Below are 438,107 nucleotides of genomic sequence, written 5' to 3'. Positions count from 1 at the left end.
CGCTTATTCGCCAGCGCGAGCTGGCGATACGTTCGGGCGACATAGACGGGGGTGTAACGGGGGGTGGCGTTTGAGCTCCCCTCAAGGTGTGCGCGGTCTGCCCGCGCACACCTTGTATCCTTCACAATTCCCCTAATCTCAGTTTGCCATAACTCTACGTGAGGTTGCAAAATGTGCGTCGTAACTTTCGCGCCCGTTCCGGCGAAACGATAGAGCCAGTTTGAAAGATATGACACTTCAGCATCCGCCAATTTAGAAATGCAGGCTGGTGATTTGCACCGGCGGTGCGGCTAAACGACCATAAGTAGTGCCATCGGAACGTTCGTCCGGCCTCCTGGTTATGGGGCCAGGGGCTCGATAATGGAGGACGTCATGGCAACTGAGGAACGGGAAACGGGCACCTTGATCGGCAGTGACAAGGTTGAAGGCACGGCGGTCTATGGACCGGATGAGAGCAAGATCGGGTCGATCGAACGCGTCATGATCGACAAGCAGTCCGGCAAGGTTTCATACGCGGTTTTGAGTTTCGGCGGTTTCCTTGGCATGGGAGACGAACACTATCCGCTCCCCTGGCACTCGCTCAAATACGACACGAACCTTGGCGGCTACCGTACCGGCATCACCCAGCAGCAGCTGGAGGGCGCCCCGAAATACGCGAGCGACAATGACTGGAACTGGGGCGACCAGACCCGTACGCGGGCGGTAGATGACTATTACGGACTCGCGCCGATCTGAGGAAAATCTTGTAAAAAAGCCCGCCGCGAGGCGGGCTTTTTTCATTGGAGTAATCCAGCGCAAAAGACCGGGCCGCACCTTTCGGCACTGCCCGGTTCGCAGGTAGTATTAGCTGAAAAGCTTCTTCACGGCGTTCCAGTTATCGACGGCGCGCAGGCCCTTGCGCTTGGTGTAGGACTGCATCGGGAAGCCTAAGTAGCGTGGCAGCCAGCCTTCGACCTTGGTCCGTCCGCCGGTCCCGGCAAGGCAATGCCTGATCGCACCCTTCTGAACCGCGGCTGTCTTGGCAACGTGAATATGAGCGGCCTGCTTTCCCGCTAATTCAGCGAGCATCGCATTAATCGCCGGCTTGTCCCGGAGAAGGTCGAGGAAGGCCTCATCCGGCGTCCACCACTCTCTCATGTCGACGGCAAGGAGATGGCCCAGGATCTCGACGGCCTCGCTTCCTGCCGGCAGGGTTTCGGCCATAAGGAAGGTCAGCACCCGCAGGACATCGTCGTCGGGAAGCGTCAGCAGCTTCGCGAACAGCTTTGGAAGATTGACGGAGCCGTATTCGGCCGCGGTCAGGTAACCAACGCCAGACAGGCCAAGAAGCATCCGCACCTCGCTCTGCTCGGCCGCGAAGACGCCGCTCGCCTTGCCCGCAACTATGGAAGAAGCCGTCGCCTCGTGGCGCGCGCTACCCTGCATTTCAGGCCGGGCCAGCCACAAGCCGTCCCTGCTTATGACGCTGGCGGCGAGAAGACGAAGCGCGATCTGCGGGATTTCAGGAGCACCGCCCGGACCGCACTCTGACGGTGCAGATCGATGTAGCGCATCGCGGCGCTGGTCAGCTCCGGTTTTGCCGGGCGGCCTCTTTTTCATCCTGCTTTCCCGCATTCGCGCTCCTCTCTATCGCTTTCTCCCGCCGTGCGGCTTCCTTTGCATCGAGCCATCCCTCGTGGAAGCCGATTTCGCCGTTGCCGGCGCAGGAGATATAGACCGCGCCTCCTTTTGCCTTCCCGCGCTTAACCTTGTCGTATTGATAAAACGCCGCGCCGATCTCCATGATGACGACGTTGCTCCAGCCCTCCTCAAGATAGGCGGCCTGGCGGTGAATGACCGCTTCCGTCTGCAGCTTCCAGAACTTCTCGGCATCGTCGAAGTAGCGCTCCTCGCCGAAGAGGTCGGAGACGATGTTGCCGGTGTAACGCTCGGGCGGGAATATGGCGGACGATACCGGGATTTCCGCGCCGAACAGCCACGCTTTCAGCCAGCGTCCGGTTGGGGCATGCTCTTTCGGGTTTTTGAAGAGCCTGAACCACGCTTTCTGCTGCTTTGCCGTCGCAAGGGTCAGTTGCTGCATCGTCTCGGCCTCGATTTCCCCGTCGCGGTAGACACTTAATATCTGCGGGATAAGCGCCGCTATCGCGAGGCGCCTTTTGACGAGCAGCTCAGTCACCCCGAACTGGCCCGCTATGTCCGCAATGCTCCGGCCTTGAACGGTGAGGACTGCGAAGGCCTCGTACTGGTCGATCTCGTCCATTGGCAGGCGTGCGACATTTTCGGCAAGCGAAGCCTCAAGCGCGGTCGCATCGTCGCCGTTCTCCAGGAGAGCGCAGGGAAGTGGTGCTACGCCCCCTGTTTCTTCCTGCAGTGCCTGGCAGGCGAGAAGCCTGCGTTGACCTGCGACGACTTCATAGCCCTCGCTATTCGGCCGCACGAGAAGCGGCTGGATGACGCCGAGGCTGCGGATGCTGGCGATAAGCTCGCCAAGATCTTCGCCCGCGCCGCGCTTGCGCACGTTCACCGGCGAGACCTTCAGTTCGGACAGTTCGATATGTTGAAGTTTCATGGGTGTTTTTCTCCATGTTATTGGGTGCTGAATTGCACCGGCTCCCCTTTGGTTCAGCCGGACCAAGCCGGGTCCCAAGCTCCTCTTCGTTTCAGGAGGGTCCGCGCGCAGCGCGGAAGCCGGAAACGAAAGGAGCTCTGAGCAACGGACGCGGCGCAGCGACGGCTGGTAAGATTCGGGGATCGTAAGAAGCTAATTGGGAGTGATCTGGATGCCTCGGTTTGAAACCCGCGCGAGGGACAGTCACCTTCCGGCCGAAACCCGTCCGCGGGGTTCGGGGAGCGCCGCTGGCGGCGCGAGTATGGCCCGCCCGGTAACGGGCGCGCTGAAATCAATCCTGCTGCAGGATTGCCGTACCCCGCCTAGGAACCCCGCCCGGCGAGGAGGGTTTTTCTCATATGAGCGAACCCATTCCCTGGCTGATCGAGAATGCGATCCAGATCGCCTGGGACTACCTCGAACGTTCCGGGGAAATTATCGATGCCGAAGAGACCAGCCGGTTTCTCCTGAAATCCGTCGATGAGATGGTCCTGAAGGTTGAGCGCAGGAAACTGATGCTGGCCAACCGGGCCATCGACGCCTACCGGTTTCGTAAGCTGCGGCTTGTCTCGTAAGGAGCGAATATGGAAAAGCCGACGCAGCAGCAGCTGGATGAGCTGAAGAGGTTGAGCAGGGAAGCCCGCGTCAACGACTGGTCGGAAATTGTCCAGTCAAAGGAGGAGGCGGAGAACCGCATCCGCGACCTCAAAGAAAAAGCACGAATGGAATAGGTGACGCATGCCTGACGAACCAATTAATGGACGCGAACCCGAATTCTCGGAAGAAGATTTGCAGCGTGAGGCGCTCGGCCCGCGCGGCGTGCCGGGCAAGGAGAGTCCCGCGAAAATGACGCCGCAGGCGGAAAAGAATACGCCCAAAGATCCCGACACCGGCCACACAAAGTAACGCCCGCGCGCAGCAATCCGGACCCTCGGATATTGCACAGTTGCGCATGAGCATCACGGTCGTTGTGGTTCATCACGCAATGTTGCGCTCTCCCGCGCCGTGAGCCGGGCCAGTTCTCTCACCAGCTCGTTTGTAAAATCATTTTCCTGGTCATCGCCGAAGCCGGCGACACCGCATGTCCTCCTTGTCCAGTCTTCGCACCACCGTCAGCTCGCATGGCCGCAAATGCACGGCATTCCTCCACTGCGTTTTGGCCGCAAGCGGTGCAGCCCGCTGCCGAAGGTGCAGGGCCTTCCTCCAGGAGGCCGCGATGGTCGCGGTCCGAACGATGGAGGAAAAAATGAGAGTGATTTCACAATCCGAACTGCTGCGCCTGTCCCGTCTTGAGCTCACGGCGCTCCTGCGCAAAATAGCGAGCGAGCTTCCGGCCTTGCCGGAAGGATCTCACGAGCTGCGGATAGCTCACTACAACCTTTACAATATTCGCCTCACGCTGGCGCGGCCGCATTTCCGACCGCGCTGAGCGCTTCGGGCGTACGCGGTGAGCGCGATCATTCGCGCTCACCAGCCAGCTTCTCGCAGGCGTACCAGACCATGAGGTTCTTGAAGCTGTCGTAATCTGCCAGCATGTCCGAGCGCTTGAAGCCAACGATCATTTCGCAGACATTCGTGTGACCGTATTCCTCGGCGTCGGCGACGGCCATTGCCCAGATTTCGTCTGCAAAGCGATCGAAGATGCAGACCGTATCGCTAGTGTAGCTGATGGAAGGGAAGCCGCAATCCGCTCCGTGCCGCGCGATGTCCCGCGCATGTGCCTTGAGGTTTGCGTTGAACCACGACTGAAAGCTTGTTGCGCGGATGCGCAGGGACTTGCGTTGGCGGGACCGGTTAGACATCTGAAGCTCCTTCGCTTTCTGAGCCGCCCTGAGTAGCGGTCTCGATGCCCAGCGAAGGCGCCGGGGAACAAGCGGATGCGGAACTTCACCGCAGGTGAAGCGGCCCGGCCTGCCGGAAGCCGAGGGATTAGCCTTGAAGCGTGCGCGCCCCGGCGCAGATTGGCATCCTGAAAGAGACCCCCGGGAGGCTCCGGTATCCAGCGATGGAAGGTGACCGGAATTGGAACGACTCAAACGCAGCCTCGTTAGCCGGCGAGCTTCACCAGCGGTGATGCGACGACCTCAAGACATTGGAGAAGCCCACATGGCAAAGCAGCCAAAGACCCTTGACGACCTGTTTCACGATACCCTCAAGGATATCTACTTCGCTGAGAAGAAAATCCTGGCCACCCTGCCGAAGATGGCAAAGGCTGCTCAGAACGAAGAACTGAAAGCAGCATTCGAAAAACACCGGACCGAGACTGAAGGCCAGATCGAGCGGCTGGAGAAGGTGTTCGCCGTGATCGAGAAGAAGCCGCAGGGTAAAACCTGTGCAGCGATCGTGGGCATCACGGATGAGGGCGCCGAGATCATGGAAGAATATAAGGGCTCGCCCGCTCTCGACGCCGGCCTGCTTGCCGCCGCTCAGGCCGTCGAGCACTATGAGATTTCACGTTACGGCACGATGATTGCCTGGGCCGAGGAGCTTGGCCTTGACGACGCGGTCTCGCTCCTTGAGGAAACCCTCGAAGAGGAAGAGGCGACCGACGAGGCTCTGACTGAAATCGCAAAGACGGCGATCAATCAGGAGGCGGAAGCAGCCTGACACTTACGATAAACTAGAAAATGCCCCGCAGTGCGGGGCGTTTTTTTATGCCCGTCCTGTCTAGGGACGGGCGCCAAGTTCCATTTCTTGACAGTGAATTTCAGACATTCGCCACAAAGCTTGGCGACACCTCCGCGGTCCTGCATCGAGGCTGCCGTGACCCGCTCTTCACTGGACGAACTACGTCAGCGCTATGTCGTCGAGGGCAGGCCGCTTGAGGCGAGCCTTGAAGAAATCCTGCGCGCTGACGGCCGCGCGGGAGCGCGTGCGATCCTCGCTGCGATTGAGAAGCGGCGCTTTGAAAACCGATCCGAAGGACAGCGGCTTCGCAAGATGCTCCGCTATGAAACGCTTCTCTGGGATCAGGGACAGGATGCCGTTGCTGGTATCGATGAGGCCGGAATGAGCCCGCTTGCGGGGCCTGTCGCGGCTGCCGCAGTTATCCTGAAGCCCGGCACCCGCATAACCGGCATCGACGATTCGAAAAAGCTCGATGCGAATTCGCGTGAGGCTCTCGCGATCGAGATCAAGGAAAAGGCGGCTTCATGGTCTGTCGCGTTTGTCGAAGTCAAGGAGATTGACACCATCAACATCTACTGGGCGGGCATCCTTGCCATGCGGCGGGCTGTTGAGGGGCTGGGAATATCTCCGCAGCATCTCCTGATCGACGCGAAACGCCTGAAAGACGTAGCGATCCCGCAGCAGGCGATTATCAAGGGCGACGCCAAATCCGCGAGCATCGCGGCCGCTTCCATTCTGGCGAAAGTCTCGCGCGATGCGCTGATGCGGACGCTCGATACGCTTCACCCGGGCTACGGCTTCGCCGATCACAAGGGCTATCCTGTGCGCGCCCACTATGCCGCCCTTGCGCGGCTTGGCGCGTGTGCCGCGCATAGACGCTCATTCGGTCCTGTGCGTGAGGTCCTTGGCTTGCCGACGTTGCCGCCCTGGCCCCTGGCATCGGAACGTGCTGGTGCCATGTCTGGGCTGGAAGACTAAGGCTATCGCCCGTCTACTCGGCGGGTGCGCCTGTCGTCGTCTCGCTGGAAGGCGCGGTCACTGTCACGTCATGGCCCTGCCGCAGCGCAAGTGAGGCTGCCGCAATTGCCGCCTCGAATGCAGCTTCCTTCGTGGCGTATTCATTCTCCGCCTTGCCATCATGACGCACCCGCCATGTGCCTTCGGTGCCAAATATCTCGTATTTCGCGATGCCCATGCGGTGCTCCTTCCTAGCCTGCGTCGTCGACTGTTTTCGGCGGCTGGGTGTTGCTTGGCGGATCGGACGCCGGAAAGCTGTCCTTCAATCCCTTTTTCAGCTCGTCATCCGACTTCTTGTCGGCGGCCGAGCGCTCTTTTGGCGTGTCTGCGTGTTTATCGGTCGGTGCCGGATTGAATTTGTCTGCCATGGCATCTTCTCCATTGCGGAAAAAAAACGGCGATACCCCCGGTCTTTCCCTTCTGAACCAGTTACCGCTTGCTTCCTCCGACCAAGTGCTTCGACGGCGGAGCGTCAGCGGCGCGGGTCACGCGCCGCTGACGCATCCCAATTACCGCAGCAGAAGGATCAGGATGATGAGCGGGATCGGAATTCCAAGGAGCCAGAGTAAAATCGGCATGATGTTTCCTTTCGTTTATCGGCGGCGTTTCCAGGTGCCGTCGCGAAGGCCGCCGCCTTCGGTGGCTGCAAGGCTGGCGCAGAAGGCGCCGAGGAGAAGCGAAGCCGTGATCCAGAATGCGAGCGAAGCGGTTGCCTTGCGTGCGGCATCGATGTCGGTCTTAATCTGTGTGACGCCCTCATTGACCCGCTTTTCCGCGTCCTGCTGGCTCAGGCCCGTCCGGGCGGCCACGACCTTGACTGTGTAATCTCGGTCCGGACCCTTGAGTTCGCCGCCGTTGCGAAAACTTCGCGTGAAAAGGCGGACTGTTTCGCCGCGGGCATCGGCGGGGTTAGCATTCTGTGCAGCGGGATCGCCCCGCAGGATAGTGTCGACATAACCGTCCATCGGACCGGTTGATTGAGCGGCGCTCGTGACGGCTCCTTGGCTCACACCGGCTGCGGTGCCGCCAATCAGGCTTGTCGCCGGGCTAGCGAGCACAACGGCGCCGAGTACCGAAGCTAAAGCCCACGCGATAAACCCATGCGCCGTATCTCGGAAGTAGACCTCATCCGCGTGCACGCCCTCCCATGCCGTCCGCAGACGCCCGGCGAGATACCCGCCGATCGACGACGAGATCATGGCGATAACGATCAGATAAAGCCCGGTCGTGATTTTGAAAGTGGTGGCCGAAACGCCTGAGCCTCCCCACGGCGAGATCGCGCTTAGGCCAAGTCCGGTGCCAAAGGCGAGCAGTACGAGGGTCATCGCGCACGCGGCGACTGCGCCCGCGATGATAGAAGGCCAGGACACACCTGTTCCAGGCGAGCCCGCGGGCCCTCCCGGTGCAACCACGACGGTATCGATCATATAATTCGCTCCGCAAATGACCGCGCCTCGCGCCGTCTGCCGCAATAATGAGCATGTGAGAGGTTGGTTCCTAGGCAATGGAACTTTAGGACGCAGTGCCGATTTATCCCGGCGGCTGACACAGGGGCGACATTCATGAAGGGCAAAGCAAAAGCTAAAGAGCCATCCGGAGTTTCGAAGTTTTTCGGCGAACTCGCCAACCGAACCTCGTTGGCGGCAGGCCGGGCTTCAACGTTCATTATCGCGGCCGGCATCGTCATCGTATGGGCGGTAAGCGGACCGGTCTTCGGTTTCTCCGATACGTGGCAGCTCGTGATCAACACAGGAACGACGATCGTCACGTTCCTCATGGTGTTTCTCATCCAGAATTCTCAAAACCGCGATAGCGCCGCGATCCAGGTCAAGCTCGACGAATTGATCCGGGTCGGCGCGGCCCGTAATTCACTGGTCGGTATCGAACACCTGACAGACGATGAGATCGAGGATCTACGCCGCAAATGCGAGGCGAGGGCGCGCGCTGAAAAATCGGCCGACAAGACCGTCGACAAAACGCGGAAGTCCGCGCGACGGGCCGCGGAAAAGGTCGCGAACTGATGCGGGCGGGCACTCAGTCAGAGAGGCCCGCTGCCCAAAGCATTGACGCAATTCTTCGCCTTGAAAAGCAGGACGAAGAAACTCTCGCTGTCCATCACCGTCTGTTTCACTGGATCGGCTGGTTCGCCGGCACCGTTCAGTTTTTCTTTCTTCAATGCGTGTTCGTGCTCGGCTGGATCATGCTCTGCCACTTTTTCCCGCATCACGCCTTCGACGAATATCCATTTCCCCTGCTCGCGACGATCCTCGCGGTCGAAGCCGTTCTCCTCACCTCCTGCGTGCTGATACGCCAAAGCCTGATCGACCGAACTCTCGAACGGCGCGATCACCTGGAGCTGCAGATCAATCTCCTTGCAGAGAGGGAGGCGACCCAGTCGTTGCGCATGTTGCAGCGATTTGCGAAGAAATTAGATGTCGAGGACATCGAGGATGGCAGCCCGGATGAGCTTGCAAGCGAGACGTCGGTCGATCAGATAGCGCAGGACTTGAGAGACCGGCAGGACGAAGAAGCGAAGCAGTAGACAGCGCGAGGCTTGGAGCCCGAAAACGGGTCAGGTGATCTGCTCCGTCGTGCACTGTTTCGGTGCCTTATCCGGGCGCCAGCGCAGCAGTCGCGTCCCATGCCGAAACCTTCCGCTCGTTACATGGTCGAAACTGACCTCCGCGACAAGCTTGGTCTTCAGGGGCTGCCACTCCGTCGAACGCTCTGTCGCCCATCGGCTTGGTCCGCCCGGCGCATCACCCGTGAAGCCGGGCGGCCCGACCAGCTTCTCAAGCCGCGCGGTCAGTGCTTTTCTATCCTCCTTTGCAAACGCTGACGTGAAGCCGACATGGTCGAGTAGCCCCTTGTCATTATACAGGCCGAGGAGAAGCGAGCCGACGAGCTTACTGCCCTGTGCATAGCGGAAACCTCCGACAACGCAGTCCGCTGTGCGGATGCGCTTTACCTTAAGCATTGCGCGTTCGCCGAAGCGGTAATCGAGATCGATCTGCTTGGCGATGACGCCGTCGGTCCCTGCAAACCCTTTATCGAGCCACACCTGTGCAGTTTTGAGGCTTGCCGTTTGCTTCGTCAGGCTCACCTGCTGGTGCTTGAACCCGGCTGAGATATCTCCAAGCGCCTTGTGCCTTTGCCCAAACGGCTCGGCGCTGATGCTTCTGCCGCCTTCGCTGAGAAGCGTATCGAACGCAGTGAATATCGCAGGCGTTTCGATCGAAAGCTTCCTGATCCGGCTCTCTGCCGGGTGAAGACGCATCTGCAGCGCATCGAATGAGAGCTCACCATCGATCCTGATGAGTATCTCCCCATCAAGAGCCAGCCTTTTAACGCCAATTGAAGCGATCGCTTCTATTACCTCGGGAAAATAGCGGTCGAGCGGCTTGCCGGATTTGCCTTGCAGCCCGATCGTCTTACCATCCTTCAGCGCGAGGCACCTGAACCCATCCCATTACGGCTCGTACACCCAGTTCGCGCCTGCGGGAAGGGCGGTGACGCTTTTCGCCTCCATCGGGCGGATAACTTGATGTTTGGCGGGTTTGGCGCTCTTCATGCCTACTCCTTGCGAGGAGCCAACGCGTGTAAATACCGCGTCGTTCCGCCTGTAAGGCTGCGTTGAACCACGAGCGAAAATCTTTCGCACGAATCGTAGGGGATTTGCGGTGACGGGACCTGTGGGACATCTGCAGCTCCTTCGCCTTCTGAGCCGCATTAATTGACGGTCTCAATGCCCGTGGGAGGGTGACGGCGGATAAGCGGATGCGGAACTGCAGCCGAAGGCGTAAGGCCCGGCCTGCCGGAAGTCGATGCGACCCTTGCAGCGTGCGCGCGCTTGCGCAGCGTTAAGGCATGATGTGAGACCACTAATTGCGGATCATAAAGAGAAGTGAAGTATGGCGGACACGAGACCTGCGTCACGGCTCTAGATCATCGCCTTCGCTATGCCGCGCAATTGGGACGACGCGCGGGCGCATTTGGCACGGCGCTCTCTGAAAACGTGATGAGGAACGTGCAATCAACTGCGAAAATTGCTTTCAAAAACTCCTCATCGCGGCCGGCAGGCGGTGGGCGTGAGGCGGAGTGCTGTTCCGCTAGCCATAAGCGACGCTTCGCTGTGAGTAGCCGGCCGAAGGCTAACCCTTGAGCATTTGTTAGTGCGCCCCGCTGGCTCATAACAAGAATCGCGATCACGATTTTTCAGTCGATAGTTCGATGACCGACCAAATCGATTGCTTTGTCGCACCCCGTTCTTCGCGCGCACGCGATATTTATGGAAAAATGAGCGCCGCATCGATTTAGGGCTCGGTGGTTCTATGGTTGCTGGTCCGCTGCCGCGTTGGTACTCTTTTTTTGTATTGTAAATGAAGATTATGCACGGCGGTCGCCGAGGGCTTCTGAGCCATCGCACCAGTGGCTTTTTGCTTCTCTCCGTTTCTGTATGAACATTGGTACGAACAATATCATTAGGTAAGGAGATCACCTTGGTTGAAAGGGAGAACATGGTTAGGTCAATTTCGGAGAAAGTAAAAAAGAACTGGTTGGTCGCCTGGATAGTGGTCTTGTTCGTCGCATCGTCAATTTATGGGGTGGTTGACCTGCCCCTGAAGTTTCACCCAGTAGCGGTTAGAGTCTCGGCGGATGTTACGCCGTTTGGCGCGGTGTGAGCAACGTGCGATCGGCGGAGCTGGTCGGGGTTGCGCAGCCGATCGCACGTTGCGGTGAGGTAGGCGGCATAGGCCGCAGGGGTCAGATAGCCGAGCGAGGAATGCGGGCGTTGGCCGTTGTAGTCGCCGACCCAATCCGCAATCTTGGCGCGGGCGTGATCGAGGCCGAAGAACAAGGTTTCGTTGAGAAGCTCGTCCCGCATCCGGCCGTTGAAGCTTTCACAGAAGCCGTTCTGCATCGGCTTGCCCGGCGCAATGAAGTGCCAGTCGATCTTGTTCTCCTCCGACCAGGCCAGCATGGCATTGCAGGTGAACTCGGTGCCGTTGTCGGAGACGATCATGCCCGGCTTGCCGCGCTGATTGATCAGCGCCGTCAGTTCGCGTGCCACCCGCCGCCCCTGGATCGAGGTGTCGGGGATGGCCGCCAGACATTCCCGGGTCACGTCATCGACGATATTCAGGACCCGGAAGCGACGGCCGCTGGCGAACTGGTCGTGGACAAAATCCAGCGACCACCGGGCGTTCGGCCGAGCCTCGACCAGTATCGGCGCTCGGGTGCCCACGGCGCGGCGGCGGGCCCGGCGCTTGCGCACGCTGAGGCCTTCCTCTCGATACAGACGGTAGATCCGGTTCCGCCCGGACGGCTCGCCCTGCTGGCGAAGCAGCACGAACAGCCGGCGGTAGCCGAACCGCCGACGGGCATTAGCAAGCTCGCGCAAGTGGCCGCGTAGTTCGGTGTCCGGCGGTCGGCACGATCGGTACCGAACCATCTTGCGGTCAGCGCCGACGATGCCGCAGGCCCGCCGCTCCGCCAGACCCATGACGGCCTGCAGGTGCGCGACGGCTTCGCGCTTGGCGACGGGCCCTACCATTTTTTTGACAAAAGCTCGCGTAGCGCTGCAGCATCCAGCATCTGCTCGGCCAGCAGCTTCTTCAGCTTGGCGTTCTCGTCCTCGAGTTGCCGCAACCGCTTGGCATCGGAGACGTCCAGACCGCCGAACTTCGCCTTCCAATTGTACAGCGTCGCTTCAGAGACGCCATGCTTCCGCGCCAAATCGGCAGCCTTCGCACCCGCCTCATGCTCACGCAGCACGCCAATAATCTGCTCTTCCGTAAACCTGGCTCGCTTCATCTGTCCGTCCTTCAGAAGGCCGGACTCTAACTTCAACTGGAGGAAATCGGCAGGGGCAGGTCAACCTCAGGTGCCTGATCTAGAATCTCTATCGCGCCCAGAAGTGAGGTTCGCATTTCCGGAGTGAGTGATTGAAAGGAGAGGAATGCCGCCTTCAAGGTGTGGTTCGTTGACGCTGCTGCAGCTGCGCTCAACAGTAGCTCGACTTTCTCGACGTCCCGATTGCCGTCCGCGCGCAAGTATGACGCCGCCGATGCATCCGGCGCGTGGCCTGTTGTGAGTAATACGAAACGAGTGCGGCTGGGTAATGAAGGGTTTTCTTTTGCGGCCTCGGCCCAAACTCTCAGCGTCTTCCAAAGATCGGGGCTCGAATCTGTCAGATCACCAACTTTGTTTATATGGTGCTTCGTTTGAAGGAGTTCTAGCGGAGTACCTGCTGTCTCAAACGAGACATCGTCGAACCGTTCGATCGCAACGTCGATGCTAGAGTCGCCATAAGCGATGCGCAGGCTTTCAAATAGAGCGAGCCGGGCCTGGTAATAATATCCGGCTGCAGAACTCGCTGCCGTGAATGCGCGGTGGCCCTCGTTCACAAAAATGACCTTTCAGAAATGCTCTACACTGTATACGTGCATAGATGCCTGCATACTCTCACAGCTGTGGTCAAGCACAGACTGTGAGCCGTTAAAAGTTATGCAAGAAACTTGGGAGTTTTTGACAACCTAAGGCGTCACGAATGCCGATCAGTATAGCGTCGGTTTGAAATTAGGGCGATGCAGCAATTGCAATTTGGTGCGGGCGGCCGGAATTGAACCGGCACGAACCTTGCGGTCCTACGGATTTTCATCCCACTTCGGCTTTCGCCGCCGTCGTAAGGCGTTTGTGGTCTGGACTATCCCTTCACCTTGGCGCGTGACCGCTGTAGGTGCTGCCCGTCTAGTCTCTACACCTTCCCCCGGGTAGGGGCTTGGCTCGGGATTGCCATTTCACAGGTTTCCCCGAATTTGAGCAGTTCTGCGTCTGCGGTTTCCCGCAGAGCACTCAATCGTCTAAGTCCGTTGCGTCTACCAGTTTCGCCACGCCCGCACTGCCTCCATCTATAGCGAAGGGATCGGAGTCGGAAAAGCGGTTTATTCACATGATATTGTTATGGTTTTCTGCTTCGCGGTGATCTAGGGCGAGGCGCAGGTTCGTCGTCCTCAGCGTGGCGCGGGCGTTTTTGCTTGCGGACGTTAATCGCGGTGGTGTCGAGCGTATTCACCAGATGGGCGGCGTAATACTTCTCGATCATCTCGACGCTAGTCCGGCAGTTCTTTGCGATCTGGTACACGTCAGCGCCTTCCATCAACCGCAGGCAGATATACGTGTGCCTGAGCGAATACGCGGTGCGTGACTGACCGTCCCGGTCCTTCTTGAGCTCCAGTTCATTGAGGATGATGTCGAAAAGCTCATGGTGCCGTTTCGGGAAAATAAGGTCAGTTGGCTTCGGAAGCCGTTCGATCACTGTCTCTTCGCCGTTCTCATCTTTTCGGCTACCTGTCGCAGTCGTTTCTGCAGGCGTTTGAAGGGCTGAACCGCCCCCGGCATGCTTTTGCAGTAACCGACGCCGCGCTTGCCCCGCACTTCGATCTCCAGAATGGTTTTTTGAGACCGTCGTCATGCGCGACCTTCACGTCCCGGAATTGAAGTCTCCATGCTTCGTCAGGCCGCAGACCGGTGTTGACCATAAACAGAATGAAATCGTGCAGCTGCTCGCTTTCCCAAGCGTAGCGTACCCGTTTGGGGTTTTGAGCGCGTTCGCGGGTCGCCTGATACAGGCGTTTGTATTCATCGGGCGCAAGCCACGCCCGATGAGAGATTTTGCCGGACTTTTTGTACGGTTCCGACAAGTCCGGCATCATCTTGAGCCCGCTGTGGCGTACAGCGGCCTTTAGCACCTGGCGGATGACGACGACTTCTTGATGAATGGTATTGCGGGCAGGTGGCTTGCCATAGAGCTGCATCGCCTTTTCGTGGCGATAGACCCGGTAGTCCTGCAGGAGACCTGGCGTTACCTCCGGAAGGTACTTGTCAGCCATGAAGGGTAGATGTGGTTTTCGAGGCGGCGGCGGTGTGCGCCGACGTAGACCGGACTGCGCTGGCCGTGCGTGAGCACGGTATATTCGCGCAGGAATTTTTCGGCGGCGAAGCGGAAGGTGACTTCCCCTTCCCATTTTTTCTTGTCTTTCAGTTCGCCCCTGAGGAGCTTTCCTTGCAGGGTGAGATACCAGTCCTTTGCAACGTCCTTCGCTTGGGCGAGGCTGATCTGCTTGGTGGTGGCGCGGTGATTGAAGCCCTTCAGGAAGATGGCACACTGCCAATACTTGCTGTTCTCACGTTTATAAACGTGGAGCTCGCCTCCCATCAGCTCGTGATGTGCTGACTCTTGATCTCCTTTCACAACCGCCTCCCTGAAATACAATTATAGCACGAAATGTGTAATAACTGTGTAGCAGATTTTAGGTCGGGTATTCGAGCCATAACGGCGTAGTATGCTGTTATTATTAGTCTTTTTTCAGCAAGTAAATTATACGATCACAATTTTAAGTCTCCCGCGGCGTCTTCGACGGCGGACCTTTCGACTGGCTTCGTCCTCAGTCTGTTCACCGGGCTTGGTCTTTTGGTGGCATACGCGCTGCTGGGATGTACCTGGCTCATCATGAAGACCGATGGCGAATTGCAACGGCGGATGACGGTTCTGGCGAAACCGGCAGCGTCGGCGCTTATCGCGACGATCACCATTGTGAGCATCTGGACGCCGCTCGCTCACCCTGACGTGGCACAGAGATGGTTCTCCCTTCCGAACCTTCTTTTTTTCGCGCCCGTACCTTTGCTGGTATTGCTCGCGACGGTCTTGCTCATTCGTTCTCTCTCCAACGGATATCACGCAGCACCATTCATGCTGGCGTTGTGCTTGCTTTTTCTGGGCTACAGCGGTCTGGCAATTAGCCTCTGGCCGAACATCGTTCCGCCTTCCATTTCAATCTGGCAGGCAGCAAGTCCGCCTCAATCGCTCGGCTTCACGCTCGTCGGCGCGCTTTTCATTATCCCCTTCATCCTGATCTACACTTCGTGGTCCTACTACGTCTTCCGCAGTAAGGTCCCGGCCGGCGAGGGCTATCATTGAAGCAACGCATGACCTCAAAGCATCGACCAGATTGGGGAAGCCGGCTGGGTTGGCTCGTGATCATCTGGGCGGCGAGCGTCGCGACACTGGGAATTGTCGCGCTGCTGTTCCGGTTGCTGATGAGCGCGGCAGGACTGACGATATGAGGCGAAGAGCACTTTAACGTTGCGAAATGACTTAAATGTATGTGGTCGAAACTCGCAAATTAGGCGAAGACAAAATCGCTCAAATCCAGACTTCGGGCGATTTTTCAAGATTGGAAATTGCGGCGTGGCTCGGCCATATCGCCCTTCAAGTCGGTAAAGACACAGTTCGCGTGAACCACTTGTTCTTGAAAGCGCTAGAGCGAGCGCGTGTTGACGTTGCCCGCGTTTATCGCAGATCCTTCCTCATCTGAGGTTGCCTCGCGGGCCGTGTATCACCGGCCAGTCGCCTCTTCCTGCTCGAGGAACTCTTCCGACCAAGGGTGATGGACATTCTGGTTCAGCCCCTCGCGGCGGCGAGATGCGAAATTTTCGCGCGAATACCTCCGACAAATCAGTGGCGAGGTAGTATGCGCTGCAGCTGGTGCCGCCGCGTTTAAATCCGTAGGCCTTTCGTCGGGGGAGTTTCGTCCCCGCGTAAGCTGTCGGGCTCAATGCTCGGGCGCGATACTGCTTCAACAGCGACCACCGTGAAAGGCACTTTCCGTCTTGGTCATTTACTGTCTGCCGCGTTCACGGTGACCGCGCATCATTGGATCGACACGGTCTCGTTGCCGTTTGTTAAACGGGCGCTCGACGTGATGCTCGAGGATAAAATTGCGTGTGGCCTCGATAATCTCAGCCGGCATCGACACCGTCTCGACCAGGTTGTTGCCAGCGTCAGTGAGGGCCTCGCCCTCTGAAGGATCAGCTGTTACCGTCAGAATATCGAACGCCGGAGCCGCAGGCTCAGCCGCGACCGGCCGCAAAACGACCCACAGCATCGGTGTCCCCGAGGCAAGATTCTGAAGATAGTTCTCCGTTTCGGTTCGGTGCAATTCGATCGCGGCCTCGCCCGCATAGAATAGGGTCGTCTCACCTTTTTCACCGATCCGCGTCCAAGGCGCGGCCGACGGCTTTCCAACAAGCACGGAAACTGGCCGCCAAAGGAAATCGAGCCACGGGCTCTTTGCCTTACGGCGCTCAATCACCACGCCAACAACAATTCGCACGCTGACTGTCGAACACACACCCATCTCCGATGCGCCGAAGTGCTCCTAACTTGCCGTCTCTCTGAAGCGACTGCGTACACGCTCCCGTCGCCATGGCTATGCCGGACGGACCGGGATCTTTGTTTTCGTCAGAGCTTTTGTAACCTGCTCATCCAGATTCAAATGCACGTGCAGAAGCTCGGACGGGGTCAATGCCAACCACTGCGCCAGTGACACATCGGCGTAGTAGCTGCTCTTGAACATCTCCAGGAAACGCACCGTCGTCGTGCCGGTGTTCTCTACGTAATGACCCATCGCGAACGGGACATAGCCGACGTCCCCAGCCTGGAAATCGAACGTAGTCGTCCGTGAAGAATGCGGATTGATCTGAGAAATAAGCAGAATTTGTCTTGATGTAGTATTCGATTTTGCAGGAAAGCGGGGTGTTGGACCTCGCTTTCTTGCGTTTTAGGATTTTGCTTTTGGGCGATTCGTGATTCCCTGACGGCGTCGTCGACATTGGGGAATGCGATGAGCAAGCCGAGGGATGATCGCCAGAAAGACCTGTTGCTTCCGGCGCTTGATCAGATCATCGACATGGGTCATCCGCTGGTGCGGTTGGCAGCGCTGATCGACTGGAACATCCTGAATGAGCGCTTCAGTTCAGTGTGCCAAGCAGGGTCGGGCCAGCCGGGCTTGCCGACGCGGCTAGTCGCCGGCCTGTTCATTTTGAAGCACATGCACAACCTGTCAGATGAGGTGCTGTGCGCTCGCTGGATCGAGAACCCCTATTACCAATACTTCTGCGGCGAATTGAGCTTCTGCCACCGTCTGCCGTTCGATCGATCGTCGATGACACGCTGGCGGCAGCGGCTCGGCGAGGAACAGCTCGTCGCCCTGATCCAGGAAAGTCTTTCAGTGGCGCACAAGACCGGCGCCATCGGTCCCAAGGACCTGGAACGGGTGGTCGTCGATACCACAGTGCAGCCCAAGGCGGTTGCACATCCGACCGACGCGCGGCTGCTGCATCGAGCAATCACCAAGCTGGTCGGGCTCGCCAAGTGCAACCGTGTGCCGCTACGCCAGAGCTATCTGCGCCTGGCCAAGCGCGCCGCCATCATGACCGGCCGCTATACCCACGCCCACCAGTTCAAACGCGCCCGGCGGCAGCTCAAGTTCCTGCGGACACGGCTTGGCCGGATCATCCGCGACATCCGCCGCAAGATTGATGGCGATACGGTGCTGGAAGCTCGCTTCGGCCCGTTGCTCGGTTTAGCGCAGCAGGTGCGCAGCCAGGATCAGCATCAGCGCGGTCCGAAGGTCTATGCGTTACATGCTCCGGAGGTTGAGTGCATCGGCAAAGGTAAAGCCCGCGCGCCCTACGAGTTCGGCTGCAAGGTCAGCATCGCCACCCCTGTGACGTCTCCGAAGGGCGGCCAGTTCGTGCTCCATGCCAAGGCCCTGCATGGCAATCCCTTCGATGGGCACACGCTCGGTCCCGTAATCGCCGACATGGAGAAGCTCACCGGGGTGGAGACTCGCCGTATCCACGTCGACAAAGGATATCGCGGTCACAACCACCCGCATCGGTTCAGGGTCTGGATCTCGGGTCAGGTCCGCCGCGTCACAGCTTCCATCCGTCGCGAGATGAAGCGTCGCGCGGCTGTCGAGCCTGTCATCGGCCACGTCAAGGCCGAGCACCGCATGGACAGAAATTATCTCAAGGGACGCCTCGGCGACCGCATCAACGCTGTTCTCGCCGCCGCCGGCTATAACTTCGGTCTGCTGCTGCGATGGCTCGCAGAGCTCTTGCGTGTCATCATCCGAGCCTTCTTCGAGACCGTCCCGGCTCGAAACACCGCTTGAGCCGGGCGCCGCCGCCAGTTCTTCACGAACGACGAACGTACGCGCCTGACCCGAAGCAGCGAAGACGCCCATGCGTGCCTGACCGCTGAGGTAGTACTGCCACTCATCGGTGTTCGGATGCTAGTGCAGTTCACGTAGCGGTTCGATTTCGACCAGAGCCGCCGCGATGGTCTTGGAGGCAGGGAACACACTGGAGTCTGTTATCCGGACGGTCCCGCCTTTCGTGCGGATGGGTGCCAGCATGCGATGGCTGAAAGTCTGTGGAACGGGCTGCGCACCCAGCAGCTTGTCTGGACCCAGCGGACCAGGAACAGGCGCCTTGAAAATATAAAAGCTCGCGCGGATCGGGTGTATGTCCGAACGACGATGCGGGGGTGCCAAAGTTCTTGCCAAGCACGTCAGCAGGCACGTGCTTGAACCAGTCGCTCAATAAGAATGTGCTGTCCTCGTCGAAGTCGCCATCGTCGAAAACCAGAAGGAATTCACATCCGTCCGGGCCTAGCCCCTGGATCGAATGTGGAATGCCGCCGGGAAAATACCAGAGATCGCCGACACCCACATCATCGACGAAATTTCGACCCTCGGCGTCAATCGCCGTGATCCGGGCGGACCCATAAAGCATGTAGGCCCATTCGGCTTGCTTGTGCCAATGCAGCTCGCGCACGCTCCCTGCGTTCAGCCGCATCTGCACACCGGCAATGGACTTCGAAATGACCAGTTCTCGCTGGGTTATTTGGCGAGTCCAGCCGCCGTTCGTCTGCCGGACATGCGCGTCCGCAAAAGAGAAGCGGAGGTTTGGCGTCGTGCCGGAATCCGTAGCGGGCGGAGTGAGCATGTCCGGGTTTTGGCGCTCGCGAGTTGGATTACCGGTTACAGGATCTGTACCGCCAATGCCAGGTTCCCGGCTTGGCTGGACTATGCGGTCGGCCGTCTGTGCGATCGCGGCGGATGCGGCCTGACAGCATTTCCGCCGGCAACAGCTGCCGTCACGAGCATATCCCTGCGAGTGAGTTTATCCATGCATTTTCTCCGTGACGAACTGTTGGCGAGCACGCAGGATGAGGTCCTTTACGGCGCAGGCACGGCTCCGGTTTTTCTTTCGTGCAATGTGGTTTCGATTATCGGGTGGCCGAATATGCTGCGCGAGGCGAGAACCGCCGATGTATCGCAAGTATGCTCATTCCGCCGGAGTTTCTGATGTTTGTCCGGATTGATCGGCGTGACGTTTCTTGGCCAACTCATCCTTAAGCCAGAGATCGTGATGTTCCTCCGCCCAGTGAAGATCGACCTCGCCTGTCCCCATGGCTTCGAATGCCCCCTCCGTTCCGAGTGTGCCGATGTAGATGTGCGCAATGATCACCGCGACGAAGAGGACTGCGATCACGCTGTGCACGATCTGGGCGATTTGCATCCCCGCGATGTTCGTCACATAAAACGGAAACAGGAGAAGAGCGCCTGAAACAGTAACCGCCGCTCCAGCGCCGAGGGCGGACCAGAACACCAGCTTCTCGCCCGCGTTGAAGCGGCCCGCCGGCGCGTGTTTCGATTTGATGAAGCCGCCACCCTGCCGGATCCAGTCCACATCGACTTTCCGGGGAATATTGTCCTTGATCCATAGCGCGACGATCAGGACGAGGCCGATCACGAACGATGCGCTGACGTAGTTGTGGACGTATTTGGCGATTTGCGACACGCTGCTGAACGCTTCAGGTCCGATCACCGGCAGAAGAGTGATGCGTCCGAACGTGATGTTCAGCCCGGTTAAGGCGAGGATGAGGAAGGACACCGCTGTCAGCCAGTGAGCGAAGCGCTCGAAAGAAGTGAAGCGCAAAATCTTCTGCCCAGAACGTCCGGCAGAGATCCGTAGCCGCCCCATGACGAAGTAGAAGGCTGCGATCACCGCGATCGTGCCGAGGATTGCGATGGCGCCGATCCAGCGCAGCGTGACTCGGTGGAAATAGTCCCATGCCCTGCCGGCCGGCTGAATGAGTACGCGCGCGCGCTCGATCGGCTGGTCGATGTCGCCCTCGATGCGTGGTGATTGCTGAAGCAACTGCTGCTCGGTCATCGTGCTCGCAGTTGGATTGGGTGCGCCGTCCGGGCCGAGTTTCTGCGCGAGCGCGGGATTTATTGCGATCATCGTCAGGATCGCGAACGCAATCAGGATGAAGGAGCGAATGTGCGAAGGAGTTATCATGCTCATTCTCCCGCAGTTCGCCGGTGCCCGCAGCGCCCTTGATGTGCCTCAGACATCAACGCCCTCGTGGTATGCTGTCTTCCAGCCCCATGCGCCCGAGCCATAGCCACGCTTCATCACGCGCTCCTCGTAGATCTCGGCGATGATCGCGCCGTCGCCTGCAAGCAGCGATTTGGTCGAGCACATTTCGGCACAGAGCGGCAGCTTGCCTTCGGCAAGGCGATTAGAACCGTATTTCGCATATTCAGCTGGTGTGTTGTCGGCTTCCGGTCCGCCCGCGCAGTAGGTGCATTTGTCCATCTTGCCGCGGGAGCCGAAGTTTCCGACCTTTGGATACTGCGGTGCGCCGAACGGGCAGGCGTAGAAGCAATATCCGCAACCGATGCAGAGGTCCTTCGAGTGAAGAACGATGCCGTCTGCCGTGGTGTAGAAACACGACACCGGGCAAACTGCCGCACAGGGGGCATCCGTGCAGTGCATGCAGGCCATTGATACTGAGCGCTCGCCGGGCCTGCCGTCGTTAATGGTGACGACACGGCGGCGATTGATGCCCCACGGCACCTCGTGTTCGTTCTTGCAGGCCGTCACGCACGCATTGCACTCGATACAACGGTCGGCATCACAAAGAAATTTGACGCGAGGCATCGATATCGTCCTCTCATGCCGCTTTAATCTGGCAGAGCGTGGCCTTGGGTTCCTGCATGCCCGTTGCGGGGTCATAGCCGTAGGTCGTAAGCGTGTTAACGCTTTCGCCGAGCACGATGGGATCGCTTCCCTTGGGGTACTTGCTGCGGAGATCAGTGCCTTCGTACCAGCCGGCAAAGTGGTAGGGCATCCACGCGACGCCCTTTCCGATACGCTCGGTCACCAGTGCCTTCACCCGCGTTTTGGAATTGCTTTCAGCGCCCGTGACCCAAACCCATCCACCCTCCTTGATGCCGCGCTCAGATGCGTCCGCCGGATTGATCTCGACGTACATGTCCTGCTTCAATTCGGCGAGCCACCTGTTAGAGCGCGTTTCTTCGCCACCGCCTTCGTATTCGACAAGCCGGCCGGAACTCAGGATGAGCGGAAACTGGTTGATGATCCCTCTGTCGACAGCGGACTTCTGAACGGAAAAGCCGATGTTCGGAACGCGGAATTGCCGCGCGTCCGGACGCGTCGGATACTTGTCGAACAGATCCGGCCGTGACGTGAAAATGACTTCGCGGTGTACCGGGATGGGATCCGGCAAATTCCAGGCGTTCATACGCGCCTTGCCGTTACCGCAAGGGTTGCAGCCATGCTCAATCGCTACACGCTGGATGCCGCCGGAAAGGTCGGTCGACCAGGCCACGACATCGGGATTGGCTGCGTTTACTAGCTGGATGATTTGCATTTCCGCGGGGGTGAGGTCTTTGTCCCAGCCAAGCTTCTTGAGGACACCAAGAGTGAACTCAGGATATCCATCCTTGATTTCCGAGCCGACCGAGTAGGAGCCATCGGAGAGCAAATTGTCATGCTCCTCCTTCTCCACCTCTTGCCCGTTTTCCATCACCTTGCGCTTGACCACGCGCTCGATGCCAAAACGTGCGCGGAACGTACCGCCACCGTCTTTTACGCTTAAATTAGTGTTGTAAAGGATCGCACTGCCGGGATGCCTGAACTCAGGCGTCCCCCAGCATGGCCAAGGTAACCCGTAATAGTCTCCACCAACTTCTGGATCGTCCTTCGGCGCCCGCAGGGTCACCAGATCGAATTTCGCCTGGTTCTTCATGTGGGCTTTGAGTCGCTCGGGCGACTGTCCGCAATATCCGGTCGACCAGCCGCCGCGATTGATCTCGCGCAGAATGTCTTCGGCAGATACGGCGTCGTTCTCCACCTTGATGTTCTTGAACATGCGATCAGAAAAACCAAACTTCTTCGCGAGCATGTACATCACGTCGTAGTCATTCTTCGATTCGAAGACTGGCGGTACGATCTGCTCGCCCCACTGGAGGGAGCGGTTGGACGCTGTACGCGAGCCGTCCATCTCGAAGCTTGTGCAAGCGGGCAGCAAATATGTGCCGTTCTTCCGCTCCGAGAGCACCGACCAAGCCGTTGGATATGGATCGCACACGACCAGAAGATCGAGCTTCTCCATTCCGCGCGTTGCTTCCGGCATTCTGGTGATCGTGTTGACGCCATGTCCCATCACGAACATCGCGCGCAACGTGTCTGGCTGGCTGACCTGATCCTTCGGCAGCAGCGTGGCATCGAACCAGCGTGTGCTTGGAATTCCCGGAGTTTCCATCAGCGTTTTATTCGCGAAGCGGGCGCGCATCCAGTCGATGTCGACCTCCCATACGCGGCACCAATGCTGCCACGCCTCTTCGGAAAGACCGTAGTAAAGAGGAAGCGTTGTCACATCGAGGCCGAGATCGGTAGCACCCTGCACATTGGTATGACCGCGGAAAATGTTGGCGCCTCCACCGGCATAGCCGACGTTGCCGGTAGCGAGCAGTAGGATGCAACTCGCCCGTACGTTCGCTGTTCCAGTGGCGAATTGTGTCTGGCCCATCGCCCAGATGAGTGTCGCGGGTTTCTCGTTCGCAAAGGTCTCGGCGATGTGCTTGACTTGAGCTTCTGGTAAGCCGGTGACGCGTTCAACTTCGTCAGGAGTCCATTTCGCGACTTCCTTGCGGATATCCTCGATACCGTAAACGCGCTGGTGGATGAATGCCTTATCCTCCCAGCCATTCTCGAAAATGTGCCATAGCATTCCATAGATGGTTGCGATGTGGACTCCGGGTCGTACGCGGACATATTCAGTCGCGTGCGCCGCGGTTCGCGTCATCCGTGGATCGACGACGATGACATTTGCGCGGTTCAGCTCCTTGCCTTCAAGAATATGCTGCAGCGAAACCGGATGCGCCTCGGCTGGATTGCCGCCCATGAACAGGATGGTCTTGGAGTTGCGGATGTCGTTGTAGCTGTTGGTCATCGCACCATAGCCCCAGGTATTGGCGACCCCGGTGACGGTGGTGGAGTGACAGATGCGTGCCTGGTGATCGGAATTGTTCGTTCCCCAGAAGGCCGCGAGTTTGCGGTTAAGGTAGGCCGCTTCGTTCGTGAACTTGGCCGAGCCGAGCCAGTAGACCGAATCCGGACCGGCCTTCTGGCGGATCTCCAAAAGCTTGTCGCCGATCTCTTCGATAGCCTGACCCCAGGAGAGCCGTTGCCATCGACCGTCGACGAGCTTTTGCGGGTAACGCAAGCGGCGGTCGCTCGACACGTCGTCTCGCACCGCTGCCCCTTTGCAGCAATGTGAGCCGCGATTGATCGGGCTGCCATAGTCCGGCTCCTGGCCGATCCACACGCCATTCGCGACCTTGGCGATCACCGAACAGCCGACCGAACAATGCGTGCAAACATTCTTCCGGGTTGTGACGGCCGCCCCGGGAGGCGGCGGCGGGCCTGCCTCAGCCTGACGAATGCTGCCCAGCGGCAGATCGCCAATCGCGGCCAAACTGCCCGCGACGAGGCCTGCGCGGCGCAGGAATGAACGACGATCAAGTCCCTTCTCTGACGACTCCTTTGCCAGCCCAAAACCAATTCTCCCTTGGTGCGGCTGACGGTCTGATCTTTTTATCAGCACGGGGGCCTCCCTCAACGCTTAGGGTAGCGGTTCACCCGATAGAAATTCTGAACCTCCGCCGAGTCTGGCTGAAATCGCGCCTTGCGCTTCTCGGTGTCGGTTTCAGTGTCGGCAACGGCGGCGGTGTCGACTTCCAAAGCGCTTGCTGCAGCTGTCGCGATGATGCCCATCATTCCGGTGCGCAGCAGCTGCCGCCGTCCAATTGCCCCTTTGTGTCGTTCGCTCATCGAAACTCTCCTTGGTCAGCGGACGCGATGGTCAACTCGACTCGATCGGAGGTTGCGGTTAAGATGAGCACACGCTTTTGTTGGGTGTGCGGATCGCCGGTAGAACATCGACGCTAGGGGATGCCTCCCGTTAAAATTAAATTCAATTTTTGGGGCGAATTAAGGGCGCGTTTCCGTATTGTTCAGCTGGGTAATAAACATATTTTCCTCAAGACCCGCGCTACGCTGGAGCCCGTCCGCCTAAGATGCGCATGGAAAGCGCATCGAGAAGAAGAAAAACTCTCGATATGATCTTTTTCTCAGTGGCGCTCGACATGAGCGGAGTATTTCTGATGGAAGTCACATCGGAGATACTTAGGTTTTTGGTGCGCGCGGATTGATAATCTGAGCGCAGCTGCCAAGTTTAGTCGCGACGACGCATAGGATGGCCCACGTAGGTGACTTATACCTTCACCGAATGAAGCTCGACTTGCGCGTAAAGTACACGAAGCCCTCACAGTTTACCCAGTAGAGGATCGGGGGACGCTCGTGATTTACAAACGGTAACAATGATCTGTTGTCTATTGGGTGCGGAGTGTAAACCCGTTCACGTGACAGCTTTCGATCTGATGATACGAAAGCTCACACAGAGCCAACAAGCTTGAAACGGTGTAGAGGAGGGGTCCGGTAGTGGCTTTCGTTCGTCGATCTTGTCGCTGATTGTACACCGCTATTGCATTTTTCAATCCGTCATGGATCTCGTCCGCTGTCGTAAAAACAAAGCGAGTCAATCGACTTTCCTCAGTTTGGCTGGCACGGGCTTCGGATCTCCATCGAAGGTCATGATGGAAGATGGTCGGTCTCAACCATCAAGTAACGCTCGGCACGCCAACGCTCCGACGACCGCTGTCCTGTCTTGCCCCACAGGCCCGGCCTTCTCGCTCGACGGCTTCCGCGGCATCGCCGACATTATCGTGGCCCACTTGGCAGTGGCTCGTAGAGCGTTTTGGCCGATTGCCTTTTTCGAACGCATGCCCACGTCTGGGTGTGGTCAATCCAGTACTGGGCGTGGATGCGGTATTGTGGGATGAATTGCCCCATTGACTGACGAGTGCCCCATACAATGATTTCGAGGCTCTGACTAAGGTGGGCGGCCAGCCCAGCACCCGTCATAGATGGAACGTTCCTGAAAACCGGAGGGAGCACCATGAAAGCACTATTGTCAATTCCGATAGCCGCAGCTCTTACGTGCGCCACGTTATCCGCGGGAGCCGCAGAGCCACTCAAACAGCAGCTTGTAGGCACTTGGAGCGTCATTTCATTTGTAAACGTGAAGGAAAAGACCGGGAAAACAACCGAAGTATTTGGTTCCGATCCGAAAGGATATTTCATGTTCGATGCAGCAGATCACTTCTCAATCAATCTCATGCGTCCGCGACGACCAAAATTTGCCCGCCGCGACTTTCCGACTGCCGGGGAAAGCAAAGCCGCTCTGGAGGGGCTAATCGCGATGTTTGGCGACTACAAAGTCAATGAATCAGAACATTCAATATCCCTACATATTATCGGCGGCAGCTTTCCCGCGTGGGACAATACAAATCAGAAGCGTTTCATCGCGATCAACGGCGATGAGCTCACGTATAAGAATCCTACACCGGCATCCGGTGGAGGTACTGCTGTGGTGACTCTGAAACGCGCGACAAGCGCAACCGAGTGATCTTTTGGTCAATCCGTAACCACGGGCACTGGTTTCAGAACTCGGCCCCCCGACCGGCAAGCCAAGCCTCGGTATCCCGAACTGATCGAGTGAGTGGCACACGATGTCCGAATCGAGTCATTCGCGTCGGTTTGCCTCTGAGGTGATGACTTCCAGTCTGACCGGATAAGCGGACATCGTCAGATTGAACCGGCATGTCTCGAACGGCCACCAACGGACTAACGCGCATCAGGTCCATAAAGGTCATGACATCGGCGCGCAGTCAGCGAGAGAAAGGATGCGTACGGCTCTCGGTCGTCCGCCCCTTACGTGATGCGATAGACGGCGTATTCGATGCAGCCGGTCCCGAGCAAACGGCCCTTAGCGACGAACGTATTGAGCCAGCGGTCGCGCTCGGCACCTGTATCAAAATGCATCGTCAGGCGCATATACTGGTCCTTCTGTTGGTTGATTTGCTTCGGCTGCTTGTTTGAAAGTATCTGTTTGCTGCACGAGGCCGGTATAGTGCATGAGCACCGTCTCGCCTTCGCCGATCTGAAAAGGCATGCGTACGTCCGGCCGCCAGAAGCCATCGTCGGAGAAGCACGACAACAGCGCGACCGTCGTCACGGCGGGGACAGGCAGCTGCAGCATATGGCCGATCACCACGATGACAGCCGCCACCAGCGCTGCGACCGCGTAGAGGTCTGCGCGAAGCACCGTCGGTATTTCGGTGCCATGGAGCGTGCGGGGCCCGCAGGATCAAGGCCCGCCTCGCGGCACCGGGCAGTGACTGGATGCGCGCGGGAATAGCGCCGGAGACTCCCTACGCTCGCTGCGCGGGCCGGTTTCCCAACTCGGTGATGAAAGCAATGAACGGAATGGCCCACGCCGCCGAAGCATGCCCCAGCAGGACCATCGTCACGACGACCTGCGTGAGCATCATGCGGACCTTCGCGAGGCGGCGGCCCAGGGCCGCCGCAGCCGCATCGGCACGCCCCCGGGGGGCGGCGGATCGTCGTCGCCGTCGAGCTGCCGCAGCGCGGCGAGGATGTCCCCGAGCCGGATCGTGTGGTCCATGCCGGGAATCTCGCGTAGCGCGGGACAGGATTCGACCGCGAACATGTCGGACGCCCAGGACGACAGGATGATCCGCTTCTCCGGCGCGGATATCTCGTTATCCTTCAGGACATCCTCCGGAGACGCATAGTGCGCGGCCGGGTGGAAGAGGGGATGAAGATTGCCTGCGTTCGTGTTGGCATCGGTCATCGGTTGCCTCCCTTTACGCTCCTTTCGTCGGGACGGGTTTCGGTGAGTTCGGGCGGCGGAGACCGCCGCCCGTGATGGTCTTTACTGCGAGTTGATCGCGATGCGCTTGACGCCCGCGCGCGGGTTCTCGGACTTGGGTACCGAGATCGTCAGGACGCCGTTCTTGAACGAGGCCTCGGCCTTGTCCTCCGCGACGTCCTCGAGCGCGATCTGCCGCTGGAACGAGCCGTAGTAGCGCTCGGTGAAGTATCTGCCTTCGTCCTTGCGCTCGCTCTTTTTCTCGCCGCGGATGGTCAGCACCCCGTTGGCGATTTCGATCTGGACGTCGTTCTCCGTCATGCCGGGAAGCTCGGCCGAGATCGTCAGCGTCTTGTCGGTTTCACTGAGCTCGATCTTGGGCCAGCCGAATTCCATGAGCGGCGACAGACCCGTCCCGCCGAAGCCGCGGAAGACATCGTCGAACAATCGGTTCATTTCGCGATGAAGCGTCATGAACGGATCGTGGGTGCCGCGCGCCGGCGCGAGCTCCTGGTTTCTAGACCAGGGAATGAGATCACGAACTGCCATGGTTTGTCTCCTTCGTTGCATCACCCAGCGAGCACGGCCACGCTTGCGCGCCGCGTTCCGCTGTCGAACCGCAATCAAGCGTCAAGCCGCTTTCTTCGGCTCGATCTGCGACGGAGAGGCGCCGCTTCCGATCTGGATCCGGCGCGGCTTCATCGCTTCCGGCACCTCGATGATCAGGAGTCCGTCCCGGAAGGAGGCCTCCTTCACCTGGACGTAGTCGGCCAGGTTGAACACGCGCCGGAACGGACGCGCGGCGATGCCCCGATACAGGTATTCGCCGGCCGCTTCCTCGGGCTTCCTGCCCTCGATCGTGAGCGCATTCTGCTCGGCCGTCACGGCGATATCGTCGGCTCCGAAGCCGGCGACGGCGAGCGAGATCCGGTATTGGTCCTCGCTGGTGCGTTCGATGTTGTACGGGGGATAGTGGTCTTCGCTCGCCTGGCGGAGCGTGCTGTCGACGAGGTCGGCCAGGTGGTCGAAGCCGATGGTGGAACGCCACAGGGGCGCGAAGTCAAAGGTGGTCCTCATAACCAAGTCCTCCAAAGAGCAAGATGGATACAAGGAGCGCAAGGCTGGAGTCAGAGCGGGTCTGATACCCGGCCCGGCGCCCGCGCCGGACCCGTGAAGGCGCCCGGCACACCGCTCTCGCGGCGAAAAATCAATTAGAAAAATGAGAAGTCGTTTCAAGGGGCGGACCGAAAAAAATCGATGCGGCGCTCGGTCGCGGTACAGAGCTGTCGGCCATTGCGCACCGCAAACGCCGTTTGGGGCTGATCCGGCTAAGGATTTGGGTGTCGACCGCCGCCGGAATCTTGACTCCGGTATCGCCCCGAATATTTTTGCGCCGGGGAATTCTCTTCCCGGTTTCTAAACACCGAAGGACCATGACGACCGTCAGGAGTGACGACGGTGCTCGACGAAGATCTGGTCCGCATCCGTGCGCACCGCAACAACATCCACCGCTACCGACGCCTGCTACGGACCAGGCTATCGGAGCTGGAACGTGAGTTCATCGAACGGCGCCGAGGAGCAGACAGCGCTCGATGCTCTGGCCGCCGAATCCCCCGTCGCATTCGCGCTTCCGACACGCCAGGATTCCGCAAGGATGGAGCCGAGCGATGAGCGACGTCCATGAGCTCCCTCCTCATCCGCGGCAGCGAAAAGGTCATCGGACACTATCGCCCCTCCTGCTGGCGAGTGCCAAAACCGAAAGTGAGCGCCAACTCTATCGGAGCCGGATCGAGCGTGAGCAGCGGCCGCTGGACCAGCTCCGCGGCGGCTTACCGGATCGGTTCGCGGCGTGAGCGGGATGTTCTTCTATTCGGCCGGTGTAGGATGGCGTTCCGCTCTCGTCCGACGGTCCCTGAAGACGTGCCGCCGCTGCGTTCACCGTGGCGGGGTTTCGCCTATGCTTCAGGCTGAGCTCCATCACCACCCGATAGAGCTAAGCGGGGATGGTTAGCCCACTTTTCGAGCGGCTTGTCCGCCCATCGCCAAAAGCGGAAGGCATCTATCACAGGTCCTCCCGCAGTCCCTTGAATAAGGGGTGCCGGACCTTGCCCTATGCCGACTTCGCCCGGTACTCGATCTCCGTCAGAAGCTTCGGCTCGACCCAGATACCTCTGTGTAAGATGCGTTTGGTGTAGGGTTGAGTCCTCCGGATGAGAGGCTTCAGTCGCTTCTACTCTGCGGAAGACTGCGTAGGAACGAGCCGTCGGGAGATCGGTTGCTCTGACACCATCATAGGAGGGCCGCATGGATATGAAAGAAATGTCGGCAATGACGGAAGCTTCCGGGCTGACGAATAATGACGGCGGCATAGAGCAGGCCTCCTTAGCGAGGCCGAGCCGCCCGGCGGACGCGAGCCGTCGCCCGTCGCATTCGCAGGATGCCGCGATGCGCTGGGCCGAACAGTTGCGCGAGATGACTTTGAAGGCGCCGCTGCAATCCCTGTTTGTGGCGTTTCTGCTTGGGCTTTGGGTCGCGCGTCGGCGCTAGGCGCCCCATTCTGGGACCGGAAACCTTGCGATGCCCAAAGCCGCCATCTTCGATCTCGACGGGACCTTACTGGACTCGGTCGACCTGCACGCGCTCGCCTGGCAGGAGGCGATGGTCGAATTCGGCCACGACGTCACGTTCGAGCAGGCGCGAAGCCAGATCGGGAAGGGCAGAGACAAGCTCATTCCTGTGTTTCTCTCTGAGGCCGAGCAACGGGACCATGGCAAGACGCTCGATGAGTGGCGCGGCGAGCGCTTCAAGTCGGCGTATCTACCGCTCGTCCGTCCTTTCTCGGCTGTTCCGGTCCTTTTGCGGCGCGCGCGAGGCGCAGGACTTCGCATCGCCATCGCTTCCTCCGCCAAGAAGGACGAACTGGAGAAGTATCTTGCCATTGCAGGAATCGTCGGTCTGGTGGACGTCGCGACCTCGTCCGAAGACGTCGACGAGTCCAAGCCGGCACCGGACATCTTCGATGTCGTGCTGGAGAAGCTCGGCATCGAGGGCGGCGCAGCGGTCGCGATCGGCGACACGCCCTACGACGCCATCGCGGCTGGCAAGGCAGGTATCCCGACCATCGGCGTCCTCTGCGGCGGATTCACCGAAAGCTCGCTGCGAGAGGCGGGGTGCGTCGAAGTGTACCCCGGACCGAGCACTATCTACGCACGCTTCGACGACACGGCGCTCGCAAAGTAGGTCGACGACCGGCGCTGCGCGGCTATTCTTGCGGCGGTTGTCCATTGGAGGCGGATACGCCCCCGTCCACCGCTACGTTGGCACCGGTCATGAAGCTCGCGTCTTCGCTCGCGAGGAACGCGATCACGGCGGCGACTTCCTCCGGTTCGCAGACCCGGCCTAACGGGATCCGCTCGGCAAACTTCGCCAGCAGCTTCTTGTCGTCCATCATGTCTTCGGTCATGCCCGTACGCGTGAGTCTGGGACAGACCGCGTTCACGCGGATGCCCTTCTTGCCGAGGTCCAGGGCGAGGGCACGCGTCAGATTGACCACGGCGCCCTTCGCCGCGTTATAGGGGCTCATGCCCCAGTCGCCGCCGGTTCCGGAGACTGACGCCGTGTTCACGATTGAGCCCCTGGTCTTTTGGAGATGGGGAAGTGCCGCGCGGCAACCGTAGAACACGCCATCGACGTCGGTCGACATCACTGTCCGCCATTTCTCATCGGTGATGGAAGCCGGGTCGCCTCCTTCATGGACGCCGGCGTTATTCACGATGACGTCCAGCCGGCCGAAGCGGTCGAGGACAGCCGCGAACATTCGGTCGACGGCACTCGAATCCGAAACGTCGACAGCCTGAACCATTACCTGGTCAGCAGGCAGGCTGTTGGCCATCTTTTCCAGTGAGGCTTTGTCGCGGTCGACCAGGGCCACCTTCGCGCCCTCTTTAACGAAGCGGCGTGCTGTCGCTTCTCCGATGCCGGAAGCTGCTCCTGTGACGATGACGACCTTGCCGTGGAACCTGCTGGCCATGCGAGACGCTCCTGCTTCTAACCCTCATAACCTTCGTCTCGGCACTCGGATTCAAATTCTCGACTGTTCCGGCTTTTCAGGAACGATGTTCGAGACGATCGATTGTTGGACAAAACCCCGAAACGAAGGATTGGACCCATGGATCTGACCGGCAAAAAGATCGCTATTCTCGCCACGAACGGCTTCGAGCAGGCCGAGCTGGAAGTGCCGCAGGAGCGCTTGAAGAAGGCTGGCGCGACGGTCGATGTCGTCTCGCTCGCCGCAGGCGAGATCAAGGGCTGGGACAAGAAGGATTGGGGACGTCCGGTGAAGGTCGACAAGACGCTCGACGAGGCATCGGCCGCCGACTACGACGCGATCGTATTGCCTGGCGGGCAGATCAATCCGGATCTTCTGCGGGTCGAGCCGAAGGCGCTGAAGTTCATCAAGGATATCTTCGATGCCAAGAAGATCGTCGCGGCCGTCTGCCACGCCCCCTGGCTTCTGATCGAGACCGGCATCGCGAAAGGTCGCAAAATGACCTCCTTCAAGTCGATCAAGACGGATGTAGCGAACGCAGGAGCGAAGTGGGAGGACGCTGAGGTCATCGTCGATCAGGGCGTCATCACTTCCCGCAACCCGGGCGATCTCGAGGCCTTCTGCGCCAAGATTGTGGAAGAGGTCAAGGAAGGTCGACACACCCAGCGCAGCGCGGCCTGACGACGATGAAGAGCATCAAACTATCGGGCGAGGCGGGTTCGAAAACCCGCGTCGTCATCCTCGATTCCGGGGAGGAAGCGTTCACGACGCTCACCAAGTTCGCGAACGACGCCGGCATCACGGCGGCGTCGCTCACCGCCATCGGCGCTTTCGAGAGGGCTACGGTTGGCTGGTTCGATTTCGAGAAAAAGACTTATAAGAAGATCGAAATCGCAGAGCAGTGCGAGGTGCTGAGCGCGATCGGCGACATTGCCGTCGGCGACGACGGTAAGGCAAGCCTTCACGTGCATGTGGTCTTGGGATTGGCTGACGGGACTACTCGCGGCGGGCATCTTCTCGAAGGAAAGGTCCGACCGACGCTCGAGATTGTAGTGGCGGACACGCCAGCCTATCTCAGGCGTAAGAAGAAGCCCGAGCTTGGCATAGCGCTGATCGATATCGCGGCGACGAAGGCTTGACGTGCCAGCATCGACTAAAGCCAATCATGCCGGCTTGGCGAATACGATGTCTTTGTCGGCGGTCGTGAAGGAATTCCGCTAAGTCTCGTCTCTTTGATACCTCCCACGCGTGACGTCTTCGGCTACGCGATCCAATGCGCGGTTTCGGTGGCGATAGCTGAGGACGCCGTAGATCAGCGCCGTGAGAAGTACGAGCGCTTCAAGGAAAAAGACGGCTTCGAGGCCCATCTCGCTCTCCTTTCGATGACCTTACGCAGCACGTCGTTTTCGGGTCTTGGCCGCCTTTTTGGCGGACCTCGAACGCTCCGATGCCGGCCGCTTGGCAGACGCGGCGCCGCCCAATCGGCCGCCTTTGCGGGATGGCGAATGATCTTCCTCAGTGCCGCGACCCGAGCCGCTCTTCTTTCCGCCGTGGGTCTCCTTGTTCACGGTCGCCCAGGCGCGCCGTTCGGCCTCCTTCTCCGGAACGCCGCGGTGTTCATAGCCCTCTTCGATGTGCTCGGCCTGGCGCTTCTGCTTGTCGGTGTAACTGGACTTGTCGCCACGAGGCATGACACTCCTCCCGTCGATTGGAAATATTCGTTTTAAGACTGGGAAGGGCCCCCGGTTCCAATCTCAAGCCCCTAGTGCGGGAGCGATGCGAGGTCCGAAGCATGCAAGCCGATGACGCGGCACCCTGCCGCCAGATACAGGGCCAACCGAGCACTGTTTCAGATGTTGCTCGGCGCCGGTGCCGGATCGGTCCGCCTTTGCGAATCGGATAAGAGCCGGCGTCGCTTGGGTCGCAGCCGTTCAGATAGTTGAGGGGATCCAGCCTTAACTGGCCGAATTGCGGTTACGCGGCCGCCGTTCGGCCCGCATCAGTAATCCGGTATTCGATATCGCCGGATGGAAGCGGTTCGGTTTCCACAAGACCCAGCTCCACCAGCCGTGCCACGATCTCATGGTCGAACATCGGCGGGCTGACCTAGGATTCGCCGAGCAGCTTCCTCAAAAATTCGCGCTCCAGATCGGTCAGCTCCATCCTCGAACTCCGATCATCCAAAACAAGGCCACCGAGGCTTTCAGCCAGGAACGGAGCCATCGTCCTCCAGTTGACTCCAGAAGACAACATCCGGGAGGTCAACATGGCCATGGAAGATCGCGAGACCTTCAGCCTGATCGGAAGCGACAAGGTCGAGGGCACGAATGTCTACGGGGCCGACGGCGAAAAGGTCGGCTACATCGAGCGCGTCATGATCGACAAGGTCAGCGGCAAGGTATCGTACGCGGTGCTGAGCTTCGGCGGCCTGCTCGGCATCGGCGACGATCACTATCCGCTGCCCTGGCAGGCGCTGAAGTACGACACCAACCTCGGCGGCTACGTCACCGGCATTACCCAGGACCAGCTCCGCGGCGCCCCCAAATACGCCGACGAGAGCAGTTGGAATTGGAGCGACCCCGCCACCACGCGCTCCGTGAACGCCTACTACGGCGTGCCGGTGGCCTGAGGTTCGAAGTGGGTAACGCAGTTCGTGATCAAATTAGGCAGCCCCCAGGGGGGAAGGCGGGAGCCCCGCCAGGAGCCTGTTGGCAGTGGCTGGTTGGTCGGGAGGGGCGGCTAGTCGGCTCACGGGCGCGTGTTGTTTAAAAGGAACCTGCGCCCAAGAGGCCGGGCGCGGTCAATACGGCCGCTCGATCCATCAGACCCGCGGAGCTGGGACCATCCAAGCCACAAAGAACAATCGTTGGCCATCGCAGAAGCAATCGGGCGGCAGATTCGCAAGAGATGAACGTGAGGGCCTGAGCGGGCCACAAATTGGCGATGTCGAAGACTGACATGGCGTCCTGTACCCGCCGGAGGTGGGATGCTTTGGCGCGGCGACTGTCGGGACGGACCCCAGCCAAACGAGGGTATGACTGGGGTCCGCATTCCAGAGCTACGAGTTCTGTTTAGCTCCACCGGGTTTCGCGACCGACCCGGCAGGCACCAAGCATTCGAAGGATGGATCGTTCCTAGAGGCGCGCCGGGATCATACCCACTAAAACCCATCGAGGGCTTGGGCCGCAAAGGCAGCCCCAATGGCGGACCAGAAGAGCCTGATGCTGTAGCGGGGCGCTCCTCGGAGCACGCCGGTTACGATCGAAAAAAGCAGCACGAAGAAAGCGGCGATCCAGAGCAGCGAAAACGGATAGTGGAGCGGCATGGGGCCTCCTAGGTTTAGCTGCGCGTGATGCTCCTTCGCGGTTCGGCAAGTCCGATGGCCCCGACAAGCCTAGCGGTTTCTACAGCCTTACGCTGGCGGACGATCGGCACTTCGGTGGTTGCCGGCATGTTGTCCACTGCCTGGTTTAGAAACCGACCTGACACAACTAGGAATACGTCACACGTCGACGTATGCTCAGGCTTTGATTGCCAATGGTTTCCCATGACAGCCGATCAATATCTCCAGTCCATACTGGTTCGCCAGGCCGTTGACACGTCGTCCACGTCACCCGTCCGACAAGTTCAAGCAGCGTTGTATCCGCTCCTATCACATTGGGCTGGAAACAAGTTGCGAGGAGCACCCAAGCGGCTCATTTGCCAAGGGGACAGAAAACAAGTCCGGAACAGACGTCGACCTCTTCGTGTCTCTCTCGAACGACGTCACGAAACTTTGAAAGAGATCTACACCGAACTGCACGATCGGCTTAAGGAGAGCGGCTATGATGGACGTTGGGGTTAACGGGCCGTTGCTGCAAAACTAATGGCAGGCACAATATCGGTGAGCGGGCCCCGGCGTACGCTCGCTGCCCCGCCCTGTGCGAAGCCTAAGCTCCGTGCCAGACGTTCAACACGCCTTCGCGAAAGCCTTCAACGAACTGATCAGATGCGTCTGCTGGTATAATTTGGCTAAGTTCATCGCGCTGTCGGAAAGCGTCGCCCGGCAATGTTCGGCGATCTGCCATCCGTCGATGCCTCCGGGCAGCTTGACGTCCGTGATGAGAACGTCGGTGATTCGCCGCCCGTGCCACGCCAATGCCTTTTCGCCGTCAGCCACATGGATGACCTCGTACTCTTCCTCTCGCAAAGCGTCCACCACGAACTGCTAGTAATACTGTTAGTGCTAGAGCATTCAACTTGCTCCAGCGATACGGCTTATCAATGGCCGAAGGTTCGCTTCAAGAAAGTCTCGCGAAAGATGAACGCCTGTGTAGTCGCCGCAGAGAGCACAACGAGCGGAGGGCTGATTGTTCTCAGACTGACGCCGTTGAGCAGTGGTCAGGAAGATCGCCAGTTAGACGTTTGTTGGTTGGAGTTGCTACCTAAACTCATCGTCGACAGCGCAGAACGTGCGATTGATCTCAGTTCATGCGGAACTTCAACAATGCACGGGTTTGGAACGCCACGTCACAAAGCCTGTTGTCCTTTCAGAAATGACCGTTGTGGTCGCACCCCCATTTTCTTGGAGCGTCAGATGAGCAAACGCAAACCGGCGACGGCGCCGAAGCGCGCCCGGAATCCGAAAATGACCGCGCGGGCCCAACGGAACAAGCAGAGCATTGTTAGAAGCCCGAAAGAGAATTTACTTCGCTCTGTTGCGGCAGTCTCGATTGAACCGCCTCCTGAGCTTCATGATCCTAAACACGAGGTTCCTATCATTGAGCCTCGGGTGGATGCCTTACCAAATGACCTCAGTCAGAGAATGACGGATAGCGATCTAACGAAAGGCTTTGCTTTAGCGACGGCAAACATGCAGGCGTATCAAGGGAAGCTTCTTGAGATAGCCGAGGCCAACGCGCAATTTGCTTTTGAATTCGGCCTGAGACTTGCGACGATCAGGTCACCAACTGAATTTTTCGGCGTCATTACGGAGTTTACAAGCAGACGGGTCGATATGTTCGGGCAGCATTCGAAAGAATTGGCGGCATATCCGTTCTGGCGCATCAAGCGCCCCCGAGAGCTCACGGCTCTGCCGGGACGATAACTGAAGCCGTACCCGCTGCGGAAAAGGATGGACGCAAACGCGGATTTCGAAAGGGGCGATGCCGCCGCGCCTTGCGTGCGTTAGGATCCTGCATGGAAGGGGTGACCGGCTCATCGAGGCCAATCAGTCGCGCCGTGTCCGGAAGTGGCCCTGAACCGAACCCCGCTGATCCTGTTGTCATACGTCTATCGCTGGTAGAGCGGACGTGGACCCGCGCTCGCTTCGACGGTCGGTTGTGACCCATTGCGGGCGTTAGCGTTCGAGCGTTTTGGAGAACAATCTTTTAAGCCTGTACTTCGGACCTCGCGCATTGTCCGCTTCCGTGCGGCTGTTAGGGAATAAGCGGACATCGCGGAAATATGTGTAGACGCCCCAGCGCCATTCCGGCCTAAGTTCCTAAATCTTACATTTGACCGGTCGACGCGCCGATCGCTTAACGAGCGGCTCTTTTCTCCGGGTCGTCCCGGCGCTGCGCCATCTCTGTGTTTCGATCGAGCTGCGCACGCTCGCTGCGGCGCATCCTTCCCGTCTTTATGACGCCATAGAGAATTGTGCCACCCAAGATGAAGGCGCCGATAAACATCATCCAGAGTGCCGTCACTGAGGTATCGCCGAGTAGCATTCCGACGCCACTGTTTTCCATTTTCGCTCTCGCTGTTTTGTCGGGAGAACCAAACCCGCATTGGAGCGGAGGTTCCCTGTTTCGTTCCTATTGTACGGTCTCGCGCTTAGGCACAATTCATGAGGCCCGATGTTAGAAACGAATGGAGGACCACCCGGCCGAACACACTGAGGGCGATGTGCTGGACAAACTCCGGCGCCATATCCGCATTTTGGTCGATATCGGTCGTCTTTCGGTTGAAGAGGCCGGAACAGAACGCTTCTTGGACCAAGCCGTGCTGCAAATTGCCCGAGCCGTGGAAATCGACCATGTTAAGGTGCTTCAATATCGTCCAGACACGTCCGATCTTCTGTTGATTGCGGGAGTCGGCTGGAAGGATGGTGCCGTCCGCACCGCCACGCTGTCGGCCGACCTCCGCTCGCCGCCTGGCCGCGCTTTCCAAACGGCCGAGCCTGTCAGCATCAGAGATTTCGCCGAGCAGAACGAATTTGTTTGTTCCGAGTTCTTGGCGGAGCACAGCATTGTGGCTGTCAGCAACGTCCCGATCCTCATCGGCGGCGCCGCATGGGGCGTGCTGGAGGTGGACAGTACAAAGCCGAGAGACTTCTCCCAGGATACGACCGAGTTTCTGACCGCCGCCGCCGCGCTGATAGGTGCTGTGCTGCGTCGCGGTGCGCGACCGGACGAACATGCAAGCCTTATGGCTGCGGTCGCGGAAGCTAAAAAGGGGCAGATCTTGCTTCGAGAGATGCAACATCGGGTCAAGAACAATTTTCAACTCGTCCTGTCCTCGATTTCCATCCAGAAGCGCCGCTATCTTGATCCAGAATCACACCGCGCTCTGGACCACGTGGCCAGCCGCATCAACGCCATCTCGCTCGCACATGATCAGCTTGCCCCTCGCCAAGAAGGGCAGATCGTTAGACTTTCCCATTACATCCGGGCTCTTTGCAGCGCGATCCGCAATCAGGTGGATGAGGTTGAAGTCGACGTCGAATGCGATGAGCTCGAATTGGCGATCGATCGGGCCCTCCCGGTTGGCCTCATTTTGAATGAGACTGCGATGAACAGCATCAAGCATGCGTTCGGTGCAGAGGGAGGCAGGATCAGCGTAAGTTTGGTGGGAGGCGTCGGCTACGGCGAGGCCCGATTGACAGTGACCGACAACGGTCGCGGCATTCAACATCCGAACAAAAACGGGTCGGGCCTTAAGCTGATTACCTCTCTGGCGAGACAAATTGGCGGTACCGTCAACCAGACCAGCGGCGACGCGGGTACAACAACAACGCTTACATTCCCTTTGATAATGTAAAGTGGGACCTGCTGAGCAGGAACGGGATAGGCTGCGCCTCAGCTATCGCGGGCCGGGTCGGCCGATGGTACACCTGCGGACCAAGCAAAGCCCCATATCGTCGCCGAGGTGGGTAGTCGGGTTGTGGCCCTTAGCCGCAGGTCGATTGAGCGCGTGTCATGTCGGCTGTCAGGCAGACCGGACACCGATCCAACTTGGCGTCCACCGCTGATTTCGAACCCAGGCGGCAATCGACCGCAGAGAAGCGGATGTAACCTTCACGACAACAACGCTAGACCAGACCGCCCGTTTAGAGCGCTAAATGTTTTTCGTCATCCTCTTGAAACGTTTTTGCTCGTGACAGATTTTTTGGACGCCGCAGACGTGGCGGCCGGGGCGCCTTCGGGGCCCCGCAATCAAGGCGGGCGCCGGGAAGGTGTCCGGTGCCAGCTCGTACCCAGCTTGCTCTTTGGAGGATTTGGCTATGAGGTATTATTGGACTCCCCTGTGGAGGTCGACCATTGGGTTCGACCACCTGTTTGACGTTCTCGACGAGGTCCAACGGACCGCCGAAGAGACCTATCCCCCCTATAACATCGAGCGGCTCGACGAGAACCGCTTCCAAATCTCGGTGGCGCTCGCCGGATTCACACCGGACGAGGTGGGCCTTACGGTGGAGCAGAATGTCCTGACGTTGGAAGGCCATAAGGCCGAGAAGGACGAGAAGACCTTCCTGCATCGCGGAATGTCGACACGGTCATTCAAGCGCCAGTTCACCCTGGTTGACCACGTTGAGGTCAAGGGCGCGCACTTCGAGAATAGTCTGTTGGTCATCGAGCTTCAACGCGAGATTCCCGAGGCCATGAAGCCGCGGCGCATCGCCATCGCGGGCGCAAGCGCCGGGCAGGTCAAGCAGATCGAAGGCAAGGCCGCCTGACCAACCCGCGGCCTGGTTCCGATCGCCGCCCGCGCGGGTGCTCCCGCGCGGCCACCCTAATGCGTCTTATGATGGGTAGAGCTTTAGCCATGCGGACGACGCCCACACACGATAAACGTCTTCGATTTAAATGCTCTTCTTCACCCCGGCACGGTGTTCTCGCATCCGCGCGAGGTCGTCGCTGACTCGAATTTGAGTCTGGCCGAGAAGCGGGCCATCCTCGCGTCATGGGCTTCTGACGCCTCGGCGATCGCGTCCTGTCCAGCGTTACGCTCGCCGGACGGACTAAAGGCGCCTGTTCATATCGACGAAATTCTAGAAGCGCTACGCGCGCTAGACGGGAACGGTCCGCGCAACCCGCCGGGCGGCAAGCCCATGCGTCTGCGCTGGGCCGAGCGTCGCGCGGCAGCGTGAGCGAGGGGTCTGCAAGTGATTCCATGACTGACGTCGCACAGTTGATTCCAGGTCGCTTCTATTGGGTCCTTGTGCGCTCAAGCACGAAACATCCCGAGTGGCAGGCGGCACGCTTCGCCGGCGCTACCTGCCAAGGCGACGGCGCCAAGTGGGACTTCATCGGCTTCAATAGCGACGTCGGTCATCTTTTCGTCGAGGTCGTCGACATCGGCTCAGAAATACTGTCTGTCTAAACGCTCGCGTTAAGACGCCGAGGAAGCCAAGCGACAGCGCAGCTATCGATCCACTGCGCGGATTCCCTGTTTCTGTGCAACCGCTGCGGCCCTGCCCTTTCTGCGGCGGTTCGGAGGTTTGAATCAACAGCAACATCGATCCAAAATTCGTAGTATGTACGAGATGTTCGGCTTTCGGCCCCAATGCGCCACCGTTAAGTAGGCGGCCGAGCAATTGGAACAAACGCACCGCCCCCTAAAGCGAAGACGTGGCGGAACTTGTTTCTCTTTCGGAACGGTATGGCGTTCTTGTGGGCGGCGAGCCAGACCAGCTAGCAAATAGGAAGTAGGCCAATTACCAGCCGAGCCGCGCCCACAGGGCACCAAGCAGCACGAGCAGGGCGAGCCAGCCCAGCATGACGACCATGCCGCGCGCGAACCGGCTCTTCACCTCACCGCGCCGAGCAGCTCGGGCCGTGACACCAGCACTGCGGCCGCGCCCACCAGGAGCAGCATCGACGAGACCATGATGGCGATCCACTTACTATCATCCATGGACGCCAATGCACGCGCCGTCTCGTCGTTCCAGTTACGGTGCGGGCCATCAGACGGGTGCGCAAGGCCACCGGAATAGGAAGTAGGCCAATTACCAGCCGAGCCGCGCCCACATGGTACCGAGCAGCGCGAGCAGTGCGAGCCAGACCAGCATGAGGACCATCCCGCGGGCGCGACCGATTAAGGCGACCCGTCCGGCGGGCGTCGCCAACGCGACGACAAACAGCGTGACGATGACCGCGACGATGACCAGGCCGAAAGGGGTCATGGCTGCTCAGAGCAGGGATAGTTGGACGGTGGCCCCGCGCCCGTGGGTTTCGAGGAACGCCTCAAGTGATGGCGGGACCTCGCCGCGCACGGAGCACCGCTGTTGCAGCGCCTCGGCAATATGCCGCCGAAATCATTGAGCACAAGATAGATGTCCCGGTCGAAGCCAGGAACAATTGACGGGGAAGAACGCATAACACCACTCCACCGAGCCGGAGCATCAATCCAACAGGGGCCCGGCAAGGGCGTCAAGATCGGCTGCGGTGATGGGCGTTATGCGCCACGGATTGGAACGGCCCCCCACAAGGGCTGGGGGAAATGTGGGTCGGGGCGCCCTTTACTGGCCCGTGCAATGGCCAGCCGACGCAAACGCTCCCTGTCATCCGTCGTTCCTATGTCCGGCGAGCCGCTCTTCGCTCGACGTCAGCAGGCGCACTGTACTTTGCCCACTCACGTCGGTGCGCTCCGCGCTGCTCTGGAATATCCGTGACGAAAGAGAGATTGCTGCCGTCACCGTATAGCATCTGTCTGTTCGACATCGTTCGGGTCGCATGCGCGAAATGCCGCGAGTGTGGATCACCTAAGTTCAAAAGTGAACCGACCCACGGCTTCGCAACGGTTTGTTCACCTTGATGTAGGGAACAGCAAAGCGGCAATAGCCGGGCCTCATTTCGCGCGCTGAGTATCAGACCGCTGCTGCTGGGGGCCAAACGGAGATGTCCGATGGGTGTGGCAGGCTTGCGCTTCGCGCAATTGAAAAGATCGTTCCGTGTTCGAGCGGCCCTTGTCGGCGTGCTCCAGGAGTTGCCGTTTGTCTGCGCGGTGGTAATTGCAGTCGGCTCGACAGTCATGATCGTGATCAAGCTCTGCAAGGATTTGCCGGAGTGAGGCGGGCTGACCGCCATGGCGCTCATGCAGCCCTTTGTCTACCGATCGGCATATAAATACACTCCCGCTGATTTCAGCGCGGAACGGATATGACAGACCCATTGACGGCAGAAGCAATCTACCTGCGGCTCGGCAGCCTGATGGCCGACGCCCCCGACCTCAAGGCCGACCCGACGCCGATACACGCCGTGGGCTCGCTCTGGGGCCGCGCTATCGCGCGTCGCGTATTAATAGGCGCAAATATAGTTTCCGTACGCATCGTAGCAACTGCGGCGGTACGCAGCAGCGCCAACGGCAGCCGCGCCTACCGCTGCCGCTCCGACACCGTAGCCCCGATAGCCGTAGCCGCGATAGCCGCCCCGATAGCCGTAGCCCCGGTAGCCTGCGCCGCGCACTGCAACAGCGCCGCCGCCCCGCGGTCCTCGAACTGCGACCGCACCGCCGCGGTAACCGCCGCCACCCCGATAGGCACCTCCGCCGCGCCGAGCCTCGGCATCATCGGGGATCAAGCAGGCGATGAGCAAAACGAAAGCGGCAAGAGGAGCGAGAATATAGCGGAGCATGACAGAAACCCTTCTATGAAGTCCTTAAGCCCCGCTCGCGAGATTGCGGCTCTCTCCGCGCAGGAGGTTGATGTAGATCAATCGAACCTGCGCACTGCGGTGCCTACGCTATGTTCCCGCACCTGTCAGGAAAAGAATGGTCGCTTCCGAAGCGCGATCACGTTCGGCCGCCGTGTTCGGTGCGCCTTTTGACCTCTATCGTAGCGGTCACGCGCAGTATTGGGCCAAACTCGTCTCTTGCCTCGACTTCGATAGGTCCTGTGCCAGCACCAAAAATGATGGTTTCTCCTAATAATTCGCGCGCTAACCGTTCGACGGCCTTAAGGTCCGCAAGATCGATACCCTCATGATCAATAACGACGGCCGGACTGCGGTAGTCGAAGTAAAACCTTGGCATGCCGCACCAACTTGCACTGCCGGGCCGGGTTCCTAGTTTTCCCGGAGGCTTGGCAATGCCTCTGGTCCTGCGGATTTTTCTCAGCCGACTGCCGAGTTTTCCCGGAGGCTTGTGATGCTCTACTTGAGCTGGTGGAACTAAGTTTGCGCGCGGCGGCTTCGGGCTCGGCGAAGGGGCGTTTCTCGACGTGTTTGTTCATGCGCCGACCGGTGAACGGTGTAGATGTGCACCTCGTACGCAATCGGGATCGGCTCGCCGCAGAAGCACCTCGACCAGCCGTTGGAGTTTTGCGTCGGCACCCTCAGCTTGCATGCGGCGCTTCCATGCGTGGAAATCGCGGTCGCGTCGCCAAAATCGTCCTCGCGAAGCGTCGGCTCCACCTGCTGCGATGCCCGCTCGAATGCGGCGCGGGCTTGGTCGAATGTTGAAGCCGAGCCCGAGCGCTGCGTGCTGGGCTCCATGCCTGGATAAAACCCAAGACGTCAGGCCATTGATCAGCGCTTATCGGCACGCCAGCGCGGATTCCGATCGTCCCTATGCGGACGTCGGCGGAATAGATGTGCCAGGTTTCGTGTTGATCGTTTTCGCTTCGGCGCTGGGTCAGGTCGGTCATGGCAAAGCAGGATGGGAGCCGGTTGCGCTACCCCGTACATCGGTTGCGCTTGCTTGCACCCTTCCGCAGCCGCTCCCTCGACCAGCGGGTGAGGACTTCGGTGATCATCCGTGCTGCTTTTTCTTCAGCAACATATCAATGGCCACGAGGCCCAGGTCGAGCGGCAGCCGCTCGCGCTCCTCCGGCGACATCCGGTCGTAGCTGCCATCCTGTTTCAGCTTCTCCATCGCCATCAGCGTGATCAGCATGCCCGCGACGATGGTGCGATGGTCTTGGTGGAACTTGCTCAGCTTCGGCTGCTGGTCGTACTTGTCGAGCAGCTCGCGGCCGACGAGCTGCATAGCTTCGGGGTCGTTCGCCGTCGCCGCCTTGGCGAAGGCGTCGCGCAGGGTCTCGATGCGCTGGTTTTTCCTGATCATTGCTTGCTCATATCGGCGGTGAAGTTTGGCTTTTACTGTTTGGTCTCCCAGCCGAGCAGCGTGCCTGGCGTGATCTGCAGGACCTTGCAGATGTCGGTCAGCTCATCGACTCAAGTCACCTCGCTCGCCGTCTCCCAAGCGATGACCTCGGCCTCGGTGGTGTCGAGGCGGCTCGCCAGCTCGGCGCGGCGGAGCCCGCGCGCGATCCTGAGCGCCTGCAGGCGATGCCCGACCTCGCGCTCGACATCGGTGATGGGCTCAACAGGCTCGTGTGGTCGTCTAATGTCACCTCGTACTCTTGGCGTTCCAGCGGCTTCGTCGGGTCCCCAGGAAGAACGGGCTACCAGTAGACGCCGGTTTTGCGAATTTTGAAATGTCCGCGCATTGCCTTGCTACAATTTGTAAAGACCCGTGGTTCCCGCTATGGCATTTTGATCCGGCCAAGGGTCAGGGCCAACATGCTTAGCGCACGCGCGTACCGAAAGTGGGCTAAGGCTTACCGCGCACAGGCGGCGGCTCCTGGGCTGGCGCCCAACAAAGCCACCCTGCTGAAAAACATCTCGCGAAGCCTCAGCGCGCTCGCTAGCCAGCTCGAAATGCTTGCCGTGTACGACGACGAGGTCTCGCGACCGTCCTCGCCGCCATCGCGCAGGCCTCGGTCACGATCGGGCCGACCGTTGCTCCGACCAGCATCCCGAGCATGAAATGCTTCATCGGGCTTCTGCTTCAGGGGGCCGTCCGAGCCGCTTTCGCCGGGGATCATGCAGAGCATCTCGTCTTCAGAGAATTCGACATTCCGGTACTTCTTGCTTCCCGCGCGACCGACGCCTGAGGTCGTCTTCGTCGGCCTTTGCCGCCATTGCACAGGCCCCGACCACGATCGCGCCGATTGTTCCTCCGATCATGCAGCCGACCAGCATCCCAAGCATGAACTGCATCGGCGCCCTCCTTCACGTGCCCGTCCGAGCCGCCGACTTGGTCGCGATAACCTTCTAAACAAACCGCTCCTCGATCGCTTGAGGGGGCGGAACGTCATGGTGCTTTAGGTGCATCAGCCAGCTCTCGCAGAGAGCATTCTTCTGAAACCAATCGGCAATGAGGCGGCGTATCTCCGGTTGCTCGATCTTCATCAAGCCGCCGCCCGGCTTTGCTTGTGGCCATTCGTGCGCGCTTGCCCGTTGAGCTTTTTCGCGTTCGCCTTGATCTTGTGCGCCGCGCGACCGCGTGGCTTCTTCGGACGGGGCTCGACTGCGTTCGCCTTGGCCTGTCCCTGGCGGACCGAGACTTCGCCCAGCCGCTCCAGATAGTACAGGTTCAGCCTGATCTGCTGCGGTGACAGCCCGGTGTCGCGCGCGAGCGCCGAGATCGAGATCCACGCTCACATCGACTGGCTGCCCCTTGCGCTGCTCAGTCGGCTCGGCGTGCCCTTCGTAACCACCATGCATGGCCGGCTCGACCTGCCGGGCCTTTCCGAGGTGCTGCGGCAGTTTCCCGGCGCGGGCTTCGTGTCGATATCGGACCATCAGCGTCTGCCGTTGCCTGAGGCGAATTGGATCGCCACGATCCAGCACGGACTGCCATCGAACAACTTTCGCCCGTCTTTCGATCAAGGATCCTATTTGGCGTTCCTCGGCCGCCTGACCGCGGAAAAGGGCCCCCAGGACGCCATCCGCGTCGCGCGCGCCGCCGGAATGCCCTTGCGCATCGCCGCCAAGATTCCGCGCGGCGAGACGGGCTACTTCAAGAAGCAACTTGAGCCCCACATCGACGGTCGGGCGCTCCAGCTCGTCGGCGAGGCGGATGAGGTGAAGAAGCAGCCGTTCCTCGCAGAGGCCGCGGCCCTGGTGTTTCCGATCGATTGGCCGGAGCCTTTCGGCCTCGTCATGATCGAGGCGATGGCCTGTGGGACGCCAGTGATCGCCTATCGCTCCGGCTCCGTGCCCGAGGTCGTCGAGGACGGCGTGACCGGCTTCATCGTCGAGAACGAGGAGCAGGCTGTCAGAGCCGTGGGCGATCTGGGCCGGCTCGACAGACGAAAAGTACGCGCCCGCTTCCACTTGATCAGCTAGGATCCCTTCGGGCGCAACGAACGCCACGCGGCGAATCGCCGAAGCGAGCTCGGAACAAGCGATTGAAATGCGAAACATCCGAGAAGCCGACCTCTAGGGCGATATCGGAAATTAGTCGCGCGCTGGCACTGGACTCGGTCAGCAGTTTGAGCGCTCGTTGGAGACGCAATTCATTCACGTGCCCGGTGAACGATGATCCTGATGATGCCATCAGGCGCTGCAGATAGCGAGGTGAGATGCCTTGGCAACGAGCTACCATCTCGACGCTGAGCCCTGGTTCTTGAAAGTGTGTCTCGATGTAATCGAGGGCGGCGCCGTGGCGCGCAGTCACGACAGCGCTCGCACTGCTCTCGCCCAAGGGAGCGCACTCGCCGATTGTGAGCGCCAGGAGATCGTGGATGTGAGCCACGACCGCATCTCGCAGCTTCGGGGTGGCCAGAACACTCTCAGTAAATGCCGACTTGAGATAAGCCATGAGAAGTCGGAGCGCTTCACTTCGGTGAGAAATCGGCCGCATAGCGCGGCTTTCGACGTTCGTCACGCGCTGTGCGAGGGCGTCGCGCGGTACGGCAAGACCGAATAGCAATCCGTCGACATAGGTGACGGTGGCCGGCTCGGAATGCAGAATTGCGATGGCGTCGCTGGCGTGAAGCTCGATTTCTTGACAGCGCTGCGATAGTTGACTTTTGCCGGGAGAACAGAGGATGACTCCGATCGAGTCATCACCATCAGCGATGCTCGCCTGCAAGCGCTTGAAACGCATAGGGGAGCCTTTCAGCGCGAGCCTGCGCAAACCTCGGATCGCTTGCAGCGTTGCGTAGGCCTGAAACGGTGCGTTCGATAGAGGCTCAATATCAGCGTGGACTATGCCTCGCCCAAAGTCCTCGCGCCATAGCGGGACTCGCATCCGCTCCGGAAACTCCCGCGTCGAGAAACGATGTGATACGAATTCGGCTGCGTCCATAGACATGGGGACCTCCAGCCTTGTTGGACATCGGGATCAAATGCGACAAACTCACCGGTATCTGCATTTTGCAGTTCGCGCACCGAACTTGTTTGATCTGTGCGCAAGAGTCCAAGAAGCTACGCCATTGGCCTGCTAGTCTCGCTCAGCTAAGTTCAATGCTGATGTGAACTCGTTCACTTAACGGCCAGAAATTAGGTCTATAGTGATTGCGAAGGCCGCGGCGTCAAAAAATCTCCTCTAAGAGGAGGCGGTCGTGATGGCTCTATTTCTGATTGCCGTTATCGGATCTAGTTTAGATATCCTTGGCGGGGTGAACCCGTAAGCTCCGCTTCTATGACTCTCGCGATTGATCGAACTCAACGATCCGCGGACAGACTGTCCTGCAGCACCAGACGTTCTCTGATACCGATTTCGTGTCGCGCCTCGTCGGCCACATCGTCGTCATCCGAGTTCGTCGGACACAAACTACTCCGGCGCCGTTGATATTTACCGCCGGTTGAAATGGTCGAAATCTATCGTCAATGGTGATGATCAAGCGAGGGTTCGATCATGTCCACCCTAGTCGAGATGTTTTACCGGGAGTATTGCCGTGCCCGCCTCGCCGAAATGCGGAAGCAGCTTCTGATACCGGTTGCCCGCGACGACACATTGCAAGCGTCTTGGGAGGACGGCGATCCCACCGGTCCAGGCAATCAGAGCACCGGCTGGCCAACGAAAGAACCTCCAACTATCAGGTAGCTCGGGCTCGTAACCGCATCGTTTGATCGATACCCCGCTCGGCACGCCCAGCCCGGAGCAGCAGAGCCTCTCATCGACCGATGTGCGAGCACGCCGACAGGTCAAACAGATGCACGATCGAACTCACCAGCGCTATTACGGCGGTGACGACGGGTACGTGGTGCGCCGCAGTTACGGCTACTACGGCGGCCCCGGCTACTACGATCGCGGCTACGGCTCGTACAGCGGCGGGCCGAGCATCGGCTTCAGCTTCGGCACCCGTAGCTGGTGACCAAGAAAGGGCCGCTCTCCGAGCGGCCCATTCGATACGGTAAACATTGTGGTGATCGGATGTCCACTCTTGCGAAGCAGCTAGGACAGAAAGAGCAATAGCTGGCGCGGCTTGAAGCCGGACCCGGCGCGAACGAGCGCGCCGAAATCCAGGCGCTCCTCGCCAAGATCGAGACCGCGCTGAAGTTGCTCGGCACCCAGGATTCCGCCGCTGCAGGCGAAGACCAATAGCCTCTGGGAGCGAAGGATTGAGAAGGGCGGGAGCTTCGCCGAAGCCTTCTGCTCACGCTTCCCCGGCTGGCGGATGAAGGCCCCAGCTCGGGGGGCAGGGGCTATGAGCTGGGGCCAGTACGGGGTTCGCCCCTTGGGGCAGGGGCGTCGGGAAAACTTGGCAGTCGCGCGATCGTTCCTCTGCGCGCCATGAAGTTTCGGATCGAGTTGCCCGTGAAGGCGCGGAGCTCCCTCTGCGACGCTTTTCTTCGCCGCACGCCGCCTCCACGCTTGTGTTTCGGCATGGAATAAGGACCCCGTATTCGGGGTAATCGGCATCCAATCGGGGCTCTGACTCATATGTGGAACGTATATGGACCCCGCCCGATTGCAACGACTGGCTTGATCAGGATCGACGGCCACAACTGCTGACGTATATCCGGCTTCTTGATGCGGCTGGACAACGTCTCCGCCGCAAGCCTCGATGGTTTTCGCCCGCTTCCACCTCAACGGCCCCGAGACATCGGCGCAAGCCATGCCGGTCCACACATCAGGTTCGGGAAGCGACGGGGTGACCGTTTCGCCATCTCCTGCCATTTGTTGCAATTGCCGGTGAGACCTCCTTTCCTTGATTGCCGCTTCGCTTCAGGCCGCCTTCACCGAAAGCGCCGGCTCATAAGCCGCGCCGCCTGTGAGCATAGCCCACACGATCCGCGCGTTCTTGTTGGCAAGAGCCACGGCCGCGACATTGGGATGGCGCCGTTGCCGCATCTTGCCGAGCCAGAGGCTTCGCGGATCCTGCTTGCCATTAGCACGGCTTAAAGCGGCGCGAGCTCCGTGAATCATCAGCGTCCGCAGGTATCGATCGCCCCGTTTGCTGATGCCGAACAAGCGGGCCCGCCCTCCACTGGATCGCTGCTTGGGTACCAGACCAAGCCAAGCCGCGAACTGTCGGCCGTTCTTGAAACAGCTTCTATCGCCCACGGCGGCGACCAAGGCTGTTGCTGTCACAGGTCCGACGCCTTCGATTTTGCCGAGCCGCTGGCACTGCTCACTCGTACGGAAGATTTCCCTTATCCGCCGGTCATAGGCTGCAATGCGGGTATCAAGCTCGGACAACTCCTCTTGCAGTTCCCTCATGAGCGCTCGGAGCATCTCGCTGAGGTCGTCATTGATGTTTCCTACGATGACCGCGAGGCCACGCCGCAGCTGCGCGATGTCACGGGCAATGACAATCCCATGCTCGGACAGAAGACCGCGAATCTGATTGACGAGCCTGACTCGATCGGCGACCAGGCGCCGGCGAATGCGGTGGACGGCCTGTACCGCCAGCTGATCGGTTGATTTCGGTGGCACGAAGCGCATGGACGGACGACCGACCGCTTCGCAGATGGCTTCCGCATCGTTCTGGTCGTTTTTGTTCGACTTGACGTATGGTGTCACGAACTGAGGGCTGATTAGTCGGACCTGATGGCCAAGCTCCGTGAGCACGCGAGCCCAATAGTGTGCCCCGTTGGAAGCCTCCATGCCGACCAGGCAGGCCGGTAAATTGGCGAAAAAGCCGGCCACCGCATCGCGACGTAACCTCTTTCGCACAACGACTTTCCCGTGGTTGTCGACGCCGTGAACTTCGAAGACATACTTCGCCAGATCTAGACCTATCCGAACGACCTGCATAACATCCTCCTTCGCTGCAGTTGACGCTTGAGATTCCACCGCGGCAAGGGCGGGGTCCATACCATTGGCCCGGGCTGCAAGATCTTTTTCTGGTAGAACAGGGGATGACGGTGCGGTCATATGTTCGGCCTGTGAATGCGGCGCCTGGCCGCTGGCCACGATGATATCCGCGGAAGGCAATCGCCCAATCAATTTCTCGCGCTCGAAGCGCAGTGAGTCAGGCGGTCTGATTGCTACCGGGAATGACGTCATTCGAGGTTCATCCAGATTTGCACCTTGCCTCCTCGGCAGCTTTCTTCTTCCGCCGGAGAGCTCTTGAGATTAGGATTTCAGCATTGCGGCCGGCGCCTGATAGATGCCTCCTCTGACCAGCAAGGCCCAGATCGTGCGCGCAATCTTATTAGCGAGCGCGACCGATACGACCTTGACCGGCCGTCTTTGCAGCATGGTCCGAATCCAGAGCGGGACTTTCAAGCCTCGCTTAGCAAGCTTGATGATAGAGGTCGCACCAACGATCAAGAGCGTCCGTAGTTGCCGATTTCCACGCTTTGATATCGCGCCGAGCCTTTCTTTCCCGCCGCTCGACCGTGCCCTCGGTGTGAGCCCCGTCCAAGCCGCAAAATCTCGTGCAGTCGCAAAATCGCGAGCATCCAAGACCGATGTCCGAACGGTAGCGGCGATGAGAGGACCGACACCCGGAATGCTCATCAGACGCCTTGCATCGGGGTCCTTTCTGACGGCAACCAAAATCTCTCTGTCGAGCTTCTCTATGCGGGTTGTCAGCAGCTCAATCTGTTCGGCAAATAGGATCAGGGCAAAGCGGGCGGCGCCGGGGATCCTATTGTCTTTTTCGTCCCGGAGAAGCACCAAGAGTTTTGCGATGCTTGCCATGCCTGTGCCAGCGATAATGCCCAATTCGGCCATATGAGCCCGCAGAGCATTTGCAGTCTGGCTGCGCTGCCTCATTAGCATCTCTCGCGTTCGCAAAATCATGCTGGCTGCTTGTTGTTCGGCAGTCTTCACCGGTACGAGCCGCATTGTCGGGCGGGTGACCGCCTCACAAATGGCTTCAGCATCCGCCACGTCGGTCTTATTACGTTTGACGTAAGGCTTCACGTAGGCTGGCGGCATCATGCGGACAGAGTGGCCCAGCGCCGCTATCTCGCGCGCCCAGTGATGGGCACTCGCACAGGCCTCCATACCTACCAAGCAAGCTGGAAGGCTCCGAAAGAAGGGTAGAACCTGCGATCGCCGCAATGTGCGACGAACCAAGACTGTCCCGTTTTCGGCGGTGCCGTGAACTTGAAAGATCGACTTGGCCAAATCCAAACCCACTGTGATAATTTTCTCCATGGAACGGTCCTTCCTTTGTGGCGCCTCTCTACGCGACCACGTTAGGCACTTTTGATGCCGGTTCGAAGGGCCGTTCCACACCATCACTTTTGATGCAGTTCGAGGGATGTCTGGCGCTTTGATTTGGGGGAGAATCAGCGCCATGCAGCAGGCACTCCAGCGCTCCAGTCTGGTGCCGAGTGGATTTGTTGTAGAGAGTGCGTACTACGAAGGTGATAAGGCTGTTATTGCGGTCCGGGCGTCGGGAAGCATTGGTCTGTGCCCATCTTGCGGAACGGTTTCCCGACGCGTCCATAGCCGATACCGGCGTCGTGTGACTGATCTTCCCCTTTCGGGGCGGATCGTACAGCTTCTGGTGATTGCTCGTCGCTTCCGTTGCGGCGCCGTCCTATGCGGGCGCCAAATCTTCACCGAGCGCTTCGCCGAAGGGGTGCTGGCACCGTCGGCGCGACGCACGGCAAGGCTGGACTCTATCGTCCATCACCTCGGTCTGGCACTTGGCGGTCGACCGGCAGCAGGCTTCGCAAAACGGCTAATGCTGCCGGTGAGCAAGGATACGCTCCTTCGCGTGGTCCGACGCCGTAGCCGTCCGCCAGCTGATCCGCTCAGGGTTATCGGCATTGATGATTGGGCCTGGCGGCGCAACCACAGATACGCCAGCATCATCTGCAACCTGGAGCGGCGCCGAGTAGTCACCCTGCTCCCGGATCGGGAGCCCGCAACTGCCCAAGCCTGGCTCGCTGCTCATCCCACGATCGCGATCGTTGCCCGTGACCGTGGTGGGGGATATGGCGAAGCGACAGCAAGAGCCTTACCGCATGCGGTACAGGTTGCAGATCGTTGGCATCTGATGGAGAACGCCAGTCGGGCCTTCCTCGATGCCGTTCGCAAATCGATGCGCCAGATACGCACAGTGATCGGCGCGACCACGATTGATCCCAAGCTGCTAACAGCCGCAGAGCGGATCCAGTATGAGGGTTATCTGCGCCGCGAGGAGACCAATGCGGCTATCCTGGCTCTGTCGAAGAATGGCATACCCATCAAGCAGATCGTGCGTCAGACTGGTCACAGCAGGCAGCTGGTACGGCAGGCGATTCGCGGCGAACGACACGATGTCTTCCGGACCCGGCAAAGTTCGTTGGACTTACACTTGCCGTGGCTCGACGATCAGTGGGCGTCCGGCTGCCGAAACGGGGCTGAACTTTGGCGTCGTTTAACGGCGCATGGCTTCAGAGGCTCGCTCCGCGTCATCAGCGAGTGGGCGACCCGCAGACGAAGGGCTGAAAAGCCCGACGCACGAAACCTTCAGCGGATTCCATCGGCCAGAACGATCGCGCGCCTCATGACAATCGGCGGAGATCTGCTCACGAAAGCAGAGACCGTCACGGTCGCGGCAATCGAAGCTGGCGTACCATCCTTGGTCGAGGCTCGCGAGATCATCGCCGAATTCCACTTGATGATCCGACGCAGAGCCGAAGCAGGGCTCACGCCGTGGATCGACCGCGCCCGCGCCAGTCTCGTGACTTCCTTCGCCAGCGGCGTCACGAAGGATGAAGCGGCGGTTCGGGCGGCAATCACTTCGCCCTGGTCCAACGGACAGACTGAAGGTCAGATCACCCGCCTCAAGCTCGTGAGAAGGCAGATGTACGGTCGCGGGAAAATCGATCTCCTTCAGGCCAGGCTAATCGGTGCAGAATAATCGGAGCTGCACCAAAATTGCGTCAGAGCCCCCTTTGGACGCCGATCGGGGGTCCCAGTCCAATGCCGATTGACATTCTAGCCCCATACACGCCATCTCCGGCTACAGAGGAGAACGACATGAATGTTCGTACCACTCTCACCTGGGCCGCCCTCGCATTGGTCGCCGGATCCGCCTTGGCACCAAACGGTCAGGCCGAAACGGTCACGCCTAAAATTGCGGAAGCGGTTCCGAACGCCGTCGAGGAGGTTTCGGAGATAAGAATTCCGGACAGCAAATTGTCGCGCGATGCAGCTCAGGTCATTCGCGATACCGAAAACGATTTGCTGTTTCAGCACTCCATGCGCGTCTACTATTGGGCTGCTTTGGCAGGAAAGCGCAAGGGTCTGACCTTTGATCCGGAACTTCTCTACATAGCGGCCATGTTCCATGATTATGGACTGACTGCAAGTTATGGGGAAAGTCACCTGCGCTATGAAGTGGATGGCGCGAATGCCGCACGCGATTTTCTGCGGAGTCACGGCATTTCGGAAGCTGATGGCCAGAGCGTCTGGCTTGCGATCGCACTGCATACGACAAATGGAATTTCCCCGCATCTGTACCCCATCGCGGCACTTCTTGCCGAAGGAGCCAACATGGACCTTGTCGGCGCCGGCTATGACGACTTCACTGCCGCGCAGCGGAGCGCTGTCGAGACGGTTTATCCGCGTCCGCCCAATTCGCGGAAGGCTTCCTGCAGGCCCTTTACGACAGCCTCAAGCACCGTCCTGAAACCACCCAAGGCACCGGTTTGGCCGATGTAATGGCCTACAAGGACCCTGGTTTCCGTCGCAGGGACTTCAGCAATCTGATGCGGAAGTCGCGCTGGGCTGTCGGGCAATAGGCGAAGCGATCCCTCAGTGGTCCGGTTCTCCCACATGGAGAGCTTTCAGTTCGAAGAGGCTTCGGAGTTTCACAAGAAGATCTTGAAGCCGAAACCAGACTTTTGTCGTCGACGTCGAATGAGGCGCGTCCCTCCGCGTAGCTTGGCGATTGAGTGCGACGATGTGCTCGGCGTTGGGTCGACGGGCTGAAACCTGCGTTGACGACGGCACCAGCGATGGGTGATTACAAGCAAAGCCCACAAGCCAAAGCGTTCTCAGCAATTGTTCCCGGTCCCCGCGGGAGTTGGCGGCCCTCCACACCTGCTTGCCGCGACGCTCATCGTTAGCCCGAATTCAAGCGGGCGCGGTGACTTCGCCCGTGGCCTCTACGTTGAGAACGATCTTTCCTTTCGGCGGTGATCGTCGGCCTTCTAACATCATGTGCGCGTCTCGCGCATCGGCGAGAGGCAGAACTACACCGACGCGGGTTTTCAGTTCGCCGCGGTGAATGAGATCGGCGATTGTGCGCAGCCGCTCGGTGGTCACTTCCACCAAGAAGACGGCTGCGGTGACCCCGCGGGACTTTGCGCGGTCTTGATCGGGCTGGGACACAGCGGAGATCAGCTTGCCGCCCGTGCGAAGAACCTGAAAAGAACGCATTTGCGTTTCGCCCCCGACGAGATCCAGTACCGCGTCCGCGTCCTTCACCTTTTCCTCGAAGCGTTGCGTATGATAGTCCAATACTTCGTCGGCACCGAGGGAACGCACGTACTCGACGTCCTTCGCCCCAGCCGTTGCGATTGAACGAAGCCGAGCGCGACGAGCGAGCTGAACCGCGTAGGCTCCAACGTTTCCCGCAGCTCCATGAATGACCACCGTCTGCCCGGCTTCGAGGCGAGCGTGGTCGAACAGACCTTGCCACGCCGTGACCGCAACGACGGGAACGGAAGCCGCTTCGGCATAGCTCAGCGAGCTTGGTTTCTTCGCAAGCCACCGCGTATTCTGCGTAACCACCAAGGAACTGAGTGTTGGTCACTCCGTAAACCTGATCTCCGACAGCCAGGTCCGAAATGCCCGATCCCACGGCCGCGACCGTTCCGGACAGATCGGAGCCGAGCGTGAGAGGAAGAGGCTGCGGCAACGCGCTCTTGCCGGCCCTGATCCAGCCGTCCCAAGGACCGACGCCTGCTGCGTGAACATCGACAAGAACTTCGCCCGGACCAGGATCTGGCCTTGGGACCCGTTCAAATATCATCACGTCCGGCGCGCCGAATTTGTGTACTCGCCATGCCAACATAGAAGAATCAGCAGGACCATTACCGACGAGAGTGCTTCCCATTCTTGACTCCTACCAAGATGTGAGTCAGCCGCCGGCTTGCGCTATTGCCGAGTTCAAAAGTCACACCTACGCTCGGCGCTCTCCACAACCCGCAAGATTCTGCGTGTTTGAGAGATGGGCTTCGTAGCCTTTATCGCATTTTAAAATTCTAGACCGGGAACGACAATAGCTGGTCATCAACCAGCTCTCGCGCAATTTCCCTACATCTGATCCTTACTCGCAGGAAGTGAATTTCCCGCGGTTTGTACTTGGCGTCCTGCACATTTCTTTGATTAGGGTGGCGAGCTTCCTCAGGAGCTTCAAGCCGCCCCTAATCCATGGAGTGCACCACGAGAACAGGGACCGCTGATCAGAAAACGACAGCCACACTGCCCGAGCGAGACCCTGCTTTCAGCCTCAATCGCACTGCAGTATCGTCATACAGAAGGGTACTTCCGGTCCAACATTCGCGGGTTACCTTGTGGGTATCGATCTAAAGCGTCGGCGGGCATGAATTGCGGTGCTGTCGGCAGTTCAGCGCGCACAAGACAGGAGTTTAACAATGAACGACGTAAGTTTCGGCATTAAGATCCCGGATAGCAAGATCGCGCGCGAAGCCGCCGAACTGGTGCGGCACCACGAAACCGAGATGTTGTTTAACCACTCGGTTCGAGTCTTCGTGTTTGGTGCAATGAAGGGTGTCCGCCAGAACCTGAAATTCGACTCTGAACTGCTCTATGTCGCTGCGCTGTTTCATGACTTAGGCCTTATCGACACTTATCATACCGAGACAAAACGTTTTGAAGTCGACGGCGCAGATGCAGCGCGCGAATTTCTCAAGAGCCATGGCATTTCCGAATCGAAGGCGGATCTGGTGTGGGAAGCCATCGCCCTACACACCACGCCTGGTATCCCCCAGTATATGCGGCCCGAGATCGCTCTCACAAACGCGGGTGTTTTGGTGGACGTCGTCGGGATTGGATATGATGAGTACACGCCAGAGCAACGCGACCAAGTCATCGCGGCTTTTCCCCGCGGTAATTTCAAGAGCGAATTTATCGAGGTTCAGACTTGCTCGGCTTTAAAGAAGCCTCAGACAACGTTCGGGACGGTGAACTTCGACTACATCGAATATCGCGATCCCACATTTCGCAAGCCAAACGCGTGCACTTGGATCCACAACAACCCGTGGCATAGCTGACCCTGCCAGCCGCCGGCCATCTGGAGGTGGTCGGGAGCGATCGCTACGCTGTTGCAGCACTCGGGAAACACAACAGCACGTGAATTATCCGTGCGAGCTTCCTCGACAGTCGCACTGTAGTTCACAGTAATCGGCTTGACGATGGCTGGCGCTCCAGCTGATCGGTGTTGCGCTGGCACTCCCGCTCCAGGGCGCGCCGTCTCTTACTGCAGCGGATTTCGGTATCGATCTGCGCAGGCTAGGCCACAAATGTCTCGATGGCTCGAACATCGACAAAATTATTCAGTCGGCAATCGTCCGCTCGTATTGGGAGGAAATAGTGAAAAATCTGCTTACAACCTATCAGGACGCCCAAAAGAAGAAGAACGCGGTCGGTCCACTTCAATGTATCGGATCTATGGACACTGAAGGCATCGTGGCGGCGGCCAAGGACCTGCAGGTTCCTGTCGTCGTCGGGGTTTCAGAGGGCGAACGCGAGCTTCTCGGTGATAGGCAAATATCGGCTCTGGTCGCAAGCTTCCGCGATGGCGAAGGACTCCCAGTCTATCTTTACGCTGATCACACCCACTCGTTGGAATCGGCGATGGCCGCCGCAAACGTTGGCTTCAATTCCATAGTGTTCGATCTCTAAGCTCTTCCGATCGACGAAAATATCCGGAAAACCAAAGCAGCGGTTGAAATGCTCAAAGACATCAATCCGTCGATCCTGATAGAGGGTGAAATCGGCGACATCGGAACGGGCTCGCGGATCCATGATGCTGCCCCTGATTTCGGCCGCGGGTTAACTGATCCGGAGCAGGCCAAGGCCTTTGTCGAGGCGACCGGTATACACATCTTGGCCCCTGCGGTCGGCAACATGCACGGCATGCTGCGGAGCATGGTTGAGGGAAAGACTAGAAAGCACCTGGACATTGAAAGGATTGCGGCCATCAAGCGAGCCACTGGGACGTTGCTTACGCTTCATGGCGGGTCGGGAACGGAGGATGTCGATTTCGTCAGTGCCATAGATGCCGGCATAAACATTATTCATGTGAACACTGAGCTCAGGGTGGCTTGGCGTCGTAGCCTGGATGAAGCGCTCGCAGCTATGCCGCACGAAGTGGTTCCGTACAAGATCCTGCCCGCAGTCGTGGAAGCGACACGTCGACTGGTGAACCTCTCGATTGAAATTGTTCAACAAGCTCTGAGACTCGATCTTTAGAGGAGTGCTCTCGCTCTTGTCGGTGGAATGGCGGCCACTCACAGTCGCTGAGTTCCTAGCGCATGATTCGAGGTTCCGATTTCAGAGCTTCAACATGTCAAGGCATTCGACCCGCACCGGCCTATTGCAAATGTTCTGAAGTTACTTCCGCTTTCGGCGGGATGGCCGACATTAGCCGGACTTACCGCTGGCTCGCCCGTGCAGCGATTGACCCGGACCGGACAATTGATCCGCCGGATCTACGTCACCCCGACAGGAATGCCCGATCTTAGGCGCAACAGCGCAGGGCCAGGTACTCGAAGCGTTGCATGCGCTTGCGCAGTGCATCACCAGACTGCAACCTGTAGAGCGCCTCGGCACCACGAACTCCGCATTGGTGCCCCGAGCACTGCGCTGTTGCCTCAAGATCTTTGTTGATTCTAAATCCTCAATTCCGCTCGCTTTACCGTCAACTGTGCGTATTTGGCGCCACAATTCTTTGGTGGCAGACGGCCGGTCACCAAGTGCTAAACGCGGAGATTGAGCAATGCCAAAGCACTACGAAACATCGGAGCAGCGGGAGAAGCGAGAACTCGACGAGGAGCTGGACCGGCAATTGCAGCAAACCTTTCCGGCCAGCGATCCGTTGAAAATCACGCGGGGCTCGACTAAACCACACGCAGCAAAGCCGGCTGCGCGCGACGCTGAACGAAGGCGCCGCTAGTCTATCGACCAACCCGGCCGAGTGGGAGCCGTTGTTCGCTGAAAGGAGGGGTCGCCGGCCCTGCGAACACGGCTGCCGACGCCTAGCGCGGGCGGAGACCAAGAGACGGCGTCGATTTCCTGGGGGTCTCTTGCCAGATCGCCGCCGGTTTGCAGGCGGAGCGCGCATGACTCGCTCGCGAGCGATGAGCCGCGGCACGCGTCACGCCTTTGGGGCAGGGGCGATCGGTGGATTTGCTATTGTGCGTTCAGAGGCGCCGGGAGGAACAACGAGAACGTCCACGTTCAACGAACGCAGGACTTCTTCCGTTACGCTCCCGATCAACGCCCGAAGCATGCCAGATCGGCCGTGCGTGCCCATCACCAGCATGTCAGGCCGCCTCTCCGAAACAGCACGGGTGATGACCTGCATAGGCCCGCCCTCGGCGACCTGGAGAAACCATCGTTGCGTGCCGAGCTTGTTCGTCACCAGAAACTTCGTCAGCTCCTCCATTGCCTTTTGACGCTCGCTATCGACATATCCGCTGATTACAGCCCCGCTCGCACCAGAGCTGAGCAATCGCGTTTTCGCCATCGGCGAGAAGGCGTGAAGAATCGTGCCCTCCGCCAAGAGTCCGGTGGACAGGCCCACGCGAATTGCATCGGCCGATGTATCCGACATATCAACTGGCACTAGAGCGCGTTCATAGCGCCGCTGCGCCTCGTTGTTCACCATCAGAACCGGATACCTTCCTCCGCGAATAACACGCTCGATTGTGGTGCCCGTGAAGATATCGCGCAGAAACTGCTTGCGATGGGCTCCCATTACAACGAGATCCGCGTCGGCTGCTGCAGCCGCTCGCAGTATCCCGTCAAAAGGATGGCCCTTGACCACAGTCGGATAGCACTGAACGTTTTGCAGCTCCGGCATGGATACGATCTGCTCAACCAGCACCCGTTGTGCCTCACGCTCTTCGATGTGGACCAGCTCTTTTGGCTGATCATCGTCGACGACATGAACAAGGTGCAGCTTTGCATCAAGGGAGCGCGCTGAGAGGCCGGCCTTCCGCAGAGCGCGGTTGGAGCGCGTCGAGAAATCTGTCGCAGCTACGATGTTCATGTCATAATCCTTGTAATTGCGAACGGCAGCAAGAACGATGGCTTGCCAAGTTCGACCAGCGCGGCAATTCGGTTGCCTTGCGGAGGGCCTATGACGCTGTCGCGTGCCGGCTTCGTTCGTCTAATCCACCAGATTGGCTTGGACCGACGATCTGTAGCCGAGAAGCAACCAAGCATCGCGCCCCGCGAACATCCGGAGCACGATATCTTTCTCGCTCATAAGCAACTGTTGTACGCGGTGACGGAGGTGAACCTCTCAACGTCACCTTTTAGGGTCGTGAGGAATTGGCGGTTGGCGGCGAGCGAATGCCTCGCGGAAACCATCGGGATCTGAAATCCAGATGAACATGACCCATGAGGTCAGGACGAGCAGCGCGAAAAACACTGACATGAGAAACTCCCGGCTTTGGTTGCAGAACTATTGAGGTGCCGTCCCGGACGATGTGGCATCGTCCGGGTTACCGGCGGATCTGCAGCTGGGTCCTATAAATCCGGCGTCGTAGCGTTGTAGTCATCACTGCCTCTGTGTGCCGTACGGCTTGTTTGCCAGCGGCATGTGCATCGCCCTGCGGGGCAGCGAGCTAGAGCCCTCGCGGCCGCGACGTGCACTGAGTTCGGGGCTGATTGCCTCCGATCAGGCGGCCAATCTGCAAAGACTTCGGCGAACTCGTTTACTACTCAGCATCATACATCATGCACTTAGAGGTGGGCATGCGATGCAGGAAATCAAATGCGACATTTAGCCTGGATTGGCCGACTCGCCGGTCAAGGAACCTGCTGCAAGAAATCGCGCGTCTCGCGCTAATTGCCCTCTGGTCCGCGAACCTGCGCACTCTTTTCGGCAGTATCGCGAAATCGCGCTGCGCCCACCAATACGGTCAAGGCAATAGGCGTGGTTACCACGCCAAGCCCGATGATTAGGATTTCGTGCAGCACTGGCCTGCTCTGAAGTACCGAAAAGCAAACGATTGAAGCAGCTGCAATGAATACGGTGCCCAGCGTTGTCCCGAGCGTCGGCGCGTGGACCCGCTCGTAGAATGTGCCGAGCCGCAAAAGGCCCAGCGAACCGACCAGTGTGACGGCGGCGCCAACAAGCAGGAGAAATGCCGTGAGAGCCGCAGCCCAGGGCGGCAGGTGTTCGATGCCGTTCATTCCATCACCTCGCCGCGCAGCAGAAACTTCGCCAGCGCAATCGTACCAACAAAACCGAAGAGGGCCATGGCCAGGGCCGCTTCGAAATAGAGCGTTTCGCCGGATCGAATCCCGAACGTCAGAAGCAACAACATCGCGTTCACGGACAACGTGTCGAAGCCCAAAACGCGATCCTGTGCCCGCGGCCCGCGAAAGATGCGGACCACGCCACAGCCGATAGCCAACACCAGAAGTACCTGCGCGGCGGAAAGCGCGTAGATCAGCAAGAGCTGGCTCATTCGAATATCTCCAGCAGATGGCGTTCGTAGCGCTGCTTGATCGTGCGGATCCACTCGGCTTCATCGACCAGGTCCAGAACATGGATCATCAACAAACCCTTCTGTGCATCGAAGTTCACCCACAGCGTTCCGGGGCTCGAGGTAATGATGCAGGCCAGCAACGCCAGTCCGTAGGGATTGCGCATATCGAGCGGAACGTTCACGAATCCGGATTTTCGCTGTCGGCGCCCAAAACCGAGAATGATCCGGCCAACCGCCAAGTTGGAGCGGATGATATCAATCGCCACCAATCCCAGCAGGCGTAGAAGGACGCCGGGTCGCCTGACGCGCGTGCTTGGTAACTCCAGTACGGTGAGAAACCGCCCGCCGACGAGCGCAATCACACAACCGAGGAGGACATGTCCGATCGTGACTGCCTGATTGAGCAGTAGCCACAATGCGAGCAGACAGAAGCTCATCCGCGGAAAGGGCAGGAATCGCGTCATTTGCCGCCCGCCTTTCGACTGCCTTGGGCGCTTATCTCCAGGACGTCGCTGACGTAGCCCGCCGGCGCGTGCAGCGATTGCGCCGTTGCCTGCATGAAACGCATCACCGGACCGGCGAGCACTGTCTGGGCCGCGCAAATGATCAACAGGAACATGATGGGCGCCATCTCGATCAAGCGCACACGCGGCACGGCGCGATCTGGCGAGGCCCAGAAGGAGCGTATACCTGCTCGGGTCAGCGCGACCAACGCCGCGAAACTGGATACGAGGAGCGCCAACAGGAGCGCCCATCCACTGCCAGGAACGGCACCGCCCGGATGCATGTCTGCAGGACGAAGCGCCGCCGTCAGCAGCGCGAATTTGGCTATGAACCCCGACAGCGGCGGGAGCCCGGCGATGACTAGCGCGCACCCCATAAAGGCGACGCCGAGCAACCCCATCGTGGCCACAATGGCCATGCCGACCTCCTCTTCCGTATCGTCCGCGTCGTCATCCTCTCCATAAGCTTCCCGGGTGACGGCGATCACATCAGCTCCGGGTTCGCGGCCGCGCTCGATGAGTTCGGCCAGAAGGAAGAACGCGCTGATGCCGAGAGTCGAGCTGACCAGGTAAAACAGTGCTCCACCGGTGACACTGACTTGTCCGGTCCCTGTGGCTGCCAGTACGGTTCCGGAGGATACCAGCACCGAAAAGCCGCCGAGACGGGCGGTGTCCTGGGATGCCAATGTGCCGATTGCTCCGAATGCGATCGTCGCCAACCCGCCCCACAACAGCCAGTCACTACCGAAGCCCGCTGACGCGCCGCTGCCCTCACCAAAAAGCAACAGCGATAGACGCAGGATGATATACGCGCCGACCTTGGTCATGAGCGCAAAGATCGACGCCACCGGTGGACTCGCGGCTGCGTAGGCCGTCGGCAGCCAGAAACACAGGGGCCACATGCCGGCCTTGAGCAGGAAGGCCACCGCCAGCATGCCGGCGCCTGCTTCGAGCAAACCGCGGCTCTCCGCAGCGATTGCAGGTATCCGCGCCGCGAGGTCCGCCATATTGAGCGTCCCGGTGACGCCATAGATCAGGCTGACCCCGATCAGGAACAACAGCGACGCGACCAGATTGACGACGATGTAGTGCAACCCAGCTTTCACCCGTGCGAGACCGGAACCATGCAGCAGAAGGCCGTACGAAGCGGCCAGCAATAACTCGAAGAAGACAAACAGGTTGAAGAGATCGCCGGTCAGGAAGGCACCATTGAGGCCCATCAACAGAAACTGAAAGAGCGGATGGAAATGCGCGCCTGTCCGGTGCCAACGGGCAAGAGAGAACACAACCGACGCCAACGCCAGGATGCTGGTCAGGAGCAGCATGAGCGCGGAGAGCCGATCGAGAACGAGGACAATTCCGAAAGGAGCGGGCCAATCGCCCAGGCGATAGACTTCCCTGATTCCGGGGTGACCCGAATCAGACATTCCGAGCAAGATCATCGCGACGCAAACGAGTGCAACCGTTGCGGCGACATTGACGGATGCCACTATGTTGCGGTGCCGCTCTCCATTCAAGAGCAGCATGCCTGCACCGGCAAGCAGGGGCAGGACGATGGGCGCAACGACCAGATTTGCGATTCCGCTCACGCCTCGGGCTCCTGACCGTCGACGTGATCGGTGCGAGCCAGGCCGCGCGACGCGAGGAGAACGACAAGGAACAGCGCCGTCGTCGCAAAACTGATGACGATTGCAGTCAATACGAGCGCCTGTGGTAGCGGGTCAGCATGTTTCATTGCATCCCCGATCTCCTTTGCGATCAGCACCGGCGCTCCCGTCCGCGCCCGCCCCATGGCCACGATGAAGAGGTTGACGGCGTAAGAGAGCAACGAAAGCCCGATGATGACTTGAAACGTGCGCGGCCTGAGGACCAGCCACACGCCGGACGCCGCAAGCGCACCTATGCCGATGGCCAGGCTAAGCTCCATTACACCAACCCCTCTTTCGGTCGCTCACCGGGCGCGCGTTGCCCCGCCTGGAGCGGCACGCCGTAGCGACGCAGCGATTGATGCGCGATTGCGATGAGCATCAAGACCGTGGCGCCGACGACGAGCGAGAACACACCGATATCGAAGAGAAGAGCGCTGGCCGTGGGGACGCGACCGAGCAGAGGCAATTCGGCATATGCAAAGTACGAGGTCAGGAAGGGGTGTCCGAAAACGCAGGCGGCAGCTCCCGCACACCCTGCCAGCACGAGGCCGAAACCCATCCAACGCACCGGCATGACGTGAAGACGAGCTTCCACCCAAACCGTGCCGCGAGCCATATATTGCAGGATGAACGCTGTCGCCATTGCGATGCCGGCGACGAAGCCGCCGCCCGGAAGGTCGTGCCCGCGCAATAGAAGGAAAATGGCCACGACGCCGATCACGGGAAACAGCAGCCCCATCATCAATGCCGCGGTAGCAAGCGTGTCCTTGGCAGTGTCGCCCTTCTGTCGATCGGGATGAGCCTCGTCGTGGGCATCCTGGGCATGCTGCTGTTCGGGAACGGGAATGCTTTCGGGGGCCGGACGGAAACGGCGCAAAAGCGCGAAGACGGTCAGTGCGACGACCGCAAGCACCGTGATCTCGCCGAGCGTATCGAACCCGCGGAAATCAACCAGGATGACGTTCACCACATTGGTTCCGCCACCCTTCGTGTATGCGTTTTCCACGAAGTATCGTGAAATGCTGTGATTATCCGGGAGCTGCATAGCTGCCAGAGCGAGGGTGGCCAAACCGAGTCCGGCGAGGAGCGCGATGGAGAAGTCGCGAGCGCGGTGCCACCGAATGCTGCCGCGTGCCTCGTCCGGGCTTGATTGAGCAATGCGTTTTGGCAGCCACCGCAAGCCGAGCAATAGGAGAACCGTCGTAACCGTCTCAACGACGATCTGCGTCAGCGCGACATCGGGAGCGGACAGCCAGACGAAGCTGACGCAGGTGACGAGGCCCGCGGTCCCGAGCAGTATCAGCGCGACCACCCGATGAAATTTGGCCTGGACCGCGGCTCCTACCGCGCAACCGACGCCCACCACCCAGAGTAATCCGAAGACGAGGTCGAATTCACGTCCTGATGGTCCCGTCAGCGAGAGGCCGCGGGCGTACAGGGGTAGCAGGGCAGCGACGAACGCCACGCCAGCCAAGATTCGCAATTGTGGTTGGAGGTGTCTCGTCCCGAGATTGGTGGCGAGCCATCGCGCAAGGCGCCAGGACAACGTCACCAACACCCAGTCAAAGATCCGCTTACCGTTGATGCGACCGAGCAACGGCGGTCCCTCGTGCACGAGCAGGTAGGAGCGCAGCATGACGTAGACGCCCAACCCCCCGACCATCGCTACTATGCTCATCAGAAGTTCGGGCGTAATTCCGTGCCAGAGACGAAGGCTGTACTCCGGCATCGCGGAGCCGAGAACCGCCCGAGCAGCCGTATCGAGGATCGGCGCTACGGTGAGAGCCGGCGCGACGCCGACGACGAGGCATGCCAGCACGAGCAGTTCGGCCGGAAGTCGCATCAACAGGGGCGGCTCATGTGGAACGCGTGGCAAGCCGGTTGGAGCCGGGCCGAAGAACACGTCGCGAATAAAGCGCAGTGAATAGGCAACCGTGAACGTGCTGGCGAGAGTGACGATGTACGGCAGCGCCTGATCGACGAGGGAATTGTCATGGACCTCGATCGTCTCGGCAAAAAACATCTCCTTCGACAGAAAACCGTTCAGCAACGGCACTCCCGCCATTGCCGCGGCAGCCACCATGGCCAGCGTCGCCGTAATCGGCATGAAGGCCCATAGCCCGCTAAGGCGGCGGATGTCGCGCGTGCCGGTTTCGTGATCGATGATGCCGGCCGCCATGAACAGCGATGCCTTAAAGGTCGCGTGGTTCATGATATGGAAAATCGCCGCGATCTGCCCGAATGGGGTATCGAGTCCGGTCAAAAGCGTGATCAGTCCGAGATGGCTGATCGTCGAGTAGGCCAGTAGCCCCTTCAGATCCTGCTGAAACACGGCGAGAAACGCGCCCAGAAAAAACGTGATCAGGCCGATCGAGCCCACCAGCCACAGCCATTCATTCGTTCCACCCATTGCCGGCCAGAGCCGCACCAGAAGGAACACTCCGGCTTTCACCATTGTTGCCGAATGGAGATAAGCGGAAACGGGAGTTGGAGCGGCCATCGCGTGCGGCAGCCAGAAATGAAACGGGAATTGCGCGCTTTTGGTCAGAGCGCCGAGAAGGATCAGAACGAGTGCGGGGACATAAAGCGCGTGCGAACGGATCACGTTTCCGGAAGCCAGCACCTGCTCCAGGTCATAGCTGCCGACGATGTGCCCGATCAGCAGCACGCCAGCGAAGAGGCAAAGCCCGCCCGTCGACGTGATCACCAGCGCCATGCGCGCGCCGTCTCTCGCAGCCGCGTTGTGGTGCCAGTAACTGATCAGCAGGAATGAAAAGAGACTGGTCAGCTCCCAGAAAAACACAAGTTGCAGCAGGTTGCCGGAGAGCACGAATCCAAGCATTGCCCCCATGAAGGCGAGCAGGAGGGAGAAGAACCGCGGAACGGGATCACTGGGTGACATGTAGTAGCGGGCATACAGCACCACCAGAAAGCCGATGCCGGTGATCAGCATGGCGAAGGCCCATGCGAACCCGTCAAGCCTCAGCACAAATGCGAGTCCAAGTTCAGCGACCCAGTCCGTTCGCCACCCGACAACGCGGCCATTCGTCACGTTCGGATAAGCCGCGCCGATGAGGCAAAAAGCTATAAGTGCGATCGATCCAGCGAGCCATGCTTCAGCGTTGCGTGCATTGACCCGCAAGAGTGCCGCAATAAAGCTTCCTGCGAAAGGAAGGACGAGAACGGCAAGCAGGAACATTTGCGTTCATTGCCCCAGGCTGCGAGGTGGAGAGATGCTTCGCTGATCCTCAATTGCTTAGCCGAGGCGGATCGATATCTCCACTGCTAGATTTAGCGCCATTGTGATTGGTTTGACCCGGAAACCGCCATTCTGGCGGACACTGGCTCCGCAATCGAGCGGTTCAGAGCCAGTGTGGAAGCGTGCCAGTCGCAGCGGCGACGACGGCCGCGAGAGCGCCGAGCAACGCGTAGAATCCGCAGAGCGCGATCACCCGCCAGCCACTCATCTCGACCGGCTCGGTGTCCTCAGCTGGGCTGACCTCGGAGCGGTATCGCATGTCATGGCGCCCGTTCAGTGTTCCATCGCAGGTGCAAGCGATCGACGCCGACTATAACAATGGCTCTGTAGAACTACGGCTCACATTCACGTCAAACCGCCCAGGTCTACCGGTGAAGCAAAAAGTGATCGCCTGCAGCAACGCCAGCCTGGCCATCCCACGCGATGTAATCTTTCGACGCATGTTCTTACGCAGCCAGGCAGTCCCGCGTGATTGTCCGCCCCTCTCACTCCAACGACGTCCCTTTGTCCCCTCTCGATACTTCGCGTGCACAGGTGCTGTGCGGTTTCGTCGCAATGTTTCCAGGGAAATGAACTACTATAGTCAGAGCATCATGGCTTATGTCATCGACATTGATGCGCGCACCGCGCGTTTTGCTCTTCACGCCGGCCGCCTCCAAGCAGGCGGTTAGCCGGACGGTGTTCGCGCCGTCCGGGCTCTTTTCCAGCTTTCGTGACCTCCACTCGAGAGGTCGTCTTGAAGCAGAAGGAGTGTGCCGTGCTGCCTCTTCCAAAAATCGCGCTGACCGCATCAGACTATCCGCGGCTCGAACAGCTCGCCCGCCTCGCCGTCCAAAAAGGAGATTTGGACGGGATATTCCTCATGGGCGAAATCAACCGCGCCGATATCGTCCCGGACGAAGCGGACAACGTCCGTCCGTTCGTGACGATCGGATCATGGGTCACTCATTGCACGAATTGGGGCGTTCCGCGTCGCACCGTGCAATTGGTCTGGCCCGAGGAGTGCTGGTCGGATCCCGCCTCCATTTCGGTGTTGACCCCGCTGGGTGCGGCTTTGATCGGACTGCAGGTCGGCGATCAGATGCCGTACTTTGTCGCCGGATGTCTGAATGTCGTCAGGGTCCAAAGCCTGACCCCATCGGATTCAAAGGTCGTCCCACTCTTCCGGAGAGGGACGAGGCGGTCAGGCAACCAGTTCGATGACGACCCCGGACCAACTGCAGCATAGGAGCGATCAATGCGCAATTTCGACGCTGAGAGCCTGCGAGAACAGCCGGTGTTGCCGCCGATCAAGATCACTGAGGACGAATCGCGGCGTCTCAGTTCTTTGGCCAATTCGAGCATGGATCTGTTTCCGCGAGTCGCCCATTTTCTGGCTCGAGAAATGGAACGTGCCACGGTGACGGACGAGAACAACTTGCGAGGTGTGATCAGGATGGGGTCGAAAGTAACCTATCGCGATGACGAAACGGGTGCGAGCCGAGAGATCGTGCTGGTCTATCCGCATGAGGCAAACATCGAACTCAATCGGATCTCGGTCCTGACGCCTGTTGGAGCGGCCTTGATCGGCCTATCGCCGGGGCAGCGGATCGAATTCGAGACACCCCACAAGCGCACCAGGGGCCTGACCGTTCTCGCTGTTTCCGAATAAGGGCTGTACGTTAAGTCAGATCGAGCCTCGCCGTCTTGCGATGTGGGCGCGCCGTCTAGGAGGGCGTCGCGCCTGGATCGCGGGCCCTCTCTCGGGCGGACCCGCTCCCTGAAGACATGACGAAACTCGATGCGCAATGGGATGCTGCGATCAACGATCCGAATTTCGACGCCTTGCTGCCAATGTATGCCGCCGACGCCAGTCTAATGCCACCCGGCGCAGCGCCTCTGGACCTACGGCGATACGCGACTTCTTTGCCAAAAGAGGCACGAGCGTCAGAAATCACAAGCTTGAGCTTGTAGAGACTTTGCAGATGGGAGACTACGCTTACCTCGCTATTCAAAGCTTCATTTGGTAAAGGGCGAGGAAACGACCATGCTGTCCGGCGGTACCGTTCAGCTTTATGAGCACCAATCCAACGGCGAATGGAAGGTTAAGTCCGTATTTTTGTTCGGGAGTAGTCAAGGCGCATTTGATATCTAGCAGCATTCTTGAGCGACCCGTTCTGGTCTGCGGCTCGAATACTTCGAGCGAGAGGCATTTGCATGACGGACCTGCGGTCGTTGATTGAAAATCCTAGCCGGTGCCACGCTCCTCGGCGTCGCGCGCAGGGCCAGCGCACAAAAAGTCAAATCATTCACCATTGCCTACCTCGCCTACTTGCAGGTGAGGATCGTAGCTTCGTGCGGAATTTTTTTGCGCCGTCTCGATCAGCTTGATTAACGTGACGGAAAAAACCTGCAGTTCGTCTATCGCTCGGCAGAAGGCCGGCCGGAACTCTTGCGAGGCCTTGCGTCCGACCTCATTCGGATGAAGCCTGACGCGCTTGTCACCGGATTTGGCACGGTTGCCGCCACGGCGGGCAAGGCAGCCAGAAGCGGCATCCCCGTTGTACTCATGGCTGTGGGCGATCCTGCCGGCGCCGAGGTCGTTGCAAGTCTCGCCCGGCCCGGCGGTAACGTCACCGGACTGTCGGACCTAGCCGCATATAGGGCATCCGGCTTCAGCTGTTGCGCGAGATCGTCCCTGCCGCCTCGTTGATTGCCGCGGTCTTGAACCCGGGCACGCCGTACGCGGCCCTCGCCTACAGGGAACTCGAGACCGCGGCGCATGTCGGGAGAATAGAGTTACGGGTCTTGTGCGCTCGCCCGAGGAGATCGCGCCGCAGCTCGAGGCCAGCAAGGTTGCAGGAGCCGGGGGCCTTGCGATCTCGAGGACCGCCTCACGTTTAGTAGCGGACCGAAATCGCCGCGGCCGCCTCCCGCCTGCATTCGCCCGCTATCTACGGCTACCGCGAGTTCGCGGAGGCAGGCGGCCTTATGTCCTACGGCACCGATCATGGCGAGCAATGGCGGCGCGGCGCGGAGATCATCGACCTCATTCTCAAAGGCGGGAAGCCGGCAGACATCCCCGTCGAGCGGCCGACCACGTTCGAGCTTGTCGTCAAACTCAAGACGGCCAAGGCCTCAAACATTGTGGTGCCGTCAACGATCCTGAGTCGTGCCGACAGGATCATCGAATGAGCGTCGCCACTTCCGAAATTGGCCCAAATGCGAAGTGCACGATGTCCGCTATTTAGTCGCTATCGGGGTAAAAGCGGACGTCGCACACAATCCGCGGGCGGTATTACTGCGCTAGAAATCTGAATGCGACAACCAGCGCCACCATGCTCGCGAAAATCAGCAGCGCCGCGAGGGTTTTTCGGGTCATTGGCCTCGTCGAACGGCGCGCAGCCGATTCACGGGGTTGAGATCTAGGCGGTCTCTGGGACCGCACGACTTTGCCCTCTGTCGTTGGCGTCCGAGCCTTTGGTTCCGGCGCTGCGCCCACGCCTCCCATCTCGCTGTAATAAGCGCTGTAGACCTCGCGAACGGCTAGGGCCGTGGATTCGGCCTCGCTCATTGTCTCGAGCCGAGTTCGATAGTTAGTCAGAAAGCTTTGGGCGCTGGACGGCAGGTCATCGAAACCACCGAGCTTGGCCATCATTAGCCAGGTGGCAAAATCCGCCTCAGCCTTCGTGCGCGCTTTCTTGGCGATACTGGCGCTGGAACCGGAGGACATGGTGGTCCGATTGGTCGGAATCCGGCCGCGAGGCTGTTCGTCGACACCATCCGCGCGGCAGGAAGGGCAATTGGCAATCCAGTCACAGTAATGACAGCGCGGGAGAGTTCAAACGCGAACCTTACCAACCAGTCGGTTCCTGGCCCAGGTTGAAGCGGAGTGAGCAGGCTGGCTAGGGTAGGGGCTCACCTCTGCTGATGCCCCAACGTGCTTTCATTGAACAGAAAATTTCTGTTTAACTCCTATGAGCAACATGCTGCGATGCGCGCGCCGGCAGCCATCTGGCACCCGAAGGAACCCTGCTCAGCTTCCTAAGGTTTGCATGCACAGTCGCTCTGATGCGTTGGAGACAGCTGAGGCAATGACCCGAGCCAAGCGCACGCCGCCGCTAGTCTGTGGGAGTATCACAAAGCCGAGACGGAATTGATCGGCAAGCCCGTGGTGCTGACGGATGAAAAGGCAGGGACTATCGAGGAATTGTGCTTGGACGAAGCGCACGTTTGCGTCTTTCCGTCGCTGGCCATCCCGGGAAGTGGCCCGTCTCAACGATTAAGCTCCTAGAGCGATAGAACTTCACCGCGTGTATAATGATCTGATGTTATCGGCTAATCGAAGCGACTCGCCCAGTCCCCGATGAATGCCGAGTTGGGGCGGCTCTGGACCGTCCCCCTCTGGTGCTCGACCGCGCCGGCTTTCTGGTCGAGCAGTCCGCCCTCAGCCCGCACATCTTCGACGAGGCAGGCCAATGACCATCGCCCTGATCGCCGCCGCCTGCTGGATCGGGCTGAACGTCCTCGCTGTGGGGGCCGGCGGTCGCTGGCGCAAGAGGCGAGCGCGTGAGCGTTCACGAGATCATATGGTATGCCACCGCCGCGGCCCTGGTCTGCACAGCTGCTGCCTACGGCATCGGCTGGGGCTACGTGCTGATCCGGCTGTACATCGCATACAGGTAGAGGCCGCTGTCTTAACAATGACTGCGAAGGTCAGCTAGCCGCCAGGTTGGGCAAGTAGGAAGGCACGTCGCCCTGCTTTTTGCGCTCGGCGATAAGCTCCTTCTCAGCCTCGTACCAGAAAGTGTCCATCTGCCTTGCTGGTTGGCCCGCCTTTTCCCAAAGGAGGTAAGCTCGATTCCTGATGTCTTGCTCGGTCATACCCGTCATGTGAGAGATCTCCCTTTCCGGGAAAACGTAGGGCGAGGTGTTGAAGTTCCTGCACGGAGTGAACCCGCGATGCGACGCGGCAACCCATGAAACTAAAGTTTCGCAGCATTTTCTGGTCATGCCGAGATACTTCTTTCATATCAAGCACGTGCGTGGCGAGATCGACCACCAGGATGAGGAACTTCCTGACAAGCATGCGGCGTGGAACGAGGCCACTGTGACAGCCCGTCAGATGCTCCAAGGCATTGATGGGAAGCTGACGCCGGCCCGAGACTGGCAGATGGAAGTGACGGACGAGTTTCAGACCACGCTTTACGTCCTGCGCATTCAAGCTGAAGTGCCAAAGTGAGGCCCAGAGACCGGCCTTTCCACACGATTTGCTGGCGTTTTATGGGTATGATCCTGACCTGCGTAGTTCGCGCACCGCCTGCTTCGGGGGCGTCGCTGCTAAGCCATGAACCGGCCTGAGCTCGGCACGCCCCGCCTAGAAAAGCTCGAGGTCGGCCCCCGGCCAAATCCCGGCGTGGCCAGGAGCGTCCCACATACGGTCCCGACCTGAGCGGTTTGCCCGTCGTATTCGTTTGCGGGGTCGGCGTGCCATTCAGCCTCTACGAGACCGGGCGCGTCCTTTGGTGGATCATCTCGCCGAAGCCGGCACAGCAATGCACGGATGGATGACCGCTTCTGGAGGAAAAGCAGACTACGCAGGCAATTTGAGCATTTCGCCTTTTGGACCCATGGCGGACATAACGCACTCCGGCGTGATGTCTTCCCCTACGTTGCGGGGAGGTCGATCTTACGCGGCTTGCAGTATCAACTCGCTCACGCGGTCTGGTGCATCGAGCATGGCCATGTGCCCAAAATCCGGCAGTTCGAATGTGGCCCAAGACTTGTCGCTCTTGCAGTCTGCCAGTGCTTTGTCAAAGGGCGGCTGTGGAAATTTTGGGAGCCGGATGTATGTCTTCTTCGCCACCTTTTGGAGCGCCCCGGAAACCTTGATCTGCTGGAGATAGGTGCCGACTGGATGCGGAGTAACCTTAGACTCGGCGAATGCCCGATCGCGTTCGGCAACAACACTGGCCGGATAATGCGCCGATCCGCGAACGCCCGCCTCGCCCTTGTCGATGGCCATTTGTATGCCTTTGCGGACCGGCTCGGCTGCGTAGTCCGCCACCCTTTGTCCGTCGGCCGGAATGTAGGCATCAAGCCATACAACCGATGAGACGCGATCGCCGATGCTTTCGAGTGCACCCGAGCCTACAAAGCCTGCATAGGACCAAGCCACGAGGCAGACGTTCTCGAGACTTTCCCATTTGATCAGGTTGACGACGTCGGCAATGTGGGTGTCCAGATCGACATCCTTGCTCAGCAAATGCGAGCGCTCGGCTAAACCCGTGAGTGACGGAGCGAACACTTTATGGCCGTCCTGTTCGAGCCGGTCAGTGACCCGGCGCCATATCCAGCCACCGCAAAAAGCCCCGCTGACAAAGACAAAGGTCTTTCGCGCCGATTGCGCGCGGTCGGCACCGACCGCCCCTGGGGTCGCTGCTGCCGCCAGACCGCCGGTTGCAGCACTGCGCAGGATGCGACGGCGGGTAATTCCACCATTCGTCATGACAAAATTCCTATGGTTTGAGGAAGATCGGGACCGAAGCGGATTGCAACCTTGGAGGATATCCGCGCGTCGGTTCGCGGCCAAGGCCTGCTCGTGGCCCGTTTGAGACGTGCCCACTATCCTGAGAATGTCCGTTCACCGGGGGCGGTCTCAACCGATCGACGCAACACTTTATCTTAGAGGGAAAAGATGGAGTGTAGGATGGAACGGAGATTTCATAGAGGTTTCACTGCGGCAGAAAAGACGGAGTTATGGGACCGGTGGAAGCGCGGGGAGTCACTGAAGGCGATCGGGCGAGCTTTTTGGTAAGCAGTCATCGTCGATCTATTTTCTGGTTGCCCCGCATGGAGGGTTTCGTCCTGCGGAGCGGCGTCGCTCCAGGTTGGCATTGACGCTTGCGGAACGCGAGGTGATTTCCAGAGGCGTTACGGCACGTCAATCGGCCCGGTCGATCGCCAAATTACTTGGCCGCTCGCCATCGACGGTGAGCCGGGAAATGAGCCGCAATGGCGGCTATGACCGCTACCGGGCGACACTTGCGGACGAGAATGCCTGGGCACGATCCCGTCGTCCAAAATGTTGTAAGCTGGCGACCAATCCGCGGCTTCGGCAGGCAGTGGCAAGGAAGCTCAGATTAGATTGGTCACCCGAGCAGATAGCCGGTTGGCTGAAGAGAACGTATCCTGAAGACGAGTGTAATCAGGTGTCACACGAGACCATCTACCGCAGCCTGTTTGTCCAAGCGCGTGGCGTGCTCAAGAAAGAGCTGCTTAGTCATCTTCGATCGAGGCGTTCGATGCGCCGCTCTAGGCCGGTTGATCCGAATGGCGATAGACGGGGACACATGAAGGATGCCGTCTCAATCCGTCAGCGACCGGCTGCGGTTGAAGATAGGGCTGTGCCTGGCCATTGGGAGGGCGATCTGTTGTCCGGGCCGAACAACACCTACATCGCGACCTTGGTCGAGCGTCAAACGCGTTACGTGATGTTGGCCAGGGTGGCAGGCAAGGACACCCGGACTGTAGTCAACGCGCTCATCAAGCAGGCGAAGAAGCTACCTAGAGAGCTGTATAAGTTCCTGACCTGGGACCGAGGCAGGAACTGACGGATCATCGGCGCTTTACGATGGCGACCAACATCGATGTCTATTTTTGCGACCCGCAAAGCCCGTGGCAGCGCGGGTCGAACGAGAATACCAATGGCCTGCTGAGACAGTACTTTCCAAAGGGCACCGACTTGTCGGTGCATTCGCAAGCCCATCTGAACAAAGTGGCTCGTCAGCTAAACGAACGGCCACGTGAGACCTTGCAATTTGAAACGCCAGCAGAGAGATTTAATGCCTGTGTTGCGTCAACCGGTTGAGCCGGCAGGGGGTAGACCGGAAGTCGTCGTGCTCCGGCCAAACCGACGCGAATGACCCCGCCCAGACATCCGTCTGAATGAGGGATCAGGGTGCCATCGCTGACAAAACAATCTGTGATGCCGTCGGTCCAGCTCATTCCAAGCCGTCTTATAGGGAGGCAGCCCATCAAAGTGCGGCTTACGAGCGGTCTTAAGAAAAGGAGGACTCAATATGGCAACATTCATCCTTGTTCCCGGGGCAGGCGGCATGGCTTGGTATTGGCACCGTGTGGCCCCGCTTATTCACGCGTCAGGGCACGAACCCGTGGCGGTTGACCTCCCTGGCGACGACAGGCACGCCGGTCTTGCAGCGTATGCTGACATCGTCGTCCGCTCGATCGCGGAACGAGCCGATGTTATTCTGGTCGCTCAGTCGCTTGCAGGCTTCACGGCACCCCTCGTTTGCGCACGTGCGCACGTGCGGATGGTGGTGTTTGTCAACGCGATGATCCCAGAGCCGGGCGAGACCGCTGGCGTATGGTGGGGCGCAACAGGAGCAGTAGAGGCGCGGGAACAAGCTGCGGCGGTGCGTGGCTATACGGCGGAATTCGACGTGGAAACGTACTTTCTGCACGACGTGCCGCAGGAGGTGCTGCGCGCTGGCCCTGAAAAGCCTCGCGAGGAAGCCGAGACCATTTTCGGCGAGCCCTGTCTTTTCGAGCGTTGGCCTGACATCCCCATTCATGTTCTTGCGGGAAAAGATGACCGCTTTTTCCCAATCGAATTTCAACGGCGTGTCGCGCGCGAAAGGCTCGGAAAGGAGGTGGCAGAAATTCCCGGTGGCCATCTTGTTGCGTTGTCGAATGCGGAGGGACTGGCCGAATGCCTTGTTGCCTATGAGAAGGGTTGATTGCGGGCCAGCTTTGCTAAATGAGTCTAGGTCGGCTCATGGCCCTTCAGCGACCTCGGGAGACGTCCGCTTTCCCCGCCGCATCTGGTCGTGGCAAATTCAGGCCCCCACCATTACCAGACATCGAACGTTCATTCGGCAGATCGGATGCCTCGCGGATCGATACCTCGGTTCGAGGCGACGTAATCGATCTCGCCGCGCGTAGTACCGATATCCATTAGCTCCCTGTCACTTAGGTCGCACAAGGTGGCTCGTAACCTCGCCACTGTTGAAATGCATCCCAATATATTTCGAGAGGGCTGTAGACTTGCCGCTTTGCGGCTGCCTGTCTCGGCTCGGTGGCCCCGTGGACCGTGCTCATTGCGATGTGTCCAGGCTGGACTGTTTCACGAGCCGAGGATACCGGGCGATGCGCTGGCGCGCTTAACATCCGGCTTACTTTTTCCTCCCCGGCGGCTTATTCTTTGCGCCTGCAACCGGCAACAGAAGCCGTTGGAGGCAACGTAGGGAAATAGCAACGTGCGCTACCTCTTCGAGGAGTACGCATTCGACACTGACCGCCGGGAGCTACATCGCGGAGCGAACGTCGTGGCCATCGCGCCCCAGGTATTCGACCTGCTCGACTACCTGCTCCGCAATAGGGAGCGCGTCGTTAGTAAAGACGACCTCATCAAGGCCATTTGGGACGGGCGTATCGTCTCCGATGCAGCGCTGACGACCCGCGTGAACGTCGCCCGGAGCGCGATCGGCGATTCCGGCGAGGAACAGCGCCTGATCAAAACACTGCCAAGGAAGGGCTTTCGCTTCGTTGGCCCGGTGCGGGAAGCGCAGAGGCCCTTAAGCGTGGCGGTAACCGAAATCCCGGCGGAACAGCCGAAACCCGTCCTGCCACTCCCCGATAAGCCCTCGCTCGCCGTTCTCCCCTTTACCAACCTGAGCTCCGACCCGGAGCAGGAGTATTTCGCCGACGGCATGGTCGAGGACATCATTACCGGCCTGTCGCGGTCCAAGTCGCTTTTTGTCATCGCGCGACACTCCACCTTTACTTACAAAGGCAAGGCCGTCGACATCAAGCAGGTCGGGCGTGAACTTGGCGTTCGCTATGTGCTCGAAGGCAGTGTGCGCAAAGCCGGCAATCGAGTCCGCATTACCGGGCAGTTGATCTACGCTACGACAGGAGCACATCTTTGGGCGGACCGGTTCGACAGTCAACTCGAAGATATTTTCGACCTGCAGGATCAAGTAACGAGCTGCGTGATTGGCGCAATCTTTCCTCAATTGGAGCGCGCCGAAATCGAGCGCGCGAAACGCAAGCCGACTGGAAGCCTTGAGGCCTACGACTATTATCTTCGCGCGCTATCAAGCTTTTACCAATTCACCCGCGAACAGAATATTGAAGCGGTTAGACTGAGCCAGGCCGCCAACGTGATCGATCCCGAATTCGCCGCAGCATACGCCCTTGGCGCTTATTCCTATCTGCAAAGAAAGTTCTTCGGCTGGAGAAGCGATGCTGCACAGGAGTGTGTTGAAGCCAGGCGACTCGTAATGCGGGCAATTGAGCTCGATAAGGACGATCCAACGGTGCTGGCGAGGACCGGACAGGTGATCTCTGAATTATTGGGTGAGGTCGAGGAGGGCGCAGCCCTCCTCTCACGGGCAATAAATCTAGATCCAAATCTCGTCATCGCACGGTATTCGCGCGGCGGAGAACACCTTATGCTCGGCGAATTAGACGCGGCGCTCGAACAATATGAAATCGCGGTGCGTTTAAGTCCGCTGGATCCATTAATATTTTTTGCCCAGACCGGGATAGCATATGCTCATTTTATGGCGGGTCGGTATGACGACGGTTCATCTTGGGCAAGGTCTGCTGTCCTGCAGCGGCCAAATTATGTGAACGCACAATTTATTCTGGCGGCATGCCTTTCGATGTCTGGACGGGTTGAGGAAGCACGAGTCGTCTTTGCGCGCCTACTGCAACTGAAGCCGGTCCTACGTATTTCCAGAATCAAAACAAGATTTCGCAGGGCGGAAGATATCGAAAGATTGTCGCAAGCTTGCCGGATGGCGGGCCTACCGGAATGAGCCGCGCCGCCTCGCAGTCCAGTCCCGCTGTCGACGCATGGATTGTTCCCGTCTCGTCAGCGCTGATAAGGTCGACGCTGATTGGATGAGACACTCGGGACGTGAAGTCATCGAGCGACCCGGCGACTTCCGGTTTTGGCCCATCGCGTCATTTCGCTGCGCTACGGAATTTGGTCGCTATCGGAGCATAGCGGACTCTGGCGAGCCGTCCGCCCGGCAGATTTATGGGTTCACGGCCTAGCAAAGCCGGTTTTGGTTTCAAGAGGAGGCTGAGAAAAATTTGTCACCGATTGCCGCGCCGTTACAGGTCCTCCCGCAGTCCTTGAAGAACGGATGCCGCACCTTTCCCTCGGCGGACTTGGCGCGATACTCGATCTCAGCAAGCAGCTTCGGTTCGACCACCTTTGTGCGCAATCATCTTGGCATAGGGCTGTGTCTTCCGCACCAGCGGCTCGAGGCGCCACCTCAGCTCGGCCGCCGATGTCTTGTCGAAGCCGTGGTCGACCTTGCCGGCATAGATCAGGTCGTCGCCCTTGCGCCGACCGAGATACATGCCGTCCCACTTGCCCTCATCGAGGGCGAAGCCGGCGATGGTGAGTGTCTCGCGCTGGGCGCAGGTTTTCTTGACCCAATTGTTGCTGCGGCCGACCGGGTACGCGCTGTCGCGCACCTTGGAGATGACGCCTTCGAGCCCGATCTTGCAGGCATGGGCAAACATCTCGTTCCCGTCGATCTCGAAACTCGCGCTGAACTGAACGTCGGTGCCGGCAATGATCTTCTTCAGCTCCGCCTTGCGCTGAAACAGAGGTAACTTCCGGATGTCCCTGCCGTTGAGGTAGAGCAGGTCGAAGGCGACGAGCACGATCTTCGTTGACTTGCCTTTGAGCTCATTCTGCAAGACCGAGAAGTCCGTCGTGCCGTCGGTGGCAGGTACGACAATCTCTCCGTCGATGATGGCCGAGCTCGCCTTGACGTGCCAGGCGTCATCGGAAACCTTCTTGAAACGCTTGGTCCAGTCGTGGCCGCGCCGTGTGAAGACCTTGACGGCTTCGTTGGCGAGGTGGACTTGCACGCGGTAGCCGTCGAACTTGATTTCGTGAATCCATCGCTCGCCGGATGGCACGCGGTCGGTCGCGGAGGCGTGCGGTCTGATCGGCTTGGCGCTGTTCGTCGCGCTCTATCTTCCTTGGTAAGCCGATCGCGAGTCCATCACAAAGACCTGCCGGTTCACGCTGGCGGGTTTTTATCGCTGACGCTTAACGCAGCCGAAGGCCGTCAGTTTATCGGACGGACGATTCCTTTGCTGGGAGGCGGTGCGTCATGGACTGTCTGAGCCTGGTAATACCGGCCGCTATTGGCGTGCTGGCTGGGCTGTTCTTCCTCGGCCACAACTGGCGGGCCTAGCACTCCCGGCGCTCTAATCCGCAATTGGATCGGCAGCCGGGAGCATTGGGGCTGGAATGACCTGCCGTGCCATGTCTGCCCTCCTAGTGACAATGCGTACAAAACCGGATTCCGGTAGTTGTCCGGACTCCATTTTTGGAACGGGGTGTTCTACTAAAGGAACACCGGCGCGATTTAAGTACCAACCGATTTCAAGTTATCCGGGATGGCCGCAGTGGGGCTGGAACCACGCTGCGGCTTTTCCCATTTGCGGGCCTGCTGGTTCAGCGAGTGTTTCGACCGGCAAGTCGCTGACGAACGCCTAGAATTCTCGCGTCATCGCCGGGTGCGTCCGGTTCTTCACCTTGATCCAGTCTTTCGAGCGGCCGGCGCCATAGCGCCGATCGCGGCGTTTCGAGACCAGACCCTCGAGGCCAATGCGGCAGGCGGCGCCGAACAGGTCAGGGCCGATAGCGCCCGCTTCGAACGGCGCGACGAATATGCCGTCCGGCCGGCCGCGCAGCAGCCGCACCAAATTGGTCTTACGCATCGTCAGTGGCAGCTGCCGCAGGCCCTCGCCGCCGACCGCAAGGATGTCGAAGGCGTAGAGCTGCACCTCGTGATCGTGCCGGCGCGAGTGCAGGGCGTTGAAGTCCGATGGGCCGTCGACGCCGAGGACCACGGCCTCGCCGTCGATGACGAATTGCAAGCCAGAGGGCCGAGACGAAGACTTTTGGCGCTTGGCCGAGCAGGAATTGCTCAACGAGGATCAAGGCTCACCTCGACGCACACCGGATACGATACGCTTTAGGCGAGGGCTATCTGTCATACCCGCGCTTGCCGGCTATCATCTGCCCTGCGCAACCCTGAGGAAATTTGGCGGGCGGTCTTTAGAAGACACCATGGGAGAACCGGTCCAGTGGTGGCAACGTCTCGGCCCTGGCTGTCCGCATACGGATCGTCTGTCATCTCCATCGAGAAGCCAAAGGGTTTGAGACGCTTCGCGTACAGATCTTTTGATCTAGTCGCGGATTTCAAGCGCTTGTTCGGAGGGTTGCGGCACCTTGGTATCAGAGAAGGTCGAGTTAATGGCTTCTGTCAAAGCGGAATTGGATAGATACTTTGAATCGTTCCGGCGACGGGTGCCTACGAAGGTGTCGAGCTTCATTCTGAGGCTACGAGAACCATCCTCGTTTTGGGTCCGTGTCGTTGTCGCCGGGTTGATCATCCTGGGAGGCGTCTTCAGCTTTTTGCCTATCTTCGGCCTCTGGATGCTGCCTCTCGGCCTCCTTCTTATCGCACAGGACATCCCTATTCTGCAGAAGCCTCTTCTCATGGCTTTGAGGTGGATCGAGGCCAAGTGGGAGCAGCTGAGAGCGCTCTTTAAGAAGAAACTATCACGCTGATGGACGTGATCCGGAAGTTCTATCTCCACTTCACTCTGGCTGCTAACGACTAAATCTGTCCGCGTTCTGGTGTCTCCCATGGCCCGCCGGTTGGCCCGGCGCGATCCAGAGCGCGGCGGGCTTTTTTGTTGCGCGCAGAGGTGGATTAGACTGGGGATTGCCTTGATGCCGCGCTACAACTTGTGGCAACTTCCGCGACATGTTGGGAAACAATTGATCCATGAAGCCGGATTTGATCGCCGGGGATTTTCAGCCTCAAGGCTACTTCGACGGCCGCCCATATCGCTTCGACGGCGATGGCGCGATCTATTCGGTTGTCGATGGCCGCGTCGTCCGCTTCACTGATTTCGAGGCCTTCGTCGCCCCCCGAAGCAGCGCCTGGTGCTGCCGGCGCTGCTGCTGACGTTCGTGGCGGCTCAGTGCGTCTCGCCGTCACTGGTCCAGCGCTATTACAGCTATCTGCCGTTCATCAGATTCGAGCCGCATCTGCTGGTGAGGGCGTGTGTCGACGTGCTGCCGGCGCTGGGGCTGGTTTTGCTGGTGGCACGGGGGCGAGCGAGTTTCGGGTTTGCGTTGAGCTTCTTTCTGCTGGCCTCAGTGGCCTAAGTAAAATTGTCGCGGCAGGACTTTGATTTTCGACTGGCCTTTAAGCCTGCTCTCGCTAGCATTGAGATCTGAATAGGCCGCTTTTATTCGGCTGGGTGTCATGTTCGAAGATGCAGCGAAGTTTCGTCGTGAGTATGTGGAGTGCCTCGAACAGGCAGACAAGACTGACGTCTTGTCGTCTAAAGCTCAATGGCTCTTGTTTGCCGACGAGTGGCTGAATCGGGCGATGGCCGCAGAGGCTCTGACGCGCGGCCGCTGAGCCTGTCGCGCGGAGTAAGGCCGCAGTTGGCGGCCAATCTCGCAGCCCAGTGTCTTCCTATTTGCTAGTCAGCAGATCTTCCCGGACTCTTCACGGCGCTCTGCCGCTGGAATGCCAGCGCTAGCGGCGTTTCGCTGTGGGAAATCAGTTCGGGAATTAGTTCGGTAATTTTGCCCGACATTCGGCGACATCGGTCGGCTTTGTCCGGCATCCGTTCTAAGCGAAGCGTGTACTAACAATATTTCGCGGTTCGCTTAATCCAAAGGCTTAGCGTCTGCCGGCAGCTCGGTTCGGGAATTTTTTCGGAACTAGGGTGTCCTGGCGCAGTCGAAAGTGTGCTATCATACCACCAGGGATAGCGTTCGCTATTCCTGAATTCGGGAGAGATAGCCATGAAGACCTTCGCGTTCCTCGTCGTCGGGCTCGCTGTCGCAACCCTTTCAATGCCGACAGCCAACGCCCAATACAAATGCTCCTGGAGTAGCGGCACCATTTCCCCGGTCCCGTGTGCCAAGCGTTATGCCGTCAACTACGAAGCGTGCCGAAAATACGTCATCGAGCATGGCTCGAGCGGGGCTGACGCCATGTGGTGGTGTACGAGCCAGGGTTATACCAAGTAAGGCCACACCAAGTGATTTGAGGCCGACCACCAGCAAGAGGCCGCCTTCGTTGGCGGCCTTCCTCGTCGTCAGTTGCCCGTGCCCACTTTGGGCGGGAATTGCTTTGCGGTCATCCGCAAACGTTCGCGATCGGGCGGTCGTTCATGGTGCGGGGATCCTTTCAGGGCTTCGCCCTGGAGAGAGTCCTACCCCGCGCCGCCGGCCGCCGTGGGTAGCGAGCGCTTCGCGCTACCGAGTCATCACCGCGTGGACCAGCTCCGGCCGCTGCACGAGCACGGCGGCGATGCCGATCAGCAGCAGCATCGACGAGACCATGATGGCGATCCACTTCCTGTCATCCATCTGGGCCAATGCCCGCGCCGCGGTCCCGTTCCGAGCATGGCCGGCGAGCGCTACGCGCTAATCGGAAGTACTCATCAATGGCCGCGTGGACCAGGGAAGGGGACCACGTCGCCGTCCGCTGCGCGGATCACGGCCCTGGCCATCTCCATCGGGTCGAACCCCAGATCGGCAACGGCGTCGGCCACGCGCTGGCGCTCCAGCTCGGCGACGATCGCCTCGGTCACCTTCATCAGCCTGGCCAATTCGGAAGCGGTAGCGCTGTCGCTCATTGGGATGCCCCTCGGTAAAGCCGAGGCCATCTTACCACGGCGCAGTGTAGAAATCCGCGTGTCGAAGGTTCAATCCCTTCGCCCGGCGCCATCAATTGAACCTTGGCTTCTGGCGCATCCGCTCAACTGATATCTCAGCGGAGTTGATTTCAACAACTTCGCCTTTGTCAGTGGTCCCAGAACAATATGGCTCGACCGACCTGTCCGGCATGAGTCGCATCTTGCAAGAAGCGTTTATGCCGTAGGCCCTCATCACAGATTTTGCGAACTGCTCCGGTGGCACGTCTTCTGCGCCGAAAAAACATCTCCTCAGTGCCATCTTTACGATCTTGTCGCCTTCCATGTCGAACGCGGCGCAGCCCAACGGCCTCGACGTTGGCTGCGAGCTCGACGAGCTTGCGCGCGGCCGCTTCCGGGTCTGCATAGGGTCGTTCTTCGGTGTGCAGGAGCGGACATCTAGCGGACATGCTGGGTCGACCGCTAAGGGCCACAAGCGGGAGGAGAGGGAATAAGGAACGCCAGTCCGGCCGCGGATTTAAGGACGAAGGCGTTGGTTTAGTGGCGCACTAACAGCTCGCTTACATTTTCCTCACCGGCAGCTTATTGTTATGGTTTCCGAGGGTGGCCCCGGAGAGGGAATGCAGCTTGCGGTTTCTTTTTGAGGATTACGCATTGGATACCGACAGGCGCGAACTGCAGCGCGCAACAGACGTGGTTGTTGTCGCACCCCAAGTGTTCGATCTACTCGAATACCTGATCCGAAACAGAGAGCGCGTCGTCAGCAAGGACGACCTCATCAACGCCATCTGGAAAGGTCGCATCGTCTCGGATGCTGCGCTGACGACTCGCCTCAATGCCGCCCGGAGCGCAATCGGGGACACGGGCGATAAACAGCAGTTAATCAAAACATTGCCGCGCAAAGGTTTCCGCTTCGTTGGTGCAGTGCAGGAAGCCCGGAGGCCCGCAAATGAGACGGTTGGCCCAGTCGAGCGAACCGGCGACACGCCGCCGCGCCTATCCATCGTCGTGCTACCCTTCGCGAACCTGAGCGGTGATCGTGAGCAGGACTATTTCGTGGATGGTGTAACCGAGAGCTTGACCACGGACTTGTCGCGCATCAGTGGTTCATTTGTAATCGCACGGAACAGCGCCGTCTCATACAAGGGTAGAGCAGTCGATGTACGGCAGGTCGGCCGCGAATTAAACGTTCGCTACGTGCTCGAAGGCTCAGTGCAACGCAGCGGCAATCGGCTTCGGATGAACGTGCAGTTGATCGATGCCCAGAGCGGTCAGCATCTTTGGGCCGAGCGCTTCGAGAAGCCTGTCGGCGACCTGTTCGATATGCAGGACGAAATCGTGTCGAGGCTCGCCGGTACATTAGGTGCCCAGCTCATCGAGGCTGAGGCGCGACGAGCCGAGCGTACGCTGCATCCCGATGCGATGGACTTGTGCTTCCAGGGCCGGGCCTGGTTGATGAAGGGGATTAGCCTTGAATGCGTGACGCAAGCGCGGGGCTTCTTCGAGCGCTCGCTGGAGTTCGATCCCGGCAACGTCGAAGCAATGATTGGTCTGGCAAATGTTGATACGGTAGTTGGAGGTAGCTTTACGACGGATGATGGGCCCGCGCGGCTTGCGGCGGCCGAGGCGATAGTGAACAAGGTATTGTCGATTAGGCCGAACAGTGCCTCAGCCCACATGGCTCGGGGGTGGGTCCAGACCTTTACGAACCGGGCCGCCCAAGGCATCCGTGAGTTCGAACTTGCGTTGGTGCTGGCTCCGAATTTGGTCCACGCTCATGCTGCCCTTGGTTTCGCAAAATCCTACATAGGTCGCGCTGCCGAGACCGAAGGCCATATACGCGAAGCTTTACGGCTCTCTCCTCGCGACGTTTTCGCCTACCAGTGGGCGTGTTTTGCGGGCGTCGCCAAGCTGCTGCTTGGTTCAGACGTCGAAGGCGTCAGTTGGCTGCGACGAAGCACCGAGGCGAACCGTAACTTTCATCTCGCTCATATATCGCTCGCCGCTGCCTTGGCCTTGACCGGCGCGTTCGATGAGGCGCGAACTGCTGCGAGAACGGGACTTGCGCTCAACTCAGGTTTCACCATTCGTCGCTTGCTCGCAGCTCAACAAAGCGACAATCCAAGTTACCTTGCCGGGCTGCAGCGCCTGTGTGAAGGATGGCGCCTCGCTGGCGTGCCGGAAGGGTGACGAGCGCTTCGGGTCAGAAGTCGACTTCAGCGCGTTCCTGACCTACGTCGGCTTTGCGTCACAAGCGGCTGTCCAGCTGGTGTCAGCTCAAAGCCCAAAGCCGACAATACGGCGATTGAGACAGATGATAGCTAAGGGCCAAGGCCGAATTACACTGTGACCAACGCAGGGATTTCCGACCGTGTGCCGCGTCTCCCATTTGTCAGCGCCGTTGACGGTAATTGCCCGGAATTGCTGTTCCGCGAACTATTGGGTGGAGTCCTTCCAACCAATCATGATGAATGTGCCTTCGCAGAACTGGTCATGGTGGTTGAAGTTCGGCGCATGTGTGACCGGCTGCATTAGCGGTGTCGTGGCGCGCGATGTGGACTCCCCAGGTGAATGGCGACGTTGAAGTTGCCATCGCCTGCACCTCTTTCGTAATGAACCAATGGCCGGCCACAGCGCGACCGGCGACGGTGTGGTCATGCTGGCGGGAGCGCAGCCGCGGCAGACGCCGGAGAGATGATCTAATCATTCGGGAAAGGCATTATCCAACAGAGGAGTATCCTATGAAGTTGGCTCAAACATCAGCATTACTCATTTGTCTGCTCGGCGCGCCGGGAATTTCGTTGGCCGCGGACGCCAAGGGGGACGTGGAGAAGGCTTACGCCGCTTGGGATGCCGCATTCAACAAGCATGACGAGAAAGCCATCGGCGCCTCCTATGTCGCGACGGCAAAATTGATGCCGCCCACACATCAGGTCGCGTCGGGGCCGGCCGAGATCGAGAAGTTCTTTGCCGGACTCTTCGCGAGCGGTGTGACGGATCACAAGTTGGAGATGATCGATGCCGGCGGAGACGACAAGGTCGTCTTCGGCACAGCCAAGTGGAGCGCTACGGGTAAGGACAAGGAGGGCAAGCCATCTCCCTTCAGTGGTTTAGCGACGCACGTCTTCGAACGCCAAGCCGACGGATCGCTCAAATTGAGGCTGCAAACATTCAACTAAAGCGGTCGAGGCTTAATCGGTCCGGCGAGGCGGCGGCCTTACCGGACGCCCAAAAGGGCTACTTGTCTCCGGTGCAAGATATGTCCGGGTTGGGTCGGTAGCAGAAGCTGGCGGGCAGGAAGTGCGACTGCTGGATCAGGCGGAGCCGGCGGCGGCGCGGGCTGGAGGTGCTGGATCGGGCGGCGGCGGCAATTCGGCCGCTAGCGGTCAAGGCGCTTCGAGCAGCCCTGGGTCGACCAACCCGGGCGCGACATCAATGACCCGAAGATGAAGGGGAAGTAGTCCCATCGCGAACAGCCCGCCGGATATGATCCAGCGGGCTATCTTCATGATGCGTTCGCTTATGAGCAGGAGCAGTCGCGGTTGAGGACCGCATTCGTTGGAGCGATTGCCTTGGTTTTGAGGATCGATGACCAAATCGCCGACGAAGAGGAACGCTCTCAGACAAACAAAAAGTCATTCGCCGTCATCAAATTGGTGAAGTTTGCAAGTGTAACTTGATCGACTCCTGCGATGATAATGGTGCTAGTTCCATTTTGGGTTATGACAAGATCATCGAACGACTGCACGCCCGCCACGTCAATGAAAGCGACCTTATCATCTTGGCATTGGCTGAAGTCCCCGATGACATTCTGAGTTCCGACCGTCGTTGCACCATCATCCTTGAATACGAACGTGTCGCTACCGCCAAGAGCATTGCCGCGCAGTTGGCCATCGCCCCACATCTCATTGCTGACCGTGCAACCGGGCGCCGCGGTTCCAGCGTAGAGGACATCGCTGCCTCCCTTGGCACGACCCGAAAGTTGCTCCGCGTCGCCCCATAAGAAGTTATCGACCCGGCCGCTACCAACGGCCTCGCCGCCGACAATAAGATCATCGCCTCCTTGGGTCGCGCCGCCCATGGCCTGAGCGTCCCCATACAGCTCATTTACAACATCAGTCAGGGACCTATCGCCGCCGCTTAGACTGTCATTGCCCCCGCTGGCAGCGTCGAGCATCGTAACAGCATCGCCGACGGCGAAGTTCTTGCTCCCCTGCAACGTCGCAACGTCGTCGCCGCCTTGCGCATGCCCGGACATTGTGGCGCCGGCGTCCCCGTAAAAAGACACTGTGGAGCCGCCCTCGTTGACGAAAGTATCGTTGCCGCCCTTGGCAAAGCCGGAGATGTCGCCGCCGGCATCGCCATAAAAGGTCTTTGACGTTACCGCCCCACCGGAGCCCATGAAACTGTCGTCGCCTCCCTCAGCATGGCCCGACATGTTACCTCCGGCATCACCATAGAACACCTGCGTGGCGAACAAGGCCCCGTTGAAGGTGTCGTTGCCACCTTTGCTGTAGCCGGTCATGTCACCGCCGGCATCTCCGTAGAATGTGTTGCCTGAGTCCGTTCTGGCTGTGAATGTGTCATCGCCGCCCTGGGCGTGACCGGACATATTGCTCCCGGTATCACCAAAAAAGACGTTTGTTGCCTGCCTGGAGCCCTGGAAGCTGTCATTGCCACCCTTGCTGTAGCCAGACATGTCGCCGCCCGCATCGCCATAAAAGGTGTGGGTGCCACCCTGTACCGTCTGAGTTATAAAAGTGTCGTCGCCGCCCTGAGCGTGACCCGACATGGCGCCGCCGGCATCGCCGAAGAACGTATTGATTTGCTGTCTGCCAGTTCCACTCAAGAAGGTGTCGTTGCCGCCCTTACTGTGCTCCGACATGTCCGCGCCAGCGTCCCCGTAGGCAGTGACACCAGCCAATGGGAGTCCGTTGAACGTGTCATCGCCGCCCTGCGCAAAATCGAAAATGCTGCCAACCACGTCACCATAAAATGTGTAATTGGAAAGTCCGACTTCATCGAAGGTGTCGTTGCCCCCCTTCGAGAAGTCGAACAGGTTCCCACCAGCATCGCCGAACAAGGTCGGTGCGCCCGGGGTGCCTATCAGGTTGTCGTCGGTGCCGAATTGATGATTGACCAGGTCCTCCGGAGTAAGCGGAACAGGCTGCCTGCGCATCGCGAGTCCTCCTCGACTGCATCCAGCGCAATCTTAGGATGTTACGTCAGACCGCGCGCGAGCTATAAAGAGGTATATCTTTGGACAGATCGCATTCCTGTCGGGAACGCCCATGGTTACCTGGTTCATTGCTGCGCTTATGCGCTGGCATGTCAACATGGCGCGATGATCGTGCGAAAAAGCGCGGCGCCGGGCGGGGCGCTCCCAGAGCGGCGCCTGCGGCTTAGCGTTATGCTTCTGGGCGACATTCCCGCACAGTAAACGTTTGTGCGAGTACTGGGGAAACAGCGACCTCGACACTGCGCTCGCAGGGCATGTTGAACTAGTCGAAATCGCTAAAAGTCGACTGCATTAACGGAGCGGATTTCCGGGCAGCCCGCCATGCTCTAGAGATCCTCGCGCAACCCTTTGAAGAACGGATGCCGCACCTTCCCCTCGGCCGACTTCGCTCGGTACTCAATCTCAGCAAGAAGCTTCGGTTCGACCCAGATGCCTTTGTGCGCTATCCGCTTCGCGTAGGGCTGTGTCTTCCGGACCAGCGGCTCGAGGCGCCGCCGCAGCTCGGCCGCCGACGTCTTGTCGAAGCCATGGTCGACCTTGCCAGCGTAAACCAGGTCAGAACCCTTTCGCCGAGCAAGGTATATGCCGTCCCATTTGCCGTCGTCGAGCGCGAAGCCGGCGATGGTGAGTGTCTCGCGCTGGGCGCAGGTTTTCTTGACCCAATTATTGGTGCGGCCGACCGGGTAGACGCTGTCGCGCACCTTGGAGACGACGCCTTCGAGCCCGATCTTGCAGGCATGGGCAAACATCTCGTTCCCGTCGATCTCGAAACTCGCGCTGAACTGAACGTCGGTGCCGGCAATGATCTTCTTCAGTGTCATTCGGCGCGCTGTTTGACCCCTTATTGGAGTGGGCCCCTCGGAGCAGACGGGGTCAGGCTGCTGGTTTGACCGTTCGCCGGGTGTGTTGATCCTCGAATTGCACAGGACTGAGATAACCGAGTGCCGAGTGAAGCCGTCGACGGTTGTAAACCTCCTCAAGGAAGCGCGGAAGGTTTTCGGCAACGTCGATGAAGGTTTCGAATGCCATCGGATAAACGGCTTCGACCTTGAGTGTCTTCATGAAGCTCTCCGCCGTGGCGTTGTCGTATGGGTTGCCGCGCCGGCCCATGGAGCCGATCAAGCCGTGGGCGGCAAGATGATCGCGATAGGCAGCCGCAGCGTATTGGGCGGATTCAAACGGTCGTCGCAACACCAGTTGTTTTCACTCATAACAGCAATTCGTCAAGCGCCTCCGCCGGCGTTTTCCAGCCTAGTGTCTTTCTCGGACGGGCATTGAGGGCCGCTGCCACAGCGGATATCTCGTCGGCGCTATGGATGCTGAGGTCTGTGCCTTTCGGGAAGTACTGTCGCAGCAACCCGTTGGTGTTCTCGTTAGTACCGCGCTGCCAAGGGCTTTGCGGGTCGCAGAAGTAGACCTGGATACCCGCATCGATCTTGAGACGATCGTGCTGAGCCATTTCGGCTCCCTGATCCCAGGTCAGCGAGCGACGCAGTTCTTCGGGCAAGGTGATGACGGTGCGCGTGATCGCGTCGCGCACGGCCTCGGCCCCGTGTCCCGCGAGCGCAGGTCCGTTCTTCGCGCGCGGAGCTTCGCCGTGCCCCGCCAACCGGGGAAGGTGCAATAGCATCGTGAAGCGCGTCGTGCGCTCGACCAGCGTGCCGATTGCCGAGCTGCCAAGACCGAGGATGAGGTCTCCCTCCCAATGTCCCGGCACTGCTCGATCGGCAGCTTCAGCAGGGCGCTCACTGATCATGATCTCCGGCGAGACAAACCCCTTGCCTCGCCTGCGTACGCGCGCCCTGGGCATCCGTAATACACGCCCGGTTCGCAAGCAGGCCGTCAGCTCGCGGCGCAGCGCCCCACGGCCCTGAACGAAGAGAGCTTGATAGATAGCTTCGTGGCTGATGCGCATCGTCTTGTCGTCCGGGAAGTCGATCGGCAAGCGTCGGGCAATCTGCTCGGGACTCCAGGCTTTGGCCCATCGCCGATCCTTGCGTGGGCCATGCCGGCGGCCCTTCCACAGAACGGCGGGACCAGGAACGAGCGCGCCGCTCGGGGCTACGACGCCGCCAGCAAGTCTCTCCTCCACATAAGTGCGCAAGGTTGCATTGAGCGCAAGCTTGGTCGGCTTGGGTCGGCGGGCGGATCGATTCGCATGCCATTGGGCAGTTGTTGCCCGATACTCCAACCCGCCGCCGCGGGTAGCCGCGTTGCGTCGCAGTTCACGGGATATTGTCGAAGCAGCCCGCCCCAGGCGACGTCCAATCTCTTGCCTGGAATGGCCCTGCACCTTGAGGAGTGCGATCTCCTCGCGCTCTACCAATGAGAGGTACCGCCCGGAGAGTACCTTTGCCGAAGATCTGAACATCGCTGGTGGCATGCCGCCCGCCTTTCGGAATAATCTGCTTCCGACAGGTTGTGACAATCCGGCTTCCAGCGCAGCATCCTCGCTGCTTAGCCCCGCGGCAATCGCCAGCCAAAATCTATTCTGTTCATCGCGTCCTGCAACAGACGGCCGTCCTGGCGATGGCAATGGGGCTCGTCCTGACCGCGCCGATCGGCGCCTTACAACGTTCATCGCAACCTCCAACCTCCGAGTGTTGCGACGACCGTTTGAATCCGCCCTGTGATCCACGATCGGAATGATGCACGCAGCCGGGAGGTGGTTTGCGGCCTTCGATCGCGGCGGCCAGGGCCGCGAGCGTCAGCCGGGCGTCGATCGAGCGGCTGATGGCGTATCCGACCACTCGCCGTGACCAGGCATCCAAGATGACGGCGACATAGACAAAGCCGCCGGCGATGGCGACATATGTGATATCGGCCACCCAGAGTTGGTCGGTACCGGTGGGAGTGATGTCGGTGGCGAGATTCGGGAAGGTCGGCTGACCGTGATCGCTGTCTGTTGTCACCATGAAGCGGCGACGTAATCTCGGCTGAAGGTCATGCTCACGCATCAGGCGGCGGATCTTCTTGTGATTAACGATCAGGCCCTGCTGGCGAAGCGCAGCCTGGACGCGACGCCAGCCATAGTGCTCGAACTCGTCGCAGATAGTGGCGATCGCCTCAACGATCGCAGTATCATCGGCCGCCTTCTCAGAGCGGTCATAGTATGTCGAGCGCGCAATCCCCATCAGCCGACATCCTTCCGTGACGGAGAGGCCGCGGGGCCGGTGATCGCGGATGTAGGCTCGCTTCTCCTCCGCGGTCGTGCATGCAGAGCCCCCTTTAGAAACTCGAGCTCCAGGGCCTGTTTCCCGACCAGCCTCTCGAGGGCGGCAATTCGCGCCTCATAATCCTGGAGAAGATCGGCCGCCGCCAAATCTTCATCGAGAGCGCCTGCCTGAAACTTCTCGACCCAGATCCGGATCAGATTGCGGGAGATGTCATGCCGCTTCGCGAGCCCGTGCAGCGTCTCGCCGCTCAGATACTCTTGCGACACCTGCCGTTTGAACTCGACGCTGTGGGTTCGGTGCTTTGCCATGGGCCTTCATCCTCTGAAAGCCCGGCCGTCCGGTCAATTACTGAAAGCCAACCTGTCCCCCCTGGAGGGCCCACTCCATTAGGGGGTCAAAATTCGGCTCTGACGCAATTTTGGTGCAGCTCCGATTATTCTGCACCGATTAGCCTGGCCTGAAGGAGATCGATTTTCCCGCGACCGTACATCTGCCTTCTCACGAGCTTGAGGCGGGTGATCTGACCTTCAGTCTGTCCGTTGGACCAGGGCGAAGTGATTGCCGCCCGAACCGCCGCTTCATCCTTCGTGACGCCGCTGGCGAAGGAAGTCAGCGAGAGGCCGCGGGCGCGGTCGATCCACGGCGTGAGCCCTGCTTCGGCTCTGCGTCGGATCATCAAGTGGAATTCGGCGATGATCTCGCGAGCCTCGACCAAGGATGGTACGCCAGCTTCGATTGCCGCGACCGTGACGGTCTCTGCTTTCGTGAGCAGATCTCCGCCGATTGTCATGAGGCGCGCGATCGTTCTGGCCGATGGAATCCGCTGAAGGTTTCGTGCGTCGGGCTTTTCAGCCCTTCGTCTGCGGGTCGCCCACTCGCTGATGACGCGGAGCGAGCCTCTGAAGCCACGCGCCGTTAAACGACGCCAAAGTTCAGCCCCGTTTCGGCAGCCGGACGCCCACTGATCGTCGAGCCACGGCAAGTGTAAGTCCAACGAACTTTGCCGGGTCCGGAAGACATCGTGTCGTTCGCCGCGAATCGCCTGCCGTACCAGCTGCCTGCTGTGACCAGTCTGACGCACGATCTGCTTGATGGGTATGCCATTCTTCGACAGAGCCAGGATAGCCGCATTGGTCTCCTCGCGGCGCAGATAACCCTCATACTGGATCCGCTCTGCGGCTGTTAGCAGCTTGGGATCAATCGTGGTCGCGCCGATCACTGTGCGTATCTGGCGCATCGATTTGCGAACGGCATCGAGGAAGGCCCGACTGGCGTTCTCCATCAGATGCCAACGATCTGCAACCTGTACCGCATGCGGTAAGGCTCTTGCTGTCGCTTCGCCATATCCCCCACCACGGTCACGGGCAACGATCGCGATCGTGGGATGAGCAGCGAGCCAGGCTTGGGCAGTTGCGGGCTCCCGATCCGGGAGCAGGGTGACTACTCGGCGCCGCTCCAGGTTGCAGATGATGCTGGCGTATCTGTGGTTGCGCCGCCAGGCCCAATCATCAATGCCGATAACCCTGAGCGGATCAGCTGGCGGACGGCTACGGCGTCGGACCACGCGAAGGAGCGTATCCTTGCTCACCGGCAGCATTAGCCGTTTTGCGAAGCCTGCTGCCGGTCGACCGCCAAGTGCCAGACCGAGGTGATGGACGATAGAGTCCAGCCTTGCCGTGCGTCGCGCCGACGGTGCCAGCACCCCTTCGGCGAAGCGCTCGGTGAAGATTTGGCGCCCGCATAGGACGGCGCCGCAACGGAAGCGACGAGCAATCACCAGAAGCTGTACGATCCGCCCCGAAAGGGGAAGATCAGTCACACGACGCCGGTATCGGCTATGGACGCGTCGGGAAACCGTTCCGCAAGATGGGCACAGACCAATGCTTCCCGACGCCCGGACCGCAATAACAGCCTTATCACCTTCGTAGTACGCACTCTCTACAACAAATCCACTCGGCACCAGACTGGAGCGCTGGAGTGCCTGCTGCATGGCGCTGATTCTCCCCCAAATCAAAGCGCCAGACATCCCTCGAACTGCATCAAAAGTGATGGTGTGGAACGGCCCTTCGAACCGGCATCAAAAGTGCCTAACGTGGTCGCGTAGAGAGGCGCCACAAAGGAAGGACCGTTCCATGGAGAAAATTATCACAGTGGGTTTGGATTTGGCCAAGTCGATCTTTCAAGTTCACGGCACCGCCGAAAACGGGACAGTCTTGGTTCGTCGCACATTGCGGCGATCGCAGGTTCTACCCTTCTTTCGGAGCCTTCCAGCTTGCTTGGTAGGTATGGAGGCCTGTGCGAGTGCCCATCACTGGGCGCGCGAGATAGCGGCGCTGGGCCACTCTGTCCGCATGATGCCGCCAGCCTACGTGAAGCCTTACGTCAAACGTAATAAGACCGACGTGGCGGATGCTGAAGCCATTTGTGAGGCGGTCACCCGCCCGACAATGCGGCTCGTACCGGTGAAGACTGCCGAACAACAAGCAGCCAGCATGATTTTGCGAACGCGAGAGATGCTAATGAGGCAGCGCAGCCAGACTGCAAATGCTCTGCGGGCTCATATGGCCGAATTGGGCATTATCGCTGGCACAGGCATGGCAAGCATCGCAAAACTCTTGGTGCTTCTCCGGGACGAAAAAGACAATAGGATCCCCGGCGCCGCCCGCTTTGCCCTGATCCTATTTGCCGAACAGATTGAGCTGCTGACAACCCGCATAGAGAAGCTCGACAGAGAGATTTTGGTTGCCGTCAGAAAGGACCCCGATGCAAGGCGTCTGATGAGCATTCCGGGTGTCGGTCCTCTCATCGCCGCTACCGTTCGGACATCGGTCTTGGATGCTCGCGATTTTGCGACTGCACGAGATTTTGCGGCTTGGACGGGGCTCACACCGAGGGCACGGTCGAGCGGCGGGAAAGAAAGGCTCGGCGCGATATCAAAGCGTGGAAATCGGCAACTACGGACGCTCTTGATCGTTGGTGCGACCTCTATCATCAAGCTTGCTAAGCGAGGCTTGAAAGTCCCGCTCTGGATTCGGACCATGCTGCAAAGACGGCCGGTCAAGGTCGTATCGGTCGCGCTCGCTAATAAGATTGCGCGCACGATCTGGGCCTTGCTGGTCAGAGGAGGCATCTATCAGGCGCCGGCCGCAATGCTGAAATCCTAATCTCAAGAGCTCTCCGGCGGAAGAAGAAAGCTGCCGAGGAGGCAAGGTGCAAATCTGGATGAACCTCGAATGACGTCATTCCCGGTAGCAATCAGACCGCCTGACTCACTGCGCTTCGAGCGCGAGAAATTGATTGGGCGATTGCCTTCCGCGGATATCATCGTGGCCAGCGGCCAGGCGCCGCATTCACAGGCCGAACATATGACCGCACCGTCATCCCCTGTTCTACCAGAAAAAGATCTTGCAGCCCGGGCCGTTCCACATATGAGTCAGAGCCAAAATTCGGCGCTTATTCACATTTTCCCAACTATCGCGCCCGGCGCTCTTACTCGGCTCAGCCTCGAGAGCTGTCCTTGAGACCTCGAACTTGCCGTGTTGCTTGCAATCAAACCCTTCGGCATCACCGGTTCTTGGAAGCTCTCCGATTTCGTTTCCGCAAATCGGACATGCCACCATTTGGAATCCTCTCCATGCGGGGCCGCTCATGGCACTGCAGAACCAAGCGAGATTTAGCGTGCGAGAAGCGTGCCGCTATAGGCGCATTCCCGCGCACGTTTCTGCATTTGTACTCACCGCGCCTACCCCGATGGTTTTCCAAAGAGCCTAAAAATCAAAGGGGGAAGCTGGTGCTGCCAGACAGGATTGAACTGGGGCGACAATCCTGACTTGCATTGATTTTATTGCGCTTTTCGGTCCAGTGATTTGTTTTTGTGTGGCACTCTTGAGCGGCGCCGTGGCACAAGCATTACCACTTCCGGCGCGGGGTCGTCACGTTGGAATCTCCAGGTGCCTCGCGGCATGGGCACTTCTCCGTTCGGCAACCCCGGGCGAGTTTGAGGCCAGCTGCTAGCCAAAAGCGCACCGCAACCTGAGCCACAGCTTTACCCCCGCGATGCTCTGCCTCGGTATCGAAGCGCGTCGACCAGCAGCGTGAATGCCGGCGATGGCTGCCGACGGCTCGGATAGTATAGGTGATATCCTGAGAATGGCGGGCACCAGTCCCCCAGCACCCGAATGAGCTCGCCGCTCGACAAGTAGGGCTGAACCTGACCTTCGGTCAGGTAGGCCAAGCCAAGCCCCTGCAGCGCGGCGTGCAGCAGCGCGCCCGAACTGTTGAAGACCAGTTGCCCGTCCACGCGCACATTCACGTCGCGCCCGTTCCTCTCGAACTCCCATGCATAGAGGCGCCCACCGTGGGTGGGTAGGTGAAGGTTGACGCAGTTGTGCTGCGTCAGATCCTGCGGCGTCCGCGGCCTCACTCGAGAAGCAAAGTAGGACGGCGAGCCTACCACAGCCATGCGTAGGTCCGGACCGACCCGGACCGCTATCATGTCCTTCGCGACCAGTTCGCCCGGCCGGATCCCGGCATCGTACTGCGCGGCCACGATGTTCGTGAGGCCCACGTCGATCATCACCTCGACTTTGATGTCTGGATAGAGCGGCGCGATCTTGGCCATTGCGGGCATCAGGATCGCCTGCGCGGCATATTCCGTCGCGGTAATCCGGATAGTCCCGGCGGGCTTTTCGCGCAATTCGCTCAGGGCTCCAAGCTCGGCATCCATTTCGTCGAACTTGGGTCCAATCTTCTGCAGCAGCCGCTCGCCGGCCTGCGTCGGTGTGACGCTCCGCGTGGTCCGGTTCAGGAGCCTGACACCCAGACGTTCCTCCAGACCTTGGACGGTCTGACTCAGGGTCGGCTGGGATATCGCAAGCCGAGCCGCCGCCCGGGTGAAGCTGCGTTCTCGCGCCACGGCCAGGAACGCTAGAAGATCGCTCGCGTCAGCGCGTTCCATTTATAGGCTACTCCAATCAATCCAATTGGATTTTATCATCTAATGCAGCAGGCCCCAAGCGCCTACTTTGGAAGTCGACCGGCGGGTGGACGAGGACAACGCGGAGTAGGAAAGAATGAGGGAAGGTATTGCAGACAGGTTCGTCATCACCCGCGCAAGCAACAGCCGCACGACCGTGATATCGCTCGGCGCCGTCGCGACTGAGCTTCCCGCCGGCATCAGCGATGCCGAAACCGCGGAGAACGTCCGGAACTTCTATTCGCAGGTTGCGGTACCGGCGGACTCGTTCGCCCGCGTCGTCGCCTTCGCGATGAGCCAGCCTGATGACGTGGACATCAACGAGATCCTCTACAGGCCAACCAAGCAGGAAGTCTGAGGGGCGGCGACATGTCAGTTGTAGCCATGCGAGAGGCCACGGAAGGACGTTCCTTTGCCGCGTCCCTGTTGCCGATCATGGGCGCGGTCTTCGTCGCCTTTCTCGTCATCGGCGTTGCGATGCCGGTGCTCCCGCTCTACGTCCACGATGGACTCGGTTTCGGCACTTTCGTGGTCGGCCTCGTCGCCGGTAGTCAGTTCGCTGCATCGTTGATTTCGCGACCCTGGGCGGGCCACTACTCTGACGGTCGTGGCGCGAAGCGCGCGGTCGCCGCAGGTCTGCTGGCGGCATCGACGTCCGGATTGATTTACTTGTGTTCACTGCTGTTGCGAGGCGCGCCGGAAGCATCGGTCGCCGTGTTGCTGCTTGGGCGGGGCGTGCTTGGAGGGGCGGAGAGCTTCATCATTACCGCCGCCGTTAGTTGGGGGCTTGCGATCGTCGACTCCCGCAATACCGGGAAGGTCATTGCCTGGGTCGGGTCCGCGATGTTCGCAGCCTTTGCGATCGGGGCCCCGGTCGGCTCCGCGCTTTACGCCGGCTACGGATTTGCCGCGATCGCGGGTGTCACGGCGCTGGCTCCCCTTGTCACATTGCTGCTGATCGCCCCGCTTCCGGCCGTTGTGCCCGTGCCGCGCTCCCGCTTATCGTTCGCCAAAGTGTTCGGATCGGTGTGGGTCCCCGGTTTCGGATCTGCGTTGGGCAGTGTGGGGTTCGGGGCTATGACCACGTTCGCCGCGCTGCTGTTCGCCGATCGCGGTTGGACGCAAGGCTGGCTCGCATACACGGTCTATGCCGCCGCGTTTATCATTGCGCGCGTACTCTTCAGCCATGCTTCCGACAAGTTTGGCGGCGCCAAGGTCGCTTTATTCTGCGTGCTCATCGAAACTGCCGGCCAAGCGCTGATGTGGCTGGCCGTTCGTCCCGAACTAGCGCTCGTCGGAGCCGCCCTCACGGGATTCGGATTCTCACTGATCTATCCCGGCTTCGGCGTCGAAGCGGTCCTGCGGGTGCCGGCACAAAGTCGCGGTCTCGCGATGGGAGCCTACACTGCCTTCCTCGACCTGGCTCAAGGGATCGCAAGTCCCGCGCTCGGGCTGGTCGCGAGGGGAGCCGGCCTGAATGTCGTGTTTCTCGTCAGCGCCGTCACCGTACTATGCGCCGCGTTCGTCGCGTCGTGGCTGATGGTGAACCCGCCAACAGTCGGAGGACAGCAGCGGTGAAACTTCTCGCGGCAACCATACTTTCGTTCTCGATCGTCGCCAGCGCGGCCAACGGTCAACAGACAATCATCGGAGGAGTAAAAACCATGCCCACGACCGAAGACATTCGGGCCGTCGCGCCCGCCCTTGACAAATATGCGAAGGACGTCGTGCACGGTGACCTCTGGAAGCGGTCGGGACTGCCGCCGCGAGATAGGAGCATCGTCACGGTCGCCGCGCTCATCGCGCGCGATCAGACAGTCGAGCTGCCGTACTATCTCAACCTCGCGCTCGACAACGGCGTGAAGCCGGCCGAACTGTCGGAAATCATCACGCACCTGGCGTTCTACACCGGCTGGGCAAACGCGATGGATGCCGTCGCCGCGGCGAAGGACGTGTTCAAGAGCCGTAACATCGGCGCGGACCAGCTTCCGCCCTCATCCGGTCCCCAGCTTCCCCTCGACGAAGCGGCGGAGGCGCAGCGGGCGACGCGTGTCGGCGAGCAGTTCGGCAAGATCACGCCCAGCCTGGTCCAGTATACGACAGACGTGCTGTTCCGCGATCTCTGGCTGAGGCCGGGGCTCGCGCCGCGCGACCGCAGTCTCACCACGGTCAGCGCCCTCATCGCGACCGGCCAGGTCGCGCAGATCACCTACCATCTGAACCGGGCGATGGATAACGGGTTGACCAAGGAGGAAGCCGGCGAGGCCATCGGCCATCTCGCTTTCTACGCGGGTTGGCCCAGTGCCTTCTCGGCGGCGCCGGTGGTCAAGGACGTCATCGAGAAGCGGCCCCGGTAACGATGTCGCCGTACTCGCGTCGACAGGCCATCGCCTTGGTGGCCGGTTTCGCGACATCGGCGGCGCCGGACGCCCGCGCCAAAGATTCGAACATGCCAAGGAACGCAGTCATGGACATCGATATCAAACGAAACGGCTCCCGCCCCTCGACGAAGGGGAATGCCGACCGGTTCACCGGTTCGGTTCGGGTGGATCCTCTCTTCCAGGCTCCGGACCCGGGACGGGTGAGCGGCGGTCAGGTCACGTTCGAACCCGGCGCCCGGACGGCCTGGCACACTCACCCGCTCTGCCGGCCTCGGATGGGTGCAGCGCGAGGGCGGATCGATCGAGGAGATCCGCGCCGGCGACGTCGTCTGGTTTCCGCCGGGTCTGAAGCATTGGCACGGCGCTTCGCCCACGACGGCCATGACGCATATCGCCATCCAGGAATCCTTCAACGGAAAGAACGTCGATTGGATGGAGAAGGTGGCCGACGACCAGTACCGAAAGTGAGGTGTCCACGATGCACCGCTGAAACGACGATGAACTTCGTAAGATTGCCGACGCCGACGACCTGCACGTCTCCCCGTTCAGGGAGGACGGGAGGACATACGGGACACCGACGTGGATATGGTCCGTCGCGGTTGACGGCGCGCTCTACGTTCGCGGCTACAATGGACAGAACTCCAGGTGGTACGGGGCCGCTGCGCAGCAGAAGGCCGGGCGGATCGTCGCCGCCGGCCTCACCAAGGAAGTGGCGTTCGAACCGGTCGACGGACAGATTCTGGATTCGATCGACGAGGCCTATCGCTCGAAGTATCGCGGCAATCGATATCTCGAACCGATGATCAGTGCGCGTGCCCGGTCCGCAACCATACGGATCGTGCCGCGGCAGGCTGGAGTACGATCATGAAGCAGTTTTTGGTCTACGGCGCGTCGATGCTTGCCGTCGCGCTGGGCGGCGCCGCCGTCGCCCAGGACCTGGGCGGACAATATGTCCAGGTGGCGGAGATCGAGGTCGATCCTGCTCAATTGGACGCTTACAGGGTCGCGGTCCAGGAGCAGATCGGCGCGGCGATCCGAGAGGAGCCGGGCGTCCTGGTGCTTTACGCGGTGTCCGAGAAGGACGACCCGGCCCGCGTCAAGGTCTTCGAGATCTATCGCGACAGGAAGGCATACGAAGCGCACCTCGGATCGGATCATTTCAAGAAATACAAGGCGACGGTGGAGAAGATGGTGAAGTCACTCAAGCTGGTGCAGGCGACGCCCATCGCGCTTGGAGCAAAAACGAAGTGAGGTGGTTTTGATGAATCCGACCTATGATTTCAGCGGCCAGGTCGCGCTGGTGACCGGAGCAAGTTCGGGCATGGGGCTGGCGACCGCTGAGGCGTTCTCCAACTCCGGAGCGGCCGTCGTGCTCGCCGATATCAACGAAGAGGCGCTGCGGGCGACCGCCGAAAAGCTGACGTCCGCGGGACGCAAGGTTCTGACCGTGGTCTGCGATGTCTCGGACGAGGCGCAGGTCGCGCGCATGATTGAGCGGACTGTGACGCATTTCGGCAGGCTCGATATGGCCTTCAACAACGCGGGCATCCAGGTGCCCCCGAGTGATGCTGCTGACGACACCGCGGAGAACTTCGATCGGGTGAACGGAATAAACCTTCGCCGTGTCTGGGCTTGCATGAAGCACGAATTGCAACAGATGCGGACGCAGGGAAGCGGAGCCACCGTGAATTGCTCGTCGCTTGGAGGTCTCGTCGGATTGCCGTGCCGCGCCGCCTATCACGCCTCCAAGCACGGCGTCATCGGACTGACGAGGAGTGCGGCGATGGAGTACGCGCCACGCGGTATCCGGATCAACGCGATCTGCCCTGGCACGATCAATACGCCGATGGTCTCGGACATGCTGGCGAAGCAGGCCGACGCCTTGAAGGAAATCATGCGCGACCAGCCGATCGGGAGGCTTGGCGAATCCGATGAGATCGCGGCCGCCGTGCTCTGGCTGTGCAGTCCGGGCGCCAGCTTCGTCCTCGGCGTCGCGCTACCGGTGGACGGCGGGTTTACCGCCCATTGAACGCGATTGGCGGGGAGGGGCGAGCAACGAGCTAGGAACCTTGGTTGCCTTGAGCTGGTTGTCGCGCTCTCGACCCGCGGAGATCGATCTCAATGCCCGACTATCCGAAGCCGCCGTTCCCAAGCCAGAGCCAGCCCATGCCCGGCTCGACCGCGAAAATGAACCCACGCCCCGATCATGGAGAGACCAGCTACAAGGGATCGGGCCGCCTGCAGGACGGGCCGTCATCACCGGCGGTGATAGCGGAATAGGAAGGGCTGTCGCCATCGCTTTCGCCCGCGAGGGCGCCGATATCCTGATTGCCTATCTCGATGAGCACGACGACGCCAAGGAAGTAGCGGCTCTCGTCGAAGCCGAAGGTCGTAAGGCGGTCCTGGTGAAAGGTGATCTGAGATCCGCGGACCATTGCAGGAAGGTCGTCGATCTGGCGGTCCGCGACCTCGGCGGTGTCGACATTCTCGTCAACAACGCCGCCCATCAGGCGACCTTCAAGGATATCTCCGACATCAGCGACGAGGAATGGCGGATGACATTCGACGTGAATATCCACGCCATGTTCTTCCTCGCGAAGGCCGCCGTGCCGCGCATGCAGCCGGGCGGTGCCATCATTAATACGGCTTCCGTGAACTCGGACATGCCGAATCCCACTCTGCTGGCCTACGCGACCACCAAAGGTGCGATCCAGAATTTCACCGGCGGGCTGGCCCAGATGCTGGCGGAGAAGGGCATTCGCGTGAACGCCGTGGCGCCCGAGCCGATCTGGACGCCGCTGATCCCGTCGACCATGCCCGAGGATACCGTGAAGAATTTTGGCAAGCAGGTACCGATGAAACGCGCCGGGCAACCGGCGGAGCTGGCGACGGCGTACGTGATGCTGGCCGATCCGCTGTCGAGCTACACCTCGGGAACCACGGTCGCCGTGACCGGAGGGAAGCCTTTCATCTGATGCCGGGCCTCCAGCATCCCGTCACGCCTGATGGGCGCTATTTCGTGGTCCGCGGTAGACTCTGGCGGATGAGCGATCCCGACCTGGCTGCCCACGACAAGACGCGGCTTGTGAAGCGGCTGATGGATGCACGGCGAGCCGTGAAGGCAGCAAAAGCCGTCGGCGATCAGGATGCCGAAACCGCTGCGCACCGCCTGGTCGACGAGGCGAAGCGTGGGCTGGGAGAGCGGGGACCGGTGTGTGGAAGGACGGCGCGCCCGACTTTAACAGGCACGCGGCCAAGAACACGCCCTACGCCGATTGGTACGCCCGGATCAGGCGGCGGCCTTCAGGGAATCGAGACGCTTGCGGAGAAACGCCAGCACCATGATCTCGTCGGGCGTGAGCTTGGGGTACTGGCGCTTGAATTTCTGCGCGATCTTGGCTTCGATCATCTTGACCAGATCGCCGGACATGTAGGCGTTCAGGACCTCCGGGTGCACATAGCACTTGCGGCAGATGGCCGGAGTGTTGCCGAGTTGCTTGGAGACGCTCTCGATCGCGGCGACGACGTTGCGTTTGGCCTCGGCCTGGCTGTCGTACTTCTTGAACTCGGTCAGCGCCAATGCCGCAAGCACGGTCCCCGCCCAAGTCCGGAAATCCTTGGCGCTGAAGTCCTCGCTTGTGATGTCCTTGATGTACGCATTGACGTCGCCGGAAATCCACGGTGCGGGGCTCTCCGTCCTCGTCGAGGTACTTGAAGTGTTCGTGCCCCGGGATCTCCGCACGGCGCTTCACGATCGAGGCTATCCGCTTGTCCTCGACGCGCAGCTTCCACTGCTTACCCGACTTGCCCGTGAACTCGAACCGAAGGACGCGGCGGCCGATTGCGACGTGCTTTCGGCGCATCGTGGTGAGGCCGTAGGACTTATTCATCTCGGCATACTCGGCGTTGCCGACCCGGATCAGCGTCTTCTCCAAGAGGCTAACGATCGTGGCCAGCACCTTCTCTCGTGGTAACCCGTCCCGCTTCGTGTCGGCGGCGACCCGGTCGCGCAACGCGGGCAGCGCGGCCGCGAACCGGATCACGTGCTCATATTTGTCCTGGTCGCGCAGCTCCCGCCATTTCGAGTGATAGCGGTACTGCTTCCGCCCGCGGGCATCGAGCCCGGTCGCCTGGATGTGGCCGTTAGGCGAGGGGCAGATCCAGACGGACTCGTAGGCGGGCGGGACGCCGATCGACTTGATGCGCCGGATGACGGCGGCGTCTGTGATGGGCTTGCCGTCCTTGTCGTAGTAGCTGAAGGTAGTGCCGGTCCGCTTGCGCGTGTACCCGGGCGAAGAGTCGCTGACGTACCGGAGCCCTTCTTCCGCGATGTTGGCCGCCACTTCGGCGGTGCGGTCTAGGACCTCTTCTTCCTTACTAGTCTGTCGGAGCATCCGCCTGTCCCTCGTGCGAAGCGGAGGCTTCGCTAACTCCATAAGGCGGGAGAGGCCCAGTTCGTTCCGGGTCGGCGCGCACCTCCGCTCAGACCTCCTCGCGGAGCCCTTTAAAGAAGGGATGTCTCACCATTCCTTCGGCCGACTTTGCCCGAGATGCCCTTGTATGCGATCCGCTTGGCGTAGGGGTGCGTCTTTCGGATCAGTGGCTTTAGCTGCCTTTGCAGATCAGCAGTGGAGACGTTGTCGAGGCCATAGTCGACTTCGCAAGCGAGTGAAGAAAGACTTGCGCAGCGCCGCTGGCGATCGCGGGGCCAGCTCAATCCCGGTGCTTGGTGATTCGCTCGTTTATTGTTGGCAAAGGGAGCGGACCGGTTTTGACCCGCAGGCGGGCTTCGTATTGGATCGCCAAATCGAGGAGCCGCTTCTTGGTGAAGGGGTCAGCTTTATTTGCCAACTCACGTACCAAACCCGCCTGCGAACAACCGGACGCAGAGTGCGAACCAATTGGCTTCGGGCACCAATCAGGCGCAGCCTACGACGGTCGCAATTCGACCACGGCTCAGCGGCCGAACAGCCAGCAGAACACGGCCGATCGCTCGTCGAACACGAACGTGAATGCGTCTGTAAATATCAACGATCGGCAGCGGTGTCGATTTCGCACCTGAACGTGCAGCCGCGGTGGCCCAAGCATCGGTTTCAGCTTCGGCACCCCCGAGCTGGTGAAGCCGCTCTCTGAATGGCGCCCTTTCGACGTCAATTACGTTTCCGCGGTGACGAGATGTCTGCTGTTGCGAGCTCCTGGGACGGAAGGAGCAATTGCTGGCGCGGTTCCAAGGCGATCCCGGCTCGAACGAGAGCGCCGAAATCCAGGCGCTCCTCGCCAAGATCGAGACTGCGCTGAAGCTCGGCACCCAGGACCCCGCCGCCGCAGCGAGGACGGCTAGCCCTGGGGAGCAAAGGATTGAGGGGTTAGAGCTTCACCGACGTCTTCACCTCGCGGCGATTCCAGACTTGGCGGATGAAGGCCCCAGCTCGGGGGGGCTATGAGCTGGGGCCAGTTCGGAGATCACCCCTCGGGGCGGGGGCGTCGCGAAAACTTGGCACTCAGGCTATCGTTCCTCTGCGCCGCCGAGAAGTTTCGGATCGCGTCTGCCGGAAAGGCGCGCAGGTCCCGTCCACTCTGCCACAGCTTTCTTCGCCGCCCGCCGGCTCCACGCTCCCGGGACGCAAGCACAGGGGGCAGTCTGTGAAAGCCAAAATTGGCTGCTAAGATGCAATGCTCTCTCAGTAGATCGGTGCTACGTTGCGCCCTGCTGGGGACAACAATGGCACTCTACCGAATACTTCAAAACTCGCCTCTTGGGCCTGAAGAGATCACGCGACTTTCGACAGCCTACGAACAGGCCCTCCGCACGATTGGCGTACAGGATCGCAACGATCCCCTCACCGAACTGATTGCCAAGAAGATCATCGAGATCGGTCAGACCGGCCTCAAGGACCCTGCTGAGATCTGCGGTCGGGCCGTCGAGGAATTAGGCCTGCCGAAAGGATGATTCCGTGGGAAGGGCGTGGTGCACCCAGCGACGGATCCAGCCCGGGGTCCGGGCTACGGCGCCCCCTTTTCCTCGCCGAGCTCCTTGATCATCCGGACGATCTCTTCCGGGTGGAAGGGCTTCTGCACGATGCGGCTGCCGGGAACGGGGCGTGGTGTGGCGGGCGAAAAGCCCGTCGCGTAGATGACCGGCAGTTCCGGATCCTGCTCTCGGTAGCGTTCCGCGATCTGCCACCCATCGACCTGCCCGGGCAGCCTGACGTCGGTGACCAGCACGTCCGCGACGTGGCGCTTGCACCAGGCCAGTGCCTCCTCCCCGGTGCTCGCGTGTATCACGTGATAGCCTGCTTCGCGCAGCGCTTCCACGACGAATCCGCGGATCAGAGGGTCGTCCTCGACGAGAAGTACGCTCACTGGTGGCTCATATCCAATAGCATTTGTTAAGCATGTCGAACGGCCAAAGTGCGCAGCCGTTCCTTTTGCGGCGTTGGCGAAGGTTGCGACGCGGAGGGCTGCGGTGCAGGGGCGGTCGCGGGCTCTGCTGGGGGGGCGGCAAACGGCTGATCGCCTCCGCCATGCGGGACATATGTACCGATGTTGCTCAGCAGCCGTTTGGCCTGGAGGTCACGTGCCTTCGAATACTCACGTCGCCGGTGGCTGCGGCCCATCGATCCCATGCCTCGAACGCCTCGGCGTAGTGCTTTCGCATCTGCTTCTCGGCGAAAAGGCATAGACGGCGAAGGATCAGGCTTCTTGGAACGTAATTGCCCTTGCCGCTTTTCTTGGTGTGAAGGGCGTGCAGCCGTCTCGTTGCCTATGTCTCGGTGGGGTCTGCGAAGGAGGAGCTTTGATGAAAGCGACAGCTCTGGCGATCGCCTTTTTAATCGCTGTATCGGCCGCTTCGGTTTCGGCGCAGCCCATAAGGTGGACGACCTACCGCATTTCACAGACGGGTACGTCGGTCGACTTCCCTTCTTCGATCTTCACCGAAGAAGCGGGCCGGCCGGACGGTTATGGGCAACGCTTTCGAACCGCCGACGGCCGTGCCGACCTCACGATACAGGCTGCTCCCAACGTTGGGAGCGATTCCCCCGCTGTTTTCCTCGCGAAAAAAGGTCCGCCTTCGCGCATTCAGTACAAGAGAGTGACGCCGCGGTTTTTTGCGGTTTCCAGCTACAAGGGCGACAAGGTCTGGTATGACCGCTGCAACTTCTCCGGCGGGCTGGTCCATTGCGTGTTGATCAATTATCCGGCCAGCGAAGAGCGAGCCTGGGATGGTATCGTTACGCGCATCAGCCTCTCGCTGAATGGCGGGTGATCCATCCGTCTTCGCGTCGGGCGACGCTTCCTGGAATCTTGGGCTTGGTGTCACAGCGCAATCAGGCCCCGGAGGCGTTGGAACGTCTAACGGCCATGACGCCACCCCGGCATCCCTCCCTCTGAGCTGACCCGCGCTTCTGTTCTCCCATCAGACCAACTAAGGCGGCTTCTTAGCGGCTTAGGACTTCCGGCGGCAAGCTGCGGACGCATGCCTTAGGAACAGAACCGGGGTCCCAGAGTTCGAGCAGTCTAACCCTTTCACGGAGTTACCAAATGACCCGCGGAATGCCGTCCATGACTGCGCTTTTGGGACTGCTCGCCATTGCCGGATATCAGAATCGAGACAAGCTGGCGGAGTTGCTAAAGGGCCCGGGAGCGGGCTCGTTAGAACCGCCCGGATCTCAACAGCCGCTTGGTGGGCTGCTCAGCAATCTTACGGGCATGCTCAGCGGGGCAGGAGTCGGCGGACTGCTTCAAGGAGGGATCGGCGAGCTGCTGGAGAAATTCAATCAAAATGGCCGCGGTGACGTAGCTCAGTCGTGGATCAGCACAGGGCCCAATAAGGACATTTCGCCTCCGCAACTGAGGGAAGCAATAGGCTCAGACGTGTTGGAAAAGCTTGAACTGGAGACCGGGCTTTCTCAAGACGAGATTCTCGCAAGGTTATCCCGGGAGCTCCCCTCAGCAGTCGACAAGTATACGCCGGAGGGACGCCTACCCAATTGAATTGCCGCCGCGTCGCTCTATTGAAAGGAATAAACAATGAGTATTCTTTGGACCATCATTATTGGTTTCATCGCCGGCGTGATAGCCAAGTTCATCATGCCGGGGGACAATGAACCGGCCGGGTTCATTCTGACGACCATCCTCGGGATCGTCGGGGCCTTCGTAGCGACTTACCTCGGGCAAGCGCTTGGCTGGTATCGTCCTGGCGAAGGTGCGGGGTTGATTGGCGCCGTGGTCGGCGCTGTCATCGTGCTGTTTGCCTATGGCTTCGTGGTCGGCAGACAACGGAGACCAATCTGAGGAACGACCTCCCAAGCGAGTTCCGTTCACTCCGCTACCTCGCTGCAGATCCACGTGATCCGCGACCACCCCAACCTTAGCCCGGTTGGGGGGACCTTACTTTGGCGGTGGCTGCCTCAGCGGCATCCATGCCGGCCTGCTTCACCCTATCCAAGGCTTCGGCACCTTTGTCGCCGACTTCTGCGACCACGGTATCTGAGCCTTCGCGCAAGGCCTGCGATACCGCGCCGGCGCGACGATTCAGGTCGGCTTTAACATCGTCGGCAGCTTTGCCGATATATTCGTTCTCAATTTCGGAAGCGCGAAACGCGCCTGCGACTGCTGCACCGATCGCCAAGCCCACGATCCCAAGCACTAAGGGTTGTCTTTCAAGCAACTCAGTCATTGACGATTGCGAACTGGTGAGCGCTTCTTTACCTGGAAGCGCATTGCCGAGCTTGCCAAAGTTCTCCTGGAAGAAAGTGACTCCCTCGTCGAACCGATCCTGAACGTTGTCGACAGCTTCTGAGACTGCATCGGAAGCGGCAGCGGTCGCGCCTCGCAAAGTTTCGCCGACGCCCAGCGATCCCTCGTCGTCCATTTCAGGTGCCGTTGGGGGCGCCACAGTCTGCTTAACAGCCGATCCCGCCGACCTGAGATTACTCGTCCCAGCATCGGCCACGGGCGAAACCACATCCACAGCCGAGCGGGTCGCGGTCTTCAGCTTCTGGCCGCCAGCCAACAGCCAAAGCGCTCCGCCCCCGATAAGCGCAGCGGCAAGAGGGTTTTCCCGGGCTGCTGTCACCAAATTGTCAATAAAACCGCTCTTTGTGTCGCTCATCGCACCATTCCTTTCATGGTGTCCTTATCCTTTTCAAGCTGGCCGATCGTTTCTCGAGGTGCCAGATTGCGCACATCAAGCCGGTTGATGCCGACTGCAAAGAACAAGGCCGCGATTACCGCCGCTATGAACGCCGATGTCAGATACGATACCGGTTGCGACCATCCTGCGGCGATCAACGCCGCGGACAGGGCAAACAGTGCCATGACGATCGCCGGAACCACCAGAACGGCACCACCTGCAATCAAACCTAGCGCTCCACCGCGTTTCTGAAGCTTGTCGCCAACTTCCGCCTTGGCCAGGTCCATTTCGTTTTGGAAGAGCTTGGCGAACTGCGACATGGTATCGCCCAGCAGCGTCGAGATGACCCGAAACTCGCCCTGGCTGGTTTTGATATCGTGCTCGATGCTCATGGTACGGCGCTGCCCTGTGAGGATGATGTCTGTTGCGAACTCGGACCGGGCGGCGCGGAACTCGCCGAGAACGGCGGGGCACCGGACTTCTGAACGGCTTCCGACGACGATTTATTCACTGTGCCGCTCCGCTTCGATGATGAGGATTGCTCGCCGGACGCTTTTAAAAAGCGGAGCGCTGCGAAGCCTGCCAGCACGGATATTCCGAGAAAGGCGGCGGGCTGACGCTTGGCGAAATCAGTTGCACCTTCGACGAGATCCCGGAAGCTGCCATCGCGGATCTTCTGGGCGGCTTCTTCGACGTAGTCGGCAGCAGAACCGATGCCGCGTGCAGCGAACGGTACGTCGCTCTCAAATGCTCGGCCGGCTTCACGCATGTTGCCTGCGAGGCGCTCAACGAAAGCGGCGCCCGACCGCTGCTGCTCGCGGGCCTGGCTCTGAATCTGCTCCACCGTCCCTTCCGTCACCCCTTTGGCTGCATCAGCCGCTTCACTGAACTTGTCCCGCGCGAGATCGGCCGTTGCCTGAAGGGCATCGCCAGCGCGCTGCTTCATCTCTGCCCCGGCTTCACCGATCTGTTCCTTCAGATCCTTCGAGGGTCCCTTGTCTCGGCTCGGCGCAAACTGCGTGATGTTGTTCGGGTCCACATCGTTCATGATTGTTTCCTTCAGGTGTTGGTGTTTTGGGAAGGGCTAAAGGCGGCTTTGACGACATCGTCCGCAGCCTCTTTCAGAGCGCCCGCCACATCCTGCGTCATACGACTGGCGTAGGTGCCGAGATCGGCCTCAGCGATCTTTTGTGCCGCCGCGTCGGCTGCCGACGTGGTCGCCTCTTTCGCCGCCTCGAATCCGGAGTGGGCCGCCTCGGCCGCAGCCTGTTTCACGCCATCGCTCGCCCGACCGATCACCTTGCCTTCAGTCTTGGTCTCGGGAAGAGCCGCCGCGATGATGGCGCCGATCGCGATGCCCAGGCCTCCGATGAGGGCAGCATTGTCGCCGATGGTCTGACGGGCCTGGTCAGGCGCGTTCGCCGCCACATCCTTGGCTGCGTCGATGCCACTCTTGAGTTTTTCACCTGCAAAACTGGCAGCCTTTGTTGCACCTGTCCGGAGCTCATCCGCAAGGCCGGCGGCCCGATCTTGTGCGTCTCCAGCCATGCCAGCGGCTCGGCTTGGAGCGGAGGATAGCTTTTCCGTCGCGTCGCCCTGCATGGCCCGGGCACCCTCCGTCAACTCCTCGAGCATTTCCCCCGCTCTATCCATTACCGGACCGGACGCCTCCGCCGCGCGATCCCGCACTGTCTTAGAGGTCAGGGCAAGCCCGGCGCCGATCATCAAAAGTGGCAACGGGACACCTCGCGCCAATCGCAGCAGCGGAATTCCTACTGCGGCGCCCGCGGCCACTGCGCGCATGGGATTGTCCATGATCAGCTGTTTGAGCCCTTCAATCCAGCTCTGGGTCTTGTCGCTGACGTATTCGGAGACTTCGGATTTGATGTGCTGCGGCGAGACCTTGTGGCGGATGTCCTCGGCGGTGTCCGATATCTGGTCCCTTAATCGCCCTATGGTAGCCGCCAGCTCTGCGCGGCTGCGCTCGGACTCACGCCTCAACTCCTCCACTGATCGCGCCATCGCTTCACCCTCTTGCTTTATTTCTTGTGCTTTAATTCTTGAATCTAAGGACGAACACACGCTTTGTTCAATCGTTCCTAACTGAACAAGGATGACGTGCCGCCGGCCAAACTCTCTGCTGCGCGCAAGGCTTTGGTACGTGAAGAAAAGAGCCTTAGAGCAGCGGTGGTGTACCGAGAGGAGAGCTCGGAAAATGTCGCGTCGGACCGTAGGAACTTCGCAGGACTCGCGCTTGCGCGGGCGGCACAAGCGATCAGATACGATCCGCGGAACTGCCTGCCTCGTTGGCTATGGTTGCTCAAATCGAGACATTCTGCCGCGGCTTGCGGAATGCATTCGAACAAAAGCCAGGGGCCTTGTGGTTGTTACCGGGCATATTCCCCGTACCGCGAGCGGCGCGGGCGCTGGACTTGATTTCGAGTTCAAGGAACGACGTCCTCGCCGGAAGGTCGCGATGGAGACTGGGCCTTTCGCCGGAGAGCCGTGTTCAAATGTCGATTGTTCGCGAAATGCTTTCCCAAGAATAGTTGGCCAGTGTTGTCTGGGCCGGCACAGAGCGCTCAAGGGGGCAACGCGAGTGGGGATCGCCTCGAAGGTCCGCTAAGGCCAGCGATCGTGCTCTTCTGGGTGCGCATGCTCGTTGAGTCTGCGAGTTGTCGGCGAGCTTCTCTGTCTCGGCAGTTGCGGCCGGCGCTTTGATCCTCGACCTCCAGGGGGAAGTTGTCTGCTGTAAGTGAGGTATCCTTGCCCGTGCGGCACCTCGACGCGTTTGGTCCCTGCTCCAGCTTAGGAACGAAGGTTACAGCGGTCGGTTGCAAGCAAAATTAAATAGGAGAAAAATGACCATGAAGATCGGCAAGATGGCGCTCGCAGCTCCACTTTTGTTCGGATCAATCGCTGCCGCCTCCGCGCAGGGTGGCGCTGGTGGCGGGGCCGGTGGTGCTGGCGGAGCAGGGGCCGGCGCGGGCGCTGGCTCGGGCGGAGCCGGCGGCGCAGGTGCGGGATCACGGGACGGCGGAGGCGCGGGTGCGGGATCTGGAGGCGGCGGCAATTCTCCAGCCGCGACCAGCGGTCAAGGGGCATCGAGCAGCCCGGGTTCGGCTAACCCCGGGGCGACTATGAATGACCCGAAGATGAAAGGGAAATAGAAGCGAAAAGAAATGGCCCGCTGACATGATCGAGCGGGCCGCTTTCATGAAGCAGTCGCGGAGCGATTGAGGCTGCGTTAGACCGGCCGGGAGGAGACCGGTGCCAAGAACGTTGGTGTCCAAGTCCGATCTAGAACTGTTCGCTCTTCAGGAGATCCGGCACGTTCCCGGCGGGGAGTTCGTTATCTCCGTCGAGATTGAACACGGCGATGCGGAACCCGATGGCCTGAATTGGCGACTGCTCGTGATTGCTAAAGACGGTGCGGACCTCGATCGCCTCCAAAACGCCGCTACAACCACGAGCCATCGGCTGAAGCGTCGATACCAACTTGTCAACCAGGGCGGCAGCTCGGCGGGTGGCTGAAGTTAGAGACTGGCACCCAACACCAACAAAACGGCACCGATTGCCGCAAGGAGAATGCCCGGCCAGTTCGCTCTAACCCCCAGGAATCCCACGCCGCGCCGCGTCGGCTCCAGTGTATCGGCGGCGGGCCGACTAAGCGATCCCCGCCAAATTGTAGCGCGTGCCATGTACAAAATTCCGCCGAGAACAAGCAGGGCGCCAAATCCTATCAGGATCATTCTCGCCTCCTCGATTCATGGTTACCAGGTCAAGCGCCCGGAGGTGCGAGCCGCACCTCACTCGGGCTTGGTCGGCATACGGCCCTTGCCTTCACGCAGCGGCCCGGATAGGTCCTGCGGCCGGCTCGGACTCCCGCGCGGGGATCCCCGCCGCCGCAAGTGTCTCACGAGACTTCGATCGCGCTCTTGGTCACGCCTCGCCGACCCGACCCCGGCAGCGGCCGCTCCGCGGCCCTAGGGACCGGCCACCTCGGGGCGTATGGGCTGACCAGCGCCAACAGGCAGCGCCTTTGCGTCTGTTCTTTGCAGAAGTGCTCATCCATCGCGCCACTCACACCGAACGTCAGTTTGGCGGCTTTAGCTTACCGGCGAGCCAGCCGACCGCGTCCGTTTGCATCGGATCGACGGCGAAGCGGACCACTTCGGTACGCTCGCAAGTCGAGCACTCGAAGGTGCGCTCATCGAATCCGCGGGGGCCGGGAAAGATGCGCGCCAACCCCATCCGGTGCTTGCACACAGGACCCATCGGACGCTCGATGGTCGAGAGAGCCATCCCTGAGATCTCCACGGCCGATGATACGCCGTCCGCAGCCGGAGTCTTCAATATTCGTGAACGAAAAACCTTCCGAGGAGCGCCAAAGGGAAAGAGCCTGAGCCCGGTCGGCCCAGATTGACGGTCGTGCTCATGGCATCACCTCTGCAACCGGCGGCGGTCGACCAGGCCTTGGCTCATTGAAGGCGATCGGAAAGGTCGAAACGGAAAGGCTTTGCAGAGCAGCCTCCTCCTCGGAAAGCCGCCGTTCGATAAACTGGCGTTCCAAAGGCAAAAGCTTCGTACGCAAGAGCCGGCGATAGCGGCTGATGTTGTTGTGATGGGCACGAAGGCGTGCCAGGTTGTCGTCCATCATCATCTGGGCCTCTGAAACTACGCCGCCGCAGCTGCACGTTCGGTCGAACGGAGACGGTAGGGCTTTCCGCCGGGTGGCGTCCGGGGGGCCACCGTCCAGGGCGCGCAATGCGTCCAAGATTTCGTCGATCGATACGGGCTTCTTGAGCCCGGCAGGTGCGCGCATCGACGGGCAAGAGGCGATCGCGGACGCGTCGGACGCCCAAGATGCCAGGATTGCGCGTTTCTCGCTCAACGTCAGCGCCGGATGATCCAGCACGTCTCTCGGTGCTTCAAACACCGTGCCGGGATGAAGAAGAGCGTCGAAATCGAAAACGTTGTCGTCAGCGGTCGTCGGCCGCATGGTCCTCTCCTATTCATTCGACGAATGGATGGGAGCCGCACGATTTGTCGCGCGGCTCCAATGGCGTCTGCGCTAGGCGGCGGCCTTAGCTTCCAGCTTCGGCACGTTGCCGGCCGAGGCAGCACCGATGGCAATTCGGCGCGGCTTCATGGCTTCCGGGATCTCGCGGACGAGTTCGATGGTCAGCAAGCCGTTGTCGAACGCGGCGCCTTTCACCTGGACATATTCGGCGAGGCTGAATTGGCGCTTGAAGCTGCGGTGCGAGATACCGCGATAGAGGAAATCACGCTCGGTCTTGTCGGATTTGCTGCCTTCGACCGTCACCACGTTCTGCTCGGCGGTGATGACGATGTCCTCGGGCGAGAAACCCCCCACCGCCAGCGAGATCTGATAGCGATCATCCGCCAGCCGTTCGATGTTGTAGGGCGGATAGTTGTCCTCGCTGGCCCGCTGAGCGGTTTCTGCGAGGTCGAAAAGGCGATCGAAACCAATGGTCGAGCGCCAGAGGGGGGCAAAATCGTGGGTGCGCATAGCCAAATCCTCCTAAGAGCAAGATGTCTACGAGCGGCACCGGACACAACCGGTGCCCGTCTCTTGGCCCGGGCCCATCAGGCGCCCGGACACATCGTCAGATGGCGACAAAAAAATTAGCAGAGTCGGTTTTGGTTTCAAGAGGCGTTGAAAAAAAATCGTCGCCGATCGCCGCCGTTACAGATCCTCGCGCAGCCCCTTGAAGAACGGATGCCGCACCTTGCCTTCAGCCGACTTGGCCCGGTACTCGATCTCCGCCAGCAGCTTCGGTTCGACCCAGATGCCTTTGTGCGCTATCCGCTTCGCGTAGGGCTGTGTCTTCCGGACCAGCGGCTCGAGGCGCCGCCGCAGCTCGGCCGCCGACTTCTTGTCGAAGCCATGGTCGACCTTGCCAGCGTAAACCAGGTCAGAACCCTTTCGCCGAGCAAGGTATATGCCGTCCCATTTGCCGTCGTCGAGCGCGAAGCCGGCGATGGTGAGTGTCTCGCGCTGGGCGCAGGTTTTCTTGACCCAATTGTTGGTGCGGCCGACCGGGTAGACGCTGTCGCGCACCTTGGAGACGACGCCTTCGAGCCCGACCTTGCAGGCATGGGCAAACATCTCGTTCCCGTCGATCTCGAAACTCGCGCTGAACTGAACGTCGGTGCCGGCAATGATCTTCTTCAGCTCCGCCTTGCGCTGAAACAGCGGTAACTTCCGGATGTCCCTGCCGTTGAGGTAGAGCAAATCGAAAGCGACCAGAACGATCTTCGTTGACTTGCCTTTGAGCTCATTCTGCAAGACCGAGAAGTCCGTCGAGCCGTCGGTGGCAGGTACGACAATCTCTCCGTCGATGATGGCCGAGCTCGCCTTGATGTGCCAGGCGTCATCGGCAACCTTCTTGAAACGCTTGGTCCAGTCGTGGCCGCGCCGTGTGAAGACCTTGACGGCTTCGTTGGCGAGGTGGACTTGCACGCGATAGCCGTCGAACTTGATTTCGTGAATCCAACGCTCGCCGGATGGCACGCGGTCGGTCGCGGAGGCGAGAGCCGGCGCGATGAAGCCGGGCAGGGGCGCCTTGACGCCGAGTGCATCCGGCTTTTTCCGCTGGAAGGCCATGGTTACACGAGGCGCAGGCTGAACTGCGCATCTTGAGGCGCGTAGCGATCGACGAACTCCTGAAGATGCGAGGGGACGTCGTTCAGTTGGAGGTTACAGCGATGTTGAATTTCGCGAGCGACATCCTCTGACACATCTTCGGACCAGCGCTCCGAAGTGTTGAAGGCGAAGACGTTGATAGGTCGTTTGCACTGGCCCGCCATCAGTCTTTAATGACCGTCTCCAGGTCGGCCGCTTCCATGTCCGTCTCGCGCCAAGCGCTGCCGGCGCGGCCAAAATCGTCCGCGACCAGATAAACGGTCGGCTCATAGGCCGGAATAATGGAAGGGATCCACCGGGACTGACCCATAGATACGCAACTCCACAAAGCCGGGATTCAATTTGCCGGGGCCCGATTCGTTCCAGAAACTGTGAGCAGCAGCACCAGAGAGGCAAAGCAATATCGGGAGGACGAAATGGCGGTCAACAAGCCCACCGGCGACAACGCTCGCAAAGGTGCGGTCAAGAAGCGTTCGCAGACGAAGACGACATTGGGTGGAGCTTCCGCCTTCACTAAGCGCGACAAGGCGTCCGGCGAATTCATGGGCGTCAAGAAGCCCGCGAAGGGCAAGAAGGCCGCAAAGAAATTCAAGGGCGTGCGGCTTGAGAAGAAAGCTACCAAAAAGAAAAAGGCAAAGAAGAGCTAGGCGGCTCTTCACGTGCGCCCTGATCTGGACGTTCGCTCAATCCTGATCTCAACATAGCCCGTCAGAGTAACGCGAGCGGACAACGAGTTGCCGGGAGGAATTACCCGAACCCACCCTTCTTCAGGATTTGCCGCAGTGTATTCGATCTGCTCCGCATCGTTCAGGAATACGCGGACTTGGAATCCGTCGAGCAAAAGATTGCAATAATTGCGAAAACCTTCTTCGTCGCAACTTCTTGCAACCGGTCCATGAAACTGCGGCTTTCCAACCAAGAGTCATCCCGTATTCATAGCAACGCGCGCCACGACAGAATGCTGCACCAGGTGGAGCCGTTCCTAACTTTTCCAGCCGGGGCCGGCCGGCATCATCTTGGCGGCGGTCGGCAGGCAAAAGTCGAACGCAGAGAGCATAGGGCTGAGATAGGGGCGGGAGCGGATTTTTGAAGTCGTCATCGCCAGTCCCATTGTAGGACAAATTAAGCGCATCATTGGCGTGCCACCAGAGGCGCCAGTATGGTCGTGAACGCAGTATTCGTCATTGGCGAACGACGTGTTCGCCAATCGGACATAGGCATTTGTCGGGATGCGTCCATACACCCGAGCCGGGCGCCGGTTGATTCGACCATCGCCGCGACGCCACGCGCCGTGCGCAGGTGGGTCAGCGGCGAGCTGGCCGTGCCGCGCCACATCGCGCTGCTTGTCAACCTGATGCTCGACACCGGCACCAAGCCCGAGGAGTTGCAGCCATGAGCGACCAGACTTACCACGTCATCATGGCAGTGCTCTTTGTCCTCGTGAGCGGCGGCTATTTCTCGGAAGCAATGCGCCAGCTCGACCTCGATGCCTACGGCGCGAACGACTTTCGCTATGCGCAGGTTCTCGCTGAAAAGCTCATAGGCTGGGCCCTCATCACGTCGTTATTCGCGTGGCTGTGGCTCTGAACCAGACGCCCGCTGAAAATGCCAAAGGCCCGAGGGCGACCTCGGGCCTTTTTTCCGGGGGGCGGGAGGACCACCAAATGTTCAATTGTGTACCAAAGTGAACGCACCAACCTGCGCCGACGGGTCTACAGTTCGTGGTTTGAAGGGGAGGCGTCACATGAGCATCCGATCACTGTACTGCTTCGCGTTCTTCAGTATTGTGGCCGCGTGTCCTCTCGGTGTTGTTGTTGCCCAAAACCTCCCTCCGGAACTTGAGGCCTGCCGCACAACTGGACTCATCGCGCTGAAAGAACGCAGTCCCGCGATAAAAGATATCTCGTTTGACGTTGATGGAGTGACGATTGCAAAGGCCAATGCAAAAGTCGAGGACACGATCATTCGCACCATCGTGATCGGGGATGCCTATCTTGAAAAAGGTAAGAGCGACACCCGTCGGACTTTTCTTTGCCTGATCGGCGAAAAAGGCAAAGTGCTCCTCACATTCTTTACGGACAAATGATGCAGCGTCCAGAACCATCCGGATGCTCAATGCTCAGGATTCGCCGCTCGGACGATACAACTTCGCGGCGCGGATGACGTCGCCGCCTGATCGGGGTCGTTCGGCCCCGGCGTCGTCCTACGGAAGGACAGATGACGGCGGCAAGGCCGCAGACGTTTGTGTAAAAGTCCCAGCCCGCGGACAGGGGTGTTCACGAGCTGGGGTACATGCAGGGGTGCCCTGTTAGGGCAGGGCATCAGGTAAACTTGGCAGCACGGGGGCCGTTCCTCAGGGCCGGGCGTGTGCCGGTACTCTTGAGCCGGGATAATTTCAGCTTATCTTTCGGCCGATGTTTCAGCTTTCATTGCCGACTAAACGGGACCGGGTTCCGACCGGCCCCGACTGGCTCCATGAGGTCAAATACGACGGCTATCGCTTGCAGGTCATCCGCAAGGGCGACCGGGTGCGTCTGATCACGAAGGGTGGGGCGGACTATACGAAGCGGTTCCCGTGGATTGTCGAGGTCGCGCGCAAGCTCAGGCAGTGATCGATGGCGAGGCGGTGCTCCTGGGCGTCGACGGCGTCTCCGACTTCCGTGGCCTGCATTCCGGCAAGTACAACGCGGAGGTGCAGCTCTACGCCTTCGACATACTGGCGGGCCAGGGCGACGACCTGCGCAGGTTGCCGCTGTCCCATGCGCAAGGCCAATCTGGCCCGGCTGCTGCGGGGCCGCTCCGAGGGCATCTTCATGCAGCATTCTTGAGTCGCTTCTGGCCTAAACCCCGTGGGTCGGAAGCTTGATGACAGCGCGGCTCCAGCTAGCCAATGGCTGGAGCCGTTGCTTAAACTGTGCCGCTTCCACTTTGAAATAACCTCCGGGCATTGAACCCTGGCATGGCGCACTCAGACAGCAGCCAAACTTTTTAGCCGGCTTCTCCTGCTTTCCAACCCTTCTCTGTAGGCTGATAACGCTCCCCCTGTTTCACCAGCCAGCCGCCTTCAACCATCTTCTCTGCCAAAGCCTTCGGGCATGCCGGCAGGTTGCTGCCGGGGTAATACAGGCCGTCTCTGCGCTCGACCATAAAGCCGTAAATGCGCGCCAGACGAAGGGCTTTCAGCATGCCAGGAATGAGAACTACGGTCGTGCTCGTCATCGCTCTCCAAATGACGGCACCACGCGAACGTTCCTGAAACCACGCGCCAAAATCTGCGTATCGATTCCTGACGGCTCGAAATGAGCACGAGCTACTGCCGATCGTGGGTGTGGAAAAGGGGGCGCTTCGGTCTGCCGAACGTCGGAATCGCGTAGGTTTGCCTATGGCGACGGAATCCGGGCTGGACCGGACAGTTGCACCCGAGGGCAGCGCGGCTTAGATCCCGCGCGTCCTCGGGCAAGATGTGGGGATTCAGCCACAGCACCACAGATTAAGACTTGGCCCAGGAACGTCTAGACGGTGTCGCGGCTTCTGTTTCGCGGTGACGGTCTTTGTCCCGCAAGACAAGAGCCTGTCCGGAGGCCCCAGCATCACCATGCCCCCCGGCCCGATGCTGGGGCGTTTTTTGTACGAGGCGCGATTGGAGAGGCTTGGAGAGTGGTGCTCGCGATTGGTGCGACAGCCATTGTCGCCGGCGGAGCCTTCTTTGCCATCCGGTTTATCATCGGATTGCCCCTTTTTCGATCCGGAGCACGAACTGTGGGTGTTGCGAGAGCGCCTCAGTGGGCCAAAAAGTGCACTTACGTCAATGTTACTTTCTTTTCGGCCACAACCCTCAAACGATATGGCTCATCACAGGTTGCATAAGCAGGGGACGCTTATGGATTGGGCGGAACGTTCATATCGGTTCGGCTTTGTCGTGCTGTCGATCTTCAGTGCGTTGGGGGCGGTATGGATGATTTTATCGCTGTAGGCGGCCGTGCTACGCGAGGCCTCAGCACGTAGCGTGCAGTGGGGTCTTGGTGCGTGCCGTTCGCTTGGATTGCGCTACTGGCGTTTGTTGCCTACGCGATCGCTAACCTTCCCTGGTAGCGCATCAAGGGATGCGCTCAACACAACGGCCTTATGGGACCTGATCCGCGGAGGGCTATGGCCAGCGGTCACGTGAACCGCGCAAACAGGCCGAACACATGGCCGCTCCGACCAGCGCCGCAAAGTGTTGCTTCTCCTTGCCAACCAGCAGCAGTAAGTAGCGGCACCTTTCAGGTGTGCTTGCTCACTCTGCATTCTTCGCATTTTTACCCATAGCTGGCCCGCGGCCCGCAAGGCGACGTCGTGGGAATATTACAATATGGGGCTGGCCGGCCAGACGCTCGCCACGGCCTACACCAACCGCGCGCGCGTGCTCGGGCTCTTCGATGCGACCAAGGCGAGAAACGTCCTCCACATCATCGATCCGACCAACGGTATCGGCGTCATCACCTATGCGAGCGTAGCGGACGCGCAGACCGGTAATGCGGCATCGGCGCAAAACCTCTACAACAACTATTTTCTGCTATACGTGGTGGCGGCTCAAGAGCCGGCTTCACCAAGATCGTCGCTTCGACGATCCTCCCACGGACCAACTTCAACGTCGGAACGGGAAATTTCGGGGGGGATTGCCGTAACTACTATAACTCGCTGCTGATCGCCGGAGCGGTGGCAAACGGCTATGTCGTTCCTGACATCGGCTCCATTCCGCAGCTCCAGAACACGGCCGACCTGACCTATTTCCTTCCTCACGGCATTCATCTGACGGCCGCGGGATACGCGCTGGTAGAGGCGGTCCGAAAACCGCTGGAAATTGCTTAGGCTGGGTACTCAGGGTAGGGCCGGGTCCGTAATCCAATCCGCTTCAATTCATCTTCTCACGGAGCTTTCGGATTAACTCGCGAAGGTCATTCGCGTAATCCTCAATGATCCGGCGCGCCTCCTCCAAGCGCGTGGGCTTGAGCTCGGGCTTATCGGACTCGGAAGGCTTGTTCATTGCCGAGCGCTGAACCTTGTCGTCGGCGACCAATTGATCTAAATCAACGAACCTTTCGCGCTACTCTCGCAATGTGCGCGATAATCGATGTGGGAGAGTCTGCTTTCTATCATCGATGCCAGTGCGGCCGTCGCATCAGGGCTGTGCCGGTCCTTGCGGATCGAAATCGGCAAGCCGCCGCTTGTCGTTTAACATGATCTCTCGCCTATCGTGGTCGACGAACGTAAGGACGCCCGCTTTACGCAAGCTAGTTAGCACGCGAGAAACAGTTTCTAACGTCAAGCCGAGATAGTCCGCAATGTCGAGACGAGTCATCGGGAGCGACATCTTGTCTGCTCCGGTGCGGCAATCCATCTCAAGTAAGAAGGCGGCAACCTTTTCTACCGCGGTCTTTCGGCCCAGAAGCAGCATATGGTTTTCTGCATGCTCCAGGTTGCGGGTGGTCATGCTGAGCAGGTTGTGCGAGACAACTCCGTCTCTAGTGGCTGCCGATTGAAGGCTTTCTCGCTTAATCAGGCGCACGACGGTTTCGACGACAGCCTCTGCGGTAAATCGATGCTGGTTGCCATTTTCAAGCCCGAAGATATCGCCCGCTAAGTGAAAGGCAGCGATTTGACGCCGACCGTCCGAGAGCAACTTGTAACTTCGCACCGCACCCTGCTTGACTTGATAGACATATACAGCGGGCTCTTTTTCGCCGAAGATTTCGGTGCCTTTTCGGTATGTAAACTCACCGAGGCCGATTATTCGGCTGAATGTACTCGCTAAACCGAATTCATCGAGCGTGTTGGGCTGAGGTCGTCGATCCGTTGTGATACGCACAAACATCGGTCATTCCTCTTCCGCGTCAAATTCCTTTGAAAATCCTTCTCGTGCCTGCAGGTCGTTCGACGAGCGACCATATTCGTTGGATGTCCCTTGGGTCATTGTACCAAGGTACAATGTCAGGTTGATGGGCCAAAAGGGCTAAACTGCATGCTATGGACTAAAAGGCGAAAATGCCGGACTTATTTGCGTAAGAACGAATGGCCGAACCGGCCGCCAAACTCAAAACGATGGCCGATAGTTGCCGGCTGGCAGCGAGCGCGAGGCCCTTCTAAAGCGAGCCAGGACCGCCGAGACGGGTGCCCACATAAGCGACTGGCTAAGGTCTCCCGCCTTGACGCCGCCCAAATGACACCCGCGACACCTAGAACTCCTTATTGAGCTACAGGCACAGCTTGCTGTAATAAGGAATATTGCTCGCGAGTTGCGTCCGGAGGTAGCGCGGGTATTGCAGGTTTTTGCCGGCCAAATGGGAGCCCGCCCCCGGGCCATCGACAAACTCACTTGAGGTGAGCGCAACCATGAAGGAAAGGGCGATCCTCATGGCAGACCGCTTTGTCGTTCGGTACGAGCATCCCAAGAACGGCCGATTCACAGTGCTGGACACTTCAACAGATCAGCCTGCAGTCACGCCGGACGGGACGCCTCTAACTGGACTCTCTCATTCATCGGCAGAGGTTGTGGCCGAGAAGCTGAACAAGGGCGAAGCTCCGCCCGCCCTCAATCGTAAAACAGGGAGTAGGCTGCGCCTGCACATGGCTTGAAAGAATCAAAGTTGGCCGAGGGGCATGATGACGCTGGGGCGCTCCGGACAGGCCAGCCTTCAGTCACCGCATACTCAAGCCATCCGCCCGACGAAGTGGTCAGGCGGGCCGCCGCTTCGGCGCAGCACCACATTGGTGGCGGCTCCCTATCGAGCGAGAAGATTCTCTCCAGGCCTGAGCAGCTTCACATACGTGCCGCTTTCGTGCTTCCATAACCAGCCGCGTTCGATCGCGTATTTAAGCGCGGCGCCGAACTCGCTACCGCTGCCCTTCAACTCAAACATGAACGGCGCGTTGATCCGCTCGATGTAGATGCGACCGTCCTGCACGGCCTGGACGTTGGCTGCGAGCTCGACGAGCTTGCGCGCGGCCGTCTCCAGGTCCGCGTAGGGTCTTTCTGTGGCGTGCTTCATCGGCGTCTCCCATTGGCCGCCTGCGCGGCATAGACGTGCTGGCGGTGCTGGTAGCTCTCGGCCGGTTTCCAGCTATCGAATGTGGTCCCGCAGACGCAACGCATCAGCGTGCTCCGAATTTCGCTGTCGAGGTTCTCGCCCCGCGCACGCTTGGCCGCAACCTCGGCCCGCCAGTCGCGATCGTGGCGCCATTCGGCGAAGGCATTGTGGGGGATGCTTGGCTGTAGCCCCGACCATGCGGACTCGAAAGCCTCGCGCGCGGCTTCGAAGGTGGCGGCTATGCCCCTTCGCCCGGTGCCTGGATCCATGCCGGGATGGAAGCCGACCGACCATTCCCATTGATCGGCGTGCACAGGTACGCCGGCGCGCATGCCGATGGTCCCGACGCGGACATCGGTGAAGTAGACATGCCAGGTCTCCTCATGTGGATTGATGGAGCGGCGGCGGGTGAGGGGGGCGTCATTGATCATGGCAAGAGGATAGGCGCTCGCCGGGTGCCGAGCCAGCCGCTGCGGCTTGCGCGCGGGCTTGGGCGGGGCGCAAGAGGTTGGTCAATAGGCTGCCCAGAACCCTGATTGCGGCCTTCGTGTCGTTGGTCATCCGCGAATGCGTGTTCATCAAAGGATACGGCTGGCGCTAGGGCGGCTAGAACGCCGCGGATAACAACGAGGCCGCTTCACGCTTGCTGAGCGCTTTGCTACAATGCGCTTGCGGTCGTCAGTCCGGATCGCAATTCTGAAGCTCAGCTCCCGGCTCACAAGGTCGGCGGTGTTTTCGTTGGACTAACCGTCTCGGCGCGGAATGCCGATGCTATCGCAAGCGAGTGCGAATGACTCTTTCGCCTCAGCATCTTCAAAGCAAAAGCGCTTTCCGACCTCTACGTGATCAATCCACCAATCGGCTTTGGCTCCTTTTGCGATGCGGGAAGCTTCACCGCGTAACAGGTCCAATTGTCTTCGCGGCAGCACGAACGATCAAACAATTTTCCTTGGCCATGATGCCATCCATAAAATGCCCCAGATCAAGGCCGCAGCAGGAGGGCCGCTGCGGCCTCATTGTCGAAAAAATCCGGGTGAAAAGATCTAAGTGAAATATGTAGCCAGCCCCGGTGAGATGATCCTACTGCAGCGCTCCCAGCTTGCTGTATGATCCATTTCACAATCGGCTGGATGCCCAACATAGGTGAGGGAAGGCCCGCCGGGGCTGGCTGAGCTGGCGGGCCTTCAACCCCAAGCACAAGGCCGCGTTTGTCCCCACGGCCCACGGCTCAGGAACCTTCTCAGGTACGGAGCATTTTTGAGTCGCTTCTGGCCTTTTCCCCGTAGGTCGGAAGCTAAGTGACAGCACGGCCCCAGCTTGCCAATGGTTGGGGTCGTAGCTTTTTGCGCGGGCTAAGGATCATTCAGAGAGCGCGAGCAGTGGCGCCACCTATGTCGGAAGGCATACAGACCCGATTGCCGAATCTTCCTAGATCTTAGTAGATCTTGGCGCCCCCATTACCGCCAAGGCTTCCAACGGCCTCCGGCATCTAGTTGTGCTGGGGCCGTTTTTTGCGACCTTTAACAACGAGCGCGAGCTGCTGGCTGTCGTGGGTGTGGACAACGCCCGCCGTTTCACCCGGCGCCTCTAAAGGGCGCCGTGGTGTTCGGGTTCCATTTCTAAGCACCGCTAATGAGTTGCTTGATTTTCCCGTTTTGCTCAAGCCTTACTTACTGGAAACCTACTGGTCATCGCTTCTCACCAGTCGATCGTTGACGTGATCATTGCCTCACATTCGCGGAGGGCACGTGGACCGAGAGCTAAGGGAATTCCGTAGACTAGAGCGAATTTGCCGTGAACATGCAGCGATTGCTTCCATGGAGCTTGAGCGCGTCGGCCTTTTGAAGGTTGATAAGTTTTCGAGCAAGACGGAGTCAGTTCACCGACTGATAAGCTTTCATACGAAAGCTATCCAGTTCGCGACTGATAAGGAAATTACACAAACGGAGTCAGTCCGTGGCTGATAAGCAAAGATGTATAAGCTTATCAGTTGTCGGTGACCGCTTGGCGCAAAGCGGTCGTTCGCTTTCGCGCCGACGTCGTAAAGCGAATCTAAAAAGCAGCCTCGGCACAAGACGGCGTCGAAGCGCGGTCGGCCCATGCCGGGAGACGCGACATTGAACGCAACTCCCGATCAGGGTTCGTTGAGTTATTCGGCCGCAATCGTATGCACGGTCCCGCCTTGGCCTGCGCTCGTGAACACAAAGCCCTCGTAGCCGTTCTCCGCGACCTCCGCGCACTTTCTGCGGTATCCGCCGACGCCCTCCGGACCGAGGTAGGGCAAGAACCGACGTGCCTTGCCCTCTATGTTGGCGCCCATGTACCAGGAATTGGTGCCGGGCATCAGGGTTGTATTCACGACCTCGGCGACATGGGCGCCCCATGCGTCCTGCGCCTGCGGGCTTGCCTCAATCGTGGCAAGCTTGTTTCTTCGCATGTGGGCGATGCACTCGGTGATCCATTCGACATGCTGTTCTATCGAGACCGGCATGTTCGACAGCACCGAGGGGCTTTGCGGGCCGGTGATCGTGAACAGGTTGGGATAACCGGTGATGGCCACGCCGAGATAGGTCTGCGGGCCATCCGCCCATTCTTGCGCCAGTGCCCGGCCGCCACGCCCCTTGATACCGAGGTTCTTCAGCGGGCCGGTCATCGCGTCGAAGCCGGTGGCGATGACTATGATGTCGAGCGGATACTCCTTGCCACCCGCGCGGATGCCATTCGGCGTGATCTCCTCGATTGGACCATCGGTGCTCGCATCCACCAGCGCCACGTTCTTCTTGTTGAACGTCTCGAAATAGTTGGTGTCCAGCGGTTGGCGCTTGGTGCCGTAGGGGTAAGTCTTGGGCGTCAACTTCTCCGCGATCGCCGGGTCGTTGACGACCGAGCGGATCTTACGCTTGAGGTATTCGGCGATGACATCGTTCGCCTCCTTGGAGAAGAACATGTCCTGATAGTTCGCCAGCCAGAAGGCGAAGCCACCGGCGTCCCACATCTTGTCGAACTCCTGCTCGCGCTCCTCGGGCGTTGTTTCGAGCACCGCCTTCGGTATGAAATTCAGCTCGAACCCGAAGAAGGAATCCTTAATGCGCTGGCGGATACCGTCGTAATCGGCCTTGCGCGCCCTGGTCACCTCGGGGTCGACACGACCGTTGCGCGCAGGCACGCAGAAGTTCGGCGTACGCTGAAAAACCGTGAGGTGCTTCGCCTGCTGGGCGATCTCCGGGATCGCCTGCACCGCCGTTGCACCCGTGCCGATGATGCCGACACGCTTGGCGGTGAAGTCGACGCCATCGTGCGGCCACTGGCTCGTGTGGTAATACTTGCCCTTAAAGGAACTCAGCCCCTTGATTGGCGGCATGTGGGCGATCGACAGGGCACCGACGGCCGGAATGACGAAGCGCGCCGTGACGGCATCGCCTTTGTCGGTGCGCACGGTCCACAGCTCGGTGGCGTCATCGAAGACCACTTCGACGACACGCTTGCCAAACTGGATGTCGGGCTTCAGGTCGAAGCGCTCGGCGCAGTGCTCGAGGTAGCGCAAAATCTCATCCTGCTCCGGATAGCGCTCGGACCAGTTCCATTCCTGCAGCAGGTTCTTGTCGAAGGTGTAACAGTAGATGTAGCTGTCGGAGTCGCAGCGCGCGCCGGGATAGCGGTTCCAGTACCACGTGCCGCCGACGCCGTCGCCAGCCTCGAACACCGTGACCTTCAGGTCGAGCTTGTCGCGTAGCGAATGCAACATGTACATGCCGGAGAATCCGGCGCCGATGATGACCGCATCGAAGTCGACTTTCGCGCCAGTCCGTTGCGCCGCTTGCACATTGTTCATTGACGTACCTCCCGTTGTGAGCGTTCTCCCTGCATCTCTTTTCATTCATCTTGTCGCCATGCGCGGGCACCGTCCTGCAGGACCAGAAGATCAGCAGGCGGCACCATCGCAAAGCACGCGCCCATGACGCCGTCGCTCGATTGCGAAAGCGGCGGCGCGCCGTGGCCCGGGGTAACCCGCGCTCGTCAGCACTACGCCGCAGCGCGCGCCTCGCCGGTCGCATAGGCGGCCGTCTCGAATTCCAGGTAGCCGCCGAACGAAGTCGGGTCGCCGAACGGCAGGATCTGCGTCGCCCAATACCCGCCGAACCCGTTCTTGCGGTCAATCCAGAAGAACGTGTTGGCGAGCCCGGCCCAGCCGATCGCTCCGGCCGGACGGCCGGTAGGCGCGTCCTCGTCGTTGACCATGAAGGTGAGGCACCAGGATTTCTTCAGGCCAGGGAAGAACTCGGCGTCGTTCGACAGCGTCGGGATGACGCCGGGCAGCACCGTGACCGCCTGGTTAGCCTGCAGGCCGTTGCGGACAGCGGATTCGACCGTTTCTTTCCTGAGCACGCGCCCTTGCTGTCCCGCCCCGTCGTTCAGCCACATCCGTATGAATTTCATGTACTCGTCGATCGAGCCATAGAGACCGTGTCCACCCATGTGGACTTCCGGCTCAGGCGGCAGTTGCATATCGGGAAGGGGGATCAGGGATCCGTCGGCTTCGCGCTGATGGATGGTGGCGACGCGCGTACGCATCGAAGGGGTCAGCGAAAAGGCGATGTCCTCCATTCCGAGCGGCGTAAAGATCCGCTCCCTCATCACGTCGCCGAGGCGCTTGCCGCGGATGCTTTCGACAACCTGTCCGGCCCAGTCGATGTTGCTGCCATATTCCCATTTATCGCCGGGATCGAACAATAGCGGCGTCATCAGTGATGCTTTCGAGCAGGTCACCACGCTCGGCTGGCCGCGCTCCTGCGCCAGGCGCAAGTAATTGGCGTTGAAGAAGTCGTAGCCGAGGCCCGCGGTGTGCAGCATCAGCATGCGGGTGGTGATGTCGCGCTTCGGCGCTCGCAGCTTCGGGTTTCCCGTGGCGTCGAACCCGTCGAGGACCTCGAGCTTGCCAATGTCGGGCACGTATTTTTTGGCTGGGGCGTCTAGGTCGAGCCTGCCGTCCTCGACGCATTGCAGGATGGCCGTGCCGGTGATAGCCTTTGTGGTGGAGAAAATGGCAAACACGGTGTCGGTCGTCATGGCCTGGCCGCCGCCAAGACTGCGCTCGCCGACTGAGCCTTCGTAAATGTTGGTCGAGCGATCCGTGATCATCGCCACCACGCCGGGAACGCGGTCCTTACCAGTCACGACTTTTTGCAAGATCCCGTCACATGCGCTTTTCAGGTTGTTACCCATAGACGTTTCTCCCTTTGCCAAGTTTGATCACGTGCTTCTCGGTAATCCGCTGGCGGTTCGCGCCGGATGACGTAAGCGTATGGCGATTGTTGGGTATCGGCCTGATCGTCCCCGATGACGTAGCGCGAATGAAATCCCGCCGCGGTCCTGGCAGCAATGGTGACTGGAGTTGTTGATCATGGGCAGCTCCAGGTCATCGCATTTCGACCGAGCGCTCGAAGCGTAGACCGTTTTCCTGTGATCGGCCATGTATTCCCCCTGCGATTCTTTGCTCGGGCAGGTCAGCGAACCTGACACTTGATCTACGTTGAAACGTATCGCTGGCAATTTGTGGCTTCTCTCTTGTTGCACTTAGCAGACGAGGTCCGGCGACAAGCTCCATGTCTGCAGAGTGGTGTCGGTGTTTTGGCCTGAGCTGTAAGCAAGTCATACAGACGGAGTCTGCTCGCGGACTGATAAGGTTTCGAACAAATTGGAGTCAGTTGGTGTACTGATAAGGTAATTGCTGAAAGCTTATCAGTTCAGAATGCGGCTTAAGGAGAGGCCGCGTCGCTCGCGAGCATCACTGCCAGCGACGGCAGAACGGTAATTCCGAAGCAGTTAAGCGCTTGCTCCAAGAGCTACGCAGCTATGGCGGCCGCGAGATAAAAGGGTCGCCTGAAGACCGATTGCCAAAGCGTGTCGTACAGGATTGAACTGGGGCGGCAATCCTGACCTGCATTTGATATTATTGCGTTTTCGGTCCAGTGATTTGTTTTTGTGTGGCACTCTTGAGCGGCGCCGTGGCACAAGCATTACCACTTCCGGCGCGGGGTCGTCACGTTGGAATCTCCAGGTGCCTCGCGTCATGGGCACTTCTCCGTTCGGCAACCCCGGGCGAGTTTGAGGCCAGCTGCGGGCCAAAAGCGCACCGCAACCTGAGCCACAGCTTTACCCCCGCGATGCTCTGCCTCGGTATCGAAGCGCGTCGACCAGCAGCGTGAATGCCGGCGATGGCTGCCGACGGCTCGGATAGTATAGGTGATATCCTGAGAATGGCGGGCACCAGTTCCCCCAGCACCCGAATGAGCTCGCCGCTCGACAAGTAGGGCTGAACCTGACCTTCGGTTAGGTAGGCCAAGCCAAGCCCCTGCAGCGCGGCGTGCAGCAGCGCGCCCGAACTGTTGAAGACCAGTTGCCCGTCCACGCGCACATTCACGTCGCGCCCGTTCCTCTCGAACTCCCATGCATAGAGGTTTGCGGCTAGGGGACGCGCCCGACGACTAGGCGTGTCCCAATCGTGTCGGCCTTTAAGCGGGATCTCCCGATCGCTTTGTCTAAAGGAGAAGTTACACTGACCTTTATTGAACTTTTGCCCGGACTACCGGACTCACTTGTGTAGGCGTCGGGACGAAGGTTTCCCGAATCGTCGAACGATTGTGGCTGTCGGGCTCATCGCGGGGTCGCAGCTGTAACCACCATCTTGTTTTCCGCGCGCCAGCTTTGTCCGCGTCAAGCGAGCGGACCAGCTGGTGAAGATCACGGAGGCAATGAGATGTTAGCAAAAGCTGCGACACAGCTACTTGCCTTAGCGGTCTTGGTGACGCCTGCACTCGGCCGCGATGATGGCCACTACGACAACTCTCCGCTGAACTCATGGTTTGAAAGTTTGGAGAGCGAATTGGGAAAGTGCTGTACCGATATGGACGGGTACATAGTTTCTGATGCGGATTGGGAGTCCAATCGCGGGCGTTACCGCGTCCGCATTGACAACGAATGGGTCGACGTGCCTGAAGGCGCGGTTCTCACACAACCAAACCGTTTCGGCCGTACAATGGTTTGGAGGCATTACATCGACGGCCATCCTCGCGTCAGGTGCTTCATACCCGGCAGCATGATTTGATCCAGTTTCTCCAGGCGCTACGGGAGGCTCGCCTTCTGCCTTCTGGTGCGCCGGGAGTCACCCCGGGATGGTAATGTCCTCGATCTGATTGTTGCGCTTGCCTCTGGCCTCGAGCTGCAGCGTTGCAGGCGATCGTTCCTGGTGGCGCTGTGACCGGGGAGGGGTATAGGAGCTTTCAAAAAAGAAATCGCTTTTCAAAAACCGGCGGCCCCCACTTTCACCGGCATCTGCAATTCAAATGTTGGGTCTAAATGGTGACCACGTCTAGCAAGAGACAAAGCGCTGTCATTAAAACTTGAGAATACCATCAAGGGATGAGTGGCTGCGTAAGCAGTCATGGGATCTTGAACTCTGAGCTCGCCGATGTCGGAGAAACGTCAGAGCGCTGTCATAATGAAGTCGGCACACTGGATCATGCGATCTCGAAAGACCTTCGAGAAGGAGCCAACTAGAAGCGGTACGACTCAAGAGCGGCACCAGCGGGGGCTGACGGGATTGCCAAAGCTGAGTAACTCTGTCCTCAAGCAAGTCCAGGGCGGGAGTGCAATAGCAGCTCCGTGGAAACGATTCACAAGCGGACCAAGACAAATGGTGTTACGCTTCATTACGTCAGGGTCCCATGGTTCTGTGCATGCACGGCGGCCGCAAAGCCACCGAGAGTTCCTTCCGAGGACTGAGCGGCTCGGCGACGGATCTGCGTTTATCGCTCCGGATCTGCAAGTTTGAGTCGATAGCAATTAAGGCTACGAAGATTATTGCAGAAGAGATGATGGTGGCCCGACAAACGTTTTCCGCATGACCATCATTCACGTCCCAAGCATCATGCGCGACGCCGCGTTGTGGCGCTAGACCGTTTGCGGACATCCATTGGAGAGAGCCATGGTGAGCCTCAATCAGGATATCATGTCACGACGCGGATTCTGCCTGTGCTGCGTGGCGGCGACCACAGTAGCGGCCACGGGCGGCTGGCTCTCGCCGCGACAGGCTTTCGCGGAAGCGCGCAACATTGTGGACCTCATCCGTGACGACGCCGCCAAAGCGGCCATCAAAGTCCATAAGCTGCGCGACAATGTCAGCATCCTCGAGGGTTCCGGCGGCAATATAGCGATCATGACGGGCACCGACGGCAAGGTGTTCATTGACGCCGGCATCACCGCATCCCGTCCGCGCATCCTAGAGGCTGCGAATAGTTTGAGTCGCGAGCCGATTTCACACCTGATCAACACGCACTGGCACTTCGATCACACGGACGGAAATCAATGGCTAAATGCGGAAGGGGCAGCCATCATCGCCCATGAGAACACCCACAAGCATCTGCTAGTTGCCCAGAGAGTTGCGGACTGGGATTTCAACTTCCCGTCTCCTCCGCTATCGGCCGTTCCGACCGAAACCTTCTCGTCTGAGAAAGCCCTGAAGCTCAACCGGTCCACGCTTCTCCTTAAATATTACGGTCCCGCGCACACCGATAGCGACTTATCGGTGACGATCCCCGAAGCGGACATTTTTCATTGTGGCGATACCTACTGGAACGGCATCTATCCGTTCATCGACTATTCAACCGGCGGAAACATCGACGGGATGATCAAGGCGGCCGAGGCGAATGTTGCCGCCGTAACCGACAAGACGATCGTCATCCCGGGGCACGGCAACCCTGTCAGCAACAAGGTTGAACTTGCGGCCTACCGCGACATGCTTGTCGCAATCCGGGACAATGTCGGCAAGCTCAAGCAGCAGGGCCGATCGCTCGATGACACGATCGCCGCCAAGCCGACCACGGCGTTCGATGCGAAGTGGGGCCAATTTCTCATCACCTCGGCGCTCTTCATCCGACTGGTTTACGAGGGCGTCTGACGGTCCTCTCGTATAGTGGCCATCTCCCGTTCTTCCAATGAAAGGAGCACTGATATGTCTGCCTCTGAGAAGCCGCTTCACATCGATATTGCGGTGACGCTCAAGGACGTGAAGACGGTGTATAGCATCGGCGCGCTAACGTTCGAAGGCGATCTGCCGGCTTCCATTTTCCACCTTCAGCTCATCACCAACGACATCGCCCACGCGAAGGCCGAATCGGAGGTTATCGCCGTCTTTCACACGAATGCCGGCCATGTGACGCTGCACGATATCGCCTACAACGCCGATCGAAACATCGCGACCGGCAATCCTTATAAGGACCTTGTGGCAGACCTGATGAAGCGCAGTGTGCGCATCGAGGTGTGCGGGGCGACCGCGAAGGCTCACAACTGAGGCAATGCCGATCTGCTCCCCGGCATCAAAGTCAACACGGATGCCATGGCGAGGACGACGCAGCTCGTTCAGCAAGGATTCGTGAAGATTACGGAATAAGCGCAAGAGCGCGTGTTGTTTGCCTAAGGCGAGTCTTTTCGACCTCCAACAGGGAAACTCTAATGGCCGATGCTAGGGCGAAGGCACGTTCTAGCCCCATACACGCCATCTCCGGCTAGAGGAGAACGACATGAATGTTCGTACCACTTTCACCTGGGCCGCCCTCGCGTTGGTCGCCGGATCCGCCTTGGCACCAAACGGTCAGGCCGAAACGGTCACGCCTAAAGTCGCGGAAGCGGTTCCGCTCGCCGTCGAGGAGGTTTCGGAGATAAGAATTCCGGATAGCAGATTGTCGCGCGATGCAGCTCAGGTCATTCGCGATAACGAAAACGATTTGCTGTTTCAGCACTCCATGCGCGTTTACTATTGGGCTGCCTTGGCAGGCAAGCGCAAGGGTCTTCACTGCCGCGCAGCGGAGCGCTGTCGAGACAGTTTATCCGCGTCCGCCACAATTCGCGGAAGGCTTCCTGCAGGCCCTTTACGACAGCCTCAAGCACCGTCCTGAAACCACCCAAGGCACCGGTTTGGCCGATGTAATGGCCTACAAGGACCCTGGTTTCCGTCGCAGGGACTTCAGCAATCTGATGCGGAAGTCGCGCTGGGCTGTCGGGCAATAGGCGAAGCGATCCCTCAGTGGTCCGGTTCTCCCACATGGAGAGCTTTCAGTTCGAAGAGGCTTCGGAGTTTCACAAGAAGATCTTGAAGCCGAAACCAGACTTTTGTCGTCGACGTCGAATGAGGTACGTCCCTCCGCCTAGCTTGGCGATTGAGTGCGATGATGTGCTCGGCGTTGGGTCGACGGGCTAAAACCTGCGTTGACGACGGCATCAGCGATGGGTGATTACAAGCAGAGCCCACAAGCCAAAGCGTTCTCAGCAATTGATCCCGGTCCCCGCGGGAGCCGGCGGCCCTCCACACCTGCTTGCCGCGACGCTCATCGTTAGCCCGAATTCAAGCGGGCGCGGTGACTTCGCCCGTGGCCTCTACGTTGAGAACGATCTTTCCTTTCGGCGGTGATCGTCGGCCTTCTAGCATCATGTGCGCGTCTCGCGCATCGGCGAGAGGCAGAACTACACCGACGCGGGTTTTCAGTTCGCCGCGGTCAATGAGATCGGCGATTGTGCGCAGCCGCTCGGTGGTCACTTCCACCAAGAAGAAGGCTGCGGTGACCCCGCGGGACTTTGCGCGGTCTTGATCGGGCTGGGACACGGCGGAGATTAGCTTGCCGCCCGTGCGAAGAACCTGAAAAGAACGCATTTGCGTTTCGCCCCCGACGAGATCCAGTACCGCGTCCGCGTCCTTCACCTTTTCCTCGAAGCGTTGCGTATGATAGTCCAATACTTCGTCGGCACCGAGGGAACGCACGTACTCGACGTCCTTCGCCCCAGCCGTTGCGATTGAACGAAGCCGAGCGCGACGAGCGAGCTGAACCGCGTAGGCTCCAACGTTTCCCGCAGCTCCATGAATGACCACCGTCTGCCCGGCTTCGAGGCGAGCGTGGTCGAACAGACCTTGCCACGCCGTGACCGCAACGACGGGAACGGAAGCAGCTTCGGCATAGCTCAGCGAGAGTGGTTTCTGCGCGAGCATCGCAGCAGAGGCCACCGCGTATTGTGCGTAAGCACCAAGGAACTGAGTGTTGGTCACTCCGAAAACCTGATCTCCGACAGCCAGGTCCGAAATGCCCGATCCCACAGCCGCGACCGTTCCGGACAGATCGGAGCCGAGCGTGAGAGGAAGAGGCTGCGGCAACGCGCTCTTGCCGGCCCTGATCCAGCCGTCCCAGGGACCGACGCCTGCTGCGTGAACATCGACAAGAACTTCGCCCGGACCAGGATCTGGCCTTGGGACCCGTTCAAATATCATCACGTCCGGCGGGCCGAACTCGTGCACGCGCCAGGCTCTCATCGTGGAGGGAGCAGGGCTCTGTGCCGCGTTGCCGACAAGGGTACTTGTCATCCTGGTCTCCTTATTGCCATCAATCTTTAGGTTCGGCTATTCGCCCAGTTGCAGTCCCGGACTCCACGGGCGATGGGATCGGCTCAGGGCACTATCGTGCGTCTGAATTCGGGTCTGGTATGGTCAGTGGCTGGTCCTCAGCATCGACGACGAAGACCGCCAGAAGACTCGCAGGGTCGGTCTCGCTGGCGTTTTCGCTCACCCGGTGATGCGCTCCAGGTTCTTCGTGGAAGCTCTCGCCCGCTTGGTAGACTTTGGCGGGCTCGGTGCCCACGACGCTTCGAATGGCGCCCGTAAGCACGTACGCGTAGATGAAGGCGGATTTTGCGTGATGGTGAGGCAGGGATTTCCCGCCGGGTGGATAGTTCACAACGACAGCGACCAATTTCTTTCCCGGAATGTTTGGGATCGCGTGCTGGAAAACCGGTTTTACCGTCTCAGGCTCGTGCGCATATCCAGCCGGCGCTCCTGCCAACGTCAAGCCAAGTACAGTGCAGAACAGTGCGATTTTCGACGAAGCTGGCATTTTCGTATCCTCTTGTCCAAGAAGTTTGAACTCTCACTTGTTTACGGTCTTCGTGGAATAGTCAGCCCGCATTGCACAGCGGGACGTGCCAGGCCGCGTTCGAGCCGGGCTGGCACTTCCCGAAAACGGTCGAATTCGACGAGTTCGCGCGCCTCATAGAAGCCGATCAGGTTGCGCACCGAGCCAAGCATCGAAATGTCCGCGATGGTATATTCATCGTCCATGATCCACTGCCGTCCGGCCAGACGCGCTTCCATCACGCCAAGCAGGCGTTTTGACTCAGCGACGTAACGCTGAAGTGGCCGCTTGTCCTCATGCTCACGGCCGGCGAATTTGTTGAAGAAGCCGACTTGGCCGAACATGGGCCCGATCCCGCCCATCTGGAAATGCACCCACTGGATGGTCTGATAACGGCGGGCCGCATCGACCGGCAAGAACTTGCCGGTCTTCTCCGCGAGGTATTGCAGGATCGCACCGGATTCGAACAAGGGCAACGCCTCGCTGCCCGGACCGTTGGGGGCCAGGATCGCCGGGATCTTGCCGTTAGGACTCAACGAGAGGAATTCCGGCGTGCGCTGGTCGTTCTGGTTGAAGTCGACCAGATGCGCCTCGTACGGCAGCCCGATCTCCTCCAACATCATCGACACCTTGACGCCGTTGGGCGTCGGCAATGAATAAAGTTGCAAGCGGTTCGGGTGTTTGGCGGGCCAGCGTTGTGTGATGAGGAAGGCAGAAAGATCTTTCATCTCTCAACTCGTTCTTTCGAAGTGCTTCACCACCGGCGCAGCGGCCGGCCTTCGGCCGCGTCGCCCTGCCGACCGCCATCCTCGCGGACGGCACCAACCTCGACCTGACGTCCCGCTGTGCTGGCCAGCACCGTCAGCAGCGCGGCCAGGCTGAACCCCGCGGCCACCCAGCCGAGCCGCCCCACTGGGCCATCAGCGATGACCAGCGCGCCCACCGCCGCGCCCATGGCGCTGCCGAGATAGATAGCCGACGAATTCAGGGAGAGGCTGACCGCGGCCAGAGTTGGAGCCAGCGCGACCAGCCGCGCCTGCTGCGCCGTAATCAAGCCCCAGCTGGACAAGCCCCAAAGCAGGATAGCCGGTAGCAGGGCCAGTAACGCGTGCGCCGGGCCAAGCGCGGCGCCTAGCGATAGGACAAGGTACGCCAAAAGGGTGAGCCCACAACCAACGATCACGGTGTAGCGCGCGCCCCAGTAGTCCGCGGCGGTGCCGCCGAGCTGGGTGCCAACGGCACTGGCGACCCCGAATCCGAGTAGCACCAGCGCCAGCTCCTGCGGCCCAATCCCAGCGACGCCGGCAAGGAAGACACTTAGATATGTGTAGACCGTGAATGTGCCGGCTACCGTCAGCACGCTGGTCGCTAGGACCGCCAGTATATCGGGGCGCCTGGTTAGTGCCAGGCGCTCGCCCAGACTCGCGGTGGTACCGGGCACTTGTCTCGGCATTCCGAAAAGGATCCCGACGAGCGAGAGCGCCGCCAGCCCGCCCACGGCGAGAAAGGTGGCGCGCCAGCCGAACCTCTGGCCAACCAGCACCCCGAGCGGCACGCCGGCGACGATTGCCAACGACAGGCCGTTGGTCACCATGGACAAAGCGCGGCCCCGCCGTTGCAGCCCGCCCGATGCGGCTGCATAACCGCTGGCCGCAGGCATAAAACTCGCGGCGGCGAAGGCCAATAGGAGCCGAGCCGCCAACAGCCCGGCGTAGTTCGGCGCGAGCGCTGCGAGTAGATTGGCAATGCTGAAGCCGGCAATCGCGAGGGCCAGCAGGCGGCGCCGCTCCAGCCTGGCTGTCAGCACTGCCATGACGGGAGCCCCGACGGCGTAAGCGAGGGAAAAGGCGGTGACTAGTTGGCCGGCGGCGGACAAGCCGACGTTTAGGTCTCGCGCGAGGGCAGGCAACAGCCCGGCGATCATGAAACCCTCGGTGCCAATCGAAAAGGCGCCGAGAGTTAACCACAGGAGGGAGCTAAGCGAGTTAGACATCGATGCCATACCAAAAAGAGCGGTACTGATGAGTTATGTGGTTTCCGCAACCGCCGTTTCAGGCAGACGAATGCGCACGACGGCTCAGCTATGCCAGGGAGTATTGCGGATGCGAGTGCACGCGTTCGGTTTGTGAAACGTGGGATCGTGATCTTTGATGTAATCGAAATTGACGGTACCGAACGTCGTCAAAGGCTTCTTTAAAGCGGAGCAAGTCTGAACTTGAATGAAATCATTTTTGAAATTATCACCGCGCGGAAATGCAGCGATCACTTGGTCGCGTTGCTCTGGCGTGTACTCATCATATCCAATCCCGACGACATCCACTAGAACCCCCGCGTTTGTGAGCGCGATTTCGGGCCGCATATATTGGGGGATACCGGGCGTGGTATGTAGGGCGATGGCTTCCCAAACCAGATCCGCATTCGGCTCGGGGATGCCGTGGCTTCGGAGAAATTCGCGCGCTGCGTCGGCGCCATCAACTTCAAATCGCTTTATGTCGGTATGATAAGCGTCGACAAGCCCTAAGTCGTGAAAAAGCGCTGCGACATAGAGCAGTTCAGAATCGAATTTGAGATTTTGGCGGACCCCCTTCATTGCGCCGAACGCAAACACTCGAACGGAGTGATTGAACAGCATCTCCGTTTCCTGTTGTCGCACCAGCTCAGTGGCCTCCCGAGCGATCTTGCTATCGGGGATCTTGATGCCAGAAAAAACGTCAGTCATTGTCGAACTCCTATTTCCTTGTTTGCGATCTGCGCTGCCGCGCGCGCTTCTGCCCGCCTAAAAATCGATGCTATCCCTTTTCCGACGATGCCGTTTCACCGTGAATTCCTCCGTGGCGAATTCGACGCGCTTTATGCGATGCACCTCGATGCTTTCGGACACGATGCGGAGACTTGTGTCGCGCCGATCGGCATCCCGCGGGTCAAGAGGTATTGAGGCGAAGTCTGGCGATCCCGGCTCTTGCGCGTTCTGATCAACCTTGTGTAACGGTGGCACTTTCTCAAGCACCTCGTAATCTTCCTGCCAACCATCCTCGGCCCAGCGGCCCGTACTCACGCCGATCTCCGTTCCCTCGGGAACGTTCATGGCTTCGACACGGGCAGCCTTGTGAAAAAGGACGACGTTGAGAGCGTCTCCGGCGGTCTGCACCGACGGGAAAATAATGCCATCAATCGGCACCGAAGCTTCCGTCGCGAGAAAGTCGGCGATGGTCTGCGTTGCGAGGTATTCAAACGGTTCGTCATCGGGCATTGCCGGCCGCGTGATACGCTCACTCAGCGACCGCAGGAACACGGCGTCCTCCGTCCTCCCGGCTAACCCGAAATCCAGAAGGCTTCCGGTGACGCGGATGTCGCTGAGGGCGGTCAAATCGAGCAGTCGAAGCTTTCTGATGATCTCGAATTGGGCTACCACGACCTGACTACCAACAGGCGGGCGGACCTCGGCAATAGCCGCTTTCTGATTGTTTGCGGCGTAGAAAACCGAGATACCACGCGCGTTCATGGGACCGGCCGCCGTCAGGGGTGCTGGTGGCGAGCCGAGATGGATGTCCGGCCTGCCGAGGGCAGTTTCGAGTTTGTCGTCAGATCGAAAGACCCGAGCGCGATAGAGGGTATGAAAATCCGTTCCGGGACCCGCGTCCACCACGAGTGGACGGCCGTCGCGCGTTTGCAACTCGCCAACACCACCGAAGATTGATGTGAGATGATTTGCTGCCGTCCGACTGAAAAAGCGCGCCTCGGTTTTGAGTGAATTTTCGAAGCTGCGCCAATCCATGCGTGTCATCTGGGTTTTCCTTTGGGAACCTCGCCAGGCGGCGCCTTCGATCTGCGCAACCGGAGCACCAACCGCGACAAGCCGTGCGGGTGCCGCCTGCGCGGTTGGGCTTTTTGTCGTCTGCTGCTGCGAGACCCGATCTATCGCTCTGGCCGTTGTTCAAGACGAATAGATGCGCTGCGCCCGGTCAAAAAAAAGTACCAAGATTGCCAACTTTGACTGTATCATCGCGCGATGGCTGCGTTTCCCATTCAACTCGATCGTGCCAGAAGGATTTCGCTGGCTGCCCAGATTTATTCGGCGATCCGAGAGGGCATCGAGAACGGGCGGCTCGCCTCGGGCGCGCGGTTGCCCTCTTGGCAAGATCTGGCCGCTCAGCTGGGCGTCTCCCGCGGCACCGTGCGTGTGGCCTACCAACGTCTCATCGCGGAGCAATTCGCGGTTGGTCTCGGGCCTGCAGGGACCCGTGTGGCCGAGCGGCAGCCCCGATCCTCAACGCACGACCGTTCGCCGGAAGCCCCGCTTCTGCCAGACCTCTTCTACGAGTTCGGAACCGCGCCGCTGGCATTTCAGATGGGCGTACCTTCGCAAGATGCCTTCCCGTTCAAGCTGTGGTCACGCCTCCTCACCCGCGAGACCCGGTGGGCCGCGGAGGCGCCGGTGACGTATCCGGATCCGCGTGGCGATCCGGAGCTGCGAAAGGAGGTGGCGGCTTACTTGGGGCTGGCCCGCGGCATTCGGTGCAGTGCCTCTCAGGTGCTCGTCACGGGCGGGTTCTCCGGGGCGCTCGGTCTGGCGACCCGAGGGCTTCAGCTTGGAAGGATGGGAGCCTGGATCGAGGATCCAGGCTTTCCGCTCACTCGCACCGCGCTCGGCTTGGCTGGCATGGCTGTGACAGCTGTCCCGGTTGATGCGGAAGGACTGGATGTCGCCGCTGGTGTCCAGAACGCCGCCGGAGCGGCACTGGCAGTCGTGACACCAGGCCAGCAGGCGCCGCTCGGGATGACGATGTCTCTGCCGCGGCGGTTTGCATTGCTCGCCTGGGCTCGGCAAAGCGACGCCTGGATCATCGAGGACGATTACCTGAGCGAACTGCAGCTGAACGGTCGGGCGGCGCCGGCTCTTGCATCGCTCGATCATGGGGGACGGGTGCTGCACATCGGCAGTTTTAGCAAAACGATTAGCCCGGCGCTGCGCTTGGGTTTCATGGTCGTGCCGCCGGAACTGGGTCGTAGATTCGGTGAGCTCGCTGCTTGCTTGGCGCCTGCGCCAGCCGCGGCTGTGCAGCGCGCTGTGGCGAAATTTCTGCGGGAAGGGCACTATCTTCGCCATCTGCGTCGCATGAAGCGGCTTTACGCCGCCCGACGGGAGGCTCTGCTTCGTTGCCTCGGAGAGATGGCGTTAGACTCGATAAAGGTAAAAGCCACCGCCGGTCTGGCAGTTGTGCTCTCGCTTCCCGAGTATGCGTCAGACGTGGACATCGCTTCACGCGCTCTACAACTCGGCATGGCGCCGGCTCCGCTGTCGCCGTGGTACATGCGGCCTTCCAGGCGGCAGGGGCTGCTGCTCGGCGTGACAAATCTCAATGAACGACGACTGAAGGCGGACTGTCGTCGGCTCTTGGAATTGGGGCGATAGCACTGTGGACGCGACGCATGCTTGCCAAGAGTTCCGCGAAGAACCCATTGCGTCGTACTCCGACATTTGAACAGAGCTCTATGAGCCCGCGTCCTCACCAAGCATTCGTGACGCCGGCATAGGCGTATTATCGCGTGTGGTCTTGAGTGACTTCAACGGCTGCCGTTGTGTCTTCATCGCCGATCCTCGCCATCAAAGGCCTGTACGCAACACGCCTCGAGGCGGCGATGTTCGAATTGCGACTGCGCCGCTGCGGCTAAAACTTTCGTTACCGAAGGCGGATCGGCCTCGTCCATGGGATTGGCGGCGGCAGCCGGGATATCTGCGCGCCTGGGCCAGGCCGAGACATCGGTGGCCCCTGACATTATCCACGAATTGATAACGTCCGGCCCGGCCCGGTCGGCCATTGTCTAATCAGGCGGCCGGTATCACGTTGTGATTGAGCCGGAACATGTTGGCCGGGTCGTAGGTCTTCTTGATGGACGCCAAGCGCTCGTAGCGCTCCGGGCCGTAAATCGCCGCGGCGTCGGCCGCCTCATCCGGCGCGAGGTTGTTCACCACCCGCCGGTCGCCCTGCCAGGGCTTCATGCCGTCGAGCAGCTCCGCGACCGACCTCTTGAGTTGCTGCTCCTGCGACAGCGGACCGGCCGAGACGCCCAGCAGGCTGTACGGCAGGCCCCGGGTCGCTACGGCGTTGGGTACCGCCGGCTCCCGGTCCCACGCCCCGCCCAAGGCACGCAGCTCGGCGATCACCAGGGTGGTCTCCGCGTCCGGACCGACGAGTTCGATCAGCTTGTCCTGCGCCTGCGCGGGGAACTCTCGCAGCATGATGCCCCGTTCGTAGTATGGCACCGGTTCGGTCGGCTCGCTGTGGATCGACGCTACCTCGGCGTACGGCATGTCCCGCACCGTGTCTAGGACTGCCGGAGCTACCGCCCGCAGCGGCTCTACCATCCGCTCGCCGTCCGCGGTCGTGCCGTTGTAGGCGATCCGCACCGCCACCAGAAACTTCCCGCGGAAGGGCTCAGGCACTCCGGGCATCGATGGCCGCCTTCGCGATGACCTCGGACCATAGCACTCCGGCGCCGACCCGGGCCGTGCGGCCCGCCGCGTCGATCGTTATGTCGTTCATTCGATGGGTCGCAATCGCGACGGCGCCGTGCGCCTGGCCGACCATCTGGTGGCCGGTCGTCTTCACAAGGACCGGCCGGCGCTGCCCGGCCGCGAAAGCAACGGCGGCCTGAACATCGGCCGCGCTCTCCGGCACCACGATCACCGCGGGCACCAGCTCGTGATTCAAGTTCCAGACGGCGCGTTCATGGTCGTATCCCGCGTCGTTCGGCAGTAGAACCGAACCCGCGACCGTGGCCAGGAGGCGCGCCGCATCCTCTGGCGATACCGGCGGCAGCGACCTATCGTTGAAAGGCATTACATACATCCTATTACTGGCGCCATCCCCGGAGCCAAGACATCTCGGACGGATCCGAAAAGCCTCCGCCTTTCGCGATGACGGCTGCAGCGGGTGAGAACAGGGCGGGCACCAAAAGACGCGCTTCCCACGTGTCGATGGCTGGTAGGTGTGGCCGGCTCTGCTCATGAAACAGAACCAAGATTGGCGGGAATGATCGTACCATTGCGCCATGGCCGCTCTGCCCATCTATCTCGACCGCGCCGCAAGGACGCCGCTGGCGACGCAGATCTACCGGGCGGTCCGGGACGCCATCGACGGGGCCGGCTAACCACCACAAGCTGATGACCGATGCGTCAGACACCGATGATGTCGCGCGCTACAACCAGGAGCGCAACGCCATCCTGCTGTCGAGCGCTTCAAGCAATGGGCAACCGTCAAGGGCGTGGTTTTTCACGACGAGCTGCAGGCCGAGAACACGATGCACAAGCGCATCACCGCTGTGCGGTCGCTGCCGATGGAGCTTCGACGCAAGTCGAAGCAGTGGCTGGAGGAGCGGGGCCTCAAGGCGCGGGATTCTGAAAGCGGACATCGGGGCCGGCGGTGAGGCATTAGGATGAAACCGGCATTTGGAAGGTGATCTTGGGAATCTGTTCCAATTTTTTCAAGCTTGTCGCCAAGCTTTGAGATTTTTGGCCCGCCGTGCGGGACTAGGATCCGACGTCGCTTCTTGAGGCGACGAGGTGTGTTGACCTGAAGCTTGGTTGGCCGCGGGCGACCTTGAAGCCCGGTTAAACGCCCGCCTTCAAGTATCGGCTAAAAAACAAAAAGGAGAGGAAACGATGCGCGTACTGAGGACGATCCTTGCAGCAGCCGTCGGCGTAATCGTGGGCGCGACTGTCGTCGCTGCACAGGATGGTGCCGCGAGCTATCCGAATCGACCGATCAAGATCATTGTTCCGTTCGCCGCTGGAGGGACGACAGACGTCCTTGCCCGAATCGTCGGGCAGGCGCTGACCGCTAAGTGGGGGCAGCCCGTTATCATCGAGAACCGTGCTGGAGCTGGTGCTACTATCGGCGCTGACATGGTCGCGAAATCACCTCCCGATGGCTACACATTGTTGATGGGCGCCACCCATCATAGCATCGCGCAAAGTGCTTACTCCAGAGTGCCTTATGACTTCGGGCGCGACTTCTCGCCGGTAACGGTCATTGCTCTTGTGCCCAACATGGTTGTCGTCAACGCCAAGGTGCCGGCGAGGACCATCGAAGAATTCATCACCCTGGCAAAACAGAAGCCCGGCAGCTTGAACTACGGCACTGCTGGCGCCGGCACCGCGCATCACCTCATCGGCGAAATGTTCAAGTTGAAGACTGGGACGGATATCGTTCACGTACCTTATCGCGGAAGCGCGCCCGCACTGGCCGATTTGATGGGGGGGCAGGTGCAGGTCATGTTTGATACCGTCACGTCCGGTTTACCGCAGGTCAGGGACGGCATGACGCGGGCGCTCGCTGTCACGACGGCGCGGCGTTCGTCGGCACTGCCCGACGTGCCCACGCTCGCCGAGGGTCCTATACCTGGATTTGATGTCGGGACTTGGTTCGGCTTATTGGCGCCCGCAGATACGGCCCCCTCCATCGTCGAGAAACTGAATCATCAGGTGGTCAAGATCGTCAACTCGCCGGAGGCGAGAGCACGCATGCTAGAACTCGGGGCCGAACCGGTCGGAAATTCCTCTGTCGAAATGGCCGCTCAGATCAGGAAGGAGATTGAGACGTTCGGCGCCTTGACCAAACAACTTCAATTGGTGGTGGATTGAGCCAAGGGCTTTTTCTTTCCGATTAATGTCCGAGCTTGCTCTCCGCATCATAGGAGTCGGTGGAGCGCGATGCTAGAGGAGCATAAACTGGATATCGAGGCCGCGCCCGTGGGCTTTGAGGAAGCCTCGAGGCTCGGCGGGACCTCACCGCACTCAGCGCTGCGCCGCTGTAGCTCCTCGGCAATGTCCTCCGATGCATCGCGCGACCAGCCCTCGCTGGTGTTGAAGCTGACGATGCGGATCGGGCTGCTGTACTGCCCCTCCATCAGGCGGTTGGCGACGTCCGGCGGCTCACCCCTGCAGCAGAAAGGATAACCATGGCTAACAATCCCAACACAAACAAACTTCGCCGCGAGTTCGAGCACGAGGAGGCGTGGTGGAATGCGCCGACGGAAGAACAGAAGCAAGCGCAGCGGGAGATCATGACCGAGCACGCGAGGAATAAGGACAAGAGTGCAGCCTGGGAGGCTCTGCCAAAGGAGGACAGGGACACCGGGCACAGGGTTAACGATGCGCTGTCGAAAGTGGAGTCGGCACACAACCGCGCTATTCAAGCTGCGAAAAGTGCGCTGGAGCAGGCGGAGCGGCGGGCAAAGAGCCTTACTGGGATCAAGTAGGTGGCTTGGAAGAGTGTAGTTGCGCGATCTGGCCAACATCGCGCAGGTCTATCTTAGCAGCCGGTGGCGGCGAGGTGCGGTCCCTGCGGCAGTTGTTTAAGTCAATGCTGCCGGAAATGTATTCGACGTTGCTGGAGTGATGCCGCAAACGATCCGGGGCGCGGGGTGGCTATGAGGTCAGTCGAAACCGATCGATACAGCCTGTGAGCCCGACTGCGCCAAGCATCCCGTTCCTTCCGCACGTCTGACAATTCGTTGCGGAGCAGCTTGATAATTTGGCGCTGAGTGTCGATCTGCGCCTGTAGCAGAGCCATTTCTGCCCGTTCCCAGCCCGCAGCGTCTTGCCCCACTGACTCGCCGGAGGCATGTCCCTCGGCGGCTCCAAAGGCGTACACGCGGTGCAGCAGCAACTCGGCGGTGTCGATCTGGCCGATGTTCAAATCGCGGGATACTGGGGCAGCTTTCTTCAGCCTCAACATGGTGGACCTCGTTTTAGGTCACCCCCATTGCAACCTCCCAGATTCGGCTTAACCATTCGTTAACCCTGGACCAGCGGCAGCGGCGCATCTTTGATCCTTAGGTCAATGTATCGTCTGGTGTGCGCCGACCGTTCCGACGAGGCGTGGGCGTGGTTTCGCCAGCGAGATTTCTACGTGATGCCTCGATAGCGCGGCCAGGCCGCCCATCGCTCAGCTGCATCCGCGATCTCGTCGGGCGAATTGATTGCAATCGCGCGAGCAGCCTGACTTTCTGCTGTCAGACTTGCTTGGCGGTGCCGCCGAGCCGCTCCGCGATCTGCGCGTCAGTCTTCCCGGGCAGCCAAGCGCCTCAATAATCGCTTCTCACGCGGACTAAGCAGGTCGCGCATCGGACTCTCGCTGATAACCACGCGCATTTTGCAGCGCCGTACTTGATCAGCGCGCGACAGCCTCAAGCGTCCGAGAGGCGGGGCCGACGCTGGGGCCGCGAGCGGGCCCAGCGCACCGACGCGAGATGTCCCTCATCCCTCTGTTCTGTTCACTTGTATACCAAAGGCGTCCCGCCCTAAGTCTATTCTCATCCGGCGAGGGCCGCCGTGAACGAGCGAATGTTCATCGTGCTAATTATCTTGGTGGGCATGACTACACCGGCATTGATCATCCTTGCACTGCTCTATCGGTGACGCAGCGCGCAACGGCCCCACGCGTCTCCGGGGGCTTTTGTGACAAGGAGGCCGGGGACGCTGGGGCCGCGAGCGCGCGGCTTGTCCAGCGCACCGACGCCATCCTCCGCTTTCGGCGCGCTCGCGCGCTAACAAATGATACGTCGCCACATTAAATTCCCGGGTAGCCCGCCTCCAACACATCTTCAGTAGGAACGCGGGCCCTCGAGCCGCATTGGCATCGCGCTTCGGGCCAGCATCACAACGTTTGCTCGAAGTGCGGCTCCAGCTAGCAGCAGGGACCGTAGGCTGGGGCCGCCCTTTCAGCAGGTGGACGTCATGACCGTCCCGACACTTCGGAAGCAGAGCTGTCTTACACCATCGGATTTCGCAAGCGAAGCAATGTCGAGGTTTAACGACCGAAGTGCCCGACGGCCAACCATGCGCTTGCAGTCATCGCAACCGTCGAACAGTCCGTGGGCAAGCTCGACTCCGCAGGAAGGCGAGATAGGCATCGAAATGATTAGAGTGTTGGCAAAACAAGAAGCCGAGAAATGTCTCAGACACCCGTTTGAGGCGTCTATCGTCGGTGCGCGGGCACACGCTCTGACGACAGCACTTGGTTGCGGGTGCCGCTGGTGATCAGCGCCTCGATCTCGCGGCCTTCTTTTTTGCTGATGTTTTCGAGGTCTTCTTAGCGACCTTCTTTGATTTCCTGGGCGCAGTGTTCTTGGCCGACTTCTTTGCGGACTTCTTGGCAGATTTCTTTTTGGTGGCTTTTTTGACTGCTTTCTTCTTCGCGGCAGCGTTGGCGACTGTTGTCGCCACCTTCTTGACTGACTTGGGGATGCGTCTAGCCGCCGCCTTTTTTGCTTTGTCCGCCACCGTTTTCACGGCGGTCTCGGCCAGCACTCCGGCCGCGTTGGCAGCAAGGTCGGTCATCTGGTCGATGATCGGCCTCTGCTCAGAAGAGTTTTTGGCCTGACCTTGAGGCGGTTGCTTTTCGGTGTCCATGGGGCGTCCTCCAGAATCACTATATTAGCTCAATTCCCTTCAGTTAGCGCTCCGTATCTGGGACGCTCCCTTCGTTCTACGGTCGCTCGCTTGCCCATCGGGTTTCCCCGAGCCCCACACAAGGGGCGGCTCGACCAAGGACTCACCTCAGCGCGCTTCAGGCAGGGGCGCGCTAAGGCTTTTCCCGGTCACTGTCGCGCACCTTCGACACCACGCACGCCTTCGAGCCCGACCTTGCAGGGGTGCGTGAACATCTCGCGGCCGTCGATCTCAAAGCTTTCACTGAACTGGACGTCGCTGCCAGTGATGATCTTCTTCAGCGCGGTCTTACGCTGGAGCAGAGGGACTTTCCGCAGGTCCTTGCCATTGAGACAGGTCAAAGGCAACGAAGACGATCAGGTGCCCTTTAGCTCGTTCTGCAAGACGGAGAAATCGGTGCTGCCATCCGCGGCCGGAACTACGATTTCGCCATCGATGATGGCCGAGCTCGCCTTGATGTGCCAGGCGTCGTCGGCGACCTTCTTGAAGCGTTTGGTCCAGTCCTGCCCACGACGGGTGAATATGGCGACGGCTTCGTTGGCGAGATGCACCTGGACGCGATAGCCGTCGAACTTGATCTCGTAAATCCAGCGTTCGCCCGACGGCACGCGGTCGATCGAGGATGCCAGGGCGGCTCGATGAAGCCGGGGAAGGGCGCCTTGACGCCTACTGCTTCCGGCTTCTTTCGTTGAAACGCCACGGTTACACCACGCGCAAGCTGTACTGCCGGCTGTTCTGGGCAGCGTAGCGATCGACGAATTCCTGAAGGAGCGAGGGGACGTCGCTCAGTTGCAGGTTACAGCGGTGCTGGATCTTGAGCGCGGCGTATTCGGAGACGTCTTCAGACCAGCGCTCTGCCGTGTTGAAGGCGATGACCTTGATAGGCCTGCGATACTCGCCTGCGAGCAGGTCCTGAATGACAGTTTCGAGGTCTGCCATTTCCAGATCGGCTTCGCGCCAGGCGCTGCCTGCGCGTCCGAAATCATCCGCCACCAGATACACGGTCGGCTCATCGGCCGGCACGATGGAAGGAGCCATCCGGACTGACGCATACGCAACTCCATGCAACAGAACCCGGATTCAATTTGATTTGAGCGGTCTCGTTCCAGCAACGGGAACTGCTCGTTGAGCCGCGCCTGGTCGCAAAGAGCGCAATTCAAAGCTGGCCATCTGCCTGGACCGGAGCCATCGACTCGGTGCGGCTAGACGCTAGGCAGACGCAAGCGACACCTTTTCCACACCCACGACGCGCACACTCATTGTTGCAGGTCGCAAAAAACGGCCGCGGCACAACCCGCCGGAGCCGTTGGAGGCCTCGACGGTAATGGGGGGCCGCCAAGGCATACTAGGCTCTAGGAAGATTCGGCAGTGGGGTCTGTATGCCTATGGACATAAGCGGCGCCATTGGTCGCAGTCTCGGAGTGACCGACGCGCCGTAGCCCGCGACGACTACGAGCCAGACCAGCGACCCGATGTAGAGGCGGTCGCGGGGATGGTAAGAACGTCGCGCTGCCGATTGGCTGTTAGTTCGACATAGATCAAGTCGTGGCGGTTCGAACTCGTCCGGCACAGCGCCGTCTTGATCGTGGACTATCACTTTGCGACCTGTATCGCTCACGAGCTTCCGACCGAGCGACAGCGCCGTCTCAACGTCCGGCAGATCGAGCGAGATCAAGGAGTTCGTTCGGGGACCGGTCCCGATGATCGCGATATTTGCCTTGCTGTTAGACATAGCCGCTCCCTTGGGTTTGACGGGAAGCGCTACGCGCAATCTCACACCGATGTCTGCCACGGTCCGCTCGGTGATGACGGTCAACTGCCGGCCACCCATTGAGTTGCTATCCGAACGTCAAGTTTTGCTTACCGTGCAGCTATATGTTCGATCTGGAAGCGGAGTTTGACGATCAAGACAGGGCCGATCTCGCCGCGTACTTCGATTGCCAGGTTTCGCACTTCGGATCCGGGCAAAACATCCCATAGCAAGGGACGCCTCCGCTTTGACCTCGTCGAAGGTTTCGAACTCTATTCCGACGTCATCGGCAATGAAGTTCTGATTATCTCTGGTGTCGAAATACTACCGCGGCATTTTTGACGAACGATGGTGGGCTGGTCTATTCCTACGAAAGCGGCCCTCTTCAAAATGAGGCCACAACGCCCGGACACAGACCAGACCGCCAGGACGGACGGCGACAAGGCGCAAAGGCATTCGGCGCGCCGCAGGGTGGTTCCAGCCCCCACTGCGGCCATCCGGGACAGCTATTGGCTGGTATTTAAATCGCGCCGGTGTTCTCACAGTTTAGCGGCGGAGTATGGCCGCTCAGGAACCAGCGACCTCAGACACTGTTACGGCTTTGCCGGCTCGCCGCCGAGCTGGCGGAGCGGCCTCGACCTATCCCCGCAATCACCCCTGCAGTCGGGGCCGACTCTCCGCCTTTGGCACGCCATAAGGTAAAAACGATCAATAGGTTTTCATCTACGTGAACACCGCCAAGCAGGTCGGTGACGTCGAGCATCTCAAGGTTTTCGCGACCGAAGACGCTGCCAAGGATTGGCTCGATGAGAACGATCCCGAGGGGGTAGCGTTCGAGTACGACGTGATAGGCCCCCGGCGCGTGTGGGGCCATCTTCCCGCCGAGAGAAAGCCGCCAACTGAGGCGGCCTTACAGGCGCGGCGCCAGGTAGTCGAGAAACGTGAAAAAACCGTAGAGGGCGAGAGCGGTTACAGCCACGAAAGCGACAATCATCGTCGCCCATTCGCGTTTGGAAAATAGATCGAAGTCGAACATAAGGAGCCCTTGCCGACGAGCTAGCGCCGAGAATGTATAGCCGTTTCCTACCGAGGCGGCCTCACGCTATCTCATCCTCCCAAACTTGCCTGTGGCACCTCCGACATTCAAACACCCGGACGTTTTGTTTCTTGCGGGGATCGAATGCCGAAAACGCAACAGCCAACTCTCCATGGCAATGGGGGCATGAAGGATGCGGGCCTCGCTCTTGCGGTTCGGGAGGAGCTTCTTTGCCTGCGTCTGTCATCGTTGGTCCGCACGTTCCCGTTCATGCGCGCGTGCGCGGAACCAGTCTAGGATACTCCCGGCCGCCGATCCAATTACGGATTAGCTGGCACAGGATCAATTCAAGGCGCATATTCGGCGCGTGGGAAGAGAGGACCAGAGGCGCTGCAAGTGCGGTGCGGTTTATCGCCGTACCGAACGCATGGCCTGCGAGCGAGAGTTCAGTAGTTTCGAGTGCGCCGTCTGCGGCGAGACAATTGAAAAATGGCATTCTGCTCTAGTCCCAAGCTACCGCCTGATAATCGGACCTATCAGAGAACCAAATGACCCATCATCCCAAACGCCCCAGACCTCCAACTTCCTAAGTCCACATCGGGGTCGTGAGCCGCTGCCGGTCGCGCTTCCTGTGCAATCGGCCTTTCACACCCACGACAGGCAGTAGCTCGCGCTCGTGCACCGGATCGAATCAAAGGTGCAATCCGATGATAAACCGGATGGCAAGGAAGGCGCCGCCGACGACAATAGCCGTCGCACCGATCGCCAGCACCACTCTCCAGGTCTCGTCCAATCGGCGCCTCGCACAAAAAACGGCCCCAGCATCGGGGCCCGGGGCATGATGATGCTGGGGCCTCCGGACAGGCTCTGGTCTTGGGACAGAGACCGTCGCGGAACACAAGCCGGGCTCCGTCCGGACGTTCCCAGTCCAAGTCTTAATCTCTGTTGCTGTTGCTGAATCGGCACATCGGATCACTCCTTTTGCACACCCACGAATCGCCAGCAGCCCGCGCATTCGGAGCCTCTACGATTGGGCGCGATGTTCCCAGGCAAAATGCGTCATCAAGCATGTGACTTGGCTTCCAGTCACGAACTAGCGACCGCACGCGCCAACGATGACACGAAAATTTTGAAGGGGCCGAAGGACTACCCTGACAGTCTTCGGGGTGCGGTCCTATGACTGTCGTACGTATGTCGGCTGGGTTTTGCAGCGGTGCTGGTGGCTACGCTGAGCAAAGAAAACGCCATTGTGTTGAGCGGTCGAGGCATTACCAGGGAAGGTTAGCGATCGCGTCGGCAGCGCACGTTAGAAGCGCAATCCAGCCGAACAACACACACCAAGACCAAACCGCAAGATATGTGCTATGGCCCCGCGTAGCACGGCTCACAGCGATAGAATCATCCATACCACCCCCAAAGCGCTGAAGATCGACAGCACGACAAAGCCGAACCGATATGAATGTTCCGCCCAACCCACAAGCATCCCCTGCTTATGCAACCTGTGGTGACGCTATATCGTGCTTGGTTGTGTGCGAAAAGAAAGCGACATTGACCTAAGCGCACTTTTCGGCGCACTGAGGCCCGCTCGCAACACCCACGACCGGCAGTAGCTCGCGCCGACGGCCGGCCCCTTAAAAGACCGGGCCAACCTCTGCTAAGCCGAACTGAGTGCCCCCTTCGAGCAATCATTGTTCTCACTCCAGTCCGTTAACGTTATCTGGCACCGGGTTCGAGCCTACCCCCGGCCGCGGAGCCCGCGTCGCAGGCGGCCTCGCCCATGCGCAACATGTCGGCGAGGTCGCTTGCGCTGGTCTTAGCGAAGGAGTCGGTCTTCGGTCCTGCAACCGTCCAGGCAGGGCTGACGCAAAGGCCCTGGCCGTGCCCTCTCGGCTGGGGCCTCTGGCGTCGCCCCGCGGGCGATCGAAAGCTTCACGCCCGCCCGCCCGCCGGATAAGACCGGAAAAATACACCTTGGCGCTTGATGCGGTCGTAAGAGAATGTGCAGCCGTGAGCGCGGGCGAACACTTGGGCCCCTGCAATTGCGATCGCACCCCTTCCGCCGAATGCGTGTTCAACGTACCGGTTGTGAATGATCACTTGCTGGTCCGCCCCGATTTCATCCAGGACGCCCGCCAGCCGGAGCAAGAAATCTTCACGCGTCTCCATGAGCGAAAATATGCAACGGGGAGGCGCTGAATTCCAGCCGGGATGCGCCCCCAGCGTGAACCGGCACTTCGCAAGCGTCACAGACGTGTGGCACGGCCATTGCACAATTCAAGCTAACTGGGATTTCAGAGCTCAGTTTGAGAATGAGACGCTGCCGGGACATGTATTTCGAGCCCGGCAGCGTTTTATTTCGAGACTAGTGGGACAGCCGCCAACTTGCACCGGCCCTGGGCGGTCGAGACCTCGCTCGATGGTCGGGCGGATTGATAGCCGGCGGCGTTGCACTGTCGGCCCGGTAGGCGCGCGCGCTCGGTCTGTCGCTGCAAGCGGTGACAGCAATTATTCTCGTTCTGCGCCGCGCATGGCGCCAAGGCCTCGGATCATTCCGCAATGGCGCGCGCACTGGAACTGATGACGGGCACGAGATCGCCGCGGCCTGAACTGTTACGCGGTAACAGTCTCCAGATTTGACGTGCCTTTCATCATGCGGGAACCGGAACAATGGTCCGACCCCGTGGTTGACGGCGCATCAACAACCACTGGAGAGTGTGGACATGAAAACCCGTCTTGCGATTTCGTTGGCTGCTGTGTCGCTGCTGGCGTCGAGTGCAGCCTTTGCCCAGTCGACGACTGAACAGGGCGCCAGGGACGGCGCACGTGCGGGTGGCGACGTCGGTGGCCCGGTCGGCGCGATGGTCGGCGGCACCGTCGGTGCGGCCGTTGGCGCCGGCCTCGAAATTCCGAATGCCGTGCTCGGCGGAATTCCGCGCGACGACTCCGTCGTGATCCACGAGCGCGTCGTCGTCGGCGAGCCGTTGCCCCCAACCGTGGTCTTGCGCCCGGTGCCGAACTACACCGAGTATCGCTACGCGGTCGTGAATGATCGCCGCGTCATCGTCGAGCCGCGCACGCGCCGCGTCGTCAAGATCATCGACTGATCGGTCAGAGCGTGAAGGCTTTGAACAGCCGGGCCCTGCGGAGCGTCACTCCGCGGGGCCTTAGTTCGTCAGACCGAATTGCCGCGAAACCGCGGCGCCTGCCCTGGTTGGGAGATCAGGCGTTGCGAGAAAACCGCCAGGCAACTGTGGCGGTTTTCTCGTGCTCGAGGCCGTCGAGGTGCGGGCGGGGTGCTTTTAAACGCACCACGAGGCCGCGCGGCGAGTCCTGGCGCGGCCCTGTTTTATTCGAACCGGCGCGACATCGCCGGAGGCGCCCGGTTCGTGACCTTGATCCAGTCGCACGTCCGCGGCCGACAGCTCCTTTCGCGGTGCTTGGAAACGATCCCTCGAGGTTCATGCGGCAGGCCGCATCGAGCAGATCCGGACCGATCGCGCCGGGCTCGAAGGGCGCCACGAAGATGCCCTGGGCCGCCGGCGTAGCAGCTTGCCGAGTTCGGCCTTGCGCTCGAATAGCGGCAGCTCGCGAACGTCGCCGGCGTCAGCAGCGGATCTCGAGCGGCTCGCGCTGGCGCGATCGTTTGCGCACGGTCTGCGGGCTGATCCCAATGAAACTTTTTGTCCCGGCGGAAATTGTGCATGGAGTGGGCCCCTCGGAGCAGACGGGGTCAGGCTGCTGGTTTGACCGTTCGCCGGGTGTGTTGATCCTCGAATTGCATAGGACTGAGATAACCGAGTGCCGAGTGAAGCCGTCGACGGTTGTAAACCTCCTCAAGGAAGCGCGGAAGGTTTTCGGCAACGTCGATGAAGGTTTCGAATGCCATCGGATAAACGGCTTCGACCTTGAGTGTCTTCATGAAGCTCTCCGCCGTGGCATTGTCGTATGGGTTGCCGCGCCGGCCCATGGAGCCGATCAAGCCGTGGGCGGCAAGATGATCGCGATAGGCAGCCGCAGCGTATTGGGCGGATTCAAACGGTCGTCGCAACACCAGTTGTTTTCACTCATAACAGCAATTCGTCAAGCGCCTCCGCCGGCGTTTTCCAGCCTAGTGTCTTTCTCGGACGGGCATTGAGGGCCGCTGCCACAGCGGATATCTCGTCGGCGCTATGGATGCTGAGGTCTGTGCCTTTCGGGAAGTACTGTCGCAGCAACCCGTTGGTGTTCTCGTTAGTACCGCGCTGCCAAGGGCTTTGCGGGTCGCAGAAGTAGACCTGGATACCCGCATCGATCTTGAGACGATCGTGCTGAGCCATTTCGGCTCCCTGATCCCAGGTCAGCGAGCGACGCAGTTCTTCGGGCAAGGTGATGACGGTGCGCGTGATCGCGTCGCGCACGGCCTCGGCCCCGTGTCCCGCGAGCGCAGGTCCGTTCTTCGCGCGCGGAGCTTCGCCGTGCCCCGCCAACCGGGGAAGGTGCAATAGCATCGTGAAGCGCGTCGTGCGCTCGACCAGCGTGCCGATTGCCGAGCTGCCAAGACCGAGGATGAGGTCTCCCTCCCAATGTCCCGGCACTGCTCGATCGGCAGCTTCAGCAGGGCGCTCACTGATCATGATCTCCGGCGAGACAAACCCCTTGCCTCGCCTGCGTACGCGCGCCCTGGGCATCCGTAATACACGCCCGGTTCGCAAGCAGGCCGTCAGCTCGCGGCGCAGTGCCCCACGGCCCCTGAACGAAGAGAGCTTGATAGATAGCTTCGTGGCTGATGCGCATCGTCTTGTCGTCCGGGAAGTCGATCGGCAAGCGTCGGGCAATCTGCTCGGGACTCCAGGCTTTGGCCCATCGCCGATCCTTGCGTGGGCCATGCCGGCGGCCCTTCCACAGAACGGCGGGACCAGGAACGAGCGCGCCGCTCGGGGCTACGACGCCGCCAGCAAGTCTCTCCTCCACATAAGTGCGCAAGGTTGCATTGAGCGCAAGCTTGGTCGGCTTGGGTCGGCGGGCGGATCGATTCGCATGCCATTGGGCAGTTGTTGCCCGATACTCCAACCCGCCGCCGCGGGTAGCCGCGTTGCGTCGCAGTTCACGGGATATTGTCGAAGCAGCCCGCCCCAGGCGACGTCCAATCTCTTGCCTGGAATGGCCCTGCACCTTGAGGAGTGCGATCTCCTCGCGCTCTACCAATGAGAGGTACCGCCCGGAGAGTACCTTTGCCGAAGATCTGAACATCGCTGGTGGCATGCCGCCCGCCTTTCGGAATAATCTGCTTCCGACAGGTTGTGACAATCCGGCTTCCAGCGCAGCATCCTCGCTGCTTAGCCCCGCGGCAATCGCCAGCCAAAATCTATTCTGTTCATCGCGTCCTGCAACAGACGGCCGTCCTGGCGATGGCAATGGGGCTCGTCCTGACCGCGCCGATCGGCGCCTTACAACGTTCATCGCAACCTCCAACCTCCGAGTGTTGCGACGACCGTTTGAATCCGCCCTGTGATCCACGATCGGAATGATGCACGCAGCCGGGAGGTGGTTTGCGGCCTTCGATCGCGGCGGCCAGGGCCGCGAGCGTCAGCCGGGCGTCGATCGAGCGGCTGATGGCGTATCCGACCACTCGTCGTGACCAGGCATCCAAGATGACGGCGACATAGACAAAGCCGCCGGCGATGGCGACATATGTGATATCGGCCACCCAGAGTTGGTCGGTACCGGTGGGAGTGATGTCGGTGGCGAGATTCGGGAAGGTCGGCTGACCGTGATCGCTGTCTGTTGTCACCATGAAGCGGCGACGTAATCTCGGCTGAAGGTCATGCTCACGCATCAGGCGGCGGATCTTCTTGTGATTAACGATCAGGCCCTGCTGGCGAAGCGCAGCCTGGACGCGACGCCAGCCATAGTGCTCGAACTCGTCGCAGATAGTGGCGATCGCCTCAACGATCGCAGTATCATCGGCCGCCTTCTCAGAGCGGTCATAGTAAGTCGAGCGCGCAATCCCCATCAGCCGACATCCTTCCGTGACGGAGAGGCCGCGGGGCCGGTGATCGCGGATGTAGGCTCGCTTCTCCTCCGCGGTCGTGCATGCAGAGCCCCCTTTAGAAACTCGAGCTCCAGGGCCTGTTTCCCGACCAGCCTCTCGAGGGCGGCAATTCGCGCCTCATAATCCTGGAGAAGATCGGCCGCCGCCAAATCTTCATCGAGAGCGCCTGCCTGAAACTTCTCGACCCAGATCCGGATCAGATTGCGGGAGATGTCATGCCGCTTCGCGAGCCCGTGCAGCGTCTCGCCGCTCAGATACTCTTGCGACACCTGCCGTTTGAACTCGACGCTGTGGGTTCGGTGCTTTGCCATGGGCCTTCATCCTCTGAAAGCCCGGCCGTCCGGTCAATTACTGAAAGCCAACCTGTCCCCCCTGGAGGGCCCACTCCAATGAGGGGTCAAAAATTTACAGACGATGACGTAATTGCGGTCAGCGCTCGGGGCACGAAGCTCCCTTATCGTCGAGCTCTCGCAATCAAGCGATTCGGAGGAGCTGTCATGAGGCAATACGTCGGCCTGGATGTCTCGCAAAGGGAAACTTCAGTGTGCGTAGTCAACGAGACGGGTCAAGCGATTTTTGAAGGAAAGGCCAAGTCTGATCCCGGCGATCTGTCCAAGCTGCTTTGTAAACATGCGCCACTGGCGGAGCGTATCGGCTTTGAGACAGGCGCGATGGCGAGCTGGCTTTGGCACGAGCTTCGTAGGGTTGAACTCCCCGTCGTTTGCATCGATGCAAGGCATGCACACGCAGCACTGTCGGTCCGCATGAACAAGAGCGATCGGAATGATGCTCGGGGCATTGCCGAACTGGTGCGGGTTGGGTGGTATCGCGAAGTCAAAATCAAGAGCGAGGAGAGCCAGAAGGTTCGAGCGATTCTTGTCGCGCGATTCCGCCTTGTGTCCATGCGCCGGGATATCGAGAACCAGGTCCGCAGTCTGATCAAGGAATGTGGGTTGCTATTCCCTCGCGCCATTGGCCAACAGTTCCGTAACCAGGTCGGCGAGCTATTGGGCGAAGGTCATCAACTCCTCAACGTGATCGGGCCGCTCCTGTCGATTCATGAGCATATCTGCCAGCAGCAGCGCAAATTCGACGACGAGGTCCGCCGATTGGCAAAGTCTGACGAGACGACGCGTCGCCTGATGACGGTTCCTGGTGTCGGCGTGGTGACTGCCTTGACGTTCCGCCATACGATCGATGACCCGTCCCGCTTCCGATCGGCCTCGACAGTCGGCGCCTATCTCGGCCTCACACCTCGGCGCAACCAATCGGGTGAAACTGACACTAGTGGCAAGATCTCCCGATGGGGCGACAGGCTTCTCCGAACCTACCTGTTCGAGGCAGCGACCGTCCTTCTCCATCGGACCAAAAAATGGTCTTCCCTCAAGGCCTGGGGAATAAAGCTCGCGAAGCGGGTCGGTATGAAAAAGGCAAAGGTCGCCATTGCGCGCAAAATCGCTGTGATCCTCCACTGCATTTGGGTCGATGGTACGTCGTTCGACTGGGGCCACGCGCCGGCCTGACCTCATTTTGCAAGTTCCTGGCCCGGTCCGCCGGGCCCGGCGATGTCCCGCTGGGACGGTGGTCGTGGTGACCTCGGTCAATCGGCTGGTGGCGGGCCTCGCCCGCACGCCGTTGCAAACGATGAGGCACCCGATCCGGACATCATCATGAGGCGCTTGCGACCTCGGAAAGGACCATGACCCCAGCGACGGGCAGTTGATCGCATTGAGATTTAGGTAACGGCTAAGCGGCCCACGACTACCGAGCTGGCTATCGATCTACCAGCCGCGCTCGCCCCCGTCTCCGCAACCCCGACCCGCTCCGACGGGTCGAGCGCTACCGTTTTGCCGAATGGCTTTCAAAAAGAGAATTGACATCAATCCGCAATTAAAGGGCCGATTGACAGCCTTGTCGGCGGCAGCGCGGTCGACCAGCCGACCGAAGTCCTTTTCGAAGGGGCGGCTAGGGTCTTATTCTGCTCAGTTTTCTGCCGCTCGTGCCCCTAAGCAGACGCAAATTGCGGAGGAGGCACGCAGCAACGCGGTTTGCCTCTATTCCTTGGTATGTGGCTGACCGCTGGCAGTGAGGTCGTCTTCCACCTTCCCTTCGCTCTTGAGCTTTGCGGCTCTGTCCTCGTTCTTCTTTGCTGACTCTTCCTTATCGCCTGGAGTGGCGCATTGCGAACCGGCCTTGAGATCGCCCCTCACCTGAGCCTCGTCGGCTGAGTTCTGCTGGGATTTGTCCTGCTGGAGCTTGTCCTCGCATTGCTCGGCCGACGTGGTGGCGGGGATGAAAGAGAAGGTCAGTGAGAAAGCAATTGCGATCGATCGATGCACGGAAGTGTTCCTTGATATTGTGCAATTTACGTCGTAGCCAACGCGTCCGGCGCGGCGTTCATTGAACTAAAATAACCTAGGACCGGACAGCTAGTTCCCGGCTCTCGGCTGGCGCCCCTGTTGGGGTTGAGCGGACTTTCTGCGGTCAGCCGCTTGATGAGCACACGGCTTAACAGCCCCGGCAGATACTTTTGATCTTCTTATCCAGAGCCTTGTCCGCGGGATCGCGAAGCTCCGCAGCAGGTCTAGGATCTTGCTGACCGGCAGCCGCGGGCTGCGCGCGGTGATAGTGGCGCCGGCTTTTCGCATCTGCCGTTTGAACGACGGGGAGTGCTGCAATAAGGAGCGTATACAAAACGACTTTCAGCAGTTTTTGCAAATCTTCCCCACCGTTCTGTCTGCCTTGGTGTTCTCTTGATCTATTTTAGCGTCGCTGTCCTGGGTGTTGGTTGTCGTCGTTCTACCGATGCCGCCTGCAGGCGCCGTGCTCCGCGCGCTATCGCCTGGAGATCCGGATGAGGTCGCGGTACCGGCGGCATTGGTGCCGGGTGCCTGTACGCCCGTGGCCGAGCCGTTTCTTTCTCCCGTCCCCTGGTTAATTGACGGGGCTGCTCCGGGAGCTGCCGCGGTGCCGGTTGGGCCGCCGGTCATCCCCGAAATTGTGCCGGCGGAATTTGCTGCGCCGGAGGCGGCACTTCCCGTGGCTGAAGGAGAAGAGGTCGCGCCGGCGCTGCCCGCAGCTGAAGAGGCTGCTCCACCGGCGCTTCCACCAGCGGACCCGCCGCCGCCGCCGCCTCCGCCGCTACCGCCTCCACCTCCTCCGCCTTGAGCGAACGCGGCACAGGGAAGGACGATAGTCATGGCGAGAGCGAGACGAAGGAGTTTCATGCTGCGATTCCTTTAGCGACCAAGCGGCCTCCGGTAATTTCGTTCCTATCGCCGACTTGGCTTCGCCAAGGCGAAATCGATAACCCGGGCTGCCACGGAAGCTTAATCTGCGCGCTCCGCAAGGCTTTGCGGCCGCGCAACATCGTCAGCCCTGGACCGGAGTTGTTATGCTTGCTTGGTATTCGATGCTGACACTTATGGCCGATGCCCTTTAGGTCATCGACGTTCGGCCGCGGCAGATCGCGGCGGGCACCAGCACTGCCGGCGAAATGTTCCTTATGGTCACTGAAAAGCTGGATGCTGCGGCGGAGGCCCGAACGATATTCATGCGTGGCGGCGACAGCGGCGAGGTTCTCGATCCCTACAGAAAATCGTGGCCTTCAACGTCAAGCGTTTGTCGGCAGGCAAGACGGTCGGCCTGAGATTAAGAGGCGGCCCATAGGAACGCGGCGCAGGAACGATTGTTTCGATCTAGCCGGTGCGTTCACGGCCTGCGACAGGGTGGGACATCAATGTGCGTCCCGCCGCGAGGCGAAGGAGCACGCCAAGTTCATCGCTCATCGCATAGGCGGTGAGAAGCCACCCTTCGCGCAGCCTGGCAACTACATCAGGGTCCGGGATGAACACGGTGTAGAGATTTTCGAGGCACCGATACACGTTGGGCCTGGCTATTCTATGCTCAGGCAGCTTAGGCGGCGAGCCGCCATTTTTTATGCCATTCCTTCCGTCTGCGCGTTTTGTTGTGCGCTTCTTTGCGCGCCGTGGACGCCATGGAGCTCGCCGAGCATATCGACCAGATGGTGCTGTTCTCGGGTGACGGCGACTTCCGGTCCCTGGTGGAGGCGGTGCAGCGCCGCGGCGTTCGCGTCACCGTGATTTCCACGATCGCGAGCCAGCCGCCGATGATCGCCGACGAGCTGCGTCGCCAAGCCGACGTGTTCACCGACCTCGTCGAGCTACAATCCAAGCTCGGCCGCGACCCGTCCGAACGCCCCGCCTCGCGTGCGTTGGGGCTACATCAGAGATTTCCAGCTAACGCTGTTCGAGGGCCGCTTAGGGTCAAAATGCGAAGAACTCAATGTGAGAAAATCAGGTCTGCCCTGGCTCACCCGGACATTCGTGAGGGCGCTGCGAATTCGCGAATGGGCCAGTAGCGGCCGAGCTGAGCGAGATAGCGCGCAACACTCTCCTCCAATTGCGTGCGCCGCCGCTCGACTTTGCCGCGCGTGAAGTTCTTATCGCGATTATTGACTGCTTTGAATTTGCTGCCGTCGATGGCAACGCTGGCTGTCGCGAGCAAGCCCATCTTGCGGCACACCTCGAGGAGGCGCGCGCAGACCTTTTTGATGCCGGGACCATTGTCCTTGCGGAAATCGGCAATCGTTTTGTGATCTGGCGCAAGCCTGGCGAGCAGCCACATCACTTCGACGTTGCGGCCAGCTTCACGCTCAAGCCGGCGGCTCGAATGGACACGGTTGAGATAACCGTAAATGTAGAGCCCTAAGAGCGCGGCCGGATGATACGACGGCCTACCTGTGCCGGCAGGCTCAACGCCACCGAACCCAAGTTCAGCCAGATCGAGGGCTGCAACGAAGGCGTCGATCACGCGAACCGGATTGTCATCTGCAACCCGGTCGTCCAGGCATTCCGGCAACAAAGTAGATTGCCCACGATCAGCTCCTTGAACGAAACGAGTCATGTCAGCCCCGCCGATTCACGGGAATCATAGCAGGCACGGCGTTTTCACACAGCCAGGGTCAAAACGCGAAGAACTCAGCAGGAGCAAATCTCGTCCGCCTTGCCATACTAAGCGGACCTCAACGAAACGCTCCGCTACTTCGCAGATGGGCGAGCAGCGGACCTCCGGCAACGTCACGCGCCGCGCGGCGCGCGTGTCTTGAAGGAGGGCGCAATAACTGGCGACAAGCGCCCGTCGACGAACATCAGCGCGTGATCGGAGGGCTTCCGTTATCTGAAGACAGGCTGTGTCGGAGCGGAGCTCCGAAACGGATCATCGGAAGTTGAGAGTCCTCGATTGGGGGGCGGAGTGGCGCCGGGGAATGGGTTCCGCCAAGCTTCCTCACTTGTGCGATTGCAGAAATCCGGATGGCTGCATTTGCTCACCGAGTCTTGCCCCGTCAAGCTACCGAGTGCCCGCCTTGCAGGATGTGATCGGCGGGGCGGGTGGCGTGGAGGTGCAGCTTGCATTGCGGAGTGGGAGGTATAGTCCCGGTCTCGAACCTTCTTGGAGTCCACCTGGGAGTTCATCCGTGCCTGCGCGTTTCTCCCTTGTTCCCAGGTCTGAAATTGCCGGAATAGCGCTTCCTTATCGGCCTCCGACTGGATGTTGGCGACGGCGGGGGTCTCTTGCAGGAATGCCTCAAAGCGTTCTCGCTTTACCGGTTCGAGGCCGTGTTGGTCGAGCCATTGCTGTGCGAGCGGCAGGCGATTCCAGCCGGCGAGTGGTGCCGTCAGGGAGACCTCCTTCCACTTGGGATGAAAGGGCGGGTTCTGCAAAGCGGCGAATTTCGTGAAGAAGGCGTCAACGAACAGGGCGAGCTTGCGACGGCGTTCAGTGTTGGGAGCCCAATTGTATGCTGCGAGCACCGCCGGCACCGCGATCGTTTCCACCGTTTCTCCCTCGGGAATCAGGTTCGGATAGTCTTTCGAGGTCAACGTCGCCGGCAGATAATCGCTCTGCAGGGGCTTCGAATAGGCGACCGCAGCAAGATGAAAGGGGCCGTCATTCTTGAAGGCAGTGACAGACAGGTATGGCTTGCCGCCCACCACGATGACGGCGTCGAGCTCGCCCTTCTTCAACTTTTCCATTGCGATCCGCTGCTCGATATAGACGAAGTTCGCTTTGATCCCGAGCCGCTCGAAAACTGTCAGTGCAGTCACAAACGTGCCGCCATTGGGCAGGTCGACGCTCACCGTCTTACCTTCGAGATCGCTCAGAGTCTTGACTGCCTTCGGTGCGATGACCTGCATCTCCTCATTGTAGAGCTTGGTCACATAGGTGAACTGCTTCTTGATGTTGTTGGCGAAGCCCTTCTTCTCGAGATAGTCGAGCGTGTCGGCGCGCACGATGCCGAGATCGACGCCTTTAAGAAAGAGGATGTCGGCGATGCTCTGCACCGAGCCTCGACCGGTGATCGGCAGGACGCGCAGCTTACCGTCGTCGTCGAGCACGGAAGCGAGGTCTGCACCGAACTGCACATAGGTGCCGCCGATCGTACCAGTAAGCAGCGTGACCGTGTTGGCGTTCATTGCCTTCTTGGTCGAGACCGAGCCGAATTGGAAGACTGCCTTCAGGCTGTCACTAACCTTGGCCGGGTCATACTCGGTCTGTCCGGCATGGGCCGCAAATCCAGAAGCCATCAAGATCATCGCGGCAATCATTCCAAGGAGTTGACGCACAACATCCTCCTGGCGTGTGGAACCTGCCACACGGACACAACCTCTCGAATCGTTGATCGTTCCCATGGCGCCCAGTGGAACACTGGGACCGAACACTTCTGCTCCGGGTCAAAAGGCGAAGAACTCAGCGTGAGCAATTCTCGTCCGCTACGCCCCACTAAGCTGACCTTAAGCTGACCTCAGTGAGGGGTGTCGCCACTTCGCTGATGGGCCAATAGGAGACATTGCTCACCAGCAAAAGTCTTCCCGAGACCGTCCAGTGCCGAGCGCTGCTTTATCTTTCTCGCAGCACGAAACCTTTACGCTGCTCATCTATTGGTGTGTGTAGCGGCGAACCGGAAAACGGCAGCCGTCTGAGAAAGCCGCGCGGAGTAATGCCCGAGCGGCTTTTTCATGCAGATCGCGCCGTGTCCTTATCAGCGCATCAGCAGGCTCCGAGGTTTGGGACGAAAGCAGATGAGGCCTTTAGCGAGACAGCCATTTAGGGCACGTACCACCGAAGAACTTATGGCGCTGCTCAGCGCAGTAGCTACTGCAATTCTTGCGGTCATCATTATCTCGATGCTCTATTTTGGCCGGGATATCTTCGTGCCCGTTGCTTTGGCTATTCTACTCAGCTTCGTGCTGGCGCCGCTGGTCGGAATACTGCAGCGTATCCATGTCCCCCGCGGATTAGCCGTCGTGAGCGTGGTTATACTTGCCTTCACGCTGATTTTCGCGATGGGGAGTCTCCTCGCCACGCAACTGACGCAACTCGCGGGAGACCTCCCGCGTTACCAATCGACGATAAGCGAAAAAATTCAGTCCTTCCGGGACACAAAAGCCGGCAGGGGCACGCTGGAACGCGCCTCCGACATGCTGAAGGATCTCAGCAAAGAACTTGATAAGCCAAAGGATGCACCATCCGCACGTGGCTCAGGCTCTGTCGCTGGTTTCAACACGCCCGCGCCGCTGACGCCGGTTCCGGTAGAAGTACGCCAGCCCGATCCTGGCGCGCTGGAAAGCTTGCGGACTTTGATCTCGCCGCTGGTTCATCCTCTCGCGACAACCGGCATCATCATTATTTTCGTCATCTTCATTCTGCTTCAACGCGAAGATCTTCGTAATCGTCTCATTCGATTGGCGGGGTCATCCGATCTCCAACGTACGACGGCGGCGCTCGACGATGCGGCGAGCCGCCTTAGCCGGCTGTTCCTGACTCAGCTCATCTTGAACGGCGCATTTGGCGTGGTGATCGGGATAGGTCTGTGGCTCATCGGGATTCCAAGCGCGATCCTTTGGGGCATCCTGGCGGCAGCTCTCCGCTTCGTTCCCTACATCGGCGCCGTCATCGCGGGCGCGTTCCCGCTTGCGTTGGCAGTAGCCATCGATCCCGGCTGGTCGATGCTGCTATGGACGCTCGCGCTTTTCCTAGTTGTGGAGCCGGTCGTGGGCCATGTCATCGAGCCGATGGTTTACGGCCACAGCACAGGGCTTTCTCCAGTTGCCGTGGTCGTGTCGGCAACGTTCTGGACTGCACTATGGGGTCCAATCGGGCTCGTCCTCGCGACGCCGCTGACGGTGTGCCTTGTCGTGCTAGGGCGTCATGTGGAACGTCTGGAATTTCTTGATGTCATGTTCGGGGACCGGCCGGCCCTTTCTCCCCCCGAAATATTTTACCAGCGGATGCTGGCTGGTGATCCGACGGAAGCCGCCGAAAAGGCCGAAGAATTTCTGAAAGAACGGTCGCTGGCCTCGTACTATGATGAAGTCGCCTTGAAGGGTTTGCAGCTAGCGCAAGCCGATGCCGAGCGCGGCGCGCTTGACCAGGAACGTCTAACGAAGATTCGAGACGCGGTGAACGAATTTGCCAGCGACCTTTCGGATCAGGAGGACCGGCCGCCGGCGAATAGCAATTCAACCACCGACGCGGAAGCATCGTCTGCGGTGGAAAGCGTTGCAGAAAATGCGACAAATGAAACGTTGCCCATTCTCAGCAAGGAATCCCTCCCGCCGGGATGGCAGGGTGAACATCCCGTCCTCTGCGTGGCGGGGCGCAGTCGCATCGATGAGGCGGCCGCGATCATGCTGGCTCAGCTCTCGACGACGCACGGCCTGGCGGCGCGAGTGGAAGGGGCGGAAGCGCTCTCCACGACGAATGTCTTCCGACTTGATACCAGCGGCGTTGCGATCGTATGCCTGGTCTATCTCGATGCCAATGGACCAGCGCACATGCGTTACTCCGTTCGACGCCTAAGGCGAAAGTTACCGAAGGCAACCATTATCCTGGGCTGTTGGGTCAAGGAAATCGACCCGGCTGCGCTGGAATTGTTGCGGGAAGGCGCGAAAGCCGACCTCGTTGCCGCGAGCCTCGGTGAGGCGGTCAAGCTGTGCATCGAGGCGACGGGAGTGAAGGACCAGGAAGCCTCCAAGCAGGAAATGTCCGCAACAGTAGCTGCGTGAAGTTTCCATCATGGCGAGATTTCCCGTCGTGAAATCAGGCAGACGTTGTCGGCATATGTCCAATGCTGGAAAGGTTATTTGAGTGTGGAACCAATCTAATCGAATTCGCTGCGTCTTGATGGTGTGCGCGACAATCACGACGACTTCGACTTTCGCGGCTAACCCTGATCAAGGCGAAAACCTCGTCAAACGATGGTGCGCAGGCTGCCATCTTGTCGCAGCCGATCAGAAGGGAGCGAGAGCCGACGCTCCAACGTTCGCGTCCATCGCAGCGAGGCCGGATTTCGACCCCGCCAAGCTAGCGTTCTTCTTGCTCGATCCACACCCGAAGATGCCTAATATGCAGCTCAGCAGGGATGAAGCGTCAGATATCGCCGCCTATATCGCGACACTCAAGTAGCAGCAGAAAACACGCCGCCGACGCGGAGCACGCGCGATCCCGAACGTTCCGCGCTTGATGACCGACAAAGTGTGGTCGAGTTCAAGAAGTCCGCAGCGCGCCCATCTGCTGCCGAAGATTGGTCTACTGTACACCCACCATGTGCGGTCAGCGACGCAATTTGATGCCTTGAAAAGAGCCAAACCGTCCTTTTGCCTGAACAATCGACGTCACCAAAACAACGGGATCGCCTTGCCCAGTGGCATAGCCGCCACCTTCGAAGCCGCGCGAGGCTTTCGAGGCCGCGTGGTCCGAGCTGCGGCTCACCATCCCAGACACCGCCTTCGCCGAATGGCGCCAAGACCGGGACTGGCGGGCCGAGGTTGCGGCCAAGCGGGCGCGGGGCGAGAAGCTCGACAGCGAGATCCGGAGCACGCTGATGCGCTGCGTCTGCGGCACCACATTCAACAGCTGGAAACCGGCGGAGAGCTACCCGCACCGCGTACACATCACCGCCGCGTAGGCGGCCATTGGGTACTGGCCGAAGTAGGCCTCCAACTGAGGCGGCCTTACTCCGCGGCGACAGGCTCAGCCTAGCGTTTTGTCAGAGCCTCTGCGGCCAGCGTCCGATCTAACCACTCGTCGGCAAACAAGCGCCATTGAGCTTTAGACGACAAGACGTCAGTCTTGTCTGCCTGCTCGCGGCACTCCTCATACCCACGAGGAAACTTCGCTGCATCTTCGAACATGGCACCCCGCTGTGGATCATAAACTCCAAGGAGCGGTTTATCCGGGTTTCGATCCTAGCGAGAGCAGGCCTGATGGCCAAAAGAAAATCAAAGTCCTGCCGCGCCATTTTAACTTAGGCTACTGAGATCAAATATAGGCCAGGACTGGCCGATGAGACACGCCTATGGAGCACACCGAAGAACGCCCCTATGCGAACCCGGAGGCGGCTGCGCGCAAGCTCCTCGAGCTCGCAGCCAACGTCGCGGCCGTGCAGGACGGCCGCATCTACATCGAGCGGATCAACGCGCTGGTCATGATCGGGCTGGAGGGCAGCGGGCGCGAGTTCGGCGCCGGGTTGAAATACGCGATCGAGGGCGGCTGGTTGTCGAAGCATGAAAGCGGCACCTACGTGAAGCTGACGCCGCCTGGGGAAGATCTGCTGCCTCGCACATAGGAAGGTACCAGGCGAGATTGGCCGCCAACTGAGGCGGCCTTACTTGCTAATGCGGGGAACGAGCGCAGCCACACTGAATGCCACTATGCAGGCGACGGCTAGGGACCAGAGCGTTATGGCAGTCTCTCTAGGCATGGGCCCCAACGTCATGCACCACCGTTTCAAGCGGGTTAATTCATGAAGTAGATGCTCGTAATCGCTATGGCGACCAGTAGTGCGCCACCAAACATCGCAATGGCAAAACAGACGCGCGCCGGGATCGAATACGTATGGAAGTGTGTTTCGGCATGGAATAAGGGCCCTTTGGACGCCGATCGGGGGTCCCAGTCCAATGCCGATTGACATGGAAGTGGGGTTCCCTGATCATGCTACGGCTTCTCCTGCGTTTGGAGCTCAACCGGCAGTTCCGATGAGTGGAACCACTAAAATCCCTTTATGAGACGGCGTCGAGTTAATTCGGTTCCGCGGTGCAAAGACCGGAACGTTCTAGCGAGGCGGCCTCAATGCCCGCGCCGTTCGACCTCGAATGTGAATTTGAGCTGGAGCACCGGACCGCCGTCGTCCCGGACTTCAATCGACATCTGGTGGCTGCCGTCCCCCGGGGTCCGAACGGCATCTCGGGCCATATCGGCCAGCGAGCGCGCCGCCTCTTCTTGCACCTTCTCTACGGTCGAGAGTTCCAGACCTTCCTCATCCGAGAAAATCTCGTCACCCTCTCTGATGTCAAAGTAATACCGTCTCATCAGACCTGAACGACGCCAACCTCAAATTGTTTCTTTCGTAAAACGGGCCACTCAACTAGGCGACTGATGCCGCAAGCAGGCCGGCCCCCCACCTCTGCTCGTTCCTCGCGAGAGAAGCAAGTCTATCCAGCTAGCCAGCCAAACCGACATAAGTTCGGGCGATGTCGGCGCGATCTTTGGAAATGCCGCTCGCGCCAGAAAGTCTCTTGTAGAGGTCAGCATGTTCTCGGCACTCAGCAATGTTGATCACTGGCTCTGCCTTCTGTTGGCCGTGCGCGTCCCCGCTGGCTTGCCTACTACCAAGTTAGGCCCCGTTAAAATCAGTCTTATGACACTGGTTAAATACGGAAGCGCCCGCTTCAGTTTGGAAAAGGAACCACAAAGGCGACTGATATTTGAGTCGTCGCTGGCTCGCTGGCCGAGCTGGCGGAGCGGCCCTGGCCTACCCCCTTTGACCCCTTTGCCGGGGCCGTCTCTCGCCCTTGTCATGTCGGACTAGCGTATGCGTGGCTCGCCCTCGATCTGCCGGCCGACCGCCTCGACCGCGACATCTATCTGGTGCTTGAAGACTTCGGCGCGCGCGCCGGTTGCGCCTGGCGCGAGACCGATGAGGCTGACACTGACATCGAGACGATCCTGCAAAATCTCCTGTCCGGCCAGTACGCCTATCCGGTCCGGATTGTTTCATTCAATCCCGTTGAGGGGTGGTCGCGGGATGCGACTTCCGACGTCGCGGACGCCCTGGCCCAGCGCGCAGCCCGACACGGAGCCCGAGATCTCGTCTGCGCTGCAAGACTTCATCCGCCAATGCCACACAGCGTTTCGACATGCAGCTAGCCCTGACCTTGCGCGGTGTCGCCTGACGGTGGCGGACTTCCGCTCTAGGTCAAAGAGGGCAACGCAGGTTCGAAAACAATCGGGTCAATGGCCCGGCGCTGACGCCGCTGTTGAAGGTCGACGCTTTGGCAGCCCGTGGTATCGCAAAGAGATACTGAGCTGATGCGCTTTGACAGCCACCGACGAAACGCCTCGGTTCAATTCAGCGGCTATCTCTTCGCGGCGGTGATTCCCGGCCATCGTCTTGAGCTTCTCAAGGTCTTCTGAGGTCCATGGGCGAACAGAATTGGCCATATGCCGATCCTCCGAAACGAAAATTTGGCCCGATGCTGGAGTGGGCCCTCCAGGGGGGACAGGTTGGCTTTCAGTAATTGACCGGACGGCCGGGCTTTCAGAGGATGAAGGCCCATGGCAAAGCACCGAACCCACAGCGTCGAGTTCAAACGGCAGGTGTCGCAAGAGTATCTGAGCGGCGAGACGCTGCACGGGCTCGCGAAGCGGCATGACATCTCCCGCAATCTGATCCGGATCTGGGTCGAGAAGTTTCAGGCAGGCGCTCTCGATGAAGATTTGGCGGCGGCCGATCTTCTCCAGGATTATGAGGCGCGAATTGCCGCCCTCGAGAGGCTGGTCGGGAAACAGGCCCTGGAGCTCGAGTTTCTAAAGGGGGCTCTGCATGCACGACAGCGGAGGAGAAGCGAGCCTACATCCGCGATCACCGGCCCCGCGGCCTCTCCGTCACGGAAGGATGTCGGCTGATGGGGATTGCGCGCTCGACTTACTATGACCGCTCTGAGAAGGCGGCCGATGATACTGCGATCGTTGAGGCGATCGCCACTATCTGCGACGAGTTCGAGCACTATGGCTGGCGTCGCGTCCAGGCTGCGCTTCGCCAGCAGGGCCTGATCGTTAATCACAAGAAGATCCGCCGCCTGATGCGTGAGCATGACCTTCAGCCGAGATTACGTCGCCGCTTCATGGTGACAACAGACAGCGATCACGGTCAGCCGACCTTCCCGAATCTCGCCACCGACATCACTCCCACCGGTACCGACCAACTCTGGGTGGCCGATATCACATATGTCGCCATCGCCGGCGGCTTTGTCTATGTCGCCGTCATCTTGGATGCCTGGTCACGGCGAGTGGTCGGATACGCCATCAGCCGCTCGATCGACGCCCGGCTGACGCTCGCGGCCCTGGCCGCCGCGATCGAAGGCCGCAAACCACCTCCCGGCTGCGTGCATCATTCCGATCGTGGATCACAAGGCGGATTCAAACGGTCGTCGCAACACCAGTTGTTTTCACTCATAACAGCAATTCGTCAAGCGCCTCCGCCGGCGTTTTCCAGCCTAGTGTCTTTCTCGGACGGGCATTGAGGGCCGCTGCCACAGCGGATATCTCGTCGGCGCTATGGATGCTGAGGTCTGTGCCTTTCGGGAAGTACTGTCGCAGCAACCCGTTGGTGTTCTCGTTAGTACCGCGCTGCCAAGGGCTTTGCGGGTCGCAGAAGTAGACCTGGATACCCGCATCGATCTTGAGACGATCGTGCTGAGCCATTTCGGCTCCCTGATCCCAGGTCAGCGAGCGACGCAGTTCTTCGGGCAAGGTGATGACGGTGCGCGTGATCGCGTCGCGCACGGCCTCGGCCCCGTGTCCCGCGAGCGCAGGTCCGTTCTTCGCGCGCGGAGCTTCGCCGTGCCCCGCCAACCGGGGAAGGTGCAATAGCATCGTGAAGCGCGTCGTGCGCTCGACCAGCGTGCCGATTGCCGAGCTGCCAAGACCGAGGATGAGGTCTCCCTCCCAATGTCCCGGCACTGCTCGATCGGCAGCTTCAGCAGGGCGCTCACTGATCATGATCTCCGGCGAGACAAACCCCTTGCCTCGCCTGCGTACGCGCGCCCTGGGCATCCGTAATACACGCCCGGTTCGCAAGCAGGCCGTCAGCTCGCGGCGCAGTGCCCCACGGCCCTGAACGAAGAGAGCTTGATAGATAGCTTCGTGGCTGATGCGCATCGTCTTGTCGTCCGGGAAGTCGATCGGCAAGCGTCGGGCAATCTGCTCGGGACTCCAGGCTTTGGCCCATCGCCGATCCTTGCGTGGGCCATGCCGGCGGCCCTTCCACAGAACGGCGGGACCAGGAACGAGCGCGCCGCTCGGGGCTACGACGCCGCCAGCAAGTCTCTCCTCCACATAAGTGCGCAAGGTTGCATTGAGCGCAAGCTTGGTCGGCTTGGGTCGGCGGGCGGATCGATTCGCATGCCATTGGGCAGTTGTTGCCCGATACTCCAACCCGCCGCCGCGGGTAGCCGCGTTGCGTCGCAGTTCACGGGATATTGTCGAAGCAGCCCGCCCCAGGCGACGTCCAATCTCTTGCCTGGAATGGCCCTGCACCTTGAGGAGTGCGATCTCCTCGCGCTCTACCAATGAGAGGTACCGCCCGGAGAGTACCTTTGCCGAAGATCTGAACATCGCTGGTGGCATGCCGCCCGCCTTTCGGAATAATCTGCTTCCGACAGGTTGTGACAATCCGGCTTCCAGCGCAGCATCCTCGCTGCTTAGCCCCGCGGCAATCGCCAGCCAAAATCTATTCTGTTCATCGCGTCCTGCAACAGACGGCCGTCCTGGCGATGGCAATGGGGCTCGTCCTGACCGCGCCGATCGGCGCCTTACAACGTTCATCGCAACCTCCAACCTCCGAGTGTTGCGACGACCGTTTGAATCCGCCCAATACGCTGCGGCTGCCTATCGCGATCATCTTGCCGCCCACGGCTTGATCGGCTCCATGGGCCGGCGCGGCAACCCATACGACAATGCCACGGCGGAGAGCTTCATGAAGACACTCAAGGTCGAAGCCGTTTATCCGATGGCATTCGAAACCTTCATCGACGTTGCCGAAAACCTTCCGCGCTTCCTTGAGGAGGTTTACAACCGTCGACGGCTTCACTCGGCACTCGGTTTCTCAGTCCTGTGCAATTCGAGGATCAACACACCCGGCGAACGGTCAAACCAGCAGCCTGACCCCGTCTGCTCCGAGGGGCCCACTCCACTTCTGCGCCAGCGCCACGCTCATCGAAAAACATGAGATCCGCCGCAAGCGGGAGGCCGGGCTCGTCGGCGAAAGGCGCGGGCAGGAGGCCGCCGCGCTCGACGCCGCCGGTGCAGCGCTTGGGGCAGGATGTTGGCGTTCGCGGCCGTGTTCTGGTGGATCGTCGAGCGTAGCGTGGCCGGCGCGTTCGCCGCGGCGTCGCTGGCCTGGCTCGTCGTCTCGATCACGTGCTGGTTCGCAAGACGCAAGCTGCGAGCGGTCCACCGGCCGCGACGAAATAGCGACCCCGCGATGTCGGGGTCGTTAGGGCCGGGAGACACGTCTTAGGCGGCGCTGGAGCTGGAGGCCTTGGCATTCACGCCCTTGCGCAGCGCCACCGTATTGAGTTTGGTATTCGCCGCCTTCTCTTCGTTCAGGTTGGTGGTGAGGAAGCGTACGATCTCGTCGTGGCCGAGCTCCTCGGCCCAGGCAATCAGTGTCCCGTACCGGCAAATTTCGTAGTGCTCGACCGCCTGCGCATTCGCGACGATGGCGGCGTCCAGAACCGCCTTGTCCTCGATCTCGCCCGCGGTCTCGTCGGCTTCCCTGATGATGCCGTCGATGGCCGGGCACTGCGCACCACTGGGTTCCCTGCCTAGCTTCTCGAAGACCTTCTGAAGCCGCTCGATCTGCTTATTGGTCTCTTCGAGATGATTCTTGAGGCCCGTGACCAAATCGCGGTTAGTGGCCTTGTCGATCATCTTCGGCAGCGCCTTCGTGATCTGTTGCTCAGCATAGTAGATGTCCTGAAGCCCATGGATCAGCAAGTCATCCATGGTTTTGATGTCCTTGGTGAAGATACCCATAATCGATTTCTCCTCTCGCAATGATGGCAATGGAACGCGGGAGGTCTTCCGCTGTTCCACTAAGACGCCGATGAAGACAAGACCGGAAGCTTCGCCGTCCTGCTGGGACGGGCGGCCATAGACGTATGGGGCGACATGCCCGGGATATTCAGAAAGCCCTGTTCGATAGAGAATCCGAGCGCGAAGAACTCGCGCACCTGCTGCACGATCGTCATCCCGCACGTTGCATCCGGTCAACCCTTCCCAGGAACACCCGGCGCGCGGTAGATATATGATGTCGCTGCGGATAGCGTACATGGGGGCGAAGATGGCTGGAAACACGATCACGACCACCGGTATCGCAGTTCCGGGTGATGCTCGCGGCAGCGTTTGGCGATCTGCCATCCGTCGATCTTCCCGGGTAACCTGATGTCGGTGATGAGCACCTCCGCGACCGCCGCTTGCAACAGGCAAGCGCCTCGTCGCCATCGGCTGGAACACGTAAAGGCCTCCTCGCGCAGAGCGTCGACAACGAATTCACGGATGAGAGGATCATCTTCCACGACGAGTACGCGCCGAGGTGATGGGCAGCCCGCACGCCGGCGCAATCAGTCAAACCTGCTTCGCTCTTCAGGCCGAAAAATCCACTCTCGCCAAACCGTCAATAGTACGGCCATGATGACTGGTCCTAAAAACAAACCGAGTAGGCCGAAGGCAGCCAGCCCCCCGAAAATTCCGACGAACGCAAAGAGGAAAGGGAGCCGCGCCGCGCCCCCGACCAGAGTTGGCCACACAAAGTGATCCCCTGCAAGCATGACGGCCGCGCCCCAGAAAAAGACGCCTGCGGCTGCGATCCCGCTGCCACCGCCGGACAAAAGCGTCGCGGCGGCAGCCGTGAACACTGCCCAGGCACCGAATGGGAGCATCGCAAAGGCCGTGGTTATGATGGTAAACATCACGTATCCGACGCCGATCAACGAGCCTTCGCCGATAGCGACGATCACGGTACCGTTCACCGCCCCCCTCGGATCGAATCCACGATCTTCTGCACCACGCCCTCGCCGGGGTGCCCCAGGATGCGATCGCACGTCTCGATGGTACGGTTAGCGACCGAGCGGCCGTTGCTGAGCAGCACGAACAAGGCAAATAGGGAGAAGAAGAGCATGAACAGGCGACGCATCAGCTGACCGCCGAAAGTGTTGAATAGACCAGACGCATCATCCGCATTGATGGTCTTGAGCCAAGCAGTCGCGGCTTTCGGATCCGACAGATTATCGCGCCACCATTGCTGCGCGATTTCTGCTACGACCGGCAGGCGAGCGATCCAGTCGGGCACTTCGATTCCGCTCTCCCTGGCCTTCTTCAGCCAGTTCGCGATGTCACCGCTTTGCTCGGCCACCTGGTAGATGGCAAGCGCCATGGGCGTAAACAGGATGAGCGCGACGATCGCCGTAAAGGCGACGGCTGCCAGCCTTGTTGGGCCCGAGGTGAGCCGTGCAGCGAACTTGATGTAGAGAGGCCACAAGGTGACGGCGAGAATGGTTGCCCAGATCAAAGGTGGCAGGAATCCCCCCGCTGTCCACAGGGAGAGCGCTACCACCGCTACGGCAAAGACCACCCGGGCGTTCATGCGCGCGCCCGAACCAAGTGGGAGCGGCTTTTGCTGCACCGGGTTGCGAGATGCGTCGCGATCCGAAGCTGTCGATGTGCCGGGCTTTGCTATCCGCTTGCTAACCGTGTTCGGGCGACCCACTTGCTACCTCGCTTGGCGGTCCGGCGCTCGTCGATCCTACCGGGGTCGCTAATCTTGCCGTGAAGTAGGCGCCGCTCGTCAGAAAACATTCGAGGCTTGATCAAGGTTCCATCCAATGTACGGGGCCTCTCATCGCTCTTACGGCAGAAAAGACCATTGTTCACGCAACAGGCGGGCGCCGCCTTAACAAGGCCGGGCTGCCCACGTGGGCTGCCCTATGCCGGCATCTAGGTAAGCCGATTTACTTTTTACTTTCGGTTTCTGTCGAGTTCCTGCGCCAGGCCAAGATGATGCTGCAGAGCATGCAAGGGTTTGTTCGCCCCATCCTTGTTTCGGATCGTCACCGCCTTCAGCGTAACGTTGAAAAAGGGAGGCCTTGTGAGCGCTCACCTGCATCGGACCCTACTCGCCAGCACCGTGCCTTCATGCGAGCCTTTGTCCAACCGCTTGACGCTTTGAGAGATGAGATCCGCAGTCGATGCTTGATAAAGTCCGGTCACTCCTTTCCGTGGACTGGGCGCGCATCGGCTGCGAGCCGAAGGCTGGACGCTTCGGCAAGTGTCAGCGGAAAATCTACGGGTCGGGGTGGGGCGCCGGAATAAGTCTAAAGTCACTTCCGCCTGTCGGAGAAATCAATCCGTCCGCCGGTGCCGCTTCCTTTAGAGGTTGCCGAAAAGAGAAGCCGTGATGGGCGAGCGCCAGCCTAGGCCATGTCAAACTCTGTCTGCAACTTCCGCACTTCCTCACCCAAAGCCGCTTCGGCGGATTCCTCCAGAGGCTTCTGCCGGATACCGCCAAGTTGCCAACTGGGGCTGTAACCCTTTACGCGGATCAGCTTGAGGCCGGTTACGCCAGACCGCTTCTCGAGTTCGGCGGCGAGCTCATGTTGATACACGATTGCTTTCATCCGGCGGGTTCTCCAGGCGCATCACACTCGAGCGGCTAACAGTCCCGGCAGATGCTTCTGATCTTCTCGAGGGCGCGGTCGGTCGGGTCCCACAGATCCTTCTTGGGTCTAATCGTACCGATTTGCTCCGCCGCCCGCGGGTATTGCCTATGCGATCCGGGCCGTTTTCCACTAGCGGAAATCGGCTCCATCAAAAAAGGCCCCAACATGAGGATCAACACGATGCTCATTTGCAGTTTTTGCAGATCGACCCCACCATCCTGTCCGTGTTGCTGTTCTCTTGATCGATCTTGGCGTCGCTATCCTGCTGGTTGGTGGTCGCAGGCCTTCCGATCCCTCCGGCAGGCGCGGTCTTCGCAGCCGCGGCCGAAGAGCCCGAGGAAGCAGCGGTGCCGGCCGCATTGGTGCCGCGCGTCCGGGCTTCGCTTTCGGTGTCGATCCTTTGCCCCGGTTCGTGATTGACGCCGGGCTGCGCCGTTGCGGGGGCATTGCCGACGGTGGAGTTGCCGGGAGAGCCAACGGTTCCGGCGGGATTTGCTGGGCCAGACCCTGCAGTGCCAGCGGCGTTTGTAGCTGAAGGTGAGGATGTCCCTGTATCGCCCGCCCCGGAGGAGGCTGCGCCGCCGGCTCCTCCGCCCGCGGACCCACCGCCACTGCCTCCACCACCGCCACCTTGAGCGAAAGCAGCGCAGGGAAGGATAATCGCCAAGGCCAAGGCACAACGAGAGAGCTTCATGTCGCGACACCTTTAACGACCAAGCGGGCTCTCGAGGTTTCGTTCGTAGAGTTATGCGTGCTAGGCGTCGAGGACGCCGAATTGCCGCCGGTAAGCATCGATCGCCCGGTTCGAGAGCAGCAACCTGCTACGTTCACCGTTCCGGACCATTTGCTCGATCTTATGGGAGAGAAATTGGCTGGCTTCGGCAGCGTCGCCGAGGTCGCCCGAGCGCTCGAGGAACTCCCAAGCGATCTGGACCGAATGTTCAACAAGATGAGAAAGTGGGGTGTCGACCATAGTGAGCCGAACGCTTGCTCCTTCCCAGGGTTCCTAGGCCACCTCGGAGGACGCAATGCGTGGTCGAGGTAGATGCATCCCATTTGCCATCGGCCGGCGTCCGAGAGCAATGAGCGGCGTAATCGCTTGTCGTCGCTCCCACGGCTAACCAGTTGCGGACCTCAAGGGAACATGGGTTGAACCCCGCAGTTGCTCCCCGGCCAATGGAGAAGGAAAGATGTCCAAGAAATCGCTCGCTGAAATCGCGAAGGAAATGGCCGGCATCGACATCGCCATTCTTTCGACCCACACAGAAAACGGTGAGATCGCCAATCGACCCATGAGTAACAACGGCGACGTGGCTTACGACGGCACGTCTTATTACTTCACTTACGAAAAGACGCGGACAGTTTCTGACATCCAACGGAATCCTAATGTCGCGCTCGGATTCTCATCCGAGGCCGGTCTATTCGCCGAAGGGATCTATGTGGCCGTCGAAGGGACTGCCGAACTGATCCGCGACAAGGCCGTCTTTCATCAGCACTGGACAAGTGATCTCGACAAATGGTTCGAAAATGGCGTGGATACGCCAGGCATTGTCCTGATCAAGGTCAAAGCCAACCGCGCGACCTATTGGAAAGGTCGCGAAGAAGGTGAGGTTGGACTCTGACTGAAGATTCAACCGGGGCGAACTAGTGGCGCGAGTTCTTTCGATGGTTTTTCCGCAATCGCAAGACCGGCGCTATCACGATTGTACAGTCACCCAATCTCATTCTGTGGATTGTGATAGTGGCCGGCCTTTTGCTCTGGGTATGGCCATCAGCAGGCAAAGCAAACTTGGCCCTGACGATCGCGCGATCGCGGTCAACGGTGGCCTGGTTCTCTGGACGGTGGATGAAATCGTCCGTGGCGTCAATCGTTGGCGGCGCTCTCTCGGTGCAGTCGTTCTTCTCTACGAATTCACGACCCTTTTTAACGACGGTAACGATTCCGCACGCGGGAGCGGGAGCCCAGATGTCGCCGCGGGCTTGCATTGTAACGGCGCCAGCAGGGCTCGCGAGGCTGTAGCGGTAGGCAATCGAGGCTCGTTCGCAGATGGCACCACCGACGCGGATCGAATTGACGCCCGAGGAGCTCCGAGAACGCAGACGTCTGCGACGCGAAAAGCAGCGCGAGGACAATATCAAGCGTGCCGCAAAGATGCATGCTGCTCGCCTCAAGACAAAAACTGACCGTCCAAAGGATCCGCCGCGGCACAGACAGTTTGTCCACGTCGGATGCTCCGGCTGGCGTTATTGGAAATGGCGGGACTCATTCTATGCAGACGCGCCGCAGACCGAGTGGTTTAATCATTATTTAAAGCGTTTCGACACTGTCGAAATCAATGCATCCTTTTACTCGTGGCCGACAGTCGCCGGTGTTCAATCCTGGCGGCGGCAGCCCGGGAGAAAGAAGTTCATCTACACCGTCAAAGTCTCCGAACTCATCACCCACGTGAAACGATTCAAAGCGACAAAGACGCTCATCCGGGATTTTGGAATGATCGCCGACATTCTGGGTGACCGGATGGGCTGCTTTCTGTTTCAAATGCCGCCGAGCTATCGTTACACCAAGACCCGGCTTAATGACATTGTCAGCCAGCTGGATCCCGAGCGTCGCAACGTCGTGGAGTTTCGGCACGCGAGTTGGTGGAATGAAGAGGTCTATGAGGCTTTTCGTAGCGCGGGGATTATCTTCTGCTCCTGCAGCGGGCCACGCTTGCCGGACGAACTCGTTCGGACGAGCGATGAACTCTACATCCGCCTGCACGGCCCAAAGCGATGGTATCGTCACGATTATTCCAAGAGCGAGCTGGAGATCTGGGCCAAAAGGATCAAGGCGAGCGGTGCGAAGCGGGCCTGGGTCTATTTCAACAATGACAACGACGCGCACGCTCCCAAGAACGCGACAACCTTCAGGCGCATACTGGCCGTTGTGCTCAAGGTCTGACACTTAGAATTGGAACTCGGCCTGACATGGGAACGTTCTCACGTGTTTGGAGAACATCATGACCAGCAAATCGCTCTGGATGGATATTGACGTCGCACCTGATGCGCGCGTGCTCGATGGCGCCCAGGAGTGCGACGTCGCCGTGATTGGCTCCGGGATCGCCGGGATATCAACGGCGTATGAGCTTTGCCAGCGCGGCAGGTCCGTCATTGTCATCGACCGCGGCCGCATTTGCGGTGGCATGACGTCGAGGACGTCGGCTCACCTTGCTCCTTTGTGCGACGATCTCGTCAGCGAAATGACGAAGATCAGGGGGCACGAGGCGACAAAGCTCTTTAGCGACAGCCAGGCGGCTGCCATCGACCGCATCGAGGAAATCCAGAACATAGAGAAGATCGACTGCGACTTTCGCAGGCTTGACGGCTATCTCTTTCAGGGGCGGGACATGCCGTCCGATATCATCGACCAGGAAATGGATGCGGTCCGCGAGGTCGGAGCTCCCGTCCACCGGCTGATGGGCGTATCCCTCAAAGGGTGCGAGGGCCGCCACGTTCTGCGCTATCCCAGGCAAGCGACTTTTCATCCCCTCAAATACCTGGCCGGGGTGGCAAAGGCCTGCAGTGAGAATGGCGTGACCTTTTTCCGAGACAGTCCGGTCGACGAAGTGACTGAAGACAATGGTGTCGTGACGGTTAAAGCCGCGCGCGGCGCCATTCGCGCCAAACATGCCGTTGTCGCAACCAACTCTTCGATCTCCGACCGCTTTGCCATCCACACGAAGACGGCTCCCTATCGGACCTATGTTATCACCTTCGAGATCAAGCGCGGTGCGCTACCTGACGCGCTCTACTGGGACACTGAAGATCCTTACCATTATGTCCGCCTGCAGCCCGGTCCCGCCAATACCGACTATGTGCTGGTGGGAGGCGAAGATCACAAAACCGGAGAGGCAGACGACGCTGATGAGCGTTTTGACAGACTGGAAGCTTGGGCCCGCAGCCTGGTTTCCGGCCTCGGCAAAGAGACGCATCGCTGGTCCGGGCAGGTGCTCGATACAATCGATTATGCCGGCTTCATCGGACGGGATTCCGGCGGCAAGAATATCTACGTCGCGATGGGCGATTCCGGGCAAGGCCTGACGCACGGTGTCGCCGGCGCGATGCTGAATACGAGCCTCGTTTTTGGTGAGGATCACCCCTGGAAAGACATCTACGAGCCGGGCCGGGTTCCTCTTAAGGCCGCGAAGAACTTTGTGACTGAGAACATTACCGCACTTAAAAGCTTTGCTGAGTATGCGGCGCCTGGCGAGATTAACTCACTGGACGATCTCAAGCTTGGCAAAGGCGCGGTCGTGCGGCGTGGACTGAAAAAACTTGCAGCCTTTAGAGACGAGGCAGGTGCGCTGCACCTGAGGTCGGCGAGTTGCACGCATGTGGGTTGTCACCTGCATTGGAACAGCTTTGAGACGTGTTGGGACTGCCCCTGTCATGGATCGATGTTCGATGTCGACGGACAGCCAATCAACGCTCCTGCCATCGGGCCTCTCGCTCGTGTGGAAGATTGAGCGGCGTGGGAAAGCGCCGCATCGCCATCGAGGCCATGGAGGCCCGTTCGGTCGATGCCATTCCGATCGGCGAGCTATGGCAGTACGAACCGAAATGGGATGGCTTCCGTTGCCTTCTGGTGCGGGAGGGCGAGCAAGTCGACCTCCATTCGAAATCCGGGCAGAACCTCAACCGGTACTTTCCCGAAGTCATGGCCGGCGCGCTTGCGGTCCGCGAAAAAAGCTTTGTCCTCGATGGCGAGATCGTCGTTCCGACCGGCGGTCAACTCTCATTCGATGATTTGTTGCAGCGCATTCACCCTGCTGCAAGCCGCGTGAAGAAATTGGCGGCAGAGAGCCCGGCCTTGTTCCTCGCGTTCGACCTCTTGCTGAAAGGCGGAAGCGATCTGGCGGGTGAGCCTCTCGCCAAGCGGCGACCGCTTCTGGAGAATTTCGCCGCTCGTTTCTTCTCGAAGGCAAACCTGTTTCGCCTTTCGCCGGCCAGCTCGAAGCTGAGGGATGCCCAACGTTGGCTCGCGTCGGCGGGCGGTGGAAGCGATGGCGTCATCGCGAAGCGCCTCGACCTTCCATACCAGGCCGGCAATCGAGAGGGTATGCAAAAGATCAAGCGTTATCGTAGTGCGGACTGTGTCATCGGCGGCTTTCGCTACGGCGAAAACCGTCTGGCGGGCCGGCAGGTCGTCGGGTCGATTCTTCTCGGGCTCTACGATGACGACGGGTTGCTGCATCACGTTGGATTCTCGTCGGGGATCAAAGCAAAGGACAAGCCGGCTTTGACCGACAAGCTCGAAGCCGTCAAGCAAGCTCAGAGCTTTACAGGAAATGCCCCTGGCGGTCCCAGTCGCTGGTCCACGAAGCGATCGCCAGAATGGCAGCCGGTCAAGCCGAAATATGTGGTCGAAGTGTCCTACGATCATTTCACCGGCGGTCGCTTCCGTCACGGGACTTCGATCATCAGGTGGCGACCGGACAAAAAGCCTTCTCAATGCACGTTCGAACAGGTTAGGCAAAGAGCCGATCGCACCCTCTTATCCAGGCTCGGGATTGGTGGACGTTTGTCTCGGTAAAGAGGTTGCGCACCGTTACTCCGGAATGAGCGGGCGCTACCGTTGGTATAATGCGCTCGCGAGCAGCCCGCGATCCGGCTTGTTGACGTTGTCGCCGGACATGTTTGGATTGCGAGCACTACGGCGGTCCTCCCCTTGGCGCAGTTCATCAGGGCGATATCGCCTTGTCCTGGCTCTTATCGGGGATGAGAACGCCATTAGCGCTCCCGCCTTCCTCAGGAATGCAGCAGCGCTATGCAGCACCGTCGCCGTTTCAAGCGTAAGCGTAGCTCTGAGGCCCATTTGATTGGTGCTTGACGTCTATTTTGAACGCGTGGTGCGCCGGCGCGGCTTCCATATTTCCGACAATGCGTTGACTGCGGCCTCGAGCGCCTTCCGGTCGACGACGTTGGGATCAAACTGCTCGGGGCCCCAGAGGCGCATTTGTTCGTGCTCCGGATGGGTGGGGTCGCTAATGGCGTCGAGGTATTCGGCATAGCCTGACGCACCGCCGACATCTTCCGGAGGACAACGGCTCGCGGCCTCGAGCAAGACGGGAAGTCCCTCCATTGTCGTGTTGTCGAACCACTTTTCGAGCTTGATCACGTGATCCCAGCTGTCGCCGAAGTCGTAGAGATAATGGATCGTCTTCGCGCCGGTCTCGTGAACGATATTGGAGAGCCGCGTCTTGCGAGCATCGATGGGCTGAGGGCCAAAATCTCCATCGGGATCAGGAATACCCCAACGTCCTTCGCCAGCCAGGAACTCGAAGAGATGGCTATTCGTCCAGCCAAACGCCGCCTGAAGCGTCAGATGCAGCCGATCAAGGCGCAGCGTGAGCGGCACGACAAGGCATCGCATCACCTCCGGTTTCACGTCCTCGAGGGTCACCTTGATCCGGACCGCGGTCGTGTTCAGGCTCATGCCGCCAGCCTCGGATCGTGTGCATGCATCGTGTAGATCGACGCCCAAGGGAGCAGTTCGTCCAGTCGCGCCGCAGGCCAACCATTGACGAGCTTCGCGAGAACATCAGCGAGCCAGTGCTCGGCACTGACGCCATTGAGCTTACAGGTCTCGATTAACGAAGCCAGAACTGCCCAATTCTCGGCGCCCTCGTCGCAACCGGCAAAAAGGGAGTTCTTGGCGTTGAGCTTGATCGGCCGCATCGCACGCTCGACAGCATTCGTGTCCATCTCGATGCGCCCGTCATCAAGGTAGAGCGTCAGGCCATCCCAATGACGCAGCGCGTAACGCAAGGCCTTCGCCGTGTCGCTCTTCTGTGCAAGGTGATCAAGCTTGGCCTCAAACCACTGCTTCAAGGCTGTAGCCAGAGGTCGGGCATGCGCCTGCCTGCCAGCACGGCGCTCGGCATCTGATCGGCCGCGGAGCGCTTTCTCGACCGCGTAAAGCTGGGCGATGCGCTCAAGAGCCTCGCGGGCAACCGGAGCTGGCGCCGGAGCAACCTCGCGCTCGATCTTCACAAACTGGCGCCTCAGATGCGACCAGCAGAAGGCGAGCGTCCCGGACAAGGCGTCCACACGCGTCTCTCGGGTCATGGTCTTGTAAGCCTGATAGCCGTCGCAGTGGATGATGCCGCGATAGCCCTCAAGCAGCTGCAAGCCATGAACGGCCCCACGGCCCGGTGCATAGGCGTAAACCACGCCAGGTGGGTCAGGTCCGGCCCAGGGCCTGTCATCGCGTGACAGCGCCCAGAAGCAGCCGGTTTTGGTCCTGCCGCGCCCCGGGTCCAGCACCGGCGCCGGGGTCTCATCGACACAGAGCTTCGAAGAGGCGAGCAGAAGCTGGCGCAGACGATGCCACAAGGGCTTCAATTCCTGGGCGGCATAGCCTACCCAGAAGGCGAGCGTGGAACGGTCGATGGCGATACCGTGCGTCGCCAGCATCTGCGCCTGGCGGTAAAGCGGCAAATGCCAATGATACTTGGCGTCGATCACATGCGCGACGAGCCGCTCAGTGGGCAATCCACCCCTGATCAATCGCTCGGGAGCAGCGTGCTGGAGGACGACGCCATGACAGGCGCGGCAGGCCAGTTTGGGCCGGCGGGTGACGATGACGCGATACTGCGCCGGTACGACGTCTAGCCTCTGGCTCTCATCGTGACCGATCTCGAAGAGGTCGCCCTTACAAGACGGGCAACAGGTCTCGGCCGGTATCAGGATTTCGACAATGCGCGGCAAATGTTCCGGAAGTTGACCACGGTTGGTTCTACGCTCGGCAGTTCTCTTCTCGCAGGTTCTGGGATTGGCGCGATCCTCGGCTGCTTCGAGAGCCGCGACGGCCTCTTCGATGTCCTCCAGAACAAGCTGTAACTGATCAGCGTCCAGCTTTTCCGAGGATCGACCGAACTGCGCATCTTTTGCAAGCTTGAGCAACCGCTCGAGCCTGGCGCAGCGATCCAGCAGAGCCGCGGCAAAGACGCGCAACTCGGCTGGATCGTTCGGCAGCTCATCGGGCAAATCACTCATTGGCCCGAGTCTGCCATGCTTCGCGCCCCGATGCAGCGAAGATTTATATTTTTACGCAAGCGCTTTCGGCTGCGGGATTCGAGGTGCGTGCATGCGCGTCCAATCCATGCCAGCAAGCAGCGCCGACAGCTGCGCAGCGTTCATCCGCATCACGCCGGCCACGATGGGAGGCCATTTGAAGCCGCTGCCATCGAGCCGCTTCCAGTACAGCACAAGGCCGCTGCCATCCCAGACGACAATCTTCACACGGTCAGCGCGCTTCGCACGGAAGACCACCGCCACGCCCTTCATCGGGTCATGGCCCAGCGTCTCCTTTGCCAAGAGCGCCAAGCCCTCCGCACCTTTTCTGAAGTCCACAGGTTGCGTCGCCACGTAAATCATGAGGCTCGCGGGCGGCGTCAGCATGAACGTGTCCGTCGAAGCGCCAAGAACACATCACTCAACACAGCAAGGCCAGGCGTCCCTCGCACCTCAACTCGTGCCCCTGGAGCTCAACCGTCACAACGGCTGCTTCCGGCGACCCAGTGGGCTCTGCGGCCGCCGGTAGCGCCGATTCCGATACCACCGGCACGAACGACAGCGTGTCCGCCGAAGCCGGCAGTACCAACTGGCCCAAACGCGCCCGGCGCCGCCAGTCGTGCACCTGCTGGGGCCGGCACCCATGGCGACGCGCGACATCTGTGACAATCGCCCCCGGCTCGAGGCTTTCCGCGGCAATCTGTGCCTTCAAGTCGTCCGGCCAGCGCTTTCGACCTGCGCCTGCGTACACTTCGATACGCGATGACAACGGTCGTCTTATGTCGTCCGAATGGTCGTCCATTGTGAGCACCCTTGCAGAAGAAGACTCTTCTAGCGGTGCTCTCAGGACTGAGTACAAAAATTCTCAAGGGCCTCAACGCCACGCTTACTTTCAAGCAAACTATGTCCCTTGAGGAACGCCTTGCAGAAGAGGCAAGGCGTCTTCGTGAGAAGGCTCAGTCGCTTCCACCGGGTATCGAACGGGAGCGCACAATCCGCAAGGCCAGGCAAGCCGAGACCGGCGCGCATATGAGCGAGTGGTTCAGGTCGCCCGGTCTGGCACCACCGGAATGATTGGATGTCGCGCCTACATCCTAGGCCCGGATGGCCATAGTTAGCGGCTTGTCGATCCCATGAAAAGGCCAAGGAGCAGACCGAAAGGCTAGTGGACGACTATGACGTGCCACCTGAAACGCAGGATTTGCGAGGTCAAATCAAAAGGGTAGGGCCGCCTCAGTTGGCGGCCTCCGAGTGGCCAGCACCTAACCGGCGGGTTTTTCTTTGTCCGCGTGCGGCTGCTCGCCACGGTTTTCGGCAGTCTGCTCCGAATCCCCGGGCTTCTTCCCGGCCATGTTCCCAGGATTGAAATGGTACTTGCCGTCCGGATTCTCGCCGGGCTGCTTCTCATTTGGATTTTTGTTGTTGTCGTCGGCCATAAGGCTGTTCCTTTAGAGGGAGGAACAACATGCAACAGGGCGGGCAATCCCTTAGTTCCTACCAGTGGCACTAATTCACTTTCGCGAGTGGCCTATTTCGGCCAGTACCCACTTATTCGCCAACAGCGGCGCAGAAGCCGGCTCTTCACGAAGTCCGCTAAGGGGCCGCAAGCGGACTCATCGGGGCAGCAGGACCGATAGGGACGCGCGTTTCATCGCGCGCGCCCCGCACAGAACCGTCCTGGCGCGGATGCAGGATCGCGAGATCAGCGGACCGGCAGCATCAAATGCTCGTATTGCGTGCCAGGCCACATCACATAGGGCTTCGTTGGGTCGGCCTTCGCGTCGCGTGGATAACCATCCAACATCTTAGCGCCAGAGCCCACGATCATTACGTGTGCGCCGGTTTTGATCCAATTGTTGCCGGGCTCTTCTTTTGTTGCATAGGGGTCGGTGTTGCTTGCACCTCCGTCCCCTTGCAGCATGTACATGAACCCTACCTTATTCGCCGGTGGCTCCTTGTGCTCCATCCATGCCGTCGCCCATTCCATCGCGTTTTGATCGCCGCACATCGGGTCGGGGTTGGCCGGATCGGCATGGCCCGGCATGCACGTCCACTGCCCAGTTCCTTTGCGCAACGTCCGCATCTTGCCGTCGTGATCCATAGCGACGATCGTTGCGTCTTTGGCGATGGCCTCGGGTGCCGCGGACAAGGACAGCTTAATCAGCTCCTCGTCGCTCATCTTGTGGCCGGTTGACTGTTGAGCGAAGGCGTAGCTCGGCATAAGCGCGAGGACAGATAGAGTTACATAGGCCAGCGATTTCATCGCGAAATCCTCCATGAGTTTTCGCTGATGCCAGCCGCGGAGGAGCCGGAGGCCGGCGTCTGCGCTGAGGTCTTGCACGTAGTTATCCTAGCCTCCTTTTGAGCTCCTGAAACGCGCCATTTGGCCGCTGCGGAACGATCAGCGCCGGGACTTCCGCTCAGGTCAAAAGCGAAAAACTCAGCGTAAGCAAATCTCGTCCGCTGCGTCCCACTAAGCTGACCACAGTGAGGGGCATCGCCACTTCGCTGTTAGGGCAAGAAGCCAAATTGACTCGGCGTCACGTCAAAAAGCAAAGCATGCCGAGGAACTGGCCGGCACCTAAGTGTACTTCCGGTTGAACCTTCGCTCGTTTCCGATGACCCACGCAAACGGGCTAGGAAACGGAGGTTTCCATGACCAGTTCCAATGGACACCCAGTGCATCTTTATCGGTTGATCGTAGCCGGCACGGTGGGATTGTGTGCGGTCACATTTTTCGGCATCAACACAGCCTATTCACATGACCTGATGCGACCAGAACTGAACGCTTGGTTCAAAAGTCTCAAGAATAGGGCAGGTGAGCCGTGCTGTGATGGTGGGGACGGCCAACAGGCGGAGGCCGAGTGGGATATGGCAAAAAATGGCTATAGAGTCCTTCTGAAGCATCCGCATCGGCCAAACGAACCCGGGCAATGGTTTGACGTGCCAAACTCTGTCGTAGTCAACGGGCAGAACCTCAGCGGCAGGGCGATGGTTTGGTGGTGGCCGTCATACGACAATGGAAGAATGACTCCTTTGTGGCGGTGCTTCATTCCCGGACCGGCGGGATAATCCTCCCTGGGAAATCAATAGCACCGACCAAGGAGATGGGCACCTCGGCAATGAGGCGTAAGGTTTCATCGCAAGCACGTGCACTCATAAATCCGCGATGCCCGCTTATTTCCCAACCGCGGCGGAGAAGAGGACATTGCACGAGGTCCGTTAAGGGCCCACAAACCGACATCCAATCAAATCGACCCGAGCACGATCTGCCATAAGTGCCGAACTCGGGAGACCCAATTGAGGAGGGTGGTGCGTTTGGCAGCGTCGGTGCTTAATCGCACGGTCCCCCCAACCCGCCTTCGGCGAGTGAGCAAGCCCGCCATAGCGTTGGCGTTGGCGGCAACCTGAGCTGGGATTGCGCTCTGACGAGGGCTAATGCGCTAAGAGAACGGGGCGTACCGAAGCGTTCTTAAGGATGTGGCGCGTGGCCCCGCCCAGAAACATCTCGCGTAGGCGGCTATGGGAATAGGCGCCCATGATCAGCAGGCCGGCTTCATGCTCTGCCCCCACCGCGAGCAGCGTATCACCCACCGAGCGCAATTCCGGTGCAACCACCTGCGCGGTCGCATCGATGCCATGACAGCGCAAATATGCAAGCACCTCCGCCTGCGAGGCTTGACGATTGCTGCCGTCCCGGTCAACGCTTATGACCCGCACTGATTTGGCAAGTTGCATGAACGGTATGGCAGCCGAGACCGCGTGCCAGCATTCCGGGCTCTCGTCCCAGGCGATCATCACGCTGTCGGTCAGATCACTCTGCGGGCGAGCCGGCGCCAACAGCACGGGGCGACGGGTCCGCAGCAGCGATTGCTCGGCAATAGCCATGAGCGATTCCATCACGCTGGCGCTTGCGGCGACCATTAGGTCGAAGGCAGCGGCCCGTTGCACCGCGATTTCCACATACGATCCCTCGGCTTCGCGCCAGGATGCTGCGAGCGGGCGGCCGGGCTCGTCGCTCGCCGATAGCATCGGGATGCCGACTACCGCGCAGCCCCGCGCGAAAACCTCACGCGCATCCCGCGCAGTTCGCTCCCGTTCCTCGGCGTGCCAATTTACCGGGACGGTCGCCGTTCGTCGTCCCATTTCGGTGGCCATTAGGTCGGTGGCCATTAGGTCGCGTGACTGGCGGCGGCTCACTGATGAACAGTGCCTGGACGTGAGCCACCAGCACCTTGGCGGCAGACAGGGCCGTTTCAATTTGACCGGTGAGGCCGGCTGAGCCGGGAAGTGGAACCAAGATTCGCTTGATACTCATGAAGAGCCTCCTGCGATGCCGCGGTTTGCGACGACAGACGGCATATGTGTGTTGAGCGTGTGTTGAGCCGAAAGCGAAATCGCGATACCGCCTAATTTATAAACTCCCGGAATCACCCCAAAGTTCCGGAGACCCGCAGGTGTGCCGGTTGCCGACTTTGGTCGTCGATGTCCGGTGTGGTCAGAAGCCGACTTCGGGCCAACGGCCGGGATACGGCTGCTATGGGCCTTGGCGGATGATGCGGCCGAGAAGGCGCGTGGCGAAGGAACGACTCCGAAGCCCGAATTGGCTCTTTGAGATAAATTGGCCCGGCGGTCCTGCCCTTTGTGCCTCCTGCCCAAGGCAGGACTGCGCTCTGGGAGATTTCATGATGGCCCACCCAACCGAGGAGCAGATACGGAAGCGCGCGTTCGAGCTGTGGGAGCAGGCGGGCAAACCGGAAGGACGCGAAGACGAGTTCTGGGACCAAGCGCAGAGGGAATTACAGGGCGCAGAAGAGCGTGGTGCCCCCAACAAAGGGGCCGACATTTAATAATAATTCCGTTGTCGCCCTACGCTGGCACCGCACCAGTCTTAGTGCGCCGCGCCCTCGGCGTTAGCCGAGCGGGAGCATGCTCCGACCGTGCGCTGAGGTGGGTTACTCGAACGTGCATGCGTCGCATTTGTTAGCGGCCACCCGTCTCGCGCAAATGTCCGAGTTGGGTCAAATGGCGAAATTGCCGGACTTCTTTGCATAGGTCCGCTTTATCTCGAGAAGCGGCAATATGAGTGCACGCCCTAATCCGGTATTCGTGTCAAAACTCTCTGGACATAGCGGGGTGTGTTCGGTTCTTCATCTTGATCCATTCCTTTGTGCGGCCGGCGACGTAGCGGCGATTCCGCCGTTTCGAGACTAATCCCTCAAGGCCCATGCCGCAGGCTGCTTTGAAGAGGTCCGGCCCAATTTCTCCGCCCTCAAACGGTGCGACGAAGATGCCATCGGGGCGGCCGCGTAGCAGGCGCGCCAGGTTGGTCTTGCGCATCGTCAACGGCAGCTGACGTAAGTCTTCGCCGCCGAGCGCCAGAATGTCGAACGCATAGAGCTGCACCTCGGCGCGAGTGCAGGGCGTTGAAGTCTGAGACGCCGTCGACGCCGAGCACTACGGCTTCACCGTCGATGACAAATTGCTCCTCGCGGTTCTTCAACGCTGCCTGGAGGATCCAAGGGAAGCGGTCGGTCCAGTTGTGACCATTCTTGGTGAGCAGCCGAACGTCGCGGCCTCGCCGTTCTACGCGCAGGCGTTAGCCGTCGTATTTGATTTCGTGGATCCAGTCGGGCCCGGCCGGTACCATCTAGGCGGCGGTAAGCCGGCAAAATTCGAACGCAGTACGCATAGACCGCAGATAGGGCTTGAAGGCTCCAGAAGAAAGGGCCGCCCTTGTGGGGCGGCCCTGTCCAAAGTCTATCGACGCCGGTCAAAAAAAATAGGTTCGAGCAAAGCCAGCCCCGGGAATGAAAACAACTAAGGATACAAACACCGCGGCCCGGTTGAAGGCATGGAAGCAGCGGTTTGTGTCAGGAATATTTCGTGGGCTCTGTTCCGCGAAGGAACACTGCGCAACGGAGGAAGCCCGCAAAGTTAATCTGGGACACTCAACATTTGTTAGAGCCTGCGATGAATCCCGGGGCGGAGAATATCCACGGCGCCCCAACTTCGAGCCGGTGCGTCGTTGCGGTCCCGGTGTCTCCGTTCCTCTCCAGCCCCGGAGGCGCCTGGGCCGCTCACATCGATAGAGGCACCACAGTGCCGCCAGCCGTCCTTGTTGACCTCGATCTGAAAGCCTTCTGGCATGCGCGGCACTTCACCTTCGCCAGCAGCGTTGCAGGCCGGGCAGGGTGCGCCGGCGCCGCCACAGGTGCAGGCGCGCGGGCCGTCCCAGGGGCGGTCCGGGTGGTTCTCGCGCAAACCCAGCCGAAATCGTCACAGTTGACGCATGTCGTGGTCGTTGCACCAACGGACACAGGCTTTTCCTCGCTGGGCATCAGGCGACCCCGCGCAGGGGCAGCGCCAGCTGTGCGTCGAAGCGCCTTGTGGCGGTGGCGGCGATGAAGGCTTGTAGTGCGGAGGAGATCTCGGCGTCGGTGTCGGCCGCGCGCTGGGCCAGCGCGTCGGCGACGTCGGAAGTCGCATCCCGCGACCACCCCTCGACGGGATTGAAGGATACAATTCGGACCGGATAGGCGTACTGGCCGGACAGGAGATTTTGCAGGACGCCCTCAAGATCAGTGTCAGCCTCATCCGTCTCACGCCAGGCGCAACCGGCGCGCGCGCCGAAGTCTTCAAGCACCAGATAGATGTCGCGGTCGAGGCGGTCGGCCGGCACGATCGAGGGCGAGGAACGCATACGCTACTCCGATACGATGAGGACTGAGGGGGTCAAGGAGGTTAGGCCGGGGCCGCTCCGCCAGCTCTGGCGGCGCGGCAGCGACGGCTCAAATATGCGCGCGCCCTTGTGGTTCCTGTGCTAACCGGTGGGCCGTGCCGCGCCGATCGTGCGGAACGTCGCAGCATAGGCCGCAGGAGCTGTCTAAAGGCGGCGCCTGCGGCCTCTCATTTGGCACCTTCTTTTTGCCCCCGCATTGTACGCGATGGGCGACGCTGATTTTGTTAGGTACCTGCATCAAGCGCAGAATTGCTTGCATCGGGCTGAAAAGGCGACACGCGAGGTGGACAAGGAGGCGTGGCTGCACCTTGCGGAAGAATGGATGGAGATGGCGCGCAAGGCCCTTCGTCGCAAGTTGAACTGAAGTTGGCTAATTCGTTCCTCTAGGGGAACCGTCCTCGCCTTTCGTCGTTTAGCAGGCCGCCAAACTCAAGACGATGGCCGATCGGTTGCCGGCCGGGGCCGAGCGCGAGGCGCTCTGACCTGCCCCTGCCGATTTCCTCCAGTTGAAGTTAGAGTCCGGCCTTCTGAAGGACGGACAGATGAAGCGAGCCAGGTTTACGGAAGAGCAGATTATTGGCGTGCTGCGTGAGCATGAGGCGGGTGCGAAGGCTGCCGATTTGGCGCGGAAGCATGGCGTCTCTGAAGCGACGCTGTACAATTGGAAGGCGAAGTTCGGCGGTCTGGACGTCTCCGATGCCAAGCGGTTGCGGCAACTCGAGGACGAGAACGCCAAGCTGAAGAAGCTGCTGGCCGAGCAGATGCTGGATGCTGCAGCGCTACGCGAGCTTTTGTCAAAAAAATGGTAGGGCCCGTCGCCAAGCGCGAAGCCGTCGCGCACCTGCAGGCCGTCATGGGTCTGGCGGAGCGGCGGGCCTGCGGCATCGTCGGCGCTGACCGCAAGATGGTTCGGTACCGATCGTGCCGACCGCCGGACACCGAACTACGCGGCCACTTGCGCGAGCTTGCTAATGCCCGTCGGCGGTTCGGCTACCGCCGGCTGTTCGTGCTGCTTCGCCAGCAGGGCGAGCCGTCCGGGCGGAACCGGATCTACCGTCTGTATCGAGAGGAAGGCCTCAGCGTGCGCAAGCGCCGGGCCCGCCGCCGCGCCGTGGGCACCCGAGCGCCGATACTGGTCGAGGCTCGGCCGAACGCCCGGTGGTCGCTGGATTTTGTCCACGACCAGTTCGCCAGCGGCCGTCGCTTCCGGGTCCTGAATATCGTCGATGACGTGACCCGGGAATGTCTGGCGGCCATCCCCGACACCTCGATCCAGGGGCGGCGGGTGGCACGCGAACTGACGGCGCTGATCAATCAGCGCGGCAAGCCGGGCATGATCGTCTCCGACAACGGCACCGAGTTCACCTGCAATGCCATGCTGGCCTGGTCGGAGGAGAACAAGATCGACTGGCACTTCATTGCGCCGGGCAAGCCGATGCAGAACGGCTTCTGTGAAAGCTTCAACGGCCGGATGCGGGACGAGCTTCTCAACGAAACCTTGTTCTTCGGCCTCGATCACGCCCGCGCCAAGATTGCGGATTGGGTCGGCGACTACAACGGCCAACGCCCGCATTCCTCGCTCGGCTATCTGACCCCTGCGGCCTATGCCGCCTACCTCACCGCAACGTGCGATCGGCTGCGCAACCCCGACCAGCTCCGCCGATCGCACGTTGCTCACACCGCGCCAAACGGCGTAACATCCGCCGAGACTCTAACCGCTACTGGGTGAAACTTCAGGGGCAGGTCAGCTCCTAAGGCGAGTTAGGATCGCCGAGATCGGCGCCCATATGACTGATTGGCTGCGCTCGCCGGGTTTGCAGCCACCCAAATAATACCTTGGAACAATTGTTCACATTGATACTTTGGAACATCGACATGACAGCCGATGATCCGACGCTCCAAATGATTTTGATAATGTCAGGCATCCGGACTGCGCTGATCGGCATCATCGTCATCGTATTCGAGTGGCGCGCGTTGGTCGGGCACTGGCGCCTCAAGAGGCCTGCCCGCAAATCCACAATGGACGTGAATTAAGGCCGCCTGAGTTGGCGGCTCTTGAGCTTGAACATGAAGGGCGCGTTGATCAATTGGCGAGCGCGCCGGTAATCGCAGGTCGGGCGACACTAATTATTTTCGACCAAGTGAGACCCGCCGGTTCACGCTGGCGGATGGGGACTGAGGAACGGAGCCCGCCAGTCTGCGGTTAGGCCCGAAGCAATGAGAGAAGGTAATCTTCGGCCTCAGGTCCTTGCACCCTGGGGCCGCTTTTTGCCAGCCTGCGCTGGTTCATGCTGGGGCCTCCCATCATTCCTGAAATAGAAACGCCGCCAGGCTCTAAATACATTGTCCTGGCGGCGATCGGTTCAGTCCAGCCCCGAGAGGGATCAACAAAATCCCGGATAATCATTGGTCCAGACGTCGGCCATGAAGGTTCAGCCCCGATCCGCTTGGTGGCCAAAGTTTCGTACTGGCTTGTTTGGCTCTTAGAGCGCATAAAATAGGCATGTCAGAATCACATCACCGATCCTGCCAGTGCGGCGCCGTTTACAGCCGTGTCGAGTCCATGGCGCCCGGCCGCCAGATAGCCAGCTTCGAATGCGCAGTTTGCGGCACCACCCTTGAGAGCTGGAATACAGCGTGGGTGCCAACCTATCGCCTAATCGTCGGACCCGTTAGGCAATCACAGCAAAGCTCCTAAAACCCTCGCTGATTGGGCAGACTTATGGCGTTGAGCTTTTGCGCCGATGTTCCTTATGTCGGGAACCCGGTGCAAGGTATATAATTGCAAAATCACCGCCCAGTCCGAGGCGCCTATCGGTGACTGAGAGTGCTTCACGCTCCCGCCCTCTATGCCGAGCGGAAGTCATGTGTGAGAAGTGCACTCAGTACGACGACAAGATCGCCCGATATCGGCGCCTGTCATTCCGAATTAACGACCAACAAACGCTCGAGGGAATCGCAGTTCTGATCGCACAGGCGACGGACGCAAAAGCCGTCGTCCATCCATTCCCGCCCAAAGACTGAGGACGGGCTATTTGTGCGGCGAGGTTTCGCCTTTCATAGCTCCTTGCTGGCATTCAGGCGTTCGCCGTTGCATGTTTGTCCCTATGGAGACGCGCGAAGACTTCCTGCTTAAGCTAGCGACGGTTTTGGATGACGTCGGGTCGAACCAGAAATTGATAATTCGGGACCGTTACATCGAGCGTGCGTTTGGCGGCACGCGTGCCATCGCGATTGCAGAGGCGGAGGTCTTTGCCCGGGCGCACGGCTGCACTTTTCGCTACAACCGCATCAAGCGCCAAGGAGAGTTCACCCGTGCTTATCCGGCAGGCGGCAGGGCGGGCTACTGCTGGTCGTTGGGTGCGGAAAAGCAAGTCCGGCGGCCGGTTCACGCTGGCGGGCCAGAACTTCAAGTAAGCATCCAGACGGAGAAAACGACACAGAGGCAGCTTGCACCTATGAATGCGAGACCCAAAAAGAAGCGCTCGGCAAGGTCCATTTCCATGGCGTTCCCCTCCGGCTGCCCGCGATAAGTAACATTCAATTGTGATCCGAGGTTCCCGCGTTATCGCGTGGAACTTGTGTTCACTAGGGCACAGACCACGGAACTGCCCGCGCGTTAGGCTGCAAGAACTCAAACCCAACGGTTAGGACCCGTAAGATCGAGGTGTGTCATGCAGCGACGCCGTCGTTTTAAACAAACTGTGTCCCTCGAAGAACGTCTTGCCCAAGAAGCCGTACGCTTAAGAGAGCTAGCCAAGAAGCTCCCTGCCGGCTTCGAGCGAGAAGCTCTCCTCCGCAAGGCCAGACAGGCCGAGACCGGCTCGCACTTGAGCGAGTGGTTGAGATCACCCGGACTGCAGCCGCCAGAATAGGAACACGCGAACATTTCTTCTATGCTCTCCCTCGAATGAGGGCGGCTTATGACCCGGTACTACTTCGACATCCGGGACGACACTGGTTTGTACCCGGACGAGGAAGGTCTGGAATTCGACACTCAGCAAGAGGCCGAGGTCGAAGCCGCTAGGTCGCTTGCGAACTTGGCAAAGGACTTTGCCACCATACGGCAGGACGTTTCCGTGGAAGTGAGGACAGACGTTGAACGGGTGTTTCAAGCCGCATTCATTTTCGACAGAAGTAGGACGAAGCAGTAAGGACGGTTCCTATTTGCGAGTCAGCAGATCTTCCCCGGGCGGCATCAGCTTCACGTAGGTGCCGCTTTCATGCTTCGATAACCAGCCGCGCTCGATGGCGTATCTGAGCCCGGCGCCGAACTCGCTCCCGCTGCCCTTCAGCTCGATCATGAACTGCCCGTTGATCCGCTCGATGTAGATGCGGCCGTCCTGCACGGCCGCGACGCTGGCCGCGAGCTCGACGAGCTTGCGCGCGGCCGCATCCGGGTCTGCATAGGGTCGTTCTGCGGTGTGCTTCATCGTCGTGTCCCATTGGCCGCCTGCGCGGCGGTGAAGTGTGCGCGGTGCTGGTAGCTCTCCGCCGGTTTCCAGCTGTCGAATGTGGTGCCGCAGACGCAGCGCATCAGCGTGCTCCGTATCTCGCTGTCGAGCTTCTCGCCCCGCGCCCGCTTGGCCGCAACCTCGGCCCGCCAGTCGCGATCGCGGCGCCATTCGGCGAAGGCATTGTCGGGGGTGCTCGGCTGTAGCTCCGACCATGCAGTCTCGAAAGCCTCGCGCGCGGCTTCGAAGGTGGCGGCTATGCCACTCCGCCATGTGCCTGGCTCCATGCCAGGATAGAAGCCGACCGACCATTCTCATTGATCGGCATGCACAGGCACGCCGGCGCGCACGCTGATGGTCCCGACGCACACATCGGTGAAGTAGATACGCCAGGTCTCCTGGTGCGGGTTGTCGCTGCGCCGGCGGGTGAGGGCGATCATGCATCAAGAATAGGAGCGAGCCAGTCGCGGAACCAGCCGCTGGATTTTGAGCCTGCTCTGGTCTCAGGGCTCTATCTATTGGTCAACGCTTAAGCGCTTCGTGCTGCCAGATCTCCACCTCGTCATCGTGGAGGTGCGTCGCGCTGCGGTGATCGCGCCAGCGCGCGCCGCTCGCGCCCCTCGGCCCATGCAGTAACCGTCGCCTGCGCCCAGGCAAGGACGGCGAGATCACGGCCTCGGGCCCGCACTCCTCCAGCCGATCGGACAGCAACAGCACGTCAGCGTAGGCGACGCTCGCCATGTTCGCGCGCGATAGCAAGATACGGCGACGGCAACGCGAGGCTTGATGAGTCGTTCCTATACTGGGCGCGCGCGCCTTAGGGACGGCTGAGGGCCGCTCCGCAGTGGTTCAGTCCGGCTATCGGAATTGTGGCGCCGCGGTTCAATGGAACCGAATCGATCGAGCCGTGTTTCAGTAGACTGTGTCCCAACCCACACTGGGGCTGGGATAGGATTCGTATGGAAACCTCAAACCGCTTCGAAGCCGCACAAACTAGCGACGGCCGCTACCAGCTCCTCGTCGAGGCGATCACTGATTACGCGATCTACATGTTGGATCGCGGGGGTCGCGTGACCAGTTGGAACCCTGGCGCCAGGCGCTTCAAGGGCTATGAGGCGGATGAGATTATCGGTCGCCATTTCTCGACCTTTTACACCGACGCTGAGCGGTCGCACAACGTCCCTGCTCAGGCGCTGGCGGAGGCCGAGCGCACCGGCCGCTTCGAGCGCGAAGGCTGGCGCGTCCGCAAAGACGGCACGCACTTCTGGGCCCATGTTGTCATCGACGCGATCCGCTCGCCTGAGGGGGCCCTTGTCGGCTTCGCCAAAATCACCCGCGACTTGACCGAGCGAAGGGCCGCCGAGACAAAACTGCGCGAAAGCGAAGAACAGTTCCGATTGCTGGTTCAAAGTGTTACCGACTACGCCATCTATATGCTGGATGCCGGCGGCCACGTGGCAAGCTGGAACGCCGGTGCGCAGCACATCAAGGGCTATGCCCCTGAAGAGATCATTGGCCGGCACTTCTCCGACTTCTACACGGAAGCCGACCGTGCCGCCGGGCTTCCGCGTATCGGCCTGGAGACGGCAACCCGAAACGGACGCTGGGAGAACGAAGGTCAACGGGTCCGAAAGGACGGCACTGCGTTCTGGGCACACGTCGTGATCGACGCCATCCGGGACGACGCCGGCAAGCTTCTCGGCTTCGCCAAGGTGACACGGGATATCACCGAACGCCGCGAGGCGGAAGCGGCACTCCAAGCGGCGCAGGCGACAATGATCCGTTCGCAGAAGCTGGAGGCGATCGGGCAACTCACCGGCGGCGTCGCCCACGACTTCAACAACTTGCTGCAGGTCATCAGCGGAAACCTGCAACTGCTGAGCAAAGATATCGCGGGCAATGCCCGGGCCGAGATGCGGGTCCAAAGCGCCCTCGGGGGTGTTGCCCGCGGTTCAAAACTTGCCTCACAATTGCTCGCCTTCGCGAGGCGACAGCCGCTGGAGCCGAGAGTGGTGAACGCCGGCCGTCTGCTCAGAGGCATGGATGAGATGCTTCGTCGCGCCTTGGGTGGGGAGATCGAAGTCGAGACGGTGGTTGCAGGTGGGCTATGGAATAGCCTCGTCGACCCGGATCAACTGGAGAAATGCGGTTTTGAACCTCGCGATCAACGCTCGCGACGCGATGAACGGCGAAGGCCGGCTGACGATTGAAGCAAGCAATGCCTTCCTCGACGACGAATATGTCCGCCAGCATGACGAGTTGTCTGCGGGGCAATACGTGATGATCGCGGTGACCGATACGGGCACCGGCATTCCGCCTGACATCCTAGAACGGGTCTATGAGCCATTCTTCACAACCAAGGCGGAGGACAAGGGCACGGGACTGGGCCTCGCCATGGTTTACGGCTTCCTCAAGCAGTCCGGCGGACACATCAAAATCTACAGCGAAGTAGGTGCCGGAACCACTGTGAAGCTGTACTTCCCGCGAGAGGTGGCCAGCGAAGACACTTTGGTCGGGGCTACGTCCGACGAGATTAGAGGCGGAGAGGAAACCATCCTCGTGGTTGAGGATGACGATGAGGTTCGCGAGGTCGCGGTCTCGATGCTCACCGAGCTAGGGTACCGCGTGGTCAAGGCGCGAGATGCGGCGAGCGCTCTCGTCGTCGTCGACAGCGGCATTCCGATAGACCTTATCTTCACCGACGTCATGATGCCTGGCAGCCTGCGTAGCCCGGACTTGGCGCGAAAAGCCAAGGAACGTTTGCCCAATGTCGCCGTGCTTTTCACATCCGGCTATACTCAGAACGCCATCGTGCATGGCGGGCGGCTTGATCCCGGAGTGGAGCTCCTGGCCAAGCCATACACGCGGGAGTCACTCGCGCGGAAAATCAGACACGTGTTGGCCAATCAAGCTCAAAGGCGCGTCGCTCAGGGATCGCAACACTCGGCCAACGAAAAGACTTTCAAGGACGCGACCGTGTTGCTCGTCGAGGACGACGACCTCATCCGCTTCACCACGATGGAGATGCTGAGCGATATCGGATGCAAGGTAACAGAGGCAGGCACGGCTCAAGAGGCCCTGAAGATCCTGGATGAGCAGCCCGTGGACATCTTACTCACGGATGTCGGCCTCCCTGGGGTTTCCGGTCTGCAGCTCGCAAGGGACGTCTACGCGCGCCGGCCCGATCTTAGCCTAATTCTCGCGACAGGTGACAGCGGAGTGAAATCTGAAGCCGCGCGACTGGGCGCGATACTCATCGTGAAGCCCTACACACCGGCGTCTCTTCGCCAGGGTTTGGAACATGCGATGAAGAAGCGTCGCTGAATAGATGGGGTCTCACTGGGTGAAATATGGCTTTCAACGTTGACCCCACATGATAGTCGAGGTCCGCGCTCATTCTGGCCGGGGTCAGCGTTTGCGCCGAATGGGAGCGAACGCCGCGCCGAATTACAGAAAGGCCGGCGCAATGTCCGCTGATTGGCCCATCAGCGAAGTGACGACACCTTTCAACGAGGTCCGCTTGGTGGGGTGGAGCGGACTGATTTTGCTCACTCCGAGTTCTTCGCATTTTGACCCAAAGCCGACGTAGGGCAGGAACGCGCTGAAGTCGACTTCTGACCCGAACGCTCATCACCCTTCCGGCACGCCAGCGAGGCGCAGGCCTTCACAGATGCGCTCGAGCCCAGCAAGGAAAATTGGATTGTCGCTTTGTTGAGCAGCGAGCAAGCGACGGATGGTGAAACCTGAGTTGAGCGCAAGTCCCGATCTTGCAGCAGCTCGCGCCTCGTCGAGCGCGCCGGTCAGGCTCAACGCAGCGGCGAGCAACACATGAGCGAGAGGAAAGTTGCGGTTCGCCTCAGTGCTTCGTCGTAGCCAACTGACGGCTTCGACGTCCGAACCAAGCTGTAGCTTGGCCACACCCACAAAACACGTCCACTGGTAGGCTTCAACGTCGCGAGGGGAGAGACGTAAAGCCTCGAGTATATGGCCTTCGGTCTCGGCAGCGCGCCCCATATAGAATTTGGCAAAACCAAGGGCAGCATGTCTTTCGGCCATTCGCTAAGGTCGACCGGCTTTGATCCGCCGACCGTGCCGCTCTCAACGCAACTGCTACGCTACGCAATACACAGAGCATGAGCGGGTGGTGGTCGCGCAACCAACGACGCGAGCCGCCTCAGATTTTGAGCGATGGCAGCCAGAACAAACTCGTCCTGGGCGCCCCGTGGGCCGCGCAGTCGAAGTCGGCCGAGCCTCAGGATGCGCTTCAGGTGAGCGAACCGCATCTCAATCTTCTTCCGCTCACGTCGCGACTGCTCAAAGCCCTCGGTCCCAGCGAAGGACCGTGCAACGTCTCGGGCGTGTTCATGGATGTCGCGCGGGATCTTGCGTGAGGGCTCCTTTGGGCAGCACTGCGGTTTGAGGGGGCATACATCGCAGTCGAGCTTGCTTGCGCGGTACAGAAGCGTCTTGCCCTCGTATACTGTGCCGCTCGTCCCGAGCCGCTTTCCGCCTGGGCAGAGGTAGACGTCGCCGGCCGGGTCATATCGAAAGTCGGTGCGCGAGAAGGTGCCATCCTCTCGCTTTGACTTGTCGATGACCGGAATGTGTGGCGCGATGTCCTTCTCGACCAGCCAGTTCAGCATCGGAGCGGATCCATAAGCGGTATCGGCCGCGAGCCGCTCCGGTTTGAGGCCAAAACGCTCCTCTGTTCGTTCGATCATTGTCTTTGCGGTACCGACTTCCGCGCCGTGTGATCTGGCTGAAGCGAGAGTTGGCTCAGCCGTGATAGTTGGAGGGTGACATGACGGCATTGGCTACCCGTATGTTTCCCAGGGCATCGGTCCTGGCGATTGCTGACTTCCAGACGCTCGTATCGCTCGCGCTGTTCTGCTTCGGCGGCCTGCTCGTGTCAGTGAGCATCATCGTCGCCGACAAGTACATACCGGGCGAGTGGTTCTGAACCATCGCCTTGATGATGGCGATACCGACGGTGCGTACGATCGTACTTGCCGCATCTCTGATGATGGTCGGTGCGTTGGTGCTGTCGCTCAGCCGGTTGTCGAGGATCAATATGCCGACCTGCAGAAGAAGTTTGCCGACGCCTACAATCGCAAAGACGTCGATGCCATGGCTGCAGCGTTCACCGAGGATACCATCAGAGTAACGCCGAGCGGGATCTTCGTAGGCCGAGAAGCGATTCGCCGTAACCTGCAGGATGTCCTCAACCTTGACCTGCACGACTACTCCGTAGAGCGCAACGTATCCCGATCTTTCGGCAACTTCGTCTTCAATGCTGGCGAGTGGCAGGCCAAGTTCGGCGATCAACCGCAACACGGCTACTATACCGCTATCGTGGTGCGAGAAGGTGACCGAGCAAAGATCATGGAAAAGACAGTGACCGTAGCTGCACCAGGGCAGTGACGGGCTTCGCCAAGCGGCGAGGCCGCATGAATCCCATTAGATTAATGGCGTGAATGGTGACGCTGACGTCAACCGCATTGGTCTGCGCTCTGTACGTGCACGATTAAGAGCCTTTCCGAGAGTTGGTTGCGGGTCAGGCGACATTGGAGCGCATTGCCACAGCGATGCTTTCGGCACGATTGGCTTTGAAGGCAGAGTACGGAAGGCTACACAGGCCGTGCTGGCAGCTGTGCGTGACGATGCGGTCTGTCGCCGGCTGATGACAGTGCCAGGCGTTGGTCCCCTAGTGGCTATTACCTACAAATCGGCGACTGATGATCCTCATCGCATCGCGAAATCGAAGGCGGCAATTGCGTGCGCCGCCGCTCGACTTTGCCGCGCGTGAAGTTCTTATCGCGATTATTGACTGCTTTGAATTTGCTGCCGCCGATGGCAACGCTGGCTGTCGCGAGCAAGCCCATCTTGCGGCACACCTCGACGAAGCGCGCGCCGACCTTTTTGATGCCGGGACCATTGTCCTTGCGGAAATCGGCAATCGTTTTGTGATCGGGCGCAAGCCTGGCGAGCAGCCACATCACTTCGACGTTGCGGCCAGCTTCACGCTCAAGCCGGCGGCTCGAATGGACACGGTTGAGATAACCGTAAATGTAGAGCCCTAAGAGCGCGGCCGGATGATACGACGCCCTACCTGTGCCGGCAGGCTCAACGCCACCGAACCCAAGTTCAGCCAGATCGAGGCCTGCAACGAAGGCGTCGATCACGCGAACCGGATTGTCATCTGCAACCCAGTCGAGGCGAGACAGCAAACAGAGCAACGATGACCAACAACAATTTGGCGCTTTGCAAGATTGTCTCCCTTAATTGATGATACCGAACGGTTAGATGATCGCCTAACTAGCCGTTCGTCAATCATTTGGAGGGCCCGCCTCTGGCCTCTTCCATTCCGCGACGACGACCATGGCGACGGCGATGGTCGTGCCATCATCAGGGTTCGGGGGCGGCGATGTCATGATGACTTATCCTCGTCGAGATCCACGTCTCCTATGTGCGGCCCGCTGACGCCATTACGTTCATCTCTCGCGATGTGCTGCCCGATTGCCCTGGCCAACGCCAACCATTGTTCACGGTGGCTAAGATGATCAAGACTACGCGGGTCGCTCGGCGGTACGTTGCTGCTGATGGCGATCATGGGGTCGCCCTTTCGTTTCAGCGTCGGCCTGACCTCCTCGAAGCATGCTGGGTGCCACTTGCCATGGACAGACTCTCCCTTCTTGTAGGAGACCGTAATGCTGATCACATCCGCGTCTTGCACTCGGCAGTGCGTGCAGGTGAATAGCGGAACCTTTCTCATACTCTCACTCCGCCGAAGCCTCAACTTTGGTGGCGGACACGAGCGAACTTTCGCTCGCGGAACGTGGCCCCAGCGCCGGGGATAGGGGGCTGTTTGTACGCCGGGGCCAGCGTTCCCCGCCGTCGGATCGTGCTATTGGAGATAGAACATCCTGGGCGGAAACCCCACTGATGGTGCAGACATCGCGCTCCTGGACAAGTGCAGTTTGTGCCAAGCGATGTCGCGCTCACGGAAAGCCGTGTGCCGATGGTGAATTCACTGGAACCGGCGAAATTCGTAGGTCGGGAAAAATGGCGCGCTGGAAGCAGGAGTGGACCGCCGAGGAAATCGAAAAGCCTAGGACGGCGGGCACGACGCCGCTAAGTTCACTTTCGTATCGAACGGGCGCGGCTCTAGGTCTCTGTGGTTCTTATGGCGCACGAAATTGATTGCGCCCGGCCGCAAGATCGACGGCACACGCGTCCTGATGGAGCCAACGGAATTGGGAAGAATCGAGCTTTCGCCAATGTGTGCACCGCCGAAAACCGCCAGCGGGCGGGATAACCCAATCCGGCGCGCGCCCAGTACATGAGTCGTGCGTTGAACGCGGTTATTCGATCTGATCGGTGAAACGGCGCCAAAATAAAGAAGCCCTCAATTGGCGGCCTCTTCGTATGCGCCGGTTCAGCGGGCGGGCTTCTCATTGGCCTTAAAATTGAACGCCGCCAGGCTCAAAATACATTGTCCTGGCGGCGCTTATTTCGCTGGCCTCAAATCCCAGTCCGCCAGTTTAGCGGGCCGAATATGAAGGGCGCCTGAACCAACTCACGTATCGCTGGGGAACAGTGGCATTTCGCGCCCCCGCGCTCATTGGCGATCCTGGAGAGCCGTCAGGATGAGATATCGCCACGAATGCGCGGCCTGATTGCTGGCTTGTACGAAGACTGGATATCTCTCGATGAACGGGTCGCCCTTTCCGGCGAGATTGACCAGATCGGTGAGAAGGAAACTGACTGCCGTCGCATCATGAGCATTCCGGGCGTCGGCCCTCTGATCTCGACCGCCGTGGTCGCCGCCATTGGTACCGGCGAGACTTCGGCGCATGGCTGGTCTTGTGCCAAAGGTGCCGCAGCTTGGTTTGCCCGGATGGCAAAAGCAATTCGCGCCGTGATGTCCGGCCGGCCGCTTGCCTCAATACTTCTTCACTGCGGCACCGAACGCCAGCCACAGCCCCATCGATGCGAGCCCGAAGCCGCCCAGCAGCAAGAAGGTCGAGCCGTAGCCGATCCACTGCGCGATCCAGCCGCCAAGCGCGGGGCTCAGGCTTGCGCCGACGCCCTGCACGGTGATGACGGCGCCCTGGCCGAGATTGATGCGGCCGGTGCCGTCAAGCGAGCGCGCCACCATTGGAGGAACACGCCGACGAACGGTCCGATGCCCGACTGCATGTCGGCCATGAAGAAGTTGACTGCGTAGAGGGGCCAGAGGCGGGGAGGGGAGCGCGATGCCATCGAGACGCTGAACGACTTCCGACAGAATGTGGTCCCGTACACGCAGGGCTGACAAGCTGCGATGACATGACCAGCCAATTGGCGCGGGGGTGGACCAGAGGATAACATGGGCCAATCGCGGTGGTTCCTCCGCCTCTGCGATGGGATGGTTACGGCGTCATCTCGTGGGTGCCCCCTTGCTTCTCCTGGATCATGGCCATGCCTCTCTGGACCTGCGAAACCTGCGGCGCCCGATTTCAGACAGCGGAAATCCACCTGTCTCGTGCCTGATCTGCGAGGACGAGGGGCAATATGTGAATTGGAAGGGAAAGAGCCGGAGATCGGCCGCTGGGGTAAACGCCAGCGACGTACGCGTCAGAGCGTCGATACCGGCCCGCGTCCGCAGCACAGTTGGTAGCAGCGCCGCTGTGACATGGCGGAGGTCGGCCGTTCAGAACCCGTCCGGACGCACCACCCAATTCGCACTTTTAGCTCAGGGGTAAGCTTTGGGCTACGACGCGTTATGTCGCTACAGCTAAAGCCCTGCCGTCACAGATTGTTGCTCAGGATACCTTCACCTACACAACGGTTGATGGTCATGGCGGTAGCGACACCTCCACCCTGACGTTTTCCGTTTTTGATCCTTCCTTCACCTATAAAGCCGGCTCAAACACCATCTTGTGGGGCGATAACGGGAAGAGCGCGCTCGACGGATCTGCAGGCCATGCTGTTGCATATAGCGGCAAAGGCACTGACGTGCTGATCGGCGGTAAAGGCGACATGCTGGCTGGAGGCAAGGGGCCCGATCAATTTGTTTTCCGGCCTGAGTCTGGTGCCAACACCATTCTCGACTTCGATGTGAAGAACGATCATCTGCAGTTCGACGACTCCATTTTCAATTCGGTTAAGAGCATCTTGGATCATACGACCAACACGGCCTTACTCCTACCGCTCGAACGCCGGCCGCACTCGCTTCTTCTTCGGAGTGAACGTGGGGCCTAATCGAAAGGTCGGGATATGGAAACGACCAATCGAATATCGGACCACATCGACCATAAGACTGCCCGCTCGATCTGTGACGAGGTGGGTGACAGATTGCAACAGAATTTATCTCTCGAAGCCTCGCCTCTGCCGCCCTATCTCGAACGTCTAGTCGATGAGTTGCTCAAACAGGAGCGTCCTCCAATTGATGGCGTCGCAGCGCCCGCTAACCGTTTCCTTCATGCGACGCGGCGGGTAGCCGCGGCCGTCCGTCTGAGCGCGTAAAGAAGAAGCCGTCGCCGTTCCAAACCGGCGTCGGCTTTTCCGCTAATGAGGCATTCCAGGCCCCGGCCGCGCCGGACGCCATGAGGACGTGCTTGTTCAGTGAACGGGTCAAGCCGCGTTTCCCCTGTTGGCACATCAGCGAAGTAGCCGCGCACCTCGTTGAGGTCCGCTCAGTAAGGCATGGCGGGCTAGATTTGCTTACGTTGAGTTCTTCGCATTTTGACCCAACTCGGACTCCTCCTAATAATTCGCGTTAGTTTACGCGGCGCGTTCCTCCTTGTCTGACTGCTCCTCGACAGTGGTCGTGGTTTCTTCCAACCCCTTTTCGTAATTGCCCGCGAACCTCTTGATGCTGTTGGCCCACATCCTCAGCATTGAGACCTGAAAGTGCATAATCGGCTTCAAGGCATTCATGCCGATTGTTGTCACTGCGGTGATGCCCCGTTGTGAGTCGCGCGCGAAGCGGTTTGCATTAGCGGTCTTGTCTGCCATGCTGTTCGCTCCTTCGCTCTGGTGTTATGGCCTAAAGCTACGTGTCAGGTTGTGCACTGCGTGATGCTGAAAACTCGGCCAAAACTTGATCTGCCGCGAGTCTCGCACATCGGTCGTCATGCAATTCGTCGAGTTTTCTCAAATAGGCGACTGCCGCTATTTGCAAGAGATCGAAATCATCTTCGCCGGTATCGCGAAGATGGGCGACGTAGCGATAGAGGGCGGAACACCTGTCGTCGTTCTCGCTGATGCCGCTGTGGAGCAGCAAGTAGTTCCGCCACGCGAACGCGCACGCACCATCTACGGCCTGAGATGTCATGGGCGTATCCCAAAGTCAGAGAAAGACTGACGATCCCTTTCGTTCCGCGAATCTCGCAGATGTAACGTTGTTCCGTAGTTGCGCCGCAAGATGGACTACACGCGGGCGATGTCGATCGCTGCACATAACGGTCAATGCGATTGGCTGTTCGAAAAGCGTCGAGCTCGGGCGCGCCGCTGGGGCGTAGCGGACGAGATTTGCTCACGCTGAGTTCTTCGCCTTTTGACCCTGGCTGTGTGAAAACGCCGTGCCCTGTTAGGATTCTCTCGTGATTCTGCGGGAGGAATCGATGAGGCGCTTCGTTGAAGAGGCGGATCGTGGGCAATGGAAGAGGCCGGACGCAATGTCGAGGTGATGTGGCTGTTGGGTCGGCTTGCGCCAGATCACAAGACGATCGCGGACTTCCGCAAGGACAACGGCTTGGCGCTGCGCAAGGTCTGCGCGCGCTTCGTCGAGCTTTGCCGTGAGATGGGCCTTCTCGCCACGGCGAGCGTCGCCATCGATGGCAGCAAGTTCAAGGCCGTCAACAATCGGGACAAGAACTTTACGCGGGCAAAGGTGGAGCGGCGGCGTGCCCAGTTGGGGAGAGTGTGGCGCGATATTTGAGCCAGCTCGACACGGCCGATCGGCAAGAGCCGACGGAGGCGCTGGCTGCAAAGGTGTCGAGGCTTAAGGAGAAGCTGACGAAGCTGAAGGACGAAATGGGCAAGCTTGCCGTCTACGAGAAGCAGATGCGCGCTTCGCCTGACCAGCAAATCTCGCTGACCGATTCCGACGGCCGTTCGATGGCGACGAGCGGCCGCGGCTCCGGGGTCGTCGGCTACAACGTGCAGGTCGCCGTTGATACCGAGCACAGGCGCCGACCCAGTCCACGCCGACGAGATGCTCCCTCGACCACGATCAGAAGCTCCATCAAAAGGTATCATCAAGCGGATGAACGGCAGCTGGCGTGTCACAGACAAGGGGCGCTCGGTTCTCGAGATTATGGAGGCGCGGTCCGCACCCGCCCAAGCAACTGAGTTAACTCCCGTCCGCGCCGTCGAGGAGCCGACGCTGGCCACGACTCTGTCACCGATGCCTTCGATAACGCTAGTTCGGCGCAAGCGCGACCGAAACCGGCGCCAGCGGGACACTGTACGGCGAAGACAAACGAACGCGTCCTAAGGAAGGTCGGTCGGGGCTGGACTCGACTTTTGACGCGGCGCAGATGACGCGTAAATCATTGATTCCAATAAGCTTTATTTATTCGCATAACCTTCATTATGGAATATCTACCTTGACGGAAGCGGTGTTGACGCTGACTTCAGGGTTGCCTGACATCAGGCTGACCTACGGTTAGTTAAGCCTGCTGCCGATTGTGAAATAGATCATACTCCGAGCCGGAGATGCTGCGCTACGATCATCGCACCGGGGCTGGCTGCATATTTCACTTAGACCTTTTTCACCCGGCTTTTTTTGACAATGAGGCCGCAGCAGCCCCCTGCTGCGGCCTTCGTCCACGGCGCTTAGCGCGATCAATTTGGCTGCCGTACTTTTTTACCAATGAGTTCGGCGGCTGTTGCCATTGGAGAAGGTATTGTGCCCAAACAAAATTGCCTGATCGTTCGTGTTGCGGGAAGACAACTGGACCTGCTGCGAGGCGAAGCCTCCCGCATCGCGAAAGGCCACAACGTCGATTGGTGGATCGATCGCGCGGAGGTCGGCACTCGCTTCTGCTTCGAGGATATAAAGGCAAAACAGTCATTCGCTCTCGCTTGTGACAACTTCGGTATTCCCTGCCAAGACGCCTAGCCTGCATGCAGGCTAGGCAGAGCTAGCGCCTCGGCATTCTGACAAGCCGGCCTGCCAACGTGGACCGCAGGTCTCACCCGACACTAACGCCATCGGCGCAAGCTGCGCGCGGGGTGGGCTGTGTGGGCTCAGCCAACCCTAGGGGGCCCTTCCGTCAGCTCAGAACGATAGTCGTGGTAGCGCGCCTGAATCGGGCGCGAGATCAGAACCAGCTGCGCTATTTGGTGACGCCAGCAATCAGCAGCCTTCCCGGATTCGAGACATACGAAGTCCTCTCCGGAAATACCGCTGTTTCCGACGATCGGAGTGCTGCAAATGTGTGCTGGCGAAGTTGCTTTTGGGGGCGCGGTGTTTGCAGAGCCGACTCAATCGGCTTTGAACACGACGCCGATGCGAGTATCACTGGACCAAACGAGACGACAATCTCTGATGATACGATCTCTTTTCAACATCATCTTGAATGTGGCAGGCATGTGCAGCTTCGTCGATAACTCGATCCCAGCACCGTCCTCAGAGATATTGAACACGCGGTAACGTCGGCTGCCGCCATCTCCAAAAATGTAGGCGACTAAGTCGACCTCCGAACGATCGATCTTCCGGCGATCCGACATGATTATCCTTGAGTTGACGCGGCTGTCTCGGGTCCTTCATTAGCAGAAGCTATTTCAAGCAGTCTAAACAGCCTCGCGATCCGTGTTGCCAGACCCGACCGCTCTTTGACTAGCTCTCTCTCATAGTCGGATACCTCGTGTCCGTCTCGCTCAAGGACCGCGATCAGGATTGTTTGGCTCTGAACATAGGTCACCTTGTCAGCGATCTCTCGCGTCAAAACAGCCAGCTCGTCATCATATCTGATGTCACGGCGATCTCCTTGGTCGGACTGATCACGCGCAGAAAGGCGCTATTTTGCATGCCCAATACTTACAGGTCGTTACACGGACACCTTGGACCGCTTGTATCTTGGGTCTACGTTACACGAGCCCCTGGATTTGCAAGCGCGAGTCAGCCGACGTTCACGGCTGCTCCTGAACTTATCGTTTACGATCTTGATGTACGATGACGCTCCGCAGCGCTTTTGCTGGCATGAATCGATGTCCAACAATCGACAAGAGATCCGCCCGTGGTCGCCCGAAGAAGAAGCGCAACTGCTTGCCCTACACGATGAGGGCATGACTGCGACCGAGCTCGGCGAGCGCTTGGGTCGCAGTCGCCAGGCCGTCAAGGTCGGTTACAACGTTTCCGCAAGCAGCGAGGCCGAGTAAGCCGCATCAACGGACGCGCCTTTGCGCAATGGATCGGTTAGCCGAGAGTCCTCCCCCGCCCTCCCCATCTGCGCGTCCTTGATTGCAGCCGCAACGCGAGGTGACGCCCTCCTGCTGGACACAGGTGCTAACACTTCCATCCGGCGAGCGCCTGTACGACTGCCCAACCCGTAAGCGGTGGTTTGGCGAGATGCCGGCTGCCATAATTGCCTCAACGCGGCGTCTTTTGCAGGAACGCAAAAAGCGGCAGCGCGGTGGAAAGGGGCCGAACCGAGGCTCCGAAAAGCTCGACGATTTGGTCCGCAGAGACGACGTAATGCTTTTCCAGATGCGGGCGAGGCCGAGCGTCATTCTCAGACATTGCAGCAAAAATTTATTGTAACCAGGCATCAGTCGAATTTCGCTATTCCAGTTTAAAACAGCAGATTAAACTGCGCGGTCCTCCTAAAACAATAAGCCCTGCCTCCGGCAGCATACGACTTGGTGAAAGCGCCGGCGAAGACTTTGGCCTCTGCAAGCGCGAGCGCGTCATTCCCGCCGAAGGCGTACTCGATGTACCGGCGCGAATTATCATCTGCTGGGCCGTTCCGACACCATCTAAAACCCTCGCCAGCTCGAGCAAGTAGTCTTCGCGCTTCTCCATGAAGGTGTCGGATCAATGACCGGCTTTCAACGATTTTGCAGTGTCCAGATGCTTTTGCAATGTATCTATCTGGCCGGAAGCATATTCTCCGGCCGCATCCTTGCTATTCGACGCCTTCTTGTACTCGGCGATATCCCTCTGGTGGTCTGCGACCATGTGGGACGCGAACATCTTGTCGAAGCCTTCACCGGACATTTTTGACATCTTGTCATGGTCGGCTTTTTGCTTCGAATTCGGCCCGCTTGGTGGGTTCATTCCCACCGGCCGACGGAGGCGTGGCAAACGGCACGTATTATCCGCCGCCGCTGATCAAGCGGCAATGACCACGCACTGAGCGGCCCATGGACGCCGCCGCCGTTGCAAGGGGTATGTCGCCTTCTGTGCAGGTTTTCGGATGCTGGCCCCATGATGGTGGCGCGGCGCACACGGGGGCCGGCGTTCGCAAACCTCCAAGGGAGGAAACCGCGGGAGGGGCATGTGGGTGGCGCGGCGTGCGCTATGGGGATTCGAGTGCCGCGAATGAGGTGTGTGAATGGAGACGAGTGGCTCCAGCAAGCCGTCCGAGGGTGAAACGGCCGCTGGATGAGCGGCGGGCGGCGTCGAACGCTGTGATGTGTCGGACGATTTGAGGCGATAGCTGGATATCTGAGCGCGCTCTGCCGTGGCCGATCGAGAGGCAGCGAGCGGGACGATCAGATTTGCGGGATTGTGACGCGGTCATGAGGTGTCGACCCTGATGACGATCGGTGAAGCTGTCGGCCGATACCGAGGCGTGGCACCGCGCTCGAAGACCTCGATGATGATCATGCGACCGCCGCAGCACCGACAAGTCGGCTTGCTGGGATCGACAGCGACACTGGCAGGCTCACCTTCAGGGTTTGCAACAGCGAGCAGCTCACGGGCGCGTGTGATGTTGTCAGCGCGGGTGCCGCTGGCGAGCAGGCGCCCTACCGCGCGAGCGGTTTAGTCCTTTGACCCGAATCGGACTGTCCTCCCGATACCCGATAAGAGTTGCGCAAGCGCGCCTGTCGCAGTTCGTTCGTGCTGGCGCGCAGGGCTCGCGCGGAGTATTTCTGTATGTACAATGCGCAACAATCCCATCATTGTGCAAAAATACGGCGGCACCTGTCTTGAAACGCCGGCAAAAATCCGCGCGGTCGCGAGCGGTCTCGCCGACCTGCGCAGGCGTGGTTATCGGGTCGTAGCGATCGTTTCAGCGATCGGCAAGACCACCGACGAACTTGTTAAGCTGGCCTATCAAGTAAGCCCGCATCCCAATCGCCGTGAACTTGATATGTTGCTAACCACCGGTGAGCGCATTTAATGAGCATGGCGCTGTCCGATCTCGGCGCACCGGCGATTAGTTTCACCGGCAGTCAAGCCGGAGTGATGACCGACGACTCGCACTCTTCCGCGCGCATTTTGGATGTGCGGCCGATTCGCGTGCGCGAGGAGCTCGACCGCGGACGCATCGTGGTTTTGGCCGGCTTTCAGGGCGTGAATCCGGCGACCAAAGAAATTACCACGCTGGGCCGAGGCGGCAGCGACACCACCGCGGTGGCCATGGCAGCTGCGCTAAAAGCCGAATGTTGTCAGATCATCAAAGAGGTCGATTGATCGCGCCGATGATTCGCCCGTCAATGTCGCGCAATGGCGCGACATTGACGCGCATCACCCATCGACGTCCATCGGGATTGCGCACCACGGCTTCGGCGCCCTCGAAGCTCTCCCCCGCCCGCACGGCGCGCGCCATCGGCGTTTCATGCGGCGGAATCAAAAGACCTTCCAGGGTTCGGAACCTTGCTGCGTCGCAGATTCATCAATCGCGCTTCTTGGGAAGCGCCGGGGAATTCAAAAAGATGGTTGGCATGGACCATTTCGGCGGACGAGCCTAGCAGAATGCGGATCCTGTTCGCGACACCCGAAGTTTCAGATTTCATCCAAGTTGGCGGCCTTGCGGCGGTATCGGCGGCTCTTCCTCGTGCCTTGCAGGACTTTGCGGACGTCCGCGTCATCATCCCGGGGTACCCCTCTGTTCTCAGCGGTCTGCACGACCTTAGAACCGTGGGACGATGCGAACCGTTTGCGGCCTTGCCCGGGTTTGCGATCGATTTGGGGCACACCGCCGACGGATTGACTTACTACGTCGTACGCTGTCCGGAGCTCTACGAGCGGGACGGCACGCCCTACGCCGACGCCGGCGGGGCCGATTGGAGCGATAACAACATCAGGTTCGCGACGTTTTCTTACGGAGCCGCCCAACTTGCCAGAGGGCTGGTCGACAAGGATTGGTCGGCCGACCTGGTCCATGCCAATGACTGGCAATGCGCGCTCATCCCCGGCTATCTGCAATGGCACTACGCGCACGTGCCGACCGTCTTTACGATCCACAATCTGGCCTATCAGGGCGTCTTTGACCGCAGCTCGCTTGCCCCTCTCGGCATTCCTGAGACGAGCTTCAAGGTTGCGTCGAGTTCTACAATCGACTGTCATTCATCAAAGCTGGCTTGGTCTACGCCTCTCACTTGACGACGGTTAGCCAGACCTATGCCCGCGAAATCACAACCGCCGAGTTCGGGTGCGGGCTCGAAGGTCTGTTGAAGCCGCGGGCCGACCGGAATCAACTTTCAGGCATCTTGAACGGGATCGACGAAAGCTGGGATCCGCGGACCTGCTCCTCGCTGCTCCAACCATTCGGAGCGGGCGATTGGGCCGAACGCTCGCTGAACGCCGAGGACGTCAGAGATCAATTCGGCCTCGCCGTATCAAGAGGCCCGCTGTTCGCGCTCGTCGCGCGTCTGGTTCATCAAAAGGGCGTCGATCTCGTGATCGAGAGCGCTCAGACGATTGTGGATGCCGGTGGCCAGAATCGTCGTCACTGGCAAGGGCGAGGCCCAGTTCGAGGCGGCTTTGCTCCAAGCGCAGGCGCGCGCGCCACATTCGATCGCAGTGAAGATCGGCTTTGACGATGCCGAAGCCCGCAAGATATTCGCCGGCAGCGACTTCACGCTCATGCCGTCGCGCTTTGAACCTTGCGGACTGAGCCAGATGTATGCCCAGCGCTTCGGCTCTTTGCCGATCGGCCATCGCACCGGTGGCCTTGCCGAAACCATCGTCGACGGGGAGACGGGCTTCCTGTTCGACCGGGCGTCGGCACTCGGCTTTCTCGGAAGTCTTTGCCGGGCCTTCTCGACTTTTGGCATGAAGGACCGTCTGGATCACATGCGCCGCTCGGCCATGTCTCAGGCCTTCAGCTGGGGCGCCTCGGCCAGGTCATACGCGGCTCTCTACAGGTCATCAATCTAGACCAGAAGACGGGAAGCGACCGATGAAGATCAGCCAAATCGCTCCTCTGGCCGTCAGCTGGCGTTGAACGCACTCGACGCCGACCTGACGTCTTCCCGCATTGTGCGGAACGGAACTATCGGGGAGCGGTTACCAAGACAGACAGGGAGTCGCCGTTATGCGTCGCTCGAAGCTCCAGCCGATCCGCAACAAGATTGACCTCGCCGATCGTATCCAAATGCGCCTCATCAAGAAGCGCCTGAAACTATCCGACGCGGAGCTGACTGCGATCGTCGGCCGGATCGGCAATTCGCTCTCCGCGACCAGCAAGGAGGCGGCGCTGCAAAGGGCATCGACCGTGCTGGCGGCACCAACTGAAGTGCCGCCCGCGGCTGTGATTGCTTCCAGAACGGGCGGCGAACAAGCCACAATCGAATCCGAGGCTGGAGCGCCCGCTTCTTAACGGGGTCGTCTTTGGGGGGACAATGGATCAACCGGCACATTCAGACGACGCTCTGACGCGGGCAGCCGCCAGTCTGCGCCGCTCCCGGATCACCGAGGGCAAACCTTTTCCGCTCGGCGCAACCTGGGACGGACTCGGCGTCAACTTCGCGCTGTTCTCGGCCCATGCCACCAAGGTCGACCTTTGCCTGTTCGACGACACCGGCGAAACCGAGATCGAGCGGATCGAGCTTCCTGAGTATACCGACGAAGTCTGGCATGGCTACCTGCCCGCGGCCCGTCCCGGCACCGTCTATGGCTACCGCGTGCACGGTCCTTATGAGCCCGACGCGGGACACCGGTTCAATCCCAACAAGCTGGTGCTCGATCCTTATGCAAAGCAATTGGTCGGACAACTGCGTTGGGGCCCGGAACTTTTCGGCTATCAGCTCGATCACGCCGACAAGGACCTGTCTTACGATGAGCGCGACAGCGCGCCCTCGATGCAGAAATGCCGCGTCATCGACCCGGCATTCACCTGGGGCTCAGCGCGCAAGCCCGAAACGCCGTGGGAGCGGACGATCGTCTATGAGATGCATGTCAAGGGTTTCACGCAGCAGCATCCGCTCGTGCCCGAGGCAGACCGCGGCACCTTTTCCGGGCTCTCACATTCGGAGGTGCCCTCCTATTTGCGATCGCTCGGTATCACCAGCACGGAATTGTTGCCCATTCATGGCTTTGTGGACGACAGCTACCTCGTCGAGAAAGGCCTGAGGAACTATTGGGGCTACAACTCCATCGGCTTCTTCGCGCCGGAGCCGCGCTATCTGAAGACGCCGTTCGCAAACGAATTCAAGGCCATGGTCAACCAGTTCCATGCTCATGGCATCGAGGTTATTCTCGACGTCGTTTACAATCACACAGCCGAAGGAAACGAGCTCGGCCCCACGTTGTCTTTCAAGGGCATCGACAACGTCAGCTATTATCGTCTGCTACCGGACAAGAAGCGCTACTACATCAACGACACCGGCACCGGCAACACGGTCAACCTCTCGCACCCGCGTGTACTTCAGCTGGTCGCAGATTCCCTGCGTTACTGGGCCACCGAGATGCGGGTCGACGGTTTTCGTTTCGACCTTGCGACCATCCTGGCGCGAGAACCATACGGCTTCGACGAGGGCGGTGGATTTCTAGATGCCTGCCGCCAGGATCCTGTGCTCTCGAGCGTCAAGCTGATCGCCGAGCCGTGGGACATCGGACCGGGCGGTTATCAGGTCGGCCAGTTTCCCCCAGGATGGGCGGAGTGGAACGACAAGTTCCGAAACACCGCACGCGCCTTCTGGAAAGGCGATCCAGGCACTCTCGCCGACTTCGCCAAACGTATTTCGGGATCTGGCGACCTCTTCAACAAACGCGGCCGCCGGCCGTGGGCCAGCGTCAACTTCGTGACCGCCCATGACGGCTTCAATCTCAACGACCTCGTCTCGTATAACGACAAGCACAACGAGGCGAATGGCGAGGACAACCGCGACGGCCACAGCAACAATCATGCTTGGAATTGCGGCACCGAGGGGCCGACGGACGATCCCGACATTATCGCGCTACGCGAGCGTCAGAAGCGCAATCTGATGGCCACGATGCTTCTCTCCCACGGCACCCCGATGCTGCTCGCGGGCGATGAATTCGGACACAGCCAGCACGGCAACAACAACGCCTATGCGCAGGACAATGAAACGACATGGCTCGACTGGATGGGCATCACCGCGAACGGTCGAAGTCTGCGGGAGTTCACACGAAAGCTGATTACCACGCGCAAGGCATTTCCAATTCTCTACCGAAGCCGCTTTCTGGTCGGCTCCCACAATGAAGAGCTGGACGTCAAGGACGTCACCTGGCTCTCGCCGTCGGGGGCGGAAATGACCAACGAGCAATGGCAGGACGGAAACGCCAAATGCTTCGGGATGCTGCTCGACGGGCGCGCGCAGGAGACGGGGATCAAGCGTCGCGGCTCGGATGCGACCATGCTGCTGATCTACAACGCGCACCATGACGTCGTGAACTTCATATTGCCGGCCGTCGCCGATGGACGAAACTGGCTGGGCCTGATCGATACCAATCAGCCCGAGGCGCAGATGCCAACCTTCAAACTTGGGCACACGTATGCTGTGACCGGGCGGTCCCTGGTTGTCTTCGGCCTGGCAACCGAGAACATTGCGACGCGACGTTTGCGGCAAGGGCTTGGAGCACTGCTGGACGTCGCGGAGGCCCCCCTGCCGGACTGACGTTGGAGCGTCGCAGGCCACCCGGGTTTGTGGGGCCTCGCCCTTCGATCGGCAACGACCTGAATTGCGATGTTCCACGCTCCTCACCCATGTGCGCTAGGAACGACGTGCGGCCTGACGAATTGGCTGGGGATCAGGCGGAGAAGCGGATATGGGCAATAGCGGCGTTGGCATGTTACTGGGCGACGTCTCGGTGACTGCGCTTTGGATGTGGTTCATCGGAGCGTTCATTCTGGGCGGCGTGATATTGTATGGCGTCTTGAGAGCGGGCCGGCTGCGCCGGAGCGAGCGTGCCCAGCTCGACAGGAACACCGAGGCAGCACAACACCGCGACGATCCGCAGAAGCGAGCGGCTCGCTAGGCTCTTTCGATCCAAGCGCTCGGTCGTTTGCTGCGGATGCGCCGAGCGGACAGGCCCGGAACCATGCGCTTCCGGCTACGATAACGTCAGTTGGCTGGAAATCCACCGCCGAGGCGCACCAAGATGTCTTGGGGGTGCAGATAGAGGTGACCCTTAACCGGTTCGGCACCCCACAAGGTCTCACCTTCAACCAGCGGGGGCCACAGCACAGCTTGCTCGGCGAAGTTCGCGACGATTTGCAGGATGTGCCCCCGAGCCTATACCACTGGACATTGAGACCACAGGCGCTCCCTTCTCGCGCATTGAGCAGTTCGGCTCGTGCCCGCACGACGCCCTCCTTGAGGAGGGGCACGATGTTCGCGCGTCGTATATCCAGAAGATCCCGCGTCAGCGCACGAAATCGACGGCTCATTTCGGACCGGTCTAGCGCCGGCCAGTCCAGTTTGGACGCCAAGAGTGTTTTGGGGCCGCATGGGTCCGGAATCCGGTCGCGCATTTCTGGTGCCGCGAATGCCGCGAAATGCGCGAATTCCTTGCGCCGGCCTTCGCGGGTGAGAACGGCAGCCTCGCCCGTCCAGTCGGCAAAGAACAGGAAGGGCGTCTCGGCCGCGGCCTCCTCGCCCATAAACAGCATCGGAATATGCGGACTGAGAAGCAGAAGGGCCATGGCTTGCTCAAGCTTCTCGCGGCTGACAAGCTTTGCCAATCGTTCGCCGAGCGCCCTGTTGCCCACCTGATCGTGATTCTGCGCGAAGAAGATGGTCGCCTCGGGCGGCAGATGAGCGCTCGGCTCGCCTCGCGGCCTGTCGTGCAACGGAAACACTTCGCCCTGATACGCAAACCCTTCCGTGAGTGACCTAGCCAGATGCTGAAGCGGTTGGTCGGCAAAGGCGCGGTAATATCCCTCGTTTCCCCGGTCAGCAGGACGTGGAGCGCGTTGTGGAAGTCATCTCCCCACTGCGCATCATAGAGGGTGGCGCGGCCGTCTTGGCGCTCGAGCAGGTGCGCTTCATTGGCCTCGTTTTCGAGCATCAGATGAACCTGGCGGCCGTTGACCTGTTCTCGAACGCTTTCCGCAAGTTCGACCAGGAAATGCCGTTCGGAACCGTCTTTCAACGCATGCACGGCATCGAAGCGCAATCCATCGAATCCGTAGTCGCGCAACCACATCAGGGCATTGTCGATCAGGAATTGACGCACAAATGCGCAGTGCTCGCCCTCAAGGTTGACCGCAGGACCCCAGCCGGTTGTGTGTCGATCGGAAAAGAAGTTTTGCGCATAGCTGTGCAGATAATTGAGCTGCGGCCCGAAATGATTATAGACCACGTCGAGATAAACCATCATGTCGCGCTGGTGAGCGGCTCGCAGTAGCCGCTTGAGATCTTCAGGACGCCCGTAGCGCGCATTGGGAGCATTGAGCAGGACGCCGTCATAACCCCAATTGTACCGGCCGGGGACATCATTGATCGGCATCAGCTCGATGGCAGTGATGCCGAGATCACGAAGGTAGTCGAGCCTTTTCTCCACTCCCGTGTACGTTCCTTCGTCGGAGAACGTACCAACATGCAATTCGTAGATGACCGCCTCTGACCAAGGCCGCCCGAGATAGGGATCGCCATCCCGCAAAGCGGAAATGTTGATGACCTCACTCGGTTTGTCGACATCATCGGGCTGAAAGAAGGACGCGGGGTCGGGAACCACGAGTTCGTCATTGATCCGGTATTGGTAGCGCGTTCCGGCATGAGCGGTGGGGCTCCAAGCTTGATACCAACCCTCCGCGTCGCGGGGCATTCGCCGCGGCGCCTGGCCGTTCTCGAGCAGCTCGACCGAGCCCGCGGATGGCGCCCAGAGATTGAAGGTCACACCGTGCCCGGTGATATGAGCCCCGTGCCGCCGCGGCTGCCCCGCGGCTCCAAGCTTCTCGATCAAGCTTTCCTCGCTGGCTTCTTGGTGGCGGATTTCTTTCTGCCGGCGACACGCATGTTGTCGACCAAGTTGGGGTAAGGACGCCCGGCGCGCTTTGCGGATCGCTTGGCAGACGCCTTTTCGGAAGGCGAGAGCCGCTTTGATTTCGTGACGGTCCTCCTGCGGGGATTTGGCTTCTTCCAGGGCGGTCGGGCGGCCATCGCGGTCGGTTCTCTGGTGGATTGGTGACGGTTGGCGCGGCGACTCGATCACCCGATACCAGCCGGATGCCATCTTCTCGCGTGAGCGTTCGGGTGCTACGACTTCGCCGTGCCAGGCTCCGCCATCTTTCGATGCTGCTTGGCCAGCACCTCATTGGGCGTGACGTTCGCGATCGTGGTCTGGAGCTTGTTCTTCATGCCGGTGACGACGTCGGACTCGCCGCTCATCATTGCGTCGAACCCGGCCTTCGCGACCTCATGCGCATCGTCCTTTTTCTCGGTGCCGACCTTGGTGTCCATCATGTCGGCGCGGCGGAAGAACTCGGTTTCGGTCGCTCCAGGCATCAGGCAGGTGACGGTGACTGCGCTGCCTCGAAGCTCCTCACGCAACGCGAAAGAGAACGAATCCAGGAACGCCTTACTGGCGTTGTAGACGGCCTGGAAACTGCCGGGCGTAAAACCGGCGATCGAACCCGTGATCAGAATACGTCCGGAATTGCGCCGGAGCATTTCGTTGCCCACGCGATGGATCAGATAGAGCGTTCCGGTGATGTTGGTGTCCACCAGACGCCTGATACGCTGGAAATCCTGGTCGAGAAAGGCCTTGCCGAGACCTATGCCGGCATTGGCCAGCAGCGCGTCGATCGGTCGGCTACCCACTGCGGCGCACAGCTTGTCGACCCCCTCGGTCGTCGCCAAATCCGCCTGCACGGCTTGCACGCTGCCGCCGAGGGTGCGGAGCTCCGCCGCAGCGCCTTCGATAGCGGTTTCGTCCGCCGCAATGATGAGATCGAAGCCAGATCCGGTGGCACATTTCGCAAGTTCCAAACCTATGCCGGTAGATGCTCCGGTGACCACGGCGAGTTGTCTGTCTGGCATGACCGTATCCTCGATTGGATTGATCTCGTCCAAATCGCTCTGCCACGCTGTCGTTCCTATTGATGCGCACGCTGTTTCCGATGCGGCGATTTCGCCGTCAGCAATAGCAACCATCGTTCTTCGTTCGACTTAGATGGCTCGTAGGACCTCGGAGGACAGACATGAAGGCGTTGGTTTGGCACGGCAAGGAAGACATACGGTGCGACACGGTCACCGACCCCGAGATCCAGGAGCCCCGCGATGCCATCATCAAGGTCACGAGCTGTGCGATCTGCGGCTCCGACCTCCATCTTTTTCACAATTTCATCCCGGGGATGCTGCCCGGCGATATCATGGGCCATGAGACCATGGGCGAAGTGGTCGAAGTCGGTGCCGGTGTCGACGGCAAGCTCAGAAAGGGCGACCGCATCGTTGTCCCCTTCACGATCATTTGCGGGGAATGCGACCAGTGCAAACGGGGCAATTTCTCGGTCTGCGAAACCACCAACCGCAAACGCTACCTCGCGGACAAGGTGTTCGGGCACACGACTGGCGGCCTGTTCGGGTATACGCACCTGACCGGTGGATATCCCGGCGGACAGGCCGAGTATCTGCGCGTGCCCTATGCCGACGCCACGCACATCAAGGTTCCATCTGGCATCCCTGATGAACAGCTGCTGTTTCTCAGCGACATCTTCCCGACCGGCTGGCAAGCTGCCGTGCAATGCGACATCGAGCCGACCGACACGGTTGCGATCTGGGGCTGCGGGCCGGTGGGGCAGATGGCGATCCGGAGCGCCATTCTGCTTGGGGCCAACCAGGTGATCGCGATCGACTGTCTGCCCGAGCGCCTCAGCATGGCGGAAGCCGGCGGGGCCACCACGATCAACTTTGAATCCGAGAGCGTGGTCGAACGGCTCAACGAGCTGACTGACGGCAAGGGTCCGGAAAAATGCATAGATTGCGCCGGCATGGAGTCGCACGTGATGGCGTCGCAGCCGGATACCCTGCTCGACCGTGCCAAGCAGATGGTGATGCTGGAAAGCGACCGGCCTCACGTGCTTCGGGAGATGATCTACGTCTGCCGTCCCGGCGGAATCATCTCGGTGCCCGGCGTTTACAGTGGTTTCTCCGACAAGTTGCCGATGGGCGCGTTCATGAACAAGGGCCTGACGATGCGAACGAGTCAGACCCACGTCAACCGCTGGACCGATGACCTGCTGCGCCGCATCGAAGAAGGAGAGATCGATCCGTCCTTCGTCATCACTCACACCGTCCCGCTCAGCGACGGACCTGAGATGTACCAGGTGTTTCGCGACAAGCGCGACTCCTGCATCAAGGTCGTCCTCAAGCCCTGAAGGAGCCGTCAAAGATGTTTCATTTCTCCAATATCGTACGCACCAAGGGCGACCCGAAAATCGTCGAGGGTGGACCGAGCCTGAAGCGGCCGGAAGACCAGCTCGCACGCGCGCTCGGCTGGTTCAGCATCGGCCTTGGCGTGTTCGAATTCCTTGCGCCGCGGCGCGTTACCGAGACGCTCGGCATGGAAGGGAGCGAGACCCTGGTCAGAGCGTTCGGCCTCCGGGAGATCATGGCGGGTATCATGTCGCTGTCGGTGGACAAGAATGCCGGTCTATGGGCCCGTGTGGGCGGTGACGGCTTGGATGCAGCTGCGCTCGTGTCAGGCTTGACAGCAGACAATCCCAAGAAGGGCAACGTCGCCTTGGCCCTTTTGATGGTCGGTGGCATTGCCGTCCTCGACTATCGAGCCGCCAAGGATACCAAACCCCGCCGGCCAGCGCGCGATGCAAGGCGAAAGCTCTATCCGAACCGCAGCGGCTATCCCCGCGGTATCGGGGGGGCGCGCAGTGCCGCAAGGCAGATCGCGCACGCCATGAAATCAAACTCGTAAACTTTCCATGCATTTCCTGAACGCATGAGGCACGACAGATCATTACCAGGCGAGACCCGAGCAGCCACGATGGAAGTGCCATGGTGGCGGGCCGCGACAATCTACGAGATCGCGCCGATCTCGTTTCAGGATTCCAATGGTGACGGCAAGGGCGACCTGCCGGGGTTGCTGTCGCGTATCGACTATTTGAAGTGGCTCGGCGTCGGTGCCGTGTGGCTGACGCCGATCTACAAGAGCCCCTTCCGGGATCTCGGCTACGACATCTCGGATTATTGCTCAATCGACCCCGCCTTCGGCACAATGGATGATTTCGACCACCTCCTCGGGAGACTGCACGAGGAAGGCATTCGGCTCATTCTTGACCTCGTCCCCAATCACACCGCCAACGACTATGCGTGGTTTGTCGAGCAGCAGCTCCCTTGAAAATGCGAAAGCGCATTGGTACATCTGGGCCGATCCCGCCGAGAATGGCGGCCCGCCCAACAATTGGTTGAGCCGCTTTGGCGGCAGCGCGTGGGAATGGTGCGAGGCGCGGCGGCAATATTACTACCAATCCTTCCTGGTCGAGCAGCCGGACCTCAACTGGCGGAATCCGGAGGTGCGTACGGCGATCTCCGATGTGATGCGATTCTGGCTCGATCGCGGCGTCGACGGCTTTCATCGATGCCAGCGCAGTCCTGATCAAGGACGAATTTCTCCGCGACAACCCGCCGAACCCGGATGGCGAGAAGAAAGCACCGCCGCAACGCCAAACATCCGTTTTCACCGACGATCGTCCGGAGACGATGCAATGTATCGAGGACCTCCGAAAAGTAATCGACGAATACCCGGGGCGGCTGCTGTGCGGCGAAGTGCAAGGGAAGACCGACCACATCGGCCATTTCTACGGAACCGATCGGCCCCGCCTGCATTTGCCCTTGAACTTCGCGCTACTCGATTCGCCCTAGGATGCGCTGTCGCTGCAGGCGGCGAATCGACGCGTACCTCAACGCCCTGCCCCCGCAGGCTTGGCCGGTCTGGGTTGTCGGGGGGCACGACAAGCCGAGGGTCGCAAGCAAGATCGGCGAAGCGCAGATGCGCATCCTGGCGATGCTGCTGATGACGCTGCGGGGGACGCCATTCTTCTATATGGGGGACGAGATCGGCCGCGAACGTGTAGCGATCCCACCGGACCGGGTGCGCGATCCCTTCGAGAAGCTGGTGCCCGGCTATGAACTGTGCCGGGATCCCGAACGCGCGCCGATGCGCTGGGACGACGGCACGAACGGCGGCTTCAGCGCCGGAGAGCCATGGCTGCCGCCCGGTCCGAGTGGCTCCAAGAATGTTACCGGGCAGCAACGCGACGATCGTTCAATTCTTTCGTTGTTTCGAGAGCTGATCGCTCTGCGCCGCGAGCAGCCGTGCTTGCGCGAAGGCGACCAGCAGCCGCTGCGTTCGCAGAACGATGTCCTGGCATTTAAGCGCGCGCGGGATCGAGATGAACTGCTGGTCTTGCTCAATAACGCGGCCGAGCCCCGGAAATGGTGCTGGCAGGGTCATGGCCGCCTATTGATGTCCACCCATCTCGATCGCCCGAAGCTGCCGCTATCCGGCGCCTCTCTCCTCCTCCGTGGCAGTGAAGGGGTGATCATTGCAGTCGAGCGGCGCTGAGAAGCGCAGGAACCATCGGCTTCGCAGAGAGTCTCACCAGAACCTCCGGCGTCCCGACCCCGCTGCCGGAGGTCAATTGGACGAAACCGCGACCCCGACCCTCGCCCCCCTTCCAGACGCCGGGATCAGCGGCGCGAACTTCGAGGTTGGCGATGGGCAAGACGAAAGATCTCACGCAAAGGATCGCCGGCAAGGCAAAGCAAGCCGTCGGTGAAATCGTCGGAGACCAGGATCTCCACGATGAAGGCAGGGAGCAGGCTGAGCGCGGCCACGATCACCTCGATAAGCCGAGCCAGATCAATCCCCTGAAGACGCTCAAGCAATTGACGTGACCGCCGTCGCGCCTCCAGAACCTTCATCGCCGGCCATTGGCGCCAGCACCGCGCCGCTTACGGCGTCGCGGAGACGTTCGCGCTGGGTCGCCGCCGCGGCTCTCGGTCTGATCAGCAGCACTTTCTCGACAATCGTCAGCCAGCTCTTTGCCGCGCGGCTCGGCCGTGATGCGGCCGTCGACTGGATGACCGTCGCCGCCATTCCGGCGCGCGACTTGGCACTCAGTGCGGAGCCGTCATGGACTGCGATCCTCACCGGCATCGCATTTCATCAATGGGCTGATTTCTCCTGGGCGCTGGTCTTCTTCGGCGCGCTCGGCCGCTGGACCGCCGACTTGCGGCCGCTGACCATTCTGGGACTGGCGCTGCCTTGGGCCGTATTTTCCTCAGCCATGGAATGGTTCGTGCTGGTGCCGCTGTTTCCGTTCTGGCAGCCGCTGTTCACGCTGCAGCAACCCTATTGGATCGGCCTCCTCGTTCACAGTTCGTCCGCCGTGATGTACCCGTTGTTCGCCCGGTTGCGATGGACATGGGGCCATACGCCTGCGCAAGACGAGCGTTTCACCAATGCCTGGGTCACGTTCGCCACGGTAGTGATCGTCATGCTTGGGACGACCGCCTGGTTCGGCAGTCATGGCTACGAGCTGCCCTGGATGGGCCGCGACAAGGATGCAGAGCAGAGCTACATCCGGCATATGACCACGCATCACGCTCAAGGCATCGAACTGGCGCGGGTTGCTGCGGAGCGCGCGCAAGACCCGCATCTGCGGAAGCTCGCGATGCTCATGGTCGCGAGTCAGGCGGGCGAGAACCGGATTTTCGAGAACTGGTGGTTGAGCTGGTTCGAAACCGAGATGCCGGACTGCAGCACCGCTGAACGTGCGGCCATGCCCGGCTTGCTGACACAGGCCGAGGTGCGCGACCTCAAATCAGCTCCGCCCGGAAATTTCGATTCAGTCTTCGTGGAACTGATGAGCAGGCATCACAGGGGTGCGGTGAAGATGGCCGATCAGATGTGGCAGAGCCGCAGCGATCCCCGCTTACGCGTCATGGCTCATGCCATTCGCCACGAGCAGCAGGGAGAGATTGCGCTGATGCAGCATCTGCGCGGTCCGGAAGCGGTCGCCGCGGCTTTCCACAACATGCTGGCAGACAACGTCAATTGAACTGGCTGTCATCGCCGATCATAGGTGACGGGTGTCCGCCGAAGCACTGATCCCACTTCCGGTCGCCCAGGAACCTTCGTGTTGACATGGCGTTTCCCGACCGGAGAGAGAGCGATGACTAAAGCGGAGATTACAGGACCGTTCTTGAAACGGTTGAGGGTCAGCACCGAGATCGACGAGGAGGATGAGCGTGCGATCAACAGCCTCCCGATAGTCAGCAAGCGGATGGCCAACGGTGAGCCGATCGCATCCCTCGGGGATCGCCCTACCGCCTGCTGCCTAGTGATCGACGGATTCGTTCTGCGGTCGAAGATTGTCGGCAACGGGCAGCGCCAAGTCTTGTCATTTCACCAGCCCGGTGACGTTCCCGATCTGCAGAGTCTGTTCCTTCACGTCATGGATCACGACGTCACCGCACTCGGCAACTGCTTGCTCGGATTCATTCCTCACGACCCGCTGCGAGAGCTCCTAAAGCGTCGACCCAGCGTTGCCCAAGCCCTCTGGCGCGACACCCTCACGGATGCCGCGATCTTCCGCGAGTGGATCTGCAATATCGGGCAGCGGGATGCCGCCAGCCGGGTTGCGCATCTCGTGCTCGAATTGTACGCAAGGCTAAAGGCGATCGGACGTACCGACGGCCTCTCCTTCAGTTTTCCCGCAACTCAAGCGCTGGTCGCCGACGCCACTGGCATAAGCGTGGTGCATATGAATCGTGTGGTTCAGGAATTGCGCAGCCAAGGCCTGCTGGATTTCGACAGGGGCCGCATCTCCATACGGGACGAAGCCAGATTAAGGAAAACAGCCGACTTCGACGGACTCTACCTTCATCTGAACCCCTCGCTCTGAGCCATGCGGTATTATTTCGACATCCAAGACGACTTTGTTGCCGTGTCAGACAGCGAGGGGACCGAATATGGCAGCCTCGAAGTTGCAACAAGAGAAGCTATCGCTGCTGTGACGTCGATCGCCCGGGACGTGTTCACGTCCAAGGGGGCGCAGGTGACGTTGACCGTGAGGAGCGAAGACAGGCCCTTGTTTGAAATGACCGTCAGGCTGGATCGCAAGGAGTTGGACTAGCGCTGCGAGGCGGTTCGGAACGACGGCCATCCGGGACAACACGATGGCCTCTTCGCAGGCCGGGACAGAAGCGATCTATTCGGACTCGACTCTCAGCTGCCGCTCGATATCGGCCGCGGTGTCCGCACAACGAAGGCGCCTGAGCATCGCGTCCTTTTCTTTTCCATCCGGAGCGACGTCGGCCTCCTTACGAACCTTCTCTGAAAATTCCGCGATGCGCTCTTGAAGCGAAGTGGTTTGCTTGAAGCGTCGTCTTTGCATTGGTCTGATATCCACGCATAGTTGTTCCAACGGCTGCGAGCCTAGAGAGATCAGAAGAGGTGCTCATTCACAAAGGTTAACGCCCGCGGCGCGTATTCCGAGCCACTTACTACAGATCCTTGGTGCCAAGAATTGTCGGTGCACCGTCGGGGCGAGAAGCCTAGCGAGGGCGCGCGGGCAGGACCTTGTGGATATGCGTGGCGGCGATGGCGGCATGGCCGGTGCCGACAGTAATCTGGTGAAGGTCCGAGACCACGTCGCCGGCCGCGAAGACGCCGGCAACGGTTGTGCATTGATGCGCGTCGACCTCGAGGCAGCCGGTCTGGCCGGTCGCAGCTCCGAGATTTACCACGAGATCCGATCTGACCTCGCACCCCCAAGGCTGGATAAAGCACGTCGAAGCTTTGCTCACCTTCATCCGTCGTGGCAAGGATCATCTGGTCATGGAACTTGAGTTCGCTGATCCCCGTCGCGACCAAACCGGCTTCGACCATATCTTTCGGATCATCTGGTCCTGAACTGCGCTGCCATAGCAGCGTCACGTCCTTGGAGTAGTTACGCAAGAACTTCGCCTTGCTGATTGCGGCTTCGCTTCTCCCCAGGACCGCGATGCGTCGACCGGTCGCCTCGAAGGCATCGCAAACGGGGCAGTAGCGCACGAGCCCCCTGCTGACGGCCTCGTCGAGACCATCCATATGCGGTGCGACGTCCACGATGCCAGTCGCCAGCAATATGGTGCGGGCTCTGACCTCGCCGTTGCGACTGGTCGCAACGAAACCCTCGCTGGTCTTATCTAGGCTGGTGATCCAGGCTCCCACGATGGGCACCTGGTAGAACTCGACTTGTCGGCCCAGCCTGTCAAGCAGTACGACACCGGAAATTCCCGTGGGGAAACCTGGATAGTTATGGCTTTTCGGGATCAGTGCGGCGCGGCTGTGGCCGGCGTCGTACACGGCGACCGATCTCCGATACCGTGCGAGATAAATGGCGGCCGTAAGACCTGCGGGGCCCCCACCGATTACAAGACAATCAAACATGGTCACTCACGATCCTCGTGGGGATAAGCGTGACAGCTCATCAGGGGTCCATAGCCAGGAAACATCGGCGATTTATATATCGCTGCCTGCCCTCCCGAAGGAATGAGCCCGGTTCTCGAAGCGGAATATTCGGGCGCTCGTCGACCGCCGTTGTCGCGAGCAGGCCGAAGCTACCGCTCAACAGAGACTGGTCTGATCTCGCAGAACCGGATGGCCGCAGAGGCCGGCAAGAGAGCGGACCTTGATCTGCAGATCAGTCTCCTGACCGAACACGAGCTGACCAACGTCGCCGACGTCCTCAACGGAGTCGCGCGCCACCTGCAAATTGAATCCGGATCACAGGCAGATCTCGACGAGTCGTCCCGCAGCATCGCTCCAGAGCGTGTACTGGACAAGATCGAGGAAACCAACCTGCGGTAAGGCGGGCCGATGGTCTTGTCATGACGCCTGCGTCACCTCCACATGGTCGGGGCGTCCGCCAGCGCCCATTGGACGACCGACTTCAGAGCTTCAGCGGAGGTCTGGCCCTTACTTGCGCTTTCGAGAAGTTTCGATTCCACATGAGCCCCTGCACCGGGAACGGTGGCAGAAATCAAACACGCACTAGCCTGTTGAGGCAGGAAAGAATGAGCCCCGCGCCAAAAAGTGGCGCGGGGCTCGTTGCGTTGGAAAACGTCAGGCGGCCCGGCGCTGATGTTCGACATACTCCCTGGTGACCTTCTCGACGTTGGAGTCGATCCAGGCCGCCATGCGCTGCTCCTCCTTGAGGGAAATCTCGAGGTCCGCCTTGGCTTCCGGTGCACCAGCGGAGTCGCACAGCGCGATGAGAGATTTGTAGGCCGCGATCTCGAAGTTCTCGAAGGCGTTGTTGGCGAAAGTATTCTTGAGGATCTCATCACCCGCGGCGGCATGTGCCATCGCCTGCATGTTGGCCATCACGGACTGTGTGGTATCTTTGAGAGACGAAGTGCTCTCGCCACATGCGTCAAGGCAACGTTCGAGCCGCTTGAGCTGTTCGTTGGTCTCGTGCAGATGGGCCGTCAGCTTTGCCTTGACTTCCGGGTATTCATCGAGACGCTCGGACTGGCGCTCCATCAGTTCGCGCGCTTGAATTTCCATCGCGTGCGCGTTGCGCAAACCCACGACGAAGGTATCTCTGGCTGCATTTGTCATCCTGGCTGATCCTTGTTGGTTGTTGGCCGCTCCGCCAACTTGTCGATCCGGCCATCGTTCCAAACGGGATCAGCGTGCAACGTCGCACTCGCAGCGCGCGTGCCTGCTACTTCGGATGCCCCTGATCCACATCATCGGGAGTCTTCTTTTCCCGCTGCGGCGTCATTCTGGTCGGTGACTCCTTGCCGGGAATTCCGCGCGGCCCAAGCTCCCCGCGTTGGATGTCGTCTTCCGAGAATGAGGGCTCGCGTCCGTTGATGGGTTTTTCAGTCATAGGGGGCTCCTATTCCATTCGTGCCTTTTGCTTGAGATCGCTGATACGGATCTCGGCCTCCTGCTTGGACTGAACCAGCTCGGACCAGTCCTCCACCCGCGCCTCTTTGCTCAACCGCTTGAGCTCGTCGAGTTGTTCCTGAGTCGGTTTCTCCATGCCGGATCCTCCTGCCGCGGTACTTGGCCGCTCGGATAGAATCGCCTCGACGCGGTGTCGTTCCACGTCGCGCGTGATCGTCTGCCGCGCCTGCTCGGCGGCTTGTTACCTCAACGCATAGATCGTCACGAGCAGGCCGCCGACGAGAACCAAGGTCCACCACATGCCGAATTGATAGGTGCAGACTGCCCCTGTGACAATCACGCACGTTAATTTCCGCATGTGCTCATCGATGCCCAAGCCGCGCTAACCTCGGTTAAGTCGCCATCAAGCAGTTTCGGTCTTCAGGAACATGGTGGAAAGTTTCAGCACCAGGACCGAGATCATGAATGATCCCGCTTTGCACCCCAGCCAGCCCGCCGCTTCGCTCTTGCGGCCCGGTGCCGGCGCGCCCGAGAACAGCAGCGATCCCTATTTCATGCAGATCCGGGACGACCTCGCCGACAAGGGCTTCTTTACCGCAACGGCGGATGAGCTGATCACCTGGGCCCGCACCGGCTTGCCGATGTGGATGACCTTCGGGCTCGCGTGTTGCGCGGTCGAGATGATGCAGATGTCGATGCCGCGCTATGATGCCGAGCGCTTTGGCTTCGCGCCGCGAGCGTCGCCGCGCCAGTCCGATGTCGTCATCGTCGCAGGCACCCTGACCAACAAGATGGCGCCCGCCTTCCGCAAAATCTACGACCAGATGCCCGAGCCCCGCTACGTCATATCGATGGGCTCGTGCGCAAATGGCGGCGGGTACTATCACTATTCGTATTCGGTCGTCCGCGGCTGTGATCGCATCGTCCCGGTCGACATCTACGTTCCCGGCTGCCCTCCGACGGCGGAGGCTTTGCTCTATGGCGTCATGCTGCTGCAGCAGAAGATCAGGCGGACGGGAACGATCGAGCGATAGACGCTGGTCCATGAGGAAGGAAGAAAATGACGCAGATACCCCTCTCACCCGAGGCCGGCGCGAAGCACCCGCGAGCCGACCGTGATCGCAACGACAACACGCGCGAGATCGTGTCCGATGTCGCATACAGGCAACTCGCGATCGTCAACGTCGTCTTCGTCGGGGACGAGAATGCCGGCGACGGCAACTGTGTTCTGGTCGATGCTGGCATTCTAGGCTCGGCCCCGGCGATCCGGAGCGCCGCCCGGGCGAGGTTTGGCGCGTACGGCAGACCGGCATGCGTTATCATGACGCACGCCCATTTCGATCATGTCGGTGCGCTTGAGACACTGGCGAACGAATGGGATGTGCCGGTCTATGCCCATTCGGCCGAGCATCCCTATCTCGACGGCACGCAGTCCTATCCGCCAGCCGATCCGAGCGTGGGCGGCGGGCTCCTTGCCCGGCTCTCGCCACTGTTCCCGACCAAGCCGGTCAACGTCGCCTCGAGGCTATACGACCTTCCGGCGGATCACAGCGTGCCGTTCCTGATCGAGTGGAAGTGGATACACACGCCCGGGCATACACCCGGTCACGTGTCACTCTGGCGCGAACGCGACCGGCTCCTGATCGCGGGAGACGTATTCATCACCACGCGTCAGGAATCGGTTTACGCGGCGGTGACGCAGGCTCCGGAAATGCACGGACCTCCGATGTACTTCACGCCCGATTGGGCGAGCGCCGAGACCTCGGTGCGCGCACTTGCCGCACTCTCACCGGAAGTGGTCGTGACCGGGCACGGCGCTGCCCTGCAAGGCCCGGACATGCGGGCGGCGCTCACGTCTCTTGCCGAGAACTTCAAGAGCGTCGCTGTCCCTTCCACGCACAGGCGTTGAAAACAGCACCGATGACGTTGCGACCGGCAGATCACTTCATGCGAGGCATTTTCATAGGAACGGTTGCAGCCGGACTCGATTGGACGAACACACTCAACCACTAAAGGAGCAATGACATGCGTAAGACAATCTTCACGATCACGGTAGCGGCTCTGTTGGCCGGCACGTCAGTGGGCGCCGCATTCGCGCAAGGCGCGGGCGGCGGTGCCGGTGGTGGTGCTGGCGGTGGGGCCGGTGGCGCTGGTGGTGGCGCCGGTGCTGGAGCCGGTGCCGGAGGCAGCGGAGCTGGAGCCGGCGGCAGCGGAGCTGGTGCAGGAGCGGGCGGCGCTGGCGGCGGCGGTATTACACACGTCGAACGTGGCGGCCAGGGTGCCTCCAGTCCTCCCGGCATGCGCAACGAGACAACTCCGCCTTCCAATGGAGCCGCGCCTCGGCGCTGACGGTTTGCCGATCGCGCGAGATTGAAGGGCCGTCGCTTCGACCAGCGCGTGGCAAGAGCGGCCTCGGCGGACTCGTCTCCCCGCCGGGGCCATCTGTTTTTTATTCACGTCTTCCGAGAAGCGCGCCAATCTCGAACGCCTCTAAATGATTGCGGCGAAAGATTAGGAACGCAGCTTCCGGGTGCTCATTGCGGATTTGCAAAAAAAAGGAGATGCGCATGTACTATTTCGACAAGCGACTGCAATATCCCGTAAAGGTCGAGAAACCGGATCCGATCTTCGCTCGCCAGCTGCAGCAAGCGATCGGCGGCGTGGAAGGAGAGATCCGGGTCTGCCTGCAATACTTCTTTCAGGCTTGGGGCGCTCGCGGACCGGCGAAATATCGCGACGTCCTTCTCAACACGGCGACGGAAGAAATCAGCCATATCGAGATGTTGGCCACCGCTGTTGCACTGAACCTGGAGGATGCGCCCGTAACGACGCAGGAGACCACGATGCAAGCCAATCCCGTGGTCGGCGCGGTGATGAACGGCGGCGAGCGGTCGAAGGCATGCTGCATCGGCACATTCTTTCGACCGGCTTGTCCGCATTTCCTGCCAATTGCGACGGCGTGCCGTTCGACTGTTCGCACATCTATGCGAGCGGTAATCTGGCGGCCGACATGTACTGCAACGTCGCGGCCGAATCCACGGGCCGTACGCTTGCGGTGCGGCTCTACAACTCCACCAGCGACCCGGGCATGCAGGACATGCTGAGCTATCTCATTGCCCGCGACACCATGCACCAGCAGCAATGGCTCGCGGTGATCGAGGAGATGGGTGCCGATGCAGCGCTCCCGATTCCGAACAGCTTCGATCGGAGCAAGGAAGCGACGGAGTTTAGCTACATGTTCAGGGGTACCGAACGCGACGCAGCCTCAATCCAGCCGGGCCGCTATTGCGAGGGACCCTCGATCGACGGTCAGGGCGAATTCAGCTTCCGCGCCGGATTTGAACCACTGGGCCAAGAGCCTGTCCTCGGACCCGCCCCCGGCCCGACAGCGGCGCGCAGGTCGAACAGATGAAAGAGCCGCCAGTGACGAATGCTCTGACGTGAGGTCTACGAGAGCAAGTCTTTCCCGCTGATCCACCGGCAACTTAGCCGATGATCCTGCTCCCGCGACCGGCCGCCTCCACGCGGCCGCCGCGGTTCCTACTTCTTCCACCCATGCCATCGGTCGGTACCCTGGCAAGATCTGCCTGAGCCGCTCAAGCGACCTCTGATCGAGGTCTGCAGGAATGGGCTTGCGGGGCAATCTCACTGCGCGCATCGATCAATCCCTTGAATTCACGAGACAAACCGGCGGGGTGGGGCCGCCGGCGAAAAAAGCGGCTCCCGCTTCGGTTGAACCGTTCGATGTCGGTTGAACATCGCGGAACCCGAAAAAGGGGTATCGCGTTTTAGCGCCTAGAGGGCTTCGGCAATGCTACACCGCCTTACACTCCAAACCCGCTCCTACGGAGAGCTTCGACAGCTTGCCTCCGAGCGGCGGACCCTGGCCAGTTCCAAGGACGGACATCTCAGAGGACTGCTTTTGAACGAAGCAGCGCTGCTGGACTTCTACGCCACGCTGCGGGCCTGGATGGATCGCACCGCAACAATGCCGCCCGAGACCGCGGCGGCGGCACTGGCACCCAAATTGTCAGCATTCGATTTAACTCCCCTGTTGGCCGCTTTGAGGCGTCGAATGGGATTGCCGGTCGCGGAGCAGCAAGCGCTGCTCTCGATTTCGCAGCTGCGAAATCTCGCAAAGGGCGAAATCATAGTCGAAGAAGGCGAAACTTCCGTACCCCTGCTCTTGCTGTGCAGTGGCGTCGCGCGTGCCACCCGCACCCTGGAAGACGGCGGTCAGCAGATCGTGTCCATATGTCTGCCCGGCGATCCGCTTAATCCGGGAGACTTCGTTCTGGATCGGGCCGGAATTTCGATCAGCACATTTTCGCAGGCTGTGGTCTTGTCCATTCCAGCCGCCGAATTGCGCCCGCTCCTGGAACTGCATCCAGCCATCGTACGCGGGTTATGGCGCGCGACAGCATGGCGGGCGTCGGTTCAAAGGGAGTGGTTGATCTGGCTGGGCCGCAAGCCGGCGGAAGCGCGTCTTGCTCACCTCCTGTGTGAGATCGCCTGTCGCTCAGGCAGCAACCACAGGGAATCCGACGATTTCGAATTTCCTCTCACCCAGCGCGAGCTTGGCGATATCCTTGGATTGTCGACCGTTCACGTCAACAGGGTCTTGCAGCAACTCCGTAGCAGCAAGCTGGTTGATCTCAGCCGAGGCCGCCTTATCATCCGTGACCGGGCAGGCCTTTATCAGGCTGCGGAATTCGACCCCGCTTACCTCGCAGTGCCTGACGGGACTTGCGGCTAGCGGGCAGACCTGGTCAGACGTTCCAGATTTGCGCGGATGGCGCTGGACGTCGTTCGCATTTTTCTCAATTCCTCGCCTATTTCAGCCTTGAGATGTCTGCCGCGGACCAGTTGCTGGTTACAGGACTCAATGAGCTGGCTGCAGCTCTGCTGATTGCAAAGATCCTGCGCCGAAGGCAGCCGTGGCGGCTTCGGACGCAAAACGTCCGAAAACGGCACCTGCATCAGGGAGTTTCGTTCGGCATCCAGGATTTCCACCGAATCGAGGTTGGGATCGCAGCGCACGCGGAGCTTCTCAAAGGACATTTCCAGAGCGGAACGGCACGCGTCGAGATAGGCCTCCTCCAGCGAGGGGAATTCCGTCCCGATATTGTCCGACTCAATGGTTCTCCCCGAGGTGAAATCGAAAAAGAAACGCGGCATCAGGACGTCCTTCAGCGAGGCATCGATTCGCCATAACGCGGTGGTCTGAGTGTTGTGCCTAAACCTGAAATATATTTTCTTGAAACCTCGATTGTAAGAACCGCTACAGGAGCCGTAAATGCCGGTCGAAAGGGCCGCGTCCGATACCGTTCTTGACACTCCTCTGATTGGTGCGAGGGTAGCACGGATTGTCAGCGCTGCGGAGGTCGAATGCCCAACAATCACATTTTGGCGGTGTCCTTTGCAGGCGAATTTGGTTCGGGCCGGCTCGGGAGGTTCGAAGTCAGAGCCGCATCTCGTCTGCTCACGGAAGCGACGTCACGATCACGGCTTGCGCCCGAGTTCGTTCCTGCGAGGCAAGGAATATCACGCGCCGGAACGAACGGTACGGCGGCGACGTCATGGGGCCCACAGCCATGACTGCACCGGATGCCTTTCCGATCATCTGTGTCGGCGCGTCTGCAGGTGGAATCGAAGCGTTGGAGGGGTTCTTTCGTGGCCTGCCTCCCGAGCCGGGTCTCGCGCTGGTCATCGTGACCCATCTCAGTCCGGAGCGAGAAAGCTTTCTGCATGAAATCGTCACCCGTTACACGACGCTGCCGGTGCACGTGGCTGCAGATGCGATCCATGTCCAGAATAACCATGTCTACGTCATGCCGGCCAAGGCCATTCTGGGTATCAAAGACCGCCGGCTGACGCTCCGAAAGAGCGGCAGCTACCGTCAGCATAAGCCGATCGATATTTTCATGAGTATGCTGGCCGTGGATATCGGCGAGCTCGCGGGTGGCGTCGTCCTCTCCGGCGGTGACGGGGACGGCACGCTCGGCGTCAAGGCGATCAAGGAGCGCGGCGGGATCACGTTCGCGCAGGTCGGCGACGGCTTCGGCCCACAACATCCGGAAATGCCGGAGGCCGCAATCTCCTCGGGCCTGATCGACTTCGCGATACCGGCGGAGGATATGGGGCCCAAATTGGTCGAGTTCGTCCATGGCAACGACTTGCTCGAGCAGATCATCGACACGCCAGAAGACTCCGAGCAGCCGACGCTCGGAGAATTCCTGCCGGAGATCTATGCGATTTTGCGGAACCAGATCGGGCACGACTTCAGCGGCTACAAGACCAAGACCTTCGTTCGTCGCATCCAGCGCCGCATGCAGGTTACGCAGCTCGCGACCATCGAGGCGTATGTCGAGCGGCTGCGGCAGGAACCTGCAGAAGTGAGCTCTCTTTTCCGGGATCTGCTCATCAACGTCACGAACTTCTTCCGCGACGAGGCTGCCTTCGAGGCGCTCGCAACTTCGGTCATACCCAAAATATTCGAAGGACTGGGCGCCGACGACACGGTCCGGATTTGGGTTCCGGGCTGCGCGACCGGAGAGGAAGTCTTCTCGATCGCAATTCTAGCGCGCGAGCATATGGACACGTTGACGGCCGTACCGAGGGTGCAGATCTTTGCGACGGACATTGACGAACGGGCGCTCTCGGTGGCACGAGCCGCCCGCTACCCGGGCCCGCTGCTCGACACCGTGTCGCCCGAACGCCGCAAGCGGTTCTTCGTGTCGGACGGCGTCAGCTATGTCGTCTCCAAGGATGTTCGCGACCTCTGCATCTTCTCTCCCCACAGCGTCATTCGTGACCCGCCGTTTTCGCGCATCGACCTGGTGTCGTGCCGCAACCTGCTGATCTATTTCGGCGCGGACGTACAAAATCAGGTGATCCCGACATTCCATTATGCACTGCGCCCGAACGGCTATCTTTTCCTCGGCTCGGCAGAGAATGCCAGCCAGTTCGCAGATCTGTTCGCGCCGATCGAAAAGCGGCACCGGATTTTCCGCCGCCGCTCCGATTCCAACGCGCCGAAACGGCTTCCCCTTGCCCTTCATGGCGCCCGGCCGGGGCCGGCCACGAACCTCATTCCACGGCGGCACCCGCTCGTTGGCCTTGCGTTGCGCCAGGCCGTCGAGGAACACGTCGTCGAGCAGTTTGCTCCGCCACACGTCGTCGTCAATCGCGATGGCGATGTGGTCTACTACTCGAGCCGGACCGGAAAATACCTGGAAGCACCTGCCGGAGCCCCGACGCGGCAGCTTCTGACGATGGCACGGAAGGGCCTCCGACTCGATCTGCGAACGCTGTTCCGGGAAGCGATCGAGACCGGGCGAATAGCCACGCGCAATGGCGTATCACTCGACACCGAGGACGGCGAGATTCAGCTCGTCAATTTGACGATCGGGCCACTGGACGATGTTGGCAGCGGCGAGCCGCTATTGTTGGTGCTTTTCGCCGACCAGGGCCCCGTGCTCAGCCGCGAAGAGGCTCTCAACCGGGCCCAGATCGGTCATGGCGACTCGGCTGCGCACCTGGAGCGCGAGCTGCGTGAGACCCGGGATCGCCTGCAATCCATGATCGAGGAATACGAGACCGCGCTGGAGGAGTTGAAGTCCTCCAATGAGGAGCTCGTCTCCGTCAACGAAGAGATGCAGTCGACAAACGAGGAGCTGGAGGCTTCCAAGGAAGAGCTGCAGTCGGTCAACGAGGAGCTTCATACGGTCAATGCCGAGCTTCACGGCAAGGTCGACGCGCTGGACCGGGCCAACAGCGACCTGCAAAACCTGTTCGAAAGCACGGACGTCGCGACCATCTTCCTGGACAGGAAGCTCGTCATTAGAAGTTTTACCCCTGCGGTCACCAAGGTGTTCAATATCCTTCCGACCGACAAGGGACGGCCGATCACGGATCTTTCGAGCCGGTTGAACCTCACCGGCTTTCCGGAAGATATCGCCAAGGTCTTCGCGGGCGCGGGCCCAATTGAGAGAAGGGTCGGCGGCGAAGGACAAGGTCCGCACTATCTGGTGCGGCTGGCGCCTTACCGCGACGGCGATCGGACAATCCAAGGCGTCGTCGTGACCTTCATCGACGTCACGAGCCTGACTCATTCGGAGGCAAGGCAGCGCGTTCTCATTGCCGAACTACAGCACCGGACTCGCAATCTGCTTTCGATTGTCCAGGCGCTTGCTCAACAAACGCTCGGGAACGGCGGTTCCCTGCAGGAATTCTCGACCCGGCTAGCGGCCCTCGGCCGCGTCCAGAGCCTCGTCACCAAGGCGAGCGACGACCAGCTCGATCTCGGCGACATTATCCGCTCGGAACTGCAAGCGGTTGGGGCCGCCGACAACAAGGTGTCGGTTTCCGGGCCGGCGGTTCCGTTGGGGTTCGAACTCGTCCAGATGATCGGACTTGCTCTGCACGAGCTGACAACGAACGCAGTCAAGCATGGCGCTCTCAAGGACGGCCAAGGCCGGCTCGATGTCTCCTGGCGTGTTCAGCGCAACGGCCGGAGCGCCCCAAATCTGCTGCTGACCTGGAAGGAGAGCGGAGTTCCCAAATTGTCCAAGACAGCGCAGAAGGGATTTGGACGGAACCTGATCGAAAGGGCGCTTGCACACACCTCGGGCGCGAAAACCGAGTTTCGGTTCGGCGAAGATGGAATTTCATGCCAGATCGAAATGCCGCTGCCGAGGGCAATCGATGTCGCCGCGAACCAGGAAGCAGGCGAGTGACACAAGGAGCCTTAACGCTTCTGGAACCGGTTCTAAACGACGCTCAAGTTATGTGATCATCATCCAAACGATCGCGGCGAGCATCACCAGAAAGCCGGCGACGGCAGTGCCGATGAATATGCGTTCCACGCTGTCCATGCCATCTTCCCCGTTCCAAACTGAAAGAGCTTTGACAGCTTGGGCCGAGGAAACATCAATATATGTGAATCGGCGTTTCATTTTGGATCAGCCAAACGACGTATACGTCGTATGCCGTTCAGGCTGCCCCCGGCTGCCACACCTGATGTGCCGAACCGACCAACTATCCAGCAAAGCGCTCGATCCGTTGCGCGATGCGCCTGCGGCGGAGCATATCAAACGTTAATGCATCTTTCGTCGGCGTCCGCCAAATGGGAACGGACAACGTCTCATGGACGCGCACGATGCAAGCAGGGTTCGCCTTCTCCAAGCTCGCAGACCGGTTAGCGAGTCTGACCGATCTGACCGTCCAGGATCTTGAACTGCTGGCGGACATGCCGAGTGTTATCGCCAGCATCGAAGCTCACCAGCCGGTTGTGCGGCGCCATGACAAGACAGACCGCTGCTGCGTTGTGCTTCAAGGTTACCTCTCCAGGTACATCGCCGAAGGCCAGCATGGACAAATTACGTCCATACATGTTCCCGGCGATGTTCCAGATCTGCACACGCTTTATCAACCGCACGCCGAAGGCAATCTCATTGCGCTCGGATCTGCCGTCGTTGCCTTGGTGCCTCACGACTTCTTCCACAAGCTAACCGCGAAGTCTGCGGCAATGTCTCGCGCGCTGCTTCTCATGCAACTCACGGACCTCGCCATCCAGCGAGATTGGACGTTGAACCTCGGCAGCCGCGATGCACTCGTGCGAGTCGCCCATCTGGTCTGCGAAATCACCGCGCGTCTCCAGGCGGTCGGGCTTGCGAGGGACCTCAACCTCGCATCGCCGTTCACGCAATCCGACCTCGCTGCGGCTTGCGCTATTTCCCCCGTGCACGCAAATCGCACCATTCAGGAATTGCGTCGGCGCGGCCTTCTGCGATGGCACGGAAAACTCATCACGATCGCGGACTGGGCGGGCTTGGTCCGTCTCGCGGGCTTCGACCCGGCTTATCTGCGGAGCCGGCCTCTCGCCCACAGAGCGCGGCCGTCGCAGTGCCAGCCGGTATCGACAGGCGCGGCGGTCGCGTGACGGATCACCCGGCTCGCCGCCACAGCTCGGCGCGGTCGAGTAGCATCTGCCGCACCTCTTCAATGACGTCGTCCCAAACGCCTGCAGTCCTCTGGTGGAAAAGGCGCAGGGTCGGGTACCAGAACGTACGAGAGCCGGATGCCGGCCAGCGCCAATCGCAGTCGGCGTGCAGCATTACCCAGGCTTCGCATCCCAGCGCTCCCGCGAGATGCGCAACCATGGTGTCAACGCAGATCACGAGGTCTAGCTGTCGGATCAGATGACCGAGTGCCGCGATGTCAGGCGTGCTGATGTCGCGCGCGACTGTCTCGGGAAGTCGCTCAGTGCCGCCCCCTCGCTGAAGCGAATACAAAGTTCTGCCCTCACCGGCAAGGCGCGTCAACAGGGCCGGCGGAACTTCACGTCGCTTGTCCCAAGCCCCCACCTCCCAGACCAACCCGACAGTCAGACCGCCACGTTTGAGCTGCGGCGAGGACACGCTGCCTGCCGGCAGCGTCAGATAGGGCGCCCGCATTTCGACCGTTGCACGCCCAGCCCTGATCGCATGCGGTATCTCCATGATCTCAATATCGGTATCGAACTCGGCGCAAGGCGCCTCTTCATGAAGCGGAATGGCGAGACTGACACCCTCGACCCGTTCGACAACGGGCAATAACTCGGCCTGGCAACAGACCGTCACGCTACGCGCTATCATCCTGAGTGCAGGCATGAAGCGGAGAAACTGGATGGTGTCGCCGAGGCCGTGATAGCAACGGACCAGCACGCGTTTGTTCGCCAACTCCTCGCCGCGCCATATCCGCTGCAGATGGCGCGGACCAGCGTGCTTGGGCGCGCGAGCAAGCGCTGCCAGATCGCGATCGGTCACGGCCCAGGCGCGCGCGAAATCCCCCGCACGCATCGCCTGCGTCCAGCTGTTCATGACGCCCACTTCGGGACCATTCCCCTAAGCCCTGACGAATTTGTGGAAACGACTTAGCTCGCCATCCTTGGTCCGGTCCTGGTGAAGGAATGCGATGCCGGCATCGTCGAACTTCTCGAAGAACTCGTCCCAGCCGATCCGGTCGAGACCTTCATCCGGGGGATCGAAGTCGATCCGCAGGATGCCGGCATGCCCATTCTCTTCGGTCGCCTTTACGGTTGCCGGCTTGCCACCGCGTTCTTCCGCCCATTTCCGGATGACGTTGTGGTCGGTGGTGTGATGCGCTTCGCTGCCGTGCGTCATTGAATGACTTGTGTTCATCCGATACCCTCCTCGTTTCCATCGGAACCCGACAGAGAGTCGAGTTCGTCCGCTTTCGCTGAACGTCGGGCGGCAGGATTTGTTCTTGTCGACGATAGTTCAGTGCCGAAGGGCTTTGCCACATTCGACATCTTCTTCTTGTTCTTCAACCAGGTAGAAGATCGTTCCTGGAAGGTGCGCGCGGATTCTAATCCAGGTTAAGCTTATTCATTGTTGTCGCGCTCAAGGCGGGCATCCTGATGCATCAGCATGGCCAACACAGGAACGAACATACCTTCCGCACGTTCGCCGATCTACTTACGTTTGGCCGCGCTGCTTTTCCGGAGGGCATCAGTTCATGCATTCACGTCTTCAAGACAGGCAACGTGTACGCGTCGGCATCGTCGGCGTCGGCAACTGTGCGAGCTCCCTGGTCCAGGGGCTCTCCTACTACCGGAATGCAACGTCGAACGAGCCGGTACCCGGATTGATGAATGTGGATGTCGGCGGCTATCACATCAGCGACATTCAGATCGCATCGGCATTCGATGTGAACGCCCATAAGGTCGGACGCGATGTTTCCGAGGCGATCTGGGCGAAGCCGAACAACACCCATCGCTTTGCCGATGTTGCCTCAACCGGCGTGATTGTGCGGCGCGGACCAGTCATGGACGGCGTCGGCCGCTATCTCCAGGACGACATTCCAGTTTCGGATGCGCCCGAAGCGGACGTTGCGGAGGTGCTCGCCATGTCGCGCACCGACGTCTTGGTGTCCTATCTTCCGGTCGGCTCGCAGCGCGCCAGCGAATGGTATGCCGCCCGGGCGATCGAGGCTGGCTGCGGCTATGTCAATTGCATCCCCGTTTTCATCGCCTCCAACCCGGATTGGCGATCCCGATTCGAGCAAGCCGGTCTGCCCATCATCGGCGACGACATCAAGAGTCAGGTCGGCGCCACCATCCTTCATCGCGTGCTCGCCAATCTTTTCCGGGACCGCGGCGTCCGCCTCGACCGCACCTATCAACTCAACGTCGGCGGCAATACCGATTTCAAGAACATGCTAGAGCGGGAACGGCTGACATCCAAGAAGATATCGAAGACCCAGGCCGTCACCAGCCAATTCGACGTTCCCATGGATGCCGATAACATCCATGTCGGGCCGAGCGACCACGTCCCCTGGCTCACGGACCGGAAGCTCGCCTACATCCGGCTGGAGGGCACGACTTTCGGCGGCGTTCCCCTCAGCGCCGAGGTGAAACTCGAAGTCTGGGATTCGCCGAACTCGGCGGGGGTCGTCATCGACGCCGTGCGTTGCGCCAAGCTCGCCATGGACCGCGGCATGGCGGGCGCACTGACCGGCCCTTCGAGCTACTTCATGAAGTCGCCGCCGCAGCAGTTCACCGATGAAGAAGCCGGGCGCCGCACCCGGGCCTTCATCGACAACAAGGCCTACGCGTGATGGCGAGAATCATACATCTCGTGCGTCACGGTCATCACGCCCTGCTCGGCGGCACCCTGTGCGGTCGGATGAGAGGCGTCGCGCTCGACGCGCTTGGTTGTGAGCAGATCGCGCATTGCGCGGATGCGATCAATCCACGTCCCGACCTGGTCCAATCGAGCCCCCAGCGCCGCTGCCTGCAATCCGCGTGCATTTTGGCCGCGCATCACTCTCTCGCGGTCGAGATCGTGCCTGCTCTCGATGAACTGGACTACGGCGACTGGACCGGACGACGGTTTGACGAGCTCGCCCAGGATCCACGATGGTCGGTCTGGAATACGCAACGCGGCACGAGCCGGCCGCCCGGCGGCGAGAGCATGCGAACCCTCCAGCGACGCGTCGTCGGCCATCTCGAGCAACTGCGGAGCGACTCCAGTTGCGAGACGGTGGTCGTCGTCAGTCATGCGGAGCCGATCCGTGCAGCGCTATTGCATTACCAGGGAATTGAGCTCGACCACTTTCTCTCGGTCGAGATCGAACCCGGGAGCGTCAGCACGCTCACTGTCGATCGCAACAAATTCAAGATCACCGGAATGAATCAGCGGGCAAGAGCGTGAAGATCGTCATATTCGGGCTGACCATCTCCTCCTCCTGGGGCAACGGTCACGCTACCCTGTGGCGGGGCCTCTGCAAGCACCTGGTGCGACTGGGGCACACCATCGTCTTTTTCGAGCGCGACCTGCCGTACTATGCCAGGGCTCGGGATGTCCGCGAACTGCCGGGCGGTGAGTTGAAGCTGTTCTCGGATTGGGAGTCCGTCCGCCCGGTCGCAAAGCAAGATCTGCGCGACGCGGACGTCGCGATCGTCACGTCCTATTGTCCTGACGCAATCGCGGCAACCGACCTGATCCTCCTGGAGGGACGCGCCCTTCCGGTGTTCTACGACCTCGACACGCCCGTGACGCTGTCGAAGATCGTCGCGGGAGAGACAGTGGCGTACATCGGCCCGCGCGGCCTTGCGGATTTCGACCTGGTCCTGAGCTTCACAGGTGGTCCGCAAATCTCGGATGAATTCCGCTCCAGGCTCGGCGTGCGTCACATCGAGCCGCTTTATGGTCATGTCGATACCGACGTACACCGGCCGGTCCCACCGCAGCTGCATTACCGTGCCGATCTGTCATATCTCGGAACCTATTCCGACGATCGTCAGCGGACGCTCGAAGCGTTGTTTGTGGCACCCGCACGTGTCAGGCACGACCTGCGCTTTCTAATCGGCGGCGCCCAGTATCCGGACGATTTCCCATGGTCCCCGAACATTTATTTCGTCCGGCATCTCCCGCCGTCCGAACATGCCGCTTTCTTCGCTTCGGCCCGCCTGACACTTAATGTTACGCGCCGGGCGATGGCGGAAATGGGGTGGTGCCCATCCGGCCGCCTGTTCGAGGCCGCTGCCTGCGGTGTTCCTCTCCTCAGCGACAGTTGGGTCGGCATCGAAACGTTCTTCTCCCCCGGCGAAGAGATCCTGCTTGCGACGGATCAAGATGACACCCTTGCCGCGCTTGCGCTGCCGGATGCCGAGCTGCAGCGCATCGCGCGACGTGGGCGCGAACGAACCATGGACCAGCACACGTCGGACAAGCGCGCCAACGAGCTCGTCGCGCTGCTTGAACGCGCAGCGTCCGGTATGCGCCACCGGCAAACCGAGGAGGCCTAGATCATGTGGGGAATCGTCCCGGCTGCCGGTCGCGGCAGCCGCATTCAGCCGCTCGCCTTTTCCAAGGAACTGCTTCCCGTCGGCAGCCGCGGCGATGACGGCACTACCCGTCCTTGCGCGGTCTCCGAATATCTCCTGGAGCGATTAATTCTCGGCGGGGCCGACAAGATCTGCTTCGTCATCTCGCCGGGCAAGTCAGACATTCTCGAGTATTTCGGCGACCGTTACGGCAGCGCCCAACTGGCGTACGTGGTGCAGCCGGAGCCCCTCGGCCTGTGCGACGCCGTGTTCAGGGCGAGTACGGTCGTTGGCTGGGACGAGGACGTGATCGTGGGGCTGCCCGACACGGTGTGGTTTCCCGCCGCCGCCCTGCGCGCGCTGCCGGGCGCCGATCTGTCGTTTCTGTTGTTTCCGGTAGAACATCCGGAATTCTTCGATGCCGTAGTGCTTGATGGCGATCGTGTGACCGAAATCCAGGTCAAAAACCCCAACGCAACCTCGACATGGATATGGGGAGCGTTCCGGATGTCCGCACGCGGCTTTCGAGAGCTGCAGGCGTTGTGGACCAGGCGTGACCGCTGCGACGAATATTTTGGAACGTTAGTCAATGCTTTCCTTGCCGCCGGCGGCCGCGGCACCGGTGTCAAGGCCGGCGAATCCTATGTCGACGTCGGCACGATCGATGGCTATCGCACGGCGATGGCGCTGCTCGCAGAGACCAGTGCCGGCAACGGCCGCTCGCGCCTGCGGGCCGGCACGTCGGCAGAGACGATTGCGGCAACGCCTATGACGAATGACGGAGTGGTTGCATGACCCGATCGGCCCTTTCCCGTGACGAGATCCGCCGCCGTGTCGATGCGCTAGGTCCATGGTTTCACAATCTCGATCTCGATGGCGTTCCGACCGCGCCGGCACATTTTCTCGGCGACTATCCGAACGTCAAATGGCAGCGTTTCTCAGGAATCATCCCGGACCGGCTCGAAGGCAAGACCGTGCTGGACATCGGCTGCAACGCAGGATTCTATGCGATGGAAATGAAACGGCGTGGCGCCGAGCGCGTGCTCGGCCTCGACACGGACGAAGAATATCTGGCGCAGGCTCGCTTCGCCGCCGAGGTCAACGGACTCCGCATCGAGTTCCGTAAGATGTCCGCCTACGACGTGGGGCAACTGCACGAAAAATTCGACCTGGTGATCTTCATGGGTGTGCTCTATCATCTGCGGCATCCCCTGCTCGCCCTCGACCTGATCCACGAACACGTCGCCGACGATCTCCTGCTGTTCCAATCGATGCAGCGCGGCAACAGCGACATTGATCCAATCGAGAAGAACTACGACTTCTGGATGACGGATCATTTCGACGCTCCGGGCTATCCCAAGCTCCACTTCGTCGAGCAAAAATATGCAGACGATCCCACCAATTGGTGGGTTCCCAATCGTGCGTGCGTGGAAGCCATGCTTCGCAGCTCCGGCTTTGCCATCGCGGCGCATCCCGAAGACGAGGTCTATCTCTGCAAGCGAACCGAGCGGCCGCAGGCCGATGGCCCGGTTTACCCGGCGCGGAAGGTGGATTGATGATCGAAGCTGCCAAGATCTGGAACGAGCCAAACAACAAATCGCATTGGGACCTCCTGATCGATCCGGACTGGGCGATGTTCGCCGAAACCGCCATCGCGGCGGGCAAAGCCATCCGCACGGCACATCCGACTTTGCCGCGCGTGCTGGGCGGCATATCGCCGATCGATCCCTCCTTCATCCGCAACATGAAGGCGCGCGGCGTCCTCGATCATGTCGATGCGGTGGCGGTGCATGGCTTTCCGCTCGACTGGAATCTCTGGCAAATCGGAGAATGGCCGAACAAGCTCGAAGATATCAAGGCGACGACCTCGCTCCCGGTCTGGGTCACCGAGGTCGGCGTTTCATCGTTCGGTGCTGAAGAGGTTCAGGCTTGGGGCCTGTCGCGCACCGCCGAGCTCCTGATCGGCCGCACGCCGCGGATCCATTGGTACAGCCTGTACGACCTGCCCACCGCCTGGGAAGCGACGACCCGGCACAAGGAAGCCGAAGGCTCCTCCTACTACCGGCATTTCCACATGGGGCTGCTCCGGGAAGATGGCACGCCAAAAGCAGCACTGGACAAGTTCGGGCAATACGCGCGTGAGCTCGGGCTCTGTCAGTGGTTTCATTATGAAGATCATCGCCTGCACGAGGGCGCGGTTTGGATGCGCCGTCTCGGCGTGAAACATCTCCGAACGGGATTGTCTTGGGCCGACAGCTTCCGTCCCAACGCCCTTGATTGGTTCGATCGCCAGATGGACGCTCTGGCCGAATTCCAGGTCACCATGACATTCTGCTTCACGCCGGAACATCGCGGGCTCGCGCCTCATCACACCAGCCCGCCCAAGGATGTGAACGAATTCGCCGACTTTTGCGCCCAGATGGTCGAACGCTATTGCACCCGGACGGGGCTGACACCCGCGGCTTCACCGCAACCGGTCGCAACGGGGCCAGTATGCGCGCCCTGATCCTGGTGATGGATTCCGTCGGCGTCGGCGCTGCGCCCGACGCTGCGCGGTATGGCGACGAGGGCGCGGATACGGTCGGCCACATCGCAGAGGCCTGCATCGCCGGCACAGCAGACAACGCAAGCCGGGAGGGGCCGCTCCGCGTTCCGAACCTCGTCGCGCTCGGCCTCGGCCAAGCCTGCCAACTCGCCACCGGGCGCACACCGCCGGGCCTCGCGATCCAGGCCGGGATTTCGCAATCTGGATGCGCGAGCGAGATATCGAAAGGCAAGGACACCCCTTCAGGGCATTGGGAAATCGCCGGCGTACCGGTTTCGATTGGGGGTATTTCCCGAAAACCGTACCCTGCTTTCCCGGCGATCTGGTGCAGCGCCTGTGCGCGGAGGCCGGCCTGCCCGGGATTCTCGGAAACCGTCATGCCTCGGGGACACAGATCATCGCCGAACTCGGCGAGCACCACATGCAGAGCGGCGAGCCGATCTGCTACACCTCCGCCGACAGTGTGTTCCAGATCGCGGCGCATGAGAACGCCTTTGGAGTTCAACGCCTCTACGACGTCTGCCAAGCCGCGCGCAGACTGGTCGATCCGCTGAATATCGGGCGTGTGATTGCGCGGCCCTTCGTCGGCAGTTCCAGCACCAGCTTCAGGCGGACCGGACACCGTCGGGATTACTCCGTTCCTCCTCCGCAACACACCATCCTCGACATTGCCGAGAGCGACTGTCGTGACATTGTCTCCATCGGCAAGATCGACGACATCTTCGCGCATCGCGGGACCGGACGGAATTTGCGAGGCGATGGTAACGACGCCCTTTTCGATGCCACCCTTGATGGACTGGACGGCCTGGCGGAGGGCGGATTGTTGTTCGCCAACTTCGTCGACTTCGATACGACCTACGGTCATCGCAGGGACGTCGCCGGATATGCCGCAGCCCTCGAAGCGTTCGACGCAAGACTTCCGCAACTGCTCGATCGGCTGCGAAGCGATGATCTCCTGATCATCACCGCGGACCACGGCTGCGATCCCACCTGGACCGGCACTGATCATACGCGCGAACAGGTCCCTATTCTCGTGGCGAATGCCAAGCGCTCTCAACAGATCGGTAGACGCAGCAGTTTTGCAGATATTGGTGCAACTGTCGCAAGGCATCTCGAGTTGCCAATGCCGGTCCACGGCACGAGCTTTTGAAATCTGCGCCCGCGATTCACCCAGATTATTGATCCAGGTTAGAGAAAGTTTCGTTTGTACATTTTGCAGGAACCAACATTCCTTGCACCGCTTCTACCTTCGAACGTGACTAGCGCGGGTCGCCGACCGATAGCAGAGCGCGCTTCCACACTCATACAGGTCGATCCCGCGGGATCGGTCTCCATGCGCACGGAGCGGTGAATGACGCGAGTACTGATCACGGGTGGCGCAGGCTTCATCGGATCCCACGCGGCCGATGGTCTGTTGGCGGCCCGCTATGAGGTCAGGCTGCTCGACAATCTCTCGCCACAGGTTCACGGCGGCAACCGTCAGCGGCCCTCCTATCTCGCTGCCGATGCGGAGCTGGTCGTTGGAGACGTGACCGACGCCAGCGCCGTCGAACACGCTTTGCGAGGGGCCGACATGGTACTGCATCTCGCCTCCGCGGTAGGCGTCGGCCAGAGCATGTACGACATCGAACCCTATGTCAGGACCAACGAACTTGGCACTGCCGTACTGCTGCAGGCGTTGTCAAAGCGTCCAGTTGAACGGCTGGTTGTGGCTTCCTCGATGAGCATCTATGGCGAAGGCCTTTATCGCAGCGCCGATCAGAGCGTCCTCGTCTGTGACGAACGACCGATCGAACAGCTTCGCCGCGGCGACTGGGAATTGCACGACTTGGCCGGCGATCCGCTTGAGCCCCTTCCGACGCCCGAGACCAAGCAGCCGACATTGAGTTCGATCTATGCGCTGAACAAATATGCGCAGGAGCGGATGTGCCTGATCACGGGAAACGCCTATGGCATTCCAACTGTGGCACTGCGCTTCTTCAACGTATTTGGTCCCCGCCAGGCCTTGTCGAACCCCTATACTGGGGTCCTCGCGATCTTTGCCGCGCGGCTGCTTAATGGACGGCCACCGCTCGTGTTCGAGGACGGGCTTCAGCGCCGCGATTTCGTGCATGTGCACGACGTCGCTCGTGCGTGCCGCATGGCACTCGAGGCTGATCACGCCCAGGACGTCTTCAACGTCGGCTCAGGGCAAAGCCGCAACATCCTTTCGGTCGCGCAGGATCTCGCCGACGTGATGGGACGGCCTGACATCCAACCCGAGATCACACGAAAATATCGTGCAGGCGACATCCGTCACTGCTTCGCCGACATCGGAAAGTCTCGCGACGTGCTCGGCTTCGTGCCGCATGTCGGCTTCAAGGACGGCCTTGAGGAGCTTGCGGAGTACCTTGCCGACCAGATCGCCGACGATCAGGCCGAGCGAGCCACCGGCGAGTTGCTGCAGCGAGGATTGGTTGCGTGATGACTGACAATAGACCCGTCCTAATCACCGGCGGCTGCGGTTTCATCGGCTGCAATCTGGCCGATCGGCTTGCCGAGCGAGGTGAAAACGTCACCGTGCTGGACAATCTCGCCCGCGCCGGGGTACGTGAAAATGCGCAATGGCTCAAGTCCAGGCACGGCGACCGGGTGGCGGTCACGATCGCCGACATCCGCGAACCGATCCCCGTCATCGACGCCGTGCGCGATGCTCGCGCGGTGCTGCACCTGGCCGCACAAGTCGCCGTCACCGAAAGCGTGAACGATCCCGCTTCCGATTTCGAGATCAATGCGCGCGGTACATTGAATGTGCTTGAGACCATACGCCTGCATAATCCGCTCGCGCCCGTGATCTTCGCCTCGACCAACAAGGTGTACGGCCGCATGATCGACGACAGCTCGATCGGGCTGATCGGCTCGCGCTATGCGCCAAGGAGTGATGTTCTGGCTGCCGGCGTTTCGGAACACACACCGCTCGACTTCTACAGCCCCTATGGTTGCTCAAAGGGCACGGCGGATCAGTACGTTCACGATTACGCCCGCGTGTTCGGCCTTCGTACAGTCGTTATGCGAATGAGCTGCATCTACGGCCCCCGTCAATTCGGCACTGAAGATCAAGGCTGGATTGCGCACTTTCTGCTGAGCGCGATCCGAGGCAATCCGCTCACGATCTACGGCGACGGCAAGCAGGTTAGGGACGCGCTCCATGTCTCGGATGCGGTCGGCGCCTGGCTCGCGGCGCTCGACCGGATTGATCGGGTACAGGGGCGTGTGTTCAATCTTGGCGGCGGTCCTCGCAACGCCATCAGCCTGCTGGAATTGATCGACCAGATCGGTGACCTGACCGGTAGAGGCGTTGCCTACAGCTTCGCTGATTGGCGTCCCGGCGATCAGCCCTGGTACGTCACGGATACAAGCGCCCTGTCCGACGCGCTCGGTTGGGCGCCCAAGATCGAGATTGCGGAAGGCCTCCGCTCGCTCCACACTTGGCTGCACAGCCGCTTCGGATCGTCAGACGGCAGCCGCGAGGCCATGGCATGACCCGCGTCGCGCTCATCAATCCCAACTGGGAGTTCGGCGGCAGCATCTATTTCGGCTGCCGATCGCCTCACCTACCGCTCGAGCTTGGTATTTCCGAGCATCATCTGAAGGCGGCCGGGCACGAGACGCTGCTGCTCGATGCCCACATGTTCGATCTGTCGCTCGCGGATATCGACGCAGAGCTCCGAGCGTTCCGTCCAGATCTGATCGCCATGACCACGGCTCCAACCTACCTGTTCTGGCGTTGCGCGCCCCCCGAGCTTCGCGTGCCGCAGCGACTCGCACTTGCGGTTCGAGACCTCGTGCCAATCCTGGTTGCGGTCGGCCCCCATGGCTCGACGACACCGAAGGCGGCGCTGAAGAAGCTCGGCGCCGACATCGTCGTCATGGGCGAATGCGAGACGTCCTTGCTTCGCCTGGCCAACGGCGAACGCGACTTTGCCGGCCTTTGCTTTACGGATGGAACCTCAGTCCGAATCAATGGGGGACCACAGGCCGCTCGCTTCACGGATCAACCGCCGCTGCGCTGGCCCGACGAGATGATCCGGCGGCATCATCACCACCATCATCGCTTTGAAGCCGAGCCGCTTGCTCCCGGCGCCGAAGTCGAGGCATCACGCGGCTGCCCCTACAGCTGCACCTTCTGCGCCAAGGAGAATTTCCGCAATGCCTATCGCAAGCGTCCTTTCGGAGTGATCCTCGATGAGATCGACGGCCTCCGCCATCAAGGCATTGAGTACGCCTACTTCATCGATGAGATCTTTCTGCCCAACGCCGAACTGCTGCAAGCGCTGACCACGCGGGGGCTGAAGTTCGGCATACAGACGCGGATCGATCTTTGGAAGCCAGACATGCTGGCCCTGCTCGGCCGCGCCGGTTGCGTTTCGATCGAAGCCGGGATCGAGAGCCTGACGGTTGAGGGGCGCGCCGCGCTTGCCAAGAATTGCAAGATGACGACGGATCAGCTCGCCGAGCGGTTGACCGAAGCGCGTCGTCACGTTCCATTCGTGCAAGCCAACCTGATCGAAGTGCCCGAGGATGATGATCCGGTCGTGCAGCGCTGGCGCCGCCAGATGCAGGACGCAGGCGTCTGGGCCAACGACCCCGTGCCGCTCTATCCGTATCCGGGATCCCCGGATTATCGCAAATTGTGGGGTGAGCCCGACGACTTCGCTTGGGAGCGCGCGCATCAACATTACCTTGCGATGTTCGACCGGTTCAGCGACGTCCAGAACGATCGCCCCGTCCCGCTCGATGCGCTCGAACTCCAGGTGGCGCGATGAGCCGTAATTCGAACATCAGGCTCATGATGACCACCGACACCGTGGGAGGCGTGTGGACCTATTCCCGCGGTCTCGCCTCCGATCTCGCAAGCGCCGGTGTCGAGGTCACCCTGGTGACGATGGGTCCTCGCGCGCGGACCGAGGAGCGGGGCCGGCTGGAGCGGTCCGGTGTGCGCTTGATCGAGACGGACCTCGCGCTCGAGTGGCAGGATCCGGAAGGCCGGAATGTAGCGGACGCGAGCCGGGTGCTAGCCGGCCTCGAGGCCAAGCTTGGACCGGATGTCGTCCACCTCAACAGCTTCCGCGAAGCATCTTTCGGCTGGCACGAACCGACGGTCGTCGTGGCGCATTCCTGCGTCAATTCATGGGCACAGGCCTGCCGGGATACGGCGTGGCTTGAGCAGCCGCGATGGCGGCTCTACACCGAGCATGTTGGTGCGGCTCTCGATGTGGCGCAGGCTTGGGTGTGCCCGAGTCAATCCTTCCACGACGTGATCAGCGAACTTTACCGTCCTCGCTCCAGAGGCACGGTAATCTGGAACGGGATTGCACCGGGCGATTTCGTCGGAAAAAAGCAGGACCGGATCCTCGCCGCGGGACGGCTTTGGGATCGCGCCAAGAACATCGAAGCCTTGGCGGCGGCAGCGTATCGACTGGCCTGGCCTGTCGAGGTCGCCGGCGCCGCCGATGCGACCCCGTCCGCTTCGATGACATGGCTGGGGCACTTGCCGCCCGAAGCCATTCACACCCGCCTGCGGCATGCTGCAATTTTCGTCAGCCCGGCGCTCTACGAGCCGTTCGGCCTGTCTGTTCTGGAGGCCGCGGCAGCCGGCTGCGCGCTCGTGCTGTCCGATATCCCGACGTTCAGGGAGCTTTGGAACGAAGCCGCCATCTTCGTCGATCCGGCCGACGCCGACGCGCTGCATAGCGCGCTCGCCGATCTCTGCAATGAGGCGCGCGAGCGCGCGCGGCTTCAGCGTGCTGCCTATGAGCATTCCCTCACCTATTCGCAGGCGCGAATGACGAGCGCGTACATGAAACTGTATGAGAGCCTACTCCCATCGAAAATCACCATGACGCCAGACGACCAGATCGAGGTGCGGGCATGAAATGCATCCTGTTCTACCATGCGTTCACCTCGTGCTGGAACAACGGCAACGCACACTTTCTCCGAGGTTACGCCCGCGCGCTACACGCGCTGGGCCACGAAGTGATTGTCTTCGAGCCGATCGACGGCTGGAGCCGATTGAATGCCATACGAGAAGGCGGTCAACGTGCCCTGGATGACATCCCGGGGCTGCTGCCTGGGATCGGTATCCGCCGCTATGACGCGTTCCTCGATCTCGACGACGCCACAGACGGCGCAGACCTTGTGATCGTCCACGAGTGGAATTCCCCCGACCTGATCGCGCAGCTCGGACGCCGGCGCGCGCAAGGGGCTCGCTACACCCTGCTGTTTCACGATACCCACCACCGCGCGGTCAGTGCCCCGGACGAACTCGCGCAATTCAACCTTGATGGATTCGATGGCGTGCTTGCCTTCGGCGAGGTGCTTCGGCAGATCTACCTGAAGCTCGGATGGGCGGATCGCGCCTTCACCTGGCACGAGGCGGCGGATACAGCCCTGTACCATCCCCTGCCGGATATCGCGCGCACGGACGATCTGATCTGGATCGGCAATTGGGGCGATGGCGAGCGCGGCGCCGAACTCAACGAGTTTCTGGTTGAACCGGTCGCAGACTTGAAGCTCGGGGCAAGCATCTACGGTGTCCGTTACTCCGACGCCGCTCTCGATACCATTCGGGCGGCCGGCATCCGATACGGCGGCTGGCTGCCGGCCCACTGGGCTCCCGCAGCCTTTGCCAGCGCACGAACGACGGTGCATGTGCCGCGGGCGCCCTATGTCCGGTCTCTTCCGGGGATACCTACCATCCGCGTGTTCGAAGCGATGGCGTGCGGCATCCCACTGGTCTCCGCGCCATGGTCCGATGCGGAGGGCCTGTTTCCCGAGGGCGTCTATCTGAGCGTTACGGATGGCGCGCAGATGAAACGTGCACTGCGCACGCTGTTGGATGACCGCGAGATGTCGTCCGCGATGGTACGAACCGGACTGCGTGTGATCAGGGAAAAGCATACCTGCCGTCATCGGACGCAACAGCTGCTTGACATCGTGCAGGGCATCCGGGCGCCGGGCCAGCCCCGGTGCATGCCAGATATCGGAGCCGTGGCATGAAGATCTGCTTCTTCGGATCGAGCCTCGTATCGTCCTACTGGAACGGCGCTGCGACCTACTATCGCGGCATGCTGAACCAGATTGCGGCGCTCGGACACGAGATCACCTTCTTCGAGCCGGACGCGTTCGAACGGCAGGCGCATCGCGACATCGACGACCCCGACTGGGCGCGCGTGATCGTCTATCCGGCAACGTCGGACGGTTGGCGCAGCAGCCTGGAAGCCGCCGCCAAATCCGCAGACATGCTGGTCAAGGCCAGCGGCGTCGGCGTCTTCGATGAGGAGCTCGAAATCGCGACCGCGACCATCCCAACGAGAGCAATGCGTGTCTACTGGGATGTCGACGCCCCCGCCACGCTCGAAGCGATGCACCAGAATCCCCAGCACCATTTGCGTCGTGCCATTGCGTCCTACGATATGGTGCTGACTTATGGCGGCGGCGACCCGGTCGTGTCTGCATACCGCATCATCGGCGCGCGCGACTGCGTCCCGATCTACAACGCGCTCGATCCGGCCACGCATTTTCCGACGCCACGAATTCCGCGGTTCAGCTGCGATCTGAGCCTGCTCGCAAACCGGCTCCCCGATCGCGAGCAACGCGTCGAGCGGTTCTTCATCGAGGTGGCGCGTCATCTGCCGGAAAGGAGCTTCGTGCTCGGCGGCTCCGGCTGGGAGACCAAGGACACGCCGGCCAATCTGTGCAAGGTCGGACACGTCGGCACCGCCGATCACAACGGCTTCTTCGGCTCGGCTCTTGCCACGCTCAACGTCAATCGCGACAGCATGGCACGCTACGGCTTTTCGCCGCCGACACGCGTCTTCGAGGCCGTCGGCGCCGGCGCCTGCCTCATTACCGACCAATGGGAGGGCATCGATCATTTTCTCGAACCGGGCCGGGAGGTCCTCGTCGCGGCGACAGCAGCGGAGGTGGCGGACCACATCAATACTCTGACGCCTGATCGCGCTCGGGCAATCGCCGGCCGCGCCCGCGCGCGCATCCTCGATCTCCATACTTACCGGCATCGCGCACGCCAGTTCCACGAACTCTTTGTCGGAAGCAGCTCACGCGTCGAGGCAGCAGAATGAACCTCAACATCGTCGTCATCGGTCTTTCGGTCACATCCTCATGGGGCAACGGTCATGCCACGACCTATCGCGCCCTGATCGAGGCCCTGGCACAGCGAGGCCATCGCGTCACCTTCCTCGAGCGCGACGCCGCGTGGTATCGGAACCATCGCGATCTGGTCAGCCCTTCCGCGTGGAACGTGCACCTCTACGAATCGCTCAGTGACGTTCCCCTCCGCTTCGGACCCCTCGTCCGCGCCGCCGATCTGGTGATCGTCGGCTCGTACGTGCCAGACGGCATCGCGATTTCCGACTGGGTGACGAGCCACGCCCGGGGAATAACGGCCTTTTACGACATCGATACGCCGGTCACGCTGGCTCGCATCGAGCAAGGGCTGGATTATCTATCGGCGGCTATGATCCCGCGCTTCGATCTGTATCTGTCCTTTACCGGCGGCCCGGTCCCACAGATGATCGAGGAGAATTTCGGCAGCCCGCTGGCGCGCGTTCTCTACTGTAGCGCCGACACGAAGCGGTATGCGCCCAGGCGGGCGGAGCGGAAATGGTCGTTGGGTTACCTCGGAACCTACAGCGACGACAGGCAGCCCGTTCTCGAGGAATTGCTTCTGGCTCCTGCCCGAGCCCTTCCGGCAGAGCAGTTCGTGGTCGCGGGCGCGCAGTACCCGGAGCATATCAGCTGGCCCGACAATTTGACCCGCATCGAGCATCTCACTCCTCAGCATCATCCGACGTTCTATTCCGAGCAGCGCTTCACCCTGAATGCGACCCGCAGCGACATGCGCGCCCTCGGCTTCTCGCCCAGCGTTCGTCTGTTCGAGGCGGCAGCCTGCGGCACCCCGATCATTTCGGACCGATGGCCGGGCATTGAAACGATATTCGATCCGTCGTCTGAAATCCTCATCGCCTCGGATCCAAACGAGGTGGTCCAGATCTTGCGGGACATGCCTGAAGAACGCCGGTGCACGATTGCGGAGAACGCGAGAAGGCGCGTGCTTGCCGATCACACCTCAGATCACCGGGCGCAGCAACTGGAAACATATTATTTGGAGGCTTCCGCGCGGCGCCATCGGAAATCAAAGAGGTTGCCTGAAATCCGGCCGGTGCAGGTCGCCGAGCTCTGAAGGGAGATGAATATGACGTTCCAGACTCGCGTTCGTGCCCCGCGCCCGACCTCCACGGCGCTGATCGCAGGCGGTGCCGGCTTCATCGGCTCGCATCTGTGTGATGCGCTTCTACAGCGCGGGAACAGGGTCATTTGTCTCGACAATCTGTTCACCGGCACCATCGCAAACATCCGGCCACTGCTCAACCATCCGAACTTTCGATTCATCGAGCACGACGTGCGCGAACCGCTGGAGATCGACGAGAGCATCGATCGGATCTACAGCCTCGCCTGCCCGGCCTCGCCGCGCCATTACCAGAGCGATCCGATCGGCACGATGAACACCTGCGTGATTGGCACCATGAACATGCTTGAGCTTGCGCGCCGAAAATCGGCGCGCGTGCTTCAGGCCTCTACCAGCGAGGTGTACGGCGACCCCGAAATCCATCCTCAGCCCGAATCCTACCTCGGCAACGTCAATCCAATCGGTCCACGCGCCTGTTACGACGAAGGCAAGCGCGCAGCAGAGACACTGATGTTCGACTACCACCGGCAGCACGGAGTCGAGATCAAGGTCGCACGCATTTTCAATACCTATGGACCACGCATGCTCGAGAACGACGGACGGGTCGTCTCGAACTTCATCGTACAGGCCCTCCGGGGCGAACCGATCACGATCTACGGCCACGGGACCCAGACCAGGAGCTTCTGCTTCGTCGACGACCTCGTGCGCGGATTGCAGCTTTTGATGGAGAGCCCGGCCGCGGTCACCGGGCCATGCAACCTGGGCAACCCGCATGAAGTCACGATCGAAGCGATCGCCCGCGAAGTCGTGTCTTACACCCGTTCCACGTCTCCGCTTCGATTCGAGTCGCTGCCCAAGGACGACCCCAAGCGTCGCAAGCCCGTCATCGACATCGCCGAGCGGTCACTGGGATGGCGTCCGCGCGTGGCGCTGAAGGACGGGCTGCAGGCGACGATCGCCTATTTTTCGCTTCGCCTTGCGACAGATGCGCCGGCGCTGACGCCGGCGATCGCCGCGAGCAGGACGGCGCGGACGGCACGCGGACGACTGACCCTTGCGGAGCGTCGTGACGACGTCCTGAAAAACTTGAAACAACCCCATGCACAGTAGCCGGGACCAACAAAATCAACGACTTGTCCGCTCGTTAGGAGACAATTACGGATTTTGCAAATTTGCGCTTGTCACGTCGGGCAAAACAGGCGGATGATGCGATCCTCGCCCGCGGCCACTTGATCCGGCCGACGCTTGATCCTTGCCCTGGCTCCGTCAGGCAGGGTCGAGGTCGTTGATGACGGGACTGAGCGGGTGGTCCTTCTCCAGTTCGAGCGTTGCCAGTGTGATCGGCAGCTTGAACCGGCGCCGCCCGGCGCTTCCCGGATTCAGGTAAAGCACGCCGTCCTTGCTGCTGATCTGCACGCGATGGGAATGGCCCGACACCACGATGTCGATGCCGAGATCGGCCGGGACGACGTTCAGAGCGTTGAGGTCGTGCAAGATGTAGAGACAGTGACCGCCCAATCGCAGGGTTTCAGTCTCAGGATAGGATTGTGCCCATGCCCCCTGGTCGACATTTCCCCTGATCGCAGTGACCGGCGCAATTCGGCGAAGCGCCTCAATAATTTCGGGGGCGCCGATGTCGCCGGCATGAATGATGTGGGACACCCCGGCAAGGCAGCGTTCCACCTCCGGCCTCAGCAGTCCGTGCGTGTCGGAGATCACGCCGATCAAGAATGACATGCCGCGCTTTCAGTGCAGGACGTCCAGAGAGACCCGGCCGATCTCCTCACCGTCCTGGTTCGTGACGAGGATCGAGAAATGATGACCCTGAAGCTCGGGACTCTCCTTCCGAAGCCGCCGTGCAATCTCTTCGGCAACATCCAGCGCCCGGATGTCGTCCGGGAGCTCGGCGCCTCCTTCGTCGGTCACCGTCTTGGAATCCACCAAATCGAAATGATAGCGCGGCAGGTGCAATCCGTCGAGTTTCCAGTCAGGAACGCCCGGTATCGCGGCTTCGTTCCGGCGCGAAACGCCCGCTCGCCGCCATACCAACTCAGAACAGGAACCTCTTTGTCGCAGTAATATTGCTGATCGAAAGATCGATCTCGGGAGCCAACTCATGCTGGAAGAATTGCGCGTGCTTGCCCAGCCCGGCGCGCTGATCGCTACCCTCGCCGTGCTGCTGCTGATGGCTGCCGGCGATGCGGCGATCGTGATCGCCGCCAAGGGCTGGCCATTCTAGTCCGGCCGCTCCATGCCAGATGTCGGACATATCCTCTTCCAGGGCTGGACGCCGCTCCTGAGAACCGCGATCGGAACGACCGTCACCTATGTCGCGCTTGAGGATGTGGGTGCGATCGTGCTCGAGGCCGACGGCACCTTCAGCGTCATCCGGGAGCTCGGGTCCGCCGCCTCCGCGCTAGCCGACATTCCGGAGTTGGGCGGCTCGAGCTCCGCAAATCGCTCCAGCAGCGAATAGGAACCTTTGTAAAATTGGCCGGTTCCGCCTCCGAAGTGGAGTTCGGCGAGCGCCTATGGCAGCTTGGTTGCGAAGAGTTCTGGTGCCATGCATGTCCTGGCCGCTTGCTGCGTGCGCGGGCCAGCAGTCGGCGCTCGACCCGCAGGGGCTGCAATCCGACCAGATCCGGTACACGCTGCTCATCTTTGTCATCGTCGCGGCGATCGTCTGGACCGCCGTCGTGATCGTCTTGGGCATCGGACTTTTGCGCCGGAAACGCGCGACCGATCAGCCGCTGGATCTGCACCAATCTTTCGAACAGCGTTCCGGGCGCGTGGTCCTCGCGCTTGGCGTTGCGACCACAATCATCGTGCTCGGGCTCTCGCTGGTCAGCTATGCCGGGCAGCGCACCGTTTTCGCCAAGGACGAGAAGGCCCATACGCTGAAGATTATCGGCCACCAATGGTGGTGGGAGGTCCGCTATGAGGCCGACAGTCCGCACCAGAGTTTCGTGACGGCCAACGAGATCCGAGTCCCCACCGGCGAGCCGGTGAAACTGGAGCTGGAATCGGCCGACGTGATCCACAGTTTCTGGGTGCCGAGCCTGACCGGCAAGATGGACCTGATCCCCGGGCAGAAGAACGAGCTGCAATTCACGGCGAAGAACGCTGGAATCTATCGCGGACAATGCGCCGAGTTCTGCGGGATCCAGCACGCCCACATGGCGTTCGCGGTGATCGCGCTGCCACCCGACGAGTTCGGCCGCTGGCGAGACCATGAAAACCAGAGTGCGAACCGCCCTGCGGATGAACTCGGCAAACGGGGCGAGGCGCTGTTTCGCGGCCGCGGCTGCGCACTGTGTCACAACATCAGCGGTACGATGGCCGGCGGACAATTGGGTCCGGACCTCACGCATATCGGCAGCCGCTCGACGATTGCGGCCGGAACGCTGCAGAATACGCCGGCTACGCTCGGCGCCTGGATCGCCGATCCCCAGCACATCAAGCCCGGCAATCTCATGCCGAAGATGCCGCTGCAATCGGACGAGATGATCGCGATCATTCACTATCTGGAGCAGCTCAAGTGAGCATGGCCGCTGAACCAAACGAGTTGCGGGACGACGTCCTGAACGGCCTTCAGCTTTCCAGCCAGCTCGAACGGGTGTGGCGAACGCCGTCCGGCTGGGTCGGCGCGCTGATGTCGGTCGACCACAAGGTGGTGGGCCGCCGCTACATCGTCACGGCGTTCGTCTTCCTGCTCCTCGGCGGCATCCTTGCTGTTCTGATGCGGATTCAACTGGCGGGGCCCGAGAAGACGTTTCTCTCGGCCGACAAGTACAACCAGATATTCACGATGCACGGCTCGACCATGATGTTCCTGTTTGCCGTGCCTGTGATGGAGGCGTTCGCCGTCTATCTGGTGCCGCTGATGGTCGGCACGCGGAACATCGCCTTTCCTCGCCTGAATGCTTTCAGCTATTGGATGTTTTTGTTCGGCGGCTGCTTCCTCTGGATCTCCTTCCTGTTCAACGTCGGCCCCGATGTCGGCTGGTTTTCCTACGTTCCGCTCTCGAGCCTTCAGTTCACACCCACCAAGCGCGCCGACGTCTGGGCGCAGATGATCACCTTCACCGAGGTCGCGGCGCTGGCAGTCGCCGTGGAGATCGTCGTCACCGTGTTCAAGCTCCGCGCGCCCGGCATGACGCTCGATCGCATTCCCCTGTTCGTCTGGGCCATGCTGGTCACCGCCTTCCTGGTGATGTTCGCGATGCCCTCGATCATGGTGGCATCGACGTCGCTGATCCTGGATCGCCTCGTCAACACCCGCTTCTACGACCCCTCTTCGGGTGGACATCCCCTGCTCTGGCAGCACCTGTTCTGGTTCTTCGGTCATCCCGAGGTCTACATCATCTTCATCCCGGGAACGGGAATGGTGTCGATGATCCTCGCCACTTTCGCGCGCCGCCCCGTGATCGGCTATCCCGTCATTATTCTCTCCTTGATCGCCACCGGCTTCCTGTCGTTCGGCCTTTGGGTCCACCACATGTTCGTCACGGGACTGCCCCAACTCGGTGCCGGGCTGTTCACGGCATCCAGCATGCTGATCGCAGTGCCGAGCGGCTTGCAGATCTTCTGCTGGCTGGCGACGCTCTGGGACGGTCGGCCGGTCTACCGGACTCCGCTGCTGTTCGTGCTCGGCTTCATCGTGATCTTCGTGCTCGGCGGGCTGTCGGGCGTGATGGTCGCCTCGGTGCCGATCGACACCCAGGTGCACGACACCTATTTTGTCGTGGCCCACTTCCATTATGTGCTGATCGGCGGCGCTGTCTTCCCGCTGGTCGGCGCGGTCTACTACTGGTTTCCCAAGATCGCCGGCCGCATGCTGAGCGAGCGGCTCGGGCTCTGGAATTTCTGGCTCGCCTTCGTCGGCTTCAACGTCGCGTTCTTTCCGATGCATTTTCTCGGTCTGATCGGAATGCCGCGCCGCGTCTACACCTATACGGCCGACATGGACTGGGCCCATTTAAATCTGCTGTCCAGCATCGGCTCGTTCGTGTTCGCGCTCAGCTTCGCGCTGCTTGTGGTCAATGTGATCTACAGCCTGCGCAAGGGTGCGCTTGCGGCTGACAATCCCTGGAATGCCTCGACGCTGGAATGGGCGACCTCCTCGCCTCCCCCGCCGCAGAATTTCGACCGGATTCCCGTTGTCAAACATCGCGATCCGCTCTGGGCCGACAGCGAGAGCCTGGCTGTCGTCGCCGGCCTCAGTGCCGAGCGTCGCGAGGTTCTCCTGACCTCGCTGGCGGAAGCCGAGCCTCAAATCCGCGAGGCATCGCCCGAGCCGAGCATCTGGCCGCTGCTCACGGCAATCGCGACGACGATCTTTTTCATCGGGTCGATCTTCACACCCTGGGCCGTGCTGTGGGGCACGCCGCCGATGGCCATCGCCCTGATCGGCTGGTTCTGGCCAACCGGCAGCAAGGAGGACGAAGAGTGAGACAGACGATCGTCCGCGATGTCTCGGACCTGCCGACTTATGGTTACGGTCCGCGCAGTGGTCCGTGGTGGGGCGCCATGGGATTCATGGCGCTCGAAGGCATGGGGTTTGCGATTGCGATCGGCGCATATCTCTATCTCTACTCGGTCAACCCGAGCTGGCCCATCGGGGCCCCGCCGCCCGATCTGTGGCCGGGCACCGCCGAGGCGGTGATCTACGTGCTCAGCATCATTCCGAACGAGTTCACCAACCGCGCCGCACACCGGCAGGATCTTTCCAAAGTGCGTATCGGTCTGATCGTGATGTCGCTGATCGGCATCGCGTTGCTGGTCTTGCGCGGCTTCGAATTCGCGCATCTCAACACCCGCTGGGACAATTCCGCTTACGGGTCGATCGTGTGGCTCATTCTGGGCCTGCACACGACCCATCTTGCCACCGATCTCGGCGACACCGTCGTGTTGGCGGTGCTGATGTTCACAAGGCACGCAAAACCGCGCCGTTTCAGCGACGTCACGGACAACGTGTTCTACTGGAATTTCGTCGTACTCGCCTGGCTGCCGCTTTATGCCCTGCTCGATTGGGTGCCGCGCCTATGACCGAAGCTGAGGGACGATCCAGGCTGCTCTATTGGGCCGGTGTTGCCCTTGGGCCTCTCGCATGGGGCATCAATCTGCAAGGTGTCTACGTGCTCGCGCACTTCTCCTGTGAGAACACCAGGATGAGCGGCGCGATCATGAGCGCCGTTCTCGCAATCGTCGCCCTGTTGGGCGCCGCCATTTCGGTCCGCGCGGTTCGGCGCGGAGCCGGTGCTGAATGGGCCGATGCACAAGGCGGCGGACCCAGGACATTCATGGCCTGGCTCGGCGTCGGCAGCGGCGTGCTGTTCGCGCTCGTCATCGCGAACCAGCTCGCCGCCTCACTGATGATCAGCCCATGCCTGCGCTGAGGATTGCGATATTGTTGCTCGGGCTGCTGGCGCAGCCGGCCTTGGCCCACGGCCTCTCGGAGGTCGATTCCGGATCGCTCTGGAGCTACGATCCCTGGCTGCTCGCTCCGCTCTACGCCGTCGGCATCGGCTTCTATGTCGGGACACAGCGGCTGTGGCGACACGCCGGCGGCGGCCGGGGCGTCAGCTTCCGCCAGGTCGGCGCGTTCTGGACCGGCTGGCTGGTCACGGCGCTTGCCACGACCTCGCCGCTGCACTGGCTCGGCGAGCGGCTGTTCACCGCCCACATGATCGAGCACGAATTGCTCATGGTCGTCGCCGCGCCGCTAATGGCCTATGCCCGGATCAACGGCCCTCTGCTGTGGAGCCAACCTTCCTCGCTTCGGCCGGCCGCCGGCCGGCTTCTCAATCTGCCGGTCTTGGCTGTGCCATGGCGCTTCATCAGCCATCCCGTCACAGCCACGACGCTTCATGGCGCCGCGCTGTGGGCTTGGCATGTTCCACCTCTGTATGCCTGTGCGTTGGAAAATCCGGCGGTGCATCGTCTCCAGCACATCAGCTTCTTTGCGACGGCGCTGCTGTTCTGGTGGGTGCTGCTGTACGGCCGCGGACGGGACCGGAGCAGTCGCGTGCGCGACGGCATCGCGATCGGCTGCCTGTTCATAACCATCCTGCATTCCGGCGTGCTGGGCGCGCTGCTGACGGTGTCGCCGCGGCTCTGGATTCCTGCTCAGGGCGCATTCGCGGGAGAATTCGGCTTGTCGCCGCTTGAAGATCAGCAGCTCGCGGGCATCCTGATGTGGGTGCCGATGGGCGTCCTCTATACGGGCGCGGCGCTGTTCTTTGCCTATCGGTGGCTGACGGCCAACGATGCTCATACGCGCCTGTCGCTCGCGCGAAATGCCGGTTGAGAGCGGCTGCCCCTCATAGGAACCGCAGGTTCGGGTCCGACGTTCGCCTGCAAAATGTCAGATCACCGGAGGCAATATGGGTAAACTCTCCGTCATGGCGGCAGCTGCATTCGCGACCGCGGCATCTTCGCTGCCGATCGGCTCCCTGGCTCAGGACCAGCCCCATCCCGCGCTGTCCTGTCCGATCGACCATGATCAGCTCGCCGACACGCTCAAGAAGAACGTGAAGCCGGGCGGAGGCCCCAGCAACGGAGGCCTGGACAACAACGAGTGGGCTGCCGTCGTCAACAGGCAGGGCATCGTCTGCGCCGTCGCCTATAGTGGCGGCAAGCTCGACGACCAATGGCTCGGCAGTCGGGCCATCGCAGCCGAGAAGGCCAACACCGCCAATGCGTTCAGCCTTAAGGACAAGGCGATGGCAACGGCCAATCTCTATGCCGGCGCTCAACCCGGCGGGTTCCTGTTCGGCGCAGCCCTCGGCAATCCTCCGTCGCAGGAGGCCTTGTACGCGGGAGCACCGGAGGAATTCGGCACGGCGCACGATCCCATGGTGGGCAAGCCGGTGGGTGGCACGATCGTGTTTGGAGGCGGGCTGGCGCTCTATGACGGCAACGGCATCGCGGGCGCACTGGGCGTCAGCGGCGACAGCTCCTGCGCGGATCACAACGTGGCCTGGCGCGTGCGTCACCAGCTCGGGCTCGACCACGTGCCGGCCGGCGTCAGCCCCAACATGAAGGACGCGATTATCTACGACATCGGCCCGGACGGCAAAAGTCCTTCTGGATTTGGCCATCCCAAGTGCAACGGCAAGGAAGATCAGATCGGGGTCGATCTCGGCGCCGGCGTTTCAGGGAACGTGGTGCGATAGCCGCCGCGGGCGGCTCTTTGGAACCAAGCCGAGGCGCAGCGTTTGTACGTTCGCGAACCGGCCTGCAACGCCGCACGGCCCCATCACTGCCGTGGAGATCTTTACCTATGTTAGTGCGTGGTCTCACGCGTCTGCTCGCCGGAATTCCAGCCGTCCTTTGCGCTTGCTGCTGCTTGATGTCAGCGGCCTCGGCCCAGAGCGATCTGGCCGGTCGCATGAAAGACCCCGGCCAGTGGCCGATGGCGGCGCGCGACTACGCCAACACCCGCTACAGCGAGCTCGACCAGATCAATGCGTCCAACGCGTCGCGTCTCCAGCTTGCCTGGACGTTCTCGGTGGGCGTCGACCGCGGCCAGGAAGCGGCGCCGCTGGTGGTCGACGGCACCATGTATGTGGTCAGTCCCTATGCCGGTCCCTACCCCAACCGCGTGTTCGCGCTCGATGCCACCACCGGCGAGTTGAAGTGGTCCTACGCACCGAAGCCCGAGCCAGCAGCCGCGGGGGTCGCCTGCTGCGACGTGGTCAACCGCGGGCTCGCGTTCGACAACGGCAAGATATTCCTGAATACGCTTGACGACCACACCGTCGCGATCGACGCCAGGACCGGCAAGGAGCTGTGGCACACCAAGCTCGGGGAGATCAACAAGGGCGAGACCATCACGATGGCGCCCGTGGTGGTCAAGGGTAAGGTGCTCGTCGGCAACAGTGGCGGCGAGCTCGGTGTGCGCGGCTGGGTCACCGCGCTCGATGAAAACAACGGCGCCATCGCGTGGCGCGCCTATGCGACCGGCCCGGACAAGGACGTTCTGATCGGCGACGACTTCAAACCGTTCTACGACAATCTCAGGGGCCAGGATCTCGGCGTGAAGACGTGGCCCGCCGACCGCTGGCAGGTCGGCGGCGGCACGATGTGGGGATGGATCTCCTACGATGCCGAACTCAATTTGATCTACTACGGCACGGCGAATCCGAGCCCATGGAATGCCAACCAGCGCAGCGGCGACAATCTCTGGAGCACGACGATCTTCGCGCGCGATCCCGACACCGGCCGCGCCAAATGGGCCTACCAGATCAATCCGCACGATCTGTTCGACCATGACGAGATCAACGAGAACGTGCTCGTCGACCTCGAGCTCAATGGACAGACGCGCAAGGTTCTCATCCACCCGGGCCGCAACGGCTATATGTATGTGATGGATCGCGCCACCGGCGAAGTGATCTCGGCGGACGCATATGAGTTCGTCAACAGCTACAAAGGCGTCGACCTGAAGACCGGCAAGATTATCCCGAACGAGGAGAAGACGCCGCTGGTCGGCAAGACGGTCGAGAATATCTGTCCGGCCGCGCCGGGTGCCAAGGACTGGCAACCGACCGCATGGTCGCCGCGCACCAAGCTGCTCTACGTACCGCATCAGCATCTCTGCATGAACTTTAGGGCATCGCAGGTCGGCTACATCGCAGGCACTCCCTATATCGGCGCCGACGTGGACATGTACGCGGGTCCCGGCGGACACCGCGGCGAGTTCATGGCGTGGGATCCTGTTACGCGCAAGAAGGTCTGGGAGATCCATGAGAAGCTGCCGGTCTGGAGCGGTGCGCTGGTAACCGCCGGCGACGTCGCCTTCTATGGCACCATGGATCGCCTGTTCAAGGCGGTGGATGCCAAGGATGGTCATGTTCTCTGGCAATTCCGCGCCGGCTCCGGATTCATCGGCCAGCCGATTTCCTATCGCGGCTCCGACGGACAGCAATACATCGCGATCCTGTCGGGCGTGGGCGGCTGGCCGGGAGTCGTCGCCAATGCCGAGGTCGACCCGCGCGTGCGCAACGGCGCGCTGGGTTTCACCGGCGCCACGCAGGACCTGCCGTTCTATACCGCGGGCGGGAGCGAACTGCTGGTGTTCAAGCTCGGCGGCGCGAATAGTGAGGACAACAGCCATGCGCCTTCGAAATAGCCGTGCTGCCATCCTTGCCGGCGTTGTTCTGTCGCTCGCGACGACGGCAGCGGCAACCGCTGACGGCGCGCTTCGGGTCTGCGCCGATCCGAACAACCTGCCGTTCTCGAACAGCGCCGAGGCGGGATTCGAGAACAAGCTCGCCACCTTGGTGGCCGCCCATTTCAGCGAGAAGGTCTCCTACACCTGGTGGGCGCAGCGGCGCGGCTTCATCCGCAACACGTTGAAGGCAGACAAATGCGACGTGGTGATGGGCGTGCCCGCCGGCTATGATCTCGTGGAGACGACCAAGCCCTATTATCGCTCGACCTATGTCTTCGTCACCCGCCAGGACCGCCAGCTCGATCTCTCCTCTTTGATCGACCCGCGCCTGCATCATCTGGCGATCGGCGTGCATCTGATCGGCGACGACGGCAACAATCCGCCGCCCGCGCAGGCCCTCGGCGACCAGGGCATCGTCGATAATGTGCGTGGCTACTCCATCTACGGCGATTATCGCAAGCCCAATCCGCCGGCGCGCCTGATCGAGGCGGTCGAAAGCGGCGACATCGATGTCGCCGCCGCCTGGGGGCCGCTGGCGGGCTACTTCGCGCAGCACTCCCTGGTGCCGCTGACGGTGACGCCGATCCGCGACACCGAGCGCTTTGCGCCTCAGCAATTCCAGTTCGCCATCGCGATGGGCGTGCGCAAAGGCGACCACGCCCTGCGCGACCGGCTCGACGCCTTCATCGACGAGCACCGATCCGCGGTCAACGCCTTGCTGCGCAGCTACGGCGTGCCTCTGGTCGATATGCCCGTCACGGCATCGGGAGGAGGCCAATGATGTCGTTGCGCGCAAGTATCCTGTCGCTACTGCTGTTGGCTACACCGAACGGTGGGGCAGTCGCGCAGCAGACCCTGCCGCAATCCCAGGAGGCGCAACAGCCGGCACCGGGGCCGCGTCCCAATTTCGGCGGCAGCGTCGGCAAGGGCGGGCCGGGTGTTTTCATGCAGGTGCCGCTCAGCCACCTCCATCCCGGCGCCCAGCCGGACCCGCCGCAGATCAAGAACCCCGTGCAAGGCGACCCGAATGCAGAGCAGCGCGGGATGACCTACTACGTCAATTTCAATTGCGTCGGCTGCCACGCCCCCAATGGCGGCGGCGGCATGGGGCCCGCACTGAGCAACAGCACCTTCATCTACGGAGCACAGCCCGAGAACATCTATCTTTCGATCTACCAGGGACGGCCGAACGGAATGCCGGCCTGGGGCGGCGTGCTGCCCGACAGCGTGATCTGGGATCTCGTCACTTATATCGGCAAGCTCAGCAACGAGCCGAACCGGCAATGGGGCCGAACCTTTTCGACAAACCCGCTGTCGCCCGAGGTCGAACAGGTCCCGACCGAACAGGTCTCGACGACAGATCCGTGGTCCGCGACCAAGAACTTCAATTTCGGCCAGAAGCCCTGACTGGACGGAGACGCCGATGATAAGCCCGATCGCACGATTGCTCATTGCCGCGCTGCTGGCCCTGGCGACCGCTTCATGCGAGCAAGGCAAGGCTGCGGGTCCGGACAATTTCATGGGCGACGCGCGTCGTGGCGCCGACCTGGTCAAGCAGTATCAATGCGGCGGCTGTCACGATATTCCGGGCATCGCCGGAGCCGAAGGCAATGTCGGTCCGCCCCTGCATCGCGTCGGCACCCGGACCTACATTGCCGGCTACATCCAGAACTCGCCGGACAACATGGCTGACTGGATCGAAGATCCGCAGCGCGCGTTGCCCGGCAACGCGATGCCGAAAATGAACATCCCGCAGAAGGACGCGCGCGACATCGCGGCGTTCCTCTATACATTGAAGTAGCCAAGATGACTCCGACCCATCGTTCGACAAACTGGTTTCGAAGCGCGCCGTGGCTGGCCATCACCGTTGTGGTTGTCGCGGTCATGGGCCTTGCACTTGCCGGCGGCGGAGCCTGGCTCGCCGTGCTCGGCGGCTCGGTGTATTATCTGATCGCCGGCGCCATGCTGCTGCTCACGAGCTGGCTGCTCGCGATCCGCCGCGCCGAGGCGCTCTGGGTCTATGCGGCGCTGCTGCTCGGCACGATGGTGTGGGCGATCTGGGAAGCCGGCCTCGATTTCTGGACACTGGCGCCGCGCGGCGATGTGCTGGTGCCCCTGGGCATATCGCTGATGTTGCCGTTCGTTGCTGCCCATCTGGGCCCGCGCTGGCGTATCGCGCGACGCGCCCTCGGCGTCGTCCTGATCGCTGCCATCGCCGTGCTGGCCGTCTCCCTGACCAGCGATCGGCACGCCCTCGCCGGCACATTGGTGGCGAGCGAGACAACGGGCGCGATCGCCGCCGAGCCGGCCGCCACCTCGGCTGGCGAGAACTGGACCGCCTATGGCGGCAGCGCCTTTGGCACGCGCTATTCGTCGCTGAGCGAGATCACTGCGGACAACGTCAAGAACCTGAAGCTCGCTTGGGAATTCCGCACCGACGATCACAAGGGTCCGGATGATCCCGACGAGATCACCAACCAGGCGACGCCGCTCAAGGTGGGCGATCTGCTCTACACCTGCTCGCCGCACCAGATCGTGTTCGCGCTCGAAGCCGCCACCGGGAAATTGCGCTGGAAGTTCGATCCGCAGGTCCAGCACAACAAGGCCTTCCAACACATGACCTGCCGCGGCGTGGCCTATCACGCCACCCAGCCCGGCGCAGCGACGGTCGATGGCACGCCGGCTCCGGCCGAATGCGCGGAGCGCATTTTCCTTCCCACCAACGATGGATGGATGTTCGCGCTGGATGCGCAGAGCGGCAAGCCCTGCGAGAGTTTCGGCCAACACGGGCAGATCGAACTCAAGGAGGGCAGCGAGATCCAGACGCTCGGTTTCTACGAGGGCACCTCGCCGCCCGTCGTGACCGACAAAGTTCTGATCGTCGGCGGCGCGGTGATCGACAATTATTCCGACCGAGTGCCATCAGGCGTGATCCGCGGCTTTGACATCTATTCCGGACGGTTGATCTGGGCCTTCGACGCCGGCAATCCCGACCCGAACGAGATGCCCTCGGCCTCGCATCATTTCACCGCGGGATCGCCGAATTCCTGGAGCATCTCGGCGATCGACGAGAATCTGGGCCTCGTCTACGTCCCGCTCGGCTCAAGCTCGCCGGACATCTGGGGCGGCGGTCGTTCGCCCGAAAAAGAGCGTTACGATTCGGCGCTGGTGGCGCTCGATATCTGACCGGAAAACTGCGCTGGTCGTTCCAGAACGTGCACCACGATCTCTGGGATATGGACATGCCCTCGCAGCCGAGCTTGCTCGATCTGCGATCGAATAACGGCGTCACGGCGGCGATCTACATCCCGGCCAAGACCGGCGACATCTTCGTGCTCGACCGGCGCGACGGACATCAACTGGTGCCGGCGCCGGAGAAGCCGGTGCCGCAAGGCGCCGCGCCCGGCGACCGCCTTTCCCCGACCCAGCCGTTCTCCGATCTGAGCTTCCATCCCCGCGCCATGCTGACGGATGCGCAGATGTGGGGCAGCACGATGTTCGACCAGCTGGTCTGCCGCATCAAGTTCAAACGCCTGCGCTACGAGGGCCCGTTCACGCCGCCGTCCGAACAGGGCACGCTGGTGTTCCCCGGTGATTTCGGCATGTTCGAATGGGGCGGCATTGCCATCGATCCCAAGCGTCAGATTGCCATCGCCAATCCTCAATCCATTCCCTTCATCTCGCGCCTGGTGCCACGCGGAAAAGACAATCCGGCCGCGCCGAACGCTGCGCATCCGCCGGGCACGGAGCTCGGGGTGCAGCCGATGTACGGTGCGCCATACGGCGTCGATCTCGGCATTTTCCTTTCACCGCTCGGCATTCCCTGCCTCGCACCGCCCTGGGGCAATATCGCCGCCATCGATCTCAGGACGCACAAGGTGGTGTGGCAGCACCGCATCGGCACGATCCGCGATCAGGCGCCGCTGCCGCTGCCGTTCAAGCTGGGCGTTCCCATGCTGGGCGGGCCGATCGTGACGGCGGGCGGCGTCATCTTCATCACGGGAACGATGGATGACTACATCAGGGCGTTCGATGTCCGCGATGGCCGGCAACTCTGGCAGGATCGCCTCCCCGCCGGCGGCCAGTCGACGCCGATGACCTACGAGGCCGGCGGCAGGTAGTACGTTGTCACGGTGGACGGCGGCCACGGCTCGTTCGGCACCAAGCTCGGCGACTATGTCCGCGCTTATGCGCTGTCTTCACGACGTTGAGCGATGATCCGACCGTCAGCCTTCTCCGTGATTGAACAAGTCTTCGTCAACCACTTACTCTTGGGCGGATAAGGTCAGCGAGAAAAAGATACGACCACGTTCGGGCGAGGCGCTGTCACGGACAACGATCTGCCAAGGGTGCCCCTGCCAAAACGTCTCCCCAAGCCCGTCGGCGAGTATGCCGCTGGCCAGTTTGACGGCTTCGGCCTTGGCCGCATGAATGTCAGAAAACTCTTCACCGATCTCATCTGCGACAGCGGTGCCGTCCAGAACATGAAAATAGTACCGCGTCATACGCGATCTCCCACCGGCTTGATTTTACCCTGGAAGATACGTGCCAGGGAGCAAGTTAGATCACGCGAAGGCACTTTCTCGTGCCACGGCCGGCGCCGGTAGTCTTCGAGGAAAGCGCCGATCTGTCATGTCCGCTTCGGCTCACCGGACGAGGCCCTGCGCCGCCTCACCCGCGCCTTCCTTCGGGATCCGCCAAAAGCCTGCGAGGCGGCGACGGCGATGCAGGTCGCAATCCCGAGCACCGCGATCCCCTTGCTGATCACGCCGGCCGGCGGAAGTTGCTTCCGCGCCAGCCAACCGCCATCGAGCGATCTGCCTTGCGGACCGGCATCCATCATGGTGCCTTCGCTGCTCTTGGCGGGGCGCGCGCGCGACAGCAGGAAGTGGAACGCTGCTCCCACGACATTCTCGGTGACCTCCGGAGCGATCGCATAGGCGACTTGACCTGCACGTGCAGGCCAGCCGACCGCGACCTCGTCGCGAGGCGCACGTACGAGGCGAACAAATGTTTGAGCGACGTCATCGGACTGGTAGAGCAGCGGACCCGGATCGAGCGTCCGCCCGGACATGTTGGCGCCGTGGACGAAGCCCGGCGTATCGACCATGGCAGGAAAGACGCCGCAGACATGGATATTGGGATGCCCGCGGAGCTCCTGGCGCAGGCTTGCGGTAAAGCCGCGCAGACCAAACTTGCTCGCAGTGTAGGCCGCAGCGAACGGCGTCGGCGCCCAACCGCCCAGCGAGATGTTGTTGATCAGGATACCGCGCTTCTGGCGCAGGAAGATCGGCAGCACCGCGAAGGCGCCATGCATGGTGCCAAGGAGATTGACCTCGACGGTCCGGCGATGAAGCGCGATATCCGCATCCTGGAAGGCCCCGAAAACGCCGGTGCCGGCGTTGTTAATCCAGACGTCGATGCCGCCGAAGGAGTCTTCGGCCTGCTTGGCCAATCGGCGCACTGCCTCGGCATCGGTGACATCGGTCGGGATGGCCAATGCGCGGCTGCCCAGCGCCTCGCATTCAGCAGCAAGCCGCGTCAGGACCTCCCCCCGGCGTGCCGCCACGATCACGCTTGCACCTCTGCGAGCAAACGCAAGTGCGGTTGCACGGCCGATGCCACTTGAGGCGCCGGTGATGACGACACGCGTGCCGGTCATCTGTCCATGTTCGCGCCTCGCGGCATCCGCAGGAACAACCCAGCGCAACGATTGCCGCAGACGCTCGGTCCCATCTATCTGGAACCAGTCGCCATGCGCGAAAATCACCCTCTCCGGCGCCAGGCTCACCATCCGCTCAGCGGCGGCCCGAACCGAACGACCACCGAGGCGCAACAGAAGACGAAGGTAGACCGGCGCCTTGCCGTCCGGCCTCGAGATGCCAAGCAGGTTCGCAGCTAGCTCGTTCGGCGCGCTGAGATGGTCAGGATCGAGGTTCTGCACGAGATCCGTCAGGATCAGCGTTCGGCTGCGCTTGTCGAACAGCTCGATCTCGCAGAACATCGGGGCATCCACCGCCACCGTCTCCAGGTCAGCGGTCCATTCCTCCGGCGTAACCTCTCCCAGTTCGCGGTCGATGCGGATGCCCGCCGCGCGAACTTGCCTGCGAGCCGAAAGGCCGCGGGCGGCGAATGTCTTTGCTTGCGGCAGTTCCCGTTGCCACTCGGACAGGAACATCCAGTGCGCGATATTGGGCGCCAGCAGATATCTTATCGCACCCAAGCGCTCCAGCTGATGACGGAGGTCGGAGGAATATCGCACCGGCGAATGCAGCACGAGATCACCGTTGGACAGCCGGACGACGACCATGCGGACGGGCAGCTCCAGACCGGCGGCATTGATTGGCTTGTCATCTACAATCCAGATTTGGTCTGTGACCCGAGCCAGGCTGGCGCTTGACAAAACGCCATCGGAACTTTGCATGAGCGGCTCCATTTTGAGACCGTGCTCAAACCCCCGCAGCACCGGTCGTTCCTAGCAGTGCTTCATCAACGTCGCCGCGGGACGCACTGGCCTACTGATGCGAACCGCGGCGGCGCTAATCCGGCGAGCGCAGGCCGGGCGAACGCATCCATTCCTCCAAGACTGCCGTGGTTTCAGCCAGGCGGGCCTCGCGGATCAGATTTTCACGCTCCCTGCACGGCGCCATTTGCAGCGCCAACGTCCGCGTCTGCTTGGCAGATTCCAGCAGTCGCTCTTTCAGTGTCTGGGTATGCTTGAGACCATTGCGCCGTTTGACTTCTGTCACTGTACGCCTCCTGGCTACGCTCGACGCCCTCTCGTTGTCAGTGAAAGTTGCACCAACCGAGAGCGCGCGCATTCGCATAAGTGAACCAGTGGTACAGAATCAGGAAAGAATCACCGACTTACATGCGCGTCGAATGCCGATCGGATGGCGCTGGTCTACGACCGGCGATGAACGGCCGCGTGTCAGGAACCGATCACCTTCGGGCGCTTTGAAGCTGTAGGACGAGATTCCCCTGAGCGCAGAACGTGGACAACCCGAACGAACCGCAATCATTCAGCCCAGCCTCGGAGCTCGACGGAATCTCGCCACGCCAGACCGCCGAAATCGAGTCCCAGAGCAGGCCGAGTGCGGCGCTTATCCACGAGACGATCCGCGCGGAAGGCGAGCAGGAGCTCGAACGGCATTGGTGGGCCATCCTCATGTCGGGTCTTGCAGCCGGCTTGTCGATCGGTCTGTCGCTGGTTGTCCAGGGAGAATTTCACGCGGCGCTTTCCGATCAGACCGCGCAGCGGCTGGTCGCGCCGCTGGGCTACACCGTGGGCTTCCTCGTCGTCGTTCTGGGGCGCCAGCAGCTCTTCACGGAGAACACGCTCACTCCCATTCTGCCTTTGCTGCATCACCGAAACCTCGGCATACTGATCAAGGTGCTCAAGCTGTGGGGGCTGGTGCTGGTCTCGAATATCGCGGGCACATGGGCGATCGGATACGGGCTCGCACGCGCGAATATCTTCAGGCCAGAGGTTACGGACGCATTTCTGGAGCTCGGCCGTCATACGCTCGATGGCACCTTTTCGGCGACTTTCGTCCGAGCCGTGTTCGCCGGTTGGCTCATTGCGCTGATGATGTGGCTTCTGCCGGCGACAAAGGGATCGCGGGTGCATGTTATCGTGATCATGACCTACGTCGTCGCGCTCGGCGGGTTTTCGCATATCGTTGCAGGCTCGGTCGAATGCGCCTATCTGGTGCTGCGTGGGCAAGCTTCGATTGCCCAATACGGCTATGATTTTTTCCTGCCGACGTTGCTGGGCAACATCCTGGGCGGAACGACATTGGTTGCACTGTTGAATTACGGTCAGGTCGCCGCAGAACTCGACAAGGCCGCACAGTAGAGAACGCGTTCCCACGAGTCGCCGGAAGGGACAAGCGGTCGGCCGGCGGCGTACCGGATCGACAGCGGCTAACTGTGCATTGTCCTGGTCCCGAGTGGTGAAGGGCGAAGAAGCAAATCGTTCCTCGGGCAGGCCGCGACGATTTTTCGCCGCCACCGGTCACTGGTGACGCCTCAGCAAGCCCCGGTCGTCAACTGCATGACGCGGGCCAGATCTTCCTCGGAGAAAGGCTTTCTGATCAACGGAAAACCGTCCCGCCTTCGCTCGCGCCCGGATAACTGCAGGACCTTGAGCGCGGGCCGCAGGCGAGTCGCGCGGTACGCCAGCTCATGCCCACCATGGAAGGCATATTGATGTCCGTGATCAGAATTGAGATCCGGTCGTTGGACGCGAGCTGGTCGAGCGCATCGACCCCGCTCTCGGCGCAGACCACCGAACAGCCGAGATCTTCCAGCATGCCCGCGATCACCTCGCGCACGCTCGCGTCGTCATCCACAAGAAGCACCGTGTGCTGCATATCAACACCTCAGGGTTCAAACGCTTCATTCGTGTCGATGTTCCGCGAGACGGGACCTGTTACCGCCTGCCAGAGAACGCTTTGGGCGCTCACATCGAGAACGACCTCCTCATCAACGACCTGCAAGCTGCACCGGATCACTCTCAACGGCTCCGCGCCACGCACGTGACCCGGACCGAAGCGAGCTGTCGAAGCCAGAGCGCGAGCCGTGCCACGCGGGAAGGGCAAAAAAAAACCCGGCCGCAATGCGGCCGGGGCGAGTACACTGGAACCAGAAGCTAAGCGGTTCAGTACCGTCCGGTGAAAGCGCCGCCGAACTTATAGTTGAGACGAACCGTGACGAGATCGACGTCCTGACGGATGCGATCCGACCCAAACGCCACGCCAGCGGGGGTCGTGAAGTCGAGCGTCCGATCCTGCATGAACAAGTGATCGTATTCGACGCCAACCGACCAGCCGGGCGAGAATCCGTATTCAAGACCGGCGCCGACCGTGCCACCCCAACGGGTATCGTTGCCGGTGCGAGCCAGTTCAACGCCGGTTGCGGTCGAGTAGATCCGATTCCGATTGTCGGTCACAGCCGCACCGCCCTTTACGTAGAACAGAACGTTGTTGGTGGCCCAGCCGAGTTGACCTGTGAAAAGACCGAACGCGTCGATGCGCGAATCATTTCGGAAACCGGGTCCGAACAAGGTGCTCAGGTTGCTGCCTCGCAGGTCGGCCCAGTTGCCCTGCGCTTCGAGTCCGAACACCCAGGTGCCCGTCTGCCATCGATAACCAACCTGACCACCGGCAACGCCGCCGGAAGCGTCGTGTGATCCCTCGGGACCGACCAGGAATGGTGCAACCGAATCCCAGTCGTTACGGCTCGAGCCCCAGCCACCATTGGCGCCAATGTAGAAGCCGCTCCAATCGTAGACGGTTGCGACAGCCGCTGGAGGCGCCTTGGTGTAGGGGCGGGCCGCCAGATCGGCCGCGCTGACCGGAGTCGAAAGCCCGAGGGCCAGTGCCCCGGCCGCAGTCATGAGAAGTTTCATCATATGAGTGTCCCCAAAGGAGCGTGAAAATACGGCCTGTTGCCGCATGCTGCGCGAAATTAATGCTCGCCGCTCATCGCTGCTGTAGCGAGGCTGCAACACTGGCGAAGGCCCGCCAAAGTTGTTGATCCAGGTTAAGCGCTTGGGTTCCACTGAGAACAATCAACCCAACGGTTTGAAAGCCCTAACGGGATTTCAGGCCTGCGAGCCGATCCGTCGCACGGTCGATCGTGAATATCACCTCCAGCACGAACTGCATTGCCGTGTGTCGGTGATTGTCGGGATCGCTGACGACCACGCGAGCAATGTCTTCCCTGACCTGCTCGGTGCGGTAAGCGTTCGGCAGCCGCGCAAATGCCTCTTCCAGAGTCATCTGCATTTCATCGGCCTTTCCGCTGTCAATGATCATAGGCTGCTGAAGCTCACAGGGTCGGACATCCGCTGGAAATAATGGGGCGCCCGCGCGGACTCCGCCACGACTTCAACGGGTGCACATTAACCGGGTTCAACGAGACACGCTCCGCGACAGTATGGCGAGCCTACCGGGCTCCAGCCATCCCGAATAACTTCGCAACATCGAGGTCAACGTCGAGGCATTTCATAAGGCGAAAAGCCTGTAGCAGACAATCAGTCCGCTTTCACGATCTTCGCAGCAAGCTCGGCCACAGCGCGGCGCCCCGCCTCTGTCAATCCGCCCAGTGTCTGCGTATGGGTCTTTGCGCACTCGACGATCCTTTCGGCCACGTACTTCCGGGCGGGATGCTCGGCCAAGAGATTCGGCATCGACTTGCAGGCCCGCTCTAACGCCACGTCCATGTTCGAAATTGTCCGCGCGTTGAACTCTTCACTGATCATCATCACGTCCTCCGCCCGTCGTGCTTTCGCGGGCATACCCAGCTCCGTCTCGGATCTACCCGCGACGCCAATGATGAACCGCTAAGCGTCGAGGCGGGCAGGCGCCGAGGATAGGAAGCCTCGAGGCGCCGAGCATTAACAAGGGTTAATCCCCTCCGCCGGGCGCGAGGGGCTCGCTGTTTCAACAGACGCTCGTGGGCCTGCCGCTACTTGCCGAACTGCTCTGCGCAAGGGCGAGCGGAACACTGCCGAACATCCCGCTCAGAAAGGTCGCTATGTATTACTATTTTCGCTCCTTGCTTCGAAAAGGATCGGCCGCCTCGTCATAGCCCCGTCGGCTGCTGAAGAACATCAGCGCCATCAGGCCGCAGCCGATGACCAGCGAGAAGAACGAGCCCAGACCAAGTGCGATCCAGCCATTCTCGTCCATGGCCACGTCGTCCACGCCATTGGTGGCATTCCAGGCCCAGAATATGCCAAAAACCGCAAGGCCGAGCATGGCGAGCAACGCTGCGATGAGAAGAACATGACCGGGCTTGATGCTACTCATGGCTTGATGCTACTCATGGGCGGCTCCCTTTGCCGGGCAACCGCAGGGACATGCGACGGTTCCTGTTCAGCAGCTTTTTAGGCACTTTACTATCGCAACAGTGCCGTTGGACCGCGGGCCGCACCGGCTGCTTCAATGATGGAAGCCTTGCCGCATGGCTTCGAGGTTCTCGCTATAGTGCTGGTGTTCGAAAATCGCGCGATTGGCCATCCGAATCCGGTTCGTAAGGCCTTCTTCGACCATGATACGCTACGCCAGGAATACGCACGTCTCGAAATCATTGCGGATCGCTCCGCTGCGGGCCAGAAAGTCCCAAGCGATCTCATAGGCCTGCTCGGCAGCAGGACTTCTGTAGTCATTGAAGATGATCTTCGTCATCACGACCAATCCATACTGGGTGGTATCGTTCGGGCACTTGAAGTGAGGATCTCAAGCTCTCGAGCGCGTTGCAGCTGCAGAAGTGCAGATGAACAGCGGACGCGGGGTCGCCCGGCCACCGGACCTACCCCGCCGCTGCTGCTCCCCTCACAGTGACCCGGAGGTTGCGGGGTTCTTACCGGCAATCTTCTCGCGCACCCTCCGCTGCTGGTCGCTAGCGACGCCGGGCCATCAGGACCCCCAGCAGGAACGCACCGAACACCGCCTGCAGCGGCGCTGCCCTGGCGATTTCCCGCAGCTGATCGGACAATCCCGCTGTGGGACGGGAATCCGGATCAGGCCGTGCCGAACGCGACGTCGGTTCCGCCCCGCACGGTGGCTTGTGCCCCGCGCTCTCACCGGCGATATGGTCGTCTACAAGACCTGATGCTTCGGTCATTATGGACGCTTCTTTTAGATCCATGCCGATCCTCTGATCAATGCGAGGCAACCTGGCCTCCACCATCCGGTTCCAAGCCCGCGGTCCGTTCGGGTTCGCTCACCGGCCATGGAACACCCGTCGTGCTGACCTCGCATAGTTGCTACAGCATAAGGCGAACCGGACCTCCCGACGCGCGATCACTGCGCGCCGCATCGGAGAGCTGCCTGCGCACGCCTCCGGCACCTGCGCCCGAACCGCCGTTGGCGCGGTCCACTCCTTGCGCCGATGCTGTCACGATTTCCCCGCCTCTCAATTCAACAACGGTCTTGCGAGCAACGATGTTGAGTTCTCCCAATGTACGATGCCCCGCCCGGGCCGCCTCGATCAGCCGCTCGGCGACGATCCTGCGACTGGCGTGATCTCCGCCATTCGGCATTCCGCGGCAGGTCTCCTCGAGCACCATCTCCATGGTTGCCCGCAATCGTTCAGCGTTCTCGGTCATCGACGCCCTTTGTTACGCATCTGTTGCAAGTGACGATCATACTCCGCCAGATTGCTGCGAACATTCACATTTCCTAATTGCCTGACGCAGCCGTGGATGCCGCGCGTCGCCTTCAACAACGTTCCATGCAATGAAATCACGGAGGTCGAGGTCCGTCTGTGCAGGCCTGACTGATCAGCGATCAACCTCGCCGAAGACGATATCGAGCGAGCCTAGGATAGCCGAGACGTCGGCAAGCAGATGACCCCTGCAGAGAAAATCCATGGCCTGCAGGTGGGCAAAACCTGGCGACCTGATCTTGCACTTGTATGGCCGGTTTGTCCCGTCCGCGACAAGGAACACACCGAATTCGCCCTTCGGCGCTTCCACTGCAACGTAGACTTCGCCGGCAGGAACGTGAAAGCCCTCCGTGTATAGCTTGAAATGGTGAATTAGCGCCTCCATGGACCGCTTCATCTCGCTGCGTCTGGGCGGCGCAACCTTGTTGTCCTCCACGAGCACCGGGCCTCGGCCGTCCGACGACTTCAGCTTCTCGATGCACTGTCTCATGATCCGCACCGACTGCCGCATCTCCTCCATGCGAATGAGATAGCGGTCGTAGCAGTCGCCGTTCTTCCCGACCGGAATGTCGAAATCCATCTCGGCGTAGCAGTCGTAAGGCTGCGCCTTGCGCAAATCCCAGGCCGCGCCCGAACCGCGCACCAAAACGCCCGAAAACCCCCAAGCCCAGGCTTGCTGAAGTGTCACTCGGCCGATATCCACGTTACGCGCCTTGAAGATCCGATTGAGCGAGAGCAACCGGTCCAGATCGTCAACGACACGGAGAAATGGATCGCACCAGGCCTCGATGTCGTCGATCAGCTTTGGCGGAAGATCCTGGTGCACGCCCCCGGGCCGATAGTAGTTGGCGTGCATCCGGCTTCCGGACGCGCGCTCATAGAAAACCATCAGCTTCTCGCGCTCCTCGAACCCCCACAATGGCGGCGTCAACGCACCGACGTCCATGGCCTGGGTCGTAACGTTGAGAAGGTGCGACAAGATGCGGCTGATTTCGTGATAGAGTACCCTGATAAGCTGCCCTCGCCGCGGTACTTCGAGCCCGATGAGTTTTTCAATGGCAAGGCAGAAGGCATGCTCCTGAGTCAAGGGCGCGACGTAGTCGAGCCGGTCGAAATACGGGATCGCCTGCAGATAAGTCTTGGACTCAATCAGCTTCTCGGTGCCCCGATGCAGCAAGCCGATATGGGGATCGACGCGCGCGACGACTTCACCGTCCAGTTCGAGCACGAGCCTCAACACGCCGTGTGCGGCGGGATGCTGGGGGCCGAAATTGATGGTGAAGTTTCTGAGGCTGGGGGACTGTTCTGGCATCATGCTTCCGATCGCAGCCGATACCTTAACGGCGATCCGCGCGAAGCGGGATCACACAGGTTAATGGCTTGCCTCGAGCCGCGATGGTAATCCTGCGACCTGCCGGCGTTTTCCAGCGATAGATCTGGAATTTCTGTATGGCTTCGCCGTCATGCTTGGGCCAGACGGATCGCTTCTCGACGCGCGCTTTGTTCGGCCATGCTGGCTCCAGCCAGACATGCCGCGGGTGGGCGAAGCAGCGTGATGAATACGGCGCAAGTCGCGCACCAATAACATGCGTTAGTCATGGTCATATGGCTGAACTCAGAGCTGTCGATCGTCCGCGCTTGTTGCCGAGACGATCTCGACTGGACGCCGGAGGATCGGCGTCCCAGTCCCGGCTGACATCCTTTTCAGATGCTTTGCTTTGCAGATACTCTTGCCCGCAATGCTGGCCGAACGAGAACGAACGGCCCCAGGCCGGGACAAACCACCTGGGCTGGAGCCGCTCGGGGGCCAGGGACTCAAGGGCTCATGCGTCTGTAACGCATGTCAAGTCAATCAGTCTTGTCGGCCATCGGTTCTATCGTCAGGAGCAAGTCTCCCACAGGCGCCGCGCGCGGCGCCTGTGGGAGCGATTATTCCGCCGAGCGCTCCAGATTTCTGGCAACGATTTTTCTGTAACAGTCGAGGATCTGCCCGTCGTCGCCCCGAATGAAAACGGCGCGGCTTGCCGGTGCAGAACCGCGCGCTTCCGTAACCATCAAGAACTTCTCGTCGGCTGCACCGGTGCGGGCAGCGGCCCGCAGACCCTTGTCGATGACTTCCATGGCATCAACCACCAACGTCAACATCGAGTACCAGACGAACATGAAAAACCTCCAAGGGAGTTTGTGGTTTCTGTCCGAAAGCGCGCGAGCAGGCAGATCAAGCCGGTCGGGGCCGCCCATGTTCCTGACGGACGCTCGTCAGCAATGGTTTTCATTCCACCAAACGGCGATCGCCCTCACAAGATCAGTCCACAATTGTGTCGGCAAATCGGGCACTGCGACCCGAACGATGAATCGATCCTGAGTGGCGTCGCGAAACCACTCGGTCGCAGCGAAGTCAAAGCCAAAACTGCCGGCGTGACGGATTGGGTATCGGTTGCGCAAATGACCGCTCATCGCCTCGGCGGCCTGCCGCGCGCCCAGCTCATCGAGAGGCCGGCTGGAATAGAGCGTGACATAAAGACCGTGGACGAAGTGCAACTCAGCCGAGCGCGCGGGGAGCTCGCGCGCGAGAATGCGGGCCGCAAGACGGCCGTTGCGCAGAATAGCTGCAATGCGCGCCCTCGTCAGATCCCTATACTCCTTGCTGCCCACATAGGGCGGAAAATGCGCCGGGAGCGCCGCGCTCCCGAGAAGCCGGACCGCGTTGCGGGTTTCCCCAGCCAAACGCTCGATCATCGAGCGGGATGAATCGGCGGCGGTCCAATTGACGAAAACCGAAGAGCCGAGCCTGCCGTATTCGGCGCCGAGCGTGTCCAACTTGTTGTGGCTGCGGACCATGACAACGGGAACTCGGCACCGCCGCGCCCAACGCAAGACGCGCCGAATACGGCCTGAGCTGCTGGCGAAGCACGTCGTGTCGAACACCAGCAGATCGAGCTCAGAACCGTCGCAGCGCAACACCGCGTCAAAGGCGGCGGCGCGGACGCATGAATCCAGGAGAAGAATTGTAGGTGCGTCGCCTCGGTCTAACGTCCCGGACAGCGGCAAGGCCAAGCGGACCAGTCGATAGCGCGCGAGCAAGCGCTCGACGAGTTCGAGCGTCTCCCCGTAGGAGCCCGGCAGAACCAGGATGTCTGCTTTGGGAAAGATCAACCCGGAGGCCAGCAGCAGCGCGGAGATCGCCCCCATGCCAGAGGCCGAGTAAACCGTCTTGCTCGCACAGCCGACTTCGTAGACCGGTGGTCCGCTGACGCAGAGATCCGCCCGTTGGTAGTCGTATTGGAATAGGAATTGCCCGCTGGCAGGGCGCGCCGCGGTCGACCAGGCCGTCTCTGTAGCGTTCCAATCCTGGAGTTCATGCTCCGCACGCAGAGCAGCAGTCAGCTGAAATTTCGTCGCGATGACCTCGTCAACCGCGCGCGGACGGGACACCTGTTGAGGAGCACTCAGACCATCGCTGATCAACTGGATTTCGCGGTACTTCCTCTCCAGAAATTGTTCAATGGTCTCCATGCTTCTCTTGGTACGCCTCTCGGGTGTTTCCCTCGTCGTTAACGCTAGGCTCGAAACAGAGGTCCAATCGTCGGCAAACTCCGCTGAAACGAAGAAGGGTTTGAGCCGTTGATACCGCGCGTGGAACAGCGTGTTGGACATCAGCGAGGCCGGCATCCAGCAATACTGGGGGTCTGCTGTGAGGAAGGTTGCATGAGAGACGATCGCACCGGCAACGAGCCTTCACCTCTAATTATTTTCGGCGTCGCGGTCATTCCGATCATTGCGGTATTGGCGTGGTTTGCGTTTTAGTTCCGCAATGCACGCGCTTGGTGGGCATGATCTGACGCGCTAACGGGCGCGTCCTCACCTTTCCTTCTGAGAGGTGGACGGCTGCCCCGTCCGGCTTGTTCCGCCAACCTGGCCACCTGTGGCGCTGTTGCCAAAGCTATTGCCTTGGTTGGTCTGAATGGTGCCACCCACATTGGTCCCGGTCGTGCCTTGGGTGCTGGAGGAGTTTGCCAAGGTGCGGTTCGCGTCGGATGAGCTGTTGCTCTGCGCGAGTGCAAACGGGGAGCTCCCGAACAGCACGCTGATGATCACTGCCAAGTATTTCATCCTGCTCGTCCTTCCTGGTGAGGCTGATTTCATGCTTCCAAAGCGAAGCCCTCAGGTTCGTTCCTAACGAGGCCTGAGGGCCTGGTCGGACCGATTTGAGGCCGACGGCTTTAGGTTTATCGCGCCATCACTCCATGCGGACTATTTGGATCCGCCGGGGTTATTGACGACGTTGGGGGTGTTCGGGCCGGGGGCCGTCTTGCTGTCCCCACCTTTGTAAAGAAACAGCACGCCGAGCAGCACGACCAGAAACGCCACGCCAATCATCCAGGCCAAGGGACTGCGGGAGCGCCGCGCATCATCAGGCGACCGTTTCTCATTCTCGACTGTTGCCATCATGCTCTCCGTTGCCAGCGGGCAGAACCGCGGCGAATCGACATGGTTCCTCGCGAAGGATCTTGCGCGATTCAGCCTCTCGGAAGAGGGCACCAGCAGCCCGGCAGTCAGCTCGAGGGCCGCGAGCGCGACCATCGTGAGTCCACCATTGGCGCGCTGCGGCCGAGGGAACCAATCCTGTGATTTGCTCCTTATTCTCGTGATGCCGCGCATTTCGGCGAGGCGGCGCTTGGGACCGATGATGTTCAGGCAGAGCAACAAGGATGAGGACATCCAGGACCGCACCGCGGAGGTCGCCGCCGCCATTGCGGAAGAAGGCTTGCGATACGTCAGCGATGCAGTGCCCGGCTACCGCCGAAAGCGGTCAGGCACTTCCTTTACCTATTACGACAAGGAAGGAAAACGGATCACCGATCCTGCCGTCGTCCGCCGCATCAAGTCGATCGGGATACCCCCGGCCTACGAATTCGTCTGGATCTATCCCGCGCCGAACGGTCACATCCAAGCGACCGGTCTCGATGCGCGTGGACGCAAGCAGTACCGCTACCATCCGAAATGGCGGGAATTTCGCGAGCAGACCAAATACGAGCATATCATGGAGTTCGCCGCGGCCCTGCCCGCCCTGCGTGCCCGCGTTAATGCGGATTTGAAGCTGGAGGGTCTGCCCCGCGAGAAGGTGCTCGCGACAATCGTAAGTTTGCTGGAGAGGACGCTTATTCGCGTCGGCAACGTGGAATACGCCGCGAAAAACAAGTCGTACGGACTCACGACGATGCGACGCAAACACGTCGATATTGGGCGCGGGGTGCTTCGCTTCGATTTCACCGGCAAGTCCAAAAGGCAGTGGAAGCTGCAGGTCGAGGACAAGCGCATCGCGGCCATCGTGAAGTGCTGCGCAGAGATCCCCGGGCACGAACTCTTCAAATATCTTGACGACGACAGGTCGTCCCGAACGATCGATTCCGGCGACGTCAACGGCTACATCAAGGACATCACCGGACAAGACTTCAGCGCCAAGGACTTCCGGACCTGGGCCGGCACGGTGCTGGCAGCGCTCGCGCTCTCGGAATTCAAGAAGTACGACACTCAGGCGGAGGCGAAACGGAACATCATTGCCGCCATCGAGAAGGTGGCAAAGCAGCTCGGCAACACACCGGCGATTTGCCGGAAGAGCTACGTTCATCCGGAAATACTGAGCGCCTACATGTCCGGCGATCTGGTAGAGATGCTCGATACGAAGATCGCGCAGAATTTCAGGCTGCAGTACGCCAAGCTGACGTCAGACGAAATCATGGTCCTCGCATTCCTGCACAAGCGGCTGCGAACCCTAAAAGCCGCGGCCTGACCACGACGCTGCGGACTCAGCTGCATCGTCTGATGCCGCTCATTCAGATGAACGGCTTGCCCCCGGTGACGGCGACTGTCGTGCCCGACGTGTAGCTCGAAAGCGGGTCCGCGAGCATTACATAGGCCGTGGCGAGCTCCGCCGGCTGGCCGGCCCGCTTGAGCGGCACCTGCTTGCCGAAGTTCTTCACCGCCTCCTCTGGCATTGTCGACGGAATGAGCGGCGTCCATATCGGCCCGGGCGCCACCGCATTCACCCGGATGCCTTTCTCCGCCAGCATCTGCGCAAGCCCGCCGGTGAAGTTCTGAATGGCGCCTTTCGTCGTGGCATAGGCAAGCAGGATGGGGTTGGGCATGTCGGAGTTGACAGACGCCGTGTTGATGATGGCGCTACCGGGCTGCATATGCGGGACAGCCGTCTTGGTGAGGAAGAACATCGCATGGATGTTCACGTCGAAGGTGAGACGCCACTCCTCGTCGCTGATGTCGCCGATATCAGCGAAGGTGGCCTGATGCGCGGCGTTGTTGACAAGGATGTCGATGCCGCCAAGCTCCCGAACGGCGCGATCGGCCACGGCGCGGCAATGGTCCGCCGAGCGTAGGTCGCCCTCGACCAGAACGGCCTTACGTCCCTCCTTCTCGACGAGGGCGGCGACTTCCATCGCGTCGTCGGTCTCGCTGAGGTACGCAATCAAAACGTCCGCACCCTCCCGGGCAAATGCGATGGCGACCGCGCGCCCGATGCCGCTGTCGCCGCCGGTTATGATAGCGCGTCTGCCTTGAAGCCGCCCCGAGCCCTTGTAGCTGGTCTCGCCGTGATCGGGACGTGGATCCATCTTCGCCGTCGAGCCGGGCACAGGCTGGCGCTGGCTGGGAAAAGGGGGCTTTGGGTAGTCGGACATGCGTGCCTCACTTCGTCTGGACAGACTTGGCGCCGACGCCTTTCAACGCGTCCGCGACGCGCTTCGAGTCGCCACCGTGAAAATCGACCGACACCTCGATCGGACCGTCGAGCTTCTGGCCCGGCTCCGGCTCCGGCGCGACCTTCGCGTCGGCGCCGGCCGGACGCACGCCGGCCGTGTTGGCGGCACCCGTCGGCCGCACGACCACGTCATCCCTGGGAATGCCGCATTCCTGCACGACGTGCTCAACGGCAAGCTCTGCCGCGCGGCGCGTGTCGAATTCTGCGATGAGGGTGCTTTCCATCCGGGACTCCTTTCGGCATACGGCGCCTTACAACCACCCGGCAGGGCCCCGGTTCCTAGCCCGCGTGCATCTTGATTCGATCGAGGGCTACGCAATCACCTTGGCTGACAACCTGAGCCTTTGCCGCTTCAGCTCCGACACGTAGCGCTCGCAGTCGAAGAAGGCTTGGGGGAGGATGAGACGGCGTCAGTAGTAACGCGCAGGCAATGCCCACGCACCGAACGCAGCCTGGCGGCTGACCAACCTCAGAAGCGCCGGTTGCGGGTTATCACGAGCCCATGCCCCGTCGAGTTCATCTTTCAGCTCGTATTCGTGCGTGAGGCGATCGAGTCTCGTCCGGGACGGGTGGTCGGCGGCAGGCGCAACAAGCAGCACGGCGAGCCGGTTGCCATTGTCGTCCAGTCGCCAGCCTCGCCTGAACACGCGCTCGCCGTCCTCCCACAACACCTGGGAACTACCATCCGAGTATGCGACGTTCAGCGACTGCCGCACCATCCGTCAGACTCCGGCGACGGGCTTGGGTTTCGGCTTGAATTCGGCTGATCAAGCTCTTCGCGCGCCACACGCGCGGCCTCTGCCCAGCCTGGAGGAAGATACTCCATCGCCCGAGAAATGCCAGCCGTCCCCATGGTCTTACTGGATGCGGCAGATAGTTCGCGACGGGCGCCCGCACTCGATGGTCAAGAAGGCCCTACCGCAACCTATTTCAAATCAACATTCGCAAGCTGACAGAACACGACTTGCAATTCTTGGAAGCCAAGTTCCACGAGGCTGCGGAGGCAACGAAATAGCTTGTGAGCCGGCCCACTCTTCTACGCAGCACTTAGGGCCGCTGCTACAGCCTGGAGCTGGAATGCAGCCAACCAAAACCACTTAAGTGCCGCCTTAGACGGAAGCTTGTAGTGGCCAAAATTTCCGACCCGCCCGAAAAATCCATGATGTCAGTAAACTGATCGAGGAAACACTTTATATCTCGTGGCCTCATCGCGAGCCAACCAAGTTGATTCTTGGTCAGATCAGTCAGGGTGAACGGGTCGAGAGAGATTTTTCCGAAGCCCAACGGAATGGAAGTCCGAGCAAATACGTCGCGGAACATGAAGATGCCGCCATGCACGCCGCCGATAGCCAGGTCCTTCGGCCGATATAGCGATGTGTGGATTGAGAGGATATTCGCGACCATTGGGTGAGCACCTTCGCCGAAGAGCACGTACTCACCGTGACCGACTTTCTTCATCACCTTGGAGACAACCCGCACGCCGCGCTGATTAGGGGCCGCCCCTTCGTCTAAGGCCTCGTCAACGAGATCGCGAAGCGCTTCCTTTGAAATCTCTGGCATTAGCGATCTGTGGTTTCGTGGTTTTTGGAGATTTTCTACAACCCTTACGCGGAACCTCATTAGAGCAGGCTTTACACCCGTGTATACGTGACAATTCCTAGGAGTAATTGATACTTCACCTCAAAAACCTCCGAAACCTCGCTGCTCACCTGACGACGCGTCTATCGCTCGGTCTGATCACTCGCTGAGCGCGCCGAGTACGGTTTTGTCAGAAAATCCCGACGCCGGAATAGCGCCAAGCCCCCACGTGATCGCGGCAAGACCGGCGGCAACTGTGGCCGCTCCGGCCAAGTCGGACCGAGCGTTTCTTTGCTGGATTGACATCCTGGGCGTGTGATCTGCCTAAGCGGTGCATTCACAATGTGGATGTTTGTTAGTGAAGCTGGCGGACGCAAAGACGCCGAGCCGCTCGGCAAGGGAGACAAGCGACGTCCATTGTTCGCCGACGAAACGATCCTTGAGCGAGGCCGTCTTAGGACATGGACAGTACACTCATTTGCGCGCCGTGGTCACTCTGCTGGAAGGCCGCGGCTTCCCCAAATCGACGGCCTCATGGGCGGTCGATATACGCGCGCTGTCCGCGCGTTTTTCGATCGCGAATACGGTGTCCACGGCGAGACGCAAATATCGAAGCCGCATCAACCAGCGAACTTGGGAGTCACTTGGAAGTAGCGCGACCTTAAACGGCGGTGATCCTGCGACCATCTTTCATCGGCCCCTCTTGGCTCCCCATACCTTCACGGCGATCTCGACGATCCGCCGAACGACGCCCGGATCGCGTTTCTCCGCATCCCGGATTTGGCGGGCTTCATGGATTTCCTTCGGCGCAATCCCGATTTCTTTAGTGGTGGCCGGCAAACCTTCCCCTTTGTGTTTAGGATTTCCTTGCTTGGCTACGTCACCGCGTACCTGCGCAGCGTCGTATTCGTCGAGCTAGGCGGCGCTTCGCTTGTGCCTCGATATCCAGCGCGTCGGCCTGCGCGCGGTAGGCGGCGGCTTCCGCCCGGCAGCGTCGCGCAACCCGGCGCCTTGCAGGAAGGCCGGATGGTGCTGCGGGACGCGGAAAGCAACTGGGTCAGGGCCGAGCTCCTATCGCTTGCGCGGGAGACCTTATATCTTGTCGTGTCCTTAGATTTTGATCGATCGTTTTTGACAATGCTGACAAGTCAATCGGGCTTCCGGGTGGGAGCTTTGTTCATGCAAATCGATTTCAGGTGCGCCGCGCGCACCGAGGCGAGTGCCGCCGAGGTGGAGAAGTCCGTCTCCGATACAACAGCTGCGAGCAAACCCGCCGCCGCGAACGCCAACGCCGAAGACGCGCACTGGCCGCTCATTCCGTTTCCTGACGGTTGGTACGCGACGTCTTGAAACACGGTCGCTTTTTGGTCGATCTCAGTCAGTGTCGCCAGACGAACTGCCAACTGAAAGTCACGCCGAATTTTAGGAACACTTTTCAGCGCCGCAAGGTTTCTTTCCTCATCAAAAGGCTAGGCATTGCGGAGTTCTCTTCCATGGCTGCCCAGATCGTAATGGACCGCACAGGCGACAACAGGCACTTTTTTGAACAAGACGACCCTAAGGGGCTCGCCGAGGCTGAACGGCGGTTCAAAAAATTGACCGACCAAGGATTTACGGCTGCCACTTGGACGGCGGCCGGCGATCTCAAGATTGTACGGAAGTTTAATCCGGCTGCGGATGAGACGCTGTTCTACCCCCGCCTGGTCGGCGGCTAGACTGTTCGCGGGCGCGGCAAAATGTTTTTGTTCAGACGAAGGCGTTGATAGTACACGTTTGCGTGCTCTGCGTTCGCTCTATTTGACCTTCATCGAGCAAAATGGCCCGGAAGCGCGTGCGCGGCGTCTTCTGCTTGATGGTTATCTCCCGAGCAGCGCGCGCAATTCGATGCCAAAAACTATTTCGAAGTCACCGGTTCTCACACGGGCCGACGATATCGAATTCACTATGGAACCGTGAGCAATGTTGTAGAGGTCGACGCATCTGGGCAGCCCGCGATCGGCTGGTGTTTCGTTCCCCAATGTGCTCTGGCGGCTGGCGATGTGATGCTTGCCCAAAAGATCGCGCTCGAAACCGACGAAGTCGCAGTGCTCGCGCTTGCCCACAGGTTTTCTCCGAGATTGTCCCGGCTCCGAGTAGTGCGGCCTGCTTACTAGGCCGGTCACGGGCGGGCTTGCGATGCCGGCGGCCCCTTGCCGCGAAAGGGGCGTTTACGCGAGACATGGCGCCTCCGCGACCACAGGTAGCCTCAACCTAGCGATCGCCTTCTTGCAATGTAATCTACTTGTTAGCCTTACCGGGCAGCGCGATGTGGTCCTCTCTCGTGATGGTCTCCACATCTGTCACTGTTCGGGCAAACGCTTCGCGCAGCTGCTCCGCGTGAGCAGGGCTCTCCGTACGTGAAGCTGATGCCGCCCGGTGAAGATCTGCTGACTCGCAAATAGGAAGGCAGCAGCCGTAATAAACGGCCAACTGAAGCGTCCCTTACTGCTTCGTCCTAGTTCTGTCGAAAATGAACGCGGCTTGAAATACCCGCTCGACTTCTGTCCTCACTTCGACTGAAACGTCCTGCCGTATAGTGGCAAAGTCCTTTGCCAAGTTCGCAAGCGACCTGGCTGCCTCGACTTCGGCCTCTTGCTGAGTGTCGAATTCCAGACCTTCCTCGTCCGGGTACAAACCGGTGTCGTCCCGGATGTCGAAGTAGTACCGGGTCATAAGCCGCCCTCATTCGAGGGAGAGCAATAGAACAGATGTTCACCTGTTCCTATTCCGGCGGCTGTACCCCGGGCGATCTCAGCCAATCGCTGTGTGAGAGCCGGTCTCGGCTTGTCTGGCTTTGCGGAGGAGGATTTCGCGCTCAGGGCCGTGCGGAAGTCTCTTGGCTTCCTCTCTCAATCGCTGGGCTTCTTGGCCGAGACGTTCTTCGAGGGTGGTGGTCTGTTTAAACCTGCGACGACGTTGCGTCATGACTGGCCTCGTGCATAAGGTCCTAATCGTTTGGTTTGCATTCCTAATTTTAGCCAAGGCACTACGGTTGCTGTTCACAAATGTTGGAATCTCGCGCCCTCGGAAGAACTTTAGTTCAGCTGGAAAGCGGAGCGGGCAGCCGGAGGAACAAGCCATGGAAATGGACCTTGCGGAACAATTCTTTCTGGGGCTCGCATTCAAAAGCGCGATGCGCTGTTTTCGCTCTATAGCTGCTTAGCTGAAAGTATGGTCCGCCAGGTTGAACCGGCGGGCCCGGGTCATTAGCGCTTCGAGTGGCGGCTTCCACCTGAATTTGTAGGGCAGGTTTTTTTCAAACCTGAGTTAGGTTTTCGTTTTGGCCGGTAGCTCAATCTCGGCTGGGACTAAAAGTTTCAATGGGATCCCGCAGACCGTGCGCAAATGGCTGCGCCAGCGCGAGCCGCCAGATAGCCCGCGCCGTCGAGATCCTGTTGCCTAAGGCAGGCGAAAGCGCGCCGCCTGGTCGCCGAGCTCGAGGCCGACCAGGACTAGGGAACTACTGGCAACTGCCCGCCGCAGCACCTATACGCGGCATGCCCCACGCCTTTGAGTTTTGCGTTCCAAAGGCCGCTAAGGCCGTGCCGGCCGGCCCCGACTGGATCCACGAAATCAAATATGACGGTTACCGCGCGCGCCTGGTTCGCGACGGCGACCGAGTCAGGCTCGAGTCCAAGGCCGGCCTCGACTGGACCTGGCGCTTCCCGTTCATCGTCCAGACCGCCCGCCAGCTGCGCCCGGCGCGGCTTGCAATCGACGGCGAGATCGTGGTGCTCGACGCGCGCGGGATCTCCGATTTCGACGCGCTGCATTCGGGCAAGCACAATGCCGAGGCCCAGCTCTACGCCTTCGACCTGGTCGGGCTCGCCGGCGACGGTCTGCGCCAGATGCCGCTATTCGAGCGCAAGGTCGAGCTCGGCAAGCTGCTGCGCGGCCGGCCGGAAGGAATCTTCGTCGCACCATTCGAGCCAGGCGCGATCGGTCCGGATCTGTTCGCGGCCGCTTGCGAGATGGGCCTCGAGGGGCTCGTTCCAAGCATCGGGAACGGCGCTATCGACCGCACACATGCGACTGGATCAAGATTAAGAATCGCGCGCATCCGGCCATGTCGCGCCGGTTTGAATGAAGCAGGCCCGCGCCAGGATTCGCAGCGCGGCCCGTCCATGCGTTAAATCGACCGCGCCCGCTACTCGGTCGCCTCGAACACAAAAAAACCGCCACGGTTGCCCGTTACGGGTTTCTCGTGCCCCTGAGGCGGCCTTAGTGCCTGCTGATCGGCTCAAATCTATCGAGCCTGGTTGCGCCTTCCCAAAGCTCAACCGCGCGCCCGTCTACAAGCAATTTGGCTCGCTCCCGAGCCTCCGCCTCGTCCTGCACCTCAAGGTCAATTCGAAGCGCTATATGCCCCTCGCCATCGATTACATATGCGCGAAACTCTCGCATGATCCCGCTCCAAAACACCGCCTCGCTCCGAAGCAGGAACGAGTTTAGAGCTGATCTAAAATCACGTCACTATTGAAATTCCGCCCGCCAGCGTGAACCGGCGGCCGGACTTGCTTTTCCACACCCACGACCAGTCGTAGCTCGCGCTCGTTCCGATTGCCTGCTTAGCTTGATGCCTTACCAGAGAAGGTTAGTGATCGCGTAGGCAACAAACGCGAGTAGTGCAATCCAAGCGAACGACACGCACCAAGTGAGTTGCTGCCGGTTTGATGGACACCCGGTTAAGCTAATCCCCCAGCTTGCGCTCGAACTCAACCGGGCTGAGATAGCCGATGGTCGAGTGCCTGCGGGTCGTGTTGTAAAATCGTTCGATGTAGTCGAACACATCGGCGCGTGCCTCATCTCTGGTTCGATAAATCTTGTTGGCCGTACGCTCGGTCTTGAGCGAGGAGAAGAAGCTCTCCATCGCCGCGTTGTCCCAGACGTTGCCGGAGCGGCTCATGCTGCAAACGATGCCGTGGTCGGCCATCAGGCGCTGGAACTGCTCGCTGGTGTACTGGGCGGATTCAATCGGTCGTCGCAACACTCGGAGGTTTGAGGTTGCGATGAACATTGTAAGGCGCCGATCGGCGCAATCAGGACGAGCCCCATTGCCATCGCCAGGACGGCCGTCTGTTGCAGGACGCAATGAACAGAATAAATTTTGGCGGGCGATTGCCGCGGGGCTAAGTAGCGAAGATGCTGCGCTGGAAGCCGGATTGTCACAACCTGTCGGAGGCAGATTATTCCGAAAGGCGGGCGGCATGCCACCAGCGATGTTCAGATCTTCGGCAAATGCGCTCTCCGGGCGGTACCTCTCGTTGGTTGAGCGCGAGGAGATCGCACTGCTCAAGGTGCAGGGCCATTCCATACAGGAGATTGGACGTCGCCTGGGGCGGGCTGCTTCGACAGTCTCCCGTGAACTGCGGCGCAACGCGGCCACCCGCGGCGGCGGGTTGGAGTATCGGGCAACAACTGCCCAATGGCATGCGGATCGATCCGCCCGCCGGCCCAAGCCGACCAAGCTTGCGCTCAATGCAACCTTGCGCACTTATGTGCAGGAGAGACTTGCTGGCGACGTCGTAGCCCCGAGCGGCGCTCCCGTTCTTGGTCCCGTCGTTCCGTGGAAGGGGCGCCGGCATGGCCCGCGCAAGGATCGGCGATGGGCCAAAGCCTGGAGCCCCGAGCAGATTGCCCGACGCTTGCCGATCGACTTCCCGGACGACAAGACGATGCGCATCAGCCACGAAGCTATCTATCAAGCTCTCTTCGTCCAGGGCCGTGGGGCGCTACGCCGCGAGCTGACGGCCTAGCGTGTATTACGGATGCCCAGAGCGCGCGTACGCAGGCGAGGCAAGGGTTTTGTCTCCCCGGAGATCATGATCAGTGAGCGCCCTGCTGAAGCTGCCGATCGAGCAGTGCCGGGACATTGGGAGGGAGACCTCATCCTCGGTCTTGGCAGCTCGGCAATCGGCACGCTGGTCGAGCGCACGACGCGCTTCACGATGCTATTGCACCTTCCCCGGTTGGCGGGGCATGGCGAAGCTCCGCGCGTGAAGAACGGACCTGCGCTCGCGGGACACGGGGCCGAAGCCGTGCGTGATGCGATCACGCGCACCGTCATCACCTTACCCGAAGAACTGCGTCGATCGCTGACTTGGGATCAGGGAGCCGAAATGGCTCAGCACGATCGTCTCAAGATCGATGCGGGTATCCAGGTCTACTTCTGCGACCCGCAAAGCCCTTGGCAGCGCGGCACTAACGAGAACACCAACGGATTGCTGCGGCAGTACTTTCCGAAAGGCACAGACCTGAGCATCCACAGCGCCGACGAAATATCCGCTGTGGCAGCGGCCCTCAATGCCCGACCGAGAAAGACACTAGGCTGGAAAACGCCAGCGGAGGCGCTTGACGAACTGCTGTCATGAGTGAAAATAATTGGTGTTGCGACGACCGATTGAATCCCCCCTGGCTGCCCTGGTCGGAGTGATGCAACAGCGCATCCGGCTTGCCGCGCCGCCAGACGGCCATCAACAATGCGTCCGTCACGAGCTGTGCCGTCATGGCGGCACTCATCGACCAGCCCACCACGCGGCGTGAGAACAGGTCGATCACCGCTGCGACATAGAGCCAGCCTTCGGCCGTCCAGAGATAGGTGAAGTCGGCGATCCACTTCTGGTTCGGCCGCTCGGCGGCGAACTGCCGGTCAAGGAGGTTCGCCGGTACGGTCTCGAGCTGTCGATCGCCGCTGTCCTTCGGCAAGCGCCGACGTCGCGGCCGCGCCCGCAAGCCTTGCAGGCGCATCAGCCGCTCAATCCGGTGCAGGCCGCAATCCGCCCCATCGGCGAGCAGGTCACGCCACACCCGGCGTGCGCCATAGGTGCGGTCGCTGGCGGCGAAGCTGGCCTTGACCTTGCCGCCGAGCTCCTCGTCGCTGCGGGATCTGGCGCTGGGAGAGCGGTTCAGCCAGGCATGGAAGCCCGACCGCGACACTCCCAGCGCATCGCATAGCCATGCCACCGGCCAGATCGTCCGGTGCTTCGCGACGAAGGCGAACTTCATGTCGCTTCCTTCGCGAAGTAGGCTGCGGCCTTTTTTAGGATATCCCGCTCGGCCTTCAGCTTGGCGACCTCACGGCGCAGCCGCTCGATCTCCTGCTGCTCCGGCTTCATCTGCCCGTGGCCGGGAAAGGCTTGCGCCGAGTCGGAGCCCAACTCCTTCACCCATTTGCGCAGTACGTTCTCATGAACATCCAGGTCACGGCCGGCTTGCGCCACCGACACCCCACGTTCCCGCACCAGCTTGACCGCCTCGACCTTGAACTCGCGGCTGAACTTCCGTCTTTTCATCGCCACCTCCGGCTTCATGAAACACCTAATCTTGGTGTCCATCAAACCGGCAGCATCTCAGTTGGCCTAACCCTGATTGTGAGCCCGCTCAAAGAGAGCCCCGCCGAAGGCGGGGCTAGGTGCGTGAGGACTACTTGTGGGCCGGAGAGGCCGGAGCATTGTTCTGGTTGGTTTGTCCGGTCCGCGTATTCTGGTTGGTGCTAGGCTGACCGGTGGATGGATTATTACTTTGCGCTGGAGCCCGACCCGTTGTCTGGGTCGGTGGCTGTTGCGTGCCAGCCTGACCCGAATAGGTCGATTGGTTATGTTGAGGCTCGCCGCTTGTGGACGGCTGGTTCTGCAAAGCCTGGCCGGTGGTCTGGTTTTGCTGCGCCGGCGCATTGCTCTGGCCGGTCGTGTTCTGCTGAGACGACTGGCCGTTCTGACCCTGTCCGACAGTCGTCGACTGCTTGGCACTGATCTGGTCGGACACGCCAAGCGCCGCGACCGTACGGGTATCGATAGAGCCGGTGGTCTGAAAACCTTCCTGTCGTTGGAAGGTGATCAGTGCCGTGCGGGTATCGGGCCCGAGGACGCCGTCTGCTTCACCGGACAGCAGGCCACGTTGAATCAGGACTCGTTGGACGATTCGAATCTCGTCGGGACCGAGATCAAGCGCGGCAACGCTGCTGCCGCCACCGCTCGAACTGCCACGCTGCACGTAGTGGGCCCGCGGGCCGGCGGGAATGACGTCAACAATTCGGCGGCTTCGGTCGGTAACGACGATCTCGTCACCCACCACGAAAAAGCTGTCGTCGCGGTAGTCCGGATAGACGTCGATCAACGCAGGATAATCCGAGACCGAAACCACGGAGATGTTCCGCGGCACGACTACGCCGGCATTAACCCGGAAGTTAATCGAATTTTCGTTGACGCGCACGCGTTCTACATCGCGTGAGTTCAGCACCGACTGTTGCAGCCGCGTCTGTTGATGCGCGTTGACCTGCACGCGACCAGACATGCTCTGGGTGGCCTCGCCCTGCGTTTGCGCCTGAGCGTTGGTCTGTCCTTGCGCCTGAGCGTTTGTCTGTCCTTGCGTGTTGACGCCGGTAGTTGCGCCCTGTGCACTCTGGTCCTGAGCGTTGCCGTTGGTGTTCGCGCCGGTGGTTGTCGTGCTCGGATCCTGCGCGTTCTTGCCTTGTACATTTTTGTCTTGGGCGCCACTATTGCTGTTTCGCGCGGGTCGTGGGCGTGTTCTGACCCCGAGCATTCTTGTCCTGGGCATTGTCCCTGGTATTAGCGTCCGTCGTCGAGCTCTTGTTCAATTCTTTCTGTTCTGCGCCTTGCGACTGATGCGTACGGTCGCGGTCACTGCGGCTCTCTCCGACAGTTTGGCCGTTCGGTCCGCTCTTGTCGCTTCCGGACTTGGACTGACGTGCATGGTCCTGATCACGATGACTCTGCCCGGCGGTCTGCTCCTTCCCTTGCTTCTCGTGCTCGGATTGCGACTGACGCGAATCGTCGCGCTCACGGCTTTGAACAGTTTGTTTGTCCCCCTTGTCGGCGGCTCGGCTGCTATCCTGCGTCGTAGAGGCCCCCCCGGCCTGGCCGCCATCGCGGCCCTGTCTCATTCCTTCGCTGTGGGACGCCCTACCTGTATCCTGCGACGTCGCACCGCCAGACCGGCCATATTCCGCAGCACCTTCGCGGGCCCCGCCGGCTCCGTTCATACCGCCGGCCCCTCCGCCCGCGCTCATTCTGCCACCGGCATTTTCACGAACGCTTTGCGCTGACGCCAGACTCATACCAGCGAGCAGCACTGCTGTGGTCAGCAGAAACTTGTTCTTCCTCGTATTCATATGATACTCCTCGGTTTGTTTCTTGGTTTGCTTCGATGCAATTGCGTCGCAACGCGACGGCCGCGATGTCGAGGGCAGAAGCCCCGGACATCGGCCCTCAGCGTTCTGCGCTGACTTCTCTCGCGGCTTCACCTACCAGTGATGGCCCGATGTCCGGCCAACTTCAACGACGGGCAAAAGTTGCAAACGCGCGCACCACCAAAAAGCTGGAAGCGCGCTCGCCAGCAATATGAGCCACGTACTGAGCCACGTACCTGAACTGGCGTTCATTTTGATGAACTCGCGTCCGCTGATGACGGCCGGCGTCACGGTCAGAAATCCTAAACGGCTGTTCCACGATTGCGCACTGCAGAAATCTTGCGAACGTAATCTAAAGGGCACTCACAAAGCCCATTCTGTTCCGCGCGGAAGAACAGGTGGCCAATTTGCCGTTCTGGAGATGCAAAAGCGGATTCCCGAATTTCCCTGCGCGGCCGGCCTGCGTGCGGGACTTGGCTTGCTGGCTATCCCCGGGCTTGGACCAGTCGTAGCTGCGGGATGGTTGGCTTCACGGCAGTTGGCGCTGCGGGCGGCGCCGCAACTGACGGCTTTGTTGGCGCGCTCACCCAAGCCGATGTGTCCGAGGAAGACGCGTCGCGCTATGCCGAATGCTGTCATCGTGGCGGAACGTTGGTATCGACGAGGGTAGCCGAGCAAGACCGCGCCCGCCTCGACACTCTTCTGCACGAGAATTCCGTGAACCTGCAGTAGCGAATTGCTGCCTGGTAAAAGACCGGCTGGAGCGGCTTCGATGCGGCAAGCCCCCCTCTCCCCGATGATTTGTCGTGAACGGGAGCTTTACGGCGCCGGCACAAAGGGACGGTAAGAAGGATACCCGACCCTTGGCTTGCGGGGCAGGCTCAGTGGCTTCCCACTGCGGCCCGCCGGGTTGAAATCAGATAAGTGAAATATGCAGCCAGCCCCGGCGAATGAAGCCTACCTTTGCTCTGCCGCGGTTCAATATTCAAATCACAATTGGTTAACGTGCATTCCATTTGGTGAGGGAGCTGGCAAATGGCGAGTCCTCAATTCTAAGCACAAGGCCGCAATTATCTTTACGGCCCGTCCCGAGGCAGCACTGTGCTCCCGATATCCAACCCTGTCTATGCAGCGGTGCAAGTTGCTAAATCGAAATTCGGCACTACACGCTGCGCTGCCGGCAACCATTGCTCGTAAGGCCGAATAAGATACCTGCACAAGTTTTAGATTGCATTTCAAGTCTGCCCTTTTTTGGAGCTAGCCCAGTTGCCATCAGTCATTGAATCCGTCGTGACTGGAGAATATGCGGGAGCTTAGACACCAGTTATTTGGAACACTGCGGTTCAAGTCCAGCGTCGACCCGCGCCCTGCGGCCGGCCTGGACAGCTCCGACCCGCTATCCGGGATGCTGCCCGAAAACTAGTGGCGCAGAGACTGCGCCAACGGAACACTTGGATGCCCTCACCGGCCACTCGAAGCCAGTCCCAGCTCCTTGCCCAGCAACGCAGGCTGAGAGAGACCGTTCCCAAGCCCATCCGTCTTTGCGGCGCCGCATCGTCGTTTGGAACGAGGCCAGATTTTGAGGTTTATGCTATAGTAAATTTTGCTCTATCAAAGCTTGGCTGCTGACGACGTGGTTCCGGCGAATGTCTATGGGAGAAGCCACTTTTCTGATTTCTGCATACGCTTGACGCTCCGGCCGAAGCAACTGCGGGTGACCGCAGAGGAAAGTGCCTATCTCATTCCGGAAGCGGCGCGGCTACAGTCTCGCTATTCAGGACCATCTCATTGAATCTGAACAGGCAGAACGATTGAATGAAGTACTCAGCGGATCTGACCTGCACCTCGTGAGCAATGCCGGCCACATGGTAACTTACTCCGATGGTGGCGGCTTTGCAGAGACGATCGATAATCCGAATATACGCTCTTCTGTAATGGGCCCGATGATGTCAAGCCTCCCGAGTGAACGTCACGCCGCCGAGCTCATGCTTCTGTTCGTGGTCGACGCCTGGCCGCCACATCATGCTGTCAGAGGGAGCGGTGAGCCTATCTAGATACGCGTGGTTCGTCGGACGACGGCCACTGGGCGTGTAACGGCTTCACCGCATCCACCATCCCGGCGACGGGACTTCGGGCACCGGGCTTCAGTTCATCCCGGTTGCGTTCTTGATCTCCTCCACGTCTTCTATGCTGCGATTGAGCCCGCTTCGGCCCATCGGTAGGTCGTGCCATCGACCCAGATCCGATGCAGGATCACTGCGAGCTTGCGTGCCAAGGCGACCTTTGCGCGCTTCGAGCCTCTCCGCTTGGCGACGTCCATCCCCCAGCGTTTGAGTTTTGAGAACCGCGTGATGCGCGATAGCAGAACGTTGGCGGCTTCGTACAAGGCCGTCCGCACCGTCTCATCGCCGGCCAGCGTGATTCCGCCAGTGACGTCCTTTTCTCCCGATTGATATTTCTTTGGCGTGAGCCCGAACAGCGCGCCTGCTGCCTTTGACTTTACAATGCGATGAGGATCATCAATCGCCGATTTGTAGGTGATGGCCACCAGGGGACCAACGCCTGGTACTGTCATAAGCCGGCTGCAGACTGCATCATCACGCACAATTGCCAGCACAGCCTTGTGTAGTTTTCCGTATTCTGCCTTCAGGGCCGATCGTGCCGAAAGCATCGCACCAGCAATGCGCTCCAATGTCGCCTGGCCTGCAACCAACTCTCGAATCCGCGCTTCGAAATTCCTTCGCGTCACCGGGCCAACCTTCAGACCGAAGCCGCGCAAAATCCCTCGGAACTTAATTCTACATCGATCAGCCGCCCGAGAAGCTGTTTGCGTGCGATCAGGAGTGCCCGGATCTCTTGCGCATCAACCGACTTTGCGTGTACCTGCCGAAACCATCCCATCCGGATCAACTGGGCGATCCCGCGGGCATCCTTGCGATCCGTCTTGACCGTCATTGCAGATAATGCGGCCTTCACGTGCCGCGTTTCCAGCAGAACTGTTTCAAATCCTGCACCTTTCAGGCCTGCATGCAGCCATTGCGACAGCGGCCCAGCCTCCAGCCCGATCCGCTTCACTGCAAAGCCGAGCGTCTCAAAAAACTCAACTAAGGCGTCGGGTTCGCTCGCGACCTTCGCTTCCTTCAGGATCTTACCCTGGGCGTCCACAACACACACGCTCGACAGTTCCAATGACACGTCGATTCCGGCATAATTCTCCACGGCTGTCCTCCGTCTCCAGATGCTTGGGGCCGACTCAAGTCGTGACCCCGTTTCATCATCTATCGGGGGACAGCCACCATCATGACCCCTTGCTCTGGAGCCGGGCCCATTACCGCATCTAGTCATCTGAACGCAAGTTCGCCACATTAGTTGATAGCTCGAATCTCTACAGAGGAGAGAGCTCGTGGCGAATGCAGGTGAACGAGGCCGGCCGATCGCGCCGTTGGTGCTTAGTCCGCAGGAGCGGGCGTACTTGGAGAGGCAAGTTCGTCGTCATCGCGTTGCCCGATCGCTATCTGAGCGCTGCCGCGCGATCCTGCGGTGTGCGGATGGCTTGCCAAGCAAGTCCGTGGCTGCCGAACTCGGCCTCCACGAACACACCGTTGGCAAGTGGCGTCGCCGATTTTTGAAGGATCGCTGTGATGGCCTGCTTGACGAGGCCCGCCCTGGCCGCCCTCGAACCATCAACGACGATCAGGTTGCTGAGGTAATTGAGCGGACATTGCGTACAACGCCACCCGACGCGACGCACTGGTCGATCCGCTCAATGGCTGGGGAAACTGGCTTTTCCCACACCACGATCCGCCGAATGTGGATGGCGTTCGGCCTGCAGCCGCACCGCAGCCAGACATTCAAGCTGTCGAGCGACCCGCTGTTCGTCGACAAGGTCCGCGATATCGTCGGCCTTTACCTGTCCCCACCGAACCGAGCCCTTGTCCTCAGTATCGATGAGAAAAGCCAGATCCAGGCCCTGGATCGCGAGCAGCCGGTCCTGCCGATGATGCCGGGCGTACCGGAACGGCGCACGCACAGTTATGTGCGGCATGGTACGACCTCGCTGTTTGCCGCGCTCGATGTCGCCTCGGGGTTCGTCATGTGGCGAACTTTAGATTCACGTGACTAGCTAGGACGTGGACTCATTGTAAGCGTCGTTCCGCTCCCACCTTTTCGGGGCAGATGGGATAGGCGAGTTTCACGATCTCTTTGAAGGGATCGGTTTGTGTCTATGTTTGACCATACGCTTAAGTCGGATGTAACGGCGCGCCGGCTGGAAGTGATCACGGAGACGGGACGACGTCGTTGGTTCTCCAAGGACGACAAGGCCCGGATTGTCGGGGAGACGCTGGTACCAGGCGCGGTCGTTTCCGAGATTGCACGGCGACACGGGCTGACCCCACAACAAGTGTTCACTTGGCGCCGGCAAGCGCGCCGGCAGCCGGCGCCGGGCGACGTCTGGTCTTTGGCGCGACATCGAGCTTCGAGCACGCCAGTCGTGAAGCATCAGCCGAATGCCGGCTCAGGAGGACGGACCTCGTACATTGAAATCGGCCGATTCCTGCCTGGGCTGTGCTGGCTGAGCGCCCTCCAGAGAACCCGCTCCGGATCGAGGCTTCCCTGACCATAGCAGCCGACCCCGACCTTCGACTGGTCTCGGAGCGCAGCCCTTACATGCGGACAGAGCGATGATACGCGCCCAGCCGCCAGGTGACTCGGCGGGCGGTTGGGTCGCGGTTTCAAATGCTCACCCCACCCGCAGATTTTCTGCTGAGTCTTTCCCGCGATTGTTCACGACGTCGAACCTGACTTTGGCGCCCTCTGCGAGCGACGTGTAACCAGCTTTCTCAACTGCCGAAATATGGACGAAAACGTCCTTGCTGCCATTGTCAGGTTGAATGAACCCGTACCCCTTTGTCGGGTTAAACCACTTCACTGTCCCCATAGCCACTTAACTTCTCCATTTTTCAAAAACGAAAACTAGTGCCGGAATTCCGACAAAAGAAAGGCTGGTCGCGGCGGCGCATGTCGGCGCCCTGGTCGGGCTTGCGAGGTCACGCGGGCCGTATTTACCCACCGCTCAAGCTTAATTTCGGAGTTTGGTTGCGCTGATCGCAGCGCTGACTACGGTTGAGTTCACCGGACAAATTGCCCCTGTCTGGGTCCAGCGTGGCGAAATCGGCGCGCCATCATATTCGGATCGCCGACTTCGTTCCTCATTAGCGGAGTTCAAGCCATGTGGCCCTTCGGCGTGTCGGCGCTGTGCCTAGCGCTCCTGATTGTCGGAGCCGTCGCCTTCATAGTTGTCAGTCTTGATTTTCCTGACGAGTCGAGGCCGTAGACTTACGGAATCGCCCAGGGCACAGGGTACTATGTGCCGAACACATTGCATTGCTGAGGCCATTACTGACGATGCTGGCGGGGTGCCCGGTAGGCACCATTCGGCGCGGTGTCGAGGAGATCGTCGCGTCCGTCGCCCGACGCCGCTCGGTTGGCGCAAGGGGGCAATCGCTGCGCTCAGCTCGGCGGGCGCGGATCTTTCGGAACTCGGTCTACCAGAATGTTCTATCTACTTCACCGATGTCCGCATCGGACCATCGGCATGCGCGCCGGCGATCCACGCTGATCAATGGGATTGGTCGGTCGGCTTCTATCCCGGCATGGAGCCAGGCACCGGGCGGAGGGCTATAGCCGCGACCTTTGAAGCGGCGCGCGAGGCGTTCGAGGCCGCATGGTCTGAATTGCGGCTCACCGTCCCCGAGGCCGCCTTTGCCGAATGGCGCCGTGATCGCGACTGGCGTGCGGCGATGGCAGCCAAGCGGGCGCGGGGTGAGAAGCGCGATAGTGAGATCAGATGATAAGGCTCGAGAAAGCCGGCCAGGATCTGCGCGTCTGCCAAAGGCGGCGCCGGCGTGGGGGTTTAGACTGGATTCACATACTTAAGTGCAGCCCAGGAAGCCGCCATTAAGGCGGCCCTACTTCGTGGGCCTACAACGGTGCACGGCGATGCGCCCACCCTCATTAAATTCCAGGGACGCGCTCACCATGCGATCGCGAGCAGGTAGAGGATGGTTGCGCCGTCTTCGCTGGGCTTTAGGTCATCCAGCCGCGACGCTGGGTATTTCTTCAAGTGGCGCACCCAATAGGAGCGCAAGCTCTCGCGGCCTCCGATCGTCACCTTGTCGCAGCTGCATTCGGTCACAGAATCATCGACATACATCCGCAAGATCGCTTCAATATCGCCAGCTCGGTAGGCGTCGAGCCAATCAACTGCTGCCGCCACCGGATCAAATGCCATGTGCCCCCTTGAAGCACGATCTAGAACCGCTCCACTGAACTCATCCTGAACAAATTGGTCAGAAGATGGGCCGCCAGGGCACATGAAAAGGGCCGCTGCTTTTGGTGCAGCGGCCCTTCATTTCCGGGTTTCAAAATTTTCGAAATGAAATCTGCCAGCCTCCCCGGTTTTGTCAAGATTTCCCGAGAGCTTCAGGTCCGGCAATAACATTTGTGAATCGGCGGGTAAGAACGACCCCGGACGTCCTGGGCTGGCTCCGACGCTCCCGGGCCGCCCGACGCGCCACTCATAGCGACGCGACAGCGAGGCGCAAACGATTGGCATCCGGGGGCAAGTCCCATTCCGGATTGCAGGCCGGACAGGGCGCCCCGGCGCCCCCACAGCTGCAGGCACGTGAGCCTTCCCAGGGGCGGTTCGGGTGGTTCTCGCAAACCAGCCGAGGTCGTCACAATTGGCGCACCTGCTGGCGACGGGGAAGTGCCGCGCATGCCCGAAGGATTTCAGATCAAGGTCAACAAGGATGGCTGGCGGCACTGTGGTGTCTCTATCGATGTGAGCGGCCCAGGCGCCTCCGGGGCTGGAGAGGAGCGGAGACGCCGGGACCGCCACGACGCACCGGCTCAGGCTGGGCGCCGGTGACTACTCTCCGCCCGCGGATTCATCGCGCGCTCTAACAATGTATAGTGTCTAGATTAACTTTGTGAGCATCCTCCGTTGCCCCTGCGCAACGCTCTCTGTGTTCCTTGGCGGAACAGAGCCGACGAAATATTCCTGACACAAACAGCTGCTTCCATGCCTTCAACCGGGCGCGGTGTTTGTATCCTTAGTTGTTTTCATTCCCGGGGCTGGCTTTGCTCGAACCTATTTTTTTGACGGGTGTCGATAGACTTTGGACAGGGCCGCCCCACAAAGGCGGCCCTTTCTTCTGCGGGCTTCACACCCTATCTGCGGCTTATACGTACCGCGTTCGAATTCTGCCTACCGACCGCCGCCAAGATGGTACCGGCGGGCCCCGACTGGATCCACGAAATCAAATAGGATGGCTACCGGCTGCGCGTCGAGCGCAAGGGCCGCGACGTTCGGCTGCTCACCAAGAATGGTCTCAACTGGATCCTCCAGGCAGCGCTGAAGAACCGCGAGCAGCAGTTCGTCATCCACGGCGAGGCGGTGGTGCTGGGAGTCGACGTCGGACTTCAACGCGCTGCACTTGCGCCGGCACTATGACGAGGTTCAGCTCTATGCGTTCGACATCCTGGCGCTGGACCGAGCTAGCATGACCGGTCTTGAAGACTGAACGAACACGGCGAGTCGATTTCCAAGCGGAAATATTCGTGTATGGGCGTGACCATTTCGCCCAATAGAACGAAACACGAGCACAGATTCAAGTTTTGGCGTCGGCCCGGCGCTTAACGTATGTGAATCCCACGCCACTCCCGTTTGGTTAAGATACTCAATGAGGTGGGTGTTGGAGTTATTTGAGGAATGCTGCTGGCGCCCTACACTGAGCGAGGCAGCTGCCTCCTGGACAGCCTTTATTTCTTGATTGTTCGTGGAGTGAGATATGTTGCTATCAGAAAAGTTCAACGAGCGAACCATCGCTAACATGGATGTGGCATTGGAACGGGCCTGCAGGCTCATGCCGGTTGCCTTCGAAGCACATCCGGCCCGGAAGTTCGTAGCGGAGAAGATTGTCGAATGCGCTTCGCTTCATACCCAGACCCTCGGCGGGCTGACGGAGGCTGGCAGACGTGCGGTGGCCGAGATTGCCGCTGAGATTGCCGAAAGCAATTGAGCTCAGCGTGTACTCATGGACCTGGGCTTGCCAAGGCAGAGATCTTACAGCTCGCATAGTGGACCGGCGAAACTCGGGTTTTTTCTTCGCGATCTTGTCACGAGGGTCGTCCGGGTAAGGACGTTACTGCCATCGACACGCTTGTCGCCAAGAATACCATTGTAGATTAGCGCGGGGTCTACACGAATATCTCCAAACACCGCATTCTGATGACCGCGGGCTTGGCTGTTGTGATGCAACGCTTGCAGGCGAGCACGCCGCCGATAGCCATTCAGAACGGTCTGCTGCGCGTGCGGTTCGTGGACAATTGGCTCCGAGCGCGATTCTAAAGAGATCAGTTACTTCTAGCCGCCAGTGGCAAATCAAAGCTTGCGATTTCAATCACGAAAATCGAAAGCTGCCATCGCGCTGACCGGCCCGCTGGGCAGATGCGCAAACCCCTATGGTCCGGCCGCTCCTTCGGATCATCCCTTAGATCGGAGAGCGGCCAACATTTGGCGGTGCCGCTCGTACGCGCTGGACGTTGTCCGCGGGTTACTGGATGCCCGGTCCAACAGCATGCGTCGTGGCGGCTTTGCGGGCTGCCGCAAATCGGCATTTCAGCTTTTTCGCCAAATCGCGTCGGTTGAGTCGTCTACCGGGCAGAACGGGGTTTGTTTCGGTGTTAGCGTGCATCATTGCCGACCACTAAAATGGGCGTCGGCAACTGAGAGTTCTTGCACTCCCGCCTTCAAACCGGGAGCGCAAAATGCTTCACACCAACGCGATACTCGCGTCCTTGTCTGCCAGTGACACGGCCGCTCTGAGACCTCACCTCAAAGCCACACATCTGCAGCAAAAAACAGTGCTGTATGAAGCTGGCGACACGATCAATGCCGTTTACTTTCCGCTCGGCGCGGTGGTGTCTCTCGTCGTGTCGCTTGCGACCGGCGAAGTGACGGAGGCCGCGATGGTGGGCAGGGATGGCGCTATCGGCATGGCGTCGGCATTGGACGGAAGAGTCGCGATGAGCAGAGCTATCGTCCAACTTGGCGGCGATGCCATGGTGTGCGATTCGGCTGCATTCAACGGCGCTGTCCTGCAATCAGTGAGTCTGATTGCAAAGGTCATGCGCCATGAGCAAACCTTGTTTGCGCAAGCGCAGCAATCAACGGCCTGCATGGCCAATCATGAAATTGATGCCCGCCTTTGCCGGTGGTTGTTGCGAGCCCGCGATTTGTCCGCAAGCGATCATCTTCCTTTTACACAGGAATTTCTCGCTGAAATGCTTGGCGTCCGACGCACGAGCGTGACCACCGTAGCGCGCACTCTTCAGGAAGCCGGGATGATCAAATACACGCGGGGCAAAATCGAAATCATTGACGTCGAAGGTCTGCGTGAAGGCGCCTGCGAGTGCTACGAAACGGTTAAAGAGCAGCACCGGAACTTGTTGGGCGAGCTACCGAGCACGTCTTAGCCGGCTTTGTAAGGACCGTGGAGAGGGAGCCCGTCATGCCACATCGTAAACTGATCGCGCGCTTGCAGGCGGTAGGTGCTCTATCTGAGCAAGATCAAGCCAAGCTCGCACGGATGCCGTACAAGCTCAAAACGCTGGGCAATGGCGAATATGTCGTGCGCCAAGGCGACAGGCCCACCTGTTCGACGGTTGTAATGAGCGGGTTTCTGGCTCGTCAGAGGGTGATCTCCACCCGCAATCAAATCTCTTCGTTCTATATCGCGGGCGATATGCCAAATTTGCACGCGCTGCACCTGCCTGTCATGGATCATGAGCTTTGCAGCGTTGGCAACTCGATGGTCGCTTCTGTGCCTCACGTGTATCTCAAGGAGCTCATGAATGACTCACCTGGGATTACGCAGGCGTTTTGGCGGGAGACGCTGATCCATGCTGCCCTATATCGCGAATGGGTCGAAAATCTTGGATCGCGCCATGCCTTGGGCAGAATTGCGCATCTCCTTTGCGAGATGGCAGGCCGATTGGAGCTCATCGGAGCCCTCGACAATGGCAGCAGCTTTCGTCTCCCATTTACGCAACAGAACGTTGCCGATGCATGCGGGCTGTCAGTGGTACATGTCAACAGGACGCTTCAGGAGCTTAGGCAGCACGGCCTGATCGAGTGGCGGAATCATATCGTCCAATTCCTTAATCGGACCGCATTGGAAGACATCGCTGAGTTCGACCGCGGCTATCTTCATGCGCTGGAGACAGACCGTTCCCCTATCCGCAGTGCGAAGGTTACCGCGTCAGTTTCCGCAACGCAAAATCAGGAACGGCGGCCCGAAATCCACCGCGACCAAGCGGACTGAGACGCCCTACTTCTTGTATTTCGTACTGATATGAATGTTGAAGATTGGCTTTGCCGGCTTCGTCGGTTACTTCCACGCCCCATTCTTTGCCGGGACGAAGCTTCCCATCGATGTCCTTGAAAAGCTGACCGGCATAGACCGTGGCCTCACGCCAAGCCGCTTCGTCGTCTGGCAAGTCCTCACTCTGGACGTCGGTGGTTGGATCTAGGTTGAGAACCTTGAAGAAATAGCGTGGCATGGCACGAGAATGCTCAGCGCGAACGAGCGTTCCAATTCAACGAAAGTTACTCGTCGCCCGCTCGCGGCCTGGTCGCTCAGCGGTGTTCCTGTAAAGACCGCCGGCTGCGCTCTATGAGGTCCCGGCTTTTTTCAATTTATGGCCCGCGTTTGCCGAAGAACAAGCGGCAAGTCCGCGAGTTCTCCATGCTCCCTGAGCGAGCGCTTGACCGTCCCCCGCCCAGGGAACTCGCCCTGCCACAAGAACACCATAGATTTTGACAAGCCTTCCCCACGCCCTCCGGTTCGCGAGGGTAAACCTCTAGGCCCCGGCTCATCCCCCATTTGAGCTGGGGCCCTTTCACTGACTCACATTTCCGGAGACCATGCATAGATCCCGGCTATGCTTAAGACCTTCGACTTTTGCCTGCGTACGGCGGCTAAAGCCGTGCCTGAGGGCCAAGACTGGTTCCACGAGATCAAGTACGACGGCTACCGCCTGCGCGTGGAGCGCAACGGAAGCGCCATCCGACTGATCACGAAGAACGGCCATGACTGAGCGCTTCCCCTGGATCGTGGAATCGGCCCTGAAGAACCGGGAGAGCCAGTTTGTCATCGATGGGGAGGCAGTCGTGCTAGGCGTCGATGGCGTGTCCGACTTCAACGCCCTGTCGCCGGACCAAGGAATGGATCAAGGTGAAGAACCGGGCTCATCCGGCGATGTCGCGAGAACTTTGATGATCGATCGCGAGCCACCGACACCAGCAAGCCGGTCGGAGACATAGAGCACCTGAAGGTGTTTGCGACCGAAGATGCGGCGACGGCATGGTTTGCGAAAAACGACCCGGGGGGCGTAGCCTTCGAGTATGAGGTGATTAGGCTTGACGCCCCTAGCCGCCCGACGATGAACCACGTCGGCCGCCGCACTTTGATCTGCATGGCGCTGATCCTCGCGCTCGTCGTCGTTTGGCAAATCGTCCGCTAAGTGGCACCCTGCTGACCAACCTATTGGGGCCGGCCCAGGCCCCCGCGCAAGCACCAGCGGCTGGATCGGCACCGAAGTAGCGCCTATCCTCTCCCCATGACCAATGATGCCGCCCTCACGCGCCGTCGCAGTGACAATCCCCACCAGGAGACTTGGTATATCTACTTCACGGATGTCCGCATCGGGACCATTGGCGTGCGCGCTGGCGTACCAATCCACGCCGATCAATGGCATTGGTCGGTCGGCTTCTATCCCGGCATGGATCCAGGCACCGGGCGAAGGGGCATAGCCGCCACCTTCGAAGCCGCGTGCGAGGCCTTCGAGGCCCCTTGGACCGAGCTACTGCCCACAATCCGTGAAAGAGCCTTTGCCGAATGGCGCCCGATCGCGACTGGCGGGCCGAGGTTGCGGCCAAACGAGCGCGAGGCGAGCTCGATCGTGAGATCAGAAACACGCTGATGCGCTGCGTCTGCGGGACCACATTCGACAGCTGGAATCCGGCGGAGGATTACCCGCACCGCGCGATATCACGGCCGCGCAGGCGGCCAATGGGAGACGCCGATGAAGCACGCCGCAGAAAGACCCTACGCGGACCCGGAGACGGCCGCGCGCAAGCTCGTCGAGCTCGCAGCCAACGTCCAGGCCGTGCAGGACGGTCGCATCTACATCGAGCGGATCAACGCGCCGTTCATGTTTGAGTTGAAGGGCAGCGGCAGCGAGTTCGGCGCAGGGCTCAAACACGCGGTCGCGCACGGCTGGCTGGAGCTCCACGAGAGTGGGACCTATGTAAGGCTCAAGAAAGCCAGCGAGGATCCGAGGGTCACATAGCCCGCCAAAGGCGGCCCCGGCATGGGGGCTTTTGGGGCATGGAGGCCGGGGCCGCTGGAGGTACTTGGACCCTGGGAAGACCAAGCGAGTGCGAGCTTACCCGCAGCTCAAACCGCCATTCTGTTCGCTTCTGCACATTCGCGATGATGTTCGGGATAGAAACTTGCCGACTTTTCCCGACTGGATTGACATGCTTAAGTGCAAAGTGTGCGACGGTTGGAAATAATTTTGCGTCACCAGACAATGGGTATCCAGACGGAGAGCGACCATTGAGTGAGCGTGCACCTTCGCAGTCGAGATTTTTTATACGGCAGGGAGCGAAAGGTTGGATGGTTTATGATCGAGAACGTAGAGGACCAGCCCTGATTGGGGCCGAGTGGGCGTCAGATCTTACCATGGCGCAAGCCGAACGCGTGAAGCAGATGCTGATCAGTCAGCCCGATGGGGAAGGTCTGACTTTAAGTAGAGGATTCATATGGCGCACTGTCTGATCGTTCGAGTTCACGGAAGGCAACTGGATCAACTCCGTGACGAAGCTTCCCGCATTGCACGAGGGCACAAGGTGGACTGGTGGATCGAGCGCGGGCGGAAGGGAACTCAAATCTGCTTTGAGGATGCTCAAGCAAAGAAAGCGTTCGCCTCGATCTGCGAAAATTTCGCCATTCAATATGCTGAGGCCTAGCTGAACGTCCGCAGCGTAAAGAGGCCGCCAATTACGGCGGCCTCTTTAGGTGATCAGCTGTCCGGCTGATCCACCTCAGGCGCTTGGGGGCTGGGGTCAGGCGCCTCTTCACTCTTGGCTGATAGATCTGCGGCCTTGGAAAGAAGGCCAGCCGCAACGTCTGGGTCCGTCGTTGCCTTAGCAAATTTCAGCAAGGTTGCCGCTTGGTCCGCGAGATACTTCTTCCCGGTCACTGTCCGTCCTCGTCACTCAACGTACGTGCGACGATTCCTGAGGAGGGTAGTAAGTTCCGAGAATTGTTCAAAAATGCACATAGCATTTTAGTTCCAATTGTTCCCGACTTGCCCCTAGGATCAAAGTCCTGATCTACCCTCAAACTTAGCGATATTGCGCTGCGGGTGAGGCTGTTTCAGTTATTTGACCAGGAGCGGTCTGCTCTTGTAAGCGTCGAGTTTCACTGCGAGGATCAAATTGACCTTTTGGGGCCGGCGGATCGCCTCGACCGCGACATCTATTTGGTGCTTGCAAGACTTCGGCGCGCGTGCTGGTTGCGCCTGGCGTGAGACGGATGAGGCTGACACCGACCTCGAGGGCATCCTGCAAAATCTCCTGTCTGGCCAGTACGCCTATCCAGTCCGAATTGTATCCTTCAATCCCATCGAGGGGTGGCCGCGGGATGCGACTTCCGACGTCGCGGATGCGCTGGCCCAGCGCGTAGCCGAGACCGACGCCGAGATCTCATCTGCGCTGCAACTTCATCGCCGCCAACGCCACACGACGCCTTGACATGCAGCTAGCGCTGCCCCTGCGCGGGGTCGCCTTCTGAGCCCGAGGAAAGGCCGGTGGCAGCCGGTACGATGACCGCGCGTTCAACTGTGACGATCTCCACTGGTAAACTCCCCTTGGCGGTTGATGCGGTCATAACGAAACGTGCAGCCATGCGCGTGGGCAAATACTCCCGCCTCTGCAATCGCGAGGGCGCGCGTGTTGCCAAATGCGCGCTCGAAGTACCGCTCTCGAATTATCAATTTCTGGTCCGCCCCGATCGCATCCAAAGCCTTCGCCAGCCGGAGCAGGTAGTTCTCTCGCGTTTCCATGAAGGCCCCGCCGTCCGTTGCTAGGAACCGTTACCGTCCAGCCCGGCTTTTACATGCGTTTCGGACGCATGAGGCTATTCAATTGGTAGCCCGAGCGGCTCCAGCCCTGGGCCCTCCCCCCGGCCTGGGGCCGTTTGCCTGGTGCAACGACCGGCCAGCGCCAGCGGACAAAATCCACACCCATGACCGGCGGTAGCGAGGGCCTTCCGCGCCGCCAGGAATCGATAATTTAACGCAGGTTTGCCTGAGCGGCTTTGGGAACGTTCTGTGGTGGCGTCGCTTGGACAGCAATGACGAGCACGACCGTAGTTCTCATTACAGGCATGCTGAAAGCGCTTCGCGTGGTGCGCATCTACGGCTTTATGGTCAAGCGCAGAGACGGTCTGTATTGCCCCGGCACCAACCAGCCGGCATGCTCGACCGCTTTGGCGGAGAGGATGGTTGAAGGCGGCTGGCTGGTGAAACACGGAGAGCGTTATCAGCTTACGGACAAGGGTTGGCAGGCAGGAGAAGCCGGTTCGGATGTCGGGTGAGCTAGATCAATCCCAGGGGCGCCCAGTGAAGATCACTCTGGGCGAGATGCGCGAAATGGGCTTGCGCGGCGTCCTCGTCTATTGCGCGGACTATCGATGCAGTCACCATGTCGCCCTGAGCGCCGATCACTGGTTCGACGATATGCGGCTCTCAGACATTGAGCAGAGGGTTGCTTGCAGCGGCTGCGGCCAACGCGGTGCGGAGGTCCGGCCGGGTTTCGAAAGCGGCAAGCCACCGCAATTTGCGCTCTCAAAGTGAGACACGGCCCCAACCATTAGCAAGCTGGAGCCGTGCTGTCATCACGCTTCCAACCCACGGAAGGAACAGGCCAGAAGCGACTCGAAAATGCTGCATACCCGAGAAGGTTCCTGGGTCGGCGGGCCTTCCCTCTGCAATCTAACGCACGTTAAGCAAGCCACAGATGTCAGGTCCGGTGCGACAGATTTGACTTGAAAATTACCGAATTTGCCGCCGTAGGATTTCCTGACCAGGGCTGGTTCCATATTTCAGTTGGATTTTTTACACGGGTATTTTTTTAGAATGAAGCCGCATGCGGAGACTGCTGCGGTGGACTGCCGGGCCCTTCAGGGTTTTGGAGCAAAAATGATCTTCCACGAGATCAATCGTGAGGCTACCTACCTTGCGGTGTCTGAGTTGGGTCAATCGCGTCACTATAATCGCGTGCCGCTCTCTTCCGCTCCACTCTGTGAACGGAAATCGTCAGACTGCACCGGCATGTCTCACTCGGGCCACAACCGGATTCCTCTTGGAGCGCTCGCCACATCGTATCGGCGCCTACGTCCCTCAGATTTGGCACCTCTGGAGTGAACAATGCTCCGCCGGAATCAGCGAGTGCGCCTACGCACTATGGGTGTTGTCGTCAGCGCTCTTCTCCGTCGTTCGATCACCATAAGCGATGTGGTGTTCATGATTACACAGCTTGTTAACATAATTGCACTCGCGATTATCCTGGTGCTTGCGCGGCGGTTCCGTAACCACATCTGCACCGCGCATGCGCGCCAGCTTCACGTCTTACGAGAGTTGTGTCTGGAAAACGTACTCAGCTAGCGTGCATGTCGACAGCCAGAGGCCGGTCGCATGCCAATTTCAGTAGGAAGATCATCGAGACGAAATTCTGCCTCTGTTGCGGCGGCGCTGGCGTTTACACGGCAACGGGTTGATGGCTTAGGCCCGTCTAGGAACGTTGGACCGCTTTCGTCGGGCGGCATTCAGCTACGAGCTGGCGCTCTGCTTCGGCCTTGTCTTTCGCCAAAACAGCGAGCGCGTCGTCAATGACCGTCAGCGCTGAGGATCCACAAGGCCTTGCAATTTGGCGAGGGCGAGCTGATTATCGAGGTCGCCTAAAAGCAGTGCATGCTGACGGGCCTTAATGGCCTCATCCAAAGCGACCTGCGCGGTGGCGCGCTTGATAGCAAGCTGTTCGCCTCGCTTCGTCAGCGAGGCGATGGTGGTTTCGTATTCCTGCATCGGTGATTTTCGGAAGGGATTTTTCATGCCCCGAGTGTAACCCGACGCGATGTGATTGCGCAGGTCTGCATCGTGGAGCCGTCCACATTCGGCGCAGGTTATTGTGGCGCACTCCACATTTCTCGCGCGTTTTCGGAGAGCTGGCGCGCGAAGCAGTGTGGGCAGAGAGCACACAAACATGCGAACGGCGGAGCTTACGAGTAAGCGCGGGATGGAGGTCGGAAAAGGGCCTCTTCGCATGAGGGAGGTGCTGTTATTAATATACCCCTCACTGCGGCCAATCCTTGTAGAGCGTGATGCCGATCATTATCAGCGAGTCGATTGCGACCGCTATCGGGCAGACAAACGGCAGCTCTTCCAGCACGCCAATAACAACCGCCCGGACGCGGAAAGTTCTCTTCATATGCGCAAAGCGCCAGCCTGCCGCACCCATCGACATCTCCGGTTGGCCCCCAGCAGCAGCGGTCTCACTCTCCAGCGGGAAGCGACGTTCGGCTATTGCCTATTCGGTTGTATCCCTAGATCAAGGTGAAGGAACCCTTGCAAGCCCACGTCCGCTTTGCTCTCAGAGGGCGACGTTGAGGCCCGACATGGCTTCATATCGGCCTTGGGCCAACTGGCGACATCATGGGGTTCTCTTCTAAGAGAAATTGAAGTGGAGAAGATAGAGCAAGTATGCGACTACGAGCGCGCCCTACGGCCACTGAAAGTCATAATAGAGGTTTGTCATCGCTCATCGGTAACCTTCCGGTGAATACCGGTGAATCCCGAACTCGTGGATCAATCGGTCGGCGAGGTTGGCGAACCTCGCTCGATGAAGCCCTTGGCCAGGGCATGATAGATACCCTCGTCGCAAATCATCCGCGAGGTTGCATGCGCGATCAGCGCAGCCGCCATCAATGGTACGACCATGCCGTGATTGTCGGTCATCTCGGTCACGATCACGAATGCGGTGATCGGCGCCTGCACGACGCCAGCGAAGTACGATACCATGCCGAGCAGCATGATCGCACCGAGCGGTGCGTCGTGGAAGATCGAAGCGACATTACTGCCAATGCCGGCACCGACGGCAAGAGACGGGGAGAAAATGCCGCCCGGTATGCCGCTAATCGCGGCAAAGGTCGTCGCCAGAAGCTTGAAGACGCCGAAATCTTGCGGCAGCGGCGAGCCATGATCAAGCGCTGTCTTCACCTGCGAATAGCCCGTGCCATAGATCGTATCGCCGGATATCAGGCCGCAGATCGCGACAGCAAGGCCGCACGCGAATGCGAACCACAGCGGATTAGCCTTGATTGCACGGCCGAGTGGATTCTTGAAGCCGCGAGCCATCGTGATGACGATCCGGCTGAATAACCCACCGGCCAGTCCGCCAACCACGCCGCAGATCGGAATGGCGAGCCAGTCCGCGCCGCGCGCAAGGGCTGCCGCGCTGCTGCCGAAATAGGCGTAGTTTCCGGCCAGCACGAGCGACGTCAGGCCTGCAGCGATCACGGCGCCAATAATGAGACTGGATGTGCGGGTTTCAAAGGCGCGGCTCATCTCCTCGATACCGAAGACGATTCCCGCCAGCGGCGTGTTGAAGGCCGCAGCAACGCCAGCGGCGGCGCCGGCCAGGATCAGCCCAGGCTGGCGGCGCGGCGAGAAGCGGCCGAGCGCAAACATGATGGAGGCGCCGACCTGAACGGTCGGCCCCTCTCGCCCTACAGAGGCGCCGCACAGGAGCCCGAACAAGGTGAGGACCATCTTGCCGATTGCGATCCGGATTGAGACGAGACGCTCGCGTTCACTCTGATCCGTCAGATGCCGCGCGGCGATCGCTTGTGGGATTCCACTGCCCTGGGCGTTCGGGAACAGGCGGATGGTCAAATAGGCCGACAGCATGAAGCCCAGCGGCATCACCGCCAGCACGACGTAACGGGACTTGGCAAGCAGGAGCGTAAAGCCATGCTGCGCGAGATCAGCGAGTTGAGCCAGAGCCACCGCCGCTGCGCCGACTCCGATCCCGCCGAGCAGGAAGATCGCTCGCCGTTGCCATCGTGCGGAGGTGATTTTGAATAGCCGCTTGTGGCGGTTCGAGAGGAGCGTCATGATAAGATCGAATCAAAAGGGCTCGGCTATAGGCCGCCGCTTCAGGCAGCATTAGACTTCGGTCATATTGTTTCAAGCTGGGTTTGGCTTAAGATCGCCTCATGCGGGGAATGATCATAGTCACGCTAGGTTTTTTAGTGCTGGCGCTTGCGTTCTCACGAACACACCAATTCGTGATCCAGCCGACGAAGCCGCTTCCCCCTGTGAATGCCCTCGCCGACTGAGGCGATCTTACCCCATTGAGCAGTGTACGCCCATTGTGTTGAAGTGTGGCGATTTAGTGAAGTTCTTCAATTCGGAAGCCCGGCTTCAAGGTAGGCGATCACGTCCGCCATAGCCCCCACAAGCAACTGATGCTTGAGTTCAAGGCAACGCGCGAGGTGGGCTTCGGGTCAAAATGCGAAGAACTCAGAGTGAGCAAAATCAGTCCGCTCCACCCCACCAAGCCGACCTCGATGAAAGGTGTCGTCACTTCGCTGATGGGCCATGTGTGGACGTATATGGACCCCGCCCGATTGCAACGACTGGCTTGATCAGGATCGACGGCCACAACTGCTGACGTATATCCGGCTTCTTGATGCGGCTGGACAACGTCTCCGCCGCAAGCCTCGATGGTTTTCGCCCGCTTCCACCTCAACGGCCCCGAGACATCGGCGCAAGCCATGCCGGTCCACACATCAGGTTCGGGAAGCGACGGGGTGACCGTTTCGCCATCTCCTGCCATTTGTTGCAATTGCCGGTGAGACCTCCTTTCCTTGATTGCCGCTTCGCTTCAGGCCGCCTTCACCGAAAGCGCCGGCTCATAAGCCGCGCCGCCTGTGAGCATAGCCCACACGATCCGCGCGTTCTTGTTGGCAAGAGCCACGGCCGCGACATTGGGATGGCGCCGTTGCCGCATCTTGCCGAGCCAGAGGCTTCGCGGATCCTGCTTGCCATTAGCACGGCTTAAAGCGGCGCGAGCTCCGTGAATCATCAGCGTCCGCAGGTATCGATCGCCCCGTTTGCTGATGCCGAACAAGCGGGCCCGCCCTCCACTGGATCGCTGCTTGGGTACCAGACCAAGCCAAGCCGCGAACTGTCGGCCGTTCTTGAAACAGCTTCTATCGCCCACGGCGGCGACCAAGGCTGTTGCTGTCACAGGTCCGACGCCTTCGATTTTGCCGAGCCGCTGGCACTGCTCACTCGTACGGAAGATTTCCCTTATCCGCCGGTCATAGGCTGCAATGCGGGTATCAAGCTCGGACAACTCCTCTTGCAGTTCCCTCATGAGCGCTCGGAGCATCTCGCTGAGGTCGTCATTGATGTTTCCTACGATGACCGCGAGGCCACGCCGCAGCTGCGCGATGTCACGGGCAATGACAATCCCATGCTCGGACAGAAGACCGCGAATCTGATTGACGAGCCTGACTCGATCGGCGACCAGGCGCCGGCGAATGCGGTGGACGGCCTGTACCGCCAGCTGATCGGTTGATTTCGGTGGCACGAAGCGCATGGACGGACGACCGACCGCTTCGCAGATGGCTTCCGCATCGTTCTGGTCGTTTTTGTTCGACTTGACGTATGGTGTCACGAACTGAGGGCTGATTAGTCGGACCTGATGGCCAAGCTCCGTGAGCACGCGAGCCCAATAGTGTGCCCCGTTGGAAGCCTCCATGCCGACCAGGCAGGCCGGTAAATTGGCGAAAAAGCCGGCCACCGCATCGCGACGTAACCTCTTTCGCACAACGACTTTCCCGTGGTTGTCGACGCCGTGAACTTCGAAGACATACTTCGCCAGATCTAGACCTATCCGAACGACCTGCATAACATCCTCCTTCGCTGCAGTTGACGCTTGAGATTCCACCGCGGCAAGGGCGGGGTCCATACCATTGGCTCCAGGTTGGCAAGAAGAATCTTCACGTCACAGCATTGGTCGGACAGCCATGTGTTCGGACTGTTTGCGCGGTTCACATGACCGCTGGCCATAATGCCCTCCGCGGATCAGATCCCGGTCAATACCTCGCATTCGACGATGCTGTGGCCCATGTGGGTTGTCCTGATCGCCGGATCGACCGGCACTGCATTACGTGCTGTTCGCCTTCCCAACCGTTACGTCACGCCGGGCTTTCCCGTGTGATCTCATTTCACGCCGCGAGGGCGGCGGGTTCCTTGTAGCGTTCGTTCCTGGCCATCATCGCCCAAGCCATCCGGGCGAGTTTGTTGGCGAGTGCGATAGCGGCAACCTTGGTGGGGCGCCGGGTCAACAATCGAGTGAGCCAGGGCCGATGATCGGTGCCATGGATCTTGGCATAGCGGATGACGGCGAGCGCGCCAGCCGTGAACAGGCTGCGGATAGCGATCGCCTTGCTTGCTGATACTGCCAAGCTTGTCCTTGCCCCCGCTCGAGTTCTGCTTCGGCACGAGCCCCACCCAGGCCGAGAAGTCCCGTCCCGATCGGAAAGCCTTGGGATCCGCAATGCTGGCGACCAAGGCTGTTGCCAACGCCGGCCCGACGCCGGGGATCACGTCCAGCCGTTTGCTCGTCGCGCTTGATCGATGCCAGGCGATGATGCGTCGGTCGAACTCCAGGATTTGGGCCTTCAATGCCCGCAATTGACTGCCGAGAGCAGCAAGACACGCACGGGCCACCTCGGGGAGCCGGCGGTCGGCTATATCGGCGACGACTTCCAGCAGTTGCTCGACACCCCCGCGCCCGACAGGGGCGACAATCCCGAACTCGGCGAGATAGGCGCGGATTGAGTTGATCACGGCCGTCTGCTGGCGGATGAAGAGATGGCGCGCCCGGTGAAGCATCAGACAGCTCTGTTGCTCGACCGTCTTGGTCGGCACGAACCGCATATTGGGTCGCGTGACCGCCTCGCAAATCGCCTCCGCGTCGGTGCTGTCGTTCTTCTGCCGCTTGACGTAGGGCTTCACATAGGCCTGAGGCATCAATAGCACCGTATGCCCCAACGCCTGCAGTTCGCGGGACCAACGGTGCGATGATGCGCAAGCCTCGATCCCTATAAGACATGGTGGCACCTTCTGGAAAAACGCCAGGACGTGCCGGCGCCGCAACTGACGGCGTACGACCACCTGGCCGGCTGCATCAACGCCATGCACTTGAAAGACCGACTTCGCGATATCCAGGCCGACTGTCGAAAATGACTGCATAGGCTGCTCCTCCGAATCGTGGGAGCCTCAGACGGCGCCCACTCCTTGGCACTCTCGTGCCGGTGGAGGAGCCGTCCACAGCATCAAAACCGGACATCAACCAGCGAAGGACCGTGGGTCTCACAGCACTGGCGTACACTGCATGTCTGCTGCGACGATGAGCGGCCCGTTGTAGGCAGTTCGCAAATCAGCGATGGCCGCATCGAGTTCAAACAGACCGAAATGACTGACGATGAGCTGCTTGACCGCAGCCTCTTGGGCAACGCGTCCGACGACTGCCGGTGTTGCGTGCAAGGGAACATTCGCACCGGGCGCGATTGCAAGATGCATGATCAGGAGGTTCGCGCCCTTTGCGAATTCGACGAAGCCTGGATCGGTGCCGTTTTGGTCGGAGCTAAACACGATCGACACATTTCCGGTCTGCACGCGATAGGCCAAGGTTGGCATATTTCCATGCGGGATTCCGTGCCGTGACTGTCGTTCCCTCGCGCTGCAAAACCACGGATGGATCGCTTTTGACAGCGTCAATCACTCCGACATCAAGTCGAACGCCACCCGCCACAACGCGCCCCATATCGGGCCGCACGCCGCTGCCCCCCTATGAGCCGCCTAACGCCGATCCGAGCACTGGAAATGCGCCAGTCTTCTCGAAGTCTATGGCTGAGTGGGCGGACTTCGCAGCTTGGTGCACGGCAGCACCTCAAGAACCTGGGTCGGAACCGGTCCCGGTGGCCCGGTACATGGCGCAGCTCGCCGAGGGGTACCAAGAAGGCCTCGACGGCCCAGCGATGCATCGAGAGATTTGGGCGCGCATAACACGGCCGGGCCGACCTCGAGCTTTTTTAGGGGGAAGCTCGACGGGCTTGGTAAGCCGCGGTCACGAGACGCAAGGATGGCTTCCATCCCGGGGGTGGCCGGTTTAGGTGGAGGGCCGTCCCGCGACCGCGGATTGGAATCCATCCAATCCTGATCTCCGACAGCTTCGCAGAACTCAGCCGGTTTGAGCGTTCGCTATGTCACTTACCCGACATTAACTTTCGAAGAGACGGCTCCACATCTTGGAGCGGCCTGGCCGATGCGACTCGTCAACATCCGACCGATGCGGAATCTCGCACTATGAAACCAATCAGCCATTTGGACGTACTAGGGTGAGCGGAGCGGACGCTTGCTTCCACAAAACGGGATCGCACCGCTAGACATGCGGCAGGGAACGACAGCGCGTTCGTGAGGGCGATATGCAAGAATGTCAGGAAGCAGAGCGGTACCGAGACAGGCGGGGCAATGTCGAGAACGGGCTAGCGACGTGGCGGACCCGCTGGCCAGGCAGGAATGGCTTCGATTGGCGGCGGAAATGGAGAAGCTGGCCGAAGCGGAGAGTAAGCGCGCCAGCCGTTCCGCGATGGTCATGCCGAGTAAGCGTTCACGGCAAGAAACAATTTGACTAGCTTGTAGCCCTAGGCGACGGCGACGCCGGCCAAGACCGCGACGGCGGTGCGCTCGATGAGCTCGAAGCCGCTCACGCGCGTTGCCCTCGCGCGATAGCCGGACCACACAAGGAGCACGTCCAGCCTGGATCCTGCAGGCGCGATCAAGGCGATGGTCATTGGCCAGCCTTGTTGAAGATATGCGCGGTGGCGATCTCGCGGGCGGGCTGCTCGCCTAGAAAGCCGGCGCGGTCGAGCACGAGAGAGGGACGGTCCAGAGCCGCCCCAATCTCGGCATTTATCGGGGACTGAGCGAGGCGGGAGTCAAAGAACTTTTCTGTTCACTGAAAGCATTTATGTTCCTAGCAATCATTGGCTTCAGCAAAACAGGTTGCCGAGCTGCCACCCATACGGCAGCGAATAGTTGTTGCGAGGTTTGCGCTGATTGTCAGTTTGCGCGTCCGCGCTCACATGGGGTCGATGATGTGGAGAACGTTTCTCGCCTCAGTGGGCTCAAAGAGCCCGAGCACACGTTCGCTTGGTGTTGAGTCGTGGCAAGCATCTGGCCAGCCAGCCAAGTCTACCATGGGTTGACTCTGCTAACCTCGGCGGAAAATCTTGCCCCGTTCGGCCGCGAGCGCAAGCTCCGTCCAATCGCGAGCAAGCTGCAACCAGCATTCTCGATCGACCTGGTCGAGGCTGTGAGTCGCCTCCTCCCGGCACGCCGCCGCCTCCTTATAAAATTGCTGAGCGGAGGCGGTCATCTTGGCATAGTGTGAACAACTTCCCAGGTAGACCGGTCTTCATCGTTGCCTCGGCACATAACCCGCAACACGAACGGAAAGCATGACGCGCATCAAAAAATCTTTTGACGGCTATGTTACTGGCAACACGATTTCGCCACTCCCGTTCCTATTTGCGACTGAGGCCCTTGAACGAGCTCGCCCGAAGTAAACCCTCGGAAGTGATGTCGTGGTATTCAATGTCTGCGAAAAACGTCGGCTCTACCCAGGTTGCCTTGGGCTTCTTGATTGGCCGGGTCAGCTTGGCTTTTGGACTCACGACGGTATCTAGCTTCTTACGGATCTCGCTGGAGACGGTGCGAGACGAGCCCGTCCCGACCTTGCCCATGTAGACAAGCTTTTTCCCTTCCTGCTTCCCCAGGTAGAGTGCGGCGACTCCGGGTGGGGTCATTAATGAACCCGACCACGGGGAATTTGCCTTTCTGAACGGCTTTAATTTTCACCCAAGCTTCATTCCGGTCCGACCGATACGGCGCCTCAACCCGCTTAGAGACGATACCCTCGTAATTGAGTTTTGCGGCGGCCTTGAACAGCTCGTTACCGTCTCCGGTCAGGTGTTCGCTGTAGAGCGCGGGCGCCTCGACGCAGTGGGTATCGAACAACTCCTTCAACAGCTCCTTACGGGCAAGCTGAGACGTTCTGCGGAGATCTTTGCCGTCCAACCACAGAAGATCGAAGGCGTAGTACAGCAGGCGATCCTGGCGGCGTCCTGCCAGCTCTGCCTGCAGTTCGGAGAAGTTGGTCCGGCCCTCGTGGATGACGACGACTTCCCCATCGATGATGGCCGGGGGAATATCGAGAGCGCCGCCGATGGCTGAGAACTTGCTAATCCAGTTGTGGCCGTTGCGGGTGAAGGCCTTTCGGGAATCCCAGTCGATATGAGACTGGACGCGGTAGCCGTCGTATTTGATTTCGTGAATCCAGTCCTCGCCCGCGGGGCTTTCATCTTGAGGGTGGTAAGCTGGGGCTGAATGAAGCCCGGCATCGCTCGCCTGGTACGCTTTGCCACTTACGCAACTCACAATAAAATACCCGCCACAAGGTTGGACCAACGATTCTACCAACGTTACTGAACGTGTCTCCTAACTTTGAAGCCGGAGACGCGTTCCACTAGTGAATACACCCAAACGTTCTCTACAACCGCGAACGCCTTTGCAGGTTGTGTTATTGAGAACGCTTCTCGAACGGCGCACAAACAGGATGCGATAAAACAGAACGCCCCCCAGATCGTCTAAGGAATGTCACTTCTGCTTCGGGTTGGGCCGATGCTGTGCGGCTTGTTCAGAAAGAATTCGCGGTTGCCGAAAGCGGCCTCTGCATATTGGTCAATCGCGACTTGGATGGCCTCGATGTGCGCCCTGCACCAACCTTCACGCGTCGAAAGCCGACGCGTCTGATCGAGCGACTTCAAGAACTCGGGAGCGTCCTCCATGTCGGAAAAATACTTCGGTCGCCTGGGCGCAGAAGTCATCGACCTTCGCCTGCATCCGGCTCAGGAGGGCTTCGGCTGAAGCTGTCCCTATCCCCGCCTGGTGTAACTGGAGGATTTCTTTGCGCTGGCGGCCTATTTGCACGCGCATGCGCTCGATCTCAGAGCGGAGGAATTCGAGGGTGGGCATGACCTAACCTGGGATTTGGCTCAATAGAACGAAACAAGAACTGAGAGTCAAGCTCTGCGGCGCCGCGAGCCGCTGTCCGGGAGACACAGCCCTACGCGAAGCGGAGAGCGCACAAAGGCATCTGGGTCGAACCGAAGCTGCTGGCGGAGATCGAGTACCGGGCCAAGTCCTCCGAGGGAAAGGTGCGGCACCCATTTTTCGAAGGCCTGCGCGAAGATATTTGATTATGCCGTGTACTCATCTGTGGACGCCCCGCGAGATGCAAGCGGTTTTTGAAGAAGATCCGCACGTAGTCGGATGCTGCATCTGTCCGGCCTCTGATGGTGCAGCGATGAAGCTGCGGCCCGTATGGTAGTCCGCAGACCGGAACCCAATCATAAAAGCGTGCTCCAGGCGCGATGAGTACATCTGGTTCTTCCGGCCCCCTCTCGCCGACTGTTGCGCCATACCCTCCTTCGACCGACTACATCTCTGACGACCTCTGGCCCGCAGTCTGATGCAGGACTGAAGCCTTGGCAGACCAGTGGGTCTCTATGCATAACCCCAGATACGCTGCTGGGACGCGCTCCGTAATTTGTGCCCCACGATCTCAACCGCCCGCATCAAGCTGCGTTCCTTAACCGGCCCCGGAGCGGGGTCGCGTTCCTATCGTTAGGAACACGGCGGTCTTTTAGGGAGCGTTAGATGCCCGCTGCACCCGCGTCCAGACTAGATCAGCGCGAAGCGCTCGCTACATCGCGCTTTAGCGCAGCAAGTCGCTGGCTGCCAAACGGTTGATCGTGGCGAAGCGCTGCTCGGCGCTGCCATCGAAATCTATGTCGGCCACCAGATCGAGCAGACGCTGATAGGCATGGTCGGCGACCGCGACCGGTAATGGCTCTTCGTCGAACGTATCGACATAGTTGTCGACGACCGTATTCAGCAGCCGACACAGACCGCGGTAGTCTGGCTCGTCCTTGCAGACATCGTAGAGTTTTTGCTGAAATTCGCGGAAGGTATGCAACCCGTGGTGCTGTTGCGAGAGCCACGTATGCAATGCGTTCATGATAGCCTCTTCGAATAGGGAGAAGAAGCTACTAACTTATACAGCCCGCGGAGAGCATCGACAAATGTGGTTTTGTCAAGTCCCTATGCACCATATGCAGCCGTGTCGGAACTCGACACTTTACCGTGCAGTCGATCGCCCGCCGCATAAGCCCGTCCAGCACAATAAGACGCCCCGCTGACCACGAACCGTCCAGCCGGATGATCATTTGGCACTCATGCCGACCATTTGTGAGGCGACCCCGGTCGGCAACTGCTTCCAAGGGTAACCCACCGTGGACCGCATGTTTCTGGCTGTCATCGTCTCGGCACTGCTGCTACTTACCGGCGCCTTAGGCTTGGCGCTCCGCGGACTTGGTGGATCTGATATCAGCGCGAAGCACTCGCTAATCACGCCCTCCCTCGTCCCGCCGTCTCCTGATCCTGCGACGGTGGGACAGGCTGCTCGTCCTGAATTTCGTCCAGGACGAACGGGCGAACCTCGGCCAGCTCGACCACCTGGGTGACTAAGATTGAGATCTGCGCTCACAGCAGTACTATTTCTGTCGACGCCCGACCGCAAAAGGAATGAGCCCCATCTCCCCGTCCCATTCAGATACCGCTGAGAGTATTGCGCTCCCGCGCATTAGTCGGAGGATGGCTGTCGGGAGGATGCGTCGCGGCCGCTTAGCAAAGGGCCGCGACGAGAAGGACGTTGGTTGCGCCGTGGCTTTTACTTCCCGCCGGATCCGCCGGCTCCCCCGGCCCCACCGCCCGCTTGGCTGCCCATATTGTTGGTGTTGGACCCGCCACCCGTTGGCTGCCGTCCCATGCTGTCTCCAGCTTGGTTCTTCATACTCGAAGCGCCGGTCGTTATCTTCTTCTTGCCGGCGGACGATGGGCCGACTTCACCCTGCCCGGAGGCGCCCGGCGCGGGCTGGTTGGATTGCGCGTATGCGCCCGTTGTTGCGAGCACGAAAATGCAGGCGGAGGCCAAAGCAATTTTCTTCATGAACGTCGTCTCCCTTTGGTTTCTAAGTTTTCGACAACGGCATAAAGGATGGCGGCGTTCCTATTGATATCGCGACGCGGCCGATTGTGACGAGTGCATGCGCGGGTGACCGGGAAAAAGCCTCACCCTCGCGTGGGGCTCGGGGAAACCCTGCACCCGGCCGGACGTTCCTAACGATGGGCAAGTAGCGACCGTAAAACGAAGCGAGCGTCGCAGATACGGAGCGCCAACTCAAGGGAATCGAGCCAATACAGCGATTCTGGAGGACGCCCATGGACACCGAAAAGCAACCGCCTCGAGATCAGGCCAAAAACAGCTGGCCGAGACCGCCGTGAAAACCGTGGCGGACAAAGCAAAAAAGGCGGCGGCTAGACGCATCCCCAAGTCAGTCAAGAAGGTGGCGACAACAGTCGCCAACGCTGCCGCGAAGAAGAAAGCAGTCAAAAAAGCCACCAAAAAGAAATCTGCCAAGAAGTCCGCAAAGAAGTCGGCCAAGAACACTGCGCCCAGGAAATCAAAGAAGGTCGCTAAGAAGACCTCGAAAACATCAGCAAAAAAGAAGGCCTCGAAATCGAGGCGCTGATCACCAGCGGCACCCGCAACCAAGCGCTGGTCGTCAGAGCGTGTGCCGGCGCACCGATGTCGCCTTCCTGCGGGGACCTGATGAAGTCGAGCTTGCCCACGGACTGTTCGACGGTTGCGATGACTGCAAGCGCCTGGTTGGCCGTCGGCACTTCGGTCGCTAAAACCGCGACATTGCTTCGCTTCCGAAATCCGATGATGTAAGTCAGAAGTTTCGGGACGGTCATGACGTCCACCTGCTGAAAGGGCGGCCCCAGCCTACGGTGCCTGTTGCTAGTTGGAGCCGCACTTCGAGCAAACGTTGTGATACTGGCCTGGAGCGCGATGCCAATGCTGGTCGAGAGCCAGCGTTCCTACTGAAGATGTGTGGAGGCAGGCTACCCGGGAATTTAATGTGGCGACGTATCGTTTGTTAGCGCGCGAGCGCGCCGAAAGCAGAGGATGGCGTCGGTGCGCTGGACAAGCCGCGCGCTCGCGGCCCCAGCCGTCCCCGGCCTCCTTTGTCCCAAAAGCCCCGGAGACGATTGAGGTTGTCGCGCGCTGCGTTACCGATAGAGCAGTGCAAGGATGATCAATGCCGGTGTAGTCTTGCCGACCGAGATAATTAGCACGATGAACATTCGCTCGTTCACGGCGTCCCTCACGGGACGAGAATAGACCTGGGGCAGGACGCCTTGGGTATACAAGTGAACAGATGAAACAGAGGGTAAGGGACATCTCGCTTCGGTGCGCTGGGCCGATCGGCGCGCTCGCGGCCCCAACGTCCGCCCCGCCTCCCGGCCTCCCGGACGCTTGGGGCTGTCGCGCGCTGATCAAGTACGACGCTGCAAAAATGCGCGTGGTTATCAGGGATAGTCCGATGCGCGACCTGCTTAGTCCGCGTGAGAAGCGATTATTGAGGCGCTTGGCTGCCCGGGAAGACTGACGCGCAGATCGCGGAGCGGCTCGGCGGCACCGCCAAGCAAGTTTGACAGCAGAAAGTCAGGCTGCTCGCGCGATTGCAATCAATTCGCCCGACGAGATCGCCGATGCAGCTGAGCGATGGGCGGCCTGGCCGCGCTATCGAGGCATCACGTAGAAATCTCGCTGGCGAAACCACCCCCACGCCTCGTCGGAACGGTCGGCGCACACCAGACGATACATTGACCTAAGGATCAAAGATGCGCCGCTGCTACTGGTCCAGGGTTAACGAATGGTTAAGCCGGATCTGGGAGGTTGCAATGGGGGTGACCTAAAACGAGGTCCACATGTTGAGGCTGAAGAAAGCTGCCCCGGTATCCCGCACTTTGAACATCGGCCAGATCGACACCGCCGAGTTGCTGCTGCACCGCGTGTACGCCTTTGGAGCGGCCGAGGGACATGCCTTCGGCGAGTCAGTGGGGCAAGACGCTGCGGGCTGGGAACGGGCAGAAATGGCGCTGCTACAGGCGCAGATCGACACCCAGCGCCAAATTATCAAGCTGCTCCGCAACGAATTGTCAGACGTGAGCAAGGAACGGGACGCTTGGCGCAGTCGGGCTCACAGGCTGTGTCGATCGGTTTCGACTGACCTCACAGCCACCCCGCGCCCCGGATCGTTTGCGGCATCTCTCCAGCAACGTCGAATACATTTCCGGCAGCATTGACTCAAACAACTGCCGCAAGGACCGCACCTCGCCGCCACCGGCTGCCAACATAGACCTGCACGATGTCGGCCAGTCGCGCAACTACACTCCTCCAAGTTACCTACTTGGTCCCAGTAAGGCTCTTTGCGCGCCGCTCCGCCTGCTCCAGCGCACTTTTCGCAGCTTGAATAGCGCGGTTGTGTGCCGACTCCACTTTCGACAGCGCATCGTTAACCCTGTGCCCGGTGTCCCTGTCCTCCTTTGGCAGAGCCTCCCAGGCTGCACTCTTGTCCTTATTCCTCGCGTGCTCGGTCATGATCAGCTTGCCGCGAAGGTCATCTATCTCCCCGCTGCGCTTGCTTCTGTTCTTGCGTCGGCGCATTCCACTACGCCTCCTCGCGCTCGTACTCGCGGCGAAGTTGTTTCTGTTAGGATTGTTAGCCATGGTTATCCTTTCTGCTGCAGGGGTGATGCGCCGGACGTCGCCAACCACCTGATGGAGGGGCAGTACAGCAGCCCGATCCGCATCGTCAGCTTCAACACCAGCGAGGGCTAGTCGCGCGATGCATCGGAGGACATTGCCGAGGAGCTACAGCGGCGCTGCGCTGAGTGCGGTGAGGCCCGCCGAGCCTCGAGGGCTTCCTCAAAGCCCACGGGCGCGGCGTCGATATCCAGCTTATGCTCCTCTAGCATCGCGCTCCACCGACTCCTATGATGCGGAGAGCAAATTCGGACATTAATCGAAAAAGCCTTTGGCTCAGTCCACCACCAATTGAAGTTGTTTGGTCAAGGAGCCGAACGTCTCAAGCTCCTTCTTGATCTGAGCGGCCATTTCGACAGAGGAATTTCCGACCGGTTCGGCCCCGAGTTCTAGCATGCGTGCTCTCGCCTCCGGCGAGTTGACGATCTCGACTACCTGATGATTCAGTTTCTCGACGATGGAGAGGGCCGTATCTGCGGGCGCCAACAAGCCGAACCAAGTCCCGACATCAAATCCAGGTATAGGACCCTCGGCGAGCGTGGGCACGTCGGGCAGTGCCGACGAACGCCGCGCCGTCGTGACAGCGAGCGCCCGCGTCATGCCGTCCCTGACCTGCGGTAAACCGGACGTGACGGTATCGAACATGACCTGCACCTGCCCCCCCATCAAATCGGCCAGTGCGGGCGCGCTTCCGCGATAAGGGACATGAACGATATCCGTCCCAGTCTTCAACTTGAACATTTCGCCGATGAGGTGATGCGCGGTGCCGGCGCCAGCAGTGCCGTAGTTCAAGCTGCCGGGCTTCTGTTTTGCCAGAGCAATAAACTCTTCCACGGTCTTAGCTGGCACCTGGGCGTTGACAACGACCATGTTAGGCACGAGGGCGATGACGGTAATTGGAGAGAAGTCGCGCCCGAAGTCATAAGGCACTCTGGAATAAGCACTCTGTGCGATGCTGTGATGAGTGGCGCCCATCAACAATGTGTAGCCATCGGGAGGTGATTTCGCGACCATGTCAGCGCCTATCGTTGCACCGGCTCCGGCACGGTTCTCGATGATAACGGGCTGCCCCCACGCAGCGGTCAGCGCCTGCCCGACGATTCGGGCAAGGACGTCTGTCGTCCCTCCAGCGGCGAACGGAACGATGATCTTGATCGGTCGATTGGGATAGCTCACGGCACGATCCTGTGCAGCGACGACAGTCGCGCCCACGATTACGCCGACAGCTGCTGCAAGGATCGTCCTCAGTACGCGCATCGTTTCCTCTCCTTTTTGTTATTCTAGCCGATACTTGAAGGCCGGCGTTTAGCCGAACTCCAAGGTCGTCAGCGACCGGCCGACTTCAGGTTAAGAGACTTCATAATCTGTTAAGAAGGCGGACGGCCAATTTAGTCCCACCCGCTGGGCCAAATATCTCAAAGCTTGCGGGCATGACAGGAAAAATCGGGATAAGTTCCCAAGATTTGCTATCAAATGACGGATTCATTCCAATTCCTGACCGTGGTCATGTATCCGATTTGAGGAGTGAGGCGGACATTCGGGCTTGGGTGACGTGATGCGTCCTCTGAGACGATTATCGCTGCCGCTTCTGTACGTTGATCCCAGTGTACTAAATGTCGAGCCAAAGCGGAGATAAGCGCCCGACACCATCGCCGAGCAGTCGAATGAGCAAAAGTGTAGGATTGCTGTGTCCGTAGGACCGTGACTTACTTCCCGTTTGCATGGATAGGGATTCCAAAAACCGCTTGTGCGATAGCCTCGCGGTCGATGTTCCCGAACGGGTCACGGGGCACCGCGTCTACGGCCGTCAATAGATCGGGAAGGTTGTGCTCGGGCAGATGCATCCCGGCCGTTGCCAGGATCTTATCGATTATAGCGTCGTCACTTTCGCTCCTTAGCTGAACAACGGCCGCAACGCGCTGACCCAGCATAGGATCGGGCACACCAAATGCCGCAGCATCCAACACCATGGGGTGCGCAATCAAGGCTCTTTCGACCTCGGTTAGTAAGATATGCGCCCCGGCGCGAACGATGACATCGGGCGCACGATTAGCCAGTGGCGCAACGTTCTTGAATTCTATCAACCGCGCCATCTAGGCTCCTTCTCGGCTCAGGTCATCCAATCTTCCAGAGAGACAGAGAGAGAGATCGAAACCTTTCTGTCGACCGGCCTTGTAGGTCTATTTTCTTCGAAGCCCCAGTGAGGTTCTTGCAAGATCGTAATTCATGACTGCACTTGGGTCATTGCACGGCAGCAATCAAATGCCCGGCCGGCTACGTCGTTCACCGCTCGTAAGTCCTTAAGGCGATAAGTTTGATCGTTCATCAACGCTACGGCACCGCTACATAAGTTCGCATTTTGATTACGATCGTAGCGGACTCCCGCCGATCCGACATCGAACTGCAATCAACGCTCATGAAATCTTATGGGTCAGTGATCTCGACTGCGGCGAACGGTATGTAGCCGCTTCTTAGATCGGCTATCAGAAAGAGGGTCCATGAAAATCGTCATCGCAACCACTCCGGCGCCCGGACATGTCAATCCAATGCTTGGGATTGCACGACTTCTCTTGGCCGAGGGTCACGAGGTGTTTGCGTTCACAGGGCGCGCCTTCGAGGAACGCATCGAGGCGATAGGAGCCACATTCCGGCCTATTCCCGCGAGCGCGGATCAGGACGTCGTCGACCCTTTCTCGAAATATCCCGAGTTCAAGACTCTGCCTCCCGGATTGGAGCTACTTCGCATCATTCTCGAGCGATTGTTCGTCGACCACATTCCAACGCAGCACCACGGATTGCAAGAGGTGCTACAGGAAGTCCCGGCCGACGTTGTCATCGGGGACGACTGCTTCCTCGGGCTACTGCCGATGCTCCTGCAGCCTAGATCGATCCGGCCACCTGTCGCCTGCTTCGGCACCTCCATCCTGCATTGGCCGCGGGAAGACGGAGCGCCCGACTTTCTCGGATTACCACCGGCAGCCAGCCCGGCTGAACATGCTGCAACCATTCGGGACCACGACAGAATCGTTCATCAGCCCCTTGCACTGCGATTGAACCGAAGCCTGCAAGAGTTGGGACTGGGACCGCTTGCAAACTCGCCATTTGAAGCGATGGTGAGGCTCTCCGATACATACTGGCAGCTGACAGTTCCTAGTTTCGAATTTCCTCGGGCATTACCGAAATCGGTGAAGTTCATCGGCACGCCGCCGATTATGCCGAACCAGGCAACGCTTCCGCCTTGGGCGGCAGACTTGGACGGCAAGCGTAAGGTTGTCCTCGTCACTCAAGGAACGGTCGCGAACCACGACTTCAACCTCCTGATTATGCCGACCCTGGCTGCCTTAGCTAATGATCCTGACCTCCTCGTCGTCGTCACAGCGGGCGGGCGGCCAGCCGAGGATATCCCGGGCCCGATCCCGGCCAATGCACGCCTCGCCAGTTATCTACCATTTGAATGGATCCTGCCCCGGGTCGACGTGTTTGTCACGAACGGTGGCTATGGCAGCGTCAATCAAGCGATGAGCTTTGGCGTTCCATTGGTCTGCGCCGGGCTGACCGAAGACAAGGCCGACGTCAACATGCGGGTCGGGTGGTCCGAGGTCGGAATTGATCTTAAGACAAACGCGCCGACACCCCAGGCCCTCCGCGAGGCGGTGCGGGCTGTTCTCGATACGGACAAATTCCGCCGACGGGCCTTGCTGATGTCTGAAGAATTCCGCGTTATTGATACCCGAGCTGAAATCATCCGCGACATCGGGCGATTGCAGCCCAAATCGGCCAACCGAGAACACGCAGCCTCGATGGCGACAAATTGATTATCGCGCCAAGGCCATCCAAGGAGGCGGATCGCCAACGATTGCCACCCGTGCCGTCACCGCATTGCGGGCGACACGGGTCCAGTTGCAGCAAACGCATCTAGTGACTGAAAAGGTTTCACTTCCGCCGGGCTTCCAAAACCGCACCCCATCCCGAACATCGCAACGAGCGACATTTGGAAACCGACGCAACGACTGCGCGATCACTACAGGACGCATATCCGCATGATGCTCCTCGGTGTTATTTCACTGAAAAGATCACATGGCGCCGATTTCTCGTCGAAAACTGCTCGCCGCGACCGCTGTCAGCGGTCTCTGGACAACAGCTGCAGCCGCGCCGACGGAGTCAGGCAGCTCTATTTCTCAGCCGCGCCGACCGGGTCGCGGCTGATTCCGGACCTCGCAACTTGGCACGAGACCAACAGAACCCCGACATACTTGTACCATCTGCGACCGATCACGGATCTACCCAACCTGCGCTTTTCGTTCTCTGATGCGCATATGCGCCTTGAGGCAGGCGGCTGGACGCGCCAGGTAACCCGGCGCGAACTGGGAGCCGCAACAGCGCTCGCCGGCGTGAACATGCGCCTCAAGGCTATCATTTCTATCTGTTGATCATTCAGCGGTTGCTCTGGAAGAAGACTCGAATGTCGCGGTCTGCGACCACACTGAACTCGTCGATTCGCCTTTCTTTGAGAACTGTGACAGCGCAATCGCGATCTCCTCCACAACGATTGGCCACCTAACTACGTCCGCAATCCCAGCTGCCACGAGCGTCTCCGCCCCAATTTCCGAGGATCCCCTCGTCGCGAGGACAATTGGTGTCGACGGAAGTGATCGGTGGAGATCCGTCGCCAATTCGAGCGATTTGGTAAGCGAACCGAGCTGCCCTACAATCACAAAATCGAAGCGGTCGCGGCTCACCTCAACGGCCTCGCGAGCCGCTTCTGCTGTCATGTAACCAACGGCCTCGTAACCCAATGCGGCAAGTCTTTCTTCATCCCCGAGTAGCCGAGCGCTATCGGTCGCGACCAGCATCACAACCTCCCCCGCTCCGAGCGGATGCGCTGCTACGTCGGGTACGGCAGGTTGGACGGGTGCTGCGGCTAGCGGCAGCCATACATCGAACCGACTTCCCTCTCCTTGACCGCTCTGAACATTGATCCCTCCGCCATGGTCATGAACGATTTCGCGCACCGTCGCTAGCCCTAACCCATTTCCATCTGGTCGCGTCGTAAAGAAGGGTTCGAAAAGCCGGTCCAGAACAGCGGCCTCCATGCCTTTGCCCGTGTCGATCACGGAAATTCGGACGTACTTTCCGGAATCAATCTTGTCGTGACTAAGGGAAATCGCTTCCCGCTCCTCGCAGAGCTCCATAACGACCTCAATCCGGCCCGCATGCGCTATGGCATTCGCCGCATTGTGACAAAGGTTCATGAGCACCTGTTGCAATTGCACACCTTCTCCATCGACGGTCACATTATCCGGACAATCCCCGACCACGAGTTCAACTCGAGAGGGTAGCGAAACGCGCAAAAGCGCGATGGTCTCCCTGACCAGCTCAGCAATGCTGATCGGATTACGACGGATCTCGCGGCGTCGACCGAAAGCCAAAATTTGGCTGATGAGATCGCGCGCTCGCTCTGCGCTTCGCCGTATGCCGCCAAGATGAATCACAATGGCCGCGCCACGGGGCAACTGTTCCTCCATCACCTCGGTGTGACCTAAGATTCCGCCCAGAATGTTGTTGAAGTTGTGTGCTATGCCGCTCGTAAAGGTCCCAATTACTTCCATTTGGCCGGACTGCTGCAGGCGCCTGCGGAGGCGAACGCGCTCCTCCTCGATAGACCGGCGGTTGATGGCATGGATGAAGGTATCAAGCGCCATTCGCAGCAGGACGAGCTCGCCCACCTCGAAGAGGTGGCAATCTCGGTCGATCACATCAACGCCAAGCGCTATCAGCCGTCCCTGACGATCAATGCTGATCGCACATGCCCATCCGCTGATGCCGACGCCTTCCAGAGTGGACTTATTGCGCCCTGCCGGCAAGCGGCTGACGTGGGCCACGTGGACGGCGCCATCCCGTTCACCTCCCATCTGCACCGCTAGATGCGCCGCTGTATCCGGCCAGCCGGCCGGAAAGTCTCTGCGGAGCCTTTGCCAAAGATATGAGTGGCTCGTTGAGCCAGTTACTAGAAGGTACGCGCGATCACAACCGATACGCTCTGCAAACAAGGCAACAGCTCGTTCAATTTCGACATCAATGCGCTCTGGCATCGCGTTGATGAAATTCATTGAGATTTCTGAAAGCAGATGCTCTAGATCCGCCCGTCTCTTAAGAGCGTTAGCGCGCGACCTCAGCCGGATACCGAGATGGACGAGAAATGCTACCAATGACAACGACGCTATATACAGCAGGGTTCTATAGAGCCGCGCCTCTTTCCTGGAAGCGAGCTGCCTCTCGAGAATCATGTCACGAAGCTGGTCTTGATCTGCCTTGCCCGGCAACGTCATCATTTCCTTCAAAATCGTATCAATCGATGGGAGGAGACTATGCAACAACCGCCCGTGCGCAAGGAACGGCTCAACCTGCGCGGTATGCCCAGTTCTTGCAGCTTGAATCTCAAGGCGGTCTAGTCGTTTGGCCGCTTCGTTGACCGCGCTAGATGACGTATCGAGCGTCAAATATAGTATCGCGGCCGATGCCGCGCCAATCTCAATATTCAATTCTCGTAGATCGGCATTGACCCCAAGACGGCTGAAGAAGGACAATGAATTGTGGAGGGCGGCGTTCTGTCTCTTGAAAACCTCGATCAACTGCTCTTGCCGTTCCACAGACGCTGCCAGCCGATCAACTCTCTCGCTGGTCGCGCTATTGAACGACGCGCTTGTTCTGAGTCGTGCAACCGAACCATGCGAAGCGTCGATCCCCGTGACAAGCGGATCGTAATTCCGAAGTAGACCAGTGCGGGCTGTGAATACGTCGCGGTACAATGCATCCTGGATGAGCCCAAAGTGCTCGAGTTCAGACAGTGCCTGGTCGAAGAGCTCTGCCTGCGGGTTGATTGCCCGCCACAACAACCAGGTGAGCAGCACCGATAGGCCGAGAATAATCACTATCGATCGCCCGGCGCTCATTGTGTACCTCTGGCAATTGGTTTTCCCCGATAATTCCCGGTGAGTGTTTTCAGATAAGCGACGATTGATCTGACCTGTTCGTCTGTCAATGTCCGGTCGAGCTGCGCCATTGCCATTCGTCTCACCGCATCTTCGAGAGTGGCGGCGCTGCCATCGTGAAAGTATGGAGGGGTCGCTTCAACGTTGCGCAGACTAGGCACACGGACCCGGCTCGGTCCTGACATGACTAGGGGACTAAAAATGCCTTGGCGAGTAATGAAGTTCGCTCCAGCGTTGACCCCTTGATGGCATGAGCTGCAGCCGAGCGCTTTGAATGTGCGATAGCCTTCGAGCTCGACAACTGAAAGAGCTGATGCGTCACCCTCAAGCCAGCGGTCGAAGCGACTGCCCGGTGTGAGCAGGGACTGCTCAAACGTCACAAGTGCGTCGAGAAGGTTAGCGCGGTCGATTTGCCTTCCGTAAGCGGCCCGAAATAGTGCGTTCAGAACAATGTCGGATCGCAATCTCAGAACAGCTTCTTCGACGCTGCTGTGCATGTTGGTCGGGTCCATGATCGACGCTTCTGCCTGCTCGTAAAGACTGCGATATCGTCCCTCCCACGTCAGGCGATAGCTGAGCGCCGCATTAAATACAGTAAGTGTATCGAGAGGCTTGGGTGTATCCGCATGCTTTGTCTTGGACTCAATTCCATTGGTGCGAAGATCGTGGCAACTGGAGCACGAAACCCGCCCGTCGGCAGACAATCGCGTGTCGCCAAACAGGCGCTCGCCTATAGCCAATTTCTTAGGATCAGCGCGAGGTGGCGGGGGGATGGGTGTTATGGGCTCGGCGTCTTCCCATAGCCTTTCAGAGGGAGACTTATGCTCCAACGCCACCTGCGCGACTGCTGCGCTCCCACATAAGGCCGCCGCACTCACCACTCCTATGATTCGCCTGATCAGACCCCGCGGCCAGCATTGATGCCGCTCTCTACGTCGAAGCGCCCGAGTCATTATCCCCTACACTACTCATAACGTTGGCATTTCCGTCCCACTCAGGCGCTCCTCTACGTTCCGCTCGCGGCGCACACACCTCGGGTCTCGGATCGGCTCCGAGAACTCAACGTCCCAGTTGGATTTGCAGCTTTTATCAAGCAATGGCCTCCTTCTGCGTATAGCCAGCGTCGAATGAACGTACCGGGCTCAGCCGCGGACCGCCATCGGAGCCAAAGAGAAGCACATGCCAAGCAGAACGTGCGGAAAGCCGCCAACAGCGTCGCCGGCACATCGGCAGACGATTTCCAAAAAACTCGCTGACACCCCGAGCAAAACGGCATGCTTACTCAAGCGTAACGAAGATGTTGGGCGCCATTTATGTACTGGCCGCCGGCTGGTCTGGTCCTCCGGAGGCGATACCCACATGCCTCCAACCTCGGAACTATCGAAGGGTGTTCGCTGCAGTGTCATTACTTTCGCTCGCCGCTACGGTGCATGCACTCTGTAGCGATCATGTTTCCGAAGCACTTCCGAGAAGCGTTAGACAGCTACATTCGTAATGCTGAGCTGTTTCCGTCAGGACTGATGCCAATAACGCCTTTTTTCCTCATCATCGAATGCGCTCTACTGATAGCGTAAAGACATAACCAACACCTCGCTCCGTGCGGATAATTGATGGGGAGCTCGGGTCGGATTCCAGCTTCCGACGCAACCGAAGCACCTGAACGTCGATGCTTCGATCAAAGATGTCCTCATGAACACGCGTTGCCTGCAGGAGATACTCGCGAGACAGCGGCCTTTGCGGCGCGTCGACAAAAGCCATGAGTAGCGCGTACTCTCCTTTCGAGAGAGCGGCGGGCTCTCCGCATGAGTTAGTCAGGCGACGCGATCGGCGATCGATCTGCCATTGTCCAAATCGCCAGAGACCGCTCTCCGCCCCACGTTCCGTAACCGAGGCCCTGGCATCTCGACGCCTAAGAACCGCTTTGATACGAGCCAGAAGCTCCCTCAAGCCGAACGGTTTTGTCAGATAGTCATCCGCTCCCAATTCTAGCCCGACGACCCGATCAATCTCGTCCCGCCGATGACCCGTCGTAATGATGACTGGCACGTCCGACTGTGCTCGGATTTCGCGGAGCAGATCCAGACCATCCTCCTGTCCGAGACGGAGATCGAGCACCACGAGGTCCGGCCGATCGCGGACAAGCATGCCAAGCACGTCCTCTCGTCTCGATGCCGAGATGGTTCTAAAGCTATTTTCGTTGAGATAGCTTGTTACAAGATGCCTCATAGTCATGTCGTCCTCGACGACAAGACATGTAAGCGTCTGGCGACTGGTGTTGTCGGAAGGAAGCAATGGCACCCGGCGTCAGCTCCGACGCGACCGCGAAAGGGTTAGTTTGGCCAGGCTGAGCCAAGGATGATCGAGCAAAAGTTTTGGCGGACATAGTTCACATCCTTCAACGCCAGGACATCGGCCTTTACATTTCCGAACGTCGTCAGCGGCTTCCTGATAATGCCGTTGGCGAAGTGATCTATGATGTTCTCCTTGAAGTTCGTCTCGCGTGGATGATGGACGCAGACATGGTCCCGCTGCTCGTACGTGAAGTCGTGATAGGCGATGCCGAGCACGTCCATCTCCACGCCGGTGGTCACCAGCGCGATGATGGGGCGCATATGCTCGGGGATACCGGGCGTGGTGTGGAGTGCGATTGCGGTCCAGACGTCCTCAATATCGCGTTCCGGTACGCCGTAGCTTTTCATGAACTCGCGTGCGGCATTGGCACCGTCGACCTCGAAGCGCAGGTCGGCGCTCCAATATGTCTCGGTGAGGCCCATGTCGTGGAACATCGCGCCGAGGTAAAGGAGCTCCGGGTCGTACTTCAGCCCGCGGCGCTCGCCGGTCAGCGCACCCCACAGGAAGACCCGGCGACTGTGGTTGTAGAGCAGGTCGTCCTCGGTATCGCGCACGAGCTGCGTGGCGGCGCGCGCGATAGCACTGTCAGGCACGCGGATGCCGGCGATGACGTCAGACATGGAGCGATCTCCTTCGTGGGTAGTGAGTTGGCTGCTGGTCGCCATTAGGCATGGGAGCGCTGTTCTGGACAACAAACAGGCTGCTACGGATCAGGACAGCCGTACGGCGTTTGCTGACAAAAGGCCCGCGGGACCGTCCGCGGCAGCCAAGACACCGGTTGCCGTCAGAGCTATCGATCTATTCCGATTCCGGCCGCCGGAAGCTGGCGCGATATTGGACAGGGGTGACGCCAAGACGCGTGCTGAACACGATTCGCATCCGGTCGGCCGACCCGAAGCCGCAATCGAAGGCTACGGCCTTCAGCGGCCGGTCGCTTCCTTCCAGCATCATGCGCGCCGCATCAATGCGTGCGCGCTCGATGAACTCATGCGGTGTGGTCCCGGTCGCCTGCACGAAATGCCGGGCCAGATTCCGGGGGCTCATGCCGACGATGCCGGCAAGCGACTCCAGGGTGTGGCGCTCCCCGATTTTGGCCATGACATGATGCTGAATGCGCGCGATTGGCGATTCCGGATCAGCGGGCGCGGTGAGATAGGGACTGAACTGCGACTGTCCGCCCTGGCGCTGAGCAACCACAACCAGTCGCTTGGCGACCTTGAGCGCCGTTTCCGCACCGTGCCGCTGCCCGACGAGCGCCAAGCCCAGATCTATCCCAGCAGTCACACCGGCGGCGGTGATCAGCCGTCCGTCGCGCACATAGATTAAGTCCGGTTCGACTTTCGCCTTCGGAAACCTGGCCGCCAGCGCTTCTGCATCCTGCCAGTGGGTTGTGACTCGCCGATCGTCCAGGAGTCCGGCATAGCCGAGCACAAAAGCCCCTGTGCAGATCGATCCATAAAGGCTTGAGCGCCACGGCAGCTCCTTGATCCACTCAAGCAGGCACGGTTCCGGCTCCGCTTCCGGCGGCGCCGGAGCGCCGGCCACCAGAATGATGTCGAAGCCGCCCACTGCCTCTTCGAAGGTCAGGTCGGCCATCAGCCGTATGCCGTTCGACGCGCGCAGCGGACTGCGGTGAGCGGCAACCAACACTGTTTCATAGCGGTCAGCACTGCCGAGAAACGTGTTGGCCTCGCTGAACACATCCATCGGACCAACCACGTCCAGGGCTTGGACCCCCTCATAGACAACGATCGCGACAGCTTGTACCGGCACGTCTTACTACCTTTCCAGTCTGGCTGCCTCATTATGCAGGTAGTCTGGAGCCTGCAAAGGCCCGGCCCGATCTGGGGAGCAACAGAACGCACACGGTGCATCTTGGTTCAGGGATTTTCTTCGTCGATTGGCCCCCAAACCAAGCGGTCCATGAACAGATCGTCACGGCGACAGGCGGATCCGTCGCGCCGTCATCGTGATCCCGGCGCCCTGTCTGGGGACGTCAACGGCTCGTCCTTGGAATCGGCAACGAAGATTGCCAGTAAGCTGGCGGGCTCCGTCGCGCTCGCGTTCTCGCTGATGCTGTGATGTGAGCCCGGCATTTCGTAAAAGCCCTCACCTTGATGATAAACCTTCGCGGGCTCATTGCCGACCTGGCTGCGGATGGCGCCGGACAGTACATAGGCGTAGATAAATGCCGAGGCTGCATGGTGATGAGCCATCGATTTGCCTCTGGGAGGATAGGTCACCGTCACAGCGACTATCCTCTTTCCGTCGACATTTGGCAGTGCGTGCTCGAAGGCTACTTTCACCTGCTCCCGCTCCTGCGCGATGGCAGGCGGAGCTCCCAGAGCGATCGCAGCTGCTATCAGCGGGACGAAGGCTGTTTTCGTCGCTCTCGTTGCTGCTTTTGCCGTCATACCACGAGGGTTTGAGAGCACACCAATCTGATAGGCAAATCCGCGGATCGACATCATCGCATCTCCTCTTCTAACGAGTTCACGCAAACCACTTGAAACCAAGACGCAGGGCCGCGCGCTGATGGTCATGGTAAAGCTTCCGGTATAAAGCCCCGCCGCGCCATCACGCTCGGCCTGATCGGCTGCGGCCGCTGAGCTGCACCGAGAGCAGCGCGGCCAGACCGAATCCCGCAGCAACCAACGCGAGGCGCTCCGTCGCGCCATTGGCAATGACAAGAGCGCCCGCGGCGGCACCCATTGCGCTGCCGAGATAGATCGCGGAGGAATTCATTGAGAGACTGACCGGCGCCAGTGCAGGAGCCAACGCCACCAGCCGCGACTGCTGCGCGGTGATTAGCCCCCAGCTGGCCGAACCCCAAAGCAAAATGGCCGGCAGCACGACCACCATTGACCGTGCTGGTCCGAGTGCCGCGCCCAGTGAGAAGGCGAGATAGGCCGCGAGGGAAAGCGTCGCAGCAACGATCACGGTGTTGCGCCCGCCCCAACGATCCGCCGCGCCGCCGCTGAGCTGGGTGCCGGCCGCACTGGCCAGGCCGAAACCCAGCAGCACCGGCGCCAGCGTCTGCGGGGCAAGGCCGGCGATGCGGGCTATGAAGATACCAAGATAAGTGTAGACCGTGAAGGTGCCGGCCACGGTCAGCACGCTGGTCACCAGCACGCCCAGGATATCGCGGCGCTTGGCCAGCGCCAGACGCTCACGCAGGCCGACGGTGACGCCAGGCAGTTGGCGCGGCAGCCGCGTGAGAAGCCCAACAAGCGAGATCGCCGCCAGGGCCGCCACGCCGAAGAAGGTGGCGCGCCAGCCGAAGCCCTGCCCCACCAGAACGCCCAGGGGCACGCCGGCGATGATCGCCAAGGTCAATCCGGTTGTAATAGTGGACAGTGCTCGGCCACGCCGCTCCGAACCACCAACCGCGGCGGCATATCCGCTGGCTGCCGGCATGAAAGTCGCTGCGGACATTGCCAGCAGCAGCCGCGCGGCCAACAGTCCGGCATAGCCCGGCGCCAGCGCTGCGAGCAGGTTGCTCAGGGCGAAGCCGCCCATAGAGATTGCAAGCACGCGTCGCCGCTCCAGCCCGGCCGTCAACACGGCCATGACCGGCGCGCCGATGGCATAAGCCAGGGAGAACGCTGTGATCAGATGGCCGGCGGCGGGCAGACTGACGGTCAAGTCTCGCGCCAGGGCGGGCAGCAGCCCGGCGATCATGAACCCTTCAGTGCCGATGGCAAAAGCGCCCAGGGTTAGCCAGATGAGAGACGTCAGCGAGTTGACGCAGGGAGCTCGCCCGCGATCGGGATTCAACACAGAGTACGTCCCTGTCATGATCCTGAGACTTGCGATGGGGAATCTGGAAACGGAGAAGCAGCGATCAAGTCGCAAGCATTGGGGCACTTGAACCCCGGGATGAAACGTTCGCAGATGGCGGCGTTGACGGTGCCATACGTCGTTTCAGGCTTGTGTGCAAAGCCGGCGAAATACTCCTGGATAAAGCCTTCCTTGAAATTGATGCGGGGATACTTGGCGACGATTTCCTCGAGTAGCTCCGCGGGAAACTGATCGAACCCCACCCCGATTACATCGAGAAGAACACCGGAATGAGGAGCGCTACTTCGGGGCGCATATATTTCGGAATGCCGGGCGTGGTGTGCAGCGCGATTGCCTCCCAGACGGCCTGCACCTGATGTTCAGCGATGTTGTGGGTGCCAAGAAACTGTCGGGCGGCGTTCGCGCCATCGACTTCGAAGCGTTCGTCCGGGCTCGAGAACTTCTTGATCAGGCCGAGATCGTGAAACGCGGCGGCAACGTAAAGGAGCTCAGGGTCGAAGCGCAGTTTCCTCTGACGTCCCTGCTCGGCTGCGAACAGGTAGACGCGAATCGAATGGTTGAAAAGCAGATCAGTGGAATGCTCGCGCAGGATGTCTGTAGCCTCTTTCGCGAGCAACGAATCGGGAATGACGAGTGCATTGGACAGATTTGGTGCGGTCATTCGTTGTATCCTTTCAAAAGTAAGTGTGGGGCTTGGCGGCGCCTCTAGCACCCTACCGCCCCGAGGAGACTGATCGATCATCCGACGGCGAGCACGATCTTTCCTTTCGGCTGAGGCCGCACGCGTTCCAGCATCAAATGAGCCTCGCGCGCATCCGCAAGAGGTAAGACTGCCCCGACGTGTGTTCGTAGTTTTCCACCATCGACGAGGCGAGCAATCTCTGTCAGGTATTGGCTCGTAACGTTGACCAGAAAGAAGGTGGCTCCGACACCGTAGCGTTGTGCAAGTTGCTGATCCGGATTGGACACCGTCGAAATCAGCTTGCCGCCGCGACGAAGGACCTGGAACGACCGGCTTTGGGTTTCACCGCCGACCAGATCGATGACAGCGTCCACATCCCGTACTTGTTCCTCAAAGCGCTGGGTCCGGTAATCAATCACGATGTTTTCGCCGTGGTTGCGAACGGCGGCAGTATCACCCGTTCTTACCGTTGCGATCGTTTGCACACCTGCATGACGGGCCAATTGAACCGCGTAGGTTCCCACGTTGCCAGCCGCTCCGTGAATGACGACCCTTTGACCTGCTGGGAGTTGGGCGTGATCAAACAATGCCTGCCATGCGGTGACGGCAACGACAGGAATGGAGGCACCTTCAATGTGGGTTAGCGAGGTTGGCTTGGTCGAAACCATCCCTGCGGAAGCCACAGCATACTCGGCATAGGCACCGATAAACCGCGGGTTCGTGACCCCATAAACTTGTTCTCCGACACGCAGTTCAGAGACCCCGGCTCCTGCGGCGACGATTTCACCTGAGAGCTCCGCCCCCAGAGTGAGGGGGAGCGGTTGCGGCAAAGCACTCTTTCCGGCCCTGATCCAGCCATCCCACGGGCCCACTCCAGCGGCTTCAACCTTGACCAGCACCTCGCCCGGGCCGGGCTCGGGCCGCGAGACGCGCTCGAGCTTCATGATCTCTGGTGGCCCAAATTCGTGCACGCGCCAGGCCATCATCGTTGAATGAGCTCGCTCTTCGTTAGCCTGAGGAACGATGGTGCCGTTGGTCATCTCATGCTCCTTTTGCTCGATTCGTGATGCCATGTCCCAATTGCCATCCCGGCAAACTCCGCGGTCGCGCGTGCCATAGCTCGCATCGGCGGCGGGTGCTCGCTCGTAATCGCGTCGCGATCGTTCGAGGCGTGTTCAGAAACGGCTTTCTCAATCGTGCTCTGCCTCGGAAAGGGTTTATGTCGCAATGGACCCTGTTTTCGACAACCAATCCGATCCTGCGGATCAGGACAGCCGGACGTCGTTTCCTGACAAAGACGACTACCGAGCCTTCGCCGGCACACAACAGTGGCACCGCTCGTGCGCAAAATTCCTGCTCGCAATGTCCGCGAAGCGGTTATCGCTCAGGGCCACAAGCGGCGGTGAACGCCGGTGCTGCCCAGCGCCTGCTCTACCTACAGCCGACATCTCAATGGCTTGAACGCTGTACGGCTTGGAGCCAACTCCGGAAGTCGCTCGCGATCATCTTTTTCCGTAGCCATGGTCATTTACCGGGCTGAATATGCACATTGTACTCGGCATTGCCGGCGCCGGGATTGCCAGTGCAATCTTGAGCGCCTCGGTATCAACTTGGATGGATGGGTCCGCTACCTGATTTCCGGCTGCATCGGCGGGTCTCAATAATTTGGATTGTTCGTGCCGTACGGCCAACTTGAGGCTTCAGAATACTTTTTTGACCACTGGCCAGCGGCCTGCACACAAGCAGACTGTAGTCTCACAGATCGCGAATACGCTGGTCCATGGAGGGCCGTGCAATAGTCGAGCTATCATTAACGGAACTGCCGAAGTGGGCAGATTATTTCGAATGTCGGCCCGTTAGCGGCGACAGCATTTTAAGTTCGCACGATTGCCCGCGTCATTCCTGATCCAATTTCCTGCTTCGTGACCGACGCCCTCTTGCGGCTCGTGCGTATTTGCCCATCTCCATATCCGGAAGGCGACGCGTTGCAGGCCCCAAAAACCGGGAAACACGTCGATGACATCACAGGCCGACGAGACCGCGCAGACCACGCGCATGGCGAATATTCCGTACGATCAGCAGGCCAAGATCACCATCGAGCGCAAAGGCCAGACTGTGTTGATTGGCATCAACCGGCCCTACATCGACAACCGGCTGGACCCGGACGCCACAGAGACCCTGGCGCGAGCCTACTACGATTACGACCGCGATCCCTCCCTCCGTGCCGCTGTTCTGTTCGGCTATGGCGATCGCTTCTCCAGAGGTATCGATGTCGATGCCTACAAGGCCTTCGCTCAGTCCGGAAAAAAGATGATGGATGGACCCGGCTTTATCGACCCTCTCGGGCGCACCAAGCCGGCCCTCACGAAGCCCCTGGTTGTCGCGGTGCATGGCGACACCTGGAATATGGCACACGAGCTTTTTCTTGTCGGCGACATACGCGTGGCGTCGGAAGACACTGAGTTCGGTCAGGACGAGAACACGCACGGCCGTTTTCCCGGCGGGGGTTCAACGGTACGTTTTCCCAGAGAGGCCGGATGGGGCAATGCGATGCGCTTCATTCTAACAGGCGATCATTGGGGAGCGAAGGAAGCTCTCCGGATAGGAATGGTTCAGGAAGTGACCCCGGACCGGGATGCGGCTCTGGCGAGGCTGTCGAGATCGCCAGCAAGATCGCCGCATGCGGTCCTCTCGGCATCAAGACGTCGCTGACCTCCTCGCATATGGCGCTCGACGACTCCGAAACGGCGCTGGGCAAGCTCGACGACCAATATCGTGCGCTGTACGCGACCCGGGATTTCCGAGAAGGCCGCGATGCCGAGGCAAAAAAGCGTCCGCCCGTTTACGAGGGACGTTAGCGGCAAGCTATCGACGATGGCTTATTTGCTCAGGACGTCCGGATTCTTGGGCGCTGCAATGGCACGGGTGCGGTGATCCCGGGGTTGAGACGATCGCAGGCACGGACTGGGATCGCAGGCACGGACTGGCGCTCCGGTCAGCACGCCCTCGCGTTGTTCGCGCGGACCGAAGCAGAGGTTCAGCCGTTCATCATCCCGACGCAGAACCAAACCTCAGTGATTTCCCTCCGCTTGCATTGCGGGAGCCGACATCAGGTCGCAGACCGCATGAGGAGTACAAATGTGACCACACGCTCAAGCTGAGGAATGCTGGGACTTTCACAATCATTAGGTCATGAGTATTCAAGCCGAAGGCGACGAAAAAGTCCTCCGTCTCCACGAAATTAGCCGATCCAGGCCATTGCCGCTCGCGGCGGCCGGTATCATCTCCCCGGCGCCCCCCAAACAACGCGCCGATGTCCTCCGCGGAGATCCACGGAGACGGCTCCGGGCCGATCGGATCGATTGCTAGTCACGTGAATCTAAAGTTCGCCACATAAAGTCCGCTGAGCTTTATAGCAGAAGCGTTTGACGGAAGCCAAAATCTGGTCTGCGGACTTGGTCCATTTGAATGGCTTCGGTTTTCTGTTGTGCAGGTCGATGAAGGTACGGATGTCGGCCTCGAGCTGCCTGACGGAGGTGTGAACACCTCGCTGGATCTGTTTTCTGGTGAGTTCAGCGAACCAGCGCTCGACCTGATTGATCCATGACGCGGAAGTCGGCGTGAAGTGGACATGATAGTGCGGCCGACGGGCGAGCCACGCTTTGATCTTAGGTGTTTTGTGGGTGGCGTAGTTGTCCATGACGAGATGGACATCGAGGCCTTCAGGAACTTGAGCATCGATCCCTTTTAAAAACTTCAAGAACTCGACTGCCCGGTGCCGCTTATAGCATTTGCCGATGACGAACCCCGAGGCGACATCGAGCGCGGCAAACAGCGAGGTCGTACCATGCCGCACATAACTGTGCGTGCGCCGTTCCGGTACGCCCGGCATCATCGGCAGGACCGGCTGCTCGCGATCCAGGGCCTGGATCTGGCTTTTCTCATCGATACTGAGGACAAGGGCTCGGTTCGGTGGGGACAGGTAAAGGCCGACGATATCGCGGACCTTGTCGACGAACAGCGGGTCGCTCGACAGCTTGAATGTCTGGCTGCGGTGCGGCTGCAGGCCGAACGCCATCCACATTCGGCGGATCGTGGTGTGGGAAAAGCCAGTTTCCCCAGCCATTGAGCGGATCGACCAGTGCGTCGCGTCGGGTGGCGTTGTACGCAATGTCCGCTCAATTACCTCAGCAACCTGATCGTCGTTGATGGTTCGAGGGCGGCCAGGGCGGGCCTCGTCAAGCAGGCCATCACAGCGATCCTTCAAAAATCGGCGACGCCACTTGCCAACGGTGTGTTCGTGGAGGCCGAGTTCGGCAGCCACGGACTTGCTTGGCAAGCCATCCGCACACCGCAGGATCGCGCGGCAGCGCTCAGATAGCGATCGGGCAACGCGATGACGACGAACTTGCCTCTCCAAGTACGCCCGCTCCTGCGGACTAAGCACCAACGGCGCGATCGGCCGGCCTCGTTCACCTGCATTCGCCACGAGCTCTCTCCTCTGTAGAGATTCGAGCTATCAACTAATGTGGCGAACTTGCGTTCCAGATGACTAGTGGCTTCAGAAGGTCTCTTCTTCGACTACGGAGCGCTGATCTCGGCACATTTACGCGCAGTTCGCGCGTTAATATGCAATGCAACCTAAGATACCCAATATTCTGAATTGTGGATGCGCGAATTTTCTGGGGCCGCCGGTTGCCACGGGCGGATTGTGGAAGAAAACCGACCCGCCCCCCGGCCATAGGGCCAACGAGCCATCACATGGACGCGCTCCGACGCCGGTACCGGGTTGTGCAGTTCGGTGTCAGAGGCAAACGCAACACCCAGATCGAGGACATTGTCCTAGTCGAAGTCCGGAGTGACTCCTGCCGCACCAGGAAGGAGAAGGCTTCTGCAATTCGCCTAGCGACCGGCCATATAATTCAGACGGCCTCGCTAGAGTTGCGCTTCTTCAATACCGAAAAGCGAGACTCGACTGACGCCTGGCTCCGGCCGAGTGCGGCTGCAATGTCTTTGAATGACGCCCCGTTCGCCTTCATCTGTAAAAGCTGTTCTTCGTCCTCTGCGGACCAAATTGTCGAAGTTTTAGAAGCCCCAGTACGGACCATTCCCCCCACCACTTCTTTAGACTGTCCAAGTGCACGCTGTGAGGCAAATTATGGCAGCCATTCGTCCTCCTACAACCGCTTGTAAGTTGGACGATCGTTTACCGCACGCTGCGATTAGTGTTCTGCGTCTTGCTGATAGCCTGTGTTCACTAGTGGACCGAAGCTGGGTGAGAAGTAAGGCTGCATCAATGGGCGGCCGCCCCTAAGCAGCATCCCTCTCGTCGCCTGCCTTGCCGGCAGCGCGGTCTGGGTGTTCGGCGCTAAGCCGATTGGGCTGCGGTGGAGGGGTGTCCGTTTTTTCAAAGCCGATAATTTCTTGCGGGCCGGTCGGGCACCCGCGGACGCGACGCCGCAGATTTCGCAACTATTTTTGCCTGTGCACGTTTCTGGAAACCTGCGGGATAACGCGAGTGAGTGTGCGGCCGGAATTTAGGGCCGGTGGCGGAAGACCTTGAGTCGGCCCCTCCCCGGCATGTTTGGTTTCAATTTTGCACGCGACTGCGCGCCCTTGGGAACAACGGTCTGTAGCCGATGGTGTGAGAGTGTGTTTGGCCCCCACCCTTGCAGCCACGGCACCAGAGCCCTGGCCCGCTTCCAGCAGCACATCTACAGGCACCCAGTCCCAGCGTCACTTGCACAGCTCGCGGTCGTAGCCTTACGCGTGCAGGGTCTCGCCGTCGCATTCATCTGCGTCTCCGATACTGTTGATATTAATCACGTTCGTCCCCTTCGTGAAGTGGCCGCGACAGTCCCTTGCGCGCGCGAGCCAGCCACAGTGAGAATGTCCCTTGAAGATAGATGGGGAGGGGATTTGCTCTATGTGACGCGCGCGCAAGGGACTCTTGCGGCCACTTGCTATTACTGCAACGAGCCGGAGATAATCCGGCGGACCTCCTCACGGCGCGCCTTCTCTGCCTCGGCGCGGTCAGCGAACAGTTTGTGGACCGATGGCAGAACCTGCCATGTCGAGGAGTCGCGTCGGCCTGTTTGCAGGGGCTCCAACCAGCCAAAGGCATCCAACTGCTCCAGAACCGCTTGGGCCTGGTCCACATCCATCCTTCGCAATATGCGGTCGCCGCGCCTGACATCCCGCACCGATATAGTTTCGAGTTTGTGGGCCAAGATAAAACCCGCTGCAGCCAGCACCATGTCGTGCCGATCTGACAGACCGAGGATGTCGACATAAAACGCAACAGCGTGTGGAAATAGGAACTTCTCAAGGAAAGCTGCGGCTCGCTTGGCGGTGTCTTCCTTGATTATGGATGCAGGGCGCGCCCCCTCGCTCTCAATGCAGTGGAAAACAATGCAAAGCCGGGCGAAAAGGCCATCGTACTTCCCGAGGTGAGAGACAAGTTTCTTATTCACCGCCTCCCATGCACACTGCATCTCGAAATACTTCCGCGCCAGCGAGCTGCGCAGATCCTGCGCGGCATCATCGAACTGTAGCGGCACTTCAACATAGCTACTGTGCGTACCCTCTCCGGTCGGCTTGCGTCATCGCGTCAGGCGGGCCACGATAGCGTCATATGCGGCAGCGGCATCTGGCATGGGCTTATCGACACCGGCACCAGCGGCGCCGAGAACGATGGGAAATAGCCTCTGAAGCAAACCATCATCATGCGCTTCGGCAGCGAGAGCGCGGATCGGCTCGGGCTGGATGCCGCCTAAGAGCGAGACCGAAAGATTTTCGATCAGTACCGCACCGCGCCCAATGCGATTCACCGTGTACGGGCCGCCGTTGAAAGATTGCAGCCAGAAGCCCCGGTGCTCTGAGCAACATTTGCGCGAGGATTAGGGCGCTGGGCGACTGGCAATGTTCAAAATGTTCAGCACCTTGCAATTCGGATTTGAATATTCACGATCGTCCATATTCAAGCGAAGGACCCGTCGCGATCAGCACCGGGTCCTTGTCTCTTTGCGAGCTTCGAGCAGCAGCTTTGCCGCCTGGCTTACCGCATTGGTGAAAACTCCTTAAAATCGGACTTCAAGAAAGGTTCCGTGCACAGGCGCGGGTTGTCTCGTCATGGGGCCGGCGGCCCATGGCGCCAGCACAAACTCGTTGAAATCGCGCTGGGTTGAGTTGGTTTGCAGAGCAATATTATTCTTAAGGGAGCGAAGAAGATATCTCCAAGCTCAAGAGCCTGGCGGGGACGATGCCAGTTGGCCAGATTGCCGCTAAACTGGGCCGGACCGAAGGGGCTGTCATGGTAGAAGCTTCGAAGCTAAAGCTCTCGCTTCGCTTTCATCGAACGCAACAGCCGCAACCGGCCTCGCCGTAGCTCTTCAGGGCAGCCGGTGGCTAACGCCCGTTGAAGCATAGCGTGGTTATAGGCGAGCGCAGTGTGCCTGCCTGCTTAGTAGACGAGCGAGAAATCTGCGCAACAACCTGCCATCCCACGAATGGTAGGCGCGCGAGCCTTGCTCCAAAAAGCGCAAGTATACCGCGCGCCTTCGGCCGCCGCCTACAGGACGCACGGCAGCCGGATTGGGCAATCCGTACGACTTGTTGCCCGCTCTCAACCGAAAACGGCTGCGGAGCCTTCGCTTGATAGGCATGAATCGCGCGATTGGCGATCATCATGGGTCGGCGCTCCCCGGATCGAATTTGGTCTTCAATGAATCGAATGAGAAAGTCCGTTGACGTTTCCTCGTTGCAAAGCTGCCCTGACCTCTCAAGGAAGCCCAAGCGATGTTGAAAGAGACCTCGATTGCGCTACCCATAAACATGATAGGGAAACGCTGGGATCTCGCCGCTGTTCCTACTTGCGGGTTAACCTTCACTGGACTCGGCTTCATGGCGAGCGAGGACCTCATGAGAATAGCGGCGGCCGGAAAGGGCTGCGTAGAGTTCGGTTGAGTGGAAGATGGGCGCCCCAACGCATGCGGACGGCCTGCGTTGCATGTCCGGCTGCGTCAGGCCGCTTGCTGTGATCGTTGTCAAATGGGCCAGGCCGCCGACAACGTGGCGTCCATCGAAGCGTTTGCGACGCTGGATCTCCATGCAGTGCAGTAGATAAGATTCGGGATCGACCTTCTCCACGTCGGCAATCAGGTCAAAGCCTGCCTCTTGAAACTCCTGGCGCGATGGCGGCGGCCTAATTCATGTCGCTTTGGAATTGGTCCAGCTTAGCGCCGAGCTGGACGACGAGATTTGATAATTCGGATGGCGATCTGGCTTATTGAGCCACTTGAAACCTAGCGTCAGCATTTACCCTACCGCTCAAGCTTAACTTCAGGCTTCCATTGCGCCATTCGGCGGCCCGGTTACGCTGTCATAGCCGGATGAGTTGCCCCGTCCGGGTTCAGCATGGCGGAGTCGGCGCGCCATCATACTCGGCGCGTCGGCTTCGTGTTTCCCAGGGAGATCAGCGGTGTGGCCCTACGGAATCGCGGCGCTACGCGTTGCGCTCCTGATCGTCGGAGTTTTCGCACTCGTTATTTTCAGCTTCGATTTTCCGGACGAGCCTAAGGCCTAAGTTTAACGGTGAGGCGCGCCTACGAGCCGTGTCGCAAAGGCTATAAAGCCGTTTCCGCCTTGAACCACAAAACCGCCGCTCGACTTTTTGATGCTACACCTGATGCTCCCTGCCTGGCGGTTGCGAGTTGGCGCTTGAGTTTGAATGGCAGTTGCGCGATTTGATTTTGAAAGTCGTTGTTGGGCAATGCTTCTCCGTCGAGCGAATACCGGCTTACGGTAATTTAATCCGCGGTATGTTTGCTCACCACGATCCATGTTGTTAGACTCGTGCCATCAACATTGATGGAGCGCCGCCTTGGCCAAGAAGACAAAGAAAGCTGTTCGCCGCGAATGGACGAAGAGCGACATCAAGGAACTCCGAGCGCACTCAAAAGCATGTACGCCTGTCGCGAAGATCGCCAAGATGACGAAGCGAACCGAGGGCTCGCTGCGTCAGAAGGCGCTCGTGTTGGGGTTTGGATTAGGCCATCAGCGGTGATTGGACGGCTGGTTGCCTTGATCGTTGTGGCCATTTGACGCGGGTATGGAAAGATAATGCCGTTCGCATAGCCAAGTTGAGCAGTCAGGCGCAGACTCCGCCATCAGGGCGAGGCCATATGTGACCTTATTCTGGGGGTTGAGGGCTCGCCATTTGCCAGCCCTGGCGGGCCCTCCTTCAATCAGCAAAATTGCACCTTAAGTTTTTTCCAAGTGTGGCTTCGATAACATTGCGCTCCGGTACGGTCCCGGTAGGCTTTATTTGCCGGGGCTGGACTTCATATTTCACGTTTTCATTTTAACCCGGCTGGCCGCAGTGGTTCGCCGCTGCGGCCTTTTCGCGTTGACGAATGCTAGGCAACCAGACGCGCTGACCAACAAGCCTCGTACGCTCATCGCGCAAACCGGCGCCTCAGCCAATCGGCCGTCAGGCTCAGCCAAGCTTCCTTGTCCGGCTGTCTCATTGCTCTATCGGCCAAACGGCGGCATTCTTCGGCTTCGGTTCGATAGCGGTCGGCTTCTTCCTCTCTCATCATTCCAATCCCAGCGAACAAAACTTAGCAACCGCGAGCTAATTTGTCGTGAAGGCGATGTAGCGACGCACTGCACCATCGTCTTGAGTGGTTTTGTTGCCCGATACAAAATCATCGGCGATCGCGAGCAGATCCTCTGTTTCCATGTTCCGGGAGATTTCCCAGATCTGCAGACCCTCCAGCTTCGGGTACTCGACCATAACATCGTGAGCATTGGCCCGTCGCGTGTTGGCCAGGTCCCTCACACGCAGCTTCAGGCAATTCTCGACGCCTCCCCCAAACTCGCACACGCGTTCTGGCGCGAGACTCTTAAGGAGGCAGCGATTTTTCGGGAGTGGGTCTGCAACGTAGCCGCGCGTGACGCGCTGGGTAGCATCGCGCATCTGATCTGCGAAACTGCAACTCGGCTTGACGCTGTCGGCCTGGTAGAGAATGACAGCTTCCAGCTCCCGTTTACTCAGCAAAATATCGCGAATGCTACGGGCATTTCGGCTGTCCATGTGAATAGGACGCTTCAGTTGCTCCGGAGCCGCGGTCTAATCAAGTGGGAAGCTCGGACCCTGGAACTGATCGACTTCCGGGAACTAAAGCGGATCGCCGACTTCAGCCCGAACTATCTGCACTTGCATCCGGAGCCGTCGTCAAGACGGGCAGTATAAGAATATTTTTGGGCACTCCTCCGAGACACGATCCACGCTGAACCAGCGCGACAATTTCGGCAAGAGCCCGAGCAAATTAGCAGAAGCAGTGATCAGACACGGTGTTAATCTTGCCGACGTCCGGTGTTGAGAATTTCGAGCTTTGACTGAATTGATCGAAAAGTGTCCTGAGTTTTGGCGAACTCTGTTTGAAGCTCGGACCACAGCATGCGGCTGCGCAACGTTTGCCGCTGGCAGGCTTGAATGGCGCGGTCTGTTGCGTGACGGCTGGCCCGGACGCTCACCTTTTGACGCGGTCTGAGTATTTCTGAGAAGGGAATGTGCATGAGAGTGCGGCCACTCTCGTCGGCAATTTCAACTTCGTCATTGGTGGGATCATCATGGGCTCGAAACATTTCGAACGAAATCCCAAGCACCGCCTCATAGGCGTCGAGATAGGCGGCCTCAAGAGAGGGAAATACTGTGCCGATCTCGTCCCTGCCGACTTCGTCGTGCGAAGTAAAATGAAAGAAAAAGCGTGGCATTTGGTTGCTTCCTCAATTTCAAGGCCGAAAGGGATCGGAGAACACTACTCTGGTATCTCGTAGAGCCGCGTCGTACTCGGCGACACCACAACCTTGTCAGGAGATGCTGGACACTTGGACCAGCGCGTGTCCACACTTTAACCCGGCTGACCTGCCCCTGCCGATTTCCTCCAGTTGAAGTTAGAGTCCGGCCTTCTGAAGGACGGACAGATGAAGCGAGCCAGGTTTACGGAAGAGCAGATTATTGGCGTGCTGCGTGAGCATGAGGCGGGTGCGAAGGCTGCCGATTTGGCGCGGAAGCATGGCGTCTCTGAAGCGACGCTGTACAATTGGAAGGCGAAGTTCGGCGGTCTGGACGTCTCCGATGCCAAGCGGTTGCGGCAACTCGAGGACGAGAACGCCAAGCTGAAGAAGCTGCTGGCCGAGCAGATGCTGGATGCTGCAGCGCTACGCGAGCTTTTGTCAAAAAAATGGTAGGGCCCGTCGCCAAGCGCGAAGCCGTCGCGCACCTGCAGGCCGTCATGGGTCTGGCGGAGCGGCGGGCCTGCGGCATCGTCGGCGCTGACCGCAAGATGGTTCGGTACCGATCGTGCCGACCGCCGGACACCGAACTACGCGGCCACTTGCGCGAGCTTGCTAATGCCCGTCGGCGGTTCGGCTACCGCCGGCTGTTCGTGCTGCTTCGCCAGCAGGGCGAGCCGTCCGGGCGGAACCGGATCTACCGTCTGTATCGAGAGGAAGGCCTCAGCGTGCGCAAGCGCCGGGCCCGCCGCCGCGCCGTGGGCACCCGAGCGCCGATACTGGTCGAGGCTCGGCCGAACGCCCGGTGGTCGCTGGATTTTGTCCACGACCAGTTCGCCAGCGGCCGTCGCTTCCGGGTCCTGAATATCGTCGATGACGTGACCCGGGAATGTCTGGCGGCCATCCCCGACACCTCGATCCAGGGGCGGCGGGTGGCACGCGAACTGACGGCGCTGATCAATCAGCGCGGCAAGCCGGGCATGATCGTCTCCGACAACGGCACCGAGTTCACCTGCAATGCCATGCTGGCCTGGTCGGAGGAGAACAAGATCGACTGGCACTTCATTGCGCCGGGCAAGCCGATGCAGAACGGCTTCTGTGAAAGCTTCAACGGCCGGATGCGGGACGAGCTTCTCAACGAAACCTTGTTCTTCGGCCTCGATCACGCCCGCGCCAAGATTGCGGATTGGGTCGGCGACTACAACGGCCAACGCCCGCATTCCTCGCTCGGCTATCTGACCCCTGCGGCCTATGCCGCCTACCTCACCGCAACGTGCGATCGGCTGCGCAACCCCGACCAGCTCCGCCGATCGCACGTTGCTCACACCGCGCCAAACGGCGTAACATCCGCCGAGACTCTAACCGCTACTGGGTGAAACTTCAGGGGCAGGTCACGGCAGATCAAGCCCGGTGCCAAGTTCTCTTTACTTCTAAATTTGGCAATTCGCGGCCCTATCTGGGCTTTCCTCTGTTGCGTGTAGCGATAGCCATTCAAGACACAAGGAACCGAAAAGGATTGGCAGGTTCCAATTTTTCAATGGTTGGGCCATTCCGCTCGCAAGCATCGCGCCATTAAGCCGTTGACAGCGCTTGGGATCATCCCGAGGATGGCGGCGCGAAGCTGTCCGCATTGAAGGCGATGCAGCACCCGCTGTAGATCGCGATTTGCCATGGAAGCATCTGAGTTTCCCATTGTCGGGATTGGCGCCTCGGCCGGCGGCATCGAGGCCCTCGAGGGCTTCTTTCGGGGGCTGCCGTCGGAGCCTGGCCTTGCTATCGTGATTGTCACGCATCTGCCACCGGAGAGGGAGAGCCTGCTTCACGAGGTCGTCCGCCACCTGACCGCCATGCCGGTCACGACCGTGACCGATGAGACCGAGCTCAAGCGTGATTGCGTCTTTGTCCTGAACAGCAGTGCCATTCTGACCGTCAAGCGGCGACGGCTGATCGTGCGACAAAGCGGCAGCCGACGCGAACGCAAGCCGATCGACATCTTTTTCAGCTCACTTGCGGCCGATGCCGGCGAATTGGCCGTCGGCGTCGTGTTATCGGGCGGCGATAGCGACGGAACACTCGGCATCAAGGCGATCAAGGAGCGCGGCGGATTGACTTTCGCTCAAGCCGGCGATGGCTTCGGCCCCGGCCACCCAGATATGCCCAATAGCGCCATCGCGGCCGGCTTCGTCGACTTCGCCATCCCGGTCGATGAGATGGGCGAAAAGCTGGTGCAATTCGCCCGGGGCGGGCTCGATTACGAGGCTCTGCTCGAACCGTCCCAGGGTGATGCGAAAAAGCAAGGTATCCGCGAAGCGATGCCGGAAATCTATGGCCTTCTGCGCAACCAGGTCGGACACGACTTTAGCGGCTACAAGATCAACACCTTCATGCGCCGCGTCGTCCGCCGAATGCAGGTCGCGCAACTCACGTCTATCGAAGGCTATCTTGAGCGACTGCGGCAGGAGCCGCAGGAGGTGCATGCGCTGTTCCGCGACCTCTTGATCAACGTCACGAATTTCTTTCGCGACGGCGAGGCGTTCGAAGACCTCGCAACCTCCGTCGTACCGAAATTGTTCGAGGGACGTGGCGCGGACGATACCGTTCGGGTGTGGGTGCCGGGATGCGCTACCGGCGAGGAAGTGTTCTCGATTGCGATATTGCTGCGCGAGTATATGGACAAGCTTTCGGCAATTCCGCGGGTGCAGGTTTTCGCGACCGACATCGACGAGCGCGCACTTGCCGTGGCAAGAGCCGCCCGCTATCCGGAAGCGCTGCTGGACAGCGTCTCTCCAGAGCGACGTAAGCGGTTTTTCTTGCTCGACGGGGGCAGCTATGTCCTTAGCAAGGACGTCCGCGAACTCTGCATCTTTTCTCCGCACAGCGTCATTCGCGACCCGCCCTTCTCGCGGATCGATCTCATCTCATGCCGTAATATGCTGATCTATTTCGGCGTCGAGGTGCAGAATCAGGTGATTCCGACCTTTCACTATGCCCTGAGACCAGATGGATATCTCTTCCTGGGCTTGGCGGAAAATGTCGGCCAGTTTGAGGATCTTTTCATTCCGGTCGAAAAAAAGCACCGTATTTTCCGGCGGCGTTCGGACGTTACCGCCGGAATCCGCCTTCCGGTCATGCTGAACGCCCTCAGGCCGGGCAATGTCAACGATCTCGTTCCACGACGGCTTCCGCTGGCCGGAGCGACGCTGCGCCGGGCGATCGACGAACATGTGCTGGAGCGGCTTTCGCCAGCGCATGTCGTAGTCAATCGTGACAGTGACATTGTCTATTATTCCAACAAGACCGGAAAATACCTGGAAACGCCCGCAGGGGCGCCAACGCGCCAACTGCTGACGCTGGCCCGCAAGGGCTTGCGGCTCGAATTGCGGACGGCGTTCCGGGAGGCCGTCGAGACCGGCCACGGCGTCTCGCGGGAAGGTGTAGCGGTCGAGGTCGAAACCGGCGGCATGCAAATCGTCAACATTCTGGTCGAGCCGCTGCAGGACGGTGGCAGCGAGCCACTCTATCTCATCGCGTTCCTGGATCACGGCCCGCTTCTCAGCCAGGAAGACTCTCTGCTGCGTGCCCGGACCACCCAGGAAGGTGACGCCCTGCATGTCGAACGCGAGCTTCGCGACACCCGCGATCGGCTGCAGTCGATGATCGAGGAGTATGAGACGGCGCTGGAGGAGCTTAAATCGTCAAATGAGGAGTTGGTGTCCGTAAATGAGGAAATGCAGTCTACCAACGAGGAACTGGAAGCTTCCAAGGAAGAACTGCAGTCGGTGAATGAAGAGCTGCACACCGTCAATGCCGAGCTCAGCAACAAGGTCGAGGCATTGGACCGCGCCAACAGCGATCTGCAGAACCTGTTCGACACTACGGAGGTTGCTACTATTTTCCTCGATAAGTCGCTGACAATCCGCAGCTTTACTCCGAATGTTGCGCGGATTTTCAATATCCTGCCCGGAGACCGAGGTCGCCCGATCACGGATCTGGCGGGTCGATTGAACCTCGCCAGCTTGGCGGATGATATCGCGCATGTATTGGCGGAACAGAATCGGCGCGAACGGCGGGTGACGACGGAAGACCACACGACACACTATCTCGTTCGCCTGTCTCCCTATCGCGGCGGCGATCGCCAGACCGAAGGCATCATCATTGCGTTCGTCGACATCACCAATATCACCCGTGCCGAAGCGCGCCAGGACGTGCTGATCGCTGAACTTCAGCATCGCACCAGAAACCTGTTGACGGTTGTGCAATCAATTGCGCACCAGACGATCGGAAAGGGCGGCCCTCTGGAGCAATTCACCTCAAGACTCGCAGCTTTGGGGCGCGTTCAAAGTCTGGTCAGCAGGGGGCAGACCGATACGGTGGATTTGGGCGAACTCGTCCGTCTCGAACTGGATTCCCTGGGAGCTCTTGAGGGAGACAAGGTTCGGATCTCCGGGCCTTGGTTACCGCTGCCCTTTGAACTTCTCCAGATATTTGGCCTCGCCGTTCATGAATTGACGACCAATGCGCTGAAACACGGCGCACTCAAGCAGCCGACGGGTTCGCTTTCGATTTCTTGGGAGTTCCGACAGGATGAAAAACAATCGCTTATTGTGTTTGATTGGAATGAAGCCGGCGTCGCCATTCCTGCGCCCCCCCAAAAGAAAGGATTTGGAAGGGAATTGATCGAGCGCGCGTTGGCGTTCACCGCCGAGGCAAAGAGCAACCTGATCTTCGGGCCTGATGGCTTGATGTGCCACATTGAACTTGCGCTTCCTGAGGGGCTCGATCGCCAAACAAGCCATTAGCAAAATCGTGTCCGATCACGGCTGAACAAGGCGCCCGGGGCGACTGGGCCCGGAAGATGGAAGTCGATCACCCCGTCTGGCCCAACCACGGCTGGCGCCACCGCTGGAAAGCCGAAGCGCGGCTATCGAGAGCCGAGCCCCGGCTGACCTTGCTTGAAGATCTGGGAATCTGCGACGGCATCGCGGACCGCAGCCGCCCCGGAGCAACGACGACCCATGAAAGCGCAGACGACCGGACGATGGCCAATCTCGATGTCGCTCTCGAAGAAGCTTGTCGATCTCTCCCTCATGGGGGCGACCACGAAATTAGACGGGAGATCGCACAAAAGCTGCTCGACTGCGCCGTCCAAGGCAACAGGACGTTGTCCAGATTGACGGAGGTCGCGCGGGCGGCACTCGCGGAAGCAATCAAGAAGTCCGCCTAACAGCACGACTCCAACGATGCTCCGCCTCCTGATCCGCGAGCCAGCAGCGGGGCCGCGTCATCGGCTTGCATGATTGGACCTCGCATCGCTCCCGCGTTGAGAGACGTCCCGAGATTGGAACTGGTGGCCCTTCCCAGTCTTAAAACGAATATTTTCCAATCGACGGGAGCACGACATGCCTCGTGGCGACAAGTCAAGTTACACGGACAAGCAGAAGCGGCAGGCCGAGCATATCGAAGAAGGTTATGAGCACCGCGGGGTTCCGGAGAAGGAAGCCGAACGGCGCGCCTGGGCGACCGTAAACAAGGAAACCCACGGCGGGAAGAAGAGCGGCTCGGGTCGCGGCACCGAGGAAGATCATTCGCCGTCTCGCAAAGGTGGCCGATTGGGCGGAGCCGCCTCGGCCAAGCGGCCGGCATCGGAGCGCTCGAGGTCGGCCAAGAAGGCGGCCAAGACCAGAAAGCGACGCGCGGCGTAAGTCATAGAGAGCAAGACGGGTCTCGAAGCCGTCTTTTTCCTTGCAGCACTTGTGCTCCTCTCAGCTATCGCTATCGGAACCATGGGCAGGCCTCCGTGACGTCTTCCACTCGGCGACCTTCTGCAGAAGCTTGCGGGCAAGATCCTGCTCTGTCGTCTCCAGATGGCTGGCGGACGAAACTGCAGTGTTCATCGTGGCGGTCTCCTAGGCTGCAGCACGGTCGACCGGCCTCAGCCGCATCGGTTTTCCGCCGGGAGGATTCGCGGCCGCTGGTCCAGGGCGCAAAGCGCCTCCAGAATTTCGTCGATGGTGACCGGCGCCCTCAGTCCGTCGAGCGCCCGCAGCGACGGGCACGAGGCTATTGCGGAAGCGTCAGAAGCCCATGAAGCCAGGATGGCCCGCTTCTCCGCGAGGCTGAGACCCGAATCGGAGACCACGTCGCGAGGATGTCCTTGGTCACTTTGACGTCCTGGATCCCGTCGAAATACTCCTGCTCGGAGCGCACTTCATAGGGGTAGCGCAGCAGCGTCCGACGAGCCCCTTGTCCATCGGGCTCGAGCGCGATGATGTGCTCGCGGTTGGTCAGCACGACACGCCCGATCGCGACCTTGTCCATCTCGCGGATGGTCTCGCGAATCACCGCGAAGGCGTCGCGCCCGACCTTGCCGTCGGGGCGGACGTAGTAGGGGCGGATCAGGTAGCGCGGGTCGATGTCGGCCTTGTCGACGAACTCGCGAGCTCGCCGCGGTCTTCCCGAAGCTCCGGATCGAAGCAGGGCAGACCGAGCGCGCGATAGATCTCGGCCTCGTCGCCGGCGATCAGGGTGCGGCCCTTGTGCAAGCCGTCGGCCTCCAACTGCATTCCTTTCTCCGCAGCCAAAGCCTCGAGCTGTTCAACGTGAGCGGCAGAGCCGGTGGCGAAAAGAAGGGTGGCGCCGAAGTGCTTGCGGTCGGATAAGCGGATCTGCAATCCATCCGCCGCGGACGCCTTCGACGTTTTGGCGTCATGGGCGCTTCTGCAACGATCGTGAGATCACCGACGAGTTCGCAGCCGCGGCGGAAATCACCTGCGATCGTGATGCGCTTGAGCTCGGGCCGGGCCTTGCGAAGCGAGTCCTTGGCGTTCGCGAGCAGGACAGCGGCACGGTGCAGGTGGAGCCGGCCTTCTCCGCTTTTCGCGATGGCGAGGTTCTGCAGGATCTTGGTCTGCAGCGCGGCGCCAAGTCCCTTGGCCTTCTTGATGCGGTCGTCCTTGGCGGCGGCCTCCAATTCCGCAAGCGATGCGATATCCTTGTAGAGACGCAGCACTTTCTCGGGGCGGAGACCCGGCACGGCGAGCATCTCGAGCACGCCCTCGGGAATCTCCTTCCGCAGCTTTTCGAGGCTTGGATGTGTGCCCGTCTTGTCGGCGATCGCATCGCCGATGCCGGGAATCTCGGTGAGCCGGTCTTCGGCGATGAGTACATCGAGTGGGACGGCAAGAGCTGCCAGGCTGTCAGCGGCCCGAGATAGGCTTTTGCCCGGTAGGGGTTGCCGCCACGCAAGGCGGTGCGCTGCGCATATTCCCGCAGCAGGCTTGCTACGCCGCGGGTGTCGAGGGAGGGCACTCAACAGGCCTCCCGTCCTGCGTCCTGCGACCTCGGCGGACCAAAGCGATTCCCAGCGCCCGCGCCTTCGCCGGGCGGACGGTCGAGAGACCTCTCAAGCTTCTGGGCTGCCCGGAAGTCCTCAAGGTGCTGCGTATTCGGGCCGTAAGCGGCCACTTTCTTGAGGAGATTATAGATCCGCCCGGCCAGCAGCTGCAGATGCTTCATCCTGCCGTGCGGCATGGATCGAGCCTTACATAGAGCGCGGACGTAAGCCCGGAAGTAGTCGAAAGCGTCTGACATAATGTCGATAACGCCTGGTCTCCCTATAGTTCGGTTGCTGGCCTCGCTGGGAGGGCGCCCCCAAAGTCCTCGCACATTCCTTGAGAACGGATGCTGCACCTTTCCCACGGCCGATTTCGCCCGGTCCTCAATCTCCGCCAGCAGCGTCGGCTCGACCAAACGCCTAGGAACGAAACGCAGCAGCATGGCTTCTTCGCTAAAGGAGTCGCCCATGAAACCCTCAGGCATTGCACTTGTCTTAGCTCTCGTCATCCCTTGCGCAGCATTTGCCCAAGGTGGGGGCGGAGGCGGTGGAGGCGGCGGCGGTGGTGCCGGCGGATCTGCCGGTGGAAGCGCTGGCGGTGCGTCGTCCTCTGCAGGTGCAGGGGGTTCGACTGCAGCATCTCCGTCCGCTGCAGGAGCCGCAGGCGCTGCGAACTCGGGCGGGACGGCAAGCCCGTCGGCTACTGCCCCGAATGCAAATACCAATCCAACCACCGGCACCACCAATGCGATAACCGGTATCACCAATGGCACTCCCACCCCTCAATCCGGGCTCAATCAGAGAGCGGTCAATGGAAACAGCACGAATGCCGCAAGCCCCGGCACCAATGCTGCCGGAACCGCAGCTTCATCGGGAACGCCTGCTGCTAATACCCAGGGGGCCGCCGCGGGCGGGATCGGTCGGCCGACGACCACTGATCAACACGATAGTGACGCCACGATCGATAAGGAGAACAGCAAAGTCGACCAGACCGTGAAAAAGATATGCAAAAATTGCTAAAGCATCGACGACAGAGGTGATGGGCCACAGAACCTTCGACGTCCGGCGCGACGACGCGAGGAACAGCGCACAGCAGTGGAGCGTTTTGCCCCGCTCTGCCGCCGGGATAGGACAAGGGTAGAATGACCGAGAAGTTTGACCCTGCCCCGCCGGACAAGCACGCGCAGAATCCCAAGCAGCACATCCGGCGTGACAAGGCGAAGGACGACGAGTTGCAAAAGGGACTGAAGGACAGCTTCCTTCGGCAGGGCGGCATCATCTAATGGTTGGAGGAGCGGCCCGCCGCATCGCGGAGCCGCTCCTGCAGGAGGCGGTCTACGCCGCGGTGGACGCCTTGGCGTTGACACACTTGCGCAAGGCAACCGTGTTCAGCTTGGTATTAGATGGCCGGGCAGTGCGTCCCGCTCGGCTCCTTGCCGAGCTTGGCGAAGACCTTCTCGAGCCGCTCGACCTGCTTGTTGGTCTCTTCGAGATGGTTCTTGAGGCCGGTGACGAGATCCCAATTGGTCGCCTTGTCGATCATCTTCGGCAGAGCTTTCAGAATCTGCTGCTCCGCATAATACATAATAGATGTCCTGAAGACCATGCATCAGCAAGTCTTCCATTGATTTGATGTCCTTAGTGAGATGTCCTTGGTGAACAGTCCCATTTCGAATGTCTCCCTTCGCGAACTAAACTAAAGAGATGGAACGCCAGCGAACGTGGGTAGTTCCCTCTTCGAGCAGGACCGGGAGTTATCGAGATGGCCGACGAACGCTTTGCCAAACTGTTGGGTCAGGCGGCTATGGATGTGTGGTGCGATATGCCGCGTGACATCCAGGAGGCGCACGTTCTAGACGGCAATGAAAGATCACGCGGGAGACCGCGAAGCCCTGGCACGGCTGCCGCACGACCGTCATCCACGGACGGCGCATCCCGCCAAGCCCGGTTGAATTGCGGACGGATGCCGTCGCGATGATCAAAGCGTGCCGCGAGTGCTGATCATGGTGCCCATGGAAGCCGAGTCAGTCGGCGAGCTTCCCCGCGGAGCGCAGTGGCAATACGAGGCGAAATGGGATGGATTCCGGTGTCTGCTCATCCGAGAGGGGCAGCGGATCAGGATGCAGTCGAAGGGCGGCCGCGACCTCGTCCGCTATTTTCCGGAAGTCGCCTCGGCGGCGTCGGCTCTCGCGGCCGACTCCTTCATCCTCGACGGAGAGCTGATCATTCGGCTCGACGACGGCTATTCGTTCGATGCCTTGCTTCAGCGCATCCACCCGGCGGCCAGCCGGGTGAAGCGCCTCGCCGGCGAGACGCCAGCAAACTTCATCGCGTTCGATTTGCTGCGATCGGCCGACACGGACCTCTCGGCGTTACCGCTCGCCAGACGGCGGCCCGCACTCGAGACTTTCGCGCGGCGCGAGTTCAGAAGCAGTCATGTGTTCTCGCTGTCGCCCGCGAGCCGCAATTACGCGGAGGCAAAGCGGTGGCTCCAACGTGTGGAGGACGGCCACGATGGCGTCGTCGCCAAGCGGCTCGACCTCGTTTATCGCGGCGGCACGCGCGACGGGATGCAGAAAATCAAGCTGCTGCGGTCGGCTGACTGCGTGGTCGGCGGCTTCAGGTACGGCGAGAAGAAGCTGGGCAGGCGCAAGGTAATCGGCTCGCTGCTTCTTGGGCTCTATGATGAATCGGGGCTTCTGCACCATGTCGGCTTCACGTCGGCCATCGGCAAAAATCGGCGAAAGCCCGCCGGGGAATGGTCGTGAAGCCGGACGATCGACACGGGTGTGAGGTCGCACCTGGAACGTGACGCGCGAAAGCGGGGTTGGGAAGAACAGACATCGAGGAGGGAGCCCAAATGGCAAAGCCGACGGAGGATGACATCCGGACTCGCGCGCATGCGCTCTGGGAACTGGCAGGCAAGCCCGAAGGGCGGCAGGAGGAGTTTGAAGAAGGTGGGGTCTTACCGAGCGGAGCGGCCACTTGTGGCGGTAAGACCACGCGTTCTTCCACACCGGGGCGCGAAGCGGAGCGAGAGCTTTCGGCCGATCCGGCCAACAACGCCGAAGAAGCCTCCGAGACGTTCACGGAATAGCCGATCCGCTTGGTCGCAACGACAGGCGCCGGTCACCATCGAAACGGGACCAGGCCTCGAAAGACCCGTCGCTTTTGGAACTGCCGACCCCTTGCGCGATTAAGCAACATCTTCTCGCACACATCGCAAAACGGCGGAACCCGGCTCCGCCAAGCATTAGCCGTCATGTCAGGCCAAGCATTAGCCGTCATGTCAGGAAGGAGATCGTCGTGCTCAAGAGAACAATGCTGGTTGGCGCCCTGCTGGCGGTCAGCTGGACCATCGCCTTGGCGGGTCCCTGCAACACCGCCAACCGCGACGCAGGCTCAGGGCCGGTCCCGACCGGCAAGGCAGCCGAGACAACCGGTACCGCTTCGTCAGCTGCCAAGGAGCACCCGCCGACCTCCGCCATGAACAAGGCCAGCTAGACCACGGCGACGTCCTCGCAGGACGCCCAGCGTCAGATGCAGGGACAGCCGACGGCCGCCGAACAGTCGAAGACGGCGACGGGACCCAGCGACAAGGATTGCTGAGTCATCGGATTCCAAACGCGGACGAGAAGGAGCCGGCCTCGCTGCTTCTCGCGCGCGACCCCTGGAGGACCACAAAAGTCTGGACGCTTTGCGATGGGAGCAATGAGTCGATGATCCACCACGTCTCCGTCGGAACGAACGACGTGCGTCGGGCGCGCGCGTTCTACGATCTGCTGATGGCGTTGATCGGCTTTCGGATTCTCAAATCCTCGGGTCGCGCCGTTCGCTACGGCGCCTCCGATATCGTCTTCAGCCTCGAAACGCCGGTGAACGGCGAGCCCGCCAGCGCGGGCAACGGCGTGCATATCGCCTTCCAGGCGCCCGACCTGGAGACCGTGAGGCGCTTCCACGGCGCGGCCTTGGCGAATGGCGGGCGCGACGAGGGAGCGCCGGGCATCCGCGAACAGTACAGCGCCAATTACTATGGAGCCTTCGTGCGCGATCCCGACGGCAACAAGATCGAAGCCGTGACCTACACGGCGCGGGAAAGCTTCGGTCTCTGATCGGGCCGAGCGCTTCAGGATGGAACGCCGATGAGGGACGCAAAGACGCCGGAAAGCCAGATCCGGCATGCCGTTCACCTCTGCATCGACATGCAGAACATTTTGCGCCCGGAGGTCTGTGGGAAACGCCATGGATGGAGAAGGTTCTGCCGACGGTCGCCGCGATCGTCTCGCGCCACCAGGACAGAACGATCTTCACGCGCTTCATCACACCGCTGAATCCCGAAGATCGCCCCGGGCAGTGGCAGGTCTACTTTCAACGCTGGCGCCAGGCAAACCGCCTCCAACTTCCGCCGTCGGCACTCGATCTCGTGCCGGCGCTGGCACGCTACGTTCCTCCCGCCCGCGTCGTCGACAAACCGGCCTATGCCGCATTCAGCAATCCGCGCCTTGCCGCCACGCTGGCCGAGAAGAGCATCGGGACCGTGGCGATAACGGGTGCGGAGACCGACGTCTGCGTTCTCTCGACGGTCCTGAGCGCTGTCGATCTCGGCTTCAGGATTGTGATCGTCGAAGACGCGTTGTGCAGCTCGTCGGACGCCGGCCACGATGTGCTCATGACGATGTATCGCACGCGCTTCCACGGTCAGGTCGACCTCGTGACCGCGGAAGGGCTCGCGGAGTTCTGGCGGGAATAGGCGTCCGGTCGTTACCCGGCCGCGCCCCGGGTCAGCGCCGTTTCGCCGTCTTGGTTTGCCGGTTGTAAGGCGAGCGGTTGACGGGCCGCAGCGAAATTCCTTCGCGCTGCGCCTTGCTGCGGATGGCCGCGACGGGGCGCTGAAGCTTGATGCTCATGACGCCGGTCGGTGTGTTTCCTTTCGCAAGCTGTTTCAGCTTGCTCACATCCGCAGGCGTCCATGGCTCGCGCGTGCGGCGCTTGTAAGCGGGATTCGCCTTGCGTGGTCCTTTGCGACCGATCGGTGAGCCCGGCCGTTTCCATGCTGCTTTCGCCATGATGCCCTCCTTCAAGTCCTTCATGAACATGCGAATCACCATTTCGGTTCCGGCGCAGTGGCATTCGCCAAGACAGGTGCAGGAACCGCGCACTGCGCGCCGGGTTGGTCGAGTGTACTGATCTGTCGAGGCACCAGCATGACGGACGTCGACGTTCGCAGGGGGATGCCGCCCGTCAAGCTGTCGCGCGAAGCATTCGAGCGGCGCTACAGGAGCATGATTCGCCGATCCCGATTACGATCTCGCCGTGGACTGGCTCGCCGCGCGCGATGCGATTCTAGAGGCGCAGCGGCGGCACGACGATGCCGACGCGACGCCGCGCATCCTCATCGTCAATGGCGCCGCGCGCAGCGAGCACACCTGTCCCGGCGAGATGTCTAAGACCTGGCGCATGGTCAAGCTGGCCGCGGCGGTCTTGGTGGCGATGGGCTATGCCGTCGATATCCTCGATCTCTCCCGCCTGACGTCGGAGTTCGGCAAGACCATCTATCCGTGCAAATCGTGCGTCTCCACCGCGATGCCGCTCTGCCACTGGCCGTGCAGCTGTTACCCGAACTACGCGCTGGGTCAGACCGGCGACTGGATGAACGAGATCTACCCGCTCTGGGTCGCGGCCCACGGCATCCTGATCGTGACGCCGGTGAACTGGTATCACGTCCCTGGCGGTCTCAAGGCGATGATGGACCGCCTGGTCTGTGCCGAGGGCGGCAATCCCGATCCGACATCGACGCACGGCAAGAAGGCGGACGAAGCCAAGGCGATAGAGCTGAAGGGCTGGCCTTATCCGCGTCATCTCGCCGGCCGGCATTTCGGCCTCGTCGTTCACGGCGACAGTGTGGGTGCCGAGAGCGTGCGGCGGACATTGTCCGACTGGCTCACCGACATGCACCTGATCTCGGCTGGCCCCTTTTGGCGAGCTCGACGGTTAGTCGGCTATATGGAGTCATACGCCACGTCGCACCGCGACCTGGATGAGGACGGCGAGTTCCGGCAGGAGGTGCGCAATGTGGTGCGCGCGCTCGGCAACGCAGTTCGGCTGGCGCGCAGCGGGCGGCTCGACCAGCCGGGAGCCGGTCTTCAAGATCCAAATCCCAAATGATGAACGTCGGGAACGAGGCACGCCGGCCTGCTTTGACTGGACAGCGTCGAGAGCAGAGTGCATCCGGAAGGAGAGACGCGATGCCAAAATCAGAAGACATGACCCGCTGCATCGAGCTGTGCCTGGGCTGCTACCGGACCTGTCACGGCATGGCCATGAACCATTGTCTCGAGACCGGCGGCACGCATGTCGAGCCGCGGCATTTCCGCCTCATGATGGCCTGCGCCGAGATATGGCGGACCGCCGCGCATTTCATGCTGATCAACACGCCGCATCACGGGCACACGTGCGGTGAATGTGCCGGAGATCTGCGCCGAATGCGCCCAGGATTGCGAACGGATTGGCGGCATGGACGAATGCGTCGCCATGTGCCGGTCGTGCGCCGAATCCTGCCGCGCCATGGCTGCTTAAGAATGATGGCTGCTTGAAGAGTCGCTGCTGCAGGAGACGTTCATGCTGGAAGAGAAACTCAAGGAAGCCATCGTCGGAGAGCTCAAGCGGCAGGCCGCCAACCGGCCGCAATCGCTGAAGGTCGACTCCTGCGAAGAACTTGTCGTCAACGGAAAGATCGATCTTGCCGAGCTGGCCATGGTAATCGCCGGTTCGGTCGCGGGCGAGCCGTAGCTCCGCATCAAAGCAGGGCCTTCAGCTTCAATGCATCGGCTGGCGCCGCGCTCTTCTGGTCGTTGTCGAAATAGATGTAGACGTCGCAACCCTGCCGCTTCCACGATTTGATCCGCCGTGCCCATTGCGCCAGCGCCGCCGACGAATAGTGGCCGTGATAGCGCCCGCCCGGTCCATGCCCGCGCACATAGACGAAGTCCGCGGTGCGTTTCCACGGCGCCGGTGCGTCGTGATGGTCCGAAAGGCAGAGCGAGATGTTCTCGTCGGCGAGCATCCGCAGGATGCGGGGCTGATACCAGCTCGGATGACGGAATTCGAAGCTGTAACGCCGCTTCCCGGACAGCAGCTTGAAGAAGGAGGCGAGCCGGTCGGCGTTTGCCTCGAATTGCGGCGGCAACTGGAACAGGATCGGTCCAACCTTGCCGCGCAGCCGGGAAATACGATCCTCCAGCAGCTCGAGGCTGTTGACGGAGCGGTCGGACAGGCGCTTCCAGTGCGTGATGAACTTCGATGCCTTCCATGCGAAGACGAAGTCGCGACCGGTCTGCTCGCGCCACGCTGTCACCGCTTCCGGCGTCGGCGTGCGGTAGAACACGCCGTTCAGCTCCGTCGTCTCGAACTGCCCGGCGTAATAGCGAAGCTGTTCCTTCAGCGGCAGGGCCTCGGGAAAAAACGGGCCGCGCCAGGAGTCGTAGTGCCAGCCGGAGGTTCCGATCAGAACGCGCGCCATGGGTCTCTATCGCAACTCCTGTCTTAATGCTCGCGCGGAGAGAACAGACTGCGCCAGCCGGGGAGGGAACGTCCGTGCAGGGGATACGTTGCTGTCGGCATCGAAGGCTCGATCTCCGTGCCATGCAGCAGGACTGGATACCGATGTACGCGCTGTTCGAAGGCAACAAGCAGATCGGCGATCCCTTTCCCACCGAGAAAGAGGTGTGGGAAGCCGCGCTGATCGAGGGACTGGTGACCGACGTTCCCGTCGCGGACGAGGAAGGCGGCCAGCTTCTGCCTGCTGGCTATCACGTCGCGCGCATCGACGAGACGTTCGAGCCGAAGCCGGACTGGAAGCTGCCGCGCGAGATCTCCTGAGCGGGCCTAGTTCGACGCCAGCGCCGCCTTGGCGACCTCGGCCATCCAGGTCGAGGCGACCGGGAGGACCGCATCGTTGAAATCGTAGCGCGGGCCGTGCAACTCGGCGCCGTCGCGCAATTCACCGTTGCCGATCCAGACGAAGGCGCCGGGACGCTGCTTGAGATAGTGCGCGAAATCCTCGCCGGCCATGCTGGGCGCGAGTCGCGCCGCACCTCCGCCCGGCACGTCGGAAGGGTAGTTCGCAGTTATAGGGGGAGACCCGCTTCTCCGCGGCGAGGCGCGCAAGGCCCGCCTCATCAAGGCGTATTGACCACCACGCCGACGCCCATCACGATCTCGGGCGTGACCTTGACGCCGAAGCTCGTCGCGATCCCGGCGCAAATTCGTTCGATGCCGTCGAGAATGACGTCCTTGACCATGCGCCCCGAGGGCGCGAACTATCAGTGAGGGAGGGTCTCACCCGGATAATTGTCGATTGGTCCGGAAGCTGGCAGGCGGCTCGGTCGGGTAACTGGCTGGGTCGGAGCCCTGCGACAAAGGCGGCCTTGGGTCGCTGAGCGATCCGATGGGCCGTAACAAAGTGAAGCCCGAGCAGGCCTCGAAAGTTCTAATGCGGATGCCGACCCTCCGGTCATTTGAGGAAGGCCGCACGTGTGGGGAAGCAATCGACACGCGCACCCACGCGATCCGCCGGGGTAGTGGGCACGGCACACCGTGACCACAGCCTGATGCGATGTTGAGGCCGCTACCCTCGTCCGCGACGTGGGAGTCGGACGGGGCAGTAGGAGCGTTGATGCCGGATAATGCCGGTGGAGCAAAGGGCCCCGACTTCTGGTGCGCTTTTGAAGATGGTGAGGTGAAGGTGATTGGTGATGAGCCTGACAACGCCTGATAAGATCCGGAGCCTTCAGAGAAAGCTCTACTGCAAAGCGAAGGCGGAGCCCACCTTCCGCTTCTATCTGCTCTACGACAAGATCTGTCGCGAGGACATCCTAGACCACGCCTATCGGCTCGCGCGCATCAATGCGGTTGCACCGGGTGTGGATGGGATGACGTTTGCTCGCATCGAGGAGCAGGGCCTGGAAGCCTGGTTGGCGGGCTTGCGCGCGGAACTGGTCTCGAAGACGTACCGACCTGATCCGGTGCGGCGGGTGATGATCCCGAAAGCGAATGGTGGCGAGCGTCCGCTCGGCATTCCAACCATTCGTGATCGTGTGATTCAGACTGCCGCCAAGATCGTGATCGAACCCATCTTCGAGGTCGACTTCGAGGACAATACCTACGGCTACCGGCCCGCTCGCGGGGCGGTGGACGCGGTCAAGGAAGTGCACCGGCATTTATGCCGGGGCTATGCCGACGTAGTTGATGCTGATTTGTCCAAGTACTTCGATACGATACCGCATTCCGAGCTGATGAAGTCGGTAGCCCGGCGTGTGGTGGATCGAAACGTCCTGTGCCTCATCAAGATGTGGCTGAGGGCGCCGATCGAGGAACGGGACGCGGACGGAGCCCGGCGCATGAGTGGCGGCAAGCGAAACACGCGTGGCACGCCGCAAGGCGGTGTCGCAAGTCCACTGCTGGCCAACATCTACATGAACCGGTTCCTGAAGCATTGGCGTTTGACTAGATGCGGCGACACGTTCCAGGCTCACGTCGTCTCCTATGCCGATGACTTCGTTATCCTCAGCCGCGGTCGTGCGGCGGAGGCATTAGCGTGGATGCGATCGCAGGGATTTCGGGTTCTGGACCAGTCCAGCGCGGCCTTCCCCCCGGCGTGTGGAACGATGCCACGCCGCACTTAAGGTGGGCAAAGGAAGGTGCTTTAGATGGCGTCAGCAGTCAGGCGGCCGGTCGTTCTCATCGTCGAAGACGAATCGCTGCTCCGGACCAGCGGGGCGGAGATGGTCGCTGGCGCTGGTTTCGAGGTGGTCGAAGCTGGCAACGCCGGCGAGGCGATCGCCGTCCTCGAAGCCCGAGCCGATATCCCTATCCTCTTCACCGACATCCAGATGCCGGGATCGATGGACGGCCTAAGGCCTGTACGGTTCGTGCGCGACAGATGGCCCCCGATCAAGCTCGTCGCCACATCGGGACGCGTGCCCATCAACGAGGGCGACCTTCCGGAAGGCGGAGTGTTCATCCCCAAGCCCTCCACCGCCCCAACGATCGCCGAGGGTCCTCGGAAGCCTGGCCGCATGTCCGCAGTTCGACGTCGCGTCCTGCCTCGCGTGGAGGCGCTCCATTTAACCTTCGCCTGAGAATGGCCCTCGCACGATACCGGATTTTTCTAAGTCGGCGGTCACTAGCGTGGGTGCCGGCGGCCGACGGATGTACCCGGAACGGTTTAGACCTCTCCGGGAGACGATGGCCTCTTTGGCGTTCATCGCGGACGTCAAACTTAGGAGGTCGGCTAGGGGGCCAAACCCAGACATGAAAAGGCCGCCAACGAGGCGAGACTCAACTCAAATGTCTGCGGAGCTTCTTGATACCCTCCCGCAGATCGGATGCGTACTCTTCGATAATCTGGCGCGCCTCCGCCGAGCGGGAAGGCTTTGGCTCCGGCACGCCGCCTTTGCTTGGGGCTGGTTGGTCGGGTTGGTTCATGAGTTCCGTGGTTAGATGAAAACCAAAAGGGCCATTGAGTTAAATCAATGGAAGCCAGTTACGATGGGCGGATGGAAAGAGGCCTTAGCAAGGCGACCTTAGGTCCCCGTATTTCGTTGGGACAGGCGGGCATGTCCCAAAGGTCTAGAGTCGGACATTCCGCCTGCGCACGTTTAATTGGCGTGGTTAAGCACCGCAAAGTGAATTGAGCGCAGCGTTCAGTGTGTTGTGGCGTCTTCGATGATCTGCACGCTTGCACGAATGCCCGCCCGATGGAGCTTCAGCAAACCCTGCGCTAGTTGCCGAAGGTCATTTCGGGCCGGTCCGGGGGGAAGCTTCCGCGCCCGGCGAAGTATGTCCGCAACCTGCACCATGATCGGCATTTTAGGAGTTCGAACTTTCATTGCTCGCTCTTGGGCGTAAAGGTCGCCACCTGACGCGTCTCTTGCCATAGCTCTATCGCGTGCCCGTCGACCAATCGCTTAGCGCATCGAATGGCCTCGTCGTCGTCGCCGCAATTGATCTCGATACGATTGGCAACGTGGCCGTTGTCGTCAATGACGTAGGCGTAATATCCCCAAGGCATGGTGGACCTATTTCGGGCTTTGCACGCCGCGCGCCTTTAGCCAATCGTTCATCTGAGAGGCGGCTTCTGCCTGTCGTGAACGGCGCAAAAGCAGTTCCCGCGCCATACTGCCGACCGGCTGCTCTTCGGCCGCGTACCTATACCGCGCAGCCTCTTGCGCTAATCGCTCTTCAAAAGTCTCTTTGTGTTTGATCCGGCGGCGTACCTGGCCCATAGCAAACCCATCTGATAAGCTGGCCACGGAACCGTTTTTATCTCCCAGAACTGAGTTGTGTCTGTACGCCGGATGACTCAAAAATCGTGATTTTGGGCGGGTTTGATGGTGCGTCACAGCATGGGAAGTGCTGGCTTGGACGAGACAAAAGAAGACACAAAAACAGACCGCGAAGTGTCAGCCACCGTACGTACTCTCGACGTTTAACCTGTTAGGATGTGTTCATTGCCGACCACTGTATCGGGCGTCGGCAACTGAGAGTTCTTGCACTCCCGCCTGCATGCGGGAGCGCAACACATGCTGCAATTAAACGCGATTCTTGCGTCGTTGCCAGAGGGCGACAAAGCAGCCCTGAAACCTCATCTCAAAGCCATTCACCTTCAGCAAAAAACAGTGCTGTATGAGACCGGCGACACGATCAGCGCAGTCTACTTCCCAACAAGCGCAGTGGTCTCACTGGTTTCGACGTTAACGACCGGCGAAATGACTGAGGCCGCGATGGTCGGTAGGGATGGCGCTGTCGGCATCGCGTCGGCATTAGATGGAAAAGTCGCAATGTGTCGTGCCATTGTTCAATTGGGCGGCGATGCGATGGTTTGCGATCCGAGCGCGTTCAGAAGCGCTGCAATGCAGTCAGAGAAATTAATTTCTAAGATTATGAGACATGAGCAGACCTTGTTCGCCCAAGCGCAGCAATCAACAGCTTGCATGGCCAATCACGAAGTCGAAGCCCGGCTTTGTCGCTGGCTGTCGCGGGCCCGCGATCTAGCCGGATCCGACCAACTTCCTTTTACTCAGGAATTTTTAGCTGAGATGCTCGGTGTTCGGCGTCCAAGCGTAACAACTGTTGCGCGTACACTTCAGGAAGCCGGAATCGTTAAGTACAGGCGCGGCCATATAGAAATCGTCGATGTCGAAGCTCTGCGCGAAAGCGCCTGCGAGTGCTACGAAACGGTCAGAGGCCAGTATGAGCAATTGCTCGGAGCGCCGCTTGGGGGTTAGTCACTGCTGTCGATTCGGATTGAACGGCCCCCCGAGTCCAACGTCTGGCCGGGCGCGGCGTTACTCTTCCCGAATGCGTTCGCCGCACCTGTCGCACTGATAAAGCCGTCCCTAAGCGGCTAAGATCGCCTCGTAGCGCGGCGCACAATGTATCTCTGCTTTTTCGCTGGAGCGTGTGATGTCGCCTTCGGGTCAGGAACGCTCTTTTTTGCGTTCACCCGCAACTTCCGGTCTGCCCCTATCAATCGACATCTAGCTGCGTCGCAGCGACGGCCAACATAGACATCGTTGGCACAAATTCTAAAGACACGGACTTGAGCACCCATATTGGCCCGGTGAGGACGGAGAAAGCTGAGGCAGGGCCATTCGTTCCTCATGAAGACGATTTGAGGCTCGGTTACGCCAGCCGTCGCGGCAGGCTGTTGTGGATCGTGCAGGCCGCCAGGGCGGCATGACCAAAGGCGACGGAAATTTGATGCAGATCCGTCACGACGTCGCCGATCCCGTACAGACCGGCTACCGACGTACGCTGATGATCATCGACCTCAAGATAGTCCTGCTCGGTATGCGCCGCGCCAAGCGACAACGCGAGCTGCGATCGCACTTCGGCGCCCATCGCAGGGTAGATGACATCGAACTCCACCGTTCTGCCCTCATAGACGGCTTCGAGCTTGTGACCGGCTCGCCGCAAGCTCAGATCGGATGCTTCGACGAGGTGAACCCCCGCCTCGGCAAGCCCGGGCTTCAGATTGTCCCCATTCAGCCGGGTTGCGAGCAGTGTCACGTCCCGAGAGTAGCCGCGCAGGAACAGGGCCTTGGCCGCCGCCTGGTCCAGCGGCCCTACGACGGCGATGCGACGTCCGATGGCCTCGTGGGCGTCACAGACGGGGCAGTATCGCAAGAGCCCGTCGGCCACGGCCCCGCGCCATTCTTGGAAGGGAGGATGGGTGTCGACGATCCCGCAGGCGAGCACGACGGCGGCCGCATCGATCGATTCCCCGTTCCAGGTCGCACGAAAACCACGCTCGCTCCGCGCCAGGGCGGTAACCTCGGCGCGAATCACGGGGACCTCGAGCTCGGACAGTTGGGCGGACATCCGCGAAAGCAACTCCGGTCCGGACAAGCCGCCGGTGAAACCGGGCAGATTATGGCTGCGCGGAATCAGGGCGGCGCGGCTTGCCTCGGCGTCGACCAGGCAGACGCTACGCCGGAAGCGCGCCAGATAGATGGCAGCCATGAGCCCTGCGGGGCCACCGCCGACGATCAGGCAATCAAGGGACATCGCGCTCCATCAGGTCCGCTCTCGCGCCAGGCACGGCGCCGCTACAACAGGTTGACGGGGGTCCCGTTCCGGGGGCCATCGGAAGCGACGACCAACCTTCAACGAAGCTGCTTTGCATAGGAACGACGTGCTCCATCCGGTCTTCCTTCGCGACGTCAGCGGACAGCCGCAGAGGGCCGCAGTCTACCGGGCCCGCGAGGGGCGCGGTGAGAAGGACCGGGACAGCGAGTAAGTCGGCTGACTGCTTCCAGCGCAATCAGGAACGGGATTACCGAGCTGCAGTTGGCATAGCAGACAGGAGTTGCCGCCATGCGCCGCTCGAAGCCTCACCCAATCCGCAACAAGCTCGACCTGACCGACTCTAGCCAGGTGCGCCTCGTCCGAAAGCGCTTGAAACTCTCCAATGCCGAGCTGACCGCAATCGTCGGCCGGATCGGCAACTCGCTGTCCGCGGTCAGCAAGGAGGCAGAGAGGGCGACCGAACTGCCCGAGCCGGCCGAAGTGCCGCCTGCCGCAGTGATCGCTTCGGCAACCGGCGGCGAGCAGATCGCAACCGATGCGGCGGCGACCGCGCCTGATTCCTAACGGTTTCCTGTGGGGGCACCATGGATCAGCCGGTACATTCAGACGAGGCCCCACCCGGGTGGCGTCGAGCCTGCGCCGCACCACTGAGGCAAGCGTTTCCGCTGGGCGCCACTTGGGACGGACTTGGCGTGAACTTCGCGCTGTTTTCAGCCCATGCCACCAAGGTCGAGCTCTGCCTGTTCGACAATGCCGGCGAAACCGAGATCGAGCGAATCGAACTTCCCGAATACACCGACGAAGTCTGGCACGGTCGACGCACTGTCGTCGTGCTCGCAGGCGCACCCCGCCCGAGACCGACGACTCCAAGTCAGCCACCCCACCTGGGCAAGGCTTAGCAGGACGACCCAGATATGTAACAAGATGCACCGCTACGACTTCGCCGTGCCAGGCTCTGCCATCTTGCGATGTTGCCTGGCCAGCATCTCGTTCGGCGTGACGTTGGCGACCGTGGTTTGGATCCTGTTCTTCAGCCCTGTGACGATATCGGAATCCCCGCGCAGCATCGCATCAAAGCCGGCCTTGGCGACGTCGTAGGCGCCGTCCTTCGGCTCGGTGCCGACCTTGGTGTCCATCATCTCGGCGCGGCGGAAGAACTCGGTCTCGGTGGCGCCCGGCATCAGGCAGGTGACCGTGACGCCGCTGTCGCGCAGCTCTTCGCGCAGCGCGAACGAGAACGAGTCCAGAAATGCCTTGCTGGCGTTATAGGCCGCCTGGAAACTGCCGGGCGTGAAGCCGGCGATCGAGCCGGTGATCAGGATACGTCCGGCATTGCGGCGGAACATTTCATTGCCGACGCGGTGGATCAGATACAGCGTGCCGGTGATGTTGGTGTCGATAAGGTGTTTCACCCTGGCAAAATCCTGGTCGAGGAATGCCTTGCCGAGGCCGATGCCGGCATTGGCAAGGAGAGCGTCGATCGGCCGGTCTCCGATCGCGGCGCAGAGCTTGTCGACGCCTTCCGTGGTAGCGAGATCGGCCTCGACTGGCTCTACGCTGCCGCCGAGCCTGCGCAGATCGACGGCCACCCGCTCGATAGCGGGCTCGTCCGCGGCGATGACGAGATTGAAACCGGCCTGGGCGCAGCAACTTGCGAGCTCCAAGCCGATACCGGTGGAAGCGCCGGTGACGACGGCGAGTTGGTTGGCGGGCATGAGTGCGTCCTCGCTTGAGCTGATCACGCCCAACCCCTGTCTTACTCTCTCGTTCCTATTTGCATTGCTTTTCGCGCGAACCGGTGCAGCGCGAAGAATTTGCGCGCGGCGATAGCAACTATCGTTCATCTCTTGACTTAGATGCCAACTGGTTCAGCCCGGAGGACGGAAGATGAAGGCGCTGGTTTGGCACGGCAAGGAGGACGTCCGCTGCGACACCGTCACCGATCCGGAGATCCAGGACCCGCGCGATGCCATCATCAAGGTCACGAGCTGCGCCATCTGCGGCTCCGACCTGCACCTGTTTCACAACTTCATTCCGGGCATGCTTCCGGGCGACATCATGGGCCACGAGACCATGGGCGAAGTCGTCGAGGTCGGCCCGGGCGTCGACGGCAAGCTAAAGAAGGGCGACCGCATCGTCGTGCCTTTCACGATCATTTGCGGCGAATGCGACCAGTGCAAGCGCGGCAATTTTTCGGTTTGCGAGACCACCAACCGCAACCGCCATCTGGCCGACAAGGTGTTCGGGCACACGACAGCAGGCCTGTTCGGCTACACGCACCTGACCGGCGGCTATCCCGGCGGCCAGGCCGAATATCTGCGCGTGCCCTTTGCCGGCGCCACCCATATCAAGGTGCCTGCCGGCATTCCCGACGAGCAATTGCTGTTTCTCAGCGACATCTTCCCGACCGGCTGGCAGGCTGCCGTGCAATGCGACATCGAGCCGACTGACACGGTCGCGATCTGGGGCTGCGGTCCCGTGGGACAGATGGCAATCCGCAGCGCCATCCTGCTCGGCGCCAATCAGGTGATCGCGATCGACTGTTTGCCCGAGCGGCTCAGCATGGCCGAGGCTGGCGGCGCCACCACCATCAACTTCGAGAACGAAAGCGTTCTGGAGCGGCTCAAGGAGCTTACCGACGGCAAAGGGCCTGAAAAATGTATCGATTGCGTCGGGATGGAATCCCATGTGATGGCTTCCCTGCCCGACACTCTGCTCGACCGCGCCAAACAGATGGTGATGGTGGAGAGCGACCGGCCGCACGTGCTGCGTGAGATGATCTATGTCTGCCGGCCCGGCGGCATCATCTCGGTGCCGGGCGTGTACAGCGGGTTCTCCGACATGCTTCCGATGGGCGCGTTCATGAACAAGGGCCTGACGATGCGTACCGGCCAGACCCACGTCAACCGCTGGACCGACGACCTGCTCCGCCGGATCGAAGAGGGCGAGATCGACCCGTCCTTCGTCATCACCCACACCGTCCCGCTCAGCCAAGGCCCCGAGATGTACCAGGTGTTTCGCGACAAACGCGACTCCTGCGTCAAGGTTGTGCTGAGGCCCTGAGGAGTAAGACCATGTTTCATTTCTCCAATATCGTGCGTACCAAGGGCGACCCGAAGATCGTCGCGGGCGGGCCGAGCCTGAAGCGGCCCGAAGACCAGCTCGCGCGCGCGTTGGGCTGGTTCAGCATCGGTCTTGGCATTGTGGAATTGTTCGCGCCGCGGCGCGTTACCGAAACGCTGGGCATGGAAGGTCGTGAGACGCTGGTCCGTGCCTTCGGCGCGCGGGAGATTATGACCGGGATCATGTCGCTCTCGGTCGACAAGAACGCCGGCCTGTGGGCTCGTGTCGGCGGCGACGGCCTCGATGCCGCCGCGCTGCTCTCCGGCCTGACAGCGGACAATCCCCGGAAGGGGAACGTCGCACTGGCGCTGCTGATGGTCGGCGGCATCGCCGTGCTCGACTACCGCGCCGCGCAGGACACCAAGCCGCGGCGGCCGCCGCGCGATGCAAGGCGCAGGCTCTATCCGACCCGCAGCGGTTTCCCCAAGGGCATTGAGAGCGCGAGAATTGCGGCAAAGCAGATCGCAGCGCACGCCAAGACGGGAAGGACCTGAGGAAGCACGACGGGGGTGAAGCAGGGCAATGAGCGTCGAGGCACGTGACGAAGGAGCGTGGTGGGAAACCGCGGTCATCTACGAAATCGCACTGATCTCGTTCCAGGATTCGAACGGCGACGGCAAGGGCGACCTCGCCGGGCTGATGTCTCGCATCGACTACCTGAAATGGCTTGGCGTCGACGCCGTGTGGCTGACTCCCATCTACAGGAGCCCCTTCCGCGACCTCGGCTACGACATCTCCGACTATTGTTCGATCGATCTCGTCTTTGGCAGCCTCGATGAGTTCGACGACCTCCTGAAGGCGCTGCACGCGGCGAATATTCGCCTGATCCTCGACCTCGTGCCCAATCACACCGCGAACGACCACAAGTGGTTCGTCGATAGTTCGAGCTCACCGAACAGCGCCAAAGCCGATTGGTACATCTGGGCCGATGCGGCCGAGAATGGCGGTCCGCCCAACAACTGGCTGAGCCGCTTCGGCGGCAGCGCCTGGGAATGGTGCGAGGCGCGGCGGCAATATTATTATCATTCCTTCCTGGTCGAGCAGCCCGACCTGAACTGGCGCAGCCCGCAAGTGCGCGCCGCGCTCGCCGATGTCATGCGCTTCTGGCTCGACCGCGGCGTCGACGGCTTTCGCGTCGATGCCAGCGCAGTTTTGATCAAGGACGAACTTCTGCGCGACAACCCGCCCAACCCAAACGCTGAGGGCAAACCGCCGCCGCAGCGTCAGACGCCCGTGTTTACCGACGACCGGCCGCAGACGATGGGCTGCATCGAATTCATCCGCGAGGTGATGGACAGCTATCCGGGACGGATGTTGTGCGGTGAAGTCCAAGGCAAGACCGACCGGATCGGGCACTTTTACGGCAACGACCGCCCGCGCCTGCATTTGCCGCTCAATTTCGCGCTGCTCGACTCGCTTTGGGACGCACTGTCGCTGCAGGCAACCATCGATGCGTATTTCAACGCCATCCCGGAACATGCCTGGCCGGCGTGGGTGATCGGCGGCCACGACAAGCGGCGGATCGCGAGCAAGATCGGCGAAGCGCAGATGCGCGTGCTGGCGATGCTGCTGATGACGCTGCGGGGAACGCCGTTCTTCTTCGCGGGCGACGAGATCGGCCGCAAGCGCGTTCCTATTCCCCGCGACCGCATCCGCGATCCCTTCGAGAAGCTAGTTCCAGACCATGGCCTCTGCCGCGATCCCGAACGCGCGCCGATGCGATGGGATGACAGCACCAACGGCGGATTCACCACCGGCAATCCATGGCTGCCGCTGGAGCCGCCCGAGGGTGCCGCCAACGTGGCGGAGCAGCAACGCGACGAACGTTCGATCCTGGCCCTGTTTCGCGCATTGATGGCGCTGCGTCGTGAGCATTCGTGCCTGCACTCGGGCGGTTATGAGCCGCTTCGATCGCAGAACGACGTTCTTACCTACAGGCGGATCGATCAGCGGAACGACATTCTTGTCGCGCTCAACATCGCCGCCGAGCCGCGGAAATGGCGCTGGCAATGCCATGGTCGTTTGCTGATATCGACTCATTTGGACCGGCCACCTGAATCGTTACCGGACGCATCCGTCCTGCTTCGCGGCAATGAAGGCGTGATCGTCGCGCTCGCGCCGCGGTGAGGGTGCAGGAAGGGAACCATTCGCGCGTCAGAGAGTCTCATCAACGCTTCCGGCGTCCCCCCTGCTGCCGGAAGCTTGTTGAACGAAACCGTGGCTCCGGCGCTCATTCACCCCTTGGGCGCCGGGTAGCGGCGAGAGGTTGGAGGCGGACCATGAGCAAGACGAAGGACCTGGGGCAGCGGATCACCGGCAAGGCGAAACAGGCCGTCGGCGAGATCGTCGGGGATCAGGATCTCCACGAGGAAGGCAAGGAGCAAGCGGAGCCCGGCCGTGACGAACAGGGCAAGCCCGGCGAGTTCAATCCGTTGAAGAAACTCAACCAGCTGACGTGAACGCCGCCGCGCCGTCAACCATTTTCAATGCACGCCCCGCTGATGATGGCCCCTCGCGTCGGCGCTCGCGCTGGATCGCCGCTGCCGAACTCGGCCTTATCAGCAGCTCCTTCTCCACGGTCGTCAGCCAGCTCTTCGCCGCCCGCATCGGCCGCGATGCCGCGGTCGACTGGATGACCGGTCGCCGCCATTCCCGCGCGCGATTGGGCGCTCGGTCCGGAGCCGCCGTGGAGCGCAATCATCACAGGGATCGCCTTCCACCAAGCGGACTTTTCCTGGGCGGTCTTCTTCTTCGGCGTGCTCGGACGCTGGACCGCGGATTTGCGCCCGTCCGCGATTCTGGTGCTCGCCCTCCCCTGGGCCGTATTCTCTTCGAGTATGGAATGGTTCGTGCTGGTGCCGCTGTTTCCGTTCTGGCAGCCGCTGTTCACACTGCTGCAGCCCTACTGGATTGGGCTGCTCGTCCACGGCTCCTCGGCGGTGATGTATCCCCTGTTTGCGCGGCTGCGCTGGAGGCGAGGCGCGGCACCCGCGCGCGATGTTCGCTTCACCAACGCCTGGATCACGGCAGCACTGGCCGTGATCGCGCTGCTTGGCGCGGTCGCGCTGTTCGGTAGCCACGGTTACGAGCCGCCATGGATGGGGCGAGACCGGGATGCGGACCAGACTTACATCCGTCATATGACCGCGCATCATGCCCAGGGCATCGAACTGGCACGGATCGCCGCGGAGCGCGGACAGGATCCGCATCTGCGAAAGCTCGCGATGCTGATGGTCGCGAGCCAGGCCGGCGAGAACCGGATTTTGGAGACCTGGTGGCTGAGCTGGTTCGACAGCGAGATGCCCGATTGCAGCACGGACGAACGTGCGACCATGCCGGGCTTCTTGACACTGGTCGAGATGCGGCAGGTCAAGGCGGCGCCGGCCGACCAGTTCGACTCGATGTTTATCGATGCGATGAGCAGGCATCACGCCGGCGCCGTCAGGATGGCCGACCAGATGTGGCATGACCACGGAGACCTGCGCCTGCGCATCATGGCTCATGCCATTCGTCACGAGCAACAGGGCGAGATCGCGCTCATGCATGGCGCGAGCGGCTTTGCCGCCGTCGCCACGGCCTTTCGCAACATGTTGAGCGACAACGTCAATTGAACGCGGGGAACCTAGGTTCGACGAGCCGATTGACGATCACAGTTCCTGAACTCAAGCGATCAGATGAAGCGGATGCGCATCGTTCTCCTTGGTCTTGCAGCCGCCTTGGCGGGATGCCAGCGGGAAGAGCGGCAGTTGCGGCTCGACCCGCCGATTGCCAATGCGCTCGACAAGGTCGCGCTGATGCCGAACCGCATCGGCGGCGCGCCGCCGGAGGTCTATTTCGCGCTCGACAAGCCCTATGAGACCAACGCCTACAATCTCAGCCAAGGCAAGCGGCTCTATTCGTGGTTCGGCTGCAAGAGCTGCCATGGCGACGGCCAGGGCGGCAGCGGCCCTGGCTTCCTCGACGGCTGGTGGTACTACGGTCCCGAGACGGTCTCGATCTTCGCCTCGATCCGAGATGGGCGGCCGCACGGCATGCCCCCTTCGGGGACAAGATGACCACGGATCAAATCTGGCAGCTTGCGGGCTATGTGCAGACCATCGGCTCTTATGAAGGCAAGACCGCCGCGCCGAGCCGCAACGACGAGAAGCAGACACGGCCATCCGAAAACCGCGCACCGGCAAAGCTGCTGTTCGACGAAGGCCCTTCGCCCGTCCATCCGGACCAAGGACCGACACCGTGATCCGCGCGATCGGCAAAGCCGGTTTGAGCGCGATGCTCGCCGCGCCGCTGGCAGCCTGCGGCGGCAACTGGCAATCCGCGCTCGACGTCCACGGTGCCCCCGCGAACAGCCTCAAGCATCTTATCATCATGATCGTCGCGATCTGCTCCGTGGTCTGGATGTTGGTTATGGTCGCACTGATCGCCGCGTTGTGGCACAGCCGCGACGACCGGCCCGCCGGACCGGCGCGCGGGAACGAGCGGCGGATAACCATCGCGGTGATCGGCGCCGTCGTCGCAACGGTCCTGATCATCAGCACGTTCACCATCATGAGCTTCGTCGCGACACGCGCGCTCGCGGTCGCCGGGGAAGACCATCTGACGATCCGGGTGCGCGGCCTGCAATGGTGGTGGGGCCTCGAATATATCGGCCCCGATCCGTCCAACAGGTTCGAGACCGCCAACGAGATCCACATTCCCGTCGGCCGCAACGTGCGCCTCAAGCTCGAGGGCCTCGACGTGATCCATTCGTTCTGGGTGCCGAGTCTCGGCGGCAAGCAGGATCTCGTTCCCGGTCGCTCCAACGAGCTCACCATCCGCGCCGAGCACGCCGGCGTCTATCGCGGCCAGTGCGCGGAATTCTGCGGCATGCAGCACGCCCATATGGCGCTGCTGGTCATTGCCGAACCGCAGGAGGATTTCGACAAATGGGAGAGTGCGCAGCGGCAGGCGGCAATCCAGCCGGCCGAAGCAGATATCGCCTCTGGCTTGCAGACTTTCCTGGCAAAACCCTGCGCGGCCTGCCACACGGTGCGCGGCACCGCGGCGGCGGGTAAAACCGGGCCGGACCTTACCCATGTCGGCAGCCGCCGCACCATCGCAGCCGGCCTGTTCGAAACCACGCGCGGCTCGCTCGCGGCTTGGATCGCCGATCCCCAGACCATCAAGCCCGGCAACAACATGCCGATGGTGCCGCTGACGCCTGACGAGCTGCGCGCGGTGTCCGCATATCTGGCGAGCCTGAAATGAAACATCCCACCACGGCGTTCGATACGGGAGACATCGATCTCCAGCGCGCGCGTTTGACCGGTGCGCTAGAGGAGACGTGGAAAACGCCATCCGGATTCTGGGGCGCGTTTGCAACCGTCGATCACAAGATCATCGGCCGCCGCTACATCTTCACGGCCTTCGTCTTCCTTGCCCTCGGCGGCGTGCTGGCCGCCCTGATGCGAATCCAGCTCGCGCAGCCGGAGGCGCGCCTGCTCGGTCCCGACCGTTACAACCAGATCTTCACCATGCACGGCGCCAACATGATGTTCCTTTTCGCCGTGCCCGTGATGGAAGCGGTCGCGGTCTATCTCGTTCCGCTGATGGTCGGCACCCGCAACATCGCCTTTCCGCGTCTGAACGCCTTTTCCTACTGGATTTATCTCGCCGGCGGCGCACTGCTCTGGAGCGCTTTCGCTCTCGACATGGGGCCGGATGTCGGTTGGTTCGCCTATGTTCCGCTGTCCGGCCCGCAATATGCCGCCGGCAAGCGCGCCGACATCTGGGCGCAGATGATCACGTTCACTGAGGTGTCCGCGCTCGCCATCGCGGTCGAGCTGGTGGTCACGATCTTCAAACAGCGCGCGCCCGGCATGACGCTCGACCGCATTCCGGTGTTCGTCTGGGCAATGCTGGTGACGTCCTTTCTCGTGATCATGGCGATGCCTGCAATCATGGTTGCCAGCACCAGCCTGATCCTCGACCGTCTCGTCGGCACGCATTTCTTCAATCCGGCCGAGGGGGGCGACGTGCTGCTCTGGCAGCATCTGTTCTGGTTCTTCGGCCATCCCGAGGTGTACATCATCTTCCTACCTGCAGCCGGCATGGTCTCGACCATGCTCGAACCCTTCGCACGGCGACGGGCCTTCGGCTATCTCGGCCTCGTGATGGCGCTGATCGCGACCGGCATCCTCGCCTTCGGCCTGTGGGTGCATCACATGTTCGTGGCGGGCCTGCCACGGCTCGGCGACAGCTTTTTCACGGCGTCCAGCATGGCCATCGCGATTCCCGCCGGCATCCAAATGTTCTGCTGGCTGGCGACGCTGTGGGACGGGCGGCCGGTGTTCAAGACACCCCTGCTGTTCATCATCGGCTTTATCGTCACCTTCGTGATAGGCGGTTTGACCGGCGTGATGGTCGCCTCGGTGCCGTTCGACACCCAGGTGCACGACACCTATTTCGTCGTCGCGCATTTCCACTACGTGCTGATCGGCGGCGCCGTGTTTCCTCTGCTCGGCGCTATCCACTATTGGTTTCCCAAGCTGACGGGACGCATGATGAGCGAGGCGCTGGGGCGATGGTCGTTCTGGTTGATCATCGTCGGCTTCAACGCGACCTTCTTTCCGATGCATATCCTCGGGCTGGAGGGCATGCCGCGCCGCATCTACACCTACCAGCCCGACCTGCCATGGCACGGGCTCAACCTTTTCGTCAGCCTGAGCGCGGTGGTTCTCACCGCAGGCTTCCTGCTCTTCTTCATCAATGTGCTTTGCAGTGCGCGCTTCGGAGAGGTTGCGCCCGACAACCCCTGGGACGCAGCCACGCTGGAATGGGCAACGACATCGCCGCCGCCAAGCTACAATTTCGCGATGATCCCGGTTGTCGGCAGCCTGCACCCGCTGTGGGAGAACCGCGACATGCTTGCGGTGGCTGACGGCCTGCGCACCGATCGCCGCGAACTGGTCGTGACCTCGCTCGCGACCGCGGAACCGCAGGCGCGCGAGTCCTCCCCGCAACATTCGATCTGGCCGCTCTGGGCGGCGATTGCGACCACGGTCATGCTGATCTGGTCGATCTTCTCGCCCTGGGCCGTAGTCTGGGGATCGATCCCCGTTGCGATAGCACTGAGCGGCTGGTTCTGGCCCAAGGGCACGCCGGAGGACGAAGCATGAGGGAAAGGATCGTCCTCGATCTCGGCAAATTGCCATTGCATGGCATGGGCGCAGCGAGCCTCACCTGGTGGGGCACGCTCGCCTTCATGCTGATCGAAGGCACCGGCTTCGCCCTCGCCATCGCCGTCTATTTGTATCTGATGAGCCTGGCGACGGTCTGGCCGATCAATGCACCGCCGCCCGGTCTGCTGCCGGGCACGCTGGTGACGTTAATCCTTCTGGTCAGCTTGGTGCCGAATATCCTTGTCTCGCACTGGGCCGAGCGGCAGGACCTGCGCAAGGTGCGGATTGGGATGGTGATCATGTCGATCCTCGGCATCGCTCCGCTGATCGTGCGCATCTTCGAATTCCCCGCCCTCAAGGTGAGCTGGGACAGCAACGCCTACGGCTCGGTGGTGTGGATCCTGCTCGGCCTCCACACCACCCACATCATCACCGATCTCGTTGACACCCTGGTGCTGGCCGCACTGATGTTCACGCGGCACGGTCCGAACTCGAGGCGGTTCGGCGATGTCCAGGATAACGCCATGTATTGGAACTTTGTCGTCGCGACCTGGCTTCCGATCTATGGCTGCATTTATTGGCTGGCACGGCTATGAGCACATCAAAGCTCCTGACCAAGCTCTCAATCTGGGCAGGTCTCTGGTTCGCGCCGCTGATCTGGGCTGCCAACATGCAGCTTGGACAGATCCTGCCGTATGCTGATTGCCGCTCGCAGCTCCACATTTCCGCCATCACGTCATTCGTCGGTACAGCGCTCGCCTCTCGGCAGGTTTGACCTCATGGTTGTTTCCGCGCCAGACGGCTGGCAATGCCGAGCTTCGGTCGGCCAATGCCGACTTCGGCGCCGGCGTGAGCGCACTCTCCGCAACGATCTTCACTTTCGCGCTGCTGATGCAGGGCGTCGCATCCCTGGTGCTGACCGGATGCGAAAGATAGCCCTCGCCACGATCGCTCTGTGCGCGCCCCGCGCAGCCTGCGCGCATGGGTCGGCGGCTGATACGGCGGTGCCGAACTGGACGTTCGATCCGTGGATCGTGCTACCGCTCGCGGTCTTTGGCCTCATGTACGGCATCGGCATTCTGGTGCTGGCCCGGAAAGGCCGCAGATACATGTGGCGAGATGTCGTCTGCGGTGCGGGCTGGCTGGCGCTGGCCGCCGCGCTGGTGTCGCCACTGCACTGGCTTGGAGAACGTCTCCTCTCGTTCCACATGATCGAGCACGAGATCCTGATGGCCGTCGCCGCACCGCTGCTTACAATCGCACCGCCGGTCGGACCATTGCTATGGGCCTTGCCGCGACGCATGCGCCTGGCGATTGGCCAAGCGATGCGGCATCCGCTCACCACGCGGCTCTGGACCTCGCTGAGCGCGGGCCGCAACGCGACGCTCCTGCACGGGGTCGCGATCTGGGCCTGGCACGCCCCGGCCCTGTTCGATGCTGCCGTCGAGAATGCCTTCCTGCACCGGGCGCAGCATCTGAGCTTTTTCCTCACCGCGATCCTGTTCTGGTGGTCGGTATTCCGACGCAGCGAGACCGGCGCCGCCGCTTGGCACGTGTTCGTGACGATGCTACACACCAGCATCCTCGGCGCGCTGATGGCACTGGCGCCGCACCTGCTCTACCGGCAGCAATCGGACGCCGTGGCGGCGTGGGGCCTGACGCCGCTCGAGGACCAGCAACTGGCCGGAATCATCATGTGGGTACCGGCGGGAACGATCTATGCCGGCGCCGCGCTCGCGCTGATCGCGCTCTGGATCCGGCGAGCCGGTCAACGCAGGGAGCAGCCCGATGCCCTTCACATGCTCTAGACGGACAGCTGTCGCGATTGGAGCGGCGGGTCTCCTCGTCGTCGCGGCGGGTGCGGCAGGCTTCGCCCGGAGTGAGCGTCAGCAAAATGAAGCGGTCGCCCGCGCCATGACCGGGGGCGATCCGACCCGTGCGCCGGCGTTGGTCCGCCGCTACGGTTGCGCCGGGTGCCACGCGATCCCCGGCATTCCCGGCGGCGACGGTCAGGTCGGCGCTTCGCTCGCCGATCTCAGGTCGCGCGTATACATCGCCGGCGTTGCGACCAATGCGCCCGACAATCTGGTCCAGTGGATCGTTGCGCCGCAAACCTTTTCGCCCCGCACCGCGATGCCCGCCACCGGCATCACCGAATCCGAGGCGCGGGACATCGCGGCCTATCTCTATGCGCAATGAGCATATTTCAGGGGTTCGGCGTCGGCCGGGATGGCAACGATTTCACGAAGGCCGCAATGGCCTCGCGATCGCTCTCGGGCAGCATGGCCGTGTTCGTGACCACGTCGGCCATCGACGAGCCGACCCTGGCGTGCTTTGGCGTAGTCCCTGTCTTCAGCATCTCCGCCAACTGCGGCTCCGACCAGTCGCCAAGGCGCGCTGCCGTGATGTTGGGATAGAAGCCGGCACCGACAGGATCCTGTCCGCCGGCATAGCGCGTACTCGCCTTGATGCCGCCGAACATGTCACGGGACGAATGGCACTCCGCGCAATGAGCGAGCGCCTCGCTCAGATAACGACCGCGATTCCATCTTTCATCATGCGCCGGATCGGCCGCAATCGGACCCGGCTTGAAATAGAGAATCTTCCAGAACCCGACGAAGCGGCGAATCCCGAAGACCAGGTTGAGCTCGTGTTCCGGCGGACGCCCCTTCACGGCGGGCAGCGTTCGCAAATAGGCCATCAGATCCTGCACATCCTCATGACGCATATGCGCGAAGCTGCCGTAGGGAAAAGCCGGGTAATAGTGACGCCCGTCCGGGGATACGCCACGCAGGAGCGCATTGGCGAGATCCTTCGCTGTCCAATTCCCGATACCGTCGGCCAGATCCGGCGAAATATTCGGCGCCCGAAACGTTCCGTAAGGCGACGCAAGAGCGAGCCCGCCACCAAGATGCAAGCGATCGGACTGGCCCGGCGAGGCATGGCAGGAGGCACAATCACCCGCCGCAAACACTAGCTTGCCCCGCACCGCATCGCCGCTGTCGGACACGGCCTGCGCTTCCGCCGAGGCAAATCGCGCCGGCGCAGTAATGAACCACACGCCGGCAACGGCCACGCATAAACCGATAATTCCCGACACTAACCAAAGACGCCCGCGCATCCGCTTTTCGTATCCCGTTCGCCCCCTACTCCCGCCAGAACTCCGTCAGCTCTTCCGCGGTCATCAGGTCGACCTGGCCGTGAAAGCGAGTGCGGTACATCGTCATGAGCGCATCGTGGCCGACGTCGGACGAGCTGCATAGCGCATCCTCGACGATCACGACCCGAAAGCCGAGGTCGACGGCGCTCAGGACCGTCGAGAGCACGCAGACGTCCGTCTCCGCGCCCGTGATCACGACCGTGCCGACGTTCTTCTCGATCAGCAGGCCGGCGAGCCCGGGATTGCTGAATGCGGAATAGGCCGGCTTGTTGATGACGGCGGCGGGCGGAACGAACCGGCTCAAGGCGGGTACGAGCTCGAGAGCGGATGGCGAAAGATGCTTTCGGGTCGCCTGCCGCCAGCGACGAAAATAGCTCTGCCAATGTCCCGGGCGATCTTCCGGGGCCTGCGGCGTGATGAATCGCGTGAAGATCGTTCTGGCCTGATGGCGCGAAACTATCGAGGCGATGGTCGGCAGGACGCGTTCCATCCAGGGCGTCGCCCACAAGCCGCCGGGAGCGAAAATGTTCTGCATGTCGACGCACAAGTGAACGGCCTCGTTGATGTCGACAGTTTCCGACGCGCTGTCTCTCATCGTCCTGCACCCCGGGCCAAGTGGGTATCCACCACGGCGTTCACGATGCCGTAATCGGAGCCTCTCCGCCCTCGAGGATCTCAGGCGGGATGTCCTTGAACAGGCGAACCGAAACGGATTTTGCCGCAGGGACCTTGCTGCCCTCCGCGTGATGCCAAAGCGGAATGAGCACATTGCACTCGGGATAGTAGGCCGCGATGCTTCTGCGGGGGATGCCGTAGGGGACAACCTGGAGCTCGCTCAAGCTGCGCTCGACGCCATCGCCCGCCTCCGTCACCAGCGTGACGGTGTCTCCCGATTTCAGTCCGTCTACCTCCATGTCCGCGGGGTTCATGAAGACGACATAACGGCTGCCCTCAATGCCGCGAAAGCGATCGTCTTCGGTGTAGATCGTCGTATTGAACTGCCCGTCGGCGCGCAGTGTCATCAACTCGTAGACGCCGTCCGTTTCGCGGGGCGGCGCGAAAGCCGATTTTGGAACGGTGAAGTTCGCCTTGCCGTTCGGCGTCTTCCACTTCCGCTCGCGCGCCCCGAGCGGCCGTGGAAAACCGCCGGGTTGGAACATGCGCGTGTTGAAGTCCTTGAACTGGTCGGGATAGGTGCGCTCGATGGCATCGCGAATCCGCGAATAGTCGGCGATCCAGGCGTCCCAGTCGATCCTGGGATTGGGCTTCAACGTCGCCTTTGCCAGAGCGGCAACGATTGCCGGCTCGGACAGCAGATGTTCGGCCACAGGCTTGCGCTGGCCGCGCGAGCCGTGAATGCAGGCAGTGGAATCCTCCATCGACACCGCCTGCTCGCCGCTGGCCTGCCGGTCGATCTCGATCCGGCCCAGGCACGGCAGCAGATAGGTAACCTCACCCGGCACGAGGTGGCTGCGATTGAGCTTGGTCGCGATTTGCACTGACAGGCGCAGGCCGGACCACGCGGGCTCCATCAAGGACCGCTCGGGAACTGCCCGCAGGAAATTGCCACCCAGGCTGACGAAGCCGCGAACGTCGCCCTTCAGGATGCCCTCGCAGGCATCAACCGTGGACAGTCCCTCCCATCGCGGCGGCTCGAAGCCGTAGAGCTCGGCAAGCTTGTCGAGCGGCACGAGCTTGGTTTTCTCGGAGATGCCGACCGTGCGCTGGCCCTGGACGTTGGAGTGGCCCCGGATCGGCGAGATACCGGCCCCGGGTTTGCCGATGTTGCCGCGGAGCAGCAGCAAATTGACGATCATCTTGTTGGTCTCGACGCCGTGCTTGTGCTGGGTGATGCCCATGCCATAATTCGCGATCACAGCCTTCGCGGCCATGTAGGTGTTCGCGGCTTCGCGCATCGCGCCCCGTGAAAGTCCTGACGCCCGCTCGACCTCGTTCCAATCCTGCGCGCGGCAGAAGGCGGCAAATTCCTCGAAGCCTGCCGTATGCTGCCGAATGAACTCGACGTCGATGACCCGCGGATTGCCATCCGCCCGCGCGAGATCGTCCGCCTCGATCACCCATTTGCAAATCCCAGTGATCGCCGCCGCGTCGCCGCCCACCCGCACCTGATAGTATTGCGAGCTGATGCGCGTGCCGCCAGCGATCATCTGAACCGGATTTTGTGGATTGACGAACCGCTCCAGCCCGCGCTCGCGCAGCGGATTGAAGGTCACGATCGGCACGCCGCGCTGCGCCGCCTCCTGGAGCGGATGCAGCATGCGCGGTGCGTTGGTGGTGGTGTTGTGGCCGAAGAAGAGGATGCAGTCCGTGGTCTCGAAATCTTCCAGCAACACGGTGCCGACCGGGACCCCGATCACTTCCGGGAGCGCCACCGAGGTCGTTTCGTGGCACATGTTCGAGCTATCGGGGAAATTGTTGGTGCCGTACATGCGGCCGAATAATTGATACATGTAGCTCGTTTCGAGCGAGGCACGGCCGGACGTGTACATCACGACCGAACGGGGATCGAGCCGGTTCAGCTCCGCGCCGATGTCCCGGAAGGCCTCGTCCCAGCCGACCGGCCGATATTTGTCGCTTGCCCGGTCGTAACGCATCGGCGTCGTCAGGCGCCCCTGCTCTTCCAGTCGATGATCGGACCAGTCTCGCAATTCCGCCAGAGTATGTTGCACGAAAAATTCCGGCGTCACGGTCTTGCTCGTGATTTCCCAGGCGGTCGCCTTGGCGCCGTTCTCGCAGAATTCAAACGGACGCGGCTTGGCCGGCTTAGCCCAGGAGCAGCTCACGCACATGTATCCATTGGGCTTGTTCTGCTTGAGCAGAATCTCGCTGCCGAGGATCGCGATCTCTTCCTGCGTAAGAATGCTGGTGACTGCCTTCAGCGAACCCCAGCCCCCGGCTGGACCATCATAGTTTTCAACTTTTGCCTTTTGCCTCATGGCGGGCCTCATCTCCGCAAGCTCGCCTTGAGAACCGGGGAGGTGATTGCAAGTTCCTGCACGTTCGGAACCTTGCCGCGACTCGCGCGTCGATAGATCGTCGTAGGACAAACATCATGCACGGCTCTCACTTCCCTAGCCGCGATTGCTCACCTGGACCGACGGCCTCGGTCAGGATGCCGAAGCTCACGTCGAGCTGTATGCGGGGCGAGCGCGTGGTGGCCGAGGAATGTCCCGTCGCCCTCGTCTACGACGGAACGACCGTCGCGGTTCTGATGGCCACGCCTGCCGATCTGACCGACCTCGCCCTCGGTTTCAGCCTGACCGAAGGAATCATCCAGGACATCGGCGAGATAGAGGAGCTTACGGTCGTTCCGGGCCCCCACGGCATCGAACTGCGCATATGGCTGCGGCCGAAAGCCGGACGCCGGCTGAAGGAACGGCAGCGGCAATTGGTCGGGCCGACCGGATGCGGCCTGTGCGGGATCGAGAGCCTTCGCGAAGCCCGCCGCATCGTTCGTCCTGTCGTGCGGCAGATCCGCCTCAGGCCCGGAGAGATCGGCGCCGCCGTTGACACCATGGCCGCGTCACAAGCCCTCAACCAGCAGACGCGCGCCACCCACGCGGCGGGTTTCTTCGTACCAGGCGGCAGCAACATGACCGTGCGTGAGGATGTCGGCCGACACAATGCGCTCGACAAGCTTGCTGGTGCCCTCGCAATGGAGGGGACGCCGGGACGCACGGGCGCCATCATCCTCACCAGCCGGGTCTCGGTCGAGTTGGCGCAGAAGACCGCGGCGATCGGCGCCGGCTTCATCGTCGCGATCTCGGCTCCGACCGCGCTGGCAATACGCACAGCCGACGCCAGCGGAATCACGCTCATCGGCATAGCGCGGGGCGGCGAATTCGAGGTCTTCAGCCATCCGATCGGACTCGTCTTCGACGACGAACCTAACCCGATGCCGCCATAGCAGCGGCAGTCCGCGTTTGACAATTGCGGCGAGGCACAGCCCACTGTTGAACGGCCTCAGCATTGTGCGCCGGCAGGAAAATTCGCTCCAACTCGGTGAGCGTGCGGTCAGGACGATGACGGGATGTAGAGTGATTCTGCTTCAAAACGTGCCAAGCCGGCGAACCCACCATCGAGCGTTCTTTTATAGCAGGGCGGACGTCGCCGGCGCTCTGCAGCGCCGGCTTGTGGCATCGGTCCGCTTCCAGGCCGGTTTGAAGCGGCAGTTGCTCTCGTCGGCGGAAACGGGCACGGCCGGGATTTCCTTGCGGAGCTTCTCCAAGCTGGGATGGATTCCGGTGCGGTGGAGCTTGGTGATGATGTCCGCGATCGCCTCGCCCATGCCGGGATCTCGCTGAGACGGCCTTCTTCGATCAGCCGGTCCAAGGGGACAGCAAGCGCAGCCAGGCTGTCGGCCGCACGCGAGTAGGCCTTCGCCCGGTAAGGATTGCCGCCGCGCAGCGGTGCACTTATTCGCGAAGCAGCTGGCGACTTCGGGTGTATCGGCCTTGGCCATGGCTCGCTACCTCACGGAGAGCCGCTTGATCGTCTTGATCGCTTGGCCGGGCCCACGCCAGCCCAGAAAGTCGATCTGCTTGTCTTCAAGCGCGTTGGTGGCCCGGAAGAACTGCTCCAGTTCCTCACGCGCTCGTCCTGGAAGATTGCGGACATCCTCCAAATCGGTTTCCAAGGGGGAACGCTCGGGGACTGCGAACACGCGATCGTTACGTTCCTTCTTGCCCTTGCTTTTCTGTTCGACCTCGAGAATGCCGACGGGCCTGCAGCGCAGGACGACGCCGGGAAAGGTCTGGGCATCATGGATGATCAGAACGTCGAGCGGATCGCCGTCCTCGGCTTTGGTCGAGGGAATGAAGCCCCAGTCGTAGGGATAGGCGAGACCGGTCATCAACGGCTTCGCCAGCGCGAACACTTTCAGGTCCGGATCGAATTCCAGCTTGCAGGTGCTTCCGCGCGATGTTTCGACGACGGCATGAATGTGTTCATCGTCGGCCCAGGTGGGAAGCTTGAGCAAGTTCGTCATGGTCATACGCCCTTGGTCGCTGCGACCGTATCTGCCATTCGGGCGCCCCGGGCACCAAGTGGCTCCGGCGCGCCGGTCGTCGTGTCGCGCGCCGTTTGGTGCTCCATCTCGGCGTTCAGCTCCGCTCCCAGCAGGATCACGATGGCCGAGATCCAAAGCCATGTCATGAAGCCTATCGCCGCACCAAGCGACCCGTAGGTTTGGTTGAAAGTGCCGAAGTTGGCCGCATAGAAGGAGAAAAGCGCGGAGGCAACTAGCCAAAGCAGCGTGGCCACGATGCTGCCCCATGTGAGCCATCTCCAACGCGGGGCCTCGCGACTGGGCCCGAAGCGGTAGACTGATGCCAAGGCGAGCGCAACTGCAACGAATAGAACTGGCCATCTCGCCCAGCGAACGACGAGCTCGGCGATGTTGGACAACCACATGTAGTTGAGGATGACGGGTACGGCCACGACCGCACCGAGGGCGATCAGGACGAACGCGATGGCGGCGAGCGTGAACGACAGCGAAATCGCGTTGAGCTTCACGAAGCCTCGCGTTTCCTGCTCGCCATAGACAATGTTTAGGGTGTCAAACAACGCCTTCATCGCGGCATTCGCGCTCCACAGCGAAATCAGAAGCCCCACCAGGAAGGTCAATCCAAGCGTTCGGTCGCCCTTCGTGGCTACCCGCGTGAGCTGCTCGCGCGCGATTTCGATGGCGCCACCTGGGACGAAGCCGGAGATATCGTCGAGATGCTTGGCTATGCTGCCCGGGTCAGAAAAGAAGCCGTAAATCGCGACGAGAGCGGCAAGCGCGGGAAAGATCGCGAGAATGCTGTAGTAGGTCATGCCGGCGGCCAGAGCCAAAATCCGGTGCCTGCCGATGTTGCTGTAGACGCGCAGCAGGATGTCCTTCCAGCCTTTCGCCGGAATCTCGCTGGGCGATGTGGCGTGTCGGCCGTGGTCTCCGCTTTCCATGGCCAAGCCGGCCGCCGAGGCGTCGCCCTTTTCTTGGGGCGGCATCGGCGACGCGTCGTCACTCGGGGGCGCACCACGGTCGATCACGAACGCCACTGCCAGCAGGCCGAAGGCCGCGGCGATACTCCAAGCGCTCAAATTCGATTCTTCCCGGCGCACGTTCTCGACCCTGGCCATGAACTCCTCCAGGAAATCCAACGGTGGTTATCAAGGAGGAGTTCCAATGGAGCTGAGAACCTTGGTCGGCTCCGCAGCACGGCTCAGCGGGAGCAACATCCGGACGCGAATCCCAGCGGCCCGCACGCTGGAGGAGGTTAGCTCCTGATGATCAAGCGGTAGTTTTACGATAAATCAGATCATTGCTGTTCACCCAACGCCGAACCCGTTCCAGCAGTCGGTTTTTCTGAGTCCTTCGACGCTAAAATTGACGGTGGCGATAACGAAGATCCAAACACGCGCCGTTTGATTCTCCGACCTGAGAAGGCGAAGCCAAGACGTTCCACGAGGCAGTCCTGCGGGGGCGCCTACCGGCGAGAGGCAAGGATTGGACCCGGAGATTTTGCTTGATCGGCGGGGCCGCTCTGCAGCGCCGCTCGCCGTTCGGCGACGGCATGATCGAACAGTTCAAGGACCAGTCCGAATGCGGCCAGGTCATCTTGTTCGATCGCTCCATCATCGTAGCACTTCAGGGTTTCGCCGATGATCGCGTCGACTTCCTGTTGCGATGTCAGAAGGTCCTGTTCGGACCCGGCATCGCGAAGCTCCGAGACCACGGCGAGAATCCGGTTGCGATGGCTGGTGGTGTCGGCCCGCTCGTCCCGGTTCAGATAGCGACGCAGCCAGGCGGCGGCCGAACCGATCCCGGAAAGAAGAAGCAAGGCGAACCAGAAGTAGTCGCCGTACTTGTCCAGAAAGGTCCGCTCGGTCCCGTTGATGACCGCTGCGGCGCCCCGGTGCACGGAGGGCTCGGCCTCCTTCTCCGTCTCGGGCTTCGTGATGTGCGCGGCGCCGGCGACACGTTGCGTGATCGTGTCGCGGACAGCGAAAAGCTGCCGGTAGAAGGCCGCCGCCTTGGCTTCTGAAAGTTTTTTTCTGGCCAGGATGAGATGGTTGACGCTGATGGTGTCGACCTTGTCCTCCGGCCAGGCCGGTTTCGCGTTGAAGACACTGCCCGGAATTTCCTCGGCTTCGTAGCGGGCGTTCTTCAGAGCGATCGCCTCGGATGCTTCGAGCGGAAGAAACTTCGGAGCTCCGCGCGATCGCGAAGTCGCGGCGATCGCGGCGGCAGTGATCTTGCTGTCGAGCGGACCGACGGCGAGATAGGCATCGAGGGTGGCGTCTTGCGCAAGTTTTTCGATTTCTTCGGTCCCGAATTGGACCGTCGCTACCTTGTCCGGCTCCACTCCGGAGCCCACCAGAATGGTCCGTAGCAGTGCGAGGTTGGCTCCGGTCCGTCCTATGATGCCAACCTTGCGACCCGCCAGATCGGCGATCTCTCCGATCCTGCCGGTGGCCTTCTTCTTGGAGTCTTTGCCCGGTCGCCCGGAGGGCGACCACAGGACGACGTAGTTCTTGCGCAGGACGGCCAGTGTCTGCGCGTCGGCAGGCATGCCAAGGTCGCCGCGACCGATTGCCAGGTCGGCTTTGCCAGCGCCCAGCAGAGCCATGGATTCGGCCGCTCCTTCCGTCGTGATCGGGGAGAGCCTGACCATCCTGCTTTCTTCTCCGAAAGCCTCGGCCATCGCTTGGACCACCTGATGATCGTCGCTGCCTGCGGGTCCGACGGCGATCCGGAGGGTCTCGGGCTGCAAGACGTAGAAGAGCGCGGCCGCAGCGGCGCCGAAAACAACAAATCCCAAAGCCAGCACGATCAATAGCCGTCGTTGGCGTCGATCGTGAGCACTCCTGACTGGATCCGAAGATGACATCAGCAGACCCTACATGAACGAACGCCTGCTTGGGAGCTACAACTGCGCCGCCGATAACTTGGGCGAACCAGTGTCTGGCCGGAATGTTCCGTCGCGCGAGAACGAGTTCGCGAAGGGCCCGGATTCGACTGCAAAAGAATACTTCTTCGGGCGCCCATGGGGGGACCTTGCCATCATTCGAAGGTTCTCGACGCTGCCGCATATGCCGGCGAGGAGAAAAACATGAACAAGCTTCTACTGACCGCGATGGCGGCGATGATCTCGACCGGCGCGATGGCGCAGTCCACGGTGGTCACCACCACAGGCACCGGCCATGCCGCTGCCGTTCAGATCGAGCCCGAATACCGCACCAAGATCCGTACCTACGTCACCGAACACAACATCCGTCCGATACAGAGCCGCGAGAAGATCGTCGTCGGTTCACCGGTGCCGCGCGATGTCGAGCTCGAGGCAGTGCCCGCGGAATGGGGCCCCTCGCTCACCAAGTACCGCTGCGTCTACTCGGGCGAACGCGTGATGCTGGTCGACCCGTCGACGCGCACCGTGGTCCAGGAAGTGGATTAAGCGAATCGGGGCGCGTCGCCTGAAAGCGGCCTGCCCCGCTCAACGTCCGGCACCAGCCGCAAACGCGATCCTTCATTCCGAGAACGGCGGTCCATGCCGATCATCCGATATTTCGTATTCGTAGGCGGGCTTCTGCTGACGCTGCTCTTTGCCGCGGACCGGTACCTGCCGGCCCCGACCGAGCGCGAAGGCGCGACCGATCCCGACAGGACGACCATCCGGATCAGCTCGGCGAGAAGTCTTCCGGAGAAGATCGTCTTCGACATGCGTCCGCGCGCCGACGCCCCGAAGGTCGTGCAGGCCGAGCAGATGCCCGACGAACCGCAGCAGCCGCTGCGGGAGGCGATGGCCGCCCTCCCTGCGGCGCCTCCTTCCGAGATCAAGAAGCAGACCCAGTCCCGGGCGGAGCCGCGCCCGCATGTCAAGCGACTGACGAGGATGTCGAGAAGAACTCCCGAACGTCGGCTGGCCTTCGAACGGCACGACCCGTTCTTCGGCGACTGGTGAGCGGATGGCCGGCCCCAATGAAAAGGCCGCGCCTTCGGGTGCGCGGCCTTGGTTGCGTTCGGATGGACTAGTTTCACCAGTGGTGGTGGCGATGCCAGCGGTGCCGCACGACCGGATAGGATCCGCGGTAAAAGGCGTAGGCGGGACGCACAGCGCGGCGATAACGGTGGCCGTAGGATACGGGCGCCGTGTAGTAGGTCGTGGTGTAGCCGCCGCCCCAGCGATAGGGTTCGTCGTAGCCATAGTCGTAGGCGGAAGGACCGCCATACGACCACCACTACCGTGGTAGGCGACGGCGTCTACAAGACCAAGACTGAAGCTGAGTCCGCCGTGAAGACCACCAAGGTCTGCACCGCCGAGGGCGAAAGCGGCGAGGGCGCCGCACACGATCAGCTAAGAAGTGCACGGGGCTTGTCACAGATGTTCCAGTTGGGGACGAGGAAGGCGGCCAGCTCCTCCGGCCGGCTATCACGTCAAACAGGTCGATGAAGGGGCGCATCCGCGCGGGGTGAAAGGACGCTCCTGACGGGGCGCGAGCGATCAGGAGTTCAGGAACCTGCAGGATGCCGCTCTATCCGACAGCGACGGACATTGCTATAAGGCTCGCGCTGACCATGCTGGCCGGTCGACGCGCGATTTCAGGAACAATCGCGGGCGCCCGACGACCACAAGACTGCGGAATTTGTGTTCAAGTGGGGTGGCGACGGCCAGAGCCCGCCAGTTGCCGCCTCTCAATATCCTGCAACTCGTCGAACGCAAGTTCGAGATCACATCCTTCGAGCTGACGACCGACAATGGACGTTGAGCACCGCGCTACGCAGTGCCACGGTCAGCGCCAGCAAGGGCAGCAGAGCGAGCCAGGCTCCGACGAGCGCAATCGGTGGGAGCGCGTTGCGCTCGTTCAGGCTGTTCATCCGAATCTGCAGCGGCCAACTGTGCACCCGGACGACGGGTGAGGGTAACCTGTTCGAGCTGCGAAGCGGTGAACGCTGCCTGTGCTGGTCAATGAGCGCGGCGGTCCGACCCATGGCTTTCGCGCGGGGTCGCTTTGTAGAGGGCACGTGCGAACACTGGATCGGCAAATTGCGCACTCTGGGTCTCCGAGGATGCCCGGAACGAACATGCGCGGCCGATGATGGTTCCAAGGGACAGCGGCCACCCGGAAAGGATTGTCAGCCCTCTGATCTTTACCAGCCGCAAGCGCTCGAGAGTATAGGACGATGCGAGGCAGCCAATCGGACCTCGCCGATATCCGGAACGCTGTTCACCTCTGCACGGAGATACAGAATCTTTGCGCCCGGCCGGCTCTGGGAAACCGCGCGCTGCAGCAGGATCATGTTGGGAATATCGTCCTCGCCGGGTGGCCGCCGCACTCAAAACCGTCGACGCTGACGGCGTCGCAACCGATGCGCTCGGCCCTCAGAGAATGGCGCGGCCTAATGCCCCCGCGCCGGCGCGCCGAGGTCGATCGGGCGCAACACGGCAGCAGTCGGAATCATCAGCACGGCAATGATCGCGAGCATCCAGAACACGTCGATATAGGCGAGGAAGTCGACCTGCTGCTGCAAGGTCTTCCCCACCCAGGCGATCGCCTGCGCGGCCGCGTCGCTCGGATTCGAGCCCTGGGCCTGGAAGTACCGTGTCATCGCGTCGATGGTCTGCTGATAGCCGAGATCGGACGGCGCGGCATGCTCGATCAGGCGGCTTTGATGGAATTGCTGGCGCTGCGCCAGTACCGTCTGCGCCAGCGCCACGCCCATGGAGCCGCCGATATTGCGAGCAACGTTGATCAGCGCTGACGCCTGGTTGGTCTTGTCAGACGGCACGCCATCATAAGACGCGGTTGTTACCGGCAGGAACAGGAATGGAAGCCCAATCGCGAGGAAGACGCGTGCCAGCGCCGCGTAGCCATATGTGATGTCGCCGTTCAGCCCGGTCAGATGCCACATCGAGAATGCAACCACCGTGGCGCCGAACATGATGAGATATTTCGGCTGCACCGTGCTGACGAGCCGGCCGACGACCGGCATCAGCATCAAGGTGGCGATGCCGCCGGGCGATAGCGCAAGACCGGCCAGTAGTGCCGTGTAGTTCAGCTCGGTCTGGAGCAGTTGCGGCAGGATCTGTGTGGTCGAGATCAGCACCGCACCGGTGCCGAGCATGACCAGGAAGCAGGCAGCGAATTGCCGCCGGCCGAGCAAGCGGAGATCAATGATAGGCTCTTCGCGTGTCAGCTCCCACGGGATCAGTGCAAGCAGCGACACAGCTGACAGCACAGCGAAGAAAATGATCATATTCGAGCCGAACCAGTCGTTGCGCTGGCCCTCATCGAGCACGTATTCGAGCGAGCCGAGCCCGATCGCGACCAGTGCGAAGCCGATATAGTCGACCTGCACACCCTTGCTCAGCAGCTTCTCCCGCTCCTCCTCCGCGCCCGACGGCTCTTTGACCAGCGTGCCGACCAGGAACAGCGAGAGCAGCCCCATGGGGACGTTGATCAGGAAGACCCAGTGCCAGCTGTAGGTATCGGTGATCCAGCCGCCGAGCGTCGGGCCGATCACCGGCGCGACGACCACAGCGACGCCGTAGATGGCAAACGCCTGTCCGCGCTTCTCCGGCGGGAAGGAGTCGGCGAGGATCGCCTGCTCGCTCGTGGCCATGCCGCCGCCACCCAGACCTTGCAAGATACGGAAGAGCACCAGCGATTGCAGATTCCAGGCGAACCCGCACAGCAGGGAGGAGATCGTGAAGGTTGCGACGCAGATCATGTAGAAGCGCTTGCGGCCGATGACGGTCGACAGCCAGCCCGAGATCGACAGTACGATGGCGTTGGCGACCAGATAGCTGGTGATGACGTAGGTGCTCTCGTCGATGCCGACCGCAAGCCCACCGGCGATGTGGCGCAACGCGACATTGGCAATGGTGGTGTCGAGCACCTCCATGAAGGTCGCGATCGAGACCACGAAGGCGATCAGGTAGGGATTGTGCCCGCCAGCCGCCGAGCGTTCCGGCGACCAGCCACCGGCCGATGCGCCGTCTTGCGTGGTGTCCGTCATCGCACCCGCGTCCAGGGCACGACCGACATGCCGGGACCAACCGGCAGATCGGCCGGCCAATTGTCGACCACGATCTTCACCGGCACGCGCTGCACCACCTTGACGTAGTTACCGGTGGCATTTTCAGCCGGCAGCAGGCTGAAGGCGGTGCCGGAGCCCGGCTGCACGGAATCGACATGGCCGGTCAACTTCTGCCCGGGATAGGCATCGATGCGGATCTCGACCGGCTGGCCTGGCCGCATGTCGGCAAGCTGCGTCTCCTTGTAGTTGGCGACGATCCAGACCTCATCGGGGACGAACATCATCAGGCTCTGTCCGGCGGTCACGAACGTGCCCTTGGCGCCCGAAAGCTTGACGACGCGACCGGACTGCGCGGCAATGAGGCTGGTGTATTGCAGGTTCAGGTTCGCCTGATCGAGGTGCGCCTGTGACTGCTCGAGCTGCGCCTTGGTGCCTTCGAGCTGGGCTTGCAGCGTCTTGATGCCGAGTTGCGCAGCCGTCACCGCGGTCTTGGCGCGCTCGGTGTTGGCTTGCTGGGCTTGGAGATCGGAGCGGGTCTGCTGCTGGCGCTGCACGGTGCCGGCGCCCTTCTCGACCAGATCCTGGGCGCGCGCCGATTCTTCCTGTGAGAACTGAAGTTGGGCCTGCGCTTGCTCGAGCTGCGCCTGGGCCTGCTTGATCTGCTCCTGCTGGGAAACAATCTGCGCCTCGACATTCGCGACGTTGGCCTTGGAGACCTCGACCTGCGCCGCAGCCTGATCGACAGCGATGCGATAATCGCGCTCGTCGATCTTGGCGAGGAGATCGCCGGCATTGACATGCTGGTTGTCCGTGACCGGGATATCGGTCACGTAACCGCCGACCTTCGAGGCCACGGAAAAGCTGCGCGCGGCGACGAAGGCGTCGTCGGTGGATTCATAGCGGCGAACTTCCAGCCAATAGAGCAAACCGCCGACCAGCGCTGCGATCAGCACGATCGCGCCGACGGTCGCGAGCAGCCAGTGCTCGGCGAGCCGCTCGCGCAGAGGCGGGGTCTTGTCCGGCTTGCCGGGCTGTCCCTTGGTCTGGTGCTTGGGGTCGGGCGAATTCGTTGGAGCTTCGGCCCTCTGCGGTTGCTCCGCGGACGGCCCACGCTCCCGGGTTTGAGCATCCACGGTGAACACCTCGATCGCGACTTTTGGCTAGGCAAACGGCTTGGCCATGCGAACGCCGGGAACCTAACCCACAGCCCTGACGCATAGTTCCGGGTCCTGAGAGCACCGCTGTCATCCGTGAATGCATTGCAAAAAAAGCAAGCGCGGCACTGTTGCTACCGCGCTCCAGAAAATGTGCACACTCTGTTAGTGCGTTTTGGTCTCGTGCCATTTCTCCAGGTCCGGCTTCTTGTCGCTGGACTTCTGCTCCTTCTCCGGATTGCCCTTCCAGGGCTTGTCAGTCTGGGCGTGCGATCCCCAATCGTTCTGCTGCCGGGGATCGTCGTTGGGCTTTTCCTGGCTCATCGGATCTCCTCTCAAGTAAAAGGAACGCCGTAGTAAGCGTTGATACCGCGCGGCGGCGTCATCGCCCCAGTTCCAATCGCTGCGCTCGCTGTATTTCGGCGCACCTTCGAGCGCCTTCGTTCATCAGATGCTCCTGATCAGCCACATGTCAGGACGACCTTGCCCACCGTATGGCCGTGCTCCACAGTCGACAGGGCCTGTGCTGCCTGTTCTAGCGGGAACGTGGCCTGAATGTGCGGTTTGAGCTTGTCGTTTTCGGCGAGCTTCCCGATCTTCGCGAGCTCTTCTCCGTCGGGCTCGACAGTGTATCGCATCGCGGTGACGCCCAGCGATTTCGCGCGGTCCTGCGAGGGCTCCGTCAAGGTCGAGATCAAACGGTCGCCCTTGTTCAAAAGCGCCCAGGAACGCTCGCGTGTCTCGCGGTCGGCCCGGCGTGTAGGGAAGGCGATCCTCCTGCACGGCGGGATATTTGCCAGACCTGATCTTGAAGTCGACCGGATTGACGCTGGCTGCCCGAACGGAAACCAGGATCTGACCGGCGTCGGGACCTGACTGTTCGAGCCGGTCGACGCAGAGCACGTCGTTGCCGCCGAACTGGTGAAATCGAACCTTGATGAGTTTTGCCATACCGGCTGACGCCGAAAGGCGGCGAGCGTTCCTATGGGCCGGAGAAGTCGCGAAGGTGTACAATGCTGAAGGATTTCGGTCGACAGCGAGACCGCCTCCTCCACCACCCGCCTAGGAACCGTGCCCCGAGCCTCGGGTTGGACGGATTGGACCAACTATCGAGAAGCCATCATGACGGAACCGGACGTTCGCAAGGGAATGCCGCCCGTCAAGCTGTCCCGTGAGGAATTCGAGAGCCGTTACAGGAGCCAGTTCGTCGATCCTGCCTTCGCCCCGCTAAAGTGGGAACTCGATGCGATCGTTGGGGCTGCCTGGGATGCCTACAGCCATTCGCGCAAATCGCCAGTAACGCGGAAGGCGGGTGTGGGGTTCGCCGATCCTGACGACGAGCTCGCCGTCGATTGGCTGGCGACGCGTACCGCCATCTTCGAGGCACAGCGCCGGCACGACGACGCTGGCGCGACGCCGCGTATTCTCGTCATCAACGGTTCGGCGCGCAGCGAGCACACCTGTCCGGGCGAGATGTCCAAGACCTGGCGCATGGTCAAGCTCGCCGAGCCCGTCTTCGTCGAGATGGGCTTCGCCGTCGACATCCTGGATCTTTCCCGCCTGACCTCCGAATTCGGCAAGTATATTCATCCCTGCAAGTCGTGCGTCTCTACCGCCATGCCGCTCTGCCACTGGCCGTGCAGCTGCTATCCCAACTATTCGCTCGGCCAGACCAGCGACTGGATGAACGAGATCTATCCGCTCTGGGTGGCAGCCCACGGCATCCTGATCGTGACGCCGGTGAACTGGTACCACGTGCCGGGCGGCCTCAAGGCGATGATGGATCGCCTAGTCTGCGCCGACGGCGGCAACCCGGATCCGACATCGACGCACGGCAAGAAAGCCGCCGAAGCCAAGGCGCTCGAGCTGAAGGGCTGGCCTTATCCGCGTCATCTCGCCGATCGCCATTTCGGCCTCATCGTTCACGGCGACAGCGTCGGCGCCGAGGGCGTGCGTCGAACGTTGTCCGACTGGCTGACCGACATGCACCTGATTTCGGCCGGCCGCTTTGGTGAGACGGACGGCTATGTCGGCTACATGGAACATTATGCGACCTCCCACCGGGAGCTGGACGAAGACCGCGCGTTTCAGCAGGAGGTGCTGAATACAGCCAAGGCGCTGGGCCGCGCTGTGGAGCTCGCCCGCAGCGGTCGGTTTGAGGATCCGGGGGCCGAACTCTCGGATCCGGATCCGAAATAAGGAGCGACATGCCTGTCGCTGCCGATCGCCGCGGGTTGATCGCGGTCGTCAATTGAGGATGTCGTCGGGTGAGCCAGACGGCGGAAGGATCGTCGAAGACTATCGTCTATGCCGCGCTCGTCGGCAACCTCCTCGTTGCCGTCACCAAGATCGGAGCTGCTGTCTGGACCGGAAGCTCGGCGATGATGAGCGAAGCCGTGCACTCGGTCGTCGATACCACCAATGAGGTGCTGCTGCTTTACGGTTACTATCGCGCGAGCCGTCCGCCCGATGAATCCCATCCGCTTGGCTACGGGCGCGAGCTGTACTTCTGGAGCTTCATTGTCGCTCTGTTGATTTTCGCGCTCGGAGCGGGCGTCTCGCTCTATCAAGGCGTCCTCCACGTCACCGCGCCGGAGCCAATCGAAGATCCCATCGTCAGCTTCATCGTGCTCGGCTTGTCCTTCGTATTCGAGGGTATCTCGTGGCTTTTCGCCTGGCGGCGCTTCCGGTCGGAGACCTCGCGCCTCGGGTGGTACGAGGCCTTCGTCCGCAGCAAGGACCCGCCCGCCTTCATGGTGCTGCTAGAAGACAGCGCGGCGCTGGTCGGCATCGTTATTGCGGTTGTCGCGACCGCAGCTGCGGTGTTGTTCGCCCAGCCGATTTGGGACGGTGTTGGCTCGATCCTGATCGGCATTCTCTTGGGCATCACCTCCATCGGGCTCGCCAGGGAAAGCAAGAGCCTGCTCATCGGCGAACCCGCTCATTCTGATCTGTCACGATCTATCCTCGACATCGCGCGACGGTCACCCGGCGTGCTCCGGGCCAACGGGCTGCTGACGGTGCAGCTGTCGCCGGCGGAGGTCGTGGCGGCGCTGAGCGTCGAGTTCGCGGACGACAAGCGCGCCGATGATATCGAGCAGTGCGTCATCTCGATCGAGACCGAAATACGCAGACAGCATCCGAACGTCGCGGCTCTGTTCATCAAGCCGCAAACGAATGCTCGGTATCACGCCGTGCGCGCCAGGCGCTGGGGTACGGGCGCCTGAAACACCTTGGCCAGGAACCAAGCACCCCAGCTGAGTCGACTGAGGTTGATGGCTGTTGCCTGTCCCAACGATCGTCCTGCGAAAAGGCGCCTCGGCGTACCATTAACGGCACGGGCTCGTGGTGTCTTTCCAGGCCGATGAAGCCTGACGCCTCTGTCCGGGCGGCCGTCCGGACGGGAGCGACGGCTGAAGCAACCCTGCACCTCCGGTGACTACTCGGCCATCGGAACGCGGGTTTCCTTGATTATAGGCGGCAGATTGTGGGCCAGCACGGAACCTGATCGCGTGCCTAGCATTGAAGTCGCGAAGAGGAGACTTCACATGAATGGGATCATCTATCTCGTGGGCCTGATCGTAGTCGTCATGTTCATCCTGTCGCTGTTCGGTCTTCGGTAAGACGCCATGGCCATTGAACCGCTCTCCGGGATCGAAACCGAGACTCTCCCAGCCACCGGCCTGACCAGGCCATGGGGGTTGCAGTGGACGTCCGTCATTGTCGGCGCCTTCGTGGCGATGGCGTTGTCGCTGATACTGATCTCCTTTGGGACAGCGCTCGGCCTAGGCATGGCCTCCGCTGCGCCGACCTGGAGGGATGCCTCCGTTGCGCTATGGCTGTTGTCGGGTGTCTACCTGATCTTCCAATCCCTTATCAGTTTTGGCTGCGGCGGCTATGTTGCCGGGCGCGTCCGGCCACGCTACGCTTCGGCGACCGACGACATCGAGACGCGGGACGGACTGCACGGCGTTGCTGCCTGGGCGCTGGCGGTCTTGATCGGCGCCGCTCTGACCGCATTGATAGCGGGCGCCGCAAACCGTCCGTCCGCAACTACGCAGCCGCCGTCGGCTACCGAACCATCTGTCCTAAGTTACGAGCTCGACCATCTTTTCCGCGCCCCTCGGCGGCCGCCGAACGTTGATCTGACGGGTGAGCGCGCTGAAGCCGCGCGAATTCTGGCAACCGCTTCGAGCCACAGCGGGGTCCTTCCCGAGGATCGCGCCTATCTTGTTCAGCAGGTCACGGCGTTGACCGGGCTGGCAGCGACGGACGCCGAAAGGCGGGTAGATACAACGTTGGCCAATGCCAAGAGCGCGATCTCAAGGGCCCGTGCGGCGAGCATTATTATCGCCTTCTCGACGGCTGCAGCATTGTTGTTCGGGGCTGTCGCGGCTTGGGCCGGCGCGGAGGCCGGAGGCCGGCATCGCGATGGCGAGCCGATTGCCGAATGGATGGCCCATTCTAATCGCTGGCATAAGAGCCGTGTCGGGGGTCTCCGACCTCTGCCGTAATGCGTTGCTACGAATTGATAGCAGGCAATGGGGCCTGCTATTAACGATCAACTCAGTCGCACTCGACAGAACGCTACCCACGACCAAATCTCGGATTGCCATGGGGGTAAGCGACCGAAAAATGCGACGCGAGTAAATTGATTGCAAGCACCTCAGTAAAGTGGCTCCTGCGGCAGGCGCCGGGACGTTCAGCATCATCGACGCGGCACGCCAGTTCTTAGGAACGTCCGCCGCATGTAGCTTCGGTTGATTAGCATCAACGTCAAACGGAGTTGAAAAACAGCGGCCAGGGCGGGCCCCAAAATGTTCGTTCGGGCAAAAGCCAAGATCCAACCGGTCGCTAACATTCCGCCTTAAGGCCTGACAACGAAAAATAGGCTGCCGAGTTTATCTCGGCAGCTTGTTTCTTTTCATTGTCTTCAAGTTCGCTAGAACCGACAGATCGAGGCGCGCATTACAGCCCTTCAGCGACGTTGTCTGACCGCATCCTTTATCCTAAGCCGAACCACGGTCTCAATGAGAGGGGCACGGGCGCTTCGAGTGCTAACCGATGTTGGGCCTTATGCACGGTTCCCAAAACGGAGTGTCGCTGGGAATGCAGGAACCAGGGGCGTGCCCGACATTAAACGGCTCGGCAATCCGCCAGGCGCGCAGGAACATCATCCGAAACGCGCCGTTCTCCGTGTTCGAACAGAAAACCGGGAGCCGCCCCACCATGGCCCAGACAGTCTCCGACTTCATCGTCCAGCGTCTGCATCAGTGGGGCGTCCGCCATATCTTCGGCTACCCCGGTGATGGCATCAACGGCGTGTTCGGCGCGATGAACCGGGCGGAGGCGAAGATCAATTTCGTACAGGCCCGGCACGAGGAGATGGCCGCGTTCATGGCCAGCGCCTATGCGAAGTTTTCCGGCGAGCTTGGCGTCTGCATCGCCACATCGGGACCCGGTGCCTCACATCTCATCACCGGTCTCTATGATGCGCTGCTGGACCACCAGCCGGTGTTGGCGATCGTCGGCCAGCAGGCGCGAAACGCGCTCGGCGGGAGCTATCAGCAGGAACTCGATCTCGTCTCGATGTTCAAGGACGTCGCGGGCGCGTATGTCGAGCAGGCGTCCTCACCCGCTCAAGTGCGTCATCTGATCGATCGCGCCGTGCGCATCGCGCTTGCTCGCCGGGCCCCAACGGCCATCATCCTGCCCAACGACCTCCAGGAAGAGCCCTACGAAAGTCCGCCCCGCGCGCACGGCACCCTGCATTCCGGCGTCGGCTACAGCGCCCCGCGCGTGATACCGCGCGAGGCCGAGCTCGATCGCGCCGCGGAAGTGCTCAACGCCGGCAAGAAGGTCGCGATACTCATCGGCGCCGGCGCATTGCATGCCACCGAAGAAGTGATTGCGGTCGCCGATCGCCTCTCCGCGGGCTGCGCCAAGGCGCTGCTCGGCAAGGCGGCACTGCCGGACGACTTACCATGGGTGACGGGCTCGATCGGCCTGCTCGGCACCGAGCCCAGCTACACCATGATGATGGAATGCGACACGCTGCTGATGGTCGGTTCCGCGTTCCCTTACGCAGAATTCCTCCCGAAGGAAGATGCCGCGCGCGGCGTGCAGATCGACATCGATGCCGGCATGAATTCGATCCGCTTCCCCATGGAAGTCAGCCTCGTTGGCGATGCCGGGGAGACGTTGCGGAGCCTGTTGCCGCGGCTCGCACCCAAGAGCGACGGCGCCTGGCGCAAGGGCATCGAGAACGACGTCGCGAAATGGTGGAAGACGCTGGACGACCGTGCGCATCAGCCTGCGGCGCCCATCAATCCGCAGCTGGTCGCCTGGGAACTGTCACCGCGCCTGCCCGAGCGCGCCATCATCACCAGCGATTCCGGCTCCTGCGCCAACTGGTTTGCGCGCGACCTCAAGATCCGGCGCGGCATGACGGCCTCGCTCTCCGGCGGCCTCGCCTCGATGGGCGCCGCGGTGCCCTACGCGCTCGCCGCGAAATACGCCCACCCGGAACGACCCGTGATCGCGCTGGTCGGCGACGGGGCCATGCAGATGAACAACATGGCGGAACTGATCACCGTCGCGAAATACTGGCGGTCCTGGCGCAATCCGCATTTTGTCGTCTGCGTCTTCAACAACGAAGACCTCAACCAGGTGACCTGGGAACAGCGCATCATCAATGGCGACCCCAAATTCGAGGCCTCGCAGCAGATTCCAGACGTGTCCTATTCGCGGTTTGCCGAGATGATCGGTCTCACCGGCATTTTCGTCGACAGCCCGCAACTGCTGGGCTCCGCGTGGGAGCAGGCGCTGGCGAGCGAGACGCCGGTCGTGCTGGAGGTGAAGACCGATCCCGAGGTGCCGCCGCTGCCGCCGCACATGACGTTGCAGCAGGCCAAAAACTTCTCGCTCGCCCTGATGAAAGGCGACCCCAATGAGAGCGGCGTGATCGTGGGCGCAGCACGCCAGGTGCTGGAAAAGATCATGCCTGGAAACGAATGAGGTGAACCATGAGCGATTTCCGTGACATTCAACATGGCGTCAACGATCCCGTCGACGGCGTCGATGTGAAGCACCAGATCAATGCCAATCAGACGCCACACGAGCGGGCGCAGCATCATGCCGACGTGCGCGCGACGCCGTCGGCCTCGCCGTCCGAACCTTTCCTGCCGGAGCGACTGCGGCGGAAGCCGACCGATCCGATCAATCCCCGCACCGGCCGCAACCCGACGGATTAGGAACATCGGCCCCGGCGCGGTGTTGGTCGGCGCAAAGATTCGCGCGGCAAGCGGCCGCGCGGCCAATCAGAGGGACCGAACTATGAAACGCACCATGATCGCCGCTGCCTGCGTACTGCTCGCAGGCCCAGCGCTCGCCCAGTCGCTTGGCGAGAAGACCGGCGTGAACTCGGCGCTCGGCGTCGCGCCGACGACTGCCGATTTCGTCAAGGAGGTCGCCGTCAGCGACATGTTCGAGATCGAATCGAGCAAGCTCGCGGAGCAGAAGGGCAACGCGCAGGAGAAGAGCTTCGCTCAGCAGAAGGCGAACTCGGACGGCGTCTTCCATCCGAGCTGCGAGTGTGGTCGTGCCTCGTTGTAATCGGCCCGCCAGCATCCGAGCGCGACGCGGGCCTGGGCCAACGACGTGAACAGCGTCTCGTTCAACAGTTCATCGCGCAGCCGGCCGTTGAAGCTTTCGATGAAGGCATTCTGCATGGGCTTGCCCGGCGCGATGTAGTGCCATGCCACGCGGCTCTGATCAGCCCATGTCAGGATGGCGTTGCTGGTGAGCTCGCTGCCGTTGTCGCTGACCACCATCTTCGGCTTGCCGCGCTCAATCATCAGCCGGTCCAGCTCCCGCGCCACCCGGGGGCCCGAGAGCAAGGTATCGGCCACCAGCGCCAGGCACTCGCGGGTGCAGTCGTCGACCACGGTGAGGATACGGAAGCGGCGACCATCGGTGAGCTGATCCGATACGAAGTCGAGCGACCAGCGGTCGTTCGGCGCCATCGGCACCGTCATCGGCGCCCGGGTCCCGATCGCCCGCTTGCGGCCGCCACGGCGACGCACCGCAAGCTTCTCTTCCCGGTAGAGCCGGAACAGCTTCTTGTGGTTGATCACATAGCCCTCCCGCTTGAGCAGAACGTGGAGGCGCCGATAGTCAAAGCGGCGGCGCTCCTGGGCGATCGCCCTCATGCGTTGGCGAAGACCGGCATCGTCCGCCCGGGTCGTCTGGTATCTCATGGTCATGCGACAGCAGCCGATGGCTTTACACGCCCGCCGTTCGCTCATCCCGAAGGCGTCTCGGAGATGGGCGACAGCTTTCCGCTTGGCCGCGGGCGTCACCATTTCTTTCCCACGAGGTCCTTCAAGGCTGCGTTGTCCAGCATGGCGTCGGCCAGCAACCGTTTCAGCCGCGTGTTCTCGTCCTCCAGCGTCTTCAGCCGCTTGGCCTCCGAGACCTCCAGCCCGCCGAACCTGGCCTTCCATTTGTAGATGCTGGCGTCGCTGACGCCATGCTTGCGGCACAGATCGGCGACCGACACGCCGGCCTCATGCTCCTTCAAGATCCCGATGATCTGCTCTTCCGAAAAGCGGCTGCGCTTCATGCTCTGGTCCTTGTCGTGGGCCAGAACGAACTTCAAACTGGATTAAACCCGCGGGGCAAGGTCATCCCGCATGAACTGAGATCAATCGCACGCTCTGCGATGTGGACGATGATTTCAGGTAGCAACTCCAACCAACAAACGTCTAGCTGGCGATCTTCCAGACCTATACTCAACGGGCGTCGGCCTGAGAACAATTAGCTCTCCGCTCGTTGTGCTCTCCTAAGACCGCTTTAAGTTGCGGCGACTACGCCAGCGCTTGCGCGAAGATGTCGAGATCCGGCGAGCGCGCAGTGCCATTTGCACAGGAGATGGGAGGAGCGCGAAAGCGATACCGAAGAACTCGGACGGCTCACGGCGGAGAAGGGGCCGGAAGACGGCATACGCATCGCACGCGCCGTCGGGATGCCACTTAGGATCGCAGCCAAGATACCCCGCGCGGAAACGGCCTACTTCAAGAAGAAGCTCGAACCCAAGTTCGACGGCGAAGAGATCAAGCTTATCGGCGAGGTGGACGTTCGCAAGCAGGCGTTCCTCGCCGGCGCCGCCGCGCTCTTGTTTCCAATCGATTGGCCTGAGCCGTTCGGCCTCGTCTTGATCGAGGCGATGGCGTGCGGTACCCCCGTGATCGCCTACCGTTCCGGATCGGTGCCGGAAGTCGTGGAAGACGGCGTCACGGGCTTCAAACCACGGTCAAACAAGACAACTCAGCAATTAAGTCGGGCGCCAAGATCGGCTGCGGCTCCGCGCTCGGTTTCTGCGATCAAACGCCCTGAGGTAAGTGGGCGTCTTCATTCTACCGGGCCGGCCGGTAGAAAAAGAAAAGCCGCCCAACGGCGGCCAGTTTTTGTATTGCCTCTTCTACTTGTTCTTGAGGGCATCAGCGGCGTCGCGCGCTGCGTCCTTCACGTCTCCTGCAGCGTTATGGGCGGATCCCTTGGCTTTGTCGATTTTGCCTTCTGCTTCCATGTCTTTGTCACCAGTAAGCTTACCGGCACCTTCTTTGATCGCGCCTTTTGCCTTGTCGGCAGCGCCCTTCACGTGTTCGCGGTCCATGATCGTGTTCTCCTTTGCCGATCCGGATGACCAGCCAACGAAAGCTTTGCGAACTAGTTCCTTCAAAGAGTGCTGGCGTTACACCAATCTCGCGGTCGCAGCTCTGTAACGTTGGTCGGCTGCCAGTCCTTGCTCGCAGCGACGATGTCCTGGACTTCGCCGTCGCGGCTTCTTCGTTTTTATTAGGCACGTCTTCTGTTGGCCCGAAGCCGGCTGCAATTGAGGGGCAGAGCAAGTCCGCTCTGCCTGGTTAGTTCAGCCTGCTGCGCTACTGCAAGTACACCTGCTGCGACCTTGAAGCCAGCTTCGAGAAGGGAAGTGAAAAGCTCGGACGGCATCGGGTAGACCTGGCGGCGATTGGGTAGGCGGGCTGGCGGCGGGCGAGATAATGCCGGACGAACGCGCGCGTCACCTTCGACGCCGTGGCCTTCCACCAGCATGATGCGGTCCTGCGGCGCTTTGCTGAAGTGGTGTCCGCGATCGGCGGCGACCGCCACCACCGTTCCTTGGAGCGAGAGTTCTTGCGCCGGTGGCATTAGGCCGCCCTGGCGAGCGAGCGGCGCTTCTGGCGAAGGTAGCGCGATCCCCGGAAGGGTCCTTGCGTCCAGGATGTCATTCGGAGCACGGTTTGATCCCTCACGGCGCCGAAGGTTACCCCCTCCGAGAACTGAGCGATCTTCCGGATTGCCGTATTAAGTTGATGAATTGTGGGTCTCGGAAGCCGTTGGGTTTATTTGGCGCTTATTCACTGTTCTATGAGAATGACTCGCAACAGGCCGCGACGACAGTAAACGCTAGAGTTCCATTGGCTGGGAAACCAATTTTCAGATATTTGCCACAAAGCTTGGCGATCACCGCCCCTATTCCCGTCGAGGGTGTCGTGACCCGCTACTCACTCGAAAAATTACGTCGGCGCTATGTCATCGAGGGCAGGCCTCTTGAGGCGGGCCTTGAGGAAATGCTGCGCGCCGACGGCCGCGCGGGAGCGCGCTCCATCCTTGCCTCGATTGAAAAGCGGCGCTTTGAAAATCGGTCCGAAGGACAGCGGCTTCGCAAGATGCTCCGCTTCGAAACACTTCTCTGGCAAGTGGGGCAGGAAGCTATCGCGGGTGTCGATGAGGTCGGAATGAGCCCACTTGCGGGCCCGGTCGCAGCTGCCGCAGTAATATTCAAGCCCGGCACGCGCATATTTGGGATCGACGATTCAAAAAAGCTGGACGCGAATTCGCGCGAGTCTCTCGCGGAAGAGATCAAGGAAAAGGCGGCCTCATGGTCTGTCGCGTTTGTCGAGGTTGAGGAGGTCGACACCATCAACATCTACTGGGCGGGCATCCTTGCCATGCGACGGGCTGTTGAAGGGCTGGGGGTGACTCCGCAGCATCTTTTGATCGATGCGAAACGCTCGAAAGACATCGCGGTCCCGCAGCAGGCGATAATCAAGGGCGACACCAAATCCGTGAGCATCGCTGCCGCGTCTATTTTGGCGAAGGTTTCGCGCGATGCGTTGATGCGAACGCTTGACATGCATCATCCCGGCTACGGCTTCGCCGACCACAAGGGTTATCCTGTGCGCGCCCATTATGCCGCTTTGGCCAGACTAGGCGCATGCGCTGCCCATAGACGTTCGTTCGGCCCTGTGCGTGAAGTCCTCGGCTTGCCGCCGTTGCCACCTTGGCCTTTGCCATCGGAACGCACCGATGTCCGTCAGGGGACGAGGCTTCGGTGCTGCGCGCTGGGAGCACTTGACCGCTTCGGTCTCCGACAAGTCCCCTACTTCGTGGGCGCACCGGTTGTGGTCTCGCTAGGACGAGCGGTCATTGTGACATCATGGCCCTCTCGCAGCGCGATTGAAGCCGCCGCAATTGCGGCTTCGAACGCAGCTTCCTTCGTGGCGTACTCATTCTCCGTCTTGCCGTCGTGGCGCATGCGCCACGCGCCGTCTTTTCCAAATATCTCGTATTTCGCGATTCCCATAAGTTGTCCTCCTAGCTGGCGTCGCGGCGCTCCGCCGGCGTCGCGGCGCTGGCTTGCCATCGAGTTTCTTTGCTCCGTTGTCCGAGCGTGAGCGTAATTGTGCCGCCGCCGATCCGACCGCGGCGATGCGCCTATCGCGACTGACTGCAGTACTCCACGCCGTGCCTAATCCGCCATTTGTTGCTTCTTGGTTTGTCGCAGTGATACAGGAGCTGACCAGTGGTTTCGTCAGCTTTGAGCGTGCTGCCAGTGTGAGATGATGTCGGCGCCGCTCTTATTGAGATGCACGTGCTGATCGACGTGATCGACCCATGAGAGCGGAATAAAGTGATGATGCTGACCGTCCGGCGAACTCTGCTTCGTCAGCTTGATCTTGTCGGTTCCATCCAAGTGATCGACTTTTCCGACCATCTTCCGATCGGACGAAATCACGTCCATATGTTCCTTGATCTTCGAAACGTCTGTCATGGGAATCTCTCATTCAGCAATCGTATATTCGGTCGGTCAGCGAAACTTTCGATTGCTTCCCGACGCTCGGCAACCGCCGATCAGGCCGCCCGGGCGAGCGAGCGCCGCTTCTGGCGGAGGTAGCGCGTGATCTCCGGAAGCGGCATCGCGTTCAGGACACGGTCGGCGGGGACACCTCCCTTCCGGGCCATCTCGACGCCCCAGTGCATGTGATCGAGCTCAGGAATCGAGTGCGCGTCCGGATTGATGCTCAGCATGCAGCCGAACTCGAGCGCAGCCCGGTGCCAGCGCCAATCCAGGTCGAGCCGCCACGGGTGAGCTTGATCTCGACGACGACATCTTGCTTGGCGCAGGCCCGGAGCAACTTCTCGATGTCGATTTCGTAGCCTGGCCGCCGCTGCAGCTGCCGCCCGGTCATGTGACCGATGATGGTGCTGTGAGGATCGGAGATGGCTCGAAGCAGGCGCTGGGTCTGCGCCTTCATTGAACAGAAAATTTCTTTAGCTCCAATGAGCAACATGCTGCGATGCGCACGCCGGCAGCCATCTAGCACCCGTAGGAACCCTAGGTTTGCATGCACAGTCGCTCTGATGCGATGGAGACAGCTGAGGCAATGCCCCGAGCCAAAGCGCACGCCGCCGCTATTCTGCGGGAATGTCACAAAGCCGAGACGGAATTGATCGGCAAGGCCGTGGTGCTGACGGACGGGAAGGCAGGAACTGTCGAGGAATTGTGCTTGGACGAAGCGCACGGTTTGCGTCTTTCCGTCGCTGGCCATCCCGGGAAGTGGCCCGTCTCGACGATCAAGCTACTAGAGCGATAGTGCTTACAGACCGGCGCGCCTAATGGCCTGATGTTATCGGCTAATCGCAGCGCCACGCTCAGTCCCTCAATAGATGCCGGGACTGGGGCGGTGATACTGCACCAACCGCCTACTTTGCGTCGGTTCCCAAGCAACCATAACAGAAACCGGGCGAACCGACCTCTGCTAATGCCGTTTCCCACGCCGCGGCGGAGTCATGAGTCCCGTTGACTTACATCAACCTAACGCGCCGCGGGCGCCGCAATCTCCCGCGCTCGCAGAGTTCGTAGAGAGGATGCTGTCATGCTTCACTATATTCTTGCTGCAATTGCAGCACTTGTTCTGCTCACCGCCAGTTTGATTCCAGACGATGCCTATGCCCGCGGTCGCGGCGGTGGCGGCTATCGGGGCGGTGGCGGATTTCACGGAGGTGGTTACCGCGGCGGCGCTGTCGCCGGGCGAGGCTACCGGGGCGGCGCTGTTGCAGTTCGAGGAGCCCGGGGTGGCGCTGTTGCGGTGCGCGGCGGACGCTATGGTTATGGCGGCTACGGGTATCGGCGTTACGGTGTCGGTGCGGCGGCGGTCGGCGCCGCTGCTGTCGGCGCTGCTGCGACAGGCGCCTACTATCGCGGCGGCTGCGGCTACGACGCCTACGGCAACTGGATTTGCCCGGGCTATTAGTCCCGTATTGAGGCCGCCATTCACTCGTCAGCAGCAGCGATCTGCTCTCGAAGTTGCCGAGCGCGTTCTCTTGCTCGCTTCCCAAGGCGAGCGTGAACCGATCAGGATAAAGCGACACCTGCTAAATGAGTTTTTGGCATCCGCTGCCAGCGAAGCCAACCGGGTCGCCCCTTCGCCTGATCGACGGTGAGCCTGCTAAGGCGATCAAGTGCCGCTGGTAACGCCCTGCGGGTTCGATCGTGGCTGCCATGCCACCACTGCCGCTCATCGGCGCATTCCCTGCCCCTTGGCATGTCGCCTTGTGTTGGCAGATTTTGTTGCAAAAGTCAGTTGAGACGAGCCGGCAAGCGTGATTCCGTTGTGTTGACGCGAATCGCGACGAGGTCGATTCATGATGGGCCGTCTGAAGAGTGACCAAGGTCAACTGTTCTACGCGTTTCATCTCAGCGACGCGGTTCCCGAAGATCATCTGGTGCGGAAGATCGACACTGCTCTCGATCTGTCTTGGCTTCGCAGCGAACTAGCTCCTCATTATTCGTCCATGGGTCGCCCGTCGATCGATCCAGAGCTGATGATCCGGATGCTGATCGTGGGGTATGTCTTCGCGATCCGCTCGGAGCGGCTGCTCTGCCGTGAAGTGCAGGTGAACCTCGCCTATCGGTGGTTCTGCAAGCTCGGTATCGAGGATGCTATCCCGGATCATTCGGCCTTCTCGCGGGCCCGCAATGAGCGCTTCCGCGAGGGAGATGTCGTTCGTCGCGTATTCGAACATATCGTCGAGGCGTGCATTCTGGCCGGTCTGGTTGGTGGCGAAGGTTTTGCGGTAGACGCGAGCCTGATCCAGGCAGATGCCAACAAGCAGCGCTCGATCGCGGGTCAGGATTGGCGCAGGGATCGCGATCCGGCGAGGTCAAGCCGCGCGGTGAAGGAGTATCTGGCAACCCTCGACGATACGGCGTGGGGTGCGGCCAGTGAGGTTGTCCCGAAGTTCATCTCGCTGTCCGATCCCGCGGCCCAGTGGACCGGAGCTCACAAGGGACCAGCGTTCTTCGCTTACTCCGACAATTATCTCATCGATGAGATCGTCTCTGCGGAGGAATCACCTTCGCCATTCCGGCCGTTCAAGGTCGGACCAATTCCTTTGATCTGAAAAACGGTCTTCACCACAAGCGCCTTATCGAGGTCGCCGATCAATCGATTACGCTCTTGGTCAATGTCAGGTGAAATCCTGTGCGTGATTTGGCCGGTATCACGGCTTATGGTTCCCAGTCCTCCCAGAGCCGAGTGCGGCGGCGCAACTACGCGGGATCTGCCATCGCTGTTTTACGGTGTTTTTTGCTCTGCCGGCCGAATTTGCATAGTCCTGACGGGACTTTTTCGCTCCAGAACAGCAGTGCTCCCCAATGACGCGTGAAGAACATCGTCACGGGACTGGTGTCCGTCGAACCGAATATCAGCCCGAGAACCGGAACTGGGGGAGGCCGCAACGGGTGTGCAAAATGCGGCTGACGCTCAGGGCTACGATGCGGCGGGCCAGAACTTCAAGGTCCATCTAGCACCACCGCGTCTTTGATTTTCGAGCCGTCCTTGTTGAAAACCGACACGGTGGCATTCGGCGGCTCCTTGGCGAAGCTGTCATCGCTCTCGTTGCTGGGTGACCATTCCTCCAGCAAGTCTGTCGTGAGCGAATGGCCCGCCGCTCGTACCGGCCGGTCAGCAAACACGATGGAATTTGGTGCGACGCCCACGAGCGCGAGCTGGCCGCCCTGCAAGGTGGCTCCACGAGCATTCATCACAATCAGAGACGGAACAATTTCTGGCTTGTCTCCGCCGATCGCCTTCTCCAGCGGCACGTGCTGGGCCACGGCCGGCGCAGAACCGCAGAGCAGAAGGGCGACAAAAATCATCAAGTTGGATCGACTCTTGATGGTCATCATAAACTCCTCGAGTTACCGTTAGAGCGCATCGCTTCATGTTTTGCCAATTTCGCCGATGTGCTGCAGCTGCACTATGCACTTTCAGCAGCTCCCGCTTGACCACACGAGAGGCACCCAAAAGGGCGGGAGCTGGCCGAATTTGCATAGCGCTTGGCTAAGCCTCGGTCTTCACTGGATACGGTAGATCGTTCCGTTGTCTGCAGTCTGTTGATCTGACCGTCGGCGAGACCGCAGCAATCGGCGCAAGGGCGTACTTACTTCCAGTCACGACAAAGGATAGGAGCCGAAGTCATGTTGCAGGCAGGTCGATTAGTGGCAGGCCCTGCCTTGCCGGCAATGATGGCTGGGCCGGGCAATGCCGCAGAACAACAATTCTCGTGCAAAGGCGAGGTCGTTCAACAAATGCGTGACCCGCCATCCAACCGAAGCTAATCGACCTGAATGTCACTTTGGGCGACAAGAACAAGATGTCCCTGACCATCGGAAATGGCAAATCGGTTGCTCCCCACATTACCAGCAACAACAAAATCCAGCTTAAGTTTGTGACGAAGGAATTCGTTGGAGAATACTTCCACTATAGGGGCGACCTGTTTCTCATCTACAACTCCGGACCTCTTGCGCGGCTCAGTTGCTCCCGCGCCTGACCCAATGTATGCCGACTGATCATTTGGCGAATGTCGGCGCTTTGATGCATTCGCTATGGATCCGCCAGCGTCGACAAGGGGCGTCGCTCCATTGCGCGCAACTCTCTTGCTCTCCTCGGGCCAACGCCCTCGTGCCGTCCGCAGCCACCGTTCGGGGTCGGGCACGTGGCAACCGCTGTCCGAGACTTCCAGGACTATTGGGCCCGCGCGAAGCGATGCGTCGCGCGTGTCATCATCGCCGACGCTAGCGTGGAGCACCCATGAGACGCAGCATCATATGAAGAGATTGATGAAATTGAGATAGAGCGACAGCGCGCCGATCACGGCCTTGCGACCGTTCGAAGTAGCATCATCGCTTCCATCATACATTTCCTTGATCCGTTTGGTGTCATAAGCCGTGAGGCCCGCAAAGACGCCGACGCCGACAACGGAAATCATCCAATCGAGCCCGCTGGATCTCAGGAACAGATTGACCAGGCTCGCAATGATGACGCCAATCAGGCCCATAAAAAGGAAGGTGCCGAAACCCGACAAGTTTCGCTGGGTCGAATAACCCCAGATGCTGAGCGCGCCGAAGGCGGCCGCCGAGACAAAGAACACCCGCGTAATCGAAGACTCCGTGTAGATGTGAAAGATGGTCGACAGGGAGATCCCGACAAGCGCCGCGTAAAGAAAGAACAATCCTCGCACGGCTTCGACCGACATTGTGTTAATTCGCGCGCTGATGAAGAACACCAGCGCCAACGGGGCCAGCATCAACACCCACATCAGCGGACTTTGAAGCAATTCCGGGCCGGTGACCTGATAGGTCAAAAACGCTGCAACGCCAGTCAAGCCGACCCCGACGGCCATGTAGTTGTAGACGCGCAGCATGAAAGCGCGAAGGCCGACATCTATTGCGATGGCGTTCGCGGAAAGAGGGGCAGCAGGTGCATTTCCATCGTAGTTCGACATGGGTCGCATCCTTTTGATGGGCTTTATCGGTGCCGCTGCTCACGACGATGACGCTCGACAACCGCGACTTGGCAGACCGGATCGATCCTTGCGGACATTTCAGCAGCCGCGCCAAAGACCCCGGCTGAACGATCTAAGTAGAGCGGAACCCTGCGCGTTACTATGCGATTTCGGCACGCGTCGAGACACGTGTCCGACGTTCGATGGCGACGGCCGGCAAAGCCAATATGAATTTCTGCGCCCAGCGAATGTTTTCAACGAGCACAGAAGATCGAAATCCACGCGCAAGGTGATGGGAGGATGGGTCGCATGCGCCATCTGTGACACCATTTCGCTGTCGAACGGGTGCTTGAACATTCCTGGCAACAACTCGTATAGCGGCCTCACCGATTTCATCGGTGGCGTGCAGGCGGGCTATAACTTCCCGGCCGGTCACCTTCTATTTGGTGTTGAAGAGTTCGGCGGAGCCGGCTTTGGTCATCCGGCCCTCGCCAGCACTGGGTCGGCACGGTGATGGGCCGCCTCGGCCTCGTGAATGATCGATGGCCCGTGTTCGCCAAGCTGGGCGGCGGCTGGGTGCATAGCAACGCGACTTTTTGGAACGGGTTTAGTACCAGCAGCGGTTGGTTGGCGGTGGCGTCGAATGCGGCTTCAAGCCGCATCGGGCGGTCAAGCTCGAATACGACTATCTCGGACTGTCGAACTGGAAATCTCCTACGGACCCTTCGGTGGCTTTGAACCGCGATCTTCAAATGGTCAAAGCCGGGATCAATTATAAATTCCGGAGTGGCGTTTCTACTGCAGCGGAGCCATCGACCGCTGCCGTCTCTCACGAGCCTTCGGAAGATCTGCAGGAGGCATCACAAAACCCGATCGCGGACCTTGTCAGCGTGGTGTTTCAGAGCAACACCAATTTCGAGCCGGCCGATTCAATCGCACGCAGGAGTATTCAACATTCAGCCCGTCGTGCCGATGCATCTAAGCGATGACTGGAACCTGATCTCCGTCATTGCGCTGGTAAGCCAGCCAAGTCGGCTGTTCAACAGTAATTGCCAATGGCGTTGGGGACATCACGCAGTCATTGTTCTTCTCGCCTACCAACCCGGGCAAACTCATCCGGGGCGCTGGTTCGGTCTTCACCATTCCGTCCGCCAACGATCCGATCCAGGGGACCGGCAAGTTCCTGTTCGGTCCGACGGCTGTCTTCTTAGTTACGCCGGGACATTGGGTGATCGGTGTTTTGCTCAAAACCAATGGTCAATCGGTGGCAATCCCCTGCGGCCGCCCGTCAATGCCTTCCTTGCCCAGCCATTCCTCAACTACAACATGGCGCACGGCTGGTACTTGACCACAGCACCGATCATCACCTCGAACTGGCTCGCAGCCTCGGGCGAGCCGTGGACTGTGCGGATCGGGGGCGGCTTTGGTCGTGTTTTCAGAGTGTGTGATCAGCCGGTGAACGCATCGATTGCTGGCATTACAATGCGATACACCCGACCGGCGCTCCGGCCTGGCAACTACAAGCGTCCGTCCGCTCCTATTCCCGGTTAAGTGACGAACCGAAAAGCAGCTCAGGATTATCGTTACGTCGCTGCGGAAGCGCGTCCACCGGTGGTCCCGAAAGACAGCACCTACGGTCCACCTTCTTTCATTCGCGCCCCTTCCTTGTGCAGCGATGCGGCGAAACATCAGCGATGTTCAGGAGTGAGTCTTTCACCAGCCTGTCTTCGAGCGTCGCACCCTGCTCGATCGGAAAAATCCGGATTGGAACCCGGGTTTGGGCGGCTTGGGAGAAAGTCCGCGCGTTGAAGCCTTCAAATGTTATGGGTGTTTCCTGAAAGTATACCCTTCTTTTACCGGCAACATGTTCGTTGCTGGTGCAATCAGAAGTATGGGCTTGAGTATGGGCTGCCAAACAGCGAAGCGGATTGCGTACTGATCGATCAGAACTTCTCGGCCTGTATGGCGGAGAGAGTGGGAGTCAAACTCGCGATTTTTGACTCGACGACTTTCTCTGGCATGCCCTCAGCGTTCCCTTTCCTGAAATCTCTCGCGCCCGCCAGTCTGGTTTCGCTTGACATCGACTTTATCGCTCTCGGATCGATGTCGATCTTGAATCGGTTCTGCCACCGTCGCGCGCGCGAACGAATGTCCCCGCTCGAGATGTCCGGCAATGCGGTCCTTGACCGCTTCCATGATGTTTCGCCGCGCCCGCTCGTCCTCCGGAAACGCGCGTTCTACCAGCTTCTCAATGATGACCATCTTCGATTGTGCCGCGATCAAATCGGCATCACGCGCCGCCGTCTGCCGATCGGCCGAGCGGAATTTCTCCGCCGTCACACGCCAGCGGTTGCGGGGCACCTGCCGGCGCGCGGACCGTGCATTTCCGGTTGCTGCGTCGATGATCTTGATATCTTTAAGGACGCGTTCGACGCCCTCGCGGCGCACTTGGACTCGGTCGCCCGGCCCTGTCTTGCTGTCTGCGACCGCCTTTTCCAGACCCACGCCCCACACTTTATGCTGCTGGCCATTGTCGAGCTCGAGAGCCAAGTAGGTCGACATCTCGGCGTTGTTCCGATTGCCGTAAGGTGCCCGGACGAGCTCGATCAAACGTCCCGAAACGCCTTTGTCGTAGTCGACTCTTGCCGAGGGCTCGTCCCTGTCAAAAGCTGAACGAACCTCCTCCTGATGCGCGCGAGGACGTGTTCGGTTCCAGACGGCTTGCCGATCAGCCAGCGCCTGCCGATCGAGATCAGTCGGCTGATACCCCTGCACTTCGATTCCGCGGGTACCAGCCTCAAGCCAGACCTCGCGTCGGAATTCCGCGGAGCCGCGGACGTGAAGTGCCTCCCATTGGCGATGTTGTGCCACGCTGACCATGTCCCGGATTACTTCCGCTGCGGCCAGCCGGGTGACCAGTCGATCTTCCGTGATTTTGAAGGCCAGATACTCGCCACGTTCGTCGGCATAGAAGCGCGTTTCCCCGCTATGCCGGTCTCTTCCGGTCTCATTTGAAATGACGTAATATTTGCGACTGATACGCTCGGGGAGCGCATTGTCATCAACTATCGCGGCGGACGACCTGGCAGCCGACTTTGACTTCGCTTCCGCCTGGTCGCCCGGTTCGTTTCTTCCCGAATCGCGCCCTGTGCGATCTTGCCGTTCAAGGCTGAAATCCTCGCCGTTGTCACGCTTGTCGTTCATGCTGCTGCCCGGTCTGTTTGCGGCCGGACCGTCGCGCCGGCGGAATGGCCTGGGCGTCGATGTAGTTCAGGGTCCAGGCCTTTAACTCTTCCTCGGAGAGCCCTTCGAGGTCCACGTCCACGTCGCCAAAGTCGAAACTGGCGCCGGCAGGAATGGCGGAGGGGTCGGCCACCTCCTCGTCGGTCATGGGGCGCGTCCGGAATACCGCGCGCAATTCGGCGATCTCGGAGCGCAGTTCCTTGATTTCGGCGTCGAGCAGCGCATTTGAACGCCCTTTGGGCATCCGCGGAACGGGCGCCGGCAGCAATCGCTTTAGAAAACGCCTGTCTTCGTAGTAGATGATCTTGTCGGCGATGATGGGCGGAATACCGGTGCCAAGAATGAAGGCCTTGGATCTCGGGAGAAGTTTTAGTTCCTGCGGCAGCATCAGGGCGCGACGATGTTCGGAGATCGTCTCACTAGTCGAGCGCATCGCCAGCCCTTTTGGTCCGCTGCGGCTGCGCGCGTTCACGGTCTCGTAGCCGATACGCTCCGAGAGCTCATTCGCCACGTCCTGTTCTTTCGGTGCAAACACGACCTCGACGGCGTGATTGGTCATGAAGTTGCGCGCGGCATCGACCCCGTAGATCGCGCGCAGCTGCGCGGGGCTCTGAACTACAGTGAGGAGGCGAATGCCGTATCCGGCGATGAAAGCCACTGCTTTCGCGAGCACGTTGACATTACCCAGCGCTGGAAACTCATCGAGCAAGAGCAGCACCTTGCGATTGAGTTTGGGGTTCTGCTCCGGCAGTTCGCGGGTGTTAAGATCGACCACCTGCTGGAAAAACAGATTGAGGAGCGGGGCCATGCGGTCGAGATTGTCTGGCGTGACCCCGAGATAGATCGACATCGGTCGTTGCCGCAGCTGCCGCAAATCAAAATCGCTCGTCGATGTCGCCGCATCGATGCGCGGGTTGAGCCAGAGACCGAGCCTCGCCGTGACTGTCTTGCGCACCGAGCTCAGGGTGTTTTCGGAAGCGGCGAGGAAGTCGTTTAATGCCGTTATGCAATGCCGCGACAGTGGCGAAGGGCCTGACTTGCGAGCGGAGATGATTTTCTCGAAATGGGACTTGAGGTCGCTGGCCGCAGACAGCTGGTGCAGAATCTCGCCGATCGTCAGGGGCAAGCCAGGCGTTTCCGCGACGTAGCCTCCGATCGCGACAAAGGCCGAACGTGCCGCCTCGAACCAGAATGGGTCGCCCCGGCTTTCCGCCGGAAACAGCATCACCGCGATGCGCTGCAGATCGTCATAGAGATCGGCGGGATCGCTGCGCACATAACCTAGTGGATTATAGCGTGCCGTGCGGCCGCTCTCCTCGAGAGGGTCGAACAGATAGACCTCCTGCCCATGCGCTGCACGAAATCCCGCCGAACGATCCCAGTTCTCTTTCTTCACGTCCAGCACGACAACTGAATCCGGCCAATTGAGTAGGTTAGGAATGACATAGCCAACGCCCTTCCCTGCGCGGGTGGGGGCGTAAACCAGGACATGCTCGGATCCCCCGAAACAGAGCAGCGCGCCGTCTTTGCAGCCGAGCAGCACGCCCTCCTTGGATCGCAGGCCAGCGGCCTTGATCTCGCGCGCCGAGGCGAAACGGGCGCTGCCATGAAGCGGCAGAGGACGCTGCCGGAGGATAGCGCCGAGCAGGCCAAAGACGACTATCACCCCGGCTAGAGTTGAGAGCGTCAGCCAGCGGTCAAAGCGTGGGTCCGTGCCGTACCGGGGCCAGCCCGTGGCGATCTCGGACCAATGGATGCCTCCGTCGTGATGCCTGAGCCCGAGCAGCAGAATATTTGAGGCGACCAGCAGAAACAGCCCGATGGCGCCGACCGCAAGCGCAGTACCGAGCGCGAACCTAGTGGGCGTGGTCGCGTTTGCGAACGGGGTCATAATAGATTTCCGAGATGCGGTACCGGCCGTCTCGCTTCTGCATCTGGACGACGACGTCGACGAGAAGCAGCAGGAGCGAGCGGATATCGTCGCGATGAAGGTCACGGCCTTCCGGGCTTTCCTTCACCAGCAAGGTCAGTTGCTCGAAGGCAAGCCGGGCACTGTCGGCATGGACCGTCGTGATCGATCCTGGATGTCCCGAGTTCACATTCCTTAGATAGAAGAATGCCGTTCCATCCCGCAGCTCCTGCAGCAGAATCCGATCTGGCCGCATCCGCAAGCACGACTCGAGCAGTTCGCGCGCTCCAATCTTGGCGACGCCCTGCCCGTCCTTGGCATAGAGCAGCCGCACGCAATTCTGATGGGGAATGACAAGCTCGGCAGTATCCTCAATCGTGATGAGCCGCTCATGCGACGGAATCGCCGCGATCAGCGCCTTGGACAGGGTGGTCTTGCCGGAACCGGTTGCACCAGAAATGAGAATGTTGCGGCGGGCCCGTACCGCAAGCTCGAGAAACTCGCGCCAGGCGCCGGCTTCTTTCAAGGCAAGCAAGCGATGCTCGTCCGGGCGGAGCTCATTCCCCGTGACACGGACCTCGTCAAACAGTCTTGCCTGCTGGAAGGCGTCAAGCGTCATGGTCAGGGTCGATGGCTTGCGGATTGTCAGGCTGATTGTCCCGGCTGGGACAGCCGGGGGGATCACGATCTGACAGCGCTCGTCGCCGATCAAGCTGGTTGACACCACCGGATGCTCTGGACCGACGTCCTGACGGGTGTGACCGGCGGCGGCAGTTGCCAGATGCGAGAGGTAGACATGCGTCAAAGCCGGCGCCTCATGCCGGGTCCAACCGCCCGGCCCTTCCACGAAGATCTCGCCCGGGCGGTTGACGACGATTTCGGTCAGGGTCTTGTCCGCCAGGTAAGGCGCCAGCGGCTCCAGATAGCGCTCGAGCACCAGGCGGCCACCATCGCGTTCAATCGACGTCACCTGGGTCATTTCGTCACCGGAGCCGGGGCCACTATGCCAGCAGGGATGGTGCGGTCGAGAATCTGGGTCCGGGTCTCAATTCGCCGAAGTTGATAGACCGAGGAGAAATCGACGTCGCGCGCGACAAAGATATTGACGAGCTCGCCCTGATTCTTGTTCAGCGTCGGCGGGATGTTGATCGACTGCTCAACAGCAATGGCGGCGGCGGTGTTCGTGGCCCCCGCGGTGTTGTTAATCTGGATGGAGCCGTCCTGCATCTGCTGACGACCGATCGATGAGGCATCGCTGACCATTGAGAGCAGGAGCGCCGAGCCAAACCGCTCAAAGAAGTGGGTGTCAATGTCGCCGTCGAAGCCGGCACGGCCCAGCGCATCTGTGGCCGGCGAGGACAATGCTGCAATCACCCCTGTTGGCGTCTTGGCGCGGGTCCACAGCACGAACAGGCGTTTTGAGCCTCGCCGGACATTCCCGCGATACTCGCCAACCACCTTCGTGCCTTTTTCCATGAGCACCACGTTGCCGGAATCCGACATCACGTCGCGTATGACGACGCAGGAGACGAAGCCGGCCACGTCTGAGGACATCGCGGTTTCGAGTACGCACGGAATTGAAGTACCCTGGGTGACCAGCAGATTGCGGTTGGGAAGCCGCGCGGCGCGCACGCCCTCGATCGGGGTGGGCTTCAGTTTGTCGGCAAGATCGTTGCGCGGCCCGCCCCGTCCAAACTCATAGGGCTCGGTCAGGACGCTTCCAGTGGCGCTATCGCGGGCGGGGCGCCCGGAAGAAATCGGCCGATTATAAGCGAGCACCGGCGCCCGCCGCGCGCTCTCCAGGAGCTGGTCGGAGGCGGGTGCCGGCGCCGCTGGCGCGGCCCCGACCGGCGTGGCTGCAATTGAAGCCGTGGTGATCGGTGCAGACGGCGGTTCCGGTGCGGGCTCGAACGCCGCCGCCGGCCTAATCATCAGCTTGCGTGCGGAATCGCTCACCGGCTTATCTCTCTTCCAGGTGCTCCAGATGATCAGAAAGGCAAAAGCGGTAAGCGCCAGCGCGCCGAAGCCGCGCTTGAGCATCGCCGTTCGACCATTGTCCCCGCCTCCCACAGGGGTAATGCCGCGGTCGCCGGCAATCGTCTCATCGTGATGCTCGGTCATGTCGCGCCCGCCTATCTGACTTCAGGGATGGAGGTGATTTCTTCGCCCGCCGCTCGATCGAGGGGCTGGTGGTATTGGTACCGGGGTTGATTCCCACCGCATCGAACGCCTCGTTGAAAATGCAGAGCACGTTGCCTCCTTTGCGCAGACGAAACTCTCGTGCTGTGGCATGAACGACCACCAGTTCGCCGCGGACATCCTTAGGCACGAGACTTTCTGAGCCGTCAGAGTTGATCAGGTAGATCGCCGGGACCTCGCGATTGCCCGCGAAGCGGAAGGTGGTTTCCTTGCCGTCGTCGAACACGGCTTCCGGCTCAAGATCGATCGAGCCCTGAGCGGAGAAACGCCAGTTGCGGGCGCCATAGGCATGATGCAGGTCGAAGGTTTGCTCGATCAGTGCGCCTTCCCGCTCGGCGCCACGCGCGGCCGCTTCCATGCGTCGGCGCTCAATCTCATCACCGGGATAGGCGAACCGGACCACGAAATAACTGTCCGCAAGCGTCGCCTCGGCGATCGACAATTCGAACTGATAGGAGCGCTTGCGCCCATCGGGGCGTGTGGTCACAACCTGCAAATTGGTGGGCGGATGCTTTTCCCGCGGCTTGAGGAACAAGATCGAGCCTGCCGGGGCAACCTCCCATGCCACGGAGTCGCCGATCGCGACATGCGCGACCTCCTCGTCATCAGCAAACAAAATCTGGGTTGAAGCCCGGATGACGCCATTGACCCGCACCACGTTGGCCGGATCGTAAGTGACCGTGCGCACCCGAGCGTCATGTTGACCAGGTGCCGGCTGCTGCAGCGCCAGCACCGGCCCCGCGTATCCCAGCGCAAAGATCATCAAAAGGACGAAACGTTTCATGGCACGACCTCCGGATCGGCGCGATATTCCGAAACCAGGAAGCCGAGGGGATTGATAAGACGGTCGGCAGAGGACATGGGCGCGCTGGCATAGGAGAACGTCAGGGTCGAGACCCAATGGGTGATGCGGGTTTCCTCGCCCTTGCGGCTCTCCTTCATGAACCGCACGGATGCGACATTGTCGGCCAGCAGCGAGATCGCCTTGATGCGTACGGTGGCGACCCCGAAACGGCCTTGAACGACCTGCGGGCTTTCGGGATTGGAGCCGCGGTACCACGCCGCGAAACGGGCTTGCTCGCCTGCCCCGGACAGCAAGGAAATGGTTCGAAAATTGGTTTCCGCCTCCGGATAGCTGTAGCCCTCGCGTGCACGCACGTAGCGGCCGAGAAAATACTTGGTCACGGCCTCATCGTAGCGCGCCGGCGTCGATTTGAGGGCGGAGACGGTGTCGACAATGCCGGTCGCATTATCGACACGGATGACGAACGGCTCGACCGTCTTCAGCGGCGCAAGAGCCGCAACCGCACCGACCGAGGCGGCCGCCAATACACAGGCACCCGCGGCAACCACCCATGCCGTTCGGCGCGAACGATGGGCCGACAGCAACAGATCCTGTTCCCACCGGCGCGCGTTGTCGAAATAGGTCTTCAGATCATCCTGCCGGACCATCTCACGCCTCCTTGCCGCAGGCGCGGTAAGAGGCTGCAATGTCCAACCGAGAGCTCGAATTGGCGGTATGGCTGGATGGCGCCGACGGCCCAATCTCGCCCTTGCGGATGATGGGTGCTGGCCCGGACGGCGGAATTGGCGCTTCGGGCGCCACCAGCGGCGTGCCGTTCTCCCAATCCCAAAGTGAACGATTGAGTGGGCGGCGCGTCAGACCGTCACAGGACGGCGGCCCCTTTGACCAGTTCGCGCAGGCCCCAAGCTGCCATGCGATAACGCAAATGATGAATAGTCGACGCCACATCGTTCTGATGCCCCTGTCTTTCTTGTCGCTTGATGCCGGCGATCCTTGCTTACGCTGTCGTAGTGCCCTGGGATCGGATCCGCCGCATACTGCCGCCCTGCCGGCTGGCTCTGACTGCAGCAAGACCCCGGCTTGCCGACCAGCGTGCGCCGGCATACGCGCCGCCGGCTGCGGCCGTGGCATTGGCAATCAGGGGACTTGTGACCAGCCGGCTTGCGAGCGACGCGCCGCCCCCGGCAAGACCGCCTGCGATGATCGGCAGTTGCAGCGAGATGTATCCGGACAGACCGAGCACGGCGCTGATCGCAACTGCGGCGACCACCATCTCGCCGGCTGTACCCGCATTGGCCGCGAACCTGTCGATGAAGCCACTGACGGTTGTTAGCATCAGCCCGACCAACGCGACGACGAGCACCAACAGAATGACGAAATTGGCGACCTGCCGAAGCCAGGCTTCTGTGAACGGCCGCGTGGCCTCAAATAGCCCGAGCGCAATGAAGATAGGGCCGAGCGCGATCACGACGCCGAGACCAACCTTGGCGTAGAGCAGGATGGCAAATTGCAGGAAGGAGCCAACCGCCACGAAGACCAGGAGAATCGCGGCAATCAGCGCCGGCGCGATGTTGGTCAGACCGGCTTGTTCGTAGATCTTGTTCGCAACGTCGATCCCTTTCGAGAGAAGCTGATCGAAAGGCGCTCCGGAACTGGTATTTAGTCCTGAGCCCGCTAATGCATTGCCGATTTCCTTGGGCAAGGAGTCGAAGAACAGGCCTGTGACGTATTGCTGGAACGCGCTTGAATTGGTCGCGAGCAGAACCACGACCACGATCCGCATCGCCCGCCAGGCGAATTCCATGATCGGTTCGGAAATCGCGCCGCGCATCACAGCAAAACCGTAGAGGACGACATAGAGCATCACGGCCACGCGAAGCGGGCCATCGATGTACGATGCCAGATTCGAAACCGACGTCGACACGAACGCCGTAATGGGTTGCTCGAATTCCTTCAGAAAACTGTCAAAGACGTCAATGGCCATCGCAGCGGTCCTTACTTCAGGGCGTCTTTCATCTCTTGAATGGTGACCTTGTTACGCGCTTCATTCGCGTTGATGCAGTTCGCTGTCTTTCCCAGTTCTCCGGGATTGTCGCGGCATGCTTTGAGCGCCATGGCGAGTTCGTCCCGATGGTCAAGAAACCAGCCGACGGTCTTCGTCTGCTGACTCCGATCCTCGTTACAGCCAGTAAGAGCGGCGGCGACAGCGATCACCAGAATGGATGCTTTGATTGTCATTGCAGGGCCGCCTTCATTTCATCAATCAGTTGTCGTTGTTTTTCGCGCTCCCGCTGCCCATCCATGTCCATGCGGGCCTGCTGGATCATCGCGAGGCCTTGCATCCGGAGCACATCGTTCTGCAGCAGCGCCTGCTCAGCCTGCAGCCGCGCGGACAAGTCGAGTGTCTCCTTGACATCGGTCGCCGTGCTGATGCGGGTTCTCAGTTCCTCAAGTGCGTCGATACGCTGCGAAGCGGTGTCGTACACAGCCTGGCCCATGGAGTGCTTGGCGCCGGTCTGCCGCGCGATCCGGTCGAGCTCGCTCTGATAGTATGAATTGCCGCTGTTGCCGGCATATGCGCGGTTCTGCGACAGATAGCGGTCGATCGCGTCGGCGAAGTTGCCGCCACCCTGCCCCGCGACGAGCCGTTCGATATCAGAGAATTGTTGGGGCAGAACTTTCCGGAACTGCGGCGTGTTCAACAGCGCTCCAACGTCGTTTGCGTTGGTCCGCTTGTTGAAGCTGTCATAGAGCTGCTTGGCCTGGTTCAGTTGATCCTGCGCCACCTTGAGATGCGACGTCAGGGTCTCGACCTGCCTCTTCAGTTCCGTCAGTTGCTCAAATTGCCTTGCAAAGACGTTAGGGTCGAACACAATCTCCGCTTCTGTCGGAGAGGCCATCAGGAGGGCCGCTACGGACGCGGAGGCAAACACCGCCGACCTTCGCCGAACCATCATCGGACGTTCCTCCGCTCCGCGTGAAATACCGGCAGCCATTGGACCGGATCGTCGCCGTGCTCGCTGCGAGCGATCGAGCAGTTCGACCGTTTCCGTCCGTCCCGACAACACGGCGAGTGCGTCGTCGAAACCGTTGAGATCAAGTTCCGCCACCACCGAGTTGTGGCCCTGCTTGACCAGGAACCGCCGGCTTTCGGGCGCAAGCTCCTCCTTGATCAGGCGGAATTCAGTGTCCGTCAGATGGAAGCCGTCGACGTAGTCCGAGCGCGTCCCACGCGCGTTCGGGAGGAAGATCTGCGTCGGACATTGTTCGACAATCGTGTGCGCGATCGGCGAGGCCAGCGCATCCCGGGGCGACTGCGTGCCGAACACCATGACGCCGTTCTGCTTGCGGATGGTTTTCAGTTTGTTGTTGGCGAGATCCCGAAATGCCTCGTCACCCAGTGCCTTCCAGAATTCGTCGATGTCGATGATCAGGCGCCGCCCGTCGATCAGGCGCTCCACACGATGGAACAGATACATCATGAGCGGCGTGCGAACGGTGGGATGATCCAGCAGATCGGTCATGTCGAAGCCGATGAACCGGGTCTTTAACCCGATGGCATCCTGCTCGCCATCCAGCACCCAGCCGAAAGGCGCGCCCCGGCACCATCGCTCCAACCGGGCGCCGATCCCTTCGCGATCCTGTTGGCCGAGAAAGGCCCGCAGCGCCCCGAACGAGCGCTCCGCCTGCCGCAGTTGACCAAGAGCGCGTAACCCGGAATCAATCCGCTCCTCCTCGGTCACCGTCAGCGGCCGGTTTTCCGGCGTGACGAGTTTCCGGATCAGTGTGCCGAGGAAGGACAGGTTCGCCGGCGTCAGCTCCAGCGCCTTGAGCGGCGCGCAGCCCGTCACAAGGCCGTTGTGGAGCGCCAGATAGGTCCCGCTGGCGGCGCGTACGAAGAGTTCTGCGCCACGGTCCTTGTCGAAGAACACGTAAGTGGCGCCAAGCCGCTCGGCCTGGGACAGCAGGAAATTCTGCACGACGGTTTTGCCGGAGCCGGACGGGCCGCAGATGAAGGTGTTGCCGAGGTCGCCGTGATGGAACGAGAAGTAGAACGGCGAGCCGGAGGCTGTTTTGAGCATCGCAACCGCCGGACCCCAATGGTTGCCGGCAGCCCTCCCGGTAGGATAGGTGTGAAACGGGGAAAACGCCGCGAAATTGCGGGAGCTGATCGCCCCCGTTCGTGCCCGATACTTGAACAGCCCGGGGAGCTGCGCCCAATAAGCCGCTTCAAGTCCAAGATCTTCGCGCGCGACCACGCTACCGGCATCGGCCAGTGCCCGTCGTGCCACGCTCATATTCCCCTGTAGCTGGGAAGGCGTCTCCGCATAGATCAGGAGCGAGAGGTGATGATCGCCGAGCGCGAACCTATTGGATTCGAGATCGTCGAGCGCGTCAGCGAGATCGTCGATTTGCGAGGCCGCCGGATCCTGCGCCGAGACCAGCTGGTTCTGCTTGCGGGTCAGAATGGTCTTGGCGTCGGCTTTTGATAGAAACGCAAAAGATTGCGTGAGGATAATCTCGAACGGCGCGGAAAGCAGTGCATTCAGCAGCCCAGGCCGGGTGGACGCCGGATATTCCTTGATCCCGAACATGCCAGCGAAGCGCGATCCGCCGGCACCGCGGATTTCGATGGCTTCGCGGCCGAAGATGACTCGGTTTGAATAGAGCGCGGGGCCGATCGGCCCTTGCGGCAACGGGACCGGCATCCATTCCCCGCTTGTGATGGCGTGGAGCAGTTCCATGGTTTCTGAAAACATGATGTCGTTGCGCTCAACCAATCCAAGGGTGTGGGCACCGTAACGCTCCAGTGCCGCGACCAAGTCGCGCCTCGCATCCTCGAGCCGCTTCAAGGCATCGCTGTCGACCTCGAGGGAATGCCCAACGTTTCGGCCAAGCTGCTTGAAGAACGCCGCGGCCACGTCCGTGGTGGCACGACCGGGATGCCAGACCAGCGTCAGATAGAGATCGTTGCGAAAGAGCGCCTCGTTGCGGAGCCGGTTGCGATATTGCGCGTCGAGCGCGGCTGCAAATGTCGAGCGGAACGTACCGGCCGGGTAGTCCGACGTTCGACGGCGCACCAGATGGGTCCATAGCGCCAGCCGTGGATCCGCCACGTTGCGCAGCGTGAGGTTCAGCTTAGCGTGAAGGTCGTTCAGATCCGCCGTCTCGGCGGTTTCGAACGAAGTGCCGTCGAGCCTGATCACCGTGAGCAGCGCTCGTGTCGTGAGACTAATCACCGTATCCGTGACATGCCGGCCGAACGGCAGGTGGACGTCAGGCCCGATCTCTCGGGTCTTGAGCGCTGTGTTACGCATAGCCAAGGTCTCTTGTTCGATAACGCCGAACGAGCTTGAGCGGCGTGCAGGACGATCCGCCCCAAAATGACGCGTTGCGCGTGCGCCCTCGCGTCTCGATCCAAGCAAGCAGAATCCGGAACATGTTGGGGTCGTGCCGGCAGATGATGCGGCAAAGGCCATGGATCGGAATTGCGACCAAGCCGTAGAGAATGCTGCCAGCTACCAGAAACAGGATGCAGGAGAACATCACATTGAGCGCCATAGCCTCCATCGTGACGCCGGCGACCATGGCCGGACGCGTGCAGGCCAGGAACAGGGTGTCCTCCGTGAGACGCGCGGACTCGGTCATCAATGACCCCCAGTCAAGGTCGAAACCACCTCGGAGGCGCCGAACGTGATGGCCACACCGAGCACGACATAGGCGGCCTTGCGCAGATCGAGGTAACCGAACATCCAGGCGATGCCGACGATGATGACGGCCAGCGTCGCCAGCAGGCGGGCGACGTTGCCGGTCAGCATGTTGACGATGTTCTGCAGCACGCCTTCGATGTTCGCGGTCTGCGCAAACGCGGGCTCGACCAGCGCGATGCTGAGAACGGTGCCCATGCAAAGGAGGGCAGCGGAGTGTTTAACAGGAGAAGTCATGGCACGGCTCCGAGTGGCACTGCAGCCGGACCCCAGCCCGGACCGCGGTTGAGTTGAGATGAAAAACGGCGATTCTCATCGTTCGTAAACAAAGGCTGACGTGCCCATTCCCGAGCGATAAACGTCCCAGGGCCGGCGCTCGCGGGCAGAGGCTGCGGGTGGATTGATTGTCGTATCGCCGGTGGGGCGATCGCGACCGGTAGAAGCCATCGGCTCGATGCGAGGTTCCGAGACGTGACCGGATGCGTTCGGCGCGAAGCTCGCGACAACCTCGGCAATCGCCTGGTCGCGGTCTGCGCGTTTTATACTCGCCGTTTGCAGTCGCGCATCGAACAATCTGCCAAGCCCGGCAATGTGCTGGCACGGATCGAAGGTGGTACTAGCCGTCAGCCCGGCGTTTCGTGTTTCCGCCGCATCAAGTTGACCGAGACCCGTTCGGACTTGCTGGCCAGTCGCGATGGCCTCGGTTGCGAGCTGGATGGCTTCGTCACGGTCGGTTGCCTGAATCGGAATCGGTTTGCGCCCCTGAATCGTGATGAGCAGCGGCTCGAACGTGCTCGCCTGCCGCACGATTGTCGTCAGTGGCCGGGCCATCGCGGTCGGGGCGCATCGTTCGATCAGGGCCGCGAATGCAGCAGGATCCATGGTTGAGAGCCTTCTTGTCAGGAGCTGAAGACGTTGGATGCTAGGCGGCGATCGCCAGGATTGATGGCGCGTCAATCGCACCCCTTGAAATCTGCCCGGTCGCTCGGATCGCGCCGAGAGCCTCCTCGCTGATCGGCAACAATCCAGCGACGGCTTTGGTCACCCCGATTTGACGAGGCGTCCCGAGGCGCTCGAGATGCCATCCGGCCCGGCGCAGGATGCGTTCCATGCGCAGGTCAGTGACTGTTGCGATGGCATGAAGATTGTGCTGCTGTCCCCATTCGATCATGGCTGCAAACAGCAGGAACGTCGCTTTGCGCAGACCATTCTCTGCTGTTGCCGCCGCACTCTTGGTGTCAACGCAAAACCGCGAGCTCTCCCAGATCGTGGTCGCCACCGGCGCCGGGTTGCCATCTAGCAACATCGGGAACGTATCGGCGAGCATGTTGCGCCCGGTGGTGGGCAGCAGCCGAACACAACCAACAACGTCGTTCTGCTCGAGCACCAGGAGATAAGTTGGCTTAAAGGTGTCGTACTGATCGATCTCCAATCCGTTGCAGACAGAGACGTCCCAGTCGAGCCGTTCCTTGAACACACGCCCTCGCAGGCGGTGCATTCCTAGCGTTAGTTCGGAGTCGCGCAGGAGTGCCGCACGGCTACGCACAATGACCTTCATTCTTAACCTCAAACTTACGAATCACAGCTTCGAGATCAGGAAAGCAGCCACGGCCACGGCGTTGCGCTGTCAGTTCTGACAGGGCGCTATGGATCTGCTGGGTCACGAACCGTGGTCGCAAGGCACGGCTATCCGCGCGCGCACTTTGGAAACTGTATAAGTTGTTCCGTGATGCGCTGGTCTGACAGCGCAGGGAATGAAATTCCTTAGCCTCTACACGTGGAGAAATATTTTGTTTTGGGTGGCTGCAGTCAGAGGTTGTTCTCGTCCGTCGTATGTCCGCGTTACTGCTGTAGGTTTGACAGGGTGATATCCAATTGTTCGTGCCGCAAAGCTGCCGCAACGTCGCAATAAATGTCTGCACGTAGAGCGCGAATCATCCGAATATTCGCGTTGTGGGAACTAAGAAAAGACTGAAGTGGCGCAATGAAAGATGTCAAAAGAGCATGCGATGAATTCGTCGATTGTCTGCACGCTGCCCATACGGAAGATGATTTTCGGCGTGTCGCGGAACGAGCTGCGCATGCCCTGGGATTCCGGTGGTTTGCCTATTTTGGTCAGCGCGCCAATGGCCCCATTCTGATCTCATCCTATCCGAAGAGCTGGACCAGCCACTATTTTCGCGAAGGCTATCACAACATCGATCCCGTTCTTCAGGAGCCGCGAAACACGAGCCGTGTGTTCCTGTGGGATGGACGTGAGGCGCGAAGCGCAAAGTCGGCGAAAGAGCGCCGCCTGTTCGATGATGCGCTCAGCTTCAAGATCAGGACCGGCCTGACCATTCGCATTCCCTCAAGCCAAAACCGGTTTGCGGCGTTTGACCTGCCCCTGCCGATTTCCTCCAGTTGAAGTTAGAGTCCGGCCTTCTGAAGGACGGACAGATGAAGCGAGCCAGGTTTACGGAAGAGCAGATTATTGGCGTGCTGCGTGAGCATGAGGCGGGTGCGAAGGCTGCCGATTTGGCGCGGAAGCATGGCGTCTCTGAAGCGACGCTGTACAATTGGAAGGCGAAGTTCGGCGGTCTGGACGTCTCCGATGCCAAGCGGTTGCGGCAACTCGAGGACGAGAACGCCAAGCTGAAGAAGCTGCTGGCCGAGCAGATGCTGGATGCTGCAGCGCTACGCGAGCTTTTGTCAAAAAAATGGTAGGGCCCGTCGCCAAGCGCGAAGCCGTCGCGCACCTGCAGGCCGTCATGGGTCTGGCGGAGCGGCGGGCCTGCGGCATCGTCGGCGCTGACCGCAAGATGGTTCGGTACCGATCGTGCCGACCGCCGGACACCGAACTACGCGGCCACTTGCGCGAGCTTGCTAATGCCCGTCGGCGGTTCGGCTACCGCCGGCTGTTCGTGCTGCTTCGCCAGCAGGGCGAGCCGTCCGGGCGGAACCGGATCTACCGTCTGTATCGAGAGGAAGGCCTCAGCGTGCGCAAGCGCCGGGCCCGCCGCCGCGCCGTGGGCACCCGAGCGCCGATACTGGTCGAGGCTCGGCCGAACGCCCGGTGGTCGCTGGATTTTGTCCACGACCAGTTCGCCAGCGGCCGTCGCTTCCGGGTCCTGAATATCGTCGATGACGTGACCCGGGAATGTCTGGCGGCCATCCCCGACACCTCGATCCAGGGGCGGCGGGTGGCACGCGAACTGACGGCGCTGATCAATCAGCGCGGCAAGCCGGGCATGATCGTCTCCGACAACGGCACCGAGTTCACCTGCAATGCCATGCTGGCCTGGTCGGAGGAGAACAAGATCGACTGGCACTTCATTGCGCCGGGCAAGCCGATGCAGAACGGCTTCTGTGAAAGCTTCAACGGCCGGATGCGGGACGAGCTTCTCAACGAAACCTTGTTCTTCGGCCTCGATCACGCCCGCGCCAAGATTGCGGATTGGGTCGGCGACTACAACGGCCAACGCCCGCATTCCTCGCTCGGCTATCTGACCCCTGCGGCCTATGCCGCCTACCTCACCGCAACGTGCGATCGGCTGCGCAACCCCGACCAGCTCCGCCGATCGCACGTTGCTCACACCGCGCCAAACGGCGTAACATCCGCCGAGACTCTAACCGCTACTGGGTGAAACTTCAGGGGCAGGTCACGTTCACGCTGGCGGTGGATGAGCGCAACCTTGGACTCGATCGCTTCGTCGAGAGCTCGCAAGATATGTTGCAAATGGTGGGGCTCACCTACCATGCCCATGTGAGCGCTGCCGGAATTGGACGGACGCCTCGGTATGCTCAGCAGGTCTGCACCTTGACCCAGCGTGAAAGGCAATGCCTGGGGTGGATCTCCGAGGGCAAGACGATGCAGGATATTGCCCAGCTCCTCGGTGTTCGCCCGCGGGGTGTAAAATTTCATTTGGATAATGCCCGGCGGAATCTTGCTGCATTAACCCTCCCGCACGCTGTGGCTCTCGCGCTTCGGCAGGGATTGCTCCCGTAATGCGCAAAACGGCTGTCCGGTTTGCAAGGAGTTGCGAAGATCGACGGTTCAATTAGGGTAGGAGTACCGGGCGGTCGCACTCAGGGCGCGGGATTCTTTGGTACATAACCACGGCGTGATTTGCGGACGAGCCAAGCCTCGAGCGCTTCGACGGCCTGGACCCTCCCGGCAAACAGATCGATCCGCCGGCGGCCGCGGTGGCCCAGACGTCCCCATTCGCGCACCAACGCCGTATCACCGAACAGAGTCGGTTCAATCGTGAGGACATAGAACCTGGCCATATTGCGGGCCGGATCGCAACGTTGGAGCACGAGGTATGGCACCGTGAGTTCAGACATGCGCAAGAATCGCACCTGTCGAAAACGTCGTCCAATTAAGTTATCGAATCGATCAGGCCTATCGATTCAGAATGTTAATACCGGTGATGAAAGCCATTGAGGGTGCTCAACGAGCGGTCTCCGAAACTATAGGGTGTTGTGCGCCTCTGACTGCGAACAAAGTGGGCGTCGCCCTGCGGGCCGGGCTGGAGGCTGCGCTGAAGCCCCGCGAGCGGGTCTTCCCCTTGCGGGCTGCCATCCCTGACGCGAAACGGCCCGAGTCCCCGAACAAGGCAGCTGCTGATTCATCGGAAGCTCCCGCGTATTCGCGTCGGGCCTGAACCCCCTAAATGCAAGCGATGCCTATGGTCTCGAGGACATCGAAGCCCAATTGCGCGGAGTAATCGCCTGGTGGGCAAATCGACTGTCGCTCCGGACAAAAGACGGCGGCTGTTCTCGCAGTCAATCAGACCGATACTGCATCCGCGGGCGAACGATGTGCGTTTCGGCTCACATGCTTCCGGTGAAGGACCAACTCCGCTCTCGAATGGGCTTCCTTGGTTCTGGTGCGGCCTTCTACGATCAACCCGCAAGGGGTTCGCTACGCAAGCGTGCGACCTCTTCGGCTTCGCCTCTCGAGGTGACCGCGACCGCCCCCGAACACGTCGGCGCCTGTCGAGCGGGGATGGTCCCCGCCGCAAGACGGGAGCCTTTCAATGTCGCACACTCTCACCCTCGCTCAGAACCACGCCTTCGATCTTGCCCGCACGCTGATGGTGCCGGTCATCCTTTTCCAGGCTGAGAGCGAATTCGGTGTGATGGTCTCCAGCGAATACGACGGGAATCAGGATGCGATCGTCCATGAATACGATCCCTGGTGCCCGGCTCATTGAGCCGGGTGACCGGCTGCCGCTGGCGCCTTGCCGGCTGCAAGGGAAGCTTCGCCGCGCCCACCTAGCTGACAAATTCGACAGCTTGTCCGCGCGCCCTTGCCTCCGGCAGGCTTCGCGGCCGGTCGGGGGGACGTGCCGCAAGGCTAGGAACAAGTGAGACCAACAGAAGAGGGGCCGGACGTCGCCTGCGCGACCCGGTGCAGATAAATGGACAAGCAAGAAATTGAAGAGCTGCGTAAAAAGGTTGGTTGCGCAGCCCTGCTCGAGAAAGACGGCTGGAAGGTCGACGTCAAGGAAAGCACCCGGCGGGCGATCAAGTATCGCCGCGACACCAACATCATCATCGTCATCCACCAGGGCCGCGGCTGGTTCGATCCATTGTCGCCGGCGAAAGGGGACGTGTTTTCGCTAGCCGAACACCTCGGTGCTGGTGGTTTTGTCGAGGCGTGCGGCCGTGTTGCGGATGTGGTTGGCTTCGTTCCTGCGGCACCAGCGTGGCAGCGCCCGGCAAGGGCCAAGGCCCTTGCGTCGATTGTAGAGCGGTGGGGATATCGCGTCACGCTGCGGCCCGGCTCGCCAGCTTGGCGCTATCTTACCGGCGAGCGCGGACTGCCGGCGGACATCGTGAAGCAGACGGTCGCTAGCGACCTGTTGAGAGAGGGCCCCTAGGCAGCATGTGGGCGGCGCACAGCAATTCTGCTGGAGCGCTCACAGGTTGGGAGGAGCGTGGACCGTCGTGGCGGGGCTTCGCCACGGACGGCAGCAAGGAGCTCTTTCGCTTCGGGTCGGAGGGGGCCGAGCGGATCTGTATCACCGAGGCCGCCATAGATGCGATGAGCCTCGCCGCAATCGAGGTCCTGCGGCCTGACACCCTTTATGTCAGCACCGGCGGCGGTTGGTCGCCCGCGACCGATGACGCCATCCGCGGCCTCGCCAAGCGGCCCTACGCTTGGCTCGTGGCAGCAACCGACAACAATCGGCAAGGCGAGGTCTACGCCGACCGAATTCGTGCCATCGCCGCAGATGCAAGTGCCCGGTATGCCCGTTTGCGGCCGCGCGCCGGCGACTGGAATGAGGATTTGAGCGCCTGACGTCTAACTGATGCGGCTCGCCAGGGTGACGCGCCGGCTGCGTGGGGGCCGGGCCAAGGCCTTCAAATGAGTGGGGTCTCTGACGCCCTGGCGTTGAGCGAAGGAAGAGGGGATCGAACAATGAAGGAGGGAAGATGAAATGGGAATGCAGCGCTGCCGCATGCCCGGCCGGCGCGTCAAGGGTGAAGCTTCGCCCGCGTTCCGCGGCCCTTGACCCGCCGGACCTTCGATGCGGCCGGCGGGGGAGGTGTGATGAAGGACTGAAGTGACGAAGGGATCAGGCGGATCGCTCGCGCTGTCAGTCCGGCCAGGCCAAGAGGAGCCGCCCATGCACACCTCCCCCAGCATCCGCAAAGTCTTCGAAGGCGTTGCGACGCGCCATGAGATGCACCGCTTGTTCAACCGCCATCGTGGTGACCCCGCGATGGCCGAAGCTGAAGGCCAGCATCTCTTCGCCGGCGAGTGGTTTGAGATCAACGAGCGGGAGCACGACTACATGTTCGAGATCCTGCCCCCGCTGTTCATGCGCACCGACATGTTCGCGATGCGCGAATTCATGACGGGCAGCGTCACCAGCATCTTCTTCACGCTTGCCATCGACGGAAAGCGGCGCTGGTTCCATGGCTATTGCGATCTTTCAGATCGGCTGTCGCCGGAGCGGATGAAGGCGGCGATCATCGAGCACGAGTCACGGCCCGTGCACGCGATGACGCGCGACGAGCGGCTTGACCACATCTGGTCGAGCACGCATGACGATTATCGCGGCTATGCTGGCGAGCGCTGGCCGCAGGCCATGCGCGGCCGCCGCACTGTACTCGTCTATGCCGGCCAGAGCGGCACGGTCCTGAAGCTCCTCGACGACCTCACCGAGGCAGAGATCGCGGCCAAGCTGCCGGTGCAGTTCCGCCATCTGCCGGAGACGGCCGCGGCCTAGCCCGACCTCCCCTCCCCGCCCCGCGGCAGCCCGGCCTCGCTCGGGGCGTCGCATTTCCGCACCCGGCCCTGGCGCCGGCTCTCCGTCAATCCCGCAACGCCGTGCCGTCCGTCGCAGCCCGCGCCGGCGGACGGCGGCGCGCGCCCAACTGGAGGACATTTCCCATGGCGCATGACGATCCTTTCACCCTCGACCTCTTCGGCAATACCGACCTTTCATCCAGTCTCGGCCTTGGCGTTACCGCGTTCGGCCCCGATCCCGGCGGCGACGACGATCATGATGACGATCCGCCGCCGTCGCCGTCGGTCCCCGCAGGGCCGGCGGTCTCCCGCCGACCGGGCGAAACCGAGTTCGCGAAGGGCGGGGACGCGATCGGCGCCGATCTGCAGGATGCGATCGACGATGCTGACTACGCCTCGCTCGCGCGCTGCACGCAATACGCCCATTTCACGCCGGAGTTCATCGTGCGGGCGATCTGGGCGGCATTGCTGCGGTTCGGCTGGCGCGGCGGACGCGTGCTCGAGCCCGGCATCGGCACGGGCCTGTTTCCGGCGCTGATGCCCGAAGCGCTACGCCATGTCTCGCACGTCACCGGCGTCGAGCTCGATCCCGTCACGGCGCGCATCGCGCGGCTGTTGCAGCCGCAGGCGCGGATCGTTACCGGCGATTTCGCGCGCATCGATCTGCCGGCGCGGTTTGACCTCGCGATCGGCAATCCGCCCTTCTCCGATCGCACGGTGCGCTCGGACCGCGCGCTGCGCTCGCTCGGTCTGCGTCTCCACGATTACTTCATCGTTAAGGCGATCAAGCTGTTGAAGCCGGGTGGCCTCGCCGCCTTCGTCACCTCGCACGGCACCATGGACAAGGCGGATGGCTCGGCGCGCGCGCTGATCGCAAAGCATGCCGATCTCCTCAGTGCCATCCGTCTGCCGGAAGGCAGCTTCCGCGCCGATGCCGGCACCAACGTCGTGGTCGACATCCTATTCTTCCGGCGGCGCAAGTACGGCGAGCCCGAAGGCGACATATCATGGCTCGACCTGGAGGAGGTGCACCCGGCGACCGACGACGAGGGCGCCATCCGCGTCAACCGCTTTTTTGCACGCCATCCCCGTCGTGTGCTCGGCGCGCACGCGCTGACCTCCGGCCCGTTCGGCGAGACCTACACCTGTCTACCCAAGGCCGACGAGGAGCTCGCGGCTGCGCTCGCCGACGCGATCACCCTCCTTCCGGTCGCAATCTATGATGGCGAACCGGAGGCGATCGACTATGACAGCGAGCACGAGGCCGTGCCAGCGAAGTCGGAGAGCGCGGCGAGCCTCACGGCGCGCGAGGGCAGCTATTTCCTCGATCACCGGCATTGCCTGATGCAGATCCTCGACGGGAAGCCGATCTCTGTGGCGGTGCGCAAGGGCCGCAGCGCCGACGGCATTCCGGAAAAGCATGCCCGGATCATCCAGAAGCTGATCCCGATCCGCGATGCGGTGCGCGACGTGCTGAAATGCCAGGAGCTTGATCGCCCGTGGAAGGATGCGCAGGTCCGCTTACGCATCGCCTGGTCGAACTTCGTGCGCCTTCGGGCCGATCAACACGACCATGGTGTCGACGGCCGAGGACGACGAGACCGGTGAGGTCCGTGAAACGCACCGCAGGCCGAACCTCCAGCCATTCCTGGACGATCCGGACTGCTGGCTGGTGGCTTCGATCGAAGACTACGACCTCGAATCCGATACGGCAAGGCCAGGCCCGATCTTCACCGAGCGGGTGATCGCCCCGCCGGCGCCGCCGGTCATCACCAGCGCCGCCGACGCTCTGGCCGTCGTGCTCAACGAGCGCGGCCATGTCGATCCCGATCACATCGCCGAGCTCGTGCATCGCGATGCGGACGACGTGATCGCCGAACTCGGCGGCACCATCTTCCGCGATCCGGCCGATGGGTCGTGGCAGACCGCCGACGCCTATCTTTCAGGCGCCGTTCGATCGAAGCTCGCGGCGGCGGAAGCCGCGGCCGCGCTCGACCCCGAATATGAGCGCAATGTGGCGGCCCTGCGCGAGGTGCAACCCGCCGACCTCCGGCCCTCAGACATCACCGCGCGGCTCGGCGCGCCGTGGATTCCGGCTGCCGATATCATCGCTTTCGTCCACGAGACGATGGGCGTGGAGATCAAGATCCACCACATGCCGGAACTGGCGTCGTGGACCGTGGAAGCCCGCCAGCTCGGCTGGATGGCCGCCGGCACATCCGAATGGGGCACCGAGCGGCGGCACGCCGGCCAGCTTCTGTCCGATGCGCTCAATTCCTCGGTGCCGCAGATCTTCGACACCATCAAGGACGGCGATAGCGAGCGTCGTGTCCTCAACGTGGTCGACACCGAGGCGGCAAAGGAGAAGTTGCACAAGATCAAGACTGCCTTCCAGAACTGGATCTGGTCCGATCCGGATCGGACCGATCGCCTGGCGCGGGTCTATAATGACCGCTTCAACAACATCGTGCCGCGCGCTTTCGACGGCTCGCATCTGAAGCTGCCGGGCGCCTCGGGCGCATTCGTTCTCTACGGACATCAGAAGCGCGGCATCTGGCGCATCATCGCCTCGGGCGCGACCTATCTCGCCCATGCCGTCGGCGCCGGCAAGACGATGACCATGGCGGCTTCCATCATGGAGCAGCGCCGGCTCGGCTTGATCGCCAAGGCGATGCTCGTCGTTCCCGGCCATTGCCTGGCGCAGGCGGCGCGCGAGTTCCTGGCGCTCTATCCGGTCGCGCGCATCCTCGTCGCCGACGAGACCAACTTTACCAAGGACAAGCGGCATCGCTTCCTGTCGCGCGCCGCGACCGCGACGTGGGATGCGATCATCATCACCCATTCCACCTTCCGCTTCATTGGCGTGCCGTCCGCATTCGAGCAGCAGATGATCCAGGACGAGCTCGAGCTCTACGAGCAACTGCTGACCAAGGTCGACAGCGACGACCGCGTCTCGCGTAAGCGGCTTGAGCGGCTGAAGGAGGGCCTGAAGGAACGGCTCGAAGCACTCGCTACGCGCACGGACGACCTCCTCACCCTCTCGGAGATCGGCGTCGACCAGATCATCGTCGATGAGGCGCAGGAGTTCCGCAAGCTGTCCTTCGCCACCAACATGTCGACGCTGAAGGGCGTCGACCCCAACGGCTCGCAGCGCGCCTGGGATCTCTATGTAAAGTCCCGCTTCATCGAGACAAAGAACCCGGGCCGCGCGCTGGTGCTCGCCTCCGGCACCCCGATCACCAACACGCTCGGCGAGATGTTCTCGCTGCAGCGCTATCTCGGCTACGCGGCGCTTCTGGATCGCGGGCTGCACGAGTTCGACGCCTGGGCCTCGACCTTCGGCGATGTCTCGACCCAGCTCGAGCTTCAGCCGTCCGGCAAGTACAAGCCGGTCACGCGCTTCGCGACCTTCGTCAACGTCCCCGAGCTGATCGCCATGTTCCGGTCCTTCGCCGACGTGGTGCTACCGGATGACCTGCGGCAATATGTGAAGGTTCCGGCGATCTCGACCGACAAGCGGCAGATTCTGACGGCAAAACCGACACCGGCGCTCAAGCGCTACCAGGCCCTGCTCGACGCGCGGATCAAGGCGATCGAGACGCGCGACCGGCCGCCGGAGCCGGGTGACGACATTTTGCTCTCTGTCATCACGGACGGACGGCATGCGGCGATTGACCTGCGTCTGGTCGACCCGGACTGCGATAACGAGCCGGACAACAAGCTGAATCTCCTCGTCGGCAACGCCTTCCGCATCTGGAAGGAGACGTCAGACAACAGTTACGTGCGCGCTGACGGCAAGCCGTACGAGCTGCCGGGCGCCGCGCAGATGATTTTCTCCGACCTCGTAACGATCAGCGTCGAGAAGACGCGCGGCTTCTCGGCCTATAGCTGGATCAGAGACGAGCTCGTCCGCATGGGCGTGCCCAGATCCGAGATCGCCTTCATGCAGGACTTTAGGAAGTCCGAGGCCAAGCAGCGCTTGTTCGGCGACGTGCGCGCCGGCAAGGTCCGCTTCCTGATCGGCTCCTCCGACACGATGGGCACCGGCGTGAACGCGCAGCTCAGGCTGACGGCGCTCCATCACCTCGACGTGCCGTGGCTGCCGTCGCAGATCGCGCAGCGCGAGGGCCGGATCGAGCGTCAGGGCAACCAGCACGATGTCATCGACATCTTTGCCTATGCCACGGAGAGATCGCTCGACGCGAGCATGTGGCAGAATAACGAACGCAAGGCCCGTTTCATCGCCGCGGCGCTCTCCGGGGACACGTCGATCCGCCGGCTTGAGGACCTCGGCGAAGGCCAGGCCAATCAGTTCGCGATGGCCAAGGCGATCGCCAGCCGCGACCAGCGGCTGATGGAGAAGGCGGGACTGGAAGCCGACATCGCGCGGCTGGAACGTCTCCGCGCGGCGCATATCGACGATCGACACGCCGTCCGCCGGCAGATCCGCGACGCGGAGCGCGACATCGAGTTCTGCACGCGGCGGATCGCAGATGTCGGCAAGGATATTGAACGCCGCGTTGCGACGGCCGCTGACGCCTTCGCCGCGAGCGTGGCCGGCAAGCGCTATGTGGAGCGCAAGGAGGCCGGTCGCGCGCTGATGAAGGAGATCCTGACCCTCGTGCAGCTTCAGCAGGAGGGCGAGATTGTGGTCGCGACGATAGGCGGCTTTGACCTCGAATATTCCGGCGAACGCTTCGGCCGCGACGGTTACCGCTACACCACCGTGCTGCTACGCACCGGCGCGGGAGCCGAGATCGAGCTGCCCGTCACGGTCACGCCGCTCGGCGCGATCTCGCGACTGGAGCATGGGTTGGAAAATTTCGAGGGCGAGATCGAGCGCTATCGCCAGCGTCTCGCGGATACACGCCGTAGGCTCGCCTCGTATCAGGCGCGCGAGGACGGCGACTTCGCCTTCGCCGCCGAGCTTACCGAGAAGCGCCGGCAGTTGGCGGAGGTGGAGAAGGCCCTTGCGAGCGATGTGGAGGGGAGCGGCGAGAACGCCATCGCAGCGTGATGAAGAAGGAAAGCCGCTCGCAGATCGGCCAAGCCGGCAACGCTGACGCTCAACCGCGGCCTGCGCGATCCCGGCCCGTCGTCCTTCGCAGGGCTTAAGAGCCCTGCTTGTCCGGCCGGACAAGGATGCTCGGCCGCTGTTGTGCCGGCCCGACCGCTCCGCGGGCCGGGGGATGTCTTCGGAAAGAAGACGGAAAAGGACGCGCGAGCCGCGGTCCGCGAACCCCGAACAGGAGAAATCCGATGCAACTCATCAAGGTCGATCCGCGTGCGCTGAAGGAGAATCCGGACCGCATGCGCCAGTCGAAGTCGACACCGCAGGCCGACGCCCTGCTGCTGGCGACGATCAAGGCCGTCGGCATCGTCCAGCCGCCCGTCATCACGCCTGAGACTGGCGGCGGTAACGGCTATGTCATCAACGCCGGTCATCGCCGCGTGAAGCAGGCGATCGCCGCCGGCCTCAAGGAGATCGACGTCCTCGTCGACGAGGCGGCGAACGACAACGGCGCCATGCGCTCGATGATCGAGAACATCGCCCGCGAAGCGCTCAATCCCGTCGACCAGTGGCGCGCGATCGAACGCCTCGTCGGTCTCGGCTGGACCGAAGAAGCGATCGGCGTCGCCTTGGCGCTGCCGGTGCGGCATATCAGAAAGCTCCGCCTCTTGGCGAACGTGCTGCCCGCCATGCTCGATCACATGGCCAAGGGCGACATGCCCGACGAGCGGCAGCTCCGCACCATCGCCTCCGCCTCGCTGGATGAGCAGAAGGAGGTCTGGAAGAAGCACAAGCCCTCCAAGGCCGATCCGCAGGTGTCGTGGTTTAGCGTGGCGCAGGCTCTGACCAAGGCCCGGATGTACGCACGTGATGCCAGCTTCGGCGACGACCTCGCCCAGGCTTATGGAATCCAGTGGGCAGAGGATCTGTTCGCGCCAGCAGATGAGGACAGCCGCTATACCACGGATGTCGAGGCCTTCCTTGGCGCGCAGCAGGAATGGATGACGAACAACCTGCCGAAGCGCGGCATCATCGCTGAGACGACGAACTGGGGCGATGTCAAGCTGCCGCCGAAGGCAGAGCGCGTCTACGGCAAGCCCTCGAAGAGCGATTGCACCGCGATGTATCTGGATCGTGACGGCCGGGTGCAGAGCGTGCATTACCGCATGCCCGCGGCGAAGAAGGCGACGGGCAAGGCTGCGGCGGCCGACAGCGACGCTGCGGATGAGTCCGCAATAGTTTCGATGCCGCGTCCTGACGTGACGCGCAAGGGCCTCGAGATGATCGGCGACTTCCGAACGGACGCGCTGCACGAGGCGCTGGCCCGCGCGCCGATCGAGGATGACACGCTGATGGCCTTGTTGATCCTCGCCTTCGCCGGCCTGAACGTCTCGGTCGATTCGGGCAGCGGCGGGACCTACTACGGCAACCGGCGTTTAGCACGCCATGCTGCGTCGCTATTCGATCAGGATGGCAAGCTCGTCATCGATATCGACACGCTCCGCGTCGCGGCGCGCTCAACCCTCACGGAAGTCCTGTCGTGCCGGGAGAACCGCAACGCTAGCGGCATCGTAGCGCGCATCGCCGGCGATGTGGTCGGCGCGGACAACTTCCTGCCGAACATGGGCACGGACGATTACCTGTCGTGCCTGTCGCGCGCCGCGCTCGAAGGCTCGTGCAAGGACACGCCGGTTCTTCCGCGCCAGAAGGTGAAGGACACCCGCATCGCCCTGGTTGAGCACTTCAGGGAGGGTCGCTTCGTGCATCCAGCCGCGTTGTTCGCTCCCGACAAGGTCGCCTTGTTGTCGTGGCTGGCGAAGAACGCCGTCGCCGAAGACGACGCGGCCGACGACCAGGTGGAGGACCCGGAGGCCGGCGATACCGACGATGGCGAAGCCTTGGACGACGAGGCGTTCCGCGAGGCGGCGGAATAGTCCGCCCGGCATCGCCAATCCGAACAACACGCCGCTGCCGGTTGATCCGGCGGCGGCTCCGTTTCGCCCCCATGAACAGGAGGACGTCATGTCCGCACAGTTGATTTACGACCTCGCCCCGCTCGGCTCGCTCGTCCGGTTTTCCGACGGCACGCCGCGGCCGCCGGAGCGGCACCGCAAGAAGCTCGCGGCCTGGGAACACCGCAATAGCGGCGGTCGCTTGATCCGCAAACAGCCCGAACGCCGCATCGGCAACACGGTCATCGGCGCAAGCTTCACGCTGCATTCCGGCGACTATGGCGGTGGCGGTGTCGTGGTGCTTCGCGTTCACCGGACCTTCCCGGTCGATAGCGACCTGGCGTTCGTCGTGACCGAACGCCCGAAGCTCGGTACGGTCCGCGTGCTCGACCGGCCCGGCGAGGATGCCGAGCTGGTCTATCTCGCCGGCAGCCGCGCCGATGCCGAAACCTGGCTGCAGAGCCACGGCTATCCAAATGCCGTTCTCGACGAGGTGACGGCCGATGCGGTCGCGGCCGACGTCGCGGAGGGGAGGACAGCCGCATGACCGCGCCCACACTCCCTACCACTATGACCGATGACTCGGCCGCCGGATTTCCCGAGGTCGAGTTTGGTCGCAGCAGCGACGGCTTCCTCGCCGCGCGTGTTGCCGACACCACCTTCGCCATGCTGCCGGCGCGCGACGGTCGCCATTATCTCGCGACCGGCTGGTGCGTCGGCCGGCCGATCTCCGAATGGAAGCTCTCCGACTTCCACGGCCGTTCGGGCGACCTCGCCGACGAGGCCGCCTTCCGCGCGAAGGTGGCGGAGAACGCCGAGCACCAGCGCGAGAAGCGTGCGCTCGGCCGCCGCGACATCGCCTCCACAGCGAACACGCCTTGGGGCCCATCGCAGGGCGCGACGGTCTATGCGGAAGGCGTCGTCTGCCATTCGACGGCAGGACACGGCGGCTTTCATCTTTCCGCCGAACGCAACCGCAGCGTCCATTCGATGCTGCGCGCGCGGGGTGGCTGGTACGAGGAGGACGAGGGCTGGTCGATCGTGGCGATCACCTTCCCGAATCTGTTCACGAGTTACGAGCGGCGCTGTGCGGAGCGCACGATTAGGGATAGTTGGCCCGATGCGTGGGAGGCGATCTTTGGGACTATGCTCCAGCCTGGCGAATCCCGGGAGAAGGATCGGCGCGCCTTCGAGCAGGAGCATGCTGGCGACTGGATCGTCGTGGCGGCGACCGCCTCGGACCAGCAGCCCGGCTTTGTCGAAGTTGTCGCCACGCCCGGTGGCAGACGCGGTGCAGGCACCGAGGAGCGGCGCTTTCTGGTCCCGTCCGACGAGTATCGAATGGGCCGCTTCGGCTTCGTGGTCGATGACACCCACCACCAGGTCTATTCCGGACCGTCGAGCTTCGTCGCCTGGCAAGGGAGAAGATCGCCATGAAGGCCTCCTCCGAACGCCTCGACCAGCTTTCGCGCATGGAGGAGGCTCAGCGCCAGACGCAACGCCAGCTCGACATGATCGACCGGCAGATCATCCGCCGCATGACGACGCTGATCCCGCAGCTTGGCCGCAAGCGGTTCGGATTCCGTCACGAGAAGCCGCCTGACCCGAGGGCTTTCCTCGAACGCTACCATTCGAACCTTGCGGCGATCACCGCAGAGCGCCAGCCGGAGATCGATGCCCTCTCGCGCAAGCTCGCCCGGCAGGATGCCGCGATCGAGGCGCTGCGGGCTCGACACGCGCCGATGTCTCGACCCGCTCGTGACGACTCGGAGCGCACCCATCGTACGGACGACTGTCGCAGCCCGGCCGAGTGTCGCCCGGTGAAGCGCCATGGCGCGGCGGCATAGCGGGACCGTGCCTGAATTCGCGGCTCGTTTCGGCGAACGTCTCGAGCATGGCGCGGCGGCGGCGGTCTGCCAGGGTGAATCTTTCCGGCATCGCCAACCCGGCCCCGC

444 protein-coding genes and 76 pseudogenes are annotated in these 438,107 nt (G+C 60.6%); 255 read left to right on the top strand and 265 right to left on the bottom strand.

Annotated elements, in window-relative coordinates:
* Positions 1–372 precede the first annotated feature (372 nt).
* The gene (locus ACVJ5M_RS47740) at positions 373–735 is read left to right on the top strand and encodes a PRC-barrel domain-containing protein (RefSeq protein ID WP_354098947.1); all 363 of its coding nucleotides are present in this window, start codon (positions 373–375) and stop codon (positions 733–735) included.
* A 108-nt stretch (positions 736–843) separates the two neighbouring features.
* Here the strand turns inward: ACVJ5M_RS47740 and ACVJ5M_RS47735 are convergent, their stop codons facing one another.
* On the bottom strand, positions 844–1,599 hold the full coding sequence (locus ACVJ5M_RS47735; RefSeq protein WP_456679804.1) for a hypothetical protein: 756 nt from the start codon (positions 1,597–1,599) through the stop codon (positions 844–846).
* The gene (locus ACVJ5M_RS47730; protein WP_162479134.1) at positions 1,565–2,569 is read right to left on the bottom strand and encodes a ParB/RepB/Spo0J family partition protein; all 1,005 of its coding nucleotides are present in this window, start codon (positions 2,567–2,569) and stop codon (positions 1,565–1,567) included. The genes ACVJ5M_RS47735 and ACVJ5M_RS47730 overlap by 35 nt, the downstream gene beginning before the upstream one ends.
* A gap of 398 nt (positions 2,570–2,967) precedes the next feature.
* On the opposite strand from ACVJ5M_RS47730, the gene ACVJ5M_RS47725 reads away from it, so the two are divergent.
* The 4 genes from ACVJ5M_RS47725 (at position 2,968) to ACVJ5M_RS47710 (ending at position 4,037) form a co-directional block, all read left to right on the top strand.
* On the top strand, positions 2,968–3,183 hold the full coding sequence (locus ACVJ5M_RS47725) for a hypothetical protein (RefSeq protein WP_162479135.1): 216 nt from the start codon (positions 2,968–2,970) through the stop codon (positions 3,181–3,183).
* A 9-nt stretch (positions 3,184–3,192) separates the two neighbouring features.
* Entirely contained in the window at positions 3,193–3,339 is a 147-nt protein-coding gene (locus ACVJ5M_RS47720; RefSeq protein ID WP_231145558.1) for a hypothetical protein, read from the top strand.
* A 7-nt stretch (positions 3,340–3,346) separates the two neighbouring features.
* Positions 3,347–3,514: a hypothetical protein gene (locus tag ACVJ5M_RS47715; protein WP_179945620.1), complete on the top strand. Its 168-nt coding sequence runs from the start codon at positions 3,347–3,349 to the stop codon at positions 3,512–3,514.
* 310 nt (positions 3,515–3,824) lie between these two features.
* Positions 3,825–4,037 carry a hypothetical protein gene (locus tag ACVJ5M_RS47710; RefSeq protein ID WP_354100541.1) on the top strand — a complete coding sequence of 71 codons (213 nt, stop codon included), beginning with the start codon at positions 3,825–3,827 and terminating at the stop codon, positions 4,035–4,037.
* Between the two features lie 28 nt (positions 4,038–4,065).
* Here ACVJ5M_RS47710 and ACVJ5M_RS47705 read toward each other — a convergent pair whose 3' ends face one another.
* Positions 4,066–4,410, bottom strand: coding sequence for a DUF7222 domain-containing protein (locus ACVJ5M_RS47705; RefSeq protein WP_231145560.1), 345 nt, complete (start codon positions 4,408–4,410; stop codon positions 4,066–4,068).
* Between the two features lie 304 nt (positions 4,411–4,714).
* Here ACVJ5M_RS47705 and ACVJ5M_RS47700 point away from each other — a divergent pair, with 304 nt between their 5' ends.
* Together ACVJ5M_RS47700 and ACVJ5M_RS47695 are read left to right on the top strand one after the other, a co-directional pair.
* A complete protein-coding gene (locus tag ACVJ5M_RS47700; RefSeq protein ID WP_162479137.1) occupies positions 4,715–5,215 on the top strand; it encodes a YciE/YciF ferroxidase family protein in 501 nt (166 codons plus the stop codon).
* A 156-nt stretch (positions 5,216–5,371) separates the two neighbouring features.
* Positions 5,372–6,214, top strand: coding sequence for a ribonuclease HII (locus tag ACVJ5M_RS47695; protein ID WP_354100542.1), 843 nt, complete (start codon positions 5,372–5,374; stop codon positions 6,212–6,214).
* 13 nt (positions 6,215–6,227) lie between these two features.
* Here ACVJ5M_RS47695 and ACVJ5M_RS47690 read toward each other — a convergent pair whose 3' ends face one another.
* The 3 genes from ACVJ5M_RS47690 to ACVJ5M_RS47680 all read right to left on the bottom strand — a co-directional run bounded on the left by ACVJ5M_RS47690 (position 6,228) and on the right by ACVJ5M_RS47680 (position 7,680).
* Positions 6,228–6,431, bottom strand: a complete 204-nt coding sequence (locus ACVJ5M_RS47690; RefSeq protein ID WP_354098957.1) for a hypothetical protein — start codon at positions 6,429–6,431, stop codon at positions 6,228–6,230.
* A 13-nt stretch (positions 6,432–6,444) separates the two neighbouring features.
* The gene (locus ACVJ5M_RS47685; RefSeq protein WP_354098958.1) at positions 6,445–6,621 is read right to left on the bottom strand and encodes a hypothetical protein; all 177 of its coding nucleotides are present in this window, start codon (positions 6,619–6,621) and stop codon (positions 6,445–6,447) included.
* Between the two features lie 225 nt (positions 6,622–6,846).
* On the bottom strand, positions 6,847–7,680 hold the full coding sequence (locus ACVJ5M_RS47680) for a hypothetical protein (RefSeq protein ID WP_354100543.1): 834 nt from the start codon (positions 7,678–7,680) through the stop codon (positions 6,847–6,849).
* A gap of 135 nt (positions 7,681–7,815) precedes the next feature.
* Here ACVJ5M_RS47680 and ACVJ5M_RS47675 point away from each other — a divergent pair, with 135 nt between their 5' ends.
* Together ACVJ5M_RS47675 and ACVJ5M_RS47670 are read left to right on the top strand one after the other, a co-directional pair.
* A complete protein-coding gene (locus ACVJ5M_RS47675) occupies positions 7,816–8,274 on the top strand; it encodes a low affinity iron permease family protein (RefSeq protein WP_354098960.1) in 459 nt (152 codons plus the stop codon).
* Positions 8,274–8,795 (top strand): DUF1003 domain-containing protein, encoded by a 522-nt coding sequence (locus ACVJ5M_RS47670; protein WP_354100544.1) that lies wholly within the window; start codon positions 8,274–8,276, stop codon positions 8,793–8,795. The genes ACVJ5M_RS47675 and ACVJ5M_RS47670 overlap by 1 nt, the downstream gene beginning before the upstream one ends.
* A gap of 30 nt (positions 8,796–8,825) precedes the next feature.
* On the opposite strand, the pseudogene ACVJ5M_RS47665 reads toward ACVJ5M_RS47670, so the two are convergent.
* From ACVJ5M_RS47665 to ACVJ5M_RS47635, 7 genes and pseudogenes are all read right to left on the bottom strand, one after another.
* Positions 8,826–9,710, bottom strand: a pseudogene (locus ACVJ5M_RS47665) (ATP-dependent DNA ligase); the annotation flags it as partial.
* Between the two features lie 1,170 nt (positions 9,711–10,880).
* Positions 10,881–11,948: an IS3 family transposase gene (locus ACVJ5M_RS47660; protein ID WP_231142186.1), complete on the bottom strand. Its 1,068-nt coding sequence runs from the start codon at positions 11,946–11,948 to the stop codon at positions 10,881–10,883.
* Positions 11,915–12,067 (bottom strand): annotated as a pseudogene (locus ACVJ5M_RS47655) (transposase); the annotation flags it as partial. The pseudogene ACVJ5M_RS47655 and the gene ACVJ5M_RS47660, both read right to left, overlap by 34 nt.
* A 32-nt stretch (positions 12,068–12,099) precedes the next feature.
* Entirely contained in the window at positions 12,100–12,660 is a 561-nt protein-coding gene (locus tag ACVJ5M_RS47650; protein WP_354100588.1) for a hypothetical protein, read from the bottom strand.
* Between the two features lie 554 nt (positions 12,661–13,214).
* A complete protein-coding gene (locus ACVJ5M_RS47645; RefSeq protein WP_354100589.1) occupies positions 13,215–13,571 on the bottom strand; it encodes a site-specific integrase in 357 nt (118 codons plus the stop codon).
* Positions 13,572–13,599: 28 nt separating this feature from the next.
* Entirely contained in the window at positions 13,600–14,145 is a 546-nt protein-coding gene (locus ACVJ5M_RS47640) for a hypothetical protein (protein WP_354100590.1), read from the bottom strand.
* Entirely contained in the window at positions 14,118–14,507 is a 390-nt protein-coding gene (locus tag ACVJ5M_RS47635) for a hypothetical protein (RefSeq protein WP_354099070.1), read from the bottom strand. Before ACVJ5M_RS47635 ends, ACVJ5M_RS47640 begins: the two co-directional genes overlap by 28 nt.
* 222 nt (positions 14,508–14,729) lie before the next feature.
* Here ACVJ5M_RS47635 and ACVJ5M_RS47630 point away from each other — a divergent pair, with 222 nt between their 5' ends.
* The 3 genes from ACVJ5M_RS47630 to ACVJ5M_RS47620 are packed head-to-tail and all read left to right on the top strand — an operon-like array spanning position 14,730 to position 15,630.
* Entirely contained in the window at positions 14,730–15,233 is a 504-nt protein-coding gene (locus ACVJ5M_RS47630; RefSeq protein WP_354099071.1) for a cytochrome d ubiquinol oxidase subunit II, read from the top strand.
* Between the two features lie 8 nt (positions 15,234–15,241).
* Entirely contained in the window at positions 15,242–15,379 is a 138-nt protein-coding gene (locus ACVJ5M_RS47625) for a DUF2474 domain-containing protein (RefSeq protein WP_354099072.1), read from the top strand.
* 35 nt (positions 15,380–15,414) lie between these two features.
* A complete protein-coding gene (locus ACVJ5M_RS47620) occupies positions 15,415–15,630 on the top strand; it encodes a hypothetical protein (protein ID WP_354099073.1) in 216 nt (71 codons plus the stop codon).
* Positions 15,631–15,933: 303 nt separating this feature from the next.
* Here ACVJ5M_RS47620 and ACVJ5M_RS47615 read toward each other — a convergent pair whose 3' ends face one another.
* Both ACVJ5M_RS47615 and ACVJ5M_RS47610 read right to left on the bottom strand, forming a co-directional pair.
* Positions 15,934–16,446, bottom strand: a complete 513-nt coding sequence (locus tag ACVJ5M_RS47615) for a DUF3305 domain-containing protein (protein ID WP_456679803.1) — start codon at positions 16,444–16,446, stop codon at positions 15,934–15,936.
* A gap of 78 nt (positions 16,447–16,524) precedes the next feature.
* A complete protein-coding gene (locus ACVJ5M_RS47610; protein ID WP_456679819.1) occupies positions 16,525–16,794 on the bottom strand; it encodes a cupin domain-containing protein in 270 nt (89 codons plus the stop codon).
* 144 nt (positions 16,795–16,938) lie between these two features.
* Between ACVJ5M_RS47610 and ACVJ5M_RS47605 the strand changes: the two genes are divergently transcribed.
* Positions 16,939–18,273 (top strand): IS5 family transposase, encoded by a 1,335-nt coding sequence (locus ACVJ5M_RS47605; RefSeq protein ID WP_063982113.1) that lies wholly within the window; start codon positions 16,939–16,941, stop codon positions 18,271–18,273.
* A 130-nt stretch (positions 18,274–18,403) separates the two neighbouring features.
* On the opposite strand, the gene ACVJ5M_RS47600 is transcribed toward ACVJ5M_RS47605, so the two are convergent.
* The 5 genes from ACVJ5M_RS47600 to ACVJ5M_RS47580 form a co-directional block, all read right to left on the bottom strand.
* On the bottom strand, positions 18,404–19,108 hold the full coding sequence (locus ACVJ5M_RS47600) for a cupin domain-containing protein (RefSeq protein ID WP_456679802.1): 705 nt from the start codon (positions 19,106–19,108) through the stop codon (positions 18,404–18,406).
* Positions 19,109–19,450: 342 nt separating this feature from the next.
* Positions 19,451–20,470 (bottom strand): formate dehydrogenase subunit gamma, encoded by a 1,020-nt coding sequence (locus tag ACVJ5M_RS47595; RefSeq protein WP_354099075.1) that lies wholly within the window; start codon positions 20,468–20,470, stop codon positions 19,451–19,453.
* Between the two features lie 48 nt (positions 20,471–20,518).
* On the bottom strand, positions 20,519–21,115 hold the full coding sequence (gene fdh3B, locus ACVJ5M_RS47590) for a formate dehydrogenase FDH3 subunit beta (protein ID WP_354100593.1): 597 nt from the start codon (positions 21,113–21,115) through the stop codon (positions 20,519–20,521).
* Between the two features lie 13 nt (positions 21,116–21,128).
* Entirely contained in the window at positions 21,129–24,086 is a 2,958-nt protein-coding gene (locus tag ACVJ5M_RS47585; RefSeq protein ID WP_456679801.1) for a formate dehydrogenase subunit alpha, read from the bottom strand.
* Between the two features lie 11 nt (positions 24,087–24,097).
* Positions 24,098–24,313, bottom strand: a complete 216-nt coding sequence (locus ACVJ5M_RS47580; protein WP_354099077.1) for a formate dehydrogenase — start codon at positions 24,311–24,313, stop codon at positions 24,098–24,100.
* Between the two features lie 1,186 nt (positions 24,314–25,499).
* Between ACVJ5M_RS47580 and ACVJ5M_RS47575 the strand changes: the two genes are divergently transcribed.
* Positions 25,500–26,009 (top strand): lipocalin-like domain-containing protein, encoded by a 510-nt coding sequence (locus tag ACVJ5M_RS47575; protein WP_354100594.1) that lies wholly within the window; start codon positions 25,500–25,502, stop codon positions 26,007–26,009.
* A gap of 305 nt (positions 26,010–26,314) precedes the next feature.
* Here ACVJ5M_RS47575 and ACVJ5M_RS47570 read toward each other — a convergent pair whose 3' ends face one another.
* The 6 genes and pseudogenes from ACVJ5M_RS47570 to ACVJ5M_RS47545 all read right to left on the bottom strand — a co-directional run.
* A complete protein-coding gene (locus ACVJ5M_RS47570; RefSeq protein ID WP_354099078.1) occupies positions 26,315–26,437 on the bottom strand; it encodes a DUF3237 domain-containing protein in 123 nt (40 codons plus the stop codon).
* Entirely contained in the window at positions 26,415–26,708 is a 294-nt protein-coding gene (locus tag ACVJ5M_RS47565; protein ID WP_354099079.1) for a hypothetical protein, read from the bottom strand. The genes ACVJ5M_RS47570 and ACVJ5M_RS47565 overlap by 23 nt, the downstream gene beginning before the upstream one ends.
* Before the next feature lie 222 nt (positions 26,709–26,930).
* The gene (locus tag ACVJ5M_RS47560; RefSeq protein ID WP_354099080.1) at positions 26,931–27,257 is read right to left on the bottom strand and encodes a hypothetical protein; all 327 of its coding nucleotides are present in this window, start codon (positions 27,255–27,257) and stop codon (positions 26,931–26,933) included.
* Between the two features lie 81 nt (positions 27,258–27,338).
* The gene (locus ACVJ5M_RS47555; protein WP_354099081.1) at positions 27,339–27,824 is read right to left on the bottom strand and encodes an Hsp20/alpha crystallin family protein; all 486 of its coding nucleotides are present in this window, start codon (positions 27,822–27,824) and stop codon (positions 27,339–27,341) included.
* A gap of 81 nt (positions 27,825–27,905) precedes the next feature.
* Complete coding sequence (locus ACVJ5M_RS47550; RefSeq protein ID WP_354100595.1) at positions 27,906–28,352, bottom strand: Hsp20 family protein; 447 nt, start codon at positions 28,350–28,352, stop codon at positions 27,906–27,908.
* A gap of 1,033 nt (positions 28,353–29,385) precedes the next feature.
* A pseudogene (locus ACVJ5M_RS47545) lies at positions 29,386–29,505 on the bottom strand (DNA ligase); the annotation flags it as partial.
* Positions 29,506–29,585: 80 nt separating this feature from the next.
* Between ACVJ5M_RS47545 and ACVJ5M_RS47540 the strand changes: the two are divergent.
* Both ACVJ5M_RS47540 and ACVJ5M_RS47535 read left to right on the top strand, forming a co-directional pair.
* A complete protein-coding gene (locus ACVJ5M_RS47540) occupies positions 29,586–29,822 on the top strand; it encodes a hypothetical protein (RefSeq protein WP_456679800.1) in 237 nt (78 codons plus the stop codon).
* Positions 29,823–29,852: 30 nt separating this feature from the next.
* Positions 29,853–30,515: an HAD family hydrolase gene (locus tag ACVJ5M_RS47535; RefSeq protein WP_354099084.1), complete on the top strand. Its 663-nt coding sequence runs from the start codon at positions 29,853–29,855 to the stop codon at positions 30,513–30,515.
* 22 nt (positions 30,516–30,537) lie between these two features.
* Here ACVJ5M_RS47535 and ACVJ5M_RS47530 read toward each other — a convergent pair whose 3' ends face one another.
* Positions 30,538–31,305, bottom strand: coding sequence for a meso-2,3-butanediol dehydrogenase (locus ACVJ5M_RS47530; protein WP_354100596.1), 768 nt, complete (start codon positions 31,303–31,305; stop codon positions 30,538–30,540).
* Positions 31,306–31,443: 138 nt separating this feature from the next.
* On the opposite strand from ACVJ5M_RS47530, the gene ACVJ5M_RS47525 reads away from it, so the two are divergent.
* Together ACVJ5M_RS47525 and ACVJ5M_RS47520 are read left to right on the top strand one after the other, a co-directional pair.
* A complete protein-coding gene (locus tag ACVJ5M_RS47525; RefSeq protein WP_354099090.1) occupies positions 31,444–32,004 on the top strand; it encodes a type 1 glutamine amidotransferase domain-containing protein in 561 nt (186 codons plus the stop codon).
* A 5-nt stretch (positions 32,005–32,009) separates the two neighbouring features.
* Positions 32,010–32,462 carry a PPC domain-containing DNA-binding protein gene (locus ACVJ5M_RS47520; RefSeq protein ID WP_231145632.1) on the top strand — a complete coding sequence of 151 codons (453 nt, stop codon included), beginning with the start codon at positions 32,010–32,012 and terminating at the stop codon, positions 32,460–32,462.
* Between the two features lie 78 nt (positions 32,463–32,540).
* Here ACVJ5M_RS47520 and ACVJ5M_RS47515 read toward each other — a convergent pair whose 3' ends face one another.
* From ACVJ5M_RS47515 to ACVJ5M_RS47505, 3 genes are all read right to left on the bottom strand, one after another.
* Complete coding sequence (locus ACVJ5M_RS47515) at positions 32,541–32,690, bottom strand: hypothetical protein (protein WP_231145631.1); 150 nt, start codon at positions 32,688–32,690, stop codon at positions 32,541–32,543.
* Positions 32,691–32,711: 21 nt separating this feature from the next.
* Positions 32,712–33,014 (bottom strand): hypothetical protein, encoded by a 303-nt coding sequence (locus ACVJ5M_RS47510; RefSeq protein ID WP_028154436.1) that lies wholly within the window; start codon positions 33,012–33,014, stop codon positions 32,712–32,714.
* 415 nt (positions 33,015–33,429) lie between these two features.
* Positions 33,430–33,597: a hypothetical protein gene (locus ACVJ5M_RS47505; RefSeq protein ID WP_161495739.1), complete on the bottom strand. Its 168-nt coding sequence runs from the start codon at positions 33,595–33,597 to the stop codon at positions 33,430–33,432.
* Between ACVJ5M_RS47505 and ACVJ5M_RS47500 the strand changes: the two genes are divergently transcribed.
* The gene (locus ACVJ5M_RS47500; RefSeq protein ID WP_027574697.1) at positions 33,590–33,952 is read left to right on the top strand and encodes a PRC-barrel domain-containing protein; all 363 of its coding nucleotides are present in this window, start codon (positions 33,590–33,592) and stop codon (positions 33,950–33,952) included. The genes ACVJ5M_RS47505 and ACVJ5M_RS47500 overlap by 8 nt on opposite strands.
* A 531-nt stretch (positions 33,953–34,483) precedes the next feature.
* Here ACVJ5M_RS47500 and ACVJ5M_RS47495 read toward each other — a convergent pair.
* Positions 34,484–34,648, bottom strand: a complete 165-nt coding sequence (locus ACVJ5M_RS47495; RefSeq protein WP_161495738.1) for a hypothetical protein — start codon at positions 34,646–34,648, stop codon at positions 34,484–34,486.
* Between the two features lie 624 nt (positions 34,649–35,272).
* Positions 35,273–35,521 (bottom strand): response regulator, encoded by a 249-nt coding sequence (locus tag ACVJ5M_RS47490; protein ID WP_231145628.1) that lies wholly within the window; start codon positions 35,519–35,521, stop codon positions 35,273–35,275.
* Positions 35,522–35,899: 378 nt separating this feature from the next.
* Here ACVJ5M_RS47490 and ACVJ5M_RS47485 point away from each other — a divergent pair, with 378 nt between their 5' ends.
* Positions 35,900–36,409, top strand: coding sequence for a phasin family protein (locus tag ACVJ5M_RS47485; RefSeq protein WP_231145627.1), 510 nt, complete (start codon positions 35,900–35,902; stop codon positions 36,407–36,409).
* A gap of 433 nt (positions 36,410–36,842) precedes the next feature.
* Here the strand turns inward: ACVJ5M_RS47485 and ACVJ5M_RS47480 are convergent, their stop codons facing one another.
* Positions 36,843–37,052 (bottom strand): hypothetical protein, encoded by a 210-nt coding sequence (locus ACVJ5M_RS47480; protein ID WP_085398613.1) that lies wholly within the window; start codon positions 37,050–37,052, stop codon positions 36,843–36,845.
* Positions 37,053–37,209: 157 nt separating this feature from the next.
* On the opposite strand from ACVJ5M_RS47480, the gene ACVJ5M_RS47475 reads away from it, so the two are divergent.
* The 4 genes from ACVJ5M_RS47475 to ACVJ5M_RS47460 all read left to right on the top strand — a co-directional run bounded on the left by ACVJ5M_RS47475 (position 37,210) and on the right by ACVJ5M_RS47460 (position 39,906).
* The gene (locus ACVJ5M_RS47475; RefSeq protein WP_354100597.1) at positions 37,210–38,343 is read left to right on the top strand and encodes a sensor histidine kinase; all 1,134 of its coding nucleotides are present in this window, start codon (positions 37,210–37,212) and stop codon (positions 38,341–38,343) included.
* A gap of 463 nt (positions 38,344–38,806) precedes the next feature.
* A complete protein-coding gene (locus ACVJ5M_RS47470; RefSeq protein WP_354100598.1) occupies positions 38,807–39,259 on the top strand; it encodes an Hsp20 family protein in 453 nt (150 codons plus the stop codon).
* Between the two features lie 111 nt (positions 39,260–39,370).
* Entirely contained in the window at positions 39,371–39,673 is a 303-nt protein-coding gene (locus ACVJ5M_RS47465) for a hypothetical protein (RefSeq protein ID WP_354100602.1), read from the top strand.
* Between the two features lie 23 nt (positions 39,674–39,696).
* Positions 39,697–39,906 (top strand): hypothetical protein, encoded by a 210-nt coding sequence (locus tag ACVJ5M_RS47460; RefSeq protein ID WP_085398609.1) that lies wholly within the window; start codon positions 39,697–39,699, stop codon positions 39,904–39,906.
* Positions 39,907–40,531: 625 nt separating this feature from the next.
* Here ACVJ5M_RS47460 and ACVJ5M_RS47455 read toward each other — a convergent pair.
* Entirely contained in the window at positions 40,532–40,708 is a 177-nt protein-coding gene (locus tag ACVJ5M_RS47455) for a hypothetical protein (RefSeq protein ID WP_161495737.1), read from the bottom strand.
* Positions 40,709–41,430: 722 nt separating this feature from the next.
* Here ACVJ5M_RS47455 and ACVJ5M_RS47450 point away from each other — a divergent pair.
* Both ACVJ5M_RS47450 and ACVJ5M_RS47445 read left to right on the top strand, forming a co-directional pair.
* Positions 41,431–41,595: a hypothetical protein gene (locus tag ACVJ5M_RS47450; protein ID WP_201266101.1), complete on the top strand. Its 165-nt coding sequence runs from the start codon at positions 41,431–41,433 to the stop codon at positions 41,593–41,595.
* Between the two features lie 89 nt (positions 41,596–41,684).
* On the top strand, positions 41,685–42,350 hold the full coding sequence (locus ACVJ5M_RS47445) for a hypothetical protein (RefSeq protein ID WP_161495736.1): 666 nt from the start codon (positions 41,685–41,687) through the stop codon (positions 42,348–42,350).
* On the opposite strand, the gene ACVJ5M_RS47440 is transcribed toward ACVJ5M_RS47445, so the two are convergent.
* From ACVJ5M_RS47440 to ACVJ5M_RS47425, 4 genes are all read right to left on the bottom strand, one after another.
* Positions 42,316–42,555 (bottom strand): DUF6894 family protein, encoded by a 240-nt coding sequence (locus tag ACVJ5M_RS47440; protein WP_456679799.1) that lies wholly within the window; start codon positions 42,553–42,555, stop codon positions 42,316–42,318. The genes ACVJ5M_RS47445 and ACVJ5M_RS47440 overlap by 35 nt on opposite strands.
* 717 nt (positions 42,556–43,272) lie before the next feature.
* Entirely contained in the window at positions 43,273–43,587 is a 315-nt protein-coding gene (locus ACVJ5M_RS47435) for a hypothetical protein (protein WP_354100599.1), read from the bottom strand.
* 32 nt (positions 43,588–43,619) lie between these two features.
* On the bottom strand, positions 43,620–43,688 hold the full coding sequence (locus ACVJ5M_RS47430; RefSeq protein WP_375338066.1) for a hypothetical protein: 69 nt from the start codon (positions 43,686–43,688) through the stop codon (positions 43,620–43,622).
* Between the two features lie 678 nt (positions 43,689–44,366).
* On the bottom strand, positions 44,367–44,525 hold the full coding sequence (locus ACVJ5M_RS47425) for a hypothetical protein (protein WP_155258054.1): 159 nt from the start codon (positions 44,523–44,525) through the stop codon (positions 44,367–44,369).
* Between the two features lie 432 nt (positions 44,526–44,957).
* Here ACVJ5M_RS47425 and ACVJ5M_RS47420 point away from each other — a divergent pair.
* A pseudogene (locus tag ACVJ5M_RS47420) lies at positions 44,958–45,641 on the top strand (glycosyltransferase family 4 protein); the annotation flags it as partial.
* A gap of 7 nt (positions 45,642–45,648) precedes the next feature.
* Here ACVJ5M_RS47420 and ACVJ5M_RS47415 read toward each other — a convergent pair.
* On the bottom strand, positions 45,649–46,626 hold the full coding sequence (locus ACVJ5M_RS47415; protein WP_354100600.1) for an AraC family transcriptional regulator: 978 nt from the start codon (positions 46,624–46,626) through the stop codon (positions 45,649–45,651).
* Between the two features lie 844 nt (positions 46,627–47,470).
* On the opposite strand from ACVJ5M_RS47415, the gene ACVJ5M_RS47410 reads away from it, so the two are divergent.
* A complete protein-coding gene (locus tag ACVJ5M_RS47410; RefSeq protein ID WP_354100603.1) occupies positions 47,471–47,632 on the top strand; it encodes a hypothetical protein in 162 nt (53 codons plus the stop codon).
* A gap of 854 nt (positions 47,633–48,486) precedes the next feature.
* On the opposite strand, the gene ACVJ5M_RS47405 is transcribed toward ACVJ5M_RS47410, so the two are convergent.
* Together ACVJ5M_RS47405 and ACVJ5M_RS47400 are read right to left on the bottom strand one after the other, a co-directional pair.
* Positions 48,487–49,518: an IS110 family RNA-guided transposase gene (locus ACVJ5M_RS47405; RefSeq protein WP_247296495.1), complete on the bottom strand. Its 1,032-nt coding sequence runs from the start codon at positions 49,516–49,518 to the stop codon at positions 48,487–48,489.
* Positions 49,519–49,839: 321 nt separating this feature from the next.
* The gene (locus tag ACVJ5M_RS47400) at positions 49,840–50,871 is read right to left on the bottom strand and encodes an IS110 family RNA-guided transposase (protein ID WP_354100748.1); all 1,032 of its coding nucleotides are present in this window, start codon (positions 50,869–50,871) and stop codon (positions 49,840–49,842) included.
* Between the two features lie 142 nt (positions 50,872–51,013).
* On the opposite strand from ACVJ5M_RS47400, the gene ACVJ5M_RS47395 reads away from it, so the two are divergent.
* Both ACVJ5M_RS47395 and ACVJ5M_RS47390 read left to right on the top strand, forming a co-directional pair.
* Positions 51,014–52,570 (top strand): ISL3 family transposase, encoded by a 1,557-nt coding sequence (locus ACVJ5M_RS47395; protein ID WP_456679798.1) that lies wholly within the window; start codon positions 51,014–51,016, stop codon positions 52,568–52,570.
* 119 nt (positions 52,571–52,689) lie between these two features.
* The gene (locus tag ACVJ5M_RS47390; protein WP_354100581.1) at positions 52,690–53,373 is read left to right on the top strand and encodes an HD domain-containing protein; all 684 of its coding nucleotides are present in this window, start codon (positions 52,690–52,692) and stop codon (positions 53,371–53,373) included.
* Positions 53,374–53,787: 414 nt separating this feature from the next.
* Here the strand turns inward: ACVJ5M_RS47390 and ACVJ5M_RS47385 are convergent.
* Positions 53,788–54,730: pseudogene (locus tag ACVJ5M_RS47385) on the bottom strand (NADP-dependent oxidoreductase).
* 583 nt (positions 54,731–55,313) lie between these two features.
* Between ACVJ5M_RS47385 and ACVJ5M_RS47380 the strand changes: the two are divergent.
* The 3 genes and pseudogenes from ACVJ5M_RS47380 (at position 55,314) to ACVJ5M_RS47370 (ending at position 57,856) form a co-directional block, all read left to right on the top strand.
* Positions 55,314–55,952, top strand: a complete 639-nt coding sequence (locus ACVJ5M_RS47380; RefSeq protein WP_085398630.1) for an HD domain-containing protein — start codon at positions 55,314–55,316, stop codon at positions 55,950–55,952.
* A 319-nt stretch (positions 55,953–56,271) separates the two neighbouring features.
* A pseudogene (locus ACVJ5M_RS47375) lies at positions 56,272–57,153 on the top strand (class II fructose-bisphosphate aldolase).
* Between the two features lie 526 nt (positions 57,154–57,679).
* On the top strand, positions 57,680–57,856 hold the full coding sequence (locus tag ACVJ5M_RS47370) for a hypothetical protein (protein WP_161495740.1): 177 nt from the start codon (positions 57,680–57,682) through the stop codon (positions 57,854–57,856).
* 201 nt (positions 57,857–58,057) lie between these two features.
* Here the strand turns inward: ACVJ5M_RS47370 and ACVJ5M_RS47365 are convergent, their stop codons facing one another.
* From ACVJ5M_RS47365 to ACVJ5M_RS47330, 8 genes are all read right to left on the bottom strand, one after another.
* Entirely contained in the window at positions 58,058–58,954 is an 897-nt protein-coding gene (locus ACVJ5M_RS47365; protein WP_354100582.1) for a universal stress protein, read from the bottom strand.
* A gap of 800 nt (positions 58,955–59,754) precedes the next feature.
* Positions 59,755–60,105, bottom strand: a complete 351-nt coding sequence (mnhG, locus tag ACVJ5M_RS47360; protein WP_063985061.1) for a monovalent cation/H(+) antiporter subunit G — start codon at positions 60,103–60,105, stop codon at positions 59,755–59,757.
* Positions 60,102–60,383, bottom strand: coding sequence for a K+/H+ antiporter subunit F (locus ACVJ5M_RS47355; protein ID WP_085398625.1), 282 nt, complete (start codon positions 60,381–60,383; stop codon positions 60,102–60,104). Before ACVJ5M_RS47355 ends, mnhG begins: the two co-directional genes overlap by 4 nt.
* Positions 60,380–60,868, bottom strand: a complete 489-nt coding sequence (locus tag ACVJ5M_RS47350) for a Na+/H+ antiporter subunit E (RefSeq protein ID WP_063985059.1) — start codon at positions 60,866–60,868, stop codon at positions 60,380–60,382. The genes ACVJ5M_RS47355 and ACVJ5M_RS47350 overlap by 4 nt, the downstream gene beginning before the upstream one ends.
* The gene (locus tag ACVJ5M_RS47345; protein WP_201266105.1) at positions 60,865–62,496 is read right to left on the bottom strand and encodes a monovalent cation/H+ antiporter subunit D; all 1,632 of its coding nucleotides are present in this window, start codon (positions 62,494–62,496) and stop codon (positions 60,865–60,867) included. The genes ACVJ5M_RS47350 and ACVJ5M_RS47345 overlap by 4 nt, the downstream gene beginning before the upstream one ends.
* The gene (locus tag ACVJ5M_RS47340; RefSeq protein WP_063985058.1) at positions 62,493–62,834 is read right to left on the bottom strand and encodes a Na+/H+ antiporter subunit C; all 342 of its coding nucleotides are present in this window, start codon (positions 62,832–62,834) and stop codon (positions 62,493–62,495) included. The genes ACVJ5M_RS47345 and ACVJ5M_RS47340 overlap by 4 nt, the downstream gene beginning before the upstream one ends.
* Positions 62,834–65,755 carry a monovalent cation/H+ antiporter subunit A gene (locus ACVJ5M_RS47335; RefSeq protein WP_354100583.1) on the bottom strand — a complete coding sequence of 974 codons (2,922 nt, stop codon included), beginning with the start codon at positions 65,753–65,755 and terminating at the stop codon, positions 62,834–62,836. Before ACVJ5M_RS47335 ends, ACVJ5M_RS47340 begins: the two co-directional genes overlap by 1 nt.
* 163 nt (positions 65,756–65,918) lie before the next feature.
* On the bottom strand, positions 65,919–66,074 hold the full coding sequence (locus ACVJ5M_RS47330; RefSeq protein ID WP_456679797.1) for a hypothetical protein: 156 nt from the start codon (positions 66,072–66,074) through the stop codon (positions 65,919–65,921).
* A 477-nt stretch (positions 66,075–66,551) separates the two neighbouring features.
* On the opposite strand from ACVJ5M_RS47330, the gene ACVJ5M_RS47325 reads away from it, so the two are divergent.
* From ACVJ5M_RS47325 to ACVJ5M_RS47310, 4 genes are all read left to right on the top strand, one after another.
* Positions 66,552–67,043, top strand: a complete 492-nt coding sequence (locus tag ACVJ5M_RS47325; RefSeq protein ID WP_063986618.1) for a GreA/GreB family elongation factor — start codon at positions 66,552–66,554, stop codon at positions 67,041–67,043.
* A 9-nt stretch (positions 67,044–67,052) separates the two neighbouring features.
* A complete protein-coding gene (rnk, locus tag ACVJ5M_RS47320) occupies positions 67,053–67,466 on the top strand; it encodes a nucleoside diphosphate kinase regulator (RefSeq protein ID WP_354099094.1) in 414 nt (137 codons plus the stop codon).
* A gap of 738 nt (positions 67,467–68,204) precedes the next feature.
* The gene (locus ACVJ5M_RS47315) at positions 68,205–68,507 is read left to right on the top strand and encodes an ABC transporter substrate binding protein (protein WP_084795270.1); all 303 of its coding nucleotides are present in this window, start codon (positions 68,205–68,207) and stop codon (positions 68,505–68,507) included.
* Between the two features lie 203 nt (positions 68,508–68,710).
* Positions 68,711–68,989 carry an ABC transporter substrate binding protein gene (locus ACVJ5M_RS47310; RefSeq protein WP_084795269.1) on the top strand — a complete coding sequence of 93 codons (279 nt, stop codon included), beginning with the start codon at positions 68,711–68,713 and terminating at the stop codon, positions 68,987–68,989.
* Between the two features lie 103 nt (positions 68,990–69,092).
* On the opposite strand, the gene ACVJ5M_RS47305 is transcribed toward ACVJ5M_RS47310, so the two are convergent.
* Positions 69,093–69,527, bottom strand: a complete 435-nt coding sequence (locus tag ACVJ5M_RS47305) for a hypothetical protein (protein ID WP_085398627.1) — start codon at positions 69,525–69,527, stop codon at positions 69,093–69,095.
* 983 nt (positions 69,528–70,510) lie between these two features.
* Positions 70,511–70,687, bottom strand: coding sequence for a DUF2934 domain-containing protein (locus ACVJ5M_RS47300; RefSeq protein ID WP_084795268.1), 177 nt, complete (start codon positions 70,685–70,687; stop codon positions 70,511–70,513).
* A gap of 40 nt (positions 70,688–70,727) precedes the next feature.
* Between ACVJ5M_RS47300 and ACVJ5M_RS47295 the strand changes: the two genes are divergently transcribed.
* The gene (locus ACVJ5M_RS47295; protein WP_244623332.1) at positions 70,728–71,036 is read left to right on the top strand and encodes a DUF6894 family protein; all 309 of its coding nucleotides are present in this window, start codon (positions 70,728–70,730) and stop codon (positions 71,034–71,036) included.
* A 447-nt stretch (positions 71,037–71,483) separates the two neighbouring features.
* Here the strand turns inward: ACVJ5M_RS47295 and ACVJ5M_RS47290 are convergent, their stop codons facing one another.
* Positions 71,484–72,302 carry an alpha/beta fold hydrolase gene (locus ACVJ5M_RS47290; RefSeq protein ID WP_244623331.1) on the bottom strand — a complete coding sequence of 273 codons (819 nt, stop codon included), beginning with the start codon at positions 72,300–72,302 and terminating at the stop codon, positions 71,484–71,486.
* A 201-nt stretch (positions 72,303–72,503) separates the two neighbouring features.
* Here ACVJ5M_RS47290 and ACVJ5M_RS47285 point away from each other — a divergent pair.
* Together ACVJ5M_RS47285 and ACVJ5M_RS47280 are read left to right on the top strand one after the other, a co-directional pair.
* Positions 72,504–73,664 (top strand): annotated as a pseudogene (locus tag ACVJ5M_RS47285) (IS30 family transposase).
* 211 nt (positions 73,665–73,875) lie between these two features.
* Positions 73,876–74,553: an alpha/beta fold hydrolase gene (locus ACVJ5M_RS47280; protein WP_063985052.1), complete on the top strand. Its 678-nt coding sequence runs from the start codon at positions 73,876–73,878 to the stop codon at positions 74,551–74,553.
* Positions 74,554–74,684: 131 nt separating this feature from the next.
* Here ACVJ5M_RS47280 and ACVJ5M_RS47275 read toward each other — a convergent pair whose 3' ends face one another.
* Positions 74,685–74,819, bottom strand: coding sequence for a DUF1127 domain-containing protein (locus tag ACVJ5M_RS47275; protein ID WP_371496218.1), 135 nt, complete (start codon positions 74,817–74,819; stop codon positions 74,685–74,687).
* 253 nt (positions 74,820–75,072) lie between these two features.
* Here ACVJ5M_RS47275 and ACVJ5M_RS47270 point away from each other — a divergent pair, with 253 nt between their 5' ends.
* Positions 75,073–76,638, top strand: coding sequence for a winged helix-turn-helix domain-containing protein (locus tag ACVJ5M_RS47270; RefSeq protein WP_063985051.1), 1,566 nt, complete (start codon positions 75,073–75,075; stop codon positions 76,636–76,638).
* Positions 76,639–76,939: 301 nt separating this feature from the next.
* Here ACVJ5M_RS47270 and ligD (ACVJ5M_RS47265) read toward each other — a convergent pair.
* Together ligD (ACVJ5M_RS47265) and ACVJ5M_RS47260 are read right to left on the bottom strand one after the other, a co-directional pair.
* Positions 76,940–77,791 (bottom strand): annotated as a pseudogene (gene ligD / locus ACVJ5M_RS47265) (non-homologous end-joining DNA ligase).
* Between the two features lie 552 nt (positions 77,792–78,343).
* Positions 78,344–78,727 (bottom strand): annotated as a pseudogene (locus ACVJ5M_RS47260) (ATP-dependent DNA ligase); the annotation flags it as partial.
* Between the two features lie 920 nt (positions 78,728–79,647).
* Here ACVJ5M_RS47260 and ACVJ5M_RS47255 point away from each other — a divergent pair.
* The 4 genes from ACVJ5M_RS47255 (at position 79,648) to ACVJ5M_RS47240 (ending at position 80,912) form a co-directional block, all read left to right on the top strand.
* Complete coding sequence (locus ACVJ5M_RS47255) at positions 79,648–79,830, top strand: hypothetical protein (RefSeq protein ID WP_085398237.1); 183 nt, start codon at positions 79,648–79,650, stop codon at positions 79,828–79,830.
* Positions 79,809–80,033: a hypothetical protein gene (locus tag ACVJ5M_RS47250; RefSeq protein WP_085398238.1), complete on the top strand. Its 225-nt coding sequence runs from the start codon at positions 79,809–79,811 to the stop codon at positions 80,031–80,033. Before ACVJ5M_RS47255 ends, ACVJ5M_RS47250 begins: the two co-directional genes overlap by 22 nt.
* A gap of 100 nt (positions 80,034–80,133) precedes the next feature.
* Positions 80,134–80,292, top strand: coding sequence for a hypothetical protein (locus ACVJ5M_RS47245; RefSeq protein ID WP_167768298.1), 159 nt, complete (start codon positions 80,134–80,136; stop codon positions 80,290–80,292).
* A 392-nt stretch (positions 80,293–80,684) separates the two neighbouring features.
* Positions 80,685–80,912, top strand: a complete 228-nt coding sequence (locus ACVJ5M_RS47240; protein WP_085398239.1) for a hypothetical protein — start codon at positions 80,685–80,687, stop codon at positions 80,910–80,912.
* Between the two features lie 416 nt (positions 80,913–81,328).
* On the opposite strand, the gene ACVJ5M_RS47235 is transcribed toward ACVJ5M_RS47240, so the two are convergent.
* Together ACVJ5M_RS47235 and ACVJ5M_RS47230 are read right to left on the bottom strand one after the other, a co-directional pair.
* Positions 81,329–81,523 (bottom strand): hypothetical protein, encoded by a 195-nt coding sequence (locus tag ACVJ5M_RS47235; protein WP_085398240.1) that lies wholly within the window; start codon positions 81,521–81,523, stop codon positions 81,329–81,331.
* Positions 81,524–81,614: 91 nt separating this feature from the next.
* Entirely contained in the window at positions 81,615–81,866 is a 252-nt protein-coding gene (locus ACVJ5M_RS47230) for a hypothetical protein (RefSeq protein WP_161495716.1), read from the bottom strand.
* A gap of 302 nt (positions 81,867–82,168) precedes the next feature.
* Here ACVJ5M_RS47230 and ACVJ5M_RS47225 point away from each other — a divergent pair, with 302 nt between their 5' ends.
* Together ACVJ5M_RS47225 and ACVJ5M_RS47220 are read left to right on the top strand one after the other, a co-directional pair.
* A complete protein-coding gene (locus ACVJ5M_RS47225) occupies positions 82,169–83,731 on the top strand; it encodes a winged helix-turn-helix domain-containing protein (RefSeq protein WP_354099099.1) in 1,563 nt (520 codons plus the stop codon).
* Between the two features lie 551 nt (positions 83,732–84,282).
* Positions 84,283–84,720 (top strand): YybH family protein, encoded by a 438-nt coding sequence (locus tag ACVJ5M_RS47220; protein WP_354099100.1) that lies wholly within the window; start codon positions 84,283–84,285, stop codon positions 84,718–84,720.
* Positions 84,721–85,160: 440 nt separating this feature from the next.
* On the opposite strand, the gene ACVJ5M_RS47215 is transcribed toward ACVJ5M_RS47220, so the two are convergent.
* From ACVJ5M_RS47215 to ACVJ5M_RS47185, 7 genes and pseudogenes are all read right to left on the bottom strand, one after another.
* The gene (locus ACVJ5M_RS47215) at positions 85,161–86,720 is read right to left on the bottom strand and encodes a hypothetical protein (RefSeq protein WP_085398155.1); all 1,560 of its coding nucleotides are present in this window, start codon (positions 86,718–86,720) and stop codon (positions 85,161–85,163) included.
* Between the two features lie 386 nt (positions 86,721–87,106).
* A pseudogene (locus ACVJ5M_RS47210) lies at positions 87,107–87,607 on the bottom strand (ATP dependent DNA ligase); the annotation flags it as partial.
* A 46-nt stretch (positions 87,608–87,653) separates the two neighbouring features.
* A complete protein-coding gene (locus tag ACVJ5M_RS47205; protein WP_144030515.1) occupies positions 87,654–87,974 on the bottom strand; it encodes an integrase core domain-containing protein in 321 nt (106 codons plus the stop codon).
* A 13-nt stretch (positions 87,975–87,987) separates the two neighbouring features.
* Positions 87,988–89,361, bottom strand: a complete 1,374-nt coding sequence (locus tag ACVJ5M_RS47200) for an IS30 family transposase (RefSeq protein WP_210168703.1) — start codon at positions 89,359–89,361, stop codon at positions 87,988–87,990.
* Positions 89,276–89,965 carry an IS3 family transposase gene (locus tag ACVJ5M_RS47195; RefSeq protein WP_231145767.1) on the bottom strand — a complete coding sequence of 230 codons (690 nt, stop codon included), beginning with the start codon at positions 89,963–89,965 and terminating at the stop codon, positions 89,276–89,278. Before ACVJ5M_RS47195 ends, ACVJ5M_RS47200 begins: the two co-directional genes overlap by 86 nt.
* Positions 89,914–90,264: a transposase gene (locus tag ACVJ5M_RS47190; protein WP_063981905.1), complete on the bottom strand. Its 351-nt coding sequence runs from the start codon at positions 90,262–90,264 to the stop codon at positions 89,914–89,916. Before ACVJ5M_RS47190 ends, ACVJ5M_RS47195 begins: the two co-directional genes overlap by 52 nt.
* 125 nt (positions 90,265–90,389) lie before the next feature.
* The gene (locus tag ACVJ5M_RS47185; RefSeq protein WP_456679796.1) at positions 90,390–91,946 is read right to left on the bottom strand and encodes an ISL3 family transposase; all 1,557 of its coding nucleotides are present in this window, start codon (positions 91,944–91,946) and stop codon (positions 90,390–90,392) included.
* A 142-nt stretch (positions 91,947–92,088) separates the two neighbouring features.
* Between ACVJ5M_RS47185 and ACVJ5M_RS47180 the strand changes: the two genes are divergently transcribed.
* Positions 92,089–93,120, top strand: a complete 1,032-nt coding sequence (locus ACVJ5M_RS47180) for an IS110 family RNA-guided transposase (protein WP_354100748.1) — start codon at positions 92,089–92,091, stop codon at positions 93,118–93,120.
* Between the two features lie 881 nt (positions 93,121–94,001).
* On the opposite strand, the gene ACVJ5M_RS47175 is transcribed toward ACVJ5M_RS47180, so the two are convergent.
* Entirely contained in the window at positions 94,002–94,913 is a 912-nt protein-coding gene (locus ACVJ5M_RS47175) for a LysR family transcriptional regulator (protein WP_162478953.1), read from the bottom strand.
* Between the two features lie 115 nt (positions 94,914–95,028).
* On the opposite strand from ACVJ5M_RS47175, the gene ACVJ5M_RS47170 reads away from it, so the two are divergent.
* The 9 genes and pseudogenes from ACVJ5M_RS47170 to ACVJ5M_RS47130 all read left to right on the top strand — a co-directional run bounded on the left by ACVJ5M_RS47170 (position 95,029) and on the right by ACVJ5M_RS47130 (position 100,657).
* On the top strand, positions 95,029–95,289 hold the full coding sequence (locus ACVJ5M_RS47170) for a hypothetical protein (RefSeq protein WP_179945621.1): 261 nt from the start codon (positions 95,029–95,031) through the stop codon (positions 95,287–95,289).
* An 11-nt stretch (positions 95,290–95,300) separates the two neighbouring features.
* Complete coding sequence (locus ACVJ5M_RS47165) at positions 95,301–96,509, top strand: arabinose transporter (RefSeq protein ID WP_354100456.1); 1,209 nt, start codon at positions 95,301–95,303, stop codon at positions 96,507–96,509.
* Positions 96,506–97,288: a carboxymuconolactone decarboxylase family protein gene (locus tag ACVJ5M_RS47160; protein WP_456679795.1), complete on the top strand. Its 783-nt coding sequence runs from the start codon at positions 96,506–96,508 to the stop codon at positions 97,286–97,288. Before ACVJ5M_RS47165 ends, ACVJ5M_RS47160 begins: the two co-directional genes overlap by 4 nt.
* 116 nt (positions 97,289–97,404) lie before the next feature.
* A pseudogene (locus ACVJ5M_RS47155) lies at positions 97,405–97,780 on the top strand ((R)-mandelonitrile lyase).
* Between the two features lie 43 nt (positions 97,781–97,823).
* Complete coding sequence (locus tag ACVJ5M_RS47150) at positions 97,824–98,180, top strand: DUF2255 family protein (RefSeq protein ID WP_354100459.1); 357 nt, start codon at positions 97,824–97,826, stop codon at positions 98,178–98,180.
* Positions 98,177–98,563 carry a putative quinol monooxygenase gene (locus ACVJ5M_RS47145; RefSeq protein ID WP_162478956.1) on the top strand — a complete coding sequence of 129 codons (387 nt, stop codon included), beginning with the start codon at positions 98,177–98,179 and terminating at the stop codon, positions 98,561–98,563. Before ACVJ5M_RS47150 ends, ACVJ5M_RS47145 begins: the two co-directional genes overlap by 4 nt.
* A gap of 10 nt (positions 98,564–98,573) precedes the next feature.
* The gene (locus tag ACVJ5M_RS47140) at positions 98,574–99,341 is read left to right on the top strand and encodes a glucose 1-dehydrogenase (protein ID WP_456679794.1); all 768 of its coding nucleotides are present in this window, start codon (positions 98,574–98,576) and stop codon (positions 99,339–99,341) included.
* A 92-nt stretch (positions 99,342–99,433) separates the two neighbouring features.
* Positions 99,434–100,287 (top strand): annotated as a pseudogene (locus ACVJ5M_RS47135) (SDR family oxidoreductase).
* Positions 100,287–100,657 (top strand): annotated as a pseudogene (locus ACVJ5M_RS47130) (hypothetical protein). Before ACVJ5M_RS47135 ends, ACVJ5M_RS47130 begins: the two co-directional pseudogenes overlap by 1 nt.
* On the opposite strand, the gene ACVJ5M_RS47125 reads toward ACVJ5M_RS47130, so the two are convergent.
* The 3 genes and pseudogenes from ACVJ5M_RS47125 to ACVJ5M_RS47115 all read right to left on the bottom strand — a co-directional run.
* A complete protein-coding gene (locus ACVJ5M_RS47125) occupies positions 100,602–101,054 on the bottom strand; it encodes a hypothetical protein (protein WP_256375131.1) in 453 nt (150 codons plus the stop codon). The pseudogene ACVJ5M_RS47130 and the gene ACVJ5M_RS47125 overlap by 56 nt on opposite strands.
* 19 nt (positions 101,055–101,073) lie before the next feature.
* A pseudogene (locus tag ACVJ5M_RS47120) lies at positions 101,074–101,706 on the bottom strand (DNA topoisomerase IB); the annotation flags it as partial.
* A gap of 88 nt (positions 101,707–101,794) precedes the next feature.
* Positions 101,795–101,978: pseudogene (locus tag ACVJ5M_RS47115) on the bottom strand (DNA ligase); the annotation flags it as partial.
* Between the two features lie 1,056 nt (positions 101,979–103,034).
* Between ACVJ5M_RS47115 and ACVJ5M_RS47110 the strand changes: the two are divergent.
* Positions 103,035–103,262 (top strand): hypothetical protein, encoded by a 228-nt coding sequence (locus ACVJ5M_RS47110; protein ID WP_162478960.1) that lies wholly within the window; start codon positions 103,035–103,037, stop codon positions 103,260–103,262.
* Positions 103,263–103,315: 53 nt separating this feature from the next.
* Here ACVJ5M_RS47110 and ACVJ5M_RS47105 read toward each other — a convergent pair whose 3' ends face one another.
* Positions 103,316–103,675 (bottom strand): response regulator transcription factor, encoded by a 360-nt coding sequence (locus ACVJ5M_RS47105; protein ID WP_162478961.1) that lies wholly within the window; start codon positions 103,673–103,675, stop codon positions 103,316–103,318.
* A 436-nt stretch (positions 103,676–104,111) separates the two neighbouring features.
* Between ACVJ5M_RS47105 and ACVJ5M_RS47100 the strand changes: the two genes are divergently transcribed.
* The 3 genes from ACVJ5M_RS47100 (at position 104,112) to ACVJ5M_RS47090 (ending at position 105,607) form a co-directional block, all read left to right on the top strand.
* Entirely contained in the window at positions 104,112–104,579 is a 468-nt protein-coding gene (locus ACVJ5M_RS47100; protein ID WP_162478962.1) for a hypothetical protein, read from the top strand.
* 275 nt (positions 104,580–104,854) lie between these two features.
* The gene (locus tag ACVJ5M_RS47095) at positions 104,855–105,307 is read left to right on the top strand and encodes a YidB family protein (protein ID WP_210168710.1); all 453 of its coding nucleotides are present in this window, start codon (positions 104,855–104,857) and stop codon (positions 105,305–105,307) included.
* Positions 105,308–105,343: 36 nt separating this feature from the next.
* On the top strand, positions 105,344–105,607 hold the full coding sequence (locus ACVJ5M_RS47090) for a GlsB/YeaQ/YmgE family stress response membrane protein (protein ID WP_162478963.1): 264 nt from the start codon (positions 105,344–105,346) through the stop codon (positions 105,605–105,607).
* 76 nt (positions 105,608–105,683) lie between these two features.
* Here ACVJ5M_RS47090 and ACVJ5M_RS47085 read toward each other — a convergent pair whose 3' ends face one another.
* Genes ACVJ5M_RS47085 through ACVJ5M_RS47070 form a run of 4 tightly spaced genes read right to left on the bottom strand, consistent with a single transcriptional unit; the run spans position 105,684 to position 108,470 of the window.
* Positions 105,684–106,427, bottom strand: a complete 744-nt coding sequence (locus ACVJ5M_RS47085; RefSeq protein WP_354100453.1) for a hypothetical protein — start codon at positions 106,425–106,427, stop codon at positions 105,684–105,686.
* A complete protein-coding gene (locus ACVJ5M_RS47080; protein ID WP_162478965.1) occupies positions 106,424–106,840 on the bottom strand; it encodes a phage holin family protein in 417 nt (138 codons plus the stop codon). Before ACVJ5M_RS47080 ends, ACVJ5M_RS47085 begins: the two co-directional genes overlap by 4 nt.
* Entirely contained in the window at positions 106,837–107,496 is a 660-nt protein-coding gene (locus tag ACVJ5M_RS47075; protein ID WP_231145600.1) for a hypothetical protein, read from the bottom strand. Before ACVJ5M_RS47075 ends, ACVJ5M_RS47080 begins: the two co-directional genes overlap by 4 nt.
* 11 nt (positions 107,497–107,507) lie before the next feature.
* Positions 107,508–108,470 carry a DUF3618 domain-containing protein gene (locus ACVJ5M_RS47070; protein WP_354100452.1) on the bottom strand — a complete coding sequence of 321 codons (963 nt, stop codon included), beginning with the start codon at positions 108,468–108,470 and terminating at the stop codon, positions 107,508–107,510.
* A 1,263-nt stretch (positions 108,471–109,733) separates the two neighbouring features.
* Between ACVJ5M_RS47070 and ACVJ5M_RS47065 the strand changes: the two genes are divergently transcribed.
* Entirely contained in the window at positions 109,734–109,982 is a 249-nt protein-coding gene (locus tag ACVJ5M_RS47065) for a hypothetical protein (protein ID WP_231145601.1), read from the top strand.
* 561 nt (positions 109,983–110,543) lie between these two features.
* Here the strand turns inward: ACVJ5M_RS47065 and ACVJ5M_RS47060 are convergent.
* From ACVJ5M_RS47060 to ACVJ5M_RS47035, 6 genes and pseudogenes are all read right to left on the bottom strand, one after another.
* Positions 110,544–110,753, bottom strand: a complete 210-nt coding sequence (locus ACVJ5M_RS47060; protein WP_085399064.1) for a response regulator — start codon at positions 110,751–110,753, stop codon at positions 110,544–110,546.
* A 130-nt stretch (positions 110,754–110,883) separates the two neighbouring features.
* Positions 110,884–111,111: a hypothetical protein gene (locus ACVJ5M_RS47055; RefSeq protein WP_245343962.1), complete on the bottom strand. Its 228-nt coding sequence runs from the start codon at positions 111,109–111,111 to the stop codon at positions 110,884–110,886.
* Positions 111,112–111,125: 14 nt separating this feature from the next.
* Positions 111,126–111,450, bottom strand: a pseudogene (locus ACVJ5M_RS47050) (hypothetical protein).
* Between the two features lie 72 nt (positions 111,451–111,522).
* Positions 111,523–111,981: an Hsp20 family protein gene (locus tag ACVJ5M_RS47045; protein ID WP_162478972.1), complete on the bottom strand. Its 459-nt coding sequence runs from the start codon at positions 111,979–111,981 to the stop codon at positions 111,523–111,525.
* A 177-nt stretch (positions 111,982–112,158) separates the two neighbouring features.
* Positions 112,159–113,079 carry a non-homologous end-joining DNA ligase gene (gene ligD / locus ACVJ5M_RS47040; protein ID WP_354100451.1) on the bottom strand — a complete coding sequence of 307 codons (921 nt, stop codon included), beginning with the start codon at positions 113,077–113,079 and terminating at the stop codon, positions 112,159–112,161.
* 202 nt (positions 113,080–113,281) lie between these two features.
* Entirely contained in the window at positions 113,282–113,428 is a 147-nt protein-coding gene (locus tag ACVJ5M_RS47035) for a hypothetical protein (protein ID WP_231145604.1), read from the bottom strand.
* 106 nt (positions 113,429–113,534) lie between these two features.
* Here ACVJ5M_RS47035 and ACVJ5M_RS47030 point away from each other — a divergent pair, with 106 nt between their 5' ends.
* The 6 genes from ACVJ5M_RS47030 (at position 113,535) to ACVJ5M_RS47005 (ending at position 115,984) form a co-directional block, all read left to right on the top strand.
* A complete protein-coding gene (locus ACVJ5M_RS47030; protein WP_038960229.1) occupies positions 113,535–113,765 on the top strand; it encodes a hypothetical protein in 231 nt (76 codons plus the stop codon).
* Positions 113,766–114,277: 512 nt separating this feature from the next.
* Positions 114,278–114,514 (top strand): hypothetical protein, encoded by a 237-nt coding sequence (locus ACVJ5M_RS47025; protein ID WP_144030543.1) that lies wholly within the window; start codon positions 114,278–114,280, stop codon positions 114,512–114,514.
* Positions 114,511–114,705 (top strand): hypothetical protein, encoded by a 195-nt coding sequence (locus ACVJ5M_RS47020; protein WP_085398232.1) that lies wholly within the window; start codon positions 114,511–114,513, stop codon positions 114,703–114,705. The genes ACVJ5M_RS47025 and ACVJ5M_RS47020 overlap by 4 nt, the downstream gene beginning before the upstream one ends.
* 157 nt (positions 114,706–114,862) lie before the next feature.
* The gene (locus ACVJ5M_RS47015; protein ID WP_179945622.1) at positions 114,863–115,204 is read left to right on the top strand and encodes a hypothetical protein; all 342 of its coding nucleotides are present in this window, start codon (positions 114,863–114,865) and stop codon (positions 115,202–115,204) included.
* A gap of 343 nt (positions 115,205–115,547) precedes the next feature.
* Positions 115,548–115,730, top strand: coding sequence for an ATP-dependent DNA ligase (locus ACVJ5M_RS47010; RefSeq protein ID WP_341850582.1), 183 nt, complete (start codon positions 115,548–115,550; stop codon positions 115,728–115,730).
* On the top strand, positions 115,727–115,984 hold the full coding sequence (locus tag ACVJ5M_RS47005; protein WP_341850583.1) for a DNA ligase-like domain-containing protein: 258 nt from the start codon (positions 115,727–115,729) through the stop codon (positions 115,982–115,984). Before ACVJ5M_RS47010 ends, ACVJ5M_RS47005 begins: the two co-directional genes overlap by 4 nt.
* A gap of 122 nt (positions 115,985–116,106) precedes the next feature.
* Here ACVJ5M_RS47005 and ACVJ5M_RS47000 read toward each other — a convergent pair whose 3' ends face one another.
* Positions 116,107–116,337, bottom strand: a complete 231-nt coding sequence (locus ACVJ5M_RS47000; protein WP_085398234.1) for a hypothetical protein — start codon at positions 116,335–116,337, stop codon at positions 116,107–116,109.
* A gap of 1,132 nt (positions 116,338–117,469) precedes the next feature.
* On the opposite strand from ACVJ5M_RS47000, the gene ACVJ5M_RS46995 reads away from it, so the two are divergent.
* Complete coding sequence (locus ACVJ5M_RS46995) at positions 117,470–117,805, top strand: hypothetical protein (RefSeq protein ID WP_354100450.1); 336 nt, start codon at positions 117,470–117,472, stop codon at positions 117,803–117,805.
* A gap of 11 nt (positions 117,806–117,816) precedes the next feature.
* Positions 117,817–117,969, top strand: coding sequence for a hypothetical protein (locus tag ACVJ5M_RS46990; protein WP_354099265.1), 153 nt, complete (start codon positions 117,817–117,819; stop codon positions 117,967–117,969).
* 310 nt (positions 117,970–118,279) lie between these two features.
* Here ACVJ5M_RS46990 and ACVJ5M_RS46985 read toward each other — a convergent pair whose 3' ends face one another.
* From ACVJ5M_RS46985 to ACVJ5M_RS46955, 7 genes and pseudogenes are all read right to left on the bottom strand, one after another.
* Positions 118,280–118,972 (bottom strand): helix-turn-helix domain-containing protein, encoded by a 693-nt coding sequence (locus ACVJ5M_RS46985; RefSeq protein WP_354099266.1) that lies wholly within the window; start codon positions 118,970–118,972, stop codon positions 118,280–118,282.
* Between the two features lie 379 nt (positions 118,973–119,351).
* The gene (locus ACVJ5M_RS46980; RefSeq protein ID WP_354099267.1) at positions 119,352–119,513 is read right to left on the bottom strand and encodes a hypothetical protein; all 162 of its coding nucleotides are present in this window, start codon (positions 119,511–119,513) and stop codon (positions 119,352–119,354) included.
* Positions 119,514–119,879: 366 nt separating this feature from the next.
* The gene (locus tag ACVJ5M_RS46975; RefSeq protein ID WP_354099268.1) at positions 119,880–120,146 is read right to left on the bottom strand and encodes a hypothetical protein; all 267 of its coding nucleotides are present in this window, start codon (positions 120,144–120,146) and stop codon (positions 119,880–119,882) included.
* Positions 120,143–120,616: a hypothetical protein gene (locus ACVJ5M_RS46970; RefSeq protein WP_354100449.1), complete on the bottom strand. Its 474-nt coding sequence runs from the start codon at positions 120,614–120,616 to the stop codon at positions 120,143–120,145. Before ACVJ5M_RS46970 ends, ACVJ5M_RS46975 begins: the two co-directional genes overlap by 4 nt.
* 1,718 nt (positions 120,617–122,334) lie before the next feature.
* A complete protein-coding gene (locus tag ACVJ5M_RS46965; protein ID WP_354100448.1) occupies positions 122,335–124,017 on the bottom strand; it encodes a flavin-containing monooxygenase in 1,683 nt (560 codons plus the stop codon).
* A 191-nt stretch (positions 124,018–124,208) separates the two neighbouring features.
* Positions 124,209–125,408, bottom strand: a complete 1,200-nt coding sequence (locus ACVJ5M_RS46960) for a methyl acetate hydrolase AcmB (RefSeq protein ID WP_354100447.1) — start codon at positions 125,406–125,408, stop codon at positions 124,209–124,211.
* 930 nt (positions 125,409–126,338) lie between these two features.
* Positions 126,339–126,657: pseudogene (locus tag ACVJ5M_RS46955) on the bottom strand (LysR substrate-binding domain-containing protein); the annotation flags it as partial.
* 285 nt (positions 126,658–126,942) lie between these two features.
* On the opposite strand from ACVJ5M_RS46955, the gene ACVJ5M_RS46950 reads away from it, so the two are divergent.
* The 4 genes from ACVJ5M_RS46950 to ACVJ5M_RS46935 all read left to right on the top strand — a co-directional run bounded on the left by ACVJ5M_RS46950 (position 126,943) and on the right by ACVJ5M_RS46935 (position 130,138).
* Positions 126,943–127,290: a hypothetical protein gene (locus ACVJ5M_RS46950; protein ID WP_354100446.1), complete on the top strand. Its 348-nt coding sequence runs from the start codon at positions 126,943–126,945 to the stop codon at positions 127,288–127,290.
* 879 nt (positions 127,291–128,169) lie between these two features.
* The gene (locus ACVJ5M_RS46945) at positions 128,170–129,141 is read left to right on the top strand and encodes an MBL fold metallo-hydrolase (RefSeq protein ID WP_354100445.1); all 972 of its coding nucleotides are present in this window, start codon (positions 128,170–128,172) and stop codon (positions 129,139–129,141) included.
* 54 nt (positions 129,142–129,195) lie between these two features.
* Positions 129,196–129,534 carry a DsrE family protein gene (locus tag ACVJ5M_RS46940; RefSeq protein WP_354100444.1) on the top strand — a complete coding sequence of 113 codons (339 nt, stop codon included), beginning with the start codon at positions 129,196–129,198 and terminating at the stop codon, positions 129,532–129,534.
* Positions 129,535–129,763: 229 nt separating this feature from the next.
* Entirely contained in the window at positions 129,764–130,138 is a 375-nt protein-coding gene (locus ACVJ5M_RS46935) for an HD domain-containing protein (RefSeq protein ID WP_354100443.1), read from the top strand.
* A 446-nt stretch (positions 130,139–130,584) separates the two neighbouring features.
* On the opposite strand, the gene ACVJ5M_RS46930 is transcribed toward ACVJ5M_RS46935, so the two are convergent.
* The 6 genes from ACVJ5M_RS46930 to ACVJ5M_RS46905 form a co-directional block, all read right to left on the bottom strand.
* Positions 130,585–131,541, bottom strand: coding sequence for an NADP-dependent oxidoreductase (locus tag ACVJ5M_RS46930; RefSeq protein WP_456679818.1), 957 nt, complete (start codon positions 131,539–131,541; stop codon positions 130,585–130,587).
* A 142-nt stretch (positions 131,542–131,683) separates the two neighbouring features.
* Positions 131,684–132,118 carry a cupin domain-containing protein gene (locus ACVJ5M_RS46925; RefSeq protein ID WP_354100441.1) on the bottom strand — a complete coding sequence of 145 codons (435 nt, stop codon included), beginning with the start codon at positions 132,116–132,118 and terminating at the stop codon, positions 131,684–131,686.
* A 41-nt stretch (positions 132,119–132,159) separates the two neighbouring features.
* A complete protein-coding gene (locus ACVJ5M_RS46920) occupies positions 132,160–132,864 on the bottom strand; it encodes a glutathione S-transferase family protein (protein WP_354100440.1) in 705 nt (234 codons plus the stop codon).
* Between the two features lie 26 nt (positions 132,865–132,890).
* Positions 132,891–134,129, bottom strand: a complete 1,239-nt coding sequence (locus ACVJ5M_RS46915; protein ID WP_354100439.1) for an MFS transporter — start codon at positions 134,127–134,129, stop codon at positions 132,891–132,893.
* 84 nt (positions 134,130–134,213) lie between these two features.
* The gene (locus ACVJ5M_RS46910; RefSeq protein WP_354100438.1) at positions 134,214–134,855 is read right to left on the bottom strand and encodes an HD domain-containing protein; all 642 of its coding nucleotides are present in this window, start codon (positions 134,853–134,855) and stop codon (positions 134,214–134,216) included.
* A gap of 57 nt (positions 134,856–134,912) precedes the next feature.
* A complete protein-coding gene (locus ACVJ5M_RS46905; RefSeq protein ID WP_354100437.1) occupies positions 134,913–135,920 on the bottom strand; it encodes an RES family NAD+ phosphorylase in 1,008 nt (335 codons plus the stop codon).
* A gap of 225 nt (positions 135,921–136,145) precedes the next feature.
* On the opposite strand from ACVJ5M_RS46905, the gene pdxR reads away from it, so the two are divergent.
* Positions 136,146–137,549 (top strand): MocR-like pyridoxine biosynthesis transcription factor PdxR, encoded by a 1,404-nt coding sequence (gene pdxR, locus ACVJ5M_RS46900; RefSeq protein WP_354100436.1) that lies wholly within the window; start codon positions 136,146–136,148, stop codon positions 137,547–137,549.
* A 414-nt stretch (positions 137,550–137,963) separates the two neighbouring features.
* On the opposite strand, the gene ACVJ5M_RS46895 is transcribed toward pdxR, so the two are convergent.
* Positions 137,964–138,551 (bottom strand): BBE domain-containing protein, encoded by a 588-nt coding sequence (locus tag ACVJ5M_RS46895; protein ID WP_354100435.1) that lies wholly within the window; start codon positions 138,549–138,551, stop codon positions 137,964–137,966.
* A 22-nt stretch (positions 138,552–138,573) separates the two neighbouring features.
* On the bottom strand, positions 138,574–138,978 hold the full coding sequence (locus ACVJ5M_RS46890; RefSeq protein ID WP_354100434.1) for an FAD-binding oxidoreductase: 405 nt from the start codon (positions 138,976–138,978) through the stop codon (positions 138,574–138,576).
* 743 nt (positions 138,979–139,721) lie between these two features.
* On the opposite strand from ACVJ5M_RS46890, the gene ACVJ5M_RS46885 reads away from it, so the two are divergent.
* Positions 139,722–140,780, top strand: a complete 1,059-nt coding sequence (locus ACVJ5M_RS46885) for a tripartite tricarboxylate transporter substrate binding protein (RefSeq protein ID WP_354100433.1) — start codon at positions 139,722–139,724, stop codon at positions 140,778–140,780.
* Between the two features lie 317 nt (positions 140,781–141,097).
* Positions 141,098–141,397: a hypothetical protein gene (locus ACVJ5M_RS46880; protein ID WP_354100432.1), complete on the top strand. Its 300-nt coding sequence runs from the start codon at positions 141,098–141,100 to the stop codon at positions 141,395–141,397.
* A gap of 101 nt (positions 141,398–141,498) precedes the next feature.
* Here the strand turns inward: ACVJ5M_RS46880 and ACVJ5M_RS46875 are convergent, their stop codons facing one another.
* The 5 genes and pseudogenes from ACVJ5M_RS46875 to ACVJ5M_RS46855 form a co-directional block, all read right to left on the bottom strand.
* Positions 141,499–141,876 carry a hypothetical protein gene (locus tag ACVJ5M_RS46875; RefSeq protein WP_354100431.1) on the bottom strand — a complete coding sequence of 126 codons (378 nt, stop codon included), beginning with the start codon at positions 141,874–141,876 and terminating at the stop codon, positions 141,499–141,501.
* Positions 141,877–143,180: 1,304 nt separating this feature from the next.
* Positions 143,181–143,552 (bottom strand): hypothetical protein, encoded by a 372-nt coding sequence (locus ACVJ5M_RS46870; RefSeq protein ID WP_354100430.1) that lies wholly within the window; start codon positions 143,550–143,552, stop codon positions 143,181–143,183.
* 215 nt (positions 143,553–143,767) lie between these two features.
* Positions 143,768–144,291: pseudogene (locus ACVJ5M_RS46865) on the bottom strand (ATP-dependent DNA ligase); the annotation flags it as partial.
* A 2-nt stretch (positions 144,292–144,293) separates the two neighbouring features.
* Positions 144,294–144,629, bottom strand: a complete 336-nt coding sequence (locus ACVJ5M_RS46860; RefSeq protein ID WP_354100429.1) for a hypothetical protein — start codon at positions 144,627–144,629, stop codon at positions 144,294–144,296.
* Between the two features lie 811 nt (positions 144,630–145,440).
* Entirely contained in the window at positions 145,441–145,617 is a 177-nt protein-coding gene (locus ACVJ5M_RS46855; RefSeq protein ID WP_439035991.1) for a hypothetical protein, read from the bottom strand.
* Positions 145,618–146,068: 451 nt separating this feature from the next.
* Between ACVJ5M_RS46855 and ACVJ5M_RS46850 the strand changes: the two genes are divergently transcribed.
* On the top strand, positions 146,069–146,362 hold the full coding sequence (locus ACVJ5M_RS46850) for a hypothetical protein (protein ID WP_354100428.1): 294 nt from the start codon (positions 146,069–146,071) through the stop codon (positions 146,360–146,362).
* A 1,944-nt stretch (positions 146,363–148,306) separates the two neighbouring features.
* Here the strand turns inward: ACVJ5M_RS46850 and ACVJ5M_RS46845 are convergent.
* On the bottom strand, positions 148,307–148,543 hold the full coding sequence (locus tag ACVJ5M_RS46845) for a hypothetical protein (protein ID WP_456679793.1): 237 nt from the start codon (positions 148,541–148,543) through the stop codon (positions 148,307–148,309).
* A gap of 554 nt (positions 148,544–149,097) precedes the next feature.
* Here ACVJ5M_RS46845 and ACVJ5M_RS46840 point away from each other — a divergent pair.
* Complete coding sequence (locus ACVJ5M_RS46840) at positions 149,098–149,481, top strand: DUF1236 domain-containing protein (protein ID WP_231145605.1); 384 nt, start codon at positions 149,098–149,100, stop codon at positions 149,479–149,481.
* A 626-nt stretch (positions 149,482–150,107) separates the two neighbouring features.
* Here ACVJ5M_RS46840 and ACVJ5M_RS46835 read toward each other — a convergent pair.
* From ACVJ5M_RS46835 to ACVJ5M_RS46820, 4 genes and pseudogenes are all read right to left on the bottom strand, one after another.
* The gene (locus ACVJ5M_RS46835) at positions 150,108–150,428 is read right to left on the bottom strand and encodes a transposase (protein ID WP_456679792.1); all 321 of its coding nucleotides are present in this window, start codon (positions 150,426–150,428) and stop codon (positions 150,108–150,110) included.
* 13 nt (positions 150,429–150,441) lie between these two features.
* Positions 150,442–151,816 (bottom strand): annotated as a pseudogene (locus tag ACVJ5M_RS46830) (IS30 family transposase).
* On the bottom strand, positions 151,731–152,420 hold the full coding sequence (locus ACVJ5M_RS46825; RefSeq protein WP_231145767.1) for an IS3 family transposase: 690 nt from the start codon (positions 152,418–152,420) through the stop codon (positions 151,731–151,733). Before ACVJ5M_RS46825 ends, ACVJ5M_RS46830 begins: the two are co-directional and overlap by 86 nt.
* Positions 152,369–152,719, bottom strand: coding sequence for a transposase (locus ACVJ5M_RS46820; protein ID WP_063981905.1), 351 nt, complete (start codon positions 152,717–152,719; stop codon positions 152,369–152,371). The genes ACVJ5M_RS46825 and ACVJ5M_RS46820 overlap by 52 nt, the downstream gene beginning before the upstream one ends.
* A 186-nt stretch (positions 152,720–152,905) precedes the next feature.
* Here ACVJ5M_RS46820 and ACVJ5M_RS46815 point away from each other — a divergent pair, with 186 nt between their 5' ends.
* Entirely contained in the window at positions 152,906–153,931 is a 1,026-nt protein-coding gene (locus ACVJ5M_RS46815) for an IS110 family RNA-guided transposase (RefSeq protein ID WP_354079412.1), read from the top strand.
* Between the two features lie 531 nt (positions 153,932–154,462).
* Here the strand turns inward: ACVJ5M_RS46815 and ACVJ5M_RS46810 are convergent.
* Positions 154,463–154,747, bottom strand: a complete 285-nt coding sequence (locus ACVJ5M_RS46810; protein ID WP_162478977.1) for a hypothetical protein — start codon at positions 154,745–154,747, stop codon at positions 154,463–154,465.
* 1,092 nt (positions 154,748–155,839) lie between these two features.
* Here ACVJ5M_RS46810 and ACVJ5M_RS46805 point away from each other — a divergent pair.
* Positions 155,840–156,511 carry a DUF6894 family protein gene (locus ACVJ5M_RS46805; RefSeq protein ID WP_439035953.1) on the top strand — a complete coding sequence of 224 codons (672 nt, stop codon included), beginning with the start codon at positions 155,840–155,842 and terminating at the stop codon, positions 156,509–156,511.
* Positions 156,394–156,789: pseudogene (locus ACVJ5M_RS46800) on the top strand (NYN domain-containing protein); the annotation flags it as partial. The gene ACVJ5M_RS46805 and the pseudogene ACVJ5M_RS46800, both read left to right, overlap by 118 nt.
* A 5-nt stretch (positions 156,790–156,794) precedes the next feature.
* Here the strand turns inward: ACVJ5M_RS46800 and ACVJ5M_RS46795 are convergent.
* Both ACVJ5M_RS46795 and ACVJ5M_RS46790 read right to left on the bottom strand, forming a co-directional pair.
* A pseudogene (locus ACVJ5M_RS46795) lies at positions 156,795–157,334 on the bottom strand (transposase); the annotation flags it as partial.
* A gap of 593 nt (positions 157,335–157,927) precedes the next feature.
* A pseudogene (locus ACVJ5M_RS46790) lies at positions 157,928–159,055 on the bottom strand (TAXI family TRAP transporter solute-binding subunit); the annotation flags it as partial.
* 507 nt (positions 159,056–159,562) lie between these two features.
* On the opposite strand from ACVJ5M_RS46790, the gene ACVJ5M_RS46785 reads away from it, so the two are divergent.
* A complete protein-coding gene (locus tag ACVJ5M_RS46785) occupies positions 159,563–161,497 on the top strand; it encodes an AI-2E family transporter (protein WP_354100713.1) in 1,935 nt (644 codons plus the stop codon).
* Positions 161,498–161,615: 118 nt separating this feature from the next.
* Positions 161,616–161,897 (top strand): c-type cytochrome, encoded by a 282-nt coding sequence (locus ACVJ5M_RS46780; protein ID WP_049808111.1) that lies wholly within the window; start codon positions 161,616–161,618, stop codon positions 161,895–161,897.
* 147 nt (positions 161,898–162,044) lie between these two features.
* Here ACVJ5M_RS46780 and ACVJ5M_RS46775 read toward each other — a convergent pair whose 3' ends face one another.
* Positions 162,045–162,344, bottom strand: coding sequence for a hypothetical protein (locus ACVJ5M_RS46775; RefSeq protein WP_063982905.1), 300 nt, complete (start codon positions 162,342–162,344; stop codon positions 162,045–162,047).
* Between the two features lie 445 nt (positions 162,345–162,789).
* Between ACVJ5M_RS46775 and ACVJ5M_RS46770 the strand changes: the two genes are divergently transcribed.
* Positions 162,790–163,059, top strand: a complete 270-nt coding sequence (locus tag ACVJ5M_RS46770; protein ID WP_063982904.1) for a hypothetical protein — start codon at positions 162,790–162,792, stop codon at positions 163,057–163,059.
* Between the two features lie 500 nt (positions 163,060–163,559).
* Here the strand turns inward: ACVJ5M_RS46770 and ACVJ5M_RS46765 are convergent, their stop codons facing one another.
* Positions 163,560–163,802 carry a DUF6894 family protein gene (locus tag ACVJ5M_RS46765; protein ID WP_063982903.1) on the bottom strand — a complete coding sequence of 81 codons (243 nt, stop codon included), beginning with the start codon at positions 163,800–163,802 and terminating at the stop codon, positions 163,560–163,562.
* A 502-nt stretch (positions 163,803–164,304) separates the two neighbouring features.
* Here ACVJ5M_RS46765 and ACVJ5M_RS46760 point away from each other — a divergent pair.
* The 3 genes and pseudogenes from ACVJ5M_RS46760 to ACVJ5M_RS46750 all read left to right on the top strand — a co-directional run bounded on the left by ACVJ5M_RS46760 (position 164,305) and on the right by ACVJ5M_RS46750 (position 166,015).
* Positions 164,305–164,665, top strand: a pseudogene (locus tag ACVJ5M_RS46760) (hypothetical protein).
* Positions 164,666–165,047: 382 nt separating this feature from the next.
* The gene (locus ACVJ5M_RS46755; RefSeq protein ID WP_456679791.1) at positions 165,048–165,398 is read left to right on the top strand and encodes a transposase; all 351 of its coding nucleotides are present in this window, start codon (positions 165,048–165,050) and stop codon (positions 165,396–165,398) included.
* Positions 165,347–166,015 carry an IS3 family transposase gene (locus tag ACVJ5M_RS46750; RefSeq protein ID WP_162479148.1) on the top strand — a complete coding sequence of 223 codons (669 nt, stop codon included), beginning with the start codon at positions 165,347–165,349 and terminating at the stop codon, positions 166,013–166,015. Before ACVJ5M_RS46755 ends, ACVJ5M_RS46750 begins: the two co-directional genes overlap by 52 nt.
* On the opposite strand, the gene ACVJ5M_RS46745 is transcribed toward ACVJ5M_RS46750, so the two are convergent.
* On the bottom strand, positions 165,945–167,318 hold the full coding sequence (locus ACVJ5M_RS46745) for an IS30 family transposase (RefSeq protein WP_210168703.1): 1,374 nt from the start codon (positions 167,316–167,318) through the stop codon (positions 165,945–165,947). The two genes, ACVJ5M_RS46750 and ACVJ5M_RS46745, sit on opposite strands and share 71 nt — an antisense overlap.
* 103 nt (positions 167,319–167,421) lie before the next feature.
* Here ACVJ5M_RS46745 and ACVJ5M_RS46740 point away from each other — a divergent pair, with 103 nt between their 5' ends.
* Both ACVJ5M_RS46740 and ACVJ5M_RS46735 read left to right on the top strand, forming a co-directional pair.
* The gene (locus tag ACVJ5M_RS46740) at positions 167,422–167,721 is read left to right on the top strand and encodes an integrase core domain-containing protein (RefSeq protein WP_456679817.1); all 300 of its coding nucleotides are present in this window, start codon (positions 167,422–167,424) and stop codon (positions 167,719–167,721) included.
* Positions 167,678–168,012 (top strand): annotated as a pseudogene (locus ACVJ5M_RS46735) (hypothetical protein); the annotation flags it as partial. The gene ACVJ5M_RS46740 and the pseudogene ACVJ5M_RS46735, both read left to right, overlap by 44 nt.
* Here ACVJ5M_RS46735 and ACVJ5M_RS46730 read toward each other — a convergent pair.
* The 6 genes from ACVJ5M_RS46730 to ACVJ5M_RS46705 all read right to left on the bottom strand — a co-directional run bounded on the left by ACVJ5M_RS46730 (position 168,009) and on the right by ACVJ5M_RS46705 (position 172,184).
* Positions 168,009–168,530, bottom strand: coding sequence for a YciE/YciF ferroxidase family protein (locus ACVJ5M_RS46730; protein WP_085398682.1), 522 nt, complete (start codon positions 168,528–168,530; stop codon positions 168,009–168,011). The pseudogene ACVJ5M_RS46735 and the gene ACVJ5M_RS46730 sit on opposite strands and share 4 nt — an antisense overlap.
* Positions 168,531–168,853: 323 nt before the next feature.
* A complete protein-coding gene (locus ACVJ5M_RS46725; RefSeq protein WP_161495746.1) occupies positions 168,854–169,072 on the bottom strand; it encodes a response regulator in 219 nt (72 codons plus the stop codon).
* A gap of 45 nt (positions 169,073–169,117) precedes the next feature.
* The gene (locus tag ACVJ5M_RS46720; protein ID WP_456679790.1) at positions 169,118–169,525 is read right to left on the bottom strand and encodes an AI-2E family transporter; all 408 of its coding nucleotides are present in this window, start codon (positions 169,523–169,525) and stop codon (positions 169,118–169,120) included.
* Positions 169,522–170,139 (bottom strand): AI-2E family transporter, encoded by a 618-nt coding sequence (locus tag ACVJ5M_RS46715; protein ID WP_456679789.1) that lies wholly within the window; start codon positions 170,137–170,139, stop codon positions 169,522–169,524. The genes ACVJ5M_RS46720 and ACVJ5M_RS46715 overlap by 4 nt, the downstream gene beginning before the upstream one ends.
* Positions 170,140–170,965: 826 nt before the next feature.
* A complete protein-coding gene (locus tag ACVJ5M_RS46710; RefSeq protein ID WP_085398680.1) occupies positions 170,966–171,169 on the bottom strand; it encodes a hypothetical protein in 204 nt (67 codons plus the stop codon).
* Between the two features lie 796 nt (positions 171,170–171,965).
* Positions 171,966–172,184 carry a hypothetical protein gene (locus ACVJ5M_RS46705; protein WP_063982882.1) on the bottom strand — a complete coding sequence of 73 codons (219 nt, stop codon included), beginning with the start codon at positions 172,182–172,184 and terminating at the stop codon, positions 171,966–171,968.
* 217 nt (positions 172,185–172,401) lie between these two features.
* On the opposite strand from ACVJ5M_RS46705, the gene ACVJ5M_RS46700 reads away from it, so the two are divergent.
* The 4 genes from ACVJ5M_RS46700 (at position 172,402) to ACVJ5M_RS46685 (ending at position 176,783) form a co-directional block, all read left to right on the top strand.
* Entirely contained in the window at positions 172,402–172,833 is a 432-nt protein-coding gene (locus tag ACVJ5M_RS46700) for a pyridoxamine 5'-phosphate oxidase family protein (RefSeq protein WP_038953432.1), read from the top strand.
* A 425-nt stretch (positions 172,834–173,258) separates the two neighbouring features.
* Positions 173,259–174,152, top strand: a complete 894-nt coding sequence (locus tag ACVJ5M_RS46695; protein WP_354100717.1) for a DUF72 domain-containing protein — start codon at positions 173,259–173,261, stop codon at positions 174,150–174,152.
* A 58-nt stretch (positions 174,153–174,210) separates the two neighbouring features.
* Complete coding sequence (locus tag ACVJ5M_RS46690; RefSeq protein ID WP_354100718.1) at positions 174,211–175,716, top strand: FAD-dependent oxidoreductase; 1,506 nt, start codon at positions 174,211–174,213, stop codon at positions 175,714–175,716.
* 35 nt (positions 175,717–175,751) lie between these two features.
* On the top strand, positions 175,752–176,783 hold the full coding sequence (locus tag ACVJ5M_RS46685; protein WP_231145768.1) for an ATP-dependent DNA ligase: 1,032 nt from the start codon (positions 175,752–175,754) through the stop codon (positions 176,781–176,783).
* A gap of 300 nt (positions 176,784–177,083) precedes the next feature.
* On the opposite strand, the gene ACVJ5M_RS46680 is transcribed toward ACVJ5M_RS46685, so the two are convergent.
* The 4 genes from ACVJ5M_RS46680 to tnpA are packed head-to-tail and all read right to left on the bottom strand — an operon-like array spanning position 177,084 to position 180,068.
* Entirely contained in the window at positions 177,084–177,686 is a 603-nt protein-coding gene (locus ACVJ5M_RS46680; RefSeq protein WP_456679378.1) for a plasmid pRiA4b ORF-3 family protein, read from the bottom strand.
* Positions 177,683–179,248 carry an IS66 family transposase gene (gene tnpC / locus ACVJ5M_RS46675; RefSeq protein WP_456679788.1) on the bottom strand — a complete coding sequence of 522 codons (1,566 nt, stop codon included), beginning with the start codon at positions 179,246–179,248 and terminating at the stop codon, positions 177,683–177,685. Before tnpC ends, ACVJ5M_RS46680 begins: the two co-directional genes overlap by 4 nt.
* A gap of 51 nt (positions 179,249–179,299) precedes the next feature.
* Positions 179,300–179,653 (bottom strand): IS66 family insertion sequence element accessory protein TnpB, encoded by a 354-nt coding sequence (gene tnpB, locus ACVJ5M_RS46670; protein WP_231142412.1) that lies wholly within the window; start codon positions 179,651–179,653, stop codon positions 179,300–179,302.
* A 34-nt stretch (positions 179,654–179,687) separates the two neighbouring features.
* On the bottom strand, positions 179,688–180,068 hold the full coding sequence (gene tnpA, locus ACVJ5M_RS46665) for an IS66-like element accessory protein TnpA (RefSeq protein ID WP_456679787.1): 381 nt from the start codon (positions 180,066–180,068) through the stop codon (positions 179,688–179,690).
* Positions 180,069–180,079: 11 nt separating this feature from the next.
* Between tnpA and ACVJ5M_RS46660 the strand changes: the two genes are divergently transcribed.
* Entirely contained in the window at positions 180,080–180,340 is a 261-nt protein-coding gene (locus ACVJ5M_RS46660; protein WP_354100726.1) for a hypothetical protein, read from the top strand.
* Between the two features lie 188 nt (positions 180,341–180,528).
* Here the strand turns inward: ACVJ5M_RS46660 and ACVJ5M_RS46655 are convergent, their stop codons facing one another.
* Positions 180,529–180,702 carry a hypothetical protein gene (locus ACVJ5M_RS46655; RefSeq protein WP_179945624.1) on the bottom strand — a complete coding sequence of 58 codons (174 nt, stop codon included), beginning with the start codon at positions 180,700–180,702 and terminating at the stop codon, positions 180,529–180,531.
* Positions 180,703–180,968: 266 nt separating this feature from the next.
* On the bottom strand, positions 180,969–181,607 hold the full coding sequence (locus ACVJ5M_RS46650) for a hypothetical protein (protein ID WP_231145610.1): 639 nt from the start codon (positions 181,605–181,607) through the stop codon (positions 180,969–180,971).
* A gap of 314 nt (positions 181,608–181,921) precedes the next feature.
* Between ACVJ5M_RS46650 and ACVJ5M_RS46645 the strand changes: the two genes are divergently transcribed.
* Complete coding sequence (locus ACVJ5M_RS46645) at positions 181,922–182,338, top strand: hypothetical protein (protein WP_144030598.1); 417 nt, start codon at positions 181,922–181,924, stop codon at positions 182,336–182,338.
* A gap of 363 nt (positions 182,339–182,701) precedes the next feature.
* On the opposite strand, the gene ACVJ5M_RS46640 is transcribed toward ACVJ5M_RS46645, so the two are convergent.
* On the bottom strand, positions 182,702–183,439 hold the full coding sequence (locus ACVJ5M_RS46640) for a universal stress protein (RefSeq protein WP_354100725.1): 738 nt from the start codon (positions 183,437–183,439) through the stop codon (positions 182,702–182,704).
* Positions 183,440–183,951: 512 nt separating this feature from the next.
* Here ACVJ5M_RS46640 and ACVJ5M_RS46635 point away from each other — a divergent pair.
* The gene (locus tag ACVJ5M_RS46635) at positions 183,952–184,116 is read left to right on the top strand and encodes a DUF2934 domain-containing protein (protein WP_371441352.1); all 165 of its coding nucleotides are present in this window, start codon (positions 183,952–183,954) and stop codon (positions 184,114–184,116) included.
* Between the two features lie 262 nt (positions 184,117–184,378).
* Here the strand turns inward: ACVJ5M_RS46635 and ACVJ5M_RS46630 are convergent, their stop codons facing one another.
* Together ACVJ5M_RS46630 and ACVJ5M_RS46625 are read right to left on the bottom strand one after the other, a co-directional pair.
* Entirely contained in the window at positions 184,379–184,672 is a 294-nt protein-coding gene (locus ACVJ5M_RS46630) for an ATP-dependent DNA ligase (RefSeq protein WP_341850584.1), read from the bottom strand.
* A gap of 934 nt (positions 184,673–185,606) precedes the next feature.
* Positions 185,607–185,969 carry a hypothetical protein gene (locus ACVJ5M_RS46625; RefSeq protein WP_085398674.1) on the bottom strand — a complete coding sequence of 121 codons (363 nt, stop codon included), beginning with the start codon at positions 185,967–185,969 and terminating at the stop codon, positions 185,607–185,609.
* Positions 185,970–186,550: 581 nt separating this feature from the next.
* Here ACVJ5M_RS46625 and ACVJ5M_RS46620 point away from each other — a divergent pair.
* The 6 genes and pseudogenes from ACVJ5M_RS46620 to ACVJ5M_RS46595 form a co-directional block, all read left to right on the top strand.
* Positions 186,551–186,703 (top strand): annotated as a pseudogene (locus tag ACVJ5M_RS46620) (transposase); the annotation flags it as partial.
* A complete protein-coding gene (locus ACVJ5M_RS46615) occupies positions 186,670–187,737 on the top strand; it encodes an IS3 family transposase (RefSeq protein WP_231142186.1) in 1,068 nt (355 codons plus the stop codon). The pseudogene ACVJ5M_RS46620 and the gene ACVJ5M_RS46615, both read left to right, overlap by 34 nt.
* Positions 187,738–187,883: 146 nt before the next feature.
* Entirely contained in the window at positions 187,884–188,042 is a 159-nt protein-coding gene (locus ACVJ5M_RS46610; RefSeq protein ID WP_161495745.1) for a hypothetical protein, read from the top strand.
* A gap of 1,061 nt (positions 188,043–189,103) precedes the next feature.
* Positions 189,104–189,541 (top strand): hypothetical protein, encoded by a 438-nt coding sequence (locus ACVJ5M_RS46605; RefSeq protein WP_456679786.1) that lies wholly within the window; start codon positions 189,104–189,106, stop codon positions 189,539–189,541.
* A gap of 141 nt (positions 189,542–189,682) precedes the next feature.
* Positions 189,683–189,883, top strand: a complete 201-nt coding sequence (locus ACVJ5M_RS46600) for a hypothetical protein (RefSeq protein ID WP_231141863.1) — start codon at positions 189,683–189,685, stop codon at positions 189,881–189,883.
* Between the two features lie 48 nt (positions 189,884–189,931).
* Complete coding sequence (locus ACVJ5M_RS46595; protein ID WP_135217240.1) at positions 189,932–190,162, top strand: DUF6894 family protein; 231 nt, start codon at positions 189,932–189,934, stop codon at positions 190,160–190,162.
* A gap of 9 nt (positions 190,163–190,171) precedes the next feature.
* On the opposite strand, the gene ACVJ5M_RS46590 is transcribed toward ACVJ5M_RS46595, so the two are convergent.
* From ACVJ5M_RS46590 to ACVJ5M_RS46575, 4 genes are all read right to left on the bottom strand, one after another.
* Entirely contained in the window at positions 190,172–190,441 is a 270-nt protein-coding gene (locus ACVJ5M_RS46590; protein WP_085398671.1) for a hypothetical protein, read from the bottom strand.
* On the bottom strand, positions 190,438–190,749 hold the full coding sequence (locus tag ACVJ5M_RS46585; RefSeq protein ID WP_231145612.1) for a hypothetical protein: 312 nt from the start codon (positions 190,747–190,749) through the stop codon (positions 190,438–190,440). Before ACVJ5M_RS46585 ends, ACVJ5M_RS46590 begins: the two co-directional genes overlap by 4 nt.
* Before the next feature lie 27 nt (positions 190,750–190,776).
* A complete protein-coding gene (locus ACVJ5M_RS46580; RefSeq protein ID WP_256375132.1) occupies positions 190,777–190,902 on the bottom strand; it encodes a hypothetical protein in 126 nt (41 codons plus the stop codon).
* An 82-nt stretch (positions 190,903–190,984) separates the two neighbouring features.
* A complete protein-coding gene (locus ACVJ5M_RS46575) occupies positions 190,985–191,203 on the bottom strand; it encodes a hypothetical protein (RefSeq protein ID WP_354100362.1) in 219 nt (72 codons plus the stop codon).
* A 218-nt stretch (positions 191,204–191,421) separates the two neighbouring features.
* On the opposite strand from ACVJ5M_RS46575, the pseudogene ACVJ5M_RS46570 reads away from it, so the two are divergent.
* Positions 191,422–193,786, top strand: a pseudogene (locus tag ACVJ5M_RS46570) (PAS domain S-box protein).
* Positions 193,787–194,092: 306 nt separating this feature from the next.
* Here the strand turns inward: ACVJ5M_RS46570 and ACVJ5M_RS46565 are convergent.
* Positions 194,093–194,515 (bottom strand): annotated as a pseudogene (locus ACVJ5M_RS46565) (tetratricopeptide repeat protein); the annotation flags it as partial.
* Positions 194,516–194,577: 62 nt separating this feature from the next.
* Positions 194,578–195,207 (bottom strand): annotated as a pseudogene (locus tag ACVJ5M_RS46560) (transposase); the annotation flags it as partial.
* A 56-nt stretch (positions 195,208–195,263) separates the two neighbouring features.
* On the opposite strand from ACVJ5M_RS46560, the gene ACVJ5M_RS46555 reads away from it, so the two are divergent.
* The 3 genes and pseudogenes from ACVJ5M_RS46555 to ACVJ5M_RS46545 all read left to right on the top strand — a co-directional run.
* Positions 195,264–195,422: a hypothetical protein gene (locus tag ACVJ5M_RS46555; protein ID WP_187387704.1), complete on the top strand. Its 159-nt coding sequence runs from the start codon at positions 195,264–195,266 to the stop codon at positions 195,420–195,422.
* A 167-nt stretch (positions 195,423–195,589) separates the two neighbouring features.
* Positions 195,590–195,883, top strand: coding sequence for a Cif family virulence factor (locus tag ACVJ5M_RS46550; RefSeq protein WP_354100387.1), 294 nt, complete (start codon positions 195,590–195,592; stop codon positions 195,881–195,883).
* 116 nt (positions 195,884–195,999) lie between these two features.
* A pseudogene (locus ACVJ5M_RS46545) lies at positions 196,000–196,226 on the top strand (IS110 family transposase); the annotation flags it as partial.
* Here the strand turns inward: ACVJ5M_RS46545 and ACVJ5M_RS46540 are convergent.
* The 3 genes and pseudogenes from ACVJ5M_RS46540 to ACVJ5M_RS46530 all read right to left on the bottom strand — a co-directional run.
* Positions 196,213–196,674 (bottom strand): annotated as a pseudogene (locus ACVJ5M_RS46540) (transposase); the annotation flags it as partial. The pseudogenes ACVJ5M_RS46545 and ACVJ5M_RS46540 sit on opposite strands and share 14 nt — an antisense overlap.
* A 215-nt stretch (positions 196,675–196,889) precedes the next feature.
* On the bottom strand, positions 196,890–197,234 hold the full coding sequence (locus ACVJ5M_RS46535) for a hypothetical protein (protein WP_144030596.1): 345 nt from the start codon (positions 197,232–197,234) through the stop codon (positions 196,890–196,892).
* Between the two features lie 1,170 nt (positions 197,235–198,404).
* Positions 198,405–198,629, bottom strand: a pseudogene (locus ACVJ5M_RS46530) (MFS transporter); the annotation flags it as partial.
* Positions 198,630–198,922: 293 nt separating this feature from the next.
* On the opposite strand from ACVJ5M_RS46530, the pseudogene ACVJ5M_RS46525 reads away from it, so the two are divergent.
* A pseudogene (locus tag ACVJ5M_RS46525) lies at positions 198,923–199,038 on the top strand (MBL fold metallo-hydrolase); the annotation flags it as partial.
* Between the two features lie 343 nt (positions 199,039–199,381).
* Positions 199,382–199,705 (top strand): hypothetical protein, encoded by a 324-nt coding sequence (locus ACVJ5M_RS46520; protein ID WP_354100364.1) that lies wholly within the window; start codon positions 199,382–199,384, stop codon positions 199,703–199,705.
* Between the two features lie 522 nt (positions 199,706–200,227).
* Here the strand turns inward: ACVJ5M_RS46520 and ACVJ5M_RS46515 are convergent.
* Both ACVJ5M_RS46515 and ACVJ5M_RS46510 read right to left on the bottom strand, forming a co-directional pair.
* Positions 200,228–200,461 (bottom strand): hypothetical protein, encoded by a 234-nt coding sequence (locus tag ACVJ5M_RS46515; RefSeq protein WP_085400067.1) that lies wholly within the window; start codon positions 200,459–200,461, stop codon positions 200,228–200,230.
* A 37-nt stretch (positions 200,462–200,498) separates the two neighbouring features.
* Positions 200,499–200,780: a hypothetical protein gene (locus ACVJ5M_RS46510; protein ID WP_082757289.1), complete on the bottom strand. Its 282-nt coding sequence runs from the start codon at positions 200,778–200,780 to the stop codon at positions 200,499–200,501.
* A gap of 330 nt (positions 200,781–201,110) precedes the next feature.
* Between ACVJ5M_RS46510 and ACVJ5M_RS46505 the strand changes: the two are divergent.
* Positions 201,111–201,634 (top strand): annotated as a pseudogene (locus ACVJ5M_RS46505) (IS5/IS1182 family transposase); the annotation flags it as partial.
* A 724-nt stretch (positions 201,635–202,358) separates the two neighbouring features.
* Positions 202,359–202,571 (top strand): hypothetical protein, encoded by a 213-nt coding sequence (locus ACVJ5M_RS46500; RefSeq protein ID WP_085400157.1) that lies wholly within the window; start codon positions 202,359–202,361, stop codon positions 202,569–202,571.
* A gap of 365 nt (positions 202,572–202,936) precedes the next feature.
* Here the strand turns inward: ACVJ5M_RS46500 and ACVJ5M_RS46495 are convergent, their stop codons facing one another.
* Positions 202,937–203,182 (bottom strand): PilZ domain-containing protein, encoded by a 246-nt coding sequence (locus ACVJ5M_RS46495; protein ID WP_085400069.1) that lies wholly within the window; start codon positions 203,180–203,182, stop codon positions 202,937–202,939.
* A gap of 480 nt (positions 203,183–203,662) precedes the next feature.
* Between ACVJ5M_RS46495 and ACVJ5M_RS46490 the strand changes: the two genes are divergently transcribed.
* Positions 203,663–203,833, top strand: coding sequence for a hypothetical protein (locus ACVJ5M_RS46490; protein ID WP_354098503.1), 171 nt, complete (start codon positions 203,663–203,665; stop codon positions 203,831–203,833).
* 655 nt (positions 203,834–204,488) lie between these two features.
* Here the strand turns inward: ACVJ5M_RS46490 and ACVJ5M_RS46485 are convergent.
* Both ACVJ5M_RS46485 and ACVJ5M_RS46480 read right to left on the bottom strand, forming a co-directional pair.
* Positions 204,489–204,758 carry a DUF4142 domain-containing protein gene (locus ACVJ5M_RS46485; RefSeq protein ID WP_354098504.1) on the bottom strand — a complete coding sequence of 90 codons (270 nt, stop codon included), beginning with the start codon at positions 204,756–204,758 and terminating at the stop codon, positions 204,489–204,491.
* Between the two features lie 435 nt (positions 204,759–205,193).
* A pseudogene (locus ACVJ5M_RS46480) lies at positions 205,194–205,418 on the bottom strand (IS91 family transposase); the annotation flags it as partial.
* A 142-nt stretch (positions 205,419–205,560) separates the two neighbouring features.
* On the opposite strand from ACVJ5M_RS46480, the pseudogene ACVJ5M_RS46475 reads away from it, so the two are divergent.
* A pseudogene (locus tag ACVJ5M_RS46475) lies at positions 205,561–206,093 on the top strand (amino acid kinase family protein).
* On the opposite strand, the gene ACVJ5M_RS46470 reads toward ACVJ5M_RS46475, so the two are convergent.
* The gene (locus tag ACVJ5M_RS46470) at positions 206,077–206,253 is read right to left on the bottom strand and encodes a PAS domain-containing protein (protein ID WP_354098505.1); all 177 of its coding nucleotides are present in this window, start codon (positions 206,251–206,253) and stop codon (positions 206,077–206,079) included. The pseudogene ACVJ5M_RS46475 and the gene ACVJ5M_RS46470 overlap by 17 nt on opposite strands.
* A 122-nt stretch (positions 206,254–206,375) precedes the next feature.
* Between ACVJ5M_RS46470 and ACVJ5M_RS46465 the strand changes: the two are divergent.
* The 5 genes and pseudogenes from ACVJ5M_RS46465 to ACVJ5M_RS46445 all read left to right on the top strand — a co-directional run bounded on the left by ACVJ5M_RS46465 (position 206,376) and on the right by ACVJ5M_RS46445 (position 210,845).
* Positions 206,376–207,442: pseudogene (locus ACVJ5M_RS46465) on the top strand (glycogen/starch synthase).
* Entirely contained in the window at positions 207,324–207,782 is a 459-nt protein-coding gene (locus ACVJ5M_RS46460; RefSeq protein WP_354100365.1) for a glycosyltransferase, read from the top strand. Before ACVJ5M_RS46465 ends, ACVJ5M_RS46460 begins: the two are co-directional and overlap by 119 nt.
* Before the next feature lie 157 nt (positions 207,783–207,939).
* Positions 207,940–208,224, top strand: coding sequence for a hypothetical protein (locus ACVJ5M_RS46455; RefSeq protein WP_354100366.1), 285 nt, complete (start codon positions 207,940–207,942; stop codon positions 208,222–208,224).
* A gap of 22 nt (positions 208,225–208,246) precedes the next feature.
* Positions 208,247–210,484 (top strand): glycogen debranching protein GlgX, encoded by a 2,238-nt coding sequence (gene glgX, locus ACVJ5M_RS46450; RefSeq protein ID WP_354100367.1) that lies wholly within the window; start codon positions 208,247–208,249, stop codon positions 210,482–210,484.
* Positions 210,485–210,635: 151 nt separating this feature from the next.
* Positions 210,636–210,845 (top strand): hypothetical protein, encoded by a 210-nt coding sequence (locus tag ACVJ5M_RS46445; protein ID WP_354098507.1) that lies wholly within the window; start codon positions 210,636–210,638, stop codon positions 210,843–210,845.
* Positions 210,846–211,268: 423 nt separating this feature from the next.
* Here the strand turns inward: ACVJ5M_RS46445 and ACVJ5M_RS46440 are convergent, their stop codons facing one another.
* Together ACVJ5M_RS46440 and ACVJ5M_RS46435 are read right to left on the bottom strand one after the other, a co-directional pair.
* Positions 211,269–213,044, bottom strand: coding sequence for an alpha-amylase family glycosyl hydrolase (locus tag ACVJ5M_RS46440; protein ID WP_354098508.1), 1,776 nt, complete (start codon positions 213,042–213,044; stop codon positions 211,269–211,271).
* Positions 213,045–213,067: 23 nt separating this feature from the next.
* Positions 213,068–213,850, bottom strand: a complete 783-nt coding sequence (locus ACVJ5M_RS46435) for an SDR family NAD(P)-dependent oxidoreductase (protein WP_354098538.1) — start codon at positions 213,848–213,850, stop codon at positions 213,068–213,070.
* A 161-nt stretch (positions 213,851–214,011) separates the two neighbouring features.
* On the opposite strand from ACVJ5M_RS46435, the gene ACVJ5M_RS46430 reads away from it, so the two are divergent.
* The 8 genes and pseudogenes from ACVJ5M_RS46430 to ACVJ5M_RS46395 all read left to right on the top strand — a co-directional run bounded on the left by ACVJ5M_RS46430 (position 214,012) and on the right by ACVJ5M_RS46395 (position 219,966).
* Entirely contained in the window at positions 214,012–215,187 is a 1,176-nt protein-coding gene (locus ACVJ5M_RS46430; protein ID WP_354098509.1) for a zinc-dependent alcohol dehydrogenase, read from the top strand.
* A gap of 14 nt (positions 215,188–215,201) precedes the next feature.
* Entirely contained in the window at positions 215,202–215,741 is a 540-nt protein-coding gene (locus tag ACVJ5M_RS46425; protein WP_354100368.1) for a hypothetical protein, read from the top strand.
* Between the two features lie 24 nt (positions 215,742–215,765).
* A pseudogene (locus ACVJ5M_RS46420) lies at positions 215,766–216,339 on the top strand (alpha-amylase family glycosyl hydrolase); the annotation flags it as partial.
* 350 nt (positions 216,340–216,689) lie between these two features.
* Positions 216,690–217,391 carry an alpha-amylase family glycosyl hydrolase gene (locus ACVJ5M_RS46415; protein WP_456679785.1) on the top strand — a complete coding sequence of 234 codons (702 nt, stop codon included), beginning with the start codon at positions 216,690–216,692 and terminating at the stop codon, positions 217,389–217,391.
* 152 nt (positions 217,392–217,543) lie between these two features.
* Entirely contained in the window at positions 217,544–217,723 is a 180-nt protein-coding gene (locus ACVJ5M_RS46410; RefSeq protein ID WP_085400086.1) for a CsbD family protein, read from the top strand.
* Complete coding sequence (locus ACVJ5M_RS46405; RefSeq protein WP_456679784.1) at positions 217,720–218,889, top strand: DUF305 domain-containing protein; 1,170 nt, start codon at positions 217,720–217,722, stop codon at positions 218,887–218,889. The genes ACVJ5M_RS46410 and ACVJ5M_RS46405 overlap by 4 nt, the downstream gene beginning before the upstream one ends.
* Before the next feature lie 114 nt (positions 218,890–219,003).
* Positions 219,004–219,735: a Crp/Fnr family transcriptional regulator gene (locus tag ACVJ5M_RS46400; RefSeq protein ID WP_085400087.1), complete on the top strand. Its 732-nt coding sequence runs from the start codon at positions 219,004–219,006 to the stop codon at positions 219,733–219,735.
* Positions 219,736–219,738: 3 nt separating this feature from the next.
* Positions 219,739–219,966 (top strand): DUF6894 family protein, encoded by a 228-nt coding sequence (locus ACVJ5M_RS46395; RefSeq protein WP_085400089.1) that lies wholly within the window; start codon positions 219,739–219,741, stop codon positions 219,964–219,966.
* Between the two features lie 421 nt (positions 219,967–220,387).
* Here the strand turns inward: ACVJ5M_RS46395 and ACVJ5M_RS46390 are convergent, their stop codons facing one another.
* Together ACVJ5M_RS46390 and ACVJ5M_RS46385 are read right to left on the bottom strand one after the other, a co-directional pair.
* Positions 220,388–220,579, bottom strand: a complete 192-nt coding sequence (locus tag ACVJ5M_RS46390) for a hypothetical protein (RefSeq protein ID WP_456679783.1) — start codon at positions 220,577–220,579, stop codon at positions 220,388–220,390.
* A gap of 229 nt (positions 220,580–220,808) precedes the next feature.
* Positions 220,809–221,264: pseudogene (locus ACVJ5M_RS46385) on the bottom strand (NAD(P)/FAD-dependent oxidoreductase); the annotation flags it as partial.
* Positions 221,265–221,456: 192 nt separating this feature from the next.
* Between ACVJ5M_RS46385 and ACVJ5M_RS46380 the strand changes: the two are divergent.
* Positions 221,457–221,684: pseudogene (locus ACVJ5M_RS46380) on the top strand (DUF1003 domain-containing protein); the annotation flags it as partial.
* A 255-nt stretch (positions 221,685–221,939) separates the two neighbouring features.
* Here the strand turns inward: ACVJ5M_RS46380 and ACVJ5M_RS46375 are convergent.
* The 3 genes from ACVJ5M_RS46375 to ACVJ5M_RS46365 form a co-directional block, all read right to left on the bottom strand.
* The gene (locus ACVJ5M_RS46375; RefSeq protein WP_354098541.1) at positions 221,940–222,437 is read right to left on the bottom strand and encodes a ferritin-like domain-containing protein; all 498 of its coding nucleotides are present in this window, start codon (positions 222,435–222,437) and stop codon (positions 221,940–221,942) included.
* 106 nt (positions 222,438–222,543) lie between these two features.
* Entirely contained in the window at positions 222,544–222,711 is a 168-nt protein-coding gene (locus tag ACVJ5M_RS46370; protein WP_201266152.1) for a hypothetical protein, read from the bottom strand.
* A gap of 9 nt (positions 222,712–222,720) precedes the next feature.
* Positions 222,721–222,867: a hypothetical protein gene (locus ACVJ5M_RS46365; RefSeq protein WP_161495789.1), complete on the bottom strand. Its 147-nt coding sequence runs from the start codon at positions 222,865–222,867 to the stop codon at positions 222,721–222,723.
* A 325-nt stretch (positions 222,868–223,192) separates the two neighbouring features.
* On the opposite strand from ACVJ5M_RS46365, the gene ACVJ5M_RS46360 reads away from it, so the two are divergent.
* The 4 genes and pseudogenes from ACVJ5M_RS46360 to ACVJ5M_RS46345 all read left to right on the top strand — a co-directional run bounded on the left by ACVJ5M_RS46360 (position 223,193) and on the right by ACVJ5M_RS46345 (position 227,487).
* Positions 223,193–223,765 carry a NuoB/complex I 20 kDa subunit family protein gene (locus ACVJ5M_RS46360; RefSeq protein ID WP_456679782.1) on the top strand — a complete coding sequence of 191 codons (573 nt, stop codon included), beginning with the start codon at positions 223,193–223,195 and terminating at the stop codon, positions 223,763–223,765.
* A gap of 26 nt (positions 223,766–223,791) precedes the next feature.
* A complete protein-coding gene (locus ACVJ5M_RS46355) occupies positions 223,792–224,640 on the top strand; it encodes an MBL fold metallo-hydrolase (RefSeq protein WP_085400097.1) in 849 nt (282 codons plus the stop codon).
* A 658-nt stretch (positions 224,641–225,298) separates the two neighbouring features.
* Positions 225,299–226,175, top strand: a pseudogene (locus ACVJ5M_RS46350) (manganese catalase family protein).
* A gap of 478 nt (positions 226,176–226,653) precedes the next feature.
* Positions 226,654–227,487: a Crp/Fnr family transcriptional regulator gene (locus ACVJ5M_RS46345; RefSeq protein ID WP_161495791.1), complete on the top strand. Its 834-nt coding sequence runs from the start codon at positions 226,654–226,656 to the stop codon at positions 227,485–227,487.
* On the opposite strand, the gene ACVJ5M_RS46340 is transcribed toward ACVJ5M_RS46345, so the two are convergent.
* Positions 227,484–227,909: a DUF6894 family protein gene (locus tag ACVJ5M_RS46340; RefSeq protein WP_354098514.1), complete on the bottom strand. Its 426-nt coding sequence runs from the start codon at positions 227,907–227,909 to the stop codon at positions 227,484–227,486. The two genes, ACVJ5M_RS46345 and ACVJ5M_RS46340, sit on opposite strands and share 4 nt — an antisense overlap.
* 188 nt (positions 227,910–228,097) lie before the next feature.
* Between ACVJ5M_RS46340 and ACVJ5M_RS46335 the strand changes: the two genes are divergently transcribed.
* Positions 228,098–231,469 carry a CheR family methyltransferase gene (locus ACVJ5M_RS46335; protein ID WP_456679781.1) on the top strand — a complete coding sequence of 1,124 codons (3,372 nt, stop codon included), beginning with the start codon at positions 228,098–228,100 and terminating at the stop codon, positions 231,467–231,469.
* Positions 231,470–231,517: 48 nt separating this feature from the next.
* On the opposite strand, the gene ACVJ5M_RS46330 is transcribed toward ACVJ5M_RS46335, so the two are convergent.
* The gene (locus tag ACVJ5M_RS46330; RefSeq protein ID WP_354100372.1) at positions 231,518–231,688 is read right to left on the bottom strand and encodes a hypothetical protein; all 171 of its coding nucleotides are present in this window, start codon (positions 231,686–231,688) and stop codon (positions 231,518–231,520) included.
* 203 nt (positions 231,689–231,891) lie between these two features.
* Here ACVJ5M_RS46330 and ACVJ5M_RS46325 point away from each other — a divergent pair, with 203 nt between their 5' ends.
* Entirely contained in the window at positions 231,892–232,674 is a 783-nt protein-coding gene (locus ACVJ5M_RS46325; protein WP_085400162.1) for a Crp/Fnr family transcriptional regulator, read from the top strand.
* A gap of 4 nt (positions 232,675–232,678) precedes the next feature.
* On the opposite strand, the gene ACVJ5M_RS46320 is transcribed toward ACVJ5M_RS46325, so the two are convergent.
* Both ACVJ5M_RS46320 and ACVJ5M_RS46315 read right to left on the bottom strand, forming a co-directional pair.
* On the bottom strand, positions 232,679–233,593 hold the full coding sequence (locus ACVJ5M_RS46320; protein WP_085400104.1) for a glycosyltransferase family protein: 915 nt from the start codon (positions 233,591–233,593) through the stop codon (positions 232,679–232,681).
* Between the two features lie 24 nt (positions 233,594–233,617).
* Positions 233,618–233,914, bottom strand: a complete 297-nt coding sequence (locus tag ACVJ5M_RS46315) for a hypothetical protein (RefSeq protein WP_354100373.1) — start codon at positions 233,912–233,914, stop codon at positions 233,618–233,620.
* Positions 233,915–234,251: 337 nt separating this feature from the next.
* Here ACVJ5M_RS46315 and ACVJ5M_RS46310 point away from each other — a divergent pair, with 337 nt between their 5' ends.
* From ACVJ5M_RS46310 to ACVJ5M_RS46235, 16 genes and pseudogenes are all read left to right on the top strand, one after another.
* Positions 234,252–235,352: an inositol-3-phosphate synthase gene (locus tag ACVJ5M_RS46310; RefSeq protein ID WP_085400107.1), complete on the top strand. Its 1,101-nt coding sequence runs from the start codon at positions 234,252–234,254 to the stop codon at positions 235,350–235,352.
* A complete protein-coding gene (locus tag ACVJ5M_RS46305; protein WP_085400109.1) occupies positions 235,352–235,948 on the top strand; it encodes a histidine phosphatase family protein in 597 nt (198 codons plus the stop codon). Before ACVJ5M_RS46310 ends, ACVJ5M_RS46305 begins: the two co-directional genes overlap by 1 nt.
* Positions 235,945–237,045: a CgeB family protein gene (locus ACVJ5M_RS46300; protein ID WP_354100374.1), complete on the top strand. Its 1,101-nt coding sequence runs from the start codon at positions 235,945–235,947 to the stop codon at positions 237,043–237,045. Before ACVJ5M_RS46305 ends, ACVJ5M_RS46300 begins: the two co-directional genes overlap by 4 nt.
* 3 nt (positions 237,046–237,048) lie before the next feature.
* Positions 237,049–237,858: a nucleotidyltransferase family protein gene (locus ACVJ5M_RS46295; protein WP_354098517.1), complete on the top strand. Its 810-nt coding sequence runs from the start codon at positions 237,049–237,051 to the stop codon at positions 237,856–237,858.
* Positions 237,855–238,619 (top strand): TIGR04290 family methyltransferase, encoded by a 765-nt coding sequence (locus ACVJ5M_RS46290; RefSeq protein WP_085400113.1) that lies wholly within the window; start codon positions 237,855–237,857, stop codon positions 238,617–238,619. Before ACVJ5M_RS46295 ends, ACVJ5M_RS46290 begins: the two co-directional genes overlap by 4 nt.
* On the top strand, positions 238,619–239,569 hold the full coding sequence (locus tag ACVJ5M_RS46285; protein ID WP_085400115.1) for a glycoside hydrolase 5 family protein: 951 nt from the start codon (positions 238,619–238,621) through the stop codon (positions 239,567–239,569). Before ACVJ5M_RS46290 ends, ACVJ5M_RS46285 begins: the two co-directional genes overlap by 1 nt.
* Positions 239,557–239,898: pseudogene (locus tag ACVJ5M_RS46280) on the top strand (phosphopentomutase); the annotation flags it as partial. The gene ACVJ5M_RS46285 and the pseudogene ACVJ5M_RS46280, both read left to right, overlap by 13 nt.
* On the top strand, positions 239,814–240,758 hold the full coding sequence (locus ACVJ5M_RS46275; protein WP_354100375.1) for a phosphopentomutase: 945 nt from the start codon (positions 239,814–239,816) through the stop codon (positions 240,756–240,758). The pseudogene ACVJ5M_RS46280 and the gene ACVJ5M_RS46275, both read left to right, overlap by 85 nt.
* 201 nt (positions 240,759–240,959) lie before the next feature.
* Positions 240,960–242,072: an NAD-dependent epimerase/dehydratase family protein gene (locus ACVJ5M_RS46270; protein WP_085400116.1), complete on the top strand. Its 1,113-nt coding sequence runs from the start codon at positions 240,960–240,962 to the stop codon at positions 242,070–242,072.
* Entirely contained in the window at positions 242,072–243,130 is a 1,059-nt protein-coding gene (locus ACVJ5M_RS46265) for an NAD-dependent epimerase/dehydratase family protein (RefSeq protein ID WP_354100376.1), read from the top strand. Before ACVJ5M_RS46270 ends, ACVJ5M_RS46265 begins: the two co-directional genes overlap by 1 nt.
* Positions 243,127–244,413 (top strand): TIGR04295 family B12-binding domain-containing radical SAM protein, encoded by a 1,287-nt coding sequence (locus ACVJ5M_RS46260; RefSeq protein ID WP_354100377.1) that lies wholly within the window; start codon positions 243,127–243,129, stop codon positions 244,411–244,413. Before ACVJ5M_RS46265 ends, ACVJ5M_RS46260 begins: the two co-directional genes overlap by 4 nt.
* Positions 244,410–245,522: a glycosyltransferase family 4 protein gene (locus tag ACVJ5M_RS46255; RefSeq protein ID WP_354124701.1), complete on the top strand. Its 1,113-nt coding sequence runs from the start codon at positions 244,410–244,412 to the stop codon at positions 245,520–245,522. The genes ACVJ5M_RS46260 and ACVJ5M_RS46255 overlap by 4 nt, the downstream gene beginning before the upstream one ends.
* Entirely contained in the window at positions 245,519–246,646 is a 1,128-nt protein-coding gene (locus ACVJ5M_RS46250; protein WP_354098520.1) for a CgeB family protein, read from the top strand. Before ACVJ5M_RS46255 ends, ACVJ5M_RS46250 begins: the two co-directional genes overlap by 4 nt.
* Positions 246,643–247,731, top strand: coding sequence for a CgeB family protein (locus ACVJ5M_RS46245; protein ID WP_085400124.1), 1,089 nt, complete (start codon positions 246,643–246,645; stop codon positions 247,729–247,731). The genes ACVJ5M_RS46250 and ACVJ5M_RS46245 overlap by 4 nt, the downstream gene beginning before the upstream one ends.
* A complete protein-coding gene (locus ACVJ5M_RS46240) occupies positions 247,728–248,852 on the top strand; it encodes a CgeB family protein (protein WP_085400126.1) in 1,125 nt (374 codons plus the stop codon). The genes ACVJ5M_RS46245 and ACVJ5M_RS46240 overlap by 4 nt, the downstream gene beginning before the upstream one ends.
* Positions 248,853–248,864: 12 nt before the next feature.
* Positions 248,865–249,968, top strand: coding sequence for a UDP-glucuronic acid decarboxylase family protein (locus tag ACVJ5M_RS46235; protein WP_354098543.1), 1,104 nt, complete (start codon positions 248,865–248,867; stop codon positions 249,966–249,968).
* A 156-nt stretch (positions 249,969–250,124) separates the two neighbouring features.
* Here ACVJ5M_RS46235 and ACVJ5M_RS46230 read toward each other — a convergent pair whose 3' ends face one another.
* Together ACVJ5M_RS46230 and ACVJ5M_RS46225 are read right to left on the bottom strand one after the other, a co-directional pair.
* The gene (locus tag ACVJ5M_RS46230) at positions 250,125–250,595 is read right to left on the bottom strand and encodes a metallophosphoesterase family protein (protein WP_354098521.1); all 471 of its coding nucleotides are present in this window, start codon (positions 250,593–250,595) and stop codon (positions 250,125–250,127) included.
* A 9-nt stretch (positions 250,596–250,604) separates the two neighbouring features.
* Positions 250,605–250,829 (bottom strand): DUF6894 family protein, encoded by a 225-nt coding sequence (locus ACVJ5M_RS46225; RefSeq protein WP_354100378.1) that lies wholly within the window; start codon positions 250,827–250,829, stop codon positions 250,605–250,607.
* A gap of 145 nt (positions 250,830–250,974) precedes the next feature.
* Here ACVJ5M_RS46225 and ACVJ5M_RS46220 point away from each other — a divergent pair, with 145 nt between their 5' ends.
* The 13 genes and pseudogenes from ACVJ5M_RS46220 (at position 250,975) to ACVJ5M_RS46160 (ending at position 263,243) form a co-directional block, all read left to right on the top strand.
* Positions 250,975–251,097 carry a hypothetical protein gene (locus ACVJ5M_RS46220; RefSeq protein ID WP_283808556.1) on the top strand — a complete coding sequence of 41 codons (123 nt, stop codon included), beginning with the start codon at positions 250,975–250,977 and terminating at the stop codon, positions 251,095–251,097.
* Positions 251,098–251,109: 12 nt separating this feature from the next.
* Positions 251,110–251,334, top strand: coding sequence for a hypothetical protein (locus ACVJ5M_RS46215; RefSeq protein WP_085400129.1), 225 nt, complete (start codon positions 251,110–251,112; stop codon positions 251,332–251,334).
* A gap of 55 nt (positions 251,335–251,389) precedes the next feature.
* Positions 251,390–252,400: a cytochrome c oxidase subunit II gene (gene coxB, locus ACVJ5M_RS46210; RefSeq protein ID WP_354100379.1), complete on the top strand. Its 1,011-nt coding sequence runs from the start codon at positions 251,390–251,392 to the stop codon at positions 252,398–252,400.
* A 2-nt stretch (positions 252,401–252,402) separates the two neighbouring features.
* Positions 252,403–254,310, top strand: coding sequence for a cytochrome c oxidase subunit I (gene ctaD, locus ACVJ5M_RS46205; protein ID WP_354098523.1), 1,908 nt, complete (start codon positions 252,403–252,405; stop codon positions 254,308–254,310).
* Positions 254,307–254,906: a cytochrome c oxidase subunit 3 gene (locus ACVJ5M_RS46200; protein WP_085400134.1), complete on the top strand. Its 600-nt coding sequence runs from the start codon at positions 254,307–254,309 to the stop codon at positions 254,904–254,906. The genes ctaD (ACVJ5M_RS46205) and ACVJ5M_RS46200 overlap by 4 nt, the downstream gene beginning before the upstream one ends.
* A complete protein-coding gene (locus ACVJ5M_RS46195) occupies positions 254,903–255,256 on the top strand; it encodes a hypothetical protein (RefSeq protein WP_085400135.1) in 354 nt (117 codons plus the stop codon). Before ACVJ5M_RS46200 ends, ACVJ5M_RS46195 begins: the two co-directional genes overlap by 4 nt.
* Positions 255,244–256,167 (top strand): cytochrome c oxidase assembly protein, encoded by a 924-nt coding sequence (locus ACVJ5M_RS46190; protein ID WP_354098524.1) that lies wholly within the window; start codon positions 255,244–255,246, stop codon positions 256,165–256,167. Before ACVJ5M_RS46195 ends, ACVJ5M_RS46190 begins: the two co-directional genes overlap by 13 nt.
* A 76-nt stretch (positions 256,168–256,243) precedes the next feature.
* A complete protein-coding gene (locus tag ACVJ5M_RS46185; protein WP_085400138.1) occupies positions 256,244–257,035 on the top strand; it encodes a GlcG/HbpS family heme-binding protein in 792 nt (263 codons plus the stop codon).
* A gap of 107 nt (positions 257,036–257,142) precedes the next feature.
* Entirely contained in the window at positions 257,143–258,990 is a 1,848-nt protein-coding gene (locus tag ACVJ5M_RS46180; RefSeq protein WP_456679780.1) for a PQQ-dependent dehydrogenase, methanol/ethanol family, read from the top strand.
* The gene (locus tag ACVJ5M_RS46175) at positions 258,974–259,813 is read left to right on the top strand and encodes a substrate-binding domain-containing protein (RefSeq protein ID WP_354098526.1); all 840 of its coding nucleotides are present in this window, start codon (positions 258,974–258,976) and stop codon (positions 259,811–259,813) included. Before ACVJ5M_RS46180 ends, ACVJ5M_RS46175 begins: the two co-directional genes overlap by 17 nt.
* On the top strand, positions 259,810–260,439 hold the full coding sequence (locus ACVJ5M_RS46170) for a c-type cytochrome (protein WP_456679779.1): 630 nt from the start codon (positions 259,810–259,812) through the stop codon (positions 260,437–260,439). The genes ACVJ5M_RS46175 and ACVJ5M_RS46170 overlap by 4 nt, the downstream gene beginning before the upstream one ends.
* A gap of 16 nt (positions 260,440–260,455) precedes the next feature.
* On the top strand, positions 260,456–260,833 hold the full coding sequence (locus ACVJ5M_RS46165; RefSeq protein ID WP_085400145.1) for a c-type cytochrome: 378 nt from the start codon (positions 260,456–260,458) through the stop codon (positions 260,831–260,833).
* A gap of 5 nt (positions 260,834–260,838) precedes the next feature.
* Positions 260,839–263,243 (top strand): annotated as a pseudogene (locus ACVJ5M_RS46160) (membrane-bound PQQ-dependent dehydrogenase, glucose/quinate/shikimate family).
* A 54-nt stretch (positions 263,244–263,297) separates the two neighbouring features.
* Here the strand turns inward: ACVJ5M_RS46160 and ACVJ5M_RS46155 are convergent.
* The 3 genes from ACVJ5M_RS46155 to ACVJ5M_RS46145 all read right to left on the bottom strand — a co-directional run bounded on the left by ACVJ5M_RS46155 (position 263,298) and on the right by ACVJ5M_RS46145 (position 265,781).
* A complete protein-coding gene (locus ACVJ5M_RS46155) occupies positions 263,298–263,537 on the bottom strand; it encodes a DUF6894 family protein (protein WP_085400147.1) in 240 nt (79 codons plus the stop codon).
* Positions 263,538–263,662: 125 nt separating this feature from the next.
* Positions 263,663–265,456 carry an SDR family oxidoreductase gene (locus ACVJ5M_RS46150; RefSeq protein WP_354100381.1) on the bottom strand — a complete coding sequence of 598 codons (1,794 nt, stop codon included), beginning with the start codon at positions 265,454–265,456 and terminating at the stop codon, positions 263,663–263,665.
* Positions 265,457–265,571: 115 nt separating this feature from the next.
* Positions 265,572–265,781, bottom strand: coding sequence for a hypothetical protein (locus tag ACVJ5M_RS46145; RefSeq protein ID WP_085400169.1), 210 nt, complete (start codon positions 265,779–265,781; stop codon positions 265,572–265,574).
* 245 nt (positions 265,782–266,026) lie between these two features.
* Between ACVJ5M_RS46145 and ACVJ5M_RS46140 the strand changes: the two genes are divergently transcribed.
* Complete coding sequence (locus tag ACVJ5M_RS46140; RefSeq protein ID WP_085400148.1) at positions 266,027–266,890, top strand: formate/nitrite transporter family protein; 864 nt, start codon at positions 266,027–266,029, stop codon at positions 266,888–266,890.
* A 238-nt stretch (positions 266,891–267,128) separates the two neighbouring features.
* Here the strand turns inward: ACVJ5M_RS46140 and ACVJ5M_RS46135 are convergent, their stop codons facing one another.
* From ACVJ5M_RS46135 to ACVJ5M_RS46080, 12 genes are all read right to left on the bottom strand, one after another.
* Positions 267,129–267,407: a response regulator gene (locus ACVJ5M_RS46135; RefSeq protein ID WP_245344028.1), complete on the bottom strand. Its 279-nt coding sequence runs from the start codon at positions 267,405–267,407 to the stop codon at positions 267,129–267,131.
* Positions 267,408–267,694: 287 nt separating this feature from the next.
* On the bottom strand, positions 267,695–268,447 hold the full coding sequence (locus ACVJ5M_RS46130; protein ID WP_354098528.1) for an outer membrane protein: 753 nt from the start codon (positions 268,445–268,447) through the stop codon (positions 267,695–267,697).
* A gap of 181 nt (positions 268,448–268,628) precedes the next feature.
* Positions 268,629–268,853: a hypothetical protein gene (locus tag ACVJ5M_RS46125; RefSeq protein ID WP_354098529.1), complete on the bottom strand. Its 225-nt coding sequence runs from the start codon at positions 268,851–268,853 to the stop codon at positions 268,629–268,631.
* A gap of 218 nt (positions 268,854–269,071) precedes the next feature.
* A complete protein-coding gene (locus ACVJ5M_RS46120; protein WP_144030677.1) occupies positions 269,072–269,302 on the bottom strand; it encodes a hypothetical protein in 231 nt (76 codons plus the stop codon).
* Between the two features lie 280 nt (positions 269,303–269,582).
* The gene (locus ACVJ5M_RS46115) at positions 269,583–269,849 is read right to left on the bottom strand and encodes a hypothetical protein (protein ID WP_085400154.1); all 267 of its coding nucleotides are present in this window, start codon (positions 269,847–269,849) and stop codon (positions 269,583–269,585) included.
* A gap of 249 nt (positions 269,850–270,098) precedes the next feature.
* The gene (locus ACVJ5M_RS46110) at positions 270,099–270,227 is read right to left on the bottom strand and encodes a hypothetical protein (RefSeq protein ID WP_434057391.1); all 129 of its coding nucleotides are present in this window, start codon (positions 270,225–270,227) and stop codon (positions 270,099–270,101) included.
* Between the two features lie 581 nt (positions 270,228–270,808).
* Positions 270,809–271,150 carry a hypothetical protein gene (locus tag ACVJ5M_RS46105; protein WP_245344029.1) on the bottom strand — a complete coding sequence of 114 codons (342 nt, stop codon included), beginning with the start codon at positions 271,148–271,150 and terminating at the stop codon, positions 270,809–270,811.
* Between the two features lie 174 nt (positions 271,151–271,324).
* A complete protein-coding gene (locus ACVJ5M_RS46100) occupies positions 271,325–272,521 on the bottom strand; it encodes an NADH-quinone oxidoreductase subunit D (protein ID WP_354100391.1) in 1,197 nt (398 codons plus the stop codon).
* 617 nt (positions 272,522–273,138) lie between these two features.
* Complete coding sequence (locus ACVJ5M_RS46095) at positions 273,139–273,372, bottom strand: hypothetical protein (protein ID WP_085400172.1); 234 nt, start codon at positions 273,370–273,372, stop codon at positions 273,139–273,141.
* 96 nt (positions 273,373–273,468) lie between these two features.
* Positions 273,469–274,725: a hypothetical protein gene (locus ACVJ5M_RS46090; RefSeq protein ID WP_354100392.1), complete on the bottom strand. Its 1,257-nt coding sequence runs from the start codon at positions 274,723–274,725 to the stop codon at positions 273,469–273,471.
* 345 nt (positions 274,726–275,070) lie between these two features.
* Complete coding sequence (locus ACVJ5M_RS46085) at positions 275,071–275,313, bottom strand: hypothetical protein (RefSeq protein ID WP_354098531.1); 243 nt, start codon at positions 275,311–275,313, stop codon at positions 275,071–275,073.
* Between the two features lie 150 nt (positions 275,314–275,463).
* Positions 275,464–275,658: a hypothetical protein gene (locus ACVJ5M_RS46080; RefSeq protein ID WP_354100382.1), complete on the bottom strand. Its 195-nt coding sequence runs from the start codon at positions 275,656–275,658 to the stop codon at positions 275,464–275,466.
* Position 275,659: 1 nt separating this feature from the next.
* Between ACVJ5M_RS46080 and ACVJ5M_RS46075 the strand changes: the two genes are divergently transcribed.
* A complete protein-coding gene (locus ACVJ5M_RS46075; RefSeq protein ID WP_354100383.1) occupies positions 275,660–277,003 on the top strand; it encodes a DNA topoisomerase IB in 1,344 nt (447 codons plus the stop codon).
* Positions 277,004–277,046: 43 nt separating this feature from the next.
* Here the strand turns inward: ACVJ5M_RS46075 and ACVJ5M_RS46070 are convergent, their stop codons facing one another.
* From ACVJ5M_RS46070 to ACVJ5M_RS46055, 4 genes are all read right to left on the bottom strand, one after another.
* A complete protein-coding gene (locus tag ACVJ5M_RS46070; protein WP_354100384.1) occupies positions 277,047–277,904 on the bottom strand; it encodes an SDR family oxidoreductase in 858 nt (285 codons plus the stop codon).
* Positions 277,905–277,911: 7 nt separating this feature from the next.
* A complete protein-coding gene (locus ACVJ5M_RS46065; RefSeq protein ID WP_085398388.1) occupies positions 277,912–278,208 on the bottom strand; it encodes a hypothetical protein in 297 nt (98 codons plus the stop codon).
* A gap of 186 nt (positions 278,209–278,394) precedes the next feature.
* Complete coding sequence (locus ACVJ5M_RS46060; RefSeq protein WP_085398387.1) at positions 278,395–278,703, bottom strand: hypothetical protein; 309 nt, start codon at positions 278,701–278,703, stop codon at positions 278,395–278,397.
* A 340-nt stretch (positions 278,704–279,043) separates the two neighbouring features.
* Complete coding sequence (locus ACVJ5M_RS46055; RefSeq protein WP_354098535.1) at positions 279,044–279,544, bottom strand: hypothetical protein; 501 nt, start codon at positions 279,542–279,544, stop codon at positions 279,044–279,046.
* An 810-nt stretch (positions 279,545–280,354) separates the two neighbouring features.
* On the opposite strand from ACVJ5M_RS46055, the gene ACVJ5M_RS46050 reads away from it, so the two are divergent.
* The 3 genes and pseudogenes from ACVJ5M_RS46050 (at position 280,355) to ACVJ5M_RS46040 (ending at position 281,715) form a co-directional block, all read left to right on the top strand.
* Positions 280,355–280,912, top strand: coding sequence for a hypothetical protein (locus tag ACVJ5M_RS46050; RefSeq protein ID WP_354100385.1), 558 nt, complete (start codon positions 280,355–280,357; stop codon positions 280,910–280,912).
* A 143-nt stretch (positions 280,913–281,055) separates the two neighbouring features.
* Positions 281,056–281,277, top strand: a complete 222-nt coding sequence (locus ACVJ5M_RS46045) for a hypothetical protein (RefSeq protein ID WP_085398384.1) — start codon at positions 281,056–281,058, stop codon at positions 281,275–281,277.
* A gap of 1 nt (position 281,278) precedes the next feature.
* Positions 281,279–281,715, top strand: a pseudogene (locus ACVJ5M_RS46040) (hypothetical protein).
* A 328-nt stretch (positions 281,716–282,043) separates the two neighbouring features.
* Here ACVJ5M_RS46040 and ACVJ5M_RS46035 read toward each other — a convergent pair.
* A complete protein-coding gene (locus ACVJ5M_RS46035) occupies positions 282,044–282,274 on the bottom strand; it encodes a DUF6894 family protein (protein WP_085398383.1) in 231 nt (76 codons plus the stop codon).
* A 49-nt stretch (positions 282,275–282,323) separates the two neighbouring features.
* A pseudogene (locus ACVJ5M_RS46030) lies at positions 282,324–282,526 on the bottom strand (hypothetical protein).
* A 572-nt stretch (positions 282,527–283,098) separates the two neighbouring features.
* Between ACVJ5M_RS46030 and ACVJ5M_RS46025 the strand changes: the two are divergent.
* Positions 283,099–283,734 (top strand): ATP-dependent DNA ligase, encoded by a 636-nt coding sequence (locus ACVJ5M_RS46025; RefSeq protein WP_354098537.1) that lies wholly within the window; start codon positions 283,099–283,101, stop codon positions 283,732–283,734.
* Between the two features lie 557 nt (positions 283,735–284,291).
* On the opposite strand, the pseudogene ACVJ5M_RS46020 reads toward ACVJ5M_RS46025, so the two are convergent.
* Positions 284,292–284,567 (bottom strand): annotated as a pseudogene (locus ACVJ5M_RS46020) (IS3 family transposase); the annotation flags it as partial.
* A gap of 43 nt (positions 284,568–284,610) precedes the next feature.
* On the opposite strand from ACVJ5M_RS46020, the pseudogene ACVJ5M_RS46015 reads away from it, so the two are divergent.
* Positions 284,611–285,972 (top strand): annotated as a pseudogene (locus tag ACVJ5M_RS46015) (IS30 family transposase).
* Positions 285,973–286,012: 40 nt separating this feature from the next.
* On the opposite strand, the pseudogene ACVJ5M_RS46010 reads toward ACVJ5M_RS46015, so the two are convergent.
* The 3 genes and pseudogenes from ACVJ5M_RS46010 to ACVJ5M_RS46000 all read right to left on the bottom strand — a co-directional run.
* Positions 286,013–286,893, bottom strand: a pseudogene (locus ACVJ5M_RS46010) (IS3 family transposase); the annotation flags it as partial.
* A gap of 130 nt (positions 286,894–287,023) precedes the next feature.
* The gene (locus tag ACVJ5M_RS46005) at positions 287,024–288,142 is read right to left on the bottom strand and encodes a peptidoglycan-binding protein (RefSeq protein ID WP_456679778.1); all 1,119 of its coding nucleotides are present in this window, start codon (positions 288,140–288,142) and stop codon (positions 287,024–287,026) included.
* A complete protein-coding gene (locus tag ACVJ5M_RS46000; protein ID WP_456679777.1) occupies positions 288,096–288,731 on the bottom strand; it encodes a hypothetical protein in 636 nt (211 codons plus the stop codon). The genes ACVJ5M_RS46005 and ACVJ5M_RS46000 overlap by 47 nt, the downstream gene beginning before the upstream one ends.
* A gap of 469 nt (positions 288,732–289,200) precedes the next feature.
* Between ACVJ5M_RS46000 and ACVJ5M_RS45995 the strand changes: the two are divergent.
* Positions 289,201–289,596, top strand: a pseudogene (locus ACVJ5M_RS45995) (hypothetical protein); the annotation flags it as partial.
* Positions 289,597–290,934: 1,338 nt separating this feature from the next.
* Here ACVJ5M_RS45995 and ACVJ5M_RS45990 read toward each other — a convergent pair.
* A pseudogene (locus ACVJ5M_RS45990) lies at positions 290,935–291,968 on the bottom strand (IS110 family RNA-guided transposase).
* Between the two features lie 184 nt (positions 291,969–292,152).
* Between ACVJ5M_RS45990 and ACVJ5M_RS45985 the strand changes: the two are divergent.
* Positions 292,153–292,845: pseudogene (locus tag ACVJ5M_RS45985) on the top strand (IS630 family transposase); the annotation flags it as partial.
* Between the two features lie 129 nt (positions 292,846–292,974).
* A complete protein-coding gene (locus ACVJ5M_RS45980; RefSeq protein WP_144030550.1) occupies positions 292,975–293,367 on the top strand; it encodes a transposase in 393 nt (130 codons plus the stop codon).
* A gap of 123 nt (positions 293,368–293,490) precedes the next feature.
* Here ACVJ5M_RS45980 and ACVJ5M_RS45975 read toward each other — a convergent pair whose 3' ends face one another.
* From ACVJ5M_RS45975 to ACVJ5M_RS45965, 3 genes are all read right to left on the bottom strand, one after another.
* A complete protein-coding gene (locus tag ACVJ5M_RS45975; RefSeq protein ID WP_085398262.1) occupies positions 293,491–293,694 on the bottom strand; it encodes a cold-shock protein in 204 nt (67 codons plus the stop codon).
* Between the two features lie 1,089 nt (positions 293,695–294,783).
* The gene (locus ACVJ5M_RS45970; RefSeq protein WP_245343896.1) at positions 294,784–295,041 is read right to left on the bottom strand and encodes a nuclear transport factor 2 family protein; all 258 of its coding nucleotides are present in this window, start codon (positions 295,039–295,041) and stop codon (positions 294,784–294,786) included.
* 978 nt (positions 295,042–296,019) lie between these two features.
* On the bottom strand, positions 296,020–296,238 hold the full coding sequence (locus ACVJ5M_RS45965) for a hypothetical protein (RefSeq protein ID WP_201266089.1): 219 nt from the start codon (positions 296,236–296,238) through the stop codon (positions 296,020–296,022).
* A 364-nt stretch (positions 296,239–296,602) separates the two neighbouring features.
* Here ACVJ5M_RS45965 and ACVJ5M_RS45960 point away from each other — a divergent pair, with 364 nt between their 5' ends.
* The 3 genes from ACVJ5M_RS45960 to ACVJ5M_RS45950 all read left to right on the top strand — a co-directional run bounded on the left by ACVJ5M_RS45960 (position 296,603) and on the right by ACVJ5M_RS45950 (position 299,137).
* Positions 296,603–296,833 (top strand): hypothetical protein, encoded by a 231-nt coding sequence (locus tag ACVJ5M_RS45960; protein ID WP_085398263.1) that lies wholly within the window; start codon positions 296,603–296,605, stop codon positions 296,831–296,833.
* 748 nt (positions 296,834–297,581) lie between these two features.
* Positions 297,582–298,289: a Crp/Fnr family transcriptional regulator gene (locus ACVJ5M_RS45955; protein WP_085398264.1), complete on the top strand. Its 708-nt coding sequence runs from the start codon at positions 297,582–297,584 to the stop codon at positions 298,287–298,289.
* 35 nt (positions 298,290–298,324) lie between these two features.
* Positions 298,325–299,137, top strand: coding sequence for a Crp/Fnr family transcriptional regulator (locus ACVJ5M_RS45950; protein WP_354100698.1), 813 nt, complete (start codon positions 298,325–298,327; stop codon positions 299,135–299,137).
* Here ACVJ5M_RS45950 and ACVJ5M_RS45945 read toward each other — a convergent pair.
* The gene (locus ACVJ5M_RS45945; protein ID WP_085398266.1) at positions 299,067–299,375 is read right to left on the bottom strand and encodes a DUF6894 family protein; all 309 of its coding nucleotides are present in this window, start codon (positions 299,373–299,375) and stop codon (positions 299,067–299,069) included. The two genes, ACVJ5M_RS45950 and ACVJ5M_RS45945, sit on opposite strands and share 71 nt — an antisense overlap.
* Before the next feature lie 381 nt (positions 299,376–299,756).
* Here ACVJ5M_RS45945 and ACVJ5M_RS45940 point away from each other — a divergent pair, with 381 nt between their 5' ends.
* The 5 genes and pseudogenes from ACVJ5M_RS45940 (at position 299,757) to ACVJ5M_RS45920 (ending at position 302,674) form a co-directional block, all read left to right on the top strand.
* Positions 299,757–299,912 carry a DNA ligase-like domain-containing protein gene (locus tag ACVJ5M_RS45940; RefSeq protein ID WP_245343897.1) on the top strand — a complete coding sequence of 52 codons (156 nt, stop codon included), beginning with the start codon at positions 299,757–299,759 and terminating at the stop codon, positions 299,910–299,912.
* A complete protein-coding gene (locus ACVJ5M_RS45935) occupies positions 299,905–300,138 on the top strand; it encodes a DNA ligase-like domain-containing protein (protein WP_245343898.1) in 234 nt (77 codons plus the stop codon). Before ACVJ5M_RS45940 ends, ACVJ5M_RS45935 begins: the two co-directional genes overlap by 8 nt.
* 11 nt (positions 300,139–300,149) lie before the next feature.
* Complete coding sequence (locus tag ACVJ5M_RS45930) at positions 300,150–300,338, top strand: hypothetical protein (RefSeq protein ID WP_085398267.1); 189 nt, start codon at positions 300,150–300,152, stop codon at positions 300,336–300,338.
* Between the two features lie 561 nt (positions 300,339–300,899).
* Complete coding sequence (locus ACVJ5M_RS45925) at positions 300,900–301,166, top strand: hypothetical protein (RefSeq protein ID WP_085402404.1); 267 nt, start codon at positions 300,900–300,902, stop codon at positions 301,164–301,166.
* 1,152 nt (positions 301,167–302,318) lie between these two features.
* Positions 302,319–302,674 (top strand): annotated as a pseudogene (locus ACVJ5M_RS45920) (hypothetical protein).
* A gap of 43 nt (positions 302,675–302,717) precedes the next feature.
* On the opposite strand, the gene ACVJ5M_RS45915 reads toward ACVJ5M_RS45920, so the two are convergent.
* Positions 302,718–302,945 carry a hypothetical protein gene (locus tag ACVJ5M_RS45915; protein WP_354099234.1) on the bottom strand — a complete coding sequence of 76 codons (228 nt, stop codon included), beginning with the start codon at positions 302,943–302,945 and terminating at the stop codon, positions 302,718–302,720.
* Between the two features lie 290 nt (positions 302,946–303,235).
* On the opposite strand from ACVJ5M_RS45915, the gene ACVJ5M_RS45910 reads away from it, so the two are divergent.
* From ACVJ5M_RS45910 to ACVJ5M_RS45900, 3 genes are all read left to right on the top strand, one after another.
* Positions 303,236–303,478, top strand: a complete 243-nt coding sequence (locus ACVJ5M_RS45910) for a hypothetical protein (protein WP_085402400.1) — start codon at positions 303,236–303,238, stop codon at positions 303,476–303,478.
* Complete coding sequence (locus tag ACVJ5M_RS45905; protein WP_354100699.1) at positions 303,468–303,737, top strand: hypothetical protein; 270 nt, start codon at positions 303,468–303,470, stop codon at positions 303,735–303,737. The genes ACVJ5M_RS45910 and ACVJ5M_RS45905 overlap by 11 nt, the downstream gene beginning before the upstream one ends.
* A 367-nt stretch (positions 303,738–304,104) precedes the next feature.
* Complete coding sequence (locus ACVJ5M_RS45900; RefSeq protein WP_354099233.1) at positions 304,105–304,392, top strand: PQ-loop domain-containing transporter; 288 nt, start codon at positions 304,105–304,107, stop codon at positions 304,390–304,392.
* A gap of 386 nt (positions 304,393–304,778) precedes the next feature.
* On the opposite strand, the gene ACVJ5M_RS45895 is transcribed toward ACVJ5M_RS45900, so the two are convergent.
* The 3 genes from ACVJ5M_RS45895 to ACVJ5M_RS45885 all read right to left on the bottom strand — a co-directional run bounded on the left by ACVJ5M_RS45895 (position 304,779) and on the right by ACVJ5M_RS45885 (position 307,055).
* Entirely contained in the window at positions 304,779–304,994 is a 216-nt protein-coding gene (locus ACVJ5M_RS45895) for a hypothetical protein (RefSeq protein WP_354099232.1), read from the bottom strand.
* A gap of 241 nt (positions 304,995–305,235) precedes the next feature.
* Positions 305,236–305,400 carry a hypothetical protein gene (locus ACVJ5M_RS45890; protein WP_354099231.1) on the bottom strand — a complete coding sequence of 55 codons (165 nt, stop codon included), beginning with the start codon at positions 305,398–305,400 and terminating at the stop codon, positions 305,236–305,238.
* Positions 305,401–305,747: 347 nt separating this feature from the next.
* The gene (locus ACVJ5M_RS45885) at positions 305,748–307,055 is read right to left on the bottom strand and encodes a chloride channel protein (RefSeq protein WP_354100701.1); all 1,308 of its coding nucleotides are present in this window, start codon (positions 307,053–307,055) and stop codon (positions 305,748–305,750) included.
* A 353-nt stretch (positions 307,056–307,408) separates the two neighbouring features.
* Here ACVJ5M_RS45885 and ACVJ5M_RS45880 point away from each other — a divergent pair, with 353 nt between their 5' ends.
* Positions 307,409–307,588, top strand: a complete 180-nt coding sequence (locus tag ACVJ5M_RS45880) for a hypothetical protein (protein WP_456679776.1) — start codon at positions 307,409–307,411, stop codon at positions 307,586–307,588.
* Positions 307,589–307,827: 239 nt separating this feature from the next.
* Here the strand turns inward: ACVJ5M_RS45880 and ACVJ5M_RS45875 are convergent, their stop codons facing one another.
* The 8 genes and pseudogenes from ACVJ5M_RS45875 to ACVJ5M_RS45840 all read right to left on the bottom strand — a co-directional run bounded on the left by ACVJ5M_RS45875 (position 307,828) and on the right by ACVJ5M_RS45840 (position 314,054).
* A complete protein-coding gene (locus tag ACVJ5M_RS45875) occupies positions 307,828–308,859 on the bottom strand; it encodes an IS110 family RNA-guided transposase (protein WP_247296495.1) in 1,032 nt (343 codons plus the stop codon).
* Positions 308,860–309,178: 319 nt separating this feature from the next.
* Positions 309,179–310,208: pseudogene (locus tag ACVJ5M_RS45870) on the bottom strand (IS110 family RNA-guided transposase).
* A gap of 120 nt (positions 310,209–310,328) precedes the next feature.
* Entirely contained in the window at positions 310,329–310,646 is a 318-nt protein-coding gene (locus tag ACVJ5M_RS45865; protein ID WP_354100638.1) for an MBL fold metallo-hydrolase, read from the bottom strand.
* Between the two features lie 1,016 nt (positions 310,647–311,662).
* Positions 311,663–311,812: a hypothetical protein gene (locus ACVJ5M_RS45860; protein ID WP_354100639.1), complete on the bottom strand. Its 150-nt coding sequence runs from the start codon at positions 311,810–311,812 to the stop codon at positions 311,663–311,665.
* Positions 311,813–312,544: 732 nt separating this feature from the next.
* Positions 312,545–312,763, bottom strand: coding sequence for an ATP dependent DNA ligase (locus ACVJ5M_RS45855; RefSeq protein WP_456679775.1), 219 nt, complete (start codon positions 312,761–312,763; stop codon positions 312,545–312,547).
* Positions 312,711–313,499, bottom strand: a complete 789-nt coding sequence (locus tag ACVJ5M_RS45850) for an ATP-dependent DNA ligase (protein WP_456679774.1) — start codon at positions 313,497–313,499, stop codon at positions 312,711–312,713. The genes ACVJ5M_RS45855 and ACVJ5M_RS45850 overlap by 53 nt, the downstream gene beginning before the upstream one ends.
* Before the next feature lie 167 nt (positions 313,500–313,666).
* Positions 313,667–313,906 carry a hypothetical protein gene (locus tag ACVJ5M_RS45845; protein WP_354100642.1) on the bottom strand — a complete coding sequence of 80 codons (240 nt, stop codon included), beginning with the start codon at positions 313,904–313,906 and terminating at the stop codon, positions 313,667–313,669.
* Positions 313,806–314,054, bottom strand: coding sequence for a hypothetical protein (locus ACVJ5M_RS45840; protein ID WP_354100643.1), 249 nt, complete (start codon positions 314,052–314,054; stop codon positions 313,806–313,808). Before ACVJ5M_RS45840 ends, ACVJ5M_RS45845 begins: the two co-directional genes overlap by 101 nt.
* Positions 314,055–314,128: 74 nt before the next feature.
* Here ACVJ5M_RS45840 and ACVJ5M_RS45835 point away from each other — a divergent pair.
* A pseudogene (locus tag ACVJ5M_RS45835) lies at positions 314,129–314,278 on the top strand (ATP dependent DNA ligase); the annotation flags it as partial.
* Positions 314,279–314,796: 518 nt separating this feature from the next.
* On the opposite strand, the gene ACVJ5M_RS45830 reads toward ACVJ5M_RS45835, so the two are convergent.
* From ACVJ5M_RS45830 to ACVJ5M_RS45815, 4 genes are all read right to left on the bottom strand, one after another.
* Positions 314,797–315,099, bottom strand: a complete 303-nt coding sequence (locus ACVJ5M_RS45830) for a hypothetical protein (protein ID WP_354100644.1) — start codon at positions 315,097–315,099, stop codon at positions 314,797–314,799.
* A gap of 711 nt (positions 315,100–315,810) precedes the next feature.
* Entirely contained in the window at positions 315,811–316,089 is a 279-nt protein-coding gene (locus ACVJ5M_RS45825; RefSeq protein ID WP_354100645.1) for a hypothetical protein, read from the bottom strand.
* A 231-nt stretch (positions 316,090–316,320) separates the two neighbouring features.
* Complete coding sequence (locus ACVJ5M_RS45820; protein WP_354100646.1) at positions 316,321–316,695, bottom strand: hypothetical protein; 375 nt, start codon at positions 316,693–316,695, stop codon at positions 316,321–316,323.
* Complete coding sequence (locus tag ACVJ5M_RS45815) at positions 316,617–316,898, bottom strand: hypothetical protein (RefSeq protein ID WP_354100647.1); 282 nt, start codon at positions 316,896–316,898, stop codon at positions 316,617–316,619. Before ACVJ5M_RS45815 ends, ACVJ5M_RS45820 begins: the two co-directional genes overlap by 79 nt.
* 1,020 nt (positions 316,899–317,918) lie before the next feature.
* On the opposite strand from ACVJ5M_RS45815, the gene ACVJ5M_RS45810 reads away from it, so the two are divergent.
* Positions 317,919–318,296 carry a hypothetical protein gene (locus ACVJ5M_RS45810; RefSeq protein ID WP_354100648.1) on the top strand — a complete coding sequence of 126 codons (378 nt, stop codon included), beginning with the start codon at positions 317,919–317,921 and terminating at the stop codon, positions 318,294–318,296.
* A 100-nt stretch (positions 318,297–318,396) separates the two neighbouring features.
* Here ACVJ5M_RS45810 and ACVJ5M_RS45805 read toward each other — a convergent pair whose 3' ends face one another.
* The 3 genes from ACVJ5M_RS45805 to ACVJ5M_RS45795 form a co-directional block, all read right to left on the bottom strand.
* Positions 318,397–318,657 carry a hypothetical protein gene (locus tag ACVJ5M_RS45805; protein WP_354100649.1) on the bottom strand — a complete coding sequence of 87 codons (261 nt, stop codon included), beginning with the start codon at positions 318,655–318,657 and terminating at the stop codon, positions 318,397–318,399.
* Between the two features lie 375 nt (positions 318,658–319,032).
* On the bottom strand, positions 319,033–319,932 hold the full coding sequence (locus tag ACVJ5M_RS45800; protein ID WP_354100650.1) for a tripartite tricarboxylate transporter substrate binding protein: 900 nt from the start codon (positions 319,930–319,932) through the stop codon (positions 319,033–319,035).
* A 530-nt stretch (positions 319,933–320,462) separates the two neighbouring features.
* The gene (locus ACVJ5M_RS45795; protein ID WP_354100651.1) at positions 320,463–320,849 is read right to left on the bottom strand and encodes an AMP-binding enzyme; all 387 of its coding nucleotides are present in this window, start codon (positions 320,847–320,849) and stop codon (positions 320,463–320,465) included.
* A 405-nt stretch (positions 320,850–321,254) separates the two neighbouring features.
* Here ACVJ5M_RS45795 and ACVJ5M_RS45790 point away from each other — a divergent pair, with 405 nt between their 5' ends.
* Together ACVJ5M_RS45790 and ACVJ5M_RS45785 are read left to right on the top strand one after the other, a co-directional pair.
* Entirely contained in the window at positions 321,255–322,571 is a 1,317-nt protein-coding gene (locus ACVJ5M_RS45790) for a glycosyltransferase (protein ID WP_354100652.1), read from the top strand.
* A 225-nt stretch (positions 322,572–322,796) separates the two neighbouring features.
* Complete coding sequence (locus ACVJ5M_RS45785; protein ID WP_456679773.1) at positions 322,797–323,186, top strand: hypothetical protein; 390 nt, start codon at positions 322,797–322,799, stop codon at positions 323,184–323,186.
* Here the strand turns inward: ACVJ5M_RS45785 and ACVJ5M_RS45780 are convergent, their stop codons facing one another.
* The 9 genes and pseudogenes from ACVJ5M_RS45780 to ACVJ5M_RS45740 all read right to left on the bottom strand — a co-directional run bounded on the left by ACVJ5M_RS45780 (position 323,187) and on the right by ACVJ5M_RS45740 (position 333,623).
* Positions 323,187–325,709 carry a two-component system VirA-like sensor kinase gene (locus ACVJ5M_RS45780; RefSeq protein WP_354100653.1) on the bottom strand — a complete coding sequence of 841 codons (2,523 nt, stop codon included), beginning with the start codon at positions 325,707–325,709 and terminating at the stop codon, positions 323,187–323,189.
* Entirely contained in the window at positions 325,706–326,701 is a 996-nt protein-coding gene (locus ACVJ5M_RS45775) for a cytochrome-c peroxidase (protein ID WP_354100654.1), read from the bottom strand. The genes ACVJ5M_RS45780 and ACVJ5M_RS45775 overlap by 4 nt, the downstream gene beginning before the upstream one ends.
* Before the next feature lie 592 nt (positions 326,702–327,293).
* Positions 327,294–328,046 (bottom strand): response regulator, encoded by a 753-nt coding sequence (locus ACVJ5M_RS45770; RefSeq protein WP_456679772.1) that lies wholly within the window; start codon positions 328,044–328,046, stop codon positions 327,294–327,296.
* A gap of 32 nt (positions 328,047–328,078) precedes the next feature.
* On the bottom strand, positions 328,079–328,720 hold the full coding sequence (locus ACVJ5M_RS45765; RefSeq protein ID WP_354100656.1) for an HD domain-containing protein: 642 nt from the start codon (positions 328,718–328,720) through the stop codon (positions 328,079–328,081).
* A 178-nt stretch (positions 328,721–328,898) separates the two neighbouring features.
* Positions 328,899–329,873, bottom strand: a complete 975-nt coding sequence (locus ACVJ5M_RS45760; RefSeq protein WP_354100657.1) for a GlxA family transcriptional regulator — start codon at positions 329,871–329,873, stop codon at positions 328,899–328,901.
* A gap of 191 nt (positions 329,874–330,064) precedes the next feature.
* Positions 330,065–330,514 (bottom strand): cupin domain-containing protein, encoded by a 450-nt coding sequence (locus tag ACVJ5M_RS45755; RefSeq protein WP_354100663.1) that lies wholly within the window; start codon positions 330,512–330,514, stop codon positions 330,065–330,067.
* A gap of 163 nt (positions 330,515–330,677) precedes the next feature.
* Positions 330,678–331,880: an MFS transporter gene (locus ACVJ5M_RS45750; RefSeq protein ID WP_354100658.1), complete on the bottom strand. Its 1,203-nt coding sequence runs from the start codon at positions 331,878–331,880 to the stop codon at positions 330,678–330,680.
* A 13-nt stretch (positions 331,881–331,893) separates the two neighbouring features.
* A pseudogene (locus ACVJ5M_RS45745) lies at positions 331,894–332,562 on the bottom strand (HD domain-containing protein); the annotation flags it as partial.
* A 77-nt stretch (positions 332,563–332,639) separates the two neighbouring features.
* A complete protein-coding gene (locus ACVJ5M_RS45740; protein ID WP_354100660.1) occupies positions 332,640–333,623 on the bottom strand; it encodes an NADP-dependent oxidoreductase in 984 nt (327 codons plus the stop codon).
* A 976-nt stretch (positions 333,624–334,599) separates the two neighbouring features.
* Between ACVJ5M_RS45740 and ACVJ5M_RS45735 the strand changes: the two genes are divergently transcribed.
* Both ACVJ5M_RS45735 and ACVJ5M_RS45730 read left to right on the top strand, forming a co-directional pair.
* Entirely contained in the window at positions 334,600–335,295 is a 696-nt protein-coding gene (locus ACVJ5M_RS45735) for an enoyl-CoA hydratase-related protein (protein ID WP_354100661.1), read from the top strand.
* A gap of 11 nt (positions 335,296–335,306) precedes the next feature.
* Complete coding sequence (locus tag ACVJ5M_RS45730; RefSeq protein ID WP_354100662.1) at positions 335,307–335,441, top strand: hypothetical protein; 135 nt, start codon at positions 335,307–335,309, stop codon at positions 335,439–335,441.
* Positions 335,442–335,962: 521 nt separating this feature from the next.
* On the opposite strand, the gene ACVJ5M_RS45725 is transcribed toward ACVJ5M_RS45730, so the two are convergent.
* The 3 genes and pseudogenes from ACVJ5M_RS45725 to ACVJ5M_RS45715 form a co-directional block, all read right to left on the bottom strand.
* Complete coding sequence (locus tag ACVJ5M_RS45725; protein ID WP_135216181.1) at positions 335,963–337,072, bottom strand: IS630 family transposase; 1,110 nt, start codon at positions 337,070–337,072, stop codon at positions 335,963–335,965.
* 1,477 nt (positions 337,073–338,549) lie between these two features.
* A pseudogene (locus tag ACVJ5M_RS45720) lies at positions 338,550–339,449 on the bottom strand (DUF3987 domain-containing protein); the annotation flags it as partial.
* Positions 339,450–340,461: 1,012 nt separating this feature from the next.
* Positions 340,462–340,731, bottom strand: coding sequence for a hypothetical protein (locus ACVJ5M_RS45715; protein ID WP_354100729.1), 270 nt, complete (start codon positions 340,729–340,731; stop codon positions 340,462–340,464).
* A gap of 733 nt (positions 340,732–341,464) precedes the next feature.
* Between ACVJ5M_RS45715 and ACVJ5M_RS45710 the strand changes: the two genes are divergently transcribed.
* Entirely contained in the window at positions 341,465–341,647 is a 183-nt protein-coding gene (locus ACVJ5M_RS45710) for a hypothetical protein (protein ID WP_354100728.1), read from the top strand.
* Positions 341,648–341,962: 315 nt separating this feature from the next.
* The gene (locus ACVJ5M_RS45705; protein ID WP_354100730.1) at positions 341,963–342,838 is read left to right on the top strand and encodes a Crp/Fnr family transcriptional regulator; all 876 of its coding nucleotides are present in this window, start codon (positions 341,963–341,965) and stop codon (positions 342,836–342,838) included.
* Between the two features lie 104 nt (positions 342,839–342,942).
* Here ACVJ5M_RS45705 and ACVJ5M_RS45700 read toward each other — a convergent pair whose 3' ends face one another.
* Positions 342,943–343,362 (bottom strand): DUF6894 family protein, encoded by a 420-nt coding sequence (locus ACVJ5M_RS45700; RefSeq protein WP_354100727.1) that lies wholly within the window; start codon positions 343,360–343,362, stop codon positions 342,943–342,945.
* Positions 343,363–343,572: 210 nt separating this feature from the next.
* On the opposite strand from ACVJ5M_RS45700, the pseudogene ACVJ5M_RS45695 reads away from it, so the two are divergent.
* The 5 genes and pseudogenes from ACVJ5M_RS45695 to ACVJ5M_RS45675 form a co-directional block, all read left to right on the top strand.
* Positions 343,573–343,725: pseudogene (locus ACVJ5M_RS45695) on the top strand (transposase); the annotation flags it as partial.
* Positions 343,692–344,759 (top strand): IS3 family transposase, encoded by a 1,068-nt coding sequence (locus ACVJ5M_RS45690; protein ID WP_231142186.1) that lies wholly within the window; start codon positions 343,692–343,694, stop codon positions 344,757–344,759. The pseudogene ACVJ5M_RS45695 and the gene ACVJ5M_RS45690, both read left to right, overlap by 34 nt.
* A 294-nt stretch (positions 344,760–345,053) precedes the next feature.
* Positions 345,054–348,182 (top strand): CheR family methyltransferase, encoded by a 3,129-nt coding sequence (locus ACVJ5M_RS45685; protein WP_354098805.1) that lies wholly within the window; start codon positions 345,054–345,056, stop codon positions 348,180–348,182.
* Between the two features lie 56 nt (positions 348,183–348,238).
* A complete protein-coding gene (locus ACVJ5M_RS45680; RefSeq protein ID WP_354098806.1) occupies positions 348,239–348,607 on the top strand; it encodes a hypothetical protein in 369 nt (122 codons plus the stop codon).
* A gap of 175 nt (positions 348,608–348,782) precedes the next feature.
* Positions 348,783–349,085 carry a hypothetical protein gene (locus tag ACVJ5M_RS45675; protein ID WP_028154436.1) on the top strand — a complete coding sequence of 101 codons (303 nt, stop codon included), beginning with the start codon at positions 348,783–348,785 and terminating at the stop codon, positions 349,083–349,085.
* 60 nt (positions 349,086–349,145) lie between these two features.
* On the opposite strand, the gene ACVJ5M_RS45670 is transcribed toward ACVJ5M_RS45675, so the two are convergent.
* The 5 genes and pseudogenes from ACVJ5M_RS45670 to ACVJ5M_RS45650 form a co-directional block, all read right to left on the bottom strand.
* The gene (locus ACVJ5M_RS45670) at positions 349,146–349,277 is read right to left on the bottom strand and encodes a hypothetical protein (RefSeq protein WP_354098808.1); all 132 of its coding nucleotides are present in this window, start codon (positions 349,275–349,277) and stop codon (positions 349,146–349,148) included.
* 12 nt (positions 349,278–349,289) lie between these two features.
* Positions 349,290–349,534 (bottom strand): annotated as a pseudogene (locus tag ACVJ5M_RS45665) (hypothetical protein); the annotation flags it as partial.
* Positions 349,528–349,818, bottom strand: a pseudogene (locus ACVJ5M_RS45660) (Ku protein); the annotation flags it as partial. The pseudogenes ACVJ5M_RS45660 and ACVJ5M_RS45665, both read right to left, overlap by 7 nt.
* On the bottom strand, positions 349,779–349,964 hold the full coding sequence (locus ACVJ5M_RS45655; protein ID WP_354098809.1) for a hypothetical protein: 186 nt from the start codon (positions 349,962–349,964) through the stop codon (positions 349,779–349,781). The pseudogene ACVJ5M_RS45660 and the gene ACVJ5M_RS45655, both read right to left, overlap by 40 nt.
* Positions 349,904–350,425, bottom strand: coding sequence for a hypothetical protein (locus ACVJ5M_RS45650; RefSeq protein ID WP_354100526.1), 522 nt, complete (start codon positions 350,423–350,425; stop codon positions 349,904–349,906). Before ACVJ5M_RS45650 ends, ACVJ5M_RS45655 begins: the two co-directional genes overlap by 61 nt.
* A gap of 48 nt (positions 350,426–350,473) precedes the next feature.
* On the opposite strand from ACVJ5M_RS45650, the gene ACVJ5M_RS45645 reads away from it, so the two are divergent.
* Both ACVJ5M_RS45645 and ACVJ5M_RS45640 read left to right on the top strand, forming a co-directional pair.
* A complete protein-coding gene (locus tag ACVJ5M_RS45645; RefSeq protein WP_354100525.1) occupies positions 350,474–350,596 on the top strand; it encodes a hypothetical protein in 123 nt (40 codons plus the stop codon).
* Between the two features lie 1,262 nt (positions 350,597–351,858).
* A complete protein-coding gene (locus ACVJ5M_RS45640; RefSeq protein ID WP_354098811.1) occupies positions 351,859–351,999 on the top strand; it encodes a hypothetical protein in 141 nt (46 codons plus the stop codon).
* Between the two features lie 119 nt (positions 352,000–352,118).
* Here the strand turns inward: ACVJ5M_RS45640 and ACVJ5M_RS45635 are convergent.
* Positions 352,119–352,341, bottom strand: a pseudogene (locus tag ACVJ5M_RS45635) (YciE/YciF ferroxidase family protein); the annotation flags it as partial.
* Positions 352,342–352,478: 137 nt separating this feature from the next.
* Between ACVJ5M_RS45635 and ACVJ5M_RS45630 the strand changes: the two are divergent.
* The 6 genes and pseudogenes from ACVJ5M_RS45630 to ACVJ5M_RS45605 all read left to right on the top strand — a co-directional run bounded on the left by ACVJ5M_RS45630 (position 352,479) and on the right by ACVJ5M_RS45605 (position 355,466).
* Positions 352,479–352,668 (top strand): annotated as a pseudogene (locus ACVJ5M_RS45630) (hypothetical protein).
* Positions 352,669–352,728: 60 nt separating this feature from the next.
* Positions 352,729–353,460 (top strand): annotated as a pseudogene (locus ACVJ5M_RS45625) (ATP-dependent DNA ligase); the annotation flags it as partial.
* Between the two features lie 116 nt (positions 353,461–353,576).
* The gene (locus ACVJ5M_RS45620) at positions 353,577–353,813 is read left to right on the top strand and encodes a DUF2934 domain-containing protein (RefSeq protein WP_354098812.1); all 237 of its coding nucleotides are present in this window, start codon (positions 353,577–353,579) and stop codon (positions 353,811–353,813) included.
* 209 nt (positions 353,814–354,022) lie between these two features.
* On the top strand, positions 354,023–354,220 hold the full coding sequence (locus ACVJ5M_RS45615) for a hypothetical protein (protein WP_354098813.1): 198 nt from the start codon (positions 354,023–354,025) through the stop codon (positions 354,218–354,220).
* 215 nt (positions 354,221–354,435) lie between these two features.
* A complete protein-coding gene (locus tag ACVJ5M_RS45610; RefSeq protein ID WP_354098814.1) occupies positions 354,436–354,828 on the top strand; it encodes a VOC family protein in 393 nt (130 codons plus the stop codon).
* 30 nt (positions 354,829–354,858) lie between these two features.
* Positions 354,859–355,466: pseudogene (locus ACVJ5M_RS45605) on the top strand (cysteine hydrolase family protein).
* 31 nt (positions 355,467–355,497) lie between these two features.
* Here ACVJ5M_RS45605 and ACVJ5M_RS45600 read toward each other — a convergent pair.
* A complete protein-coding gene (locus ACVJ5M_RS45600; protein ID WP_354098815.1) occupies positions 355,498–355,782 on the bottom strand; it encodes a hypothetical protein in 285 nt (94 codons plus the stop codon).
* 138 nt (positions 355,783–355,920) lie between these two features.
* Here ACVJ5M_RS45600 and ACVJ5M_RS45595 point away from each other — a divergent pair.
* The 3 genes and pseudogenes from ACVJ5M_RS45595 (at position 355,921) to ACVJ5M_RS45585 (ending at position 357,505) form a co-directional block, all read left to right on the top strand.
* Positions 355,921–356,881, top strand: a pseudogene (locus ACVJ5M_RS45595) (flavodoxin family protein).
* Between the two features lie 80 nt (positions 356,882–356,961).
* Positions 356,962–357,292, top strand: a pseudogene (locus tag ACVJ5M_RS45590) (four-helix bundle copper-binding protein).
* 42 nt (positions 357,293–357,334) lie between these two features.
* Positions 357,335–357,505, top strand: coding sequence for a hypothetical protein (locus ACVJ5M_RS45585; protein ID WP_354098816.1), 171 nt, complete (start codon positions 357,335–357,337; stop codon positions 357,503–357,505).
* A gap of 7 nt (positions 357,506–357,512) precedes the next feature.
* Here the strand turns inward: ACVJ5M_RS45585 and ACVJ5M_RS45580 are convergent, their stop codons facing one another.
* The gene (locus ACVJ5M_RS45580) at positions 357,513–358,235 is read right to left on the bottom strand and encodes a DUF72 domain-containing protein (protein ID WP_354098817.1); all 723 of its coding nucleotides are present in this window, start codon (positions 358,233–358,235) and stop codon (positions 357,513–357,515) included.
* Between the two features lie 122 nt (positions 358,236–358,357).
* Here ACVJ5M_RS45580 and ACVJ5M_RS45575 point away from each other — a divergent pair, with 122 nt between their 5' ends.
* Positions 358,358–358,594 (top strand): hypothetical protein, encoded by a 237-nt coding sequence (locus tag ACVJ5M_RS45575; protein ID WP_456679771.1) that lies wholly within the window; start codon positions 358,358–358,360, stop codon positions 358,592–358,594.
* A gap of 6 nt (positions 358,595–358,600) precedes the next feature.
* On the opposite strand, the gene ACVJ5M_RS45570 is transcribed toward ACVJ5M_RS45575, so the two are convergent.
* Entirely contained in the window at positions 358,601–358,786 is a 186-nt protein-coding gene (locus tag ACVJ5M_RS45570; protein WP_354098819.1) for a hypothetical protein, read from the bottom strand.
* Between the two features lie 107 nt (positions 358,787–358,893).
* Entirely contained in the window at positions 358,894–359,016 is a 123-nt protein-coding gene (locus tag ACVJ5M_RS45565; protein ID WP_354100524.1) for a hypothetical protein, read from the bottom strand.
* Positions 359,017–359,469: 453 nt separating this feature from the next.
* Here ACVJ5M_RS45565 and ACVJ5M_RS45560 point away from each other — a divergent pair, with 453 nt between their 5' ends.
* The 3 genes from ACVJ5M_RS45560 to ACVJ5M_RS45550 all read left to right on the top strand — a co-directional run bounded on the left by ACVJ5M_RS45560 (position 359,470) and on the right by ACVJ5M_RS45550 (position 363,003).
* The gene (locus ACVJ5M_RS45560; protein ID WP_354098821.1) at positions 359,470–360,399 is read left to right on the top strand and encodes a reverse transcriptase domain-containing protein; all 930 of its coding nucleotides are present in this window, start codon (positions 359,470–359,472) and stop codon (positions 360,397–360,399) included.
* A 24-nt stretch (positions 360,400–360,423) separates the two neighbouring features.
* A complete protein-coding gene (locus ACVJ5M_RS45555; RefSeq protein ID WP_354100523.1) occupies positions 360,424–360,855 on the top strand; it encodes a response regulator in 432 nt (143 codons plus the stop codon).
* 1,443 nt (positions 360,856–362,298) lie between these two features.
* Positions 362,299–363,003 carry a Crp/Fnr family transcriptional regulator gene (locus ACVJ5M_RS45550; protein WP_354100522.1) on the top strand — a complete coding sequence of 235 codons (705 nt, stop codon included), beginning with the start codon at positions 362,299–362,301 and terminating at the stop codon, positions 363,001–363,003.
* 397 nt (positions 363,004–363,400) lie between these two features.
* Here ACVJ5M_RS45550 and ACVJ5M_RS45545 read toward each other — a convergent pair whose 3' ends face one another.
* A complete protein-coding gene (locus ACVJ5M_RS45545) occupies positions 363,401–364,285 on the bottom strand; it encodes an NAD(P)/FAD-dependent oxidoreductase (RefSeq protein WP_085399078.1) in 885 nt (294 codons plus the stop codon).
* A 309-nt stretch (positions 364,286–364,594) separates the two neighbouring features.
* Between ACVJ5M_RS45545 and ACVJ5M_RS45540 the strand changes: the two genes are divergently transcribed.
* Together ACVJ5M_RS45540 and ACVJ5M_RS45535 are read left to right on the top strand one after the other, a co-directional pair.
* Complete coding sequence (locus ACVJ5M_RS45540; protein ID WP_085399079.1) at positions 364,595–364,870, top strand: DUF3606 domain-containing protein; 276 nt, start codon at positions 364,595–364,597, stop codon at positions 364,868–364,870.
* A 20-nt stretch (positions 364,871–364,890) separates the two neighbouring features.
* Positions 364,891–365,121, top strand: a pseudogene (locus ACVJ5M_RS45535) (glycogen debranching protein GlgX); the annotation flags it as partial.
* A gap of 117 nt (positions 365,122–365,238) precedes the next feature.
* Here the strand turns inward: ACVJ5M_RS45535 and ACVJ5M_RS45530 are convergent.
* Positions 365,239–366,021 carry an SDR family NAD(P)-dependent oxidoreductase gene (locus ACVJ5M_RS45530; RefSeq protein WP_354100521.1) on the bottom strand — a complete coding sequence of 261 codons (783 nt, stop codon included), beginning with the start codon at positions 366,019–366,021 and terminating at the stop codon, positions 365,239–365,241.
* Positions 366,022–366,193: 172 nt separating this feature from the next.
* Between ACVJ5M_RS45530 and ACVJ5M_RS45525 the strand changes: the two genes are divergently transcribed.
* From ACVJ5M_RS45525 to ACVJ5M_RS45470, 12 genes and pseudogenes are all read left to right on the top strand, one after another.
* Positions 366,194–367,369 carry a zinc-dependent alcohol dehydrogenase gene (locus ACVJ5M_RS45525; protein ID WP_085399080.1) on the top strand — a complete coding sequence of 392 codons (1,176 nt, stop codon included), beginning with the start codon at positions 366,194–366,196 and terminating at the stop codon, positions 367,367–367,369.
* Positions 367,370–367,380: 11 nt separating this feature from the next.
* Positions 367,381–367,923, top strand: a complete 543-nt coding sequence (locus ACVJ5M_RS45520; RefSeq protein WP_085399081.1) for a hypothetical protein — start codon at positions 367,381–367,383, stop codon at positions 367,921–367,923.
* 28 nt (positions 367,924–367,951) lie between these two features.
* On the top strand, positions 367,952–369,556 hold the full coding sequence (locus ACVJ5M_RS45515; protein ID WP_354266999.1) for an alpha-amylase family glycosyl hydrolase: 1,605 nt from the start codon (positions 367,952–367,954) through the stop codon (positions 369,554–369,556).
* 152 nt (positions 369,557–369,708) lie between these two features.
* A complete protein-coding gene (locus ACVJ5M_RS45510) occupies positions 369,709–369,888 on the top strand; it encodes a CsbD family protein (RefSeq protein WP_354100519.1) in 180 nt (59 codons plus the stop codon).
* A gap of 321 nt (positions 369,889–370,209) precedes the next feature.
* Positions 370,210–371,040 carry a DUF305 domain-containing protein gene (locus ACVJ5M_RS45505; RefSeq protein WP_354100518.1) on the top strand — a complete coding sequence of 277 codons (831 nt, stop codon included), beginning with the start codon at positions 370,210–370,212 and terminating at the stop codon, positions 371,038–371,040.
* A gap of 72 nt (positions 371,041–371,112) precedes the next feature.
* Positions 371,113–371,669, top strand: a pseudogene (locus tag ACVJ5M_RS45500) (c-type cytochrome).
* A 32-nt stretch (positions 371,670–371,701) separates the two neighbouring features.
* A complete protein-coding gene (gene coxB, locus ACVJ5M_RS45495; RefSeq protein WP_354098857.1) occupies positions 371,702–372,676 on the top strand; it encodes a cytochrome c oxidase subunit II in 975 nt (324 codons plus the stop codon).
* On the top strand, positions 372,673–374,586 hold the full coding sequence (gene ctaD / locus ACVJ5M_RS45490) for a cytochrome c oxidase subunit I (RefSeq protein ID WP_354098832.1): 1,914 nt from the start codon (positions 372,673–372,675) through the stop codon (positions 374,584–374,586). Before coxB (ACVJ5M_RS45495) ends, ctaD (ACVJ5M_RS45490) begins: the two co-directional genes overlap by 4 nt.
* On the top strand, positions 374,583–375,185 hold the full coding sequence (locus tag ACVJ5M_RS45485; protein ID WP_354080616.1) for a cytochrome c oxidase subunit 3: 603 nt from the start codon (positions 374,583–374,585) through the stop codon (positions 375,183–375,185). The genes ctaD (ACVJ5M_RS45490) and ACVJ5M_RS45485 overlap by 4 nt, the downstream gene beginning before the upstream one ends.
* Positions 375,182–375,364 (top strand): hypothetical protein, encoded by a 183-nt coding sequence (locus ACVJ5M_RS45480; protein ID WP_354100517.1) that lies wholly within the window; start codon positions 375,182–375,184, stop codon positions 375,362–375,364. Before ACVJ5M_RS45485 ends, ACVJ5M_RS45480 begins: the two co-directional genes overlap by 4 nt.
* 148 nt (positions 375,365–375,512) lie before the next feature.
* On the top strand, positions 375,513–376,397 hold the full coding sequence (locus tag ACVJ5M_RS45475) for a cytochrome c oxidase assembly protein (protein WP_085399089.1): 885 nt from the start codon (positions 375,513–375,515) through the stop codon (positions 376,395–376,397).
* Positions 376,378–376,788, top strand: coding sequence for a c-type cytochrome (locus ACVJ5M_RS45470; RefSeq protein ID WP_085399090.1), 411 nt, complete (start codon positions 376,378–376,380; stop codon positions 376,786–376,788). Before ACVJ5M_RS45475 ends, ACVJ5M_RS45470 begins: the two co-directional genes overlap by 20 nt.
* 7 nt (positions 376,789–376,795) lie before the next feature.
* Here ACVJ5M_RS45470 and ACVJ5M_RS45465 read toward each other — a convergent pair whose 3' ends face one another.
* The 3 genes from ACVJ5M_RS45465 to ACVJ5M_RS45455 are packed head-to-tail and all read right to left on the bottom strand — an operon-like array spanning position 376,796 to position 380,706.
* Complete coding sequence (locus ACVJ5M_RS45465) at positions 376,796–377,710, bottom strand: c-type cytochrome (protein ID WP_354098833.1); 915 nt, start codon at positions 377,708–377,710, stop codon at positions 376,796–376,798.
* A 25-nt stretch (positions 377,711–377,735) separates the two neighbouring features.
* Positions 377,736–378,344 carry a cysteine hydrolase family protein gene (locus ACVJ5M_RS45460; protein ID WP_085399092.1) on the bottom strand — a complete coding sequence of 203 codons (609 nt, stop codon included), beginning with the start codon at positions 378,342–378,344 and terminating at the stop codon, positions 377,736–377,738.
* Between the two features lie 40 nt (positions 378,345–378,384).
* Positions 378,385–380,706 (bottom strand): FdhF/YdeP family oxidoreductase, encoded by a 2,322-nt coding sequence (locus tag ACVJ5M_RS45455; RefSeq protein ID WP_456679770.1) that lies wholly within the window; start codon positions 380,704–380,706, stop codon positions 378,385–378,387.
* Positions 380,707–380,882: 176 nt separating this feature from the next.
* On the opposite strand from ACVJ5M_RS45455, the gene fdhD reads away from it, so the two are divergent.
* Entirely contained in the window at positions 380,883–381,677 is a 795-nt protein-coding gene (gene fdhD, locus ACVJ5M_RS45450; protein WP_201266130.1) for a formate dehydrogenase accessory sulfurtransferase FdhD, read from the top strand.
* A 294-nt stretch (positions 381,678–381,971) separates the two neighbouring features.
* Here the strand turns inward: fdhD and ACVJ5M_RS45445 are convergent.
* From ACVJ5M_RS45445 to ACVJ5M_RS45430, 4 genes and pseudogenes are all read right to left on the bottom strand, one after another.
* Positions 381,972–382,177, bottom strand: a pseudogene (locus ACVJ5M_RS45445) (DNA polymerase/3'-5' exonuclease PolX); the annotation flags it as partial.
* A 61-nt stretch (positions 382,178–382,238) separates the two neighbouring features.
* On the bottom strand, positions 382,239–382,757 hold the full coding sequence (locus tag ACVJ5M_RS45440) for an inorganic diphosphatase (protein WP_354100516.1): 519 nt from the start codon (positions 382,755–382,757) through the stop codon (positions 382,239–382,241).
* Between the two features lie 2 nt (positions 382,758–382,759).
* A complete protein-coding gene (locus ACVJ5M_RS45435) occupies positions 382,760–383,893 on the bottom strand; it encodes a YihY/virulence factor BrkB family protein (RefSeq protein WP_354100515.1) in 1,134 nt (377 codons plus the stop codon).
* 347 nt (positions 383,894–384,240) lie between these two features.
* Complete coding sequence (locus ACVJ5M_RS45430; RefSeq protein WP_354100514.1) at positions 384,241–385,644, bottom strand: TAXI family TRAP transporter solute-binding subunit; 1,404 nt, start codon at positions 385,642–385,644, stop codon at positions 384,241–384,243.
* A gap of 13 nt (positions 385,645–385,657) precedes the next feature.
* Here ACVJ5M_RS45430 and ACVJ5M_RS45425 point away from each other — a divergent pair, with 13 nt between their 5' ends.
* The 3 genes from ACVJ5M_RS45425 (at position 385,658) to ACVJ5M_RS45415 (ending at position 386,715) form a co-directional block, all read left to right on the top strand.
* Entirely contained in the window at positions 385,658–385,870 is a 213-nt protein-coding gene (locus tag ACVJ5M_RS45425; protein ID WP_354100513.1) for a hypothetical protein, read from the top strand.
* The gene (locus tag ACVJ5M_RS45420; RefSeq protein WP_354098838.1) at positions 385,867–386,208 is read left to right on the top strand and encodes a DUF1236 domain-containing protein; all 342 of its coding nucleotides are present in this window, start codon (positions 385,867–385,869) and stop codon (positions 386,206–386,208) included. The genes ACVJ5M_RS45425 and ACVJ5M_RS45420 overlap by 4 nt, the downstream gene beginning before the upstream one ends.
* A gap of 93 nt (positions 386,209–386,301) precedes the next feature.
* Positions 386,302–386,715, top strand: coding sequence for a hypothetical protein (locus ACVJ5M_RS45415; RefSeq protein ID WP_354100512.1), 414 nt, complete (start codon positions 386,302–386,304; stop codon positions 386,713–386,715).
* A gap of 767 nt (positions 386,716–387,482) precedes the next feature.
* Here ACVJ5M_RS45415 and ACVJ5M_RS45410 read toward each other — a convergent pair.
* From ACVJ5M_RS45410 to ACVJ5M_RS45385, 6 genes and pseudogenes are all read right to left on the bottom strand, one after another.
* Entirely contained in the window at positions 387,483–387,629 is a 147-nt protein-coding gene (locus ACVJ5M_RS45410; protein ID WP_161495759.1) for a hypothetical protein, read from the bottom strand.
* 402 nt (positions 387,630–388,031) lie between these two features.
* A pseudogene (locus tag ACVJ5M_RS45405) lies at positions 388,032–388,147 on the bottom strand (nitronate monooxygenase); the annotation flags it as partial.
* A gap of 4 nt (positions 388,148–388,151) precedes the next feature.
* Positions 388,152–389,771, bottom strand: a complete 1,620-nt coding sequence (locus tag ACVJ5M_RS45400) for a DHA2 family efflux MFS transporter permease subunit (RefSeq protein ID WP_456679769.1) — start codon at positions 389,769–389,771, stop codon at positions 388,152–388,154.
* Positions 389,768–390,925 carry an HlyD family secretion protein gene (locus ACVJ5M_RS45395; protein WP_231145697.1) on the bottom strand — a complete coding sequence of 386 codons (1,158 nt, stop codon included), beginning with the start codon at positions 390,923–390,925 and terminating at the stop codon, positions 389,768–389,770. Before ACVJ5M_RS45395 ends, ACVJ5M_RS45400 begins: the two co-directional genes overlap by 4 nt.
* Positions 390,926–391,111: 186 nt before the next feature.
* Positions 391,112–391,270, bottom strand: coding sequence for a hypothetical protein (locus ACVJ5M_RS45390; RefSeq protein ID WP_201266113.1), 159 nt, complete (start codon positions 391,268–391,270; stop codon positions 391,112–391,114).
* Between the two features lie 137 nt (positions 391,271–391,407).
* Positions 391,408–391,662, bottom strand: a complete 255-nt coding sequence (locus tag ACVJ5M_RS45385; RefSeq protein WP_231145698.1) for a zinc-binding dehydrogenase — start codon at positions 391,660–391,662, stop codon at positions 391,408–391,410.
* Between the two features lie 406 nt (positions 391,663–392,068).
* Between ACVJ5M_RS45385 and ACVJ5M_RS45380 the strand changes: the two genes are divergently transcribed.
* From ACVJ5M_RS45380 to ACVJ5M_RS45355, 6 genes and pseudogenes are all read left to right on the top strand, one after another.
* Complete coding sequence (locus tag ACVJ5M_RS45380; protein WP_354100704.1) at positions 392,069–393,145, top strand: flavodoxin family protein; 1,077 nt, start codon at positions 392,069–392,071, stop codon at positions 393,143–393,145.
* 68 nt (positions 393,146–393,213) lie between these two features.
* Positions 393,214–394,173, top strand: a complete 960-nt coding sequence (locus ACVJ5M_RS45375; RefSeq protein WP_085398774.1) for a cation diffusion facilitator family transporter — start codon at positions 393,214–393,216, stop codon at positions 394,171–394,173.
* Positions 394,174–394,575: 402 nt separating this feature from the next.
* Entirely contained in the window at positions 394,576–395,460 is an 885-nt protein-coding gene (locus ACVJ5M_RS45370; RefSeq protein WP_434057380.1) for a hypothetical protein, read from the top strand.
* Between the two features lie 715 nt (positions 395,461–396,175).
* Positions 396,176–397,963: a thiamine pyrophosphate-requiring protein gene (locus ACVJ5M_RS45365; RefSeq protein WP_354100705.1), complete on the top strand. Its 1,788-nt coding sequence runs from the start codon at positions 396,176–396,178 to the stop codon at positions 397,961–397,963.
* Positions 397,964–397,971: 8 nt separating this feature from the next.
* Positions 397,972–398,199 (top strand): hypothetical protein, encoded by a 228-nt coding sequence (locus ACVJ5M_RS45360; protein ID WP_085398776.1) that lies wholly within the window; start codon positions 397,972–397,974, stop codon positions 398,197–398,199.
* An 82-nt stretch (positions 398,200–398,281) separates the two neighbouring features.
* A pseudogene (locus tag ACVJ5M_RS45355) lies at positions 398,282–398,500 on the top strand (DUF4142 domain-containing protein); the annotation flags it as partial.
* Here ACVJ5M_RS45355 and ACVJ5M_RS45350 read toward each other — a convergent pair.
* A protein-coding gene (locus ACVJ5M_RS45350) for an IS3 family transposase (protein WP_456679768.1) occupies positions 398,494–399,569 on the bottom strand; the annotation gives its coding sequence in 2 pieces (ribosomal slippage) (positions 398,494–399,320 and positions 399,320–399,569; 1,077 coding nt in all). The pseudogene ACVJ5M_RS45355 and the gene ACVJ5M_RS45350 overlap by 7 nt on opposite strands.
* Positions 399,570–399,908: 339 nt before the next feature.
* Between ACVJ5M_RS45350 and ACVJ5M_RS45345 the strand changes: the two are divergent.
* Positions 399,909–400,250: pseudogene (locus tag ACVJ5M_RS45345) on the top strand (glycosyltransferase); the annotation flags it as partial.
* Positions 400,251–400,427: 177 nt separating this feature from the next.
* Here ACVJ5M_RS45345 and ACVJ5M_RS45340 read toward each other — a convergent pair.
* Positions 400,428–400,622 (bottom strand): CsbD family protein, encoded by a 195-nt coding sequence (locus tag ACVJ5M_RS45340; RefSeq protein WP_354100710.1) that lies wholly within the window; start codon positions 400,620–400,622, stop codon positions 400,428–400,430.
* Between the two features lie 182 nt (positions 400,623–400,804).
* Entirely contained in the window at positions 400,805–401,119 is a 315-nt protein-coding gene (locus ACVJ5M_RS45335; RefSeq protein ID WP_354100707.1) for a hypothetical protein, read from the bottom strand.
* A 383-nt stretch (positions 401,120–401,502) separates the two neighbouring features.
* Between ACVJ5M_RS45335 and ACVJ5M_RS45330 the strand changes: the two genes are divergently transcribed.
* Positions 401,503–402,687, top strand: a complete 1,185-nt coding sequence (locus ACVJ5M_RS45330) for a ribonuclease HII (RefSeq protein ID WP_456679767.1) — start codon at positions 401,503–401,505, stop codon at positions 402,685–402,687.
* A gap of 137 nt (positions 402,688–402,824) precedes the next feature.
* Here ACVJ5M_RS45330 and ACVJ5M_RS45325 read toward each other — a convergent pair whose 3' ends face one another.
* Together ACVJ5M_RS45325 and ACVJ5M_RS45320 are read right to left on the bottom strand one after the other, a co-directional pair.
* Positions 402,825–403,064 carry a DUF2171 domain-containing protein gene (locus tag ACVJ5M_RS45325; protein ID WP_354100708.1) on the bottom strand — a complete coding sequence of 80 codons (240 nt, stop codon included), beginning with the start codon at positions 403,062–403,064 and terminating at the stop codon, positions 402,825–402,827.
* A gap of 80 nt (positions 403,065–403,144) precedes the next feature.
* Positions 403,145–403,545: pseudogene (locus tag ACVJ5M_RS45320) on the bottom strand (DNA polymerase/3'-5' exonuclease PolX); the annotation flags it as partial.
* Positions 403,546–403,677: 132 nt separating this feature from the next.
* Between ACVJ5M_RS45320 and ACVJ5M_RS45315 the strand changes: the two are divergent.
* From ACVJ5M_RS45315 to ACVJ5M_RS45305, 3 genes and pseudogenes are all read left to right on the top strand, one after another.
* The gene (locus tag ACVJ5M_RS45315; RefSeq protein ID WP_456679766.1) at positions 403,678–403,887 is read left to right on the top strand and encodes a PRC-barrel domain-containing protein; all 210 of its coding nucleotides are present in this window, start codon (positions 403,678–403,680) and stop codon (positions 403,885–403,887) included.
* A 282-nt stretch (positions 403,888–404,169) separates the two neighbouring features.
* The gene (locus ACVJ5M_RS45310; RefSeq protein ID WP_354100688.1) at positions 404,170–404,547 is read left to right on the top strand and encodes a hypothetical protein; all 378 of its coding nucleotides are present in this window, start codon (positions 404,170–404,172) and stop codon (positions 404,545–404,547) included.
* A 391-nt stretch (positions 404,548–404,938) separates the two neighbouring features.
* Positions 404,939–405,679, top strand: a pseudogene (locus tag ACVJ5M_RS45305) (transposase); the annotation flags it as partial.
* Here the strand turns inward: ACVJ5M_RS45305 and ACVJ5M_RS45300 are convergent.
* The 3 genes from ACVJ5M_RS45300 to ACVJ5M_RS45290 form a co-directional block, all read right to left on the bottom strand.
* Positions 405,613–405,762 (bottom strand): hypothetical protein, encoded by a 150-nt coding sequence (locus ACVJ5M_RS45300; protein ID WP_354100689.1) that lies wholly within the window; start codon positions 405,760–405,762, stop codon positions 405,613–405,615. The pseudogene ACVJ5M_RS45305 and the gene ACVJ5M_RS45300 overlap by 67 nt on opposite strands.
* A gap of 326 nt (positions 405,763–406,088) precedes the next feature.
* The gene (locus tag ACVJ5M_RS45295; RefSeq protein WP_354100687.1) at positions 406,089–406,481 is read right to left on the bottom strand and encodes a hypothetical protein; all 393 of its coding nucleotides are present in this window, start codon (positions 406,479–406,481) and stop codon (positions 406,089–406,091) included.
* 920 nt (positions 406,482–407,401) lie between these two features.
* Positions 407,402–408,091 (bottom strand): Bax inhibitor-1/YccA family protein, encoded by a 690-nt coding sequence (locus ACVJ5M_RS45290; RefSeq protein ID WP_456679765.1) that lies wholly within the window; start codon positions 408,089–408,091, stop codon positions 407,402–407,404.
* Positions 408,092–408,431: 340 nt separating this feature from the next.
* Between ACVJ5M_RS45290 and ACVJ5M_RS45285 the strand changes: the two genes are divergently transcribed.
* Together ACVJ5M_RS45285 and ACVJ5M_RS45280 are read left to right on the top strand one after the other, a co-directional pair.
* A complete protein-coding gene (locus ACVJ5M_RS45285; RefSeq protein ID WP_354100684.1) occupies positions 408,432–408,596 on the top strand; it encodes a hypothetical protein in 165 nt (54 codons plus the stop codon).
* A 109-nt stretch (positions 408,597–408,705) separates the two neighbouring features.
* On the top strand, positions 408,706–409,071 hold the full coding sequence (locus ACVJ5M_RS45280; protein WP_354100683.1) for an outer membrane protein: 366 nt from the start codon (positions 408,706–408,708) through the stop codon (positions 409,069–409,071).
* A 1,036-nt stretch (positions 409,072–410,107) separates the two neighbouring features.
* Here the strand turns inward: ACVJ5M_RS45280 and ACVJ5M_RS45275 are convergent.
* The 14 genes and pseudogenes from ACVJ5M_RS45275 to ACVJ5M_RS45210 form a co-directional block, all read right to left on the bottom strand.
* Complete coding sequence (locus ACVJ5M_RS45275) at positions 410,108–411,286, bottom strand: LPD7 domain-containing protein (RefSeq protein WP_231145646.1); 1,179 nt, start codon at positions 411,284–411,286, stop codon at positions 410,108–410,110.
* Positions 411,270–413,216, bottom strand: a complete 1,947-nt coding sequence (locus ACVJ5M_RS45270; RefSeq protein WP_354100682.1) for a type IV secretory system conjugative DNA transfer family protein — start codon at positions 413,214–413,216, stop codon at positions 411,270–411,272. The genes ACVJ5M_RS45275 and ACVJ5M_RS45270 overlap by 17 nt, the downstream gene beginning before the upstream one ends.
* Entirely contained in the window at positions 413,182–414,213 is a 1,032-nt protein-coding gene (gene virB11, locus ACVJ5M_RS45265) for a P-type DNA transfer ATPase VirB11 (protein ID WP_231145648.1), read from the bottom strand. Before virB11 ends, ACVJ5M_RS45270 begins: the two co-directional genes overlap by 35 nt.
* Complete coding sequence (gene virB10 / locus ACVJ5M_RS45260) at positions 414,210–415,355, bottom strand: type IV secretion system protein VirB10 (RefSeq protein ID WP_354100681.1); 1,146 nt, start codon at positions 415,353–415,355, stop codon at positions 414,210–414,212. The genes virB11 and virB10 overlap by 4 nt, the downstream gene beginning before the upstream one ends.
* Entirely contained in the window at positions 415,336–416,217 is an 882-nt protein-coding gene (gene virB9 / locus ACVJ5M_RS45255; RefSeq protein WP_354100680.1) for a P-type conjugative transfer protein VirB9, read from the bottom strand. The genes virB10 and virB9 overlap by 20 nt, the downstream gene beginning before the upstream one ends.
* Positions 416,214–416,885: a virB8 family protein gene (locus ACVJ5M_RS45250; protein ID WP_354100679.1), complete on the bottom strand. Its 672-nt coding sequence runs from the start codon at positions 416,883–416,885 to the stop codon at positions 416,214–416,216. The genes virB9 and ACVJ5M_RS45250 overlap by 4 nt, the downstream gene beginning before the upstream one ends.
* Before the next feature lie 350 nt (positions 416,886–417,235).
* Positions 417,236–418,222 (bottom strand): type IV secretion system protein, encoded by a 987-nt coding sequence (locus tag ACVJ5M_RS45245; protein WP_354098414.1) that lies wholly within the window; start codon positions 418,220–418,222, stop codon positions 417,236–417,238.
* A gap of 11 nt (positions 418,223–418,233) precedes the next feature.
* Positions 418,234–418,476 (bottom strand): EexN family lipoprotein, encoded by a 243-nt coding sequence (locus ACVJ5M_RS45240; RefSeq protein WP_166354144.1) that lies wholly within the window; start codon positions 418,474–418,476, stop codon positions 418,234–418,236.
* Positions 418,473–419,138, bottom strand: coding sequence for a type IV secretion system protein (locus ACVJ5M_RS45235; protein WP_249169881.1), 666 nt, complete (start codon positions 419,136–419,138; stop codon positions 418,473–418,475). The genes ACVJ5M_RS45240 and ACVJ5M_RS45235 overlap by 4 nt, the downstream gene beginning before the upstream one ends.
* 53 nt (positions 419,139–419,191) lie before the next feature.
* Positions 419,192–421,556 (bottom strand): annotated as a pseudogene (locus ACVJ5M_RS45230) (VirB4 family type IV secretion/conjugal transfer ATPase).
* Entirely contained in the window at positions 421,549–421,887 is a 339-nt protein-coding gene (locus ACVJ5M_RS45225) for a type IV secretion system protein VirB3 (RefSeq protein ID WP_085398291.1), read from the bottom strand. The pseudogene ACVJ5M_RS45230 and the gene ACVJ5M_RS45225 overlap by 8 nt, the downstream one beginning before the upstream one ends.
* The gene (locus tag ACVJ5M_RS45220; RefSeq protein ID WP_085398292.1) at positions 421,887–422,183 is read right to left on the bottom strand and encodes a TrbC/VirB2 family protein; all 297 of its coding nucleotides are present in this window, start codon (positions 422,181–422,183) and stop codon (positions 421,887–421,889) included. Before ACVJ5M_RS45220 ends, ACVJ5M_RS45225 begins: the two co-directional genes overlap by 1 nt.
* Positions 422,184–422,258: 75 nt before the next feature.
* The gene (locus tag ACVJ5M_RS45215) at positions 422,259–422,828 is read right to left on the bottom strand and encodes a lysozyme family protein (RefSeq protein WP_231145651.1); all 570 of its coding nucleotides are present in this window, start codon (positions 422,826–422,828) and stop codon (positions 422,259–422,261) included.
* Between the two features lie 40 nt (positions 422,829–422,868).
* The gene (locus tag ACVJ5M_RS45210; protein ID WP_354100678.1) at positions 422,869–423,504 is read right to left on the bottom strand and encodes an acyl-homoserine-lactone synthase; all 636 of its coding nucleotides are present in this window, start codon (positions 423,502–423,504) and stop codon (positions 422,869–422,871) included.
* Positions 423,505–423,930: 426 nt separating this feature from the next.
* On the opposite strand from ACVJ5M_RS45210, the gene ACVJ5M_RS45205 reads away from it, so the two are divergent.
* From ACVJ5M_RS45205 to ACVJ5M_RS45190, 4 genes and pseudogenes are all read left to right on the top strand, one after another.
* Positions 423,931–424,353, top strand: a complete 423-nt coding sequence (locus tag ACVJ5M_RS45205) for an autoinducer binding domain-containing protein (RefSeq protein WP_354100677.1) — start codon at positions 423,931–423,933, stop codon at positions 424,351–424,353.
* A 32-nt stretch (positions 424,354–424,385) separates the two neighbouring features.
* Positions 424,386–424,538: pseudogene (locus ACVJ5M_RS45200) on the top strand (transposase); the annotation flags it as partial.
* Positions 424,505–425,572, top strand: coding sequence for an IS3 family transposase (locus ACVJ5M_RS45195; RefSeq protein WP_231142186.1), 1,068 nt, complete (start codon positions 424,505–424,507; stop codon positions 425,570–425,572). The pseudogene ACVJ5M_RS45200 and the gene ACVJ5M_RS45195, both read left to right, overlap by 34 nt.
* Positions 425,573–425,655: 83 nt before the next feature.
* Positions 425,656–425,934, top strand: a complete 279-nt coding sequence (locus ACVJ5M_RS45190; RefSeq protein WP_456679816.1) for a helix-turn-helix domain-containing protein — start codon at positions 425,656–425,658, stop codon at positions 425,932–425,934.
* Positions 425,935–426,014: 80 nt separating this feature from the next.
* Here the strand turns inward: ACVJ5M_RS45190 and ACVJ5M_RS45185 are convergent, their stop codons facing one another.
* A complete protein-coding gene (locus ACVJ5M_RS45185; RefSeq protein WP_085398296.1) occupies positions 426,015–426,272 on the bottom strand; it encodes a WGR domain-containing protein in 258 nt (85 codons plus the stop codon).
* Positions 426,273–426,967: 695 nt separating this feature from the next.
* Between ACVJ5M_RS45185 and ACVJ5M_RS45180 the strand changes: the two genes are divergently transcribed.
* The 8 genes and pseudogenes from ACVJ5M_RS45180 to ACVJ5M_RS45145 all read left to right on the top strand — a co-directional run bounded on the left by ACVJ5M_RS45180 (position 426,968) and on the right by ACVJ5M_RS45145 (position 437,999).
* Positions 426,968–427,144, top strand: a complete 177-nt coding sequence (locus ACVJ5M_RS45180) for a hypothetical protein (protein WP_354100320.1) — start codon at positions 426,968–426,970, stop codon at positions 427,142–427,144.
* Positions 427,145–427,351: 207 nt separating this feature from the next.
* Positions 427,352–428,235: pseudogene (locus ACVJ5M_RS45175) on the top strand (DUF3991 and toprim domain-containing protein).
* 328 nt (positions 428,236–428,563) lie between these two features.
* Positions 428,564–429,169 carry a DUF1419 domain-containing protein gene (locus tag ACVJ5M_RS45170; protein WP_162479006.1) on the top strand — a complete coding sequence of 202 codons (606 nt, stop codon included), beginning with the start codon at positions 428,564–428,566 and terminating at the stop codon, positions 429,167–429,169.
* Positions 429,170–429,333: 164 nt separating this feature from the next.
* Positions 429,334–434,206 (top strand): annotated as a pseudogene (locus tag ACVJ5M_RS45165) (N-6 DNA methylase).
* A 242-nt stretch (positions 434,207–434,448) separates the two neighbouring features.
* A complete protein-coding gene (locus ACVJ5M_RS45160) occupies positions 434,449–436,134 on the top strand; it encodes a ParB/RepB/Spo0J family partition protein (protein ID WP_354100321.1) in 1,686 nt (561 codons plus the stop codon).
* Positions 436,135–436,222: 88 nt separating this feature from the next.
* Positions 436,223–436,699, top strand: coding sequence for a hypothetical protein (locus tag ACVJ5M_RS45155; protein WP_162479007.1), 477 nt, complete (start codon positions 436,223–436,225; stop codon positions 436,697–436,699).
* The gene (locus tag ACVJ5M_RS45150; RefSeq protein ID WP_456679764.1) at positions 436,696–437,589 is read left to right on the top strand and encodes a DUF7007 domain-containing protein; all 894 of its coding nucleotides are present in this window, start codon (positions 436,696–436,698) and stop codon (positions 437,587–437,589) included. The genes ACVJ5M_RS45155 and ACVJ5M_RS45150 overlap by 4 nt, the downstream gene beginning before the upstream one ends.
* The gene (locus tag ACVJ5M_RS45145; RefSeq protein WP_166354128.1) at positions 437,586–437,999 is read left to right on the top strand and encodes a hypothetical protein; all 414 of its coding nucleotides are present in this window, start codon (positions 437,586–437,588) and stop codon (positions 437,997–437,999) included. The genes ACVJ5M_RS45150 and ACVJ5M_RS45145 overlap by 4 nt, the downstream gene beginning before the upstream one ends.
* The last annotated feature ends 108 nt before the right edge of the window (positions 438,000–438,107 follow it).

The organism is Bradyrhizobium sp. S3.7.6, from assembly GCF_054061875.1.
This window is presented reverse-complemented; position numbering and strand designations above follow the sequence as displayed.

What these genes read in the sequence shown, in the direction of transcription:
- ACVJ5M_RS47740 (WP_354098947.1), top strand. Translation starts at nt 373, where the DNA reads ATGGCAACTGAGGAACGGGAAACGGGCACCTTGATCGGCAGTGACAAG.
- ACVJ5M_RS47735 (WP_456679804.1), bottom strand. Translation starts at nt 1,599, where the DNA reads ATGAAAAAGAGGCCGCCCGGCAAAACCGGAGCTGACCAGCGCCGCGAT.
- ACVJ5M_RS47730 (WP_162479134.1), bottom strand. Translation starts at nt 2,569, where the DNA reads ATGAAACTTCAACATATCGAACTGTCCGAACTGAAGGTCTCGCCGGTG.
- ACVJ5M_RS47725 (WP_162479135.1), top strand. Translation starts at nt 2,968, where the DNA reads ATGAGCGAACCCATTCCCTGGCTGATCGAGAATGCGATCCAGATCGCC.
- ACVJ5M_RS47720 (WP_231145558.1), top strand. Translation starts at nt 3,193, where the DNA reads ATGGAAAAGCCGACGCAGCAGCAGCTGGATGAGCTGAAGAGGTTGAGC.
- ACVJ5M_RS47715 (WP_179945620.1), top strand. Translation starts at nt 3,347, where the DNA reads ATGCCTGACGAACCAATTAATGGACGCGAACCCGAATTCTCGGAAGAA.
- ACVJ5M_RS47710 (WP_354100541.1), top strand. Translation starts at nt 3,825, where the DNA reads ATGGTCGCGGTCCGAACGATGGAGGAAAAAATGAGAGTGATTTCACAA.
- ACVJ5M_RS47705 (WP_231145560.1), bottom strand. Translation starts at nt 4,410, where the DNA reads ATGTCTAACCGGTCCCGCCAACGCAAGTCCCTGCGCATCCGCGCAACA.
- ACVJ5M_RS47700 (WP_162479137.1), top strand. Translation starts at nt 4,715, where the DNA reads ATGGCAAAGCAGCCAAAGACCCTTGACGACCTGTTTCACGATACCCTC.
- ACVJ5M_RS47690 (WP_354098957.1), bottom strand. Translation starts at nt 6,431, where the DNA reads ATGGGCATCGCGAAATACGAGATATTTGGCACCGAAGGCACATGGCGG.
- ACVJ5M_RS47685 (WP_354098958.1), bottom strand. Translation starts at nt 6,621, where the DNA reads ATGGCAGACAAATTCAATCCGGCACCGACCGATAAACACGCAGACACG.
- ACVJ5M_RS47680 (WP_354100543.1), bottom strand. Translation starts at nt 7,680, where the DNA reads ATGATCGATACCGTCGTGGTTGCACCGGGAGGGCCCGCGGGCTCGCCT.
- ACVJ5M_RS47675 (WP_354098960.1), top strand. Translation starts at nt 7,816, where the DNA reads ATGAAGGGCAAAGCAAAAGCTAAAGAGCCATCCGGAGTTTCGAAGTTT.
- ACVJ5M_RS47670 (WP_354100544.1), top strand. Translation starts at nt 8,274, where the DNA reads ATGCGGGCGGGCACTCAGTCAGAGAGGCCCGCTGCCCAAAGCATTGAC.
- ACVJ5M_RS47640 (WP_354100590.1), bottom strand. Translation starts at nt 14,145, where the DNA reads ATGGCTGACAAGTACCTTCCGGAGGTAACGCCAGGTCTCCTGCAGGAC.
- ACVJ5M_RS47625 (WP_354099072.1), top strand. Translation starts at nt 15,242, where the DNA reads ATGACCTCAAAGCATCGACCAGATTGGGGAAGCCGGCTGGGTTGGCTC.
- ACVJ5M_RS47620 (WP_354099073.1), top strand. Translation starts at nt 15,415, where the DNA reads ATGTATGTGGTCGAAACTCGCAAATTAGGCGAAGACAAAATCGCTCAA.
- ACVJ5M_RS47605 (WP_063982113.1), top strand. Translation starts at nt 16,939, where the DNA reads ATGAGCAAGCCGAGGGATGATCGCCAGAAAGACCTGTTGCTTCCGGCG.
- ACVJ5M_RS47600 (WP_456679802.1), bottom strand. Translation starts at nt 19,108, where the DNA reads ATGCTCACTCCGCCCGCTACGGATTCCGGCACGACGCCAAACCTCCGC.
- ACVJ5M_RS47595 (WP_354099075.1), bottom strand. Translation starts at nt 20,470, where the DNA reads ATGATAACTCCTTCGCACATTCGCTCCTTCATCCTGATTGCGTTCGCG.
- fdh3B (WP_354100593.1), bottom strand. Translation starts at nt 21,115, where the DNA reads ATGCCTCGCGTCAAATTTCTTTGTGATGCCGACCGTTGTATCGAGTGC.
- ACVJ5M_RS47580 (WP_354099077.1), bottom strand. Translation starts at nt 24,313, where the DNA reads ATGAGCGAACGACACAAAGGGGCAATTGGACGGCGGCAGCTGCTGCGC.
- ACVJ5M_RS47575 (WP_354100594.1), top strand. Translation starts at nt 25,500, where the DNA reads ATGAAAGCACTATTGTCAATTCCGATAGCCGCAGCTCTTACGTGCGCC.
- ACVJ5M_RS47570 (WP_354099078.1), bottom strand. Translation starts at nt 26,437, where the DNA reads ATGCGCCTGACGATGCATTTTGATACAGGTGCCGAGCGCGACCGCTGG.
- ACVJ5M_RS47560 (WP_354099080.1), bottom strand. Translation starts at nt 27,257, where the DNA reads ATGACCGATGCCAACACGAACGCAGGCAATCTTCATCCCCTCTTCCAC.
- ACVJ5M_RS47555 (WP_354099081.1), bottom strand. Translation starts at nt 27,824, where the DNA reads ATGGCAGTTCGTGATCTCATTCCCTGGTCTAGAAACCAGGAGCTCGCG.
- ACVJ5M_RS47550 (WP_354100595.1), bottom strand. Translation starts at nt 28,352, where the DNA reads ATGAGGACCACCTTTGACTTCGCGCCCCTGTGGCGTTCCACCATCGGC.
- ACVJ5M_RS47540 (WP_456679800.1), top strand. Translation starts at nt 29,586, where the DNA reads ATGAAAGAAATGTCGGCAATGACGGAAGCTTCCGGGCTGACGAATAAT.
- ACVJ5M_RS47535 (WP_354099084.1), top strand. Translation starts at nt 29,853, where the DNA reads ATGCCCAAAGCCGCCATCTTCGATCTCGACGGGACCTTACTGGACTCG.
- ACVJ5M_RS47530 (WP_354100596.1), bottom strand. Translation starts at nt 31,305, where the DNA reads ATGGCCAGCAGGTTCCACGGCAAGGTCGTCATCGTCACAGGAGCAGCT.
- ACVJ5M_RS47525 (WP_354099090.1), top strand. Translation starts at nt 31,444, where the DNA reads ATGGATCTGACCGGCAAAAAGATCGCTATTCTCGCCACGAACGGCTTC.
- ACVJ5M_RS47520 (WP_231145632.1), top strand. Translation starts at nt 32,010, where the DNA reads ATGAAGAGCATCAAACTATCGGGCGAGGCGGGTTCGAAAACCCGCGTC.
- ACVJ5M_RS47515 (WP_231145631.1), bottom strand. Translation starts at nt 32,690, where the DNA reads ATGGGCCTCGAAGCCGTCTTTTTCCTTGAAGCGCTCGTACTTCTCACG.
- ACVJ5M_RS47510 (WP_028154436.1), bottom strand. Translation starts at nt 33,014, where the DNA reads ATGCCTCGTGGCGACAAGTCCAGTTACACCGACAAGCAGAAGCGCCAG.
- ACVJ5M_RS47500 (WP_027574697.1), top strand. Translation starts at nt 33,590, where the DNA reads ATGGCCATGGAAGATCGCGAGACCTTCAGCCTGATCGGAAGCGACAAG.
- ACVJ5M_RS47505 (WP_161495739.1), bottom strand. Translation starts at nt 33,597, where the DNA reads ATGGCCATGTTGACCTCCCGGATGTTGTCTTCTGGAGTCAACTGGAGG.
- ACVJ5M_RS47495 (WP_161495738.1), bottom strand. Translation starts at nt 34,648, where the DNA reads ATGCCGCTCCACTATCCGTTTTCGCTGCTCTGGATCGCCGCTTTCTTC.
- ACVJ5M_RS47485 (WP_231145627.1), top strand. Translation starts at nt 35,900, where the DNA reads ATGAGCAAACGCAAACCGGCGACGGCGCCGAAGCGCGCCCGGAATCCG.
- ACVJ5M_RS47480 (WP_085398613.1), bottom strand. Translation starts at nt 37,052, where the DNA reads ATGGAAAACAGTGGCGTCGGAATGCTACTCGGCGATACCTCAGTGACG.
- ACVJ5M_RS47470 (WP_354100598.1), top strand. Translation starts at nt 38,807, where the DNA reads ATGAGGTATTATTGGACTCCCCTGTGGAGGTCGACCATTGGGTTCGAC.
- ACVJ5M_RS47460 (WP_085398609.1), top strand. Translation starts at nt 39,697, where the DNA reads ATGACTGACGTCGCACAGTTGATTCCAGGTCGCTTCTATTGGGTCCTT.
- ACVJ5M_RS47455 (WP_161495737.1), bottom strand. Translation starts at nt 40,708, where the DNA reads ATGACCCCTTTCGGCCTGGTCATCGTCGCGGTCATCGTCACGCTGTTT.
- ACVJ5M_RS47450 (WP_201266101.1), top strand. Translation starts at nt 41,431, where the DNA reads ATGGGTGTGGCAGGCTTGCGCTTCGCGCAATTGAAAAGATCGTTCCGT.
- ACVJ5M_RS47445 (WP_161495736.1), top strand. Translation starts at nt 41,685, where the DNA reads ATGACAGACCCATTGACGGCAGAAGCAATCTACCTGCGGCTCGGCAGC.
- ACVJ5M_RS47440 (WP_456679799.1), bottom strand. Translation starts at nt 42,555, where the DNA reads ATGCCAAGGTTTTACTTCGACTACCGCAGTCCGGCCGTCGTTATTGAT.
- ACVJ5M_RS47435 (WP_354100599.1), bottom strand. Translation starts at nt 43,587, where the DNA reads ATGATCAGGAAAAACCAGCGCATCGAGACCCTGCGCGACGCCTTCGCC.
- ACVJ5M_RS47425 (WP_155258054.1), bottom strand. Translation starts at nt 44,525, where the DNA reads ATGCAGTTCATGCTTGGGATGCTGGTCGGCTGCATGATCGGAGGAACA.
- ACVJ5M_RS47415 (WP_354100600.1), bottom strand. Translation starts at nt 46,626, where the DNA reads ATGTCTATGGACGCAGCCGAATTCGTATCACATCGTTTCTCGACGCGG.
- ACVJ5M_RS47410 (WP_354100603.1), top strand. Translation starts at nt 47,471, where the DNA reads ATGCACGATCGAACTCACCAGCGCTATTACGGCGGTGACGACGGGTAC.
- ACVJ5M_RS47405 (WP_247296495.1), bottom strand. Translation starts at nt 49,518, where the DNA reads ATGCAGGTCGTTCGGATAGGTCTAGATCTGGCGAAGTATGTCTTCGAA.
- ACVJ5M_RS47400 (WP_354100748.1), bottom strand. Translation starts at nt 50,871, where the DNA reads ATGGAGAAAATTATCACAGTGGGTTTGGATTTGGCCAAGTCGATCTTT.
- ACVJ5M_RS47395 (WP_456679798.1), top strand. Translation starts at nt 51,014, where the DNA reads ATGCAGCAGGCACTCCAGCGCTCCAGTCTGGTGCCGAGTGGATTTGTT.
- ACVJ5M_RS47390 (WP_354100581.1), top strand. Translation starts at nt 52,690, where the DNA reads ATGAATGTTCGTACCACTCTCACCTGGGCCGCCCTCGCATTGGTCGCC.
- ACVJ5M_RS47380 (WP_085398630.1), top strand. Translation starts at nt 55,314, where the DNA reads ATGAACGACGTAAGTTTCGGCATTAAGATCCCGGATAGCAAGATCGCG.
- ACVJ5M_RS47370 (WP_161495740.1), top strand. Translation starts at nt 57,680, where the DNA reads ATGCCAAAGCACTACGAAACATCGGAGCAGCGGGAGAAGCGAGAACTC.
- ACVJ5M_RS47365 (WP_354100582.1), bottom strand. Translation starts at nt 58,954, where the DNA reads ATGAACATCGTAGCTGCGACAGATTTCTCGACGCGCTCCAACCGCGCT.
- mnhG (WP_063985061.1), bottom strand. Translation starts at nt 60,105, where the DNA reads ATGAACGGCATCGAACACCTGCCGCCCTGGGCTGCGGCTCTCACGGCA.
- ACVJ5M_RS47355 (WP_085398625.1), bottom strand. Translation starts at nt 60,383, where the DNA reads ATGAGCCAGCTCTTGCTGATCTACGCGCTTTCCGCCGCGCAGGTACTT.
- ACVJ5M_RS47350 (WP_063985059.1), bottom strand. Translation starts at nt 60,868, where the DNA reads ATGACGCGATTCCTGCCCTTTCCGCGGATGAGCTTCTGTCTGCTCGCA.
- ACVJ5M_RS47340 (WP_063985058.1), bottom strand. Translation starts at nt 62,834, where the DNA reads ATGGAGCTTAGCCTGGCCATCGGCATAGGTGCGCTTGCGGCGTCCGGC.
- ACVJ5M_RS47335 (WP_354100583.1), bottom strand. Translation starts at nt 65,755, where the DNA reads ATGTTCCTGCTTGCCGTTCTCGTCCTTCCTTTCGCAGGAAGCTTTATT.
- ACVJ5M_RS47330 (WP_456679797.1), bottom strand. Translation starts at nt 66,074, where the DNA reads ATGCGATACCGCTCCGAGGTCAGCCCAGCTGAGGACACCGAGCCGGTC.
- rnk (WP_354099094.1), top strand. Translation starts at nt 67,053, where the DNA reads ATGCGCAATTTCGACGCTGAGAGCCTGCGAGAACAGCCGGTGTTGCCG.
- ACVJ5M_RS47305 (WP_085398627.1), bottom strand. Translation starts at nt 69,527, where the DNA reads ATGTCCTCCGGTTCCAGCGCCAGTATCGCCAAGAAAGCGCGCACGAAG.
- ACVJ5M_RS47300 (WP_084795268.1), bottom strand. Translation starts at nt 70,687, where the DNA reads ATGACGGGTATGACCGAGCAAGACATCAGGAATCGAGCTTACCTCCTT.
- ACVJ5M_RS47290 (WP_244623331.1), bottom strand. Translation starts at nt 72,302, where the DNA reads ATGACGAATGGTGGAATTACCCGCCGTCGCATCCTGCGCAGTGCTGCA.
- ACVJ5M_RS47280 (WP_063985052.1), top strand. Translation starts at nt 73,876, where the DNA reads ATGGCAACATTCATCCTTGTTCCCGGGGCAGGCGGCATGGCTTGGTAT.
- ACVJ5M_RS47255 (WP_085398237.1), top strand. Translation starts at nt 79,648, where the DNA reads ATGAAGCCGGATTTGATCGCCGGGGATTTTCAGCCTCAAGGCTACTTC.
- ACVJ5M_RS47245 (WP_167768298.1), top strand. Translation starts at nt 80,134, where the DNA reads ATGTTCGAAGATGCAGCGAAGTTTCGTCGTGAGTATGTGGAGTGCCTC.
- ACVJ5M_RS47240 (WP_085398239.1), top strand. Translation starts at nt 80,685, where the DNA reads ATGAAGACCTTCGCGTTCCTCGTCGTCGGGCTCGCTGTCGCAACCCTT.
- ACVJ5M_RS47235 (WP_085398240.1), bottom strand. Translation starts at nt 81,523, where the DNA reads ATGAGCGACAGCGCTACCGCTTCCGAATTGGCCAGGCTGATGAAGGTG.
- ACVJ5M_RS47230 (WP_161495716.1), bottom strand. Translation starts at nt 81,866, where the DNA reads ATGGAAGGCGACAAGATCGTAAAGATGGCACTGAGGAGATGTTTTTTC.
- ACVJ5M_RS47220 (WP_354099100.1), top strand. Translation starts at nt 84,283, where the DNA reads ATGAAGTTGGCTCAAACATCAGCATTACTCATTTGTCTGCTCGGCGCG.
- ACVJ5M_RS47215 (WP_085398155.1), bottom strand. Translation starts at nt 86,720, where the DNA reads ATGCGCAGGCAGCCTGTTCCGCTTACTCCGGAGGACCTGGTCAATCAT.
- ACVJ5M_RS47200 (WP_210168703.1), bottom strand. Translation starts at nt 89,361, where the DNA reads ATGAACGTTGTAAGGCGCCGATCGGCGCGGTCAGGACGAGCCCCATTG.
- ACVJ5M_RS47190 (WP_063981905.1), bottom strand. Translation starts at nt 90,264, where the DNA reads ATGGCAAAGCACCGAACCCACAGCGTCGAGTTCAAACGGCAGGTGTCG.
- ACVJ5M_RS47185 (WP_456679796.1), bottom strand. Translation starts at nt 91,946, where the DNA reads ATGCAGCAGGCACTCCAGCGCTCCAGTCTGGTGCCGAGTGGATTTGTT.
- ACVJ5M_RS47180 (WP_354100748.1), top strand. Translation starts at nt 92,089, where the DNA reads ATGGAGAAAATTATCACAGTGGGTTTGGATTTGGCCAAGTCGATCTTT.
- ACVJ5M_RS47175 (WP_162478953.1), bottom strand. Translation starts at nt 94,913, where the DNA reads ATGGAACGCGCTGACGCGAGCGATCTTCTAGCGTTCCTGGCCGTGGCG.
- ACVJ5M_RS47170 (WP_179945621.1), top strand. Translation starts at nt 95,029, where the DNA reads ATGAGGGAAGGTATTGCAGACAGGTTCGTCATCACCCGCGCAAGCAAC.
- ACVJ5M_RS47165 (WP_354100456.1), top strand. Translation starts at nt 95,301, where the DNA reads ATGTCAGTTGTAGCCATGCGAGAGGCCACGGAAGGACGTTCCTTTGCC.
- ACVJ5M_RS47145 (WP_162478956.1), top strand. Translation starts at nt 98,177, where the DNA reads ATGAAGCAGTTTTTGGTCTACGGCGCGTCGATGCTTGCCGTCGCGCTG.
- ACVJ5M_RS47140 (WP_456679794.1), top strand. Translation starts at nt 98,574, where the DNA reads ATGAATCCGACCTATGATTTCAGCGGCCAGGTCGCGCTGGTGACCGGA.
- ACVJ5M_RS47110 (WP_162478960.1), top strand. Translation starts at nt 103,035, where the DNA reads ATGGCACTCTACCGAATACTTCAAAACTCGCCTCTTGGGCCTGAAGAG.
- ACVJ5M_RS47100 (WP_162478962.1), top strand. Translation starts at nt 104,112, where the DNA reads ATGAAAGCGACAGCTCTGGCGATCGCCTTTTTAATCGCTGTATCGGCC.
- ACVJ5M_RS47095 (WP_210168710.1), top strand. Translation starts at nt 104,855, where the DNA reads ATGACCCGCGGAATGCCGTCCATGACTGCGCTTTTGGGACTGCTCGCC.
- ACVJ5M_RS47090 (WP_162478963.1), top strand. Translation starts at nt 105,344, where the DNA reads ATGAGTATTCTTTGGACCATCATTATTGGTTTCATCGCCGGCGTGATA.
- ACVJ5M_RS47085 (WP_354100453.1), bottom strand. Translation starts at nt 106,427, where the DNA reads ATGAGCGACACAAAGAGCGGTTTTATTGACAATTTGGTGACAGCAGCC.
- ACVJ5M_RS47080 (WP_162478965.1), bottom strand. Translation starts at nt 106,840, where the DNA reads ATGAGCATCGAGCACGATATCAAAACCAGCCAGGGCGAGTTTCGGGTC.
- ACVJ5M_RS47075 (WP_231145600.1), bottom strand. Translation starts at nt 107,496, where the DNA reads ATGAACGATGTGGACCCGAACAACATCACGCAGTTTGCGCCGAGCCGA.
- ACVJ5M_RS47070 (WP_354100452.1), bottom strand. Translation starts at nt 108,470, where the DNA reads ATGGCGCGATCAGTGGAGGAGTTGAGGCGTGAGTCCGAGCGCAGCCGC.
- ACVJ5M_RS47060 (WP_085399064.1), bottom strand. Translation starts at nt 110,753, where the DNA reads ATGGCTCTCTCGACCATCGAGCGTCCGATGGGTCCTGTGTGCAAGCAC.
- ACVJ5M_RS47055 (WP_245343962.1), bottom strand. Translation starts at nt 111,111, where the DNA reads ATGATGATGGACGACAACCTGGCACGCCTTCGTGCCCATCACAACAAC.
- ACVJ5M_RS47045 (WP_162478972.1), bottom strand. Translation starts at nt 111,981, where the DNA reads ATGCGCACCCACGATTTTGCCCCCCTCTGGCGCTCGACCATTGGTTTC.
- ligD (WP_354100451.1), bottom strand. Translation starts at nt 113,079, where the DNA reads ATGGCCTTCCAGCGGAAAAAGCCGGATGCACTCGGCGTCAAGGCGCCC.
- ACVJ5M_RS47035 (WP_231145604.1), bottom strand. Translation starts at nt 113,428, where the DNA reads ATGGGTCAGTCCCGGTGGATCCCTTCCATTATTCCGGCCTATGAGCCG.
- ACVJ5M_RS47030 (WP_038960229.1), top strand. Translation starts at nt 113,535, where the DNA reads ATGGCGGTCAACAAGCCCACCGGCGACAACGCTCGCAAAGGTGCGGTC.
- ACVJ5M_RS47025 (WP_144030543.1), top strand. Translation starts at nt 114,278, where the DNA reads ATGGTCGTGAACGCAGTATTCGTCATTGGCGAACGACGTGTTCGCCAA.
- ACVJ5M_RS47020 (WP_085398232.1), top strand. Translation starts at nt 114,511, where the DNA reads ATGAGCGACCAGACTTACCACGTCATCATGGCAGTGCTCTTTGTCCTC.
- ACVJ5M_RS47015 (WP_179945622.1), top strand. Translation starts at nt 114,863, where the DNA reads ATGAGCATCCGATCACTGTACTGCTTCGCGTTCTTCAGTATTGTGGCC.
- ACVJ5M_RS47000 (WP_085398234.1), bottom strand. Translation starts at nt 116,337, where the DNA reads ATGACGAGCACGACCGTAGTTCTCATTCCTGGCATGCTGAAAGCCCTT.
- ACVJ5M_RS46995 (WP_354100450.1), top strand. Translation starts at nt 117,470, where the DNA reads ATGGGGCTGGCCGGCCAGACGCTCGCCACGGCCTACACCAACCGCGCG.
- ACVJ5M_RS46985 (WP_354099266.1), bottom strand. Translation starts at nt 118,972, where the DNA reads ATGTTTGTGCGTATCACAACGGATCGACGACCTCAGCCCAACACGCTC.
- ACVJ5M_RS46980 (WP_354099267.1), bottom strand. Translation starts at nt 119,513, where the DNA reads ATGAGGATCGCCCTTTCCTTCATGGTTGCGCTCACCTCAAGTGAGTTT.
- ACVJ5M_RS46975 (WP_354099268.1), bottom strand. Translation starts at nt 120,146, where the DNA reads ATGAAGCACGCCACAGAAAGACCCTACGCGGACCTGGAGACGGCCGCG.
- ACVJ5M_RS46970 (WP_354100449.1), bottom strand. Translation starts at nt 120,616, where the DNA reads ATGATCAATGACGCCCCCCTCACCCGCCGCCGCTCCATCAATCCACAT.
- ACVJ5M_RS46965 (WP_354100448.1), bottom strand. Translation starts at nt 124,017, where the DNA reads ATGAACAATGTGCAAGCGGCGCAACGGACTGGCGCGAAAGTCGACTTC.
- ACVJ5M_RS46960 (WP_354100447.1), bottom strand. Translation starts at nt 125,408, where the DNA reads ATGGGTAACAACCTGAAAAGCGCATGTGACGGGATCTTGCAAAAAGTC.
- ACVJ5M_RS46950 (WP_354100446.1), top strand. Translation starts at nt 126,943, where the DNA reads ATGTTAGCAAAAGCTGCGACACAGCTACTTGCCTTAGCGGTCTTGGTG.
- ACVJ5M_RS46945 (WP_354100445.1), top strand. Translation starts at nt 128,170, where the DNA reads ATGGTGAGCCTCAATCAGGATATCATGTCACGACGCGGATTCTGCCTG.
- ACVJ5M_RS46940 (WP_354100444.1), top strand. Translation starts at nt 129,196, where the DNA reads ATGTCTGCCTCTGAGAAGCCGCTTCACATCGATATTGCGGTGACGCTC.
- ACVJ5M_RS46935 (WP_354100443.1), top strand. Translation starts at nt 129,764, where the DNA reads ATGAATGTTCGTACCACTTTCACCTGGGCCGCCCTCGCGTTGGTCGCC.
- ACVJ5M_RS46930 (WP_456679818.1), bottom strand. Translation starts at nt 131,541, where the DNA reads ATGAGAGCCTGGCGCGTGCACGAGTTCGGCCCGCCGGACGTGATGATA.
- ACVJ5M_RS46925 (WP_354100441.1), bottom strand. Translation starts at nt 132,118, where the DNA reads ATGCCAGCTTCGTCGAAAATCGCACTGTTCTGCACTGTACTTGGCTTG.
- ACVJ5M_RS46920 (WP_354100440.1), bottom strand. Translation starts at nt 132,864, where the DNA reads ATGAAAGATCTTTCTGCCTTCCTCATCACACAACGCTGGCCCGCCAAA.
- ACVJ5M_RS46915 (WP_354100439.1), bottom strand. Translation starts at nt 134,129, where the DNA reads ATGTCTAACTCGCTTAGCTCCCTCCTGTGGTTAACTCTCGGCGCCTTT.
- ACVJ5M_RS46910 (WP_354100438.1), bottom strand. Translation starts at nt 134,855, where the DNA reads ATGACTGACGTTTTTTCTGGCATCAAGATCCCCGATAGCAAGATCGCT.
- ACVJ5M_RS46905 (WP_354100437.1), bottom strand. Translation starts at nt 135,920, where the DNA reads ATGACACGCATGGATTGGCGCAGCTTCGAAAATTCACTCAAAACCGAG.
- pdxR (WP_354100436.1), top strand. Translation starts at nt 136,146, where the DNA reads ATGGCTGCGTTTCCCATTCAACTCGATCGTGCCAGAAGGATTTCGCTG.
- ACVJ5M_RS46890 (WP_354100434.1), bottom strand. Translation starts at nt 138,978, where the DNA reads ATGCCTTTCAACGATAGGTCGCTGCCGCCGGTATCGCCAGAGGATGCG.
- ACVJ5M_RS46880 (WP_354100432.1), top strand. Translation starts at nt 141,098, where the DNA reads ATGGCTAACAATCCCAACACAAACAAACTTCGCCGCGAGTTCGAGCAC.
- ACVJ5M_RS46875 (WP_354100431.1), bottom strand. Translation starts at nt 141,876, where the DNA reads ATGTTGAGGCTGAAGAAAGCTGCCCCAGTATCCCGCGATTTGAACATC.
- ACVJ5M_RS46870 (WP_354100430.1), bottom strand. Translation starts at nt 143,552, where the DNA reads ATGGACACCGAAAAGCAACCGCCTCAAGGTCAGGCCAAAAACTCTTCT.
- ACVJ5M_RS46860 (WP_354100429.1), bottom strand. Translation starts at nt 144,629, where the DNA reads ATGGCTCCTTCCATCGTGCCGGCCGATGAGCCGACCGTGTATCTGGTG.
- ACVJ5M_RS46845 (WP_456679793.1), bottom strand. Translation starts at nt 148,543, where the DNA reads ATGGAGACGCGTGAAGATTTCTTGCTCCGGCTGGCGGGCGTCCTGGAT.
- ACVJ5M_RS46840 (WP_231145605.1), top strand. Translation starts at nt 149,098, where the DNA reads ATGAAAACCCGTCTTGCGATTTCGTTGGCTGCTGTGTCGCTGCTGGCG.
- ACVJ5M_RS46820 (WP_063981905.1), bottom strand. Translation starts at nt 152,719, where the DNA reads ATGGCAAAGCACCGAACCCACAGCGTCGAGTTCAAACGGCAGGTGTCG.
- ACVJ5M_RS46815 (WP_354079412.1), top strand. Translation starts at nt 152,906, where the DNA reads ATGAGGCAATACGTCGGCCTGGATGTCTCGCAAAGGGAAACTTCAGTG.
- ACVJ5M_RS46805 (WP_439035953.1), top strand. Translation starts at nt 155,840, where the DNA reads ATGCCCTTTAGGTCATCGACGTTCGGCCGCGGCAGATCGCGGCGGGCA.
- ACVJ5M_RS46785 (WP_354100713.1), top strand. Translation starts at nt 159,563, where the DNA reads ATGGCGCTGCTCAGCGCAGTAGCTACTGCAATTCTTGCGGTCATCATT.
- ACVJ5M_RS46780 (WP_049808111.1), top strand. Translation starts at nt 161,616, where the DNA reads ATGGTGTGCGCGACAATCACGACGACTTCGACTTTCGCGGCTAACCCT.
- ACVJ5M_RS46770 (WP_063982904.1), top strand. Translation starts at nt 162,790, where the DNA reads ATGGAGCACACCGAAGAACGCCCCTATGCGAACCCGGAGGCGGCTGCG.
- ACVJ5M_RS46765 (WP_063982903.1), bottom strand. Translation starts at nt 163,802, where the DNA reads ATGAGACGGTATTACTTTGACATCAGAGAGGGTGACGAGATTTTCTCG.
- ACVJ5M_RS46755 (WP_456679791.1), top strand. Translation starts at nt 165,048, where the DNA reads ATGGCAAAGCACCGAACCCACAGCGTCGAGTTCAAACGGCAGGTGTCG.
- ACVJ5M_RS46745 (WP_210168703.1), bottom strand. Translation starts at nt 167,318, where the DNA reads ATGAACGTTGTAAGGCGCCGATCGGCGCGGTCAGGACGAGCCCCATTG.
- ACVJ5M_RS46740 (WP_456679817.1), top strand. Translation starts at nt 167,422, where the DNA reads ATGGGCCGGCGCGGCAACCCATACGACAATGCCACGGCGGAGAGCTTC.
- ACVJ5M_RS46730 (WP_085398682.1), bottom strand. Translation starts at nt 168,530, where the DNA reads ATGGGTATCTTCACCAAGGACATCAAAACCATGGATGACTTGCTGATC.
- ACVJ5M_RS46715 (WP_456679789.1), bottom strand. Translation starts at nt 170,139, where the DNA reads ATGAACGCCCGGGTGGTCTTTGCCGTAGCGGTGGTAGCGCTCTCCCTG.
- ACVJ5M_RS46710 (WP_085398680.1), bottom strand. Translation starts at nt 171,169, where the DNA reads ATGAAAGCAATCGTGTATCAACATGAGCTCGCCGCCGAACTCGAGAAG.
- ACVJ5M_RS46705 (WP_063982882.1), bottom strand. Translation starts at nt 172,184, where the DNA reads ATGGTCGACACCCCACTTTCTCATCTTGTTGAACATTCGGTCCAGATC.
- ACVJ5M_RS46700 (WP_038953432.1), top strand. Translation starts at nt 172,402, where the DNA reads ATGTCCAAGAAATCGCTCGCTGAAATCGCGAAGGAAATGGCCGGCATC.
- ACVJ5M_RS46695 (WP_354100717.1), top strand. Translation starts at nt 173,259, where the DNA reads ATGGCACCACCGACGCGGATCGAATTGACGCCCGAGGAGCTCCGAGAA.
- ACVJ5M_RS46690 (WP_354100718.1), top strand. Translation starts at nt 174,211, where the DNA reads ATGACCAGCAAATCGCTCTGGATGGATATTGACGTCGCACCTGATGCG.
- ACVJ5M_RS46685 (WP_231145768.1), top strand. Translation starts at nt 175,752, where the DNA reads ATGGAGGCCCGTTCGGTCGATGCCATTCCGATCGGCGAGCTATGGCAG.
- ACVJ5M_RS46680 (WP_456679378.1), bottom strand. Translation starts at nt 177,686, where the DNA reads ATGAGCCTGAACACGACCGCGGTCCGGATCAAGGTGACCCTCGAGGAC.
- tnpC (WP_456679788.1), bottom strand. Translation starts at nt 179,248, where the DNA reads ATGAGTGATTTGCCCGATGAGCTGCCGAACGATCCAGCCGAGTTGCGC.
- tnpB (WP_231142412.1), bottom strand. Translation starts at nt 179,653, where the DNA reads ATGCTGACGCCGCCCGCGAGCCTCATGATTTACGTGGCGACGCAACCT.
- tnpA (WP_456679787.1), bottom strand. Translation starts at nt 180,068, where the DNA reads ATGGACGACCATTCGGACGACATAAGACGACCGTTGTCATCGCGTATC.
- ACVJ5M_RS46655 (WP_179945624.1), bottom strand. Translation starts at nt 180,702, where the DNA reads ATGGCCGACGACAACAACAAAAATCCAAATGAGAAGCAGCCCGGCGAG.
- ACVJ5M_RS46645 (WP_144030598.1), top strand. Translation starts at nt 181,922, where the DNA reads ATGACCAGTTCCAATGGACACCCAGTGCATCTTTATCGGTTGATCGTA.
- ACVJ5M_RS46640 (WP_354100725.1), bottom strand. Translation starts at nt 183,439, where the DNA reads ATGGCCACCGACCTAATGGCCACCGAAATGGGACGACGAACGGCGACC.
- ACVJ5M_RS46635 (WP_371441352.1), top strand. Translation starts at nt 183,952, where the DNA reads ATGATGGCCCACCCAACCGAGGAGCAGATACGGAAGCGCGCGTTCGAG.
- ACVJ5M_RS46625 (WP_085398674.1), bottom strand. Translation starts at nt 185,969, where the DNA reads ATGCGTTCCTCGCCCTCGATCGTGCCGGCCGACCGCCTCGACCGCGAC.
- ACVJ5M_RS46610 (WP_161495745.1), top strand. Translation starts at nt 187,884, where the DNA reads ATGACAGCCGATGATCCGACGCTCCAAATGATTTTGATAATGTCAGGC.
- ACVJ5M_RS46605 (WP_456679786.1), top strand. Translation starts at nt 189,104, where the DNA reads ATGTTTGTCCCTATGGAGACGCGCGAAGACTTCCTGCTTAAGCTAGCG.
- ACVJ5M_RS46600 (WP_231141863.1), top strand. Translation starts at nt 189,683, where the DNA reads ATGCAGCGACGCCGTCGTTTTAAACAAACTGTGTCCCTCGAAGAACGT.
- ACVJ5M_RS46595 (WP_135217240.1), top strand. Translation starts at nt 189,932, where the DNA reads ATGACCCGGTACTACTTCGACATCCGGGACGACACTGGTTTGTACCCG.
- ACVJ5M_RS46590 (WP_085398671.1), bottom strand. Translation starts at nt 190,441, where the DNA reads ATGAAGCACACCGCAGAACGACCCTATGCAGACCCGGATGCGGCCGCG.
- ACVJ5M_RS46585 (WP_231145612.1), bottom strand. Translation starts at nt 190,749, where the DNA reads ATGGAGCCAGGCACATGGCGGAGTGGCATAGCCGCCACCTTCGAAGCC.
- ACVJ5M_RS46580 (WP_256375132.1), bottom strand. Translation starts at nt 190,902, where the DNA reads ATGATCGCCCTCACCCGCCGGCGCAGCGACAACCCGCACCAGGAGACC.
- ACVJ5M_RS46575 (WP_354100362.1), bottom strand. Translation starts at nt 191,203, where the DNA reads ATGGCGAGCGTCGCCTACGCTGACGTGCTGTTGCTGTCCGATCGGCTG.
- ACVJ5M_RS46555 (WP_187387704.1), top strand. Translation starts at nt 195,264, where the DNA reads ATGACGGCATTGGCTACCCGTATGTTTCCCAGGGCATCGGTCCTGGCG.
- ACVJ5M_RS46550 (WP_354100387.1), top strand. Translation starts at nt 195,590, where the DNA reads ATGGCTGCAGCGTTCACCGAGGATACCATCAGAGTAACGCCGAGCGGG.
- ACVJ5M_RS46535 (WP_144030596.1), bottom strand. Translation starts at nt 197,234, where the DNA reads ATGAGAAAGGTTCCGCTATTCACCTGCACGCACTGCCGAGTGCAAGAC.
- ACVJ5M_RS46515 (WP_085400067.1), bottom strand. Translation starts at nt 200,461, where the DNA reads ATGGCAGACAAGACCGCTAATGCAAACCGCTTCGCGCGCGACTCACAA.
- ACVJ5M_RS46510 (WP_082757289.1), bottom strand. Translation starts at nt 200,780, where the DNA reads ATGACATCTCAGGCCGTAGATGGTGCGTGCGCGTTCGCGTGGCGGAAC.
- ACVJ5M_RS46495 (WP_085400069.1), bottom strand. Translation starts at nt 203,182, where the DNA reads ATGTCGGATCGCCGGAAGATCGATCGTTCGGAGGTCGACTTAGTCGCC.
- ACVJ5M_RS46490 (WP_354098503.1), top strand. Translation starts at nt 203,663, where the DNA reads ATGTCCAACAATCGACAAGAGATCCGCCCGTGGTCGCCCGAAGAAGAA.
- ACVJ5M_RS46455 (WP_354100366.1), top strand. Translation starts at nt 207,940, where the DNA reads ATGCGTCGCTCGAAGCTCCAGCCGATCCGCAACAAGATTGACCTCGCC.
- glgX (WP_354100367.1), top strand. Translation starts at nt 208,247, where the DNA reads ATGGATCAACCGGCACATTCAGACGACGCTCTGACGCGGGCAGCCGCC.
- ACVJ5M_RS46445 (WP_354098507.1), top strand. Translation starts at nt 210,636, where the DNA reads ATGGGCAATAGCGGCGTTGGCATGTTACTGGGCGACGTCTCGGTGACT.
- ACVJ5M_RS46440 (WP_354098508.1), bottom strand. Translation starts at nt 213,044, where the DNA reads ATGGCATCCGGCTGGTATCGGGTGATCGAGTCGCCGCGCCAACCGTCA.
- ACVJ5M_RS46435 (WP_354098538.1), bottom strand. Translation starts at nt 213,850, where the DNA reads ATGCCAGACAGACAACTCGCCGTGGTCACCGGAGCATCTACCGGCATA.
- ACVJ5M_RS46430 (WP_354098509.1), top strand. Translation starts at nt 214,012, where the DNA reads ATGAAGGCGTTGGTTTGGCACGGCAAGGAAGACATACGGTGCGACACG.
- ACVJ5M_RS46425 (WP_354100368.1), top strand. Translation starts at nt 215,202, where the DNA reads ATGTTTCATTTCTCCAATATCGTACGCACCAAGGGCGACCCGAAAATC.
- ACVJ5M_RS46415 (WP_456679785.1), top strand. Translation starts at nt 216,690, where the DNA reads ATGCGCTGTCGCTGCAGGCGGCGAATCGACGCGTACCTCAACGCCCTG.
- ACVJ5M_RS46410 (WP_085400086.1), top strand. Translation starts at nt 217,544, where the DNA reads ATGGGCAAGACGAAAGATCTCACGCAAAGGATCGCCGGCAAGGCAAAG.
- ACVJ5M_RS46400 (WP_085400087.1), top strand. Translation starts at nt 219,004, where the DNA reads ATGACTAAAGCGGAGATTACAGGACCGTTCTTGAAACGGTTGAGGGTC.
- ACVJ5M_RS46395 (WP_085400089.1), top strand. Translation starts at nt 219,739, where the DNA reads ATGCGGTATTATTTCGACATCCAAGACGACTTTGTTGCCGTGTCAGAC.
- ACVJ5M_RS46375 (WP_354098541.1), bottom strand. Translation starts at nt 222,437, where the DNA reads ATGACAAATGCAGCCAGAGATACCTTCGTCGTGGGTTTGCGCAACGCG.
- ACVJ5M_RS46370 (WP_201266152.1), bottom strand. Translation starts at nt 222,711, where the DNA reads ATGACTGAAAAACCCATCAACGGACGCGAGCCCTCATTCTCGGAAGAC.
- ACVJ5M_RS46365 (WP_161495789.1), bottom strand. Translation starts at nt 222,867, where the DNA reads ATGGAGAAACCGACTCAGGAACAACTCGACGAGCTCAAGCGGTTGAGC.
- ACVJ5M_RS46360 (WP_456679782.1), top strand. Translation starts at nt 223,193, where the DNA reads ATGAATGATCCCGCTTTGCACCCCAGCCAGCCCGCCGCTTCGCTCTTG.
- ACVJ5M_RS46355 (WP_085400097.1), top strand. Translation starts at nt 223,792, where the DNA reads ATGACGCAGATACCCCTCTCACCCGAGGCCGGCGCGAAGCACCCGCGA.
- ACVJ5M_RS46340 (WP_354098514.1), bottom strand. Translation starts at nt 227,909, where the DNA reads ATGCCGCGTTTCTTTTTCGATTTCACCTCGGGGAGAACCATTGAGTCG.
- ACVJ5M_RS46330 (WP_354100372.1), bottom strand. Translation starts at nt 231,688, where the DNA reads ATGAAACGCCGATTCACATATATTGATGTTTCCTCGGCCCAAGCTGTC.
- ACVJ5M_RS46325 (WP_085400162.1), top strand. Translation starts at nt 231,892, where the DNA reads ATGCAAGCAGGGTTCGCCTTCTCCAAGCTCGCAGACCGGTTAGCGAGT.
- ACVJ5M_RS46320 (WP_085400104.1), bottom strand. Translation starts at nt 233,593, where the DNA reads ATGAACAGCTGGACGCAGGCGATGCGTGCGGGGGATTTCGCGCGCGCC.
- ACVJ5M_RS46315 (WP_354100373.1), bottom strand. Translation starts at nt 233,914, where the DNA reads ATGAACACAAGTCATTCAATGACGCACGGCAGCGAAGCGCATCACACC.
- ACVJ5M_RS46310 (WP_085400107.1), top strand. Translation starts at nt 234,252, where the DNA reads ATGCATTCACGTCTTCAAGACAGGCAACGTGTACGCGTCGGCATCGTC.
- ACVJ5M_RS46305 (WP_085400109.1), top strand. Translation starts at nt 235,352, where the DNA reads ATGGCGAGAATCATACATCTCGTGCGTCACGGTCATCACGCCCTGCTC.
- ACVJ5M_RS46295 (WP_354098517.1), top strand. Translation starts at nt 237,049, where the DNA reads ATGTGGGGAATCGTCCCGGCTGCCGGTCGCGGCAGCCGCATTCAGCCG.
- ACVJ5M_RS46290 (WP_085400113.1), top strand. Translation starts at nt 237,855, where the DNA reads ATGACCCGATCGGCCCTTTCCCGTGACGAGATCCGCCGCCGTGTCGAT.
- ACVJ5M_RS46285 (WP_085400115.1), top strand. Translation starts at nt 238,619, where the DNA reads ATGATCGAAGCTGCCAAGATCTGGAACGAGCCAAACAACAAATCGCAT.
- ACVJ5M_RS46275 (WP_354100375.1), top strand. Translation starts at nt 239,814, where the DNA reads ATGCGCGAGCGAGATATCGAAAGGCAAGGACACCCCTTCAGGGCATTG.
- ACVJ5M_RS46270 (WP_085400116.1), top strand. Translation starts at nt 240,960, where the DNA reads ATGACGCGAGTACTGATCACGGGTGGCGCAGGCTTCATCGGATCCCAC.
- ACVJ5M_RS46265 (WP_354100376.1), top strand. Translation starts at nt 242,072, where the DNA reads ATGACTGACAATAGACCCGTCCTAATCACCGGCGGCTGCGGTTTCATC.
- ACVJ5M_RS46260 (WP_354100377.1), top strand. Translation starts at nt 243,127, where the DNA reads ATGACCCGCGTCGCGCTCATCAATCCCAACTGGGAGTTCGGCGGCAGC.
- ACVJ5M_RS46255 (WP_354124701.1), top strand. Translation starts at nt 244,410, where the DNA reads ATGAGCCGTAATTCGAACATCAGGCTCATGATGACCACCGACACCGTG.
- ACVJ5M_RS46250 (WP_354098520.1), top strand. Translation starts at nt 245,519, where the DNA reads ATGAAATGCATCCTGTTCTACCATGCGTTCACCTCGTGCTGGAACAAC.
- ACVJ5M_RS46245 (WP_085400124.1), top strand. Translation starts at nt 246,643, where the DNA reads ATGAAGATCTGCTTCTTCGGATCGAGCCTCGTATCGTCCTACTGGAAC.
- ACVJ5M_RS46240 (WP_085400126.1), top strand. Translation starts at nt 247,728, where the DNA reads ATGAACCTCAACATCGTCGTCATCGGTCTTTCGGTCACATCCTCATGG.
- ACVJ5M_RS46235 (WP_354098543.1), top strand. Translation starts at nt 248,865, where the DNA reads ATGACGTTCCAGACTCGCGTTCGTGCCCCGCGCCCGACCTCCACGGCG.
- ACVJ5M_RS46230 (WP_354098521.1), bottom strand. Translation starts at nt 250,595, where the DNA reads ATGTCATTCTTGATCGGCGTGATCTCCGACACGCACGGACTGCTGAGG.
- ACVJ5M_RS46220 (WP_283808556.1), top strand. Translation starts at nt 250,975, where the DNA reads ATGCTGGAAGAATTGCGCGTGCTTGCCCAGCCCGGCGCGCTGATCGCT.
- ACVJ5M_RS46215 (WP_085400129.1), top strand. Translation starts at nt 251,110, where the DNA reads ATGCCAGATGTCGGACATATCCTCTTCCAGGGCTGGACGCCGCTCCTG.
- coxB (WP_354100379.1), top strand. Translation starts at nt 251,390, where the DNA reads ATGGCAGCTTGGTTGCGAAGAGTTCTGGTGCCATGCATGTCCTGGCCG.
- ctaD (WP_354098523.1), top strand. Translation starts at nt 252,403, where the DNA reads ATGGCCGCTGAACCAAACGAGTTGCGGGACGACGTCCTGAACGGCCTT.
- ACVJ5M_RS46195 (WP_085400135.1), top strand. Translation starts at nt 254,903, where the DNA reads ATGACCGAAGCTGAGGGACGATCCAGGCTGCTCTATTGGGCCGGTGTT.
- ACVJ5M_RS46190 (WP_354098524.1), top strand. Translation starts at nt 255,244, where the DNA reads ATGCCTGCGCTGAGGATTGCGATATTGTTGCTCGGGCTGCTGGCGCAG.
- ACVJ5M_RS46185 (WP_085400138.1), top strand. Translation starts at nt 256,244, where the DNA reads ATGGGTAAACTCTCCGTCATGGCGGCAGCTGCATTCGCGACCGCGGCA.
- ACVJ5M_RS46180 (WP_456679780.1), top strand. Translation starts at nt 257,143, where the DNA reads ATGTTAGTGCGTGGTCTCACGCGTCTGCTCGCCGGAATTCCAGCCGTC.
- ACVJ5M_RS46175 (WP_354098526.1), top strand. Translation starts at nt 258,974, where the DNA reads ATGCGCCTTCGAAATAGCCGTGCTGCCATCCTTGCCGGCGTTGTTCTG.
- ACVJ5M_RS46170 (WP_456679779.1), top strand. Translation starts at nt 259,810, where the DNA reads ATGATGTCGTTGCGCGCAAGTATCCTGTCGCTACTGCTGTTGGCTACA.
- ACVJ5M_RS46165 (WP_085400145.1), top strand. Translation starts at nt 260,456, where the DNA reads ATGATAAGCCCGATCGCACGATTGCTCATTGCCGCGCTGCTGGCCCTG.
- ACVJ5M_RS46155 (WP_085400147.1), bottom strand. Translation starts at nt 263,537, where the DNA reads ATGACGCGGTACTATTTTCATGTTCTGGACGGCACCGCTGTCGCAGAT.
- ACVJ5M_RS46150 (WP_354100381.1), bottom strand. Translation starts at nt 265,456, where the DNA reads ATGCAAAGTTCCGATGGCGTTTTGTCAAGCGCCAGCCTGGCTCGGGTC.
- ACVJ5M_RS46135 (WP_245344028.1), bottom strand. Translation starts at nt 267,407, where the DNA reads ATGCAGCACACGGTGCTTCTTGTGGATGACGACGCGAGCGTGCGCGAG.
- ACVJ5M_RS46130 (WP_354098528.1), bottom strand. Translation starts at nt 268,447, where the DNA reads ATGATGAAACTTCTCATGACTGCGGCCGGGGCACTGGCCCTCGGGCTT.
- ACVJ5M_RS46125 (WP_354098529.1), bottom strand. Translation starts at nt 268,853, where the DNA reads ATGATCATTGACAGCGGAAAGGCCGATGAAATGCAGATGACTCTGGAA.
- ACVJ5M_RS46120 (WP_144030677.1), bottom strand. Translation starts at nt 269,302, where the DNA reads ATGATGATCAGTGAAGAGTTCAACGCGCGGACAATTTCGAACATGGAC.
- ACVJ5M_RS46115 (WP_085400154.1), bottom strand. Translation starts at nt 269,849, where the DNA reads ATGAGTAGCATCAAGCCCGGTCATGTTCTTCTCATCGCAGCGTTGCTC.
- ACVJ5M_RS46110 (WP_434057391.1), bottom strand. Translation starts at nt 270,227, where the DNA reads ATGACGAAGATCATCTTCAATGACTACAGAAGTCCTGCTGCCGAGCAG.
- ACVJ5M_RS46105 (WP_245344029.1), bottom strand. Translation starts at nt 271,150, where the DNA reads ATGACCGAGAACGCTGAACGATTGCGGGCAACCATGGAGATGGTGCTC.
- ACVJ5M_RS46100 (WP_354100391.1), bottom strand. Translation starts at nt 272,521, where the DNA reads ATGCCAGAACAGTCCCCCAGCCTCAGAAACTTCACCATCAATTTCGGC.
- ACVJ5M_RS46095 (WP_085400172.1), bottom strand. Translation starts at nt 273,372, where the DNA reads ATGTTCGTCTGGTACTCGATGTTGACGTTGGTGGTTGATGCCATGGAA.
- ACVJ5M_RS46090 (WP_354100392.1), bottom strand. Translation starts at nt 274,725, where the DNA reads ATGGAGACCATTGAACAATTTCTGGAGAGGAAGTACCGCGAAATCCAG.
- ACVJ5M_RS46080 (WP_354100382.1), bottom strand. Translation starts at nt 275,658, where the DNA reads ATGGCAACAGTCGAGAATGAGAAACGGTCGCCTGATGATGCGCGGCGC.
- ACVJ5M_RS46075 (WP_354100383.1), top strand. Translation starts at nt 275,660, where the DNA reads ATGCTCTCCGTTGCCAGCGGGCAGAACCGCGGCGAATCGACATGGTTC.
- ACVJ5M_RS46070 (WP_354100384.1), bottom strand. Translation starts at nt 277,904, where the DNA reads ATGTCCGACTACCCAAAGCCCCCTTTTCCCAGCCAGCGCCAGCCTGTG.
- ACVJ5M_RS46065 (WP_085398388.1), bottom strand. Translation starts at nt 278,208, where the DNA reads ATGGAAAGCACCCTCATCGCAGAATTCGACACGCGCCGCGCGGCAGAG.
- ACVJ5M_RS46060 (WP_085398387.1), bottom strand. Translation starts at nt 278,703, where the DNA reads ATGGTGCGGCAGTCGCTGAACGTCGCATACTCGGATGGTAGTTCCCAG.
- ACVJ5M_RS46055 (WP_354098535.1), bottom strand. Translation starts at nt 279,544, where the DNA reads ATGCCAGAGATTTCAAAGGAAGCGCTTCGCGATCTCGTTGACGAGGCC.
- ACVJ5M_RS46050 (WP_354100385.1), top strand. Translation starts at nt 280,355, where the DNA reads ATGGATTTCCTTCGGCGCAATCCCGATTTCTTTAGTGGTGGCCGGCAA.
- ACVJ5M_RS46045 (WP_085398384.1), top strand. Translation starts at nt 281,056, where the DNA reads ATGGCTGCCCAGATCGTAATGGACCGCACAGGCGACAACAGGCACTTT.
- ACVJ5M_RS46035 (WP_085398383.1), bottom strand. Translation starts at nt 282,274, where the DNA reads ATGACCCGGTACTACTTCGACATCCGGGACGACACCGGTTTGTACCCG.
- ACVJ5M_RS46025 (WP_354098537.1), top strand. Translation starts at nt 283,099, where the DNA reads ATGCCCCACGCCTTTGAGTTTTGCGTTCCAAAGGCCGCTAAGGCCGTG.
- ACVJ5M_RS46005 (WP_456679778.1), bottom strand. Translation starts at nt 288,142, where the DNA reads ATGCTCGGGGTCAGAACACGCCCACGACCCGCGCGAAACAGCAATAGT.
- ACVJ5M_RS46000 (WP_456679777.1), bottom strand. Translation starts at nt 288,731, where the DNA reads ATGAATACGAGGAAGAACAAGTTTCTGCTGACCACAGCAGTGCTGCTC.
- ACVJ5M_RS45980 (WP_144030550.1), top strand. Translation starts at nt 292,975, where the DNA reads ATGTTTGACCATACGCTTAAGTCGGATGTAACGGCGCGCCGGCTGGAA.
- ACVJ5M_RS45970 (WP_245343896.1), bottom strand. Translation starts at nt 295,041, where the DNA reads ATGGCATTTGATCCGGTGGCGGCAGCAGTTGATTGGCTCGACGCCTAC.
- ACVJ5M_RS45960 (WP_085398263.1), top strand. Translation starts at nt 296,603, where the DNA reads ATGTTGCTATCAGAAAAGTTCAACGAGCGAACCATCGCTAACATGGAT.
- ACVJ5M_RS45955 (WP_085398264.1), top strand. Translation starts at nt 297,582, where the DNA reads ATGCTTCACACCAACGCGATACTCGCGTCCTTGTCTGCCAGTGACACG.
- ACVJ5M_RS45950 (WP_354100698.1), top strand. Translation starts at nt 298,325, where the DNA reads ATGCCACATCGTAAACTGATCGCGCGCTTGCAGGCGGTAGGTGCTCTA.
- ACVJ5M_RS45945 (WP_085398266.1), bottom strand. Translation starts at nt 299,375, where the DNA reads ATGCCACGCTATTTCTTCAAGGTTCTCAACCTAGATCCAACCACCGAC.
- ACVJ5M_RS45940 (WP_245343897.1), top strand. Translation starts at nt 299,757, where the DNA reads ATGCTTAAGACCTTCGACTTTTGCCTGCGTACGGCGGCTAAAGCCGTG.
- ACVJ5M_RS45935 (WP_245343898.1), top strand. Translation starts at nt 299,905, where the DNA reads ATGACTGAGCGCTTCCCCTGGATCGTGGAATCGGCCCTGAAGAACCGG.
- ACVJ5M_RS45925 (WP_085402404.1), top strand. Translation starts at nt 300,900, where the DNA reads ATGAAGCACGCCGCAGAAAGACCCTACGCGGACCCGGAGACGGCCGCG.
- ACVJ5M_RS45915 (WP_354099234.1), bottom strand. Translation starts at nt 302,945, where the DNA reads ATGGAAACGCGAGAGAACTACCTGCTCCGGCTGGCGAAGGCTTTGGAT.
- ACVJ5M_RS45910 (WP_085402400.1), top strand. Translation starts at nt 303,236, where the DNA reads ATGACGAGCACGACCGTAGTTCTCATTACAGGCATGCTGAAAGCGCTT.
- ACVJ5M_RS45905 (WP_354100699.1), top strand. Translation starts at nt 303,468, where the DNA reads ATGTCGGGTGAGCTAGATCAATCCCAGGGGCGCCCAGTGAAGATCACT.
- ACVJ5M_RS45895 (WP_354099232.1), bottom strand. Translation starts at nt 304,994, where the DNA reads ATGAAAAATCCCTTCCGAAAATCACCGATGCAGGAATACGAAACCACC.
- ACVJ5M_RS45890 (WP_354099231.1), bottom strand. Translation starts at nt 305,400, where the DNA reads ATGGGTGCGGCAGGCTGGCGCTTTGCGCATATGAAGAGAACTTTCCGC.
- ACVJ5M_RS45885 (WP_354100701.1), bottom strand. Translation starts at nt 307,055, where the DNA reads ATGACGCTCCTCTCGAACCGCCACAAGCGGCTATTCAAAATCACCTCC.
- ACVJ5M_RS45880 (WP_456679776.1), top strand. Translation starts at nt 307,409, where the DNA reads ATGCTTGAGTTCAAGGCAACGCGCGAGGTGGGCTTCGGGTCAAAATGC.
- ACVJ5M_RS45875 (WP_247296495.1), bottom strand. Translation starts at nt 308,859, where the DNA reads ATGCAGGTCGTTCGGATAGGTCTAGATCTGGCGAAGTATGTCTTCGAA.
- ACVJ5M_RS45860 (WP_354100639.1), bottom strand. Translation starts at nt 311,812, where the DNA reads ATGACCATCGCCTTGATCGCGCCTGCAGGATCCAGGCTGGACGTGCTC.
- ACVJ5M_RS45855 (WP_456679775.1), bottom strand. Translation starts at nt 312,763, where the DNA reads ATGGGCAAGGTCGGGACGGGCTCGTCTCGCACCGTCTCCAGCGAGATC.
- ACVJ5M_RS45845 (WP_354100642.1), bottom strand. Translation starts at nt 313,906, where the DNA reads ATGACTTCTGCGCCCAGGCGACCGAAGTATTTTTCCGACATGGAGGAC.
- ACVJ5M_RS45840 (WP_354100643.1), bottom strand. Translation starts at nt 314,054, where the DNA reads ATGCCCACCCTCGAATTCCTCCGCTCTGAGATCGAGCGCATGCGCGTG.
- ACVJ5M_RS45830 (WP_354100644.1), bottom strand. Translation starts at nt 315,099, where the DNA reads ATGAACGCATTGCATACGTGGCTCTCGCAACAGCACCACGGGTTGCAT.
- ACVJ5M_RS45825 (WP_354100645.1), bottom strand. Translation starts at nt 316,089, where the DNA reads ATGAAGAAAATTGCTTTGGCCTCCGCCTGCATTTTCGTGCTCGCAACA.
- ACVJ5M_RS45815 (WP_354100647.1), bottom strand. Translation starts at nt 316,898, where the DNA reads ATGACCGTCCCGAAACTTCTGACTTACATCATCGGATTTCGGAAGCGA.
- ACVJ5M_RS45810 (WP_354100648.1), top strand. Translation starts at nt 317,919, where the DNA reads ATGTTGAGGCTGAAGAAAGCTGCCCCGGTATCCCGCACTTTGAACATC.
- ACVJ5M_RS45805 (WP_354100649.1), bottom strand. Translation starts at nt 318,657, where the DNA reads ATGCGCCGACGCAAGAACAGAAGCAAGCGCAGCGGGGAGATAGATGAC.
- ACVJ5M_RS45795 (WP_354100651.1), bottom strand. Translation starts at nt 320,849, where the DNA reads ATGGCGCGGTTGATAGAATTCAAGAACGTTGCGCCACTGGCTAATCGT.
- ACVJ5M_RS45790 (WP_354100652.1), top strand. Translation starts at nt 321,255, where the DNA reads ATGAAAATCGTCATCGCAACCACTCCGGCGCCCGGACATGTCAATCCA.
- ACVJ5M_RS45785 (WP_456679773.1), top strand. Translation starts at nt 322,797, where the DNA reads ATGATGCTCCTCGGTGTTATTTCACTGAAAAGATCACATGGCGCCGAT.
- ACVJ5M_RS45780 (WP_354100653.1), bottom strand. Translation starts at nt 325,709, where the DNA reads ATGAGCGCCGGGCGATCGATAGTGATTATTCTCGGCCTATCGGTGCTG.
- ACVJ5M_RS45775 (WP_354100654.1), bottom strand. Translation starts at nt 326,701, where the DNA reads ATGACTCGGGCGCTTCGACGTAGAGAGCGGCATCAATGCTGGCCGCGG.
- ACVJ5M_RS45765 (WP_354100656.1), bottom strand. Translation starts at nt 328,720, where the DNA reads ATGTCTGACGTCATCGCCGGCATCCGCGTGCCTGACAGTGCTATCGCG.
- ACVJ5M_RS45755 (WP_354100663.1), bottom strand. Translation starts at nt 330,514, where the DNA reads ATGACGGCAAAAGCAGCAACGAGAGCGACGAAAACAGCCTTCGTCCCG.
- ACVJ5M_RS45740 (WP_354100660.1), bottom strand. Translation starts at nt 333,623, where the DNA reads ATGACCAACGGCACCATCGTTCCTCAGGCTAACGAAGAGCGAGCTCAT.
- ACVJ5M_RS45735 (WP_354100661.1), top strand. Translation starts at nt 334,600, where the DNA reads ATGACATCACAGGCCGACGAGACCGCGCAGACCACGCGCATGGCGAAT.
- ACVJ5M_RS45730 (WP_354100662.1), top strand. Translation starts at nt 335,307, where the DNA reads ATGGCGCTCGACGACTCCGAAACGGCGCTGGGCAAGCTCGACGACCAA.
- ACVJ5M_RS45700 (WP_354100727.1), bottom strand. Translation starts at nt 343,362, where the DNA reads ATGCCACGCTTTTTCTTTCATTTTACTTCGCACGACGAAGTCGGCAGG.
- ACVJ5M_RS45685 (WP_354098805.1), top strand. Translation starts at nt 345,054, where the DNA reads ATGGAAGCATCTGAGTTTCCCATTGTCGGGATTGGCGCCTCGGCCGGC.
- ACVJ5M_RS45680 (WP_354098806.1), top strand. Translation starts at nt 348,239, where the DNA reads ATGGAAGTCGATCACCCCGTCTGGCCCAACCACGGCTGGCGCCACCGC.
- ACVJ5M_RS45675 (WP_028154436.1), top strand. Translation starts at nt 348,783, where the DNA reads ATGCCTCGTGGCGACAAGTCAAGTTACACGGACAAGCAGAAGCGGCAG.
- ACVJ5M_RS45670 (WP_354098808.1), bottom strand. Translation starts at nt 349,277, where the DNA reads ATGAACACTGCAGTTTCGTCCGCCAGCCATCTGGAGACGACAGAGCAG.
- ACVJ5M_RS45650 (WP_354100526.1), bottom strand. Translation starts at nt 350,425, where the DNA reads ATGCTCGCCGTGCCGGGTCTCCGCCCCGAGAAAGTGCTGCGTCTCTAC.
- ACVJ5M_RS45645 (WP_354100525.1), top strand. Translation starts at nt 350,474, where the DNA reads ATGTGTGCCCGTCTTGTCGGCGATCGCATCGCCGATGCCGGGAATCTC.
- ACVJ5M_RS45640 (WP_354098811.1), top strand. Translation starts at nt 351,859, where the DNA reads ATGACCGAGAAGTTTGACCCTGCCCCGCCGGACAAGCACGCGCAGAAT.
- ACVJ5M_RS45620 (WP_354098812.1), top strand. Translation starts at nt 353,577, where the DNA reads ATGGCAAAGCCGACGGAGGATGACATCCGGACTCGCGCGCATGCGCTC.
- ACVJ5M_RS45610 (WP_354098814.1), top strand. Translation starts at nt 354,436, where the DNA reads ATGATCCACCACGTCTCCGTCGGAACGAACGACGTGCGTCGGGCGCGC.
- ACVJ5M_RS45600 (WP_354098815.1), bottom strand. Translation starts at nt 355,782, where the DNA reads ATGGCGAAAGCAGCATGGAAACGGCCGGGCTCACCGATCGGTCGCAAA.
- ACVJ5M_RS45585 (WP_354098816.1), top strand. Translation starts at nt 357,335, where the DNA reads ATGCTGGAAGAGAAACTCAAGGAAGCCATCGTCGGAGAGCTCAAGCGG.
- ACVJ5M_RS45580 (WP_354098817.1), bottom strand. Translation starts at nt 358,235, where the DNA reads ATGGCGCGCGTTCTGATCGGAACCTCCGGCTGGCACTACGACTCCTGG.
- ACVJ5M_RS45575 (WP_456679771.1), top strand. Translation starts at nt 358,358, where the DNA reads ATGCAGCAGGACTGGATACCGATGTACGCGCTGTTCGAAGGCAACAAG.
- ACVJ5M_RS45570 (WP_354098819.1), bottom strand. Translation starts at nt 358,786, where the DNA reads ATGGCCGGCGAGGATTTCGCGCACTATCTCAAGCAGCGTCCCGGCGCC.
- ACVJ5M_RS45565 (WP_354100524.1), bottom strand. Translation starts at nt 359,016, where the DNA reads ATGGTCAAGGACGTCATTCTCGACGGCATCGAACGAATTTGCGCCGGG.
- ACVJ5M_RS45560 (WP_354098821.1), top strand. Translation starts at nt 359,470, where the DNA reads ATGAGCCTGACAACGCCTGATAAGATCCGGAGCCTTCAGAGAAAGCTC.
- ACVJ5M_RS45555 (WP_354100523.1), top strand. Translation starts at nt 360,424, where the DNA reads ATGGCGTCAGCAGTCAGGCGGCCGGTCGTTCTCATCGTCGAAGACGAA.
- ACVJ5M_RS45550 (WP_354100522.1), top strand. Translation starts at nt 362,299, where the DNA reads ATGCTGCAATTAAACGCGATTCTTGCGTCGTTGCCAGAGGGCGACAAA.
- ACVJ5M_RS45545 (WP_085399078.1), bottom strand. Translation starts at nt 364,285, where the DNA reads ATGTCCCTTGATTGCCTGATCGTCGGCGGTGGCCCCGCAGGGCTCATG.
- ACVJ5M_RS45540 (WP_085399079.1), top strand. Translation starts at nt 364,595, where the DNA reads ATGCGCCGCTCGAAGCCTCACCCAATCCGCAACAAGCTCGACCTGACC.
- ACVJ5M_RS45530 (WP_354100521.1), bottom strand. Translation starts at nt 366,021, where the DNA reads ATGCCCGCCAACCAACTCGCCGTCGTCACCGGCGCTTCCACCGGTATC.
- ACVJ5M_RS45525 (WP_085399080.1), top strand. Translation starts at nt 366,194, where the DNA reads ATGAAGGCGCTGGTTTGGCACGGCAAGGAGGACGTCCGCTGCGACACC.
- ACVJ5M_RS45520 (WP_085399081.1), top strand. Translation starts at nt 367,381, where the DNA reads ATGTTTCATTTCTCCAATATCGTGCGTACCAAGGGCGACCCGAAGATC.
- ACVJ5M_RS45515 (WP_354266999.1), top strand. Translation starts at nt 367,952, where the DNA reads ATGAGCGTCGAGGCACGTGACGAAGGAGCGTGGTGGGAAACCGCGGTC.
- ACVJ5M_RS45510 (WP_354100519.1), top strand. Translation starts at nt 369,709, where the DNA reads ATGAGCAAGACGAAGGACCTGGGGCAGCGGATCACCGGCAAGGCGAAA.
- coxB (WP_354098857.1), top strand. Translation starts at nt 371,702, where the DNA reads ATGCTCGCCGCGCCGCTGGCAGCCTGCGGCGGCAACTGGCAATCCGCG.
- ctaD (WP_354098832.1), top strand. Translation starts at nt 372,673, where the DNA reads ATGAAACATCCCACCACGGCGTTCGATACGGGAGACATCGATCTCCAG.
- ACVJ5M_RS45485 (WP_354080616.1), top strand. Translation starts at nt 374,583, where the DNA reads ATGAGGGAAAGGATCGTCCTCGATCTCGGCAAATTGCCATTGCATGGC.
- ACVJ5M_RS45480 (WP_354100517.1), top strand. Translation starts at nt 375,182, where the DNA reads ATGAGCACATCAAAGCTCCTGACCAAGCTCTCAATCTGGGCAGGTCTC.
- ACVJ5M_RS45475 (WP_085399089.1), top strand. Translation starts at nt 375,513, where the DNA reads ATGCGAAAGATAGCCCTCGCCACGATCGCTCTGTGCGCGCCCCGCGCA.
- ACVJ5M_RS45470 (WP_085399090.1), top strand. Translation starts at nt 376,378, where the DNA reads ATGCCCTTCACATGCTCTAGACGGACAGCTGTCGCGATTGGAGCGGCG.
- ACVJ5M_RS45465 (WP_354098833.1), bottom strand. Translation starts at nt 377,710, where the DNA reads ATGCGCGGGCGTCTTTGGTTAGTGTCGGGAATTATCGGTTTATGCGTG.
- ACVJ5M_RS45460 (WP_085399092.1), bottom strand. Translation starts at nt 378,344, where the DNA reads ATGAGAGACAGCGCGTCGGAAACTGTCGACATCAACGAGGCCGTTCAC.
- ACVJ5M_RS45455 (WP_456679770.1), bottom strand. Translation starts at nt 380,706, where the DNA reads ATGAGGCAAAAGGCAAAAGTTGAAAACTATGATGGTCCAGCCGGGGGC.
- fdhD (WP_201266130.1), top strand. Translation starts at nt 380,883, where the DNA reads ATGCCGAAGCTCACGTCGAGCTGTATGCGGGGCGAGCGCGTGGTGGCC.
- ACVJ5M_RS45440 (WP_354100516.1), bottom strand. Translation starts at nt 382,757, where the DNA reads ATGACGAACTTGCTCAAGCTTCCCACCTGGGCCGACGATGAACACATT.
- ACVJ5M_RS45435 (WP_354100515.1), bottom strand. Translation starts at nt 383,893, where the DNA reads ATGGCCAGGGTCGAGAACGTGCGCCGGGAAGAATCGAATTTGAGCGCT.
- ACVJ5M_RS45430 (WP_354100514.1), bottom strand. Translation starts at nt 385,644, where the DNA reads ATGTCATCTTCGGATCCAGTCAGGAGTGCTCACGATCGACGCCAACGA.
- ACVJ5M_RS45425 (WP_354100513.1), top strand. Translation starts at nt 385,658, where the DNA reads ATGAACGAACGCCTGCTTGGGAGCTACAACTGCGCCGCCGATAACTTG.
- ACVJ5M_RS45420 (WP_354098838.1), top strand. Translation starts at nt 385,867, where the DNA reads ATGAACAAGCTTCTACTGACCGCGATGGCGGCGATGATCTCGACCGGC.
- ACVJ5M_RS45415 (WP_354100512.1), top strand. Translation starts at nt 386,302, where the DNA reads ATGCCGATCATCCGATATTTCGTATTCGTAGGCGGGCTTCTGCTGACG.
- ACVJ5M_RS45410 (WP_161495759.1), bottom strand. Translation starts at nt 387,629, where the DNA reads ATGAACAGCCTGAACGAGCGCAACGCGCTCCCACCGATTGCGCTCGTC.
- ACVJ5M_RS45400 (WP_456679769.1), bottom strand. Translation starts at nt 389,771, where the DNA reads ATGACGGACACCACGCAAGACGGCGCATCGGCCGGTGGCTGGTCGCCG.
- ACVJ5M_RS45390 (WP_201266113.1), bottom strand. Translation starts at nt 391,270, where the DNA reads ATGAGCCAGGAAAAGCCCAACGACGATCCCCGGCAGCAGAACGATTGG.
- ACVJ5M_RS45380 (WP_354100704.1), top strand. Translation starts at nt 392,069, where the DNA reads ATGACGGAACCGGACGTTCGCAAGGGAATGCCGCCCGTCAAGCTGTCC.
- ACVJ5M_RS45370 (WP_434057380.1), top strand. Translation starts at nt 394,576, where the DNA reads ATGGCCATTGAACCGCTCTCCGGGATCGAAACCGAGACTCTCCCAGCC.
- ACVJ5M_RS45365 (WP_354100705.1), top strand. Translation starts at nt 396,176, where the DNA reads ATGGCCCAGACAGTCTCCGACTTCATCGTCCAGCGTCTGCATCAGTGG.
- ACVJ5M_RS45360 (WP_085398776.1), top strand. Translation starts at nt 397,972, where the DNA reads ATGAGCGATTTCCGTGACATTCAACATGGCGTCAACGATCCCGTCGAC.
- ACVJ5M_RS45340 (WP_354100710.1), bottom strand. Translation starts at nt 400,622, where the DNA reads ATGGACCGCGAACACGTGAAGGGCGCTGCCGACAAGGCAAAAGGCGCG.
- ACVJ5M_RS45325 (WP_354100708.1), bottom strand. Translation starts at nt 403,064, where the DNA reads ATGACAGACGTTTCGAAGATCAAGGAACATATGGACGTGATTTCGTCC.
- ACVJ5M_RS45315 (WP_456679766.1), top strand. Translation starts at nt 403,678, where the DNA reads ATGCCCCGAGCCAAAGCGCACGCCGCCGCTATTCTGCGGGAATGTCAC.
- ACVJ5M_RS45310 (WP_354100688.1), top strand. Translation starts at nt 404,170, where the DNA reads ATGCTTCACTATATTCTTGCTGCAATTGCAGCACTTGTTCTGCTCACC.
- ACVJ5M_RS45295 (WP_354100687.1), bottom strand. Translation starts at nt 406,481, where the DNA reads ATGACCATCAAGAGTCGATCCAACTTGATGATTTTTGTCGCCCTTCTG.
- ACVJ5M_RS45290 (WP_456679765.1), bottom strand. Translation starts at nt 408,091, where the DNA reads ATGCGACCCATGTCGAACTACGATGGAAATGCACCTGCTGCCCCTCTT.
- ACVJ5M_RS45275 (WP_231145646.1), bottom strand. Translation starts at nt 411,286, where the DNA reads ATGAACGACAAGCGTGACAACGGCGAGGATTTCAGCCTTGAACGGCAA.
- ACVJ5M_RS45270 (WP_354100682.1), bottom strand. Translation starts at nt 413,216, where the DNA reads ATGACCCCGTTCGCAAACGCGACCACGCCCACTAGGTTCGCGCTCGGT.
- virB11 (WP_231145648.1), bottom strand. Translation starts at nt 414,213, where the DNA reads ATGACCCAGGTGACGTCGATTGAACGCGATGGTGGCCGCCTGGTGCTC.
- virB10 (WP_354100681.1), bottom strand. Translation starts at nt 415,355, where the DNA reads ATGACCGAGCATCACGATGAGACGATTGCCGGCGACCGCGGCATTACC.
- virB9 (WP_354100680.1), bottom strand. Translation starts at nt 416,217, where the DNA reads ATGAAACGTTTCGTCCTTTTGATGATCTTTGCGCTGGGATACGCGGGG.
- ACVJ5M_RS45250 (WP_354100679.1), bottom strand. Translation starts at nt 416,885, where the DNA reads ATGGTCCGGCAGGATGATCTGAAGACCTATTTCGACAACGCGCGCCGG.
- ACVJ5M_RS45245 (WP_354098414.1), bottom strand. Translation starts at nt 418,222, where the DNA reads ATGGCCATTGACGTCTTTGACAGTTTTCTGAAGGAATTCGAGCAACCC.
- ACVJ5M_RS45240 (WP_166354144.1), bottom strand. Translation starts at nt 418,476, where the DNA reads ATGACAATCAAAGCATCCATTCTGGTGATCGCTGTCGCCGCCGCTCTT.
- ACVJ5M_RS45235 (WP_249169881.1), bottom strand. Translation starts at nt 419,138, where the DNA reads ATGGCCTCTCCGACAGAAGCGGAGATTGTGTTCGACCCTAACGTCTTT.
- ACVJ5M_RS45225 (WP_085398291.1), bottom strand. Translation starts at nt 421,887, where the DNA reads ATGACCGAGTCCGCGCGTCTCACGGAGGACACCCTGTTCCTGGCCTGC.
- ACVJ5M_RS45220 (WP_085398292.1), bottom strand. Translation starts at nt 422,183, where the DNA reads ATGACTTCTCCTGTTAAACACTCCGCTGCCCTCCTTTGCATGGGCACC.
- ACVJ5M_RS45215 (WP_231145651.1), bottom strand. Translation starts at nt 422,828, where the DNA reads ATGGATCCTGCTGCATTCGCGGCCCTGATCGAACGATGCGCCCCGACC.
- ACVJ5M_RS45210 (WP_354100678.1), bottom strand. Translation starts at nt 423,504, where the DNA reads ATGAAGGTCATTGTGCGTAGCCGTGCGGCACTCCTGCGCGACTCCGAA.
- ACVJ5M_RS45205 (WP_354100677.1), top strand. Translation starts at nt 423,931, where the DNA reads ATGAAAGATGTCAAAAGAGCATGCGATGAATTCGTCGATTGTCTGCAC.
- ACVJ5M_RS45190 (WP_456679816.1), top strand. Translation starts at nt 425,656, where the DNA reads ATGTTGCAAATGGTGGGGCTCACCTACCATGCCCATGTGAGCGCTGCC.
- ACVJ5M_RS45185 (WP_085398296.1), bottom strand. Translation starts at nt 426,272, where the DNA reads ATGTCTGAACTCACGGTGCCATACCTCGTGCTCCAACGTTGCGATCCG.
- ACVJ5M_RS45180 (WP_354100320.1), top strand. Translation starts at nt 426,968, where the DNA reads ATGTCGCACACTCTCACCCTCGCTCAGAACCACGCCTTCGATCTTGCC.
- ACVJ5M_RS45170 (WP_162479006.1), top strand. Translation starts at nt 428,564, where the DNA reads ATGCACACCTCCCCCAGCATCCGCAAAGTCTTCGAAGGCGTTGCGACG.
- ACVJ5M_RS45160 (WP_354100321.1), top strand. Translation starts at nt 434,449, where the DNA reads ATGCAACTCATCAAGGTCGATCCGCGTGCGCTGAAGGAGAATCCGGAC.
- ACVJ5M_RS45155 (WP_162479007.1), top strand. Translation starts at nt 436,223, where the DNA reads ATGTCCGCACAGTTGATTTACGACCTCGCCCCGCTCGGCTCGCTCGTC.
- ACVJ5M_RS45150 (WP_456679764.1), top strand. Translation starts at nt 436,696, where the DNA reads ATGACCGCGCCCACACTCCCTACCACTATGACCGATGACTCGGCCGCC.
- ACVJ5M_RS45145 (WP_166354128.1), top strand. Translation starts at nt 437,586, where the DNA reads ATGAAGGCCTCCTCCGAACGCCTCGACCAGCTTTCGCGCATGGAGGAG.